Annotated in this window: 246 protein-coding genes, 3 tRNA genes, 1 rRNA gene and 3 pseudogenes (1 of these 253 running past the window's edge); 121 read left to right on the top strand and 132 right to left on the bottom strand. The window is 39.2% G+C overall.

Annotated features, from left to right (window positions below):
* The 30 genes and pseudogenes from K348_RS0118230 to mutY form a co-directional block, all read right to left on the bottom strand.
* Nucleotides 1–1,407: ribosomal RNA gene (locus K348_RS0118230) — 16S ribosomal RNA — on the bottom strand; the annotation flags it as partial.
* Nucleotides 1,408–1,801: 394 nt separating this feature from the next.
* Nucleotides 1,802–2,746 (bottom strand): phospholipase A, encoded by a 945-nt coding sequence (locus K348_RS0118225; protein WP_029906334.1) that lies wholly within the window; start codon nucleotides 2,744–2,746, stop codon nucleotides 1,802–1,804.
* Between the two features lie 12 nt (nucleotides 2,747–2,758).
* Nucleotides 2,759–3,238, bottom strand: coding sequence for a YkgJ family cysteine cluster protein (locus K348_RS0118220; RefSeq protein ID WP_029906332.1), 480 nt, complete (start codon nucleotides 3,236–3,238; stop codon nucleotides 2,759–2,761).
* A complete protein-coding gene (locus K348_RS0118215) occupies nucleotides 3,225–4,289 on the bottom strand; it encodes an asparaginase (protein ID WP_029906331.1) in 1,065 nt (354 codons plus the stop codon). The genes K348_RS0118220 and K348_RS0118215 overlap by 14 nt, the downstream gene beginning before the upstream one ends.
* Nucleotides 4,290–4,356: 67 nt before the next feature.
* On the bottom strand, nucleotides 4,357–5,007 hold the full coding sequence (locus tag K348_RS0118210) for a TatD family hydrolase (protein WP_029906972.1): 651 nt from the start codon (nucleotides 5,005–5,007) through the stop codon (nucleotides 4,357–4,359).
* A gap of 81 nt (nucleotides 5,008–5,088) precedes the next feature.
* Nucleotides 5,089–5,652, bottom strand: coding sequence for a GTP cyclohydrolase I FolE (folE, locus tag K348_RS0118205; RefSeq protein WP_029906328.1), 564 nt, complete (start codon nucleotides 5,650–5,652; stop codon nucleotides 5,089–5,091).
* A 27-nt stretch (nucleotides 5,653–5,679) separates the two neighbouring features.
* Complete coding sequence (locus tag K348_RS0118200) at nucleotides 5,680–6,192, bottom strand: SPOR domain-containing protein (protein WP_029906327.1); 513 nt, start codon at nucleotides 6,190–6,192, stop codon at nucleotides 5,680–5,682.
* Nucleotides 6,193–6,263: 71 nt separating this feature from the next.
* Nucleotides 6,264–7,010, bottom strand: coding sequence for a triose-phosphate isomerase (gene tpiA / locus K348_RS0118195; RefSeq protein WP_029906971.1), 747 nt, complete (start codon nucleotides 7,008–7,010; stop codon nucleotides 6,264–6,266).
* A gap of 44 nt (nucleotides 7,011–7,054) precedes the next feature.
* Nucleotides 7,055–8,383: a BT_3928 family protein gene (locus K348_RS0118190; RefSeq protein ID WP_029906970.1), complete on the bottom strand. Its 1,329-nt coding sequence runs from the start codon at nucleotides 8,381–8,383 to the stop codon at nucleotides 7,055–7,057.
* A gap of 13 nt (nucleotides 8,384–8,396) precedes the next feature.
* The gene (locus K348_RS0118185; RefSeq protein ID WP_029906326.1) at nucleotides 8,397–8,948 is read right to left on the bottom strand and encodes a DUF1599 domain-containing protein; all 552 of its coding nucleotides are present in this window, start codon (nucleotides 8,946–8,948) and stop codon (nucleotides 8,397–8,399) included.
* A gap of 209 nt (nucleotides 8,949–9,157) precedes the next feature.
* A complete protein-coding gene (locus K348_RS0118180; protein ID WP_029906969.1) occupies nucleotides 9,158–9,730 on the bottom strand; it encodes a hypothetical protein in 573 nt (190 codons plus the stop codon).
* Between the two features lie 93 nt (nucleotides 9,731–9,823).
* Nucleotides 9,824–10,282: a single-stranded DNA-binding protein gene (locus K348_RS0118175; protein ID WP_029906968.1), complete on the bottom strand. Its 459-nt coding sequence runs from the start codon at nucleotides 10,280–10,282 to the stop codon at nucleotides 9,824–9,826.
* 71 nt (nucleotides 10,283–10,353) lie between these two features.
* A complete protein-coding gene (locus K348_RS0118170; protein ID WP_029906967.1) occupies nucleotides 10,354–10,881 on the bottom strand; it encodes a mechanosensitive ion channel domain-containing protein in 528 nt (175 codons plus the stop codon).
* 70 nt (nucleotides 10,882–10,951) lie between these two features.
* Nucleotides 10,952–11,764 (bottom strand): hypothetical protein, encoded by an 813-nt coding sequence (locus K348_RS0118165; protein ID WP_156032926.1) that lies wholly within the window; start codon nucleotides 11,762–11,764, stop codon nucleotides 10,952–10,954.
* A 26-nt stretch (nucleotides 11,765–11,790) separates the two neighbouring features.
* Nucleotides 11,791–13,062 (bottom strand): hypothetical protein, encoded by a 1,272-nt coding sequence (locus K348_RS0118160; RefSeq protein ID WP_029906965.1) that lies wholly within the window; start codon nucleotides 13,060–13,062, stop codon nucleotides 11,791–11,793.
* Between the two features lies 1 nt (nucleotide 13,063).
* Complete coding sequence (locus tag K348_RS0118155) at nucleotides 13,064–13,612, bottom strand: RNA polymerase sigma factor (RefSeq protein WP_029906964.1); 549 nt, start codon at nucleotides 13,610–13,612, stop codon at nucleotides 13,064–13,066.
* Nucleotides 13,613–13,740: 128 nt separating this feature from the next.
* Complete coding sequence (locus tag K348_RS0118150) at nucleotides 13,741–14,160, bottom strand: biopolymer transporter ExbD (protein ID WP_029906963.1); 420 nt, start codon at nucleotides 14,158–14,160, stop codon at nucleotides 13,741–13,743.
* 28 nt (nucleotides 14,161–14,188) lie between these two features.
* A complete protein-coding gene (locus K348_RS0118145; protein WP_029906962.1) occupies nucleotides 14,189–14,899 on the bottom strand; it encodes a MotA/TolQ/ExbB proton channel family protein in 711 nt (236 codons plus the stop codon).
* Nucleotides 14,900–14,988: 89 nt separating this feature from the next.
* Nucleotides 14,989–16,413, bottom strand: a complete 1,425-nt coding sequence (locus K348_RS0118140) for an NADH-quinone oxidoreductase subunit N (protein WP_029906961.1) — start codon at nucleotides 16,411–16,413, stop codon at nucleotides 14,989–14,991.
* Nucleotides 16,414–16,497: 84 nt separating this feature from the next.
* On the bottom strand, nucleotides 16,498–17,982 hold the full coding sequence (locus K348_RS0118135; protein ID WP_029906960.1) for a NuoM family protein: 1,485 nt from the start codon (nucleotides 17,980–17,982) through the stop codon (nucleotides 16,498–16,500).
* A gap of 111 nt (nucleotides 17,983–18,093) precedes the next feature.
* Entirely contained in the window at nucleotides 18,094–20,037 is a 1,944-nt protein-coding gene (gene nuoL / locus K348_RS0118130; RefSeq protein WP_029906959.1) for an NADH-quinone oxidoreductase subunit L, read from the bottom strand.
* 158 nt (nucleotides 20,038–20,195) lie between these two features.
* Nucleotides 20,196–20,540: an NADH-quinone oxidoreductase subunit NuoK gene (gene nuoK, locus K348_RS0118125; RefSeq protein WP_036930786.1), complete on the bottom strand. Its 345-nt coding sequence runs from the start codon at nucleotides 20,538–20,540 to the stop codon at nucleotides 20,196–20,198.
* A 165-nt stretch (nucleotides 20,541–20,705) separates the two neighbouring features.
* On the bottom strand, nucleotides 20,706–21,209 hold the full coding sequence (locus K348_RS0118120) for an NADH-quinone oxidoreductase subunit J (protein ID WP_029906957.1): 504 nt from the start codon (nucleotides 21,207–21,209) through the stop codon (nucleotides 20,706–20,708).
* A 261-nt stretch (nucleotides 21,210–21,470) separates the two neighbouring features.
* A pseudogene (locus K348_RS0118115) lies at nucleotides 21,471–21,944 on the bottom strand (4Fe-4S binding protein); the annotation flags it as partial.
* Nucleotides 21,945–21,966: 22 nt separating this feature from the next.
* Nucleotides 21,967–23,073 carry an NADH-quinone oxidoreductase subunit NuoH gene (gene nuoH / locus K348_RS0118110; protein ID WP_029906955.1) on the bottom strand — a complete coding sequence of 369 codons (1,107 nt, stop codon included), beginning with the start codon at nucleotides 23,071–23,073 and terminating at the stop codon, nucleotides 21,967–21,969.
* 36 nt (nucleotides 23,074–23,109) lie between these two features.
* Complete coding sequence (locus K348_RS0118105; RefSeq protein ID WP_029906954.1) at nucleotides 23,110–24,738, bottom strand: NADH-quinone oxidoreductase subunit D; 1,629 nt, start codon at nucleotides 24,736–24,738, stop codon at nucleotides 23,110–23,112.
* Nucleotides 24,739–24,830: 92 nt separating this feature from the next.
* The gene (locus K348_RS0118100) at nucleotides 24,831–25,403 is read right to left on the bottom strand and encodes an NADH-quinone oxidoreductase subunit B (protein WP_029906953.1); all 573 of its coding nucleotides are present in this window, start codon (nucleotides 25,401–25,403) and stop codon (nucleotides 24,831–24,833) included.
* Nucleotides 25,394–25,747 (bottom strand): NADH-quinone oxidoreductase subunit A, encoded by a 354-nt coding sequence (locus tag K348_RS0118095; protein ID WP_029906952.1) that lies wholly within the window; start codon nucleotides 25,745–25,747, stop codon nucleotides 25,394–25,396. Before K348_RS0118095 ends, K348_RS0118100 begins: the two co-directional genes overlap by 10 nt.
* 201 nt (nucleotides 25,748–25,948) lie before the next feature.
* Entirely contained in the window at nucleotides 25,949–26,875 is a 927-nt protein-coding gene (locus K348_RS0118090; RefSeq protein WP_029906951.1) for a glycosyltransferase family 2 protein, read from the bottom strand.
* A 72-nt stretch (nucleotides 26,876–26,947) separates the two neighbouring features.
* Complete coding sequence (gene mutY, locus K348_RS0118085) at nucleotides 26,948–28,006, bottom strand: A/G-specific adenine glycosylase (RefSeq protein WP_029906950.1); 1,059 nt, start codon at nucleotides 28,004–28,006, stop codon at nucleotides 26,948–26,950.
* A 156-nt stretch (nucleotides 28,007–28,162) separates the two neighbouring features.
* Here mutY and K348_RS0118080 point away from each other — a divergent pair, with 156 nt between their 5' ends.
* From K348_RS0118080 to K348_RS0118065, 4 genes are all read left to right on the top strand, one after another.
* Nucleotides 28,163–28,438 carry an HU family DNA-binding protein gene (locus tag K348_RS0118080; RefSeq protein WP_006801658.1) on the top strand — a complete coding sequence of 92 codons (276 nt, stop codon included), beginning with the start codon at nucleotides 28,163–28,165 and terminating at the stop codon, nucleotides 28,436–28,438.
* Between the two features lie 313 nt (nucleotides 28,439–28,751).
* Nucleotides 28,752–30,326, top strand: coding sequence for an Rne/Rng family ribonuclease (locus tag K348_RS0118075; RefSeq protein ID WP_029906949.1), 1,575 nt, complete (start codon nucleotides 28,752–28,754; stop codon nucleotides 30,324–30,326).
* A 287-nt stretch (nucleotides 30,327–30,613) separates the two neighbouring features.
* Nucleotides 30,614–32,002, top strand: coding sequence for a Gfo/Idh/MocA family protein (locus K348_RS0118070; RefSeq protein WP_029906948.1), 1,389 nt, complete (start codon nucleotides 30,614–30,616; stop codon nucleotides 32,000–32,002).
* A 97-nt stretch (nucleotides 32,003–32,099) separates the two neighbouring features.
* Complete coding sequence (locus tag K348_RS0118065; RefSeq protein WP_036930782.1) at nucleotides 32,100–35,543, top strand: glycoside hydrolase family 2 TIM barrel-domain containing protein; 3,444 nt, start codon at nucleotides 32,100–32,102, stop codon at nucleotides 35,541–35,543.
* Between the two features lie 72 nt (nucleotides 35,544–35,615).
* Here K348_RS0118065 and K348_RS0118060 read toward each other — a convergent pair whose 3' ends face one another.
* Both K348_RS0118060 and K348_RS0118055 read right to left on the bottom strand, forming a co-directional pair.
* Nucleotides 35,616–36,839, bottom strand: a complete 1,224-nt coding sequence (locus tag K348_RS0118060; RefSeq protein ID WP_029906946.1) for an isocitrate dehydrogenase (NADP(+)) — start codon at nucleotides 36,837–36,839, stop codon at nucleotides 35,616–35,618.
* A 21-nt stretch (nucleotides 36,840–36,860) separates the two neighbouring features.
* Nucleotides 36,861–37,745 carry an alpha/beta hydrolase gene (locus K348_RS0118055; protein WP_029906945.1) on the bottom strand — a complete coding sequence of 295 codons (885 nt, stop codon included), beginning with the start codon at nucleotides 37,743–37,745 and terminating at the stop codon, nucleotides 36,861–36,863.
* A gap of 116 nt (nucleotides 37,746–37,861) precedes the next feature.
* Between K348_RS0118055 and trpS the strand changes: the two genes are divergently transcribed.
* From trpS to K348_RS0118030, 5 genes are all read left to right on the top strand, one after another.
* Entirely contained in the window at nucleotides 37,862–38,851 is a 990-nt protein-coding gene (trpS, locus tag K348_RS0118050; RefSeq protein WP_029906944.1) for a tryptophan--tRNA ligase, read from the top strand.
* Between the two features lie 62 nt (nucleotides 38,852–38,913).
* Nucleotides 38,914–40,308, top strand: coding sequence for a DUF3472 domain-containing protein (locus tag K348_RS0118045; RefSeq protein WP_081852614.1), 1,395 nt, complete (start codon nucleotides 38,914–38,916; stop codon nucleotides 40,306–40,308).
* 144 nt (nucleotides 40,309–40,452) lie between these two features.
* Nucleotides 40,453–41,802, top strand: a complete 1,350-nt coding sequence (locus K348_RS0118040) for a DUF4026 domain-containing protein (protein ID WP_029906942.1) — start codon at nucleotides 40,453–40,455, stop codon at nucleotides 41,800–41,802.
* Nucleotides 41,803–41,886: 84 nt separating this feature from the next.
* Nucleotides 41,887–42,825, top strand: coding sequence for a glycosyltransferase family 2 protein (locus K348_RS0118035; protein ID WP_029906941.1), 939 nt, complete (start codon nucleotides 41,887–41,889; stop codon nucleotides 42,823–42,825).
* A complete protein-coding gene (locus tag K348_RS0118030) occupies nucleotides 42,822–43,607 on the top strand; it encodes a polysaccharide deacetylase family protein (RefSeq protein ID WP_029906940.1) in 786 nt (261 codons plus the stop codon). Before K348_RS0118035 ends, K348_RS0118030 begins: the two co-directional genes overlap by 4 nt.
* Nucleotides 43,608–43,609: 2 nt before the next feature.
* Here the strand turns inward: K348_RS0118030 and K348_RS0118025 are convergent, their stop codons facing one another.
* The 5 genes from K348_RS0118025 to K348_RS0118005 all read right to left on the bottom strand — a co-directional run bounded on the left by K348_RS0118025 (nucleotide 43,610) and on the right by K348_RS0118005 (nucleotide 51,381).
* Nucleotides 43,610–43,846: a hypothetical protein gene (locus K348_RS0118025; protein WP_029906939.1), complete on the bottom strand. Its 237-nt coding sequence runs from the start codon at nucleotides 43,844–43,846 to the stop codon at nucleotides 43,610–43,612.
* Between the two features lie 46 nt (nucleotides 43,847–43,892).
* Nucleotides 43,893–44,714, bottom strand: coding sequence for a DUF4249 domain-containing protein (locus K348_RS0118020; protein WP_029906938.1), 822 nt, complete (start codon nucleotides 44,712–44,714; stop codon nucleotides 43,893–43,895).
* A gap of 5 nt (nucleotides 44,715–44,719) precedes the next feature.
* A complete protein-coding gene (locus tag K348_RS0118015) occupies nucleotides 44,720–47,032 on the bottom strand; it encodes a TonB-dependent receptor (RefSeq protein WP_029906937.1) in 2,313 nt (770 codons plus the stop codon).
* Nucleotides 47,033–47,286: 254 nt separating this feature from the next.
* Nucleotides 47,287–50,196: a sugar-binding domain-containing protein gene (locus K348_RS0118010; RefSeq protein WP_231496821.1), complete on the bottom strand. Its 2,910-nt coding sequence runs from the start codon at nucleotides 50,194–50,196 to the stop codon at nucleotides 47,287–47,289.
* 309 nt (nucleotides 50,197–50,505) lie between these two features.
* Nucleotides 50,506–51,381 (bottom strand): AraC family transcriptional regulator, encoded by an 876-nt coding sequence (locus tag K348_RS0118005; RefSeq protein ID WP_029906935.1) that lies wholly within the window; start codon nucleotides 51,379–51,381, stop codon nucleotides 50,506–50,508.
* Nucleotides 51,382–51,631: 250 nt separating this feature from the next.
* On the opposite strand from K348_RS0118005, the gene K348_RS18930 reads away from it, so the two are divergent.
* From K348_RS18930 to K348_RS0117980, 5 genes and pseudogenes are all read left to right on the top strand, one after another.
* Nucleotides 51,632–52,087, top strand: coding sequence for a MarR family winged helix-turn-helix transcriptional regulator (locus K348_RS18930; protein WP_051698034.1), 456 nt, complete (start codon nucleotides 51,632–51,634; stop codon nucleotides 52,085–52,087).
* 3 nt (nucleotides 52,088–52,090) lie between these two features.
* Nucleotides 52,091–53,191 carry an efflux RND transporter periplasmic adaptor subunit gene (locus tag K348_RS0117995; RefSeq protein ID WP_029906933.1) on the top strand — a complete coding sequence of 367 codons (1,101 nt, stop codon included), beginning with the start codon at nucleotides 52,091–52,093 and terminating at the stop codon, nucleotides 53,189–53,191.
* A gap of 24 nt (nucleotides 53,192–53,215) precedes the next feature.
* Nucleotides 53,216–56,383 (top strand): efflux RND transporter permease subunit, encoded by a 3,168-nt coding sequence (locus K348_RS0117990; RefSeq protein ID WP_029906932.1) that lies wholly within the window; start codon nucleotides 53,216–53,218, stop codon nucleotides 56,381–56,383.
* Nucleotides 56,384–56,423: 40 nt separating this feature from the next.
* Nucleotides 56,424–57,725, top strand: a pseudogene (locus K348_RS0117985) (efflux transporter outer membrane subunit); the annotation flags it as partial.
* A gap of 140 nt (nucleotides 57,726–57,865) precedes the next feature.
* Complete coding sequence (locus K348_RS0117980) at nucleotides 57,866–58,765, top strand: AraC family transcriptional regulator (RefSeq protein WP_029906930.1); 900 nt, start codon at nucleotides 57,866–57,868, stop codon at nucleotides 58,763–58,765.
* Here K348_RS0117980 and K348_RS0117975 read toward each other — a convergent pair.
* From K348_RS0117975 to K348_RS0117950, 6 genes are all read right to left on the bottom strand, one after another.
* Nucleotides 58,755–60,176 (bottom strand): L-fucose/L-arabinose isomerase family protein, encoded by a 1,422-nt coding sequence (locus K348_RS0117975; protein ID WP_029906929.1) that lies wholly within the window; start codon nucleotides 60,174–60,176, stop codon nucleotides 58,755–58,757. The two genes, K348_RS0117980 and K348_RS0117975, sit on opposite strands and share 11 nt — an antisense overlap.
* A gap of 24 nt (nucleotides 60,177–60,200) precedes the next feature.
* Nucleotides 60,201–63,320, bottom strand: coding sequence for a glycosyl hydrolase (locus K348_RS0117970; protein WP_029906928.1), 3,120 nt, complete (start codon nucleotides 63,318–63,320; stop codon nucleotides 60,201–60,203).
* Between the two features lie 146 nt (nucleotides 63,321–63,466).
* Nucleotides 63,467–64,792, bottom strand: a complete 1,326-nt coding sequence (locus K348_RS0117965; protein WP_029906927.1) for a sugar porter family MFS transporter — start codon at nucleotides 64,790–64,792, stop codon at nucleotides 63,467–63,469.
* 170 nt (nucleotides 64,793–64,962) lie between these two features.
* A complete protein-coding gene (locus K348_RS0117960; RefSeq protein ID WP_029906926.1) occupies nucleotides 64,963–65,175 on the bottom strand; it encodes a hypothetical protein in 213 nt (70 codons plus the stop codon).
* A 101-nt stretch (nucleotides 65,176–65,276) separates the two neighbouring features.
* Nucleotides 65,277–66,539: a cellulase-like family protein gene (locus K348_RS0117955; RefSeq protein WP_029906925.1), complete on the bottom strand. Its 1,263-nt coding sequence runs from the start codon at nucleotides 66,537–66,539 to the stop codon at nucleotides 65,277–65,279.
* Nucleotides 66,540–66,697: 158 nt separating this feature from the next.
* Nucleotides 66,698–67,582 (bottom strand): AraC family transcriptional regulator, encoded by an 885-nt coding sequence (locus K348_RS0117950; RefSeq protein WP_029906924.1) that lies wholly within the window; start codon nucleotides 67,580–67,582, stop codon nucleotides 66,698–66,700.
* Nucleotides 67,583–67,833: 251 nt separating this feature from the next.
* Here K348_RS0117950 and K348_RS0117945 point away from each other — a divergent pair, with 251 nt between their 5' ends.
* Nucleotides 67,834–69,123 (top strand): sorbosone dehydrogenase family protein, encoded by a 1,290-nt coding sequence (locus tag K348_RS0117945; protein ID WP_051698028.1) that lies wholly within the window; start codon nucleotides 67,834–67,836, stop codon nucleotides 69,121–69,123.
* 66 nt (nucleotides 69,124–69,189) lie between these two features.
* Here K348_RS0117945 and K348_RS0117940 read toward each other — a convergent pair whose 3' ends face one another.
* Entirely contained in the window at nucleotides 69,190–69,507 is a 318-nt protein-coding gene (locus K348_RS0117940) for a hypothetical protein (RefSeq protein WP_156032925.1), read from the bottom strand.
* 117 nt (nucleotides 69,508–69,624) lie between these two features.
* Here K348_RS0117940 and K348_RS0117935 point away from each other — a divergent pair, with 117 nt between their 5' ends.
* The 7 genes from K348_RS0117935 (at nucleotide 69,625) to K348_RS0117905 (ending at nucleotide 77,256) form a co-directional block, all read left to right on the top strand.
* Nucleotides 69,625–70,131, top strand: coding sequence for a GNAT family N-acetyltransferase (locus tag K348_RS0117935; protein ID WP_197027691.1), 507 nt, complete (start codon nucleotides 69,625–69,627; stop codon nucleotides 70,129–70,131).
* A 221-nt stretch (nucleotides 70,132–70,352) separates the two neighbouring features.
* Entirely contained in the window at nucleotides 70,353–71,069 is a 717-nt protein-coding gene (gene dapB / locus K348_RS0117930) for a 4-hydroxy-tetrahydrodipicolinate reductase (protein ID WP_029906920.1), read from the top strand.
* Between the two features lie 8 nt (nucleotides 71,070–71,077).
* Nucleotides 71,078–72,568 carry a signal peptidase I gene (lepB, locus tag K348_RS0117925; RefSeq protein ID WP_036930778.1) on the top strand — a complete coding sequence of 497 codons (1,491 nt, stop codon included), beginning with the start codon at nucleotides 71,078–71,080 and terminating at the stop codon, nucleotides 72,566–72,568.
* Between the two features lie 26 nt (nucleotides 72,569–72,594).
* The gene (gene lepB, locus K348_RS0117920) at nucleotides 72,595–73,587 is read left to right on the top strand and encodes a signal peptidase I (protein ID WP_029906918.1); all 993 of its coding nucleotides are present in this window, start codon (nucleotides 72,595–72,597) and stop codon (nucleotides 73,585–73,587) included.
* A gap of 2 nt (nucleotides 73,588–73,589) precedes the next feature.
* Nucleotides 73,590–74,228 (top strand): WbqC family protein, encoded by a 639-nt coding sequence (locus K348_RS0117915; RefSeq protein WP_029906917.1) that lies wholly within the window; start codon nucleotides 73,590–73,592, stop codon nucleotides 74,226–74,228.
* Between the two features lie 151 nt (nucleotides 74,229–74,379).
* Nucleotides 74,380–76,401, top strand: a complete 2,022-nt coding sequence (locus K348_RS0117910; protein WP_029906916.1) for an Ig-like domain-containing protein — start codon at nucleotides 74,380–74,382, stop codon at nucleotides 76,399–76,401.
* 30 nt (nucleotides 76,402–76,431) lie between these two features.
* Entirely contained in the window at nucleotides 76,432–77,256 is an 825-nt protein-coding gene (locus K348_RS0117905) for a DUF3108 domain-containing protein (protein ID WP_029906915.1), read from the top strand.
* Between the two features lie 49 nt (nucleotides 77,257–77,305).
* Here K348_RS0117905 and K348_RS0117900 read toward each other — a convergent pair whose 3' ends face one another.
* Nucleotides 77,306–78,631, bottom strand: a complete 1,326-nt coding sequence (locus tag K348_RS0117900) for a KamA family radical SAM protein (RefSeq protein ID WP_029906914.1) — start codon at nucleotides 78,629–78,631, stop codon at nucleotides 77,306–77,308.
* A 209-nt stretch (nucleotides 78,632–78,840) separates the two neighbouring features.
* Between K348_RS0117900 and K348_RS0117895 the strand changes: the two genes are divergently transcribed.
* On the top strand, nucleotides 78,841–79,398 hold the full coding sequence (locus tag K348_RS0117895) for a hypothetical protein (RefSeq protein ID WP_029906913.1): 558 nt from the start codon (nucleotides 78,841–78,843) through the stop codon (nucleotides 79,396–79,398).
* 30 nt (nucleotides 79,399–79,428) lie between these two features.
* On the opposite strand, the gene K348_RS0117890 is transcribed toward K348_RS0117895, so the two are convergent.
* A complete protein-coding gene (locus tag K348_RS0117890; protein WP_029906912.1) occupies nucleotides 79,429–80,184 on the bottom strand; it encodes an NYN domain-containing protein in 756 nt (251 codons plus the stop codon).
* Between the two features lie 240 nt (nucleotides 80,185–80,424).
* On the opposite strand from K348_RS0117890, the gene K348_RS0117885 reads away from it, so the two are divergent.
* Nucleotides 80,425–81,330, top strand: coding sequence for a hypothetical protein (locus K348_RS0117885; protein WP_156032924.1), 906 nt, complete (start codon nucleotides 80,425–80,427; stop codon nucleotides 81,328–81,330).
* Between the two features lie 6 nt (nucleotides 81,331–81,336).
* Here the strand turns inward: K348_RS0117885 and K348_RS0117880 are convergent, their stop codons facing one another.
* Together K348_RS0117880 and K348_RS0117875 are read right to left on the bottom strand one after the other, a co-directional pair.
* Nucleotides 81,337–81,687 carry a hypothetical protein gene (locus tag K348_RS0117880; protein ID WP_029906910.1) on the bottom strand — a complete coding sequence of 117 codons (351 nt, stop codon included), beginning with the start codon at nucleotides 81,685–81,687 and terminating at the stop codon, nucleotides 81,337–81,339.
* Between the two features lie 7 nt (nucleotides 81,688–81,694).
* Nucleotides 81,695–81,997 carry a septum formation initiator family protein gene (locus tag K348_RS0117875; RefSeq protein WP_029906909.1) on the bottom strand — a complete coding sequence of 101 codons (303 nt, stop codon included), beginning with the start codon at nucleotides 81,995–81,997 and terminating at the stop codon, nucleotides 81,695–81,697.
* A gap of 77 nt (nucleotides 81,998–82,074) precedes the next feature.
* On the opposite strand from K348_RS0117875, the gene xerD reads away from it, so the two are divergent.
* Together xerD and K348_RS0117865 are read left to right on the top strand one after the other, a co-directional pair.
* A complete protein-coding gene (xerD, locus tag K348_RS0117870; RefSeq protein ID WP_029906908.1) occupies nucleotides 82,075–82,974 on the top strand; it encodes a site-specific tyrosine recombinase XerD in 900 nt (299 codons plus the stop codon).
* Between the two features lie 69 nt (nucleotides 82,975–83,043).
* Complete coding sequence (locus tag K348_RS0117865) at nucleotides 83,044–83,589, top strand: DUF3332 domain-containing protein (RefSeq protein WP_029906907.1); 546 nt, start codon at nucleotides 83,044–83,046, stop codon at nucleotides 83,587–83,589.
* 75 nt (nucleotides 83,590–83,664) lie between these two features.
* On the opposite strand, the gene K348_RS0117860 is transcribed toward K348_RS0117865, so the two are convergent.
* The 3 genes from K348_RS0117860 to K348_RS0117850 all read right to left on the bottom strand — a co-directional run bounded on the left by K348_RS0117860 (nucleotide 83,665) and on the right by K348_RS0117850 (nucleotide 86,990).
* On the bottom strand, nucleotides 83,665–85,608 hold the full coding sequence (locus K348_RS0117860; RefSeq protein ID WP_029906906.1) for a sialate O-acetylesterase: 1,944 nt from the start codon (nucleotides 85,606–85,608) through the stop codon (nucleotides 83,665–83,667).
* A gap of 268 nt (nucleotides 85,609–85,876) precedes the next feature.
* Nucleotides 85,877–86,476 carry a hypothetical protein gene (locus K348_RS0117855; RefSeq protein ID WP_029906905.1) on the bottom strand — a complete coding sequence of 200 codons (600 nt, stop codon included), beginning with the start codon at nucleotides 86,474–86,476 and terminating at the stop codon, nucleotides 85,877–85,879.
* Between the two features lies 1 nt (nucleotide 86,477).
* Entirely contained in the window at nucleotides 86,478–86,990 is a 513-nt protein-coding gene (locus tag K348_RS0117850) for an RNA polymerase sigma factor (RefSeq protein ID WP_029906904.1), read from the bottom strand.
* A gap of 260 nt (nucleotides 86,991–87,250) precedes the next feature.
* Here K348_RS0117850 and K348_RS0117845 point away from each other — a divergent pair, with 260 nt between their 5' ends.
* Nucleotides 87,251–88,069 (top strand): hypothetical protein, encoded by an 819-nt coding sequence (locus tag K348_RS0117845; protein ID WP_029906903.1) that lies wholly within the window; start codon nucleotides 87,251–87,253, stop codon nucleotides 88,067–88,069.
* A 151-nt stretch (nucleotides 88,070–88,220) separates the two neighbouring features.
* Nucleotides 88,221–91,811, top strand: coding sequence for a glycoside hydrolase family 2 TIM barrel-domain containing protein (locus K348_RS0117840; RefSeq protein ID WP_029906902.1), 3,591 nt, complete (start codon nucleotides 88,221–88,223; stop codon nucleotides 91,809–91,811).
* 72 nt (nucleotides 91,812–91,883) lie between these two features.
* Here K348_RS0117840 and K348_RS0117835 read toward each other — a convergent pair whose 3' ends face one another.
* The 3 genes from K348_RS0117835 to K348_RS0117825 all read right to left on the bottom strand — a co-directional run bounded on the left by K348_RS0117835 (nucleotide 91,884) and on the right by K348_RS0117825 (nucleotide 94,488).
* Entirely contained in the window at nucleotides 91,884–92,729 is an 846-nt protein-coding gene (locus tag K348_RS0117835) for an ROK family protein (protein ID WP_029906901.1), read from the bottom strand.
* Between the two features lie 481 nt (nucleotides 92,730–93,210).
* Nucleotides 93,211–93,387 (bottom strand): hypothetical protein, encoded by a 177-nt coding sequence (locus K348_RS19245; protein ID WP_156032923.1) that lies wholly within the window; start codon nucleotides 93,385–93,387, stop codon nucleotides 93,211–93,213.
* A gap of 840 nt (nucleotides 93,388–94,227) precedes the next feature.
* Complete coding sequence (locus tag K348_RS0117825) at nucleotides 94,228–94,488, bottom strand: GlsB/YeaQ/YmgE family stress response membrane protein (RefSeq protein WP_029906900.1); 261 nt, start codon at nucleotides 94,486–94,488, stop codon at nucleotides 94,228–94,230.
* 860 nt (nucleotides 94,489–95,348) lie between these two features.
* Between K348_RS0117825 and K348_RS0117820 the strand changes: the two genes are divergently transcribed.
* The 10 genes from K348_RS0117820 to K348_RS0117775 all read left to right on the top strand — a co-directional run bounded on the left by K348_RS0117820 (nucleotide 95,349) and on the right by K348_RS0117775 (nucleotide 103,132).
* On the top strand, nucleotides 95,349–95,873 hold the full coding sequence (locus K348_RS0117820) for an outer membrane protein (protein WP_029906899.1): 525 nt from the start codon (nucleotides 95,349–95,351) through the stop codon (nucleotides 95,871–95,873).
* An 18-nt stretch (nucleotides 95,874–95,891) separates the two neighbouring features.
* On the top strand, nucleotides 95,892–97,061 hold the full coding sequence (locus K348_RS0117815; RefSeq protein WP_029906898.1) for an OmpA family protein: 1,170 nt from the start codon (nucleotides 95,892–95,894) through the stop codon (nucleotides 97,059–97,061).
* A gap of 25 nt (nucleotides 97,062–97,086) precedes the next feature.
* Nucleotides 97,087–97,845 carry an META domain-containing protein gene (locus tag K348_RS0117810; protein ID WP_081852612.1) on the top strand — a complete coding sequence of 253 codons (759 nt, stop codon included), beginning with the start codon at nucleotides 97,087–97,089 and terminating at the stop codon, nucleotides 97,843–97,845.
* 18 nt (nucleotides 97,846–97,863) lie between these two features.
* Entirely contained in the window at nucleotides 97,864–98,172 is a 309-nt protein-coding gene (locus K348_RS0117805) for a hypothetical protein (protein ID WP_029906896.1), read from the top strand.
* 77 nt (nucleotides 98,173–98,249) lie between these two features.
* On the top strand, nucleotides 98,250–99,692 hold the full coding sequence (locus K348_RS0117800; RefSeq protein WP_029906895.1) for an alpha-amylase: 1,443 nt from the start codon (nucleotides 98,250–98,252) through the stop codon (nucleotides 99,690–99,692).
* A 23-nt stretch (nucleotides 99,693–99,715) separates the two neighbouring features.
* A complete protein-coding gene (locus K348_RS0117795; protein ID WP_029906894.1) occupies nucleotides 99,716–100,696 on the top strand; it encodes an alpha/beta hydrolase in 981 nt (326 codons plus the stop codon).
* A gap of 41 nt (nucleotides 100,697–100,737) precedes the next feature.
* Nucleotides 100,738–101,220, top strand: coding sequence for a BON domain-containing protein (locus K348_RS0117790; protein ID WP_197027690.1), 483 nt, complete (start codon nucleotides 100,738–100,740; stop codon nucleotides 101,218–101,220).
* A 3-nt stretch (nucleotides 101,221–101,223) separates the two neighbouring features.
* Entirely contained in the window at nucleotides 101,224–101,601 is a 378-nt protein-coding gene (locus K348_RS0117785; protein WP_029906892.1) for a LysM peptidoglycan-binding domain-containing protein, read from the top strand.
* Between the two features lie 273 nt (nucleotides 101,602–101,874).
* A complete protein-coding gene (locus tag K348_RS0117780) occupies nucleotides 101,875–102,132 on the top strand; it encodes a DUF6582 domain-containing protein (protein WP_029906891.1) in 258 nt (85 codons plus the stop codon).
* Between the two features lie 130 nt (nucleotides 102,133–102,262).
* Nucleotides 102,263–103,132 (top strand): hypothetical protein, encoded by an 870-nt coding sequence (locus tag K348_RS0117775; protein WP_029906890.1) that lies wholly within the window; start codon nucleotides 102,263–102,265, stop codon nucleotides 103,130–103,132.
* Nucleotides 103,133–103,189: 57 nt separating this feature from the next.
* Here the strand turns inward: K348_RS0117775 and K348_RS18925 are convergent, their stop codons facing one another.
* Together K348_RS18925 and K348_RS0117765 are read right to left on the bottom strand one after the other, a co-directional pair.
* Entirely contained in the window at nucleotides 103,190–104,407 is a 1,218-nt protein-coding gene (locus K348_RS18925) for an OmpA family protein (protein WP_051698025.1), read from the bottom strand.
* Nucleotides 104,408–104,440: 33 nt separating this feature from the next.
* The gene (locus K348_RS0117765; RefSeq protein ID WP_029906888.1) at nucleotides 104,441–106,633 is read right to left on the bottom strand and encodes a bifunctional alpha,alpha-trehalose-phosphate synthase (UDP-forming)/trehalose-phosphatase; all 2,193 of its coding nucleotides are present in this window, start codon (nucleotides 106,631–106,633) and stop codon (nucleotides 104,441–104,443) included.
* Between the two features lie 194 nt (nucleotides 106,634–106,827).
* Between K348_RS0117765 and K348_RS0117760 the strand changes: the two genes are divergently transcribed.
* The 6 genes from K348_RS0117760 to K348_RS0117735 all read left to right on the top strand — a co-directional run bounded on the left by K348_RS0117760 (nucleotide 106,828) and on the right by K348_RS0117735 (nucleotide 112,419).
* Nucleotides 106,828–108,621: a glycoside hydrolase family 15 protein gene (locus tag K348_RS0117760; RefSeq protein WP_029906887.1), complete on the top strand. Its 1,794-nt coding sequence runs from the start codon at nucleotides 106,828–106,830 to the stop codon at nucleotides 108,619–108,621.
* A 161-nt stretch (nucleotides 108,622–108,782) separates the two neighbouring features.
* Complete coding sequence (locus tag K348_RS0117755; protein WP_029906886.1) at nucleotides 108,783–109,259, top strand: hypothetical protein; 477 nt, start codon at nucleotides 108,783–108,785, stop codon at nucleotides 109,257–109,259.
* Nucleotides 109,260–109,304: 45 nt separating this feature from the next.
* Nucleotides 109,305–110,129, top strand: a complete 825-nt coding sequence (locus K348_RS0117750) for a TerC family protein (protein ID WP_029906885.1) — start codon at nucleotides 109,305–109,307, stop codon at nucleotides 110,127–110,129.
* Nucleotides 110,130–110,153: 24 nt separating this feature from the next.
* On the top strand, nucleotides 110,154–111,095 hold the full coding sequence (locus K348_RS0117745; protein WP_029906884.1) for an NADP-dependent oxidoreductase: 942 nt from the start codon (nucleotides 110,154–110,156) through the stop codon (nucleotides 111,093–111,095).
* A 46-nt stretch (nucleotides 111,096–111,141) separates the two neighbouring features.
* Nucleotides 111,142–111,315, top strand: a complete 174-nt coding sequence (locus K348_RS0117740) for a hypothetical protein (RefSeq protein ID WP_156032922.1) — start codon at nucleotides 111,142–111,144, stop codon at nucleotides 111,313–111,315.
* 165 nt (nucleotides 111,316–111,480) lie between these two features.
* Entirely contained in the window at nucleotides 111,481–112,419 is a 939-nt protein-coding gene (locus K348_RS0117735; protein ID WP_029906882.1) for a DUF1848 domain-containing protein, read from the top strand.
* A gap of 91 nt (nucleotides 112,420–112,510) precedes the next feature.
* On the opposite strand, the gene K348_RS0117730 is transcribed toward K348_RS0117735, so the two are convergent.
* From K348_RS0117730 to K348_RS0117695, 8 genes are all read right to left on the bottom strand, one after another.
* Entirely contained in the window at nucleotides 112,511–115,264 is a 2,754-nt protein-coding gene (locus tag K348_RS0117730; protein WP_051698021.1) for an alpha-L-rhamnosidase, read from the bottom strand.
* Nucleotides 115,265–115,300: 36 nt separating this feature from the next.
* Nucleotides 115,301–118,036 carry a family 78 glycoside hydrolase catalytic domain gene (locus K348_RS0117725; RefSeq protein WP_081852618.1) on the bottom strand — a complete coding sequence of 912 codons (2,736 nt, stop codon included), beginning with the start codon at nucleotides 118,034–118,036 and terminating at the stop codon, nucleotides 115,301–115,303.
* A 114-nt stretch (nucleotides 118,037–118,150) separates the two neighbouring features.
* On the bottom strand, nucleotides 118,151–119,293 hold the full coding sequence (locus K348_RS0117720; protein WP_197027689.1) for a DUF4998 domain-containing protein: 1,143 nt from the start codon (nucleotides 119,291–119,293) through the stop codon (nucleotides 118,151–118,153).
* Between the two features lie 20 nt (nucleotides 119,294–119,313).
* On the bottom strand, nucleotides 119,314–120,522 hold the full coding sequence (locus tag K348_RS0117715) for a DUF5000 domain-containing lipoprotein (RefSeq protein WP_029906878.1): 1,209 nt from the start codon (nucleotides 120,520–120,522) through the stop codon (nucleotides 119,314–119,316).
* A 19-nt stretch (nucleotides 120,523–120,541) separates the two neighbouring features.
* Nucleotides 120,542–122,473, bottom strand: a complete 1,932-nt coding sequence (locus K348_RS0117710) for a RagB/SusD family nutrient uptake outer membrane protein (protein ID WP_029906877.1) — start codon at nucleotides 122,471–122,473, stop codon at nucleotides 120,542–120,544.
* 13 nt (nucleotides 122,474–122,486) lie between these two features.
* Nucleotides 122,487–125,915 (bottom strand): TonB-dependent receptor, encoded by a 3,429-nt coding sequence (locus K348_RS0117705; RefSeq protein ID WP_156032920.1) that lies wholly within the window; start codon nucleotides 125,913–125,915, stop codon nucleotides 122,487–122,489.
* 211 nt (nucleotides 125,916–126,126) lie between these two features.
* Entirely contained in the window at nucleotides 126,127–127,290 is a 1,164-nt protein-coding gene (locus K348_RS18640) for a FecR family protein (protein WP_197027688.1), read from the bottom strand.
* 74 nt (nucleotides 127,291–127,364) lie between these two features.
* Nucleotides 127,365–127,943 (bottom strand): RNA polymerase sigma-70 factor, encoded by a 579-nt coding sequence (locus K348_RS0117695; protein WP_036930774.1) that lies wholly within the window; start codon nucleotides 127,941–127,943, stop codon nucleotides 127,365–127,367.
* A gap of 353 nt (nucleotides 127,944–128,296) precedes the next feature.
* On the opposite strand from K348_RS0117695, the gene K348_RS0117690 reads away from it, so the two are divergent.
* Nucleotides 128,297–129,241, top strand: a complete 945-nt coding sequence (locus K348_RS0117690; RefSeq protein ID WP_029906873.1) for a manganese catalase family protein — start codon at nucleotides 128,297–128,299, stop codon at nucleotides 129,239–129,241.
* A 240-nt stretch (nucleotides 129,242–129,481) separates the two neighbouring features.
* Nucleotides 129,482–131,578, top strand: a complete 2,097-nt coding sequence (locus K348_RS0117685) for a S46 family peptidase (RefSeq protein WP_029906872.1) — start codon at nucleotides 129,482–129,484, stop codon at nucleotides 131,576–131,578.
* A 295-nt stretch (nucleotides 131,579–131,873) separates the two neighbouring features.
* Here the strand turns inward: K348_RS0117685 and K348_RS0117680 are convergent.
* The 7 genes from K348_RS0117680 to murF form a co-directional block, all read right to left on the bottom strand.
* A tRNA-Ile gene (locus K348_RS0117680) sits at nucleotides 131,874–131,947 on the bottom strand.
* Between the two features lie 119 nt (nucleotides 131,948–132,066).
* Nucleotides 132,067–132,774 carry a CDP-diacylglycerol--serine O-phosphatidyltransferase gene (gene pssA / locus K348_RS0117675; protein WP_029906871.1) on the bottom strand — a complete coding sequence of 236 codons (708 nt, stop codon included), beginning with the start codon at nucleotides 132,772–132,774 and terminating at the stop codon, nucleotides 132,067–132,069.
* Nucleotides 132,775–132,781: 7 nt separating this feature from the next.
* Nucleotides 132,782–133,444, bottom strand: a complete 663-nt coding sequence (locus tag K348_RS0117670) for a phosphatidylserine decarboxylase family protein (protein WP_029906870.1) — start codon at nucleotides 133,442–133,444, stop codon at nucleotides 132,782–132,784.
* A 153-nt stretch (nucleotides 133,445–133,597) separates the two neighbouring features.
* Nucleotides 133,598–134,536 (bottom strand): ribose-phosphate pyrophosphokinase, encoded by a 939-nt coding sequence (locus tag K348_RS0117665; RefSeq protein WP_029906869.1) that lies wholly within the window; start codon nucleotides 134,534–134,536, stop codon nucleotides 133,598–133,600.
* 83 nt (nucleotides 134,537–134,619) lie between these two features.
* The gene (locus tag K348_RS0117660; RefSeq protein WP_029906868.1) at nucleotides 134,620–136,311 is read right to left on the bottom strand and encodes an alpha-amylase family glycosyl hydrolase; all 1,692 of its coding nucleotides are present in this window, start codon (nucleotides 136,309–136,311) and stop codon (nucleotides 134,620–134,622) included.
* A gap of 5 nt (nucleotides 136,312–136,316) precedes the next feature.
* On the bottom strand, nucleotides 136,317–137,144 hold the full coding sequence (locus K348_RS0117655; protein WP_029906867.1) for a patatin-like phospholipase family protein: 828 nt from the start codon (nucleotides 137,142–137,144) through the stop codon (nucleotides 136,317–136,319).
* A 179-nt stretch (nucleotides 137,145–137,323) separates the two neighbouring features.
* Nucleotides 137,324–138,610: a UDP-N-acetylmuramoyl-tripeptide--D-alanyl-D-alanine ligase gene (gene murF, locus K348_RS0117650; RefSeq protein ID WP_029906866.1), complete on the bottom strand. Its 1,287-nt coding sequence runs from the start codon at nucleotides 138,608–138,610 to the stop codon at nucleotides 137,324–137,326.
* A 260-nt stretch (nucleotides 138,611–138,870) separates the two neighbouring features.
* On the opposite strand from murF, the gene cysK reads away from it, so the two are divergent.
* Together cysK and K348_RS0117640 are read left to right on the top strand one after the other, a co-directional pair.
* Complete coding sequence (cysK, locus tag K348_RS0117645) at nucleotides 138,871–139,818, top strand: cysteine synthase A (RefSeq protein ID WP_029906865.1); 948 nt, start codon at nucleotides 138,871–138,873, stop codon at nucleotides 139,816–139,818.
* Between the two features lie 366 nt (nucleotides 139,819–140,184).
* Entirely contained in the window at nucleotides 140,185–141,480 is a 1,296-nt protein-coding gene (locus K348_RS0117640; RefSeq protein WP_029906864.1) for an O-acetylhomoserine aminocarboxypropyltransferase/cysteine synthase family protein, read from the top strand.
* Nucleotides 141,481–141,538: 58 nt separating this feature from the next.
* On the opposite strand, the gene K348_RS0117635 is transcribed toward K348_RS0117640, so the two are convergent.
* The 16 genes from K348_RS0117635 to dut form a co-directional block, all read right to left on the bottom strand.
* Nucleotides 141,539–142,039 (bottom strand): OmpH family outer membrane protein, encoded by a 501-nt coding sequence (locus tag K348_RS0117635; protein ID WP_036930769.1) that lies wholly within the window; start codon nucleotides 142,037–142,039, stop codon nucleotides 141,539–141,541.
* A 57-nt stretch (nucleotides 142,040–142,096) separates the two neighbouring features.
* Entirely contained in the window at nucleotides 142,097–142,612 is a 516-nt protein-coding gene (locus K348_RS0117630) for an OmpH family outer membrane protein (RefSeq protein ID WP_029906862.1), read from the bottom strand.
* 90 nt (nucleotides 142,613–142,702) lie between these two features.
* Nucleotides 142,703–145,396, bottom strand: a complete 2,694-nt coding sequence (locus K348_RS0117625; protein ID WP_029906861.1) for an outer membrane protein assembly factor — start codon at nucleotides 145,394–145,396, stop codon at nucleotides 142,703–142,705.
* 72 nt (nucleotides 145,397–145,468) lie between these two features.
* Nucleotides 145,469–146,218: an isoprenyl transferase gene (locus K348_RS0117620; RefSeq protein ID WP_029906860.1), complete on the bottom strand. Its 750-nt coding sequence runs from the start codon at nucleotides 146,216–146,218 to the stop codon at nucleotides 145,469–145,471.
* Nucleotides 146,219–146,237: 19 nt separating this feature from the next.
* A complete protein-coding gene (locus tag K348_RS0117615; RefSeq protein WP_029906859.1) occupies nucleotides 146,238–146,948 on the bottom strand; it encodes a DUF6089 family protein in 711 nt (236 codons plus the stop codon).
* 70 nt (nucleotides 146,949–147,018) lie between these two features.
* Entirely contained in the window at nucleotides 147,019–148,401 is a 1,383-nt protein-coding gene (locus K348_RS0117610; protein WP_029906858.1) for a DUF6242 domain-containing protein, read from the bottom strand.
* 77 nt (nucleotides 148,402–148,478) lie between these two features.
* Nucleotides 148,479–149,543 carry a bifunctional diaminohydroxyphosphoribosylaminopyrimidine deaminase/5-amino-6-(5-phosphoribosylamino)uracil reductase RibD gene (ribD, locus tag K348_RS0117605; protein ID WP_029906857.1) on the bottom strand — a complete coding sequence of 355 codons (1,065 nt, stop codon included), beginning with the start codon at nucleotides 149,541–149,543 and terminating at the stop codon, nucleotides 148,479–148,481.
* A 74-nt stretch (nucleotides 149,544–149,617) separates the two neighbouring features.
* On the bottom strand, nucleotides 149,618–149,995 hold the full coding sequence (locus K348_RS0117600; RefSeq protein WP_029906856.1) for a RidA family protein: 378 nt from the start codon (nucleotides 149,993–149,995) through the stop codon (nucleotides 149,618–149,620).
* 24 nt (nucleotides 149,996–150,019) lie between these two features.
* Nucleotides 150,020–150,760, bottom strand: a complete 741-nt coding sequence (rlmB, locus tag K348_RS0117595; RefSeq protein WP_029906855.1) for a 23S rRNA (guanosine(2251)-2'-O)-methyltransferase RlmB — start codon at nucleotides 150,758–150,760, stop codon at nucleotides 150,020–150,022.
* 173 nt (nucleotides 150,761–150,933) lie between these two features.
* On the bottom strand, nucleotides 150,934–151,593 hold the full coding sequence (locus K348_RS0117590; protein WP_029906854.1) for a hypothetical protein: 660 nt from the start codon (nucleotides 151,591–151,593) through the stop codon (nucleotides 150,934–150,936).
* Nucleotides 151,594–151,936: 343 nt separating this feature from the next.
* Nucleotides 151,937–152,878 carry a GNAT family N-acetyltransferase gene (locus tag K348_RS0117585; protein WP_029906853.1) on the bottom strand — a complete coding sequence of 314 codons (942 nt, stop codon included), beginning with the start codon at nucleotides 152,876–152,878 and terminating at the stop codon, nucleotides 151,937–151,939.
* On the bottom strand, nucleotides 152,868–153,650 hold the full coding sequence (locus K348_RS18635) for a WxcM-like domain-containing protein (protein WP_036930766.1): 783 nt from the start codon (nucleotides 153,648–153,650) through the stop codon (nucleotides 152,868–152,870). The genes K348_RS0117585 and K348_RS18635 overlap by 11 nt, the downstream gene beginning before the upstream one ends.
* A 16-nt stretch (nucleotides 153,651–153,666) precedes the next feature.
* Nucleotides 153,667–154,950, bottom strand: coding sequence for a murein hydrolase activator EnvC (locus K348_RS0117575; protein ID WP_029906851.1), 1,284 nt, complete (start codon nucleotides 154,948–154,950; stop codon nucleotides 153,667–153,669).
* Complete coding sequence (locus K348_RS0117570; RefSeq protein ID WP_029906850.1) at nucleotides 154,947–155,795, bottom strand: DUF4292 domain-containing protein; 849 nt, start codon at nucleotides 155,793–155,795, stop codon at nucleotides 154,947–154,949. Before K348_RS0117570 ends, K348_RS0117575 begins: the two co-directional genes overlap by 4 nt.
* Nucleotides 155,792–157,549: a tetratricopeptide repeat protein gene (locus K348_RS0117565; RefSeq protein WP_029906849.1), complete on the bottom strand. Its 1,758-nt coding sequence runs from the start codon at nucleotides 157,547–157,549 to the stop codon at nucleotides 155,792–155,794. The genes K348_RS0117570 and K348_RS0117565 overlap by 4 nt, the downstream gene beginning before the upstream one ends.
* 23 nt (nucleotides 157,550–157,572) lie before the next feature.
* Nucleotides 157,573–158,007: a dUTP diphosphatase gene (dut, locus tag K348_RS0117560; RefSeq protein ID WP_029906848.1), complete on the bottom strand. Its 435-nt coding sequence runs from the start codon at nucleotides 158,005–158,007 to the stop codon at nucleotides 157,573–157,575.
* A 204-nt stretch (nucleotides 158,008–158,211) separates the two neighbouring features.
* On the opposite strand from dut, the gene K348_RS0117555 reads away from it, so the two are divergent.
* The 3 genes from K348_RS0117555 to K348_RS0117545 all read left to right on the top strand — a co-directional run bounded on the left by K348_RS0117555 (nucleotide 158,212) and on the right by K348_RS0117545 (nucleotide 164,494).
* Nucleotides 158,212–158,286 (top strand) — tRNA-Val (locus K348_RS0117555).
* A gap of 241 nt (nucleotides 158,287–158,527) precedes the next feature.
* Nucleotides 158,528–161,503, top strand: a complete 2,976-nt coding sequence (locus K348_RS0117550) for an AsmA family protein (RefSeq protein WP_029906847.1) — start codon at nucleotides 158,528–158,530, stop codon at nucleotides 161,501–161,503.
* 462 nt (nucleotides 161,504–161,965) lie between these two features.
* The gene (locus tag K348_RS0117545; RefSeq protein ID WP_231496820.1) at nucleotides 161,966–164,494 is read left to right on the top strand and encodes a glycoside hydrolase family 78 protein; all 2,529 of its coding nucleotides are present in this window, start codon (nucleotides 161,966–161,968) and stop codon (nucleotides 164,492–164,494) included.
* Nucleotides 164,495–164,651: 157 nt separating this feature from the next.
* Here the strand turns inward: K348_RS0117545 and K348_RS0117540 are convergent, their stop codons facing one another.
* Both K348_RS0117540 and K348_RS0117535 read right to left on the bottom strand, forming a co-directional pair.
* Nucleotides 164,652–165,731, bottom strand: coding sequence for a hypothetical protein (locus K348_RS0117540; RefSeq protein ID WP_051698016.1), 1,080 nt, complete (start codon nucleotides 165,729–165,731; stop codon nucleotides 164,652–164,654).
* Between the two features lie 110 nt (nucleotides 165,732–165,841).
* Nucleotides 165,842–168,343 carry a hypothetical protein gene (locus tag K348_RS0117535; RefSeq protein WP_029906844.1) on the bottom strand — a complete coding sequence of 834 codons (2,502 nt, stop codon included), beginning with the start codon at nucleotides 168,341–168,343 and terminating at the stop codon, nucleotides 165,842–165,844.
* Nucleotides 168,344–169,091: 748 nt separating this feature from the next.
* On the opposite strand from K348_RS0117535, the gene K348_RS0117530 reads away from it, so the two are divergent.
* From K348_RS0117530 to K348_RS0117495, 8 genes are all read left to right on the top strand, one after another.
* Nucleotides 169,092–170,906 (top strand): carboxypeptidase-like regulatory domain-containing protein, encoded by a 1,815-nt coding sequence (locus K348_RS0117530; RefSeq protein WP_029906843.1) that lies wholly within the window; start codon nucleotides 169,092–169,094, stop codon nucleotides 170,904–170,906.
* A gap of 81 nt (nucleotides 170,907–170,987) precedes the next feature.
* Nucleotides 170,988–172,457, top strand: coding sequence for a glycoside hydrolase family 76 protein (locus K348_RS0117525; protein ID WP_029906842.1), 1,470 nt, complete (start codon nucleotides 170,988–170,990; stop codon nucleotides 172,455–172,457).
* Between the two features lie 17 nt (nucleotides 172,458–172,474).
* Nucleotides 172,475–175,663 (top strand): TonB-dependent receptor, encoded by a 3,189-nt coding sequence (locus tag K348_RS0117520; RefSeq protein ID WP_029906841.1) that lies wholly within the window; start codon nucleotides 172,475–172,477, stop codon nucleotides 175,661–175,663.
* 40 nt (nucleotides 175,664–175,703) lie between these two features.
* Nucleotides 175,704–177,758 carry a RagB/SusD family nutrient uptake outer membrane protein gene (locus K348_RS0117515; RefSeq protein WP_029906840.1) on the top strand — a complete coding sequence of 685 codons (2,055 nt, stop codon included), beginning with the start codon at nucleotides 175,704–175,706 and terminating at the stop codon, nucleotides 177,756–177,758.
* 38 nt (nucleotides 177,759–177,796) lie between these two features.
* Nucleotides 177,797–178,627 carry a DUF3823 domain-containing protein gene (locus K348_RS0117510; RefSeq protein WP_029906839.1) on the top strand — a complete coding sequence of 277 codons (831 nt, stop codon included), beginning with the start codon at nucleotides 177,797–177,799 and terminating at the stop codon, nucleotides 178,625–178,627.
* 229 nt (nucleotides 178,628–178,856) lie between these two features.
* Nucleotides 178,857–181,025 (top strand): hypothetical protein, encoded by a 2,169-nt coding sequence (locus K348_RS0117505; RefSeq protein WP_029906838.1) that lies wholly within the window; start codon nucleotides 178,857–178,859, stop codon nucleotides 181,023–181,025.
* Nucleotides 181,026–181,053: 28 nt separating this feature from the next.
* Nucleotides 181,054–183,549: a glutaminase domain-containing protein gene (locus tag K348_RS0117500; protein WP_029906837.1), complete on the top strand. Its 2,496-nt coding sequence runs from the start codon at nucleotides 181,054–181,056 to the stop codon at nucleotides 183,547–183,549.
* Entirely contained in the window at nucleotides 183,546–185,831 is a 2,286-nt protein-coding gene (locus K348_RS0117495; protein WP_029906836.1) for a GH92 family glycosyl hydrolase, read from the top strand. The genes K348_RS0117500 and K348_RS0117495 overlap by 4 nt, the downstream gene beginning before the upstream one ends.
* 136 nt (nucleotides 185,832–185,967) lie before the next feature.
* Here the strand turns inward: K348_RS0117495 and K348_RS0117490 are convergent, their stop codons facing one another.
* Together K348_RS0117490 and K348_RS18920 are read right to left on the bottom strand one after the other, a co-directional pair.
* Nucleotides 185,968–186,729 carry a LytTR family DNA-binding domain-containing protein gene (locus K348_RS0117490; protein ID WP_029906835.1) on the bottom strand — a complete coding sequence of 254 codons (762 nt, stop codon included), beginning with the start codon at nucleotides 186,727–186,729 and terminating at the stop codon, nucleotides 185,968–185,970.
* A 15-nt stretch (nucleotides 186,730–186,744) separates the two neighbouring features.
* Nucleotides 186,745–189,492 (bottom strand): sensor histidine kinase, encoded by a 2,748-nt coding sequence (locus K348_RS18920; protein ID WP_051698014.1) that lies wholly within the window; start codon nucleotides 189,490–189,492, stop codon nucleotides 186,745–186,747.
* 211 nt (nucleotides 189,493–189,703) lie between these two features.
* On the opposite strand from K348_RS18920, the gene K348_RS0117480 reads away from it, so the two are divergent.
* The gene (locus K348_RS0117480) at nucleotides 189,704–190,621 is read left to right on the top strand and encodes an endonuclease/exonuclease/phosphatase family protein (RefSeq protein WP_029906833.1); all 918 of its coding nucleotides are present in this window, start codon (nucleotides 189,704–189,706) and stop codon (nucleotides 190,619–190,621) included.
* Between the two features lie 17 nt (nucleotides 190,622–190,638).
* Here the strand turns inward: K348_RS0117480 and K348_RS0117475 are convergent, their stop codons facing one another.
* Entirely contained in the window at nucleotides 190,639–191,190 is a 552-nt protein-coding gene (locus K348_RS0117475; RefSeq protein WP_029906832.1) for an RNA polymerase sigma-70 factor, read from the bottom strand.
* Between the two features lie 168 nt (nucleotides 191,191–191,358).
* Here K348_RS0117475 and K348_RS0117470 point away from each other — a divergent pair, with 168 nt between their 5' ends.
* The 6 genes from K348_RS0117470 (at nucleotide 191,359) to K348_RS0117445 (ending at nucleotide 203,057) form a co-directional block, all read left to right on the top strand.
* Nucleotides 191,359–192,393: a FecR family protein gene (locus tag K348_RS0117470; RefSeq protein ID WP_029906831.1), complete on the top strand. Its 1,035-nt coding sequence runs from the start codon at nucleotides 191,359–191,361 to the stop codon at nucleotides 192,391–192,393.
* Nucleotides 192,394–192,635: 242 nt separating this feature from the next.
* Nucleotides 192,636–196,007, top strand: a complete 3,372-nt coding sequence (locus K348_RS0117465; protein ID WP_029906830.1) for a TonB-dependent receptor — start codon at nucleotides 192,636–192,638, stop codon at nucleotides 196,005–196,007.
* Nucleotides 196,008–196,027: 20 nt separating this feature from the next.
* Entirely contained in the window at nucleotides 196,028–197,698 is a 1,671-nt protein-coding gene (locus tag K348_RS0117460; RefSeq protein ID WP_029906829.1) for a RagB/SusD family nutrient uptake outer membrane protein, read from the top strand.
* A 32-nt stretch (nucleotides 197,699–197,730) separates the two neighbouring features.
* Nucleotides 197,731–199,095 (top strand): DUF3863 domain-containing protein, encoded by a 1,365-nt coding sequence (locus tag K348_RS0117455; RefSeq protein WP_051698013.1) that lies wholly within the window; start codon nucleotides 197,731–197,733, stop codon nucleotides 199,093–199,095.
* Between the two features lie 97 nt (nucleotides 199,096–199,192).
* Nucleotides 199,193–200,878 carry a hypothetical protein gene (locus tag K348_RS0117450; RefSeq protein WP_029906827.1) on the top strand — a complete coding sequence of 562 codons (1,686 nt, stop codon included), beginning with the start codon at nucleotides 199,193–199,195 and terminating at the stop codon, nucleotides 200,876–200,878.
* A gap of 28 nt (nucleotides 200,879–200,906) precedes the next feature.
* On the top strand, nucleotides 200,907–203,057 hold the full coding sequence (locus K348_RS0117445) for a glycosyl hydrolase (RefSeq protein WP_029906826.1): 2,151 nt from the start codon (nucleotides 200,907–200,909) through the stop codon (nucleotides 203,055–203,057).
* 171 nt (nucleotides 203,058–203,228) lie between these two features.
* Here K348_RS0117445 and K348_RS0117440 read toward each other — a convergent pair whose 3' ends face one another.
* From K348_RS0117440 to K348_RS0117425, 4 genes are all read right to left on the bottom strand, one after another.
* The gene (locus tag K348_RS0117440; RefSeq protein ID WP_029906825.1) at nucleotides 203,229–205,124 is read right to left on the bottom strand and encodes a RagB/SusD family nutrient uptake outer membrane protein; all 1,896 of its coding nucleotides are present in this window, start codon (nucleotides 205,122–205,124) and stop codon (nucleotides 203,229–203,231) included.
* A gap of 24 nt (nucleotides 205,125–205,148) precedes the next feature.
* Nucleotides 205,149–208,478 carry a TonB-dependent receptor gene (locus tag K348_RS0117435; RefSeq protein WP_081852617.1) on the bottom strand — a complete coding sequence of 1,110 codons (3,330 nt, stop codon included), beginning with the start codon at nucleotides 208,476–208,478 and terminating at the stop codon, nucleotides 205,149–205,151.
* Between the two features lie 182 nt (nucleotides 208,479–208,660).
* On the bottom strand, nucleotides 208,661–209,845 hold the full coding sequence (locus K348_RS0117430) for a FecR family protein (protein ID WP_029906823.1): 1,185 nt from the start codon (nucleotides 209,843–209,845) through the stop codon (nucleotides 208,661–208,663).
* Nucleotides 209,846–209,928: 83 nt separating this feature from the next.
* A complete protein-coding gene (locus K348_RS0117425) occupies nucleotides 209,929–210,522 on the bottom strand; it encodes an RNA polymerase sigma factor (protein WP_081852611.1) in 594 nt (197 codons plus the stop codon).
* 263 nt (nucleotides 210,523–210,785) lie between these two features.
* On the opposite strand from K348_RS0117425, the gene dnaN reads away from it, so the two are divergent.
* The 3 genes from dnaN to rpiA all read left to right on the top strand — a co-directional run bounded on the left by dnaN (nucleotide 210,786) and on the right by rpiA (nucleotide 213,851).
* The gene (dnaN, locus tag K348_RS0117420) at nucleotides 210,786–211,910 is read left to right on the top strand and encodes a DNA polymerase III subunit beta (RefSeq protein WP_029906821.1); all 1,125 of its coding nucleotides are present in this window, start codon (nucleotides 210,786–210,788) and stop codon (nucleotides 211,908–211,910) included.
* A 90-nt stretch (nucleotides 211,911–212,000) separates the two neighbouring features.
* A complete protein-coding gene (locus K348_RS0117415) occupies nucleotides 212,001–212,771 on the top strand; it encodes a 3'-5' exonuclease (protein ID WP_029906820.1) in 771 nt (256 codons plus the stop codon).
* A gap of 372 nt (nucleotides 212,772–213,143) precedes the next feature.
* Entirely contained in the window at nucleotides 213,144–213,851 is a 708-nt protein-coding gene (gene rpiA, locus K348_RS0117410) for a ribose 5-phosphate isomerase A (protein WP_029906819.1), read from the top strand.
* 67 nt (nucleotides 213,852–213,918) lie between these two features.
* Here rpiA and K348_RS0117405 read toward each other — a convergent pair whose 3' ends face one another.
* Genes K348_RS0117405 through K348_RS0117390 form a run of 4 tightly spaced genes read right to left on the bottom strand, consistent with a single transcriptional unit; the run spans nucleotide 213,919 to nucleotide 216,812 of the window.
* Nucleotides 213,919–214,752, bottom strand: a complete 834-nt coding sequence (locus K348_RS0117405; protein WP_029906818.1) for a hypothetical protein — start codon at nucleotides 214,750–214,752, stop codon at nucleotides 213,919–213,921.
* Between the two features lie 12 nt (nucleotides 214,753–214,764).
* Nucleotides 214,765–215,130 (bottom strand): GntR family transcriptional regulator, encoded by a 366-nt coding sequence (locus tag K348_RS0117400; protein WP_029906817.1) that lies wholly within the window; start codon nucleotides 215,128–215,130, stop codon nucleotides 214,765–214,767.
* 3 nt (nucleotides 215,131–215,133) lie between these two features.
* Entirely contained in the window at nucleotides 215,134–215,970 is an 837-nt protein-coding gene (locus K348_RS0117395) for a hypothetical protein (protein WP_029906816.1), read from the bottom strand.
* A gap of 11 nt (nucleotides 215,971–215,981) precedes the next feature.
* The gene (locus K348_RS0117390; RefSeq protein WP_029906815.1) at nucleotides 215,982–216,812 is read right to left on the bottom strand and encodes an ATP-binding cassette domain-containing protein; all 831 of its coding nucleotides are present in this window, start codon (nucleotides 216,810–216,812) and stop codon (nucleotides 215,982–215,984) included.
* Nucleotides 216,813–217,238: 426 nt separating this feature from the next.
* Between K348_RS0117390 and K348_RS0117385 the strand changes: the two genes are divergently transcribed.
* Genes K348_RS0117385 through K348_RS0117315 form a run of 15 tightly spaced genes read left to right on the top strand, consistent with a single transcriptional unit; the run spans nucleotide 217,239 to nucleotide 233,818 of the window.
* Nucleotides 217,239–217,700, top strand: a complete 462-nt coding sequence (locus K348_RS0117385; RefSeq protein ID WP_029906814.1) for a division/cell wall cluster transcriptional repressor MraZ — start codon at nucleotides 217,239–217,241, stop codon at nucleotides 217,698–217,700.
* 2 nt (nucleotides 217,701–217,702) lie between these two features.
* Nucleotides 217,703–218,614: a 16S rRNA (cytosine(1402)-N(4))-methyltransferase RsmH gene (gene rsmH, locus K348_RS0117380; RefSeq protein ID WP_029906813.1), complete on the top strand. Its 912-nt coding sequence runs from the start codon at nucleotides 217,703–217,705 to the stop codon at nucleotides 218,612–218,614.
* A 15-nt stretch (nucleotides 218,615–218,629) separates the two neighbouring features.
* Complete coding sequence (locus tag K348_RS0117375) at nucleotides 218,630–218,959, top strand: FtsL-like putative cell division protein (RefSeq protein WP_029906812.1); 330 nt, start codon at nucleotides 218,630–218,632, stop codon at nucleotides 218,957–218,959.
* A 23-nt stretch (nucleotides 218,960–218,982) separates the two neighbouring features.
* Complete coding sequence (locus K348_RS0117370) at nucleotides 218,983–221,187, top strand: penicillin-binding transpeptidase domain-containing protein (RefSeq protein ID WP_029906811.1); 2,205 nt, start codon at nucleotides 218,983–218,985, stop codon at nucleotides 221,185–221,187.
* Between the two features lie 12 nt (nucleotides 221,188–221,199).
* A complete protein-coding gene (locus K348_RS0117365; RefSeq protein ID WP_029906810.1) occupies nucleotides 221,200–222,648 on the top strand; it encodes a UDP-N-acetylmuramoyl-L-alanyl-D-glutamate--2,6-diaminopimelate ligase in 1,449 nt (482 codons plus the stop codon).
* A gap of 11 nt (nucleotides 222,649–222,659) precedes the next feature.
* Complete coding sequence (locus tag K348_RS18915; RefSeq protein ID WP_156032919.1) at nucleotides 222,660–223,532, top strand: thioredoxin family protein; 873 nt, start codon at nucleotides 222,660–222,662, stop codon at nucleotides 223,530–223,532.
* 1 nt (nucleotide 223,533) lies between these two features.
* Nucleotides 223,534–224,796, top strand: coding sequence for a phospho-N-acetylmuramoyl-pentapeptide-transferase (mraY, locus tag K348_RS0117355; protein WP_029906808.1), 1,263 nt, complete (start codon nucleotides 223,534–223,536; stop codon nucleotides 224,794–224,796).
* 14 nt (nucleotides 224,797–224,810) lie between these two features.
* The gene (murD, locus tag K348_RS0117350) at nucleotides 224,811–226,145 is read left to right on the top strand and encodes a UDP-N-acetylmuramoyl-L-alanine--D-glutamate ligase (protein ID WP_029906807.1); all 1,335 of its coding nucleotides are present in this window, start codon (nucleotides 224,811–224,813) and stop codon (nucleotides 226,143–226,145) included.
* A 6-nt stretch (nucleotides 226,146–226,151) separates the two neighbouring features.
* On the top strand, nucleotides 226,152–227,393 hold the full coding sequence (locus K348_RS0117345; RefSeq protein WP_029906806.1) for an FtsW/RodA/SpoVE family cell cycle protein: 1,242 nt from the start codon (nucleotides 226,152–226,154) through the stop codon (nucleotides 227,391–227,393).
* Nucleotides 227,394–227,395: 2 nt separating this feature from the next.
* Entirely contained in the window at nucleotides 227,396–228,508 is a 1,113-nt protein-coding gene (gene murG, locus K348_RS0117340; protein WP_029906805.1) for an undecaprenyldiphospho-muramoylpentapeptide beta-N-acetylglucosaminyltransferase, read from the top strand.
* Nucleotides 228,501–229,871, top strand: a complete 1,371-nt coding sequence (gene murC, locus K348_RS0117335) for a UDP-N-acetylmuramate--L-alanine ligase (RefSeq protein WP_029906804.1) — start codon at nucleotides 228,501–228,503, stop codon at nucleotides 229,869–229,871. The genes murG and murC overlap by 8 nt, the downstream gene beginning before the upstream one ends.
* The gene (locus K348_RS0117330) at nucleotides 229,868–230,602 is read left to right on the top strand and encodes a cell division protein FtsQ/DivIB (RefSeq protein ID WP_029906803.1); all 735 of its coding nucleotides are present in this window, start codon (nucleotides 229,868–229,870) and stop codon (nucleotides 230,600–230,602) included. The genes murC and K348_RS0117330 overlap by 4 nt, the downstream gene beginning before the upstream one ends.
* 57 nt (nucleotides 230,603–230,659) lie before the next feature.
* Nucleotides 230,660–231,994 carry a cell division protein FtsA gene (ftsA, locus tag K348_RS0117325; RefSeq protein WP_029906802.1) on the top strand — a complete coding sequence of 445 codons (1,335 nt, stop codon included), beginning with the start codon at nucleotides 230,660–230,662 and terminating at the stop codon, nucleotides 231,992–231,994.
* 46 nt (nucleotides 231,995–232,040) lie between these two features.
* Nucleotides 232,041–233,339: a cell division protein FtsZ gene (gene ftsZ, locus K348_RS0117320; RefSeq protein ID WP_029906801.1), complete on the top strand. Its 1,299-nt coding sequence runs from the start codon at nucleotides 232,041–232,043 to the stop codon at nucleotides 233,337–233,339.
* A 26-nt stretch (nucleotides 233,340–233,365) separates the two neighbouring features.
* Nucleotides 233,366–233,818, top strand: a complete 453-nt coding sequence (locus tag K348_RS0117315) for a GatB/YqeY domain-containing protein (RefSeq protein WP_029906800.1) — start codon at nucleotides 233,366–233,368, stop codon at nucleotides 233,816–233,818.
* A 54-nt stretch (nucleotides 233,819–233,872) separates the two neighbouring features.
* Here K348_RS0117315 and K348_RS0117310 read toward each other — a convergent pair whose 3' ends face one another.
* The 7 genes from K348_RS0117310 to guaB all read right to left on the bottom strand — a co-directional run bounded on the left by K348_RS0117310 (nucleotide 233,873) and on the right by guaB (nucleotide 244,327).
* The gene (locus K348_RS0117310) at nucleotides 233,873–234,547 is read right to left on the bottom strand and encodes a YiiX family permuted papain-like enzyme (protein ID WP_029906799.1); all 675 of its coding nucleotides are present in this window, start codon (nucleotides 234,545–234,547) and stop codon (nucleotides 233,873–233,875) included.
* Nucleotides 234,544–236,388: a DNA mismatch repair endonuclease MutL gene (gene mutL, locus K348_RS0117305; protein ID WP_029906798.1), complete on the bottom strand. Its 1,845-nt coding sequence runs from the start codon at nucleotides 236,386–236,388 to the stop codon at nucleotides 234,544–234,546. The genes K348_RS0117310 and mutL overlap by 4 nt, the downstream gene beginning before the upstream one ends.
* Nucleotides 236,389–236,401: 13 nt before the next feature.
* Entirely contained in the window at nucleotides 236,402–238,315 is a 1,914-nt protein-coding gene (locus K348_RS18630) for an OstA-like protein (protein ID WP_081852610.1), read from the bottom strand.
* 54 nt (nucleotides 238,316–238,369) lie between these two features.
* Nucleotides 238,370–239,755 carry a peptidylprolyl isomerase gene (locus K348_RS0117290; RefSeq protein WP_029906797.1) on the bottom strand — a complete coding sequence of 462 codons (1,386 nt, stop codon included), beginning with the start codon at nucleotides 239,753–239,755 and terminating at the stop codon, nucleotides 238,370–238,372.
* An 82-nt stretch (nucleotides 239,756–239,837) separates the two neighbouring features.
* Complete coding sequence (locus tag K348_RS0117285) at nucleotides 239,838–240,704, bottom strand: peptidyl-prolyl cis-trans isomerase (RefSeq protein WP_029906796.1); 867 nt, start codon at nucleotides 240,702–240,704, stop codon at nucleotides 239,838–239,840.
* Nucleotides 240,701–242,713, bottom strand: a complete 2,013-nt coding sequence (locus K348_RS0117280; RefSeq protein WP_029906795.1) for a peptidylprolyl isomerase — start codon at nucleotides 242,711–242,713, stop codon at nucleotides 240,701–240,703. The genes K348_RS0117285 and K348_RS0117280 overlap by 4 nt, the downstream gene beginning before the upstream one ends.
* Nucleotides 242,714–242,851: 138 nt before the next feature.
* On the bottom strand, nucleotides 242,852–244,327 hold the full coding sequence (guaB, locus tag K348_RS0117275) for an IMP dehydrogenase (protein WP_029906794.1): 1,476 nt from the start codon (nucleotides 244,325–244,327) through the stop codon (nucleotides 242,852–242,854).
* A gap of 205 nt (nucleotides 244,328–244,532) precedes the next feature.
* Between guaB and K348_RS0117270 the strand changes: the two genes are divergently transcribed.
* From K348_RS0117270 to K348_RS0117215, 12 genes are all read left to right on the top strand, one after another.
* Entirely contained in the window at nucleotides 244,533–245,540 is a 1,008-nt protein-coding gene (locus K348_RS0117270) for a Gfo/Idh/MocA family protein (protein ID WP_029906793.1), read from the top strand.
* A gap of 352 nt (nucleotides 245,541–245,892) precedes the next feature.
* Nucleotides 245,893–246,381: a DoxX family membrane protein gene (locus tag K348_RS0117265; protein WP_029906792.1), complete on the top strand. Its 489-nt coding sequence runs from the start codon at nucleotides 245,893–245,895 to the stop codon at nucleotides 246,379–246,381.
* Between the two features lie 19 nt (nucleotides 246,382–246,400).
* The gene (locus K348_RS0117260; RefSeq protein WP_029906791.1) at nucleotides 246,401–248,098 is read left to right on the top strand and encodes a Gfo/Idh/MocA family protein; all 1,698 of its coding nucleotides are present in this window, start codon (nucleotides 246,401–246,403) and stop codon (nucleotides 248,096–248,098) included.
* A 63-nt stretch (nucleotides 248,099–248,161) separates the two neighbouring features.
* The gene (locus tag K348_RS0117255; RefSeq protein ID WP_029906790.1) at nucleotides 248,162–249,634 is read left to right on the top strand and encodes a Gfo/Idh/MocA family protein; all 1,473 of its coding nucleotides are present in this window, start codon (nucleotides 248,162–248,164) and stop codon (nucleotides 249,632–249,634) included.
* Nucleotides 249,635–249,669: 35 nt separating this feature from the next.
* Complete coding sequence (locus tag K348_RS0117250; protein WP_029906789.1) at nucleotides 249,670–250,554, top strand: DUF1080 domain-containing protein; 885 nt, start codon at nucleotides 249,670–249,672, stop codon at nucleotides 250,552–250,554.
* A 92-nt stretch (nucleotides 250,555–250,646) separates the two neighbouring features.
* The gene (locus tag K348_RS0117245) at nucleotides 250,647–251,534 is read left to right on the top strand and encodes a sugar phosphate isomerase/epimerase (protein WP_029906788.1); all 888 of its coding nucleotides are present in this window, start codon (nucleotides 250,647–250,649) and stop codon (nucleotides 251,532–251,534) included.
* Between the two features lie 64 nt (nucleotides 251,535–251,598).
* A complete protein-coding gene (locus K348_RS0117240; protein ID WP_029906787.1) occupies nucleotides 251,599–252,561 on the top strand; it encodes an FAD:protein FMN transferase in 963 nt (320 codons plus the stop codon).
* A 137-nt stretch (nucleotides 252,562–252,698) separates the two neighbouring features.
* Nucleotides 252,699–252,896 carry a twin-arginine translocase TatA/TatE family subunit gene (gene tatA, locus K348_RS0117235; RefSeq protein ID WP_029906786.1) on the top strand — a complete coding sequence of 66 codons (198 nt, stop codon included), beginning with the start codon at nucleotides 252,699–252,701 and terminating at the stop codon, nucleotides 252,894–252,896.
* Nucleotides 252,897–252,910: 14 nt separating this feature from the next.
* Nucleotides 252,911–253,759, top strand: a complete 849-nt coding sequence (gene tatC, locus K348_RS0117230; RefSeq protein ID WP_029906785.1) for a twin-arginine translocase subunit TatC — start codon at nucleotides 252,911–252,913, stop codon at nucleotides 253,757–253,759.
* Between the two features lie 293 nt (nucleotides 253,760–254,052).
* Nucleotides 254,053–254,790, top strand: coding sequence for an RNA ligase family protein (locus K348_RS0117225; RefSeq protein WP_029906784.1), 738 nt, complete (start codon nucleotides 254,053–254,055; stop codon nucleotides 254,788–254,790).
* Complete coding sequence (locus K348_RS0117220; RefSeq protein WP_029906783.1) at nucleotides 254,765–255,874, top strand: AAA family ATPase; 1,110 nt, start codon at nucleotides 254,765–254,767, stop codon at nucleotides 255,872–255,874. Before K348_RS0117225 ends, K348_RS0117220 begins: the two co-directional genes overlap by 26 nt.
* An 82-nt stretch (nucleotides 255,875–255,956) precedes the next feature.
* A complete protein-coding gene (locus K348_RS0117215; RefSeq protein WP_029906782.1) occupies nucleotides 255,957–256,343 on the top strand; it encodes a DUF4377 domain-containing protein in 387 nt (128 codons plus the stop codon).
* 54 nt (nucleotides 256,344–256,397) lie between these two features.
* Here K348_RS0117215 and K348_RS0117210 read toward each other — a convergent pair whose 3' ends face one another.
* Nucleotides 256,398–258,167, bottom strand: coding sequence for an alpha-L-rhamnosidase C-terminal domain-containing protein (locus tag K348_RS0117210; protein ID WP_029906781.1), 1,770 nt, complete (start codon nucleotides 258,165–258,167; stop codon nucleotides 256,398–256,400).
* Nucleotides 258,168–258,304: 137 nt separating this feature from the next.
* Nucleotides 258,305–259,210 carry an AraC family transcriptional regulator gene (locus K348_RS0117205; protein ID WP_029906780.1) on the bottom strand — a complete coding sequence of 302 codons (906 nt, stop codon included), beginning with the start codon at nucleotides 259,208–259,210 and terminating at the stop codon, nucleotides 258,305–258,307.
* 372 nt (nucleotides 259,211–259,582) lie between these two features.
* Between K348_RS0117205 and K348_RS0117200 the strand changes: the two genes are divergently transcribed.
* Entirely contained in the window at nucleotides 259,583–262,822 is a 3,240-nt protein-coding gene (locus K348_RS0117200; RefSeq protein ID WP_029906779.1) for a glycosyl hydrolase, read from the top strand.
* Nucleotides 262,823–262,980: 158 nt separating this feature from the next.
* On the opposite strand, the gene K348_RS0117190 is transcribed toward K348_RS0117200, so the two are convergent.
* Complete coding sequence (locus tag K348_RS0117190) at nucleotides 262,981–263,790, bottom strand: hypothetical protein (protein WP_029906778.1); 810 nt, start codon at nucleotides 263,788–263,790, stop codon at nucleotides 262,981–262,983.
* A 508-nt stretch (nucleotides 263,791–264,298) separates the two neighbouring features.
* On the opposite strand from K348_RS0117190, the gene thiL reads away from it, so the two are divergent.
* The 4 genes from thiL to K348_RS0117170 all read left to right on the top strand — a co-directional run bounded on the left by thiL (nucleotide 264,299) and on the right by K348_RS0117170 (nucleotide 267,562).
* Nucleotides 264,299–265,333, top strand: a complete 1,035-nt coding sequence (gene thiL / locus K348_RS0117185) for a thiamine-phosphate kinase (protein WP_029906777.1) — start codon at nucleotides 264,299–264,301, stop codon at nucleotides 265,331–265,333.
* Nucleotides 265,334–265,393: 60 nt separating this feature from the next.
* Nucleotides 265,394–266,533, top strand: coding sequence for a glycerate kinase (locus tag K348_RS0117180; RefSeq protein WP_029906776.1), 1,140 nt, complete (start codon nucleotides 265,394–265,396; stop codon nucleotides 266,531–266,533).
* 116 nt (nucleotides 266,534–266,649) lie between these two features.
* A tRNA-Phe gene (locus K348_RS0117175) sits at nucleotides 266,650–266,722 on the top strand.
* 264 nt (nucleotides 266,723–266,986) lie between these two features.
* Nucleotides 266,987–267,562 (top strand): hypothetical protein, encoded by a 576-nt coding sequence (locus K348_RS0117170; protein ID WP_029906775.1) that lies wholly within the window; start codon nucleotides 266,987–266,989, stop codon nucleotides 267,560–267,562.
* An 88-nt stretch (nucleotides 267,563–267,650) separates the two neighbouring features.
* Here K348_RS0117170 and K348_RS0117165 read toward each other — a convergent pair whose 3' ends face one another.
* The 7 genes from K348_RS0117165 to K348_RS0117135 form a co-directional block, all read right to left on the bottom strand.
* Nucleotides 267,651–268,700 carry a site-specific DNA-methyltransferase gene (locus K348_RS0117165; protein ID WP_051698009.1) on the bottom strand — a complete coding sequence of 350 codons (1,050 nt, stop codon included), beginning with the start codon at nucleotides 268,698–268,700 and terminating at the stop codon, nucleotides 267,651–267,653.
* Nucleotides 268,701–268,706: 6 nt separating this feature from the next.
* Nucleotides 268,707–270,068: a restriction endonuclease gene (locus K348_RS0117160; protein ID WP_029906773.1), complete on the bottom strand. Its 1,362-nt coding sequence runs from the start codon at nucleotides 270,066–270,068 to the stop codon at nucleotides 268,707–268,709.
* A 169-nt stretch (nucleotides 270,069–270,237) separates the two neighbouring features.
* The gene (locus tag K348_RS0117155) at nucleotides 270,238–270,903 is read right to left on the bottom strand and encodes a JAB domain-containing protein (protein ID WP_029906772.1); all 666 of its coding nucleotides are present in this window, start codon (nucleotides 270,901–270,903) and stop codon (nucleotides 270,238–270,240) included.
* A 162-nt stretch (nucleotides 270,904–271,065) separates the two neighbouring features.
* The gene (locus tag K348_RS0117150; protein WP_029906771.1) at nucleotides 271,066–271,284 is read right to left on the bottom strand and encodes a hypothetical protein; all 219 of its coding nucleotides are present in this window, start codon (nucleotides 271,282–271,284) and stop codon (nucleotides 271,066–271,068) included.
* A 22-nt stretch (nucleotides 271,285–271,306) separates the two neighbouring features.
* Nucleotides 271,307–272,053 carry a DUF6291 domain-containing protein gene (locus K348_RS18910; protein ID WP_051698007.1) on the bottom strand — a complete coding sequence of 249 codons (747 nt, stop codon included), beginning with the start codon at nucleotides 272,051–272,053 and terminating at the stop codon, nucleotides 271,307–271,309.
* A 37-nt stretch (nucleotides 272,054–272,090) separates the two neighbouring features.
* On the bottom strand, nucleotides 272,091–272,381 hold the full coding sequence (locus K348_RS18620; RefSeq protein ID WP_036930757.1) for a helix-turn-helix domain-containing protein: 291 nt from the start codon (nucleotides 272,379–272,381) through the stop codon (nucleotides 272,091–272,093).
* 408 nt (nucleotides 272,382–272,789) lie between these two features.
* A complete protein-coding gene (locus K348_RS0117135; RefSeq protein ID WP_029906769.1) occupies nucleotides 272,790–274,076 on the bottom strand; it encodes a tyrosine-type recombinase/integrase in 1,287 nt (428 codons plus the stop codon).
* Nucleotides 274,077–274,513: 437 nt separating this feature from the next.
* Between K348_RS0117135 and K348_RS0117130 the strand changes: the two genes are divergently transcribed.
* On the top strand, nucleotides 274,514–275,851 hold the full coding sequence (locus K348_RS0117130; RefSeq protein WP_081852609.1) for a site-specific integrase: 1,338 nt from the start codon (nucleotides 274,514–274,516) through the stop codon (nucleotides 275,849–275,851).
* Here K348_RS0117130 and K348_RS18905 read toward each other — a convergent pair.
* The 3 genes from K348_RS18905 to K348_RS0117115 all read right to left on the bottom strand — a co-directional run bounded on the left by K348_RS18905 (nucleotide 275,786) and on the right by K348_RS0117115 (nucleotide 279,687).
* Nucleotides 275,786–277,783: an FISUMP domain-containing protein gene (locus tag K348_RS18905; RefSeq protein WP_156032918.1), complete on the bottom strand. Its 1,998-nt coding sequence runs from the start codon at nucleotides 277,781–277,783 to the stop codon at nucleotides 275,786–275,788. The genes K348_RS0117130 and K348_RS18905 overlap by 66 nt on opposite strands.
* A 238-nt stretch (nucleotides 277,784–278,021) precedes the next feature.
* Entirely contained in the window at nucleotides 278,022–278,441 is a 420-nt protein-coding gene (locus K348_RS0117120) for a hypothetical protein (RefSeq protein ID WP_029906766.1), read from the bottom strand.
* A 502-nt stretch (nucleotides 278,442–278,943) separates the two neighbouring features.
* Complete coding sequence (locus K348_RS0117115) at nucleotides 278,944–279,687, bottom strand: LytTR family DNA-binding domain-containing protein (protein ID WP_029906765.1); 744 nt, start codon at nucleotides 279,685–279,687, stop codon at nucleotides 278,944–278,946.
* Between the two features lie 344 nt (nucleotides 279,688–280,031).
* Here K348_RS0117115 and K348_RS19600 point away from each other — a divergent pair.
* Nucleotides 280,032–280,289 (top strand): annotated as a pseudogene (locus K348_RS19600) (hypothetical protein); the annotation flags it as partial.
* Between the two features lie 412 nt (nucleotides 280,290–280,701).
* Here K348_RS19600 and K348_RS0117105 read toward each other — a convergent pair.
* The 8 genes from K348_RS0117105 to K348_RS0117070 form a co-directional block, all read right to left on the bottom strand.
* Entirely contained in the window at nucleotides 280,702–283,014 is a 2,313-nt protein-coding gene (locus K348_RS0117105) for a glycoside hydrolase family 3 N-terminal domain-containing protein (protein WP_036930756.1), read from the bottom strand.
* 18 nt (nucleotides 283,015–283,032) lie between these two features.
* Nucleotides 283,033–285,738, bottom strand: coding sequence for a GH116 family glycosyl-hydrolase (locus K348_RS0117100; protein WP_029906763.1), 2,706 nt, complete (start codon nucleotides 285,736–285,738; stop codon nucleotides 283,033–283,035).
* 122 nt (nucleotides 285,739–285,860) lie between these two features.
* Nucleotides 285,861–287,675 (bottom strand): RagB/SusD family nutrient uptake outer membrane protein, encoded by a 1,815-nt coding sequence (locus tag K348_RS0117095; RefSeq protein ID WP_029906762.1) that lies wholly within the window; start codon nucleotides 287,673–287,675, stop codon nucleotides 285,861–285,863.
* Between the two features lie 11 nt (nucleotides 287,676–287,686).
* Nucleotides 287,687–291,085 carry a TonB-dependent receptor gene (locus tag K348_RS0117090; protein WP_081852616.1) on the bottom strand — a complete coding sequence of 1,133 codons (3,399 nt, stop codon included), beginning with the start codon at nucleotides 291,083–291,085 and terminating at the stop codon, nucleotides 287,687–287,689.
* A gap of 253 nt (nucleotides 291,086–291,338) precedes the next feature.
* Complete coding sequence (locus tag K348_RS0117085; protein WP_029906760.1) at nucleotides 291,339–292,310, bottom strand: FecR family protein; 972 nt, start codon at nucleotides 292,308–292,310, stop codon at nucleotides 291,339–291,341.
* A 67-nt stretch (nucleotides 292,311–292,377) separates the two neighbouring features.
* Nucleotides 292,378–292,926 (bottom strand): RNA polymerase sigma factor, encoded by a 549-nt coding sequence (locus K348_RS0117080; RefSeq protein WP_029906759.1) that lies wholly within the window; start codon nucleotides 292,924–292,926, stop codon nucleotides 292,378–292,380.
* A 170-nt stretch (nucleotides 292,927–293,096) separates the two neighbouring features.
* Nucleotides 293,097–293,714 carry a response regulator transcription factor gene (locus K348_RS0117075; protein ID WP_081852606.1) on the bottom strand — a complete coding sequence of 206 codons (618 nt, stop codon included), beginning with the start codon at nucleotides 293,712–293,714 and terminating at the stop codon, nucleotides 293,097–293,099.
* 7 nt (nucleotides 293,715–293,721) lie between these two features.
* Nucleotides 293,722–295,608: a tetratricopeptide repeat protein gene (locus tag K348_RS0117070; protein WP_029906757.1), complete on the bottom strand. Its 1,887-nt coding sequence runs from the start codon at nucleotides 295,606–295,608 to the stop codon at nucleotides 293,722–293,724.
* 224 nt (nucleotides 295,609–295,832) lie between these two features.
* Here K348_RS0117070 and K348_RS0117065 point away from each other — a divergent pair, with 224 nt between their 5' ends.
* From K348_RS0117065 to K348_RS19595, 6 genes are read left to right on the top strand one after another with little or no spacing between them, the layout of a single operon-like run.
* Nucleotides 295,833–296,288, top strand: coding sequence for a hypothetical protein (locus tag K348_RS0117065; RefSeq protein ID WP_156032916.1), 456 nt, complete (start codon nucleotides 295,833–295,835; stop codon nucleotides 296,286–296,288).
* 10 nt (nucleotides 296,289–296,298) lie between these two features.
* Complete coding sequence (locus tag K348_RS0117060; RefSeq protein WP_029906755.1) at nucleotides 296,299–296,619, top strand: hypothetical protein; 321 nt, start codon at nucleotides 296,299–296,301, stop codon at nucleotides 296,617–296,619.
* Nucleotides 296,620–296,668: 49 nt separating this feature from the next.
* Nucleotides 296,669–297,265 (top strand): porin family protein, encoded by a 597-nt coding sequence (locus K348_RS0117055; RefSeq protein ID WP_051698001.1) that lies wholly within the window; start codon nucleotides 296,669–296,671, stop codon nucleotides 297,263–297,265.
* A 44-nt stretch (nucleotides 297,266–297,309) separates the two neighbouring features.
* Nucleotides 297,310–297,879 carry a hypothetical protein gene (locus K348_RS18900; protein WP_051698000.1) on the top strand — a complete coding sequence of 190 codons (570 nt, stop codon included), beginning with the start codon at nucleotides 297,310–297,312 and terminating at the stop codon, nucleotides 297,877–297,879.
* Nucleotides 297,880–297,890: 11 nt separating this feature from the next.
* Complete coding sequence (locus tag K348_RS0117045; RefSeq protein WP_029906752.1) at nucleotides 297,891–298,691, top strand: hypothetical protein; 801 nt, start codon at nucleotides 297,891–297,893, stop codon at nucleotides 298,689–298,691.
* A gap of 25 nt (nucleotides 298,692–298,716) precedes the next feature.
* On the top strand, nucleotides 298,717–300,510 hold the full coding sequence (locus K348_RS19595) for a DUF805 domain-containing protein (protein ID WP_081852605.1): 1,794 nt from the start codon (nucleotides 298,717–298,719) through the stop codon (nucleotides 300,508–300,510).
* A 71-nt stretch (nucleotides 300,511–300,581) separates the two neighbouring features.
* On the opposite strand, the gene K348_RS0117035 is transcribed toward K348_RS19595, so the two are convergent.
* Nucleotides 300,582–301,478, bottom strand: a complete 897-nt coding sequence (locus K348_RS0117035; protein ID WP_029906750.1) for an AraC family transcriptional regulator — start codon at nucleotides 301,476–301,478, stop codon at nucleotides 300,582–300,584.
* Nucleotides 301,479–301,608: 130 nt separating this feature from the next.
* Here K348_RS0117035 and K348_RS0117030 point away from each other — a divergent pair, with 130 nt between their 5' ends.
* The 6 genes from K348_RS0117030 (at nucleotide 301,609) to K348_RS0117005 (ending at nucleotide 316,143) form a co-directional block, all read left to right on the top strand.
* Complete coding sequence (locus tag K348_RS0117030) at nucleotides 301,609–302,988, top strand: sugar porter family MFS transporter (protein WP_029906749.1); 1,380 nt, start codon at nucleotides 301,609–301,611, stop codon at nucleotides 302,986–302,988.
* A gap of 92 nt (nucleotides 302,989–303,080) precedes the next feature.
* Entirely contained in the window at nucleotides 303,081–306,416 is a 3,336-nt protein-coding gene (locus K348_RS0117025) for a DUF5107 domain-containing protein (protein WP_029906748.1), read from the top strand.
* A gap of 28 nt (nucleotides 306,417–306,444) precedes the next feature.
* Complete coding sequence (locus K348_RS0117020; protein WP_029906747.1) at nucleotides 306,445–309,240, top strand: glycoside hydrolase family 2; 2,796 nt, start codon at nucleotides 306,445–306,447, stop codon at nucleotides 309,238–309,240.
* Between the two features lie 174 nt (nucleotides 309,241–309,414).
* Complete coding sequence (locus K348_RS0117015; RefSeq protein ID WP_051697997.1) at nucleotides 309,415–312,630, top strand: TonB-dependent receptor; 3,216 nt, start codon at nucleotides 309,415–309,417, stop codon at nucleotides 312,628–312,630.
* 11 nt (nucleotides 312,631–312,641) lie between these two features.
* Complete coding sequence (locus K348_RS0117010; protein ID WP_029906745.1) at nucleotides 312,642–314,648, top strand: RagB/SusD family nutrient uptake outer membrane protein; 2,007 nt, start codon at nucleotides 312,642–312,644, stop codon at nucleotides 314,646–314,648.
* A gap of 124 nt (nucleotides 314,649–314,772) precedes the next feature.
* Entirely contained in the window at nucleotides 314,773–316,143 is a 1,371-nt protein-coding gene (locus K348_RS0117005; RefSeq protein WP_051697995.1) for a DUF3863 domain-containing protein, read from the top strand.
* Nucleotides 316,144–316,247: 104 nt separating this feature from the next.
* Here the strand turns inward: K348_RS0117005 and K348_RS0117000 are convergent, their stop codons facing one another.
* The gene (locus tag K348_RS0117000) at nucleotides 316,248–316,823 is read right to left on the bottom strand and encodes an RNA polymerase sigma-70 factor (protein ID WP_029906743.1); all 576 of its coding nucleotides are present in this window, start codon (nucleotides 316,821–316,823) and stop codon (nucleotides 316,248–316,250) included.
* Nucleotides 316,824–316,927: 104 nt separating this feature from the next.
* On the opposite strand from K348_RS0117000, the gene K348_RS0116995 reads away from it, so the two are divergent.
* The 5 genes from K348_RS0116995 to K348_RS0116975 all read left to right on the top strand — a co-directional run bounded on the left by K348_RS0116995 (nucleotide 316,928) and on the right by K348_RS0116975 (nucleotide 324,973).
* On the top strand, nucleotides 316,928–317,950 hold the full coding sequence (locus K348_RS0116995) for a FecR family protein (RefSeq protein WP_029906742.1): 1,023 nt from the start codon (nucleotides 316,928–316,930) through the stop codon (nucleotides 317,948–317,950).
* 251 nt (nucleotides 317,951–318,201) lie between these two features.
* Entirely contained in the window at nucleotides 318,202–321,504 is a 3,303-nt protein-coding gene (locus tag K348_RS0116990; RefSeq protein ID WP_029906741.1) for a SusC/RagA family TonB-linked outer membrane protein, read from the top strand.
* Nucleotides 321,505–321,516: 12 nt separating this feature from the next.
* Nucleotides 321,517–323,046, top strand: coding sequence for a SusD/RagB family nutrient-binding outer membrane lipoprotein (locus tag K348_RS19240; protein WP_029906740.1), 1,530 nt, complete (start codon nucleotides 321,517–321,519; stop codon nucleotides 323,044–323,046).
* Between the two features lie 6 nt (nucleotides 323,047–323,052).
* The gene (locus K348_RS19235) at nucleotides 323,053–324,105 is read left to right on the top strand and encodes an endonuclease/exonuclease/phosphatase family protein (protein WP_029906739.1); all 1,053 of its coding nucleotides are present in this window, start codon (nucleotides 323,053–323,055) and stop codon (nucleotides 324,103–324,105) included.
* Between the two features lie 100 nt (nucleotides 324,106–324,205).
* A complete protein-coding gene (locus tag K348_RS0116975; protein ID WP_029906738.1) occupies nucleotides 324,206–324,973 on the top strand; it encodes a LuxR C-terminal-related transcriptional regulator in 768 nt (255 codons plus the stop codon).
* Here the strand turns inward: K348_RS0116975 and K348_RS0116970 are convergent.
* On the bottom strand, nucleotides 324,963–325,436 hold the full coding sequence (locus K348_RS0116970) for a GNAT family N-acetyltransferase (RefSeq protein WP_036930755.1): 474 nt from the start codon (nucleotides 325,434–325,436) through the stop codon (nucleotides 324,963–324,965). The genes K348_RS0116975 and K348_RS0116970 overlap by 11 nt on opposite strands.
* A gap of 145 nt (nucleotides 325,437–325,581) precedes the next feature.
* Between K348_RS0116970 and K348_RS0116965 the strand changes: the two genes are divergently transcribed.
* Nucleotides 325,582–327,663 (top strand): UvrD-helicase domain-containing protein, encoded by a 2,082-nt coding sequence (locus tag K348_RS0116965; protein WP_029906736.1) that lies wholly within the window; start codon nucleotides 325,582–325,584, stop codon nucleotides 327,661–327,663.
* Nucleotides 327,664–327,681: 18 nt separating this feature from the next.
* On the opposite strand, the gene K348_RS0116960 is transcribed toward K348_RS0116965, so the two are convergent.
* On the bottom strand, nucleotides 327,682–329,093 hold the 3' portion of the coding sequence (locus K348_RS0116960) for a DUF3868 domain-containing protein (RefSeq protein WP_029906735.1). The gene runs 40 nt beyond the window's last position; only the last 1,412 of its 1,452 coding nucleotides appear in the window; the start codon falls outside the window, past its right edge — the gene reads right to left on this strand; its stop codon occupies nucleotides 327,682–327,684.

The raw sequence follows: 329,093 nt of genomic DNA, 5'->3' as shown, positions 1-329,093 counted from the left end.
CCATGGCTTGACGGGCGGTGTGTACAAGGCCCGGGAACGTATTCACCGCGCCATGGCTGATGCGCGATTACTAGCGAATCCAGCTTCACGGAGTCGAGTTGCAGACTCCGATCCGAACTGGGAGTGGCTTTGGAGATTGGCATCCGGTCGCCCGGTAGCTGCCCTTTGTACCACCCATTGTAACACGTGTGTCGCCCCGGACGTAAGGGCCGTGCTGATTTGACGTCATCCACACCTTCCTCGCAGCTTACGCCGGCAGTCTTATTAGAGTCCTCAGCTTGACCTGTTAGTAACTAATAATGTGGGTTGCGCTCGTTATGGCACTTAAGCCGACACCTCACGGCACGAGCTGACGACAACCATGCAGCACCTACACAGAAGCCATTGCTGGCTAACAAATTTCTTCGTTATTCTTCTGCATTTCAAGCCCGGGTAAGGTTCCTCGCGTATCATCGAATTAAACCACATGTTCCTCCGCTTGTGCGGGCCCCGTCAATTCCTTTGAGTTTCACCGTTGCCGGCGTACTCCCCAGGTGGATTACTTATCGCTTTCGCTTAGTCACATACGGTATATCGCATACAACTAGTAATCATCGTTTACGGCGTGGACTACCAGGGTATCTAATCCTGTTTGATCCCCACGCTTTCGTGCATGAGCGTCAGTTATGGCTTAGTAAGCTGCCTACGCAATCGGAGTTCTCGTTATATCTAAGCATGTCACCGCTACACAACGAATTCCGCCTACTTCATCCACACTCAAGGCTACCAGTTTCAACGGCAGTGTTCAGGTTGAGCCTGAAAATTTCACCGCTGACTTAATAGCCCGCCTGCGCACCCTTTAAACCCAATAAATCCGGATAACGCTCGCATCCTCCGTATTACCGCGGCTGCTGGCACGGAGTTAGCCGATGCTTATTCATAGGGTACATGCAATAGCTTACGCGTAAGCCTTTTTATTCCCCTATAAAAGAAGTTTACAACCCATAAGGCAGTCTTCCTTCACGCGATTTGGCTGGTTCAGGCTCTCGCCCATTGACCAATATTCCTCACTGCTGCCTCCCGTAGGAGTCTGGTCCGTGTCTCAGTTCCAGTGTGGGGATAAACCTCTCAGTTCCCCTATCCATCGTTGCTTTGGTGAGCCGTTACCTCACCAACTGGCTAATGGAACGCATGCCCATCTACAACCGATAAATCTTTAACAAATATCTCCATGCGGAGCCCCTGTTTTATGCGGTATTAGTCCGGATTTCTCCGGGTTATGCCCCTGTTGTAGGTAGGTTGCATACGCGTTACTCACCCGTGCGCCGGTCGCCACCAATGTATTGCTACACCGTGCTGCCCCTCGACTTGCATGTGTTAGGCCTATCGCTAGCGTTCATCCTGAGCCAGGATCAAACTCTTCTTTGTATATTCTTTCTTTTATACCTTCTGATCCTGTCCTCTTTCATTAAACTTATATCCTAAATCTAATTGACGGTAATACCCTGATACTATCTCTAGTATCTTGTTGCTAATTATTAATTGTTAATTATTAATTAGCATTCCTGTACTACACTCTATCTTCTGTTGTCATTTTATCAAAGATCGCTATCTCGCTCTAAAACTTTTTATATAACTGATTTGTTATATCAAATATCTAAGCTTTTTATCTCTTAAATCAGCCGCCGCTGAGTATCAAAGCGGGTGCAAAGATATGTATTTTATTTATCTATCTCCAAATATTTATCGAAGAAAAAACAAAGAAAAATAAAGTAATTTTTCAATGCTCTATAAATAAGAATATTGCAGTCTGAATATTCTTCTAATATATCGTGAAGAAATTCGGTTTAATTACGAATCCCAGCCGAATCCGTTGTCTGTATTGTTTATAATCGAGCATAGATTCTCCGTACCCATTATAGTATTGAAGAAAGAGATATTGATTATCGTCACTAAAAAGACGAATCGAAAAATTGAGCTCGATATTAGCACTCAAATTCGCACCTCCTCTTTTAGTAACAACAGCTCCTATATTGTATTTCCTTTTTGCACTGGAGTAGTCAAAAGCGAATAATCCCCATCCCGAATAATGAACAATATCCTTATTATTGGATCCGTCAACTATGGGAATCCATAATTTTGTCTGGAATGTCATACGGTCGTTCAGAGTTAAGTAACTACCAAATGATATCTTATTCCAGCTACGGGAAGCATCTCCATCCTTTCCGTTCGATTCATGCTCAAACTGCATATTTATAGTACCAAGGAATCGATTATTCCGGACCAAAGCTTTTCCAAGCCCCAAAGTTGGATTGAAGTTTAAATCCCGAAAAGGGAAAGAATCCTGAAAAACATCCCAGTAAGCTTTTTGAGTATAGGTTAAAAACAAATATGTTTTCAATGGGAGTGTACTATTCGTAATCCTGTGCATCACACTGATCTGAAATTTAACGTCAGAATTGTATTTTGTAGGCTTATGGAACATTTCGGTTCCGAGCACAAAATAGTTATCCTTGTAAATCCCAAAAGAAGGCTGTGAATCAAATTTGTTTACGATGCTGTCGGCATTACTTAGCTGCTTAGAAGGCCCAAACACCGAACCTATCAATGCATCTGTTTGATGTGAGATAAACTCCTTGACACTTTTGGTTGTATCAGAAGTATGTTTATTTACAGTAATCGTATCCTGCTGAACTGTATCATTCTGTGCATGTAGTGAAGTGAGCGCTAAGAATATTAACGCCAACAAGAGATAAAAACTCTTCATATATTCTATTAATCATTTTTTCACCAACCGAAGTAGCACCTCGTATGCTATCGGGCAAGTTTCTGTATTTTTAACAGTTAGTTTGAAAATTTGTTCAAACTTTTTTCGGTCGGTGTGAGGATATTCCCGACAGGCTTTAGGCCGGGATTCATATATGGAGCAATAATTATCGGGAAGTAAAAAAGAACAGGGCATACTTCTGAAAACATAATCCCCGTCTTCATCTATTCTAAGATACGAAGATACAACCTCAGCCGGCTTTATTCTCAAAGCCTTTGCCATACGTTCGATATCTTTATCATAGAGAGCAGGCCCTAATGTCCTGCAACAGTTAGCGCATAACAGGCAATCAATTTCATCGGATACTTCATCATGTATTTCCTGAACTTCGGTATCCATTTTTGCCAAACGTTTCTTATTCTTCTTGTAATATTGCAGAAACGATGGTTGTGCTTTTTCGGCTAAAAGCCGCAGGTTCTCATATCGTTTCATTAACCCTGTCTTCGAAACGTGTTATTTCACCTATTAACGGTACCCGCATCCGTATCTGAATATCTTCTTTGCTATATTTGTGGCCTATGAGAAACATCAATTTAGCTACGGCTGTTTCGAATGTCGCATCCGAACCGCTGATAACGCCGGCTCTCAGTAATTCGCGACCTGTCTCGTATCGCTGCATATCTACCATACCTGTATTGCACTGAGTGATATTGACGATAACTATGCCTCTTTTGACAGCTTCGCGTATAGAATCTATAAACCAAGAGGATAGGGGTGCATTTCCCGATCCGTATGTTTCGAGAATAACTGCTTTAATATTCTTCTGCATTAAAACAGCCTCTACCGTATGAGGGCTAATACCCGGAAATAACTTCAATGTAGCTATACGAGTATCGAGAAAGTAATGAAAGACCGTTTTCTTATCATAATCGGGCTGGTGGATAACCTTGCGGTCGTACCTTATCTGTATTCCCGATTTTCCAAGATTGGGGTAGTTATATGATTTGAATGCATTGAAGTTATCTGCATTTACTTTGGTTGTCCTGTTGCCTCTCAATAAGTCATTCTGAAAGAATATGCACACTTCGGGCACAATAGGATTTCCCAAAACATCTTTATCTGCAGCAATCTCAAGAGCCGTAATAAGGTTTTCTTTAGCATCAGTACGTAATTTACCGATCGGCAGTTGTGCACCGGTAAGAACAACAGGCTTATGAAGATTCTCGATCATAAAGCTAAGCGCCGATGCTGTATAGGCCATAGTATCAGTACCGTGAAGAATTACAAAGCCGTCATATTTATTATAATTACTCTCAATGACATATACTATTTTCTTCCAATGCTCCGGTGTGATATCCGAAGAATCGATAACCGGATCGAATACGATATGATCGACATGGAATCTAAAGCGTTGCAATTCGGGCAAATGGCTGTTTAGATGTGCAAAATCGAAAGGCTCAAGCGATCCTGTTACAGGATTCTCGACCATCCCGATCGTTCCGCCTGTATAGATCAATAATATATGAGCATTTATATCTATCATGTCAATTTGTAAGCTTTAGACTGGTAAAAATAATAAAATCAGGAATACACAGATATACTTTTGTAAATTATTTGATATATTTTTTGATATTATACTCTATTTTTTCGACAAATTGATTAATTTCAATATGAAGTACATCCGAAATCGAACTATATACCTTACAAATTGTAACTTCTGATGTATCCGTTTCACAAAAAATAGATTCGATTGGCAAAGAGCGTAATGTTTCTTCATTGAAATGTTCACCAAATGAAAACTTAAATCCGATTTTACCGAGTTGTGCAGCTTGCTGTGCATTTCCTCTATAGCCATGAATTATCCAGGGAATGTCTGTCTTATATTCTTTATGTAAAGCAACCAATTCATCCCATGCTTTTACACAATGAATGATAAGAGGTTTACCAACTTTTACAGCTAATTCTATTTGCTGCCTAAAAACATCTATCTGAATATTAATATCCGGGCCTTTCATTTTATCCAGTCCGGCTTCACCTATCGCTACGACCCTTTCATCAGATGCTATTTCTTCTAAAAGTGATATCTGACGTGAAATATCATCAATATACCATGGATGTATCCCGCATGAAAACCATACATCTTCATTCTCAGAAGATTTCTTCTCAAAATCATCCGGGAAGGTATTTAATATATAACGGAATTTATAGCCTTCTATTTCCCGTGATCCAATGTTGTGGGTATGGATATTATACAAATACATATTTCTCTTCTTATCTCAACAAAAAACGAGGTTATTCTTATTCAGAAAACCCCGTGAATATTTAGCTATAAGTTATCATCTTTAACGGATAAGATTTATAAACTCTTCGCGGGTTTTTGCCTGATTAAATACTCCCGTAAAATCGGAAGTAGTTGTTGTAGAATTCTGCTTTTCCACTCCCCGCATCTGCATACACATATGCTGTGCTTCTATTACAACCATGACTCCTAAAGGGTTAAGCGTTTTTTGTATGCAAGCTTTTATCTGCAGTGTCATCCGCTCCTGTACCTGCAGACGGCGGGCATATACATCCACTACCCTTGCAATCTTACTAAGACCGGTGATATGGCCATTCGGAATATAAGCGACATGCGCTTTACCCCAAAACGGGAGCATATGATGCTCACAGAGTGAATAGAAATCGATATCCTTTACAATCACCATTTGCCGGTAATCTTCCTTAAAGAGGGCCTTCTGTAATATTTCCTCCGGACTTTCACAGTATCCCTTCGTCAGGAATTGCATTGCTTTTGCTACCCTCTGCGGTGTATCGAGTAAACCCTCGCGTTCCGCATCTTCTCCCAAAAGACTTATTATTTTCTTATAATGATCTGCCAGCAACTCTGTATTTTGTTCTTCTTGCATTGTGAAGATATTAATTCATCTTATAAATTAATGTACAGGACGTTTTACAACATCATCTACAACATACATCTCCCGCCCAAATCCGGGAAATGCTTTTTTCATCTCTTTCAGCATTGTGTTGGCATCCTCTCTCGTCAAAAAGTTACCTACCCGCAGACGCCAGAAAGGAGAAACAAAACTCACGACTGATTCCAGCTCAGGAAACTGTGTCCTGACCTGTGCTTGTTTTGATTCGGCTTCCCGCTTGGAACGTTGTTGATTGTTGCCTGAGAATACCTGTATCTTAAATCCTTTTACTTTTGTAAAGTTTGCCGCCGGATCGATAGCGCCTATAGTTTTTGTAGTGTCCGGAGCAATAACAGCAGCAGTCTGGCGTATGCCCAGAACATTCTGCACTGCTTCGTCCTGCATAACTTTCACATTTCCTTGTCCCCATTTGGATGTATTCAGATCATCTATTATCGTCCTGTTCCCGTTCTGTGCCACCGCAAATCCGGAAATTAGAGATAAAACAAGAAAAATATAAAGACTCTTTTTCATATCGTCCATTTTATAAAGAAAATCAATTGCAGGGGAATTCTTATTCCCCTGCAATGTATATGTAGGAAGGATTAGAATCCTTCGATCACAGGGATAAATTTCTCTACATCGAGAGAAGCGCCACCGATAAGACCACCATCGATATCAGGACATGCAAACAATTCTTTTGCATTACCGCCGTTAGCACTACCTCCGTAAAGGATAGATGTATTGTCAGCTACTTCTTTTCCGTATTTATCAGCAATTGTCTGACGGATATAAGCATGCATTTCCTGAGCCTGAGCAGATGTTGCAGTAAGGCCTGTTCCGATAGCCCAAACCGGCTCGTATGCAATAACGATCTTAGAGAAATCTTCAGCTGAAAGTTCGAAAAGTGCATCTACAGTTTGTTTCTTAACTACGTCGAAATGTACATTCTTTTCTCTTTCGTCTTTAGTTTCACCAATACAGAAAATCGGGCTGAGTCCATTAGCTAATGCCAGCAATACTTTTTCTTTAAGGATTGCATCTGTTTCACCGTAATATGTACGACGTTCAGAGTGTCCCAATATTACATATTTAGCACCTGTAGAAGCCACCATATCAGCAGATACCTCTCCGGTATAAGCACCCGAAGCCTTGTCCGCACAGTTCTGAGCGGCTACTCCCAATTTTGTAGATGATGCAACGCTAGCAAGATGAATAAACGGAGTTCCGATAATTACATCACATTTCAATGCTTTACCGGCAAGAGCAGCTTCAAGGTCTTTTGCAAAAGCAACTCCTTCCTGTAAATTCTTATTCATTTTCCAGTTTCCTGCAACAATGTTCTTTCTCATGATTAATGTGTTTTTATTTATATTTATTATAGTGTAAACGTATTTTATTCCTGAATATTCTCCTCTTCCACAGCAGCAGCCTCTTTTCGCTTTCTTCTGAAAAACAGCAAGTCTAATCCTTTAAGCCCTAATAACGGTACTAAGAATGTTAGGCATACATAAAAGAGATGCTTTCTATCCTGACTTCCTTCGTCAATCAACTGACCGTAAGACAATTCATTTAAAGGCTTAACCAGATCTTCTTCTGCAGGAACATCTATATCAGGCCATTTGTTGATAACGATACCGCCTTTTAACAATACCAGTCCGGGGTTGGAACGGATGACGGTTTTTATTGCCCGCTCATCCATCGAGCAAAATCTGAAATTGATCACATTCTCATCCGACCATTTTATTATCTCATCGGTCGTGGATGATGTAACGCAATAGAATTTATAGCCGTCATATTTAGCATATTCATTCACATCTTCGAAACTACTGAGATATGACATATTGATATCTTCCAGAGATGATGAGAACATCAGGAAAACATAATTGCTGTCCGATAAAACTTCCGTAGTAATATCATTCTGTGCAATTATCTCTGTTTTTTTTGCATCGAAAACCAGTTCATTTATAACAAAGTCCTTTATCGGAGATTCCTCTCCTTTTTTCAATACTTCGGTTTCCATCCTGACAAATACCCATGTACTGTCTTCCCATGGATAGTTATCTTCGGTAAACTCCTTTTCTACTCCGTCTTTAGCATATAACAACATTGTCTTTTCCTCGCGTCCTTTACCTTCGTCTATTCCCATTAGTTCGGGAATATTTGCGCCGATTCTGTAAGGACGGAAGTCGAATAATGGTTCATATATATAATTACGGAAAGTGAAAAGACTGATAAAGATGATGATATATAAAAAGGCCAGCCAGTAAGTTTTTCCTGTAAAAAGATTGCTAATCTTTTCGGGATATATAAAGACAACAGCAGCACATAATAACAGAACTATATTCTTATAGAATGTCTGCCAGTTGGTAATAATAAGGAAATCTCCGAAACAGCCGCAGTCATCTACCGGATTAGCTATTGCAAGATAGAAAGTGAGAAAAGTCATAAAGACCATTACTATCAAAGTCAATCGTGAATTCCAACGACGGTATATTCCGAATAACATACAGGCTCCCATAGCAAATTCAATAATTCCCTGCAATGCAGATAGAGGAAAAGACATAAAAGAAAGAGAAGTAAGACCGAAGGCTGCAAAATAATCTTCTATTTTATAAGCAGTGCCGAAAGGATCGACAGTCTTTACAAAGCCCGAAAATATAAAGGTAGCGCCCAGAATGATTCTGGAAATCTCAACTAATATCTTTATACCTTTATCTCTCATCTTTGTCCGCTAATCAATTTTCTTCGTCCGGAAATTCAAGCTTTATAAGGCCGAACAATGAATAATTGATCATATCCATATAATTGGCCTCTATTCCTTCCGACACGATTGTTTTACCTTTATTCTCTTCTATCTGTTTTGTGCGGTATATCTTTGTAAGTATAAGGTCTGTATATGAACTGATGCGCATAGAGCGCCAAGCCTCGTCATAATCATGATTTTTGGCATACATCAGTTCTTTTGTCTCGGTCATATGTTTATCATATAACGCTAAGACTTCGTTTTCGTTCATATCAACACTATCGGCAAAACCTTCTTCCAGTTGAATAAGGCCTATAATACCATAGTTTACAATACCGATAAACTCCGGGGCGATTCCTTCATCTATCAGGCTCATACCCTTCTCTTCTATGCTCCTGATACGCTTAGCCTTAATCAGTATCTGATCTGTAACCGACTGAGGGCGCAGTATACGCCACGAAGCACCGTAATCCTTTAATTTCTTTGCAAAAAGGCTACGGCAGATTGCAATTACATGCTCAAATTGCTCTTTGGTTTCTGCCATGTTGATATCTCTATTTTTCAGAGCACAAAGGTAGGAAAAATAGTTTAATGTATTGTTTTGTTCGTTTGCCAATTAATGGTGATCAATGTGCCAATTAGCAAATATGTAAATATGCCAATGGCGCAAAGCGGTGGAAATAATTCACCACCATCATTTATTAACATTAATTAACCATATTTAGTTAAAAGGTAACAAAAGTAACGTATTTGTCACTTTTTCTTCCATTCTAAAGATTCTATAATACCCCTTATATCGTCCCGCAAGAATTCCACAATGGGTGCCACAGAATCGGGAACAAACGTCTGATCGAAGTACATTGATCCTCTCAGAAAATGAGATTGATTATCTGTAACATAAAACTGAACGGGTGAAGCTACCATACCTTTTATATCATAAATAATACTCGTTTTATTATGTAAAGAATCTTCAAATAGGCTTTGCTGTATTGCATTTGCTTTCAACGACTGGCTATATGCCAGCTGATAGCTGTCTTCCAAAGCTTTATTCAAAACCTTACTATCTATAGATAAATATGTACAGTAAATAATAGCATTATATGCCGGATAATTAATATTAAACCAATACCCTTCGGAAGCTTCTTTCTTTACTTCTTCTACTTTTGAATCGGCGGAATACAGGAATGAAAAATATTTGTAATCAAACTTCATCAACTCCGTCTTTGACCTGTCGATACGCGAATACCCCTTTGGCTGGGGAGTATGCTCATTGCAGGAAACAAATACAAAAAGGAAGGTAAAAAGTATAATATAAAGCTTCTTCATTTTATAATAAAGTAAAACAGATTAATTCAAATAGTCGCCCGTTTGCATTAATCTGTTTATATTTTAAAACTCTTAAAGAGTTGTCATTACTGATTAAAATGGCAAATCATCTTCTTCCGATACATTAGATGCTCCGCCATAAGTAGTATTAGGCGATTGATAACTTTCATTTGCCGGTGGTGAGTAAGGCATATCGTTTCCTTCTCCGCCTTCTCTTCTGCGGCTTCCCAGCAATTCGAGATTATCGGCATATATTTCATTCACGTATCTCTTTACTCCATTGGCATCATCGTATGTACGCGAGCGGATCTTACCTTCTACATAGACTTGAGTACCTTTTCTTACAAATTGCTCGGCAACTTTCGCCAAGCCTCTCCAGCAAACAATATTATGCCATTCGGTGCGATCGGGTATCTGCGTACCGTTAGCAGCCGTATATCCTCTTTCGGTAGTGGCCAATGTAAAATTTGCTACCACACTTCCGTTATCAAAATATTTTACATCGGGATCTTTCCCCACATTCCCCACTAGTATCACTTTATTTACCGACATATTATTATGTATTTTCGTTTATAGATAACGCAAATATAGAAAAAAAATCTATGCTATATATTTTACGGAATTTATCTTTCCATTTTTCCTACGGAAACTATCTTTTGCAGGAACAGCGAATTGGGTATAATGATGAGTTCACCTTCCAGCGTACGCAAATGGGTATGAAAAGTGAGTATATTCTCAATCACCGCATCGATAGGCGAATCCTTATCCAGAATATGGATTTCATCGCCGATATGAAAAGGCGTGGTAAAGAATATAATCAACCCCGCTGTGATATTGCTCAATATCGACCATTGTGCAAACATAGCTACTCCTATCACCGCAAAAATGGAAGACATCGCCACCCACATATTCTGAGGTTGCACTCCCCAGATTATGGCTAAAGCCAGAAGGCAGGTAAAATTGATAAGAATATTGATCACCTGGATGATTTGCATCGTACGCGCTTCGGATTTCAAGGTGAGCGTACCGTACTTTCTTATTACTTTTCCTGTAATGTATTTAGAGGACGGCATCAGCAATATTATCATTGCCGAGGCTATTATCTGTGGGAGATGGTCTTTTAGTATTGTGAAGATATCGTTATCAAACATATTTTTAAATATGAAAGAAAGACGTAGTCAACAGGCTACGTCTTTCTATATTTCATTTTATTATCTTTCTTTACGGCTTTTCAAACTGCAAATAATATACATTCGAACTACTATTCAAATTCCATGAACCGATATATACCACCTCTGCTGGCTGTCCGGCTGTTGTATATTTCTGATATCTGAACTTAACAGGAACATTCACATACTTTTCTTCACCCTTAGTATAATCCGGCGTGTAATTAGTTCTTACACCACCCAGGTTTCCTACTGTAGAAAAGACATCTGTGACGTTAGTTTCTCCAGTATTTTTAATGAATGCAAACCTAATATCTATAATGATTTTATTATCACCCGGCTTAATTTCCCCTTCCGAATCTTTTTGATTATTTCTGTCGAAATAAAAGTATGCCTTTACTTCATCATTCTCCTTTTTGGTCATGTTATAGTCTACCAGCCATCTGTCACCAATAGCGTGCTGGCTTCCCGACCATAATTTTATTGCCAGATTTGTCGGTGTAATCGTATCGTTACGTACAGGAATGCCCGAATAAGGAGGTAGGAGAGAGAATTCAGCATCTGGAATAGGATTACCATTATTTAATACATTCACATATTCCGCCTGATAAAAGCCTTCGGCTGTAGTATTGGTAACTTTATAGCCTATGTAATAACACTTTCCCGTTTGCAATTTAGTAATAACATCACTTACAATATATCCGTTAGGCGTTATTGCATATTTACCTGGTCCTACGTCACCACTTACTATATAAGCAAAATCCCTTTCAACGGTAAAAGAAGAATCTCCGTCTCCAAGACATGAAGACATCAATAACACAACGGAGAACACACTACATAAAATTCTTAATAAAGATGTTTTTTTCATACTATTATTTAATTGAAAAAATTTATTTAAAAGTCAAATTTAATTCCCAGATTAAGATCCAGTTGGGTTTTCTTGTCGGAATATATAGTCCTATGTTTGTTTCCGGCATCGAAATAATAAGCGCCCCCTATTGTTCCGTAAAGATACAATTTTTTATACAACGGATATGATACTCCTATACTCGACCTCACCGAGAACTGAGGATGAGATTGTTTCACCGATTCTCTTACATAGTAAGGTTCTGAATAGAATACATGACCCGCAAGCGATTCATCTTCAATATCGAATAAAGAGAAACCGACGTTGCTTATATACCTGCCGTTTATATCCTTCTGCACCATTCCACCCAATGAGAAGTAGAATTTAGTCTGTCCCAGTTCATAGAATGTATAATTCAATGATACAGGCACTCCCAGATAGTTGATATATTGCGATTCACTGATCTTAAATGCGCTATTCGATTTCACCTTCGACGACAGATGCGTGTATATCAATCCTGTCTCTATGGACAATCTCGGAGTCAGTTGTTTGCTTATTGTAACGCCGAATGATATAGGCTGCCTGTGTTCCAGTTCAAATTCGCTGTTCTCTTTATTAAGCGCATCATTAAAGACATCTGTCCTTATATGGTGAGAGAACATAACGTCGCTGTTGGAATATTGGCTGTTATCACTTAATAATCCGGCATTACCTGTTATTCCGATCGAGAATCCTTTACCGGATTTGCCTATGACTACATCATTCAACATTTCCGATTCTCCCACCATCATAGGTTTTCTTCCTATCATTGGTTTTCTCTCTACCTTTTCAGGTTCATCTGTTACTTCCGGAGTAACCTCTTCACGGGTTTCCTCTACAGGATCAGTATCTTCGATTATCATTGCTCTCGCCTGAACAACTGGTTGTACTTCTGCTTTTGCTATCAACGGACGTGTTGCAAGAGGCATCTCTAACACAGTATCCAATGGTTGGACAACCTCTTCCCTCACCGGAGTTTCTTCTACTGCTACAGGCTGTTCTACTACCGGTTCTGCTTCCGGCATAAGTAATACTCCCGTAACAATGGCAGCTGCAACCCCGACGGCAATAGCAACAGTTTTTATAATAGATGCTTTTCCGGCCGAAGAAGCTGCATTGGCTGTTGAAGAATTAACAGATGATGATGCATCAGGGGCAGGAGCCGGCTGATTAGACAAAAGCTGATCCAGCCCACCCCAAACGGATGCAGGCACCTCCGGCTCGAAGTTTCCTAGCTTCGAGGAGAATAGATCCTTTATTTTGTCTTTATCTTCCATCATCTTACGACCGCTGTTTTATATATTGTTTCACCTTCTCCTGCAATATCTGTCTTGCCCTTACATACTGAGAACGCGAAGTCCCTTCACTGATACCCATCATCTCGGCTATTTCTTTATGCGAATAGTCTTCTATAGCATATAAGTTGAAAACCATTGAGTAGCCGCGGGGTAAGTCCTGTACCATTTTCAATAATTCAGTTTCTGAAATTTTATACATTTGCTCGTCTTCAGTAGAATCATCTACTATATCGGGTAGATTTTGTACGTCGTCAGATGTCTGAATGATTGATTTTTTCTTTCTTAAGTTTTCTAAAGCAAGGTTTATAAATATACGTTTAAGCCAGCCTTCAAAAGAGCCTTTTTCCTGAAAAGAGCCAATATTGGCAAACACTTTCATGAATCCATCCTGCAGCAAATCCTGTGCAGCATCCTGATCGGAACTATAACGTAAGCAGATGCTATACATCTTACGGGCATATGCCTCGTATAGCATTTTTTGAGCTTCACGCTTTTGTTCTTTACAGCCTGCTATAATTTGCAGTTCATTCATATTGGCCAAGCTTCATTTTAGAGATGCATTTTTTGTGGAAATGTTGCATCATCTACCCCAAATTTCATTGAGTATTACCTTTTTTTAGATAATGAAATTCAAGTTTTTAGTTATTTATTTTATAATATTCAATCTGGTTTTTGTGTAAACAATACCATTTTTACCTTCAATTTGTTTCCTATATCGATTACATCGACAACATTCTGCAGACTAAGCGATTTGTCTGCCTGTAACAAGACATTTACTTCTACATTACTGTTTTTTTCTTTCTCTTTTGTAATTGCTGCGATTAAGGCCGGTTCTATTTCATCTTTAGTGACCGATTTGTCATTAACGTAATATCTTAAGTCCTGGGTTATTATCAGATTGATATTCTTTTTGGTGACAACCTGTTCTGATGTAGCGGCATTGGGCAACAACACTCTGATCGCTGCAGGCGTAACCATTGTAGATATAATAAGAAAAAACAATAACAGGAAGAACATAATATCGTTCAACGAAGAAGTATAAACTTCTGCTGCTCTTGTTTTTCTACGTTCTATTTTCATGCTTTGCTTCCTTTTATAAACAAATGAATTATGCCTCTACGGTACCCCTTTTGTTTGCCCTTATAGCTTTCAATACTTCGTTAGATTCTTTATCGATATTCACCACAGCCTTATCTATACGCCCATTCAGCACATAATATCCGGCATATGCAATAATACCGACAAGCAAACCGGCTCCCGAACATATCATTTTCTGATATAGTCCTGTAGATATGGTATCGATTGCCAGATCGTTAGTTTTTGCAATATCATAGAATATTTTGATTACACCGAAGATTGTACCAAGGAACCCGAGCATCGGTGCGATAGAAGCGGTAATTCCCAGCCAGTTCATCTGACTTTCCATTATACTGATCTGCTGGCGGGCTTCTACTTCCATAGACTCCTGTATTTCTTTATCGTCACGTTCATATTCTTTAAGTCCTGCAGCAATCACTTTGGCTGATGCATATGGACGTTCTACACAAAATTTAAGTGCTTTATCGATTTTCCCTTCATGTATAAGTTCCACTACACGGGATAGCCATATTGTATCTTTTTTACCGAGACGGTTTATTACCAATGATTTATTTATAATAACATAGATTGCCAGAAGCGACAATAGGAAAATGGGCAATAAGATCCAACCACCTTTCATTATAAGGCTAAGGTAACTCTCTTCAGGAGTTGTAGCTTGAACAGTTTGCTCTGCCATCTCTACTACTGGTGTGGCTGCTTGGAGGATAACTAATAGATTCATAAAGAATTGTTCTATATTTTTTGTACAAAATTCGACAGAAGCCCAAAGATACAGTCTTCTGTCGAATTTTATTTATAAATTAATAATCTTTAATATATACCAAAACTTGCCTTGTCTATATATTGATAGAAACAACTTACCATACCTACAAGGAATATTCCCACCATAGATACTACCAGCGATACTTTCAGATATCCGTCAGTACTTACGCTTTCGATAGGCGAACTGCTCTTCTTTATAAACATGGCCTTCACCACAAGCAGATAGTAGTACAATGATATTACTGTGTTCAGGAATGCAAGGAATACGAGCAATACATGTCCCTGCTGCATGGCAAACATAAAGACGAACAGCTTACTGAAAAATCCGGCTGTAGGCGGTATGCCTCCAAGCGAGAACATGGCTATCATCATTGCCAGCGCCAGTTTCGGATTGGTATAATATAGCCCGTTGTAATCATCCATACTTACCTTTCCGGTCTTATCTTCTATAGCAGAGATAACACCGAATGCTGCAAGGTTGGAGAACACATAAACAAAGACATAGAATATTGTCGCGGCCATACCTTCTGCCGTTCCGGTAAATACGCTCAGCATGATGTAACCGGCCTGCGATATAGATGAGAACGCAAGGAAGCGTTTCATATTCTTCTGACGAAGGGCGAATAAGTTACCGATAGTTATTGTCAACAGGATTATTATCCAGATGACACCCTGCCAGATTTCAGATAATACAGGGAATACTTTAAACAGAATAACCATCAGTGCAAATACTGCAGCACCTTTCGATATTGTAGAAAGATATAAAGTTACATTGGTCGGTGCTCCCTGATAAGTATCCGGTGCCCACAGGTGGAACGGAACAAGAGAAATCTTAAAGAATATACCTGCAAGAACGAATATCATTGCCATTATCACCATCGGTGTAGAATAGATACTCATTGCTATATCGGTATAGTATAATGTTCCACAGGCTCCGTAAAGGAACGATAATCCGAAAACCATTATACCCGAAGAGAATATTGCGTTAAATATATATTTGGCTCCTGCTTCCGCCGACTCCAGCCTGTACTTATCAAAAGCAACCAATGCTGCGATAGGAAGGGAAGCAGTTTCAAGTCCTATATAGAATAAGAGGAAGTTTCCGGAAGATATCATCAGGTTCATACCTATCAGCGTAAGTATAGTAAGCATAAAAAACTCGCCACGCTTAATCAGCGAACCCGGTTTCTTCAACCAAGAATTTGCCTGAAGCAGAATCAGAAAGACTCCTATATTGAGTATATTTTTTATTGTAAGATATGCCGGACCGGTAACATACATGCCCGCAAAGGATGTTCCGTTATCCTTGAAAAAGAAACAAAGAACGGTATGTGCCAGAAACAAAGTGCAGGCTACCGGAAAATAATATTTCTTTGCGTTGTCCGAAGCAAACAAATCATAAATAATAAGTATGAGAAACAGCACAATAAGTGACATTTCATGCTTCATCAACAAATAGTTACTCAAATCCATTTTTATATCTTATTTTTAGTTACGAGTTACAATTAACCCCTTTTCTATTTTATTGTTTACTGATAACTGTTTACTGTTAACTGATTACTTTATATATCCCAGACTGGCTGTTATCAAATCCGAAATCCATCCCGGGAATAATCCCATACCTGCAACACAGATTATCAATCCTACAGTAGCAATCTTTTCATGCCATACAGCATCTGTCAGTTCCAGATGATGCTGGTCTTGTACAGGGCCGAAAAGTATCTTCCCAACCACTTTCAGTATATATACTGCTGTTGCAACTATCGAAGACACAGCTATTATAGTGAATACGCGATGAAACATATCATTATGTTCGAATGCTCCTACAAATATTGTCATCTCGGCAACGAATCCACTCAATCCCGGCAATCCGAGAGAAGCCAATCCGGCAATCACATAGCATACACTGAGGAACGGCATAATCTTCATCAGACCGCCCATTTCCCGAATATCACGCGTATGCGTCCGTCCATATATCATACCTATCAAGGCAAAGAAGAGGGCTGTCATCAAACCATGTGAAAGCATCTGCATCACTGCTCCGGTCATTGCTGTCTGATTCATCATCAGTATGGCGAACAATACCAGTCCGCAGTGACTCACCGAAGAATAAGCATTGATATATTTCAAGTCTGTCTGAGAAATCGCTCCCAGTGCTCCATAAATTACACTGATACCTGTCAGTATGATAAATATCCATGAAAGTTCGTCGGCAGCCTCCGGCATCAAACGCATAGCGATGCGGAAACATCCGTATCCTCCCAGCTTCATCAATACTCCGGCATGGAGCATAGATACGGCTGTGGGCGCAGATGCGTGACCGTCAGGCGACCATGTGTGGAATGGAAATAGTGCTCCTAACACGCCGAATCCGAGGAATGTCAGCGGGAAAATCCAGTATTGTGCCGAAACGGGAATTGCAGCATTATTTGCTACCTCAAGCATATTGAATGTATATTCTCCTGTAACAGATGAGTTGAAGTAGATTCCAAGAATTCCTACAAATAGGAAAGCGGAACCACCCATCAGCATCAATGTCAGTTTCATTGCCGAATATTCCTTACGTCCTGTTCCCCAAAGCCCGATAAGCAGATACATCGGTATCAAAGCTATTTCGTAGAAGAAGAACATGGTAAACATATCCAATGAAATGAAGAAGCCGTATACTCCGATTGACAGTAAGGTTAGCCACATAAAGAAGTCTTTTGGCAACGGGTTCATATTCCACGAAGCGAATGTCCCCGTAAAAATGATAATCGCAGTCAACAGAATCATCAATACGGATATACCGTCGACTCCGATTGCATAATGTATGTTCATACTGGCAGCCTGAAACCATACGGCATCGAATGTAAATAACATTTCGGCGGTATTGCCTGCTGCCCGCTCCTGATAGAACATAAACAGGAGAACAAGAGCCAATACGACTTCAATAACTGCACCTATTACTCCTACGGTGCGAACCTGTTTGATATTGCGGCATGGAATAAATGCTATTAACATCAAAACCGGAACAAGGACAAATAATGAAAGAATATTCATGTTTTTTTTAGCTGTTAGCTAATAGCTGTTGGCCATTAGCCTTTTTAAACTTATAATTCTTTATCTATTTTTTAGCTAATAGCTATAAGCTAAAGGCTAAAAGCTTATTTCTTATTTACAAATAAAACAAATTAACCATCCGCCGAAACCTACTACCAGTATCAGTGCCCCGATGAGATAAACCAATGCATATTGCTGAATATATCCCGACTGGAAATTCTTGATAGTACTGGATGCCGCCTGCGTTACATCTGCCAATGAATTCATAAATCCATCCACATATTTGCGGTCGAACCATGCGATAGTTGCCGAAATACGTTTGAAGATAATATTGCGGGTTACATACAGCCACAATTCGTCGAAATAGAACTTATTGTGTGCCCATTTGTAGAATGTACTGATACTGTTCGCAATTTTATCAGGAATTTCATTTTTCTTATAATATAAGCGGAAAGCAATACCCATTCCTATTAAGGAAATCCCAACACTGGTTATCGCCACTTGCCAGTCTATATGAATATCGTAAGGCACTCCATCCGATGTCACAAAGTTTCCGAATGGAATATATCCTGCTCCAAAAGCAAGTATGGCCAGAATAATCAAAGGAATTGCCATCGCAGGGCCTGCCTCGTGCGGCTCATGATGATAATGTTTCTTTTCATAGAAGAAGATGCGTAGGAACAGACGGGTCATATAAAATGCTGTCAGTCCGGCTGCAAAGCTCAGTACAAAGTATATTGCTTTATTATGTTCGTAAGCTGCTGCTAGTATTTCGTCTTTACTATAGAATCCTGAGAAGAATGGAACTCCGGCAATAGCAAACAATGCAATACCAAATGTGATACATGTAATTTTTAATTTACCGGCCAATCCTCCCATATCATCCATTTCATTACTATGCACTGCATGGATAATAGCACCAGCGCAAAGGAATAATAATGCTTTAAAGAATGCATGTGTAAATAAATGGAACATACCAGCCATATATCCTAATCCCTCGTGCCCTCCAAATTTGGAGACTCCGAGTGAAGTAAGCATAAATGCAATCTGGGATATGGTAGAGAATGCGAGAACGCGCTTTATATCGGTCTGGGTACATGCTACAATTGCAGCAAACAATGCTGTAATTGCTCCCACCCACGCTATGACTGTTAAGATTTCAGGCGCACCGAAATAATATATAGGGAACAGACGTGCTACAAGAAATACTCCGGCAACAACCATCGTTGCAGCATGGATAAGGGCTGATGCAGGGGTCGGGCCTTCCATCGCATCGGGTAACCAGATGTGGAACGGCATCATCGCCGATTTTCCGGCACCTCCCATAAAGATAAGAATCATTGCCCATGAGAGCACAGACATGCCGAGGAATGAAACTCCGGCCGTAGATGATACACAGATAGCAGCATTAGATGCTGTAAGAGTCGCGAAATCGAATGTGCCTGTGAAATATGATAATAATAAGATACCTACAAGGAAGAAAAAGTCAGCAAAACGGGTAACGATAAACGCTTTCTTTGAAGCGGCTACCGCCGACGGTTTCACATAGTAGAAACTGATTAGCAGGAACGAAGATACTCCCACAAGTTCCCAGAAGATATACATCTGGAATATATTAGTGGCCACCACAAGGCCTAACATAGCAAAGCTGAACAGGGAAAGGAATGCGTAGTAACGCTGGAATCCTTTTTCCCCTTTCATATATCCTAAGCTATATACATGCACCATCAGCGATACGGTAGTGATAACGACAAGCATCATCACCGAAATCGGGTCGAGATACATTCCTAAGTCTATATGCAATTTATCGGTAAAGCGCAGCCATTCGAAATTGAATACACTTATTGCCTGATAAATACCCTCTGCACTTTTCCCTACTTCGAAAAAGTACTGGTAAGCCGTCATATATGCCAGTACGGCCATTACAGCAAGTGAAACAGTTCCCAGCGTTCCGGCAACTACAGGCTTCATATATTTTCCGCCCAGCCCCAAAATCAGAAACATTATGGCCGGAAGTACAACTATGAGTATAGAATAATTAAATACGTGTTCCATATTTCTTTTATAGTTACAAGTTACGAGTTACAAGTTACGAGTGTTTTATTTGTATATCTTCTCGTCTGAAACTGTAACAGTCTTATTGTTTTATCTTTCTGTTGAGTCGCGTTACTTATTACTTGTCACTCGTAACTCGTAACTTATAACTCTTTTTCTTAGTTTTTCATGTTAGTAATGTTCTCATCCACATATATACTCTTCACATGTCGGTATATATTAATGATGATGGCGATAGCAACGGCTGTTTCGGCAGCGGCAATACCTATGGCGAAGAGCGTAAAGAAGAACCCTTCGAGCTGTCCCGGATACAGATAGCGGTTAAACACTACGAAATTCAGGTCGGCAGCGTTCAGCATCAGTTCGACGGAAATCAGAACCATCAACATATTTTTGCGTGAAAGGAAACCGTATACCCCTGCAAAGAACATAATCGTGCTCACAGCCAGATACGCCTCGATAGGCACCGGTCCCGATAGAAAACTTGTTATAAACTCACCCATATTCTTTTAGTTACGAGTTACGAGTTACGAGTTACGAGTCTTTTTAATTAAAAATTTCCCGTCTGAAACTGTAACAGTTTTTTTATTTTCTTTTTTACGATTGAGCCTCATTACATATTACTTGTCACCCTTGCAACTCGTAACTTGTAACTTGTAACTCCCCTATTATCTTTTTCTGGCAATCATTATACCGCCAATAATACATGCTAATAATAATATACTAATAGCCTCGAACGGCAACAGATACTGATACTTATCCGTACCCATCATTGCCATACCCACATCCTGCATATTCAGTTCCGGCTGTGTAACATAAGTATAGAACTTATTCACATTATAGAATATAATATGCCCGCAGATACCCAACCCTGCAAGGGCGGCAACTGCAGCAATAAACATCCTGCCCGGTTTTTCGAACTTAACATCCACTCCCGGCTCATGAGTAAGCAGGATAGCGAAGATAAACAAGACCATCACACCTCCGGCATATACAGCTATCTGCACCGCCATCAGGAAATGATAATCTAAAAGTATATACAAGCCTGCTGTTCCTAAAAGAACGAATAACAGGAATGTAGCCGAGCGGATAATCTTCTGTGTCGTCACTGCCATAATGGTAGAGAACACAATGATTGTCGCTATAATGTAAAATATAATCTGTTCTGCCATAATCTGTTGATTATCGTATATTATTTCTTATTCTTTATCTTCTTTCGGGTCTATATCGGCATCTGTTTTCGAAGCCGGAACCGTCTTTGTTGTCACATCTTTCGGATAGTCATTTTCGGGATGAATACCGCTATTATCTTTGATATCCTGTGCAGGTATCGGCTCCAGTGGAGTCTGAGGCACACCTTCCGGCGCTGTTTTCTTGCCATGCACTTCCTCTTCTGCCTTAGCTACAGGTTTAGGGGCAATTACAGGTTTTTCTTCTTTTTTCTTTTCGCACAGCTTCGAACCTTCGTGGTTTAGCTGCTGAACCAGCTTACTACGGGTAAAGAGTGCATTCTCGAATGTATTGGCAAAAATAATTGCATCCTGCGGACAAGTAATCACACACAGGTTACAGAATGTACACATTCCTAAATCGTAAATATAACGGTCAAGAATTTTCTTCTTTTTGCCGTCTGCTGTTTCTATGCTTTTAGATATAACCTTTATTGTTCCGTTAGGGCAATTCATCTGGCAAATACCACAAGCCGTACAAGCATGTTCGTTACTATCGTCATGCGGCATAACCAGTTCGCCACGGAAACGGTCAGGGATAACAAGGGTTGCTCTATTTTCGGGATATTGCTCTGTGATTTTCTTTGTCCACAGTTCACCCCATGTCACCCGCATTCCTGTGAGCAATGATTTGATGCCACCGAATAAACCTGAAAAATATTGTGATACTGAACTCATTGTCGTATTTTCTATAAATTAATTATTTCAGGGTCCAACCCAATAAAACCATAACTACCATCAGTAATATGTTGAACATATTAATCGGCAATAGATATTTCCATTCCAGATTCAATAACTGGTCGATACGCAAACGCGGAAATGTCCACCTTACCCACAAACTGAGGAATACAAGGAAAGACGCTTTTCCGAAAAACCATATATATGACGGAATATAATTCATTATCTGATTAAATCCATCCCAGCCTTCAACCTGTATAGGCATCCATCCGCCTAAGAATACAGTTGCTGCAATACCGGCAACAATAAACATATTTAGGTATTCCGCCAAATAGAAAAATCCGAATTGGAGACCTGAATATTCTGTATGATACCCTGCTGTCAATTCAGACTCGGCTTCCGGCAAGTCGAAAGGTCCACGATTGGTTTCGGCATGTCCTGAAATAAGATAAATGATGAATGCAATCAAAGCAGGAACGTGTCCGGCAATAATATTCCATTGATGAATATATGCTTGTCCCTGTATAATCTGGGAAAAGCTCATAGTTCCGGATAATACGACAACTGTCATCAATGCAAATCCGGCTGAAAGTTCGTAACTGATAAATTGAGCCCCGCTTCGCATGGCGCCAATCATCGAATATTTATTGTTACTCGACCATCCGGCAAGCAATACGCCGATAATACCCAGCGATGAAACGGCAATCACATAAAATACGCCGATGTTGAAATCCACAATCTGTAGCCCCTGTCCGAATGGAAGCGCGCCGAAAGTAAGCATGGAAGCCACAATCATAAAGAAAGGCGCAACGACGAAAAGGAATCTGTCTGATTTTTTTACATGAATAATTTCTTTCAAAAGTATCTTAATCATGTCGGCCACACTCTGTATCAGACCATATTTACCTACACGGTTCGGACCCAGACGTGCCTGAAAGAAAGCTGTGATTTTACGCTCTACATAGATCAGTATAAGAGCAAGTACCGCATAAAGGGCGAGCAATGCAACGCCTATCAGTACAAACTCAATCGCTAAAACCGCCCAAGTAGGCAAGTTTGCCGTCAAAAATGCATCAAAGTCACTTAGCAGTCCTGCTACCTCCAACGGTCGTGAATAGTTTAGCAACATATATCTTTGTTATATTGATAATATAAATAATCTTGGTTAACGGTCGATATCAGGAATTACATAGTCCATAGAACCTCCGATACCGATAAAGTCTGAAATTTTCTCATCTTCACAGATCAACGGCATTGCCTGAACAGCTGCCATAGACGGCGAACGAAATTTCAGGCGGTAAGGAGTCTTGTCGCCGCGACTTTCGATAAACACACCGAATTCGCCGCGTCCCGCTTCCACTCTCTGATAATATTCCCCTTCAGGAAGTTTGATAATAGCTTTGGTTTTCGCTAAGAATTCCCCTTCAGGTATATTATCGATAAGTTGTTCTATGATTTTCAAAGATTCTTCTATTTCATCCAGACGGTTCAGATAACGTGCATATGAATCGCCTTCATCCCTGATAATTTCAGTAAAGTTCACCTTATCATAAAGAGCATAAGGAACATGCTTACGAATATCGCAAGAGAAGCCAGACCCCCGTCCGGCAGGCCCTGTAACAGCATAAGAAATCGCATCTTCGTTAGACAAAAGCCCCAGACCTTTCATACGGCCTACGGCAATCACATTACCTGTAAACAGTCTGTCATATTCTTTCAATGCCTTACGCATAACCGGAATAAAGGCTTTCACATCTTTCTGGAAATCAGGATAAATATCGAACATTACACCGCCGATAACATTGTAGTTGATAATCAGACGGCCGCCCGATGTCAGTTCAAATATTTTAAGGATATCCTCTCTTTCGCGCATACCATAGATAAAGGCAGTGGTAGAACCTAAGTCCATACACATAGTACCCCATGCTACAAGGTGCGAATCAATACGGTTCAATTCATCCATAATGGTACGGATATATTGCGCTCTTTCGGGAATTTCTATTTCAGCCGCTTTTTCTACACACATACACAAGCCATGACGGTTAATGTTTGCCGAAAGATAATCCAGACGGTCGGTCAGATGCAGTATCTGCGGATAAGTCATGCTCTCGCACATCTTTTCTATTCCGCGATGTATATAGCCGCTATGCACATCTATTTTCTTTACTATTTCACCTTCCAATGCTACGCGAAAGTGCATAACACCATGTGTAGACGGGTGTTGCGGCCCTATATTGATTATATAATCGTTTTGTTCGAATATCCTTACCTTCTCTTCTTTAAGTCCGGCAGGAGTTTCCATAATACGCGGAGCAATATCGATAATATCTTTACTTTCGACAGAAACAGGATTAAGTAGCGGGTTCGCATCGTAATCCTTTCTCAGCGGGAAGCCATTCCAGTCGGAGTTTAGGAAGAAGCGACGCATATCCGGATTGTTGATAAAACGGATGCCGAACATCGCATATACTTCACGCTCGTTGTAATGGGCTGTTTCCCAGATATCGGTAACAGTATAAAGCAAAGGGTTCTTCTTATCTGTAGTACCTGTTTTCAGCACAACTTCTTTTGATAAGTCTTTCGATGAAGTAAGGAGATAATTCACTCCGAGTTTTTCGCCCCAGTCCATTCCGGTAAGCATAGCCAGATAGTCGAAAGGATATTCTTCATTATAGCGAAGAGCCTTTGCCAAAGTGCGTAGTTTATCCGGTTCTACAGTAACCGTGAGTTTTCCAACTTCCTCGATTACCGCTTCAGGTACGGCTTTCAGTATTACCTTTTTGATATTTTCCATCGATATTTTTAGTTACAAGTTACGAGTTACGAGTTACAAGTTCTTTGCCGAAAAAGCATCTACATCTTGTAATCTCATGGCTTGCATCTATTTTATTTTTTCTTTTTGTCTACTTTAAACAGGAATCTTTCTACCTTAATCTTACGCTGTAACTGCATCAATCCATAAAACAAAGCTTCAGGACGAGGCGGGCAACCCGGCACATATACATCTACCGGCATAATTTCATCAATTCCTTTCACCACATGATACGAATCTACAAACGGGCCACCAGATATAGCGCAGCTTCCCATTGCTACAACATATTTCGGTTCTGCCATCTGGTCGTATACACGTTTCAATAACGGAGCCATTTTGTGTACAATTGTTCCTGCCACAACCATTGTATCTGCCTGACGCGGACTATTGCGGGTAACCTCCATACCGAAACGGGCAAGGTCGTAACGCGCAGCAGCCGAAGCCATAAACTCGATACCGCAGCAACTTGTAGCGAAAGCCAGCGGCCATATAGAATTTGATCGGCCCCAGTTGATAAGATCATCCAATTTACCTATTACTACGGGCACACCGTTTTCGTTCAGTTCCTTAATATGGTTTTCAAGGTATTCGTTATCCTTAAACTCGTCGTTAGGAATACCTTTTATATATATTTTCTTTACTTCCATTGTAATGCTCCTTTCCTCCACGCATAAGCCAGTCCGAGGCCTAAGATTAATATGAAAAATAATATACTGTAAAGTCCGGGCATGCCTAAATTACGGACAACTGTTGCCCATGGGAACAAGAATATTGCTTCCACATCGAACATCAGATATAATATAGCATATAAGTAATACCCTACTCTGAATTGCATCCACGAAGTTCCGTGGGTAGGAACACCACATTCATATGGTTCTCCTTTTTGGGCATTAAATGACTTCGGTGATAATAATAGGGCCATACCGAGACCGGCACAAACGAGCATAATCCCCGTCAAAAGCACAACTAAAAAAAGAGCAGCAGAACTCATATTTTCACTTTAAGATTAAGACTTTTCTATCAATTGTCAATCGTTTTTATGCTATTGGTAACACTTTGTCACAACCACAAAAGGCGCATCAAATGAGAGCATCCGGACAATCGGCGCAAAATTACTCTTTTATTTTTTAAACACAAAAAAATACGTGTCAAATTATTCAAATTTGACAACTAAAGATTACAAAACAAGCATTTAGGCTTTTTCTTTTACAATGTAGATAGGACGCTTTTTCGCTTCCAAGTAAGTCTTGGATAGATACTGCCCGAGAATACCTAGACAGAACAACTGGATGCCTCCTATAAAGAATATAACACACATTGTTGACGGATATCCCTGTACATCATCCCCAAACACCAAAGTTTTAAAGATGATAACACAAATCATCACGAAGGCTATAAGGCAAAACAAAATACCAAACAATGAGGCGATAAGCAAAGGCCGTGTCGAGAAAGCAATTATCCCTTCAAGAGAATACAAGAAAAGTCCTATAAACGACCATTTAGTCTCCCCTGCCACACGTTCTATATTCTCGAAAGCTATCCATTTGGTATTAAAACCGACCCAACCGAATATACCTTTCGAGAAACGGTTATATTCGCTCATTTCCAATATTGCATCGACCATTTGACGGGTCATTAGGCGAAAATCGCGGGCACCGTCCACAACTTCCGTATCGGAAATTTTATTTATAAGTTTATAGAATTGTTTGGCAAAGAAGGAACGCATTACAGGTTCACCTTTACGGTCTACGCGGCGTGTAGCAACACAATCGAAGTCTTCCGTTTTGAGGGTTGCATACATCTCTTTAACAAGAGAAGGCGGATCCTGCAGATCGGCATCAATAAGTGAAATAAAGTCACCTTTTGCAGCCTTCAATCCGGCATATATTCCGGCCTCTTTACCAAAATTACGGGAAAAAGACACATAATGGACTCTGTTGTCAGTTTCTTTAAATTCTTTCACCAAGTCCAGCGTCTTATCCTTTGATCCGTCATTGATAAAAATAAATTCGAACTCTTGCTCCTGCATTTCATCAGCGAGCTTTACGAGCTCTTTATATAGAAAGGGAAGGGCTTGCTCTTCATTATAACAAGGAACTATTAATGATATTTTATCCATGTTCATGGGTCGTTTATGTTCAATACAAAGTTATAGTGTTTTATGATTTATACAAACACCATAAAAAAATAGTTACATTTTTTCCAGATATTTATGTACAAGCCGCGATACAGGATAATTATCCGCCTCTTCTACTTTCACCTTTATATAATTATTGCTTAACTCGATATTATTTACAGTTACTTTATAAAACGATGCATATATTATCTGGTGGGAAAGTATATGCTTCATCTCAACAATATACTTAATATGTACTTTAGCTGAATTACCAAAAATGTTTTTAAATCTATTTTCCTTCTGCAATTCTTCAATAGTCAGTTGCTTCTCACTTTCTATTAAGGGTAATTCAAACAGATTTTGCCAGATATCTTTTCCTGTCCGCTTATGCAATAACATATTATCTCCTACACGGATATCCAGATAATTAAAATATCGGTTCCTAACTTTTTGCTTACCCTCTTTTACCGGATATAGCCTCACCTTATCATGCGCATAAGCGAGGCATAGAGATGCAGCCGGACAATTTTCACAATCGGGTGATACCGGAACACATTGCAGTGCACCGAATTCCATTATAGCCTGATTGTGCAATCCTGCATGTTTTTCATCAAGCAATTCCTGAGCCAGCCCGGCAAACACTTTCTTTCCTTTAGTACTGTCAATAGGATCATCTATAGCAAAAATGCGCGACAGGACGCGGTATACATTTCCATCGACAACTGCATAAGGCTCATTATAAGCGAATGAAACAATCGCAGCAGCTGTATATTCACCTACCCCCTTGAGGCTAAGCACATTTTTATACTCGTAGGGAAACACTCCACCATAATTATCCGTTACCATTTTTGCAGCAGCATGTAAATTACGTGCACGGCTGTAATACCCTAAGCCCTGCCATAGTTTCAATACTTCACTTTCGTCTGCTTTAGCCAACACGTCTACTGAGGAAAAACGCTGTATGAACCGCAAAAAATAATTATATCCCTGATCTACACGTGTTTGCTGCAATATAATTTCAGATATCCATATGATATAAGGGTCTGTAGTATCGCGCCACGGCAAGTCCCTTTTATTATCGTTATACCACTTTATTAATATGGAGCTTAATCTCAAATCTTTTTGTATACTCATTTACAATCATTTAGAATAACCGCCAAACAATCATTCCCGAAAGTTAATTTCTTCATTATTTCAAAAAATTGGCAATTATTTGTTTCAAAGGTAAATAAAAAGCTATATATTTGCAGTCCAAAAAATTAATTGTTTTGAATCTAAAAAAATAAGAAAATGACAAAAGCTGACATCGTTAACGAGATTGCGAAGAATACAGGCATAGATAAAGCTACTGTATTAAAAACAGTTGAATCATTCATGGATGTAGTTAAAGACTCCCTGAGCAAGAATGAAAATGTTTATTTAAGAGGTTTCGGTAGTTTTATCGTAAAAACAAGAGCTCAAAAAACAGCTCGTAATATTTCGAAAAATACAACTATCATTATACCAGCACATTCAATTCCGGCATTTAAACCTGCCAAAACTTTCGTAATCCAGGTAAGAAAGTAATTGACGCGCACCAAATTATTAATTACTAAATATAAATAACATGCCAAGCGGAAAGAAAAGAAAAAGACATAAAATGTCTACGCACAAGCGCAAAAAAAGACTAAGGAAGAACAGGCACAAAAAGAAAAAATAAGCCTTGCATCTTTCTTTAACGGAAATATACGGGAACAAACTTACAAATTGTTGAATTTTAAGTTTGTTCTTTGTGTATTATATGAACTCTGCCTCTCTTACAAAAAGAAGGAAATCTATTTTTCAGATTTAAATACAAAAGCGATTTAAATCTTATTTTTCAAAATCCAAAATTATAGTTATGAATAGCGAACTAGTAGTCGATGTTCAGCCCAATGAAGTTTCTATAGCAGTACTTGAGGACAAGAAGCTTGTCGAACTGCAGAAAGAAGGAAGAGATGCTTCATACGCGGTAGGGAACATCTATGCCGGCAAAGTGAAAAAGCTTATGCCCGGCCTCAACGCTGCTTTTGTAGACATAGGATACAAAAAGGACGCTTTTCTTCACTATTTAGATCTTGGTGCTCAATTTAAATCTGTTGATAAGTTCTACAAACAGGCGCTCGCAGACAAAAAGAAATTTCCGAACATCTCCAAGATGAAACTGGAGCATGATATCGACAAGGATGGCTCCATCAGCGATATCTTAAAACCGGGACAGGAAATACTGGTGCAGATAGCCAAAGAACCAATATCGACAAAAGGCCCCCGCCTTACTTCGGAACTGTCCCTGGCAGGACGTTTCCTCGTCGTTATACCTTTCAACGACAAAGTCTCCGTATCACAAAAAATAAAATCGAAAGAAGAACGTGCCCGCTTGCGGCAACTGATACAGAGTATTAAGCCAAAAAACTTCGGCGTGATAGTGAGAACTGTGGCCGAAGGTAAAAAAGTAGCTGATCTGGATGCAGAACTTAAAACACTGGTAAAGCGCTGGGATGACAATCTCCCTAAAATACAGAAAAGCAAACTGCCGACCCTCGTTTTTGAGGAAACAGGGCGTATAGTTGCACTGTTGAGGGATGTATTTAATTCCAGTTTTCAGGAAATTCATGTAAACGACCCTGACACATGCAACCAAATCCGGGATTACATTTCGTTTATTGCACCCGAGAAAAAGAATATTGTAAAGCAGTACGACGGAACACTGCCGATATTCGACAACTATGCCGTTACAAAACAAGTTAAGGCTCTATTTGGTAAAACCGTAACATTCCGTAACGGTGCATATTTGATTATAGAGCATACAGAAGCACTTCACGTTATAGATGTAAACAGCGGAAACAGATCGAAGAACCCTGAAGCCGGACAGGAAAACAATGCCTGGGAAGTGAATTCCGCGGCAGCCGAAGAAATAGCCAGACAACTCAGATTACGAGATATGGGGGGCATAATCGTAATCGACTTTATAGACATGACTGAAGGTGAGCACCGCAGTCAACTGATAACAAGGATGCAGGAATTAATGGCCAACGACCGCGCCAAGCACAACATTTTACCATTGAGTAAATTCGGTTTGATGCAGATTACCAGACAGCGCGTGCGTCCCGAGATGGAAATAACCACTACCGAAATTTGCCCTAACTGTTTCGGAAAGGGAGAAATAAGGCCATCTATCCTATTCACAGACACCTTGCGAATGAAAATTAGTTATCTTGTGAAAGATCTGAAAGTGAAAAAATTCACCTTGCACATACATCCGTATGTTGCAGCGTTTATCAATCGAGGCTTCATTTCCCTCAAATGGCAGTGGAAATGGAGATATGGAATGGGTGTAAAAATAATACCGAATCAAAATCTTGCATTTCTCGAATATCATTTTTATGATGAAAACAATGAAGAGATAGATATGAAACAGGAATTTGAAGTAAAATAAAATATACCTCCGAAAGAAATTTAAAACTGTTCTGATACATCAGGACAGTTTTTCTTTTATACCTTTGTATATGTTACTGCCCGATAATACGAGAACTAAGATGTTAATATTTAATAAATATCAAATAATAGCTCCGTTATAATCATTTTTTTGGAGCAAAGTGAGTACAAAAGGCCTCGAAAAAAGTATATAATTTATAGAGGTACATATCCTTGTATTACTTATATTATAAGAAAGAAGTAAAATGTGATTTATAATTTCTGATATTAAATAAATGTTCTAATTCTATGAAAAAAATCCTCACCCTGTTTATCATCAGCTTAGTGCTTATAAGTTGTGGAACACAACCGGCAAAAGAGCAATCGTCCGTGATTAAAACAACCGTTCCTGAACGTCCTGCAGGACAAACAGATGTACTCGAATTAAGAACCGATCCATTACCTGTTGTTCGCGTAGCTTTCATCGGTTTGGGAATGCGGGGGCCCGGTGCTGTAGAGCGTATGACTCATATCGAGGGAGTTGAAGTGGTTGCCTTATGCGATGTGGAACAAAAGAATACGGAAAAAGTAAACCAAATGCTGGAAAAACGCGGACTTCCTAAGGCTCAGGAGTTTTACGGTGATACCGCTGTTTGGCGCAAGGTGACCGCTTTACCGAATGTAGACCTGATCTATATTGCTACTGACTGGAAATCACATGCAATGATGGGAGTTCAAGCTATGAAAGACGGCAAGCATGTCGCCATTGAAGTGCCTTCAGCCATGAATATGGATGAAATATGGGCGCTTATCAATACTTCGGAACAAACCCGTAAACATTGCATGCAGCTCGAAAATTGTGTATACGATTTCTTCGAACTGACTACGTTGAATATGGTCCAGCAAGGTCTGCTTGGTGAAATAGTACACGGAGAGGGTGCATATATACACGGATTACAACCGTTCTGGGATCAGTACTGGAATAACTGGCGTATGGACTACAACAGGACACACAGAGGCGACCTGTATCCTACCCATGGACTTGGCCCTGTATGTCAGGCCATGAATATACACCGCGGCGACAAGATGAATTATCTTGTATCTGTGGATGCAAAACAGATATCCAGCATCAATTATATAAAAGAAAAGACAGGTGAAGATGTAAAAGATTTCAAGAACGGAGAACATACATCAACACTTATATCTACCGAAAAAGGAAAATCGATACTAATAGAGCACAATGTAAACTCACCTCGTCCATACAGCCGCATGTATCAACTTACAGGTACAAAAGGCTTTGCAAATAAATATCCTGTTCAGGGATATGCGCTCGATGGCGGGGAAATCGATCCTTCTGTTGCAGCTAACCATGAGAACCTGAATGCGCACAGCTATGTTCCGGACGATGTTAGAAAAGCTTTGATGGAAAAATACAAACATCCGATTGCACGCGACATAGAAGAGAAAGCAAAACAGGTGGGCGGACATGGAGGGATGGACTTCATTATGGATTACCGCCTCATTTACTGTCTGCAAAAAGGCTTACCTTTAGACATGGATGTTTACGACCTTGCCGAGTGGTGCTGCCTTATTCCGTTGACGCAATTATCTTTGGATAACAATTCCGCCCCTGTAGAAATCCCTGATTTTACCAGAGGTAGCTGGAATAAGCTTAACGGCTTGAAATTTGCTCAATAAAATCTGATAAAGTTAATAATACTCCTATAATTTGGCAGGGTAATTCTCTTATCAAAAGAGAATTTATCCTGCTAATCAAACCTTAATCTTTTTTCTCATGCATATTAAGAAAAAGTTTTTATCACTTTCCATATTTTTTTTGTGTATCTCAACGGCATCTCATGCACAGGATAATCTTCCCTACTGGCAGGATGTCAGCGTGGTATCTGTGAATAAAGAATATCCGCGAACTACATTTATGAGTTTTGATAATGCAAGGGATGCAGACAAAGCAATTAGGAATACACATACCGATTATTCACAAAGCCAATACTTCTATTCACTAAACGGCACATGGAAATTCTACTTTACTGATGAGTACAAAAAATTGCCTGATAATATCACTGACCCGAATATTAGCACTGATACATGGAACGATATCAAAGTACCGGGCAACTGGGAACTTCAAGGATATGGCGAAGCTTTTTATGTGAACCAGCCTTATGAATTTGCCACACACAATCCTACTCCACCACTCCTACCTGAAGCTAACCCTGTAGGAGTTTATCGCCGAGATATAGAAATTCCGGCAGATTGGATGAGCAGGGATATCTTTCTGCATCTGGCAGGAGCAAAATCCGGAGTATATGTATACATAAACGGTAAGGAAGTGGGTTATAGTGAAGATTCAAAAGACCCTGCGGAATTTCTCATCAATCCATATATAAAGCAGGGAAAGAACACTTTGACTCTGAAAATTTTCCGCTGGAGCACAGGCTCGTGGCTCGAATGCCAGGACTTCACTCGTATGAGTGGTATTGAACGTGATGTATTTATCTGGTCGCAACCTAAGACAGCGATTAAAGATTTCAGAATAGTATCGAATCTCGATGAATCTTATAAGAATGGTATTTTCAAATTAGGTATCGACCTGAAAAACACAAATGCTTCCGATAAAAATATCACTGTACGGTACGAACTCACTGAAACAGAAGGAAAAGCAATATCATCTTCTTCAAAAAACATTACCATAAAAGGGAATAATACAACTACCGTAAACTTCGATAATACGATAAATAATGTTGCAACATGGACATCGGAGCACCCGAATCTCTACAAACTGATGATGATTGTAGAAGAAAACGGCAAAGTAATTGAAACCGTACCATTCAAGGTAGGATTCAGAAAAATAGAAATTAAAAACAGCGACATCATTGTAAATAAAAAGCCGCTTCGACTTTTCTATGTTAACGGACAACCGATTAAACTGAAAGGCACTAACATACATGAAACCGTACAGGAAGGACACTATCTTACTCCGGAGCAGATGCGGCGTAATTTTGAATTGATGAAACTCAACAATATCAATTCTGTTCGTTTGAGTCATTATCCGCAAGACCGTAAATTCTATGAGATGTGTGATGAATACGGGCTGTATGTTTACGATGAAGCTAATATCGAATCGCATGGCATGTATTACACCATTTATCAGGATGATATGCGCAAAGGCGCCGTAGGGCATCAGGATAACGGAAAAAGGGGAACTTTGGGACACAACCCCGATTATCTTAAAAGTCATTTATCCCGCATCAGGAATATGTTTGAACGGAATAAAAATTATGCATCGGTGACAATCTTATCATTAGGCAATGAGGCCGGAAACGGATTTAATTTCTATAATGCTTATACTCTGTTGAAAGAAATGGATAAAGACCTCATGGCTCGTCCGGTCTGCTACGAAAGAGCATTGGAAGAATGGAATACAGATATGATTGTACCGCAATATCCGTCTGCTAAATCTTTTGAATACTACGGTATTAACGGACGACGCAATGATAATACCGATAACCGGCCGTATGTTCCGTCCGAATATTCGCATGCAATGGGTAATTCGAGTGGGAACCTTTACGACCAGTGGGTGGAAGTATATAAATACCCGAACTTACAAGGCGGTTATATATGGGAATGGATAGACCATGCTGTGACTTTCAAAGATAAAAACGGAAAAGAATTCTGGGCATATGGTGGAGATTTCGGAAAAGACCAGCCTTCGGACGGCAATTTTGTTGCTGATGGCATCGTAAATCCCGACCAGAATCCACATCCTGCAATGGCAGAAGTAAAGTATGTGCATCAGAATGTAGCTTTTGAACCTGTCGACCTTAACAGAGGGCAGATAAAAGTTAAAAACAGGTTTTACTTCTCAGACCTTTCGGAATATACACTGAAGTATAAAATATACGAGGGGGCAAAACTTATAAAAGAATCTGTGCTTCCAATTAATCTTGCGCCTCAGGATTCAAGTATTATATCTATTCCCGTATCACAATTAAAAGCAAAACTGGGAGCAGAATATTTTGTCAATTTCGAAGTATTATCTAAAAAAGAGATACCTCTCGTTCCGGCAGGCCATATCATAGCGCATGAGCAGTTTATATTACCGATAAAAGCCGGTAAACAACCCACTAAACATTCTGGGCCAAAACTGAATATAGTAGATAATGGTAATAACATTGTCGTTACTTCTTCCAAAATTAATTTTGTCTTCGATAAAGAAAAAGGGCTCGTATCATCCTATAAAGTAGACGGTACAGAATATTTCAATGAAGGTTTCGGAATACAGCCTAATTTCTGGAGAGGGCCTACGGATAATGATTACGGGAACGGCGCTCCTAAACGCTTACAGATATGGAAAGAATCGAGCAAAAACTTCAAAATATCCGAAGCTAAAGCTATAAAGGAAAACGATACAGTTTTATTATCCGTAACTTATCAGTTGGCTGCCGGAAATGATTATATCGTAAATTATAAGATATATCCGTCGGGTATTGTGAATGCTGCAATCAAGTTTACATCTACTGATATACAGGAAGATAAAGCCGAATTAACCGCCGAAGCCAAGGAAGCGACCGAGTCTGAAAGCGGTAAACGGGATAGGCAAAGACGCGAAAGTTCGAAACTTGAAGTTCCACGTATAGGCGTTCGGTTCCGTCTCCCAGCAACGATGAGTCAGGTGCAATATCTAGGGCGCGGACCGGAAGAAAACTATCTCGACCGGTGCAAAGGGACGTTAATCGGATTGTATAAAACAACTGCCGAAGATATGTATTATCCTTACGTTCGTCCGCAGGAAAACGGTCATCATGGCGATACCCGATGGGTAGCATTGAATATGAATAATGGCAAAGGACTTCTTATTGAAGCTGATAATACAATCGGATTTAATGCTCTGAGAAATTCCGTAGAAGATTTTGACTGTCAGGAATCGGATGCAGATTATCAGTGGCGCAATATGTCGCCTCACGAAATAGCGAATAAGAATCCGGAAGAAGCAAAAAATGTACTGCGTAAACAAACACATGAATATGACATCGTTCCCCGTGACTTTGTCGAGGTTTGTGTAGATATGAAACAGTACGGAGTAGCGGGATATAACAGTTGGGGAGCAAGACCGGAAGCGCAATATACAATTATGGCAAATCAGGAATATAACTGGGGATTTACGTTGATACCCGTAAACACTCCGAATGAAATACAGAAAAAGACAGGATATAAATATTAGTTGATAAAACAGGTGAATAAAAAACACTTGCAGAATTATCTGCAAGTGTTTTTTACTTTATAGGCACCAGCCTTATGCTAGTTTAGTTTTCAATTGTTGATTAATTGCTTCCAGAAAATCTTCTGTATTCAGATAATCGGAACGCTGCATCTTATCTCCGTGCACAAGCAATGCCAAATCTTTTGTCATTTTCCCTTGTTCTACTACTTCGATGCATGTTTCTTCCAGTTTAGTTGCAAAATCTATTAGCAGTTGATTTTCGTCGAGTTTACCACGATGAGCCAAACCTCTCGTCCATGCAAAAATGGATGCAATCGGGTTTGTAGATGTTTCTTTACCCTGTTGATGTAAACGATAATGACGTGTTACCGTTCCGTGTGCAGCTTCAGCTTCCATTATCTGTCCGTCGGGAGTCAGGAGTACAGATGTCATAAGTCCGAGCGAACCGAAGCCCTGTGCAACCGTATCCGATTGTACGTCCCCATCGTAATTTTTACAAGCCCAGACAAACCCACCGTTCCATTTCAGTGCAGATGCTACCATGTCATCAATTAATCGATGCTCATAGGTAATACCTGCCTTTTCAAATCCGGCTTTATATTCTATATCATAAACTTCCTGAAAAATATCTTTAAATCGGCCGTCGTATGCTTTCAGTATTGTATTTTTTGTAGAAAGATACAGCGGATATTTTTTCTGCAAAGCAATTCTGAAACATGAACGGGCAAAACCATATATCGACTCGTCCGTATTGTACATCCCCATTGCCACACCATCACCACTATAATTATAGACAGTATACGATTGCGGTTCTCCATCCTCGGGAGTAAAAGTCAGTGTCAATGTGCCCTTACCTTTTGTTACAAAATCTGTCGCTTTATACTGGTCGGCATTGGCATGACGCCCAATTATAATCGGTTTTGTCCATGTATTGACCAGTCGCGGTATATTACTGATTATTATGGGTTCGCGAAAAACCGTTCCGCCTATAATATTACGGATAGTTCCGTTAGGCGATTTCCACATCTTTTTAAGTCCGAATTCCTCTACACGAGCTTCGTCGGGAGTAATAGTGGCGCATTTAACTGCCACTTTATAGAGTTTTGTAGCTTCTGCACTGTCGATTGTTATCTGGTCGTCCGTTGCGTCCCTGTTTTGGACACTCAGGTCAAAATATTTCAGGTCGATATCCAAATAGGGCAATATCAGTTTCTCTTTAATATACTGCCATATGATGCGGGTCATTTCATCCCCATCTATTTCTACAACAGGATTGGCTACTTTTATTTTTTGCATATGTAAATCTAAATCAAAATTTTATTTGAGTTTCTTTTGTATATCTTTCAGCCACATTTCCAGTAATGTAAGCATCTGGTTGTGATATTTAAAGTCTTTGTTCATCCCCCAGCCATGGCCTCCCTCAGGGAAGATGTACATAGTTGCAGGAACATTATTTCTTTTCAACGCCTCATAATACTGTGTACTGTTGACTGGAAGAACACCTGTATCGTCATCACTTAAAAACAATATTGTAGGCGGAGTGTTCGCATTTACCTGTTTTTCATTCGAATAAAGATGTATATCGGATAATGTCGGATTATCACCTAACAAATTATTCTTAGACCCTACATGCGTTGCAGCTTCCATTGTTATTACCGGATAAAACAGTATAGCAAAATCAGGGCGGGTATTCGTGCCGGAAGTCGCATAATGTGTAGAAGCCGTAGAAGCAAGATGACCACCTGCCGAGAATCCTAATATTCCGACTTTATTTACACTCACACCCAACGTATTTGCATGCTCACGTACATATCTTATGGCCTGTTGAGCATCATCGAGAGGCACTTCTTTATGTTTGTTTGGCATACGATATTTGAGTAGCACGGCTGTTATTCCTTGTTTTACGAGCCATTGCGCAACGTCCATTCCTTCGTGGCGGAAAGCCAGCCCACTGTATCCTCCTCCCGGACAGATGACAACGGCCATGCCTGTATTATTCGTTTTACTAGCCTCGTAAATAAGGATCTGGGCTTCCGAAACATTATTAATTCCGAAAGAATCGCCTATCATACCCTCCGGTTCGGTTATTTCATTGCTTGTCGGCGGATTGCCATCCCATAATCTGACTGTTTGTTGTGCGTTCATTGTAGTTGCCAATAGTAAAAAAGAAATACAAAAAAACAGTATTTTAATCGATTTCATAAGTATGTGTTTTTAATTTGACTTTTTATTGAGTCCAAAGATAATGAATTGTTTCCTATGCCAAACAAGTAATAAAATATAGTTATCTTTGTAGCTTGAAAAACAATAATGAAAATATGGAAACAGTCTTAAGCGGTATCCGCTCAACAGGGAATCTGCACCTCGGTAATTATTTCGGTGCTTTGAGGAATTTTACAAGAATGCAATATGAAAATAAATGCTTCTTTTTTATTGCCGATTATCATTCCCTGACTACACATCCCGACCCTAAAATGCTACATGGAAATGTAAAGGGAGTACTTACAGAATATCTGGCTGCGGGTATCGACCCCGAGATTTCAACTATATATATCCAGAGTGATGTTCCCGAAGTATGCGAACTATACCTGTTGCTGAATATGCATGCTTATCTGGGAGAATTATCCAAAACTGTGTCTTTTAAAGAAAAAGCAAGGAAACATAAGGATAATGTGAATGCGGGTTTGCTTACTTATCCTACCCTTATGGCTGCCGATATATTGATACACAATGCCGATAAGGTGCCTGTTGGTAAAGACCAGGAACAGCATCTCGAAATGACCCGTAAATTTGCCCGCCGCTTCAATAACCTTTATGAAGTGGAATACTTTAAAGAGCCGGTTGCATACAATTTCGGACAAGAACTGATAAAAATACCGGGCTTGGACGGCAGCGGTAAAATGGGAAAATCGGAAGGAAACTGTATCTACCTCGATGAAGAACCTAAAAGTATAGAAAAGAAAGTGAAGCGTGCCTTGACAGATGAAGGACCTAAGGCTCCAAACTCTGAAAAGCCGGAATATATAGAGAATTTGTTTACAATATTGAAAGTCGTATCTACAGAAGACGTAGTGCAGCATTTCGAAGACAAATGGAATACATGCGAAATTCGCTATGGAGACCTGAAAAAGCAACTGGCAGAAGACATAATTAAAGTCACTACTCCGATACGTGAGCGAATCATTGACATAAAAAGCAATGATGCCTATCTGCACAAAGTTGCTACCGAAGGGGCTGAGAAAGCCCGTGAAAGCGCAAGTAAGACTTTGAGAGAAGTCCGCGAAATAATGGGAATAAGGAAGTTCTGATATACAGAACTTCCTCATCCTGCAAACTTTACATCAGACCTTTATCTTAAAATATAGATATCATGAAGCACATTTTATTATCTGTAGCTTTGCTACTCTTGTCTGGCTTCCATTCGTGTAGCGAAACAAACAAACCGTCTGAAGACGAAATACTCAATACTTTTACCGTGCCTGCCAACAAAGGCTATGCAGAACCGTTCTCTACTAACGAGGCCGGAGTTTCTGTTCCCGTAGGCTGGCCTGAAACCGTCGATGTTGTATCACAATGGACTGATAAAGAAAAAAGCGTAGTCTGGTATCTTTACCAGAAAGAAGGAGTTTACGATTTTTACCTTGATAATGAAGTAGCGAAAGGTAAGAAGATTGCATTCGACTTAAATATTTCGGAATGTTATGATCTGGGATTCAATGCAATTAACAAGAAAGTAGAGCTGAGAGGTACAGGAGAATACAATCTTCAATTTTGTACCGGAATAACAATCCCCAAAACCGGATATTACAGATATGAATTAAAGCCTATATCCGATCCTGCGAATGCTATAACGATTCGTTCCTTAATCTTCAATTCCTTTAAACCGGAAGGACAGGTAAATCACACTGATTATCAATCCTCACCGTCTGTCCATATTAATTTCAGTTCTACTTCGCCTACAACAAAGAAGTATGACTGGCTATATGAAGAAATAATCGTACCGGAAGGTGGTGACCCTTTAGCCACATTCTATATGGCAATCGGTTTCTACAGGGGATATTTCGGGATTCAGACCAATTCGGATACGGAAAGGCGCGTATTATTTTCCATATGGGATAGTAAAGATGCAGAAAACGATAAGTCGATTAACGCATCTGATTATGTGACTCTTGTTGACAAGGACGAAGCCACCACAGTAAATTCCTTTGGCGGGGAAGGTACAGGTGGCCAATCATATGTAAAAACGGCAGACTGGAAAACCGGCAAACCCGTTAAATTCCTGTTAAATGTACTTCCGCAGAAAAACAATTCTGTCGTACTTTCCGCATGGTATAGCGTAGATAACGGCCCGTGGAATTACGTGGCATCGTGGAGAGCACCCCACGAAAAAAGATATTTTGACGGTTTTCATTCATTCCTTGAGAACTACGGTTATACAAACGGACAACTCCGTAGGGAGGCCTATTATTATAATGCATGGGGGCATGAAGCTGAATCAGAAAAATGGATAAACTTTAATAAAGTCCGGTTTTCCAATACAGATGGCAAAGAAGGCCAGCGTGTAGACTATGAACAGGGTGTATCGCCAAAATATCCTGATAGATTCTATATGTCTTCGGGTGGATATACTCCTACCATAAAAACTGCAGATGAGATGCCTTTATCAGTAACTCCACCGCAGATCGATATAAAAAAGTTCACAGAAAGAGTGAATGTGGCTTTAGAAAACGAATCTAAATATAAAGGTTTGTTACAAAAGAAATAAGAATCATGACTCACATAAAAAAACGGTATATATTTAAGATTCATCTTCTTACATATACCGTTTTTTTTGACTAAGTTTGTATAAATTAAAAGCTAAGTAAATTATAAGCAAACCTTTATAAACTCCTCAGATCGTTTTCAAGATATGACTAATAACGAAAAATATGACTTGCTTGCCGAAGGTGAAACCGGATTGGCATCTACAATGGGTATCTATCCACGCAATAAGAATTTCAAATTTGATGCTGCACAAATAGAGAAGAATTTATCTATCAATAAAGACTTCAAACTTATATCTTTTAATAAGGCAGAAGTCGATATTGAATTCTCCATAATGAGCTTTACTGCCGAAATTGAATATCAGGAAACGGTATTCAATGTAGACTTGTATGTATGCCAAACAAAGAATATTAATCTTAGCGATTACGGTTTCGCCAATTCCATCGATCAGGAATCGTTGCAGGTAGCTATGGAGCAAGAGCATTATCTCGAAACATCTACGTATTTTGAGTTGGAACCACTGTCATCATTCCATTTGCAGCTAAAAGTCATGAACGCCATCGTTCCCGATGCCAGCCTTGCTATCGACTTTATGTCGTACAGGTTATTATCGGCTAAATGGCTTAGCATGACCGCAAAATCTGCAATTCCCCCTTCCCCTGACTATCTTTACACTTTGCATTGTGTATATGATGAGGGAGAGGACGGAAAGCGCAGATACTGGTTCCATACGCACGGACTTCACCGCTGCGCTTCGGTAGAGCTAGAAATGCTAAACTTCAGTCAGGGAGCGGAGCAAATGAATACATTAATCAATATGACCGTAAAAAAATTCCTTTCACATCCGGCAAAGGAAAAAGAACGGTTTACGATAGGTTACGACGGAATGGGTATAAACCTGTGTTGGCTCAGATGGGAAGAAGCATTGAAAGATTTACCACAGAATATACTCGGAGGATTTGCCGATAGAGATGAAGTAGATAATGTACATGCCGAACCGTCAGGCATACTATTTGCTGTAGAAGACGGTGATATGATTTCTCCCGAAATATATGCAAGTACATTGGCCGAAAACCCTATATATTATATAACAAATGAGGAAACTGCACGCATGAGCGCTTTGGCTAAAGAACGTTTCCCTTTGTTTGAGAAAATATTTGTGAAAGAACACAGAGCGCCGGAAAAGAAATCATTCCTAAAAAGCTTTTTCGCAAAGAAAGAAGATGAACAGCCGCCCGGTTGGTCTTTCCTTGTAAAACTGGGATTGACAGTGGACGATCCTAAATCAGGCAGCGAAAAGGAACATCTGTGGTATGATGTGCTGGCTATTGAAAATGGAAATATAGAAGGTAAATTATTAAATCAACCTTATTGGATTTCAGGCTTGAATGAAGGCGATATCAAATCTTATCCTTTCGATCTGCTTACCGACTGGGTTATCTATTCTCCGGACAATACTTATACAAGTGATTCGATTTATCAACTTGACAACTAAGCGTAAATATTTTATAAAAGTATCAGGACTTTTCATTTAGTTAAAATATGAAGTATATCTTTGTAAAATATTTAAGATTAAGAAATGGCATCAAGTAAAAAGGTTTCGATTGTCATCTGCTGCTATAATGAAGAGTCCAATATCCCTACGGTAGTGAACGCAATTCACACCTATATGGATACGACAGGATACCAGTATGAGATAATTGCAGTCAACGACGGCAGTAACGATTCCAGTCAGGCTCTTTTGGAAAAGATGAGCAGCGAAGACCCGCAACTCTTCTATATAGAATTCTCACGTAATTTCGGACATCAGAATGCATTAAAAGCAGGTCTCGATAATGCAACAGGAGACTGTATCATATCTATGGATGCCGATATGCAGCATCCACCGCGTATACTGCCCGATTTTATAAAGAAATGGGAAGAAGGCTACGATATTGTTTATACCCGTCGTGAAGACGACCCTTCTCTATCTAAAAAGAAACGAACCACATCGGGCCTGTTTTACAAGCTTCTGAATTTTGTATCTGATATTCATCTTGAGCAAGGAGTTGCTGATTTCCGTTTAATGGATAGGCGTGCCGCAAATGTGCTTATAAACATTGAGGGAAGCGACCTTTTTATAAGAGGTATTGTACATTGGATAGGATTTAAGCAATATGCAATGGATTATATGCCTGATAAGCGATTATCGGGACAAACAAAATATACCTTTAAGAAAATGCGCCATCTGGCTGTACAGGGAATCCTATCCTTTAGTACAAAGCCACTTAATATGGCGCTTTATCTCGGATTCGGCATAGCTTTATTATCCTTATTGCTTGTGCCATATGCTATCATAAGTTTATGGACAGGGCATGTAATGGCAGGGTGGGTATCGCTGATCTGTACAGTCGGCTTCTTAGGCGGACTACAGCTCTTTATACTGGGTATCATCGGATTGTATATAGGCCGCATTTTTGCAAAGACAAAAGGATTCCCGCCATACATTATCCGCAGTTCAAATATAGATAAGGAATGAGTTCAAAAATATTATTAAGCTTCGATATAGAAGAATTCGAAATGCCCCGCGAATACGGTGACCCTATCCCATTCGATTTACAAATGGAAGTATCGATAAAAGGAACAACTCGTATTCTCGATTTATTGGCCCAACATGATATAAAGGCCACATTTTATACAACAGCTAATTTTGCTACTCACGCCAAACATATCGTAAAGCGTATAGTAGACGAGGGTCATGAACTGGCATCTCACGGATATGTACACGATCATTTCGAGCCGCCTCACCTGAAAATGTCGAAAGATGTTTTGGAAGAAATCGGACAGGTTACGGTTCACGGTTACCGCATGGCAAGAATGGCGCCTGTACCGGAAGAAGAGGTATGTAAAGCCGGATACATTTATAACTCATCAATTAATCCTACATATCTTCCGGGCAGATATAATAAGTTGAGCGAACCGCGTACCTATTTCAAACGGGAAGGAGTTTGGCAATTACCGGCATCAGTTACGCCAATTTTTCGTTTTCCTCTTTTCTGGATATCATTCCACAATCTTCCTTTAGGTATTTATACAAAACTAGCTAACCGGGCACTGAAAAAAGACGGATATCTGAATATCTATTTTCATCCATGGGAGTTCATGGATATAGGTCCGAAGAAGAAATATAATTTTCCTTTTTATGTGACTAAAAATACGGATGATAAAATGGTAGAAAGATTCGGCAAACTTATCGAATGGGGAAAGAGGAAAGGATATGAGTTTTCCCGCACATGGGACTTTGTAAAAGAATTCAGATAATTTTATTTATCATCATCCTTTACTTCTTCATAACTTACATATTCCCCTTCATTTTTCGAAAACTTTTTCGGAGTAGCATTTGATGAGTATTCTTGCTGCGCTCTGTTATTTGAACGTCTTTTCTTTTGTGCTCCTCTATCTCCGGAACCAAAGAAACGTATAACCCGTCCAAATAAAACACCTATCACAAGAAAACCGAAAAGGCCTAACAATAGTAAGAAACCTAGAAACTTAAACATATATTTAAAGTACTTCTGACGTTAATTAAGGAAACAAATATACAGATTATTCGTCAGATTCTCTATAGATAATATCAGGACTTACTGTGAAATAAGCATAACTGGAATTGTAAGCCTTGAAACAGCCTAGAACATCGCCTGTAAAATTAGTTATCGGATTTGTTGCCCCGTCTGCTGCTACAGAGAATAAGGACTTATAGAATGTATGCATACCCTTATCTATAGCCTGTAACTCTATCATTATTTCGTCTCCTGTTTTTAAATCCTCATCGTCATTATCATCCTTATTAAAGAATAATATCCGGTGCACTCTCAATCCGTTCCTATGCTCATCACTGTCCAGATAAATTGTCCTCATCGGCTTTTGATTAACAGACAGGATTGTATAATAATAGTTTTCTTCGTCAGCAGGGTCATAAAAGACATAAGAAGGAGAATACCACGATTCGTTACCGGCCTTTATTTCATAAATATAAGTTTCATAAATCGGCACCATTTTGGGAATGGTCGCCATCGCTTTATACGATTTACCGTCTACAGTTACTTTAATATGGTAGCTTTTATCTACTTCCCCTACCATCGTAGACACATATATACCGGACATGCTGCGCGATTCCCGCAAGACTTCGGAATTACCATGTTGATCTGTCAGCACAATTTCAGCACCGGTAACGGTTTTGAAGGGTTCATTATCCCTGAAACCCTGTGTCATTGTCAGATATACCCTGCACGGCTCCTGCTCCGAAATAGAGGCATCTATTACCAATCTGGGTTCTGCTATCCGTAAGTCTATATCAACAATCTTTTCGCAGGATGATAACGAAAAGAGTATCAAAAACAAAAAAAGTAGTTTATATAAATTTTTCATTTTTTCTAAAATTTAAAGTTCCACGATATGGACGGTATTACACTGAAAAGGTAGATCATATATGACTCGGACAAATCCCTGTTATCTTCATTCTGCCTGAATCCGAACATATACGGGTTTTTTCTACCATAAGCATTATAAACACTGAAAGCAAGTTCAGAGGTATATTTCTTCGTTTTCTTCAATGTGCATATAGCTCCCAGATCGAGACGATGGAACGACGGTGCACGATAGGAGTTACGATCTTCATAATAGTATATTGCATGTCCGTCTACTACATACTTTCCGGAAGGGAATGTCATCGGGTTTCCAGTAGCCAATACCCATGTTGCAGAGAGTGTCCATTTCTTATTCAGATCATATATACCTACTACCGAAAGGTCATGGGTACGATCCTGATTAGCAGCATACCATTTGCCATTATTAATGCCCGTTATTTTCTTCTCAGTGCGTGCGAGCGAATATCCGATCCAGCCATTAAACCGGCCAAATTTTTTCTTCAGGAATAATTCCAGTCCGTAAGCACGTCCTTTTCCAAAAAGCAGCTCGGTCTCGATTATTTCTTTTGCCCGCACATCGGCTCCGTCTTTATAATCTATCTGATTATGTAAATCCTTATAATAAATTTCGGCGCTGAATTCAAACATATTGTCCGAGAAATTACGGAAATAGCCCAACGATACCTGATTGGCAATCTCCGGTTTTATATAATTGGTATTACCTATCCATCTGTCCATCGGAGTAGACATATTGGAAGTAGATAACAAATGCAGATGCTGGCTTGTTCGTGTAAATGCTGCCTTTACAGAAGATACGTCATTCAGCTGGAAAGCAGCCGACACGCGCGGCTCAATATTCCAGTAAGTCTTAAAAAACTGTCCCTTTCGGGTATGGATTGTATCTGTAATAGCATGGTCTGCAAAATTATAGTATTCTTCTCCCCCTAAAACAGTAAATGCAGAAAGACGCAGGCCGTAGCTTAGTTCTAATCTGTCATGCAGTTTCATACTATTAGAGGCGAAGACAGTATTCTCCCATGATTCCCGATGATCATACGGAGCAATCTGTAATTGCGATTCATCTTTACTGGTAAGGTCTCCCGGTACAACCCTGTGAAATATAGATGTAAAACCTGCCTTAATGGAATTCTTGTCGTTGGGGTAGAAATTAAACTCCTGATGCAGATTCAAATCCTGAATACGGGATGCGACCTTTAATCCTGTAGTGAGGTCAACATCTACGTTGTATTTATAATCTGTGTATGAAAATGTAGTTGTCGAAGATGCTTTCGGGCTGAATATATGATTCCATTTAAGTCCGGCAATCGTATTTCCCCAATCTATTGTGGCAACCTTGCTCAGTCCCAACTTATCTTTCCCATAATATGCAGTCAGCGTCAGCTTGTCTTTGTCGGATAAAACATAACTGAGTTTTGCATTCAGGTCATAGAAATATAATTTTGAATCTTTTGCCTGCGAAACTCCGATCAGACGTGCCAGAGCATCAGCATACGTTCTTCGGGCAGAAACGATAAATGAAGATTTCTCTTTCTGTATAGGTCCTTCGAATGTCATATTAGATGAAATAAGCCCTATACCTCCATTTCCGTGAAACTTTTTTAAATCTCCATCTCTCATGCTTACATCCAATGTTGATGATAAACGTCCGCCGTATTGAGCAGGCATAGAACCTTTATAGATAGTCATATTATCAACTGCACTGGAATTGAATGTAGAAAAGAATCCGAACAAATGTGAAGGATTATATACTGTTGCATTATCGAGCATTATCAGATTCTGATCGTTGCTGCCTCCGCGGACATAAAAGCCTGTATTGCCTTCTCCTGCACTCATTATCCCGGGAAGCAACTGTAGTGTTTTCAGTATATCCCTTTCACCCAGCAGAACGGGTATTTTATTTACAAGGTCTATTTGAAGTCGGTCGACACCCGACTCGACGTTCTTTACATTTTCATTTGTCCTTTGGGCAGATATTTCAACTTCCCCGAGAGAAACTACTTCGGTCTCAAGTGCCACATTTAAGGTCTTGTTCTCATTTAGTTTAAGTTTAATTTCCTTGGTATTATACCCCATTAACTTAAATATAAGAGTGTACTCTCCCGGCGAAAGACTTATCGTATAATTCCCCGATTCATCACCGAAAGAACCCTGCTGAGGTAATTCTTTTACACCTATCGATACGCCGACAAGGATTTCTCCATTCTCGGCATTAGTGATTTTGCCATTTACCGTGTATTTATTTTGGGCGACCGCAGCTATGTTGAAGAGCAAGAAAAGCGTAACAAAAAGAAGCTTCATATATCATTTTTTAGGGCTAACTGTAAGCCATTCTCCAATAGAACGAAAAATATGTTGTTTTATTCAGTTTTTCATGAATTCAGAATTTAGACAAAGATAGAATTTATTCGTTAAAATAATGATAAAAAGAACTGTATGAGATGTAATATTTACTAACACTTCTTATTTTTTATATTTTTTAGCTATTAAAAACGAAAGCGCCTGCATAATATGCAAACGCTTTCATATATCATTGTTCAACTTTTTTAGTTAAATCAATTCCTTACGTTATAGCCTTCCGCCACAATTGAATAGGTATTATATCGATTCTGAGGTAAAATTAATTCTATATTTCTTTTCTCTCCCGGCAACAGATTTATATAGCCATCAGAAAAATACGCAGGTAAGATTATTGCTTTTGTCGACTTATCAACTGCATTCAGTTTTAAGGCGGCAACTAATACTTTTGATGGATTAGTTACTTCTACAGATATTCTTATTCCTTCAGGAACTTTCATTTTACGTACCCCGGAAGTAACTATTATTCCATCCTTTATATTTACATCCACAACAGGTAAAGTATTCATTTCCTTATATGAATCGGCATTTCCATCTGTCATCCAGTAGTCATTAATTGATAAGACCTTCCCTTTATAATCCTTCAATTCCAAACGTGCCAGATATAACTTAGGAAGATTATTGACTTTTTCCGGAATGAAACATTTTGTAACAGCATTCGCTTTAGAATCCAGCTTCAGATCCTTCTTATACAGCACTTTACCCTGGAGGTCTATATATTTCATACTTGCTGTCAGCGATTTATAATCCCTTAATGTTGTATTAATAATCATTATATCATTATCCGGCAGGTTCATTTGTATATGCAGCGGCTCGCAGGCCTTCTTCGCACCGAAATAAGAGCCCGGAGTTTCATAATCGTAAGTATATGTCTGCCATATCATGCTTGGCCAAGCCGGATGACTCATCCAAAGTACAAGTCCGGTAGTGTTGTTCCACATCTTGCTGTTCCAAGCTTCCAGCATATTACGCCATGCATCATAGGTAATAAACTGAGACTTACGCACAAAATCTTCCATACTGTCAGGAGTGCCATAACGATTTACTGCATTCATAAAATCTCCGAAATTCTGTGTCGTGTGGTGCAGGTCGTGATATGCCCACACATCATTTATCGGCCACTGGTCTTCCGGTGCTATAAATTTGCGGATAGTATTTGCAGTAGGAATAGCATAACTGCCCATTTCGGTATTGAAGCCTTTAGCATTCTGAGTATAGTATAGCGAAGGGTCTTTGAAATAACCCCATGGCCCGCTGGTTCCCATATTCAGAAAGCGCGACTGACCATGATAATGGCGTGTAGGATCTTCTTTTGCCATCATAGCAGTAAGCATTTCGCTCATGCCTTTAGGTGCAAAACCTTCATTGCGAGGACACCATATAGCAATAGACGGATGATTGCGGAAACGTCGAACTACATCTGTCGCATTTTTTACAAATAGATTGAAATCGCTTGGTTCGACAGTATCATCGGTCGTAATCCAGAAATCGTTCCATACCAGCATGCCGTTTTCATCACACAATGCATAGAAATCTTCTTCCGTCGATTCTCCTGTCCAGTTGCGGATAATATTGAAATTAGCATCTCTGTGCAATTTAATATATGGCTCCAGTCTTTCTCTCGATACGCGCTTCATACCGTCATCCATTCCCCAGTTACCCCCACGGCAAAATATCCTGACACCGTTTACCCGTATAGCTAAGAATGGACCGATAGGGTCATCATTCGATAATGTTTCAAGGCCTGAAACATCTGCAGCGTCAGCTATAGTTGCCAACTGGTTGTCTTTAGTGAAAAATGCACGTTTTTCGTAATTGAATACAGGCTTGCCTTTATTTACAGTTGAGTTAGGTGTATAAAGAACTCTCTTATTCTGATTATTTTCACTAACCATCAGTTCATAAGACATTTCCCGTATACCGAAACGGATATTTTTTACATCGGAAGTGGTTTCATTCACCTGAGCATCGAGACTCAAATTATATAATTCCGGGTTGCCATAACCATTCGGCCACCATAGACGTGGATTTTTTATATTCAATTCTGTATAGTTTTCCGGAGTGAATGTCAGGATTTTCTCCTCATTCGCTGCCAGAGTATAAGGCAAGGATATGCTTATATTCTCGATTTTAGCAACAAGCTTTCCGCTTACTGATTTCGAACTTACATTCTTTACACTTGTCTGAATAGTAATCTTCGCCTGCGTAGTATCCGGAAGTAAAACATCGGTAGTCACCAACGGGTCACCGATAAGGACATCTCCACTTGCTTTAATTCTAACATCCTGCCAGATACCTGTATTACGGTCGCGGATACCCGGTATCCAGTCCCAACCTATTGAAGATATAAATGTAGGGCCGTCCGTGCTGAGCACTCCTCCATTGAGCCCCTGTCCGGCAATCATCGATTGTTCGTGAGGAATACCCGGATTATTAGGTGGGAAAATATGAATCGCCAGTATATTTTCTGAATTCTTATTAATAATATGTGTTATATCGAATTCGCCACGGATAAAAGCCCCTTTAATGCTTCCCAGCCGTTTACTGTTAAGATATACTTCGGCACGATAGTTAATACCATTCAGTAACAGGCGGAGTTGTCTTTCTCCAATATGCTGATGAACATTGAATTTACATCTGTACCACCAGTCGGTACGGCTCAATGAATCGGGGATATTCATATTATTCAGTCCGAAATACGGATCCGGATATACTCCCTGATTTACAAGAGTAGTCAGTACTGTTCCCGGTACAGTGGCGTTAAACCACTTGTTAGTATTCAACTGAGGATCAAATATAGATGTACCGGATTCTACAACGGTGGCACCGTCCGTCATTTCCCAACCTTGTGTAATAATCCACTCTCCCTGTTGAGTAGGAATAAGCTCGGTTTTCAGTCTTTGTTTTGCTATTCTTTCTGCTTTTTGAAACGGTGCTTTGCCTTTCGGTAACTCCGATTGTGGCTGGGGCTGCCGTATACCAGTCCACAATTGATCGAGTTGCTGGCCGTGTACACTGTTTGTTGATACTATCAATAAAAATATCAGTACAATCCTGATGTACAATTTTAGATTCTGCTTGTTAATCATGTGTATGAATGTTTTCATGTGTCTATATGCAACAAAGATAATACTTTTTAACTATGCAGCAGATGACATAAGTTAATTAACTTTTCAATTCATATCCACTTATTACATACAATTAAATAAAAAAGTTCCGATGCAATTATAATCATTACACCGGAACAAACTATCATCAAAGTTAAGTAATTTCTTTATCTGCGTCTTTTGGGAATTAAGACAGATTAAATCAACTATTATTAGGTACAAATGTCGTAGTTATTATAATAAAAAGCAATCACAATAAATAATGATATTGGCATCATTTTATCACCATTAATGGTGATAATTCATATTCTACCTTTCTCTGAACTTTAATGGAGTAATGCCCGCATACTGCTTGAAATACCTCACAAAAAAAGACGGATTGGGGAAGTTCAATTCTTCCGATATCTGCAATACGGTCATTTCCGAAGATTTTAATAATATTTTAGCCTCTAAGATCACAGCTTCTGTTATCCACAGATTAACCGAACGGCCGGTTATTTTCTTCAATGTTCTCGATAGATACTGTGTAGAGATACAGAGCTTATCTGAATAAAATGATGCATTCCTTTCTTTACGGTGATGCTCCATTAATTGTTTTTGAAAGGCATCGACAATATCTTCACCCCTGCTGTTGGCTTTCAAATCGATATTGGCTTCAGATTCAGCATATAAGGATGCGATTAAAGCTATCAGGGCATGGAGCAGATGCTTGACAATTTCTTCCTTATGTATCCTGTCGTTACGACCCGATATCTTCATGATGAACGAATGATATTCGATCAATTCCTTCATATCTTTTTCTGATATCGGTATGCAGGGATTATTCTTCATTTTATTAAATACGTCGAAATCACGGGGCATTGGCAGCATATTCATGAAATCGACAGAGAAAAATATACATTCGGAGAAATGATCTTCCGTCCTCTCCAAAGCTTCGAAAATCTGATTTGGCAATACTGTAAATATAGAATTAGGAGATATTAGGTATTCTTTCAAATCGATCTTTAGTTTGGTTTCTCCACGCAGGCATATACCAAAAAGCATTCCCTTTGCCAAAAAAGGATAGTCGAAAGAAAGAGAAGCCGGTGGAGGCGTCAATGAATTGGTAAGACTATAATTCCTTACCGCAAAAGATTCGGAATCCTGTGCGTCATCAAAAGATATTACCGACAATTTCTTCTCCATAGACTATCGAACATGAATATATAATTTCCACAAGTTAGTGAAAAAATACACATCAAGGTATCATTCCGGACATTTTTGGAATTATTTAGGTATCGATTTTATCAGATGATAGCCTGAACTTTGCAACAAAAGTAATAGCCCGATTTTCCCTGACTTGAAAAACAGACGAATGCAATATACAGATTATAAAACCATTACATATACCGGATAAATAAGTAGACTTATTATAAACCCAGATATACTAAGTGTTATGAATAAAGAAGAAGAATTACAAGACCCCTTACTCAATCTGGACATTTTGTTGTGGAGAACGATTAAGGTCCTGACCAAACACAGAAGACATATACTGGAAAGGTTTGGGATTACCTGTTCGCAATTTGAGATATTATGCGCTCTACATTACTTCTCAAGTATTAGGGCAGAAATCATACAGATCGACCTGGCAGAAAAAACAGATATCGACCCCATGACCACCTCCACTATACTGCGAACCCTGCAAAAAAAGAAATACATAACAAGAAACCGTAGCGCAGTGAATACCCGTACAGTAATTGTAGAAATTACTCAGGACGGAATAGATCTGGTGGAAAAAGCTTCGGTTCAGATAAAAAACTCTAATAAGGAAATCTATCAGGATATTAACAAGAAACTTGTCTCATCTCAATTACTGAAATTATTGAATAGAATAAATAAACTAAATTATTAAGGTATGAAACTCAAAAAGATTGTTTGGGGAGCTATGGCTCTCACGTTGTTTATATCATGCGGTAATAAACAGGAAGCGGCTCAGGCAGAAGTGGCGCCCTATCCGACTGTGGTACTTGAAGAGCAAAACACCGAATTGCTTTCGATATATCCGGTTTCGATAAAAGGGCAGGAAGATATCGAAATACGTCCGAGAATAGATGGCTTTATCGATGCAATATATATAGATGAAGGCTCTGTGGTAAAAAAAGGGCAGGCACTGTTCAAAATTAATTCACCTCAGGCAGAGCAAGCCTTAACTACTGCCGAAGCATCGGTTAAGAGTGCACAGGCTCGCGTGAATACTGCAAAAACGAATGTAAGTAGAATAAAACCTCTTGCCGAAAGGGGAATTGTGGGTAACGTCCAATTAGAAACTGCTGAAGATTCCTATGAATCTGCTATTGCCGATCTGGAGCAGGCACAGGCAATGCTTAAAAATGCAAAGGCAACAATAAGCTGGACAAACGTGACTGCCCCCGTAGACGGATTTGTAGGGGCAATACCATTCAGACAAGGTAGTCTTGTAAATTCATCCAATATACTAACTACTGTAGCCAACACAGGAAACGTATTCGCATACTTCTCTTTAAACGAAAAAGAGCTGCGTGCCTTTATGAATGACCTTGAAGGAAGCACCCAAGCCGAAAAAATAAAAAATATACCTGAAGTGACCCTTACTCTTGCAGACGGAACAGTCTATCCGGAGAAAGGAAAAATCGGAACGATAACTGGAGTTTTAAATATTACTACAGGCTCGGCAACATTCAGGGGGGAATTTCCTAATCAGCACGGAGAACTTAAAAGCGGAACCAGTGGTACAATCTCTATTCCGCGCAAACTGGAAAAGGTATTTGTAATCCCCCAAAAAGCAACATTCCCTCAACAGGATAAGATATTGGTATATGCAGTACAAGGAGACTCGGTTATGCAAAGAGTTATAACTGCCGTTTCAACACCTGATGGGAAAAGTTATGCTGTAACCGACGGATTGAAAGCCGGAGACAGAATCGTAATGGATGGCATAGCTACCCTGAGTAACGGAAAGAAAATACAAGTCCAGTAATTTCAAACTTAAAAACGAAATACGATGTTAAAGATATTTATAGACAGGCCTGTGCTTTCTACCGTTATATCCATTATTATAGTAGTATTGGGTATTATCGGGATAGCTACATTGCCTATAGAACAATATCCGGATGTAGCACCCCCTACCGTACAGGTAGAAGCCACTTATCCGGGAGCAAGTGCAGATGTAATAATGAACAGCGTTGTTGTTCCGTTGGAAGAACAGATAAACGGGGTGGAAGGGATGACATATATGACCTCTACTGCCATGAACAGTGGTAATGCGAATGTAAGGATATTCTTCAAACAAGGTATAAATCCCGATATTGCAGCGGTAAACGTACAGAATCTGGTAGCCCGCGCAACACCGTTACTCCCGCAAGAAGTAACACAGATAGGTGTTACCGTGGCAAAACAGCAAAACAGTACGATACTAGGTATATCCTTATCATCCGAGAATCCCGACTATGACGGGCAGTTCCTGCAAAATTATGCCAATATTAATATTCTGCCACAGATAAAGCGTGTATACGGAGTAGGACAAGCAGCAGTAAACGGGGCAAAGGACTATTCGATGCGTATATGGCTGAAACCGGATATCATGGCTTCATATAAGCTTTCTACACAAGAGGTTATAGCGGCACTGCAGGATCAGAATATTGAAGCTGCACCTGGGGAATTAGGAGCAAATAGTGACCAGTCTTTCCAATATACGATGAAATTTACCGGGAAGCTCAAGACTCCCGAACAATTCGGAGATGTTATCATCCGTTCGCAAGGCGGACAGATACTGCGAATCAAAGATATTGCCAAAGTAGAACTGGCATCATTGAATTACAGCATCACATCGATGACTAATAAGACCGAAGAGGCCGTATTTATTTCTATCAGCCAGACTGCAGGTTCTAATGCGCAAGAAGTTATAGAAAACGTTAAGGCTGTTCTTAATGATGCAGAAAAAGCCTTGCCACCGGGTATAAAGTTCAACTATCTGATGGATTCCAGCGAGTTTCTCAACGAATCCATAAAAAAGGTATTAACTACATTCATAGAGGCATTCCTGCTGGTATTTATAGTAGTATTCATTTTCCTGCAAGATATGCGTTCTACAATCATTCCGGCGATTGCCGTACCTGTAGCGATTATCGGTACATTTTTCTTCCTGCAATTATTCGGCTTCTCAATCAATCTGCTTACACTCTTCGCGCTGATATTGGCTATCGGTATTGTGGTCGATGATGCCATTGTCGTCGTCGAGGCGGTGCATGCCCAATTGGATGCGGGAGAAAAAGACCCGAGAGTGGCAACCATAACAGCAATGAAAGAAATAGCTCCGGCTATTATATCTATCACATTGGTAATGTCGGCAGTATTTATTCCGGTCAGCTTTATCGGGGGAACGTCCGGTATATTCTTCCGGCAGTTCGGACTTACGCTGGCAATATCGATTCTGATATCGGCCGTAAATGCTCTGACGCTTAGCCCTGCATTATGTGCGTTATTTCTCAAACCTCATGACGAACATGGAAAGAAGAATAATTTCATACAAAGATTCTATCGCAACTTTAATATATTCTTCAATGCAGGTACTCAGAAGTATAAGAAAAGCCTGCATTTTCTGGGGAAGAAAGGGCATCGCTGGATTACCGGGGCTATCATTTTAGCCGCATCCTTTATTCTCTTCTTTTTAGTAAAACTGATCCCTACCGGATTTGTTCCTAATGAAGATAGCGGTAGTGTAATGGCATTTATCAGCCTGCCTCCGGGATCATCGCTCGAAAGATCCGATTCTATTGTAGGAGATGTCGTAGACATGGCGATGGAGATAGACGGGGTTGAAACCGTCACCAATATATCAGGTATTAACTTCATGAGTGGGCTGGGTAGTTCCTATGGTACTATCATTATAAAAATGATACCGTGGGGAGAACGGAAAATGACTACCGATGAGGTTACTGCTATCCTTAGTGAGAAAACCAAACATATACAGGATGCAACATTCTTCTTTATGGCTATGCCTACACTGCAAGGTTTCGGACTGGGAGCCGGAGTGGAAGTTCAACTGCAGGACAGACTTGGAGGGGATGTCAATAAATTCTATGATATCACTACAAATTTCGTAGAGAAATTGAATCAACGGGAAGAAATAATGATGGCTATGACAAACTTCAACCCGAACTTCCCTCAAAAACAAATAGATGCCAACATTCCAAAGATAAAAGAAGCCGGGCTTACTTTGAGTGAGGTAATGGGTACTTTGCAGGCATTTATAGGTAGTTCTTATATATCGACATTCAACCTGTATGGGAAGCAATTCCGTGTTATGGTGCAGGCTGGCCCTGAATACCGTAAAAAACTGGAAGACCTGAGCGGCATATTTGTAAAAACAGGCAGCGGGGAAATGGCCCCTATAACCGAATTTATTTCTGTTTCGGACTTGACAGCACCGCAGATGCTGACCCGTTTCAATATGTATCAGTCTATGGATATGATTATTGTACCGAATATGATCGACGGATACAGTACAGGAGATGTATTGAATCTCGTACAGGAAATGAGTGCAGATAAAACCATTCTTCCGGACGGATATAGCTACGAATATGCAGGTATGACGCGCGAAGAGGCTAATAGTAGTAGCCAGATGGTTATTATTTTCGGCATCTGCCTCATATTCGTATATCTGCTGTTGGCTGCATTATACGAAAGTTATATTCTACCGCTTGCCGTTTTATTATCGTTACCGATTGGTCTGGCAGGAGTATTTATATTCCTGATGCTGTTCGGAGTATCGCAGGCTATCGTTAATAATATATACGTGCAGATAGCGATGATCATGTTGATAGGATTGCTTGCAAAAAATGCCATTCTGATCGTGGAATATGCCATACAGCGGCGTCAGCAGGGAATGAGTATAATCGAATCAGCCGTGAATGGAGCTGTAGCCCGTCTACGCCCAATCCTGATGACATCCTTTGCATTTATCTTCGGGCTATTGCCTCTGGCTATTGCAAGTGGTGCAGGAGCAACGGGTAACAGGTCGATCGGTATCAGCGCTGTGGGAGGTATGCTTATCGGTACAATGATAGGAATATTGGTAATACCTACACTCTATATCATTTTCCAAAGTCTTCAGGAACGCTTTAGCGGGAAAGACCCGAGATCAGAAAACAAACAATTAATGGAAGAATAAAGATGAAGCGCCCAAAGCAGATACCGAAAATCTATTCAGGGATAAGAATCCGCAGGATAGTACGACTATTGCCAGCATTCCGTGGCAGGAATACTTTAAGGACATGTATCTGCAGTGGTATATAGAGGAAGCGCTGAACAATAATTTTGACATGCTTATAGCTACCGAGCGTATTAAACAAGCCGAAGCTGTATTAGGCATGGCGCGTGCCGCCTACTTTCCCGATATAGCATTAAGTGCTCAGGTAACGCAAGACAGGCTGAGTAATGTCAGCCCGACAACGGGATTGCCAAAAGATAAAAACGTACTGGGATACCACAAAGAGAATTACTCGCTGGGTATAGTAGCCAGTTGGGAGATGGATATATGGGGAAAAATGAATCGCCAGTCTAAAGCAAAATATGCGCAGATGCTGAATAGCTATGTCGGACGCAATCTTGTACAGACGTCTCTTATTTCGAATATAGCCAATATCTATTATTCTCTCCTCGCGCTTGATGAACAGCTGAAAGTCACTAATAATATGATTCTGCTTATGGGTGAAAATCTGATGACTACTGAAGCTTTGAAAGAAGCCGGAATGGCTACCGGAGCTGCCGTGGAGCAAACAAAAGCAGCCCTATTCAACATACAAGCTTCTATCCCTGATCTGGAAAGCAATATCAGGCAATTGGAAAATGCGCTTTGTACAATACTCGGACGTAAACCACAAAAAATAGAAAGGGCTACCATTGAACAGCAAAATGCTCCTTATGAACTGGCCTATGGAGTGCCTGCACAGATGCTGGCGCGGCGTCCGGATGTGCAGCAGGCAGAACTTTCTTTCCGTTCGGCATTTGAACTGACACATGTGGCACGGGCTAGCTTCTATCCTTCGCTAACGTTAAGTTCGGGTATGATTGGTTTCTCGACCACAAATGGGTTGAAGAATTTCTTTAAACCCGAAAATATTTTCGCAAGTATAGCCGGAGGACTGACACAGCCACTGTTTGCACGGAAACAACTAATTACTCAATTGAAAGTTGCCAAGGCTGATCATCAGATAGCGTTATTGACTTTTGAAAAGACGGTGTTGGAAGCAAGTCAGGAAGTATCGGATATCATATTCACATATACTTCTTCTCTACGGAAAAACGAGAGCCGGGATGAACAGGTTAAGGCATTGACAAAAGCTGTAGATTATACACAGGTTTTGCTGAAAGCCGGAGAAGCAAATTACCTCGAAGTGCTCACTGCCCAGCAAGGTTTACTAGATGCGCAGATTAACAGAGTAAATGATAAGTTGCAGCAACTGCAGGCAGCTTCCGATTTATACAGAGCGCTCGGAGGAGGCACGGAATAAAAGATATAATCCGGATAATAGTGAGAAAAATAGCTAAAGGGAGCAGAATAATCGAACTGTTCCCTTTACTTGTCTAAACTAAATTATTAATTTTAAGCTTGAATCTTCATTTTACCAATTGCATAAAATCGAACCTAGCTATGAAATCTCCGGAAACCAGAAATATCAAGTATTTTAATATAAGCCTCACAGACGAAGCATGGGGTATAGTCGTCACTACAGTAGGATCCCAATTAATTCCCCCTAATAGTTCATATCCGAGGTCACAACATCCTGCATCGCATATCTTCGACCCTAAAAACGGAAGAGTATTGAAAGAATATCAATTGATCTATATCTCGAAAGGGGGAGGATATTTTGAATCAAAATCCTGCAAAAGACGGCGCATCGAAGCCGGAACAATGATATTATTATTCCCCAATGAATGGCATACTTACGAGCCTGATAAAAATAGCGGATGGTATGAATATTGGGTAGGATTCAAAGGAGTCCATATTGACAAAAGGGTAAAGAACGGTTTCTTTACGCCGGAATCACCCGTTTTCGATTTGGGATTCAGCTCATCGATTATAAGCCTCTATGAAGATATTGCCAATTATACACTGGAAGAAAGGACTGGATATCAGCAAATAATATCCAGCATCGTATTGTATATATTAGGTACAGTCTACTATAAAAATAAGAACCAGATGTTTACCGATTCTTTTGCCATAAACAAGATAGATGAGGCGAGAAATATTATGAAGCAGGAGATCGAGAGTACCATCTCGGCAGAAGAGATAGCTGATAAGTTAGGCGTAAGTTATTCGTGGTTCAGAAAGATGTTTAAGCAATATGTAGATGTATCGCCGGCGCAATATCTCTTGAATCTGAAATATCTCCGCTCGAAAGAATTACTGGATACAACAGACCTGAGCATTACCGACATTGCATACAAACTGAGCTTCGAAACAGCCAGCCAGTTCTCTACTTTCTTCCGGAAAAAAGAAGGAGTCCCCCCTTTACAATACAGAAAGGAGGGACGTGATATCAGGAAATAACTGTTACCGGAATATCCAGTATAAAAGCATATTTCTTTATTATGTCAGCTACATGCCCTACACCTATTGCACAATGGTGAGAAGGACCTGCCTTACTCCATCTCTGGATAAACTCTTTAGCCGAAACAGGGAATTTATATCTACTGTTCAGATTTCCGATGTTCAGAATAGGCCCCGGCACCGATTCGCCTTCAGCTAAAAGGAATGACAGCCCATCATTTCCTTCCACTACCGAAAGTAATGTTACTGGCCCGTGTTTTACAGATGCCTGAATCGATAATCCTTTTCCCGGTTTACCATGATATACAGGCAACGGCACCAGTTTTACCTTTCCTTCTGCAATGATATAATGAGTTGGTCCGTCGTGTCCCAGCATAACAATATCATCGTTGAAATCCATTGCATAAAATTCTGAGAAACATCCGCCGGCACCCATCAATGCCATTATTTTCATAGCCTGAGCATTCTTTACCTCGTATTCTCCGGCTATCGGTATATTTTTACCTGTCAATAGTGTATTGCCTGCAATAACGGAAGTGATGATGTTCTCATATTCGTTACCGTCTGTTCCCGAATAGAAATATGCCATCGATCCCAGCTTATGTTTTTCAACCAACTCATCCAGAGCTACAGATGTTTGTGCCGCTCTTTCTATTTCGTATTCAGAACAAGCTTCATCTATCACAAAAGCAGTCTCGAATTCCTTTATCTTTTTATCTGTTTTCTCTTTCGTTACCGCTCGTCTGAGACTTGCAAGTTCGCACATTTCCAACACTTCGATATGCGTACCGAATACCGTGCTTTGCAATGTGAGATCGGAATATACATCGACCATACCCGAATAGTAATTACCAAGCACACCCATACGGTTTCTCTTCATTCCGCGTGAAACTCTTGCCGCCATTATCCATCCTGAAATCTCATCCCATGCTTCCTTATCTTCAAGGTAACCCGAGACGATATCATACCTAACACAAGCCCGGTTGAAAACCGAAGCAAATTCGGGAATGGAACAGGCCTGACAACTGGAAAGCCACTCGCCAGTCATCGCCCCCCTGTCGTTTAATCCATTCAGCTTATCATAGTCTATTGCCGGTAGAGGCTGTATATTGAGCAGAATAACAGGAATATTCAACTTGTTGACAGCAGGTATAATGGTAGATGAAAGAGCATAGGTGGAAATAAAAATGAATAATATATCCACATCTTCCTTTTTCATTAGTGACGCGGCATCCACCGCTTTCTCTATACCATCTACCATACCTGCATCCACAACTATGACATCATTGTGAACCTGCATTTTATTTTTTATTGTATTCTGGTAGCCAATCAGCCTTTCGAGCAAGCCATCAAACTGGCTCCAATAGGCATGTAATCCGACCCCGAATAATCCCACTTTTACTTTTTCCATTTTATATTTTGTGCTTTATAATACTTATTTAGAGGAAACAACAGTGAAATCTTCCATCAAACCGTAATCAAGAATGTTATAATCGATGCCCGGAGCCTGCTTCTGTACATTATTCCAATGCCAAGGGCCTGTTATACCTTTATCGCGGCTGTAATGAGGCCCTAGTAAATTCTTAAGACTACCGATTACTCTGACTTCGATCTTATTATCTCCCTGTTTTAGGTAAGGTGACAAATCGAAGTTGTATGGCTGATAAGCAATTACCCCTACTTTACTATCATTTACATACACTTCGGCAACCGTACCGTTCCACTTGTTCAGTTTGAGTGCATAACGTGCTGATGTATCATCTATACTATAGTTCTTCACATATGACATATCCCACGGATAATAAGGTTGTCCCTGATCTTTCCAACTTCCAAGCTCCAGTTTTTTTACCGGTTCTCTCATAACCCAGCCTGCAGCGGCCGATTCCAGAGAGAAGTCTCCTAATATATATACGGGAGCTATTTCTGCAAAGATGCTCATTGGGTTTACACTAAGTTCTACCACATTGACTCCCTGTTTTACATATTGGCCGATTTCGTATACTCCGAAACGGGAATCGAGTTTTCTTTGATTAGGGTCGGCAGATACCGATTGACCGTTTATTCTGGCTTTCCATATATCTGGTTGTTCTGCTACCAGTTTAAGCTTGCTCTTGTCAAAGTTATCTACCACTACAAAGTGATATCTCACCTGTATGTTTCCGGTTTTGAATGTATCTTTTTCCACTATCGTCTGTTTATATTGGATAGCTGCATTCCAAGGATCTCTCATTCCGAAATGCTTGTACAATTTATCACATGCCTCTACTGTATACAGATTCCTTTCGGCTTTTCCGTCGATAATCAAATCACAGAAATCGAGGTTAAACGCATTATCCTGCATCCTCTTTATCGTTACAGGACTATTCGATCTGATCTCTCTTCCATTTGCCATCTCCGGTTTCGGCTGATACTGATTATTACCGGACGGTGAAGAGAATAGAATAAGGCTTCCTGCCGGAGGAAGATTGAATTCAGCTTCTACAAATTTTCCTTGCTGACGGGAAGGATAAGAATATATATCACCGGACATTCCATCCAGTTGCATTAATGTCTTTCCTTCAATAGATACCTTACCTGTAGCACTTTCAGTTAAAGAAGAGTTTGCAAGGAATACTAGTTCTCCGTCATTGTATGTACGTCTGTGATGATAAAGGTTATTACTCTGTATATTACTGAAACTAATCTTATTACTTTGCAATGACTCCCTTATTGCCTGATCAGTAGCCGCTTCAGCATATGTTTTAATCGACGCCGATTTTTCTTTAAAGAAGTTTATTATTTCCTGATTCTCTTTTCCGTCTATAAGGGTAGGAGTCGAGAACATGATCAACTCTCCGCCTTTGTTTACAAATTCCTTTAATAGGCGGAAAGTAGCTGCATTAAGGTTCTCTGTCATAGGTGGAATAACCACTTTATTATAGCCTCTTTTACCTACTATAAATAATTTGTTTGCAACCTTACCCTGATCTTTTATAATATTCTCAGAACCTAAGTCATATTCTACCTGACTCTTCTCTATCTTAGTAACAAAGGCCTGAAAGTTATTACCTACTTCCATAGTCTTTGGATGACCTTTCACATACGAATAATAAAGCCACGCCGTAGTAGTCGGTTCCAATACCAGTATATCGTTAAGCTGCTCACCCTGACTGAGAATCAGCGACAAACGCGCAAAGTAATCATTCTGAGTTTTATAATCGGACCACCATGGCGAAAGCGAAGTAAACACAGGCGGATAGTCATATTTACGTGCACCGACGATTGTCATATGCGACAAGTGCTGATTCAGGAAGTTCACACCAAGTACGTATTCCCAGTCACCAAGTCTCTTCATATCTTCGAAACTTAGCTCCCAGCCTCCGCCACCATAAGTTTCACTGAGAGTGCGCACATAACCCATCTGATTGGCCGCGCTTCTCACTTCCTTTACTGCTCTCACATTTCCGAACTGAGCCTGAGGACGTACATCGTTGAACTGATTGAAAAGCATATCTATTGCCGGCATCTGATGCCACGCATACATCGCCATATTATCACCTCCGTGCGACATATCCGGCCAACCGTGTTCCCAGTAATGGCCTGTCCAAAGCATATTCTTTTTCTCCGTATACTCGAACCATGGCTTAGCCCAGCGGTCGATAAACATTTGGGTCAGTGTTTCGGTGTAGTTATGGCGAACCTGTTTCCAGTTTCCGGTTTCCTCAACGAGTAATGGCAATACGCTTTTCAGGTCGTATCCCCATTGCTTCTGGAAAACTTCGAATAAATCTGGTGTCCACCTTATACCACCCGGACTTGCTATCTGTGGTTCATCGGTAAATATACCTTTGATTTCAGTACCGAGAAGCTTTCCGAAATGCTTTTCATATCCGGACATGGTTATCTCCATAAACTTTTGGGTAACTCCCGGATATAACAAATCCACGTATGAAAAACCGCCATTCCAGGCTGAACTCCTATTAAATGTTTTGCTATATAGATAATAATCTCCCTTTTTGTTTTTATAACTACCTAATGAAGAAGTTATATCGACAAAGGTATCGCCCTCTTTTTTCAGGCAGAAGAAGTAGTCTTTTGTATCTTCGGGTAACTCCTCTACTTTGTTAAACACTAGTCCTTGCCCCTGATTATACGACTCCGGCATCTGAGCGGGAACATGGCCTCCGGCAAAACCACTCGGATATGAATTCTCGTCATAAATCCAGATATCCATGCCAAGTTTCCTGCCTACTTCGAGACTGTATTTATATAGGTCAAACCAGTCATCCGAAAGATAATCGGTAATCAAACCCGGACGCGGATGAACAAATGCACCCCCGAATCCCTGCTCTTTAAGTTCTCCCAGCATCCTGTCTATATCGGCGCGGGTGACTTTTGTGTTCCATACCCATAATGGTGCCGAACGGAACGATTTTGAAGGATCTTTAAACTCTTTCTTTAATTTCTCAAATCTTTTTTCCCGAGGTTGCCCCGGTGATGTGTAGCCTGTACCGGAATAAAATATCATTCCTATAAGGATGAATATTTTACTGAGAGATAGAAGATTAACTTTCATACTTTTGCTTTTATCGTGATTAATGTTTTCCTAGTTTTAACTATTCAAACAAAATTAATCTTTCTTATAAAGCAAAACTTTGTAATTATGACATATTTCTTTCCAAAAATGACAATTACAGTAAATCAAACGATTACCAAGAAAACTTATAGCTTCAGTTCTTCCTGTATCTGTTCCAATGTCTTTCCCTTTGTCTCAGGAATATATTTCTTCACGAAAATGAATGCTATTACCGAGAACAGCGCATACAACGCAAACAATGCATAATCCCCTATTTCGGAACGTATCAGCGGTGCTGTATATACCGTCAGAAATGTAAATATCCAGCTGACTGCTGTAGAGAATGACATGGCCAGACCTTTGATCCTGTCAGGATATATCTCGGATATAATCACCCACATAACAGGGGCGAATGAGGCGGCAAAAAAAGCGATATACAATAAAAGTGCTATCAGAACCATTGTTGTATTACGTTCCGGCTGCATAAACTCGAATGTGAGATAAGATAGTGCTATAGTCATCCCAACAGCACCGGATAATAGCAGTGTTTTACGACCTTTCTTGTCTACAAGGCGGATAGCAACAATAGTCATCAGGAAATTTACCAGCCCGACAAGCATCGATTGCTGCAATGCGGTTTCTCCTCCGACTCCTGCCGACTTAAGAATATCAGGTGCAAATATAAGAACGGCATTTATTCCTGTAATCTGCTGGAAAACAGCTATCAATGTGCCTATTAAAACTATCTTACCCGTTCTGCCCCTGAAAAGTTCTCTGAACGATACCGAACTGCCTTTATCCTTCGATGAACTTGCTTCTGAAACCTGACCTGATACTTCATTACCAAATCGTTGTGACATGGATATTGCTAAATCCTTTTTCCCGTTTTTCAACAGCCATCTCGGACTTTCGGGAAAAGAAACGATGAGGAATATGAGGAACAATACGGCAAAGACACAAGGTATTCCGAGCATATACCTCCAACTTTCATCACCAAAATCGACCAAAATATAATCTAAAAAGTATGCTAAAAGAATTCCTATTGTTATTGCCAATTGATTGAAAGAAACCAATGTACCTCTTTTATGCGCCGGAGCCACTTCCGATATATACATCGGCCCCACAACCGATATTGCTCCTACAGTGATTCCTGTAAGGATGCGGAATAGTGTCAGCATTACGATACCGGTGGAAAAGGCGCAGCCTAATGCCGATATTATAAATGAAACGGCAGCAAATATCATTATCTTTTTCCGCCCGAATCTATCGGCCAGTCCACCTGTAAACAATGCTCCCAACAGACATCCGAGCATCATACTACCTGTTACCATACCTAAACCACTTTCAGTGAGCGAGAAATCAGTTTTTAGCATATCTGTCGCTCCTGATATGGATGCCATATTAAGACCGAACAGCAAGCCTCCGTTTATGGCGACAAAAGTAATCCAGTATAAGTATTTATTGTTATTCATGATATTTTGTATTTATTTTATTTTCAAATAATTATAGCTAAAAGGTAACAAAAGTAACAGAAATCAATGTGCTAATTAGTAAATATGAAAATGTGCCAATGACGCAAGGCGATAACATCAGTTAATCATTTATAAGCCTCAGCTACTTTACAATTTTTAACTATATATAGTTAAAAAGTAACGAAAGTAACGGATTTTGCCGTTTTTAAGGGGTCGTTTTTACCGTTTTTTCCATCTACCTGTGAAACAACTTTTCCTGAAATATTTTTTCCACTCTGCGCCAACAATAACTGGCTGAATATAAGCAGAAAAACCGGAATAAGAGCCATTCTTTTTGAGCCAAAAAGAGCCTTAAAGGAAATAATTCTATTTCTTTTTTTCATAAATAATTAATTAGATAGATTAATAATTTTCAATGACTTGCAGGAATATTTATCCGGATTGATCCTACAGTCATTTCATGGTACTAGTCAATTGTTAGATATTAGATTCGTTTTAATAATTTCTGTACTGTTTTATTACTAATTATAGTTTTGTCGATAGGTGAATTCTTTATAATATTCGTTAGTCTTTTATGCCATTCTATATCACGCCACATGCCTACAAACTGCGGCCCGCAAAAGTTACTTGTAGCTATACCGATCCACACTCCGGTATTGGCTGCCGTAATAGTTCCCAGTTCACAAAGTTCTTTTACCCACCCCCAATCGAGCAGGGGCCAGTCTTTATAATCCACAATTCCCCAACATTCGGTTGTTACCACAAGGCGCTTATTCTGACGGGCTACTTTTGCCATCTGTTCAATCTTGTCGACAAGCAGTTGCTGCCAGTATTGCGGCTTTTCCCTGTATAGTTTTTCAGCATTTGCTACTACACTTTTATATGCCTGAGGAGAAAATTGTCCGTCTTTATACCCCACCGCCTTGTAGAATTCGCTGTTGTTCTGATGCACCATCCAGATATGATGTTCATACAGATCGAGGAACGATGTATCCACTTCATTATATTTTTCAACATCTCCGTAATCGAAAGAAAATAAGAAAGGCATTTCCGGATATTCCTCTTTCATTATTTTCAATGCTGTTTTCATCCATTTCAATGATTCTTCCTTGTACCACTGTCCCCACACTACATGCGGATACTGGCTGGAAAAGTAAGGCGCCCAAAGATTCCCCGGCCACTCGTTGCACAGGTCTACGAACATCACGGCATCCAAGAGGCCGTCAGCTTCGATAGACTTCAGTGTTTTTATCCAACAGTCGGCCATTATTTCGGGAGTAGTGATAGTCATCACCGTATTATCAGTATCTTGTCTGTACCAAGAGGAAAGCCCAACTTTTATATCGCGCGTTCTGCACTTTTCAAGAAACTTATTCAGATTGGGCTGAATCTGCACTTCATTCAGGTCGGGGCTTCCCCATACCTGCTGGTTCCATACTTCGTTCAGCATCCATTTCTTTGTAGAATTTTTTGCAATAAGATGCGGATAAGCATCGATACGTACAGCATTATATCCTCTTTCAGCTAATTGGTCTAGCGCTTCATCCCAGTCTTCATATCCGGCTCCAGCCCAACGACGTTCGAGCCACGAAAAATCCCACATGGTAATAGCTCTTGCCGAAACAGAAAAATTCTTCTTCTCGTTTAAAAAAGTATTTGCAGATATATGTGAATTGGCCAGTTCGATAGACGCTACCCCGCTAAGGGCTGTAGCTGCTGCCTTTTTTATAAAATTCCTTCTGTCCATTCCGGTTAATTTTTGTGTTTCAAATGGTACTAATTTCTTGTGCTTATGAAGCATCCCGAAAGAGCGGGTATTTCATATTGTAAAGTTATGAATAGAAATAATGGAAAACTACCATGATATTCCCGAATAGTTTTGGTATTTTACCCATTATCGCTTTTTCATATCGCTTTTTGGTTTTTTACACCAAATCTTTTCTGATATTCCGAAGGCGACATATTAGTCGATCGCTTAAACTGTTCAATAAAATTTGACAGGTTATTAAAGCCACAGTCCATACTTAATGTGGATATTTTCATCCGTCCTTTTATAAGCAATTTCTTTGCATGCCCTATACGAATATCGTTAAGATACTGAACGAAAGTCTTTTTGGTGCGTCCTTTGAAATAACGGCAAAACGCGTTCGGGGTAAGCCCTACCAATGCGGCAACCTCTTCAAGTTTTATCTGTTCGGAGAAATTCTTCATTATATATTGGTATATTTTGTCGAACCGCTCGAAGTCCGAAGAATTTACCGATTCTGTATATCCGACACTGGTCAGTAACTCATATTCTTCAGAAACTGCCATCAAATCCAGAAGCCGTATAAAATTGGTTATCTTGCTTATTCCGTTTTGTGCAGCCATCTCTTCCATCAGTTTACCGATTTGTGCACGGGTATTTCCCATAAACTTTATACCACGGCGCGACCGCTCGAGCAACAACCGTATACTTTCCATTTCGGGTAAACTTATGAAATTTTTTTCGAAAATATCGCTGGTAAAAAATAAACATAAACATGAAGACCTTAAGCCTGCATTTTTACGGAAATATACTTCGTCATTACGCCATTCATGCGTAATCTTCGGCCCCAGCATACAAATATCGCCTTCTTCATATTCGTCTATATGATCGCCGACAAAGCGTGTACCTTTACCTTCGAGTATGTACATTATTTCTATCTCGGGATGATAATGCATCGGCACTATAAAATGAGGCAGGTCTTCTTTGTAGAAGTTTACATAATTGTTATTATTGAACGGCAGTTTCTGGTATAATGGTATCATATTCTGTATAGTATTAGTGAAAGATATAAAAGGTAAACCGCGCTATATACAAATATAAGTAGCTAATATATACTATTATATTTATATCTTCACCTATAATTATGGTATTTTACCATTAACATTCCTGTTTTTTAACTATCCCGTGGGATAAACACCTATTTTATGAGGAATTACAGGAATCAATTTATCCCGTCGCACTGAACATAATTTGCTCCGTTTTTGTTTGCAAAGAAGAACAAAAACAATTAGTTATGCACAAAACAGTATTCAGTTTTATTATTTCATGCGGTTTATTCATTTCATGGGGATACATGTCCAAGGCTTATTCCCAAACAAATAAGGCCGACCTTCCCCCGCCTTATGCAACACCTTCCGTCAATAATTTCAGCAAAGTAACAGGCTGGCCCAAAGACAAAACACCCGTTGCTCCGGCAGGATTCGAAGTAACTAAATTTGCCGACGGATTCCACAATCCGAGATGGATTTATGTAGCGCCCAACGGTGATATCTTTGTTTCAGAAGCGGGTACCCGAAGACCAAACAAAGTAGAAATCGATAAACACGGAACTGCTAAAACCGAATCCCAGAATTTCGGCAGTGCAAACCGTATCGTCATGTTCCGCGACTCGGGCAAGAACGGAAAGTATGAGAGCCGCTATATATATAAAAGAGGACTCGACCAACCATTCGGCATGCTTGTATTAGGAAATAATTTCTATATTGCCAATACAAGCGGACTGATGAAGTATCCCTATAATCCAAGCGACACAATACTTAGCGGCAACGGTGAAAAAATAGTCGACCTGCCGGCAGACGGATATAATAATCATTGGACACGCAATATCATAACCAATCCGCAAAAGAATAAAATATACATTTCGGTAGGTTCGGCCAGCAACAATGCTGAGCACGGCATGGAGGTAGAACGCCGCAGGGCGAATATCCTCGAAGTTAACCCCGACGGAAGCGGAGAGCAAATCTATGCCGCAGGCTTAAGAAATCCGGTGCCGATGGACTGGGAGCCCGTAACGGGCAATCTCTGGACGGCAGTAAACGAAAGGGATGAACTGGGCGACGACCTTGTTCCCGACTATGCTACGCATGTACAACGCGGCGGATTTTACGGATGGCCGTATGCATACTTCGGTGCGAATGAAGACCCGCGTATGAAAGGCCAGCGCCCCGACCTGGTAGCGAAAACTATAATTCCCGATGTACCGCTGGGCTCTCATACTGCATCTCTGGGATTGGTATTCTACAGAGGGAATCAATTCCCTGCAAAATACCGTAACGGGATGTTTGTCGGACAGCATGGTTCATGGAACAGGTCGGTACTATCGGGATATAAAGTTCTATTTGTGCCTTTTAAAGACGGTAAGCCTGCCGGACAGCCTGAAGATTTCCTTACGGGATTTGTGATAGATGCCGAGCAGGGAAAAGTCCACGGACGGCCTGTATGTGTAGCTGAAACGCCTGACGGCTCACTCTTGGTAAGTGATGATGCCGCAAAAGTAATATGGAAAGTGAGTGTAAAACAATAATATAGCAAACGGCCGGATTATCTTAATATAGTCTGGCCGTTTTTATTTTATATCTTTAAGATATCTTTATCTTATTTCGTCTATTACTTTATCTAATTCCTGATGCACATTTACAGTTTCGCCGACATGCTCGGGCATATTGTTCTTCGTCTTTCTGAACATTGTCTGTAAAGTATCTTTAGTCAGCCTCAATTCCTGTATAGTGAGATTGTAGGTTCCTTTTACGTCGTTGTTTTTCCATTTATAGAGGCTGATAAAATTAACTTCGACATTGGGCTCTACATAGCATATCAATTCTATATTACCGCTTTCCAATGTATACCTGATTCCGGTATCTACTTTTTCTTCTTTGAAATTTTTCTCTTTCAGAAGATTTTCAATCATTCTAACATCCATATTTTTTATGTTTATGTAATTTGTAATAATAGATTAACAATAATTTGCTGCTTGTTGTTTAAAATAATCGCATCCATAGAATAATGCACAAATAATTTTCTATTTTTGAAACCCAAATTACAAACGACTATGATACGCAAATGCTTCGATTCGGATACGGAAACAATCTATGAAATAATAAACGATGCCGCGATTGCCTATAAAGGACAGATACCGGAAGACCGGTGGAAGGAGCCTTATATGCCAATGGATGAACTATTGAAGGAAATAGAAGAAGGCGTCGGGTTTTATTGTTATGAAGAAAACAATGAAATTCTAGGTGTTATGGGTATTCAGGATGTGAAGGATGTAAAACTGATACGTCATGCCTATGTCCGTACAAAAAAACGCAAAGGTGGAATCGGTACACAACTGCTACACTTTCTGACCGAAAAACAGGACAAGCCTATACTCATCGGAACATGGAAAGATGCAACATGGGCTATCGATTTTTATCTGAAAAACGGATTCCGCATGGTATCGGAAGAAGAAAAAAATATACTGCTTAAGAAATACTGGAATATTCCCGAAAGGCAGGTGGAAACGTCGATTGTGCTATCCAACCAACGGTAAAGCACTAATAAAAAGGACGTTCCGATTCGTTAAAATTCTTTTCATTTTTTTAAGACGTTCCCCGTGTAACAAATTAACTTTTTGAGCGACTAACAGTTAGGAAAGACTTTGATGACTTTCGATAAAAAAACTTATAATCGACTATTAATTGAAACAACGGCCGTCCGGAAATAAGTTTTTATGTATATTTGTAGGCTTTAATTAATTAACAAAAAATTGAGATGAATATAGCTCTTATAGGATATGGTAAAATGGGTCACGAAATAGAACAAATTGCTTTTTCGAGAGGTCATAAAATCATATCTATTATAGATGTAAACAATATTGCTGACTTCGATTCGCCGGAATTTAAAAGTGCAGATGTAGCCATAGAATTTTCCACTCCCGACAGTGCTATCGAAAATTACAGGAAATGTTTTGCGGCGAATGTTCCCGTTGTTGCGGGTACAACAGGCTGGCTGGATCATATGGACGAAGTGAAGAAAGCATGTGCAGAAGGTGGACAGACATTCTTTTACGCGTCCAATTACAGCCTTGGAGTAAATATATTCTTCGCAATGAATAAGTATCTGGCGCGTATGATGAATAATTATCCCGATTATTCGGTAAGAATGGAAGAAACGCATCATATACACAAGCTGGATGCACCGAGCGGTACGGCTATTACACTGGCCGAAGGAATTATTGAAAATATCGACCGTAAAGAAAGCTGGAATCTCGAGACGGAAAACTCGCCGAAAGATATTGCTATCCACTGCATCAGAGAAGGAGAGATTCCGGGAATACACGAAATCATATATGAATCGGAAGTAGATACAATCAGTATCAAACACGACTCCAAAAACCGTAAGGGTCTTGCACTGGGAGCAGTTATCGCCGCAGAATTCGCCAAGGGTAAGAAAGGATTTCTTACAATGAACGACATGCTAAATTTTTAAAACGAAATATGGAAAATAATACATCTAAAGATACCAGACAGGAAAAACGCAAACCGGGAACCAGACAATGGATTTATGCTATTCTGGCATCCGTATTGTGCATTCTGTTTGTAATCTGGACAGGTTACTGGGGAGTACTGATACTCATTCCTGTTTTTATCGATATATATATTACTAAATTCATACCATGGGGAGCATGGCGCAATGCCAAAAATCCGAGTGTGAGAAAGATACTCGACTGGGTTGATGCCATTGTATTTGCACTGGTAGGCGTATGGATTATCAATACATTTTTCTTTCAGAATTACCAAATACCGACTTCTTCACTGGAAAAATCCCTGTTGATCGGAGATTTCCTGTGTGTAAGCAAGGTAAGTTACGGGGCTCGTTCCCCGATGACTCCGTTTTCTTTGCCGCTGATGCAGCATACTTTTCCGGGAACAAGCTTCAAATCATATCTGGAAAAGCCACAACTAGAATATAAACGTTTTGCAGGAACAGGGCATATAACTCGCGGCGATATCGTGGTATTCAATTATCCTTCGGGCGACACTGTAGCCGTAAATATGCAGGATCAGGATTATTACGTTTTGTGTAAAGAATACGGAGCAGAGCGCGTGCGGACTGATAAAAATCTTTTCGGAGATATTATATACCGTCCTGTAGACCGTCGCGAAAACTATGTAAAACGTTGTCTCGGACTTCCGGGAGAAACAATAGAATTAAGAAACGATACAACATTTATAGACGGGAAAGCGCTCGAAGATCCTGAAAATCTGCAATTGTTCTACATTGTTCAGACAGACGGGACTACGATTGCACCGAAAGTATTCGAAGACCTCGGCATCACCAAAGACGATATGCCGAAGATAAGCGCACCGGAAGATATCAGCAGGGCTGACAGTACTGTTATTGAAAAACTGGGTTTATCATCGAATAACGGAAATCCGGGTTATATCTATTCGGGAGTTTTCCTGACAAAGAAAATGCTTGCCGAACTGAAAGCAAAGCCATATGTACTCAGTATCATCAAGCAGAACGAATATCTGAAGAAGCGTAACCAGATGGAACCACAGAGCCGTTTTACAACGACTACTTATCCGATTACTTATAAGCAAGATAGCGACCCGGGAGATTTCCCTGCGCTGTGGATACCTAAGCGTGGTGCAACTATCAAATTCGACACGGATGTGGATTATAAAGTAGCTGCATATATCCGTTGTATAAAGAATTATGAGCATAACGATTTCGACTACCGCGACGGAAAAGTATACATCAACGGACAGGTAGCCGACTCTTATACTTTCAAATACGATTACTATTTCATGATGGGTGATAACCGCGATTATTCGGCCGATTCCCGTACATGGGGCTTTGTACCTGAAGACCATGTAGTGGGTAAACCGCTGTTTATCTGGCTATCTCTCGATAAAGACAAAGGTTGGTTTAGCGGTAAAATACGCTGGAACAGGCTCTTTACCTCGGGCAATAAAAAATAATCTCCATAATACTGAAGGATGAAATAATGTCTTCAAAAAAGAAAAACATATACATACATCTGGGCAAAGTAGTTCTTATTACTTTGCTCGTTGTATTAGTTATACGTTGTTTCTTCATAGAGTCTTTTTCTGTTTCATCTACACAGATGGAATCGACCCTGCAAAAAGGAGATAAAATATTGATTAATAAGACAGCGTACGGAGTACGTCTCCCGATAACACTATTAAGTATACCTTTCGTATTCGATAATATATTCGGAGTTAAATCATACTCGTCAGCTATACAGATTCCTTACAAGCGTATAGGAGGAAATCCGGTTTCGCGAAACGATATAGTCCTTTTTAATAATCCGCTGGAAGTCTCCAAGCCATTAGACAAACGAAGTCTGTTGCTTAGTCGTTGTGTTGCCCTTCCAGGCGATATGATCGAGTTCAACAATGGTGCTTTCAATATAAACGGACAGGTATATACACCCTCTTCCCATTCGCTGGAAGAGTATCATTTTAATGCTGCCGCAAAAAAAGACATCGAAGATTTAGCTGAGAAGCTACAGCTAAACGTTGTACCCCTTCAGAGCAAAAACGATTCCATGTTCGTGCAGATGAGCAAATATGATGCTTTCGTATTAAATGGCTCTTTATCAGATACGCTGACTTTGATTCCCCTCCGTAAGGACAGCCTGCACAATTATACATTCCCGGTTCCGTCGAAAGGAACAGTTATAAGTCTGACCGGACAAAATCTTATTTTATACGAAAGTGCTATAATGCAGGAACTTGTTAAGGAAAGAGCAGTAATAGATAACGGAAAACTCCTGATTAAAGGTGTTGAACAGAAAGAATATACTTTTACCGACGATTATTACTGGATGTTATCCGACAATACCGTTAACTCTACCGATTCCCGTTCGGTAGGTTTCGTACCTTTCAAAAGTGTCATTGGCAAAGCATGGTTTGTCTGGTACAAAGCAGATAAAGACGAAACAGGCAGAGAAAGATTTTTATCGGCAGTAGAATAGTTATGGATATTTATCTTTCGTCAGCATACCTTGCCCCTGTACAATATTATACGAAGTTTTTGCTTGCAGACCGCATCTTCACAGAATGCTGTGACAGTTATATAAAACAGACTTACCGTAACCGCTGTACGATACTTTCTGCAAACGGTGAAATTTCATTATCTATTCCTGTAGAGCATTCATCGAAAGAGAAAATTCTGATGAAGGATATAAAGATTGCTGTTCATGGTAACTGGCAGCATATGCACTGGAATGCAATTATTTCGGCATATAATTCAACTCCTTTTTTCGAATATTATCAGGATGATTTTTATCCCTTTTATCATAAAAAATATACTTTTTTGTTCGACTTCAACGAAGAACTGAAAGAATTAGTCCTTGGATTGCTCGATATCGAAAGGCCAGCAATGGAATATACTAAAGAATATAAAACAAATTTTTCTGCATTAGAAATCGATCTTCGCGATTTGATACATCCTAAAAAAGATTGGAAATTGTCAGACAGCAATTTCAGTCCTGCCGCTTATTATCAGGTATTTGAGCAAAAATTCGGATTTATTTCCAATATGAGTATTATCGATTTGTTATTTAATATGGGAAATGAAAGCCAGCTTGTTCTGGCGGATTCGGTGATGCAATGATAAACTATTTACGGTATGTTAATGTTCTTTTATAATTATATTACAGTTTGTACGTTTATTTGATTGTACGGTCAGAATTAAGCTATTTTATGTCCTTTAAGATATATTTATGTGTAAAACATTGTATTTTTGCGTAAAACTTAATTAACAGATGATACAGTTTCTGAAAAAGAACCTTTTGCTTTTCCTTGTTTTAGCTGCCATCTCCGTTATAGTAGCCGCCTGCGCTAATATGGCCGCCCCTACCGGCGGCGATTACGACCTTCAACCACCCAAAGTAGTAAGGGCTACACCCGGATTTAATGCAACGAACGTAACGAAAGGAAAAATAGTTATAGAGTTCGATGAGAATGTTACTATCGAGAGGCCGTCAGAGAATGTTATCATTACACCGCCGCAAAAATCTTTTCCGGTTATTAATACCGTAAACCGCAAGGTGAATGTTGAATTAAGGGATACTTTACTGCCAAATACGACATATACAATCGACTTCACCAATTCGATAGTAGACAATAACGAAAATAACCCGATCGAGAATTTTTCCTATTCATTTTCAACGGGTGATATTGTTGACTCTATGGCAGTATCGGGGAAAGTGCTCACAGCCGACAATCTGGAACCTGTAAAAGGTATATATGTAGGGCTGCATTCCAATCTGAACGATACGGCATTTACCAGAACAAAATTCGAACGTATTTCACGGACTAATGACGTGGGCGCATTTACCATCCGCGGAGTTGCCCCCGGCAAATACAGGCTGTATGCCCTCGATGACTCCAACAGGGATTATATGTATGACAATCCGGCGGAAGCCATTGCATTTATGGAGACCATTATCGAACCCGCTTCGGAAAGGGCTATGCGCAGCGATACCACATATACCGATCCTGAGAAGAAACTGATAGATACGGTTACAACTATAGAATACACACGCTTTCTTCCCGATAATATCATCCTGCGGTCATTCAAATCGGGTTTTCAGCGACAGTTTCTGCAAAAACATGAGCGTATCGGGAATAAACTATCCATCTTCTTTGGTGCGCCTACACAATTGCCTGACTTGGAACCACTGAATTTCGACGGCGATAAAGATTGGTATGTATTGGAGAGAACGCCTAAGAACGATACGCTTACATACTGGATAAAAGATAAGGAAATAATGGCAACCGACACGCTGTCGTTCCAGATAACTTATCTTAAAACCGACACGCTGAATCAATCGATGCCAGTAACCGATACCTTAAGGTTTGTAGACCGTACCCGCAGGAATGTCAAAGACGATAAAAAGAAAGAAAAAGAAAAGGAGAAGAAAAAGAAAGACGGTGAAGAACCGGAAATTACTTTCCTGAATATAACAAATAACCTCTCCTCTACTTGGGATACATACAAAAATATTTCCTTGGTTTTCGATGAGCCTATTATCAGTGATTCTTTGGCTGCCAAAATAAAGTTTCAGCAACTACGAGACAGCGTCTATTATGATTTACCTTTGCAACTCGAATCGGATTCCTTAAATCCGAGGAAGTATACAATAAAACATAAATGGGGCTACGGCAACGAATTCCTAATACAGATAGATTCAGCAGCCATACACAGTATATACGGCCTATGGAATAACAAGCTGGAACAGAAGTTTAAAGTAAAAGCCGAAGACCAGTACGGACAACTAGCCATCAGGGTGGCCGGTGTAGATTCCGTAACATCTTTTATGGAACTTTTAGACAAGTCGGATAAACCAATTCGCAAAACTAGAGTCATAGATAACATTGCTGTATTCAGGGATCTCGATCCCGGATCGTATTATGTGCGAATAATACTGGATGCGAATAATAACGGTGTATGGGATACCGGAGATTTTGAAAAAGGAATACAACCCGAATTGGTTTGCTATTCACCTAAAGAATACAAAATCAGGGCATTCTCGGAGGTATATGACGATGAGGCATGGGTAATTGATCCGGCTAATCTGGCTAATCAAAAACCGCTGGAGATAACCAAACAGAAGCCTCAGGAGAAAGATTCGAAACGGAAACAACTCGAAGAAAAAGAAGCGAAGGAGAACCAGCAGGAAAGAGACAGAAACAGGGAACGAAATTCTATGAACCCAAATATGGACAATGATTCCCAATACGGGACAAGAGGTAGCAGAGGTTCGACAGGTAACAGATACTGATGCGGTTAATTAACTAAAAAACGGAGAATTATGGTAAAGAAGATTATAGGAACAATAGTGATACTTTCGGTTTTCATCTCGTTGCAGATGCAGGCTCAAGGTAAATGTAAGCTGAATAACATCTATTTTCAGGCGGGTGAAGAAATGACTTACGACCTGTATTTCAAGTACGGACTTATCCATACCAAAGCCGGGTTTTCTACTCTGAAAACCGTAGCGGAAAGATATGACAATATCGATGCTCTTAAGATGACATTACATGCCCAGTCTACAGGAACTGTCAGAAAACTGTTCAGCCTCAGCGATACATTATCCTGCTATATGACTAAAGACCTTGTACCATTGGCGTATATCAAGAATGCTGCCGAGGGAAAAGATTATACAAAGGAAAGGGTAAAATATACTTACAGCGGGGATAATATCAGCATCAATGCTGTAAGATATAAAAACGGGGATTTCAAATTCGATGAAACCCTGACTTCCCAGACATGTATGTACGATATGATGAGTGTAGTTTTCTATGCACGTACGCTCGATTTTTCTGCAATGAAAAACGGGCAGACTACCAAAGTGGACTTTATTTCGGGTAAGAAAAAAGTAAGTATGATTATAGCATACGAAGGAGTAGAAACCGTCGAAGCAAACGATGATAAAAAATACAGCTGTATAAAACTTACATTAAGCATTATGGACGACGCTTTCAGCGACATGAAAGAAGCTATGAAAGTATATATTACAAACGATAACAACCGTATGCCTGTACGTCTCGATTCGAAACTTAATATCGGGTCTACCCGCGCTATACTGAAAAGCTATAAGGGTAACAAATATCCGATACAGACTTTAAGCAAATAAATGAATATATAATACACGAAAAGGGCAACGGGTTATCCGCTGCCCTTTTTTATTCGAATAAGAACGGTTTAGTTATTTCAAGCTTACTGCGTTGCTCTTCATAAAAGAATCTTTCTTCCCCGAAAGCCGGTTTCAACTGATTGAACCAAGTAGCTTTAGGGTCGTATTGAGCAAAAAAAGGAATATCGACCCATTTATGGTTACGTCCCTGAATAAACCGAAGTACAAATATCTTTTCGCCCCTTATCTCCTGCACTCCCAGTATCTGTATCTTACCCGCATGATCGCTCATACTCGGGCCCCTGACAGTGCGGCAAAGTCCGCTTACCTGCCTGTATGCCCTGCGAAATATCTGCCAGCATCTGTCCAGCGGCAGTTCGAAATAATGTTTCGATCCCGTATCACGTGCAATAAACATATAATAAGGTATGCAACCCAGATCGACCTGTTTACGCCACATTTCGGACCATAATTCGGGCTTGTCGTTTATATGACGCAACAGCGGCGATTGTGTCCTTATTTGCGCTCCTGTGGAACGTATTCTGGATATTGCCTTTTTTACCGCATCGGTAGACAATTCTTTCGGGTGATTGAAATGGGCTTGTATTGAAAGATTTCTTCCTGAGCGGATAATCAGTTCGAATAGGCGTATAATATCATCACTGTCTTTATCAGTCAGATACCTATAAGGCCAGTAAGCAAGCGACTTGGTTCCGATACGGATGGAATGTATATGCTTGAATTCGGGCTCCAGCAAAGGCTTGATATAGGTTTCCAGTGCAGCAGCATTCATTATCATCGGGTCGCCTCCTGTAAATAGGATATCGGTAACCTCTTTATGCAGGCGAAGATATTTAAATAGCAGGTCGGCTTCTTTCATGGCAAATTTCAGCTCGTTCATCCCCGAGAACTGCGGCCACCGGAAACAAAACGTACAATATGCATGGCAGGTCTGTCCCTGACTGGGAAAGAACAATACCGTTTCGGGATATTTATGCTGAATACCTTTCAACTTTATCTCTCCCAAATAAGGAACATTATGCTCCTGTCCGGCAGGGTTAGGATTGAGAGAAAGGCGTATTTGCTGTACTTTTTGTTTTATAATTTCTTCATCTGCGTTTTCCTGCAATAATCGTTCAATCGCGTTATAATGTTTCTTATCGAGCATTCCCCTGCGGGGGAAATTAAGCGTGAAAATAGGATCGGTTTCAAGGTTTGTCCAGTCTATCAGTTCGTCAGTTACGTAGTTGTTCGTTTTAAATGGTAATACTCTTCCAACAATCTCGATATCCCTTATCATTTCTTCCGACAGTGAAGAAATTTGAGGAATAGAAAGGAAATTATGGAGAGTATATGATTTCAATACTCTATCCATCTTTCATTAAATATTTGATTTGTATAGTTGATTCTCTACAATATACAAAAAAAAGCTGATTTATATAAATTCAGTAAAATATCCAATTATTTTTTTAAGATATAATAACATATTATTTCCCCGGAAAAAGAATATTGTTTCTGATAGCATGAGGCAGTAATTATGTATTTTAACTATCTTCGATATATAAAATTTGAGTTGGAACAATAATGAAAAAGTTGATAACCAGAAATCTTTCGGGCAGAAAAATACTTGTATTTGTTTTACCTGCGCTTGTAATCTATTTTTTGATGATCGGAGTTACTATTCCTCTGATTGCACACTATGCGCAAGGAATGGCCATATTCGATATGATGACTTCCGGCTATAGTTATGACTATGCTCTGAAATTGTTGGACACACTAGGCGAAGCCGGACGTAATACATATCTTTTCCCTCAGTTGACACTCGACCTAGCTTTTCCGTTAACCTACGTTCCTGCTTTTGTCTTATTGATTGCATCCCTGTTAAAACCTTCCGATTGCTTATATAACAAGCCCGTATTTTACACTTGCTTTGTTCCTGTATTTGTCGGGTTGGCCGATTATGGGGAGAATATAAGTGTGGGAGCTATGCTATACAGTTATCCCGATATTTCATATGCCTTGTATCAGTTCTCCTCCACATGCACGGTTCTTAAAGGCATAGGACTTGCTCTTACTTTTGCCTTATTGCTTATATACTTCCTGATCTTTATTTTTTACAAAATAAAGAAAATAAAGCAATGATATTGAAGTTGGAAAACAGACTGTAAATGCCTATTCTTTTACTTTTACATAAATAAGTTTTGTGCGGCTCTTATCAATATCCCGTTCATCGATTTCGAACACCTTTTTCTGCGATTTTATAAGAGGAGTCAACTTAGGAAAGCCATAATTACGTGCATCGAAATCAGGGCGTTTCTTCATTATAAGGTTACCTACTTCACCCAGATAAGCCCATCCGTCATCATCTGCCACATCGCGGATAGTACTCTTCAGCAACTGAAGAAGTTTTTTGTTTACAGGCTCTATATTAGGGCTCTTCGTTTTTACAGGAGCTTCCGAATCGACTGTATTCTGCTGACTGTCGGAATCTTCAATTATTTCTATGTAGATAAATTTATCACAGGCAACGATGAACGGATTAGGCGTCTTCTTCTCCCCTATTCCCAGCACAAACATGCCGGATTCGCGAAGCCTTACTGCCAGCCGTGTAAAATCGCTGTCGCTGGATACGAGGCAAAAGCCATCGACTTTGTCGCTATGCAAAATATCCATTGCATCGATAATCATAGCTGAATCAGTAGCGTTCTTGCCTGTAGTATAACTATATTGCTGAATGGGAGTGATTGCATGCTCAAGTAAAGGTTGCTTCCAGCCTGAAACCGTCGGCTTCGTCCAGTCGCCGTAAATACGTTTGATCGTAGGTATTCCGAATTTTGTGATTTCGTCCAGCATACCTTTTATATTCGAATACGGGATGTTATCGGCATCGATAAGTACCGCCAGTTTCAAGTCTGATTTAGCTATCATATATTGTGATATTTATTTGTATCAAATATAGTGCTTTTTTTGTTAGGAGCAGAGTTTTGGATTATCTATATTGAGGAAGCTGTTAGCCGGTGATTCTTTAAAAACCGGCACATTATCCATTCTGGGAATAAAATAAGGTAAAATGAGAACGAATTATTTAATAATTTTGTTAGATTTGAAATACGAAAGTAAATAATATATTCTATCTCTTTAATGCCTAAAATACTATTCTATACTGAAATGAAAAAACAATGGATATATATTATCTTAATACTAAGCACTTCGTTTATTTCTTTTAGCTGCTCATCAAAAGAAACACAAAAGAAGAATTCAACCGAGAAGGAAGACATCCCTTTTCAAGGTATCGAAATCCCAATCTGTTATGATTACGATTGGCAAATAATATCATTTGATATATGCATAAACGGAAAGGATACACTATTTGCTATATTCGATACGGGGGCAGATGGAGTAACTTTCCCTAAGAGCTTAGAAAAAAAATATTTACAATATAAAGATTCCTTGAGCGTAGCAACCTGTGGATATTCTGAAATATTTACGGAACGAGTCAAGTTCGTATCTTGGAATATTGGAAGACGTACCCCTGACGACGATCTTTCCGCACCAAGAGTTTTGTTAGGATGGAATTTTTTCGAGGGCACAATAATGGAACTTTCCTTTAATCAAAAATACATAAGGATATTGGATAATACAGATGATCTGCAAGGGTACGAAAGTGTTCCTATTATAAAAAAAGACAAAGATATATATGTACCTGTAACCATAAGTATCCAAGGCAAAAGTATAAGCTTGTTATCGCTTATTGATACAGGATTTAATAGTACATTCTTGTCGCATAGTGGAGTTTTTCCTGACTTAGATTATACTAAATCAGAGAAAGCATATGGAATTTATTCCGGCTGGAAAAAATTTACCGGACATTTCTTATTAGCCGACACTGTAAAAATCGGTAGTAACTATATATGTAATAAGAATATTGGTATAACTGAGAATATTGAAATAATATCAAAAGGTAAAACTATTGATAATCTTATAGGATGTACTTTTTTTGAGAACTTTACTTTAGTCTTTGATTTCAAAAATTATGTGCTTTACCTGAAGCCTATAATTAACATGAATCAGTAATTGAAACTATTCTTCTTGTTCTTTTTTATAGACTTTCGACATAGCAATATTCGAATAGAGAGTCAGAACAGCTGCGATAAGTAATGTTACAACCCAGCCGCTAATGTCTTTAAAGAGAAGAACGGTAGAAACAATCATGAGTATTAAAGCAAATACCTGAATATTAAAAAGACGTTTCCCCCTGATACTTTTTCCGGGATAAGGTGTAGTGATAGTTGTAACCGTGAATCCCAACACGCCTGTTGCCATTACATATTTGGCTATAGTAACATCGAGACTGTAGATGACAGCAGCAAGAAGAATAAGAAGCGCCGATATCTGGAAGATCGTATTTTTTACTTTAGGATTTATCTTCATCAAAAATTCATTCTATAATGAAAACATCCTCATCTGCTTTCTTCATAAGGTAGTTTTCGCGGGCAAACTTTTCTATATGGTCTTTGTCGGACTGAAGCTCCTGTAATTTTTGCCTATCTTCGACTGTCTTTTCGCGGTAATGCTCTATCTGGTCGTTAAGCTCCATTATCTTGGCATCGTAGCTGAAGCGTGCAAAAATACTGCTCTCGCTGATAAAAAAGCCGAAAACGACGATGGCTACAATTATCAATAATTGTACTTTTGTATATCTGCTGATAAGATAATTGAATACTGTCCTGAAAATTCCCATAACTATAAAGAGATTAAACCGCTAATGGTGAAACTCACCTTACAAAGATATATATTTGTAAGCATATTCGGATAGGAATGACAACAAAAGATAATATAGTTAAGAAATACCGGAATTACCTACTTCTCGAAAGGTCTCTATCGACTAACTCAATAGATGCCTATATGACCGATCTGGAAAAACTGTCAGGCTTTCTCGAGAATGAAGGGCTGAAAGTTGAAGATGTGAAACTGAATGATCTGCAACAATTCATCGCCCAACTTTACGATCTGGACATAAATGCACGGTCGGTTGCAAGGATAATATCGGGAATAAAATCTTTCTATAATTTTCTCATATTGGACGGATATATGCAAACAGACCCGACAGAATTGCTGGAAACGCCGAAGATAGGACTTAAACTCCCTACCGTACTTTCACTTGATGAGATAGAAAAGCTAATGTCGGTCATAGACCTGTCTACCAAAGAAGGACAGAGAAACAGGGCTATACTGGAAGTACTTTACAGTTGCGGACTTCGCATTTCCGAGTTGACTAAACTGAAGTTTTCAGACCTGTTCTTCGATGAAGGCTTTATAAAGGTAGAAGGTAAAGGTAGCAAGCAAAGACTGGTACCTATATCTCCTGCTGCGATAAATGAGATTGAAAAGTATTTATACTATCGCCGGGAAACAGAAGTTAAAAAAGGCTCTGAAGACATTTTATTCCTCAGCAAACGGGGAACTGCCATATCGCGTATTATGGTCTTCCATTTTATAAAGCAGTATGCAGATATGGCGGGGATAAAAAAGACGATAAGTCCGCATACATTCCGTCATTCATTTGCCACCCATTTATTGGAAGGCGGGGCAAATATCAGAGCAATACAGCTGATGCTGGGACATGAAAAGATTACGACTACCGAGATATATACGCATATGGACAGGGAGTATCTGCGGCAGGAAATCATCGAGCATCACCCACGCAATAAAAAGTGAATATTAGGTCCTTTTAATCTGTTTTATTATATCTTTGTTATGATGTTTAATAATTCACAACACAAATTTATGAAAAAGAGATTTATATCAGTAGCTACAATCACATTAGCCGGCGCGCTATTATTCAGTTCATGCATCGGTTCTTTCAACTTATCTAAGAAAGTATTGGCTTGGAATCAGACAATAGACAACAAGTTCGTTAACGAAGTGATTTTCTTTGCTCTATGGATTGTGCCTGTTTACGAAGTATGTATACTGGCCGATATCCTTGTAATCAACTCGATTGAGTTCTGGTCGGGAGAGAATCCTGTAGAAGCGGGTATAGTAAAGAAAGTAAATGGAGAAAACGGAGTCTATACAGTTGAAACTTTAGACAATGGATACAAGATACAGAATGAAGAAGGACAAGAAATGGAACTTGTATATGACAAAGCTTCAAACACATGGAGCGCTGTCGCAAACGGAGAATCTACAAAGATACTTAAGTTCGAAGATGAGAAGAACGCTATCGTTTATCTCCCTGACGGAAAAGAACGTAGTGTAGAGCTTTCAAACAATGGTGTTTTAGCTCTTCGCCAGTCTGTAGAAAGTGCAATGTTCCTAGCTGCAAAATAAGCAGAATAGTTCTATCGGATACAAAATCGCCCCATTACATCTTGTAAAGGGGCGATTTCTATTTCAATAGTGAACTCAATCTCTTTGTGTGATACCTTTCTGCTTATCTGTACGGAACGGTGCTGCCGGCAAATCCTCTACATTGAAAAGGTTCACATCCGGATTATTCGACCAACTGTAGCGTACTGATACAGGATTGGATATATTATCAGAATACACAACAACCTTATCTCCATCTATATACGCTTTTGCCCATACGAACTTATTATCCGATCCGGCAATAGCAAAGCCTTCCACATAGCCGTATTTGCTGGTAGTCTTCAATCCTTTACCTATATTGTCATAGCTAATTACAGCTTTATTACCCTTTATTTCCATAGCTTTGAATGTAGGGCCGGAATATACCACGTCGGTTTTGCCGTAATCTTTATACAATGCATTCAGAGCAAGACGAAGCCCCACATCCTGTTTATTGCGCGGATGAATATCGTAAGCTTCACCTATATCGGTAATTACTGCTTCGCCTGTTTTCGGTAACGATAAGGTCATTGTCTGTGCTTCCCTTAGTTCTGCCCAATCACTATCCTTAGGTTCTGCATCCTTCGCCATAAAGTTTGCCAGTTGCACCCAGTAGAACGGGAACTCATAACCCCATTTAGTTCTCCAGTCGTTTATCATATTAGGGAACAGAGTGCGGTAGTTATAGGCTTGGCTGGCATTATTTTCTCCCTGATACCATATCGCTCCTTTGATGCCGAACTTAATGACAGGGTTTATCATAGCATTGTACAATAATGACGAATACATATTAGGAGAGTAGTCGACAATATTATAATCCTTTTTATTCACTCCTACTTTATAAGCCCAATCCCCTGCTAAAGGATAAGACTTGCCTCCTGCTTTCAATACTAAAGTTTCCGGCTTGCCCCAAAAACCGCCGGGACCGCCGGTATCGGTAATCTTTACCGTTATAGTATTTTGTCCTCCTTTAAACACATTAGCAGGAACATTATATACCCTGTCGGTATTGCTCCCGAAAGTTTCTCCTATTTTAATGCCATTCACCCATGTTATGTCATTGTCATCGATAGGCCCGAACTCTAATGTTGCTTCCTTATCGCCAATATCTGCAGGTAAATCAATAGCGTACCTGAACCATATAGTACCATCCAACGAAGCTTCCTCTCCTTTCCACAATCCCGGAACAGGCATCTTTTTCCAAGAACTGGTATTATAGGCCGGACTGAACCACTGTTCTTTCATACCCTGCTCATTTTGCAAGGCTTGCTCATAGGCTTTTTTACCTTCTTCGCTATCTTTGGCAGACTTATCGAGGTCTGTTATATTCACATTCTTATACCGGTCTTTAAATATATTTCCCAGTTTGGCAAAAGAATCGGGGCTGGTCCATGTTTCAATATCCGTACCTCCCCACGATGAATGGATGATGCCGATAGGGATATTCAGCTCCTGATAAAGCTTGCGGGCAAAGAAGTAACCTACTGCCGTGAAATCACCAACAGTCTCAGGAGAACAAACTTCCCATGTTCCATTCAGATCATCTTTAGGCCTCATACTCATATCCTTCACAACATTGAAAGACCTGATTTGCGGATAATCGGCAGTACTGATCTCTTCTTTAGCGTTCATTGTACTTTTCACCTGCCACTCCATATTCGATTGACCGGAACAAAGCCATACTTCACCGACAAGGATATTTTTCAGTGTAATACTGTTGTTCTTACCCTTGACATCCATCGTGTAAGGCCCGCCGTAGGCTACAGGAGAAAGCGTAACAGTCCATTTACCGTTTTTGTCGGCTTTCACTTTCTTCTTCTGATCCATAAAGCTGATCTCGACACTTTCATTTTTATCTGCCCATCCCCATACATTTATGGGTTTATCTCGCTGAAACATCATGTTGTCCGAAAAAATGTGCGGCAGCTTCACCTCTGCATACAGAGCGGGCACTGTAAAGCTAAAAAAGCATAGAATTAGAATAGATAACGTTTTTTTCATAATGTAATGTGATATTAGATCATGTAAAATAAGTATTAAAAATTTATTTTAACAAATTAGTATTCAATAAATAAAGAATTACTTTAAAAATTCTATCAGTTGATTAATTGCAAATTGTTAAAAAGTAACAGAAGTAAATTAATAATTGACAATGAACAATTAATACCTCTTTTACGACACCTATACAATGGATCATCCTTAATTTATTTGCATTTTTTAACCATATTTAGTTAAAAGGTAACAAAAGTAACAGATTTTTCAATTAATCTCATTCGCTATTCTTTTCTATGCTCTCTATCTCTTCAATCTCTGCCTTAAGCCTCTTAAATTCCTCATATATCGTATACCTGAAACAATAATATATGGATAAAATATAGACTAGAAACATTAATACGAACATTGTTATCAATCTTGTACTAAATACCGGTATCTGGAAAAGCATAAGGAATACACCCACGATAGCCGGAGGCATGAGGATATAACGTATACGCGTCGTTCTGATTCTATATTTTTCAAGTTCTGCAAGCTTTCTCTTAGTAATAAGAATAATATCAGATAAGCTGATTTTTCGAAGCATGGAGAAATATCTGACGTCCCATACATATGTCATTATATATACGACCAAAAAAAGAGCCAATCCTATATAGAAATTTATACCTGTCTGAAATTGAATACCGGATATCAATACTATAACCAGAAGAATTGCAGGAGAAAACAAGCTGAAATTTGCTTTTAGTTTCATCCGGTTTAACCGCTTTTCCGGTTTATCGGTCAGCATTTTCTTTAATATCTCTTTATTCAAGCGGGTATTCTCCGAAAGTTTCTTATCGTACTCCTGCCATATATTTTCTAATTGTGTAAGTTCCATGTTATTTATTTTTTGATGTTGCTAAATTTCTTATTTCCTCTTTTATTCTGTTGATTCGCGTACCGACATTCGTTTTTGTAATTCCTGTTATCTCTGATATTTCATCATAGGAATTGCCGTCGAGATAGAGCAGGATGATCGCTTTATTCATTTCATTCAACTTATCGATGCAATTGTATAAAATTTCCAGCTCCGAAAAATCGTATTGTCCTGTTTGTAGCCATATTGAAATATCATTTTGTTTCAGTTCATTCAATGAAGAAAACACCGGTTTTTTTATATTCTTCCGTTTGTAATTCATCGAAATATTTAAAGTAACGCGGTAAATCCATGTTGAAATTTTCGAGTTACCCTGAAAGCTTGTATAAGATTTCCATAATTCGAAAATAATATCATTTATCAGGTCTTCCCTGTCTTGCTTTATTTGCGCGTAAGCTCCTGAAATTTTAATAATTATACCTATATTATTTTCCAGAATATCAAGAAATTCTTCTTTATTCCTATCCTTTGCCATTAATTTTCATTTCGGATTAATTGTTCAATACTTACGATTTTAATATGATTAGTAACCTTGTCTTTAAAAATATCACAATATATTATTCAATATTTTAATTATCATCATAATATAGATAAAAATAAATCCGATAATGATGTTAATCTCTCCGAATAATTACAAAATCTGAGAGAGAACATTTCTGTTGAAAAAATATAAGTCTTATCTTCGAATGATTATTTTTCGCCTGCTATGAAATATAATATAAGATTAGGTAAAAAATGAAGAAACAACTATTAAGCCTCCTGCTATTGTTGATTTCACTAAATTCCTTTGGGCAGTTGGATCTGACTAAAGTAGCCGAAGAGATTGTTGCCGAAGGGAAATATCTGTATCAGCTGGAAATGGCGGCATGGAGTGGAACCGACATATTTAATAAAAGCTTTAAAGAGCCTCGGCGAATAGGCGGCTATTTTTCATTTATGGATAAGAACAGGCCTAAATGCCTCTTCTTTTCGAAAGGAGAAAAGCCACGGGTACTCGGTGTTGTTTCTTTCGGCGACATCAGTATCATAGAAACGGCAACAATAGATTTTAAAGAAAGGGATTTTAAAAAGTTTGAGAAAGAATTATATACAATAAGGGCCAAAGCTTTTGAAGAAATCCAGCAGGATACTTTGTTCAAGGCTTATAATAATACGAGCCTGAACCTTATTCCTACAAACAAAGACGGGGAAAAAATTGTCTATGCACTTACCGCCCCGAAAGTAACAGGTGTCGTCCTTTTCGGCAACGATTACCTGATGGTGTTCGATAAAGATAACAATCTCGTAGAGAAAGAAAAACTGCACCGCAACCTCATTCCCGTAAAATTCGATGATGAAAAGGAAGCTGTAGCCTCTGTACATTCTCACGCTATAGGAACAAATGAATTTATAACCCCCACCGATATATGTACGCTGATGCTGTATGCAAAATTTGCAGGATGGAAACAACACATTGTGATGTCGCAAAACTATGTAAGTATATGGGATTGTGTGAACCAATCACTTGTGATAAAGACACGCGAAGATTTTGAAAAGGATGAACAACTCCTTTAACTAAGAGATAATAAGTTCATGCGCCTGTCCTTTAATAATTATTTATACAAAAAGACGAGAAATATCCTCAGTTTCTTGAATATAAAATGTTAAAGAATTATCTTTGAAACCCTGATAAATAAACCTGGAATCACCAAAAAAATTAATCTACATGCAAAAACTAACAATCTGTAATCTATTACTAATGCTCGGCCTGCTGTTCGGCAGTACAAAGATGCATTCACAGGAAATAAATCCTGATGTATTGTATAAGCTGGTAAGCCCCTCGGGCTTAGTTGTCGACAACCGTAATGTATCCGATAATTTAGCGAACCTTTACCTTGCAAAGAATGACAGAAACAGCAAAGGGCAGGTTTGGAAAATCGTAAAGTTGCACAACGGATTTTATACAATAAGCAATCCGTTTATCGACAAAGGAATCGATAATGCCAATACTACTACAGGCAATGGCAATCCTGTTATATTGTGGGATACCAATAATGCAAATTCGAATCAGCAATGGAAAATTGAAGTTACCGGAACGGGAGCATATGCAATCAGCCACAGGAGAAGCGGTATGGCAATCGCTTTCACCGGAGAAGATGCAGAAGGTGCGCAAATCTCTCAACTTCCTATGTCGTCTCAATTATGGAGGCTGGTGCCTGCAAACATAAAGGCGCCGAAAGAAGAGAAACAAAAGAAAAGCAAATACGACTGGGAAAACGAAACTATTTTCGCTATCAACAAAGAACCGGGACATGCGACTTACTATCCGTTCCCTTCTATTGAGAGCCTGAAAGCCGATAAGACATTCGATAAGCCGTGGGAAGAGCCTGCATCTTCATTATACAGGTCACTAAACGGTAACTGGAAATTTAACTGGGTGAAGAAACCGTCGGAACGTCCTGTAGACTTCTATAAGATGAATTATGATGTTTCTTCGTGGAAAGAGATCCCTGTTCCTTCCAATTGGGAAATGCACGGTTATGGCACACCTATCTATACGAATATAACTTATCCTTTCAAAAACAATCCGCCGTTTATACAGCCGCAGAAAGGTTACACAAATGAGATAGAGGTAAATCCTGTAGGCTCGTACCGTCGCGACTTTACTATTCCTGCCGATTGGGACGGGAAAGAAATATTCCTACATTTCGACGGAGTATATAGTGGCATGTATGTATGGATAAACGGTAAGAAAGTAGGATATAGTCAGGGAGCTAATAATGTTGCCGAATTCAATATTACCGATTTTGTAAAAACAGGCGAGAATACTATCGCAGCCGAAGTATACCGCTGGACAGACGGCAGCTACATAGAAGATCAGGATATGTTCCGCCTGAGCGGTATCCACCGTAATGTGTTCCTTTTCGCTACACCTAAAGTGCATGTGCGCGATTATTTCCTGCAATCGGAATTCAAGGGAGATGATTACAGTTCGGCAGCATTCAAGGTAAAAGCATCTGTAAAGAATTATCATAAAAAGAACTCACAGCCTGCTACTGTAAATATATCCTTACTGGACAAAACAGGCAAAGAGGTGGCTAACCTGTCACAAGCAATACAGTCTCTTAAAGGCGGACAGGAACAGGCTTATGACCTGCAAACCACTATCAGCAATCCCGCTTTGTGGTCTGCCGAGAAACCGAACCTGTATACTGCAGTCGTTTCCCTGAAAGACAACAGTGGGAAAGTAATTGAAGCCATGTCTTCTAAATTCGGCTTCCGCAAAATAGAGATAAAGAATAAGCGCGTCTATGTAAATAATGAGCAGGTGTTCTTCAAAGGAGCAAACCGGCATGATATTCATCCTAAATTTGGTAAAGCTGTACCGGTTGAATCCATGATACAGGATATCCTTATGATGAAACAGCATAACCTGAATACGATCCGCACAAGCCATTATCCTAACGATCCACGTATGTATGCACTGTATGACTATTATGGATTGTATGTTATGGATGAAGCCGATCTGGAAAATCACGGCAATGGCTCCATCAGCGGTATGCCTAGCTGGATTCCTGCATTCTTAGACAGGATAGACAGAGTAATACAACGGGATAAGAATCACTCGTCTATTATCTTCTGGTCACTTGGTAACGAAGGCGGAAACGGTGATAACTTCTATGAAATGTATAAGCTGGCTAAGCAACTCGACCCGTCACGCCCGATACATTACGAAGGAAAGAACGACGCTGCGGATATTGATTCTCATATGTATCCTGACCTGAGACGTATGGCTGCTTTCGACCAACAAGATACTGACAAGCCGTATTTCCTTTGCGAATACGTTCACTCGATGGGAAATGCTCCGGGAAATATTGCCGAATACTGGGACTATATAGAAAATAAATCGCAGCGTATGATCGGCGGATGCGTTTGGGACTGGGTAGACCAGGGAATAAACATGCAGGGTAAACCGGACAACCAGTATTACATGGGTGGAGATTTCGGAGATAAACCGAACGATTTCGACTTCGTATGTAACGGGCTTACTACCCCGGACCGCAGAGTCACAGCCAAATTATTGGAAATAAAGAAGATTTACCAGTATATCAAATTCAGAGGACTATCTGTTTCAACCGGAAAGATTGAAATAGAGAATAAATATGACTTTACCAATCTGAATGAATTCAATATTACATGGGATTTGTTGAAAGACGGAGTTAAAGTACAATCAGGCACAATGGACCCTATAAACCTCGCTCCGAATCAAAAGACTACCATAACTGTTCCTTACAACAGAAATATGGATGCCGGCAGCGAATATTTCCTCAATGTATACTTCTCTCTGAAGAACGATGCCAATTGGGCAAAGGCAGGCCATACTGTAGCTGCCGAGCAATTCGCATTGAACCAGAGACAGGCATTGACAGAAGTCAATACTTCTTCTATGCAGAATATATCAACAAATATACAAGGAGATAACCTGACATTTGCAGGAGATAGGTTCAAAACCACATTCAACAAGGAAACAGGTATGATGACGTCATTGCAGTACGACGGCAAAGAAATGCTTCATGATGGCAAAGGCTTCGATCTGAACTGGTACCGCAGTGTAAACAACGATAAATATACAGACCAAAAATATTACCCGACAACAAACGAAAAGCCGATATTTACTTATCAGCCATCTGCCGATGGAAAGTCTGTAACAATAATATCTTCTACTACTGCCACTATCAACAGTGGCAAGCCGGTGAAAATACCGTACATGGTAAAATATATAGTATATGCTGACGGCACGATAGATGTAGATGCCAGCTTTGCTTCGCCGCAGGCGGGCTCTATTGTTCATCGTCTCGGATTACAGATGGTATTGCCTCAAGGTATGGAAAATGTACAATATTACGGACGCGGCCCGCGCGAAAACTATTCGGACAGGAAACAGTCTACCTTCCTCGGCCAATACGCTACTACAGTTAAAGGCATGGAAGAAGAACGTTATGTGCGTGCTCAAAGCATGGGTAACCGCGAGGATGTAAGATGGGTAAGCATTACGAACGGAAGTAACAAGGGTTTGAAGATTTCATCAAAAGATAAGTTAGGCTTTACTGTTCTGCATTTCACAGATCAGGCACTATGGGAAGCCAAACACGACTTCGAACTGGATAATATCCGTAGACCGGAAGTTTATCTAAGCCTCGACTGCATCCAGCAGGGGTTAGGTAATGCAAGTTGCGGGCCTCTACCATTGCCTGAATATATGATTCCGGCAAATCAGAATCTGAGTTATTCATTCAGAGTAGAACCGGTGAGATAAAAAAAATCTTTCAATAAAAATAAGGCTCAATGTGTTTACATTGAGCCTTATTGTTTGATAATCATTTGTTTGTTATATTAAAAGCGGGTTTACGAGTGATGCCGCCCCTAACGCATGTGGATGGTCGATTGTGGATACAATGACTATAAGATTGAGTAAAACATGAGGATGAATAAATTTTTCAAGATACTTATGCATGGCATCAGCAAAATTGACATACGATTTTGCCAAAGTGCCTCCTAAGACTACTACCTGCGGATCGTAATTGCAGAGCATGATAGATACCAACCTGCCTACAAGAACACCTACCTCATCCCATGTCTCTTGTTTGGATGCGTATGAAGCATCTTTTTCATACCTCTCGCAAATATATGACAGTTCTTCTATAGTTCTTACATAGCTTTCCTTATAAATACGAATGCACTCATAACTGGGAAGCGACAGGCATTTGGCATGATTGAACATATACTTATTGCCCATAAAAAGCTTGCCGTTTACGGTAATACTGGTACCAACATTCGGCCCCAGTGTTATGCATAAAGCATCACTGAAGCTTTTACAGATACCATGCGTTCTTTCCGCCAGCATGAAACAGTTGGCATCGTTATTCACCCACACATGGGTATTAAATTCGTCTTCGAGAATTTTCTTTATCCGGTGCCCCTTCCAATATGGTATTTTTACCAGATCATAGACTGTTCCACGTTTTATATCTATTTTGGAAGGTAAACTCAATCCTATGCCTTTTATTCGTTTGTTAGCCGAACGACGTACAATATTCAGCACCTTCTCCATGATTGTTCTGCTGCAATCCCTTTTTGTGCCATAAATCGGTTCCTCTATAAAGTCTACCGAACTGTTGGCTGTAAGCAATGCAGCACTTATACTTTTATCATTAATGTCTATACCTATTTTCATATTTCTTTATATAAAATTACCAAACTATAGGGTGACTAAACTGTAATATTAAAGTCCAATGTTCCCCTATAAGAAATATCGATACTTGCTCCTTTATATTAAGAATATTTTTCAATGATGATAAATTAACGGTTAATATGCATGGTGAATATATCCGGCTGTCAGACAGATATGATTAAAAGTCAGCAGTTTGATATGATGCTTTTCCGGCTGATTTAATTATAATGAATTTACCTACCCTTTGGCAATCTCTCTAATCCGGATTGTTGCAACCGAAGATTAAAACTGAAACGCTATCCATATTCCTTATCCAAAAAATTATAAATTTATTGCTTATAGAATTCAACTCATCCCCCAACGAATTCTCAATAACTTATTAGTTTTTCTGATAAGACTGTATTGACAGTATTCTGTTTCAGTTTTAATCTGTTCGGTACAACAAAACTAACCTAACACACTACCTGTCGGTATAAATATTGATTTATTCGTTTGCCTTCTGATTGTCTTTATTTAAGATGTTCCGGAAATGTTTTTTGTCTTTGTGAATCGCGCCGTTTATCTCCTCGTTTGCTTCCTGAAGATGAGCCTTATCCCGTATCTTACGGAAAAAATAACCCACAGCAATGCCGGCCACCGCACTTAAAATAACCTTATTCATAATCTATTATTTTATTTTTAAAACTAAGCCCTCCATGAAACCTATTTAAGTATTATGACATATAAAAACCAATCTGATACTTCTCAGCAGTTGTGTCCCAACTGGAAGTCTGATACAGAAATACGGATGTCCAATACAGAGATCGGACTTGCCATAAAAGAAAATAGATTTCATATTTTATAGTTTGTTCGCCAGAACTATCTTCGCTTCTGATATTTTAACAATAGCAATAATCATTTGTTCACTAGTGTTTTAATATGTTGCTAATTAAACAATATGACCTATATAAATGTTATATTATATTGACCTCATCAAATTTTTTAATAGTTGTTATATGTTATTCTTTATTATATATAGATAATAGTTATATCTATTCAGCAAGAAAACAACAATCTCTTTTCTCAAATTATATTTTTCAAAAAATAGCGAAACAGTGATTGAATAAGTGATAGCATTATAAAGCTCCTATCTTGAGAAGCTACTATTAATATGTAATATGAGCCTCTTTCACAGTTATTTTGTTTTTAAAACAGCCCTATGCTCAGCAACTTTACATTTGTTAATTAAATCAAATATCATATATAAAATTCTTTAAACAATAGTTAATTTTAAATAATTTGGTGACAATATTTAACCTTATAGTTACTATAAGTTAAAACAAAAACTGCGTTTTAACTAAAAAATTAATTATGGCACTACAAAATTTATCTTATTTCACAGGAATTATTCAGAAATTGTTTCAGGTACAATAAAAAAATCAGTTATACTATTGGAAATATACTTCTATAAAATAAAAAAAGGCAGTATTATCTGCCTTTTAAATATAATTTATTAGTAGTATCAATCTCTGGGACTTCGTCTGAATAAAGATACTATCCATAACAGTACCACTGCACCTACTACCGACATCAAGAGGACACCCAGTATTCCGCCCGATCCGATTCCAAGCAGGCTATATATCCAGCCACCTAATACACTACCGATTAATCCGACAATCAGATTAACCAAAAAACCAAAACCGGTTCCGCGCATAATCCAGCCGGCAATCGCACCTGCTGCTACGCCAATAATTATTGACCATATAATTCCTAGTCCTTCCATAACAAAAAAAATTAAATTAATTATTTTATATAAAAAATATCACATGAATAATATTCAATGTTCCGACTATCGGGTGTAGTATGATTGGGGGATTATCTTAATTACACTTTTCAATAAAACTAAACTTATTGTAGTCTGATCCGATAACAATAATCGGACAGCTTTGAAACAATGGAAATAGTAGTTTTGTTCAAGCAGTACGCTATCAGGCATTTTCAAACATTGAAATTTCTGAATCTACATGCCATTATCCAACTTTAATGGCAAATACATATTTTTTAAAATGCAGTTTTGTGAAAAAATGTAAATTAATATTTGTATGAATTAGCGATTCATCCGCCATAATATATTGAATATTAAATAATTAAGTTCAATAAATCATCACAAATAATATCATCTTTTTTTGTTAAAGTGAAAAGTTGCATGAACAGACTCTTTATTCTTAATGTTTAACTATCGATAACAGGAGAATATTGACTTCACAAATATTAGTAGTAAATTTCATCCAGTATCAAATAAGTAACGATGTTATATTTTATTAGTTTGTATGCTCAGATTTTCTTAATGAATTACTGATTTGAAAATTTTGAATATGGAATTAATACTTATTATTCGACATGAATTAAGCGGTACATAAGGACAGGTCGATGACCGGAATCAAAACCCGCTATACAGTTTATGAGCTAATATAGCTTCACTTATAAATTTTCCCCCGATTTATTAAGCAGAAAGTGTTGTTGTGATGAAAAAATTCACAATAGGGCTCTTATTATATAAAAATATTAACACATGAGTGTGTATCAAAATAAGAATGAATTGATAAATAAATATTTTATTAAAAAAAATCAAAACAATAAATTATGAAAAAGATTTTACTTTTAGTAGCTTTTATAGCAGCTACATTCAGCCTTTCTGCTCAGTCGGGACCAACAATCCAATCGGGTGATTTTTCTATGGTGGGTAGCCTTGGTTATCAGACAAATTACGAAAGGTTCGGCCTCAGCGCACAAGGACGTTACAATCTACTTAGAAATGTACGCCTGGCACCGGATGTAACATTTTTCTTCCCTAAGAACAAAGTGACCGGTCTGGATATCAACCTGAATGCTCATTATGTATTTTATTTTCCACAAGACAGATTCTCTGTTTACCCGTTAGCAGGTATCGGTATGCAGAATAACTTCTGGGGAAAACAAAAAGTTACAGCAGCAGATGGTTCTACAGTAGAAACAGATTCCCGTAGCAAAACAAGCTTTGCCTTCAACCTTGGTGGAGGTATCAGCTATTATATAAGTCCGACAAATTATCTTAATGCCGAAGTGAAATTCATGATGGCAGATGAAGATGCAGCCGTAATTCTTCTTGGATACGGTTTCACATTTTAATAAAAAAAGTACAAGAATATGAAAAAGATTTCATTATTACTGTTAGTAATATTTATCGCAGGAGTATCTTTTGCCCAGCAGAATGAGGGTATAAGTACCGATGCAGCAAGAAAAACCACATTCGTTAAGAATGGGTTCTGGGATAACTGGTTCATCGGAGCCGGTGCCGGAGCAAACATATATTTCGGTGATCACGATGCAGACGCTAAGTTCTTCAGACGTCTGACTGTAACTCCTAACTTCCAGTTCGGAACATGGATGAGTCCTTATGCAGGATTGCGTATGAAACTATCTGGTGGTACAAACATCCATACATTTAATAATGATGCAATGATGATGTCGCGCACAAGATATGTAAGTGCCGAAATGAACTTCATGTGGAACATGACCGATTATCTTATGCATTATAATGCCGATAGAGTATATAGCTTTATACCTTATGTAGGTTTCGGATGGGCATACGGATGGGATTATGAAAATGTTCCTGCTATTGTTACACGCCACGGACATGTAAACAGTGCTACTTTCGATGCAGGTATTATCAACCGTTTCCGTTTCTCGGACCGTGTTGCTCTGGATATAGAAATGTCGGGTAAACTGATGAGAGACGTATTTGATCAACGTGCCGGTGGCAAACGCGGATACGACGTATTAGGAACAGTTTCTGCCAGTCTTGTATTCAATATCGGATCTAAATCTAAATTTACAGAAGCCGTATTGAGAGACCAGAACGAAATCGACGAACTCAACAACAGAATCAATGCACAGCGTGCACAGATAGAAACACTTTCTCAACGTCCTGTACAGGTAGCTGAACCTACAGTAGTAGTTAAAGAAGTGATTAAAGAAGTTCAGGTAAGCGAAGAACCTGTAAACAACGTTGTGTTGTTCTCTATAAACAAGACAAAAGTTGAACCGCATCAGGAAGTTAATGTATACAATGTTGCTAAATATCTCCGCGAAAATCCGGATAAGAAAGTACGCATAGTAGGTTATACTGATAAAGCTACAGGTACTGCAGCAATTAATGAAAGACTTTCAAGAGAAAGAGCACAAAATGTTGCCGATCTTATTACAGGTAAATACAATATAGACAAGAGCCGTGTTATGGTTAACTGGGAAGGTCAGACTAATCCTCCTTTCGATGTTACAGAATGGAACCGTGCGGTAATTCTTTATCTTGAATAATATTATAAACGATATATAATTATTTATGAAAAAATTAAAACTCTCAATCATATTAATGGTTACCGGTTTGTTATCATTCGGTTATCTATCGGCACAGGATGTTGCAAAATCGCAACTGGAAGGTAAATGGATGTTGAAAATGATAAACAACAGAAATGTTTATGAATTATTTACCAACAAAACTCCATACCTGACATTCAACTTCGACATAGAACAGGTTTCAGGAAATAGCGGCTGTAATACCTTCAACGGTAAATTCAACTACGGCGGAGGCAAATTCGAAGCGCCTAATATTACTTCTGGTAATATAGCATGCGACGGAAACAGCGACGAGGCTTTATTTATAAGCCTGCTGAATAAATCTTCCAAGCTTTCTATCCTGAATGGCGAACTGATCTTTTCGCAGGATGACAAGCCCGTACTGATTTTCTATCGTGCAAAACCGCTGACCGATACTGATCTGGCCGGCGTGTGGACGCTACAGTCTATCGACGGAAAGAAAGTTCAGTCCGATTATGCAGATAAAATTCCTACTCTACTATTCAATTTTGTAGACCGGAAACTGACCGGAAGTGCAGGATGTAATACTTACAATACAGTTTTTACTCTTTCAAATGATGTTCTGGACATTCAGCCGTTGGTAACAACACGCATGGCATGTGATAATCTGGATGGAGAAACAAAATTTGTAAATGCATTCACAGGCAGAGTCGATCTTGAAATACATAACAATGTATTGATACTGAGAAAGGATAACAAGGAAGTTATGACTTTCGTAAAATAATAAATTAATAGAATCAAAATGAAAAAGATTTTAGGTGCATTGTTCGTAGCCGGTATCCTTCTTTCTTCATCAGCCTGTAGCGATAAAAGCAAAAGTGAGGCTGAAAGGAATGCGGAAAAAGCTAAAAAAGAAATGAACGATGCCGCAGATAAAGCTTCTAAAAAAATAGATGAAGGCACCGACAAAGCTAAAGACGCATGGGACGATACAAAAGAAAATGTAAAGGAAAATGCGAATGAAGCTAAAAAGGACATCAAACAAGGTGCCGATAATGTAAAGAAGGAAGTAAAGCAAGCTGCCGATACGGTGAAAAGAAAGCTTAAATAAATCATTCTTTTATTCATACATATTACAAGAGGTATACGATATTGCTCTATACCTCTTGTTATTAAAAAAACATCTATATGAAGAATGGCGTAATGATGCAATATTTCGAATGGAATTTGCCAAACGACGGGAACCTTTGGAAACAACTCAAAGACGATGCAAAACACCTGAGTGAAATAGGTGTCACTGCAGTCTGGATTCCTCCGGCATACAAAGCCGATGAACAAAAGGATGAAGGATATGCGACTTACGATTTGTACGATCTGGGAGAATTCGATCAGAAAAATACAATCCGTACCAAATACGGTACTAAAGAAGAGCTCAAATCGATGATCAATGAGCTGCACAAGTATGAAATATCCGTTTACCTGGATGCAGTAATGAACCATAAATCGTGGGGAGATTACACAGAAAAGGTGATGGTAAAAGAGGTCGATCCGAACCAACGGAACAGGGCCATAAGTAAAGAATTTGAAATACAGGCGTGGACAGGATATGATTTTCCCGGACGCAATAATAAATATTCGGATTTCAAGTGGCATTCATACCACTTTTCCGGAACCGATTACGACGATGCATCCAAAAGGAGTGGCATCTTCCGCATTTTAGGAGAAAACAAATATTGGAGTGAAGGTGTAGACGATGAAAACGGAAACTATGATTTTTTGTTAGGAAACGACCTCGATCTCGATCACCCGGAAGTAGTAAAAGAACTCAACCGATGGGGTGTTTGGGTAGCGAACGAACTGAATCTGGATGGTATGCGCCTCGATGCAATCAAGCACATGAAAGACATATTTGTTAAAGATTTTCTTGTGGCAGTGAGAGCAGAAAGAGGAAATGATTTTTATGCAGTAGGTGAATACTGGAATGGCGATTTAGATACGTTGGATAAATATCTGGATAAAGTAGATCACAGTATCGACCTTTTCGATGTACCTCTTCACTTTAATTTGTATGAGGCTTCGGAAAAAGGAAAAGATTATGATCTTCAGAACCTGCTGAACAATGCCTTGGCAATAAGCCATTCCGATTGTGCAGTAACATTTGTGGACAATCACGATTCGCAGGCAGGAAGCTCACTCGAATCTCAGGTAAAAGACTGGTTCAAGCCTATGGCTTATGGTCTTATTTTCCTCATGGAGAATGGTTATCCATGTTTATTTTACGGAGACTATTATAGCATAGATGGTAAAGAATCACCGCATAAACTCATTATCGAAATTCTATTGCAAGCCCGCCAGAAATATGCATATGGCGAACAACAGGATTACTTTACACATCCGTCGATAGCCGGCTTTGTACGCTTAGGCGACAAGGAACATGAAGACTCCGGTCTGGCTTTCTTAATATCGAACGGAGAAGACGGAAGTAAAATAATGAATGTAGGTGAAAACCGGAAAGGTGAAGTATGGCACGACTTTACAGGCAGTATAAAAGATGAAGTTACTATCGATGAAAAAGGGAATGGAAATTTCCTTGTCAAAGGTGGTAATCTTGCCGTTTGGGTAAAAAAATAAAAGAAACAAAAATCAAAAAGAACATGGATAAAAATATACAAAAAGCTCCTGATTATCAGCAGGACCCACATCTGAGTGTAGAAACAAAAAAAGGGCTGAAAGTACTCAATAGCGGTGATCCTGTAGAAACATTGCCAGTAGATAAAGCCCGAAAAGTGCTTATCGATGCGCAAGCCGGCTCGAGAGTCGATTTATCAGGAATAGAAGAATCAGAGAAAACAATTTCGGTAGACAATTATACAATAAAGTTGAATATAATCCGCCCCGAAGGAGCAAAAGAAAAACTGCCTGTATTCATTTTCATACATGGCGGCGGATGGGTATTGGGCGACTATCCTACCCATCAACGCTTAGTGCGCGACCTTGTAGTCGAATCGGGATTTGCATCCGTATTCGTCAATTATACGCCGTCTCCCGAAGCTCATTATCCGCAGGCAATAAATGAGATATATGCCGCTACAAAATGGGTTGCAGAGCATGGCGACGAAATAAATGTGGATGGTAAGCGTCTGGCAGTTGTTGGCAACAGTGTCGGCGGTAATATGACTATTGTTACCAGCCTGATGTCGAAAAAAAATAACGGCCCGCAGATTAAGTTACAGATATTAATGTGGCCTGTGGCCAATGCCGGATTCGATAGCGACTCATATAAAATGTACGGGGAGCAGCGCTTTCTGACAACTCCGCTTATGAAATGGATGTTCGATCAATATACGACAGATATGCAGAAACGGAAAGAGATTTACCTCTCGCCGTTACAGGCTTCTGTAGAAGAGTTACAGAATCTTCCTCCAACGCTTATCGAGGTTGCCGAAAACGATATATTAAGAGATGATGCCGAAGCCCTCGGCCGCAAATTAGATGAGGCTGGTGTGGATGTTACTACTCTTCGTTACAATGGAGTGATACACGATTTCGGTATGCTGAATATTTATGCCGAAATTCCGCAGACCCGCACTTTAATTTCAACTTCGGCTGCTGCTTTGAAGCGCTATCTTAAATAAGTGATTTAATAGTTTTAGAATATAATTAAAAAATGAAAGTTATGAAAAAATTTGCCTTTATTGTTGTATGTGTGATCCTGTCAGGTTTTGCTTTCCAGTCATGTAAACAAAGTGACCAAAGTATAAATAACGACGTAGAAAAAGTATTGAAGGAAAAATATCCGATGATTACTTCTTCTACAAAAGACGCTGTAGTTACTCTTGCCGGTATGGTTGATTCACAGGAAGAAAAAACTGCAGCCGGAGAATCTGTACGCTCTGTAAAACATGTAAAAGATGTAATGAACAATATACAGGTACGCGAATTAGAGCCTGCTGCTCCTATGGTTAACCCGGATGAAACTATAAAATCCGATATTAATGCAAAACTTCAGTCGGGTGGCTATAAAGACGTAAAAGTTGAAGTCAGCAACGGTGAAGTTATTCTTAGCGGTGATCTTAAACGCAGCGATCTGACTAAAGTAATGCAGATAGCAAACGAATCCAACCCTAAGAAAGTTACCAACAACCTAAAATTGAAGTAAACAATGGAACTCAAAGATAAATACAATAAACTGATAGACTATGCCCAGAAATCACAGGTAGAAGGGCTATCGGTTACTGAAAAAAACGGTATTCTCTACATTTCCGGAACAGCAACATCCCCTGTTAAGGAAAGAATATGGAGCATCTACGATGAAATAGACCCGGACATGCGTTCCGGCGATCTGGTACTCGATATCAAAGAAGAGGAATCGGATGAAAATGCAGATAACGTCTATGAGGTGAAAACAGGCGACAACCTGAGCAAGATAGCTAAAAACTATCCGGGCATGACTTGGCAAAAGATTTATGAAGCCAATAAAGACATTCTTAAAGATCCGAATGTAATATATCCGGGACAAAAGCTTAAGATTCCTTTATAATCAGTTACGACATATACCATAGGTATCCGGCATAATAAAGCAAAATAAAATATAAGTGCTTCACACTTTTTTTCGACAAGCTACATTTAGTTTGGACACCGATTGTTTGGTTACTAAGAGGTATCTGTAACCCGGATACCTCTTACTTTATCCAGTCAGGAGATCAATAAAACTGATATACTCACTTATAAATTATCAGATATGAGCGAGAGATTATTATTGAGATATCTAAGATATGTTTTTTATAAATCTATATGTCAATTTGTTATGAAAATGAAAAGTAAAAAAACTGACAAATTATCTACAGACTATAAAAAAAAGCTTCGCCCGTCAGATTTCGGTATTCCCGAAGAACGGGATTATCCTATGCCTGATGCTGCCCATGTACGCGCAGCCGAATCATATTTCAGATATGCTTCGGATGAAAAGAAACCGGGACTGGCACACCGTATTTTACTTAAAGCCAGAAAATATGGCGTAAACGTGGAAAGCGATACTGTAATAGAATGGGCAGGAAAATATAAGAAATAATTGTGCTTTTGTTATATCCTTATTTTTATTTCTTAAAGGAGTCGGATTTTTAATTAAATCCGGCTCTTTTATTTTTATAACATATAACTTTACAATCGATTTAAAGAAAAACTCTTTACAATAAACTGCTATGAAAAAGATACTTTACCTGCTTCTGTTATTTATTCCGGTAATCGCATTACCGCAAATGAAGCAAGACATAAATAATATTGAACCAAATGTTTATCTGATCGGAGTAATTCATGCCCGGCATTTCGACTCTAAATATAATTATTCTCTGGCTGATGTTCTCGAGCAGGTTAAAGCCCTAAAGCCCGATCTGGTATGCGGAGAAATCACTCCGGAAGCGTTTGACAAACCAATGGAAGGTTTCTTTCCTCCCGAAGCCGCTATGCTGGCAGAAATGGCGGATGAATTGAATTATCGTTTCGAACCAGTCGATTGGCGGCTCGATTATGCAACACAGGCACTGGCAAATAAGGATTACCCTCAGTCCGTTAAGGAAAAGACACAACCTATTATAAAGAGGCTGAATGATGATCTTGAAAACTTAGGTAAAAAATCGGCATACGATTACTTGCATGAGAAAAGCACATTACAGTCTCTGGATATAATGTATGAAGAAATTATTTGCGTCAATACGGTTTCTGAAATAGCTTCGGGTAACTGGAACGAACGTAGTAGGCGTATTGTAGAAAATACTATGACCGCGGCCGGAGATGCCCGCACGATCGTTATTGTTTTCGGTATCGACCATTTACCGCAACTTCAGCGATATTTTAAAGAATGGGGCATCGAGGCAAAGATACCTGAACGAATGTTTGTTCCCAATAATCAACATAAGGTATCAGAAACGGTCTTGAATAGATGGAAGAAAAATCTTGAGAATCTAATATCTATTCGCGATAAAAAGATCAATTCATCCTATGATGACTATAAAAAGGTGACTAACAGCAACAGGATTAAGGATATTGAAAAAGCAATAAACAGCTCGCTGTAAGCACAAAAAAATCGGTAATACCCATACAGAGTATTACCGAAATCATCCAATTACAATTTATTTTACAAAACGTAAAGCTATATCTCTGTCTTCTGCTCTCTGCTCGTTAGAATCACTTGCACTATGCTTTGCATATTCATCTCCGTAGCCCTGTATTTTTACCACCTGAGAGCCTGCACCACCTTTTTCGAGCATATTTTCGATTGTCTTAGCTCTTTCCTGCGATATTTTCATATTAGCTTCTTCTGAGCCTTTTTTATCAGCAAAAGCAGCTACTTTGATCTTAGCATCCTTATAGTTTTTCAATATGGCTATTATATTGTTCAACTGGGCTTTTGATTCGGGTTTTAGCTCAGTAGAACTACCGAATTCGAAGGCAACATTGTCAAATTCGAACCACTTATCCTTTAGGTCATCGTCTTTCGCATTTTTATAATCGCCCGATTGCAGATATTTCAGCATCTGTTCTTCTACACCACCTTTATATGCCTGAAATTTTGAGCTGTCGGGCAAAGCGAATTCCATAGAAGTTCTATCGTTCATTGCATTCATCTGGCGATCGTTATCAGCCGGAGCTGAAGATATCGTATCTGTCACTACTGCAGCATTTCTATCCATGTCTCTATCCGAATCTTTGCATGATCTCCACCAGAAGAAAAGCACTATAAGAGCAACTGCCAGAAGAACCCATACCAGCCAGCCCATGCCACCTTTCGATTTTTCTTCTACCGGAGTTACTTTATCCGAATTAAGGACAGAAGACAGTCCGAAAGAACTGATAAGGTCGGCAGGAATGAATGGTACAAAACGATCTCTCTCTTTTTTTAGTTCGAGCATAAGCCTGTCCATTGTCCAGTTTTCCCTAACAAGCTTATTGCCTAAGAAACCGCTGACAACAGGAGTTATCATTGAAACGAGCCTGTTGGTTGCCACCTTGGATATGCTTGCTTTCTCTGCTATCGGAGCAGTAAAATCAGCAGCTTTATCTCCTAAAAGTTGTTGCAGAAAATCGTCGCCTATTCTCTGCTGCTCCAATGTCGGGTTTTCACTTGAAACCCTGTCTATATCAGCTAGGATATTTAGATTGCCGGCCTCTTCAAGTGTATTTTTTATTTGTGGGGTATTACCATTTTTGAGGAAAACACCCAGAAGTCCGGGAATAATAGACGAAATTGCGCTGGACACATTAAAGTCCCTTTCTTCCACCGTCGCAGATGCATTCGAAATCATCTCGCGGTTTACAAGCGCTTTTAGTGAATCATAAAAACTTACCATAATTTAATTTATTAAAAGTTAAACATATTTATTCTAAATCTCAATTTGACTATATACTTTTTGCTCTATCAGTTTATTCAAAAAATAGAGGGTTTGAGCCTGTGTAGGCAAATTATATTTTGAAGTCTTGGTATTTTTTCCGACTTTGATAGTAGTTGCGTTTTCAGGAAGGGCGAGGAACATTTCCTCATCAGTAGTATCGTCGCCAATAGCCATTATAAAATCATAATCGCCGCCTTCTATAAGCCTTTTGGCTTCTGTTCCTTTACTAAAATCGGAAGATTTTACCTCCACTATTTTATTTCCTTTCATTATTTGCAGGTTATGCCTTGAACAAGGATTAATCAAAGCATCCACCAGCTGGTTTACCCTGAGGTCGGCCAGCCATGGATCTACATCCCTATAGTGCCAGACAATAGCCGTATCTTTTACTTCCATCCGCGATCTAGGAGTTCTTTTTACAGTGTGATGTATAATTTTTAATATCTCATCATCCCATTTTATTTCAGGTGTGTTTCTGTACCACATCCCTTTTTCCTTATAAAAAGCCCCATGTTCGGCCGCCAGCCCAATATGGAGGTTTCCCAACCATTTTTCCAGTATATGGCGGTTGCGGCCACTAGTGATTACAATACGATTCTTCAGGTCTTTATTCATTCTGGCCAAAAGATCGAGAAGCTCTTCTGAAGGAGATACTTTCATCGGATCATTGTTGAAAGCGACGAGTGTACCGTCATAATCGAGCATAATCAGCCTGCTCTTCGCTTTGTCATAATCCTCTCTAATCTTTTCAAAATTCTTCTTTTCCACGATTTTTTGTTCCAGTTGCACATTGTGTTTCCTCACTTGTTTCAGTTCCTGCACAAAATCCTTTGCCCATTGCCCTACTGTCTGAACAGAAATTATATCCTGCATAGAGGAAAGAAGCCGCAATTGCTCCTGTACCGGCATTTCCAAAGCCTGTACTATAGCATTTTCTATTTCTTTGATATCGGTAGGATTGACTATTATCGCATCCGATAATTCGTTCGAAGCCCCGGCCATTTCGCTTAATATAAGTACTCCGGGTTTATCCTTCTTGGTTGCCAGATATTCTTTTGCCACCAGATTCATTCCGTCTCTCAACGGAGTAACTAAGGCTATATCGGCAATATGATAGAGCGCTGCAAGTTCCTCAAAATCGAAAGACCTGTAGAAGTAATAAACAGGTGTCCAGTCGAGCGTGGAGAATGTTCCGTTGATTGCCCCTACCATTTTATCTATTTCGTTTTTCAACTCGGCATAGATGTCTACATTATCTCTCGACGGTGAAACTATCATTACCAGCGATACTTTACCTTTGTATTCAGGATGATTTTGTAGAAACTGCTCAAAGCTTTTCAGACGAATCAGTATTCCTTTGCTATAATCGAGCCTGTCTACCGAAAGTATTATTTTTCCTTTGCCGAAGCTGGTCTTAAATTCCTCTGCTTTTCGCCAGATATGTATATCCTGCAAAGCATTGTAATACTTTGTATAATTGATACCCATAGGAAAAGCATCTACATCGACAACCCGCCTGTCCAATTGGATTTCATCCAGATTACAATCCAGTTTCAGCACACGGTATACCGCACTGATAAAGTGCCTCATATACGAATGCGTATGGAATCCTACGAGGTCGGCACCCAAAAGCCCTTTTAGTATTTCGGCTCTTTCAGGAAGTGCTCTGAACAGTTCGTAAGAAGGGAACGGGATATGATGAAAATAACCGATGCTGACATCTGAGATTTTCTCACGTATCATTCCGGGTACCAGCATCAACTGATAATCCTGTACCCATACAATATCGCCCGGCTCGATAATCTCCATTGCAGCTTTGCAGAACAATGCATTTACTTCTTTATATGCCTCCCAGTATTTATTTTCGTAATGCATATAATTGGAGAAGTAATGGCACAAAGGCCACAAAACACTGTTGCTGTAGCCCTCGTAATAATTTTCAATCTGTTCGGGTGTTAGATATACGGGTTGGAAATTATGATCGGCAAGTTGCCTGTCTATTTCCTTCTTTTCCTCGCATTCTTCAAGATACATACCCGGCCAGCCGACCCAGTGTTTATCCATTGTTGTTTCTAAAGAATCAAGTCCCGTAGCAACGCCTCCCTGACTTGGCGTTATCGTATGTTTGTTATTTTCCTCAACAATTTTTAAAGGTAATCTGTTAGATATAATAATAAGTTTCATAAACTAATTCGTTTTGTGAGTGCAATATGAATCTAACCTGTCTTAACAGACAAGTCCATTCTATTATTTACTTTATGGGGGAATAAGTAACGTTTGAATATGTGATATTTAAACAAGATTACGCTTCGTTTGGTTCACAGCACGCAGAATAATGTTTTAACGGATAATGATAACATCAACAAATATATTTTAATATGAATAATCTCGACTACGGAGTAATAGGCAATTGCAAAACTGCAGCATTGGTTTCAAGCGAAGGAAGTATCGACTGGCTATGTCTTCCCAGCTTCGATTCACCCTCTATTTTCTCTAAGATTTTGGACGAAAAGGCAGGAGGAAGCTTTTCAATTATAGTCCCCGAAAATTATAAAAGCTCGCAAAAGTATCTGAAAGGGACGAACATCCTCTGTACACGGTTTATGTCACCGGACGGCAGTTTCGAAGTATTGGATTTCATGCCACGCTACCGTACATTAGACATGGATTATTATACCCCGTCGGAAATTTACAGATATATAAGACCTTTGGCAGGAACTCCGACATTTAAGGTTAAATACGAACCTATAATGAACTATGCAAGAGAGACGGCATTGCATGAAAGATTTGACGATTTTATAAAAACTGTTTCATGTGAAAATGACAGGGAGAGTATTTACCTCTATTCGAGTTTCGACTACGATGCCATACTTAACGGACAGGATATCGTACTCGAAAAAGAAGGTTTCCTGCTTTTGGCATACAATCAGAAGCTGACAAAAATAGACACGGAAAGGGTTTATCTGGAATATCAACGTACAAAGGTGTATTGGCTCAACTGGAATAACCGCTCAATGAAGTTCAATGAATACAATGATATAATATCGCGAAGCCTGCTGACCCTGAAACTCATGTCCTATCAGGATTCGGGTGCCGTACTGGCGGCCATTACTACCAGCATACCGGAAACCATAGGAGAAGTAAGGAACTGGGACTATCGCTTTTGCTGGATCAGGGATGCATCTATGTCTGTAGATACCATACTGAAAATGGGGCATCAGTCGGCTGCTAAACGTTATATGGGTTTTATAAAGCGGATATTAAAAACAAAATCAGATTCATTCCAAATCATGTATGGTATTCATGGTGAAAGAGTTCTGAAAGAAGAAATACTGGACCATCTGGCAGGCTATGAAAATTCCAGTCCTGTAAGAATAGGTAACGCGGCGTATTATCAAAAGCAGAATGATTCGTTAGGGTATCTTATGGATGTGATATACAGATATTATATCCACTTTCCGGGTACATTGGACGAGATAGAAGAAATGTGGGATATCGTGAAGAATATTGTAAAGACTGTTTTCGCCGAATGGAAGAATCAGGATCAGAGCATTTGGGAATTCAGAAACAGGGAGAAGCATTTTGTATTTTCGAAAGTAATGTGTTGGGTAGCCCTCGATAGGGCAGCAAACATCGCCTCATTCCTGAACAAAGGAAACTACGAAACTGAATGGCGGGAAGAAGCCGATAAAATAAAAGATGATATATTCACCCACGGGTGGAATGAAGAAATGCAGACTTTCACGCAGACATATGATAACTCCGATGTCGACTCCTCTTTATTACTCATGGAACAATACGGTTTTATAGCGCCTGATGATGAAAGATATGTAAAAACCGTAAAAAAAATAAAGAAAGAATTATATCACAAAGGATTAATGTACCGTTACAAAAGCGGTGATGATTTCGGATTACCTTCTTCTTCATTTACTATATGTACTTTCTGGATGATAAGGGCGCTGTTTGTTATAGGGCAGAAAAAAGAGGCATTGAAGCTTTTCGATCAACTATTGACATATTCGAATCATCTCGGCCTTTTCAGTGAGGATCTGGATTTTGAGACAAAACGTCAACTGGGCAACTTCCCGCAGGCTTATTCTCATTTGGCACTTATCAATACTGCTATTTTATTCGCCGATGAGAAAGCTTTCTCTAAATTTATAAGGCCGTAACAGGTATAAGATTTTGACAAACCTGATAAACAATAGTTGATATTTGGATGTTTTAAGTTTTATAACACTAAATATTAAAAAAACAATACTTTACCCTGACACTATCTAATAGTCAGGGTTAGTTGTTTATTGTGGAAATATAAATTTAATAAAATAAGATTATGCAGGAAAATACGTACAGTACAGTATTCACAGACGAGATACAATTAACAAGAGAAAGCCATACTCTCTTGGGTCAGATTTCAAAATGGACAAGATTCCTTTCCGTACTCGGATTTATCTATCTGGCATTGATGGCTATAATTGTCCTTTCGATAGGCATTGTCATTACATCGACTAATGCTTATGAAGAAATGCACAACTTCGGGCCTTACAATCCGGGTGTGTTTCAATGGGGATATGCCTTAATGTATCTGATAATTATTGCTATACTTTTCATTCCTGTTTATTTCTTATACAAATTTTCAGTTAAAACAAAGAATGCTTTATTAATAAGTGACAGCGATACATTGACAGAAGCATTCCGCTTTTTGAAAAAGCATTACATGTTTATAGGAATTATAACTATTATTAGTCTTGTAGTATATCTCGTCGGCTTTGTCTTCTTGTTGTTTATGATAGCAGGATATATAGCCTGAGTTTACTCTCTTGATTGACTTAAAAAACTTCACTGAAACTTATATATGGAAGTACTGGATACTTTTCTTTTGCCTACTGCATGGCTTGCATTGCTGACACTGATATTTCTGGAAATAGTGCTTGGAATAGACAATATTGTCTTTCTGTCGATAATGACATCCAAGTTACCGCCGAAAGAACAGCCGCGTGCAAGAACAACCGGATTACTGCTGGCCATGCTTTGCCGCATAGGATTGCTTTTCGGGATATCATTACTCATGCAATTGACAAAGCCGCTATTTACATTCAACACGTCATGGCTTAGCGGGGCAATATCGGGGCAAAGTATTATTATTCTGGTCGGAGGAGTATTCCTTTTGTATAAGAGTGTTACGGAAATACATGACAAGTTTGAAGTAAACGAAGAAACCATAGGAATAAAATCAAAAAAGAACGGATTCTGGGCAATAATCGCGCAGATAGTAGCATTGGATATTGTCTTTTCTTTCGATAGTGTACTTACAGCAGTCGGCATGGTCAGTTTCAGGGAATTCGGGTATGGGGGAGCAATGGCTATAATGGTTTCGGCAATAGTTATTGCGGTAATGGTTATGCTTTTCTTTTCAGGCCCGGTAAGCAAATTTGTAAATACGCACCCTACAATACAGATGCTGGCTTTATCTTTTCTGATATTGATCGGACTAATGCTCATCCTCGAATCGGCTCATCTCTCTAAGCTGAATGTTTTTGGACAGGAAGTAGGGGAAATACCGAAGGGATACATCTACTTTGCGATAGCTTTTTCCCTGTTGGTAGAATTCTTAAATATGAAGTTGAAAAAGAAATCGAAGCAGAAAAAGGTGAGTCAACATAGTAGTGATATAGAATAAATGAACAAAAAATAATATATAATTATGAAAGCAATCAGAATACATGATTACGGAACTTTTGAACAACTGAAATATGAAGATGTTCCGGTTCCTGAAATTAAAGATGATCAGATACTGGTCAAAGTATACACCACATCTGTCAATCATCTGGACATGAAAAAGGCATCAGGTGAAGCTAAAGATACAATGCCAATACAATTACCGTGGATACCCGGACATGATTTTGCAGGAACGGTAGAAAAGACAGGCAAAAAAGTAACCGGATTTGAAGTAGGGGATAAAGTATATGGCAATAGTGACGGCAATTCGTATGCAGAATACCTTGCTGCCGATATAAGTAAGGTAGTGCTAAAACCCGAAAGCCTCGATTTTGCAGAAGCATCCTCTGTTCCTCATGTAGGGGAAACGGCGTGGCAGGCTATCCATACACACGGGCAGTTAAAATCAGGGCAAAAAGTATTGATACATGGTGCAGCCGGAGCGGTAGGCGCCTTTGCCGTACAATTTGCAAAACTTGCCGGAGCTAAGATTTATGCAACTGCCTCAACAGAAGATATAGATTTAGTAAAGTCATTAGGTGCGGGTACGGTTATCGATTATAAGACAACCGATTTTACAACCGTTGCCGAAGACATCGATCTTGTACTTGTTCTTGTCGGCGGCAATACGCAGGAAAAATCATACAATGTGATTAAACAAGGCGGACGACTTGTTAGTACTACAGGCCCTATACTTGAAGACCTTGCGAGGGATCATAAGGTAACGGGAGTTTCGATGGTAATAAAACAATCGGCAAAAGATCTGCAAAGTATTACCGACCTCATCAATGAAGGAAAGATTCAAACGGATATTGCCCTGACTTATCCTCTAAGTGAGGCTGCAACAGGCTGGAAAGTCCTTTCGGGTAAAGATTCGTCTTTGCCACATGTAACTCACGGTAAGATCGTATTGGAAGTAACAAAATAATAATCAATTAAATAAAATAGTTATGCAAGCATTAAAGTATATTTTTATGGGAATAGGAATAATAGCAATTGCATTATTCATCATTTTTATAATTCTCGGTGTAAAAGTCGTATCGGCTGTATTAATGTATGTGGTAGGCGCCATTGCTGTTATTGCAATAATCGGATTCGCCATATATTACTTAGGAAAAGCTTCGGGAAAGAGAAGCAGTACGGACTAAGCCAAATTATGATGCAAAATAAAATCGGGCCTCTTATTTGTAACAGATAAGAGGCCCGATTTTAAATAGAAAACTCACTGTATACTGCAAGACAGCACATTGACTTATTAATATCTTTTATTCTTTTTTCTCCAAAAACGGCACTTTTATTGCATATAAATAAATATGATAATCAGTGCTAGTAGGAGAACAGATATACCGGCTTTTTATTCACAATGGTTTTTCAACCGGATAAAAGAAGGATTTGTATTAGTCCCGAATCCATACAATCCTAAAATGATAAGCAGGATAACTTTAAATCCGGCTGTGATTGATTGCATCGTCTTCTGGACAAAGAATCCAAATCCCATGACCGATAAACTGGATGGATTAAAAGACTACAAATATTACTTTCAGTTCACGCTTAATCCCTATGGAAAGGATATAGAAAATCATTTACCGTCTGTACAGAAACGAATTGAAATATTCAAAAGGCTTTCCGACAAAATAGGAAAGGAGAAAGTAGTATGGCGATATGATCCTCTATTGACAAATAAGAACTACAATATATCTTTCCATAAAGAAGCATTTGCAGAAATAGCTTACGGACTCAAAGACCATACTGAAAGATGCATGCTCGGCTTTATCGATCATTACCACCACATCCGCAGTGAGGTAAGCAAACTCAATATTAAGCCCCTTACAAAAGAGGAAATCGAAGAAACAGCTATATCATTAAAGCAAACGATTGATCAATATCCCGATATACAATTCGATACATGTACGAGAAAGGTAGATTTAACCCGTCTTGGTATACCCAGCGGCTTATGTGTAGATAACAAACTGATAGAAAAGATTACTGGTTATCCGATATCGGCGAAAAAAGACAAAAACCAGCGACATATATGTAACTGTATTGAAAGCATAGATATAGGCACTTACGAAAGCTGTCTCAACGGGTGTATTTACTGTTATGCTATTAAAGGGAATTACAATACGGCAGAATTCAACAGTAAGAAGCATGATAAGAATTCACCGATGCTGATTGGAAACATAGAAGAAGGCGACGTCGTAAAAGACAGGGAAGTGAAGAGTCTACGTAATGATCAGCTTTCATTATTCTGAACTACGCTTATTTTATAAGGAATCCATTGCAGTACCCCTTAAGATAACCACAATGGATTCAAGCCTAAAAACCCGCTTAGTGAGTTATATTTCAATTATTGGTTAAAAAACTATAGCTTCCCGATCCCACTTCAAAAACAGCATATTGTCCCTCCATCTTAATAAATTTAATATCTTTTGAAGAAGGTTTCTTGCCGCTTTCTTTCACAGAAGTCTGTGATACAGCAGGAATATATACGGTTGCAGTAGTATTGCATGGAACTGTGATATCCCATTTAAAAGATGATCGGTCTTTTTTCCATGAACTTTTAATCATGCCATGAACGGAATGGAATGTTCCTTTTGCCATATCCAGACCGTTTATAATTTGTGGTTTCATAGTTATTTTTTTGAACCCGTAGTTGCCAGATGTATTTTTGATTCCTGCCAGGTCTTCATAAAACCAAATGATAAGGTCGCCCAGTTGCATGACATGATTCTGGGAATCTATCCATTTAGCCATGCCGTCGCCATTCCAATGTTCCCATATAGTAGTGGCTCCTTTTCCGATCATATAGCCAAAACTCGGGTAATCTGTTTTCAAAAGCATTTCGTAAGCAACCTCAGGACTACCGTTTTTAGTAAACTCACGCATTAACCATTGGCAGCCTATTATACCTGAACTTACATGCCCTTTGAATTCACCTGTAGTCCTGTTTTTCATATTACCAAAAACTACTTTTTTATATTCATCAGGAACTAAGCCGAAGCTCAATGACAACACATTGGCAGTTACAGTATTAGTGCTGTAATAGCCTTTTTCTTTATTTAAGAATTTTGCATTGTAGGCTTCCTTTACTTTAACTGCCTGTCCTTCATACTCTTTTGCATCTGCCGGCTTATTAAGCATTAAAGCAAATTTCTCTAACAATCTCAGCATATAAAAATAATATGAAGTACCTATTAATTCTTTATCCGTGATTAAATTTGGGTCTTTAGGATCATTGAATGTCGGGTCTTCCGGAGGGGTGCACCAATCTCCGTATTGATCTCTGGGCATAATATTATCGGCAGTCAGATATTTGTCGCGCATGTAATAAAGCCATTTTTTCATCGAATCATAATGCTTGACAATAGGTTCCTTATCACCATATTGTTCATAAAGCATGTTGGCAACCATGAGATATGTTCCCGGCCAGGTCATATTATCTGTATAATGGCTCCAGTAGCTGGGCGCAATATCGGAAACACTTCCGCTTTCCTTTTGCGTTATTTTTATATCATTTACCCATTTGGAGTACAGACTGTGGTTATCGAAGATAAAACTTTCTCCATACGAGCCGATAGCGCGGTCGCCTGTCCATCCCATACGTTCAGCACGTTGCGGACAATCGGTCGGCACGCCCCTGTAATTTCCGCGTATGCTCCAATATGAGTTTTTATATATCTGATTGATCAAAGCATTAGATGTTTCGAAAGTTCCGGTCTGCTCCATTTCGTCATATACTACACGGCCTTCAAAATCCTTTATCGACGGAGTACCGGGATATCCCATTATTTCTACAAAACGAAATCCATGCGAGGTGAAATACGGTTCCCATACTTCCTCACCTCCGCCTTTCAGCGTATATTTATCTGTTGCGAGCGCTCCACGTAGATTTTCCTGATTAATTGATCCATCATCATTCAAAAATTCGGCAAAGCGCAATTGCACCTGTTCACCTCTGTTACCCTTTACTTTCATTTTCAGCCAACCTACCATATTTTGCCCCATATCCAGAATATATTTTCCTTTTTCAAGCTCTTTTATTCCTATCGGTCGGACAATATCCATTACCTGAATGTTAGGGTTTAGCTGAGCATTTAATTCCCCTTCGGGTGGAGTGATCGGTTCTATTGTTAGCCAGCGTTTGTCATCAAAATCGGGTTTATCCCAGCCGGGCATTTCTTTGCGGGCATCATATTCCTCTCCATCATATTCATTATTCGCACGAATAGGCCCGTCGGCTGTTACTTTCCATGTATTATCACTTACAACGATTTGCTTGCCTCCATCTTTGTATTCCAGTTCAAGATGGAAAATCATTTTAGGATATTGAAAAGGAATGCTTTTACGCATATGAAAGAAACGGCCGTTGCCCAGTACAACACCCACAGCATTCTTTCCCTGTTGCAGGTTTTCAGTAACATCAAAAGTATTATATTTCACTTCCTTGCGATAATCTGTCGGTGTCGGGGATAATTCCTGAGTACCGATTACATCTCCGTTGATATGCAGTTTATATAGACCTAAGCCACAGATATACAGCGTAGCCTTTTCTATTTGTTTAGCTGCCTGGAATTCTTTACGAAAATACCTGGCTCCCATACGTGTATTATCACCCTCGGGATTCTCCCATTCGTATGTTTTATCCAATCCTATCCATCTTGCCTGCCACTCGTCCGGTGTAAGCAAGCCCATAGTCCAACAAGCGGGCTGGCTCCAATCGGATTTACCTTTGTTGGTAGTTACCCGTACTTTCCAATAACACTCCATACGGCTTTCTAAAGGCCGACCCTGGTAAGGTACCAATATAGACATATCGGATTTTACTTGTTTCGAATCCCATAAATCGCCTTCGTTAGCATTTAATTTTTCTAAAGAAGAGGCCACTAAAATATGACAACTTGTCTGTAGAACAGATTTCTTATCACTTATCAGCTCCCAGCTTAGTCTTGGGGTAGTTATATCGATCCCTTTAGGGTTCTTTATTAATTCACATCGAAGATTAGTTATTTCTATATCGCTACCATTTTTTGCTGTACCTGTACTGCAAAAAATGAAACTGAATATAATTAATATAGTAAGTTTTAAAGATGTTTTCATTATATTTTTACATTTTCATTATTAATCAAATAGCTCCTAATTTGCGGAAATAATAAATTCATATTTTCCAGAGCCTAATTCTATAACAGCGTCATTATTATCGAAGCCCACAAAATGAATGTCTTTATGCTGGTCGAGAAATAAACCGGATTCTGTAACAGTCTTATTCTTCGCCTCGGGTAAATAAACTGTAGCAGCCGTATTAACCGGAATTTCAATATTTATATTGATTGTACCCCCTTCCTGAATTTTCCACGAAGAACGGATCATTCCGTAAAGAGATTTATAAGATGCATTGCAATACTTTATATCCCCGATAAGTTTAGGTGATATCTTTATATGTTTCATCACCGGATTGCTTTCATCTATATTTATTCCGGCTATTGCCCTATAAAACCAAGTGACAACACCGCCAAACATCGGGTGACAACGGGAATCTCTTCCATCCCATCTTTCCCATATTGTAGAATATTTGTCATCCATAAGATAAGCATAACTTGGATATGAATTTTGATTCATCAACCTGAAAGCTATATCATCCCGCCCATTATCCGATAATACTTTAAGGGTCAAAGGTGTAGCCAAAAATCCGGTATCGAAATGATAATCGATATTTTCCAGATGTTTCAGTAATGCATTGAAAACCTTTTCCTTATTATCTTCCGGAACTAGACCGAAAGCAAGAGGAAAGACATCGGCTCCTTGCCTTCCTTCCCAATAATGGTTAGTCTCGGGATTATAAAATTCACGATTGAAATCCTGTTTTATTTTACTGGCAAGATCGGCAAAGAAAAGAGAATCATTTTGCATGCCTAATATCCCTGCAATCTTCGACATTATATCAGACATATGATAATAGTAGCAAGTATTAGCGAGAGGCTCGGGCAAAGGAGTATGATTACTATCATCAGGCATACACCAATCTCCCAGACACCAGCCGTTCGGTTCTTCTTTTACTATTAATCCTCTCTCGTTCGTACGTGTGCCTAGATATTCCACCCATTGCTTCATCCCTTCATAATAGCTTTTCAATATTGCTTTATTACCATAATAATTGTAATAAATCCATGGCATAATAACAAAAGCCGAACCCCATGCAGGGCCGCCACCACCGCCTGCAAATGGAGCAGTATGCGGAACATATCCCGTTTTTTTGTTACGGGCATCCTCCATATCATTGAACCATTTTGGATACATTCTCGTCATATCATACGAAAGGATCGAACTTTCAGTCAATGCCTGTCCATCTCCCGTATAGGCGAGGCGTTCTCTATGCGGGCAATCGCTGCTTATACTACCATGGAAATTTGCATTTTGGGTACGTATATATGCATCAAATATTTTATTGAATAAGTCGTTGGAGCAATTAAATTCTCCACTTCTTTCCACAGATGTATGTACAACTTTGGCTATTAAGTCTTTCTCTTCCAATTTAATATTAGGTGAAATAACTTTAAATGTTCTGAATGCATGCCATGTAAAACGTGGTTCCCATTTTTCGGCATCGCCACCTTTCGATATATAAATGTCCTGCTGACCAAAGCTATCGCCTTCTTCACCAAAAAATTGCATCTTTACATAATCACCTGCTGAACCTTTAACATTAATCTCTATCCAGCCTGAGATCAGTTCCGGTAATTCATATATATATGTGGAATCATTTACCTGCTCTTTTAGTTTTACATCTAAAGAGCGAATGACCTTATCTGCCGGTGCCAGCTGAGGTTGCAAACTTCCGACCGGGCTTTTGGCAATGATACAATCTTTCCATGTCGAATCATCATAATTAACCTTATTCCATCCATCCTGCTCGAGCCTTGCATCGTAAACCTCACCGATAAATATAGAATTATGTATTATCGGACTATCTGAAGTCTTCCATGTTTCATCAGTCTTAATAACTTCTGTAGACCCATCTTTGTATTCAATTTCCAATTGAAGAATCATGCGTGGTGTATTATACCACATCCATCCTTCTACAGTCCTTTCACGTTGATTATACCATCCGTTTCCTAATATTGCTCCGAGTGCATTTTTGCCTTTTTTCAGCATATCGGTCACATCAAAGGTATTATAAAGTACACGCTGAGTGGACTGATCGTCATATGGATATATCAGGTTTTTCAATTGTCTCTTGTCGTAGTTGGTTACAACAGGAGCCATTACATGATCCCCGACTTTCTCTCCGTTCAGATATAATTCGTAAAATCCAAGCCCACAGATATATGCCTTAGCCTTTTTTATCGATTTATTTATCTCGACTTCCTTCCTAAAATAAGGAGCCGGATATGTTAAAGTCGAATCCGGATACATATCTTCCATATTAGTAATCCATTGAGCAGCCCAATCTTCAGGATTTAATAATCCCATACTCCAAAATGAAGTTTTACTCCAATCTGAAGGTTGGTTATTCTCATCCCAAACCATGACTTTCCAACAGGCATTCTGTCTTGATCCCAGTCTCTTACCTTTATAAGGTACATTCACAGATTGGTCGGACTTCACTATACCCGAATCCCATAAATCGGCAACAGAATCTTTCAATAAGGAAGGGTCGCTTGCAACAAGAATCCTGTATGCCGACTGTTTCTTATTTCTTTCTATGGATTGGAGTTGCCAGCTTAAAAGAGGCTCGGCATTATCAATGGCTATCGGATTATCAAGATGCTCGCATTTCAGGTTTTTAATTATAATATCTTTCTGAGCACAGGAAACAAGAAAAAAAATGGATGATAAACAAATATACAACAGGTACCGGAAATTACTTTTCATATTCATTGAGTATAGGTTAACGGATTATTGGCAAACAATTTAAACCTGCAGGCAGGGCACAACGAATGCCTGCAGGTTGGGAAATAAAGATAATAATATATATTTGATATATTATTACTCTATAAAACTTCCGTATACAGAAAATTCTGCCAGATGAGAATGCGGCTCCCCTCCGCCATTCAGCTGATATATCCTGAGATACCTCATCCTTGGCGAATCATTCAGCATGAACTGTTGCGGACCTACCACATCAGGCAAGAAGAAAACTCCGTACAATTTCCATTCTTCCGATTCGGAGTTTCTACCCTCTATCCAGAAATCTCTGAAATCAGCGTTGAGGTGATCACTCCTAGAAGTAAGTTCAACTATATCTACAACAACTTCTTTACCCATATCGAAAGCCAGCCAATGCGGGAACGGTGTTGTATGCGATGCATGCACCGTATGCCAGTATGTATCAGGATTGTCATCAATAACGAATGACGGTGGCCCTCCGTTTGGCATTTGCCCTGTAGGCTCATAGGTATCGGCTGAAGCAACCCAACTGCTCTTATCTATTTTAAATACAGCCTTTTGATTGTTTATTGCTGTATAGAACGTGTCAATACAGAGTGTATCAGGTCTATATAGAGTCTTATAGCTAAACTGCGTTCCTTTCTTATAATCTTCCAGAATAGAATTCGACGCACTTGTGCTTACACGTACTTTACGCTCTTTATCCTGATTATCGGTATATATCACATCTGTAGCAAAAGCACCCAACGTTTTATCTATATCTCTCCAGTTCACTGTGACATCGCCTGTAGCTTCATCCGTTATTGCTGAGAGGATAAGCCTGTTGGAAATAGATTTCTGGTATAAATCCCCGTATGATCTTCCAATAGAATATACCGGAATAGAAGCATTACCGTCGGCATCGAATGTGCGGAACTCAAAATTGTATAGATTTTCTGCCAGTGGTACAATCACTTTCATTGTATCCGTCCTGTCTGTGCGCTCAACAGGCACAGCTAACGAATCCAATTTGCTATTCCAGTATATTACACATTTTGTTACTTTTGGGTCTGATCTGAACAGACCCTGAATATAAATCCTTTCTTTTCCCGATAATACTATTACAGAATCGATTTTCCCTGTATAAGATATTTCTCCTCCTTCAAGAAATTGCTTATAGTCTTCGGGATCAGCACAGGAAGAATTAAATATTATTGCCAGCAACAGTAAATAAATCAATTTTCTAAATATATATTTTTTCATAAACATCACATTAATAATTATCATTTACGAGTATCTCCATATAAATTGATCTCTAAAAGCTCCATCCAGGTACTACCTTCCCAGTTCTGGTTACTCTTTATCCTCAGATACCTCACTTTTGGAGCATTCGGATCTACATCGAATTCGAATCCTGCCTCGGCAAAATTAAAGTCTTCTGTTGTCTGTTGTCCATATGGTAGCCCTGACGGTTTTTTTACTTCATAGGTACCCAGTAAAGTCCAACTGTCAAAACTTCCATCTAATGAGTATTGCGTGGTTCCCCATAACTCGAAATAACGGAACTGACCTCTATAATAGTAAAAGCGGTTACCACCCACAAATTCAGTATAATTATAAGTTTTAAAGCGGCTTAACTTAGACTCCTGACCCGTATCGAAAGTAATCCATTGAGGATTATGATTGTCTGTAGTGGTCAACATTCTCTGGCTTTGTGATGAATTCGCATCACCATCCCATATCAAACGCATACCGGCAGTCACTGTTTGTATATCTGCATCGCCCGGAAGTCGTAACTCTCTGAACTTGCTCTTATCTAGTGCCTCTTCAAATAATGGTTTAATGGTAGTAAACACCGTATCTGTATAATTCATGAAACGATCTCTCACAGTAGCGCCAAACATCTGGGCAACTGTATCCAATCCGCGGGTGGTATTACTTATATCTGCTATCGATGTGTATATATCATCCCCGAATTTTTCCCATTCGCCTAACGAATCCTTTCTTAGAACTTCAATAGTTACATCTGCTCTGAATTCGTTGAGAGCCTTTATTCTTACTCCGGCAAAATCGGGTAGAATCTCCATTGTCTCAAATACATCCCATATCGGGTTCTTTAATGGCTCAACCTGTATAGTTACAGGTTCGGACTCAACCTCACTTCTATTTACTGCATATAATTTCACATCATAAGTTCCGGCTTCACCAAAACCATCCAAAACCATCGTATTTGTATAATATGAGGCTTTTACTTCTCTGATTGCGCCCGATTGCAAAGGATATACCGCTTTCACATACAAGAGGTCTTTATCGCGGGGCAATGTATAAGTTATTGTTGCCTGTGCGGGCTGATTTACAATCGTTATATTTGAAATCGGCCCGGGAGGAGTCGTGTTGTTTTCCCAAGGAGCTATTTTATCTTCCTTGCATCCGATGAGAACAAGGAGGACTATGCCAAGAGTAATTATTGCTATTTTGTTTACTGTTTTCATATCATCTAAAATTAAGATATTACCATCCCGGATTTTGTACTAAATTCAAGTTAACAGATAATTCGTCTATTCGTATAGGCCAAAGGTAATCTCTGGGAGCTACAAATTTTTGTTGATAATAAGTAACAACCTGATAATAGGCAGGAGCGTCCTTCTGCGTTACATCCCATCCGGTAACAGGGGCATTTAACACTTCCGCTGCCTTTTTCCATCTCCTCAAATCCCAAAAACGATGCCCTTCAAAACACAATTCGATTAAACGTTCCTGGCGGATAATCTCTCGCATTCCTTCTTTTGTTGTCGGTTTTGCAGGATTTGTCGAATATTTTTTCCATGAGTCAGCCACACTTTCCAGTCCGGCGCGTTTTCGTATCAGGTCTAAATATTTATGCACATCTTCAACCGGTCCTTGTATTTCATTCAGTGCTTCGGCATACATCAAATAGATATCAGCCAAACGAACTTCCGGCCATGGATACTGTCTGATTCCCGTAGAGTTTGCCTTGAATACAGATTCCCAGTTAACGAGTTTTTTGGGATAGTATCCGGTTTGTGAATTAAAACCTAATATTTCACCCGAACTTATCTGCCCCTTTTTACCTTTAACGACGAGCGCCTCGTAGTCTATTTGTGCAGCCAGATCCGCGGTAAGCCACTTACCACCATCGAAACCTACCGAAGCATAAAAGCGATTTTCCCTGTCAAAATTTATACGGGCAGTTTCATATCTCACTTCAAAATTGACCCGTTCTGCATTCGTAGCGGTTCTTAATCTTCCTATATCGTTAAAGTTAAGAAACTTATCTTCAGTGATCGGAACGCCGTTGCTGGTGTAAAATTGTTGTATAATTTTCAGTGTCGGCGCCAGATAACCATGAGCTTCTCCCGAGCCCCAATCTTTAGATAAATGAGCCTGAGCATCTCTCTGTATTCCATCTGCTCTTCTGTCAGACAGTCCCCAGACAACTTCATCATTCCATCTTTCTGTAACAGCTCCCCGTATACTCATCTGAATCATGGTAGTATCAGTCATCTGAAATTTAGGTGAGGTATAATAGTAAAGCTTGTTACCGGTCTGTTCCGCTATGTCTATCGCTTCTTTGGCTGCATCGGCTGCTTTCTGCCATTTACTTACATCTTCCGTAGTGTTAAACAGTAGAACACCATCCTTATCTGTAAAATTTCTATAATCGGTATTTCCATTAAATAAGGGGCTGGCTGCCAACAAGAGGACACGTGCTTTTATTGCCCTGTTAATCGGTTTTGTTATCCGTCCGGCTTCATCATTTTCAGATAAAATTTTTGTAGGCAGATCTTCATAGCATTCGTCCAATAGATTCACTATGAAATCCACACATTCATCTACTGGCTTACGCTTCACCTTTACTTCTTCCGGAGTAGCCGATATAGGAAGGTTTTTGTCTATCAGCGGTATCGGCCCGTAATGACGCAGCAAATGAAAATGGTAATATGCCTTCAGGAATTTCACCTCTGCCAGCCATCGCATACGCTTATCTAATTGTAAGTCCCTGACTTTATTCAGGTCACTTACATTCTCAATGAATGTATTACAATGGCGAATTGCTTTAAAAGATTCGATACCATTTTGAAAGCCATCCCAGCAATTTGCCGCAGGATTGGCAGAGTTCTGTTGCCCTTTGGCAATAAGATTCCATGTATAGGGTGCGTATTGGTCATTGAGCCAGAATTCATCACCCGAAACCATTCCCGGATTGTTAGAGATATCGGCATTATTCGGTATATAAGAATAACATGTAAATAAATACTTTTCCGCCTCTACGGTATTAGAAAAGGCATGGTCTAATGTTGCTACATTATCCGGCACAATATCCAGAAAATTTGAACATGAAGAATAAAAGAGCGCTATAGCTAATAATAAAAACATATTAGCCTGCTTTTTGATTGACCGTAATCGTCCTGTTCTTTTCATTATATTTTGTTTTTTATATTCCGAAACTGATTCCTATGTTATAAACTCTCTGCAGCGGATATCCCAAGCCGTTACCGCCCATTTCGGGATCCCACATTTTGAAGTTGCTTAAGACAAATAAATTCGATGCATTCAGGTAAAGCCTGAAATCTGAAATACCTATCTTCCGTACAAATTTTTCCGGCATAGTATAACCTACTTCCAGTGTCTTGAGGCGCAGGAATGATCCGTTTCTCATCCACCATGTAGATGTCTGGTTATTATTTCCTACACCATCTAAACTCAATCGTGGCCAGAACGCATATAGGTTTCTGTTGTCTTCCGACCAATGGTCATCGGCAATAGCTCTTAACAAGCCATTTTGTTCTCCTGATTCTGTATTCTGTACGAATGGGGAAATAGCACCCGGATCGATAAAGAATGAAGAACGGGCCGATCCCTGAAAGAAAAAACTTAAATCGAAATCTTTATATCCTACAGTTCCTCCAAAACCGTAAATTATCTCCGGAGTGGTAGGATGCCCGATCGGCACTTTATCTTTATCATTGATTACTCCATCGCCATTTATATCGCGATACTTGATATCGCCGGCATGATAAGAGCCGAAAGTTTGTGTCGGAGAGTTGGCAACTTCATCATCGTCTATAAACAAACGTTCTGCGATAAAACCATACTGGCGATTCGAGTTCTGGCCAACCCTAGTCCTATACCATTCACTGGCAGGATAGTTAGGTTCATCATATACTTTTATTTCGTTTGTTGCATATGTGAAATTTGCTCTCGACTGAGTCCACCAGTCTTTCCCGAAAGCTTTATTATAGGTAATGCCAATATCGATTCCTTCCGACTCGGCTTTACCTATGTTTGCATATGGATTACCAGTGGTAAGACCCAAAGTCCCGGGGATAAATGTACGCTGCATCAATATGTTATCCCTTTTGTTCCGATATGCATCGACAATTACTTCCACTCCAAAAGCCGAAATATCCATCCCTATATTTGTTTGCCGCGATTCTTCCCATCCTATTTCTACATTCGGATACCGGTTTATATTGATTCCTTTTCGGTGATAGCCCCATTCTGTACCAAACCGATAACCTCTGTCATCATAATTGAGATCGACATTCGACAAGTAGAAGAAACGGTCTTCGGCCTTACCAATCTGGTCATTACCGACTAATCCGTACGAAGCCCTAAATTTCAGGTTGGATATGGTATTTTTCAAAGGGCTAAAGAATGATTCGTTGGAAAGATTCCACGCCACTCCCACTGATGGGAAGAACCCCCAGCGATTGTTTTTAGCAAACCGCTCTGAACCGTTATATCCGAAATTGAATTCTACAAAATATCTTGAATCAAAGGCATAGGAGGCACGTCCCGACAATCCTAAATTGCGGTGAGGCAATGATTTCTCCAAACTTCCGGGATTCCCATACACCGTATTTTGTAATGTTCCAATGAGCATCCCTGAAACTGCATGCACTTTACTAAATGTATGATTATAATTTAATGCAGCTTCTCCATAATAGATACTTGTCATTTCTTTTGCATCTTCATTATAACTCAGATATTCCGTTCCTGTAGTTCCGATAGAAGATGGCCCACCGTCATTCCACGGTGTCAGATAAATATTACCGTCAGTCTCGGTAGATTTGTAGAAAAACGGATTATATGACCTGTTAGATGCAAATTTTGAATACCTCTGCACATACCCCATTCCACGGGCAGAAAGTCCGGGCAGTATAAAATCAAAATTCTGATTCAATTCTATCTGGGCATTTATTGTAGAAGTATTATACATCTGATATCCCGAAACCATTTGGGCATAAGGATTTTTATATAACTTATTGGTTGTTCCCGTCATCAAGGCATTACCGAATAAAATGTGCTCCTTATAAGGTGAATAACTTGCCGGATAGTAAGGAGTAAAAGCTACAGGATTAGCTTTCAACACCGAGTTGAATATTGCACCTCCACCCCCTACAGGTCCTTCATAATCATCAAATTGACCGTATACACGGATAACGGCTTCAGTTGTTCGCGTAAGCTGTAGGGTGGTATTTGACCGGATTGAATAATTTTTCAACTTAATATTATTATCGAAATTATTCCCTTTATCATTTTTGAGAATACCGTTGTCGATATTGAAGGTACCGGCTACATAATATTTTGCTATAAGTCCGCCACCCTGAGCACTTAAGTTGATTCGCTGATTCATAGTCCGGGGCTCTATCAGCAAATCCATCCAATCGTTACTCGGATAGAGATACGGATTTTCTCCGGCCTTAGTCCGGTCTATTTTTTTCATACTGTAGGGTAATCCGTTACTGCTTCCCGAATACTTGATACGCGTCAGGTAGGCCTCGTTTGCCAATTGCATATAAGTAATGTTATCGGCAAGCTTAAAATTCCGGGTATTAGTAGAGATTGAATTTTCTACACGGAAATTAAATTTTGTCTTTCCGTCAATACCCTGCTTGGTATTTACCAGAATTACTCCGTTTGCACCCCTTGCTCCGTATACAGCAGCAGCCACAGCGTCTTTTAAAACCGAGAAATCGGATATATCGTCGGGTTGTAAGCGTGCAAGGTCAGTATCTGATGACTCGATACCGTCGATGAGAATTAACGGATTTACCTTACCTGCACCGAATGAACCTACCCCCCGCACAAAGAACTGGGAATTATCCTGCCCCGGTTCTCCGCTCCGCTGGTAAGATATTACTCCTGCAATCCGTCCGGTAAGCATTGTGGTGAGGTTGCTTGTCGGCCCTTTCAGTTCTTTAACCCTGACTGTAGTAATGGCGCTTGTCAGATTTTGTTTTTTCTGCGTACCGAAACCGACGACCACAACTTCTTCGAGCTGACCGACATCTTCCTGAAGAATGACGTTAATCACTTTACGGTTACCGACAACTTCTTCTCTGGCTATAAAGCCGATATACTTAAAAGTAAGAGTCGCGTATTTGTCAGGTACATCTATCGAATAATTTCCATCGGTATCGGTAACTGTTCCTACTTTAGCATTCTCTTTTAAAAAGATGGTAACGCCTATCAATGGATTACCATCCATATCGGTAACATTCCCTTTAACGGTTATTCTATCATCCTGCACTACATCTTTCACTGTATCAGCTTTCGGATTTGAAGAGACTACAATTTGTCTGCCCGATATTTCATAGGTATTATCTGTAGACTCAAAAAGCTTATTCAGGATTTCATCTATTGTACTATCATTTACATCAATCGACACACGCTTTTTTGTATCTATGACATTATCATAATAGACAAAAATGAACTCACTCTGCCTCTCTATTTCAGAAAAAACCTGCTTTAGTGTTTTGCTTTTGGCCTTGATAGAAAGCTTTGTGGTTTGAGAGTAGGTGTTAATCGAAAAACATGTGCTGGTACCTAGTATTAAAAATAAGATCAATATCTTCATAATTCGGCATATTCTTCTCACTTTGGCTCGAAACAAGCCAAATCTTTCAATTTTTATCATACATTTGTATAGATTAAGATTAATAAATTTGCAATGATTTTTGGTTTTAATCTTCGATCGGGCGATATTGGAGTATTGCCCGATTCTTTTTAATTGTTTTTCATCGGATTTTCATAGGCATTTAAATTTTCGGTTAAGTTTAACATAGTGGTTATTTATACTCGATACGGTAAGTATTGTCTTTATATTTTGAATATTTTATAGGGGCTGTTTTGCCAAGAATGGTGAGTACTTCGGATAAATCCTTTTTCAGGTCCAGTTTTCCTGAGCAAGTTAGATTGGCTACCGATGGGGCATAATCGATTTTAACGCCATAATACCTTGTCAGATATTTTACAATCTCGCTTATCTTATCATTTTCCAAAAGATAATATCCTTGAATCCACTGGACATATTTTTCCACATTAACATCACGTATAGAATAGACATTCTTTTCCAGCGTATATTTTTGGCCCGGGCTGAGCAGTATGTCCTCGGATTTATTTTTAGTCAATATCTTTACAGAGCCCGAAACGAGTACAATATCCTTTTTATCATTATGCGTATCGGTTGATACATTGAACCGGGTTCCGAGAACCTGAATGTCGAGATTATTCGTCTTTACGATAAAAGGCCGTGATTCGTCTTTAGCTACATCTAAAAAGATTTCACCGTCTACAAATATTTCCCTGTTTTTACCAAACTGGGTTGGATAAATTACTCTTGTACCGGCATTGACCCATATTTTTGTCCCATCATTGAACTTAACAGAAGAATGCTTTCCATAAGGGACTATTAACTGATTGTATTCTTCGGTTTCTTCCTTAGAAATCCGGCGGTCTTCGTTTATTTTTATCTCATCCTTATCGTATTGTATTGTAGATGCTTTTTCGTTTACAGCTATCACTTTTTCTTTCGATAATATAAGTTGTACATCAGCCGTATCAGTCAATTCGGGCATGTACTGATTGGCATAGGAGAGAATATCCGATTCTAACGGAGTGTTATTTGTTGTATAATAATATACGGGGAGAGCAATTAAGAGGAATATACAAGCAACGGCAGCTATATTCCTGTATAGTTTTCTTCTGTAAGTTTTAGGTTTAGCTCTAGAATTTTCAATCTCAAGTTTACTTAAGAAGGTACCTAAAGCTTTATTTTTATCAAAAGATAGATTTTCTGATGCAGAAAAATTCCAAAGATTAAAATATTCCAAAAATAGTTTACGGTTTTCTTCAGAATGTTCCAACCATGACAGAAGAATTTCTTTATCAGATTGATTAATGGTTCCATCGAGATAACGGACTATATATGGTTTTATATCATTCGTATGCATAACATTCATAATATTAATACGTACACGATAATAAAAACCCTACCATGAATCTTAAAAAAGATTCATTTATTTCTTTAATGTAAGAGATAATAATAAAACAACAGGTATATAAATCCCTGTTTTGCCAAATGTTGTCTTATTCTTAATAGTGCAGTGGTAATGTGCTTTTCTACTGTTTTTATGTTTATTTGTAACTCTTCAGCAATTTCTTTATTTTTTAAATTAGAGAATCTGCTTAACTCGAATACCCTGCGGCATTGAGGCGGTAAGTCTTCAATACATTTATTTAATTCTATTTGCAGTTGCTTGTAGTGAAAGTCTTCTTCCTGTTGATTTACAATTAGATTCCTGACATAATTATCAAGCTTTATACTAATATCATCAGTATTCAGGCTGATATTTCTAGTTTGTGCCTGCCTCAGAAAATCGATTGCCCTGTTTTTTACATACTTATATAATAGTGGTTTTGGCTGGCTGAAATCAATATCTTCCTGATTGTTCCAAAGTGAGAAAAATGTGTCTTGTACAATATCTTCAGCAATGTCTTTGTTCCTCACATATTTGTAAGCAAAAAGACACAGAGACTCATAATATTCTGAGAATAGATTCTGAAAATTTTCCAAATACTTTCCTTCTTTGGTATGTATAGTCATAAAGAATTATTTAACAAAACGGCGATCATGATGCATCAAAGATAAAACAAGTTTTAGAGGATGAATCTTTAAAGAGAAGTTTAAATGATTTTTACAATAATAAATTTAAAGTTATAGATACAATTATAATTATAAAACTGTATTTCGTGCAAGAAATTATGGAAATCTAATAAAAAATAATTTATAAAATCCTCGACATTTATTATGTCAAGACAAAACTAATCATATAATAGATTTGTTCTATTAATTATAAAAATAAAGTATAACCTGCAGATTGTAATTCTGATAGTATTATCAGAACATAAATATTTATCGGGTTATGCAACCAATTTTCAACTAAAAAGATTAGTATTATGTTTTATCATGTAAAAGAAACCCAATTTAATGTACGTGTATCAAAACCAGATCCACGGTTTGCCCGTCTTATGCTCGAACAATTCGGAGGAGCGAATGGAGAATTATCAGCAGCAATGCAATATTTTGTTCAGGCTTATTCCTGTAAGAATACGTATCCGGAAATCTATGATATGTTAATGGACATTGCAGCAGAAGAGCTCGGACACTTGGAAATGGTGGGCGCTACCATACAAATGTTACTTACCGGTATCAATGGCGAGATGAAAGATATGCATGAGAATGCCGAATATAACGGCGTTATGAATGGAAAAGCCGCCAAGGAAGAATTTATCCATGAAGCCCTGGTTAATCCTCAATTCGGAATTATCTCGGCAGGAAGTGTAATCTTATCCGACAGCAACGGCAATCCTTGGACCGCAGCATATATAAGTGCCAATTCCGACCCTACAGTAGATATGAGATCTAATATTGCATCTGAATCAAGAGCTAAAATCGTATATGAATATTTATTCAAATACACAGATGACCCGTGGGTAAAGAAAACACTAGGATTTCTGATGACCCGGGAGATTACTCATTACCAACAGTTCGAAGCCGCATTGCAAACTATTGAACCGAATTTCCCTCCGGGAATATTGCAAGGAAATCAAAAATATAGCAATACTCATTATAATATGTCGAAAGGCGATAAGTATAACGGCCCATGGAAAGAAGGTATGAGTACTCAGCTCAAAGAAGAATGGCAGGTGTGTGATGATGCTGTGAAACAAGCAGATGAAACGAACGGTTTATTAGACTTGGAGCCTAAAGGAACAGACCGGACAGACAAATCTATTGAAGATCTGGATAAAAAACTCAGTGAGGAACGTAGTACGAAAGTCAGAGAAGCGAATCCGGAAAAAGACCAGCAATGGACACAATTTAAGAAAAAGAAAAAATAATATATAATCAGAAAAGGGTTGCAATTTAAATTGTAACCCTTTCATTTGAGCTTACTTTCAGCCGATTATGAGACTTCGAATCCTAGCGCAAAAAATCTGAAAAGTTATTATCCTCTGCATGTTTACTTAAAAATAGAGGAACTCCCTTTATCCTGATAAAAACTTATAAACTGTACATAGAATATTATGACTTAAAATTTATAATTTAGCATTAAATAATTATTCAATATACTTTCTACTATGAAAAAAATCACTCTCATTATTGCATGCATATTGTTTCCTTACATTTATTCTTCGGCTCAGGGAGGTATGTGGGTACCGTCCATGATAGGGGAACGCATAAAAGATATGAAATCGAAAGGTTCTTCTCTTTCTGCAGATGATATCTACAATACGAAAAAGCCATCTTACAAAGATGCAGTTGTAATATTCGGTGGGGGATGTACGGGAGGAATGATATCACCTGACGGACTCATGCTTACCAATCATCACTGCGGATTCTCTCAACTGCAAAAACACAGCTCGGTAACACATGACTACCTTAAAGACGGATTCTGGGCAAAGAACAGGGATGAAGAATTGCCAAATCCGGGGCTGGAAGCAAAATTTCTGATACGCATGGAAGACGTCACGGATAAAATACTTGCCGGAACGAATGGACAGAATGCAACCGATACGGAAAGAATCAAGCAGGACAATATAGAGAAGATAATAAAAGAATCTGTAGAAGGAACCGATTATATGGCAGAGGTAAAACCGATCTATTACAGCAATCAGTATTATGTTTATATATACGAAGTCTTTAAAGATGTGCGTATAGTCGGCGCACCACCTTCTTCTATCGGAAAGTTCGGCGGGGAAACGGACAACTGGATGTGGCCGCGTCATACCGGAGACTTTATGTATTTCCGGGTATATGCAGGAAAGGACAACAAGCCGGCACCATATTCCAAAGACAATGTTCCATACAGGCCAAAGAAATATTTCAATATAGCCACCAAAGGTATAAATGAGGGTGACTTCACTATGATATACGGTTACCCGGCGCGTACACAGCAATATCTTTTTTCGGAAGGAGTAGATGATATTCTCAATTATTCGAACCCTGCAAAGATAAAACTGAGAACTATGCGGCTGGAAGAGATACAAAAAGCCCGCAAATCTGATCCTGCAATAAGAATCGCCTATGCCTATAAGGAGGCTAATATTGCGAATGCTTGGAAAAAGTGGCAGGGAGAAAGCCTTGGGCTGCACCGACTGAATACCATAGATAAGAAAAGGGCTTATGAAATGTCTTTTAACGAGTGGGCACAAGGAAAAGCAGAGTATAAAGATGTAATCTCCGACCTTAAGAATCAGTACGATTTGATCCATGATTATGCACTTGTACGTGATTATTATAATGAGGCAATCAGGGCAATAGAACTCATAAAGGCTGTAGAACTGGCCGGCAAATGGTCAAGTAACACAACTGATACAGTTCCTGCAGCGTTAACCGGATTCTATAAAGATTATTATCCGGAAATCGATATAAGAATAGCCAAAAAGGTATTGGCTGAATATATGAACAATGTGCCGAAAGAATTTATTCCGGTTGAGGTAAACAAAAATATATCGGATGCGGGAGGAGTTAATAAATATATTGATTCCCTTTTCGAGAATTCTTTATTCGTTTCCGAAGAGAATCTGAAAGCGGGAATAAATAAAGGCTACAATTTTATTGAAGATCCGGCAGTAAAGTTATATTCGGCATTCAGAGATATGTACAGAAATAAAGTCCTGAACTATTTAGAAACATACAATGCAAATATAGAATCACTTCAGAAAGTATTCGTTCGTGGACAGCAGGAATACGATGCCGAAAAAAAGACAAACCGGGCCTTCTTCCCCGATGCCAATCATACTTTAAGAGTTGCTTATGGTTCGGTAAGCGGCTATTCACCGGAAGATGGAGTATGGTATGTACCGGTAACTACATTAGAAGGAATTATCGCTAAAGATAATCCTGAAGATTACGATTTCAATATTCCGCAGAAGCTACGGGATGTTCATTCTGCTGCAGATTATGGAAGATGGGAAACGAACGGTACAATTCCGGTTTGTTTCCTAGCCAGTAATCATACCAGTGGTGGAAACAGCGGTAGTCCCGTACTGAATGGAAAAGGTGAATTAATCGGCCTTAATTTCGACCGTACATGGACAAGCACCATGAGCGATATCGAATTCGACCCTAGCATATGCCGCAATATAGGTCTGGATATCCGCTATATCCTTTTTGTAACAGAAAAAGTTTGCGGTGCCGGATATTTAATCAACGAGATGACGCTGAAAAAATAGTTTAGTAATTGTATTCTACATTATGTCAGACAGAGAGTAGTTATCTAACAAGAAAACTTATATATAAAAAACGAGAAACTTTAAGCATCTCGTTTCTATTATTCGTTAGTCCTCAAAAGACAATAAACGGAACGGAGTACCTTCCGTTTTGATTTTCATCGGTGTATATTCTCCCGACTGTTTATTGAATAGGTTATAGACATTCCTTTGGGTACAGCCATTCAGTAGACTATATTATCCCCTAACATAAATAGAAAAAGAGTTACAACATATATTGTAACTCTTTGATTGTAAGTGGTCCCACCTGGGCTTGAACCAGGGACCCCCTGATTATGAGTCAGATGCTCTAACCAACTGAGCTATAGGACCTGATTTTCGGTGGTTAACCCGAAATCGGATGCAATATTACTGCTTTTTGCTGAAACCAGCAAACATTTGCACGAAAAATAGTTCGAAAAATGTAGGCCAGTACCGTAACTGCATGCAATTCAGGCAGACTGATTACGGCTGGTTATTATCGAAAGAGCAATATATAGCAATATACCGCCGGCAATACCGAGTATACCTATATATGCAACTAGTCCGACCATGAATATTACAAGGAAATAGCGGTACTCATTCCCCTTAAATTTAATATGCTTTACTTTCAATGAGAACATTGGTATTTCCGATACCATAAGGGAAGAAAATACCAGAATGGCTGCTAATACTGTGTATACTAAAACCGGAGTAATCATCGGAGCCTCATGTACCAACCCGTAGCAAAAACTTATCCAGAACATAGCGTTTGCAGGCGTATTGAGCCCGATAAATGACTCGGACTGACGGGTATCTATATTGAATTTAGCTAATCTCAATGCAGAAAATACAGCCAGTAAGAATGCTATATACGGCAAATATTCAGTAATAACAGGGTTTTGAGATATACGAATCACATTTGCTGATAAAAAATGGAATACGATCATGCTCGGGGCCACACCGAAACTTACCATGTCGGCCAATGAATCCAGTTCTTTTCCCATTGGCGAATAAGCCTTGAGTAAACGAGCCGAGAAACCGTCACAAAAGTCGAAAAAGGCAGCAATAACAACCCATACTACAACCCATGTATATTCACCCTGAAAAGCCATTACTGTAGCTATACAGCCCGAAAAAAGATTGAAAGAAGTAAATACGTTAGGTATATGTCTTTTCATGTCTCAATTATTTGAATTTGGCGATAACAGTCTGATTACCTGTCACCTTCTGATCCATCTCCACCAATACTTCAGTTCCTACAGGGAGATATACATCGACACGCGACCCGAGTTTAATAAAACCCAGATGCTCGTCGATATGGGCAGTCTCTCCCACTTGGGCGTATGTAACAATACGCCGGGCCATGGCTCCTGCCACCTGCCTTAATAATATCTGATGCTTACCATCCTCAGTTTCCATCACCACTGTAGAACGTTCGTTTTCGGTGCTCGATTTGGGCAGATAAGCAGCCATAAAACGTCCGTCGTGGTGTTTCGACATCAACACCTTACCATTAATAGGATACCAGTTGGCATGCACATTGAAAGGAGACATGAATATAGAAATAACAATTCGCTTATCCTTAAAATATTCACTCTCATATACTTCTTCAATAGCAACGATCTTGCCATCAGCCGAAGCAACGACTATGCCGTCTGTATCTCCTTCAAACTGGCGGTATGGGCTTCTGTAAAAATTCAATACTATCAGAAAGAGGATCAAAGATGCTGCACCTACAATATAGGACAGAACGGGCAGATGAAAAAAATACCATAGTGCTCCATTCAGGATGACTAATATAATGAGGTATGTCGTTAAAACGCCGCGTCCTTCGTGATGAACTTTCATTATTGTATTTTATAAAACAAATTCGTTGTAACATGCAAAAGTATCTTTATTTGATGATATATACAAATTTGCTTTTCTCTTTTTAGGACATACAAAAAGAGAGATTAAATAATCTCTCTTTATTTTTTGTTTTATAAATCGGGGTGTAATTGCTTACAAAACGTATAATGAACTGATAGACTCGTTCGAAAGGACTCTTCTGATAGCATTGGCAAATACATCCGCTACAGAAAGTATAACAACTTTTTCACATTTTTTAGAGTAGGGAATACTATCGGTGAATACCATTTCGGTCAGGCCTGAAAAGTCTACCCTTTGCGATGCCGGATCCGACATCACCGCATGGCTGGCTATTGCACGTACCGATTTGGCACCGCTTGCCATCATCAGGTCGGCAGCTTTTGTTATGGTGCCTGCGGTATCCACGATATCATCTACCAGCAGTACATCCATACCCGAAACATCTCCGATTATCTGCATCTCGGATATTTCATTTGCTTTTTTGCGAAGTTTATAACAGATAACCATAGGTATGCCGAAATATTTTGCATACGAACTGGCACGTTTCGTTCCTCCTACATCCGGTGTTGCAATTACCAGATTCTCGCGGTCAAGCGACTTAATGTAATCTACAAATATGGCAGAAGCATAAAGGTGGTCTACCGGAACATTAAAGAATCCCTGTATCTGGTCGGCATGTAAGTCCATAGTTATCAACCGGCTGATACCTGCTGCTGCCAGCATGTCGGCAATAAGCTTTGCACCGATAGATACACGCGGCTTGTCCTTACGGTCTTGCCTTGCCCAGCCGAAATAAGGAATAACTGCAATTATGGAATGAGCCGATGCCCGTTTTGCCGCATCGATCATTAGTAACAATTCCATAAGATTATCCGAAGACGGGAATGTTGATTGCACCAGAAACACCTGACATCCCCTTATCGACTCTTCGTATGAAACGGAGAATTCGCCATCGGCGAAACGCTCGATATTCATTTTTCCTAAAGGACATCCTAAACTTGCACAGATTTTTTCAGCTAAATAACGGGATTTTGTCCCGGAGAAAATTTTGAAAGGAACGTTACTTTCCATTTTTTCGTTAAACTTTTTGACAATTATAGGTTACTGTTTTGTTAGACGCTGTAAAATTAGGAAAAACAAATCAGTCCAAAGAGTTATATCATAGAAAATTTGATGATTTTTCCCGAATATGATTCCATACTTATATATAAGCCTTTATCCCAACGCGAACTTAATGGTATATTCTTCTTGGTAAACAATTCTTTTGCCGATTTAATCTTCTGAGGCTCAATACCCATATATACAAAAGCATCATCAGGAATATGGACACATACTTCTTTAGCCTCTGCTGCGAAGTTTGCAATTACCATTATGAATTCATTTTTTCCCGAACGCAGGAATGCATACTGCTTTGTAGAATCAAATTCGGGATTCTCATAATTACTGTACATCAGGTCAAAAAACTTGCCGGAGTTTATACACTCTTCATCTTTAGCTATCTGTATCAGCTGCAAATAAAACTTACGCAGCCTTATCTGTTCTTCGCTCAAATTATCTGCACTAAAAGCCCCGTTATTCCTCCAGTTGCGTATAGATTCCACAGACCAATAGTCGAAGATAGTTGTCCGTCCATCCCGTCCGCTGAAGCCTTCCTTATCCATTGCCCGTTCACCCAGCTCCTGTCCGAAATAAATCATTACAGGATTTGTATGCATCGTAGCGCTTACAATCATTCCCGGAACAGCCTTGAAAGCATCCCCGGCAAAAAAGTCTGAGGCAATTCTTTGCTCATCATGATTTTCAAGAAAGTTAAGCATATGGGGTTGCAGATCGCCTATCCGCTGCCACGAGAAAGTAATCTCCGATGTCGGTTTCCTGCCGCATATAACGTCTCGCAATGTATCGTAAAGATCCACCTTATCATACAAATAATCGAACATCCCCCAATGTATATAATTATGATATTGAGACGGATTGTATATTTCCGCAATAAATATCAGTGATTTATTTTTCACTTTTACTTTAGGAATTACCCAACTCCAGAATTCGACGGGAACCATTTCCGCCATATCGCAACGGAAGCCATCCACTCCTTTTTCGATCCAGTACATGAGAACATCTTTCATCTTCAGCCATGTGTCGGGCACAGGAGTAAAGCAATTTGTTCTACCATGCATATAATCCACTCCATAGTTAAGTTTTATAGTTTCATACCAGTCGTTTATACCCGGCTTATTGTTAAAGCAATCATTGCCTGTTGCTTTGGCTGGGAACTCAACATAAGCGCCATCTCCCTCCTGAACGGGGAACTGTAACTCCAGTTTCTCTCCGGGAATATAATAAAAGTTATTGTCCGGATCGAAAGCCAGATCAGTCTTATCATCTTCCCCGAAATCTTTCACCTTTTCAGGCTTTGCATCCGAGTAATACTGACGGGCCACATGGTTAGGAACGAAATCTATGATAGCTTTCAGCCCGTTTTTGTGAGTGCGTTCTATTAAAGCATCAAATTCGGCCATCCTGTTTTCCACGACATCTGCCAGATCGGGCGATATATCGTAGTAGTCGCGTATAGCATAGGGTGAACCTGCGTTCCCTTTTATCACATCGGGATTATCTTTGGGTATATTATATGCTGAATAATCTGTCTTTGAGGCATGCTCGAGTACACCGGTATACCATATATGGGTAAATCCCATCTTCTTCACCTCTTTCAGCGCTTTATTGTCGAACGCCGAGAGTTTGCCCACTCCGTTTTCCTCGAGTGTACCATTCTCTTTGTTAAGGCTGTTATTGTTTCCGAATAGTCTGGGAAGTACCTGGTAAATAAAAATTTTCTCTTTCATTTCCTTTATTTTAAACAAATTTTTTCGTCGTAAAGTGCAATTATAGGAAAATCCTTAATCAGGGATTCCCTGTTTTCGTCAATGAAATCCATGGTCAGATCGTATCCGGCCTGAAAAATTTCTTCGATATGCTCGAGATCGAACATCGAATACTGGGACAACGAAGTCGATTCTATCAAATAATCACAGAGGTTACGGTCGAGTAACGTATTTGACCCCGACATGTAATGGAACGAACGTTCGGCAATATATTTTATCGAACTTCTGTACTCTGCTTTTGTAATAGGACTTACATTTACACCTATTATCTTGGTGCATTCGCGCCGTATCACCGATACGGGGAAGTTTTTAAATAAACCGCCATCCACATAATAATGTTCATTGATTTCTACCGGACGAAATACAATTGGTACCGAACAGGAAGCCAATACAGCCGGAATAAGCGGGCCAGATGTAAACGTGTGGCTTTCGCCATACTCTATATCGGTAGCAACTACTTGCAACGGAATCAGCAGATCCTCAAATGTTTTTGAACGCAGGTGCTTTTTTAGGAAAGAGCGAAAACCGTCATTCTTGAATATTCCTCCATGCGGAATGGCAAATTCTGCAAATTCGCGAAAAACTTTCTTCTGGAAAAAAGTAAGTATTTCTTTAGGTGTATGTCCGTCGGCATAAAGGACTCCGGCAAATGCTCCGGCACTTGTACCAGCAATAACTTCAGGATACAGTCCGATTTCATTAAGAGCCTGCAGAACACCTAAATGCGCAAAGCCTTTTGCACCTCCTCCACTGAGGGCAATACCCAGTTTATACATATTCTTTTCCGGATTCATTTATTATTGTGTTAGATATTCTTAAAATCTGAGCAAAATTACTCATAAAAACCCGTATAAATAAAACTGTTAACCGGAAAGTAATATGAGAAGGAGAAAATAAAGTGAATATTAACAGAAAGCAAAAAGCAGGATCTTCTTACTGTAGAAAACCCTGCTTTTTTATTTCTGCAGATATCTTATAATACGTCTATGCATTTCTCGAGTTGAACACTACGCGAACCTTTCAACAACACATAGCTGTCTTCTATCGGATTTTTCGTTAAATAAGTCCTCAGACTATCCAGATCGGTAAAACGCGGATAATCGGTATGGATACGGCTGAAGTTGTCACCAACAAATATTACTTTGTCGAAGTTGTGGTGAGAAACATAATCAGCAACCTTCTGATGCTCCATATCGGTATCGGGGCCCAGTTCCTTCATATCTCCCAGAATCAGAACTTTATGATTTACATCCATATGATCGAAATTTTCGAGTGCAGCATGCATGCTTGTAGGATTGGCATTATATGCATCTATGATGAGCATGTTCCTATCGGTTTCCTTAAGCTGCGAACGGTTATTGGTAGGAACGTATCCTTCAATTGCCTTACATATCAACGGAGCCTTTACTCCCAGATACTTGCCAATTGTTATAGCAGCCAGTACGTTCGTCAAGTTATACTCCCCGATAAGGTTAGTCTTCACTTTATTTCGCTTATTGCCGAATTTCCATTCGAATTCGAGGAAAGGCCTTAGTGATAATACCTTACCCGAAATGAAAAGATTTTCTTCAAAGCCATAATATATAGATGTAATGCCTTCCGACATTTCCCTAAGCAAAGAATTATCGTAATCGATAAATATCTTACCATCGCGCGTACTCCTTATATATTCATAAAGTTCGCCTTTAGCCTTTATCACGTTTTCGTATGATCCGAAGCCTTCGATATGTGCATGACCTATATTTGTTATCACACCATAATTCGGCATAGCCATCTCTGAAAGGAATTTTATTTCTCCTACATGGCTCGCCCCCATTTCCACAACAGCAATCTCATGCTCTTTCTTCAATCGTAGCAACGTCAGCGGTACTCCTATATGGTTATTCAGGTTCCCTTCGGTAGCCAGCACGTTATATTCCTGAGATAGTACGGAAGTTATCAGTTCTTTGGTGGTTGTTTTCCCATTCGTTCCTGTAATGCCTATTACAGGTGTTTTCATCTGTTTGCGGTGATGATTCGCCAGCTTTTGTAATGTTTCCAGACTATTTTCTACCAGAATTATATTCGGCCTTGTCGCATATTTTGCTTCATCGACTACAGCATAACTACAACCTGCGTCGATAGATTTTTCAGCATACTCATTTCCATTAAAATTAGCTCCCTTAAGGGCAAAAAAAATCGAGCCTTTAGGGCTGTTGCGCGTATCGGTCGAAACTGTCGGATATTGTTTATAAATCTTATATAGTTCGGATATCTCCATGGTCAATTAGGGATGAAATTATTTATCTTAAACAACATTTTGTCTACTATTATTGTTCTTTTCTGTATACATCTATAAGATTATTTAAGGCTATACGAATATAACGTTAATTATTCGGATTGGTAGTACTTCTTAACGTTTTTTACTTTATAAATTATACCATATTTATGGTATGAAAATACCTCGTTTTAGCGATTTCAGATATGATAAATAAAATTTAACTTTGTAACATATAATATAAACATAAAAACTAAAATCTTATGGCAAAAATAGCTAAGAAACTGACAGATTTGATAGGTAACACTCCATTACTGGAGTTGTCTAACTATAATAAAAAACATGGGCTGGAAGCGCATGTAATAGGTAAACTGGAGTACTTTAATCCTGCATCGAGCGTAAAGGATCGTATTGCCAATGCCATGATAGAGGATGCTGAAGCATCAGGTGTACTGAAACCCGACAGCGAACTGGTGGAACCGACAAGCGGGAACACAGGTATAGGACTGGCATTCGTAGCAGCAGCTAAGGGTTATAAACTGACCCTGACTATGCCGGAAACCATGAGTATAGAGCGTCGCAACCTGCTCAAGGCATTAGGTGCCAATATAGTGCTTACTCCCGGCCCCGAAGGGATGAAAGGAGCGATAGCAAAAGCCGAAGAAATGCAACGTGAAAATCCTAAAGTTGTTGTTCTACAACAATTTGCCAATCCGGCCAATCCGGCTATACACAGGAAAACTACCGCCGAAGAAATTTGGAAAGATACAGACGGGAAAGTCGATATCTTCGTAGCCGGTGTAGGTACAGGCGGTACAATAAGTGGGGTAGGTGAAGTTCTGAAAAAATATAAACCCGACGTAAAAATCGTGGCTGTAGAACCAATCGATTCTCCCGTATTATCGGGTGGAAAAGCGGGGCCTCATAAGATACAGGGCATCGGGGCAGGATTTGTACCTAAGACTTACGATTCGGTAGTAGTAGATGAGATAATACAGGTAAGCAACGATGATTCTATCCGAACCAGTCGCGAGCTTGCCCGCGAAGAAGGTTTGCTGGTAGGTATATCATCGGGAGCAGCAGCATATGCCGCTACCCAGCTTGCTAAAAGACCGGAGAATAAACACAAAAATATAGTGGTTATTCTTCCTGATACCGGAGAGCGATATCTGTCTACAGTATTATATGCATTTGAAGAGTATCCACTTTAATTATATCCGATTGTTTTGTTTTGAGTAGGTAATCAGTATATTAAGTTAGGCTGATTACCTTTTTAAGATAGATAAATAAGTAAATGATTTATCTATATAGGGGTTCTTTGCCTATCGTTCTTTGAAAACAATAAAGAGTAATTAAAGCGAGAATAAAAAGGAGAGAAATATGTTACTTTTGTTACCTTTTAACAATATATGGTTAATGAATGTGAAATACTTCGATTAGATACAAGTAATCGGGTAAACAAGTAGACGAGTCTTTCAACTCGTATCTCGTTTACTTGTCAACTGAAATTTCCGTTACTTTCGTTACTTTTTAACTATATATCGTTAATATATGTAAATTTAATTTGACTAATAAAAATGAGTAATTATAAATTTGAAACGCTGCAAGTACATGCAGGTCAGGAAAAAGATTCGGTAACGCACTCACGTGCTGTACCGATATATCAGACTAGTTCATATACTTTCGACGATGCGCAATACGGAGCCGATTTGTTCGGATTGCGTAAGTTCGGAAATATTTATACACGCCTGATGAATCCGACAACGGATGTCTTCGAAAAACGCATTGCTGCACTTGAGGGAGGGGCATCAGCTTTGGCTACATCTTCGGGACAATCGGCGCAATTTATTGTACTGAATAATATATTATCAGCCGGGCATAACTTTGTCACTACCTCGCATCTCTATGGAGGCACTTATAATCAGTTTAAGATTCAGTTTAAACGTTTAGGGGTCGAAGCACGTTTTACGCCCGATGATGAGCCTGCGTCATTCGAGAAGCTGATAGACGATAAGACAAAGGCAATCTATCTGGAGACAATCGGCAATCCCGATCTTAATATCCCTGATTTTGAAGCGATAGCTGCAATTGCAGATAAGCATGGTATTCCTCTTATTGTGGATAATACCTTCGGAGCCGGAGGTTATATATTCCGTCCATTGGAGCATGGCGCTACCATTGTAGTGGAGAGTGCTACAAAGTGGATAGGCGGACATGGAACTTCTCTCGGTGGAGTGATTGTCGACAGTGGTAAGTTTAATTGGGGTAACGGCAAATTCCCTGAATTCACCGATCCGTCGGAAAGTTATCATGGTTTGGTATTCTGGGATGTCTTCGGAGCGAATGGGCCATTCGGTAATATTGCATTCACTATTCGTGCCCGCGTGGAGGGCCTTCGTGATTGGGGGAATACGATCAGCCCGTTCAACTCCTTCCTTCTGTTGCAAGGGCTGGAAACATTGTCTTTACGGGTAGAGCGCCATGTGGAAAATGCACTGGCTATTGCCCAATGGCTAGAACAGCATCCAAAGGTGGAATACGTGAATTATCCGGGCTTGGAAAGCAGTAAGTACCATAGTTTGGCTAAGAAGTACTTCAAACGCGGATTTGGCGGTGTACTATCTTTCAAAGTAAAAGGGGGAGGGGAAAATGCCGATAAGGTGATCAACTCTCTGGAACTGATAAGCCATCTGGCGAATGTAGGCGATGCGAAGTCCCTTATCATCCACCCGGCAGCAACTACTCACGAACAGTTATCTGACAAAGAAAAGGTTGCAACAGGGGCAATTCCCGGATTGTTGCGGCTATCGGTAGGTATTGAAAATATTGATGATATAAAAGCTGATCTGGAGAAAGCTTTAGCGAAGATATAAAACAGAAAAGAGGTTGATTATATCAATCAGCCTCTCTTCCTATATCTTATATTCAGAACTAGTCAGTAATTCCCAGTTTGGTTTTAACCATTTTGCTGGCATCGATAGCGTTCGAGCCAATGTGTAAAAGAGTAGCTGCATCGAGGATATATACATAATTATTCTCGTCGCCTACATCTTTTATAGCTTGTCTCATTTTCTGTTGAAGAGGTGTAAGCAATGTCTGTTGCTCTTTCTCATATTCAGTCTGACTTGTCTGGATAAAGTTTTGGTATCTGTCTCTCAATCCGTCTAACTGAGTTTGCCTGTCAACAATAACGCTTTCAGTAAGGTTGGTTGTATCTTTCTGAAATTCTTCAACTTTCTTAGTATATTCTGCTTCTATTGCAGCAGCGTTCTTTTTGATAGTTTCACTTTTAGCAGCCAGTTTTGTTTCAACATCTTTCAATTCCGGCATTTTAGAGAAGATCTCATTTGCATTGATATAAGCAATTTTATCTTGTGCAAAGATCGACATTGGCACTATTACAATAAGTAACAGGATTAGCTTTTTCAACATAGTTATAAGTTCTTTTAAGTGGTTAATTCTATATTATGCGACGACAAATATAAATAATTATTTTGAATATCCGAGTTTTGCAAGAACTTCATTACTAATGTCAATCCTCGGAGAAGCGAAAATAACGCTCTCGGCCGAAGACCTGTCCAGCACCAGTTGGTAACCTTTTGCCTCTGATATTTCTTTTATCGCATTATATATATCATCCTGAATAGGCTTTACCAAAGCTTCTCTTCTTTTAAAAAGCTCTCCTTCAGGACCAAAATACTTTTTATTGAGTTCTTGAAGGCTTTTTTCCTTCTCTACTATTTCGTTCTCCCTTTTAGTCTTTTGCTCAGCAGATAGGAATACCAGATCGGTCTGATATTGTTTGTACATATTCTTTACGTCCGCCTGTACCTTCTCTACTTCGCCCTGCCATTTCTTTGACATTACGTCAAGTTGTTCCTGTGCAGTTTCGTAGCTACTGATGTTCTTTAATATATATTCCATATCTATCAGGGCAAACTTTTGAGCATAGCTGCCGGCAGTAACCCCGATAAGTAATGTAAATAGCAATAGTATCTTTTTCATAACTGTTAATTTTTTGGTGATATATATTAGACACCCAGTTTATGCTTTTGTTTATTCGCGCTTGTATAAATAATGTTAATTTGCGAATATTTAGAATTCCTGACCAATGATAAAGTGGAACTGGCTTCCGCTCCTGTCGCGTGAAGAAGTAAGTATATTACTCTCAATCGGGTCGAATCCATATGCCCAGTCTATACCCATTAATCCGATCATCGGAAGCATAATACGTGCGCCTACTCCGGCAGAACGTTTCAAACTGAAAGGATTGAAATCTTTCAGGTCATTCCATGCATTACCTGCTTCAACAAATGTAAGCAAATAGATAGTAGAAGACGGTTCCAATATGAGTGGATATCTTAGTTCCAGAGCGAGACGTGAGTAAGCACTTGCCTGTGTTCCCAATGCTCCGTTTTCGTAACCGCGCAAACCGATTGTTTCGGTAGCATATGTACTTGAATATCCTGACATACCGTCACCTCCGACATAGAATGTTTCGAATGGAGATTTCTTATTTTTATTGAAGTATCCCACAAATCCGTATTCGGCACGGGTCATCAATACTGGTGTCTTCTTGGTATCGTATAGTGAAGTAAAGGTCTTAGCCTTAAATTTCCATTTGTGGTATTCTATCCATTTAAACTTTTCACCCGGCTCGTAGCCATTGTCGTCACGTTTCATATTTGCATAATCTTTCCCATCAAAAGCAGAGAATGGAGGGGTGACTTGCAAACTCAAAGAGATATCTGTTCCCCGGCGTGTATATATAGGGTTGTCGATAGAGCGCCTGTTTAATGAAAGGTTCAGACTCAAACTATTACAAACACCATCCTTAACTATAAAGTATGCCCAGTCTTTCATCCGGTACATCTGGTAAGATAGCTCGGCTTGTACGAAGAAATAATCATCCGGCCAGCTTAAACGCTTACCATAACCTACAGAGGCCCCTATCATCTGAATAGACTTATTCGGGTCGGCTGCAAAACTATAGTCTCCGTATCCGCTGTTGCCATAACCACCATAGCCACCATAACCATAGCCGTAACCGTAGCCATATCCATAGCCATAGTTATTGTTTATATAACGGCTATTAATATCGGTTTGTCTTGAATAAGACAGTCCCACAGACAGAGAGTTCGGACGCTTACCTCCAAACCAAGGGTCCATGAAAGATACATAGTATGATTGATAGAATTTAGCATTTGTCTGCGCACTCAATGTAAGCGTTTGTCCTTCACCCTGAGGTATGATACCTTTATATGATTTAGGATTCAACAAGTTTTTTAGTGAGAAGTTGGAGAACTTCAGACTTAATTTACCGATGATACCCGTTTGACCCCATCCGGCAGAGAATTCGACCTGGTCGTTTGCTTTGGATACTAACGGTAAGCTGATATCGACTGTTCCCGATTCAGGGTCAGGCACAATACCCGGATTCAGATTTTCAGGGTCGAAGTGACCAGTTTGGGCTATTTCCCTGAGTGAACGAACAATATCGTCACGACTGTATAGTGCACCCGGCTTAACCCTTAATTCGCGACGAACAACATCTTCATATACACGGTCATTTCCCGAAATGCTTACTTTTCTGATAGATGCTTTAGGTCCTTCCATGATACGAATCTCGAGGTCGATAGAGTCGTTATCTATATTGACTTCAACAGGGTCGGCGTTCGAGAATATATATCCGTGATTTTGATAAAAGTAGTTCATCACAGATTCTTCATTCATCGTTAGCTGTTCTGTCAGTTTTTTCTGGTTATAAACATCTCCGGGCTTCATATTCAGTACCTGCTGAAGCTGCCATGTCGGATAATGCGTATTCCCTACCCATTTGATATCTTTAAGGAAGAACTGTTTTCCTTCTTCTACCTTAATTTCAATATCAACTTTTTCAGGTTTTTGAGGATCTGAATATACAGTGTCCCATGTGATAACTGCATTACGGTATCCCAATTCATTATATTTCTCAATCAATAACTCTTTATCCTCCTCATAGCTTTCGGATACAAATTTGGTTGAGCGAAGGAAATTAGCCAGCCATGAGCGCCAGTTGCTTTTATGACGAGTCTTCTTCATTGCTTTTTCGAGTGTTCTGGCTTTAACTTCGGTATTTCCTTCGAATGTTATTTTGTTAACCTTTGTCTTGTTTTTCTTTGTAACATCAATGTTCAATATGACATGATTCTCCTTTGATAAGTCCGGTTTTTCAGTCAGGGAGATTTCGGCTTTGGTAAAACCTTTTTCATCGAAATATTTCTTTATGATAGTCCTTGCCCTATCCATCTGATTAGGAGTAACCTGCAGGTTCTTCACCATGCCGATTTTTGCCTCGATGTCCTGACGTTCACCTTTCTTCATCCCAGAATAAACAATGTCGGATATACGCGGACGTTCTTTCAGGTTTATTTCTATCCAGATCTTGTTCCCTTCGATTTTGGTAGCCATAATCTTTACATCCGAGAATAATCCCTGTCTCCAGAAACGTCTTACTGCATTTGTTATCTCAGCCCCGGGTATTTCAATTTTATCGCCTACCTGCAACTGCGCAAACCCGAATAATGTATAATCTTCATACATCGGATTGACAATACCTGAAAGCTTCAGATCTGCTATTTCATACTTTTTACTGGTATTGTATGAAATCACCGGCAGGCTATCTACATTTGCCTGTAAGGCTTTATTCACTTCGTTGAGCTCTGCAGAAGTGTCTGCTACCTGAGCCTTAGTGCTCATAGATATGGAGCAGAGGAGAATGAATAGAAAAAATAAACTTCTTTTGAACATATTTTGTCGAGTGGTTACTTTCTAATATCTGATTTTGGTTTGAGTCAAATAGTTAATATTTAGATACTGCAATCAGGGTTTACCTGATATTTGTTCGCTCGTTTTTCCAAAACGTCTTTCCCTGTTCTGGAAATCAATAATTGCCTTGTATAAGGATTCTTCTTTAAAATCGGGCCACAACTCATCGGTAAAATAAAGTTCCGAATATGCTATCTGCCAAAGAAGAAAGTTGCTTACGCGAAACTCCCCCCCTGTTCTTATCAATATATCGGGATCAGGAATACCTTTCGTTCCCAGATAAGAACCTATGAGTGTTTCATTTATATCGTTTGCATCCAATTGTCCTGATTTTACATCTGCAGCTATATCCTTCATTGCCTTTGTCAGTTCCCACTTCGAAGAATAACTCAGAGCCAGAATAACTGTTGTACCAGTACATACCGATGTAGTCTTGAGACAATAGTCGAGTGCATTTCTTGTATCTTCCGGCAGGCGATCGATATCACCGATAACTTTTACCCTTACGTTGTTTTTAACCAGTTCGGGTGTTTCGTTTGCTACAGCCTGCACCATCAATGCCATAAGAGCCTTGACCTCTTCTTCGGGACGCTTCCAGTTTTCTGTAGAAAATGTATAGAGTGTAAGGTAAGCGACCTGCGCTCTGGATGCACCTTCTATGGCCCTGCGAACAGCAGCTATACCTTCTTTGTGTCCGAATGTCCTGTCCAGATTTTGTTTTTTAGCCCATCGCCCGTTACCGTCCATAATTACGGCAATATGCTTGGGTATCCGTCCTTTATCTATTTGGTCAAGATATGACATTTGTATTTAGTTTATATTTCTAATCAATATTCAGGCAAGGACATACCCTCGCTCCGAAATCCCAGGTTAAAGTTATCATAGTAAGGGAATACCAGTCATTGTTTTTAAAGATATTGCCCTTTATTTTATATGGCTCTTCAAGTTCCAGACTTTGCCCTTTCTTGGTTACATCGAACGAGTCGCTGAACAACTTCCTGAAAGAGAATTCAAAGCCTAAATTCAATCTGTCCCTTAATTTATATTTAACCCCAACGCCTAAGGGAATATTTACATCAAAAAACGTCTTCTCACCGGAGCCTAAGGTAGCGCCTATACCAGTAAAGATATACGGCGATATCCGTTTTGCTCCGAGATAACCAAACTTATCACTGTAATTGAAGAAGTTAAATTCAATTTGGGTGCCTAGTTCGTAAAACATCCTGCTAAAAGAAGTTTCTCTTCCAAACGGGAATTTGTTTCCCGAATCGCGGGTATCATCCGATACTTTCCCAATTACAAAGTTACTCTTCACTGACCATCTGAGGTCTATATTGTATCTGAATATAGCACCTGCAGATAAGCCCGGGTTCTGATATAGTTTAGTCTTATTGGCATCCCCCATATAAAAAGAGGTTCCTGCCATTCCTCCTATCTCAAATTTATAATCATCTTGCGCTTTAAGTTCGATGAAAGAGAAGAAAGAACAGATAACAACCAATAGTAAGGTATATAATATCTTTCTTTTACTCATTGTATCAATACATTGTTTCTCTTTATAACGCAAGAAACAGGACTTAAAGTATACCGGAATAACTCCGAATTTACTTTTTGGCTTTGAGTTTGTTCAATCTGCCGGTCCAAACCTCGACAACAGGATTAGTGCCCGAATCACGTATTCCGCCGAATACCCAGATAAAGTTGTCACTATCTACAATTACCGATTGACCGTGTGCTACCGGCATAAACAGGTCTACTTTTTCCACACTTGGAGCCTTTATCCATTTATATCCGTAACTTACCGTTTTATACAGCTGGTTTCCGGTTAAGGCATACATATAACCATCATAAAGGAAAGTTGATATGCCGGCCTTTTTAGGAAACGTCGGATTTGATTGGTTCGAAATAACCTCTAATATATTTTTATCAGTCGTCTTAAGAGACCATGTTTTAGCATAATTTGCAGAACTTGCGCCTCCCGTAACAGCAAGTATACAGTTGTTCAGATTATTCCTGTCATAATTCGTAACGGATGAATAACCGGAAAGAGGAAAGTCTTCATTCACTTTACCTTTCACTAATATTGTCTGCATATCTCTGGTCTTGGCAAAATGCGGACCGTCCGCCTCATTAGTTATGATAAGGAGCGAATCGGTTTCAGCCTTTGTTGTTGGCAATACGCCGATAATGTTTGTGACTGCTACAGCATCGTTCTTTTTGCTCCAGTTTGTACCGTTGATATCGGCTACATAACCCTTACCATCGTTAACAGCAAAGAACTTATCATTGAAGAAAATTATACTTTCAAGATTAAGTTTAGATGCATTCAATCCCGATACATTCTGGCGTGTGTAAGCCAAAGTACCTTCTTGCGTTGCAGGTTTATCGGCAGTATAGAGATATACATTATCGCCTGTGGTGATAAAGGTATAGAATGTATTATTAACCAACAATGTCTTTTGATTGCTTATAGTAGTCGGATAACCTGTTGTTGTCTTGGGTCTCCATACCATGGTATCAGGATTTTCCTGATGTATCAGGATTTTTACTGTATAAATCCTAGGTGATTCCTGCCCATTCTGAGGAGAAAGACTAAATTTAGGGTAAAGATATGTAGAAAAATCAACAGAATCGGTTGCATTCCAATCCACTATCGAATCCTTAGGATATATCAGCTGAAATTTACTAATTGTACTCGGAAATGCTACAGTAGCCAAACACTTTCTCAAAACAGTGCGGTAAGGCAGCGAATCGGGATTGTAGATAAGAAGGCCTTGTTGATCTATCGCGAAACGAGTCTTGGCCAAAGCAGGATAATTGATAGTATCGATTGCCGTAAATGGCTTTGCATCTATTTTGAAGCTATATATCTGGGCATCACCCGAAAGGCTGCCGGTAGTGTATTCTGTATCGCTGCTGTTACAGGAACTCAATGCAAAGACAGAAATAATTACGAACAATAGCTTAGTAATTGGCTTCAATTTCATTAGTTTAAACAGATTTATTCAATATCAATGTGCAAAAATAGAAAGAATTTCGGCTTACACCTCAACAAATCTAATATTTATAAAATTTTATAGTTATCCGGATTGCTTAAATGCAGCTGTCGCGACGAGCCCCAACTCCTCTCTTCAACAGTATTTCCTTCAATCCGCGGAGCTTTTACTCCCTTACCGAAACATATAGACGATGTTTCTATATATGCTTCGTCCCACATCTTTCTGTCTATAAGGCTCTGTAATAATTCGCATCCCCCTTCTACAAGAACTGAGTGAATCTTACGGCTCCTCAAATCACAGAAGATATTATCAAAGAGATTCTTTCCGAAGTCTGTCCGGATATAAATAACGTTGTCCGATGTATTTTCGTATATCTTCTCTGTAAAAACAATCGTCTGTACCCTACCATCGAATATATTATACGATGTGGGAATCCTTCCCTGCCTGTCCAGAACAATCCTTACAGGATTCTTTCCGTACCAGAAACGGGTAGTGAGCGACGGATTGTCTTTTACTGCCGTATTAGTCCCTATCTTAATAGCTCCGACTTCCGCTCTTTTTTTATGCACAAGAATACGAGAGAAATCGTTCGAGATAGGGGTTGGCTGCGGCTGTTCGTTTTCGTTCCGTTCCTTATCGATAAATCCGTCCTGAGTCTGCGCCCATTTCAGGTATATATACGGACGGTTTTGCGTTTGAGCGGTAATAAATTCCTTATTCAGATGCCATGCCTCTTTTTCCAATACTCCCATAGTCACTTTTACCCCGGCATCTTGCAACATCTTTATTCCTCTGCCTGATACAGCAGGATAAGGATCGAGACAAGCAATTACTGCTTCGGGTATTCCGCTGTCGATAATCAGTTGTGCGCAGGGAGGCGTTTTTCCGTAGTGGGAACAAGGTTCGAGAGAAACATAGATAGTGGATTTCTTCAACAGTGATTTATCCTTCACACTATCTATGGCATTCACCTCGGCATGCGGCTTCCCATACTGACGGTGATAACCCTCTCCTATGATTTTACCATTATGTACTATGACGGAACCTACCATTGGATTGGGGCTTGTATAGCCTCTTCCGTTTTGGGCAAGCTGCAGGCAACGATGCATGTATTTCTCGTCTATAGTCATACTGTTAAGTTTCTACAAATTGAGAAACGCAATTATCATAAGTATATTTTATTTTAACTGTTTTTTCTTAAAGCCTATCTTGCAGCAATTACCTCTATTTCTACCATTGCTCCTTTGGGCAGATCCCTTACAGCAAAAGCCGAACGGGCAGGGAATGTTCCTGTGAATTGCGTTTCATATACTTCATTCATCCCTGCAAAGTTTGCAATGTCGTTAAGGAATACGGTAACTTTAACGATATTATCCATTGTTAAGCCGACTTCATCTAGTATTGCCTTTATATTTTTGAATGACTGTGTGGTTTGCTCCCTGATATCTTCGGCTGGAAAATCTCCTGTTGCAGGATCGACAGGCAGCTGCCCCGAAACAAATACAAATCCGTTGGCTTCTATTGCCTGACTGTACGGGCCTATTGCCGCAGGGGCATTTTCAGTTGCTATAACTTTTTTCATCGCTTCTGTTTTTAAAATTATATTTTACTTCAAACCTTTTTGACGGATGACTTCATATATCAATACTCCGGCTGCTACAGACACATTCAGTGAACCGATAGTCCCGAATTGCGGTATTTTTACCAGATTATCCGCGATGCGCAGATTGTCATTCGATACTCCTGTATCTTCAGCGCCCATAACGAAAGCCACAGGGCCTGAATAATCCACGTCTGTATACATGTCTGCTCCCCGTTCGGTAGCTGCTACGATTTTGATGCCGCTATTTTTCAGGAACTGGATAGCCTGCGTCAGATTTTGCTCCTTGCAAACAGGGATTTTAAGCAATGCTCCTCCTGATGTTTTCACTGCATCGGCATTCACGGTCACGCTTCCTTTTGCTGGAATGACAATGGCATTCACACCCGCCACTTCGCAAGTACGGGCAATAGCACCGAAGTTGCGAACATCGGTTATGCCGTCAAGCACCAAAACGAAAGGGTCTTTCCCGTTTTCATAAAGGAACGGTACAATATCTTCTATTTTCTCGTAGGTAATAGCCGACAGGAAGGCAATCACTCCCTGATGATTTTTACGTGTAAAACGGTCTAGACGCTCATTCGGCACACGTTGTACAGGTATATCGTGCGACTTCAATAGCGTCAGCAACTCTTTCGACAAATCGCCTTGCAATTCCCGTTTAATAATTACCTTATCTATTTCTTTTCCGGCTTCTACGGCTTCTATTACAGCACGTATGCCGAAAATCATTTCTTTTTCTTTCATTCTCTGTTTATTATTGGCGAACAAAGATACTGCAACTAAGGGTAATATGAAAACGATATGCAGTTCATTTATGTTCTATCCTTTAAATTAGGGTTATTCCCTATTGTATTGATCTGAGTTTATGAAATACGGAGTTCCGGAAGAACAACAAAATCAGAGAAGTATAAAATACACTATTTCGCTTCTTCTAACTTTGTTATTGTTTCACTTATCATATTCGAACTATGCTTACACGCGGCTGGAAGCATATAAGGGGCACTTATACGGGTATAATATTTATGTATGGGTACATTTTTCAATAGTTCCTCATCAGGCAATAACCAAAGATCATATAACGAGCGAAGTTCAACCTCTTTTCTAATTTCATCTGTCTTCATTTGCATAAATGAGTCAAATGTTTCTTTGAATTCAGCTAATCTGGCGTATGTTTCCCATATCGTAAGTAATAGCTTTTTATCTTTTACCAAACGCATGTTACCGGAAGTCTTAAACATATCAAAAGCATCGGTCTTGATATTAATTGAAGCAACTTCTAAATAAAAAGGGGCATAGAATCTGATTGTATCCGCATTTAGTGACTTCATATCGTGCGACCGCAGATAGTCGGCATATTTGACCGAGGGTTGCAATCGTTTTACGGTTGAGTCGAGCATGCTTTTGTTCTCTTCCAACTCCAGCTTTATGGTATCCAGATAAAGAGCCATATCTCTTCGTTCGTTATTGCCGGTAATCCAATAGCTTGCAGCTAACGTGATAGCCACACCTATTACAACTACAGAAACATCTAATAAATATTTTCTGATTTTCTCAAATGATATGTTTATTTTAGCCATAGTATATTGTATTTCTTTATTTCAAAATATTGCTTATGAATTCACTGTCTGTATATTGCCCATAAAGCTAAGAAATATTTTCTGGTTTATCATTTACATATATTAACAATATATAGTTAAAAAGTAACGAAAGTAACGGATTTTACAGTTAGCAGTGAACAGTTATCAGTTAACAACACCTCTTTGCGTCCTTGCGTTTTTGTGAGATACAATGTTAAAAGGTAACAAAAGTAACAGAAATCAATTAGTAATTAACAATTAATAGTTGTGTAACTCGTAACTGCCGTAGGGCGAAGTAACTGTAAATACTATATTATTCAAAGAACGATAGGCATACAGCCTCCTATATAGATAAATCTATAGTATAAATATCATACACTGTAGCCCGCGCACCGAATCCTTCTTTCTGATGTATGAGGCTCTCATTCAGATGCCAACCGTTGTTTTCGGTAGAGGTGCCATAATCAAAATATAGTTTATCTCCGGATGCCGAATTTATAATATGGTCTATAACTAAATCCACAGCTCCCAGATTTTTACCCTCTTCGGTTGCAGCCACATACTGCACATGAATAACCTTGTCGGTCTCGAACACAACACAGCCTGATAAGCAATTATTATCTGCATCCGTCACCGTAAATAAATGTATATTGTCAGGGAATTTCTCTTTTAGATAATTGATTTCTTTCAGTGTATGAACAGGCTTCGTATTGTATTTTTCTTTCAGATTAGAAGAAAGGATTTCCCAGAAACAGAAAAAATCACAGGATTTATTAATTACTAATCCATTCTTCTGTGCTTTTTTCAATCCGCGCCTGCGTTGTTCAGAATATGCAGTTTTATCGGGTAATAAAATAGTAGAAGAGATATTCCGTGTACTGACTACAGCCTTATGTCGGAAAAGCGCGTATAAATCTTCTTCTGCCGGAAATTTATGATAGATATGCGGAACAGCTTTATAAACAATCTTCTGTATTCCCTGATGCCGGAAAGTTGTAGTCAGATATCTGAATATAGTTAGCACATTGGCTGCTGTCGCCTTTTCTCCCATAATAAGCCCGCCGTATGTGAGTCCGCGGTGCGAATAATATACCTTGTCTTCGATATGTCCGGGCAATAAGGCGATAAGATTATCACCCGAATAAAACATCAGAGAGTAATCCTCAAAGCGTTTGCCATGATACTCTATAAAATCCCTGTAGAAAAGGAAAGTACCATTTCTTGAATTCCGGACAAAATCGTCCCAGATATTTTTGTTCTCGGGAGTATACAATTTAATTTTCATGCTGACGGTATTTTAAGAAGTCCGGATAGGCATTAATGTAATTATCTTTATCATATATATCCGAAGCCAGTGCCAGACAAACAGTTCCCGATGCATAATTCCTTTCGGTTGCCCATATGCCGGGAGGTATATAAAGTCCGTAGTCGGGGCTGTCGAGTAATATAGTCTTCCTGTTTACCCCATCATCCAGCTCCACTTCAAAACTACCATTGGCGGCAACCAGTACTTCATGGCAAAGTTTATGGGCATGCATTCCTCTGACTTTCCCGATTGGTATATCATAAATATAAAATATACGTTTAACATCGAAAGGTAGATTGTTGGCACTATTGCCTATACCATTCTCAATTTCCGGCAATTTAATAAGGGAACAATCTTCTACTGTATAAGATTTTGGCTTAAGATCAGCAATATGACTATTTTCATTAACGGCATCTGAAGTAATAATCAGACAGACGGCATCAGATGAAAAATTTTCAATTGAAAAAGAAAGCTTCTCCGGTATGTAAAATGATGTGTTTGGATGATCGAGTGTATAGCGATGCTTTTCTTCTCCGTCACTAATTAGTATTTCGAAATTTCCGGAAAGGGAAATAATAAGCTTTCGCAGTGGTTCAGATTTATGGTCTTCCCATTTCTGTCCTTTACCGATATTATATATCCAGCAAGTACGACCAATGGAAAATGGAATATGCCTGCCGGCCTCCATAAAAGAAAGGTTTCCTCTACGGTCTGTAATCTGGGGCAATTCGATAAACCGTTCTTTTTCCATAGTATTTAAGTATTAATTACCGCAGCCAAGGCTCGGGATTCAGCTTCTTGGTTCCCTGCCATAGCTGAAAATGTATCTGGGACTGACCTGTATCGGTGTCGGTATAGACTTTGCCTAACGATTGCCCGGTTTTGACTTTTTCGCCCTGCTTTACATATATCCCCTGTATGTTTCCATAGAAAGTATAATAATTCCCGTGACGGATGATAATACAGGTATTGTATCCCGGTATAGCGGCCACATATGTTACTTCTCCGTCGAATACGGCTTTTGCTTCTGCACCCGATTGCGATTGTATATCGATACCACTACTGGATGTAGTTACAAACTGACTATGCTTATGGGAGCCGAAACGCGTGGTAATGGAATAATTTCCTGTAATCGGATACGGCAATCTGCCCTTATTTGATGCGAAATTATTGGATAGCGCCACATTTTCGGTGGTGACGGGTGCAGCTGGTTTCGTAGAAGCTTTTCCACTACTTTTGCTCGAGCCTGATTTAGCTTTTGCTTTAGCCGCTGCTTCTGCCGCAGCCTTAGCTTTAGCTGCTGCAATACGCTTGGCTTCCCTTTCTTGTCGGGCGACCTCTTCTGCTATCAGACGGGCTATTTGCCTGTCGAGGGCTTCTGCCTGCTGACGCTTCTGGGCTAATATTTTTTGCAGGTCTTTTTGCTTTTCCTGCGCTTCAGTTACTTCTTTTTTATAATTGACTTCTTCCAGCCTCAGATTCTCCTGTTCAGTAGTTCGTTGGCCGAGCAAAGCGGTCTTGGCAGCTTTTGCTTTTGCCAACGCCTCTTTGCGTTCTTTTAACTTTACGCTTTTGTCTTTGATTTCAGTTGCCTGCTGTTGCCTCCATTCCGAGTAGTCGCGCAGATAACGCAGTCTGCGATATGATTCTGTTAGTGAGCGACCCGATAAAACGAACAGTATTTTATTTTCACTTTGGCGATTCTGGAGCATTCCGTCTATCGCTTTTGCATAATTTGACTGTTTGCTTTTAAGTTCGGATTCAAGGATGAGGACTTCCGATTCTATATTTTTTTGTTCAGCATCTATACCATTTATCTCCTGATTTAAGAGATCCAATACTTTCTGCCGTGAAAACATCTGGTTGGATATAAGCTGAATTCTACTTAGTAAGGTACTGGTGCTTTTCTTTGTCTCTTTCAGGATTTTGTCCGTATTGGATATATCGCGTAAGGCATTCTTCCGCTGTTGCTCCAATTGTTTTATTTTATTATTTTGAGCAAAGGAAGAAATACTGAGTAAGAGAACAAACAAAAGAACTAGTGATCTCATTTCTTTTTAATATAAGCTCCTATTAAATCGGAAAAATCAACTTTGGTATATCTCGATGATATTGAATTGTCTATGTTAAAAGGTTTATTTACCTCCAGCTTATCATAAGTTATATTGATATCGAGGCGTTTCTTGGCAACATCCACTTTGGCCTGCATATTTGTCGGGTATACCAGACTGTTATCTTTTATAAAGTCGGTATATGACCATTGTATTGTCACTTTTTTCTTCTCGTTGTATATCAATGTAGACACGACATGGTTAGAAGCATCTACTGCAAAATTATATAATAAATCGCTTTTTCCTTTAGTTTGCAGCATATATGTTTCATCGGTAGCAGAGATATTATACTTTTGAAAGTCTTTCTGCTGCACTTCCTGTTTTCCCGGAAGGAATAATTTATTGGTAAACAATGCCTGAAGATTATAAAAGTTGAAATCGAAATTAGCAATAACTTTCGAATCTGAAAAGCGTTCGGCAATATATTGCTTTTTCATGCGGTCTATCATTATAATACTGTCAGGAGTAATGGTAAAGCGCATAGCTTCACCTCCCAGAATAGGGATACGGATAGACACCTGCAGAATACTGTCTTTTACCATTTTGAATACAGCCGGCGCTTTCTGTGAAGAATTTCCTATCTTAAATTCGATATTGCCTTTTGTAGTGATTGTCCTGTATTGAACTTCGGAACTTAAGGCATCCTCAATAATCTGATTATGCTCTTTCGGTTGTAAAGCACCACCTGTAACAATCGTCTTCTTAGACTTACAACTGCTACCGAAGAATATTGCAGATGCAATAAACACGAATAACAATATTCTACCTGATCCTTTTATATTCATAGCTCAGCTATATATGTTTTTGTTTCTATTTTCTTTTCAAGGGTTTTCGACTTGCTGTCACCCTTTTCTTTTGCTTTTTGCCAATATTCGAGCGCTTTTTCCGGCTCGTCGGTTTTATATAGTACATCCCCGTAATGCTCTAATACTTCGGCGCTTATATCTTCTTTATTTTCTTCACTATACTTTATAGCGTTTTCGATATAAATCTTTGCTATCGTATAGGCTCCCTGTTCGAAAAGTACCCAGCCGTATGTATCGAGATAAGTAGGGTTCGAAGGCTCTGCCTTTACGGTTATGCTGCTCATCCTCTCGGCCTTATCGAGATTTTTCTTTATCAACGATAAATAATAGCTGTAATTATTCAATACTCCCAGATTATTCGGATCATAAGTGAGTGCCTTTTCGTAAATAACAAAAGCGCTGTCTCGTTTTTCTAACTGATAATAAAGGTCTCCTATCTGGCCGTAAAAGTCAGCTAATAACTTCGTGTTCTTTTCGTCAACGTATACCACACCGTCCTGAAGGGCAGTGAGTGCCTCCTGATAATTTTCTTTCATATATTGGGATACACCGAGATAGAAGTAAAACTGCGGCTGATCTTTGATATAAGAAAGCGCCTGTTCACAAATTTTTATAGATAGATCGATACTATCGGGAAAAGATGTAGAAAGCATCTGTTCCCAGCCTACAGGATTTGTCGGATTTGCATCGGCAAAAAGCTGATATTGAAAACGCGCGTCGTTTTTCTTATCCTGTATCATCAGCAGATTTCCGTACATCAGGTTCAGTTTCGGTTCCTGAGGATGCTGTATCATCAAAGTATCGAAAAGAGCATTAGCTGTCTGCGTATCCTTTTGCGTACGCTGCAGTGTACCTACATACTGCGCAAGTATGGACAGTTTTGTATCTATATCCATTTTAGGACTGACGAGTGCTATATGCAATTCTTCTTCAGCAGCCTCTTTATTTCCGGCTTGCTGATAATATTCAGCCATAGAAGAAATCAAATACGGGTCGTCAGGATCGATTGATTTAGCTTTGCTATACACCAGATAAGCTTCATTTTTCTTTCCTGCCTGCAGGTAAAGATCACCCAAGAGTGTATAATATTTTATTTCGGTCGGATATTTATCTATATATTTCTGTATTTCGGCAAAAGCTTGTTTCTCCTGCTTCATCATCGTATACAACTGATATTTGTGAAGGCTTATTTTTTCATTTAGCCCTGTCAGTTGTTCCAGTTTGTCGAGTGTTGATATAGCATTTTTGATATCACCATCCAGCCGATAGGCTTCTGACAGATACACATATAGTTCATTGTTATCGGGGTCTTTGGCTATCAGCTTTTCAAACTGCTGAATGGCATCGCTGTATTGTTTAAATTCGAGGCACATCGAACCGTAAGCCATATTGTAATAGTAGTTGTCGCTATCATACAGTACAGCTTTGCGGTAGTAATTGATTGCCTTGTTTTTACTTTCAAGAGAGTTATAATAATTGCCCAGTTCGTACAGTACATTGGCATTCGTGGAATCGATTGCCATACAATAACTAAGCAAATCATATGCTGCATCGTATTCATTGGATGCCTTCGCATTCATTGCCTCGTAGAAATAGTAATCGAATTTCCGCTTATCGTCATCAGACAACTTTTCAACTGTAATATCAGCTATCTGAGTATTTTGCGCGAAAAAAGGAAGATTGCCTGCTATAACGAATAAGACTAAACAAAAAACACGTATTTTTTTATACATATTAAAAATGACGTTTCTAAATTTTATTGTTTTCCGGTATGTCCGAAGCCGCCTGCCCCACGTTCGGTCTCATTTATTGCTTCAACTTTCGACCACCTCACCTGCTCGTGTGAAGCAATCACCATCTGGCAGATGCGTTCACCGTCATTTATAACAAAATCGTCGTTGGATAAGTTGACTAAAATAACTTTAATCTCGCCACGATAGTCGGCATCAATAGTTCCGGGAGAATTGAGAACTGTCAGCCCGTGCTTAAAAGCCAGTCCGCTTCTCGGGCGTATCTGCGCTTCATAACCCTGCGGCAATTCGATAAAAAGCCCTGTAGTAACAAGCGTACGCTCCAACGGCTTAAGAGTTATCGGTTCTGTAATGTTTGCTCTAAGGTCTACTCCGGCAGAATAAGGAGTTGCATATTCGGGTAGCGGATGATGCGATTTATTTATAATTTTTACTTCCATTAGGTCGACTTAGTTATTTTATTGCTGCGAAATTAGTTAAATCTTTGCAATCTACTCTGCTAATTGATAAAAATTAAGAATTTAAAATGCTAAAAGCTATTTTGTTATAAAATAAATTTCAAAAAATGTCCGCAAATTGTTTTGCAGATTAAAAAATATGTATACCTTTGCCACGCATTTGAGAGAAAATGCAACCTTTAATAAGGGCGCTTAGCTCAGTTGGTTCAGAGCATCTGGTTTACACCCAGAGGGTCGGGGGTTCGAATCCCTCAGCGCCCACAAAAAAAAATAAAGCGATTACATTAGTAATCGCTTTTTGCGTTTATATATAGAATATTGGTTTAGTGCAGTATTCTTAATTTATCTACTTACACAGACTAACAGAAGCAAAATGTTCATTTAGTTAAAATATCGTTAAATATTGAATAGGCAAAACTAAATTGAAAAGAGATGCTTTAGCCTTTGAGTATTTAAGTATTTAATTCATTCCAAAAAGATCAATAGAAATCGAATTGATGCTATGAAAGCTGGCAAAATAATTAAGATATCTTTAATATCTATCTTATCCTTGGTATTGTTGTGTGTTATAGCAATTACCCTTTTAATAAATTTTATATTCACTCCCGCTAAACTTACTCCTGTAGTTCTTGATATTGCAAATGAGTCGTTAAACGCCAAAATTGATATAGAAAGCGTCGACCTTACTTTTTTTTCTACTTTTCCCAATTTCAGTCTGCGGGTGAAGAATGGAGCTGTAGTATCAAAATCATTAAATGATACCTTATGGGGTAAAACCGATTCTCTTGTAGCTTTCAAAGAATGCCTGATATCCGTCAATACGATAGCATATATAAAAGATAATAAAATAATCATTCACAATATACTATTGGAAGATGCTTCCTTATATGCCTTTAAAAATCGTGAGGGAAAAAGTAATTGGGATATAATGAAAGCTTCATCCGATACATTGGTTGCAGAAGAAGATACTATCCAGTCTAAATTCGATAGTGAAATAGACGTCCGGAATATAGCCCTGAAAAATACAAATATCACATTTGACGACCGTAACACACGGATATACTCGCGTCTGGAAAATACAAACCTTAAGCTGAAACTATTACTGGAAAAGGAAAACTCTTCATTGAAACTGGATTTCGATAATGATAATATCATTTTCTGGCAAGAGGGAGAGTTACTGGTAAATAAAATAAAAACATCGCTTAAAACTAAAATAGATATAAACAAACCGACCCAGACTTTCACTCTCACAGATACCGAACTTTCCGTTAACGGTATAAAATTAGCGGCTAATGGTACTTTTGTCCGCGATACTATTGCTAAGCAAGTCGATGTGGATATCGAGTACGGATTGCACACCCCGTCGGTGAAGACCGTACTGGAGATGATACCGGAATCTATTATGAAGAAGATGAAAGTAACGGCAAAGGGAGAAGTCTCGGTAAAAGGAACCATAAAGGGAGCGTACGGCGAGAAGAAAATCCCTGCCGCATCGTTGAAAATCCAAATTAAGGATGCTTCCGCTAAATATTCCGGTTTAGCATACGGGATAGATCATCTTTCTACCGATTTCGATGCATATATAGATTTGATGAGGAACAAACCCTCTTATCTTAATCTGCAGATTTTCCATTTTAAAGGGGCACATACCGATATAATAGCCAGCGCCCGGGCTACCGACTTACTGACAGATCCGTATATCACTGTAAATACTAAATCTACAGTAGATATGGATGCACTGGCAAAAACATTTCCACTACAAGAAGGATTAAGTATAACCGGAAAACTGGATGCCGACCTGAATATGAAATGCCACTTATCATCATTGAAAAAGCAGGATATTGGACGTATCAAACTAATGGGTAACCTGAATCTGAACGGATTCGGATTGAAAGATACAAAGCAAGACTTCGAGTTAACGAGCAATGCTTCATTAAGATTTACCGGAGACAGCACATTGCAGGCATATGCAGACGTACGCCAACTGGTTCTTAAAAGCAAACAACTTTCATCTTCTATAGAACTTTTATCGGCACAGGTAACATCTACAAATCCACAGGATACGTCTCCGATCGTAAATCTGGAGTGCAATTTCGGACTAAGCAAATTAAAAGCAAAAGTAGGCGATACCATTAGCCTTTACAGTGGCAAAACGAGGGCTAAAGCAACTATCAGTCCGGGTAAACGGGATAAAACAAAGCCGTTGATAGGATTGAACTTCAAAACAGATTCGCTCTTTTTTCGTGCCAATCAGTCGAAACTAGGGCTTGGTGTTGCCGGATTTGATGTTCATGCCGAGAAACACAAAGATTCTATCTGGTTGCCGGAAGGTACGGTAGGCTTTGATAAATTATTCCTTTCTACACCTCATTTCGGTTTGCCGATAAGAGCAGGTAAAACAAAAGTCAGCCTCGAAAAAGGAGATATCAAGCTACATAATGCTGCTATTAGAATCGGCAAATCGAATATAACCGCAAGCGGGGCTATTTATAAACCCTACAGGGCAATGAAAAAGAAGGGTTTGCTGAAAGCCCGCCTGGATATAAATTCCGACAGAATAGACTGCAACCAATTGATCAATGCTTTGTCTATTCCGGGAGACTCTACCAACCATGATTTCTTTGTGGAGAATGAAGTACTGCCAAACGATAGCTTATCTTCTGATTTTCGTTTGTTTGTAATTCCTGAAAACATCGATTTTGAACTGAAAACGGATATAAAAAAAGTGACATATGATAAAATGCTTTTCGAAAATGTGCATGGCTGGGCAGAAATTAAGAATCAGGCAGTGCATTTGAGAGATTTAAGTATGAGAGCCCTCGATGCCGAGATGAAAACAGTCATGGTATATAAGGCGACTCAAGCGCAGGGTTATACAGGCTTCGATTTTAAAATTAAGGATATCAATGTAGGGAAACTTGTAGAATTCATTCCTTCTCTCGATACAATTGTACCTATGCTTCGTTCGTTTAAAGGTTATGTAGACTTCGATATTGTGGCCGAATCGCAACTGGATTCTTTGTTAAATATAAAAGTACCTACATTGAAGTCAGCTATAAAAATAGAAGGCGACAGCCTTGTACTTATGGATGGGGAGACTTTTGCTGAAATATCCAAGATGTTGATGTTTAAGAATAAAAAACAGAATCTGGTAGATAGTATTTCTGTAAATATCACCGTCGACAACGGAAGTGTAAATATCTATCCTTTCCTTGTGGAAATTGACCGATATAGAGCTGCGGTAGGAGGACGGCAGGGCTTGGATATGAATTTTGAGTATCATATATCCGTGCTGAAATCGCCCATTCCGTTCAAAATGGGGGTTAATATAACAGGAAACCTCGATAAGATGAAGATACGCCTTGGAGGCGCAAAATATAAAGATGCCGTTACTCCCGTCGAAATAAGAAAAGTAGATAGCACCCGCCTGAATATGGGAAATGAAATAGTCCGGAGATTCAGGCGAATGGTAAACTAAAGTATTAATCGAAGAGCAAAACAATAGAAAAACTATTTTTAATCAATCCAGCAATCAATAACTCGGCCCATACTCCGAATATGGAAGAACCGGATATATTTGTTCGGTATATTCGTGAGATTGCTACAGATAATTATTCATAAATTGTTCAATGGTTATTTAGATAGAAGTGGGAGAATCTTTAACGATTTTCCCATTTTATTATATTCAAATATCAAATTATAAAGTCTTTTTGTCAAAAATATCATATAATAAAAAGCATAAAAATCAGATATTTGGATATTTGTAAGATAATCATACTGTTATTTCAGGCTTATCTTTTATCAATATCTTTTTTGGTATACTTTAATCTAAATATATTAAGCAATTATGACACACTTAAAAACATTTCTGTTATTAGTATCGATATTATTAACCCTTAACCTCTCAGCTCAAAATATCACTTCTCTGAAATGTGAATACATGGAAGAAGCGTTAGGTATCGATGTCCAAAACCCGAGGATTATGTGGAAAATAAATTCAAAGTCTCCTTTCAAACAAGATGAATGCAGATTGCTGGTAGCCTCTTCGAAAGAAAATGTAATGAAAGGCAAAGCCGATATCTGGGATTCGGGAAAGATAAAGACAGAAGATCAGCTTGTATATTATGAAGGAAACAGGCTGAAATCACACACGCGCTACTGGGTAATGGTCGAAGTGATTTCGGGAAATAAGACCATAAAGTCACAGCCGACATGGTTCGAAACAGGAAAGATGTCTTTAACAGATTGGAATGCATCGTGGATTACAGATGATCATAACAGTGATTATGAGCCTTCACCTATGTTCCGAAAAGACTTTACTGTAAATAAAAATATTGCGTCGGCACGTTACTATATAAGCGGATTGGGTTATTATGAATTATTCTTAAACGGAGAAAAGATAGGAAACAATCTGCTGGATCCGGGCTTTACCGATTACGGCAAGAGAGTACTCTATTCTACATATGACGTTACCAAAGCTATTAAAAAAGGCAAAAATGCAGCAGGTATACAGCTTGGTAACGGCTGGTATAATGAACAGACTCCTACCGTGTGGAATTTTCACCAAGCACCATGGAAAGACCGCCCGAGATTGATATGTGAGCTACTCATAACTTACACTGACGGTACTCAGGAAAAAATTCTAAGCGACAATAGCTGGAAAACTTCTACCGGGCCTTATTTGTTCGACAACATACACGTAGGTGTAACATATGATGCACGCAAAGAACAAAAAGGATGGAATACTGCGGGTTTCAATGATTCGGCATGGAAAAATGCAAAGCTTACCACATCTCCGGCTCCATTGGTGGAAGCAATGAAAATGCCCGCTATCAGTTTTTCAGACTTAGTAACTCCCGTATCCGTAACTCAAAAGAATGATACAACATACATCGTTGATATGGGAATAAACTTCGCGGGAGTATGTTCTTTGAAAATAAAAGGCCCTGCTGGCGCCAGTGTAAAGTTGCGTCATGCTGAAATGCTGGACAAAGAAGGAAATATCGATCAACAGAATATCAATATGCATTTACGTCCCCGCAATAGCCGCGAGGTGATACAGACAGATATTTATACACTTAAGGGACAAGGTATAGAAGAATTCTTCCCTCAATTTACCTATCATGGGTTCCGTTATATCGAAGTTACTCTTAGTGAACCGATGGTTATAGATAAAAATACGCTTACAGGCGTGGTGATGCATAGCAATGTAGATAAGATAGGTTCATTTGAGTGTTCTAATGAGCTTTTAAATAAGATAAATGAGATATGTAACCGTTCTTATTTAAGCAATCTGTTCGGAATACCAACCGATTGCCCTACCCGTGAAAAAAACGGCTGGATGGCTGATGGTTTTATGGTACAGGAAGCCGGAATGTTTACATATGACAGCCGGAATGTATATGCCAAATGGGTAAGGGATATGATAGATGCACAAGAAGAGAATGGAAATGTTCCGGGAATTGTGCCTACATCATGGAAATGGGATTCAAACTGGGCCGGGCCAATATGGGATGCTGCAATCTTTATTGTTCCGTATACGCTTTATCAATATACAGGCGACATCGAAACGATACGTGAAATATATCCGACAGCCGAACGCTATATGAAATATATAGAAACAAGGGAAGACGAACGCGGACTTATAAATCACGGATTGAATGACTGGCTATTCTACAAAGCAGAGACCCCTGTAGATTTTATGACAACCAGTTACGTATATTGGAATAATATAGTGATGGCCAAAATGTCGGAACTCATCGGCCGTAGCGATCAAAAACAAAAATATCTGGATAAAGCGGCCGTATTAAAAAAACGGATAAATGATAATTTCTTCGATACTAAGACTGTATCATATTCTAATAAGACACAGCTGGCTTACGCACTTCCTTTATATTTTGATATTGTTCCTGCTGAATATAAAGACCGTCTGGCAGAAAACCTACGCGAAAAAATGAAGGAAACAGATGGTAACCTCGACTTTGGATTTATTGGAAGTGTAATGGTTCCCGATGCACTTTCCGAAACAGGAAATACCGATGCAGCTTTTCGTATGGCAACCAAAACAACACTTCCTTCATGGGGTTACTGGATAAAAGAAACGGATGCTACTTCCCTCTACGAAACATGGGATGTTACACGCCGTATAGGTGATGCTTCATTAAATCATCCGTCGATGGGAGCAATAAATGCATGGATGTATAAATATCTCGCGGGTATTAATCTCGATCCTGCGGAACCTGCGTTTAAGAAGATAATCATCAAACCGTCTTTTGTTCAGGGCCTCGACTGGGTAAAAGCGTCGCATGATTCTCAGCAAGGAGTAATAAAATCGGAATGGAAACGTGAAGGAAACAAGGTTACATTGAAAGTGACTATACCTGCAACAAGTACAGCCTCGATTATCCTGCCGGGTGAAACGACGAAAGAAGTGAAAGGCGGAGAGCATGTTTTCACTATTAATCAGTAATAAAAAGGAATAAAGAACTAAATATACGATGCTCCGGACGGCTTAGGAAGTAGCTGCATGACGGGAGATTATTTACCGTGTCAACTACATATCTACCCGTCCGGAGCATCGTTGTTTTGTCATAGATTTTTTGCGTCCGTCAGTATCTATCTGGGATTTACTTATTATAATTATGATATCTACCCTTTAATGCTTGTTTTTTAAATTCTTCCGGCGAGTCAGGTATAATTCCGAATATATAGCGATTACCATTCTTAAAAGGCTGTTTCATCTCAAAATTTTCGAATGAAATGCCTCCCGGTATCGGAGATTGACTTGCCCAATAAGTATAACGACCATTGACAATCCCTTGTAATTTTTCATCCGGCGTGGTACTTATCCAATATTGGGTTGCTTTCTTTCCCGTATATTTCCAATGTTGATGAGTATCTGCTGCATATATAGCCTTCGAGGGATCTTTTTCATTCGGGGCTGCTATAAAGTAAGCATGCCCTTCAGGGCCATGTATCATATCTTTAATTGAGAAGAATGCATGTGGTGTAAATGCATCTCCTCTATAGTCAGGCCATATTTCTGAAGACACTTTTTTGTAATCCTTAAGGTAAAGGGTTCGCAGTCGGGCTTTATTAGCCATAGTAGCAGTGAGGATAAAACTATCGAGAGATACAGATTCCTCCGAGGCATAACTTGTCAATTCAAATTCATAAGGACGCTCTTCAAAAAACCGTAGACGAACATACACTTTTGCCCCGTTATCGAATGGCTCACAGAAAATATAAACAGTCAGCGTTTGTTTTCCGTTCTTTTCTTCGATAATTCCTCTTGCAGGATATATTTCATTATTGTTTGTTGAATATCCGGAATCATTCGAACTCCAAAATCTCTTACCACGTATCCCCGGATCCATACTGCTCATCTCAAGTTCGGAGAGCCCTCTGTGCTCCTGCCCGGCAGGTATTGGCTCCATAGCAATGAAATTAGTAACAACATGAGGCATGTGATCTAAATATGGAGTAAAAATACGTATCAATCCTCTTGGCATGATATCCTGCTGGGGGATTGCAACAGAAATTCCTTTTGCATGTCCCCAGATTGCCATTGCCGGTTTATTCTTCGCTGGCTGTATCCAAAGCCGTCCTGTATCGGGGGCTGCAAGTTCATGAAATTTAAGCTCCGAGCGTTGTGCATTCAGAGATAATGCATAAAAATAACAGATTAAAATCAGGATATTTTTCATAGTATTTATATTTAGCTAAAACGTTTAACCTAATACAAATATATAAATATTTTGAAAAACGGGTGTTAGAAAAAGGATAAAAATTATTTTGACTAAAAATCAAACACAGCCTAATTCAAATCCTTATATGAATAATGATAATCTTTCCCCATAGCTTTCTTGTATTCAATAATAAAAGCCTGATACCTTATTCTGGCCTCGTCATCCATTTTCAATCTTTTCAGGGCTCTGGTCTGAAAAATAAGAGCATCGTCATTCAATGCATCAATGTTGAATATAGCTTCTGCAAAACAGATAGTTGAACGGTAATCTTCCATATCGTAACTTTTCTCCATTTCGGATAATAATACAGGTTCAATTCTTTGTTCAACCTCCTCTTTAAACGAATCGAACAAAGGATGATCGGAGGATTTGAGGAATTTACCTCTGGTCAGTATCCTTACTAATTCAGCTTTATTCTCTTCTGTCTTATTTGTCGAAATTATATTTATACATCTCTCATAATCACAATAGAAATCCGAAGTCTGCACGATGCGGAAATAACCTTTATCATATATTAATTCTATTCCGTCCAATTCGCTCAATACCTTACGTAAATGATTGATAGTAACCCCCCTTGAATTCTTTACTTTATCTTCCGGTTTACCCGGCCATAGCAGGCTGCTGAGACGCTGAGAAGTTATACCATTGTCTACACTGTGTTGAAGTACAAGAAAGAGTACTTGTTTTAATCTCGTACTCAACATATATGTAATATCTTTTCCACGTTTGTCGCGTACGGTAAAATCACCGAAAAGATAAATCGAGTTGGCCCTGACCTCCTTAGACTCATTACTATGTTTTTGTAAACCTCCCGATTCATTCCGGTTATTACCGTATTTCGAATTAAATCTTCTGAAAAAGAAATATACGATAGCCGTCACACATACACACGAAATAATAATTACCCGCAAAGCAGTATTATCATTCTTGCCTTTCGGGTAACTTGCCAAGTCTTCGGCAGTGATAGGAGGAAATGCTAAAGAATAGATTTTCAGGTCAGAAACTATATCATCGTCAAATTCCTGAACAAGGGCATAGAGACTATGTAATTGATTGTCATAATACAGGTTTGCATTTGTTGTTATCTTATCAGAATGTATCGGAATAGAATCTCCCAGAATCTCATAACTCCCATCTGTTAAAGAAAAGCGGTAAAGCTGGAGAAATGAATCTGAAAAAGACTCAGGGTAACATAAAGTATAAAAACAAGAATCGTTAAGTATCACCATGCCTCTTACAGGAACAATATAATCCTTATCCCATTGGATTTCCCATAATTTTTCAACTCTTTTCGTACTAAGATCAACCTTATGTAGATCGTAAAAATATCTTCGCCCGACGACCTGTTCTCCTGATTCATTTCCCATTCCGCCAAATACATATACAGATTTTGTCTTATCCAAATATCCTACAGATGAGAAGTATCTTGGAAATATCGGGTCCCCTTCAAGGCCTTCAATCTGATGCCACTCTTCTGATTGGGAATCGAAATAGTAAAAATCCTTATTATAATACATATTGCCAAAACCTCCGAAGATTGTATATCTGCCAGTAGAGGGATCGATATACGATGCGTGGTGGTGCAACTGTCTGGGTAATCTGTGGTTGCTCCTTACTGTCCATTCATAAGTAGATAAATCAAGGCTGGCTACACTAGGTCCGTCATAGGGCTTATCAAGGTCATAAAACACCTCGTATACAAATAATTCATTATTTTTTGTCTCAATGAAATTGGAGCCTAGCACGAGCTTTATCGGGCATGGTTCCTTGAATATTTCTGTTTTCTTGTCTCCTGTTCTTACGTTGTATATTATTATTGAATCCTTGTTAAAATAATATATCTCTTTCTTTTCAGCATTGTAGTTTGCCCCTGCCACAGTCTCTGACCCAAAAGCAGCTTTGAAACGCCAATGGTAAGAATCATTAATAAGCCATTCGGGATTCAAAACATCTCCCCTCCGCTTTCCTTTTATATCATAAATAAAATTACCTTCGCTTTCCCTCAACTCAAAAATATACCTGCGGCTGTTCCCCACAGAAAGGTCTTTTATAGCAAAGGAAGGCACATCAATAACATGGTCGCTCTTTCCAAAAACTATTACGGGACGGTATTTTTCAGATAGCCTTACATCACCTGCAGCAAATGTCTTATCATGAATCGTAAATTTTATAGAATCTTTTTTCAGGTCGAAAGAAATAATCATCTTAAACCAATGTGCATTCATAAGTTCTTCCCGTCCGATTTCTGCCGTAATAAGACTGCTCCTGCCTTCTTCGTTTAGTTTGAATATATGGTTGCCACCTTGTCCGTCATAGAATAAATTAAATATCTTATTGCTGTCTTCATTTTTGATTCTTATTATATATCCTATCTGTCGGGCCGGATATAGGGATAGATCGAATTCGATATCAAAATATCCTGAGAATTCAGGTGATTTATTACTAAATACATTGTACGATGTCCGTTCATTAATAGGATGGTCACCACCATAAAACTTTAATCCTTGAGAAAAAGTCGTCTGCGAAGCCGAAAGGCTTAAAATAATAAATACAAAATGAGATAGTTTCATAGATTTAAATTGATTTCCGTATAGAGCAACACGGTAAAGCATTGCTGAATCTTATTATAATTGTCCCCCATTCGGTGAGGAATTTTTATTTCTTAATAAATAAGCGGGTGTCGACGCACCCTGCCGATTCCCTCTAGTTGTGTTTGTTGATATAGATTAGATATTTTATTCTTATAGCAATTAGTTTAGCGTCCACATCATTTTTGTTCATAATTAGAATTCACTGATTATTCAATCGCCATTATTAAACGATACATATTAAAAAACATATATAAACTGAATATTTTTCCTGATATCAGCCATAGATAAAGAATATCCTATGCTTTTTTTAAAAATTTATATGGAGAGTACGTCTATTATCGTAGTTGAAATCTACCAGATCCTTTCGAAACAAAGCCCTGCTACTTTATATGAGTTAATTCTGTCACAAAGACAGCAACTAATCGGAAATTAATCATATAAATATACTTAGACACGAAGATAATCAATAAAACCAATAAGAGAACTGACAAAAAAACAATTAATACAGAAAAGGCCAAAATATAAAAAAGGTTAATGATTTTTTCTAAAATATAACCCTTTTTTAACCCATTCATTAACCATTAACCCATAATCTTTGCTACCCATACCAAGTAAAATGCAAGAACTATGAAAAATTTAAAATCAAATTGAATTCATAATTTATTAAATCTTCAATTAACTCTTACTAACACTTTACTTATTAATCTCTTTACTTTTTAATGTAAACATGAAAAGAATCAGAATCTTAAGAACCTTTGTGTTCGCCGTCTTGCTGGGAACAATAGTATCCTTTGCAAGTTGTAGTGACGACGATGAGTCTGTCAATGTCGATTTTGGTACTGTCACCGGTACTGTTACCGACCTGATGGATAATCCTATCTCGGGCGTTACTGTCACTATATCAGATGTGGAAGGATCGGTTACAACCGGATCCGACGGAAAATACTCTTTTCCGAATGTTTCTATGGAAAAACATGCTGTCAGTTTCACGAAAACGGGCTATCAGACAATCAGCTCAACAGTTTTAGCTGGTCATTTCGATGGCAGCAAAGTGGCCACTATCAGCGTATCTATGACAGATGCTTCTGCCAAAATCACAGGTACCATCCTCGACGGCAATAACAACGGGGCACCGCTTGCCGGCGTTACTGTTACTATCAGTGCTGAGAAAACTGCAACTAGCGGAAGCGACGGTACATATGCTATCGAATACTTATCTATAGATGATTATACGGTAACATTCTCCAAAGCGGAATATGTATCGGTAATAAAATCGGTATCGAAAAGTGATTTTGTAAATGGAGTAGCAACTATCAATTTACAAATGAGTGGCTTCGAGCCTTTACCGGGATTAAGCGTAAACGATTTAGAAGAAGCTGATAAATGGTACTATAACGAATATCGCGGCGGAGGCAATGGAGATGCTTACCCTCATTGGGACTGGTCTACCGACTATATGGCTACGCTAAACTTCAAAGGGGCATGGCAAGAGCAAAATGAAGGAACTACGCTGCAGATACGCAATAGCGGAAACGAGCAGAAAAATCCTGCTAGCCTAGATGTCTTTGACTCTTATGTTTACGGTAGCAAACTGATTTCGGAAGATAACAAAATACTTTCTTTGAGAGTAAGGACACACAATGCAGACGATAATGCTCCTGCATACTTCGGTGTACAAGTAGTTAATCTGAGCGATGCCGAACCTAAAGCTAAGAAAATCGGAGATACTAAAACTTATGGCTCGGATAAATATGCAGACTTCGATTTCGACTTGAGTGAATATATCGGCAAAGAAGTAATCATCGCTGTCGGTATTTACCGTAAAGAAACAGGCGATTACTGGAAACAGCTTGTACTTCGTGCTATCCGCTTTGCTGATAGAAAAGTTGAAAACTGGGATTGGTTACCGGGTACAGAAGTTGCAGGATTGGAAGGCTGGCATATGACACAGGAAATGGTACGTTCGACAATGGTAAATACTAAAAAATCATTTACCGGTATCAGCCCTGTAGGTGGCGGAAAAGACCAACGTCAGGAAATTTATCAGTCTTGGCGTAATGTAAGCCACGTAGGATATGAATGGTCACTTGTTCCTGTAAATAAAGATCCGGAAATAACTCCTTCAGAAGGCTACCTGCTTAAAACGAAAGGTAATGATGGCGCTATAAATACGAAAGTACCTGAGGCATATTTCTATTCTAAATATGCTATAGCGAGCGGAAATAATAAGTTGACATTTAAGACACGTAATTTTGGAAGCAACTACACTTTCTTCAAAATTACCGCAATAGAAGAAAATGGTACAGTGACATACTTAACTCCTGAATCAAACACGGCGGAAGAAGCATCTGCGGCTGACGACGGCTGTTGGAAGTTTAAGCATGGTAAAGGAGGTAAAGACAGTGCTAAGGATTATGCATCATTTGTCTACGACCTTTCACAATTCAATGGCAAGAATGTAGTACTAACCTTTGGAGTACACAAAGGCGAGCTCAATGGTGATGAAAATAAGCTTGTATTCTATAGTATCGATCTAAACTAATAAAAATGACTTTATATCCCTTGCCGAATCTTTTTCGCAATAAGAAGATTCGCAAGGGAAGTAAAAAACACAGAAAGAAAAATGAAAAAAATAGTTATCACTATTCTCTCCTCTCTATTCATTTTAAGTACTAATGCTTGTAGCGATTCGGATGATGGTTCCGATAATGGCGGAGGGAATCCAGACCCTGCACCGACACAGACTGTAGCAGAGGAAAACCTTTCCAAAGCAATGGAAATAGTTGATGCTGCCGTATCAAACTATTTTGAAGGTACAGGTATGAAATTGTCTATGTATTACAATCCTTATACCGGAGCGCGTACCAACTCGAAAGGAGAAGAGGAAACAGGAAGTGTATGGGATTATACCAGTTCGATCGAAGCGGTGAATACAGTTTTACACGGGCTCAAATCCCTGAAAGATAACGGAAAGCCTGAACTCTATAACCAGTACTTCAATAAGTATACTGACTTACTGGCCAAACTCTATGACAATGCTGCCTACTATAAAGGAACATTCACCCTTACTTCATACACACAGACTAGAGAATGGACTGTATACGGAGTTCATAGAGCTGGTGATAAAGGTTCGGCAAATGTAGAACACAGAGAAAATGTATACGATGATCAGCAATGGCTGATACGTGAATTGCTCGAAGCTTATAAGCTGACAGGCAATGATACGTATCTTAAAGAAGCTGAATATCTTACAGAATATGTTCTCGACGGCTGGGATTGTACTTTGGATAATAACGGTAAAGAAAACGGAGGAATCACTTGGGGACCCGGCTATGTATCAAAACATTCATGTAGTAATGGCCCTATGGTTAGCCCTTTAGTATGGCTCCATGAATTATATAAAGGTAAGAATGACGAGACTACTCACCGTTATATAGAACCGGATAAAAGCCGTAAAAGCGTTTCTGTAAAGAAAAGTAATTATTATCTGGATTTTGCCAAAAAGATATACGACTACCAAAAGAATCATCTTTTGCGCCCCGACGGTGTATATGATGATATGATGGGCGGGTTCAGTGATGAAAACATACATTATGAAACTGTTGGAGGGAAAAGGTATCGTATAAATACTCCTTTGCCTGACCGGGCAGGACCGGCAATCAGCTACAACAGCGGAACAATGCTTTCCGGTGCTGCAGACCTGTATCGCGTAACCAACAACAGTGTATATCTGGAAGATGCTAAAAAACTGACGGATGCAAGCTTTGAATACTTTGCTAAACTGGGAACCACAGTAGCCGGATATTATACTTACGATATCAGCGGTGACCGAAACTGGTTCAACGGAGTATTGATGCGCGGATATGTGGACATCTACCCATTATATAGCAATGCATCAAAAGCAATAGATAGCTTCCAAAAGAATCTGGATTACAGCTATAAAAACTTTGTTTACAAAAGTTTCCTTCCTACTAACCTACTATTGGGATGGAGCCGTGATAATAACAACAACCGGGTAAAAGACATGTTTACATTCGCTTTTGCTGCCGAATATGCTGTATTAGCACGTTACGAACTGGAAAAAGATAAATAACTTAAACTTAAATTTTTATGATAGAAACACGGCATACAAGAAAAATGCGGACGCTATATTCGTGCATTTTACTGGTGTTAATGATAGCTTTTGCACCTCTATCATTATTGGCGCAAAACAGAACCATATCAGGGGTAGTTACTGATGAAACTAACGAACCTGTAACGGGAGCGAGTGTATCGATTAAGAATACTACTATGGGTACCATTACCGATGTGGATGGTAAATATAGTCTGGAGGCCCCTGCAGATGCTACACTGGTAATTAAGTTTATCGGATATAGTACTGTAGAAGAAAAAGTAAACGGACGTACACAGATCAACGTTGCTCTGAAAGTCGATGCAACTACGCTAGAAGACGTAGTGGTAGTGGGATATGGTGTACAGAAAAAGGTTACCCTTACAGGTGCTGTTGCAGGTATCAAGGGCGACGAAATGATAAAGACAAAGAATGAAAACCCGCAGAATATGCTTACCGGTAAAATTGCCGGTGTACGTGTATGGCAAAAAAGTGCCGAGCCGGGAACTTTCAATAATAACTTTGATATACGCGGGCTGGGTGCTCCATTGATAGTTATCGATGGTATCCCACGCACAACTGCAGACTTCCAACGCTTAAACGCAAACGATATTGACGATATATCTGTACTGAAAGACGCTTCTGCAGCTATCTACGGGGTGCGTGCGGCTAACGGTGTTGTATTGGTAACCACTAAGAAAGGAACAAAAGACGGCAAGACTACTGTCTCTTATAATGGCTCCTTTACTCTGCAGGCTCCTTCGGGCATGCCTAAACTGGTGAATCCATATGATGCAATGACCCTGTCTAACGAAAAAGGTAATAATATTAAGAATAATGGTGTGTATGTTCCTGAATTCGGAGATCATGTGTTTGAAGAATTCCGTAATGGGACAAGACGCGCAGCCGACTGGAACTCTCTGATCTTTGCCGATACGGCACCTCAGACTCAGCATGATGTCAGTGTATCGGGTGGCAATGAGAAAACTCAGTATTACATCGGAATGGGTTATTTCTATCAGGAAGGTTTCTTTAAAACCGGTGACTTGAACTATGATAAATTCAATCTTCGTTCGAATATCACCACTAAAATTGCTAATGGTTTAACATTGGATTTAAACCTGAGCGGAGTCTTGGACGAACGGAATACTCCGTATGCGAGAACACAGGACATTATCCGCTCCTATTGGAGACAAGGCCCAATATATGGAGCATATGCAGACCCTGAGAATACAATGTTGAACTATGAAGGACTGGAAGAGTTTGAAAATCCGGTAGCATTCATAAACTCTGACATATCCGGTTATAAGAAATATAAACAAAAATATTTCCAGTCTTCAGTTTCTCTAAACTACGACCTCGGCGTAATAACTCCGGAATTAAAAGGCTTGACTCTGAAAGGATTATTCAGCTATGATTATCGCATGGATAATAACGAATCTTATCGTAGAGAGTATTATCAATACGCTTACGATAAGGATACCGACTCGTATACAAGACAAAGATATGAGAAAGGCGCTCCGTCGCAGCTTCGTCGCGAAATATTCGATAAACAACAAACATTAGGACAGATTCTCCTCAACTATAACCGTACATTCGGAGATCATGCCATAACCGGAGTATTGGGTTGGGAAGGTCAAAAGCAAAAAGGCGACAACTTTTATGCACAGCGCAACCTTGCCTTTACAACCCCATATTTATCGGCAGGACACAATGATGCCACTCAAATAGGTGGCATGTCCAGCAATAAGGGTGACGTATATGACCATACTTATTCTTCTTGGATAGGCCGTGTGAATTATGCATTCGGAAGCCGTTATATTGCAGAATTCCAATTCCGCTACGACGGGTCTTCTAAGTTCACTCCGAAAAACAGATGGGGATTCTTCCCTTCGGCATCGATAGGCTGGCGTTTATCAGAAGAGCCTTTCTTCAAAAATATATCAGCTCTTTCATTTGTTGAACAATTGAAATTCCGTGCCAGTTATGGAGAACTTGGTAACGACGGAGCACTTGAATATGACTGGGCGACAGGATACGAATACCCCGCTACAAGCAGTAATGCAGAGAATGGCTATTACGCACAATGGGCTCCCGGATATCTGTTTAATGGTCAATTCGTAACGGCATTCAGCCCTCTAGCTTTGCCTAATGCAAATTCTACATGGTATACAGCACGCACTTTTGATGTCGGTGTAGACTTTGAAGGATGGAACGGATTATTCGGCTTCTCATTAGATTATTTCAACAGAGAACAAAAAGGGCTTTTTGCTCGTAACACAGGGGAACTTCCTACTGTAGTAGGCTCTACAGCACCGCGCGAAAATCTGGATAGTGAACGTCATTTTGGTTTAGATTTGGAAATGACCCATCGAAACAGAATCAATGATTTCTCTTACAGGGTAAAAGCTATTGGTACCGTTACCCGTCAGAAACGACTGGTAGGATCGGAAAAAGGCCCGTGGTCAAACTCTTACGATCGCTGGAGAAACGACAATCTTAATAACCGTTATCAAGGTGTACAATTCGGTTATGAATCTGCAGGACGTTACCAAAACTGGCAGGATATATGGACATATCCGACTTATAAGGAAAGTGCCCTTGTACCGGGTGATTATAAATATCAGGACTGGAATGGCGACGGTCAGATCAACGGATTGGATATGCATCCGTATGCTTTCGATCAGACACCATGGTTAAACTATAGTTTGAATCTTGACTTTGCCTACAAAAACTTTGACCTGAATGTACTTTTCCAAGGATCGGCACTCGGCTCAATGGTATACACAGAACCTTTATATGCTATATGGGGAAGTAATGGAGGCGGAGTTCTCGAGCAATATTTGGACCGCTGGCATCCGGCAGATCCTAAGGCAGACATTTATGATCCTAAAACAGAGTGGATAAAGGGCCATTATAGTTACACAGGACGCCCTTCCCCGGATGTGAATTCTGAATTTAACCGTGTCAGTACAGCATATCTGCGTCTTAAAAGCATCGAATTCGGATATACAATACCGAAAATAAAAGCATTACCGTCAATGAATCTGCGTGTATTTGCAAATGCTTATAACTTATTTACCATAACAGCAGTAAAATTTGTTGACCCTGAGCATCCTGATGAGGAAAACGGTAGACTCTATCCTCTGAATAAAACCTATACGGTAGGTATGTCGCTCACGTTCTAAAAAATTTATATTAACTAGTTACGAATAACAAATTTGATATATGAAAAAAATATTTATAATATCCCTGCTTGGTATACTTTCTTTCACCGCTTGTGTGGATTTGGATGTACCGCCAAAAGGGCTGATTACAGATGATGACCTCTTATCGAACGATGCAGGTATGGACATTTATATGTCACGTGTATATAGTAAAATGCCATTCGAGGAATTTAAATATCTCGGCGAATGGGGCTTTGAGTTTAATTCATGGCTTGGAGCTATGGGAATCGAGGCTACAGGAGAAGCGACTAACAGAGATGGTATTTGTAAAACTTTCAATGGAGAAAGAACAACATACTGGGGGCCGGCATTCGAGTTATTGCGTCATGCTAATTACCTGATCGAAAATTTACCTACTTACAGAGACTCTTATTCCGAAGCAAATTATAATCATTATATAGGTGAAGCATATTACGTACGCGCTTTTGTATTCTATACAATGGCAAAACGTTTCGGAGGGGTGCCACTGGTAACTAAAGTTATAGAATATCCGGCTGACAAATCCGCATTAGAAGTTCCACGCGCCAGTGAAGAAGAGACATGGGATCAAATACTTGCCGATTTCGATCAGGCCATTTCTTTAATGTTACCGGAAAGTCCTAAGGATGGTTACTCTAATAAATATGTGGCGCTCGCATTCAAAGCTGAAGCAATGTTATATGCAGGTAGTGTAGCACAGTACAATGAAAAGGTTTCGGGACGTCTTACCGGTTTAGGTAAAAAAACAGGTGTACGTGTAATCGGCTTTGCAGAAGACAGATGGAATGCTGCAGCTAAAAGATATTACAGCGAAGCATACAAAGCTGCACATCAAATAATAACCGACGGAAGATATTCTTTATATAAGAATAAATGGGAAGCTAATAATCCTGAAGCTCAATATCAGAATATGGTAGATATGTTCAGCGACCTGAACAGTAAGGAGAATATTTTCGTAAAAAAATATCTATATCCGACTCTTACTCACGGATATGACTCTTACAGCCAACCTTTAGTATTTCGCACCGCATTGTCTTCCGGAACTTGCCCTACACTCGATTTCCTCGAATTATTTGAAGGTTTCGACCGTTATCCTGATGGAACGGTAAAAGTTACTACAGGTAACTCGAATACTCAAGGTGAATATATCATGTACGATAAGCCATTGGATTTTTTCAAAAATGCAGAACCTCGCTTACGTGCTTATGTGATTTTCCCGGGCGATATATTTAAAGGTAAAGAAATTGAAATAAGGGCTGGTATATATACAGGCTCTGCACCCGTAAAACCTCTATTCGATGATTATTCTTATGCCAATGCAGAGAAGAACTATACTCAGTTGGATATAGCAAGTAAGGATCCGAAAACACTATATCTAAGTTCTACGCTCGAAACTCAGGTAAAAGTGAACTATAACGGAACCGAAATGACTGCTGCCGGAGCAAACGGCCCGTTCTATTCGCAAGGAGAATCTGCTTTAACAGGTCTTTACGGTCGTAAATGGCTTAATCCTGATCCTTCATTCGTTTCGGATCAAGGAAAATCAGCTCAGCCATTCATTCTTATACGTTATGGTGATGTACTTCTTACAGCTGCAGAATCTGCTGTAGAACTGGCAAGACTCGGCGGACAATCTCCTGACGGAAGCAATATGCTGGATGTAGCTACAAAAGCGATAAATGATATCCGCGAACGTGCAGGTGCCACACTTCTTACAGGAAGCCTTACTGCATCGGAAGAAAGCCGCAATATTGTACGCAAAGAAAGACGTAAAGAACTGGCCTTCGAACATAAAACCAAATGGGATTTGAGACGCTGGCGTGTACAACATTACGAGAACAGAGATGAATTCTGGGGAGAAATAAGAAATAAAAGCATCTTCTCAAACTCTAACGGTTATCGTTTCCGCGGGCTTTATCCATTCTTCTCTACCGAAACCGGAAAATATTTCTTCGACGCTCATTTCCAAATGACATCATTGAAAACATTTAACTATACTCCGATCGATTATTATTTCGAAATCCCGGGCGGAGAGGTAGCGAAGAGTCTTGTCATTGACCAACAACCAAACAGATAATGATGATAGAAAAATCAATAATTATGAATATAAAGAATATGAAAAAAATAGCATTATATACTTTATTATGTGCGCTGTTTTCGTTCAGTTCCTGCAGTATGTTCGAGATAGACAACTATGATGAACCTAAAGAAACATTGCAAGGAGAAGTCGTGGATGCAGCTACCGGAAAAAGAGTACTTACCGATCAGGGAAGAGAAGGCACTTATATACGCCTGACAGAACTTAGCTGGGGAGAAAATGTACAGCATAATCCTGACTTCAATTGTATGTCGGATGGTACTTTCCAGAATACCAAATTATTCAAAGGTACATACCATATCGATGTTATAGGGGCATTTATTCCTCTGCTTCGGGAAGACGCAAACGGCACACCAATAGCCGACGATACTCAGACTATGGAAATAAAGGGTGTCACTAAAGTAAAATTTGAAGTTCAGCCTTTCCTTAATATTGAATGGGTAGGTGAGCCTACAATTAGCAATGGAAAGGTTACAGCAAAAATACGTGTTACGCGTGGAGTTTCTGAGGCTGAATTCAAAAATAAGATAGAACCTATGGGCGGATATGACAACAATTTTGTGAACGTTACGGATGTACGTTTATTTGTCAGCTATTCATCGAGCGTGGGTTATGGAACAAGCTATGATAACGATCAGTTCGATCCATGGTCGGGTGAACTTTCCTATTCAGGTTCTGACTTTAGTCCGCTATTAGGCGAAGTAATTACTATTCAGTCTAAAGGTACCATACCTTCGGGACGTACGGTATTTGTGCGTGCAGCCGCACGTATTAATTACGGAACACCAAAAGGAAGCGGAACGAGACGTTACAACTATAATGAGGCTAAAGAACTAATGGTTCCATAGTTTTTAATACTTAATTCTAAGGTTTAAGGTTCAACTGCTCAGGTTTAGCCTTAAACCTTAACTTTTTATGATAAAACTCTCTCGTAAGAGAACAATAAATCATGTAAGCCAAAATAAACAAAGATATCCCTCAAAAAACCTGATAATAAATACCGTAAATGTTAAAATAGCGCTATATTTATAGATTACAATTACAAAATGTTTTGATTATCTTGGCTATAATTTACTTATGAAAAAGAATGTATTGATTTTATGTCTTTTGGGATCATGCTTTCAGCTTGTTGCCCAAACTGCTGATAATGTTAAGACAACATTTCAGACTTCCCGGGAATGGAGACCGACAATAGATAACCGTGCCGATGCTGTTATGGTGTATGGCGTAGGAGGAAATCCGTCTGATAAATCGAAAAGAATACCTTTTGAAGAACGTGTGAAATCATGGCGCGACAAAGGATATATCGCCCATTTCATGACGGGTATAGCATGGGGTGAATATCAGGACTACTTTACAGGCCAGTGGGATGGCAAATGGCATCTCGACGAAGGGCAGGTACAGCAAAACGGAGATACAATATGGCATGGACATATGGTTCCTTACATAGTACCTTCCGAAAACTTTCTGAAATACCTGAAAGAAAAACATGTAAAAAGAGTAATAGATGCAGGCATCGATGCTATTTTTATGGAAGAGCCCGAATTCTGGGCACGTGCCGGATACAGTGATGCCTTTAAAAATGAATGGAAAAAGTTTTATGGCTTCGACTGGCGTCCACAGCATGAATCTCCCGAGAATACATATTTAGCGAGTAAGCTAAAGTATCAGTTATATTATAATGCCCTCAATGAAGTATTTACATACGCCAAAGAATACGGTAAGAGCAAAGGGATGGATGTGAAATGTTACGTTCCTACACACTCCCTCGTCAACTACTCACAATGGATGATTGTGAGCCCCGAAGCCAGCCTTGCTTCTTTACCCTGCGTAGACGGATATATAGCACAGGTATGGACAGGAACTTCACGGGAACCTAATTATTACAATGGAAAGCCAAAAGAAAGAGTTTTCGAAACCGCTTATCTTGAATACGGCTCGATGGAATCAATGACGGCTCCTACCGGACGAAAAATGTTTTTCCTAACCGACCCTATAGAAGACCGCGCAAAAGACTGGGTAGATTACAAAGTGAATTATCAGGCTACATTTGTAGCTCAACTATTATATCCGAACATCGCCGATTATGAGATTATGCCTTGGCCCGAACGCATATATGAAGGGTTATACAGAACGAGTGCCAACAGCGATAAGAGAGAACGCATTCCAAGACATTACTCTACCCAAATGCAGGTAATGATAAATTCGCTGAATGATATGCCTTTATCCGACAATAAGGTAACAGGTTCGAACGGTATCAGTGTCCTGATGGCTAATTCTCTGATGTTCCAGAGATTTCCTACTCATGCAGGATATGAAGACCCTCAATTGGCCAATTTCTACGGTCAGGCTCTGCCATTCCTTAAAAGAGGAGTTCCTGTAAAAACAGTACATATAGAAAATCTCGGATATAAGCAGGCTCTTGCTGATACCAAAGTCTTATTGATGTCTTATTCTAATATGAAGCCTTTATCGCCGGAAGCTCATACCCAAATTGCCGAATGGATAAAAGGAGGTGGTACCCTGGTTTATAGCGGTCGTGACGACGATCCGTTCCAGACAGTGCTCGAATGGTGGAATACAAATGGAAATAAATATACAGCACCTTCAAATCACCTGTTCGAACAGATGAATATTACAGCTTCACCTACACAAGGTGAATACACACATGGAAAAGGTAAAATATATATTCTTCGTGCCGACCCGAAAGAGTTTGTCCTGACTGCAGGAAATGATAAACAACTGATAGATGTTGTAAAAAGGTTGTACGAGCAAAAAGCAGGCAAATTGGAATTTAAGAATAATTTTTATCTGCAAAGAGGGGCTTACGATTTGGTTGCAGTACTGGACGAAAGCATAAATAACGAACCCTATACAATAAAAGGAAATCTGATAGATATGTTCGACCCTAAACTACCTGTATACAAATCTAAAAGTATTCAACCGGGTGAGCAGGCTTATTTCTTCAATGTCGACAGGGTGAAAGATAAGCAAAAGCCTCAGATCCTTGTTTCGGCAAGCAGGGCCTACGAAGAAAAGAGAGATAAAAATTCGTATTCATTTATTGCCAAAAGCCCTGTAAACACAACAAATGTATCCCGAATTCTTTTACCAAAGAAACCGGTGAGTGTCCTCATCAATGGTGAAGAAAAATATACAAACACAGCATGGGATCAGCAATCAAAAACATATCTGGCCGAATTTGAAAACAATCCGGATGGCGTTGCTGTGACGATAAAATGGTAATATACACACACAATAAAGAATATAAAACATGAGAAAAGTATTTTCAATCCTACTTCTCTCCTGCTTATGCCTGATCGCTTGTAAGAATCAGTCAAAACAGGATTATGAAGTCACAAAAAATAATTTGCGTGCACCGGCATATCCGCTGATTACTATCGACCCATATACAAGTGCATGGTCTATGACCGACAACCTGTATGATGAAAGCGTAAAACACTGGACAGGAAAAAATTTTCCATTGGTCGGCGCAATAAAAGTAAATGGAACTGGTTACCGCTTCATGGGTACGGAAAATATTCCGATGGTTGCTATCGCTCCCACATCCGAACAAGGCGGATGGACAGGCAAGTATACCACTACTAAACCGTCTACTAACTGGATGAATAAAGAATTTAACGATTCTTCATGGAAAGAAGACAAAGCCGCCTTCGGAACCAAAGAAAATGAAGTAACGGCAAAAACCCAGTGGAGTACCGAATATATATGGGTAAGAAGAACAGTAAATCTTGAAGAAGATTTATCGGGAAAAGAAGTATTTCTTGAATATTCACACGACGATGATGCCATTATTTATATTAATGGTATCGAAGTGGTTAATACCGGTAATGCATGCCATAAAAATGTATTGCTGAGATTATCGGATGAAGTCTTATCAACCCTTAAGAAAGGCGAAAATATCATTGCAGGCTATTGCTACAACCGGGGTGGGAATGCACTCTTGGATTTCGGTCTAGTGAGGGAAAAAGATCATAAGGAATTATTGAAGAATACGGCAGTTCAGAAATCCGTGGATGTGCAGGCTACCCAGACACATTATGTATTTGCATGTGGTGACGTAGATTTGAAACTGACTTTCTCTGCCCCGCTATTTATGGAAGATCTGAATCTGATATCACGTCCGGTAAACTATATTTCTTACGAAGTTTTACCGAATGGAAATACTGCTCATGACGTAGAATTATATTTCGAAGCATCTTCGGAATGGGCATTGGATAAGCCTCTGCAGAAATCTGTAAGCGAAGGTTTTGAAAACGGAAATCTTCTGTTTTTAAAGACCGGTAGCGTCGATCAGCAGATACTGTCAAAACAAGGTGATGATCTTCGTATCGACTGGGGCTACTTTTACCTTGTAGCTGAAAAGGAAAATACTACCTTCAGTGTGGGTGAGAGCGAAGAATTAAGAACCGGTTTTATCAATGGTAATAAAGAAAATATAACAAACAGTCAAGGTGATAAAATTGCATTTTCCCGTAATTTAGGATCAGTCAACGAACCTGTCTCAGGCAAAATAATGATAGGTTACGATGATCTTTATTCAATTCAATATTTTGGAGAAAATCTACGTCCTTACTGGAATAAAGACGGAAATCAGAATATCACTGATGAGTTCCACAAAGCAAACAAAGAGTACGATAAGCTTATCGAAAAATGCTATGCTTTCGATAGTGAGTTGATGAAAACTGCCATGAATGCAGGAGGGAAAAAGTATGCAGATCTATGTGCATTAGCTTACAGGCAATCGATTTCCGCTCATAAACTGGTGCAGGCTCCTAACGGGGATCTATTATTCCTTTCGAAAGAGAATAACAGTAACGGCTCTATCGGAACAGTCGATATTACATATCCTTCTTCTCCGTTATTCCTGTATTACAATCCTGAACTGGCAAAAGGCTTATTAAATCACATTTTCTATTATAGTGAAAGCGGTAAATGGGCTAAGCCGTTCCCTGCACACGATGTTGGCACTTATCCTTTGGCAAACGGGCAAACATATGGCGGTGATATGCCTGTAGAAGAATCGGGCAATATGATTATTGTGACAGCTGCTATCGCAGAAATGGAGGGCAATGCCAAATATGCAGAAAAGCATTGGGATGTGTTGACAACATGGACAGATTATCTGACCGAGTATGGACTTGACCCCGAAAACCAACTTTGTACCGATGACTTTGCAGGTCACTTCGCTCACAATGTCAATCTTTCTGTAAAAGCAATCATGGCAGTTGGCTGTTATGGCCGTATGGCAGATATGCTGGGTAAAAAGGATGTCGCAGAAAAATATACTGCTAAAGCTAAGGAAATGGCCAATGAATGGATGAAAATGGCTGATGACGGTGACCATTATAAGCTGACATTTGATAAACCGGGAACATGGAGCCAGAAATATAACCTTGTATGGAACAAGTTATTAAATCTGTCTATTTTCCCTGAAGAAGTTGCTCAAAAGGAAATCGCTTATTACCTGACTAAACAAAATAAATACGGCTTGCCTCTGGATAACCGCGAAACATATACAAAAAGTGACTGGATTATGTGGACTGCTACAATGGCTTCGGATCAGGCAACTTTTGAGAAATTTATCGATCCTCTTTATACATTTTACAATGAAACAGTAGACAGAGTACCAATGTCTGACTGGGTATTTACAGACAGCTCTAACTGGAGAGGCTTTAAAGCCCGCTCGGTTGTAGGAGGTTATTATATAAAGATGTTGGAAGGCAAGATAAATAATAAGGCAAAATGAAAAGACTAATATTTATAATAAGTATTCTGTTCTGGACTGTCAGTACAATTTATTCTCAGAAAGGGGTTGATCCTGTGGATTATGTATCTGTACTTGTAGGAACTCAAAGTAAGCATTCCCTGTCTACAGGGAATACTTACCCTGCAATTGCCGTACCCTGGGGAATGAACTTCTGGACGCCACAGACAGGTGAAATGGGAAACGGATGGGCCTATACTTACGATTCGGATAAAATTCGGGGATTCAAACAGACGCATCAGCCTAGCCCGTGGATGAATGATTACGGACAATTCGTGATTATGCCGGTAACAGGAAAGCCTGTTTTCAATCAGGACGAACGCGCCAGCTGGTTTTCGCATAAGGCCGAAATAGCTAAGCCCTATTATTATAGTGTTTATCTCGCCGACCATGACGTGGTGACTGAACTGGTTCCGACTTCCAGAGCAGCTTTATTTCGTTTTACGTTTCCTGAGAATGAAAACTCTTTCGTAGTCATCGATGCTTTCGATAATGGCTCGTATGTAAAGATTATTCCGGAAGAAAATAAAATAATCGGCTATACAACAAAAAACAGCGGTGGTGTACCTGAAAATTTCAAAAATTATTTTGTAATTGTCTTTGATAAGCCTTTTACATACAAAGCATCTGTAAATTCAGGAAACATCTCTCAAGACAATGTGGAAGTTAATTCAAATCATGCCGGAGCAATCATTGGTTTTGCAACAAAAAGAGGAGAAAAGATTCATGCCCGTGTTGCATCGTCTTTCATTAGTTTCGACCAAGCCGAACTGAATTTGAAAGAACTGGCAGACAAAACATTGGAGCAGGTAAAAGAACAAGGCAGGAATGATTGGAATGAGGTATTAGGTAAGATTGCGGTTGAAGATGATAACATCGACAACCTACGAACTTTCTATTCCTGCCTTTATCGTTCCCTACTTTTCCCAAGAAGCTTCTATGAGATAGATGCTAAGGGGAAAGTGATGCATTACAGCCCGTACAATGGAGAAGTTCTGCCGGGATATATGTTTACAGATACGGGATTCTGGGATACTTTCCGCAGTCTTTTCCCTTTGCTCAATCTGATTTATCCTTCCATGAATGAGAAGATGCAGGAAGGGCTTGTGAATACTTATAAGGAGAGTGGCTTTCTGCCTGAATGGGCAAGTCCCGGCCACAGAGATTGCATGGTAGGTAATAATTCTGCCTCGGTAGTAGCAGATGCTTATCTGAAAGGACTCAGCGGATACGATATCGAAACACTCTGGAAAGCGGTTGTACATGGTGCAAATGCTGAGCATCCTAAAGTCGGTACTACCGGAAGAAAAGGTTTTGAATATTATAACAAACTGGGCTATGTCCCTTATAATGTAGGTATAAATGAAAATGCAGCGCGCACACTTGAGTATGCCTATGACGACTGGTGTATTTACCAACTCGGAAAGAAACTGGGTAAGCCGAAAAGCGAAATAGATATTTTTGCCAAGCATGCCATGAATTATAAAAATCTTTACGATCCAAGCCATAAGCTTATGCGTGGAAAGAATGAAGACGGTAAATTCCAATCGCCGTTCAATCCGTTGAAGTGGGGAGATGCCTTTACCGAAGGTAACAGCTGGCATTATACATGGTCTGTATTTCACGACCCGCAAGGGCTTATCGACCTGATGGGAGGAAAAGCCGGGTTCAACCAGATGATGGATTCTGTATTCAATGTACCACCGTTGTTCGACGATAGTTACTATGGATTTGTTATCCATGAGATACGCGAAATGCAGATTATGAATATGGGTAACTATGCACATGGTAACCAGCCTATACAGCACATGATTTACCTATACAACTATTCCGGTGAACCTTGGAAAGCACAATATTGGGTACGTGAAGTAATGGATAAGCTATACACGCCTAATCCCGATGGCTACTGCGGCGATGAAGACAATGGCCAGACTTCGGCTTGGTATGTCTTTTCTGCACTTGGTTTTTACCCTGTTTGTCCGGGAACGGATGAATATATTGTGGGAAGCCCGCTATTTAAAAAAGTTACTGTCAGATTAGAAAATGGTAAACAGATAGAAATTACCGCTCCCAACAACGATAACAGCACCCGCTATATTGACGCATTATCGGTCAACGGAAAGAACCAATCAAAAAATTATGTGACACACGATGTTTTGATTAACGGAGCCAAAATAAACTACCGGATGTCTGCCAATCCGAATAAAAACAGGGGAATAAACAATACAGATTTCCCATACTCATTTTCTAACGAAAAAAGGTAATCAGAAAGAAAAGAAATAACTATCTTATCGTAGAGATAAGAATATAAGAGAAAGGCTTACAGACATTGTAAGTCTTTCTTGCTTCTTGCATGTTTGGGGATTATGTAGGTTGACATTCACCGGAAAAATCTTTGATTTATTTATCTCTTAAAATGCGTATCACCATTTCTCTGCGCTGTCTGGATATAGTTATGTGGCTGCCATCTCTCATCAGAATGTATCCGCCGTCTGTTTTGATAAAGCTTTTTACTTCCAGTAAATTTATGAGGTGCGACTGATGTACCCTCAGGAAATTGTAGGAGGAAAGAAGCTCGTCATATTCTTTAAGTGTTTTGGATATCAAAAGCTTTTCTCCGCTCTTTAAATAGAAAATTGTATAATTTCCATCAGCCTGACAACGTATAATATTTGAAATTTCAACAAATTCTATTTTATCCGACAAAGGAAGAGCCAGAACCTTTTTATCTTCTGCTCTATGCTGATTTTCGATAAGATTAACCATCCGCGAATTATCTATCTTATCCTGAACTTTCTTTACAGCCTTATCCACAGCCCTTAATAATTCCATAGTATCGATAGGTTTTACTATATAGTCTAAGGCCGAAAATTTGATTGCTTTTACTGCATAGCTTGTAAAAGCTGTGACAAAGATTACTTCAAAATCAAGTTCAGGCAGACTTTCAAGCATTGAAAAACCGTCACCGCCGGGCATTTCTATATCCAGAAATACCAGATCGGGCTTATGTAACATTATCTTTTGCCTTCCTTCTAAAGCAGAAGAACATACCGCTACTATATCTACAGAGCGACAGTATTCGTGGAGCAGGTTCTGCAGATTCTCTCTGTTATTATGTTCATCTTCTACTATGATAGCCTGTATAATTTTTTTCGTAGCCATATCGTGATTTATTTTTCAGACAGGAATCGACAAAGTAACTTTACAACCTTTTACAATTCCACCCTCTTCTATATTTTCTATTTTCAGATTTATATTCAGATGATATTCTTTATTTAATAAGCCTAACCGTTCGCGAACAGACCGTAATCCAAAGCCTTTATTTGCTCCGGAATTTTCTTCAAAATAACCCGATCCGGTATCGGTTACAGCTACATAGAGATTATGATTTGTCAAATTGAAACGAATAGATATTTTGCCTCCGCCTTTGGGAGCAATGCCATGCTTTACTGCATTTTCTACAATCGGCTGAATCAGCATCCCGGGGATTTCTTCATTTTCGACATCTAGACTTTCATCGATATCGATTACATATTCAAAAGACACCCGTAATTGCTCAAGCTGCAAATAAAGTTCTAATAAAGATATTTCTTCAGATAATGTCACCAATTTTTTCTCCGATGTAGACAATACCATCCGCAGTAGTCTGGCAAAATTAACCAGATAATCATTCGCTTCTTTTTCTTTCTTTTGCGATATAAGATTCTGAATAGAGCCTAATGCATTGAACGTGAAGTGCGGATTCATCTGTGCACGTATTGCTTTTAACTCCAGTTCCAACATTTGTCTTCTTCTTTTTTCGCGACGCCGGATAATAAACCGAACAAGTAAAAATGTAATCAATATGCTTAGCAACGAAGTAATAATGACGATCAAAACTCCGCCGGAAGCGGAGTTTTGATCGTTTTGTTTGATTATATCCTCTTGTATGTTTCTGATTAGAAAATATGGAGAGTCTATACGATTGCTGTTTTGCTCTCTGTTAATAATTATACCGTTATTCCTAATCACCATATAATCCCTATCATCAGAAACTAACTTATCTTCGAATTCCCTCACATTGGCGTCAGGAACAAATATTATCTGCTTTTGTATTTCCGGTTTAGAATCGAAATGGGATTTATGAGATTCAGAAGTTATAATACAAACATTTACTTTATCTTTTAACTCAGCCTTTTCAATCTCGGTATATATATTCTTAAGCCGCTGTTCGAAATAAAGATCTTCCTTATTGTTATCCAAACTATTTCTGACCAGTAATATCACATATCCGTCACTCTTGTTTTTTAATGGAATTTTATTTTCTATTTTTAAATCTAAATCTTTGATATTGGCTCCGGGATCAACTTTAGCCAGTTTTTCATGTAAATCAATAACCGATTTACGCAATTCCGTCACGTTGCACTTTTGGATAAAATCCTGATACTCCCTTTCACTTTCGCTAAGATGAAAGTTTAACATTATATATTTCAAAGTTTCGCTAGTCAGATAAAATCTCGGGTATCCCCAGAAAACAGCGTCTGCAAAATAATATTTAGGGATATGTCCCTGAAGATATCTTATTCCTGTCATTATACTATTATTCGCTTCTTGAGCTTTATAGGTATAGAAGCTTTCGACAAGTGCGCCGTAAGTATAAGGTTGATAAAGGTAATCGGCAAAAGGAAATAAATCGGTAAAGTGTTTATTATACCAAAGAGACATATCTTCCGTTGCAACAGGCTCCCCCCAACTTCTTGTCACATTTTCATTGTATAATTTCAACTTTTCTGAGGCATACCAATAATCGAAAGAAAGTTTAGCAGATTTTCGCCAATAATCATTCATATTACTTTGGTACTTAGACAACAAAGATACATGTAATTCTTCCCCTTCTCTAAAGAAAATATCTTTATCCATTTCATGATAAATATCCGGCTGATTACTATTGTATAATTTGGCAATTTCGTTTATATAAGCACTGTTTGCATAGCCTTTCCCTTCAAATTCATAATTGCGTGATATGGAATTATATTTGACTTTCAACGAGTCTTCCGGAGTGATATCCAATATTATGTCCCTAATATTCATCCGCTTGGGAGAAGACAAAAAGAAGCTGAACACATACGTATAATTTACAGACTTCACGGGCTTCATTCGTTCTCCGTCCATTTCAATAAAAATCCTGTCTTCCGGTATATCTTTAGATGCTGTGAACATTATATGGGTATTAGGCTGAATCGCAAAAGAAGCAGATGTCAACTGTGCAAATGTTGCTTTATCGGATACTGATACAAATTCCGACCTTAAATCTATGAGCCATGGCATCGTTGCTCCCTTTCTATTTTTTTCGTCCCATTCTTTGAAAAAACTTTCGAGTGCTGATTTTGTAATAATATCAAAATCAATAAAAAGGTCGGAAATGGGACTAACAAAAGAAACCATTCTAAGCCCTTGAGGAATATTTAAAGCCTGCATATACCATCTATTACGATATCTGTTTGTGTGCTTCTCTTCAGGCGAATCAGCATACGATATATTAACCTTTTTATCATTTGTATTAAGTGATGCAATTACAGAATTATTATCAAACAGATAGAACATCGGCTTATCGTCATAGTACCCAAAATAATCCGTATTAAAATATGCAAGATCAGTCTGTCTATTCTTTAGTTGCTCTTCACTCTGAAAACAAGTAAACCAACGGATAGGCTTTATAGCCAAGCGTATCGAATCTTTATCCACCGATAAAACATGAAAGTCTACATCAACTTTCTGTGTCTGACTAAAATCCCACACAGAACTGTGTCCTACTGTTCCTGCCGATACAGTAATCCTGAGGCTGAACTTATCAGCAGGCTTCAGATCCTTAATAGAAAAGAGTTCTTTTGCGGGGATAGAAACTACTGATAACAAAAAAATTATAACCAACAATATTTTTCTCATAGCTAACAAATTTAATTAACTGATTTCACTTATCAACATAAAAGTATATATCAATGATGAAATAAATTTCCAGCTTTATTATCCGGTTACGATGACCGATTATTCGAATCTTCCCCATTATTATTTATAAAAAGCCGGATATTTTATTTAAGTTTGCACAAGTTTTAGAAACAACATTTTTTCAATAATACCAACAATGATGAACCGCAGTATCAAAAGAGTCTTTATTATAATCCCGTTATTCTTCATATGCATTTCAGCCATCAATGCTCAAAAAATAAATGTAGCCTCCTACAATATCCGATATGAGAACAACGGCGATAAGGAAAAAGGAAACGGCTGGGAGCAAAGATGCCCTGTTATATGTCAGTTGATTCGTTTTCACGATTTTGATATATTCGGCGCTCAGGAAGTGCTTAACAATCAATTGGGCGACATGCTCGAAAAGCTTCCCGAGTATTCCTATATCGGAGTTGGTCGCGATGATGGTAAAACAGCCGGAGAATATGCCCCGATATTCTATAAAAAAGAAATGTTTAATATGTTAAAAACAGGGCAATTCTGGTTATCCGAAAATACAGATTATCCAAACAAAGGCTGGGATGCCGTACTGCCGCGAATTTGCACATGGGGACAGTTCGAAGATAAAACCACAGGATTCAAATTCTGGTTTTTCAATCTGCATATGGATCATGTAGGGGTGGAAGCCCGGCGACATAGCGCCAGTCTGGTGTTGGATAAAATCAGGGAGATGTGCGGTGAAGATGCAGTTATTCTTACAGGAGACTTTAATGTAGACCAAACACACAAAAGCTATGAAATATTAAATGATTCCGGCATCCTGAGAGACTCCTACCTGACAGCAAAAATAAACTATAGTCCGAATGGTACTTTCAATGCTTTCAATCCTAATCTTTTTACGGAAAGCCGCATAGACCATATCTTTATCAGTCAGGGATTTACAGCAGAACGCTATGGTATACTCACCGATACATACCGCGAGAAGAAAGAAAATAGTGAGACAATTCATTCCGGGAATTTTCCTAAGGAAGTTTCTTTACAGGGATATACAGCAAGAACTCCGTCAGACCATTTTCCGGTAAAGGTTGAGCTGTCTTTTGAAAAGTAGGGATTATAATATCATATCTACATCATTAACAGCAACATATAAAGATAGTCATTCAACTTCGAGCGGAGAATTTTCAATGATTGTGTAATGCGATATTCTACAGTTTTCACCGATATATCCAGCATTGCAGCTATCTGTGCATTGGTTAGTTCTCCGAAACGGCTCATCTCAAATGTTTCCCTATAATTATGGGGCAATTCATTTACCGCATTTTGTATTTTATTTGCAAGTTCATCGACCATATAATAATCCGGGTCTTCAAATTGCTCTTTTAGCTTCTCATATAGTAATGAATGTACTTTCTTCTTATACTGCTGCCTGCGGATAGCATTAAATGAACGGTTTTTCACAGCTACGAATAAATATGACTTTAATGAACTTCCGATTACAAGATGTTCCCTCTCTTCCCATATATATAACATCAAATCCTGAACTAATTCTTCAGCATCTGCATCCGGAATAAACTGAGATGCGTATTCACAAAGAGGTGAGTAATATTTGTCGAACATCTCCCTATAGGCATTGGAATTCCCTCTTTGAATCTCATAAAGAAGCTCTTGTTCATCCATAATATAAATCAGGTTATAGACAAAGATAATTTTTCATTCACAATAAACAGACAACAAACGTCATAAAAATAACAAGATTGGAAATTAACTGAAAAAAAACCGGACGAAGTTTAGGGTCGGTCAATACATATGTGTCGTATATATAAAGAGCATAACAGAATAATATAAATGGAATCACTCGATAAACATCATACAATAACCATTGAAGAATCTTTACTACTCAAATATATAATTGGAGAGACAACAGATATTGAAAAAAAATTGATAGAAGAATGGTCTGACGAAAACAGTGAAAACGAAAAGATACTTACCCAGCTTGCCAAGATATACTATGCCCGGAAAACTCAGCAAAGAATTAAAAACCGCGATATCGATTCAGCTTTCCACAAGGTAGAAAAAAGAATAAATAAAAAGAGAAGACTCCTATTCCTAACACGAACCGCAGTAGCAGCTTCTCTTATTATTGGCTTTTTGGGAATAGCATCTCTGTTCTTGCAACAGTCGGGTGTACAGGAAACCTTTATGGCATCCATGATTACAGTGCGATCTAACGATAATTTACGTACACAACTTGTGCTTCCCGACGGAACGGAAGTACATCTCAATGCGGGCAGCAGCCTTACATATCCATCTCATTATATAGGAAAAGAACGAAAAGTTATCCTCTCGGGAGAAGCTTATTTTAAAGTTACCCACAATGATGAACAACCTTTTATAGTGAGCACTCCGGATAAAAAATACAATATCCGGGTAGTTGGCACGGAATTTAATATGCAGGCTTACGAAGAAGATAATATTATACAGACCACCCTCGTTTCGGGCAGTGTCAAATTAAATATTAAAGGTCAGGATTCAGAAACAGTATTAAGACCTTCTCAGAAAGCCGTTTATTCCACAGAAACAAGCAAACTGGAAGTAGTGGCCGCGAATACCGACCGTGAAACAGACTGGATGTACGGGCGTTTAGTATTCAGGAAAACCCCACTACCAGAAGTGTTAGCCCGTTTGTCGCGCTTCTATAACGTAGAATTTGATGTAAAAAACAAGATTATCAATACCTATACTTTTACAGGAACATTCGAAGATAAACCATTATATCAGGTATTGGACTACATGAAAATCTCATCGAGGATAAACCATACAATAACATATCAAAAAGATGATAAAGGAACAACCAAATCAGTCATAATATTAAGAAAATAAAAAAACTGTTTTAACTAATACTAACTAACCTTTAAAAAATCTGTTGCCTATGAAAAAATGAGAACCTATATCTAATAAAAAACACGGAAACATGTTACCAGCATATTTCCGTGCCAAAACAAATCGAAAAACAATTTATTTTATACTTAAAGCATAACAAAAATATGAGAAAAAATTTTCATCTCCAACAAACTTGGGGGTATTGTAACCGTTTCCTCAAGTTACACAAAATTCCTCTTGCTATGAAATTATCCCTGATATTGCTAGTTTTATCTATAAATGTGGCATTTGCGTCACATTCTTATGCTCAACAAGTTACATTATCACTCGACATTGAAAACAAAAAAGTGGCTGATGTACTTGACGAAATCGAAAAACAGTCTGAATTCCGCTTTTACTATAATAACAAGCTGGTCGATGTAGACCGTGTGGTATCAGTAAAAGCAGAGAGAAAGGCTGTTTTTTCTATCCTCGATGAATTATTTTCCGGTCATAATGTAGAATACAAAGTAATTGACAAAGATGTTATCCTTACAGAGAAAAACAATCCCGATACTGATACTAATATTCAGAGTGCTGTTCAGCAACAAATAAAAATAACAGGTGTGATAAAAGATTCATCCGGAGAAACAATGCCCGGGGTGAGCGTTGCACTTAAAGGTACTACCACTGGTACTATTACAAACCACGACGGACAATATTCCATTAACATTCCTGATGGAAATGCGGTTCTTGTTTTTTCAATGATTGGGTTCATAAAACAGGAAGAACATGTAGGAACCAGAAGAACTATAGATATTACACTCCAGGAAGAGATACGGGAAATGGATGAAGTAGTTGTTATCGGATACGGTACAGTAAAAAGAGTCAATCTTGGAGGTGCTGTTGGAACTGCTGATTCTAAAGTCTTTCAATCGCGTCCGGTAAATAATGCAGCAAATGCATTGCAAGGAGAAATTCCCGGGCTAACTGTTATCCGTACAAGCGGTGCCCCGGGAAGCAGCCCTACTGTGCGCATTCGTGATGTATCTTCTAAAAATGGTGGTTCTCCTTTAATTATAATAGATGGAGCGGAGGGTGACCTAAATGCAATAAATCCGGCCGATATTGAAAATGTATCTGTACTTAAAGACGGTTCGGCTGCTATTTATGGTTCGCGTGCATCTGATGGGGTGATACTGATTACCACAAAAGGAGGTAAAAGAAATCAGAAAATGAAAATATCGTTAGATGCTTCATATTCTATCAAGACACCTTCCATTATCAAAAAAACAACTAATTTATACCAGCATGCTGTTATGGGACTGGAAATTAAAGACGGGTCTTTTCAGCCGGAATATAGTGAAAATGAACTGGCTTTGATTCTTGCAGGAAGTGATGAAGTCGTTCTTGGATCCACATGGGGAATATGGAACGGATTTCCTAAATTCTATAAAAATCAGGATTGGAATGATATAATGATCGGCAACGGGGCTATTCAGAATTATGCTGTGAGTCTCACCGGAGGTGGCGAAAAATATTCTTACATGATTTCATTAGGACATCAGAAAGAGGATGGAATCCTAAAATTCGGAACTGATAATAATAAGAGATATTTCGTCAGGGCTAAGTCTAATATAGAATTAATGAAAAACTTAGACTTGGATATTAACCTATCTTACGAAGCATCGAGCAGAAATTATTCCTCCGTTATAGGTGACGGGATGAACATTTGGGAGCTGATTTATAAAAATTACAGTTGGGCGCCAATGTTAAACCCTGCAGGAGAATATTACTCTTTTCAGGGATATGGTAATCCTGCACAATTCCTCGAAGAAGGTGGAAAATCTAATATGACTACCGGGAATTTCACTATCAACAATCAGCTTCGCTGGCAGGTTATAGATGGACTCAATATCTTAGGAAGAGCAGTTATACGCAAAGCAGATAACGATAAAAATATTGTCAATAAGTCAATATATGCTCGTAACTGGGAGAATGTAAACCATCAAACTCACGTAGTGCCAAATAGTGCGGAGCGCAACTATAGTAAAACGCTTTATAAGAATTTTACTCTCTATGCAGAATATAAAAAGACATTTGGTTTGCATGACCTTGGACTTATGGCCGGTGGAGCAAACGAGTCTTCTGATTATGACCATATGAAAGCCAGACGTATAAACTTCGATCAACAAGAGAATATGTCTTTACAACTAGGAAGTTCAAAAGATCAGGAAGCTTGGAGCGATGGAAATGCGTGGACTCTCAATTCTTTCTTCTCGAGGGTTAATTATGGTTTTGCAGGAAAATACTTTGTAGAAGGGACTTTACGTGCAGACGGTAGTTCTCGTTTCCACCCTGATCATCGTTGGGGATGGTTTCCGGGAGTAAATCTAACCTGGCGTCTGGGAGAAGAGAAATTTATGAAGTCTTTAATCATTTTCGATGATCTCAAATTCAGAGCATCTTACGGGGAGATGGGAAATCAATCCGGTATCGGACTATATGACTATATAAAAACGATCTCCATTAGTGGCAGCTATTATCCTTTTGTTGAAGGACAAAAAGGGCAAATGGCAGATGTTAAGAAATTAACTTCTCTTTTGCGTACATGGGAAACAATCTACTCGAAGAATCTAGGTGTAGACTTCTCAGTTTTGAATAACAGACTACATGGCTCGTTCGATTATTTCTGGAAAGAGAATAAAAATATGCTTGTGCCGGTAACCTATCCTACTGTTTTAGGAACGTCTGCTCCTGCCACAAACGATGGCCATTTGAAGGTTCATGGTTGGGAGTTGCAAATAGGATGGAGAGACCAGATTGGAAATTTCAGCTATTCTGTAAGAGCCAATATAAGTGATGCTCAAAACAAAATTGCACGCAGAATCGGAGATGAAGTTATCGGTCTTGGTAGGAATAATCATCCTGCAGGATATCCAATGAGTTCATATTTTGGATATGTATTTGATGGAATTATTCAGAACAAACAAGAATTGGCCGATTATAAAGCTCTTTTCTCAAATGGAGGATTACCTGGAGAATTGGCTGTTGGAGACGCTAAATACAAAGACCTTGATGGCGACGGTAAATTATCTGTTCTTGGCGATGGAAAAGAAGGAAGCGGCGACGTTGTTTACCTTGGAAATACTAATCCGCGATATTCTTTCGGATTAAATATTAACATGGAGTATAAAGGCTTTGATTTCGGAGCTTTCATGCAAGGAGTAGGTAAGCGAACTATATTTTTGGAAGGTGAAGCAAGTATACCTTTTTATTATTCTTGGTTTCAATCTCCTGAATATTGGTATGGTAAAACTTGGACACCGGAAAGAATCGACGCAAAATATCCGGCAATAACGCTGAAAGGAAAAAGAACTTACAATTATCAGGTCTCTACAAATACAAAGCATAGTGCCGCCTATGCACGCCTGAAAAATATTCAGGTTGGTTATACTTTACCTAAGAATATTGTTTCGAAAGTCAATCTGGAGAAAGTCAGATTCTACTTTAGTGGAGAAGATGTATTTGAGATAATGAATTTGCCTGATGGATGGGATCCCGAAGATGGAGGATCGTATAATGGTTATCCTTTTACCCGCAATTTTTCATTTGGGGTAAATATTGTTTTCTAATTTTTGAAAAATAATAGATCATGAAAAAAATATATTTAATTTCAATCTTTGTCGCAATGGTAATGATGGTATCCATGAATGCCTGTCAGGATATAAATCTATTACCAAAAAATGAGTTAGCAGACGATTTGTTTTGGAAAAGTCCGGAGGATTATATGAAAGCTGTGAATTCTCTCTATAACAGCATGGAATCTTTCGATGCAAGAGATACAGATAGTGATATCTCTTACGGACTTAACGAAAACTCCACAAGTAACGGCACATACATTGCTGCAAATACCGATGGCGCCTGGAACGACCGATTTTCTGATTTGCGTCAGTGTAATAGAATCATAGAAGCAAGTAAAACATATGCCAAGGATTTTTCTGAAATAGAAAGATATGTAGCTGAGGCTCATTTTTTCCGTGCTTATAATTATTGGAGGCTGATGAAAAGGTTTACCGATGTTCCTATTATAAAAGTCCCTTTAAATGTAGACTCTCCCGAACTCTATGCTAAAAGAGACTCACAGAAGGACGTAGAAGATTTCATCTTATCTGACCTTGAAGAATGTTACTCTAAACTGCCTAAGAAAAGCGAACTGAAATCTGACGAAAAAGGGCGCGTTACACAAGGAGCAGCTTTAGCATTAAAGGCAAGAGTGGCGCTTTACAGCGGCACCTGGGCAAAATATCATAAACACCGCGATGATTATAAGCAACTACTCGACCAGGCAATTACTGCTGCTGAGCTTGTAAGGGTAAGCGGTGAATACCAACTCTTCGAAAGCGAAGGAGATGACAGTTATCGTCAACTATTTATTGACAAAGGAGATAATGCGAATGAGGCTATTCTTGACAACCGTTATGAAAAAGATATTCGCATGCATTCCACATCCCATTCTGTTTTTTATGGATGGAGAGATATACCTACAAAGAAGATGGCCGATATGTATCTGTGTAAAAGCACGGGCTTACCTATTGAAGTGAATGGCTCCGGATTTAAAGGTTATGAAACGATAAAAGACGAATTTGAAAATCGTGATCCTCGTATGTCACAAACTTTTCTTATACCGGGAACGGAATATATAAATGTGGAATTTGGAAATGCTGTCTGTAATCCTAAATTCAATATCCGCCCTGAAACCCGTACAGGATATAAATCATGGAAATTCATGGGGGAAATAGTTGGTATAGGGATAAATAGTTCTGCTTATGATTATCATATTATCCGTTATCCCGAAGTACTGCTTATTCTGGCTGAAGCAACATTTGAAAAAGAAGAGAAGATAAGTAATGAAGTACTAAAAAATACAATAAATGTTATCCGGGGTAGAAAAGGAGTAGAAATGCCACCATTGACTAATGAGTTTGTTAATGCAAATGGTTTGGACATGCTTACCGAAATACGCAGAGAACGTACTGTTGAACTAGCTTTTGAAGGATTCAGACGAGATGACCTCAGACGTTGGAAAACAGCCGAAACGGAACTAAAGCAGGCAATACGGGGCATAAAATACAAAGGAACAGAATACGAGGAACTAGAAGTGTTGAACGATAATAATCCGGGCTCAGTAGATGCTGATGGCTTCCTTATTGTAGAGCCCGCAGCAAATCGCTTCTTTACAGCCCCCAAACATTATTATTATTCGCTTCCACTGGATGAAACAATCAAAAATTCAAATTTACTTCCCAACAACCCGGGTTGGTAAAGCGATTAATAAAATATTAAATTATAAGAAAGATGATCAAAACGTATAAGATTTTATTTGTTTTTATTCTCCTATTTGTCTTTAGTACTTTTATTATCAGTATTCAAGGACAAAATAAGGCGAAGGTTCCTGATCAATTGATGGGCAATCGTTTCCTGACCTTTAATACGATTATCCGTGTCAACCAGATCGAAGTTAGCCGCGACAGGAATGAAGGAATGGACGAACGCGGTGCTCATACTCCCGAACGCGTCATTGCATTCCGCGAGGCTATTTCCTCAGAATATCCCGAAGCTCGAATCACCTGGGCGTTCAGCTGGCTGGCCCTGCACGACCAAACCGACAACTATAAGAAAATACGTGAACTGGTAGTCGGCTATCATCATAAGTACGGGGATGATATCACTTTCATCCCGGGGGCTTACTTCGCAAATGCATATAATTCACGTGAGCAGGTAAACAAGGATCTGCACGACGGGCTGGCAAAAGTCAGCGAGATCGTAGGTAACGGATTCCGCCCTAAAAGTGTGCTGGCTGGATTCCTTGCTGCCGAAAATCAGCAGTATCTGGCTGAAAAGGAAGGTATTCATGTTTGTCAGGGAAACATATGGAGCCAATTCTCTATCGATAATCAGGACGGCGACGGGGCTGTTTCCTACCCTTTCTATCCCTCAAAAGAGCATTTCTGTAAACCGGCGCAGGGGAAAGACGATTTTATCGACTGTGTAAACCTCGACGGATGGTCGATGGATTTCCTTGCTGCCCGCAGGGATGGTTTTGCCGGAGGTTTCAACAGCCGGATGGGGGTAGGACCTATAGAAACGATTTATGCATACGGAAAGCTTATCGGACTCACAGAAATGCTGCATACAACAGCCTTACATTATGACAGGGGTTTTGAACTGAATGGCTTTGCATGGGTTACAAACTGCTGGGAATTATCACTACCGATCGATGTTTCAGGATTGAAAGACTGGCTGAACGAGATCAAGCGGAACTGGTCGGATGTAAAGTTTATCACTCAAGGTGAATTCGGATTACTTTGGAGGGAACATTACAAGGATAATTCCTTCAATTACCGTTTCGAACAGAAAGGTTCGGGCATCGGAGGTTCGGATATCAACCTGCAGATACGCTGGTTTATGAATAAGGATTTCCGGCTGGCGTTGGTCAAAGACTGGCAGAAGAACAGGAGAAATGCCGAATATGTAATTGATTTTACCAATTACAACCTGAAAGCGGAAGAGCCCAAGGATATGACCCGTAAATGGAGCCTGCTGGGTGAAATCAACCAGAAACAGTCACGCCCGCAGGACAGGCCCAAACCTATCAGTCAAATATCAACCGAAGGAATTTCGTTAATTAAAAAACATTACCCATATTTGTATTCAGATTAACAAAGTGCCTGAAAGAAACTAAATAATTATCCGGCTGTTTATCGTCCAATAAACAGCCGGTTATGTTAACCATAATTTGAAATTAATTAAATCACTTATGAATCTAAGAAAAGTATTGGCTGCTGTACTAGTACTCTGTATTGTATGTATGAGCTGTAATCCTAAACCAGATAAGGCCAAAAATGAGAATGCATCGGATACGCCTCGAATTATCAATATTGTTAATTTTATCCGACAGACTGACTACCGTGTACAAAATGCCGACAGCCTGCTGTTTGAGACAGTTGAGGAACAAATCAAATTGCTGAATAAGTATTCTTTTTCAGCCACTTTTTTACTACAGTACGACGCATTAATAAATCCGCTATATCAGAATTTATTGAAGAAAGAATTAAAATCGGATTCGGAAATCGGTGCGTGGTGGGAAATCACGCAGCCTCATGTTGAAGCAGCCGGTATAAAGTGGCGGGGAGAACATTCCTGGGTTTCTCATGCAAACATTGCATTTACAACCGGATATACTCCGCAAGAAAGAGAGAAACTGGTAGATGTATACATGGAAAAATTTAATGAGATATTTGGCAAATACCCTGAATCGGTAGGTTCGTGGTATATCGATTCGCATACGCTCGCATATATGTACGATAAATACAAAATAATTGCTTCGTGCAACTGTAAAGACCAAGTCGGTACCGACGGATATACTCTTTGGGGCGGATATTGGAATCAAGCTTATTATCCAAGTAAGCTGAATGCCTACATGCCTGCACAAACGACAGAAGGACAGATACCTGTTCCCATCTTCCGCATGTTGGGCAGCGACCCTATTTACCAATATGATACAGGACTGGGACACGAAAGACAGGGAGTTATATCATTGGAGCCTGTATACAGGGATTCCGGCATGGATAAAAAATGGGTTGAATATTTTCTTGAATCCATTGTAAATCAACCATGCCTTGCATTCAATTATGCACAGGCCGGCCAAGAAAATTCTTTCACTTGGAACGGTATGCAGAAAGGTCTGGAAATGCAGTTCCCTATATTCGACTCCCTTAAGAAAATGGATAAGATCAAGATACAAACACTGGGCGAATCAGGAAAATGGTTTAAAGAGAAATTCCCGACCACTCCTCCTACAGCAGTGACAACCCTGACGGATATACGGAATGAAGGCCGCAAAACCGTTTGGTTCAACAGCCGTTATTATCGCACAAATCTTTTATGGGAAGGAAAATCATTCCGTTTTCGCGATATACATCTTTTCGACGAAAAATTCGCATCTCCTTACCTCAATAAACCGGGAGAGGGCAATCAGTTCTTATACTTCACACTTCCTGTTGTAGACGGCTATATGTGGAGTACAACGGACTACAGAGCCGGACTTCGTATCAATAAGATAGATAAAGACGGGAATAAAAAAGAAGTCTTATTGATTGAGCCAACGGTAACGGAAATAGCTAAAGATATTCTGCAAGTGGAATGCAAGGACGAGAATAATAATGTCTTCAAAATAGTATTTCATGAGGACAAATTCGAAGTTTCCTGCCAGCCTGTAGAAAAAGATTTCAAATGGACACTTGAACTTAAAACGGCCCAAGGAAAAGAATTGCCGTTCCGTTCTATAGAGAAAAATCAGATCAGAGCCGAGTTTTCTGATTATAAATACGGTATTACATGTACAGAAGGAACAGTTGAAGGTGCTAATGCTGAAGCAGATTATATTTTCCGCCTGATACCTTCGGAGAATAAATTAGTTGTCGATTGTACAAATAAATTATAATATAACCTCCTCATTAATACCTTTAACAATGAAACAACTCATTACAATCGCAGTATTTACCTTATTAACATTCAATCCCGTCAAAGGGCAGGAATGGAAAAAACTGGCTGATGATTTTCAAACAATTCCAAGCTATGCCCGCCCTTGTCCTCTTTGGTTCTGGAACGACTCGAAAGTAGAAAAAGAAGAACTCATACGCCAGATGCATGATTTCAAAAAAGCTGGTTATGGAGGGCTAAGTATACTTCCTTTCGGAAAAGACTTCAAGCCAAAATATCTGACGGAGGAATACTTCGATGTCTATCGGACATGTATTGAGGAGGCTCAAAAAATAGGATTAAAGCTGTGCATTTATGATGAGTATGGTTTCCCTAGTGGCACTGCCGGTGACATTAACGGAGATGGTGTCGGACGCTTTAAACTGAAATATCCTGAATTTACCAACAAACGGCTCGATAAAACGGAATATCCGGCGAAATCCGGGAACACATTTACAATCAAACTCCCGGATGATCCGTTAATGGCCGTTGTGGCAATGGATACAACGAATTTAAAAAGGATTGATCTTATAGAATTTGTTAAGAATGGTAATCTGACTTGGCAAGTACCTAATGGCAGCTGGAAAGTAATGCTCTTTACCTGTGTTAATGCCGGAAACACAGTTATGGATTACTTGAGTCCGGAAGCTGCCGATCTTTATATAGGAATGACGCATGAAGAATATTACAAGCGCTTTTCTAAATATTTCGGGAATGTAATAGACGGCACTTTCTTCGACGAACCGACTATGTATTATGCCGATGGCCGTACTTGGACTCCTGATTTCAATAAAAAATTCGAAGCGACTTATGGTATCAATCCGGCACTGTACTATCCGGCTCTTTGGTATGATATAGGTGAAGAAACAGCCGAAGCCCGCAATTATCTTTTTGGCTTCCGTTCAGAATTGTATGCCGAAGGATATATCAAAAAAGTGAGCGAGTGGAGTAAAAAGCATGGTGTACATGCTACAGGCCATCAGGACAACGAAGAGATACTTAATAGTGTAGGCACATCCGGCGACTTTATGAAGTGCTTTAAATATCTCGATATTCCCGGTATAGATAAGATCGGTGGAGATCGTCCGGCAGAAAGATTCTATAAACTGGTTAGTTCAGCGGCTTACAACTGGGATCATTCACTGGTTATGTCGGAAACTTACGGGGCCATGGGAAATATAGACTGGCACCAGATATTCGGAATTGCAATGGATCAGTATGTAAAAGGAATTAATATGCTGATTCCGCACGCAGTATGGTATAATACCGAAAAGGTAGTGTTCAAGCCTGAACTTTCTTTACGGAATCCTATCTATGCAGACAGCATACCTATTCTTACAGATTATCTTTCGCGTCTTAATATACTGATGAAGAACGATGCGCGCTGGAAAGGTGATATTGCTGTATTATATCCGATTCACACGCAGCAGAGCGGACATTATATGGACGGGCCGTTGGGGCATTATAAAGGCGGAGTAGAAATTCCTGACCTCGACTATGTAAATGTAGGCGTCAATCTTTTCGATAGTCTCGGCTACGATCATATGTTCCTGCACCCGGATGTACTGGACGAGCAATGTATGATCGAGAAAGGCAAGTTGAAACTGAATAATAGGATACAGTACAATTCTTTTTCACACTTAGTAATTCCGGCTTGTAAAACGATTTCCATGAGCAATCTGGAAATGATTAAACAATTTGCAGATGCAGGTGGTATTGTCATTTTCACTACTCATTTGCCTGTGACGGGAACATTAAATGCAGATACTGAAAAGGTGAAACGAATGACTAATGATCTTATAAAGAAGAAAAATGTTCATTTTATTGAAAATCCTACTGTCGGTAATCTCCAACAGGTTATGAATAAATATCAGGATAGGTATGCGATGAATTTTACAGGTACTCCTGTTCGTAATATGCATAAGATACTTTATGGGAAGAATATATGGTTCCTCGCAAATCCAGATAAAAAAGATATAACTACAGAATTTGAATTGAAAGGTAAATATAATCTCGAAATTTGGGATCCGCATTCGGGAACAATATCCAAAAATCCGGAAGAAATAAAATCTGTAAATGGGAAAACATCGGTTAAGGTTAATCTTCCTGCTTGTCGGTCTTTATTCTTAATTGAGAAATAACAGTACAATCTTCAATAAGGCAACAAAGCAATAAATAAAGCAGATGGGAAGTGATTCTTCATCTGCATTTTATTCATAAGAGAATACCTAAAAAATCCGGATAGACCTGTGCGATCTATCCGGATGGGCATTTAAAAACTCATTTATTTACTACTTTAACCTCTTACCTTTTTATTTTGTAACCCAAAACGGAGCTTGTACTAATGTAGGGTCTTTATCGATCTCTCCTTGATGAACAGGGAACCAGTAACATTTTTTAGAATATATTTTTCTAAATGATTTCGTACGAACAAAAAAGGATTCAGGATCATTCTTATCGTCACTATATTTTGTTCCGCCAAAGTTCATTCCCATAACATCACCGTTGAGCAGTTTTTCACCTAATTTCAAACGGCGGATATCATCGTACCGTATACCCTCATTGTTGAGTTCTACACGGCGTTCGCGATAGATAGCTTCCCTCATTGCTGCCTGTCCGCTCGGAGCGGGAATCTGTCCTGCAGCCGAACCGTAAGTAGGAACTCCTGCCCGTTCCCGTATCAGGTTCAAATACTTTAAGATATCTGCACTACCCGGGCTGGATTCGTTTAAAGCTTCAGCATAATTCAGATATGCTTCTCCGAGGCGATAAACTATTCCCGGTCTGTAAGGTGTATAACCTTCGCGTCTGTTAGTCTCTGGATGATATTTTTTTCTTACCAGATATCCCTGTTGAGGTGCATCGTGAGTAGGGCCACCGTCCCATTCGCCGCTCATAAAACGCGTTGTCCTGCCTTCCGACTTGAACCATGCACCGTTGTATAACACTGAAACATAGAAGCGCGGCTCGCGATGACAATACATATTAAACGTGTTGGCCAGTGTGACTTTACCGTCTCCCTGAGTTTCGTTCCATTTAGTATTCCGTACTTCTTCCGTTGTAGAAAATCCTTTTTCGGAATAGCCTGATGTAGCATTGATAATAGGGGTATTATCTGCATTGTATCCCAAAATAGGAGGCAAACCGTTTTCCATAAAGAATGCATCGACCAATGACTGAGGAACGCCTAATCCACCATTTCCATTGCAACCACGAGGAGTTGCATGACCTTCATATTCGCCAAAATTACAATCGGGACGGACAAATAAGATCTCCTTATTTCCGTCAGCTTCCCTGCGGAACATCATATTCTGGTAAGACATAAACGGATCGATAGAACCATCTTCATTATATTCATAATATAACTTATGTCCGGCAGCATGTGCAGCATCTATAAGCTCTTTACAGGCTTTTGTGGCTCTGACCCATTTTTCAGCAGAATATGTTGAGTTAAATCTTTCCTTCCCATCATAATTCTGGAATCCGGCATAATCAGGATTTCCGTTTACTAACGGACTAGCTGCGAACAACAGCATTCTGGCACGTACAGCAAGACACATGATTGAAGTTGCACGGCCGTACATTCTGGCTTCGGAATAAGATGCAGGTAATTTCTTCGACAAATCGAAAAGTTGTCCGTCGACCCAGTCTACCATCTCGTCGAATGGTACCTGACCTTTCATTAGTTCTTCCACAGGGGCATTTACATCGACGACGTCATCGAAGAAAGGAACAGAACCGTATGCATTGGTATTAATCCAATAATAGTAAGCAATCAGAAAACGCGCCTCATTCTTCATATTCTCTACCTCTGCTTCGGATAAGTCGCGGGTAGGATGTACATTTTCTATAAAGATATATGCCTGACGAATACGTTGTGGCAGTTCGTTCCAGAAATTAGATTTCCACTCTGAATCGGTATACCAGTTACCCATTGTAAAGTCTATCGGTTTCCAATCCCATGGAGTCCAGCGATATGAGGGGGTCAGATCATCAGACATGGTATCATATCCGATATATTTTGCATACGACCATATAACATCGGGAATACCCGAATATATATTTGCCAGCCAGCCTTCCGTACGTTCTTTGTCATTGAAAATTATCTCGAGAGTGAGCTGGTCATCCGGAGCATTATCCAGAAAATCCGCACAACTGCTTACAGAAAAGCAAATTATCAGTAAATAGAAATACTTTATAAGTTTCATAATTATTAATGGTTATCAATGAGACTAAAAATTTATATCAAAACCCAGTGAAATAGATTTCATGATAGGATATTTGGCACCTGTAGCAGTATCCACCTCAGGATCCCACAATTTGAAATCAGATATTGTCAACAGATTATTACCACGCAGGTAAAGGCGCATATTGGCTACTCCTACTTTCTCCATCCATTTTTTAGGTAATGAATATCCTAGTTCTACATCCTTCATACGTAGCATACTCATATTACGCAGCCACCACGTCGACTGCTGGTTATTATTATCGTTGCGTGAAAGTGAAGCGCGCGGATAAAATACGTCCTGACTTGGGTTGTCAACCGTCCAACGATCATCGTAGTTAGTAAGGAAATTTCCTAAACCATTTGCAGATGGAAGGAAGTTTGCATCACCTATAAAGCGGTATGTACGTCCGTTACCCTGGAAGAAGAAACTGAAATCCCAGTTTTTAAAGCCGACATTTGCTCCGAATCCGTATATCAATTGCGGATCCCATGTACCCCCTATAGCCTTTTTATCTTTTGGGGTGATAACACCGTCACCGTCGACATCTACATATTTAATGTCTCCCGGGCGAAGCATATTTGTAAATGTCTGGTTGGCAATACCTTCTTTTAATTTCCCTGTTGCTACATCTTCAAAATCCTCTTCAGTAAATAAGCGTTCTGCCACCAAACCGAATAACTGACCTACCGGCCGGCCGGTTTCTGCACGGTGAGTGCCGATAACACCCGGAGCCTCATCTTTTTCTATTATTTCATTTACAGCATAAGTCACACTTCCGCGTACATTCAGATGCCAGTCATCGTTTATCCTCTTATGATAATCTAATGAAATATCTACCCCTTTGTTGTCTACTTTACCAAAGTTTGCCCATGGAGTATTTATAAAACCGGCTGCCGTAGGAATTGTATTACGCCTCATAAAGATATCTTTACGATGCTCTGAGAAGTAATCGACCTGAAGATCGAGTTCGTTCCACAACCCTAGCTCCACACCGATATTCATCTTTTCTACCGTTTCCCATTTAAGGTTTAAAATACCAAAGTCGCCTTCACGAAATCCTTTACGTTCGTAGTCGTTATTTGTTCCCCACCTGTAACCGTTATCCATTTGCTGAATAGTGGAAATATAAGCGAAACGCCGTCCATCGAGGTTATCATTACCAACTAACCCATATGAACCTCTGAATTTTATCTTAGAAAAAGTCTTCCTAAAAGGTTCCATAAACGGCTCTTCAGATAAATACCAACCCAAAGCGAAAGACGGGAAGAAGCCGAAACGATGGTCTTTTGCAAAGTTTTCAGATCCATTGTATCCGAAATTGAATTCGGCTATATAGCGATAATCATACGAATAAGAAAAACGTCCTGCAATCCCCTGGTGACGGTAAGGAACAGCATCTCCGTCGTCATAATCACGTTGATTATACAAGAACATTGCATCCACATTGTGCTTATCAAACATATGGTTATATGTTATATTTCCTTCGAAATAAGTACTTTTGTTTCCCCAGTCCTGCTTCTTTTCTGTACTTAAGAAATCTTTTCCGCGCTGAAACGGCGCCTCTAATTTAAGACTACCGTCTTCGTTACGCTCGGTGGCGGGACTATAAAGTGCAAGGTCTTTGAAGCGCTCTACCCAAGAGTTTGAATATCTGTCGAATGAAAAAATCCCTTTTATTTTCAATCCCGGCAGAATGAACTTCAAATCCTGCTCGAGGCCAAAAGTAGATTCGATCTTACTGCTGCTGCTTCTGCTAAAACCTTCCTGTGTAGCTTGTGCCCAAGGATTGGAACGATTTTTCAGGGTAGGAATTTCTCCTGTAGAATAAATCGTAGGGTGTACATAAGGCGGTGTTTCGAATGCTCTGTCAAATAAGTCGTTAACGCTTGCACGGGGAGCTACTTTCTCTTGTAAATATCCGCCTACGCCTATACGCAAAAGAGTTGTAGGAGTAATATTCACATCTACATTAGAGCGTAAATTATATTTATTCAGTCTTAAACTCGGATCCCATGATAAGCTCTTGTCGCGGACGAGAATTCCGTTTTCTCCGTAATATGAGCCTACCACTGCATAACGCAATGTATTGCTACCTCCACTTACGGTTATATTTGCACGATGATTAGATGCATGATCTTTCGATATGGCGTCTACCCAGTTTACATCAGGGTATAATTCCGGATCGACCCTATCACGGTATTTCGCTATTAGTTCAGGTCCGTAGAGTGGTGCCTCACCATTATCTGCGCGTATTTCGTCTACAAGAGACAAATAATCTGCCGAACCAATATACTTAGGCAATTTTACCGGTTTGGTAAAGCCTTGTTCAAAATGTACATTCACTGTCGGCTTTCCTATATTTCCGCGTTTTGTATTTATCAGTATAACACCGTTTGCTCCGCGTACACCGTAAACGGCACTGGCAGCTGCATCTTTCAATACAGAGAAAGATTCGATTTCGGCTGGATCCATATCATCTAGTGTCCGTTCGATACCATCTACCAATATAAGCGGACTACGGCTGTTATTCTGGAATGTAGAAATACCGCGTATCCAAAAGTGAGAGCCGTCATTTCCCGGTTCACCCGAACGCTGAACTCCTATCACTCCGGCTAGCTGACCGGCCAGATTGTTACTGACAGCACGTGTTGATCCCTGAAGACGTTGCGGTTCGATAGTAGTAATGGAACCCACAACAGATGCTTTTTTCTGCGTTCCGAACCCTACTACTACCACTTCATCCAGTTCACTGACTGTTTCTGTCATCACAATATTCAGGATTCGACGATTACCAACAGTTTCTTCTTTAGTCACAAATCCGATATATCTGAACTCAAGTATAGTCTTATTATTTGGAATAGATATCGAATATACTCCGTCGAGATCAGTGACCACACCATTGGTTGTTCCCTTTACAGTGACAGATACACCGATCAGGGGTTCCCCTTTCTCATCTGTAATCTGTCCTGTTATTCTGATTTTATCTTCTGCCGGTGTTTGCACGCTTTGCTCACTGTTTTTAGCTTGTCCTTTGAAAACAGAGATTTGGCGGCCGACAACATGGTAGTTAATACCGGTGTCAGATAGAACTTTATCCAATATTTCAGTGATGTTTTCATCACTTGCATTCAGGTTCGCATTTATCCGATTCAACTCAGGGCCTACTTCATCGGAAATAATAAACACATAGTCTGTCTGTTGTTCAATCTTCGAGAAAATCTGTTTTAAGCTGGCTTTGTTTACTTTCAATGATATGTTTGTTGTCTGAGAATACACATCATTAGCTTTTACAGAACAGACGCACAAAAAGAAAAGTAAGAATGAGACTTTCATAATTTTAAGAATGCGGTTCTCTTTTTTTACAGAAAATCGCTTAAGGTTAGGGTTTTCTTTCATACATTTGAAAATAGATTTAGTTATACATCTTGGAATTTTGTAAATTGAATCTCCGAATCGGACGATATTGGTAGTATTGTCCGATTCTTTTTGTTTTTCATGAGGTGTCAGATCATAGGCTAATCCTTGTTTTTAATTAGTATTACATTATTATTTCTTTCATATATTGTTGATGAAAAAGCCGAAATGGAATTCATTACGTCATCTAAATTATCAGACAAGAGCAGCTTGCCGCTATATGTTTTCTGAGCAAATGCAATATGGTCGCTTTTGTTGAAGGAAATATTATAGTATCTGCCTACCCTGTTCAATATATCTGCCAGCGTTGCTTTTCGGAAATTGAGAATACCATCTTTCCAACCGATGTACTCCTGTATATCCACTATTGATTTTTCTATGTTACCGGCGTTTATGGCAAGCATCTCGTTAGGCTTCATCGTCACGGAATTGGTCGGAGTAGTTACGCTCACTCTCCCTTCTACCAAAACTATAGAATTGACTGCATCGTCATCATATGCCGATACATTGAACTTTGTACCTAATACCTTTATATCAAATTGTGAAGAATGTATATAAAAAGGTTTGGCTTCATCTTTTGCTACATCGATATATATTTCACCCTTTACATTGATATCACGTGTTTTACCGTCAAATGCTGTGGGGAATTCCAGTTCGGTTCCTGAATTAAGCCATACTTTTGTACCATCAGCCAAGACTACTGACGAACGTTTTCCATAGGGTACAATAATTTTATTCAACTGTTTGTGCGACAAATCGAGATTTTCAATCTCCTCTCCATCCACTCCCTTAATAGAAGCCTGACCTTTATCTGTCAATTTTATTTCTACTTCCTGAGAAATAGCCAGAGATTTACCTCCACTGATTACCTGTATATTTTCACTGTTATTAGTTTCTCCGCTGATAGATGACATCAGATCAGAGTCTTCAGGAAGTACATCCTGATTATTCAGATAGCCGAATAATGTAGTTGCTACCAGAACCGCAATACATGCTGCAGATAAGGCAAATATATACAATCTCCTGCTGCGCTTTTTACGGGAAGCTATATCCCTTCTTATATTCGTTAAAAGAGTATTAGCCTGTATATCGGAAAGATGGTAATTGTTTAGTATAACGGATTTGAATTTGTCTATCGCTTCTTCCAAAGCTTGCCTGCATTCAGGGTTTTGCTCTTCAAAATCGGCCCAGTATTCATTAAGTTCTTTTGTACGGGTAAGTCTCCACTGAACAAAAATATCATTGTTCAGGAAATCCCGGTATGTATATATTTTTTTATTCGTCATTATATTAGCAGATTGCAGATTCTTCTTATAATGACGTCCGAGGTAAAAAAATGTCTACACTGTTTTTAATGTTTTTTGTGAAGTCAGAGATTTTTAACAAAAGAAGTACATAAAATAGTGAAAAACATTATCCTTTCGTTCAACGACAAATCCCTCATTTTATCCATGGCCCTGAATACAAGCATACGTGCCGACTTAGGTGTCATACCTAAAAGGTTAGCTATTTCATCATAGCTCATTTCCTGAATATAGCGTAAGTAAATTGCTTCTTTCTGTCTGTCGGTCAATGAACTCATCAATGATTCTACTTTTTTTATCATCAATGCCTTATCTTCTTCCTCGATCATTGTATCCAAAACAGAGACCTCGATATCGAAAGACAGAGAAGATGCATCGTCCGTTACATCTATATTCTTGTTTTTTTTATGTATGTCGAGCAGCCTGTTCTTCAGGCTTCGGAAAAGATAATGCTTTACATTTTCTATGGCAGATATCTCGTCTTTCTTAAGGTAATATAGTTTGCAGAATATATCATGAATCGCGTCCATGCAGATGTCGTGAGGAAATCCCAGACTGATACCATAGCTATATAGATTCTGCACATAATCGTTGTACAAAATGCCCGCATCGGTATCTTTCTCGTCTATGAAATTTTGTATCCGGGAAATATCAGACATAAGCTTATTTACAGTGTTTTGTAATCATGGTCTCAATGAAGCGATACACATCCTCCGGCAAAGATACAATTCTAATTGATATAATATCACCCTTTTAATCCAATCTTTACCCGAATGCATGATATAAAATTACTATTTAACAGAAATCCTGCATAACATTGCTGAATATATTTGCAGCAAAGCTATTGTTATAAATAGAAAATTTCCTACATTTGCTCTATTGATAAAATGCGAAAATTAAAACTCTAAACATACTAAAAAATATGAAATTTGTTGTTTCCAGCACTGCATTATTAAGTCACCTGCAAGCGATAAGCAAGGTTATTAATTCAAAAAACACGTTGCCCATTCTCGACTGCTTTTTGTTGGAACTGGAAGGTTCTACACTTACACTTACTGCCGCCGACTCCGAAACGCGCCTCGTAACCTCATTAGAAGTAAATGAAGCCGACGGAAGCGGAAAGTTTGCAGTAAATGCAAAGAATCTGCTCGATCCGCTGAAAGAATTACCGGAGCAGCCGCTTACATTCGAGATCAACAACGATAATCTGGAAACCTTCATTTTCTTCCACAACGGTAAATATAACTTTATCGGACAAAGTGGTGAAGACTATCCGCAGCCGAAAGAACTCAGAGAAACAGCTGTCAGTCTCAGCATCGACCCACAGGTACTATTTTCGGGTATCAACCGTACACTATTTGCCAGTGCCGATGACGAACTTCGTCCTGTGATGAACGGAGTATATTTCGACATTACATCCGAAGATCTTACCTTTGTGGCATCCGACGGACATAAGCTGGTCCGCTGCAAAACGCTGGCTGCAAAAGGCGCAGAACGTGCTTCATTCATACTGCCTAAGAAACCGGCCAACTTACTGAAAGCTATCCTGCCGAAAGAATCGGAAACAGTAGAATTGAAGTTTGACGAAAATAACGCTTACATTAAGATGTCGAGTTATACTATGACCTGCCGTTTTATCGAAGGCCGTTATCCAAACTATAATTCTGTAATTCCGCAGAATAATCCGAACAAAGTGATTCTCGACCGTCTTGCATTCCTGAATGCGCTGAAACGCGTTTCGGTATTCTCCAATCAGGCAAGTAATCTGATAAAGTTGCAGCTATCTGACAATAATATAGTAATCACGGCTCAGGATATCGATTTCTCTACTGCTGCCGAAGAAACTATTCCTTGCGAATATACAGGAGCACCGATGAACATCGGATTTAAATCGAGCTTCCTTATCGAGATACTGAACAACATTCCGTCTACAGATATCTCACTGGAACTTTCCGATCCTTCACGCGCCGGACTTATCATCCCTGCGGAAAATGAAGAGAACGAAGACCTTCTGATGCTGTTAATGCCGATGATGCTTAACGACTAAGAAACAGGATTAACCACAAAAAATATATAGACTTTATCATTCTTCTGTTCGATTATAATGGGGAATGATAAAGTTTTTTCTTAAAAGCTTATGGAACTAAACCTTAGAAATCCGCTCATATTCTTCGACCTCGAAACTACCGGTACCGACACTGTAAAGGATAGGATAGTGGAAATATCATACCTCAAAGTATATCCTAACGGGAAGCAGGAAGTAAAAACCAAAAGGCTGAATCCCGAGATGCCTATCCCGCCTTCATCATCAGCCATACATGGTATATATGACGAAGATGTGGCTGATTGTCCTACTTTCAAGCAGATAGCAAAATCATTGGCCGACCAAATGGAAGGATGCGATCTGGCAGGTTTTAATTCCAGCCGCTTCGATATACCACTTATTGCCGAAGAATTTCTGCGTGCAGGAGTCGATATCGATTTCAGCAGGCGTAAGATGATAGATGTACAGATCATCTTCCATAAGAAAGAGCAGCGCACGCTTGAGGCTGCATATAAATTCTACTGCGATAAGGAGCTTACCGACGCCCACTCTGCCGAAGCTGATACACTGGCTACCTACGAAGTGCTGAAAGCCCAGCTGGACAAATATCCCGATCTTGTAAACGATATCGAAAAGCTGGCCGAAGAGTTCTCCTTCTTTAATAATAATGTAGACCTTGCCGGACGTATCATCAGGGACGAAAACGGAGTGGAAATATTCAACTTCGGTAAGCATAAGGGAAAGTCCGTTTCGGAAGTGCTGAAAAAGGAACCCAGCTTCTATGCATGGATGATGGATGCAGATTTCCCATTGAACACCAAGCAGGTACTTACTAAAATCAAGTTGAGAGAGATGCAGAAATAGGCAATTTTCCTTCAAAGAAGCCTTTTCGACATTTACACTTTTTAACTATATACTGTTAAAAGGTAACAAAAGTAACGGATTTTACAGTTAACAGTCCACAGTTATCAGTTAACAGTATCTCTTTGCGTCCTTGCGACTTTGCGAGAGACAATGTTAAAAGGTAACAAAAGTAACAGGATTCAATTAATAATTAAAAATGAACAATTAATAATCCCGTAACTTGTAACTGTCCGCAGGGCGAAGTAACTTGTAACAAAAACCTATGTCAAAGAGCTAATAGCTATCAGCTACCGGCTAAAAGCTATAAAACAATATAGATAAAGATGTTCCAAAAATAAATTGTAATTTTGGAACATCTTTAAAAATCAGAATATGGAATGGGAAGGCAGTATCATCCGGCAACTGAAATGGTCGGATACAATAATAAATAGAGAAGGGAAAGAAAAGGTCGCTAAAGAAATAGCAGCCAAAATGAAAGATGGGCAGGTAATCGGCGCAGGTTCGGGTTCTACTGTATATATTGCGTTGATTGCGATAGCCGAAAGGATACAAAAAGAAAACCTACATATCGAAATCATTCCTTCATCACAGGAAATATCTATGACATGTATTCAGCTGGGAATACCGCAAACCACGTTACTAAATAAAAAACCTGACTGGACATTCGACGGGGCTGATGAAGTCGATGCTGAAAAAAATCTGATCAAAGGACGCGGAGGAGCCATGTTTAAAGAAAAATTACTGATCCGCAATAGTTCTGAAACTTACATTATAGTCGATGAATCGAAGTTTGTAAACCGCCTCGGAGAGAAATTCCCCGTACCTGTAGAAATATTTCCTTTATCCTTGCCCTATGCCGAACAGGAATTAAAAGCTTTAGGAGGTCGTGATATAACATTAAGGATGGCAAAAGGCAAAGACGGCCCGATCTTTACCGAAAACGGTAACCTCATTCTGGATGTATGGTTCGACAAGATCGATAATGATATGGAACACAAAATAAAATCGGTTACGGGAGTAATTGAAAGCGGATTGTTTATCGGATACTATGTGAACATACTGGTATCCAAATCTATATAAAACAATATGAGGCTGCCTCACGGCAACCTCATACTCAATAACTAATAACTTCTTTATACAATCTTTTTTATGGAAACATAATTTTTGCTGTATCCGAGCCTAGTGTTACCCTTACGGAAGCATTTTCGTTCTTCGGATTCCAGTTCATAACTTTGCATTCCGATTTTGGAAGATTTATATAATAATCTCTGCTTCCGGTAAGATTTTCCGTATCGATATCACACTTATCTATAGTCCAGTTGTGCAAATGATCGAGATCTATATCCAATGCCGCAGTTTTACTATCCTTCATCGTAAAACGTCCCCAATTCCGTATCAAAGGACGAACTATATCAGCAGTACAATTAATGATCTCAAGATCAGCTCCTGTCACATCCAGATTGATTTCTCTTGCATCTAAGTCTTTTGCCGAAGCTCTTATGCCTGTTATATTACTCGATACATTTACCAGAGAGTCAACGTATACAATAAAATTCATATCATTAATGTAACTCTCTTTTTCTTCCGACTCTTGAAGGTCGTCAATCAGGCTCTGTATTTTCACATCAATGATAAGCTTCTTATTTTCTGTAGAATAGCTGACGTATTCCTTTAATTTCTTCGGCACAAATATCTTTCCTATCTGTGCCTTATCATTCGACTGTTTGATTTCAATATTCCCGTCGCAACATTTATAAAAATCAGACATATCGTGTTTTTTGCGGTATTCTTCCGAAAAAATCTCAGAACGGATTTCCACAGCACCTTGTGCAAGTACATCCATTTCTACCATTTCCTCACCCAGAGAAAAACCTCTCTTCATGTTTTCATCATAGTTCAGCGAGGTATAACATATGTAGCTTATAGCAATCACAAACACTGCTATTATAATGCCCAATACTATTTTAGTGGTAAGTCTCATATATTCTTGTTGTTATTGTTTCTTACTATATTCCTTATACATTTCCACGATTTCTTCTATCGGGATATTCAGCGTATACAACTGCTTGAAAAAAGCTTCAAGTTCTTCTTTCAGGAAAACATCTTTTCGCATGCCACGTATCCGCTTTTTTGCATCCGGAGCCACAAAGTAGCCGATACCACGCTTATTGTAAATCACTTCTACCGACTGTAGGTAATCGAACGTACGCATTACCGTATTGAAGTTGACTTCCACAATAACCGCATATTCCCTCACGGAAGGAATACGTTCGTCTTCCTTATATCTATCCAGCAGTATCTCATCGCAGATACGGTCGGCTATCTGCAGATAAATTGCCTTATTTTCTTTGAAATTCATAAGCTACCATCGTTTAATTACTTCCGATTCCTTGAAACGGAAAAATGCTATAATCCAGTTTACCAGAGCGAAAAACGCAAAGATATACATTACTCCCTTTTCTTTGTCTCCGCTATTACCGCGGAATGAACCATTATTAAGTGCATTTCCAAAGCCTTCCATTCCATCTTTAAATACAATAGAAATTGTGATCCAGCAAATGAAAAGGAATGCTATAAATACTATAGTTCCTGCTGAAAATGATTTTATAAATGCATTCTTAGGCCAGAACGTCGATCCTAAAATGAAAAGTGACTGGAAGAAAAAGAAGACACATACAAGTTGGGCAAACTTCAACGAATCATTAAAAACATGATTGTAATCCTTATCACCGATTAATTTATTTAAATCGATAAATGCGACATCCAAACTTGGAAACATTACAGAACATATCAGTACCCGTACTGCATCGGCCATAAAAAACAGAACAACATATGCCACTATATAGCCTATGGTAAATATTAACCAGCGTGAAAAAAACTTTTCGAAAGAAGAAGACGGGTTCATCAGGTAAGACAAACGCTTTGTCTTGCTATTGATAGGCTCCATGCTTAATGACGCTGAGATGCAGCCGAATATGAAAAAGAACAGTGATACAAATGTTAATAATTCTCTGTTAAGATATTCTGGTATTCTTCCGTTTTCCACCGCCTGACCTAGAGCCATATAAGAATCCCACGTAAGGAAAATGGCGAGCACGCCAAATATTGTAAGAACACGCATCATGTATTTCTTCCAGCTCTCTTGTATATCCTTTTGCAGTAGTAAGCAAAAACGCTTTATATTGAAAGTATCGTTCATAATATTCAGATTTATTGTAATATTGCTGTTATCTTATCCCTGTTGCTGAGAGTTGCATTAAATAATGTTTCCAGATTGAGTGAAGTTTCCTCGTCTTCGTCATTTTGCATAATAACATTATACCCCTGTATCGAAGGTGAAGCGTACACTGCTTTCTCAATAACCTTTTCGCTGGAAGTTTCCAGAAAGCGCAACCGTCTGCATATATGAGAAACCGATGCATCCATCAGTACAGTATTGTTATCTATAATAATTACTTGTTCCAATAACTTATCTACATCCTGCACCTGATGTGTTGATATCAAAATAGACTTTTCGTCCGTCATGCCCGAAGCTATAAACTTGCGGAACTGGCTTTTACCCGGTATATCCAACCCGTTAGTCGGCTCATCCATAACTAACAAAGATGTATTCGTAGCCAATGCAAAACTCATAAACACTTTCTTTTTTTGTCCCAACGATAGAGCGGATAAATTCACATCGTAGATCATATCGAAGCAGTCGAGGTTTGTACGCAGTTGCTCCTCGCTAAAGTTTGGATAGAACGAACGGTTAAGTGCCACATACTTCTTCAATGGTATTGACGGTAAATCGAATTCTTCCGGTACGATGAATACATCTTTTAATACAGAAGGTTTTCTTTTTGAAACATCTTCTCCTTTATATTCTACCTTGCCACTGCGAGGCATCAGAAGACCGGTCATCAGGTAAAGCATCGTGGACTTTCCCGCCCCGTTCTTACCTAATAACCCCGATATCTTACCTTTCTCTATCGAGAAAGTAAAATCCCTGAATATTTCTTTCTTTTTGTACCCGAAGGTCACATTGTGCATTGTTACCATATAATCATTATTTAATTATAACAGTGTAATAGTATAATAGTACACGCAAATTTATTTATTATTTTTTAATATCCAATAGTATTATCATATATTTTTGAAAAAAATTTATCATGGAAAAATTCTATCTATATAATAGATAGGGGAGTAAAAAAAATCTAATTTTGCATCGGATTTATTATCGATAGCTTGGCGTATGAATTCATTCCGCCATTCATAACACTGATAATAAGATGTTTACAACTTGTTAACGAGCTGTTAATAAACATCCGCAAACAACACATTTACAGCACTATACCATTGTTAATAACTTTTCAATAGCAATGTTGAAAACTTTTGCTCAAATTTAAGTGGGGAAAAGTGGGGAGAAGTGTATAATTTTCATACCTTTACGTCATATATTGTATATTGTTAAAATTCAAAGTGTTAATGATGCAATTTTTGGGTAACATAGAAGCTAAGATCGATACAAAAGGAAGAGTTTTTGTCCCGGCGGCTTTCAGGAAGATTCTACAATCTTCTGCCCATAATACTTTGATACTCAGAAAAGACATATTTCAGGACTGCCTTGTTCTTTATCCGGTGGAAGTATGGGATAACGAGGTGGCCGAACTGCGTTCACGGCTGAGCAGGTGGAATATGGAAGAGCAGGCTCTGCTGCGCCAGTTCGTGGTAGATGCCGAAAAACTGGAGATAGACGGTAGCGGACGCATACTTATTTCGAAAAGATATTGCCAGATGATAGGTATAACATCCGAAGTGCGATTTCTGGGAGTAGACAATACAATAGAAATATGGGTAAACGGTTCTCTGGACAAATCGCTTCTGCCGGCCGACGATTTCGCAAGCCGGATACAGGCATTAATGAATAAGGACTCACAAAACAACTGATCATGGCTGATATTTATCACATACCGGCACTACTTCACGAAAGTGTAGATGGTATGAACATCCGCACCGACAGCATCTGTGTGGATGTTACTTTCGGTGGTGGAGGCCACTCAAGAAAAATCTTGTCCCGGCTGGGAAAGAGTGGCCATTTGTATGCCTTTGATCAGGATGAAGATGCAATAAACAATATACAGGAAGATAGTAGGTTCACATTTATACGGAGCAATTTCCGGTTTCTGAAAAACTTCATCAAGTATCACGGCGTGGAAGAAGTGGATGCTATATTAGCCGATCTGGGCGTATCTTCACATCACTTCGACGATCAGGAAAGAGGGTTTTCTTTCCGTTTTACAGATAGCGACCTCGATATGCGCATGAACCAAAAAGGCAGAAAAACTGCAGCCTATATCCTGAATAATTACACCGAAGAACAACTCGCCAACGTATTCTACCTGTATGGCGAACTAAAACAATCGCGCCGCATTGCATCGGTTATCGTAAAAACAAGAAAAGAGAAACCTTACAAAAAAATAAGCGATCTTCTCGATACGTTGTCGACCTTTGTCGGCAGAGGCGAAAAAGAGAAAAAGGTATTGGCACAGGCTTTTCAGGCACTCCGCATAGAAGTAAATGAAGAAATGGAAACACTTAAGGAGATGCTTGATCAGGCGCTGGATATACTCAGACCGGGAGGACGCCTTGTAGTTATCACTTACCATTCACTCGAAGACAGGCTTGTAAAGAACTTTTTCAAAACAGGGAATTTCGAAGGAAAAATAGAAAAAGACTTTTTCGGCAATTTCGAAACACCTTTCAGGCTGGTAAACAATAAAGTGATAGTTCCTACTCGCGAAGAGGAAGAACGTAATCCACGCTCAAGAAGCGCCAAACTAAGAATTGCGGAAAAGATATAACGAACAACGACCAAAATGAAAGCGAAAGATATAAAAAAGAAAGTGATGTATATTCTGGGAGGGACGGTTTTTACCGAAGACTTCTTCTGGAAAAATGCGCGGTTCATCATCACCGTCTTTATTATATTGGTACTTTATATCAGCAACAGATACAGCTGCATAGAGAAGAGAGCCAAGATAGAATCGCTGCAGTATGAGCTGAAAGATGCAAAATTCGAATCGCTTACGATAGCCTCGCAACTGATGAGTGTCAGCCGCGAATCGAAAGTGGAAGCACTTGTTCAGCAAAATGGCGTGGAAATAGAACAAACTAAAGAACCTATATATAAAATAAAAGACAAGTAAATACCCGACAGGTATATTGAGATATGGCAAAGAAATCGGAAGGCACAATGAAGAAGGCAGCGATCAGCAGATACGGTTGGATCGTTTTTCTCATGTCCTTTATTTTCATAGGAATCATTGTATGCATCTTTAAGATCAAGTATGCCGAAGGGCCTGTATGGCGCGAACTGGGCAAACTGGAAACGGTAAAGAAAGACAGAGAAATACGTCCAAACAGGGGTAATATTTATGCCGACGACGGACGCCTTCTTGCTACTAGCGAGCCTTTGTATGGTGTATACATGGACTTCATGTCGGAAGGAATAAAGAAAGATACATTGATGAAATATGTCACTCCCCTTTCGCAGGCATTGGCAAAGAAATTCGCCGACAGGAATGCAGCACAATATAAAAAAATAATACTCGACGGCTGGGATCTGAGCCGTAAGGAACTCAATGAGATAGAAATAAACAGGAAAAGCGGCTCAAAGAAAAAAGTAAAAGTCCGCAGTCGCTATGTAAGGATAATACGTCCCGATATAAATTATGTAGACCTGAAAGAACTCCGCACTTTCCCTTTCTTCAATCAACGAAGCAACCGCAGCGGATTGCTTACCGAAGAGAAGACTATGCGTATGAAGCCGTTCGGACGTCTGGCAGGAAGAACAGTAGGTTCCATATATAAAGATATAGATGCAGGAGGAGCCAGCGGTCTGGAATTGAAATATGATTCTATACTAAAAGGCGTGCCGGGACTAAAAACCCGCCAGCGTGTACAGGGACGATGGATAGATGTCGTTCTGGAAGAACCAATCGACGGATGGGATATTAAAACCTCTTTAGATGTGGATATTCAGGATATGTCCGAAAAAGCGCTCTATAACAAATTAGTGGAAACCCGGGCAGAATCGGGCGTAGCCATTGTAATGGAAGTAGCGACAGGCGAAATAAAAGCCATTACCAATCTCGACAGAGTGTCGGAAGGAGTTTATGCCGAAGGAAACCCGAATGCTTTCTCTTATATGTCGGAGCCGGGTTCTACATTCAAAACAGTGTCGTTGATGGTAGCGCTCGAAGACAGCGTAGTCACCCCGCGCGATTCCTTATTTGTAGGCAACGGTCTCTTCGAGCACAAAGGACGTGTAGTACGCGACCACTACTGGCGCACGGGAGGTCGCAAACAATATATGACTATCACCGAAGGGATGGCCATTTCTTCGAACGTCGTCGTATCCAAAATGATACTTAAGGGTTATGAAAACAACCCGCAGAAATACGCACAACGTATTCACGACTTGGGATTGACAAAGAAAATAGAATGGGACGTACCGTTGAAAGGGATAGAAGGAACATCCCAGATACGTTTTCCTAACGACAAAGCCAATCCATGGTCGAAGACAACCTTGGCGTGGATGTCTTTCGGATACGAAACGCAGGTACCGCCTATTTATATGCTGATGTTCTATAACGGCATAGCCAATAACGGAAAAATGATAAAGCCATTCCTTACAAAGGCTTTCCTGAAAGACGGTAAAGTCCAGCAGGAATTCGAAACCGAAGTAATCAACCCGTCGCTGTGTTCTGAAAGAACACTGAGTCAGGTAAAAGAAATATTGAGGGAAGTAGTTACAAAAGGAACGGGTAAAGCCGTGAATTCCAAGCTATTTCCTATTGCCGGAAAAACAGGAACGGCCATGATTGCTTCGCGCGGAGGCTATGAGGGTTATTATGTATCGTTCTGCGGATATTTCCCTGCCGATGCACCCAAATATACCTGTTTCGTAGGAATTCGCAGGCCTGTAGGCTCTCCCTCAGGAGGATTGATGCCGGGCGCCGTATTTAAGAATATAGCCGAAGGAATATATACAAAACATCTGGTGGCGACGCCTGTATATGCATCTAAAGATACGGTACATTCTTTAATTCCTGCAGTAAAAGGCGGCTCTTTGAAAAATACCGAATTGGTACTGAAAAAGCTTAACCAGCAATATACATTCTCCGGTGATAAAGCAGAATGGATAAAAGCAAAGAACGATTCTGTGACCGGCGGCATCACATTATTCGAAAGCATATCAAAAGAAGGGCTTGTACCGAATGTAATAGGTATGGGTGCGCGCGATGCCATTTATCTGTTAGAGAATAGCGGACTGAAAGTCAACCTGAGTGGTGCCGGCAAAGTGCGAAAGCAATCTATTCAGGCCGGAAGCAAAATAACGAAAGGTGCTGCAATAACAATTGAATTAAACTAAAAAGATACAGATATGAAGCTAAAGGATTTACTAAAAGGCATAGATGTAGTCGAAATAAAAGGTGACGAAAACGTAGAAGTAACAGGGATATTCACCGACTCCCGCAAGGCAATAGCAGGTTCGGCTTTCATTGCCCTCAAAGGTGTGCAGGTAGACGGGCACCAATATATAAACAATGCGCTTGATCTGGGTGCAAAAGTTGTCATTCACGAAGAAGACATTCATACGAAAGAGAATATTATATATATAAAGGTAAAAGACAGTGCCGATGCTGCCGGAAAAATCGCTACTCATTGGTATGGCGACCCTTCCTCAAAACTAAAGTTGGTGGGCGTTACCGGAACAAACGGCAAAACGACTACGGCAACTCTGCTGTATGAAATGTTCCGCCATTTGGGATATAAAGTAGGATTATTGTCCACTGTTGCCAACTATATAGACGGTAAAGAATACCATGCGACGCATACAACCCCTGATCCCCTATCATTGAACGATATGCTGGCAAAAATGGTAGATGCAGGCTGCGACTATGCCTTTATGGAGGTAAGTTCGCATGCTATTCATCAGAAACGTATCAGCGGGCTGAAATTCGAAGGAGGCATATTTACCAATATCACACAAGATCATCTCGATTATCATAAAACAATGGCGGAATATCTGAAAGCAAAAAAGATGTTCTTCGATGATCTGCCCGAAGCCGCCTTTGCCCTTACCAATATCGATGATAAGAACGGGCTGGTAATGCTACAGAATACAAAAGCTAAAAAATGTACGTATTCTGTAAAGACACTGGCAGATTTCAAAGCTAAAATAATAGAGAAACATTTCGACGGAACAGCTATCGAGATAAACGGTAAGGAAATACAGGTGCAGTTTGTAGGCGTATTTAATGTATATAATTTACTGGCTGTATATGGAGCAACTGTACTTCTCGGACAGGATCCCGATGAAGCGTTGCTTATCCTCAGCACATTGAAACCGGTATCGGGACGTTTCGAAACAATTCGCTCATCGGAAAATTATACAGCTATTGTAGATTACGCACATACCCCCGATGCCCTTACCAACGTACTGGAAGCAATTCACGAAGTATTGGAGGGTAACGGCCGTGTAATTACAGTTGTAGGCTGCGGTGGCAACAGAGACAAAACAAAGCGCCCGATCATGGCTCGCGAAGCGGTACGCCTTAGTGATCAGGTGATACTTACATCCGACAATCCGCGATTCGAAGAACCACAGGCCATTATCAACGACATGGCCGACGGACTCAATAGCCAGCAGATGAAAAAGACACTACTGATCGTAGAGCGCGAACAGGCCATAAAGACAGCATGTACGCTGGCAAAAGAAGGAGATGTAATTCTCATTGCCGGAAAGGGTCATGAAGACTATCAGGATGTCAAAGGAGTGAAACATCATTTCGATGACAGGGAAGTTGTACGTAATATTTTTAATAGTTAAAACCGGATACTATGAAACAGCTATTTGTAATCATATTTTTTCTTTCTTCTATCTGTATTTTTTCACAGACAGAAAGCAAACCCATGCTTTTAGGTAAAATAGCAAAAGAGGATATGACGAAAGCGCCTTATGGCAAATGGTTCTACAGTGGATATGAAACGTATTTTCCTAATGAGGTTATTTTGAATCAGCTGAAAAAGGCAAGGCTGAATAATTATAGGTTTACTATTTTTCTGGGAACATGGTGCGGCGATTCACATCGCGAAGTTCCCCGCTTTGTAAAAGTATTGGAAAAGGCAGGCGTTCTACCGAAGAATATAGAGTACATAGCTCTCAATACGGGAGACGGTGTCCATAAACAGTCGCCTGAAAAACAGGAAGTGGACAAGTATATATTTAAGGTGCCTACTATCATTATTTCCAGAAATAATAAAGAGGTAAACCGCATAGTAGAATATCCGGTAGAATCACTGGAAAGAGATCTGCAGGCAATACTAGCTAATAAATATTCTCCGAATTACCGTTCCTATCCTTATATAACAGACTGGCTGAAAAAAGGATTAATGACAGATGAAAACGTTTCCATAAAAGGTCTGGCCGATCAGATCAGGCATATTACAAAAAATGCAGGTGAGATAACGTCTGCTGCCTACGTGTTATGCGAACAAGGGAAAAAAGCCGAAGCAGCAATCCTGTGCAAAATGGCTATTATGCTCTATCCTGAAACGGTTAATTATTCATCGTGTGTCTATATGTTATCCGAAAATAATGAATACGAAGAAGCAATGAAAATAGTAAAGAAATTACTTGCCCGCAGTTCGAATGAAAAGGATAACGATAAAATATTAGAACTGTACGATAACATAAAAACAAAGCTAAAATAAGATGTTGTATTATTTATTCGACTATTTAGACCAGTTAGATTTTCCGGGGGCGGGGCTATTCAGATACGTATCGTTCCGTGCAGCTATGGCAGTGGTGTTATCATTGCTGATATCCACCATTATAGGACGTCGCATCATAGATAAATTACAGAAACTGCAGATAGGCGAAACAGTCAGGAACCTTGGTCTTGAAGGTCAGTTAAGTAAAAAAGGAACGCCTACAATGGGGGGAATTATTATTATTATCTCCATATTAGTTCCGGTATTACTTTTAGCAAGACTTGATAATATATACATCATATTGATGATAATCACAACCGTATGGCTGGGGGTACTCGGCTTTCTCGATGATTATATTAAAGTATTTAAGAAAGATAAGGAAGGCCTGCACGGCAAGTTTAAGATAATAGCACAAATAGGCTTAGGGCTTATTGTAGGATTAACCTTATATCTCAGTCCCGATGTCACAATCAGAGAAAATATAGAGTTTCGTAATGAAAACAATGTAATAGAAAGGGTAAGTTATGTTGCAGAAGGTGTGAAGTCTACACAGACTACCATTCCTTTTCTGAAAAACAATAACCTCGATTATGAGGATCTGGTTTCATTTATGGGAGATTACGCCGAACCGGCAGCATGGATATTATTCGTGATGATAGTAATTTTCATCGTAACTGCTGTATCCAACGGAGCAAACCTGACCGACGGACTCGACGGGCTTGCGGCAGGAAATTCCGCTATTATAGGGGTCACTCTCGGAATACTGGCATATGTATCGGGGCATATGGAGTTTGCCTCCTATCTCAACATCATGTTTATACCCGGCAGTCAGGAACTTGTGATATTCGCCGCTGCGTTTATAGGAGCCACTGTTGGTTTCCTATGGTACAATGCCTTTCCGGCACAGGTATTCATGGGCGATACAGGCAGCCTCACATTAGGAGGAATCATAGGCGTATTTGCCGTAGTTATCCATAAGGAACTGCTGCTGCCTATACTATGCGGCATTTTTATGGTAGAAAGCCTGTCTGTTATGGTACAGGTCGCCTATTTCAAATTTACAAAAAAGAAATACGGTGAAGGTAGACGGATATTCAAAATGACGCCTCTTCACCACCATTTCCAAAAGGCGGGTAACTCGGGCATACAGGCCCTATGGCAAAAACCGATAGGGGCAGTTCCCGAATCGAAAATAGTAGTCCGTTTCTGGATTATTGGAATAATTCTTGCTGTACTTACACTGGCAACATTGAAAATGCGCTAAACAATTCATCAGATATGAACAAGATAATCATACTAGGAGGAGGCGAAAGCGGGGTTGGTTCGGCTATACTGGCACAGGCCAAAGGATTCGACGTTTTCCTGTCGGATAACGGACCTTTGCTGGACAAATACAAAGCCGAACTCGATCGATACAGTATCCCTTACGAAGAAAAAGGACATACCGAAGCACTTGTACTCGCTGCCACCGAGATTATAAAAAGTCCCGGAATACCTAACTATGCGCCTCTTGTTCATAAAGCTATTGAAAAAGGAATTCCTGTGCTTTCCGAAATGGAATTTGCGAAACGCTATACTTCTGCCAAGATGATTTGTATTACCGGTAGTAATGGTAAGACAACTACCGCAAGCCTGATATATCATATACTGAAATCTGCAGGGCTGAATGTCGGATTGGGAGGAAATATCGGGCGAAGCTTTGCCCGTCAGGTAGCCGAAGAAAACTATGACTATTATGTATTGGAACTAAGCAGTTTCCAGCTTGAAAATATGTATTCTTTCAAGGCGGATATTGCCATTTTACTGAATATTACACCTGATCATCTCGACAGGTACGACCATGATATGCAAAAGTACATCGACGCTAAAATGCGTATCGCCCGTAATCAGACCGAGGCGGATGCTTTCATATTCTGGGAGGAAGACCCTATAGTAAGCAAAGAGATAAACAAACTTGCATCGACAGGTAAGCGTTATACTTTTGCAGACCATAAGATTGGAAACGCTGTAGCTTATCTGAATAATCACAAGATAGATATTTTCACTCCTAATTCCAACTTTATTATGGAACAGGATTTATTAGCACTCGAAGGTTTACACAACCTCTATAATTCGCTTGCATCAGGCATTGCTGCAAAGCTTCTAGATATCACAGATGATAATCTGCGTCAGTCATTGAGCGACTTTACAGGTGTAGAGCATCGCCTCGAAAAAGTAGCTAAAGTAAGGGGCATCCAGTTTATAAACGACTCTAAAGCAACGAATGTAAATTCGTGCTGGTACGCACTGCAAAGCATGAAAACAAAAGTAGTTCTCATATTGGGCGGTACCGACAAAGGCAACGATTACAACGAAATCGAACAATTAGTTAAGGACAAAGCAAGAGCATTAGTCTTCCTCGGAGTGGATAATAGCAAATTGCATAAGTTTTTCGACGGAAAAGTAGAACATACAGAGGACACTTCTTCGATGAAAGACGCCGTACAGAAAGCATACGAACTGGCACAGGAAGGTGATACGGTCTTACTGTCGCCATGTTGCGCAAGCTTCGATCTCTTTAAGAATTATGAAGACAGAGGCAACCAGTTTAAAGAATACGTAAGAAAATTATAATCCGTCATGGAATTCAACTTTTTAGGAAGGGCATTTAAAGGAGATAAGGTTATATGGTGCATATTTATTGCTCTGTGTATCATCTCTCTGCTCGAGGTTTTCAGCGCCACCAGCACAATAGCCTACCGCCAGCAAAGCCATTGGGCTCCAATACTTCGTCATTCTGCATTTCTGCTGATCGGGTTTGCTGTGGTCATGTTTCTGCAACGTGTACCTACACGTTTCTTTTCTGTATTACTGCTGGGATTGCCTATTTCTGCTATCCTGCTTATCGTCACCATGTTTATGGGAGAAGACGTCAACGGCGCACAGCGTTGGCTGGGAATCGGTGCTTTCACTATACAACCTTCCGAATTTGCGAAAATATCCATGATCGGTTTTATTGCCTTCTTCTTAAGTAAAATGAAACCGGAGAATGAAAGTTGGATTTTTAAAACACTGATTATAGGCATAATCATTATTTGCGCACTTATTGCTCCTGAAAACCTGTCTACAGCCTGTCTTCTCTTCGGAGTATGCATCCTGATGTTATGGATCGGGCAGGTACAATTCAAAAGGTTATTTAAGGTAGCAGTAGCGGGGATAGCTATAGCCGGATTTCTGATTCTCAGTCTTACTTTATTACCTGAGAATGTTGTCAAAGATTATTTTCCGGGACGTCTCACTACTTGGAAAAACCGTATAGAAAGACACTCTGGTGATCAGGAAGTTTCGATATATGACAAGAATGAAGACGGCTCAATTGCATACAAGGTAAACGATGATAATTACCAGGTTTCGCATGCCAAAATAGCAATAGCAAACGGCGGAATCATAGGGCTACCGGGTAGCGGTACCGAAAGGGACTTCCTGCCGCAGGCTTATTCCGATTTTATTTTTGCCATTATTCTTGAAGAGATGGGTTTGCTGGGTGGATTATTTGTATTACTTTTATATATTGCTTTGATGATCCGGTGCGGCGTACTGGCTTCTAAATGCGAAAAGAAATTCCCGCGGTACCTTATTCTGGGTGCAGGACTAATTCTCACTATACAGGCTTTGGCAAATATGGCTGTTGCGGTAAATCTTATACCGGTAACAGGGCAACCTTTGCCCCTTGTCAGCCGTGGTGGGACTTCAACTATTATTACTTGCGCTTATTTCGGCATCATTCTGGCTTGTTCGTCTAAGTTTAATGATGCGGATCATGAGGATGTGGATGAAAGTATTGCAAATATTGATTTTGAAATGCCCGAAAAGGAAGATTGAAGATGAAACAACTAAAAGTCATAATTAGCGGAGGCGGCACTGGCGGACATATATTCCCTGCCATAGCAATTGCCGATGCTATAAAAAAACGGTTTCCCGAAACCGAGATACTTTTTGTAGGCGCAGCCGGACGTATGGAAATGGAGAGAGTTCCAGCTGCCGGATATGAGATCATAGGGCTGGATATCTCCGGACTGAACAGAAAAAGCCCTTTTAAGAATATCTCAGTAGCTATAAAATTTCAAAAAAGTCTCAGAAAAGCGAAACATATTATAAAAGATTTCAACCCCGATATTGTAATAGGTGTAGGCGGCTATGCCAGCAGTTCAGTACTGTATCAGGCAAATAAACTGCGAATACCTACTTTGGTACAGGAACAGAATTCATATGCCGGAATAACAAATAAATTCCTGGCAAAAAAAGCATCCAGAATATGTGTTTCTTACGAAGGTATGGAACGCTTCTTCCCGAAAGATAAAATTATTATGACAGGCAATCCTTGTCGACAGGAATTATTATCAACTACTATTACAAGGAAAGAAGCATATAAAGAATATAATCTCGATCCTGACAAGAAGACGATTTTACTTATCGGTGGAAGTCTGGGATCACGGACTTTGAATAAAAGTATCCTCGCTGGCTTAGATCAGATAGGAAAATCGGATATACAGCTACTTTGGCAATGCGGCAAGCTATATTCATTCGAATTGAATATGGATATTGCCAGTAAAGGAAATCCCGGTAATGTACATATGCAGGAATTTATTTCCCGTATGGACTTAGCCTATAAAGCCGCCGATCTGGTAATTTCACGTGCAGGAGCCAGCTCTATTTCCGAATTGAGCCTGTTGGGCAAGCCTGTCATCCTGGTACCCTCGCCAAATGTATCGGAAGATCATCAGACGAAGAATGCTATGGCGCTTGTCAACAAAGATGCGGCTATACTTATAACAGATAATGAAGCAATCGAGAAATTGGTTCCGGTTGCACTGGAAACAATCCATGATGATGCAAAGCTAAAAGTATTATCGGAAAATATTCTGAAATTGGCACAACGCGATTCGGCAGACCGCATCGTGGACGAAGCCATAAAACTGATAAAGAAAGATGAATAATATACAGTCCATATACTTCATTGGAATAGGTGGGATAGGCATGAGCAACCTTGCCCGTTACTTTATGTCGAAAGGCAAAAAGGTAGCCGGATATGACCGGACGGAAACCCCTTTGACTAAAGAGCTGGTAAAGGAAGGAGCGGCTATCCATTATACCGATGATGTAAATCTTATACCGGACTATTGTAAAGATAAATTTACCACACTGGTAGTATACACCCCTGCCGTACCTGCCGATAATGAAGAAGTGAAGTTTTTTCATGAAAACAATTTCATTATTCAGAAACGCGCACAGGTATTAGGTACAATTACCAAAGCCAGTAAAGCTTTGTGCTGTGCAGGCACACATGGTAAGACGACAACATCCAGTATGCTGGCGCATATTCTTAAGCAATCGCATCTCGATTGTAATGCTTTTCTGGGCGGTATCCTGAAGAATTATAACAGCAATCTGTTGCTATCTGCCAACAGTGAGTTCACGGTTGTAGAAGCAGATGAGTATGACCGTTCTTTCCATTGGCTGCATCCTTATATGGCACTGATTACATCGGTCGATCCTGATCATCTGGATATTTACGGCACGGAAGAAGAATATCTTAAAAGCTTTGAGAAGTTTACAAGCCTGATACAACCGGGCGGCGCACTAGTTATGAAGCACAATATAAAGCTATCGCCGAAGGTACGGGAAAATGTACGTGTATTCACTTACTCGACAGATAAAGGCGAGTTCCATGCTAAAAATATTAAAATCGGCAATGGTGAAATCCGTTTCGACTTTGTAACCCCGAAAGAAACAATCGATAATATACAATTAGGCGTACCTGTAAAAATAAATATAGAAAACAGCATCGGTTCTATGGCGCTCGCATGGCTCAATGGTGTGACTGCTGACGAACTACGTCACAGCATGGCAACTTTTCAGGGAGCAAAACGCCGCTTCGATTTCCTGATGAAAACGGATAGAATCGTAATGATAGACGACTATGCGCATCATCCCGAGGAGTTGGCTGCAAGCATCACATCCGTCAAAGAGCTGTATCCGGATAAGAAAGTGACAGGGGTCTTTCAACCTCATCTGTATACGCGTACCCGTGATTTTGCACCTGAGTTTGCCCGTAGTTTGTCCTTACTGGACGAACTTATATTGCTGGATATATATCCGGCAAGAGAAAAACCAATTGAGGGTGTAACGTCTAAAATTATATTCGATGAAGTTACCTGTCCTAAGATATTGTGCAACAAAGAGGAATTACTACCTTTATTAGCGAATAAAAACGATATCGAAGTATTGTTGACTATCGGGGCCGGGGACATCGACCAACTGTTACTACCCATAAAGGATATTCTGGAACAAAAGATATGAAGAAGATACTTGTTATTCTCTGCTTAAGCTTGTTGGCAGGCTATTTGATCTTTTCGGTTTTCTATTTTAAAGAAAAGCCGAAAGAAGGCGTATGTTCCGGATTTCAGGTGGAAGTAAAAAACAGTTCCGGTGATGAACAATTCATCGAAACAGAAGATGTATTGAAATTTATCAAAGAAAAAGGGCTAGATCCGACAGGAAAACAATTAAAAGAAGTTAATACCAACGCAATAGAAGAAGCCATACTGGCGAACCAATTGATAAAAAAAGCGAATGTCTTTGTTACTAACGACAATGCTATCAAAGTAGCCCTCGAAGAACGCAAACCCTTACTGAGAGTGATTAGCAGCTACGGTGAAAATTATTATATCGACAATGAAGGTGCTAAAATGCCGTTATCCAGACGCTTCACAGCCTACCTTCCTATTGCTACTGGAACAATAAAAGAAGAATTTGCAAAGGCTGACTTATACAAATTTGCATTATTTTTGCACAACGATAAGTTTTGGAACGCACAAATTGAGCAAATAGTAGTCCTGCCTAATCAGGATATCAAACTCATACCTCGTGTAGGCGATCACCAGATTATTCTGGGAAACCTGCAAGGATATGAAGAAAGGCTGAATAAGCTGCTTACTTTTTATGAAAACGGGCTTAACGAAACTGGATGGAACAAATATTCAGTAATTAATCTGAAATTCGACAAACAAGTTGTTTGTACAAAACGTTAAATAAAGGATTTGATTAGAAACGGTTTTTCCGGGACCGGCAATTAAGATAGAAATTATATGGAACAAGCAGGATTTATAGTTGGCATCGACCTTGGCACTTCAAAGATTGTAGGTGTAGTAGGGCGTAAAAATGAACAGGGCGTAATCACCATTCTGGCTTCGGAAAGCGTACCTTCCGATTCGAGTGTAAAATATGGTGTAATCTACAATATAGACGAAGCAGCAGGAAAAATAAAAAGACTTATAAGTCTGCTTGAAAATAAAATAGGGAGAAAAATAGGAAAGGCATATGTTTCCGTTGCCGGCAAATCGCTACGTGCTGCCGAGCATAAGGAAACCAAGATGCTGGACGGTACCACTCCTATCACTTTTGCCCTGCTCGATACGTTAGAGCAGCAGGCAAAACTGAACAAGCCGGAATTCTTTACCAATTACAGCGTACTTGCCCCGGAATATTATCTGGATGGCGAATACGAAGAAGACCCTATCGAAAAAGTAGGACATACACTCGAGGGCCGTTACCGTTTGGTTATAGGCCGTCCGAATATAAAGAATAATCTTGCTAAAACAATAACTGAAAAAGCGCAGATAGATATTGCAGGCTATATTGTCGGCCCCGTAGCAGCGGGTGCATTGGTACTCGACGAGCACGACAGGCAGGCAGGATGTGCACTTGTCGATTTCGGTGCGGGCACTACGACCCTTTCTATTTACAAAGGCGGATTGCTACGCTACATGTCTGTAATTCCTTTCGGTGGCCGCACAATAACCAAAGACGTGCAGGAGTTAGGCTTTGTTTTCGATTCTGCCGAAACATACAAGATACGTTACGGAAAACTGGGTAAAGATAAAAATAAGGCGGCAGGAGATGTTTCTCCGGATGTCGATCTTCGCGAATTGAATAAAGTTATTCAACTCCGTCAGGATGAAATTATCCAGAATCTTATCAATCAGATCAAATTATCGGGATACAGCAATGAACTGGATGCCGGAATTATCATGATCGGCGGTGCATCGCAAATGAGCGGACTTACAGATTACCTCGCCGACAAATCTCAATTACCTGTAAAACGTGCCGTTGCAAAACGTGTCTATATAAACAATGCAGCCGAACTACTTCAGAATCCGCTTTATACACAGGTATTAAGCCTGTTGCTTTTTGCAAATGAAAACTGCGAAAAGAAAGAGGTTGTAGCTGCGGTTATAGAAGAGCCCGTAATAACTTACAATATACCTGACACTCCGGTCCAACCTAAACCGGAAGAAAAAGAAGAGGAGCAAAAGAAAAATAAGAAAAACAAGAAGAATAAAGACGGTAAACAAACAAGCCTGTTCGGCTTCTTCGAAAAGATTCAAAACTTTGGCGGGACAATGTTCAGCGACGAAGAATAAAAGAACATTTCCTCTCCCATTTATTAAACTAATAAACATCTAAGTTATGGATGAAAAAATACTGGATTTTCAATTTCCTAAAAAAACTCAGACAATCATAAAAGTAATCGGCGTAGGCGGCGGTGGCGGCAACGCCGTAAACCATATGTATAACGAAGGAATACATGACGTATCTTTTGCACTGTGCAATACCGACAATCAGGCTCTATGCGAATCTCCTGTAGAAACACGCGTACAGCTGGGTAAGAAAATTACCGAAGGATTAGGAGCGGGAAACCGTCCCGAAGTAGCGCGTGCAGCAGCCGAAGAAAGCAGGGAAGACCTCGAACGGTTGCTAAACGACGGTACACGCATGGTATTCATCACTGCCGGTATGGGAGGCGGAACGGGAACGGGAGCAGCTCCTGTAGTTGCCCGTATAGCCAAAGACATGGGAATACTTACGGTAGGGATTGTCACTATTCCTTTCGTATTCGAAGGGCGCAAGAAGATTATACAGGCACTCAAAGGTGTTGAAGATATTGCCAGAAACGTAGATGCATTATTGGTTATCAACAATGAGCGCCTGATCGATATTTATGCAGACCTCACAATCCCTAATGCCTTTGCCAAAGCAGACGATACGCTGACGATCGCTGCGAAAGGTATTGCGGAAATCATCACCGTACACGGTCATATCAATCTCGACTTTGCCGATGTGAAAACAATACTCAAAGACGGCGGTGTAGCCATAATGAGTAGTGGATTCGGAGAAGGTGAAAACCGTGTGGAAGACGCTATTGTAAATGCATTGCATTCACCACTATTGAACAACAACGACGTATTCGACGCCAAGAAAATATTATTCAATATATACTCCAGCGAAGACAAGCCGCTTATTGTGGAGGAAATGGAAGCCGTTGCCAATTTCATGAAGCGATTCGGGCCTGAAATAGAAGTTATCTGGGGAACCGCTATCGATAAGAAGCTCAACGACAGAGTAAAAATAACATTGCTCGCTACCGGATTCGGTATGTCTAGTATTCCCGGTATCGACGAGCATTACCGCAATCTTACAGAAGAAGAAGAGCTTCTGGAAGAGGAACGCATCAGACAGGAAGAGGAGGAAAAACGCCGTATAAACGAAATGATAGAAAAGCATTATGGTAAAGACGGGGTGCAGACAATGGCGGTACGTACGACTTTCTTTACTCCGAAACCGTTTGTACTTTCAACAGAAGAACTGGACAACGACCGTATTGTAGATGCATTGGAAAATACTCCGGTATTTAAACGCGATGATAAATTCAATCCGAGTGAATACAAGCCTGAAGCAAAGAAAACGGGCGGACTTTTTAACGAATAATACAATAAAATTATACTATAATAACTATGAACTTATTTGACAGAGTTAGCGAAGATATTAAAGACGCAATGCGCGCAAAAGATAAAATCAGACTGGAAGCTTTGCGCGGTATGAAAAAGGAATTTCTGGAAGCAAAGACAGCCAAAGGGGCAGGTGATGAACTATCTGATGAAGCTGCTATCCAGATTCTTCAGAAAATGGCGAAGCAACGCCGCGACAGTGCCGAAATATATAATGGCCAGAACCGTGCCGATCTTGCAGAAAAAGAACTGGCTGAACTTGCCGTTATCGAAGCATATCTACCAAAACAATTGACTCAGGAAGAGCTGGACACAAAAATAAGTGAGATTATCGCTCAGGTAGGCGCAACTTCTCCTGCCGATATGGGTAAGGTAATGGGAGTTGCAACAAAGGCTTTAGCCGGTTTAGCAGCGGGTAAAGCTATTTCAGAGACAGTGAAGAAGTTGTTGAGTAAATAAGAGAAGCATCAATATAATAAAGAAAGGGCAGGATATTCTCCTGCCCTTTTTATGTCAGTTCGATATTACCGTTTCCAATTTATCGCTTTCAAATATTGAAACAGGCGAGATAACAATTTCACCTAATGGTATATTATCCTTATATCGCTCCTGTAGCTTTTGTTTTACAATTTTATTACTAAGGCCAAAATCCTTTAAGGTCTGTAGTTTGCCGACCTCAATATTTAAACCTCTCTTATATATTTTCCATATCAACTCTGAACAATATATTTTATCATCCGACCATTCGAAAGTAAGGTCATAGCTTTTTCCCATAAACTTTTCTCCCTCCTTTTTCATCCTTTTCAGGATAGCTGATGTAAGAAGCTCGTTATTTTTTAAGCGTTTTACAACATAGTGACTATCCTTACCTCTTTTTATCCATTTGTCCAAAGGTGTTAGTTTAACAGGTTGGACCGCCTCGAATACATAATATTTATCTCCCGACTTATATATAATACCGCAATGTGAATACTTGGATTTTGTCGCAAGCTGTATAGCACGGCTCTGGGACGATAATGATTCCTGAAAGATTATATCACCTTCACGAACATCTCTATCAGTAATAAGTTGCTTTGTATTCTTAGAATTAAATAAAGCTTTTTTAGCTGAATAGAAGTAATTGCCTTTTATAAAAAACAATCCAACTAAAAGGAGTAAGAATGAAATAAGAACTATCCACTTTTTCACCTAAACATCTTTTCTATTACATCATCTTCAAGCATGGAAATAATAGTCTTTCCATCCGGCGTATATTTATGTGCGGGGGAGGCAAACAACTGGTCGACAATTTTATTCATTTCCTCATCCGACATCTTATGGCCGTAAGGTATAGCAGCCGCATTTGCCATGGATAAGGCAAGCGATTCCTGTATTTCCTCTTTCACATCGCTACCTGTATCCACACTTCGGCCAATCATATTGTGCACAAGCTGAACGGAGTCTATATTAGAAATTTCAGAGGGTGTTCCGTTAATAGCATACGTATAGTTACCAAGGTTGCCCAAATCGAAGCCTACAGCTTCCAAATCGTCTATAAGATAAGGTATCATAGCCGCTTCTGATGGTGACAATTCGATGATCTCCGGAAACAAGGCCCGCTGCGAAATGCCTTTCCTCTGGCGTATCTGCATCAGGAACTGATCGAACAGGATACGGACGTGTGCCCTATGCTGATCGATGAGCATAAGACCCGACTTTACGGAAGTAAGGATATACCTGTTTTTATATTGGTAATGAACAACCATCTCGGTAGATAAATTCTGTCTTTCCTCCGCTTCATTATTATCAGTATCATTAAAGAGGCCAATGTGAGTATCCGGCTCTAAAGAGATGTTCGAATTCCCTTTGTCCTTTTCAAATCCTTCATAAAACTTCTCCCAATCCAAAGAACGACGCTGATAATTACTACTTGATGAGGTAGTTTTAAATGGATTATATGACGGATCGAAACTTACCCGGGGCTGTCCTACATTCTTCGAAGGATCATGTATCGGTATGTCTATAGCATCCGCAGTATCGAAGTCGATTGTTGGTACTTCGTTGAATTTACCTAATGCTTCCTTTACTGCAGCCGAGAGTATCTGCCAGATAGGCTGCTCATTTTCGAACTTGATTTCCGTCTTTGTCGGATGAATGTTTACATCGATAGTATCAGGTTCAACTTCGAAATAGATAAAGTAATTAGGATTTTCGCCCGACGGTATCAAAGGCTCGAATGCCGCCGTCACAGCCTTATTAAAATAAGGGTGACGCATATATCTGCCGTTAACGAAGAAATACTGAAGCGCCCTTGTTTTTCGCGCCGATTCAGGTTTTCCTATAAATCCTTTGATCTTCACCAGAGAAGTTTCTATATCGATAGAAATAAGCTGCTGATTAAAATTCTTCCCTACAACATTAACAATGCGTTGTCGCAGATTGCATGCCGGAAACCGCAGTACTTCTATATCATTATCCGTAAAGGAGAATTCTATTTCGGGATTGACCAGTACGATACGTTCCAGTTCGGTGAGTATATTGCGTCGTTCTGTATCGTTCGCTTTCAGAAATTTGCGGCGGGCAGGGACATTGAAGAATATATTCTTTACCATAAAATTACTCCCCACAGGACATGCAATACATTCCTGAGTTTCCACTCTGGAACCTGAAATCTGTAGTAAAGTTCCCAGCTCATCCTCTTCCCTTCGCGTCCGTAGTTCTATCTGTGCAATAGCAGCGATAGAGGGGAGTGCCTCGCCACGGAAGCCCATGGTATGTAGAGCAAATAGATCGTCTGCCGACCTTATTTTAGAAGTAGCATGTCGCTCGAATGCCATACGCGCATCGGTAGCCGACATGCCTTTTCCGTTGTCGATAACCTGAACAAGTGTACGTCCGGCATCCTTTATTATCAGTTGTATACTATCTGCTCCGGCATCGATAGCATTCTCCACCAGTTCTTTGACAACTGACGAAGGTCGTTGAATAACCTCGCCGGCCGCAATCTGGTTAGCTATAGAATCGGGTAAAAGATGTATTATATCACTCATTGAATTATTGCTGTTATTCTATTTCCCTGTCGAAGACTGCCGGTCGCTTAGGCCTCACATCGGTAGCCTTTTTCGTCACTTCCCGGAATATATCGTCTTTGTCCAGCGGTCTGATGTAGTCGTACCAGTAGAAGTCCTTCAATCTTAATTTATCGGGAGTAATGAGATGAAAAGGCGTAGCTGTTCCGACGGGTTTTGGCCATGCCACAAGTTTCTCGAACTGGCCGTCATTCATGAATATTTCGAGGTAGCTGCTTTCGAGCCAATTCATTACTCCATTTAGTGTACCGCCGCGCTCTTCGGGATATGTAATAGTTTCTACATTTCCTTCGGCCAAAACTCTTTTTGCTTTCTTATTTTCGAAAAAGACTTTCAAGGAACGGCTTTTCAGTTGATTGAAGTGTATAGAGTCCTTCTCTTCTATGGAGAAACTGTATTGCTTGACATGCATCATTTCTATAGTACTGTCATTCAGGAAAATATCGATAGTATCACCGGACAGTTGCCTGTTGGTATTCCATAGTATCGGATCCCTGTACATATGAATGATCGAATCCTTTGAATTGAATTGCAGTGAATCGCATACACCCTGCATATCGGAACGGTAGAACCGCACACCATAATAAGCCTTTATCAAGCGGTATTCTTTATAAAGCGAATCTTTCGCCAGTGCAGGAGGAGTACTTTTATATAACGGCATAGTATCTGCCGGAAGCCCCATTTTTACCCTTGCAGAATCTATCTGGAAACGGTCGATAATATGCATTGTATCCAAAGCAAGCGAATCCGGTTGTGGTGCAGCTATTATCAGAGAATCCGCTTCTACCGGAATTTTTGGTTCAAGCTGTAAAGGCTTTTGCAAATGGGTGCTGTCTATTATCGTTATCAATCTGAGTGTATCGGCATGAATATACAGGCTATCGCCTTGCGAATACTCTATGCAATAAGCCGAATCGGTAGCCATCGCAGAATTGTTCAATTCGTTATAATACCCGTAATTACCGATTAAAATGGTCTTTTTTATGGTATCCTGCAGGAACATATTGCCGAATACTTCCCCATAACCTAATGTCTTGTGATAGAAAATAGAGTCTCCCCGCAGATATTGGTTTCCCTGATTGTTTATGATTGTAGACTGATCCAAAAGCAATGATTCTTCCGTATCGGTATTGTACCATCCGTTGCTTGTATTTATCAAGCCGCTGTCGGAAACAATTCGTGTAGGGGTAGTAAAAATAGCAATCTTCTTATTCGTATCGTATTTCAGCCTGTCAGAATAGAGTGTGAAGTTAGGATTCTTCAATATCACGCTATCCTTAAAAGTGGCTATTCGTATATTCGGCTCGTACTGCCCCCAATATGAAGTAAGTTCGTTGAGTGAGTCCACAAGCATACCTCCATCGAAGTAATAGCCCATATTAAGGCCACGGTCGTAATTGAGACTATCAGTGAACAGCGTAATCGGATTTCTTTTATCTTTTGGCGAATGCTCCAGATTTACGTTTTCACGCACTTTTACCAACCTTGTATTACCGTCGTAATGCATATAACGTCCGTTCAGAAATAACGTATCTCCCTGCTCCATACGCACGTTGCTGAATGCTTCGAATGAATTCTGCCTTTCGTCGTAATATGCACTGTCGCAATAAAGGAAAGCTCCGTCGTGAAAAAAGATAACACTGTCTTTTAAAACTTGAGGTTCGAAATTCTGCCTTCTTATAAGCCTTTTCGAATTGACAAGTTCTATTACCTTTATGCCACCACCTTTACCAGCTGTAGCAGGCCGGGGACCGACTGTATCCTGTGGTTTCTGTGGAACCTGTAGAATATCCGGCGCTAACTGCGGTGATGTCAATGCCTGTGCCGAAGCATAAAGAGCAATGAGGCACAGAACACTCGCCAGAGGTATCCTGTGCCTATGCTTCATATATTTTATTAATCTGCTAAACACGCTTGTAGATAACGGTTTATAATGTTCTGATTAATGTATCTTTCCGTCATTATCCTTGATCCATCCCGAATATTGGAAATCACAATTCTTCCAGTTATCATCGATACGGATATATGTATCTTTTATCTTGCCTTGAAGCCACTTTCTCAGTATTTCTTCCTGTTTACGGCCTTCTACTATCTCTTTCAATGCCTGATAGTCGTCCGAAACATTCGCAACATGCCCCTCGACCCTGCTCCTGAGTTTTACGATAGCGACTACTTCTTTTCCTTTTTCCGGCACTATCATCCTGAAAGGAGCCGAAACTTCGCCTACCTGCATTTTATCTACAGCGATGGCTACTGCCGGAGGAAGTTCTTCTTTCAGGAAGCGCGGTGTTCCGTAATTGGAATTCTCACCACGGTTTACCATCAGTCCATTATTACTACGGGTATCTTTATCGTATGAATATGGCGTAGCGTCTTCAAATGTGAATTTCCCCTGCTTAATCTCTTTAACAAGTGAGTCCATTCTAAGCATTGCTTTTTCAAACTCAGGTTCCGGCACTTTTGGTTTTAAAAGGATATGGCGCACATTGATAAGGTCCCCTCTTCGTTCTATCATCTGAATAATATGGAATCCATATTCAGTTTCTACAATATTTGATACTTTTTTCGGATCGTTGAGCGAAAAAGCCATATTAGCAAATTCGGGAACCCATTGGGCGCGACCATTAAATCCGGTTTCACCTCCATTCTGTGCTGAACCATCTTCCGAATACATAATAGCAAGCGTAGAGAAACTTTCGCCGTTGTTTACCCTATTAGTAAAATCTCTGAGACGCTCCTTTACTTTATCTATCTCTACCAAAGGTACAACCGGTTCATTGGTAATTATCTGTACTTCTACCGTAGTAGGTATATAAGGCAAACTGTCTTGCGAGAGTTGCGAATAGTACCGTCTTACCTCCGAAGGAGTAAGGCTACCTTTCTTACCTACAAGTTTTTTCTTTACTTCCGACACAAGATAGTTATTACGAATCTCTTCCCTCCATTCTTCACGGAGCTGGCTCATCGACGCCTGCAGATACTCCTCTGCTTTTTCTTTCGAACCAAGGTTGCCGATAACGGCATTCTCCTGCCGGGTCACACCTCTCGATATTTCAGCCGCCGGCACATCTATACTGTCTATTTTTGCCTGATCGAGAAATAATTTTTGCACTGCAAGTTGTTCCGGTATAAGGCAATAAGGATCCCCTTCAATACGGTCGCCCCTCGACAGCATCATCTGACGGGCTTTTTCTACATCCGATTTAAGGATAGCTTCATCACCTACTACCCAGATTATCTGGTCGATAATGTTATCCTGCGCTTTGCACAAAAGTCCTGTGCTGAATAGTATCGTCAATAAAATAAATTTTCCGGCTTTTTTTATCATATTGTATGTTCAATTAAAAAATCGCGTAAATATAGTGATAATGTATTACTTTTTCTCTTAACGTAAAAAAAGAAGTTATATTCTATTCGTTATAAAACTTAATTTCTTTCTCGGCAAGGGCCTTTTCGTACAAATCTTTCTTCAATTGTTCCATGTATTGCCCTTTTTGTTGTTCTATATATATTTCCGACAATTGTCCTTTGATATAATCGTAGGGTGCATTGTTTCCTGCCAACTCGTACTCCTTTATATTAAGGAGATAAACAAATGAAGAATCGCGCAGTTCGAGATTTTTATTTCTCTGCAGGAATATTCTTTCATCGGTAACAGCTTTTGGCATATTGGACAGCACATCTTCCAGATCAATCCATTTGTCGTAAAAATATTCATACCCCACTGCATTCCGCAAAGTATTCTTTTCAATATTCTCTACCGCTGCTTCCGTACCTTGCACATACCATTTACGAAAATTATTCAATTCTTTTGAATCGATCGGTACTTTAAGAAAAAGCCCTTTTATTATATTATCTTCCAGTTTAAAATTATCCTTATTCTGTTCATAATAAGACTTCAGTTCGCTGTCTGATACAAATTTAGAAAAATGTTCTTTCAGAAGCCGTCCCTGATAGGTATTTAAAATTAAAGATTTTCGGTAATTTTCCACCATCTCTTCGATTTCACTCTCATTGTGGATATTCTGCTGTGCCTTGTTGTACATCAGCTGGTCATTTATCCACATATCTATATATGCCTTTGCTGTTGCAATGCTGTCTTCTGCGGACAATCCGAGCGGCAGGGCTTCATCCAGTTCGGCCTTGTACAAAGTCTTATCCTTTACTGTAACGACAGGACTTAATGTCGGGTCGATTCCAGCAATTCCGTCTTTTTTACAGGAGTATGTTGTAAAAAGGACAAAAACGGAGAACAGACAGGCTGCTATTTTATTCATTTTATAGAATTTAGTACCGATTCGTCAATTTCGATTTTATATTTACTTTTCAAATAGGAATTCCAGTCTTTTTCCAGCTTTTCCTGATAATCACGTTCCACTTCATTCCTTACATCCGTATAATCTTCCGGTTTATCGATCATTTTTCCGGTAACGAAGAAATATGGATAGCCCTCATACGGCTTAGGCTGCGAACCACCGAATATTTTATTATCCACATATGAATTTTCTCCTTTAAGCCATGACCCCGGCTCGATTCTCACTCTTATCAAATCCTTATTTAAGGTATTCTTTATTTCCCGTATAAAGGAATCCGTATCTTTTTTCTTCTTTGCTATACTTTCCGCTTTCTTTAATGAAGTTTCATCTTTTGCATACACCACCATACCTTTATATTTGCTCTCTGTAAGGGAATATTGCGATTTATGAGTCGCAAAGTAATCTTCCAATCCGGCTTTATCCGTTTTTGCCCTTTTCCAGATATTTCTATCCTGAACTTCGAAAAACAACAGACCGTCAGAAAACTCTTCTACTACATTTTTAAATTCGGGGAATCTATTTTCCAATGTACTCTCTTCATAATCACTCAGCAGTAGATTTTGAAATCCGTCTAAATATTCTTGGAGTATATCTGTGGACAAACTGTATGGTGAGGCATCCTCAATCTGCATTATTCTCAATTCGTCATTACTTCTTTGGCGTTCTTTCTGCCTGTAATATATATATTTGGCAAATTCGCGTACCGGATATGCACGTTTCCCTTCGATACTAAACAATATATCGTTCCCGTTATTTATTTTTTTCAAAAAAGCTGAATCACGCGGAGAAACAGTTTCGGCTATATCAAGTAACTTTCTGTATGCATTATCATTCAATGTGACATTAAAGTAGCTTTTCAAACGCCGCCTTTTTTCATCGCTCAATTCCTGTACTTTATCACTTTTATAAATTCTGTCCCTTATGTCATACTTAATCTTATCAAAAGTTGGAAGAGGTATTTTACGTATCAGCCGTATTATATGATAACCGAAGTTAGACATTACCGGCTTGCTGATATCTCCTTCCTTTTCAAGATTAAATGCAGCCATTGTAAAATCCATCGGCAAATTCGAATCAAGCGATACAACGCCGAAGTAACATCCTTTGTCTCCGGTTTGATGCACTTTCGAAAACAAATCGCAAAGTGATTGAAAGTCAGCCGGATGTTTTATATTATTATATTCGCGCCATGCTACTTTACCCACACTATCTATCTGCTGCTGCGGAGGAGGTATCCTTGTAAATTTAAACAACACCTGCTCTATTTCTGCAGAGCCCAGAGCCTGCCGTCTGTTAAGCACCTGTATGATATGATATCCGCGGGCTGCACGTATAGGCATACTCACTTCCATTACCGGAAGAGAATAAATAGCGTCTTCCACCTTGGCAGAAAACATAAAAGGCGATACCCAGCCCACATATCCGTTGCGGGACTCTGCCCTTGGCAAAAAAACCGAACCGGAATTGGGAGTAGTCAGGTCGGCACCTGTGAAACCACTCTTTAGTATTTTTTCCCTCGCTTCCATTGCCTTTTTATACATGCGTAATGTATCTGACGGCAATACTATTTCGGAATCGAAAAATGGGAACATCACATGATTTATTTCCACGTTTTCGAGCATGCGGTTATATATCTTAGTGATATATTCGTTTTCAAAAGCATCATCTTCTTTCAGATACGGTTCGGCTATCTGCAATCTGTATGAAGAAAACTGTCGCTGATAAACTTCTGTCGTATCCAATTGCTGTGCTTTCGCCTCAGCCACATTCATTTTGAAATTTATATAAGACTGCAGGAAATCATTTATACTTTCTTTATTTTCTGCATCTCCTTTTTTATATGCCTGCTCAAATTCTGATTTATATACGGGAATATCGTTTATTTTGAACACAATAGGGTCGTTCTGCTGCGCAAACAGAGAGAATGTAGTCAGTAGTGCTATGAATGATAAAAACGGCTTCTTAATCATATAAGTAATCTATGTAGAATAAACCAAAGGCAAAGATACAAGAAATATAAGCTTTTAATGTTTTAAAATATTTTAAAATAAAAACCCTGCATGTTTTTAGTAACAAACAGGGCCTTATTTATTTAGATTTTGTCTTGCTTATTCTCCACGGCTATAGTTAGGAGCTTCGCTTGTAATAGCCACATCGTGCGGATGACTCTCGGTCACACCTGCATTGGTGATGCGGGTAAATTTCGCATTATGCAGTTCGTCTATATTTTTAGCTCCGCAATATCCCATACCTGCGCGCAAACCTCCTGTCATCTGGTATACAACCTCAAACAACGATCCTTTGAATGGTACACGGGCAGCAATACCTTCGGGTACAAGCTTCTTTATATCAGCTTCCATATCCTGAAAATAGCGGTCTTTCGAACCTTTTTCCATTGCTTCCAATGAACCCATTCCGCGATATGATTTGAATTTACGTCCGTTAAAAATGATCGTTTCACCCGGTGATTCTTCTACTCCTGCCAGCAACGATCCCATCATTACAGAATATCCGCCTGCAGCTAATGCCTTTACTATATCTCCCGAATAACGCAATCCTCCGTCTGCGATTAACGGAACTCCCGTCCCTTTCAACGCTTTCGCCACATCGTATATAGCAGACAACTGGGGAACACCAATACCCGCAACAACGCGCGTGGTACAGATAGAACCCGGTCCGATACCCACTTTCACTGCATCTGCTCCGGCATCTACAAGGTATCTGGCAGCATCTCCGGTAGCCACATTCCCTACTACCACATCGATTTGCGGATAAGCTGTTTTAACTCTTTTCAGCATTTCCGCCACTCCTCTCGAATGTCCGTGCGCTGTATCGATTACGATTGCATCCACACCTGCTTTTACAAGGGCATCGACGCGCTCGAGCGTATCGGATGTAACTCCTACTCCTGCCGCTACACGCAGACGACCGTTAGCATCTTTACAAGCAAATGGCTTGTCTTTTGCCTTTGTTATGTCTTTATAGGTGATCAGTCCTATCAGCCTGTTTTCAGAATCCACAACAGGAAGCTTCTCAATCTTATGCTGTTGCAATATATCGGCTGCAGCTTCCAGATCGGTAGACTGACGCGTAGTAATTATCTTGTCTTTGGTCATTACATCGTCGATCAACTGATTCATATCACGACGGAAACGCAAATCTCGGTTCGTCACAATACCTACAAGGTAATTATCTTTATCTACAACCGGAATACCGCCGATCTTGAACTCTGCCATCATAGCCAGAGCCTGACCTACAGTTTTGTCGCGAAGAATGCTTACAGGATTCGAGATCATACCATTCTCGGCACGTTTCACAAATTTGACCTGCTGTGCCTGTGCCTCTATCGACATATTTTTATGAATAACACCTATACCCCCTTCGCGTGCAATGGCAATAGCCAGCTTAGCCTCCGTGACTGTGTCCATAGCCGCCGAAACAATTGGGATATTTAACTTGATATTGCGTGAGAAACTTGTCGAGAGATCGACTTCGCGTGGGAGAACTTCTGAATAAGCGGGGATCAACAATACATCATCGAATGTCAACCCGTCCATGACTACTTTATCTGCAATAAAAGACATATATAAAAGGGCTTTGAAATTTATTGCGTGCAAATGTAATCATTTTTCAGCAAACGGGTATTATGAATTCTAAAAAACATTTGTTATTTGTTTAAAAGTATTTCCGATAAGCTACATGCATATGTGGTGAATTTCATAATAAATGTAGAATATTTCTTTTATATCGCATTAATTCTTACTTTTGCAACATCAGAAGCGTATAATTATGACAAGTGGCTCGGAATCAAAAGTCCGTTTCGGGGTGATAGGGACTAATTTTATTGTAGACAAAGTGTTGGAAGGTGCAAGCCTTGACCCGCGCTTTGAACTTGTAGCTATTTATTCCCGCAAACAGGAAACTGCCGACGCTTTTGCCAGCAAACATCATATCAGCCATACATTTACTTCACTGGAAGAAATGGCTTCGAGCCCTCTGATAGATGCCGTATACATCGCTTCACCTAATTCTCTCCATGCTTCTCAGAGTATACTTTTCATGCAGCACGGGAAGCACGTTTTGTGTGAAAAACCTTTTGCCTCGAATGCAAATGAAGTAAAAGCTATGATTGCCGCAGCTAAAGAGAATAACGTTACGTTGATGGAGGCAATGAAGCCGAGCATGACTCCTAACTTTATGGCAATAAAGAATAATCTGGATAAAATCGGCACAATAAGAAGATATTTTTCGTGTTATTGCCAATATTCATCACGATATGATAAGCTGAAAGAAGGCATTGTCCTTAATGCTTTCGACCCGGCATTATCCAACGGAGCGGTAATGGATTTAGGCGTATATACTATATTCCCTATGGTTGTGCTTTTCGGACGGCCAAAGAGCATCAGTGCTACCGGTCTGAAGCTATCTACCGGAGCTGACGGACAAGGTGCTGTGAATTTCGAATATGATGGCATGGATGCAACAATACTATATTCTAAAATCGCAGACTCGTCCTTACCGACGGAAATACAGGGAGAGGATGGGACCATTATCTGTGACAGAATAAATATAATAAATGAAGTAAAACTAAAATACAGAAACGGTGAAGAAACTGTTGTAAGTACTCCTAATCCGTTGCACGAATATTACTATGAAGTGGCAGAATTTATTGATATGGTTTTGGCAGGCAAGACGGAATCAGAAATAAACAGTCACGAAAATTCACTGATTACTATCGAAATAGTCGATGAAATCAGGAAACAACTTGGCGTAATTTACCCTGCTGATGACAATTAAGTATACATTTGTGCCAAATTATAAGCATTTGTTTTTATAAAAGTCAGATTAGCATGTATTTAATTTTTTTTGGAAACTTTTTTTAACATTAATAAATGATTATTCACTCAAAATATTTATAGCTTTATTCCGCATTTAATTAACTAAGATTCCATGGATTAACATAATTGCCCGGACGGGATGTTAACAAACTGTTTACAAGTGTCTTGTAATAAATAAAGAACCATGAGCACGATTAATTGAATAGCCCTGTTTGAAGTAATTAAGAGAGTAGTATTATCATTCGTAACAAAAATAAGGATCAATATTTTAAAGAATATTAAACTAAACAATTTATTTATTAACGTAATCCATGATCGAACAAACATCTTACTCACGTGCCCAGACTTTCTGGTTAGTTATGTTAAGACTGCTGATTGGCTGGCATTTTCTATATGAGGGAATCGTAAAAATATTAAATTCGGGATGGACGGCTTACCCTTACCTGATGGACTCGCAGGGCTTTTTCGCCGAATATTTTCAAAGCATGGCTGCAAATCCGGAATTTCTGGCTGTTGCCAATTATATAAACATATACGGATTAACATTGATCGGTCTGGGGCTTATATTAGGCTGCTTCTCACGTATCGCCTGCATAGGGGGTATTGTTTTTCTGGGTATGTATTACCTGTCACACCCTCCGTTTATCGGAGCGACATACATGATGCCTACCGAAGGCTCATACCTGTGGATAGATAAAAATGTAATCGAGATAGGGGCGCTTATGGTGCTGATATATTTCCCTACCTCGCGTATCATCGGACTCGATCGATATATCTCTAAATTATTCAAACGCAAATAAGCTAACATTACGATAAACTATGACACCCGAAGATAAGTTGGTACCTGAGGATAAAAATATAAACAACGATAAAAAAACTACCGAGAATAATCCGTTGCCGGAATCTCAGGGCAGACGCAATGCTCTAAAAGCTTTGGCCACTACTCCTGTGCTGGGAGCATTGGCATACGGTGTATATAAGAAACAGAAATATGAAAAATCGCTGCGTGACGTCGGCGATGTATTCAAACTGAGCAGCGAAACTCCGGGTATACCGCCACTCAAAGCCGACGGACAAAGAATACGCATTGGTGTTATCGGTTATGGCGGGCGCGGTAAATACTTGCTCAGAGCTGCAGGCTTTGCTACTCCTCAACATCTTCAAGGCTGGATCGATGACGCTAAGAAGAATAAACGCGACATGCGTTATAAAGATTTCAAGGAACAGGAAGACCTTAATATAGAATTTGCCGCAATCTGTGATATTTTCGACACTTTTGCCGAAGAAGGCATGGCTGCCGGAGCAAATATCAACAGAGAAGGTGTGGGCGGCAAAATGGGCCCAGCCCCAAAACGATACCGCCATTATCAGGAATTACTGGCCGACAAGGACATCGATGCAGTAATCATTGCTACTCCCGACCACTGGCACAGCACAATGGTAATGGATGCCGCCAAAGCAGGTAAACACGTATATGTAGAGAAACCGCTTTCATGGACAGTGCCTGAGACATATATGGTAAGGCAGGTAGTGAAAGATACAGGCATAGTATTCCAGCTGGGACATCAGGGCCGTCAGATAGACAGTTACCGCAAAGCGAAAGAAATTATAGATAAAGGACTGTTGGGACCGATAACCCTTGTCGAAGTTTGTACAAATAGAAACGATCCTAACGGAGCATGGGTTTATGACCTTCATCCTGATGCAAGTCCACAGACTATCGACTGGAAACAATATGAAGGAAATCCGGAAAGAATAAAAGAATACATGGATTATATGACTAAATATAATCTGTTGAAATATGTAGGACCTGAACCACGCGATCAGTTCAGCAAAGAGCGTTTCTTCCGCTGGCGCTGCTGGTGGGATTACAGCACCGGCCTAAGCGGCGACCTGCTAACGCACGAATACGATGCTATCAATCAATTGATGGGCGTAGGCATACCACACTCAGCCACATCATCAGGCGGTGTTTATTTCTTCAAAGACGGAAGAACCGTGCCTGATGTATTACAGACCACATTCGAATTTCCTGACAAAAATATGACCATGCTTTACAGCGCTACACTGGCAAGCAACCGCAACAGGGGTAAGGTAATCATGGGTCACGATGCTTCTATGGAAGTAGGCGATACACTGACTGTAAAAATAGACAGTGCTTCGACAAGATATAAGGAAAAACTGGAAAAAGGCATCATCAAACCCGATGTACCATTCTATACATATGTGCCGGGCAAAAACAATGTAGATGCAATCACATCTGCCACAGAAATGTATTTTGCACAGCGAGGTCTGCTTTATTCATATCTGGGTGGAAAACGTTACGATACTACATTCCTTCACGTAAGGGAATGGCTGGAGGCTATCCGCGACCGCAACAAAAAACCGTCGTGCGATATCGATGCTGCTTTTGAAGAAGCCATCACTGCACACATGGGAACACGCGCTTATCTCGAAGGACGTACAATGTACTGGGATAGAGACAAGGAGGAAATAGTAAGAGGAGAATTAAACTAACATAATTAGATACATTAAATCTAAAATAATTTTTAAATTATTTACACCTAAAAACAAGAACTTATGGCATCAGACATTTCAAGGAGAAAGTTCCTTAGTACCGGGGCTAAAGCAGCTATCGGTCTGACAATTATCCCAAGCACAGTTTTGGGTAAAAATTTCGGGCATGTTGCACCAAGCGATAAGCTTAACATTGCCGCTGTGGGTATAGGCGGTATGGGACATGCTAACATCAAACAAGTAGAAAAAACAGAAAACATCGTAGCTCTTTGCGACGTGGACTGGAGATATGCTAAAGGCGTATTCGACAGATTCCCTAATGCAAAGAAATACTGGGATTTCCGTAAGATGTATGACGAAATGGGCAAAGATATCGATGCAGTCATCGTAGCTACAGCCGACCATACACATGCTATCGTATCAGCAGATGCAATGACAATGGGGAAACATGTTTATTGTCAGAAACCGTTGACTCACACAGTTTACGAATCTCGTTTGCTGACCAGATTAGCTAAAAAACATCAGGTTGCAACACAAATGGGTAACCAAGGTTCATCTGGCGAAGGCGTTAACCTTATCTGCGAATGGATCTGGAACGGCGAAATAGGCGAAATCAAGAAAGTAGAAGCTTTCACAGACCGTCCTATCTGGCCTCAGGGATTGAATGCTCCTGAAAAAGTAGATAAAATACCAAAGACTTTAGATTGGGATTTGTTTACAGGACCAGCTAAAATGCGTCCTTACAATGCATTATACACTCCTTGGAACTGGCGCGGCTGGTGGGATTATGGTACAGGCGCATTAGGTGATATGGCTTGTCATATACTTCACCCTGTATTTAAAGGCTTGAAGCTTGGATATCCTACAAGCGCACAGGGTTCTTCTACAATGTTGCTGCAGGATTGCGCACCTCAGGCTCAGTATGTGAAACTGGTATTCCCGGCTCGCGACAATATGCCAAAGGTATCTATGCCTGAAGTTGAAGTACACTGGTATGATGGTGGTTTGAGACCTAACATGCCTGAAGGATGGCCACAAGGCAAGAGCATGAACGATGCAGGTGGTGGTGTTATCTTCCACGGAACTAAAGACACTTTGATCTGCGGATGCTACGGTGTTAACCCATGGTTACTATCAGGCCGCAAACCAAATGCTCCTAAAGTATGCCGTCGCGTGACTACATCTCACGAAATGGACTGGGTACGTGCTGCTAAAGAGAGCCCTGCAAACCGTGTATTGACAGCTTCTGACTTCAGCGAAGCAGGTCCTTTCAACGAAATGGTAGTAATGGGTGTACTTGCTGTACGTCTGCAAAACCTGAACAAAGAACTGTTGTGGGATGGCCAGAACATGAAGTTCACTAACATCAACCCTAATGAAGAAATCCGTATTCTTAAGAAAGACGACTTCAAGATTGTTGACGGTGACCCTAAATTCAACAAGATCTGGACTGACCCTATCAATGCTCAGAAATTTGCAGAAGAACTGATCAAACATGAATATCGCGCTGGCTGGAAATTACCAGATATGCCTTAATTATAGAGAGTTGTTAAATTAAACCGTATAAAAAAATGAAGAAAATTGTTTACAGTTTAGGCTGTGTCATTCTTGCAGGAGCAATGGTTGCCTGTGGTGGTGGCAAAAAAGCAGATGGAGGAGAAGCTACTAAATCAGAAGGAAAGGAAACTGAGACAAAGTTGGCTATCAATACGAAACCTTTGGATGAGACTACTACAACTGAAGAAACATTTGCAGTAGATGCAGATGGTTATATTTCTATCTTTGATGGTAAAACATTTAAAGGATGGCGTGGTTATGGTAAAGACAAAGTTCCGGGAAAATGGACTATCGAGGATGGCGCTATTAAATTTAACGGTACTGGTGGCGGTGAAGCTCAGGATCAAGATGGCGGTGACATTATCTTTGCTCATAAATTTAAAAACTTCGAGCTTACTTTTGATTGGAAAGTAGCTAAAGGAAGTAACTCCGGAGTATTCTTCCTTTCACAGGAAGTTGAGTCTACAAACGATAAAGGAGAAAAGAGAATGGAACCTATCTATATCTCATCTCCTGAATATCAGATTCTGGACAATGAAAATCATCCGGACGCTAAAATGGGTAAAGACGGCAACCGTAAGTCTGCTTCTCTTTATGACATGATTCCTGCTAATCCGCAAAACTCTAAACCTTTTGGAGAATGGAACACAGGTAAGATCATGGTTTATAAAGGAACTGTTGTTCACGGACAAAATGGTGAAAACGTTGTTGAGTACCACTTGTGGACTCCTCAGTGGACAGAATTGATACAAGCCAGCAAGTTCAGTGAGAAAAACTGGCCTTTGGCTTATGAAAAACTGACTAACCTTGGTGGAGAAAAACGTGAAGGCTACATTGGTTTCCAAGATCATGGAGATGATGTTTGGTTCCGCAACATTAAGGTTAAGGTACTTGACTAATACTGATTTTTTCTATTAAAAATAATATCGAATCCATAGGGAGAGCTTTCTCCCATGGATTTGATTTTTTAACGTATTATATTTTTACCAGCATGAAAATAACAACGTTTTTAATGGCTGCAGTTCTTTTGTTGATGTCATGTACACCAAAGGCAGAAGCACCGGAACAACAAGCTCCACCAAAAAAAGAGATTGCCCTCCAATTATATTCCCTGAGAGATGATATTGCAAAAGATTATGCCGGAACAATCAAGAAAGCCGGAGCAATGGGATATACAGCTGTTGAAGCTGCGAACTATGGAGATGGAAAATTCTATGGAAAAACACCTGAAGAATTTAAAGCTGATATAGAAGCTGCAGGAATGAAAGTTTTATCTTCCCACACAGGAAGAGGACTGAACGACAAAGAACTGGCTTCGAAAGACTTTACTGAAGCTATGAAATGGTGGGATCAATGTATCGCCGCCCATAAAGCTGCAGGAATGGAGTATATTGTAACTCCTTCTATGAATGTGCCTAAAACATTGAAAGATCTGCAAACTTATTGCGAATACTACAACGAGATAGGTAAAAAATGCAAGGAAAACGGCATGATGTTCGGATATCATAACCATGACTTCGAACTTCATAATAAAATAGAAGACAAGGTTATGTGGGAATACATGATCGAAAATACAAACCCCGAATATGTATGCTTCGAAATGGACGTATACTGGGTAGTAAGGGGAGACCAAAGCCCTGTTGACTATTTCAATAAATACAAAGGCCGTTTCGTCCTTCTTCATATCAAGGATAATAAGGAACTTGGACAGAGTGGCATGGTAGGATTCGATGCTATTTTCCAGAATACAGATGTTGCAGGTACGAAGCATTTGATAGTTGAAGTTGAAAAATACAACTTCACTCCGGAAGAAAGCGTAAAAAAAAGCCTCGAATATTTGCTTAACTGTCCATTGGTAAAAGAAAGCTATAGTAAATAAGACATAGAAAATATTATGAGCAGGGCAGATAACAAATGATCCTGCTCATTTTTTATATAAAGACATGCAAGCAGTAATGTCCGACAACGGCACTTTTTATTATAGCATCCAAGGAACTGCTGAGGGTACCAGTTACAGCATTATTTATCAGGATGACTATGACAGGGATTTTCAGCCCGAAATAGAAGCGCTTCTCTCCGACTTCGAAAAATCTATGTCGGTATACGATGAGAATTCCGTGATTTCACGCATCAACCGCAACGAAGACGTCGAAACAGACATTTATTTCGAATCGGTCTTCAACAAGGCCAAAGAAATAAGTGCCATTACAGAAGGTATGTTCGATATCTCGGCCGAACCGCTATTCCGTGCATGGGGATTCAGTTCACAGCAAAAAAATATTCCGGATCAGGATAAAATAAATGCCCTGAAAGAATTTATCGGAATGGATAAGATAATGATAGAAAACAAGCATGTTATAAAAACCAATCCGAATATAGTATTGAATGCCAATGCCATTGCAAAAGGTTTCTCAGCGGATATTATAGCTGCTTTTCTCGAAGAACACGGATGCGGGAATTATCTCGTTGAAATAGGTGGAGAAATACGCATGAAAGGCGAAAATACTTCCGGTGAAAAATGGCGGATAGGAATCGACCGTCCGGCAGAAGACAACCCGATACCGGGACAGGATTTACAGGTCATTCTGCAAATTACGGATAAAGGGATTGCTACATCGGGTAACTACAGGCAATTTTATATTGAGAACGGACAGAAAATCACTCATACAATAAATCCGGCTACAGGCTATCCGGTAAAGCATAATTTACTGTCGGTGACCGTCGTAGCAAACGATGCAATTACCGCCGATGCATTCGCCACCGCATTTTTGGTTGCGGGAATAGATAAATCAATGGAATGGCTGGAAGAACTTACTGAAATTGAGGCGCTATTTATTTGCGATGAAGAGGGGGAATACAAAATGTATTGCACATCGGGAATAGAAAATAACCTTATCCCTGTATAATATTTATAGTAACAGGACTATAATTGTTAAAAAAAAACATAAATAACAGTCAATACCATAGTTTTAGACATTATTTGTGTTATTTTGTCGGTTGAATGGAGAACCAATATTTTACATTAATATAAAACTAGAGAATCATGAACACACTTTTGTTTTTAGGAAACCTTGGGACAGGAGAAATCATTATCATAGCCATCGTAGTGCTTTTGTTATTCGGAGGACGTAAAATCCCTGAACTGATGAAAGGACTGGGCAAGGGTATCAAAAACTTCAAAGAAGGCGTTAAAGGTATCGAAGACGATATCGACGGAAACGACACACCTAAAAAAGATTGAGATAGTACTTTCCTATGGAAGAGAATAATGAAGGAATGACCTTTTGGGATCATTTAGAGGAACTCCGGTGGACTTTAGTCAGGTCTATCGCAGCTTTATTTATTTTTGCAATATTCGGATTTGCGGTTATGCCATATATATACGACAGTTGGATAATGGGGCCTACCCGTGCCGATTTTGTCTTATATAAATATTTATGCTATGCAACTTCTGCAGTGCCGTTTTTACCGGATTTCTGTGACGATACATTTCATATCAAGATTATAAACTATAATCTTACGTCACAGTTCTTCAGGCACATGACTACTTCTTTCTGGCTTGCGTTGATAATGACTTTTCCGTATCTCATCTTCGAAATATGGCGGTTTGTGAGTCCGGCATTATATAACAATGAAAAGAGAAGTATAAGATGGGTATTCCTATTCGGAACCATTATGTTTTTCATTGGTTGTGCAGTCGGATATTTCCTTGTATTCCCGATGACATTCCGTTTCCTGTCTACATATCAGCTGAGCGAGATGATCGAGAATACTATTTCACTCGACTCATATATGGACAATTTCCTGATGCTCATCTTCATTATGGGGATTGTATTTGAATTACCGCTGATATCTTGGTTATTATCGCAACTGGGATTACTTAACAGGTCGTTTTTCAAAAAATTCAGGCGTCATGCTATTGTCGGATTACTTGTTCTCTCGGCAGTTATCACTCCGTCAGGCGATCCGTTTACGCTGTCTGTAGTATTTATTCCGCTTTACCTCTTATTCGAGGTCAGTCGGTTTATGGTCAAGCCGGCACCGCCGGAGGAACCGGAGGATGATGAAGAGGAAGACGAAACGTCGACTGTTTCGGCAGAGTAATAAAATAGAATATTTAAACTATATAGAAGTGCATATCTTAATCGGATATGCTCTTTTTATTTCTAATAAACGACCTTATCTAACGCGCTGTGAATTGGAAATATCACACAATTTGGTTTCACAAATAAATGTTACTACCTTTGTATTAAATTATTATAACTATTTTATAAATAATGTCATGTAATTGTTTGGGATACATAGCGGGAGCCATCCCGCCTTTTTCAAGGCTGTAAGTTAAAAACTTTATAGCTCTTGTCTTCTATTGTATTCTATGAACTAAAAACAATTACATTATGTTATCTCAAAAATATAATCGCACCTATCATTATCCCTTTTCGCCCGGCACAACGAGCGACGACCGCATCAATCATTCTTATTGGGAAGATATCCAAAAAATAAAAACCCTCGTGCATACAGAAAAGCTGGACGGGGAAAATAATTGCCTCAACCGATTCGGTGTATTTGCCCGTTCACATGCAGCACCTACCACTTCACCGTGGACTAATCAGATACGCGAACGTTGGGAACTGATAAAGCACGACCTAGACGATATCGAGTTGTTCGGTGAAAACCTTTACGCGGTACATTCTATCGAATATAAGAGATTAGAATCGTACTATTTTGTTTTCGCTGCCCGATGCCTTGATAAATGGCTGTCGTGGGACGAAGTGAAATTTTATGCTGCTATGTTTGATTTCCCTACCGTGCCCGAATTAGCAATACAGGGTGTAACGGACATTACGCAGCAAAAGCTGGAACAGCAAATCTTATCTTGGGCGAATGAACCGGGCACGTTCGGTACCATGGATACAAAAACAAACTCCGATTGCACGCGGGAGGGCATAGTCAGCCGCAATGTAGGAGAATATACAGTAAACGATTTTCCTCACAACGTTTTCAAATATGTAAGAAAAGGACATGTAAAAACAAGTGAGCACTGGACCCGCAACTGGAAACGCGCCAGACTGGTCTGGGAAATAAATACAAAGAAAGGAGAATATAATTATGACTTGGAAACTAACACAAAATAAAGAATGGCAAGCACTCGAACAGGAATTCCAGTGGGTTGCCGAAATGAAAAATGTACCTCAGCATAAAGTACATCATGCCGAAGGCAATGTTGCCATACATACGCAAATGGTATTGGACGAACTGACGAGTATGTCCGAGTATAAAGCTCTGCCGGAACAGGAAAAAGAAATCCTGTGGGCAGCAGCATTATTACATGACGTAGAGAAACGTTCTACATCGCAGGATGAAGGTAACGGAGCAATCTCTGCTAACGGTCACGCCCGAAAAGGGGAATATACCGTAAGAGAAATATTATTTAAAGATATTCCTACCCCATTTTCAATACGCGAAAAAGTAGCATCATTAGTACGCTTCCATGGCCTGCCGTTATGGTTAATGGAGAAACAGGAGCCTGCAAAGAGGATACATGCCGTATCGCTGCGGACAAATACGCAGCACCTGAAAATGCTGGCAGAGGCAGACGCACGGGGAAGAATTTGTGACGATCCGGAAGCTTTACTGGAATCTTTAGAGCTATTCGAAATGTTCTGTAAAGAAGAAGGATGCTGGGGAAAAGCAATAGAATTTCCTACCGCGAATGCGCGTTATCAGTACTTCAATACGATAGACGGCTATATCGGTTATGTGCCATATGATGACTTCAAATGTGAAGCTACCATATTATCGGGATTGCCGGGCATGGGAAAAGATCACTATTTAAAATCCCTGAAGAAAGATATTCCTGTTATCAGCCTCGATGCCATACGCCGTAAATATAAGTACAGCCCTACCGACAGGACGGGTACAGGAAGAGTGGTGCAGGAAGCTAAAGAACAGGCGCGGGAATACCTTCGCAAAAAACAGGATTTTGTATGGAATGCGACTAATATTACACACCTGATGCGTCAGCAACTCGTCGACTTGTTCACCATGTATGGTGCAAAAGTAAAAATAGTGTACATAGAGAAACCGTATGATGCATGGCGTGAACAAAACCGCAACAGAGAACATCCTTTGGCTGAAAATGTATTGGATAAGATGTTGTATAAACTGGAAATACCATTGCTTACAGAAGCGCACGAAGTAGAATATGTAGTAAAATGACTAAGAATATATTGAACTTTACGTGTTAAAATTTGTTACTAAACACGTAGTGTATTTTATTAATTATCAAACTATTATAATCATGCAAAAAACAATTGTATTTCTATTTGCCATTGCAATATTCTTCGGAGCGTGTGGCAAATCCGGAAAAACTGAAAAATTAACCGTGGCATCGCAACAAGGCGACTGTGTTGGTGTATCGCCCATGAAATGCCTGCTGGTAAAGAAAGAAGGCCAGACAGACTGGGAATTTTTCTACAACAATATAGAGGGCTTCAATTATGAACCGGGATATGAATACCAACTCGAAGTAAAAGTAGTGGAAAGGGAACATCCGGCAGCAGACCAATCTACATTAATGTATTCGTTGGTAAAAGAGATTTCGAAAGAAGAAAAGACATCTCAGGACATGCCTCAAATGCCAAGCGGTGACGATCTGGAAGACAACGAGCCTGAAGAATCGTTATAACTTACATTAAAAGGGGTTGCATTGATATGCAACCCTTTTTCTTTATAAAATAATTTATTTCTGTACTATAACACCGTCAGGAGCCTTTATTTCCGATTTGATCTTTCCGTCGGCCTGTTTGGTATGTTTTATTTGAATCACACCCTGCGGAGTAGGGAAAGAGCCTTCGACCCATTCCAGATCACCCAGATTAGGAGAGATTCTTACTTTCTTACAGCCTGCATCCAGCGGTTCCACACCCAATACGTAACGGCTAAGCCATGTAGTAGGGCCTGATGCCCAGCCATGGCAAAAGCTATGGCGAAATCCTTTGTAGCAATATGCTCCATATGAACCGTGTACATCTACTTTATCGGCAGGTACTACTTCATCTATACGTGCTGCATTTTTCATCCAGTCTATATCGAAATCTTCCCAGAAAGAGGTTGCGCCCAGATCGAGCATCGCACCCCAATACTGACGGATATTATTCAATGCACCTATATAATCGCCCGCTTTAGCTCGGGCATCCAGCATGTAATAGCCATAGAATGTCGACATTCCATGCACACCATTCTTTGATAGTACTTCCTTGTTTGCTCTTTCAGCCGGAATAAGTCCGGATATCCCCAGCAAGGCTGCAGCCTGTTTGGATGTAGTTATCGCAGGGACATGCTTTTTAAGTTTCTTCACTGCTGCCTGACAAAGTTTCTGGCTCTCCGTATCTTTAAGTATTTTACTTAATTCCTCCCCTGCCTCGAAAGTCATAATCATCATAGACTGCAAGCCTGCATGTATAGCTTCCGGATTCCCGCTCGACGGCCAGTCTAGGAAACGTCCCCCGTCCAGTTTTTCTTTTCCGTTTTCGTCTATCTTCTCACTTAAGAATTTAAGGAGACGGGAAAGATAATCCTGCTGCTCCTTGAGGTAATCCAGATTACCCTGATACAAGTACCAGTCTCGATGTAGAATTACCCACCACATCGAATAGGAACTGATATCATTCATCCATCCGGGTAGCGGAGTAAGGTCACGGGCTAGGTCGAGGCTTTTCGGCACTACTTCATTATAGCCGAATACGGTATTGATAGTCATCACTTCGGGATGAAGGTCGCCTACCCATACAAGTCTGTCGCGTTTTATTGCGTCCCACAGGTAATCCTGCATATTCAGATGTACGGTATATGCTCCTGTCATCCATATATCGTTCAGGCGCTCATCATTACAGCGGAAAGACCCCAGATAAGGGATATCGCGGTATGAGAAAGCAGCATTTACTTCCTTTATCTCTATGGCTGCATCAGCATCCACAGCATCTATGCGCACGAAGCGGAAACCGGATTCGCCTACAAGCAACCGTCCCAGCCAAGGCAAAGTGACTTCGAAATCACGCATGGCATGATCGTTCGTCGCACCTCCTTTTCCACCTATGTCGCTCATCGTCTCGGCTACCGATTCGCCGAAACGTATCCGCAGTTTACCGGCAGGATTTTTATTACTGGACGAAGTAATGATTTCTATACCTCCCTGTATCTCCCTCCCAAAGTCGAGGATGATGCCTCCTTTGTGAGTGCCGTCACTTACTAACTTAAGGTATTTGCCTCTGTTAAGGTCGGCTTGTCCGTTTCCTTGTATCAGAACAGACTGCGGATTGACAACATATTTTCCGCTGTTGTTGTCCGAAGTCCATACGATACGTGTTGGGGTAAGATATTTAGTAACTAAAGAGGTCGGTCTGGTTTTTAAATCCTTATCATTTTTGAAAACCGGCGGTAGTTCCTGTGCGGATACAATTCCATTAAATGATAATAAAAAAATAAGTGTCAAACTTAGTATTTTTCTCATATATCTATTTTTAGTTAACTGTTATACTATCTGAAATATACTATTTTATCTGACCACAAAGATAGCTTCTCTATCGATCCGCGTATATGAAAAATTGACAGAGATATTATAATAAATGATTATAAGAACGCTATATATTACTCTTTACCACGCGGGCCCTGCGTAAATCTGCGGTATTCGACAGGGGTCGTTTTATTCTTCTTTTTGAAAGCTGTGAAGAAGTATTCCTGATTTTCAAACCCCATAAGATAAGCTATTTCCTTCACAGGAATCATGGTATTTGTCAATAACTCCTTCGATTTTTGTATTTTCAGTTCCTGTATGTATTGCGAGGGTGCAAAGCCTGTATATTCCTTAAATATTTTTCGAAAGTTGGAATAACTCATATTCAACTGTTCGGCAATATCCTGCGGTTTAATATCCTTAAAATTTTCCAGTATAATAATTTTGGCCTTGTTGATCTGGTTCAGCGATTCGGAGTTTTCAAAGGAATAGTTCTTATCGAGCGAATAAGCCAGCCCTAACAAGTGATTCACAATTCCCGCCAGCATTTGCTGGAAGCCCGATTTCTGGTCTATAGCGGTCTGTATGGCCTGCTTATACAGTTCTACTATTTCATTATTCAGCCCGACATTATATACAGGTTTTCCTTTATTGAAGAAGCCATTCGTTACACGGCTGTCGATATTAACTCCTTTAAATCCTATCCAGTATTCATCCCAGCCTGTTTGCTTTTCGGGCATATAATTGTGCCATTCGCCGGGAAAAAGCAGAAACATATTTCCTTCGTTCAGTGCATATTTATCCTTTTTACCGGATACATCCGACAAAAAGGTTCCCTTTCCTTTAGTGATATATAACAACTGGTACTCGTCAAGGATACGTCCCCTGTCTGTGGAAAATAAATATCGTGTAGGATGATTTCCGGGAGGGTATGTCGAATTAGGCTCAATGCATTGATAACCGACCGAGTTAACAGTCAATCCCCACAGTAAGTCTGTTTCATTTACTATCAGATATTTTAAATGAATCGAGTCTTTCATTCTATTTAAAGGTTACTTGTAAAGCTAATAATTTGCAATGTAACAAAAAAAAATTCAAAGGAGAGATGATTTTATGTCACTAAAATATCGTTTTTTTAAATCTTTATGTCAAAATCCTTTAATTTGTTAAAAAAACAACAATTCACATTCGGGCAAACGTATATGGCAAAAAATCAGACCTATATTTAATACGTTACTTGGCAAAAAACTTTTGTAAAATGATATATTAAGTATTTCAAATAATCAGTTTTTCAAATCTTTATGTCAAAACTTTTAATTTGTTAAAAGAACAAGCAATTATCTTTGTAGCGGTATATTATGCTCCAAAAATATGGAAATCTAATCACTATTGTAAGTATAAAAATAAAACCCATGAAAAAAACACCTTATTTTCTGCTAGTTGCATTAACGTTGTTTTGCTTCTGTAATTGCGGGAACAAAACTGTAACCTCGAAATCTCTCGAAGCAGGATTTATAAATCCACCGGACTCTATACAGACTTCCGTTTACTGGTACTGGATATCTGATCATCTCTCCGAAGAAGGAGTAGTAAAAGACCTGCAGTCGATGAAAGAAGCCGGAATAAATCGCGCCTTTATCGGGAACATCGGTCTATCGGAAGGTGAATCAGGACGCGGTAAAGTACAATTCAATACCGAAGAATGGTGGAAAGTTCTGCACAAAGCTCTTAAAACCGCTACTGAATTAAACATCGAAATAGGAATCTTCAATTCTCCGGGCTGGAGCCAATCGGGTGGCCCATGGGTAAAACCGGAAGAAGCGATGCGCTATCTGGCATCGAGCAGGACTCCTGTAGAAGGCGGTAAAAAGATAGATATCACACTCGAAAAACCTCAGGGAGATTTTCAAGATGTAAAAGTACTGGCTTATCCTGATGTAAGTAAGAAAGGTACGGTACTTTCTGCCCGCAACGGAAGAGTTTCTTCCACTCCTAATATTTCGGGTGTGAATAATATTATCGACGGAGATAAAAATACAGAAATCACATTTCCGGAGAATGTGAAAGAAGTCACTTTCAACTTTACGGCAAACGAACCGCTTACGTTACGTAATTTAAAAATATACATTACTCATAACCGGTTCCACTCTCCTGCAAAACTGGAAGTGAAAAAAGACGGTGCATATACTACCCTTTCGGAATTCGCTATCAGCAGATACAATCCTGCAGCGAATGTAGGTTTCGATCCTTATGCTCCTATAATGATTTCTGTACCTGAAACCACAGCTACCGAATTCCGGCTCACAATATCGGGATTGCGGCCAAACAGCGGTATCAAAGATGTTGAGTTGAGCAGTCTTCCGGGTATAGAAAGATATCCTGAAAAGACACTGGCACGAATGTTTCAGGATCCGCTGCCTTACTGGCACGAATATCAATGGAAAGACCAGCCGGAAGTCAGCGATGAGTCATTATATATAAAACCGTCGGATGTAATCGATATTACCGAACACCTGAAAGGCGACCAACTAACTTGGGACGCTCCTGCAGGAGACTGGATAGTAATGCGTAGCGGAATGGTTCCTACAGGGACTCAGAATTCACCTGCCAGCCCCGAAGCAACAGGATTTGAAATAGATAAGATGAGCAAAAAGCACGCCGAAGCCCATTTCGAAGCTTATATGGGTGAGATAATCAGACGCATACCTGCCGAAGACCGCAAGACATGGAAAGTGGTGGTACAGGACAGCTACGAAACAGGCGGTCAAAACTTTACAGACACATTCCTCGAAGATTTCAAGCAACGCTATGGATACGATGCGCTTCCGTTCCTGCCTGTATATAATGGCGTTGTTATACAAAGCGAAGATGCTTCTAACCGTTTCTTATGGGATATGCGCCGGCTTGTAGCCGATAAAGTGGCCTATGATTACGTTGCGGGATTAAGGGAAATCAGCCATAAATACGGCCTCAGAACCTGGCTCGAAAATTACGGTCACTGGGGATTCCCGGGAGAATTTCTGCAATACGGCGGTCAGTCTGACGAAATCGGAGGCGAATTCTGGAGTGAAGGCTCACTGGGTGATATAGAAAACCGCGCAGCCTCATCGTGCGGACATATATACGGAAAGACAAAAATATCCGCCGAATCGTTTACTGCGGCAGGCGGTGCATTCCACCGTTACCCTGCACAGATGAAACCGCGCGGCGACAGGTTCTTTTCAGAAGGCATAAACAATACATTGCTTCATGTTTACATCTCACAGCCTTACGAAGATAAAGAGCCGGGCGTAAATGCATGGTTTGGCAACGAATTCAACAGGAAAAATACATGGTTCTCACAAATGGATTTGTTTACTTCCTATCTGAAGCGGACAAACTTTATGCTTCAGCAGGGACTTAATGTGGCGGATGTAGCATATTTTATTGGGGAAGATGCTCCTAAGATGACTGGGATAACCGATCCAGCATTGCCTAGAGGATATCAGTTCGACTATATAAATGCAGAGGTAATCGAAAAATACATGACCGTAAAAGACGGCCTGCTTACATTGCCTCACGGTACACAATACAGGATACTAGTCTTACCTAAACTGGAAACCATGCGCCCTGAACTGTTGGCGAAAATAAAACAACTGATCGAAGGCGGTGGCGTAGTATTGGGCCCTGCTCCTAAACGTTCACCGAGTTTTGAAAATTATCCGAAAGCCGATGAAGAAGTGAAGAGCATGGCAAATGAACTTTGGTCGAAAGTAGATGCAGGTACGAAATATGCAAAAATCGGTCAGGGAACACTTATCGACGGTATGAATATGGAAGAAGCTTTTGCACTTATCAACTGCGTACCTGATTGTAAGACTAATGCCGATGAGCCTGTGCTTTATAATCACCGTACGATTAACGGTATGGAGGTTTACTTCATAACAAATCAAAGTGATAAAAAGATTGCCACCAATCCTGAACTGAGGGTGAAAGGAATGCAGCCGGAATTATGGGATGCGACTAATGGCTCGATACGTAAATTGCCTGCCTTCAGCGAAACAGCGACAGGTACAATCGTTCCTCTGAAACTGGATGCCTATGAAAGCGTATTCATAGTATTCCGCGACAAAGTTTCTGCAGCGCCTGCATCATCAAGTGCAGATATAAACTTCCCAGAACCTCAGATTATGGCTGACCTCAACAGTGGCTGGTCGCTGACTTTCGACAAGCAAAAGAGAGGCCCTGCCGAACCGGTGAAAATGGATAAGCTGGAAGATATAAGTACAAATGAAAATCCGGATATTAAATATTACTCGGGCACAATACTGTATAATAACACTTTCAATTTAGCCGATAAGCCTGCCGACGACAGGGTATTTATCAACCTAAATAACCTATCGGCTATGGCTAAAGTAAAAGTAAACGGTAAATATGCAGGCGGCGTATGGACGGCTCCATACCGTGTAGACATTACCGACTTTGTAAATAAAGGAGAAAACGCTGTCGAGATAGAGCTTGTAACTACATGGGCCAACAGATTGATAGGCGACCTGAATTTGCCGGAAGACCTGCGTAAAACGTGGATTCCAGCACAACCGTGGAAAGCCGAATCCCAACTCTTCAAATCGGGATTGCTGGGGCCTGTAGTAGTAGAAAGTATTAAGAGATAAGTTTCATAAAGTCCCAAGATGAAGCCTCAATACTTACCGGATTCCTCCCGGGGGTATTGAGGCTTTTGTTTATGCCCTTTGTTGCATATGTATTTAACCTATTAAAAAAGGCTACCATAAAAATATAGTAACCCTTCTTATAAACTAATATTAAAGCCTTATTCAAGCGACGAGGCTTTCTCAATTATTGTAGCTATAATAATAAATTTGACAGACTCGACTTCTGCGTCGGGATATTTCTCTTTATATACTTCCGTTAAATCTTCCGTCAGTTCTATATATTTGGACTGACTGATTTCTTTTTGAGATTTCTCCTCTTCTTCTTTATTGAAATAATTGTAGAAATATTTGCCTTCGTACTCATCACTCAACACATATGAGAATTCTTTATCATCGTACTTCAGCTTAAGATTATTCGTCTTTCCGTCATTACTAAAAGCATATGTGCCTTCAACTTTTATTGAACCGACCGAAGACCGTATTGTCATCTCTTTCTTATCCGAATCTTCTAATTTGTAGGCATATGATTTTGGAGGAAAAGGATTTTCAAGAATATCTTCCTCTATTGTTTTTTGAGAAGCAGCATCTTTCGCTTCTACCTCAACGCTGTAGTAAGTAGGTACAAATGCAAGGTATCTGTTCACAACCTTGACGCTCACCATTATTTCTTTCTGGCTCCTGTCTTTTATTGTTACTTTAGTTTCTCCCTTACCTCTGGCTGTCAATATTATACGATTTTCATTTTCTACATCGACTTCCCCTGTTACAATATCCACATCGTGCGAAAGAATGGAATATCCGCCATTCCCGCTGGTAACAGCAATCAAAAACCTTTCGGTAAGCTTTATAGATGCATTATCTGTACTTAACTCAAGTTCACGGTCAGAAGTTTTATCATCGTCACTACATGAGTTTGTTGCTGTTATAAGGAAGCAGGCAACTATAAAATAAGATAAAAATTTAGGCATATCAGGACATTTTTAAGGTTTATGCGTTGGTATTTATGTATTCGATAACAAAGATAAATATTATAAATAGAAAATTTTTCCTTAAAGACGACTATTTTTTTGAATATAAACAGAGTATATGTTTATCTATATTGTATTAGCGGATAGCGTTTAGCTATTAGCTCTTTGACATAAATAATAGTTACGAGTTACTTCGCCCTGCGGGCAGTTACGAGTTACAGAACCTTAATTGTTCATTGTTAATTACTAATTGATTTCTGTTACTTTTGTTACCTTTTAACATTGACTCTCGCAAAGTCGCAAGAACTCAAGAGATATTGTTAACTGATAACTGTTGACTGCTGACTGTAAAATCCGTTACTTTCGTTACTTTTTAACAATATATCGTTAAAATATGCAAATTATATATTGATTCTGAATGTTTTCTCTTTTGAAATCAAAATTAATATGGTGTAAGTTTGTTACTTTTTAAATATACCTAACTTTGTACCTTATCAAAAAATAAAGAATGAAAAGAACAGAAATAGCCAGTCTGGGTGAATTCGGCCTTATCGACCACCTGACAAAGAATATAGAATTGAAAAATACGAGTTCCGAAAAGGGAGTCGGAGATGATGCGGCAGTGTTGTCATACGCGAACAAAAAGACACTTGTAACAACGGATTTGTTACTGGAAGGCATCCATTTCGACCTGATGTATGTTCCGCTGAAACATTTAGGATATAAATCGGCAGTAGTAAACTTTTCGGACATCTATGCAATGAACGGACAGCCTAAACAGATTACCGTATCATTGGGTATATCGAAACGTTTCTCGGTAGAAGACCTCGAACTTTTCTACGAAGGGCTATCTCTTGCCTGTCAGGAATACGGCGTAGACCTTGTTGGCGGCGATACTTCATCTTCGCTGACAGGTATGGCAATCAGCGTAACCTGTATTGGTGAAGGAGAAGAAGGGAAGATAGTTTACCGCAACGGAGCAAAGGAAACAGACCTGATATGTATTTCCGGTGATCTGGGTGCTGCATTTATGGGACTTCAATTATTGGAGCGCGAAAAAGCGGTATATAGCGGCGAGACTGATTTTCAGCCTGATTTTACAGGAAAAGAGTACTTGCTGGAACGCCAGTTAAAACCAGAAGCAAGAAAAGATATTGTAAAATTTCTGTCAGAAGAGGGAATTGTCCCAACTTCGATGATAGATGTATCCGACGGGCTTTCTTCCGAATTGAAGCATATCTGTAAGCAAAGTAAGGTTGGATGCCATATTTATGAGGAACGCATACCTATTGATTACCAGACAGCGATGATGGCCGAACAGTTTAATATGAATGTAAGTACTGTTGCGCTGAATGGCGGCGAAGACTACGAGCTACTTTTTACGGTGCCATTGTATTTGCACGACAAGGTTTCGAAAATAAAAGGCGTTCATGTAATAGGACATATTACGAAAGAAGGTCTGGGATTGGTGATGGAAACGCGTGACGGTACCGAAATAGAGTTGAAAGCTCAAGGTTGGGACTCTATAGGCGAAGAAAAATAGAGATACACTAAAAGGTTGTAAATAGTGTTACTTTTGTTCCTTTTTTAAATCCAATAACCTATGCATAATCCTGTATTCGTGCTTGCACTTGACTCATTTAAAGGTTCAATGACTGCAAAAGAGGTATGCGAAGCTATGGAAAAAGGTATCAAAAAGGTGTTACCGGATGCCGTTTGCATCAAAATCCCCATGGCCGATGGTGGCGAAGGAACTATGCAAGCTTTGGTGGATGTGCTGGGAGGTGAGATATTCGAACAGGAAGTAACCGGCCCTCTAGGAAATCAAGTAACTGCATCATATGCCATTCTGGACGACAAACAAACTGCAGTTATCGAAATGGCTTCGGCAAGCGGCTTACAGCATTTAAGTAAAGCCGAACTGAACCCTTTAGTGACTACAACTTTCGGCACAGGAGAGATTGTAAGGACTTGTCTTGATAAAGGGGTAAAGAAGATTATCTTAGGACTTGGCGGTAGCGCTACAAATGATGGTGGTTCAGGTTTTATGCAGGCTTTGGGAGCAAAGTTTCTAGACAAGGAGGGATTTGAGCTCCCTTTTGGCGGAGGAGCATTGAAATATTTGCATAAGATCGATATATCCTCTATTGACAAACGGCTTGGGGAAACGACCATTGAAGTTGCATGCGATGTCACTAACCCACTTTGCGGGGAGAATGGCGCATCTGTTGTTTACGGCCCTCAGAAAGTGGCCACTCCTGAAATGGTCAGGATATTGGATGATGCTCTTAATCACTATTCGCAGGTGATAAAAAACCAGTTGGAAAAGGATGTAGCGGATATCCCGTGCGCAGGAGCGGCAGGAGGTTTAGGTGCCGGATTACTGGCTTTTACAAATGCCAATCTTTGCAAGGGTATAGATATAGTCATAAAACATACTAACTTACGCGAAGCCATAAAGAAAGCTGATTTCGTATTCACCGGCGAGGGTCGTATAGATTCTCAGACACAGTACGGCAAGACTCCTTTCGGGGTTGCTCAGGTAGCAAAATCGGAGAATAAAAGGGTGATTGCGATTGCAGGAAGTGTCGGAGATGGTGTAGAGTCTTTATATGAAGCAGGCTTTGATGCCATATTTAGTATAATTCCAGATGCTATTTCACTTGAAATAGCTATGCAAAGCGGAAAAGAGAATATTGAGCGAACTATGGAGAATATTATCAGAGTGCTGGTAATGAAATAGTTTTATTATCACGAAACGTTTATTCATTATAGTTATTGAAATATTTTATCTGATATTTTTGGAGAATGTAAAATATATTCTATCTTTGCACACGCAAACACAAAGCTACAAACAATGGTGCCATAGCTCAGTTGGTAGAGCAAAGGACTGAAAATCCTTGTGTCCCCGGTTCGATTCCTGGTGGCACCACTTTTAAGAGAAAAGAATTAAAGCTAACTAATTACTAATAAATTGGTTAGCTTTTTTATTTTATTTAGTTTGTACCCTAAACTGTACCCGCAATATAGAAAAGAGTATATTTTTGAGTATATATTTTACTGCTTTCTATCTCCCATCAATAAACGAAAGCGAAAATATAGAATATCACAATTAATTTAAGATTAAAAATATTTCCTCATTTTATTTCATTAATGTATTTTCGTATAAAGTCAAAATTTTTAAATAAAGTTTCTTATGGCTATAGATTTGTCACCATTAATAAGTGGTCAAACAATTAGGATTGACAATCATCGTTATGACACTAAATTTGATGGTCTACACGTCCATAAAATTATGAATAATAATTATTATAATGGAGCAGAAATACTGATTCCAATTGATACAGATTATAGATTAACATTTAGAAAATTAAAGGGTAAAAAGAAATTAATAAAAGAAAAAATACAATCTGAAATTAATAATGCTTTTAAAAAGGATGAAAAAGCAACACATAAATTTGTTAAAGAGATTTTATCAGGAATAGAAATGTATTCTTTTGACATGACAAAACAAGAAAGAATTTTATCTCTAATCCGGTTTGCTAAATCTTTAGCAACTGTTTTTAAGTTGCCAAAATATTTAGATTCATTTGTTAGAAAAGAAATAGATGGAAAGATTAAATCATATATTTCAGAATTCAAAGATGAATATGGAAAAAGCACATATATCTTTCAAGATATTGATAACAAAGAGATAATTATAGGAAAAAATCTGAATATCATTGAAAATTGGGACGATATAATTAACAAATTTGAATCATATAAATCATAATAATGGTATAAAGGCTATTCTCTTTTTAGACATAAACAACGCTTATCTAATTCTGGATAAGCGTTGTTCGTAGATTAATTATATATATTTAATTTTTTATTTCTTCTTTTTGAGGTTCTGGAAGCTCCTCTTTTTTATCACGAAGCTGTCCACCATGAATCGGTAATGTGTCAGAAGGTAAACCATTCCAAAGTGCACCAGGCTTTGTTACAGTATACGTAGTGTGCTCTTTATTTTCTATAGAACCATTGGGTTCAGAGAATCGCCCAACGGCCCCTTTTACGTATTCTTCAATAATATCACAACAAGTCCAATTTCTTTGCAGTTTTTCACAAACTTCACCAGTAACACAGCTACCACCAAATGGATCAACAACAGAATCACCAATATCTGTAAGCATTCTTATAAAATATTCTGGCAATTCACTCGGAAATCTTGCTGGATGTTGTTTTATATTATTTTCATTACAATATCTAACATATACACTATTACTTTCAGTATTTGGAATCGCAATTAGATTTGGAGGAATCGAACCTCCATTATCTTTAGAGAATTTTTCACTTATATCGTGACCACTTGGTCTTTTTTTGGCTTTATAACCATTTTTCAATAAGTCGTCCATACTTTCGCTATATGGCTGTAAAACCCTTTTATTGCTTGCTTTAGGATATGGAGATTTAGAAAGCCACCATACAGTATTTATCGCATCTTTTACTCTGATACGTCGAACATTTACCCATTCTGCTGGAGTTGGTAATTTCGATGGATTCCACCAATAATAATCTTGAGCTAAGTGAAACGAAAACTCTTCACATAACATTATTAATAATTTAAAATGGTACAGGCTTCTTGTTGGCATACCCTTATTCCATGCTCCTCCAATATCAATTACAAGACTACCATTTTCAGTTAAAATTCGATGAAATTCTGTAGCAAACGGTTTAAACCAATCTAAATAATCGGACGCGTCAACATTCCCATATTCTTTTTTTCGCACAAGCCCAAATGGTGGACTTGTAACCACTAAGTTTACACTATTGCTTGGGATATCTTTGAGCATTTGTAAAGCATCGCCCAAGATGATTTTCCCATAAGTTGTTTTAAAATATATTTTTGGTTTAGTTTCTTCTTGATTCATATTAATTTATAATTCAATCTTTTTCAATTCCATAGTCTCTTTAGCTTCTCTTTCAAATGCATCGATTATAGCAACAGGATTTTGAGATACCTTTTTTATATCTTCCCCATCAATTAACACAATACACAAATTAGAGTCTTTCATTATTTTATTACTATATTTTCTTGCATCTTTTCCGATATCACCTGTACTAACAATAACTATTACATTACTTTTAAGAAAATGTGTAAGACCGACTTCTTTTGCTACATCATCTAATGCTACACGTTTTGTGTTTTTACATTGGATTTGCCATCTTGAATATACAAGTCTTGTAGAATCAAAAATTAAATCAACCTCAGAACCTCCGGTAGTTTCAGCCCTCAGTCTTGTTGCAACATAATTCATCCCTATTATTCTCATTAGTTTAAAAGCTAAAGCCTCTAAAGCTAATCCAGAAATATACCTATCATTAGAATCTATTTCATTCAATATTTCACTGACAGACTTAGTTAATAATGAAATAAGTTTAGGGTCATTTTGACCTTTCAATTGCAAAATTAATGGCTCAACTATTTCTTTATTAGCTTTTTCTGTAGGTACAACCAAAAACGGCTTTGCTCCTCTACCTTCTGTGGTTTTGGAAGTTATTATAAAACCAGCTTTTTCAAGCCCATTTAGAACTTCTTTGGGTAAACTTTTTTCAGGAAATTTTACTCCATATGTAGTTTCAGCTAATCTTGCAATTTGGTTTGCATACTGAGGAGTAGAAATACCTGTATTCATTAACGATAAAAGAAAAGCTCTTTGTAAAGTAGTTAAATCTCTTAAAGCCTCTATACTATCATCAACTCCTAAAACTTCATTTACTTTTTGATTATCAATTTGCCAATTTTTTCTGAAAATCCCAGCTTTATTTAACCATAGCCTCATTATACTTGGATGCTTACCTCCGGAAGGATAATATAAGCCACGTTCAGCTAAAGCAGCCCTCAACGTTGTCAAATTAACCTCTTCAGAAGCAACAGTCATATCACGGATGCATTGAACAAACGCCATTCCATTTAGGTTTAAAAGAATATGTTTTCCAAAGACTCTATACAATTCGTTTTCGTCTTCCGTCAACATATATAATTGTTCTCCTAATGGTGTTATTACACTATTTTCGTCAATTATGCCATAAGCCTTAAGCCCTAAACGGCAATTCATTGCTAATTTTTTTTGATTGTTCAAATTTCCATTTCCATGCTCTTTAAAATACTTTTCTAATATATTTGATTCAATTAACTTTTTATTGCCACTGTATTCTTTACAAAAAGATAATAATTGAGTTAACTCAGTTTGAGATGGTGAAAATTCGCTTCCAAAGGGGATATTAGTTTCAGACATATCAAATATAATGTTATAGTATTACTGATTATAATTAATGAAATTCAAAGTTAATCATTAATTTCCATGATAAAGTTATCTTTAGAATGTATATGACCTTTTTTAATATTTATAAAAAAAATAGAGGTAAATTTGTACCCCTATTTTGCTCAAACTATCATAGTTTTTTTTACTTCTTTTTCCTTTTCAAAAAACGTTGCACCTCTTTAACCGTCAAATTTAGAACCTCTCCTATATGTTCTACTGACATATCTTTTTCATTAAGATAATGAACCGCATTTGTCAAACGTTTTTCAGCCTCAACTCTAAGTGCTTTTTCAGCGTTTACAGCTTCATCCCGGATAGTCCTTTCTTCATTTCGAATTTTCTCTATTAATTGGTAAGTCGGAACATACTTGAGACTCTTTTCAAGCTCTTCCATTAATCCCATATTTTTAAAACTTATATAAGTTTTTGGGCTTATAATCATATGGTCTTCTACTTGAATATCTATGATTTTTCCAACTTGTATCAATCTATCTGTACATTGTTTATCTTCTTCGGAAGGTTTCATGTTTCCACTCGGATGATTATGTACGGCTATTACTCTTGTTGCACCTTTCAATATAGCTACACGAAAAACATTCATAGGCTCTACAAGAGTAGATTTGACACTTCCCATACTTACTAACTCAATATATAAGATAACAAGTGCCTGATTCATACCAACAATCCAGAAATGTTCTTTCTCTCTGTCAATTTTATTCTCTCTTAATAAGATACGTTGCATGATGTCATATAAATCATTCGCATCATTTATTCTAATCTTATCTCTTTCTGTTAGCTTAATATTCATAAGTTAATATTTATATACCACAAATATACGTCAATGTAATTAATTTGATTCAAAATTAAGGCTATAAATACCCATTACAAAAATCACAAAAAAAATTTACAAGCAACGAATACTGCATTTTTCAGGAGTGTAAAGGGGTGCCTACCCACCCCTCATTACTTCTTAAACAGACTTAGCTTCATTAACTAACTGATTCAATACAATCAGCAAATTCTCTGCTTGTTCAATTTCTAAACATAAGTTTACATTATAACTTGTTCCTTGGGCTGTAAACAATATTTGATTTTCCGCATAATTATCAGGAGGAAGTAAAAATAATTCAATTTCAGTTCCATCGTGTCCGTTAATAGTCCTTTTAGTTTGAACTGTCTTTTTTTTCATTTTGTATATTTTTTATTTTAAATTATCTCACTTTTCCAATAAACTTAACGTTTTCTACTCCATACCGCCTTTGGTCAATAAGATATTGCTTATATGTATTTTTTCTAAATTTATGTGGTTTTAGCACCTCCCATTCACACCAAGTATCATCATCATATATAGTATCTAATTCCTTTAATTCCGATAAATCGGGAAACTCATCCAAAAAAGTACCAAAGTTTTTGATATATATTTTTTTCTCTGCACAGCTTTTTACATACAGTTGGATAGTTTCTTTTATTTGGTCTACAGTCAATGTTTTTAATAATTCTTTTATCTGTCCTTTATTTCTTTCAGTCTTTCCGGTAATAGTCTTCCTATTAGGACAAATAGAAGGATATAAATTATATATATCTTCAATCGTATTGATATTTATATTTTCTTTTTGATTATTATTTTCATTTCCGTTAATATTTATATTATTATTTTCATTCTCATTAGGGGTTTCATTGGGGTTTTCTATAGAAACATCTTTCTTCGGTCGCCCACCTTTCTTTCCATGTTGTGCTCCCTTTTTCCCATTCTCATAACGCCTGCTATTAGCATCTAACTGAGGTTTTATAAGGGTAAATAAAGATTTGGTTATTCCCTCTAAATGAGAAATTTCTCCGTTTAAACCGTATTCTATAATAGCTTTATATATATTTAGTTGGTCTGTATCGTCTAAATCTTTTATTGCTTCATAAAAACTACGGTAGAAAATAAAACTATCTCTTTGTTGCATGCTCATTTTTCATATCTTTTAATAGAGTAATAGATTATTTCAACTATACTTTATGTTTATACTTTCCTATAAATCCCTGGTTCAGTTCTTCGATGATTTGTTGCTCATCGAAGTAAGTACGACCACCGATTTTTACTGGATGTACTTTTCCTGTTTTTATCCAGTTATAAACTGTGACGGTAGAAACATTGAAACGTTCTGCCATAGCCCGAATTGTAAGGTATTCCTTTTTGTTAGGCTTTAAGACTTGCCGGAGTTGTGCAACAGTTAAGTTGCTGATTGGTGTTTCGTCATTCACATGAAAACCACCATCAATGATACTTTTTTCTGTCATAAGAAAAATACATTTTTATGATAGCTTTATGGAAGTATGAAGGATATTCTTGTTATTGTAGATTATATACTGTAAATGTCATTTTTTAACATTTGTAGTGACCGGGAGTATAAAGTTATAATCTATCTTTGTAACAAGAAACCCGATACAGCCGAGAAGCTATCTGGTTTACAAATATTTAAAATTGAGGATAAGGTCGGTCAAAACTTTTATCCTCTTTTTTTGTATCCATCCGAATACAGGTGCAAGTTACAACATAGATTTTTACTTTACAAATTGTAAACTTAGGAGCTAATATTAAAGCTATAAATTATTGATATTCAGATAAAAATGTTGTTAATCGAAATTTTAAAAATTTAAGTTAGGAGCTAATTAAACCGTAAGACTAACTGTTTTGTTTTTACTACTCTAAAATGCTCCTAACTTTTCAGCAATTCGCATCGCTTTCTCATCATTTGATAGACAAATATACTTCTCAAAGGCAGCGTTTGTCTTATGTCCGCTAATAGCCCGTAATTCATGTATATCGAGCAAGTTCTTATTGTATAAGTTTGTAATACAGCTACGGCGTGCTGTATGGCAAGTTATTAAATCACATTTCGAAACATATGTTTTTTCCAATTTTCCACCTCTCATTATTTCGGTCAAAAACGGTTCCGTTATTTTAGCTTTTTCACATATAGTTTTAATGTGGCGATTTATCAATACATCTATAACATACGGCAATTCATAATCCCACCGTTCTAAAATCGTTGTTATATTCTTTGATAAGAAAGGTACTATAACACGTGTTCCGGTCTTCTGCTGCGTAATATTAAAAGCCTTGTAGCCGTTTGGTAAGGTTATTATATTATCCTTAGTAATACGGGAAAAATCGCTAACACGTTGTCCGCAATAACAACCAATCAAAAATACATCACGTACTTTCTGTAACATTGGGTCGTTAAGTTCCAGATTAAAAATTGCTTCAATCTCCGCTTCCGTTAAGTATGGCTTTTTACCTTCTGCAATTGGAACCGTTTTAGAAAATTCCCGTGTTTCGTGTATTCTGTTTTCTGATATACCGTCTTTTAAAGCGTAATTCATTACAGCTATCAATGTTGTTAAATATTTGCGTGTAGTATCGGCTGTGTATTCACGGCTGTAGCAATATGAAACAAACTTTGAGTGAATACTCATAGTTATATTTTTAAAGTCAAGCATCCGATTTAAATAATCGTTTTGGAATGTTTTCCATGTTTTGGCGAAGCTATTCCATGACTTTATACTTCCTTCACTATAATTTTTTCCTTTCACTTTCCGTTCTCCGCTTTTCATTTGACCGATAAGATATGCTATATATTTATTCATATCTTTCGGAGCAGCAGATTTGACCGCATTTGCTTCATCAAAATGCTTTTTTATTTCGTTTGCAGCATCCTTAGCCTTTAATGTAGGGTCTGTATCCATTAGGTTGTAAAGAAGCCCTTTTATAGTTTCTAAATCGGCTTTAGCCTTATTCATCCTTAATATTGTTTGGCTGTCTTTGTTTTGATAATATTTTAAGTCGCCTTGCTTATCATTCCATAACTCGAAAGGAACCGTAACTCCGGTACATACACCTAAGTCAATTTTGCCTGACCTCATCCGGGCATATATACTTACTTCACTATCTTTCTTCTTAGAACTCCTTACAAAATACTTAACAGATGCCATAACAATTACTTTAATGGTATAAATCAAAGATACAACAATTTTTAATTGTACCCGTATTTGTACCCTAAAAGTTTTAATTATATTTGCATAAATATTTAATATATTATTAAGAAATATAATATTAATGCGGATTATAAGATATTTTAAATATTAAATATTATAAAGGTTTATAAATAAGTTTGGGTGCTGGTGGCACCACTTTTGAAAAAAGCAAAATAGAGAAAATCCCTGAAAGTCAATTCCTTTCAGGGATTTTTCTTTTCCCTAAAAGTGCAAAATGCAGAAAAATTTGACGTATTTGGTGATTTAATCGAGATTATTTTGAGACTATTAAAAAATAGTCTCGATTAGGATTCTAATTCTGTGATTTGCAGCGTTTTGCTTACTTAGTTTTTAGGCTTGTTTCCTTAGTTTTGAACCATTAAAATTAAGGCGAAATGAGAAATTCTTTTAAAGTTTCGTTCTTCATTAAGAAGAACCAGTTATTAAAAAACGGTGATGCGGCAGTAAGCTTAAGAATTACTGTCAACGGACAACGGGAAGAACTTCGCACCAAGAAGAGTATTAACCCTGCCCTATGGAGTCAAGCCAAAGAGTGTTCACGAGCAAGAGATAAAGTATCTCGCGATTTGAATGAATACATCCTGAATAGCAAAATGAAACTTATTAATATCTATCAGGAATTGGAAGAAAGCGGCAAAGCAATCTCTGCCACCATTCTTAAAAACAAGTTCTTCGGTATGGATAATGAGGATCGTAAAACACTGATTGCTTTCTTCAATGAGCATAATGAAAAGTGCAGGCAGTTAATCGGGATTGATTATGTTGATATTACGGTCAGGCGATATGAATGCTGTGCCCGTTATCTGAAAGAACTGATTCAGAAAAAGTACGGTGAAGACGATCTGCTTCTGAGAGAAGTAAAAGGAGAGTTGGTGCGTGACTTTGAGTTTTTCATGAAAACAGAAAAAGGTTGCCAGCAAAATACGTTTATCCGTTACATGAAATGCTTTAAGAAAGTGATTAATCTTGCTATTGCCAATGAATACATTACAAGAAATCCATTCGCCGGAATTAAGTTTCATGAAGTTCCGGTAAATAAAGAGTTCCTTACACTGGAAGAACTAAACAGATTGTCGGAAAAGGAATTTAAGATCGACAGGCTGGAATTGGTACGTGATGTTTTTCTTTTTTGCTGCTTTACGGGATTGGCATTCATTGATGTATATAATCTGAGAAAAGAGCATCTTGTAACGGATAATAAAGGAAACCTTTGGATTCTTAAAACCCGTGAAAAGACAAGTAATATGTGTAATATTCCATTGTTGACTATACCAAAGGAGATACTTGATAAATATGAAGAGCATCCGCTTTGTCAGTTAAAGGGTGTGTTGCTTCCGGTTATGTGTAATCAGAAGATGAATGATTATTTGCGTGAGATCGGTGAAATATGCGGCATTGATAAGAAAATTACATTTCACACCGCGCGCCATACAGCGGCTTTGGTCGTTTTCTTAGCGAATGATGTATCGCTTCCGAATGTAGCAAAAATGCTCGGACATTTTTCTACAAGAATGACGCAACATTATGCAAAAGTATTGGATAGCTCCATTATAAGGGATATGAAAAATGTCGATGCGATTTCTTTCGAATTCAACCATATTGAATCAAGTATCTTTATATTGAAGAAGTATCTATATATCCACTTATTAGGGCGCCTTCTTGCAGCGTACGGAAAGCAAATGTGTTTTGATATAAGTTGTCCTGTTTATTGATCCGTAATTAACATTAAAATCCCTCAACCAGGCATCTCCTGCAGAATTTTGCGACCTTGTCCAATAATTGACATTATAAGCCCGGCTATACTGTATCATCCGCTCATCAGCTACTGTCACCGGCTTTTCTTTTGCTTTGATACGCCCAACCATTGTTGCATTAAATCCTCCAAGGTTATATTCGGCACTGTAGCCTTTAGATCCCTGCATATAAGTAAATGCTGTGGCAGTGCTTTTAGGCGGACACATATCTTTCATAGCGGCGCCATGCCCTAAATGCTCATTTTCAATAGTAAATCCTCTGTCGCCTTTGGTAGTATTCCATGAGGACAGCCATGCATTGGTTGTTATATTTGTAGTCCATAGCTTAATATCTTCTTTGTCATATGTAGTATATTTACTGATATTATTATATACAAACTGTTCTAATTGATTCCATTCATTATCAGAAGGCAGATACCAGCCTTTAGGACAAATCCCCTGCACTCTTGCAGGCTCTGTACCGGACGCTCCTTCCTGATTGTTGTTATTAAGATCTAAAGGGCGCCCTGTTGCTGCATACCAATTATAAAATATGCCTTCTTCCCAGCGCCAGCCAGTAGGTTTGGTTCCCCAATTCGCCGGTTCACCCTCCGTTACATCCAGCATAGGGTAGGCGTATTTTCTTTTACCTCCGTCATGTGCCTGCAAATCTATTGTCTGATATACTTCCAATGCTTCCCCTTCAAAGCCGCTACCTTCATCATATGTTGTTGCTGCCAGATTTGTTATCATCCATCGTCCGGCGCTCCCAAAGTCTGCAGAATAAAAAGTATTGTTATTACGGTCGGTATGTCTTAATACCTTCGTTCCCCATTCAGCCGGATTTGCACTTGCATTTTCAATCTTTGTTTGATCGTAGCCATCGACCACGCACTGCATATAGTGTATTTCTACAGGATAAAACCGGTTTACAACAGCTGTGTCAGTATAAGTTATTATCCCCGCTTTTTTACGCTTGTTTAGCGCCGAGGTGGCAGATATGTAAGTTGGATTGCGGTTGTATAAAACAGAAGTTCCATCGATCCGCTCTTCCCCTGCTTCTTGGGGTATATCAGCAGGTACTACAGTTGCAGAAAGAATACCGGGTGTTTCATCTTTGTAGGTGGCATATCTGCGTGCATTGCTTTCTTCTCTAAATCCGCCTACATTCGATAAATTGTATGGAGGGAGTAATAAAAACCGATAATAGTTTACACCTGGACCTGTAGAGAATTGCTCACTTTTTTTTCTAAAACGGTAAGAGTGGGTATTGAAATAAGTATTATCTCTTTTCACTGTCAGCCTGTAGTTGGTCTGATTGAGTCTGACTGTTATATTTTTCTTTTCTTTACATTCATTCTCCGGAGTTTCGAATGTTATCGAGGTCTCCCTACTTCTGAAAGGATTATGTACATTCGCATTATCACTCGGGATTATATCTGACATATCATTTAAATAATAGTCGAATGATATGGGAGAGGAAGCTATAGGGCCCGGCCAGCTGTCAGGGTGGCTGCCACTAACAAATTTCAGTCCTCCATCTATTGTCTCTACGGCGCTTTTCTTCAGATTACCTTCAGTCGGATCTGTCCAGTTAACTCCCAGAGTGAATTTTTTATTGGAAGGGAAAGGACGCAAATCTCGTCCACTAGGCAAATGAATCAAATATGTACTTTCATTTATTTTTATTGCTTCAGTATTTGCTATAGATACATCCGGTTGATATAAGTACTTTACATCTGTCAATGGATGCCATTCTGTTCCTTCCCATACATATGTTCCCCATCCAAATCCATCACATTTGTTAAGATTATAAACAACGAGGCCGGTATGTTTAGCATCCTCCGGCGCTTTTTTAGGCCCTGTGTAATCACTTGTAGGTGTATTAGATCCGGGCGAGGTTTCAAACATCGGATATAAATTGTTTTTATCTGTTAATTTAACCCGGGGCAAGGCCAACCCCCTGGTAGAATTGGCCCCGCCGGATGAGGATTCATACTCCTTCAGATCGAGTATTGATCCAGGGTTATAATTCAGATTAGAACCAATTGTAACCTGAGCGAATGCTTGTGTTGAAGTTAGAAAGATTATAAAAAAAATAATTATATATTTTTTACCCGATATTTTTTTCATATTACATTTTTCTTAATTATTTACATTCGGTGGACATCATTCTTTCCCATAGAGAACCATTCCAGATATATACACCCGGACAGATTTTATTCTGAGAGAAAGGAGCGTTACTGGTGACCGCCTTCGTTGTTATATTATATACCATCAATCCGGCATGGTCCGCCGCATCAAATGGTGTCCCTAAAGGCAATGTTAGCTTTAGTGAGGCGACAAGTTTTGAAGCGTCGGTTCCGGAGTTAGAATTGGTAGGGTCTAATTCTACGCGAGGCAGAAGTAATCCCGCCTTCGCATTCGCACCTCCATTTGTAACACTTTCACTTTTCAACTGAAGCAATGCTCCTTTCGAAGGTGATTCATCTAATCCTATGGTTACCTGCGCAAAGAGTCTTGGCGCAAAAAACAATACTAAAATGCAAAATGTCACTTTGATTTTCATAACGACAGATTTTTTATGATAAGTTTGTGAAAATAATTCTTGAGTCTACACGGGAATTCCAGCTTGCATCCTTTAAGTATTTAAACGCTATTTTCACAAACAGCAAGATAAATATAAGTAAAGACAAATAAAGACAAATATTTAAGATGCAAGCTGTTAACCCCAATTTACCTATTCCAGTAAAGAAATACACGTATAGCAATAATATTGCGATATAAGTTCCTGTATTTTTTATATTACGAGATTTCAATTCTCCTTTGAAAAAAGTATAGCTTGAGAACGTATTTATGAGTTCGGTAAACATTATAGTCTTTGAAGTTCTTAGTTATCCTAAATTTGTAGTCTTCTCGAATGATTCGCATAATTTGTCAATGCAAAACTAAGCTTCCCCTTTGTAAAAGAAAAGCGACAGGGACATATAGGATGATTTTGGGGACAAAAAGGAAAAAAGTCTTCTCCGTCCCAAAGAAATGAGGATAAAAAGGATAGAAATTTTATAGATTTAGATATTCAGTATCTCTTTTATGTCTTTTATATAAGATCTAGCTACTGGAATTTGAATATCATTTTTGTGAAATTTCAAAGAACAGGTACGTGAGTTACCATATAGCTCCCTAACGTGCGATAAGTTGACGATAAATGATCTGTGGCATCTGATTATTTGAGGATATTGCTGTAAAGCTTCGGCTATATGAGACAAGGTGGTTCTCAAAAGTGTACGTTCTACTTTATCATCTTTTATATAAAACACTGTGACATAGTTTCTTTGCGCTTCTCCATAAAGGAAGCAATTGAAAGATAATACAAATTTATCTTTAGTATTTCCATACAAAGCAATTTCGATATCATTGGCACTCATCCCATTATTATCTCCAACATGTTCTTTATTTAAGTTACTTACTATAATTCCTTTATTCTTCTTTTTAATTCGGACACTTCGTTTTTTTGTCAGAGAATAAATGATTAAAGTAGGTACCGCACCTATAAAGAATCCAATGGGATACCAATAGAATAATACCTTGTCCAAAGTGTAATTTACTTCTAATCCTCCATATAGATAAACTTTGTAGGCGAAAAAAGAACTTGGAGGAATGGTTAAAAGAATTATAAGTACTCCGGTAAGGCAGAATTTATATCTTGTCCAATTTGCCGGTTCGTGATATTTTTTAAAAATAAGAGGGAGAATATATGCAACTATTGCAGATGATATGCTTGTGATAAGAGTAACCACAAATATTACATTCATTTTGTAAGAAATAGTTGACAGCCGTAATGGCTCTAACATACTTGTCAATAAAAAGACCCATAAAGAGGGTATAGCTACTAACCACCATTTTTTATGGCAATATGGAAACGGTTGGCAAAAATAAAAAGTTATGCTCTTTATGACAGTAGGCATATTAACTATAATTTGATAAAATGTGATTTTATTCCCCAGGGAAGAACCTTTTACCTATCCAGAATGTAAATTTATAGTATAAAATGTTTTAATGCAAGATTTTCTTAAATTCTATTATTTATTTTTTTGCGATTCTTTTGGATATTGTTCCAATAATCTGTAAAATAAATATCTCACAAAGAGCAAGAAAAATGTTTATATATTGGACATTATCATTTTTTTTGTATAGAAGTGATTACAATTTAGCTTTTAAATTGCAGGTAATCAGCCAAGTTGAAAAAGGGCTATGACTTATAAACAAACTCAAGAGTATTATGGAATTCAGGAAAAAAGTAGAGTTTTGGTTTGGTTAAGAAAACATGGTACCTTAGATTGGTCAAAACCCAATAGCCGCATTATGTCAAAAAGTAAGGAAACACCCGCCCAACATATCAAACGTTTGGAAAGGGAACTACAAGATGAGAAACTTAAGAATAAGATTCTCAATACCATGATAGATATCTCTATAAGCAATATGGTACTCAGATACGAAAAAACTATTCGCCCAACCATCGGACACATCCGACAGCAACAGCGATTGAGTCTTAGCCGTTGTTGTCGATTGTTTGGGATTAGCCGTCAAGCTGTTTATCAAATTGATGTAATAATTATCAGGATCTGAAATTACTAATCAAATAATTTATCAATATTTATAACGATAAAAGACCACATTTGGCTTTAAACATGAAAACTCCTAATTTTATGCATCAAAACTAAAAACCGATAGAAATAAATCCATCGGTTCTTATAAAATATTTAATCTAAATCCTCTCAACCTATTTCAGGACGAGTCAATAAAAAACGGAAACTATCATATGTAGATCAATTCTGAACGAACTCAACTGTCTCTTTACATTTTATATCTTCAGCAGATTGTCCGAACATTAATTCGAACTCTCCGGGCTCTGTTACAAATTGCATCTGAGAGTTCCACAAACCTAAATCTTTATAAGATAGATTGAATGTAACTTGCTTGCTTGCTCCCGGTTCCAGTTCTATTTTTTTGAACCTTTTCATTGCTTTCACCGGAGTGGTCACAGTACTTATCTTATCATTTATATAGAACTGAACGACTTCTTTTCCTTTACGTTTTCCTGTATTCGTAACCTTTACAGATACTTGGATATCTTCCTTGCCAAATTTCTTTTTAGATACTTTCATATCCGAAAATTCAAAGGTAGTATATGATAATCCGAATCCGAATGGAAATAATGGGTCGGGAGAAGAGAAAACATAATCCCGTCCGGGTTTCTCGGGTGTACCCGGCTCCCTGTTTATACCCTTTGCTGACGGCTTATAATCATAAAATACAGGAATATGACCGACTGACTGAGGAAAAGTAGCATTCAACCTTCCTGATGGATTTACATCTCCGAAAAGGATATCTGCGATGGCATTTCCTCCCTGTTCTCCGGGATACCATGCTTCCAGTATCGCCGGAAGGTTCTCCTTCTCCCATTTTATGCTCCATGGCCTGCCATGTACAAGGACGAGTATTATCGGCTTGCCTGTTTCTTTCAGGGCCTGTAGTAATTCACGTTGTACACCTATTGGGTTAATATCTGTCAGGTCATAGCCCTCTCCTGTAGTGAAAGGATCTTGTATTTCTCCTTCTCCCGGGCCCTTTCCCCAGCCCAATCCTGAAAGGATAACGCTGGTTTCTCCAAGTACTGCAACAACTACATCACTTTCCTGAGCAGCTTTGACTGCTTCCTGAAATCCATCTTTACTAAGGTCGGTAATTCCGCATCCTTTAGCATAATTAATCGTCACCTTATCTCCTACAGCCTTTTTTATACCTTCCAGTACGGTTACACCCGATTTATTATCGCGCGTGTAACTATAATCTCCATATTGTACCTGATTGGCATTCGGGCCTACAACGGCTATGCTTTTCAACGAGGATTTATTGAGAGGCAACAGGTCATTTTCATTCTGAAGCAATATTACGGACTCTTCTGCAATCTGTCGGGCTAAAGCTATATGCTCCGGTGTATGTACATTCTTCTTTACATTCTTGATATCCGCATATGGCTTTTCGAATAATCCTGCCTTGAATTTGGCAGTCAGTATGCGGGAAACAGCTTTATCTATAAGTCCTTCTGATAGTTTGCCGTCTTTCACTAACTGTACCAGATGAGGATATACATCCGGACGCGCAGCCTCTAAGTCCATTCCGGCCTGTATGGCACGCATTGCCGCCTCCGGCCTGTCTTTAGCGATCATATGGAAATTATACAAGTGCGAAACACTTCCATAATCAGAGAATACATATCCTTTGAAGCCCCACTCGTCGCGTAATACCTTGTTCAGCAGAAAATCATTTGCATGTGCAGGAACACCGTCCACTTCATTATAAGAAGGCATTACGGAATATACATTTGCATCTTTTACTACCATCTCAAATGGAGTGAGGTGTAATGTTCTTAATTCGCGTTCACCCAATGAAGCCGGAGCTAGATTAATTCCTGCCCATGGAACACTATATCCGGCAAAATGTTTTGCTGTACACATGAGTTTTCCGGCAGGAATGCCGACTTTCGTTTGTTCAGGGCTTCCTTGCATTCCCCTAACAAAAGCTGATCCCATAATTCCAACAAGATAAGGATCTTCGGCATAACATTCTTCATTTCTTCCGTAGCGCGGATCCCTTATCAGGTCGAATAATGGAGATAGTGCCTGATCTACTCCAGCCGAAGAGGCTTCTGTAGCAATAGTGGCCGCCATCCTTTCTATCAGTTCGGGATTCCATGTACTTCCCTGTGCAATTGCCTGCGGATAAATGGTTGCACCATAAGCAAGTACCCCGTGGAGGCACTCTGCTATCTGAATAGGGGGAATTCCCAGACGGGTGTTTTCCCGCGCATGCTTTTTAGCTTTAGCCGATAGAGTGGCCACATGCTCCAGCCCTTCGAATGGGCTTTCGCAGACTCCGTATACAGCCTGCGTTTTGTCGAAATTTCCGATTCCTGTCATGCACATCTGTTCTACCTTTTCTTCCAAGGTCATGCGTGATAGCAAATCTTTTACACGCTCTTCTACCGAAGCTTTCGGGTTTTTGTATACTTGCGCCTGTACTTGTATTCCTAATACAGAGGCGATTATTACTCCAAGCAATATTTTACTTTTTACCATATCTATATAATATCTGTTCTATTTCACTGTTATAAAATCGACTTTGTCGGCTCGTGGCAAAATTGCTTTATCACTATTAACCCGAATTATTTTATCCCAATATAGTGATAAATCCAGTGTTTTACCTTCTTTAACTGAGAATTCCGGTATTTCAATAATTTGTCTTTTTTCTGTGCTTTCCCCGTTCGGTTCTGCTACTATTCTTGATAAGACGACCCCATTGTTACCGTATGTCTTGGTTATTTCCAATAATAGCTTTTTTGTTTTCGGCTCTACTGTCAGCGTTGCCCAGAAAGTAGGGTAATAGAGAGGCAGGATAATTTTCTCTTTGCCATTTACTACAGGGGCTAATCTTAATTCCTTATCAGGAACATTCAGCCCTGCTCCGGCAAGTACATCAGTCGAGAACCATGTAACGGGAGCAGTCATATAAGATAATTCTGCCGGATTCCACAGATTCTGGCACCATGTCCATCCTTTGCGTAAATGTACTAATTGGATATGCTTCATTATTTCAAGGGCATCAGCACAGTATCCCGATTGAAATGCCGGATATCCCGTATAACTTTCCAGGTAGAAAGGCCAGCATTGCGAACCCCTGTTATCTATTCCTTTGTTCTGATTTATGTCCCATACCTTATTTGCATAATAATCGGGCGTTTTTGATAGTGATATTTTGAATTGGGAAATGAGTGAAGCCTTTACCATATCCATCGGAATAACGTCGCCCCATCCGCAGTATCGACTAACAAACTGTCCGCCCAATTGCCCTGTAAACAGGATATTATCCAACTTGCCGGAACCGTCAATTTCGCATCCGTAGGAGAAAAACCGCCCGTTCCAAAGCATGCGGATCATATCTTTTTGAGTAAGGGTGAACTGTTCATTGTATTCTTTTTCCTTATCTGTATTACCTGTTGCATGTGATATAACGGCAGCAGCTTTCAGTGTTGCCAGATATATGCTTGCACCATAACTGTAAACAGGAGGATGAGTGAAGTCATCGTACGTTGTCGGGCCGATAGGAATATTCAGGCCTTTGGGCATCAGTGATCTAAGGAAGTCCATGCCGTCGTGTACACGGCCCACATGCCGTCGGAGATATTTTATATCACCCGTCTGCTGATAGTCTTTTGCCAGCTGTATTATCCAGCCTCCTGTATTATCTACCATCCAGCTGTCTTCGGTAGGTATGCGCCCGCCAACAGTACCCATGCCTATATAATAGTGTCCTACGAAATGTGTTATATTTCCTTTAGATTGCTGTGAATCGGCAAAGATATCCATTTCGGAACGGTCGAGTTGCGTGAAGAACTTTTGGTAAAAAGGGTGGGACGAAATACGTTGGTCCATAGTACCGGCAAGCCCACCCATTCCACCTTCATTCACAGTCATGTCTCCTTTTTTATTCAAAATCATATTCGTGTAAATGACGTATCCGCTGTTGATCAGTTTAAACTTATACCAGTCTGGCATCGTACTTTTTAAAACCGGCTGTTGCCATTCACTTGTTTTTTCTAAAAGAAAATCTCTTTTCTGGTATGCATAATCGACCAAAGAGTTTATGTCGTTGAAATAATTATGAAAATATCGTCCATAATCGCTGCCGCCTACCCAGTAATACTCTGGCATATCATTCTCCCTGTCTATTTTTATCTCAGGATAATACCATGCCAATACGAAACGTAAAGTTTTCTTCTCTCCTTTCTTTATTTTTGTCTTTAATGCTATTGCACTGCCACCATCCTGTTTTGACGGGGTACTAAGGAATGAAATATTCTGGTCAGTATTCTCAAATATCCCATTATCTTTAAAACTTTTCCATGCATTATTTCCATTCTTTATATCATAAGCAGGCAGAATGGATAGTTGGATGTCGTCCTCCTTTTCAGCTAATAGAGCTACTTCATTTACATAATTCTGAAAATTAGCACGTATCGGCTTTAGAGGTTTTGCTGAAAACTGACGGATGCCGGACAATGTGCCGCAATCCCATTTTTCAGAGAAAGTTTGTTCCAAAGCGCGGTCAGGCCATCTTTCTCCATTACTTTTGGGGTCGCGATTGTGACTAAATATCTGACCGTCCAGACCTTCTATACTTTTAGGCTCTTTTATCCCTCTACCAATGAAGTCCTCCCACGAAAATGCTACAGCTATTTCTGTATCCTTTTCCGATTCTAATTCAACGTCAAAAAAGGCTACGGGCAGAGATGAATTCTTTACGTCGTGAGGTATTAGTGAAGAGTAAGCATGTATTTTTATATCCACTCCTTTGATAGAATTACCGAAGCTCATTTCTGCCTGTGGGAATAATCCTTTATAATAGATTTCCTCAACAGGTGCAATACCATATTGTGGGTTCTGGTCGTTTACCAGCATAAGGGCATCACTTTTTACTCCGTCGTTGTACCATACTGAGAAAAATGATGCTGTACTTTTTCTTATTGGCAGATGAATATTATTCATACCTATACGGGCAAAACGTCCGTCGGGAGCAAACTGTACATTGCCGACACCAATGCCGCCGAGAGGAACGCCACTGTTTCCCGGATGATTTTTCAGATTGAGATAGTCGAACTCCGTTTGTCCGCCGAGCATTCCCAGTGAAGGCATAAATCTTTTATTGGCATCTCCTGCTCCATAATTGTCTGTCTGCGCAGATACGGATATTATTGCCATAAATATCCCGATAAAACAAAGCAGATGTTTTACTATACTATTCATTGTATTTTTTGTTTTGGAAATTAACATACCTCCGGGACTATATCTTCCCCCTTTTCATTTCTATGGAATATATTCAGGTAAACCTATATAACCATTTTTATCCCGGAGGTAATATTCTTTGATTAATATCCCGGATTCTGTATAATCTTGCTGTTAGCAGTTATTACAGAATACGGTATAGGGCATAAATACATTTTCTGATGGAATATATGAGGATGGCTGGTCAACGGCAGACGTTCGTACACCCATTTGCCGGAATTGTCATCCTGGGTATTATAGATCTTCATTCCATGAAGCTCTTTATTCAATACATCATATGCAATTCTCCAACGTACGAGGTCGTAGAAGCGCTTGTTTTCGAAGCATAATTCCACTCTTCTTTCACGGTGGATAACTTCACGCATCTTATCTTTGTTGAGCGTTTTTCCACCATACGTATCTTCCAGAGTAGGTAGTCCTCTCATAGTGCGTAATTCATTGATTACATCATATACCTCGTCCGGACCGTATCCTTCATTTTGTGCTTCTGCATAGTTCAACAACACTTCTGCATAACGAAAGAATACATAATTGATGCCATATCCCGCACCTGTAGGCTCCCAGTCCGGATCCATACGTTTCTTGAAATAATAGCCTGTGCGTGTAACATCCGATTGCCCCAATTCGATCTGATTTTTCGAAGGATTCACCTTATCAATTCTTGTATAGATAATATCTTCTTTCTCCATCCAGTTCATTTTATATGGCGCTCCGTCGTATACAATGAAATCATAGAAGCGCTGTTCCCTGTCTTTATATGGATTCTCGGCATCGTATTTCGAATCAGGATGATTGATAGGCAACCCATTTGCCATACAAAATTCATCGACAAGCTCCTGAGTAGGACAAAAATTTCCCCATGTATAATACTTTCCTAATACATATGTAGGGCCTCCTTTTTGCGCAAAATCTGTACTTAGCCCGCTGATATTCCTTTCCAACTGGCGATCCCAGATAATTTCCGAATTATATTCTGTGGCTTCGCTCCAGAATTTACTCATATCATCGAAAAGTTCATAAGTACCTTTATACAGGGTTATAAACTGCTTGTTAGTTGTAGCTGCTTTTTGCCAGCGTTTAATATCGTAGTTGCCGAATCCAACCAACTTCACTTGTTCGGCTGTTGCCCCTGTTCCTTCTGCCGCTACAGGTACTTCTGCATTGAATCCCGGACTGGCGGCGTATAGGTCTACCCACCCTTTGAGAGCCAAAGCCGAGCCTAAAGTTGCCCTTCCGGCATTGGCATCGCCTTTATTATATTTAACATCAAGATGGCCGTTAGTTACAATTTCACCCAGTTCGTCACTGATGAAATTATATGTCTCTTCAAATGTGTTTCTTTTACGATACAATTGTTCTTCTGTCATTGTATTACGGTCGAGCGTTTCGGTAAGTATAATTACACCACCCAAATGCTGCCATAGACCTGCATAGAAATATGCCCTGAGGAAACGGACTTCGTCGATACGTTTGTTTATCCACTCCTGAGAGAAATTTCCTTTGTGAGCCTCTACTTGTTCAAGAAATTCGTTACACTTACGAACACGTTCATATACAACTCCCCAATTCATGAAGTCGTTGGCTGTACCATCCTGAATCATCGGATGGCCTCCTCTAATTTCTGGTGTGGCGATGCCCTGTTTCCATTGCCACGAAGCCCAATATGGCCCGCCGTTATTATCATCCGTGAAACTATCGAGAGGGTCTGGGGTGCTTGGCTTGTTCAGTGTGCTGTATATACCATTGAGGTATACATCTGCATTTTTTTCACTCGCCCATTGAGTCGGTTCCGTCAATGTATTCCGTGATTCTGTATCTAGAAAATCGCTGCAGGAATACATGAATACCGACAGAAGTATAGCAATAAAATATGATATGTGATAGCGTATATTATTCATAATGTTGGTTTTTAAAATGTTATATTTAAACCGATTGTATATGCCTTTTGCAGAGGATATGCTTCTTCTCTGGATTCATAATTAGCTTCCGGATCAATAAAATCGAGATTGCTGAATGTAAGCAGATTAGAACCGGCGACATATACACGCAATGCATTTATGCCCGCTTTACGGGTTAATGCCTGAGGCAATGTATAACCTACTACTATGTTTTTCAGACGCAAATAATTAGTATTGCGCATCCAGAATGAACTTGAGTTTGGTCCGAATCCGTTATCATATTGGGAGTTAGTAGTATTGTTTTTATAAGGAGCCTGAGTTACCCGCGGATATTTTGCATCCTGTCTTTCCGGAGTCCAGTAATTGTCGAAATATTCATAAGATACATTCGTATTGTTCAGACGGAAAGGAAGTGTCTGATAGCCTTGTACATTGATACTGGCTTGTGCAGCGCCTTGGAAGAACAGGCTAACGTCAATCCCTTTCCAATCGGCAGCAAGTGTAAATCCGTAGGTAATACGCGGGTATGGAGCATAGCCTACTACTGTTTCGTCCCATGCATCTATCTTACCGTCAGGTACACCGTCAGGGCCGCTGATATCTTTATATCTTACATCGCCGGGATGTAATTCCGCTCCAAATTGATCTACATGATAACCGTCAGCTGCATTGATGATTCCGTCACCGTTTTTGTCATCGGCAGTCGAAAACAGGCCATCTGCTACATAGCCGAAAGGTGTCTGCCAAGCACGATTAGTACGGCGTCTGTAGGGGCTGTTGTATGTATCGAGAGATTCGTAGATTTTATCCATTTTATTTTTTGCATAGCTGAAGTTAGCATCCAGATGCAAGTTCAGGCCATTAGGTAAAGAATAGTTTCCTCCGAGTTGAAATTCAACACCACGGTTAGTCATTTCGCCTGCATTTTCCTGTGCGAGGCTCAAACCGTATTCTACGGGTACATTTATATTCGGAGACAGTAACATTCCCGATCTTTTCTGATGGAAGACATTGGCTTCGAAAGTTATCATTCCTCTTAGGAAAGAAGCATCGAGGCCGATGTTGGTGCTCTTAGCTTTTTCCCATGTGATGTCAGGATTAGCTTCTTTGCCCATTCTCGAGCCTTGTACTATCTTATTTCCGAACACATATGAGTTTCCAAATAATTCGTATGCAGAAAGGTATTCGAATGCTCCTCCGGCAAGATTTCCGGATTCTCCCCACGATGCTCTCAGTTTAAGATTTTGCAGCCAATCAAACTTATCTTTCAGAAAATTTTCTTCCGATATTCTCCAGCCTGCTGAGAATGCAGGAAAGAATGCCCAGCGTTTTCCCGGTGCAAAGTAAGAATGCCCGTCGTATCTACCCGAGGCTTCAAACATATATTTTCCATCATATGCATATGTCATACGGTAAACCAGTCCAGCCTGTGTAGTATGCGCACTTGAACCTCCGTTATCGAAATCCATTTTGTCGGAGCTACCCATATCCAGCTCGTCTATATCTACCTGATAGCCTTTACGGTAAGCTTTTATCCATTTGTATTTTGTATCTCTTGCTTCGAATACAGCAAGTGCAGTGACATCATGTTTTCCGAATGTGCGCGCATAATTCAAATGTGCTTGCGCCGATATTCTTTCATTACGGCTATCTACCTGATTTAATGATGTGATTTCCTCGCCGTTAACAGTTTTAGTATATGTATACGGATTAGTGCTGGTATCCAGCAGATAATAATACTGCGGTTTACTCCAGTTTTTTGTATATTGATAATTCGGGTCATAACTGAATACACCTTTAGTACTCAATCCTTTGATGAAAGGAAGTTGTTGCTCGAGCGACATCGATAACAACAAGGTATTATTGTTTATCTTATTATAAGAACCGCTTTTCAGGTCTCCGATAGGAGAACTACCTCCCGATTCGCCCCAAAGACCGTTGCTGTAATAAAGACTACGTATAGGCATATAGCTGATAGCTGTAGGATCGGGAGCAGTATTTCTTTTCTCAACAGAGCCGTTGAAGGAAAGGGAGACTTTAGTATGCTGTAGTGCCTGAATATCGAATTTCCCGTTTATACTGTATCTTTTATAGTATACCTGATCGTACATCCCCTGTTGGTCGAAATACCCCAAGCCTACATAATAACGCGTATGATTATTCCCTCCGCTCAGTTGAAGGTTATAGTTTTGTACAGGAGTATGTAGATCCAGCATTTCATCATAAAAGTTGCTGTCAGGATACCTGTCAGGGTCTTCGGCATGCAGCCTTCCGTAATTACTTATCATATCCCTGTCGAAAGGCAGAGCGCCTCCTTCCGGTATTTTTCCTTTATTGTCGGTCAGGTAGGCTTCGTTGCGTAAAGTCATATAGTCTACAGCATTCAACATTTTGGGACGGATTGTAGGAGTTTGCCAACCGAAATAAGCATCGAGAGTAAGCGTCGCTTTACCTTCCTTACCGCTTTTTGTAGTGATAAGTATTACCCCGTTAGCTCCTCCCAGTCCGTAGGGAGCAATGGCAGTTGCATCTTTCAGTACGCTGACAGATTCTATATCGTTAGGGTTTACCTGATTTATATTGTCGCGGATAACTCCATCAATTACTATAAGCGGACTTTTGTTGCCTGTACTGCCTATACCGCGAATATAAATTGCGGGGTTATCTTCACCCGGTTTCCCGCTTGTTGGCCTCATACTCACTCCGGATATTCTACCGGCCATAGAGTTGGATATATTAGCTGCGATAGATTTTTTTAATTCATCGCCTTTGATGTCTGCAATAGCTCCTGTCATGGTTGCCTTTTTCTGGACACCATAAGCAACTACAACTACTTCTTGTAGATCCTGAAATAGTTCTTCCAGCACAATATTCAGATTAGTTGTACGGGTAACGGTTATCTCCTGCTTTACGAAGCCGATGAAAGATATGCTGAGGACATCTCCCGGATCTGCATCGAGTGAAAATTCTCCTTCAGTATTAGTTATGGTACCTATAGTTTTTCCTTTTATCGATACGGAAACGCCGGCCAACGGATCTCCTTTTTCATCGGAAATTTTTCCTGTTATTGTAATTTTATCATTAACAACAGTGGTAGTACCTGCAGGCTTTACGGCTTTGGATATGGTAATATGCCTGTTGTTTATGGAATAGGTCAGGGTAGTATTCTTTAATACCTGACCGAGAATTTCATTTATGTTTCCATTTTCTACATTTACTTTTGCTTTAATACCTGCGATATCGCTGTCTTTGTAGTTGAAAAGGAATTCACTTTTTCGTTCAATGTCTTTAAATATCTCTGTTAACAAGACTTCTTTTGTAACAAGTGAAATTTTTGTCGATTGCGCATAAGTATTGGTTGCTTGCATTTGGAAAACACATACGAATAAAAGAAATAGTGTGATTCTCATAATACGCAGTATTTTTATTAGTTCTTCTTTGCTAGAAGCACTACTGATACATATATTTTTCATATATTTGTGAATAAATTGGTTACAAACTCACGACTATCTATTCGCTGTAGTTGTCATGAGTTAAGACTAATTTTAAATAATGATGCAAACCGGCTGTTCCTCCAAGACTGGCCGGTTTTCTTTTTCTTTGGGTTTTATTTCATAGGCAAATGTTTTTTATAGTATTAGATTAATTTTGTTAGTTAGCTAGTTACTTACTGACAACATAGTGGCTGTCATTTGTCTTTCTCCATTTGAATTTTATATTGTTTTTCATTATATTCAGGATTTGCTCTATGTCAAGGTTCGCATCGAAAGCTCCCGTTACTTTTACATTACAGAGATGCTCATCGTTCACCTTTATAGTCACATCATAATGCTTTTCTAACATCTCTGCCACTTCGCCAAATGTCAAAGATTTGTATCTTATGAGATTTTCTTTCCATGCAATCGATGTCTCCATATCAGCATCACTCACATTTATTTCGCTGGTGGCTTTTGTGTACATAAGTTGCTGATTAGGATTCAAAAGGACAGTCTGGTTCGGAGATTCGAAACGGATTGAACCTTCTACTAACACGGCAGATGTTATTGATTCGTCAAGTCTGTTTCTTACATTGAAAGAAGTGCCGAGCACTTTGATTTTTGTACCATTTAGGTCTACCGTAAATGGCTTTTCAGTATCTTTAGTCACTTCAAAGAAAGCTTCACCTTCGAGGCTAACATGTCTGCCATCTTCCCCGAAAGAATCATTATATGTAAGTGTTGTATTTTTATTAAGGAGAATTCCTGTACCATCGGGTAAACTAATTTGTGAAACAGCGTTACCGGAAATATACGAATAATTCTGTATAACTTGGGCCTCCCTAAAAAATCCGAGATAGATAAATATACCGATAAACATAGCCGCTGCTACACCGGCATATCTGAGGCTTATTTTTCTTGCAGGGCGTTTAGTCTCATTCTCTTTTATTTTTGCTGACAAAGTATTGTAAGCCTTATTGTAGTCGATATCCACTGTTGAAGACACATCGGCATTCCAGTATTCTTTTATTTGCATGAATATTTTTTCATTCTCTTTGTTCTCTCTCAGCCAGTCAGAGATCAGCAGAATATCATTGGACGAAGCATCCCCGGTCAGGTATCTTATTATCAGTTGTTCTATTTCGTTATTCGGGTACATAAAATATATCTTATATATATTAAGTAACAGAAATAAAGGAATACCCCTAATATGATAGAATAATTTTTTACTTCGAATTAAATTCTTTCAATTTTGTCCTGATTTTCTTCATTGCCGATGTAAGGTGTATCTCCAGTGTTTTTACTGAAATGCCGAGATGCTCGGCGGCATCTTTATATTTCATATTGTCTTCCTTTACCAGTTTAAAAGCCAGCTTACATTTGACAGGAAGTCCTTCTATTGTCGAATTTAATTCTTCAATCATTTCCTTGGATATGTACTCTTCTTCAGCAGTTGTTTTTGTGGAACCGAATAATTCTATAGCAACATCATCGAAGTTGATAGTTGTTATTTTCTGCTCTCGTATATAGTTTAAAGACTTAAATTTAGCTATTGAATATATGTATGTATTGAAATTAGTTACTTGCGGCAGCAACTTTCTTTTTTCCCATATTGTATAGAATACGTCTGATAAAATTTCTTCTGTTACCTCTTTAGACTTGGTATACATGAAAATATACCTTGAAATTTTTTCGCTATAAGCAAAATAGATAAACTTCAAGGCCTCTTCAGAATCATTACCAGCAAGATCCTCCAAGAGGGATTTTATATTCATTCTTTCAATGTGAGCACGTGAAAAATATGAAGAACGTTCTTATCCCACAAATATAGAATTTTTATTAGAATGATAAAATTTCTCTAACGTCCGGAATACAATAAGAAGTGATTTAACTATGTCGTCTTTTACGGGAAATACTATGTTAAGTTATTAATTTTGATGACTGGTTACCAGATGAACTTCATCTCATATCCCTTTTTTATAAGTTCGGCTACGTTGCGAGCCTGAAGTTTTATAAGCAGATTTCTCCGGAAAGTACGAACATTTTCTGTAGTACGGGAAATAATGTCAGCAATTTCTTTCGTGGTCAGTCCATCAGCAACATATTGCAGGATTTCTTTTTCACGGTTCGAAAGCCAGATGACGTTTTGATTCTTCTTGTTCTCGAGCAGAATGTCTATTTCTTCACAAAGAAATTGTTCTCCGCGATTTACTGCTTCTATACCTATAAGCATTTCTTCACTTTCCGCATTTTTAAGAATATATCCGAGCGCTCCGTTATGCAAGGCGCGTTTGGCGATGTTGAATTCTTTGTATGTAGTAAGCATGATAATCTTTAATTCTGGGTATTGCTTTTTTATCTCGGCACAGAAGTTGACACCGTCTCCATCGGGCAAAGCTATATCTAATAGGAATACATCGGGAAGTTCTTTAGCTAAGCCTTCGCGGCACGATTTCAGATCGTAATATGCATGTGTTACTGTTGCTACTCCTGACTCGTTTATCAACTTACTTAAGCTTTCGACTACCATCCTATGGTCGTCTACAATTTGAAGATTTATCATATTACAGCTATTTTATTTTCAATTCTATAGTTGTCTCTGTGCCTTTACCGGGTAATGATACCACGTCGATCTTTCCATTATAAGAGGTCACCCGGTCATAAATATTCTTTAAGCCCAATCCTTTCTTTATAGATTTTTCATCATATCCCTTGCCGTCGTCCTGGACTGTAAGCGTTATATGCTTTTTATCCTGAACCAGTTGCAAATTGATGTTTTTTGCACCCGAATGCTTGAGAGAATTGTTTACCAACTCATTGGCACAGCAGTAAAGAACAAATTCCGCTCTCTCTTCAAAGCGATTATCCTGTCCGAAAAAATGAAAATGAACAAAAGGAAATTGAGTGGCAAAATCTTCCAGCGCAGTTTTAATCCCATAACGTAAGGAAACGGGCATGAGGTTGTGAGCCACCCGGCGGACTTCTTCAATACAGCCGTCCAGTTTATTGTTGACATTTGATAGTGACACTGTATCGTTAAGTTCTATCTTTACTGCCGAAAGATTTCCGCTCAGGCGGTCGTGGAGGTCACGTGCCAGACGTGTGCGTTCTCTCATTTCGCCATCCATAACCGACCGGGTTGCTATTAGCTGTTTTTCTTTCTTAGCATTCCTGAGATTCAGCCATAGAACGAACCCTAAGGCGACAGCAAACAAAATCCCCGCAACGCCTAGCCATGTATATAGCTGCTTTTCTTTTTCGAGGGAAGTGATACGGAACTCTTTTTTATCGGTTTCGTATTTGACAGCTAAATCGGATACGGTTGTATGAAAACTCTTCTCAGAATACAATTTGTTTAGTTCAGAATATCGTTTGAAGTAGTATGCAGCTTTCTCCATGTTATGCATGTAGATATTTGCCAGGGCAATATTCTCTGCTATGATCCTCGATTCATCTAAGTCTGTAGAATCGGTTTGCCAGGCTTTAAGTGCCTCAGCCTCGGCTGCTACATAATTCTTCTGCGCCATGTAAACGTCTGATAAACATTTTCTTGCATTGATATAGAGGTTCTTATCTTTTATTAAATCTGCCTGCCTGTAGGATTCTTTTGCGTACATGAGCGCCTGGTCATAGTCTTTTCTTTGTAGGTAAGCGGTTGCCAACAGACTTTTTGTATAACATTTGTTTACAATACCCATATTGACGCTATCCGCTTTTTGCAGGTATACAATTGCCTTGTCCGGATCACCTTCTTCAATGTAATTGTATGCATATTCGTTGTATATATGGGCTATTCTCCAATTATATCTGTCCTCACTTAGTTTATTGCTCTCTTCTTCCGCCTGCTTCAGATATTGCAGGGCTGTTTGTGTATTACTCAACTTTCTATTGATTTCGCTCAGGTTAGTTAATGCCCTTACGCAGTCTTCTGTCCAACCCTCATTCTCCGATATTTTCAGTATTTCCAGATAATAATCGATCGCTGTATTATATTTTCCCTCTTTGGCATATGTAAATGCGATCAACGAAAGAGTTTCTGCTGCTGATCTTTTATCCCCTCGTTTTATATCTATTTCTATTAAAGATTTAAAAATAGCAATTGCCGTATCATATTCTGCTTTGAAAGTATAAGCGACTCCCATCGTACGGGACAAGTTCATTTCTATGGCATGCTCTTTAAATTTTCGGGCATATTCAATAGCCTTGGGCGCATATACTACCACACTGTCTTGCGCAAATCCGGAATAGGCACCCACGATATCGGAGTAGATAGAAAATAGTTCCTTTTCGGTATGCGGCTTTTTTTTCAGCTCCAGTTTCAACGAATCTGCCGTAAAGCTTGCCTTATCCCAAATTGTACTATCATTTGCAAAAACATTCTTGCAAACTGAAAAGACCCCAAGTAAAAGCATAAATCTTAGTATTCCTCTAAAGAATGTATTATCGGTTATAATCATAAATGAAAGATTTGCCCGATAAAGTACGACATTTTATACTGATTCTTTTTTATTTTAAATCAAAAATCTTCTGATTATACTTAAAAATCACCCTTTTGGGTAATTGTCAGATACTGTCATCCCTCATACATTTGTTTAGTCTTTTATAACATTTATTGTCAAAAATGATAAATGGATAATTATGACAACCGGAAATCTAAGAATATTAACATAACTACTTTATTATGAGGAGAATTTATTGGGTGGTTTTCGCAGCCGTATTACTTTTCTTATCAGGAATCTTTATGCCACAAGACTTAATTGCTCAGCAGAGCGATAAAGGAGTATTACATACAGTAAAACTGGGAGAAGTAGATTATTCGCTCGGGATAATCAGGGTTGCCAAAAATAAAGACGGAAACGTAGAAGTAAAGGTAGACGGCTCGCTGAGTGGGAAAAAACATAAATTTTGGCAGGTGCAGGCCGGGGATAAAGTATATAATGTACGCCCGTCGGTGGGAGTGGAGATCATTTCGAACGGCAAAACAGTGTCCGCTAATTCATTTTCAATTGAGGAAGACGGTATGTTAGTCGGATTCCCGACAAAGATTCTCCCTGCAAAAATCATCTTCTTCAGTGTCGATGACAAAGAGCACAAAGTTGTCTTCGATGCAAAAACAAAAAAACCTATAACCAACTAATACTAAAGATATGAGTAAAGTAATTGACGAATTGTCACAAGATGATTTCGGAAAATCATTCGATACGAAAATATTTGGTGAATTGAAACAAAAAATGAACGATCAGGAAAAATCAGGCTTCATCGCACTTGCATTGCAAATAGTGGGATTGATCGCTATCATTTCATTAGGAGGTCTGGTCGGTCTTGCAGTACTTTTTACCACACTGATTGCCGCAATGATTATAGCTCTGTCTAGCCGAAAAGCAGTAAAAAAACATCAAGATATGTTAGGGATTACCAATGCCGAACTCAAAGAAGCTCTTGCAGCGCGCCGTAAAAAAATGAAATAAGATTACTTACATATATACACTTTTAATTATTACTAATACAAATTTTATTATGAAAGCATTAAAAACACTTCTTTTCTCATTATTTCTTTTATCTGTGCTATCGATCAATGCTCAGGAAAAGAAAGTAACCTTCGGAATAAAAGCCGGACTTAACCTCTCCAATGTCGGTTCGAGTAAGGGCAACTATGACAATACCAAAACAAAAGCAGGTTTCCACGCCGGATTTACACTCGATTATGCATTCACTCCCGAATGGTATTTGCTGACAGGGTTGGAATACACACTTAAAGGTGTGACGATCGAATTATCAACCGATCAGGAAGTAACGGCTGCCTACGTGCAACTGCCTTTATCTGCAGCTTACAAACTAAGCTTGTCGGAAGAAACGGCTATTGTAATGAGCTTGGGGCCATATTTCGCGTACGGAGTACACGGGAAGATAAAACAGGGCAACTACGAACAGGATACTTTCAGTAAGATAGCATTGAAAAAGTTTGATAGCGGTATGAATTTCGGTGTTGCGCTGGAATATCAGAAATTCTGCTTTACCATGGGCGGGGAACTCGGCTTTGTGAATATCATGCAGAAATATAACGATAAGGCTGAAACCAGAAATTTTAAACTTTCGGTAGGTTATAAATTCTGACAATAACTATAACTCATTTCAAAACAAAAAAGACAACTTTAATCATGATCAGATATCTTTTATTTACTATTTTATTATCCTTTGCTATAACATCTTATGCACAGGAACCCCAAGTGGAAATGATACAACCGGCAGAGGGCAAAAGCATAGTGTATTTTATAAGGACATCCTCTGTCGGCTCATTAATAAGTTTCTCTATATATGATGGGGAAGAACTTATCGGCAAGTTGAAACCCGGGCAGTTCGTGGCCTATGAGTGTGATCCGGGATCTCATGTGTTTATCGGTAAGAGCGAAAATGCCGACTATGTGGAAGCAAACCTGGAAGCTGGAAGAATCTATGTTGTAGATGCTCAGGCTAAGATGGGCGCATTAAAGGCTCGCATAAAACTGGCTCCTCTGGATAAAAACTCGAAGAAGTACGAAAAGGAAAAGGAAAAATTTATGAAACTGCTTGCCAAGAACAAAGGAGAAAAAGTTTCTATGGAAAGTGACACTCCGGTAAATAATGAGGACAGTGATTCTATGGGCAAAGCAATGAAGAAATTTCAGGAAAAGAAAGAAAAGAATGATAAGATAACCCAGCTTACTGCAGATATGCATGTAGAGGCCTAAAATATATTATTATGAATAAAATCTGGTTAGTATGTATCCTCAGCATCTTATTCGGACTCGTTTCTTGTTCGAAAGATAACGATGAAGAAGAGAAAGAAGAAGAATATGAATATGAAATAGAAGAAACGGACATTGTCGGGAAATGGGTAACCACATCAGGAAAATATAACCTCACATTGTTAATAACCGCATCGGATTATGATTTTACGATATCTGAGCCGGGTAAAGGAGGCTCGTACGACAGAGGAACATATGATATTGCGAATACAGGCAAAATTACATTTACAAATACCTCCAAGACTATCTTGGCTATGGGGTATTTGCGAAACGGAAAACTTACGCTGTCATTCGTCAATTCCATTGCCCTTATCATGCTGGGTACCGCAGCCGGCAATATAGAGTTCACTCTTTCTGAAGATGTTGTGGAACCTCCGGTGGAGGAAGGTGAAGGTGCTTTAATTATTCAGAACCTTAGTGATAACTACGATATTGTAAAACTCGACCTTTACGATGGCGATGGAGAGCATCTCGGCTCCGATACGGATGTGCTTGAACCCGGCTATCAGTTTACCTATGATGTGGAAGCAGGCAGCTATGTCGCAAAAGTTACGGATAGCAGAGGAAAATCATATACATCCAAAACATTAAAAGTAGTAAAAGACAAGGTTACAGTATTGGCGTACAATGGTTCTGCACTGAATATATTGGCTACAGGAATAGATGAATCCCAATTGTCGAAAGCAGCAATTAATAACACAGCCGTAAAATATATTCGTTTTGAACTTCCTCTTCAACCTATTGAAAGAAAATGATTATCATGATAAAACTATCCCATAGATGAAATGGTTTATTAAAGTTCTTCGGCATTATGCCGATTTTAGCGGACGGGCACGCCGCAGAGAATACTGGATGTTTGTATTGTTCAACCTGCTGTTTTTCTGGGCGTGGACGTTTCTGGTTGCCTTGGTTATTGCCGGCATAGGCAGGGATATTCAAGATGCATTACCCAATGTATATCTGAGCTATTATGCCATGATGTTATTGCCGGGACTGGCGGTTGCCGTCCGCCGCCTGCACGATATCGGCAAGAGCGGCTGGATGTTGCTTATCGCGTTGATTCCATTCATTGGAGGTATATGGTTATTGGTACTGATGCTTACCAAAGGTGAGGAATCAGAAAACAAGTACGGACCGAATCCGAAAACCTCAGCGGAAATCTTCAGCGAACCACAGAAATTGAAAAGTGCAGGTGTGGTATTAACCGTAGCTGCTTCTCTGGGGATTATTTTTTTTATGGGAAACACTTTGCCGGCGTTGTTGGACGGTTATTGGTCTTTCGGGCAATTTATCAATGTCATTGGCTATGCATTATTGTTGGCGGCAGGTATTTTCCTTTTGGGCGGAACAAGTATATCCTACATGCAAGGAAAGGCAAGAAATGCGATGCAACTCATGTTGGCCGCATCAGCCGTATTTTTACTGATGAATATAAACAATATATTTTCGTTAGGGCCTACAGCATGGATCAGTTTTCTGTCTCTTTTGGCTTTGGTTATATTTACTGTGTGCTGCTTATATTTCCAACAGAATAAAGATCTTCTCCGTATTTTGGCAATAGCTGTTATTGTACTTTCAGCTATGAATTTTTTATGGTCTGCTTATTTCAGGATAAGTTATGGCATGCCGCTTAATAACTGGAAAGATATATTTTTCCTGCTTTTTTTACTTTTTCCTGTTGCCTATATTGTTTTTGTGGCAACGTTCTATCCGCCAGAAACAGTTCGACAAACAAACGTAGTGGAAAATAATATACATACAAATCTTCAGAAACCTACGGAAACCCTAAGCACGCCAAAAATAAAAGAGCCGGAAAAAGTATTCACATTATCTAATCTGGAGAAAGTAAGGATTAATACAAAAGAGAGTGATATAGTAGCAATGTTCGGGCAACCCGACTTCAAGATGACAGCCGAAACGATTTTTGCAAAGTTCGCCACTGTTCCGGCATCAGAGAGGGGTAAGGTGTACTGGACGTACAAAACTCCTTATGGCGATCTTCAGGTTGCCATAAAGGACAATTTATATGTTGTTGCAACTAACGGGCTTGAATCCATTATTGAAAAGATGAAAGCAGAACTTCCCGAAGAAAAGCCGGATGCAGCCGCTACAGAAGAGATATTAAAAGAAGACATTCGCTTTTCTATCGATGCTTTCAAGCCTCTTGTCACTACACCCGCATTTACGAAAGAAGAAGCGTACAGCATGCTTGAAGATTATCTTACCCACCTCAAACCTCAGAAAATGAGCGATGATGAAACAGAACTGCTGAAACCGCTATTCATGAACCTGCTGATACATTTCCGAAATGAAGCTTATCTGTATATGCAGGCAGGAAGAGGAATGGGCGGTATGTGCGATGCCTGCAGTGGATCAATCAGCAAAGATGAATTTTATCTTATGGGAAGTTGGGCGAGGTGCCGCAAATGTGCCTTGGATTCGATTGTGATTACTTTGGATTGGAATTACTATCTGGGCCACATCATTTCTGCAATAGGTCAGGTACCTCCCTCTATCGTTTCGCAGGCATATGACATTAAGGATAAAATTACTAAAAGAAGACAGGCGCTATAGTTTCATTCATTCTTTTAAAATCAGACAAAAAGGCTTTAGTATTTTACTAAGGTCTTTTGTTTATTTACTGGCTATTTATCCTTATAACGTTTCCTGTATTCACTTGGCGATATTTCCATTTGCTGTTGAAAGGCCCTTGAAAAATGAAAAGGGTCATAGAATCCAAGTCGGAAAGAAATCTCTTTTAATTTTAACTCCGAAAATTGTAAATAAGCACATGCCCTCTGAATCCGCAATTGATTATAGTAGACTATAGGTGAATAAGAAGTCTTTTCTTTAAAAAGAGAAATGAAGCGGGATTTAGAATATTTTACATGTTCTACAATATCATCCAATGTTATTTGTTCCTCGAGATTATTTTTCATGAAAACGATACTTTTCTGAATAACATCATCTACCTTCACCTTATTAATCTCCCTGTATTGATGTAAGTATTTGATCGAGGCAAAAAAATACATCAGGCAGTAACTGATATATTCAAGATTTTCCGGTCGGTACCCCATTTCCAGATTTTGATATATTTCTTCAAAAAGTTGTATCCGGTCCTGTTGGCGACTGGAGTCGGAATCATCAATAGTAATTACAGTATTAGTAATAGCAGCAAAATCCGGAGCGTTCTCTCCTTTGAAATGTATCCAGTATATACTCCATGGCTTTTGTTTGTCTGCTCCGTAACTATGCGGGTCTCCTTTAGGAATAATATATGCCTGATTCCTGTTCAAAATATGCCTTACACCGCCGTGCTCGATCCAGCCTCTACCTTTATTACAATAAATGAAGATATTTTCAGTTCCTCCGTTAGGTCTGATTCTATAGTGTTCTTTTGCATTGGGATAGTAGCCGATATGAGTTACATACAATTGTTTTGTGATATTATTTTTAGCTTGTAACTCTCTGATATTGTAGGGGGTAACGATTGCTTTTTCGTCTTTAAAACCTTCAGCTTTGGTATCGGTATAGTTATTCATAATAAAAATAGTCAGGTTACTTCTATCGCGAAAATAGTAATATTTTACATGCTAACAGTAAAATCTTACATTTTTTTGTATTTTGGATATTGTAATTTTACCATCGTGAAATTATATCTAATTTGAAAACATGAAAGACTATAAATCCGTATACCTACCGACAATTACTTTTATTTCTGCAATGGGAGGTTTGCTTTTTGGCTACGACTGGGTAGTCGTAGGAGGTGCAAAACCGTTTTATGAACTATTTTTCGATATTGCAAACTCTCCTGCTATGCAAGGCTGGGTAATGGGTAGTGCTATATTGGGCTGTATTCTTGGGGTGATGGTTTCAGGAAGTCTTTCCGACAAATACGGGAGAAAACCTTTGATGTACACCGCGGCAGTCATATTTATCGTGGCTGCAGTAGGAACAGGAATCGTCAATAATTTATCGATATTTATAGCTTTCAGAATTTTAGGCGGAATAGGAGTCGGTATAGCCTCCAACTTATCACCCATGTATATAGCCGAAGTTGCACCGGCAGAGCAACGCGGCAAATATGTTTCCCTCAATCAACTCACAATTGTTATCGGAATATTATCCGCTCAGTTGATAAACTGGCTGATTGCCGATCCTGTAACTGCAGGAGAAGATATCTTATCGTCATGGAACGGGCAGATGGGCTGGCGCTGGATGTTTTGGGCAGGTGGTGTCCCTGCCGTTGTATTCTTCTTTTTACTATTTCTCATTCCTGAAAGCCCGAGATGGCTGGGTAGTAAAAACAGATTTGAAAAATCGAATAAGATATTTACCCGTATAGGCGGTACAGAATATGCAGAAAAGCAGATTGATGTATTAAAGGCAACGAATGCTAAAAATACAGAAAAAATTAATTACAAAATGCTCCTAGAGGGCAATATGCCGAAAGTATTATTGATTGGAATCGTGATCGCTGCTTTTCAACAATGGTGTGGCATAAATGTGATTTTCAACTATGCACAGGAAATTTTCTCAGCAGCCGGATACGGTGTTTCCGATATATTGTTCAATATAGTTATTACGGGAGTTATTAATGTCATATTCACCATAGTCGGAATGTATACTGTAGACAAGTTGGGCAGACGATCATTACTCCTTTTCGGAGCGGTCGGTCTGGCATGCATCTATGCTGTTTTGGGTGCGTGTTATTATTTCCAGATTTCGGGCATTGCAGTACTTATTCTCGTATTGATGGGCATTGCATGTTATGCGATGACTCTGGCACCTGTGACATGGGTAGTAATTTCGGAAATATTCCCGACCCGAATACGGGGTATGGCAATGGCAGTAGCTACTTTTTCGTTGTGGACAGCCTGTTTCATCCTCACATACACCTTCCCTCTACTCAATAGCGGATTAGGTGCTTATGGAACTTTCTGGCTGTATGGTATTATTTGCGTACTCGGATATTTATTTATTAAATCACAATTACCCGAAACAAAAGGAATATCTCTTGAAGAAATAGAAGAAAAACTACAAAAGAAATAATATTAATTAAATAATAAAGCATAAGCTAAATGATTGATAATCAGGAATTTGGTTTCTGATTAAGGAAGTTGTATATTTAAAATGACCTAAAAATGAACGAATTGACTAAATATCTGATTGAATCTACAGTTACCCGAAAAGGAGAAGTTAAAGTATGGGAAGAGGATATTATGCTCCCGACCTATGAGGCAGGTGAAGAAGAAAAGAACCCGATATTTTCCGAAAAAAGAGTTTATCAGGGTAGTTCGGGAGTGGTATATCCATATCCGGTGATAGAGAAAATATCAGACGAGAAGATAAATAAAAAATATAAGGCCCTCTTTATCGAGAATGAATATATCAAAGTAATGATTCTGCCGGAGCTGGGAGGGCGTATTCAAATGGCTTATGATAAAGTAAAAAGCAGGCACTTTGTTTATTATAATCAGGTTATCAAACCTGCATTGGTAGGACTTTTGGGGCCGTGGATATCGGGAGGTATCGAGTTTAACTGGCCGCAACACCACCGTCCAAGTACTTATTTACCTACAGACTATACAATCGAAAATAACGAAGACGGCAGTGTCACTGTCTGGTGTAACGAAGTAGAGCGTATGTTTCGGATGAAAGCGATGCAGGGATTCACCCTTCATCCGGGAAAATCATATATAGAAATAAAGGTTCAGGTATATAACCGGACACCTTTCCCTCAAACGTTCTTGTGGTGGGCAAATCCGGCCGTAGTAGTAAATGATGACTACTATTCCGTATTCCCGCCTGATGTTCATGCTGTGTTTGACCATGGAAAACGGGAGGTCTCCAACTTCCCGATTTCCACAGGTGAATACTACAAATACGATTATTCGGAAGGAATTGATATCTCTAAATATAAAAATGTTCCTGTTCCTACCTCCTACATGGCTATAAAATCGAAATTTGATTTTGTCGGTGGCTATGAAGGAGGAAAAGTAAACGGAGGGCTTCTCCATGTTGCCAATAATAATATTTCTCCTGGTAAAAAACAATGGACTTGGGGACATGGAGACTTCGGACAGGCATGGGACAGAAACCTCACCGATCAGGACGGACCTTACATTGAGTTAATGACAGGCGTGTATACTGACAATCAGCCGGACTTCACTTGGTTGCAGCCTAACGAAGAAAAGTCCTGGTCGCAATATTTTATGCCTTATGCAGAAGTTGGATATGTAAAAAATGCCACTAAAGATGCCATTGTCAATGTAGATATTGAAAACGGAGAAGCAACCGTTATACTTTATACTACTTCTCTCTTTGAGGATTTAAAAATCATTCTGAAAGGAGTAGACGGTAAAATATTTATCGAGGAAAAGGCAACAACATCGCCGGAGGATATTTATAAGAAAACTGTCTCTGTTGGTAAATTACTACTGGAAGAGATTATATTTGAGTTATATACTAATGATGGCAAAGAGTTGCTTCGTTATCAGGCAGATAAACCGGATATTGTCCCTACCCCTGATCCGGCTAAAGCAGCTAAAGATCCTAAAGATATTGCATCTATAGAACAATTATTCTTAACAGGGCATCATCTGGAACAATACAGGCATGCCACATACAATCCGATCGACTATTATCAGGAAGCATTGAAGCGTGAACCCGGTGATATAAGATGTAATAATGCCATGGGGCTATTAATGTTGAGAAGAGGAAAGTTCGAAGAAGCAGAACCCTATTTCAGAACAGCAATAGAAACCCAGACCGAAAGGAATCCGAATCCATATGATGGCGAGCCTCATTACAATTTAGGATGGAGCCAGTTACTTCAGGGTAAAAAAGATGAAGCATATAAAGCATTCTACAAAGCAACATGGAATGCCGCATGGCAGGATGCCGGATACTTTGCTTTGGCTCAGATAGACGCATCAAAAGAATTATGGGAAGATGCTCTCGATAGAATTGACAGGGCATTGATCCGAAATTGGCACAATCACAAAGCACGACAACTAAAAGCATCTATCCTGAGGAAATTGGAACGTAAAGAAGAAGCCTTAGCCCTAATAGAAGAATCTCTTAAAATTGATACCTTCAATATGGGATGCCGTTTTGAGAAATATCTTTTGACTGATGATAAAGAGGTATTGAAGGAAATGGTAAAGTTGATGAGGCATGCTACACATCCTGCCATTGAATATGCTTTGGATTTTGCAACAGCAGGTATGTATGAAGAAGCAACAACATTGCTGGAAGCAAATATTGAAGATAAGAATAATGTATATCCGATGGTCTATTATACATTAGGATACTTTGCCTCTAAGAAAGATGACACTAAATCGGCAATTGATTATTATAAGCTGGCAGCTAAGATGTCTCCTGACAGATGTTTCCCAAACAGAGTTGAAGAGATATTGATGCTAAAAGATGCAATGGAGAAAAATCCGGATGACTCTTTTGCTCCTTATTATCTCGGTAATTTCTGGTACGGTGCACGCCAGCACAAAGATGCGGCAGAATGCTGGGAGAAATCGATAAAACTAAATGATAAGTTCCCTACAGCGTTAAGAAATCTGGCATTAGCATACTACAACAGACTGAACAGGCAGTCTGAAGCCGCTCCATTATTGGAAAAAGCATTTGAACTGGATAAAACAGATGCGCGCATATTCATGGAACTGGATCAGCTCTATAAAAAACAAGGGAGAAGTCATGCTGAACGTTTGGCAATGATGGATAAATATCCTGATTTAGTAGAGCAGCGCGATGATATGATTATCGAGCGAATAACACTCATAAACCATTTGGGCAGATACGAAGAAGCAATGAAATTGATCTCCTCTTACAAGTTTCATCCATGGGAAGGCGGCGAAGGAAAGATCACCAAGCAATATATGGTATGCCGTATTGAACTTGCCAAAAAAGCAATGGAAGAAAAAGATTATGAGCTTGCGATTAAATTGCTCCACGAAACAGATGAATATCCGTACAATCTCGGTGAAGGAAAATTAACTGTAGCAGAAGAAAATGACATCAACTATTATAAAGGAATAGCTTATCGCGGCCTTGGGAATGAAGCTAAAGCGAAAGAGTATCTGGTAAAAGCTACTATCGGCTCCAGAGAGCCAAAACAGGCTTTCTTCTATAACGACCAGCAGCCCGATAATATATACTATCAGGGGCTGGCATGGGCAGCACTCGGTAACCAGGCAAAAGCAAACGGATGCTTTCATAAATTAATCGATCATGGTGAGCACTATCTTTTCAAAGAATCGAGAATCGATTATTTTGCAGTTTCTTTACCGGACCTTGCTATCTGGGAAGATGATCTGAATGTGAGAAATAAAATTCATTGTTATTACGTTATGGGACTTGGACTTCTGGGACTCGGAAATAATCAGAAAGCAAAAGAATATTTTTCACGGGCACTCGAAATGGATAATAATCATCAGGGAATACTAACTCATAATAGATAATATAAACTTGATCTTAAAAACAGATATTATGAAATACACTATTATTGTAATCATGCTTCTCTCCCTTTTCTCATGTTCAAAAAACGGGGAGGCAGAAATTTCGCTGGCAGGAGAATGGCAATTCTCACTTGACGCGGAAAATGTCGGGATAAATGAAAATTGGTATTCTAAAGATTTTACCGAGTTAATAACGCTACCCGGTACCACCGACGATGCCGGAAAAGGTATCCCTAATACACTCGAGCCATCGATAGGTAAACCACAAATATTGCATCTTACACGTAAGAATAGTTACGTGGGTGCAGCATGGTATAAAAAAGAAGTGGTTATTCCTTCCGACTGGAAGAATAAAACTATCGCTTTAAATCTGGAACGTGTAATATGGGAAACTTCGGTATGGGTAGACGGTAAGGCCGTCCCTGTAAAAGGAGAGAGTCTCATAGCTCCCCAATACTTTGATCTGACTGAGTATCTTACTCCCGGGAAACATACCATTTGCTTACGAATCGATAACAGTAAAAAGTATGACATATCGATTAACGATAAATGCCATGCATATACCAATGAAACACAGATTATGTGGAATGGTGTAATCGGCGATATATCACTAAAGGCACATGATCCTGTATCGATTAAACAAATTGATGTTTACCCAAATGTAAAAGATAAAAACATACTGGTAAAAGTTCATTTAAACAATAGCGGTAAAGAAGTGTCAGGTAAATTATCGGCTTCTGTAAAATTGAAAAACAGTAATAAGTCTTTGAATGAAATCACATCTCATAACATATCGATTAACAAACAAGATCAAATCGTTGAAATGACATATCCGATGGGAGATTCTTTCCTCTTATGGAACGAAATTACTCCTAATGTGTATGAGCTTTCCGTTTCGCTAAAAGCAGGTGATTACAACTCGACAAGGAGCACCGATTTTGGAATGCGTAACCTGAAACAGCAGAATGCCTCTATTTTACTCAATGACAAAAGGGTATTTATGCGCGGAACTCTGGAATGTTGTATTTTCCCGTTAACAGGTCATCCGCCTATGGATAAACCAGGATGGGAAAAAGTAATGAAAACTGCCCGCGAATGGGGATTGAATCATTTACGTTTTCATTCATGGTGCCCGCCTAAAGCAGCATTTGAAGTTGCTGACGAACTGGGATTTTATTTACAGGTTGAATTACCTTTATGGTCACTCAGCGTAGGGAAAGATCAGCCGACAAATAGCTTTCTATACGCCGAAGCCGACCGTATAATGAACGAATATGGTAATCATCCGTCATTTTGCATGTTTAGTCTGGGGAATGAACTACAGCCTGATTTCGACTTTATGACAAAATTACTCTCTTATATAAAAGGAAAAGATAATCGTCGCTTATATACAACAACCTCTTTCACTTTTGAACGCGGACATGGAAGCTGGCCGGAACCTGACGACGACTTCTTTATTACCCAATGGACAAAACAAGGCTGGGTACGCGGACAAGGAGTATTTAATGAAGAACCGCCACGTTTCGATAAAGATTACTCTGAGGCAGTTAATAACATGCCAGTACCTCTGATTACTCACGAGGTAGGACAATATGCAGTTTACCCTAATATGAAAGAAATAGAAAAATACACAGGTGTTTTAGATCCTTTGAATTTTAAAGGAGTAAAAAAAGAACTCGAACAAAAAGGATTAATTGACAAAGCCGATGATTATCTTATGGCATCAGGCAAACTTGCCGCTTTGCTTTATAAAGAAGAAATCGAACGCGCCTTAAAAACCCCGGGATGTAGTGGCTTCCAACTTTTAGACTTGCATGATTTCCCCGGACAGAGTACTGCATTAGTGGGTTTGATAGACGCTTTCTGGGATAGCAAAGGTGTCATAGATCCTGCTGAATTTCGTCAGTCTTGTACATCTATTGTTCCTTTGATCAGATATCCGAAAGCGACCTACACAAATAATGAATCCTTTAATGCAAGCGTTGAAATAGCACATTATGGCAACGATGATTTAAAGAACAAAACGGTATTCTGGAATTTAAAAAATGCGGAAGGAAAAACTGTTCTTGACGGAAAAATAAACAATGTAAATGTAAACGTAGGACAATATGAAGTTGTTGGTAATATTAATTGTACATTAAACAGCATAAACAAAGCGGAACAGTTACTAGTCACGGTTGGCATTGAAGGAACTGACTATCTGAACTCGTGGAAAATCTGGGTATATCCGGCAGACGTAAAAATCGAAAAGAAAGATATCATCTTAACTGCCGATTATAATGAAGCTCAGAGAGCATTGAAAGAAGGAAAAAAAGTATTATTTAACCCTCCTTTCGAAAAACTGAAGGGCCTGGAAGGCAAATTCCTGCCTGTATTCTGGAGTCCTGTGCATTTCCCGAAACAAGCCGGTACAATGGGTATATTATGTAATCCCAAACACAAACTATTGGAAAACTTCCCTACAGATATTCATACTGACTGGCAATGGTGGCATTTGCTGACCAATTCGAAAACGATAGTTACCGACAGCATTTATACTAATATCGAGCCAATTGTTGAATGCGTTGACAATTTTGCAAATAACCGTCGGTTGGCAACCATTTTCGAAACGAACTGTGAAAAGGGCAAATTACTGTTTTGCAGTATAGATTTAATACGACAAAGCGATTCGATACCGGAGATAAGACAGCTTTTGTATAGCATTACAAACTATATGAATTCGAGCGACTTCAATCCGAAACAAACTATTGAAATTGAAAAGATACAATCCCTGATTGACAAAACACAAAAAGAATATAAGCGGGCATCAGCCATATCTGTATACTAATTACTATTTAAAATTTAACAACAAATAGCTTAAGGGTTTTACTTAAAATAGTAACTCCTCGATGACAACTGAACCCGTCAAGTAAAACCTTTAAGCTTAAGAGATTTTTATCAATATCATATATGACATTTAAGTTAACCTGCATTATTTATTATTTTAAATCTAAAACTCATTATGATGGAAACAAAAACAAAACAGAAAAGATTTTATTTTTATATAAAATCTTTAGCACTGCTCGTACTTTTCATGTGCTGTTATTTGACGGGTATACAAGCCCAGACCCAGCAACAGATAACAGGAACGATAGTTAACGAGCAAGGGGAACCTGTTCCCGGTGCCAGTATTGTAGAAAAAGGCACAACAAATGGTGTTGCAAGTAATAGTGATGGAGAATTTTCTATCAATGTACCGGGAAATGCAACACTAACAATTACATGTATCGGTTATATTCCTAGAGAAGAATATGTGGATAACAGGAAAAACATCGATATAACACTAAAAGAAGATTCTCAATTCTTGGATGAAGTTGTTGTAGTCGGATTCAGCACGCAAAAAAAAGTAAATCTGACCGGGGCGGTAGGAACCATCGGTGCAAAATCATTGGAACAACGTCCGGTAATGACAACCTCACAAGCATTACAAGGATTGGTACCGGGATTGAATATCTCACAGAATAATGGTATGCTTGAAAACCGGTCCAGCATAAATATCCGGGGTATTGCCACCATCGGGGATGGATCGAGTGGTAGTCCATTAATTTTGATTGACGGAATGGAAGGTGATATTAACGCACTTAACCCTCAGGATATTGAGAACATCTCAGTTTTGAAAGATGCTGCAGCCTCGTCCATATATGGGTCACGAGCACCATTCGGCGTAATTTTAGTAACCACTAAAACAGGTAGAAAAGGTAAACCTGTAATAAATTACAACAATAGTTTCAGATGGAATACTCCCGTTTTATTACCCAAAATGGCGGATTCTTATTCATTTGCGACTTACTTTAATGATGCAAATATAAATGATGGAGATGGACCACACTTTAGCCCTGAACATTTACAACGGATAAAAGATTATCAAAATGGAGTGATTTCAACTACCATAATAAAAAATCCAAATAATCCCTCCTATTGGGCAGATGGTTATAATTATGGAAACGACAATGTAGATTGGTTCGATGCCATGTATCGTAGCTGGGTTTTTTCACAAGAGCACAATCTTAGCATACAGGGAGGAACCGATGCGGTTACATACTATATATCCGCAAATTATCTAGACCAGAACGGCCTAATGGAATTTAATCAGGACACATATGATAGGTATAATGTGACTGCAAAAATAAATGCAACTTTAACTCCTTGGGCAAAGATAAATTATAGTGGACGTTTCAGCCGCGAAGATTATGAAAGACCTTCGGATTTGACCAACAATTTCTTTTATCTTTTAGGTAAACAGGGTTGGCCGACATTACCTCTATACGATCCTAACGGATATTTATATTCTTCTCCATCGCCTGCATTAAATATGAGGGATCGTGGACGTGATATTTGGCAAACCGATAATCATTATCAACAAGCCCAGTTGATTCTGGAGCCTGTAAAAAATTGGAGAACAGTAGTGGATTTAAATTATCGGATAGTCAACGCAAACCGACATTGGGATATTCAAAAAACGTATAATCATGATGTTGCGGGCAATCCAGTTCCGTGGAGTACTGATTCACATGTCCATGAAGATTACAGAAAAGATAATTTTATAAATTGGAATGCCTATACTGAATATACAATGAATTTGGCTTCGGGTCATAACATTAAAGGAATGGTAGGTTTTCAGTCCGAATCACTTAAAAGAAAAGCGTTCGGCCTTCAACGCGAAGGCATAATTATTCCCGAACAACCATACGTGGATATCACAAGTGGAACTGATGCAAATGGAAAAATAGTTCCGCCAAGTGTTTCAGGTGCTGATAATCATTGGTCTACTGCCGGATTTTTCGGAAGGATAAATTACGACTACAAAGAGAAGTATTTACTCGAAGTCAATATGAGGTACGACGGTACTTCACGTTTCCGTTCCGATAAACGCTGGAAGTTATTTCCTTCATTCTCAGTCGGCTGGAATATTGCAAATGAAGATTTCTTTAAGCCACTGCAAAGAAGCATCGGTCTGCTAAAACTACGCGGCTCGTATGGTGAATTGGGAAACCAGAATACAACCAGTTGGTATCCTACCTATCAGTATGTCGATGCAAAAGCATCGGCCGGCAATTGGCTTATCAATGGCGCAAAGCCGAATGTGGCCTATGCGCCCGGCTTAGTTAGTACAGCAATGACTTGGGAAAGAATAAACACATGGAATATTGCTGTAGATTTTGGCCTGCTTCGGAACAGGTTAAATGCCTCCTTCGACTATTATCAGCGAAAAACCTTAGACATGGTTGGTCCTGCACCTGAACTACCTGTTACATTGGGAACCGGTGTTCCCAAAACTAACAATACTGACTTAAAGACCTATGGATTTGAATTGTCAGTGTCATGGAATGACATTCTACCGTCTGGTTTCGGATATGGGGCCAGATTCATACTTGCCGATTCACAAACCGAAATTACCCGATATCCTAACGAGACAGGTGCATTATCAACCTATGTAGCAGGAGTTAAAATGGGTGAGATTTGGGGATATAAAACTATCGGAATTGCTAAAACCGATGAAGAAATGAAAAACCACTTAGCCAGTTTGCCAAATGGAGGACAGGACGCATTAGGCAGTAATTGGGGAGCAGGTGATATTATGTATGCCGACACCAACGGAGATGGCAAAATCGACGGAGGAGCTAATACGATAAGCGACCATGGCGATTGGGAAATAATTGGCAATACTTCTCCACGTTTCCAATTCGGATTGGATTTGACAGCAGATTACAAAGGATTTGATTTTAGGGCATTTTTTCAGGGGGTTATGAAACGTGACTTTTACCAGAACAGTTTCTATTTCTGGGGAGCATGGGGCAATATCTGGAACTCAACTTGTATGGAGCCGCATTTAGATTATTTCCGCGCAAGCCCCGACCATGAACTAGGACAAAACCTCGATGCATATTTTCCACGTCCTCTCTTCAATTCGACACGAAATCACCATACTCAGACCCGTTATTTGCAAAGCGCAGCATATATACGACTCAAAAACATCCAACTGGGATATACTTTACCTGAGTCTGTTATTAGAAATACACCTATCTCCAAACTACGTGTATATGTTTCGGGCGAAAACTTATGGACAGGAACAAGTATGCTGAAGACATTCGACCCTGAAACTATCGACGGAGGTTGGGGAGGAAATGTTTACCCGTTATCAAAAACAATATCATTTGGTGTTAGTGTTAACTTTTAATTCGAAGAATAATGAAAAAACATATATTAAAATACATAGTTAGTATATTCATTATAACTACCCTCATTGGCTGTAATGATTTTCTGGACAAAGAACCCCTTTCTCAGATAACTCCTGAAGTTTATTTGACGGAAGAATCACAATTGGCCGCCTATGCTAATGGCTTGTATCCCGACTTAATTTTATCTCACAGTATGTCTGGTAATTACGGCATTTTCGACATGGACAAGCATACTGATAATATGGCGGAAAGAAATTACGATAACAGGTATGTACCGGGACAATGGAAAGTGGAAGTAAACGGCGGAGACTGGGAGTTTTCTAAAATATTCAGTTGCAATTATTTTTTTGATAAAGTAATGCCAAAGTATGAAGAAGGAAGTATAAGCGGCAATCCGGATAATATCAAACATTATATTGGCGAAATGCATTTTCTAAGAGCATTGGCTTACTTTGATAAATTACAAAAATTCGGTGACTATCCGATTATAACGACTGTATTACCCGATGAAAAAGCGCCTTTGATCGAGGCCAGCAAAAGGTCGCCTAGAAATGAAGTTGCACGTTTTATCATTTCCGATCTGGACAATGCTATCACTTTGTTACTCGATGATGCTCCCGGAGGTAGAAACCGTATTTCAAAACCGAGCGCCCAACTATTCAAATCGCGGGCGGCCTTATTCGAAGGTACTTGGCTAAAATATTTCAAGAATACGGCATTTGTTCCTAACGGTAAAGATTGGCCGGGTGCAAAAAAAGATTATAATTCGGGCTATACATTTCCTTCAGGCAGTATTGATAATGAAATAGATTTTTTCCTTACTGAGGCAATGAGTGCAGCTTCAGCAGTGGCAGATAAAATAGAACTGGTAGAGAATAACGGTGTACTGCAGCAGAGTGTATCCGATCCAGTCAATCCATATCATGATATGTTCGGTTCGGAGGATTTGTCCGGATATGACGAAGTATTATTGTGGCGGCGATATGATAAGGGGCTTGGACTCGTACATGGAGCAGTACAACAAGCACAACTTGGAAATGGTGACGTCGGCACAACGAGAGGTATGGTTAATTCATATCTAATGGCGAATGGCTTACCTATATACGCTCCCGGAGCAGGTTATAGCGGTGATGATTATATATCGGATGTAAGAAAGAACAGGGATGGCCGTTTATGGTTATTCTTGAAAGAACCGGGACAAATAAATGTATTATACGAATCGAGCGAAGGAACACATGCAACACCTATCGAAATTATTCCTAATATTACTAACAGGAATTATGCTTATTCTTTTCCGACAGGTTACGTTTTAAGAAAAGGGAATAATTACGATGCAAAACATTGCGGTAGTACAGCGTCATATACAGCAAGTATTGCTTTCAGGGCGGTTGAAGCATACCTGAATTATATGGAAGCATGTTATGAGAAAAATGGGACAATCGATGGTAAGGCTGATGGTTATTGGAAAAAAATAAGGAACAGAGCCAAAGTTGACCCTGATTATACTAAAACAATTGCCGCCACCAATATGAGTGAGGAGGCAAAATACGATTGGGGGGCTTATTCGGGCAATCAACTTATCAATCCTACTCTGTATAATATACGCAGAGAACGCCGCTCGGAACTTATAGCCGAAGGATTACGATATATGGATTTGAAAAGATGGAGGGCTATGGACCAGATGATTTCAACACCGTATCATATCGAAGGATTTAAGTTATGGGGACCTATGAAAGAATGGTATAATGATAAGGAGGGTAAAACTATACTTAGTTATGGATTGGATAACACTGCAGCAAATGTTTCGTCACCAACATTAAGCGAATATCTCCGTCCATACGAAATTTCATCAAAATCATTGGTCGTAGGTGGTTATAAATGGGCAATGGCACATTATCTGTCACCTATTCATATACAGCATTTTTTAATTACCTCTCAGTCTAATGATGTTTCTACTTCTCCTATATATCAAAATCCGGGATGGCCGATTGAGGCTAATCAGGGTGCTATCAATTAGGATGTATAATACAGAAGAGATGTACATACATAATGATCTTGTTTGATATCTTAAACGGTTTTGCAGGATCCGTATTCTGCAAAACCGTTTAAGAAATAGATGATTTATTTATACATTAACGAAAATGAAAAAAACAAATGTAACTGCAATTTTACTAGTTATCTTTCTAGTAAATTTTATACTTAAAAGCAATGCACAGGAAAAACCGACCCAATTGATGGGACATCGTTTTTTAACGATAAATACCATTATAAGGGTAAACCAGATTGAAGTAGCCCGCGATAGAAATGAAGGCCGGGACGAGCGTCATCTCCATACTCCCGAAAAGGTGAAAGCATTTCGCGAGGCGATAGCCTCAGAACTGCCCGAAGCAAGTATTACATGGGCTTTCAGCTGGTTGGCATTAGACGATCCAGCAGAAAATTATAAAGAAATACGCAGACTGGTAGTAGAGTATCATCACAAATACGGAGACGATATTACTTTCATTCCGGGCGCATATTTTGCAAATGCATACAATACCCGCGAACAGGTAAACAAGGATTTGCACGATGGTCTGGCAAAAGTAAGTAAAATGGTAGGTAACGGCTTCCGCCCTAAAAGCGTACTTGCTGGATTCCTGGCTGCCGAAAACCAGCAATATTTAGCCGAAAAGGAGGGTATACATGTATGTCAGGGTAACATTTTCAGCCAGTTTTCAATTGACAATCAGGATGGTGATGGAGCTGTTTCATATCCTTTTTATCCTTCGAAAGAGCATTTCTGCAAACCGGCGCAAGGTAAAAGCGATTTTATAGACTGTGTGAATCTCGATGGTTGGACACTTGATTTTCTAGCTGCCAGAAGACCGGGATTTGAGGGCGGATTTAACAGCCGGATGGGCGTTACTCCTATTGAAACAATCTTTGCATATGGGAAACTGACAGGTTTGACTCAAATGATGCATTCAGCGGCAATTCACTTCGACAAAGGCTTTGACCTGAACGGGTTTGCTTGGGTAACAACCTGCTGGGAACAGAGCTTACCTAATGATGGTCTGAAAGATTTGGTTAATGAAATAAAGCGAAACTGGCCTGATGTAAAGCTTATCACTCAAGGTGACTTCGGATTGCTGTGGAGAGAACATTACAAGGATAATTCTTTCAATTATCGTTTCGAACAAAAAGGTTCGGGGATTGGAGGTTCTGATAGTAACCTAAAAATGTACTGGTTTATGAATAAGGATTTCAGACTGGCTTTGATAAAGGACTGGCAGAAGAATTGGGGAAAAGAATACGTCATAGACTTTACCAATTACAATCTCAAAGCACAAGAACCTACAGATATGACTAGGAAGTGGAGCTTAATGGGGGATATCAACCAAAAAGGAACCCGCCCTCAGGACAAACCAAAATTAATTAATGATCTTTCACCACAAGCCATAACCTTAATAAAGAAATATTATCCTTATCTGTTCAATAACGACAGGCATAGAGGAGAATATATTAGTTATTAATGTGAATCAACGTTCGAAAGGGTAGAGAACTTTAGTTTGTTAGAAATTTGCTATGATTTGAACTTTATCAAGTTTGAATCATAGCATTTTAATTTCATAATGGTTTACAAATCGGTAAATAGCCAAAAGGAAAGTAAAGGCAAATATTCTCTAAGGCTAACTCTTAAAATCTTCAATGCCTGTTGTATTCTATAATCTATAGTTTTAGGTGATACGCCGAGTTCAGTTGCTATTTGCTGATAAGTTTTATTTTCAAACCGGTTTTTGATAAATGCTTCCCGATACAAATCGGGTAAATTGTTTATTGCATCTTCAATTTTTTCTGTAAGGTCTTGTAATATATAAAAATCGGGAGATTCGTATATATCCATCATTTCTTCATGTAAGATATTCATCGCCCTTTTCTTCGTAGAATTACTGTTGATAATATTCAGGCACTTATACCTCACCGCACCAAATATATAACTACGTACAGACTGCGATATTTTGATATTTTCACTATTTTCCCATACCCACATCATTACATCCTGAACAGCCTCATGCGTATCCTCAGCTTTTACATATTGTTTCGCATAAGCACATAAGGAAGCATAATAACGCAAAAAGAAAGCATCAAAAGCTTTTTTGTTTCCGCCTTTTACCAATGTTAATAAGTCTTCGTCGGATTCGTTGTTATACATAGTATCAGTTGTGTTTTTTCATGATAAACCAAAGATAATTAAAAAAAAATGAAAATCCGGTTAGGATATTTTATCTTAGGATTGCCATATATAAAAAGAATAATATGAAAGACCCATATAAAGAGCAAATAGAATCTGATCTTCTCCGGTATTTTGAAGGAAATCTCCCTGTTGATGAGAGAGAGGCTGTAGAAAGATGGATTCTGGAATCTGAAAAAAATAAGAAAATTGCTAAAGATATATATTACATATACCTTGCATCAGATACGGCTAATACCATACAATCTATAGACGGTGAATATGCATTGGATACATTTAATACAAAACTAAAAAGTAAAAAACGTAGAATTCTGCTACAACGTCTACAAAAGGTAGCTGCATTTCTACTCATTCCTCTGATAGGAGCTTTATCTTACATTTTATTATCCGACAACGAGCCATTAGAATATATAGAAGTTAAAGTGACTTCCGGAATGACCGCATCCCTGTATACGCCGGACGGTACAAAAATCTTTCTTAATTCGGGTTCAGTTTTAAAATATCCGAATAAATTCGATGAAAAAACCCGTACTGTTAGTTTGGAAGGTGAAGGCTATTTTGAAGTTAAAAAGGCTGATAAGCCCTTTATTGTGAATACAAAAGATGCAGTACAGGTAGAAGTTACAGGAACAGAATTTAATCTGGTAGCATATCCCGACGATGATTTCACGGCACTAACATTAGTTTCGGGAAGTGTAACTATGGCTTATAACAATGCAGCCAATCAACGAAAAAAGGTAAATGTTATTCCCGACCAAAAGGTTGTATTCGATAAAAACAATAAAACTATCAAAGGACAGGCGTGTATAGTAGATACCGATATTGCATGGAAGGACGGCAGAATAGTTTTACGGGATACACCTTTAGAAGAAGTATTAATGCAGCTTTCCAGAAGGTTCGATGTTCAATTTGTCATTAAAAACGAGAAGCTGAAGCAGCATCACTATACAGGTACTTTCGAAGGGCAATACCTATTCAGAATATTAGAACATCTTCGTTTTTCATCCGGAATACAATATGTTGTCGAAGCAAAACAATCTGAACCAAAAGATACATTAACCAAAAAACAAACTATAGAATTATATTAAATGAATTAACCTTTTTTCCACCTTAAAATTATAGTAAATATGAAAACACACACACCAAGGTCACCTTAGAAAAAAGTATACGAGAAAATATTGCTGTATTTCCTCGTATACAAGTTATAAAGCTTATTCAATAAGTTTAAATAAACGATTTATAACCAAAAACATTTAAAGTTATGACAAATAATCTTTGTTACCAAACTGTGTGGATTTTAAAAAAGATCCTCAACATTTCCCTTAAACTACCACTAACTATGAAACTCTTATGCTTTTTCCTTTCTTTTTTTGCACTTATGAGCTATGCTACAAATAGTTATGCGCAAAAAACAAGTTTGTCCCTGAAGATGGAGAATGTCAAAGTACAAGATGTATTGAATCAGATAGAATCTGAAACTAAAATGACATTTTTCTATGATAACCAGATAGATGTTAAGCGTGTTGTATCTGTAAATGTTCACAATAAGAATGTATTCCAGATCTTAAATGAAGTATTTGCAGGTACAGATGTTACTTATAAAATACTTGACAAAAATATTATTCTGTCAAAAAAAGGAATTCTCGATAAAGCCGAGCAGGATGCATTTGTGCAATATGCCCGCAAAATTACCGGATTGGTAGTCGATGAGGCCGGTGAAGCTATTATCGGGGCGAATGTTACTGTAGAAGGCCAGAAGATAGGTAATATAACAAATATAGACGGCCAGTTCACCCTGAATGTTCCTGAAGGAGCTACCCTTATTATTTCTTATATCGGATACACTACGCAGACAATAAAAGTAACGGCTCAGGACTATTACAAAATTGTATTGAAAGAAAATCCGAAATTGTTGGATGAAGTAGTAGTTACGGCTCTCGGTATTAAGAGAGAAGAAAAAGCCCTGGGCTACTCTGTACAGAAAGTGAAAGGAGAAGACCTAACCAATGTAAAAGGAGTCAATTTTGCTACTTCACTTACCGGAAAGGTTGCGGGATTGAATGTAAAAAACAGTACTGAATTTGCTGCCGCGCCTAGTATAGAATTACGTGGTTATTCTCCGCTTATTGTTGTAGATGGAGTTCCTTTTTACAATATAAGCCTGAGTGATATAGCCGCCGATGATATAGAATCTATCGACATCCTGAAAGGAGCCACTGCATCGGCTCTTTACGGATCGAAAGGTGCCAGTGGCGCTGTCATGGTAACCACAAAAAATGGGAAAAACAGCAAGGAAGGCCTTAACATATCAGTTAATAGTAATACCATGTTTCATGCAGGTTATCTGAAATTCCCGGAAGTACAGACATCCTACAGCTCTGGTTCGGGAGGTCGTTATGCACCCGGAGACTACGTATGGGGCGACAAACTGGACATCGGCCGCACTGCAAAACAATATAATCCATATACCTACGAACTGGAAGAAATGGAATTGGTCTCTAAAGGCAAAGACAATATAAAGAATTTTACAGAAGCAGCATTTGTCACCAACAATAATATAAGTGTTACGCAAAAAGGAAAGTATGGTAATTTCAGGACATCCTTGACCCATGTTTATAATAAAGGACAGTTTCCGAATGCAAAACAGAATAAATTCACATTCTCTGTAGCCGGAAATCTGGAATGGCAAAAACTCAGCATGGATGCAGGTATTACTTATAACAAACGATACCATACCAATACTAACGGTACAGGATACGGAAAAGGAAGTTATCTCTATAACCTGATGTTGTGGACAGGTGCCGAGTATGATATTCGCGATTATAAAAATTACTGGAAAGAAGGCAAGACCGATGTTGAACAAAACTGGATGGATCCCGATTGGTACGATAATCCTTATTTTCTTGCTCACGAAAGGGTAAATCCTTCTCACTACGACTATACCAACAGTTATGCCAATGTGAGCTATGATTTTACAAAATGGTTTAAATTGGTTACCCGTGTCGGGGTAGACATGTATCGTAACCGTGTAGAATCGCGTCAGGCTCTAAGTTCCCGCGCTAAGAAAGAAGGCTCGTACTCGATAACAAACAATACGGGATATAGTGTAAATGGTGATATGATTGCCATGGTTAATCGGAATGTCGGTGATTTCAATATAGATAGTTTCTTTGGTGGGGCAATTAACTTCTATGAGCAGGATGGACATTTCTCTTCAACCGAAAACGGATTGATGCTACCGGGTTATTATTCTCTAAAATCGTCTATAGACCCTGCAAGCACATCTTCATCCGTGAAAAAGCGCCAGATCAACAGTTTCTATGGAAAGGTAGGCGGTTCGTGGAAAAGTAGAGTGTTCCTAGAATTTACAGGACGTAACGACTGGGTATCGACTCTCGACGAATCCGAACAATCTTTTTTCTACCCGTCGGTATCGGGAAGTGTTATCATGTCTGAATTTTTACCGATGCCTAAATGGGCGGATTTCTGGAAAATCAGGGCTTCGTGGTCACAGACAAAACATCCGGCAGAAGTATATGAAATCAATCAGACATACAGTATTTCGGATAAATATTGGGGGCTTCAGAAAGCGGCATTCTATCCGAAATCAATCCGTGACGTCACTTTACGTCCAAAATCGACTGAAGCATTCGAATTAGGAACAAGTATGCATTTCTTCGATAACAGATTGAAATTCGACTTCGCATATTACAGAAAAAAAGAATATGATTTGCAAACTCATGCACGGATGAGTTCTGCTACCGGCTTCGGATCAACACTTATCAATTACGGCGAAGAGCAATTGAGCCGGGGCTTTGAAGTTGCTATAAGCGGTGATATCATAAAAACAAAGGACTGGACTTGGAATTCGGGTATAAACTGGGCATTGGACCGCTATTACTATCACAAAGTGGATGAAGAGTATTCTACAAAGAAACCTTGGGTACACGACGGGGCCAGCTGGTGGTGGCTGGATATGTACGAATGGGAAAGAGACCCGGACGGAAACATAATCCATTACAATGGTATGCCTAAAGTTAGTGACTATCCATCGTTTGCAGGACATACAAATCCGGACTGGATTTTTGGATGGAGCAACTCCGTCAAATTCAAAAATTTCAGGTTTAATATGTCAATAGACGGACGTATAGGTGGTGTGATGTTCAACTATATGGATCAAAGATTATGGCATGCAGGACGCCACATAGATTCCGACAATCAATGGAGATATGATGAAGTAGTAAACGGAATGAAAAATTATATAGGGCAAGGTGTTAAGATTGATTCTGGAACCGTAGAGTATGACTCAGATGGAAATATCACCAAGGATACACGCGTGTTTGTCCCTAACGATGTAGAAGTATCATACGAAACATATATGCGTAATTATTATATGAGCAACAGGCGTAACATACTGGATAAGAAAACATTCTTTAAACTCAGAGAATTATCGATAGGATATTCTTTACCGGCAAGTATCTGCGAAAAGGTAAAACTCAAAGGAGCTGATATATCTCTTGTAGGGCAAAACCTATTAATCTGGACGAAAGATTTCAGGTTTTCCGATCCTGACCGCGATACCGAAGACATCAATTCACCTTCTATCAGATATGTGGGATTCAATGTTCAGTTAAACTTTTAATACGAAAAAGAAATGAAAAAATATTATAGCTACCTACTCATTTTGCTACTCATCCAGCTAGCTGGATGCAGCGAATTTGAAAAAATAAATAATAACCCTGATGCGACTATAAAAGTAAAACCTTCTCTTCTGGTTTTAGGGCAATTGACAGATATGATGTATAAAAGCGGAGGTAAGGACTATGTAGACTATACAACCGTACCAAAGCAAATATTTGTTGCAGAAAAGTTGGAAGATCTCTATTATAACAGGTTCTGGAGGACAGGCTTCGGCGCATATGAAAGCTTGACTAATTCTCTTAAAATGGTCGAGCTGGCTGAGGAAATCGACAAGGATGCTTATGAAGCCCTTTCAAAATTTATCATTGCTTACAGGTTATATGACATAAGTATGTATTTGGGCGATATACCATATAGCGATGCCCTCAAAGGAGAAACGGGCACTGTGAAGCCGAAATATGATACACAAAAAGATGTGATGAAGCAAATACTGGACGATTTGGACAAATCTTATGCGTTGTTTTCAAATAAAAAAGGAACGATAGAAGGAGATTTCGTCTACAATGGCAATTTTGATAAATGGAAAAAAGCGATTTCTGTTATGCAATTAAGAGTTTTGATGAATATGTCGAAAAAAGAATCGGATACTGACATGAATATCAAGCAACGGTTCGCCAAAATTGTAGCAGAACAAAGCCTGATGGAGTCTAATGATGATAATCTGCAACTGGTATATGGTACAGAGTCATCTATGATATGTCCGTTATTTAAGAACAAGAATGTATTTACTAAATACTATGTGATTTCGGACTTTATAATCAATATGCTAAGAGATTATGACGATTATCGGTTGTTCTACTATGGCAAGCCGGCTCCGGTAAAACTTGAACAAGGATATAAAGAAGATGAATGGGAGGCATATCCGGGCACAAATCCGGTCGCTCCTTTCGACGAGATTAAAAGTAAACAAACTACAGAGGATTATACCTGTATAAATCTTAGATATACGGAGATTGAAACAGCAGAGCCATTGATCAGACTGGGTTATGCACTGCAAAACTTTATACTTGCAGAAGCCTGCCTGAGAAAATGGATAACAGGGAATGCAAATGATTATTATCTTAAAGGAATCAGAGCCAGTATGGAATTTATTGTAAAGCATACACCCGACGAAACGAGATTTCATCATGGACGTATGATGACCGATGCTTATATTAACAACTATTTGTCAAATCCGGATATTCAGCTATCTTTGACCTCCGCTTCATTTGAGGACGATTTGAAGAAGATTATTACACAGAAATATCTGGCGTCATTTATTCAGCATCCTTGGGAAAGTTATTATGATTACCGCAGAACAGGTTATCCTGTAATACCGATAAATCCGAAAACGAATCTTAATACAGATCCAAACAAGATGCCTATGCGTTGGATGTATGACCAGCGGGAATTGGATTACAACAGAGAAAGCGTAGACGAAGCGCTGAAACGCCAATTTGGTGGCAGTGATGATGTTAATGCTCTGATGTGGATTTTAAAATAAAATATAATGAGAAAGATTATTTTTCTTCTGTTATTTATGTCGTGCGGGATTTTGGCCGGATGCACCACAAAAGAAAAGACTCAGGACTTTAAAGTATTGCAGATAAATATCTGGCATCAGACGTTGACTGTTCCGGGAGGTTTTTCAGGCTTGGTTAGCATTATTCAGCAAACCGATCCCGATGTAGTATTACTGAGTGAATCCGGCGGGTCTAATAAGAATTTTATCCCGCAGTTGCTGGATACTTTAAAGAGCCTGAATAAGACATATTACGGGCAGACAACGAACTATAGCGCAGGATTCATTTCGAAATATAAGATCGATAGCCAGCAAGAATGCTGCCATACTCAAAGAAACGGCCCGATAATAAAATCATATATCACCGTAGCAGGCAACACTTTGGCTGTATATTCTGCACATCTCGATTATATGCACTATGAGTGCTATATGCCTCGCGGATATAGCGGAGAAACATGGAAAAAACTGGATGCTCCCGTTCTAGATGCCGATTCGGTGCTTAGAGCTAACCGGAAATCGCAGAGGGATGAGGCCATAACATTATTTGTAGAAGAAGCGAAAGCCGAGATAGCAAAAGGCAATCTTATTCTTATCGGCGGTGATTTCAATGAACCTTCACATATGGACTGGCAAGCCGACACCAAGGATTTGAGAGATCATAATGGAATGGTAATCAACTGGGATTGTTCGGTAATGTTGACCGATATGGGTATGAAAGATTCCTACAGGGAATTATATCCTGATGCTGTAAAATATCCCGGATTCACATTTCCATCGGCTAATAGCTCTGTTGATGTAAAGAAACTGGCATGGGCTCCCGAAGCAGATGAAAGAGACCGCATAGATTTTGTATACTATTATCCTAATCCGTTATGGACATTGACTAGTGCTTCAATTGTAGGGCCGGAAGAGACTATTGTCGAAGGAAAGGTAAAAGAAAAAGATTCTGAGGATTCTTTCATTATACCTAATGGCATTTGGCCTACAGACCATAAAGCTAATCTTGTTACCTTTAAGATTAAAGAGAAAGAGGTAAAATAAGAAATGGATTTATAATATCATAGTTAAAAGGGTTTAAATGCATAGAGCTTTAAACCCTTTTATTTATGATCTATAAGAGAACACTTTGTATATTTGTATTATGATTTCTAATAGACTAATCCTTAAAGAAATGTGGTCAAGGCAGCGGATAAGCAATCTTGATGTAGATTATGATTTCTGGAGACAAAAACGAGAATTAATATATCAAATGTCACGAATAAGTCAAAGTTGTTTATTTACTGTGGATGTATTCAAAAGCAGATACGATTTCGCTTCAGACAGCTTTTCTGAAATCTTCGGTTACAATCTTTCATGGATTAAAAATATCAGGAAACAAGGTGATCTTATAGAAGATAGAATCCATCCCGATGATCGTGATAAAATGACGGATATTCAAATAAAGCATAGCCGATTTATTTATTCCCTTTCACCCGAAAACAGAAATGACTATAAGAATAGCTATCAGTTCCGCATGCTGAACGCCAAAGGACAATATATGAATATCATAAGCCGACAGCAAGTAATACAGACAGACTGCAATGACAAGGCTTGGATGATAATGGGTGTAATGGATATCTCGCCGGATCAGACTCTATCTGATAATGTTAAATATTCGTGCATGAATATAAAGACGGGAGAAATTATAACTAATCTGATAACATCTGATACTGAAATACTACTTACAAACAGAGAAAGAATAATATTAGAAATGATCGGTGAAGGGCTATTGAGCAAAGAAATTGCCGATAAACTGGATATAAGTATTTATACAGTAAGTAATCACCGGAAGAATATCCTCTTAAAGTTAGGGGTAAATAATTCTATTGAGGCAATAAATAAGGCTAAAAGCCTCAGGATTATCGATTAATCAGTTTAATCATTTCTACCATTTCCAGATCGGATTGATTCTCATCTTTATATGTACTATGAACTTCATATCCTACAGATTCATATAATCTTATATTATGGATGCTCAATGCTGCGGTGAAGAGCTGAAACTTAGCTGCATCCGGATTAAGATTCTCAACTTCCGTTAATAATCTCCTCCCAATTCCCCGTTTTCTGAACAAAGGATTTACTATTAGCTTTCCCACCCATACTATATCGGTTATAGCCCTGTATTTTACCGAACCGATAATTTTGTTTTCATACATAGCCTTTAAAAACAGATGAGTCTGAAATTCAGATAAAATAGATTCATATGTTTGTTTCAACGGCTCAATATCGTAATTCCCATGTGATTCTGCTTCCGTTACGAAAGCTTCTTTCTGAAGTTGCAGTATCTCTTTCAGGTCTTGTAGATTTGCCTGTTCGATAGTTATATCAGTCATAGTTTTATATCCGTTTAAGTAACAAAGCTACACACTTCATAGCTATAAATAGCTATTTATGGCATATAAACAATCTTATAATTTTACATTCCCATTTACAGGAAGCCTGAAGTCAGCTTTCATTACCTTTCAAAATTTCACAGAAATGATATTTAATAAAACGGAGAAACAGGAAAAAGAGTATTTGCAACAAGTAATTTGTTTGCTGAAAAGTACAATAAACCACACAGATACATCTGTAAAAGAACATGTAGATACCTTGCAGGAATATAAAGAATATTTATGGTCGAATAAAGATATCGATCCCCATGAGATACGGTCGATGCGGGAAAGTATCCTCAATCATTTTGCTCAGGGCGAAAATGTCATTGAGAAGCGCAAGCGGCTTGGAAAGATTCTGGATATTCCTTATTTCGGTAGAATCGATTTTGAAGAAAAAAAGGAAGGAAGCCAAGTTATTCCTGTTTATATCGGAATTCATACATTCTATGACCCAATCAATAAATCAAACATAATCTATGACTGGCGTGCACCTGTTTCGAGTATGTTCTATGACAATGAACTCGGAAAGGCCCATTATAATACCCCCACAGGCGAAAGAATAAATGGAAATATTTCCCTGAAACGCCAATATCGTATCAGAAAAGGGATTCTGGAATATATGATAGAAAGTTCGCTGACCGTTCACGATGATATCTTGCAAAAAGAGCTCAGCGTTAATGCTGATGATAAGATGAAAAACATTGTGACAACGATTCAAAAAGAGCAAAACAGCATTATCCGTAACGAAGAAGCTAATACTCTCATTATTCAGGGAGTAGCCGGCTCGGGTAAAACTTCTGTTGCATTGCATCGTATAGCTTATCTTCTATATGCACATAAAGGAAGCATCTCATCAAAAGATATCCTTATTATTTCTCCTAACCGTGTCTTTGCTGATTATATATCAAACGTGCTTCCCGAACTGGGAGAAGAAACAGTACCCGAAGCAAGCATGGAACAAATATTATCGAAAATAATAGATAACAAATATAAGTTTCAGACCTTTTTCGAACAGGTAGCGGAGTTGTCGGGAAAACCCTCACAAGAATTTATCGAGCGAATCCGTTATAAGGCTACATTAGATTTCGTATCCCAACTCGATAAATTTATTCTGCATATCGAGAATAATTACTTCCATGCGGCAGATGTGAAAGTAACTAAATATATCACTGTTCCTGCAGAATATATTGCTGAACAATTTCGTAGATTCCACCGCTACCCTATGCGGCAGCGGTTCGAAATAATGACGGAATACATTGCCGACAGCCTGAAAACACAATACAGGGTAGTTTTATCTACAGCAGAATGTAATTTGCTGAAAAAAGAAGTTAAGAAAATGTTTGCCGGAAATAATGACCTACAAGTGTATAAAGATTTCTTCAAATGGACAGGCAAACCGGAAATGTTTAAAATACAAAAGGGTTATATTCTCGAATATGCAGACCTCGCGCCATTAGCATACCTGCATATTGCATTAGAGGGATTAAAAAATCATTCCGGTATAAAGCACCTGCTTATAGATGAAATGCAGGATTACTCTCCTATACAATATAAAATAATACAGAAACTATATCCTTGCCGAAAAACTGTTCTCGGGGATTCTAATCAATCGGTAAATCCTTATGGTTCGTCTACTGCCGATATGATTAGTAATTCTTTAGTAGGAGGAGAAGTAATGAAACTATGCAAAAGCTACCGCTCCACCTATGAAATTACGGAATTTGCACAAAAGATACGATATAACAATGAACTCAAGGCAGTCGAACGACATGGAGAAGAGCCTCAGATTGTAGATTATAAAAACCCGGAAGAAGAAATCAGAGGTATAATAGAACTTATCCAAAAGTTCAGAAAATCTGATTATAAGTCCTTGGGAATTGTATGTAAGAATGAACACCAGGCAGAAGAATTATATGAGCATCTTAAAGAATCTGTAAAGGAAATATATTTTCTATCCGCTCAGAGTATTGCTTTTGTAAAAGGTATTATTATCACCTCGACGCATATGGCTAAAGGATTGGAATTCGACGAAGTTATAATACCGCATACTGATGATAACAACTATCATTCAGAAATTGATAAGAATCTGCTATATGTTGCAGTAACAAGAGCCATGCACCGTCTGAGCCTGACTCATTACGGAAATCTGACAGGAATTGTCGAAAAAAATAACCTGTTCCGGTAAGGAACAGGTTATCAACATTTAGAATTGAGTATCCAACCATTTAGATAGCTGATCGGCGTTTTCTGTCGCTATTCCCAGCCCGGCATCAGATGCACGCTGGAAGTATTGTCTTGCTCTCTCGTAGTCTTTTTTCTTTATATAAGCTATAGCCAGATTGTTCCATGCCTCTGGCAAGTCTATTCCCTGCAATTGGGATATTGCCATATCGGTTTCTCCTCTTTCGAGAGCACTGCTCGCAGTGTTCATTCTGGCAATCGGGCTATCCGGATAAATTCTGGTTGCGATGTCGAACGTTTCCCTGAATTCACGGCTATCCTTTGGATAAGAATTTGCTACAATAAACATCTCATTGAGACTCAGTAGATTCGGCTTAGTCTTGATCTGTTCCTTAGCTTCATTCAAATCAAAGTTGCGGGCAATGTAAGATATAGTGTACTCATTCCTACGAAGTGGAGGGTAATAGTCACGAAGCAACATCCTATATGTTTCACCACCCGACAACTGTTTCAATTTATTTTTTCGTACATCGATATTCGATTCATTATCTATAATATCCAATACAGATTCTTTATCAGCTATATTCAGGTCGGCAACAACCTTTCTCAATCCATCCCAATCTTCACCTTTCCAGTCGACTTTAATCATCGACGGGTCGATATTGTAAGTAGAATTCAGATAATTTACAAAAGATTTCGCCCTGTTTTCGGAGAGCTTCATATTGCTGTTGAAATTACCTTCCGGTGAAGCATAACCTGTAATCTGAAATTCATTCACTGTCAGATTTTTGTCATTCCTTACTTCATTTATAACTTTATCAACTTCGGCTAATACTGCAGCATTATTCTCGAAATCGCGTAATATCTCGTATCTGTTGAGTCTGAAATTAAGACGTGCATTGTATGTTTCACTCCGTCTTTTCACTTCCTCTACAGGAGGTGTTATGTATGAAACATTATAATTCGGATTAAATATCGGCGGTAATATTGGCCTCAGCAGATCATATTCGTTAGTATATTCATTTTCACAGGCACAACCGATCCGCTCTTCTTTTACTATAAGCGTAGCATTGTGCAATTCTTCCGAATACGGCATGTTCAGCATGATCGGTATATCGTTTGTCATGCTTTCCTTTATTATCAGTTGAGGAGCAACAGGGAATTCGTAAGACCCGAAACCCAAAGCACGCGATAAGGCCTTAGCACGTACATCGCCTGTAATTACAATCGGTGGAAACTCACGGATAATACTTCCCGTTGCCGATTTCACGGCAGGTGTAAGAACTACCATTTCCTGTGTACCCAGATTGGCATTTATAGAGGAAATGGAGAATTTCATAAGTATTTCATTCCCATTGCGATTAACCTCTACCGAGGAAAATCTTATCCCACTATTGACTATCACCTGAGCCTGCATATAAAATGCCGGAAAGC

This window comes from Prevotella sp. 10(H), assembly GCF_000711235.1.
Lineage (GTDB): Bacteria > Bacteroidota > Bacteroidia > Bacteroidales > Dysgonomonadaceae > Dysgonomonas.
Note: the sequence above shows the minus strand (reverse complement) of the source record. Positions and strands in the feature narration are given on the sequence as shown.

Coding starts and splice junctions, on each gene's coding strand:
- K348_RS0118175 (WP_029906968.1), bottom strand. CDS start 10,282: ATGTCGGTAAATAAAGTGATACTAGTGGGGAATGTGGGGAAAGATCCC.
- K348_RS0117905 (WP_029906915.1), top strand. CDS start 76,432: ATGGTAAAGAAGATTATAGGAACAATAGTGATACTTTCGGTTTTCATC.
- K348_RS0117345 (WP_029906806.1), top strand. CDS start 226,152: ATGGAATTCAACTTTTTAGGAAGGGCATTTAAAGGAGATAAGGTTATA.
- K348_RS0117085 (WP_029906760.1), bottom strand. CDS start 292,310: ATGTACCCGAATAACGAAATAGAACAACTGATAATAAGATACCTGACC.
- nuoH (WP_029906955.1), bottom strand. CDS start 23,073: ATGTTGCTAAACTATTCACGACCGTTGGAGGTAGCAGGACTGCTAAGT.
- K348_RS0117130 (WP_081852609.1), top strand. CDS start 274,514: ATGAGAAATTCTTTTAAAGTTTCGTTCTTCATTAAGAAGAACCAGTTA.
- K348_RS0117155 (WP_029906772.1), bottom strand. CDS start 270,903: ATGAATATTAAGCTAACAGAAAGAGATAAGATTAGAATAAATGATGCG.
- K348_RS0118105 (WP_029906954.1), bottom strand. CDS start 24,738: ATGGAAAATATCAAAAAGGTAATACTGAAAGCCGTACCTGAAGCGGTA.
- K348_RS0117945 (WP_051698028.1), top strand. CDS start 67,834: ATGCACAAAACAGTATTCAGTTTTATTATTTCATGCGGTTTATTCATT.
- K348_RS0118190 (WP_029906970.1), bottom strand. CDS start 8,383: ATGAGAGATAAAGGTATAAAGATATTAGTTGAGATTTCCAGAATCATT.
- K348_RS0117265 (WP_029906792.1), top strand. CDS start 245,893: ATGATCGAACAAACATCTTACTCACGTGCCCAGACTTTCTGGTTAGTT.
- K348_RS0117405 (WP_029906818.1), bottom strand. CDS start 214,752: ATGAGACTTACCACTAAAATAGTATTGGGCATTATAATAGCAGTGTTT.
- K348_RS0118200 (WP_029906327.1), bottom strand. CDS start 6,192: ATGAAAAAGAGTCTTTATATTTTTCTTGTTTTATCTCTAATTTCCGGA.
- K348_RS0117170 (WP_029906775.1), top strand. CDS start 266,987: ATGGCTATAGATTTGTCACCATTAATAAGTGGTCAAACAATTAGGATT.
- K348_RS0117640 (WP_029906864.1), top strand. CDS start 140,185: ATGAGTAATTATAAATTTGAAACGCTGCAAGTACATGCAGGTCAGGAA.
- K348_RS0117735 (WP_029906882.1), top strand. CDS start 111,481: ATGATAATCAGTGCTAGTAGGAGAACAGATATACCGGCTTTTTATTCA.
- K348_RS0117055 (WP_051698001.1), top strand. CDS start 296,669: ATGAAAGCATTAAAAACACTTCTTTTCTCATTATTTCTTTTATCTGTG.
- K348_RS0117495 (WP_029906836.1), top strand. CDS start 183,546: ATGAAAAGACTAATATTTATAATAAGTATTCTGTTCTGGACTGTCAGT.
- dapB (WP_029906920.1), top strand. CDS start 70,353: ATGAATATAGCTCTTATAGGATATGGTAAAATGGGTCACGAAATAGAA.
- K348_RS0117520 (WP_029906841.1), top strand. CDS start 172,475: ATGATAGAAACACGGCATACAAGAAAAATGCGGACGCTATATTCGTGC.
- K348_RS0117820 (WP_029906899.1), top strand. CDS start 95,349: ATGAAAAAGATTTTACTTTTAGTAGCTTTTATAGCAGCTACATTCAGC.
- mraY (WP_029906808.1), top strand. CDS start 223,534: ATGTTGTATTATTTATTCGACTATTTAGACCAGTTAGATTTTCCGGGG.
- K348_RS0117285 (WP_029906796.1), bottom strand. CDS start 240,704: ATGAATAAAATAGCAGCCTGTCTGTTCTCCGTTTTTGTCCTTTTTACA.
- K348_RS0117590 (WP_029906854.1), bottom strand. CDS start 151,593: ATGGCTAAAATAAACATATCATTTGAGAAAATCAGAAAATATTTATTA.
- K348_RS0117315 (WP_029906800.1), top strand. CDS start 233,366: ATGAACTTATTTGACAGAGTTAGCGAAGATATTAAAGACGCAATGCGC.
- K348_RS0118075 (WP_029906949.1), top strand. CDS start 28,752: ATGAATAGCGAACTAGTAGTCGATGTTCAGCCCAATGAAGTTTCTATA.
- K348_RS0117695 (WP_036930774.1), bottom strand. CDS start 127,943: ATGACTATACATACCAAAGAAGGAAAGTATTTGGAAAATTTTCAGAAT.
- K348_RS0117755 (WP_029906886.1), top strand. CDS start 108,783: ATGCAGGAAAATACGTACAGTACAGTATTCACAGACGAGATACAATTA.
- K348_RS0117095 (WP_029906762.1), bottom strand. CDS start 287,675: ATGAATAATATACGCTATCACATATCATATTTTATTGCTATACTTCTG.
- folE (WP_029906328.1), bottom strand. CDS start 5,652: ATGCAAGAAGAACAAAATACAGAGTTGCTGGCAGATCATTATAAGAAA.
- K348_RS19245 (WP_156032923.1), bottom strand. CDS start 93,387: ATGAATAAGGTTATTTTAAGTGCGGTGGCCGGCATTGCTGTGGGTTAT.
- K348_RS0117020 (WP_029906747.1), top strand. CDS start 306,445: ATGAAATACACTATTATTGTAATCATGCTTCTCTCCCTTTTCTCATGT.
- K348_RS0117370 (WP_029906811.1), top strand. CDS start 218,983: ATGGCAAAGAAATCGGAAGGCACAATGAAGAAGGCAGCGATCAGCAGA.
- K348_RS0117425 (WP_081852611.1), bottom strand. CDS start 210,522: ATGTCTGATATTTCCCGGATACAAAATTTCATAGACGAGAAAGATACC.
- K348_RS0117795 (WP_029906894.1), top strand. CDS start 99,716: ATGGATAAAAATATACAAAAAGCTCCTGATTATCAGCAGGACCCACAT.
- K348_RS0118080 (WP_006801658.1), top strand. CDS start 28,163: ATGACAAAAGCTGACATCGTTAACGAGATTGCGAAGAATACAGGCATA.
- K348_RS0117855 (WP_029906905.1), bottom strand. CDS start 86,476: ATGGAACTTACACAATTAGAAAATATATGGCAGGAGTACGATAAGAAA.
- K348_RS0117540 (WP_051698016.1), bottom strand. CDS start 165,731: ATGAAAAATATCCTGATTTTAATCTGTTATTTTTATGCATTATCTCTG.
- K348_RS0117205 (WP_029906780.1), bottom strand. CDS start 259,210: ATGAAAGACTCGATTCATTTAAAATATCTGATAGTAAATGAAACAGAC.
- K348_RS0117015 (WP_051697997.1), top strand. CDS start 309,415: ATGATGGAAACAAAAACAAAACAGAAAAGATTTTATTTTTATATAAAA.
- K348_RS0117960 (WP_029906926.1), bottom strand. CDS start 65,175: ATGAAAAAAAGAAATAGAATTATTTCCTTTAAGGCTCTTTTTGGCTCA.
- K348_RS18910 (WP_051698007.1), bottom strand. CDS start 272,053: ATGAGCATGCAACAAAGAGATAGTTTTATTTTCTACCGTAGTTTTTAT.
- lepB (WP_036930778.1), top strand. CDS start 71,078: ATGGAAAATAATACATCTAAAGATACCAGACAGGAAAAACGCAAACCG.
- K348_RS0117915 (WP_029906917.1), top strand. CDS start 73,590: ATGGATATTTATCTTTCGTCAGCATACCTTGCCCCTGTACAATATTAT.
- K348_RS18920 (WP_051698014.1), bottom strand. CDS start 189,492: ATGAGAAAAATATTGTTGGTTATAATTTTTTTGTTATCAGTAGTTTCT.
- K348_RS0118065 (WP_036930782.1), top strand. CDS start 32,100: ATGCATATTAAGAAAAAGTTTTTATCACTTTCCATATTTTTTTTGTGT.
- K348_RS0117490 (WP_029906835.1), bottom strand. CDS start 186,729: ATGGCTACGAAAAAAATTATACAGGCTATCATAGTAGAAGATGAACAT.
- K348_RS0117100 (WP_029906763.1), bottom strand. CDS start 285,738: ATGAATAGTATAGTAAAACATCTGCTTTGTTTTATCGGGATATTTATG.
- K348_RS0118210 (WP_029906972.1), bottom strand. CDS start 5,007: ATGTATTTGTATAATATCCATACCCACAACATTGGATCACGGGAAATA.
- K348_RS0117465 (WP_029906830.1), top strand. CDS start 192,636: ATGAAATTATCCCTGATATTGCTAGTTTTATCTATAAATGTGGCATTT.
- K348_RS0118020 (WP_029906938.1), bottom strand. CDS start 44,714: ATGAAAAATTTATATAAACTACTTTTTTTGTTTTTGATACTCTTTTCG.
- K348_RS0117970 (WP_029906928.1), bottom strand. CDS start 63,320: ATGAAAGTTAATCTTCTATCTCTCAGTAAAATATTCATCCTTATAGGA.
- rlmB (WP_029906855.1), bottom strand. CDS start 150,760: ATGAAAGAAAAAGAAATGATTTTCGGCATACGTGCTGTAATAGAAGCC.
- K348_RS0117460 (WP_029906829.1), top strand. CDS start 196,028: ATGAAAAAAATATATTTAATTTCAATCTTTGTCGCAATGGTAATGATG.
- K348_RS0117840 (WP_029906902.1), top strand. CDS start 88,221: ATGCAAAAACTAACAATCTGTAATCTATTACTAATGCTCGGCCTGCTG.
- K348_RS0117390 (WP_029906815.1), bottom strand. CDS start 216,812: ATGGTAACAATGCACAATGTGACCTTCGGGTACAAAAAGAAAGAAATA.
- K348_RS0117620 (WP_029906860.1), bottom strand. CDS start 146,218: ATGTCATATCTTGACCAAATAGATAAAGGACGGATACCCAAGCATATT.
- K348_RS0118145 (WP_029906962.1), bottom strand. CDS start 14,899: ATGAATCTATTAGTTATCCTCCAAGCAGCCACACCAGTAGTAGAGATG.
- K348_RS0117775 (WP_029906890.1), top strand. CDS start 102,263: ATGAAAAAGATACTTTACCTGCTTCTGTTATTTATTCCGGTAATCGCA.
- K348_RS0118165 (WP_156032926.1), bottom strand. CDS start 11,764: ATGAAAAAAACATCTTTATTAAGAATTTTATGTAGTGTGTTCTCCGTT.
- K348_RS0117625 (WP_029906861.1), bottom strand. CDS start 145,396: ATGTTCAAAAGAAGTTTATTTTTTCTATTCATTCTCCTCTGCTCCATA.
- K348_RS0118060 (WP_029906946.1), bottom strand. CDS start 36,839: ATGCAAAAAATAAAAGTAGCCAATCCTGTTGTAGAAATAGATGGGGAT.
- K348_RS0117080 (WP_029906759.1), bottom strand. CDS start 292,926: ATGAATATAAAATCCCTCTTGGAGGATCTTGCTGGTAATGATTCTGAA.
- K348_RS19595 (WP_081852605.1), top strand. CDS start 298,717: ATGAAATGGTTTATTAAAGTTCTTCGGCATTATGCCGATTTTAGCGGA.
- K348_RS0117060 (WP_029906755.1), top strand. CDS start 296,299: ATGAGTAAAGTAATTGACGAATTGTCACAAGATGATTTCGGAAAATCA.
- K348_RS0117665 (WP_029906869.1), bottom strand. CDS start 134,536: ATGGAAAGTAACGTTCCTTTCAAAATTTTCTCCGGGACAAAATCCCGT.
- K348_RS0117090 (WP_081852616.1), bottom strand. CDS start 291,085: ATGAGAATCACACTATTTCTTTTATTCGTATGTGTTTTCCAAATGCAA.
- K348_RS0117470 (WP_029906831.1), top strand. CDS start 191,359: ATGGAATCACTCGATAAACATCATACAATAACCATTGAAGAATCTTTA.
- K348_RS0117670 (WP_029906870.1), bottom strand. CDS start 133,444: ATGAAAGTTCATCACGAAGGACGCGGCGTTTTAACGACATACCTCATT.
- K348_RS0117005 (WP_051697995.1), top strand. CDS start 314,773: ATGAAAAAAACAAATGTAACTGCAATTTTACTAGTTATCTTTCTAGTA.
- K348_RS0117290 (WP_029906797.1), bottom strand. CDS start 239,755: ATGATAAAAAAAGCCGGAAAATTTATTTTATTGACGATACTATTCAGC.
- K348_RS0117710 (WP_029906877.1), bottom strand. CDS start 122,473: ATGAAAAGAACAGGACGATTACGGTCAATCAAAAAGCAGGCTAATATG.
- K348_RS0118220 (WP_029906332.1), bottom strand. CDS start 3,238: ATGAAACGATATGAGAACCTGCGGCTTTTAGCCGAAAAAGCACAACCA.
- K348_RS0117120 (WP_029906766.1), bottom strand. CDS start 278,441: ATGAAAATCAAAGTGACATTTTGCATTTTAGTATTGTTTTTTGCGCCA.
- K348_RS0117565 (WP_029906849.1), bottom strand. CDS start 157,549: ATGTATAAAAAAATACGTGTTTTTTGTTTAGTCTTATTCGTTATAGCA.
- K348_RS0117550 (WP_029906847.1), top strand. CDS start 158,528: ATGAAAGCTGGCAAAATAATTAAGATATCTTTAATATCTATCTTATCC.
- K348_RS0117535 (WP_029906844.1), bottom strand. CDS start 168,343: ATGAAACTATCTCATTTTGTATTTATTATTTTAAGCCTTTCGGCTTCG.
- K348_RS0117045 (WP_029906752.1), top strand. CDS start 297,891: ATGAATAAAATCTGGTTAGTATGTATCCTCAGCATCTTATTCGGACTC.
- K348_RS0117940 (WP_156032925.1), bottom strand. CDS start 69,507: ATGATTGAAAATCTTCTGAAAGAGAAAAATTTCAAAGAAGAAAAAGTA.
- K348_RS0117430 (WP_029906823.1), bottom strand. CDS start 209,845: ATGACGAATAAAAAAATATATACATACCGGGATTTCCTGAACAATGAT.
- K348_RS0117600 (WP_029906856.1), bottom strand. CDS start 149,995: ATGAAAAAAGTTATAGCAACTGAAAATGCCCCTGCGGCAATAGGCCCG.
- K348_RS0117455 (WP_051698013.1), top strand. CDS start 197,731: ATGATCAAAACGTATAAGATTTTATTTGTTTTTATTCTCCTATTTGTC.
- K348_RS0117105 (WP_036930756.1), bottom strand. CDS start 283,014: ATGGTAAAAAGTAAAATATTGCTTGGAGTAATAATCGCCTCTGTATTA.
- murC (WP_029906804.1), top strand. CDS start 228,501: ATGAATAATATACAGTCCATATACTTCATTGGAATAGGTGGGATAGGC.
- K348_RS18620 (WP_036930757.1), bottom strand. CDS start 272,381: ATGACAGAAAAAAGTATCATTGATGGTGGTTTTCATGTGAATGACGAA.
- K348_RS0117825 (WP_029906900.1), bottom strand. CDS start 94,488: ATGGAAGGACTAGGAATTATATGGTCAATAATTATTGGCGTAGCAGCA.
- K348_RS0116995 (WP_029906742.1), top strand. CDS start 316,928: ATGAAAGACCCATATAAAGAGCAAATAGAATCTGATCTTCTCCGGTAT.
- K348_RS0117165 (WP_051698009.1), bottom strand. CDS start 268,700: ATGAATCAAGAAGAAACTAAACCAAAAATATATTTTAAAACAACTTAT.
- K348_RS0117725 (WP_081852618.1), bottom strand. CDS start 118,036: ATGAAAAGTAATTTCCGGTACCTGTTGTATATTTGTTTATCATCCATT.
- K348_RS0117990 (WP_029906932.1), top strand. CDS start 53,216: ATGTTAAAGATATTTATAGACAGGCCTGTGCTTTCTACCGTTATATCC.
- K348_RS0117685 (WP_029906872.1), top strand. CDS start 129,482: ATGAAAAAAATCACTCTCATTATTGCATGCATATTGTTTCCTTACATT.
- K348_RS0117835 (WP_029906901.1), bottom strand. CDS start 92,729: ATGAAAATAGGTATAGACATTAATGATAAAAGTATAAGTGCTGCATTG.
- K348_RS0117745 (WP_029906884.1), top strand. CDS start 110,154: ATGAAAGCAATCAGAATACATGATTACGGAACTTTTGAACAACTGAAA.
- K348_RS0117690 (WP_029906873.1), top strand. CDS start 128,297: ATGTTTTATCATGTAAAAGAAACCCAATTTAATGTACGTGTATCAAAA.
- K348_RS0117135 (WP_029906769.1), bottom strand. CDS start 274,076: ATGGCATCTGTTAAGTATTTTGTAAGGAGTTCTAAGAAGAAAGATAGT.
- K348_RS18925 (WP_051698025.1), bottom strand. CDS start 104,407: ATGGTAAGTTTTTATGATTCACTAAAAGCGCTTGTAAACCGCGAGATG.
- K348_RS0117025 (WP_029906748.1), top strand. CDS start 303,081: ATGAACGAATTGACTAAATATCTGATTGAATCTACAGTTACCCGAAAA.
- K348_RS0117885 (WP_156032924.1), top strand. CDS start 80,425: ATGAAAAAACAATGGATATATATTATCTTAATACTAAGCACTTCGTTT.
- ftsZ (WP_029906801.1), top strand. CDS start 232,041: ATGGATGAAAAAATACTGGATTTTCAATTTCCTAAAAAAACTCAGACA.
- K348_RS0117655 (WP_029906867.1), bottom strand. CDS start 137,144: ATGAATCCGGAAAAGAATATGTATAAACTGGGTATTGCCCTCAGTGGA.
- K348_RS0117730 (WP_051698021.1), bottom strand. CDS start 115,264: ATGAAAACATCTTTAAAACTTACTATATTAATTATATTCAGTTTCATT.
- K348_RS18635 (WP_036930766.1), bottom strand. CDS start 153,650: ATGGAAAAAGAACGGTTTATCGAATTGCCCCAGATTACAGACCGTAGA.
- K348_RS0117225 (WP_029906784.1), top strand. CDS start 254,053: ATGTTATCTCAAAAATATAATCGCACCTATCATTATCCCTTTTCGCCC.
- K348_RS0118170 (WP_029906967.1), bottom strand. CDS start 10,881: ATGTTTGATAACGATATCTTCACAATACTAAAAGACCATCTCCCACAG.
- K348_RS0116975 (WP_029906738.1), top strand. CDS start 324,206: ATGATTTCTAATAGACTAATCCTTAAAGAAATGTGGTCAAGGCAGCGG.
- K348_RS0117860 (WP_029906906.1), bottom strand. CDS start 85,608: ATGAAAAAAACGTTATCTATTCTAATTCTATGCTTTTTTAGCTTTACA.
- K348_RS0117200 (WP_029906779.1), top strand. CDS start 259,583: ATGAAAAAAACACCTTATTTTCTGCTAGTTGCATTAACGTTGTTTTGC.
- K348_RS0118120 (WP_029906957.1), bottom strand. CDS start 21,209: ATGGCAGAACAGATTATATTTTACATTATAGCGACAATCATTGTGTTC.
- K348_RS0117415 (WP_029906820.1), top strand. CDS start 212,001: ATGGAACTAAACCTTAGAAATCCGCTCATATTCTTCGACCTCGAAACT.
- K348_RS0117375 (WP_029906812.1), top strand. CDS start 218,630: ATGAAAGCGAAAGATATAAAAAAGAAAGTGATGTATATTCTGGGAGGG.
- K348_RS0117975 (WP_029906929.1), bottom strand. CDS start 60,176: ATGGAAAAAGTAAAAGTGGGATTATTCGGGGTCGGATTACATGCCTAT.
- K348_RS0118225 (WP_029906334.1), bottom strand. CDS start 2,746: ATGAAGAGTTTTTATCTCTTGTTGGCGTTAATATTCTTAGCGCTCACT.
- K348_RS0117150 (WP_029906771.1), bottom strand. CDS start 271,284: ATGAAAAAAAAGACAGTTCAAACTAAAAGGACTATTAACGGACACGAT.
- K348_RS0117435 (WP_081852617.1), bottom strand. CDS start 208,478: ATGAAAGTCTCATTCTTACTTTTCTTTTTGTGCGTCTGTTCTGTAAAA.
- K348_RS0117240 (WP_029906787.1), top strand. CDS start 251,599: ATGCAAGCAGTAATGTCCGACAACGGCACTTTTTATTATAGCATCCAA.
- K348_RS0117900 (WP_029906914.1), bottom strand. CDS start 78,631: ATGGATAGAGTATTGAAATCATATACTCTCCATAATTTCCTTTCTATT.
- murG (WP_029906805.1), top strand. CDS start 227,396: ATGAAACAACTAAAAGTCATAATTAGCGGAGGCGGCACTGGCGGACAT.
- K348_RS0117635 (WP_036930769.1), bottom strand. CDS start 142,039: ATGTTGAAAAAGCTAATCCTGTTACTTATTGTAATAGTGCCAATGTCG.
- K348_RS0117570 (WP_029906850.1), bottom strand. CDS start 155,795: ATGAATATAAAAGGATCAGGTAGAATATTGTTATTCGTGTTTATTGCA.
- K348_RS0117210 (WP_029906781.1), bottom strand. CDS start 258,167: ATGAGAAAAATACTAAGTTTGACACTTATTTTTTTATTATCATTTAAT.
- K348_RS0117845 (WP_029906903.1), top strand. CDS start 87,251: ATGAAGAAACAACTATTAAGCCTCCTGCTATTGTTGATTTCACTAAAT.
- K348_RS0117585 (WP_029906853.1), bottom strand. CDS start 152,878: ATGAAAATTAAATTGTATACTCCCGAGAACAAAAATATCTGGGACGAT.
- K348_RS0117525 (WP_029906842.1), top strand. CDS start 170,988: ATGAAAAAAATAGTTATCACTATTCTCTCCTCTCTATTCATTTTAAGT.
- K348_RS0117160 (WP_029906773.1), bottom strand. CDS start 270,068: ATGTCTGAAACTAATATCCCCTTTGGAAGCGAATTTTCACCATCTCAA.
- lepB (WP_029906918.1), top strand. CDS start 72,595: ATGTCTTCAAAAAAGAAAAACATATACATACATCTGGGCAAAGTAGTT.
- K348_RS0117910 (WP_029906916.1), top strand. CDS start 74,380: ATGATACAGTTTCTGAAAAAGAACCTTTTGCTTTTCCTTGTTTTAGCT.
- K348_RS0118025 (WP_029906939.1), bottom strand. CDS start 43,846: ATGTTTAAGTTTCTAGGTTTCTTACTATTGTTAGGCCTTTTCGGTTTT.
- K348_RS0117505 (WP_029906838.1), top strand. CDS start 178,857: ATGAAAAAGAATGTATTGATTTTATGTCTTTTGGGATCATGCTTTCAG.
- K348_RS0117980 (WP_029906930.1), top strand. CDS start 57,866: ATGAAATCTCCGGAAACCAGAAATATCAAGTATTTTAATATAAGCCTC.
- K348_RS0117000 (WP_029906743.1), bottom strand. CDS start 316,823: ATGTATAACAACGAATCCGACGAAGACTTATTAACATTGGTAAAAGGC.
- K348_RS0117330 (WP_029906803.1), top strand. CDS start 229,868: ATGAAGAAGATACTTGTTATTCTCTGCTTAAGCTTGTTGGCAGGCTAT.
- K348_RS18630 (WP_081852610.1), bottom strand. CDS start 238,315: ATGAAGCATAGGCACAGGATACCTCTGGCGAGTGTTCTGTGCCTCATT.
- K348_RS0117270 (WP_029906793.1), top strand. CDS start 244,533: ATGACAAGTGGCTCGGAATCAAAAGTCCGTTTCGGGGTGATAGGGACT.
- K348_RS0117445 (WP_029906826.1), top strand. CDS start 200,907: ATGAAACAACTCATTACAATCGCAGTATTTACCTTATTAACATTCAAT.
- K348_RS0117070 (WP_029906757.1), bottom strand. CDS start 295,608: ATGATTATAACCGATAATACATTCTTTAGAGGAATACTAAGATTTATG.
- K348_RS0117780 (WP_029906891.1), top strand. CDS start 101,875: ATGAAAAGTAAAAAAACTGACAAATTATCTACAGACTATAAAAAAAAG.
- K348_RS0117190 (WP_029906778.1), bottom strand. CDS start 263,790: ATGCCTAAATTTTTATCTTATTTTATAGTTGCCTGCTTCCTTATAACA.
- K348_RS0117030 (WP_029906749.1), top strand. CDS start 301,609: ATGAAAGACTATAAATCCGTATACCTACCGACAATTACTTTTATTTCT.
- K348_RS0118100 (WP_029906953.1), bottom strand. CDS start 25,403: ATGGAAGTAAAGAAAATATATATAAAAGGTATTCCTAACGACGAGTTT.
- K348_RS0118035 (WP_029906941.1), top strand. CDS start 41,887: ATGGCATCAAGTAAAAAGGTTTCGATTGTCATCTGCTGCTATAATGAA.
- K348_RS0118055 (WP_029906945.1), bottom strand. CDS start 37,745: ATGAAATCGATTAAAATACTGTTTTTTTGTATTTCTTTTTTACTATTG.
- K348_RS0117815 (WP_029906898.1), top strand. CDS start 95,892: ATGAAAAAGATTTCATTATTACTGTTAGTAATATTTATCGCAGGAGTA.
- murD (WP_029906807.1), top strand. CDS start 224,811: ATGAACAAGATAATCATACTAGGAGGAGGCGAAAGCGGGGTTGGTTCG.
- K348_RS0117800 (WP_029906895.1), top strand. CDS start 98,250: ATGAAGAATGGCGTAATGATGCAATATTTCGAATGGAATTTGCCAAAC.
- K348_RS0117260 (WP_029906791.1), top strand. CDS start 246,401: ATGACACCCGAAGATAAGTTGGTACCTGAGGATAAAAATATAAACAAC.
- rsmH (WP_029906813.1), top strand. CDS start 217,703: ATGGCTGATATTTATCACATACCGGCACTACTTCACGAAAGTGTAGAT.
- K348_RS0118010 (WP_231496821.1), bottom strand. CDS start 50,196: ATGAAAACATTCATACACATGATTAACAAGCAGAATCTAAAATTGTAC.
- thiL (WP_029906777.1), top strand. CDS start 264,299: ATGAAAAGAACAGAAATAGCCAGTCTGGGTGAATTCGGCCTTATCGAC.
- K348_RS0117715 (WP_029906878.1), bottom strand. CDS start 120,522: ATGAAAACAGTAAACAAAATAGCAATAATTACTCTTGGCATAGTCCTC.
- tatA (WP_029906786.1), top strand. CDS start 252,699: ATGAACACACTTTTGTTTTTAGGAAACCTTGGGACAGGAGAAATCATT.
- ribD (WP_029906857.1), bottom strand. CDS start 149,543: ATGACTATAGACGAGAAATACATGCATCGTTGCCTGCAGCTTGCCCAA.
- K348_RS0118155 (WP_029906964.1), bottom strand. CDS start 13,612: ATGAATGAACTGCAAATTATAGCAGGCTGTAAAGAACAAAAGCGTGAA.
- K348_RS0117065 (WP_156032916.1), top strand. CDS start 295,833: ATGAGGAGAATTTATTGGGTGGTTTTCGCAGCCGTATTACTTTTCTTA.
- K348_RS0118180 (WP_029906969.1), bottom strand. CDS start 9,730: ATGAAGAAGCTTTATATTATACTTTTTACCTTCCTTTTTGTATTTGTT.
- rpiA (WP_029906819.1), top strand. CDS start 213,144: ATGGAATGGGAAGGCAGTATCATCCGGCAACTGAAATGGTCGGATACA.
- K348_RS0117750 (WP_029906885.1), top strand. CDS start 109,305: ATGGAAGTACTGGATACTTTTCTTTTGCCTACTGCATGGCTTGCATTG.
- K348_RS0117255 (WP_029906790.1), top strand. CDS start 248,162: ATGGCATCAGACATTTCAAGGAGAAAGTTCCTTAGTACCGGGGCTAAA.
- K348_RS0117450 (WP_029906827.1), top strand. CDS start 199,193: ATGAATCTAAGAAAAGTATTGGCTGCTGTACTAGTACTCTGTATTGTA.
- K348_RS0117395 (WP_029906816.1), bottom strand. CDS start 215,970: ATGAACGATACTTTCAATATAAAGCGTTTTTGCTTACTACTGCAAAAG.
- K348_RS0117575 (WP_029906851.1), bottom strand. CDS start 154,950: ATGAGATCACTAGTTCTTTTGTTTGTTCTCTTACTCAGTATTTCTTCC.
- K348_RS0117035 (WP_029906750.1), bottom strand. CDS start 301,478: ATGAATAACTATACCGATACCAAAGCTGAAGGTTTTAAAGACGAAAAA.
- guaB (WP_029906794.1), bottom strand. CDS start 244,327: ATGTCTTTTATTGCAGATAAAGTAGTCATGGACGGGTTGACATTCGAT.
- K348_RS0118140 (WP_029906961.1), bottom strand. CDS start 16,413: ATGGATTTGAGTAACTATTTGTTGATGAAGCATGAAATGTCACTTATT.
- K348_RS0117790 (WP_197027690.1), top strand. CDS start 100,738: ATGAAAAAATTTGCCTTTATTGTTGTATGTGTGATCCTGTCAGGTTTT.
- K348_RS0117530 (WP_029906843.1), top strand. CDS start 169,092: ATGAAAAGAATCAGAATCTTAAGAACCTTTGTGTTCGCCGTCTTGCTG.
- K348_RS0117115 (WP_029906765.1), bottom strand. CDS start 279,687: ATGAATGTAATATTTGTGGTTACTCTTATCACAAGCATATCATCTGCA.
- K348_RS0117880 (WP_029906910.1), bottom strand. CDS start 81,687: ATGAAGATAAATCCTAAAGTAAAAAATACGATCTTCCAGATATCGGCG.
- K348_RS0118160 (WP_029906965.1), bottom strand. CDS start 13,062: ATGATGGAAGATAAAGACAAAATAAAGGATCTATTCTCCTCGAAGCTA.
- K348_RS0116965 (WP_029906736.1), top strand. CDS start 325,582: ATGATATTTAATAAAACGGAGAAACAGGAAAAAGAGTATTTGCAACAA.
- K348_RS0117955 (WP_029906925.1), bottom strand. CDS start 66,539: ATGGACAGAAGGAATTTTATAAAAAAGGCAGCAGCTACAGCCCTTAGC.
- nuoL (WP_029906959.1), bottom strand. CDS start 20,037: ATGGAACACGTATTTAATTATTCTATACTCATAGTTGTACTTCCGGCC.
- K348_RS0118135 (WP_029906960.1), bottom strand. CDS start 17,982: ATGAATATTCTTTCATTATTTGTCCTTGTTCCGGTTTTGATGTTAATA.
- K348_RS0117850 (WP_029906904.1), bottom strand. CDS start 86,990: ATGGCAAAGGATAGGAATAAAGAAGAATTTCTTGATATTCTGGAAAAT.
- K348_RS0118005 (WP_029906935.1), bottom strand. CDS start 51,381: ATGGAGAAGAAATTGTCGGTAATATCTTTTGATGACGCACAGGATTCC.
- K348_RS0118090 (WP_029906951.1), bottom strand. CDS start 26,875: ATGGATAAAATATCATTAATAGTTCCTTGTTATAATGAAGAGCAAGCC.
- K348_RS18640 (WP_197027688.1), bottom strand. CDS start 127,290: ATGCATACGAATGATATAAAACCATATATAGTCCGTTATCTCGATGGA.
- pssA (WP_029906871.1), bottom strand. CDS start 132,774: ATGAAAAGACATATACCTAACGTATTTACTTCTTTCAATCTTTTTTCG.
- K348_RS0117785 (WP_029906892.1), top strand. CDS start 101,224: ATGGAACTCAAAGATAAATACAATAAACTGATAGACTATGCCCAGAAA.
- murF (WP_029906866.1), bottom strand. CDS start 138,610: ATGGAGATATCCGAACTATATAAGATTTATAAACAATATCCGACAGTT.
- mutL (WP_029906798.1), bottom strand. CDS start 236,388: ATGAGTGATATAATACATCTTTTACCCGATTCTATAGCTAACCAGATT.
- K348_RS0117705 (WP_156032920.1), bottom strand. CDS start 125,915: ATGAAGATATTGATCTTATTTTTAATACTAGGTACCAGCACATGTTTT.
- K348_RS0117965 (WP_029906927.1), bottom strand. CDS start 64,792: ATGAATAACAATAAATACTTATACTGGATTACTTTTGTCGCCATAAAC.
- K348_RS0117630 (WP_029906862.1), bottom strand. CDS start 142,612: ATGAAAAAGATACTATTGCTATTTACATTACTTATCGGGGTTACTGCC.
- K348_RS0117765 (WP_029906888.1), bottom strand. CDS start 106,633: ATGAAACTTATTATTATATCTAACAGATTACCTTTAAAAATTGTTGAG.
- K348_RS19240 (WP_029906740.1), top strand. CDS start 321,517: ATGAAAAAATATTATAGCTACCTACTCATTTTGCTACTCATCCAGCTA.
- K348_RS0118015 (WP_029906937.1), bottom strand. CDS start 47,032: ATGAAGCTTCTTTTTGTTACGCTTTTCTTGCTCTTCAACATAGCTGCG.
- K348_RS0117515 (WP_029906840.1), top strand. CDS start 175,704: ATGAAAAAAATATTTATAATATCCCTGCTTGGTATACTTTCTTTCACC.
- K348_RS0118070 (WP_029906948.1), top strand. CDS start 30,614: ATGAAAAAAATCCTCACCCTGTTTATCATCAGCTTAGTGCTTATAAGT.
- K348_RS0118185 (WP_029906326.1), bottom strand. CDS start 8,948: ATGGCAGAAACCAAAGAGCAATTTGAGCATGTAATTGCAATCTGCCGT.
- K348_RS0118040 (WP_029906942.1), top strand. CDS start 40,453: ATGACTAATAACGAAAAATATGACTTGCTTGCCGAAGGTGAAACCGGA.
- nuoK (WP_036930786.1), bottom strand. CDS start 20,540: ATGGGTGAGTTTATAACAAGTTTTCTATCGGGACCGGTGCCTATCGAG.
- K348_RS0117805 (WP_029906896.1), top strand. CDS start 97,864: ATGAAAAAGATTTTAGGTGCATTGTTCGTAGCCGGTATCCTTCTTTCT.
- K348_RS0117215 (WP_029906782.1), top strand. CDS start 255,957: ATGCAAAAAACAATTGTATTTCTATTTGCCATTGCAATATTCTTCGGA.
- dut (WP_029906848.1), bottom strand. CDS start 158,007: ATGGAAGTAAAAATTATAAATAAATCGCATCATCCGCTACCCGAATAT.
- K348_RS0117875 (WP_029906909.1), bottom strand. CDS start 81,997: ATGGGAATTTTCAGGACAGTATTCAATTATCTTATCAGCAGATATACA.
- K348_RS0117660 (WP_029906868.1), bottom strand. CDS start 136,311: ATGAAAGAGAAAATTTTTATTTACCAGGTACTTCCCAGACTATTCGGA.
- K348_RS0117950 (WP_029906924.1), bottom strand. CDS start 67,582: ATGATACCATTATACCAGAAACTGCCGTTCAATAATAACAATTATGTA.
- K348_RS18900 (WP_051698000.1), top strand. CDS start 297,310: ATGATCAGATATCTTTTATTTACTATTTTATTATCCTTTGCTATAACA.
- K348_RS0117220 (WP_029906783.1), top strand. CDS start 254,765: ATGACTTGGAAACTAACACAAAATAAAGAATGGCAAGCACTCGAACAG.
- K348_RS0117075 (WP_081852606.1), bottom strand. CDS start 293,714: ATGATAAATCTTCAAATTGTAGACGACCATAGGATGGTAGTCGAAAGC.
- K348_RS0117010 (WP_029906745.1), top strand. CDS start 312,642: ATGAAAAAACATATATTAAAATACATAGTTAGTATATTCATTATAACT.
- K348_RS0117400 (WP_029906817.1), bottom strand. CDS start 215,130: ATGAATTTCAAAGAAAATAAGGCAATTTATCTGCAGATAGCCGACCGT.
- K348_RS0116970 (WP_036930755.1), bottom strand. CDS start 325,436: ATGACTGATATAACTATCGAACAGGCAAATCTACAAGACCTGAAAGAG.
- K348_RS0117545 (WP_231496820.1), top strand. CDS start 161,966: ATGGAAGAAGCGTTAGGTATCGATGTCCAAAACCCGAGGATTATGTGG.
- K348_RS0117180 (WP_029906776.1), top strand. CDS start 265,394: ATGCATAATCCTGTATTCGTGCTTGCACTTGACTCATTTAAAGGTTCA.
- K348_RS19235 (WP_029906739.1), top strand. CDS start 323,053: ATGAGAAAGATTATTTTTCTTCTGTTATTTATGTCGTGCGGGATTTTG.
- cysK (WP_029906865.1), top strand. CDS start 138,871: ATGGCAAAAATAGCTAAGAAACTGACAGATTTGATAGGTAACACTCCA.
- K348_RS0117510 (WP_029906839.1), top strand. CDS start 177,797: ATGAAAAAAATAGCATTATATACTTTATTATGTGCGCTGTTTTCGTTC.
- K348_RS0117500 (WP_029906837.1), top strand. CDS start 181,054: ATGAGAAAAGTATTTTCAATCCTACTTCTCTCCTGCTTATGCCTGATC.
- tatC (WP_029906785.1), top strand. CDS start 252,911: ATGGAAGAGAATAATGAAGGAATGACCTTTTGGGATCATTTAGAGGAA.
- K348_RS0117610 (WP_029906858.1), bottom strand. CDS start 148,401: ATGAAATTGAAGCCAATTACTAAGCTATTGTTCGTAATTATTTCTGTC.
- K348_RS0117865 (WP_029906907.1), top strand. CDS start 83,044: ATGAAAAAGAGATTTATATCAGTAGCTACAATCACATTAGCCGGCGCG.
- K348_RS0118095 (WP_029906952.1), bottom strand. CDS start 25,747: ATGAGTTCTGCTGCTCTTTTTTTAGTTGTGCTTTTGACGGGGATTATG.
- K348_RS0117280 (WP_029906795.1), bottom strand. CDS start 242,713: ATGATTAAGAAGCCGTTTTTATCATTCATAGCACTACTGACTACATTC.
- K348_RS0117365 (WP_029906810.1), top strand. CDS start 221,200: ATGAAGCTAAAGGATTTACTAAAAGGCATAGATGTAGTCGAAATAAAA.
- K348_RS0117760 (WP_029906887.1), top strand. CDS start 106,828: ATGAATAATCTCGACTACGGAGTAATAGGCAATTGCAAAACTGCAGCA.
- K348_RS0117720 (WP_197027689.1), bottom strand. CDS start 119,293: ATGAAAAAATATATATTTAGAAAATTGATTTATTTACTGTTGCTGGCA.
- K348_RS0117995 (WP_029906933.1), top strand. CDS start 52,091: ATGAAACTCAAAAAGATTGTTTGGGGAGCTATGGCTCTCACGTTGTTT.
- K348_RS18915 (WP_156032919.1), top strand. CDS start 222,660: ATGAAACAGCTATTTGTAATCATATTTTTTCTTTCTTCTATCTGTATT.
- K348_RS18905 (WP_156032918.1), bottom strand. CDS start 277,783: ATGTTTGAAACCTCGCCCGGATCTAATACACCTACAAGTGATTACACA.
- K348_RS0117810 (WP_081852612.1), top strand. CDS start 97,087: ATGAAAAAATTAAAACTCTCAATCATATTAATGGTTACCGGTTTGTTA.
- K348_RS0117385 (WP_029906814.1), top strand. CDS start 217,239: ATGATGCAATTTTTGGGTAACATAGAAGCTAAGATCGATACAAAAGGA.
- K348_RS0117895 (WP_029906913.1), top strand. CDS start 78,841: ATGAAAAAGTTGATAACCAGAAATCTTTCGGGCAGAAAAATACTTGTA.
- K348_RS0117615 (WP_029906859.1), bottom strand. CDS start 146,948: ATGAGTAAAAGAAAGATATTATATACCTTACTATTGGTTGTTATCTGT.
- K348_RS0118030 (WP_029906940.1), top strand. CDS start 42,822: ATGAGTTCAAAAATATTATTAAGCTTCGATATAGAAGAATTCGAAATG.
- dnaN (WP_029906821.1), top strand. CDS start 210,786: ATGAAATTTGTTGTTTCCAGCACTGCATTATTAAGTCACCTGCAAGCG.
- K348_RS0117245 (WP_029906788.1), top strand. CDS start 250,647: ATGAAAATAACAACGTTTTTAATGGCTGCAGTTCTTTTGTTGATGTCA.
- K348_RS18930 (WP_051698034.1), top strand. CDS start 51,632: ATGAATAAAGAAGAAGAATTACAAGACCCCTTACTCAATCTGGACATT.
- tpiA (WP_029906971.1), bottom strand. CDS start 7,010: ATGAGAAAGAACATTGTTGCAGGAAACTGGAAAATGAATAAGAATTTA.
- K348_RS0117250 (WP_029906789.1), top strand. CDS start 249,670: ATGAAGAAAATTGTTTACAGTTTAGGCTGTGTCATTCTTGCAGGAGCA.
- K348_RS0117440 (WP_029906825.1), bottom strand. CDS start 205,124: ATGAAACTTATAAAGTATTTCTATTTACTGATAATTTGCTTTTCTGTA.
- K348_RS0118150 (WP_029906963.1), bottom strand. CDS start 14,160: ATGAAAATAGAACGTAGAAAAACAAGAGCAGCAGAAGTTTATACTTCT.
- K348_RS0116990 (WP_029906741.1), top strand. CDS start 318,202: ATGAAACTCTTATGCTTTTTCCTTTCTTTTTTTGCACTTATGAGCTAT.
- mutY (WP_029906950.1), bottom strand. CDS start 28,006: ATGAGTATACAAAAAGATTTGAGATTAAGCTCCATATTAATAAAGTGG.
- K348_RS0118045 (WP_081852614.1), top strand. CDS start 38,914: ATGAAGCACATTTTATTATCTGTAGCTTTGCTACTCTTGTCTGGCTTC.
- K348_RS0117740 (WP_156032922.1), top strand. CDS start 111,142: ATGGGAATAGGAATAATAGCAATTGCATTATTCATCATTTTTATAATT.
- xerD (WP_029906908.1), top strand. CDS start 82,075: ATGACAACAAAAGATAATATAGTTAAGAAATACCGGAATTACCTACTT.
- trpS (WP_029906944.1), top strand. CDS start 37,862: ATGGAAACAGTCTTAAGCGGTATCCGCTCAACAGGGAATCTGCACCTC.
- K348_RS0118215 (WP_029906331.1), bottom strand. CDS start 4,289: ATGATAGATATAAATGCTCATATATTATTGATCTATACAGGCGGAACG.
- K348_RS0117475 (WP_029906832.1), bottom strand. CDS start 191,190: ATGGATGAACAAGAGCTTCTTTATGAGATTCAAAGAGGGAATTCCAAT.
- K348_RS0117890 (WP_029906912.1), bottom strand. CDS start 80,184: ATGATAGCTAAATCAGACTTGAAACTGGCGGTACTTATCGATGCCGAT.
- ftsA (WP_029906802.1), top strand. CDS start 230,660: ATGGAACAAGCAGGATTTATAGTTGGCATCGACCTTGGCACTTCAAAG.